The sequence below is a fragment of the Mesorhizobium sp. M8A.F.Ca.ET.208.01.1.1 genome (genome assembly GCF_004791315.1).
Classification (GTDB): domain Bacteria; phylum Pseudomonadota; class Alphaproteobacteria; order Rhizobiales; family Rhizobiaceae; genus Mesorhizobium.
This window is the reverse complement of record NZ_SRUT01000001.1, coordinates 1194154-1639090: the sequence shown is the minus strand read 5'-3', so window position 1 is coordinate 1639090 and position 444937 is coordinate 1194154. Positions and strand designations below refer to the sequence as shown.

The 444937-nt window shown below is 62.9% G+C and carries 481 protein-coding genes, 10 tRNA genes and 5 pseudogenes (1 of these 496 cut by a window edge); 246 read left to right on the top strand and 250 right to left on the bottom strand.

Going from position 1 to position 444937, the window contains the following annotated elements; genetic code table 11:
- Both aztB and aztA read right to left on the bottom strand, forming a co-directional pair.
- Positions 1-167 carry the 5' end (the start) of a zinc ABC transporter permease AztB gene (aztB, locus tag EN851_RS08425; protein WP_127279830.1) on the bottom strand. 709 nt of this gene lie to the left of the window's left edge, so 167 of the gene's 876 nt are visible here — the first part of the coding sequence; it begins with the start codon at positions 165-167; the stop codon falls past the left edge of the window.
- Positions 167-979, bottom strand: a complete 813-nt coding sequence (gene aztA, locus EN851_RS08420; RefSeq protein WP_127869669.1) for a zinc ABC transporter ATP-binding protein AztA — start codon at positions 977-979, stop codon at positions 167-169. Before aztA ends, aztB begins: the two co-directional genes overlap by 1 nt.
- 227 nt (positions 980-1206) lie before the next feature.
- Here aztA and EN851_RS08415 point away from each other — a divergent pair, with 227 nt between their 5' ends.
- On the top strand, positions 1207-1551 hold the full coding sequence (locus tag EN851_RS08415; RefSeq protein ID WP_127281273.1) for a RidA family protein: 345 nt from the start codon (positions 1207-1209) through the stop codon (positions 1549-1551).
- A 260-nt stretch (positions 1552-1811) separates the two neighbouring features.
- Here the strand turns inward: EN851_RS08415 and hutC are convergent, their stop codons facing one another.
- Both hutC and EN851_RS08405 read right to left on the bottom strand, forming a co-directional pair.
- Positions 1812-2558: a histidine utilization repressor gene (hutC, locus tag EN851_RS08410; RefSeq protein WP_127869668.1), complete on the bottom strand. Its 747-nt coding sequence runs from the start codon at positions 2556-2558 to the stop codon at positions 1812-1814.
- A 10-nt stretch (positions 2559-2568) separates the two neighbouring features.
- Positions 2569-3924, bottom strand: coding sequence for a formimidoylglutamate deiminase (locus EN851_RS08405; RefSeq protein ID WP_135928974.1), 1356 nt, complete (start codon positions 3922-3924; stop codon positions 2569-2571).
- Positions 3925-4021: 97 nt separating this feature from the next.
- On the opposite strand from EN851_RS08405, the gene hutI reads away from it, so the two are divergent.
- From hutI to EN851_RS08365, 8 genes are all read left to right on the top strand, one after another.
- Positions 4022-5254, top strand: a complete 1233-nt coding sequence (hutI, locus tag EN851_RS08400) for an imidazolonepropionase (RefSeq protein WP_135928973.1) — start codon at positions 4022-4024, stop codon at positions 5252-5254.
- Positions 5251-6786, top strand: a complete 1536-nt coding sequence (gene hutH, locus EN851_RS08395) for a histidine ammonia-lyase (protein WP_135928972.1) — start codon at positions 5251-5253, stop codon at positions 6784-6786. Before hutI ends, hutH begins: the two co-directional genes overlap by 4 nt.
- Positions 6783-7598, top strand: coding sequence for an N-formylglutamate deformylase (gene hutG / locus EN851_RS08390; protein WP_135928971.1), 816 nt, complete (start codon positions 6783-6785; stop codon positions 7596-7598). Before hutH ends, hutG begins: the two co-directional genes overlap by 4 nt.
- Before the next feature lie 28 nt (positions 7599-7626).
- A complete protein-coding gene (gene hutU / locus EN851_RS08385; protein ID WP_135883659.1) occupies positions 7627-9297 on the top strand; it encodes a urocanate hydratase in 1671 nt (556 codons plus the stop codon).
- Positions 9298-9308: 11 nt separating this feature from the next.
- Positions 9309-9887, top strand: a complete 579-nt coding sequence (locus EN851_RS08380) for a HutD family protein (RefSeq protein ID WP_135928970.1) — start codon at positions 9309-9311, stop codon at positions 9885-9887.
- A gap of 289 nt (positions 9888-10176) precedes the next feature.
- Positions 10177-18762 (top strand): glucoamylase family protein, encoded by an 8586-nt coding sequence (locus EN851_RS08375; RefSeq protein ID WP_135928969.1) that lies wholly within the window; start codon positions 10177-10179, stop codon positions 18760-18762.
- A 372-nt stretch (positions 18763-19134) separates the two neighbouring features.
- A complete protein-coding gene (locus EN851_RS08370; RefSeq protein ID WP_127278652.1) occupies positions 19135-20907 on the top strand; it encodes a glucan ABC transporter ATP-binding protein/ permease in 1773 nt (590 codons plus the stop codon).
- A 100-nt stretch (positions 20908-21007) separates the two neighbouring features.
- Entirely contained in the window at positions 21008-21769 is a 762-nt protein-coding gene (locus EN851_RS08365) for a heme ABC transporter permease (protein WP_135928968.1), read from the top strand.
- 4 nt (positions 21770-21773) lie between these two features.
- Here EN851_RS08365 and EN851_RS08360 read toward each other — a convergent pair whose 3' ends face one another.
- Positions 21774-22832, bottom strand: coding sequence for a D-TA family PLP-dependent enzyme (locus EN851_RS08360; protein ID WP_135928967.1), 1059 nt, complete (start codon positions 22830-22832; stop codon positions 21774-21776).
- Positions 22833-23018: 186 nt separating this feature from the next.
- Here EN851_RS08360 and EN851_RS08355 point away from each other — a divergent pair, with 186 nt between their 5' ends.
- Both EN851_RS08355 and EN851_RS08350 read left to right on the top strand, forming a co-directional pair.
- Complete coding sequence (locus EN851_RS08355; protein WP_135928966.1) at positions 23019-23705, top strand: D-lyxose/D-mannose family sugar isomerase; 687 nt, start codon at positions 23019-23021, stop codon at positions 23703-23705.
- 71 nt (positions 23706-23776) lie between these two features.
- Positions 23777-24178 carry a hypothetical protein gene (locus tag EN851_RS08350; RefSeq protein ID WP_135928965.1) on the top strand — a complete coding sequence of 134 codons (402 nt, stop codon included), beginning with the start codon at positions 23777-23779 and terminating at the stop codon, positions 24176-24178.
- Between the two features lie 31 nt (positions 24179-24209).
- On the opposite strand, the gene EN851_RS08345 is transcribed toward EN851_RS08350, so the two are convergent.
- The 5 genes from EN851_RS08345 to EN851_RS36760 all read right to left on the bottom strand — a co-directional run bounded on the left by EN851_RS08345 (position 24210) and on the right by EN851_RS36760 (position 28321).
- Positions 24210-25895 (bottom strand): hypothetical protein, encoded by a 1686-nt coding sequence (locus EN851_RS08345; RefSeq protein WP_135928964.1) that lies wholly within the window; start codon positions 25893-25895, stop codon positions 24210-24212.
- A 148-nt stretch (positions 25896-26043) separates the two neighbouring features.
- A complete protein-coding gene (locus EN851_RS08340; RefSeq protein ID WP_135928963.1) occupies positions 26044-26673 on the bottom strand; it encodes a hypothetical protein in 630 nt (209 codons plus the stop codon).
- A gap of 120 nt (positions 26674-26793) precedes the next feature.
- Positions 26794-26867, bottom strand: a tRNA-Gln gene (locus EN851_RS08335).
- Between the two features lie 160 nt (positions 26868-27027).
- The gene (locus tag EN851_RS08330) at positions 27028-27960 is read right to left on the bottom strand and encodes a lysylphosphatidylglycerol synthase domain-containing protein (RefSeq protein WP_135928962.1); all 933 of its coding nucleotides are present in this window, start codon (positions 27958-27960) and stop codon (positions 27028-27030) included.
- Between the two features lie 88 nt (positions 27961-28048).
- A complete protein-coding gene (locus tag EN851_RS36760) occupies positions 28049-28321 on the bottom strand; it encodes a hypothetical protein (protein WP_135863973.1) in 273 nt (90 codons plus the stop codon).
- A 55-nt stretch (positions 28322-28376) separates the two neighbouring features.
- Between EN851_RS36760 and EN851_RS08320 the strand changes: the two genes are divergently transcribed.
- Positions 28377-29735 carry a Ppx/GppA phosphatase family protein gene (locus EN851_RS08320; RefSeq protein ID WP_135863974.1) on the top strand — a complete coding sequence of 453 codons (1359 nt, stop codon included), beginning with the start codon at positions 28377-28379 and terminating at the stop codon, positions 29733-29735.
- A 25-nt stretch (positions 29736-29760) separates the two neighbouring features.
- On the top strand, positions 29761-30558 hold the full coding sequence (locus tag EN851_RS08315; RefSeq protein ID WP_127280524.1) for an RlmE family RNA methyltransferase: 798 nt from the start codon (positions 29761-29763) through the stop codon (positions 30556-30558).
- A 10-nt stretch (positions 30559-30568) separates the two neighbouring features.
- Here the strand turns inward: EN851_RS08315 and EN851_RS08310 are convergent, their stop codons facing one another.
- On the bottom strand, positions 30569-31990 hold the full coding sequence (locus tag EN851_RS08310) for an MFS transporter (protein WP_135915418.1): 1422 nt from the start codon (positions 31988-31990) through the stop codon (positions 30569-30571).
- Between the two features lie 281 nt (positions 31991-32271).
- Between EN851_RS08310 and guaB the strand changes: the two genes are divergently transcribed.
- Genes guaB through EN851_RS08295 form a run of 3 tightly spaced genes read left to right on the top strand, consistent with a single transcriptional unit; the run spans position 32272 to position 34793 of the window.
- Entirely contained in the window at positions 32272-33774 is a 1503-nt protein-coding gene (gene guaB / locus EN851_RS08305; RefSeq protein ID WP_127279866.1) for an IMP dehydrogenase, read from the top strand.
- A 31-nt stretch (positions 33775-33805) separates the two neighbouring features.
- Complete coding sequence (locus tag EN851_RS08300) at positions 33806-34348, top strand: hypothetical protein (RefSeq protein WP_189521823.1); 543 nt, start codon at positions 33806-33808, stop codon at positions 34346-34348.
- A gap of 25 nt (positions 34349-34373) precedes the next feature.
- The gene (locus tag EN851_RS08295; RefSeq protein ID WP_135928960.1) at positions 34374-34793 is read left to right on the top strand and encodes an MAPEG family protein; all 420 of its coding nucleotides are present in this window, start codon (positions 34374-34376) and stop codon (positions 34791-34793) included.
- Between the two features lie 50 nt (positions 34794-34843).
- Here EN851_RS08295 and rnd read toward each other — a convergent pair whose 3' ends face one another.
- From rnd to EN851_RS08280, 3 genes are all read right to left on the bottom strand, one after another.
- On the bottom strand, positions 34844-35995 hold the full coding sequence (rnd, locus tag EN851_RS08290; protein WP_127279863.1) for a ribonuclease D: 1152 nt from the start codon (positions 35993-35995) through the stop codon (positions 34844-34846).
- A gap of 75 nt (positions 35996-36070) precedes the next feature.
- Entirely contained in the window at positions 36071-37315 is a 1245-nt protein-coding gene (locus EN851_RS08285; RefSeq protein WP_135928959.1) for an MFS transporter, read from the bottom strand.
- Positions 37316-37454: 139 nt separating this feature from the next.
- Positions 37455-38681 (bottom strand): MFS transporter, encoded by a 1227-nt coding sequence (locus EN851_RS08280; RefSeq protein WP_135928958.1) that lies wholly within the window; start codon positions 38679-38681, stop codon positions 37455-37457.
- A 118-nt stretch (positions 38682-38799) separates the two neighbouring features.
- Here EN851_RS08280 and EN851_RS08275 point away from each other — a divergent pair, with 118 nt between their 5' ends.
- Together EN851_RS08275 and aspS are read left to right on the top strand one after the other, a co-directional pair.
- Positions 38800-39558, top strand: coding sequence for a DeoR/GlpR family DNA-binding transcription regulator (locus EN851_RS08275; RefSeq protein ID WP_135928957.1), 759 nt, complete (start codon positions 38800-38802; stop codon positions 39556-39558).
- 134 nt (positions 39559-39692) lie between these two features.
- A complete protein-coding gene (gene aspS, locus EN851_RS08270) occupies positions 39693-41480 on the top strand; it encodes an aspartate--tRNA ligase (protein ID WP_189521822.1) in 1788 nt (595 codons plus the stop codon).
- Positions 41481-41715: 235 nt separating this feature from the next.
- Here aspS and EN851_RS08265 read toward each other — a convergent pair whose 3' ends face one another.
- Positions 41716-42906 (bottom strand): hypothetical protein, encoded by a 1191-nt coding sequence (locus EN851_RS08265; protein WP_135928956.1) that lies wholly within the window; start codon positions 42904-42906, stop codon positions 41716-41718.
- Between the two features lie 331 nt (positions 42907-43237).
- Between EN851_RS08265 and parC the strand changes: the two genes are divergently transcribed.
- Both parC and EN851_RS08255 read left to right on the top strand, forming a co-directional pair.
- Positions 43238-45490, top strand: a complete 2253-nt coding sequence (gene parC, locus EN851_RS08260) for a DNA topoisomerase IV subunit A (protein ID WP_135915420.1) — start codon at positions 43238-43240, stop codon at positions 45488-45490.
- Positions 45491-45608: 118 nt separating this feature from the next.
- On the top strand, positions 45609-46823 hold the full coding sequence (locus EN851_RS08255) for an AI-2E family transporter (RefSeq protein WP_127280409.1): 1215 nt from the start codon (positions 45609-45611) through the stop codon (positions 46821-46823).
- A 9-nt stretch (positions 46824-46832) separates the two neighbouring features.
- On the opposite strand, the gene EN851_RS08250 is transcribed toward EN851_RS08255, so the two are convergent.
- The 3 genes from EN851_RS08250 to EN851_RS08240 all read right to left on the bottom strand — a co-directional run bounded on the left by EN851_RS08250 (position 46833) and on the right by EN851_RS08240 (position 49233).
- Positions 46833-47729, bottom strand: coding sequence for a DMT family transporter (locus EN851_RS08250; RefSeq protein WP_127280408.1), 897 nt, complete (start codon positions 47727-47729; stop codon positions 46833-46835).
- Positions 47730-47863: 134 nt separating this feature from the next.
- On the bottom strand, positions 47864-48622 hold the full coding sequence (locus EN851_RS08245) for an arginyltransferase (protein ID WP_015318275.1): 759 nt from the start codon (positions 48620-48622) through the stop codon (positions 47864-47866).
- 140 nt (positions 48623-48762) lie between these two features.
- The gene (locus EN851_RS08240; protein WP_127280407.1) at positions 48763-49233 is read right to left on the bottom strand and encodes an RDD family protein; all 471 of its coding nucleotides are present in this window, start codon (positions 49231-49233) and stop codon (positions 48763-48765) included.
- Positions 49234-49445: 212 nt separating this feature from the next.
- Here EN851_RS08240 and sthA point away from each other — a divergent pair, with 212 nt between their 5' ends.
- A complete protein-coding gene (gene sthA / locus EN851_RS08235; RefSeq protein WP_135928955.1) occupies positions 49446-50834 on the top strand; it encodes a Si-specific NAD(P)(+) transhydrogenase in 1389 nt (462 codons plus the stop codon).
- A 75-nt stretch (positions 50835-50909) separates the two neighbouring features.
- Here sthA and EN851_RS08230 read toward each other — a convergent pair whose 3' ends face one another.
- On the bottom strand, positions 50910-51581 hold the full coding sequence (locus EN851_RS08230) for an alpha/beta hydrolase (protein WP_127869648.1): 672 nt from the start codon (positions 51579-51581) through the stop codon (positions 50910-50912).
- A gap of 200 nt (positions 51582-51781) precedes the next feature.
- On the opposite strand from EN851_RS08230, the gene EN851_RS08225 reads away from it, so the two are divergent.
- Positions 51782-52981, top strand: a complete 1200-nt coding sequence (locus tag EN851_RS08225) for an OpgC family protein (protein WP_135863994.1) — start codon at positions 51782-51784, stop codon at positions 52979-52981.
- 16 nt (positions 52982-52997) lie between these two features.
- On the opposite strand, the gene EN851_RS08220 is transcribed toward EN851_RS08225, so the two are convergent.
- Complete coding sequence (locus tag EN851_RS08220) at positions 52998-54074, bottom strand: substrate-binding domain-containing protein (protein WP_135928954.1); 1077 nt, start codon at positions 54072-54074, stop codon at positions 52998-53000.
- Positions 54075-54235: 161 nt separating this feature from the next.
- Between EN851_RS08220 and EN851_RS36245 the strand changes: the two genes are divergently transcribed.
- Positions 54236-54379 carry a hypothetical protein gene (locus EN851_RS36245; protein WP_189343628.1) on the top strand — a complete coding sequence of 48 codons (144 nt, stop codon included), beginning with the start codon at positions 54236-54238 and terminating at the stop codon, positions 54377-54379.
- Positions 54380-54436: 57 nt separating this feature from the next.
- Complete coding sequence (locus EN851_RS36240) at positions 54437-54583, top strand: hypothetical protein (protein ID WP_189343629.1); 147 nt, start codon at positions 54437-54439, stop codon at positions 54581-54583.
- A gap of 17 nt (positions 54584-54600) precedes the next feature.
- Here the strand turns inward: EN851_RS36240 and EN851_RS08215 are convergent, their stop codons facing one another.
- Complete coding sequence (locus EN851_RS08215; RefSeq protein ID WP_127869645.1) at positions 54601-54966, bottom strand: DUF423 domain-containing protein; 366 nt, start codon at positions 54964-54966, stop codon at positions 54601-54603.
- Between the two features lie 38 nt (positions 54967-55004).
- Positions 55005-56258, bottom strand: a complete 1254-nt coding sequence (locus EN851_RS08210) for an MFS transporter (protein WP_135864001.1) — start codon at positions 56256-56258, stop codon at positions 55005-55007.
- Positions 56259-56373: 115 nt separating this feature from the next.
- Here EN851_RS08210 and EN851_RS08205 point away from each other — a divergent pair, with 115 nt between their 5' ends.
- Positions 56374-57039: a GntR family transcriptional regulator gene (locus EN851_RS08205; RefSeq protein WP_135880040.1), complete on the top strand. Its 666-nt coding sequence runs from the start codon at positions 56374-56376 to the stop codon at positions 57037-57039.
- 101 nt (positions 57040-57140) lie between these two features.
- On the top strand, positions 57141-57401 hold the full coding sequence (locus EN851_RS08200) for a DUF982 domain-containing protein (RefSeq protein ID WP_027146689.1): 261 nt from the start codon (positions 57141-57143) through the stop codon (positions 57399-57401).
- A gap of 60 nt (positions 57402-57461) precedes the next feature.
- Here the strand turns inward: EN851_RS08200 and EN851_RS08195 are convergent, their stop codons facing one another.
- On the bottom strand, positions 57462-57620 hold the full coding sequence (locus EN851_RS08195; RefSeq protein ID WP_135928953.1) for a hypothetical protein: 159 nt from the start codon (positions 57618-57620) through the stop codon (positions 57462-57464).
- Positions 57621-57818: 198 nt separating this feature from the next.
- On the opposite strand from EN851_RS08195, the gene EN851_RS08190 reads away from it, so the two are divergent.
- The gene (locus EN851_RS08190) at positions 57819-58790 is read left to right on the top strand and encodes a glycosyl transferase family 90 (RefSeq protein ID WP_135928952.1); all 972 of its coding nucleotides are present in this window, start codon (positions 57819-57821) and stop codon (positions 58788-58790) included.
- Positions 58791-58927: 137 nt separating this feature from the next.
- Positions 58928-59899: a glycosyl transferase family 90 gene (locus EN851_RS08185; protein ID WP_135928951.1), complete on the top strand. Its 972-nt coding sequence runs from the start codon at positions 58928-58930 to the stop codon at positions 59897-59899.
- Between the two features lie 24 nt (positions 59900-59923).
- On the opposite strand, the gene EN851_RS08180 is transcribed toward EN851_RS08185, so the two are convergent.
- Complete coding sequence (locus EN851_RS08180) at positions 59924-60967, bottom strand: aldo/keto reductase (protein ID WP_135864011.1); 1044 nt, start codon at positions 60965-60967, stop codon at positions 59924-59926.
- Between the two features lie 281 nt (positions 60968-61248).
- Here EN851_RS08180 and ppk2 point away from each other — a divergent pair, with 281 nt between their 5' ends.
- Complete coding sequence (gene ppk2, locus EN851_RS08175; RefSeq protein WP_127280737.1) at positions 61249-62169, top strand: polyphosphate kinase 2; 921 nt, start codon at positions 61249-61251, stop codon at positions 62167-62169.
- A gap of 67 nt (positions 62170-62236) precedes the next feature.
- Here ppk2 and EN851_RS08170 read toward each other — a convergent pair whose 3' ends face one another.
- The 4 genes from EN851_RS08170 to EN851_RS08155 form a co-directional block, all read right to left on the bottom strand.
- Entirely contained in the window at positions 62237-62884 is a 648-nt protein-coding gene (locus tag EN851_RS08170) for a dihydrofolate reductase family protein (RefSeq protein ID WP_135928950.1), read from the bottom strand.
- A 189-nt stretch (positions 62885-63073) separates the two neighbouring features.
- Positions 63074-63616, bottom strand: coding sequence for a glyoxalase superfamily protein (locus EN851_RS08165; protein WP_135928949.1), 543 nt, complete (start codon positions 63614-63616; stop codon positions 63074-63076).
- Between the two features lie 262 nt (positions 63617-63878).
- Positions 63879-64910, bottom strand: coding sequence for a porphobilinogen synthase (gene hemB, locus EN851_RS08160; protein ID WP_127280910.1), 1032 nt, complete (start codon positions 64908-64910; stop codon positions 63879-63881).
- A 113-nt stretch (positions 64911-65023) separates the two neighbouring features.
- Positions 65024-65845, bottom strand: a complete 822-nt coding sequence (locus EN851_RS08155; RefSeq protein WP_135928948.1) for a DUF2066 domain-containing protein — start codon at positions 65843-65845, stop codon at positions 65024-65026.
- 165 nt (positions 65846-66010) lie between these two features.
- On the opposite strand from EN851_RS08155, the gene EN851_RS08150 reads away from it, so the two are divergent.
- The 16 genes from EN851_RS08150 (at position 66011) to EN851_RS08075 (ending at position 80234) form a co-directional block, all read left to right on the top strand.
- Positions 66011-67051, top strand: a complete 1041-nt coding sequence (locus EN851_RS08150) for an enoyl-CoA hydratase/isomerase family protein (RefSeq protein WP_135915424.1) — start codon at positions 66011-66013, stop codon at positions 67049-67051.
- Complete coding sequence (locus EN851_RS08145; RefSeq protein ID WP_127279281.1) at positions 67048-67470, top strand: DUF6163 family protein; 423 nt, start codon at positions 67048-67050, stop codon at positions 67468-67470. The genes EN851_RS08150 and EN851_RS08145 overlap by 4 nt, the downstream gene beginning before the upstream one ends.
- A 238-nt stretch (positions 67471-67708) precedes the next feature.
- Positions 67709-68224: a winged helix DNA-binding protein gene (locus EN851_RS08140; RefSeq protein ID WP_013896002.1), complete on the top strand. Its 516-nt coding sequence runs from the start codon at positions 67709-67711 to the stop codon at positions 68222-68224.
- Between the two features lie 348 nt (positions 68225-68572).
- Positions 68573-69826: a L,D-transpeptidase family protein gene (locus EN851_RS08135; protein WP_127279282.1), complete on the top strand. Its 1254-nt coding sequence runs from the start codon at positions 68573-68575 to the stop codon at positions 69824-69826.
- A 133-nt stretch (positions 69827-69959) separates the two neighbouring features.
- Positions 69960-71600: a Na+/H+ antiporter gene (locus tag EN851_RS08130; RefSeq protein ID WP_135928947.1), complete on the top strand. Its 1641-nt coding sequence runs from the start codon at positions 69960-69962 to the stop codon at positions 71598-71600.
- 179 nt (positions 71601-71779) lie between these two features.
- On the top strand, positions 71780-73093 hold the full coding sequence (glyA, locus tag EN851_RS08125; protein WP_135928946.1) for a serine hydroxymethyltransferase: 1314 nt from the start codon (positions 71780-71782) through the stop codon (positions 73091-73093).
- A gap of 98 nt (positions 73094-73191) precedes the next feature.
- Positions 73192-73770 (top strand): hypothetical protein, encoded by a 579-nt coding sequence (locus EN851_RS08120; protein ID WP_127869634.1) that lies wholly within the window; start codon positions 73192-73194, stop codon positions 73768-73770.
- 32 nt (positions 73771-73802) lie between these two features.
- Positions 73803-74132 carry a GlpM family protein gene (locus EN851_RS08115; protein WP_127281281.1) on the top strand — a complete coding sequence of 110 codons (330 nt, stop codon included), beginning with the start codon at positions 73803-73805 and terminating at the stop codon, positions 74130-74132.
- Positions 74133-74229: 97 nt separating this feature from the next.
- Positions 74230-74709: a transcriptional regulator NrdR gene (nrdR, locus tag EN851_RS08110; protein WP_127281280.1), complete on the top strand. Its 480-nt coding sequence runs from the start codon at positions 74230-74232 to the stop codon at positions 74707-74709.
- 2 nt (positions 74710-74711) lie between these two features.
- Positions 74712-75848, top strand: coding sequence for a bifunctional diaminohydroxyphosphoribosylaminopyrimidine deaminase/5-amino-6-(5-phosphoribosylamino)uracil reductase RibD (gene ribD, locus EN851_RS08105; protein ID WP_127869633.1), 1137 nt, complete (start codon positions 74712-74714; stop codon positions 75846-75848).
- Between the two features lie 6 nt (positions 75849-75854).
- Positions 75855-76472, top strand: coding sequence for a riboflavin synthase (locus tag EN851_RS08100; protein WP_127869632.1), 618 nt, complete (start codon positions 75855-75857; stop codon positions 76470-76472).
- A 491-nt stretch (positions 76473-76963) separates the two neighbouring features.
- On the top strand, positions 76964-77266 hold the full coding sequence (locus EN851_RS08095; protein ID WP_127281067.1) for a DUF1778 domain-containing protein: 303 nt from the start codon (positions 76964-76966) through the stop codon (positions 77264-77266).
- 2 nt (positions 77267-77268) lie between these two features.
- Complete coding sequence (locus EN851_RS08090; protein WP_127869631.1) at positions 77269-77781, top strand: GNAT family N-acetyltransferase; 513 nt, start codon at positions 77269-77271, stop codon at positions 77779-77781.
- Positions 77782-78034: 253 nt separating this feature from the next.
- Positions 78035-78529, top strand: a complete 495-nt coding sequence (ribH, locus tag EN851_RS08085) for a 6,7-dimethyl-8-ribityllumazine synthase (RefSeq protein WP_135928945.1) — start codon at positions 78035-78037, stop codon at positions 78527-78529.
- Positions 78526-79026: a transcription antitermination factor NusB gene (gene nusB / locus EN851_RS08080; RefSeq protein ID WP_127281214.1), complete on the top strand. Its 501-nt coding sequence runs from the start codon at positions 78526-78528 to the stop codon at positions 79024-79026. Before ribH ends, nusB begins: the two co-directional genes overlap by 4 nt.
- Positions 79023-80234 (top strand): MFS transporter, encoded by a 1212-nt coding sequence (locus tag EN851_RS08075; protein WP_135928944.1) that lies wholly within the window; start codon positions 79023-79025, stop codon positions 80232-80234. The genes nusB and EN851_RS08075 overlap by 4 nt, the downstream gene beginning before the upstream one ends.
- Positions 80235-80248: 14 nt before the next feature.
- Here the strand turns inward: EN851_RS08075 and EN851_RS08070 are convergent, their stop codons facing one another.
- Positions 80249-80821 (bottom strand): NADPH-dependent FMN reductase, encoded by a 573-nt coding sequence (locus EN851_RS08070; RefSeq protein ID WP_135864035.1) that lies wholly within the window; start codon positions 80819-80821, stop codon positions 80249-80251.
- 218 nt (positions 80822-81039) lie between these two features.
- On the opposite strand from EN851_RS08070, the gene EN851_RS08065 reads away from it, so the two are divergent.
- The 5 genes from EN851_RS08065 to EN851_RS08045 all read left to right on the top strand — a co-directional run bounded on the left by EN851_RS08065 (position 81040) and on the right by EN851_RS08045 (position 87221).
- Complete coding sequence (locus EN851_RS08065; RefSeq protein WP_135864037.1) at positions 81040-81951, top strand: ABC transporter substrate-binding protein; 912 nt, start codon at positions 81040-81042, stop codon at positions 81949-81951.
- 43 nt (positions 81952-81994) lie between these two features.
- Positions 81995-83158 carry an ABC transporter permease gene (locus EN851_RS08060; protein WP_135928943.1) on the top strand — a complete coding sequence of 388 codons (1164 nt, stop codon included), beginning with the start codon at positions 81995-81997 and terminating at the stop codon, positions 83156-83158.
- Complete coding sequence (locus tag EN851_RS08055; RefSeq protein WP_135928942.1) at positions 83155-84093, top strand: ABC transporter ATP-binding protein; 939 nt, start codon at positions 83155-83157, stop codon at positions 84091-84093. Before EN851_RS08060 ends, EN851_RS08055 begins: the two co-directional genes overlap by 4 nt.
- Positions 84090-84839 (top strand): ABC transporter permease, encoded by a 750-nt coding sequence (locus tag EN851_RS08050; protein WP_127279858.1) that lies wholly within the window; start codon positions 84090-84092, stop codon positions 84837-84839. Before EN851_RS08055 ends, EN851_RS08050 begins: the two co-directional genes overlap by 4 nt.
- A gap of 240 nt (positions 84840-85079) precedes the next feature.
- The gene (locus EN851_RS08045; RefSeq protein WP_135928941.1) at positions 85080-87221 is read left to right on the top strand and encodes a sodium-translocating pyrophosphatase; all 2142 of its coding nucleotides are present in this window, start codon (positions 85080-85082) and stop codon (positions 87219-87221) included.
- Positions 87222-87260: 39 nt separating this feature from the next.
- On the opposite strand, the gene EN851_RS37025 is transcribed toward EN851_RS08045, so the two are convergent.
- The gene (locus EN851_RS37025) at positions 87261-87440 is read right to left on the bottom strand and encodes a hypothetical protein (protein ID WP_245464284.1); all 180 of its coding nucleotides are present in this window, start codon (positions 87438-87440) and stop codon (positions 87261-87263) included.
- A gap of 174 nt (positions 87441-87614) precedes the next feature.
- Positions 87615-88127, bottom strand: coding sequence for an outer membrane protein assembly factor BamE (locus tag EN851_RS08035; protein WP_127276589.1), 513 nt, complete (start codon positions 88125-88127; stop codon positions 87615-87617).
- 114 nt (positions 88128-88241) lie between these two features.
- On the opposite strand from EN851_RS08035, the gene EN851_RS08030 reads away from it, so the two are divergent.
- The 7 genes from EN851_RS08030 to EN851_RS08000 all read left to right on the top strand — a co-directional run bounded on the left by EN851_RS08030 (position 88242) and on the right by EN851_RS08000 (position 93075).
- The gene (locus EN851_RS08030; RefSeq protein WP_127276587.1) at positions 88242-88784 is read left to right on the top strand and encodes a ubiquinol-cytochrome C chaperone family protein; all 543 of its coding nucleotides are present in this window, start codon (positions 88242-88244) and stop codon (positions 88782-88784) included.
- Positions 88785-88787: 3 nt separating this feature from the next.
- Positions 88788-89336 (top strand): DUF177 domain-containing protein, encoded by a 549-nt coding sequence (locus tag EN851_RS08025; RefSeq protein ID WP_135928940.1) that lies wholly within the window; start codon positions 88788-88790, stop codon positions 89334-89336.
- A gap of 113 nt (positions 89337-89449) precedes the next feature.
- Positions 89450-90520, top strand: a complete 1071-nt coding sequence (gene plsX, locus EN851_RS08020; protein ID WP_127276583.1) for a phosphate acyltransferase PlsX — start codon at positions 89450-89452, stop codon at positions 90518-90520.
- Between the two features lie 9 nt (positions 90521-90529).
- Complete coding sequence (locus tag EN851_RS08015; protein ID WP_127869622.1) at positions 90530-91501, top strand: beta-ketoacyl-ACP synthase III; 972 nt, start codon at positions 90530-90532, stop codon at positions 91499-91501.
- A 101-nt stretch (positions 91502-91602) separates the two neighbouring features.
- Entirely contained in the window at positions 91603-91926 is a 324-nt protein-coding gene (locus EN851_RS08010; protein WP_010915609.1) for an integration host factor subunit alpha, read from the top strand.
- Between the two features lie 215 nt (positions 91927-92141).
- A complete protein-coding gene (locus tag EN851_RS08005; RefSeq protein WP_127280880.1) occupies positions 92142-92681 on the top strand; it encodes a MerR family transcriptional regulator in 540 nt (179 codons plus the stop codon).
- A 91-nt stretch (positions 92682-92772) separates the two neighbouring features.
- Positions 92773-93075, top strand: a complete 303-nt coding sequence (locus EN851_RS08000) for a hypothetical protein (RefSeq protein WP_127280879.1) — start codon at positions 92773-92775, stop codon at positions 93073-93075.
- Positions 93076-93148: 73 nt separating this feature from the next.
- On the opposite strand, the gene EN851_RS07995 is transcribed toward EN851_RS08000, so the two are convergent.
- The 3 genes from EN851_RS07995 to EN851_RS07985 form a co-directional block, all read right to left on the bottom strand.
- Positions 93149-94126, bottom strand: coding sequence for an ATP-grasp fold amidoligase family protein (locus EN851_RS07995; protein WP_135864055.1), 978 nt, complete (start codon positions 94124-94126; stop codon positions 93149-93151).
- 270 nt (positions 94127-94396) lie between these two features.
- Complete coding sequence (locus EN851_RS36235) at positions 94397-94579, bottom strand: hypothetical protein (protein WP_189521786.1); 183 nt, start codon at positions 94577-94579, stop codon at positions 94397-94399.
- A gap of 226 nt (positions 94580-94805) precedes the next feature.
- The gene (locus EN851_RS07985; RefSeq protein WP_127281020.1) at positions 94806-95420 is read right to left on the bottom strand and encodes a hypothetical protein; all 615 of its coding nucleotides are present in this window, start codon (positions 95418-95420) and stop codon (positions 94806-94808) included.
- Between the two features lie 278 nt (positions 95421-95698).
- Between EN851_RS07985 and EN851_RS07980 the strand changes: the two genes are divergently transcribed.
- The gene (locus tag EN851_RS07980) at positions 95699-95980 is read left to right on the top strand and encodes a helix-turn-helix transcriptional regulator (protein ID WP_127281021.1); all 282 of its coding nucleotides are present in this window, start codon (positions 95699-95701) and stop codon (positions 95978-95980) included.
- Between the two features lie 178 nt (positions 95981-96158).
- A complete protein-coding gene (locus tag EN851_RS07975; protein ID WP_127869618.1) occupies positions 96159-96620 on the top strand; it encodes a YbaK/EbsC family protein in 462 nt (153 codons plus the stop codon).
- A gap of 98 nt (positions 96621-96718) precedes the next feature.
- On the opposite strand, the gene EN851_RS07970 is transcribed toward EN851_RS07975, so the two are convergent.
- Positions 96719-96795, bottom strand: a tRNA-Pro gene (locus EN851_RS07970).
- A 170-nt stretch (positions 96796-96965) separates the two neighbouring features.
- Here EN851_RS07970 and EN851_RS07965 point away from each other — a divergent pair.
- Positions 96966-97307, top strand: coding sequence for a thermonuclease family protein (locus EN851_RS07965; RefSeq protein ID WP_135928939.1), 342 nt, complete (start codon positions 96966-96968; stop codon positions 97305-97307).
- 12 nt (positions 97308-97319) lie between these two features.
- Positions 97320-97724: a hypothetical protein gene (locus EN851_RS07960; protein ID WP_135928938.1), complete on the top strand. Its 405-nt coding sequence runs from the start codon at positions 97320-97322 to the stop codon at positions 97722-97724.
- On the opposite strand, the gene EN851_RS07955 is transcribed toward EN851_RS07960, so the two are convergent.
- From EN851_RS07955 to EN851_RS07910, 10 genes are all read right to left on the bottom strand, one after another.
- Positions 97721-98068 carry a hypothetical protein gene (locus EN851_RS07955; RefSeq protein WP_135928937.1) on the bottom strand — a complete coding sequence of 116 codons (348 nt, stop codon included), beginning with the start codon at positions 98066-98068 and terminating at the stop codon, positions 97721-97723. The genes EN851_RS07960 and EN851_RS07955 overlap by 4 nt on opposite strands.
- A gap of 14 nt (positions 98069-98082) precedes the next feature.
- Positions 98083-98304, bottom strand: a complete 222-nt coding sequence (locus EN851_RS07950; RefSeq protein WP_135928936.1) for a DUF768 domain-containing protein — start codon at positions 98302-98304, stop codon at positions 98083-98085.
- A 24-nt stretch (positions 98305-98328) separates the two neighbouring features.
- Positions 98329-99198, bottom strand: a complete 870-nt coding sequence (locus EN851_RS07945) for an RNA ligase family protein (RefSeq protein WP_135928935.1) — start codon at positions 99196-99198, stop codon at positions 98329-98331.
- A gap of 58 nt (positions 99199-99256) precedes the next feature.
- Positions 99257-99442 (bottom strand): hypothetical protein, encoded by a 186-nt coding sequence (locus EN851_RS36230; protein WP_189521785.1) that lies wholly within the window; start codon positions 99440-99442, stop codon positions 99257-99259.
- Positions 99443-99572: 130 nt separating this feature from the next.
- A complete protein-coding gene (locus EN851_RS07935) occupies positions 99573-99929 on the bottom strand; it encodes a hypothetical protein (protein WP_135928933.1) in 357 nt (118 codons plus the stop codon).
- A gap of 29 nt (positions 99930-99958) precedes the next feature.
- Positions 99959-100255 carry a hypothetical protein gene (locus EN851_RS07930; RefSeq protein WP_135928932.1) on the bottom strand — a complete coding sequence of 99 codons (297 nt, stop codon included), beginning with the start codon at positions 100253-100255 and terminating at the stop codon, positions 99959-99961.
- A 10-nt stretch (positions 100256-100265) separates the two neighbouring features.
- Positions 100266-100457 (bottom strand): hypothetical protein, encoded by a 192-nt coding sequence (locus EN851_RS07925; protein ID WP_135928931.1) that lies wholly within the window; start codon positions 100455-100457, stop codon positions 100266-100268.
- Positions 100447-100827: a hypothetical protein gene (locus EN851_RS07920; protein ID WP_135928930.1), complete on the bottom strand. Its 381-nt coding sequence runs from the start codon at positions 100825-100827 to the stop codon at positions 100447-100449. Before EN851_RS07920 ends, EN851_RS07925 begins: the two co-directional genes overlap by 11 nt.
- Entirely contained in the window at positions 100827-101234 is a 408-nt protein-coding gene (locus EN851_RS07915; protein WP_135928929.1) for a hypothetical protein, read from the bottom strand. Before EN851_RS07915 ends, EN851_RS07920 begins: the two co-directional genes overlap by 1 nt.
- A gap of 85 nt (positions 101235-101319) precedes the next feature.
- Positions 101320-102165: a glycoside hydrolase family 108 protein gene (locus tag EN851_RS07910; RefSeq protein ID WP_135928928.1), complete on the bottom strand. Its 846-nt coding sequence runs from the start codon at positions 102163-102165 to the stop codon at positions 101320-101322.
- A gap of 244 nt (positions 102166-102409) precedes the next feature.
- Here EN851_RS07910 and EN851_RS07905 point away from each other — a divergent pair, with 244 nt between their 5' ends.
- Positions 102410-102676, top strand: a complete 267-nt coding sequence (locus EN851_RS07905) for a Flp family type IVb pilin (RefSeq protein ID WP_348630718.1) — start codon at positions 102410-102412, stop codon at positions 102674-102676.
- 14 nt (positions 102677-102690) lie between these two features.
- A complete protein-coding gene (locus EN851_RS07900) occupies positions 102691-102897 on the top strand; it encodes a Flp family type IVb pilin (protein WP_135928927.1) in 207 nt (68 codons plus the stop codon).
- A gap of 126 nt (positions 102898-103023) precedes the next feature.
- Here the strand turns inward: EN851_RS07900 and EN851_RS07895 are convergent, their stop codons facing one another.
- The 13 genes from EN851_RS07895 to EN851_RS07840 all read right to left on the bottom strand — a co-directional run bounded on the left by EN851_RS07895 (position 103024) and on the right by EN851_RS07840 (position 114421).
- Positions 103024-104364: a LamG domain-containing protein gene (locus EN851_RS07895; protein ID WP_135928926.1), complete on the bottom strand. Its 1341-nt coding sequence runs from the start codon at positions 104362-104364 to the stop codon at positions 103024-103026.
- Positions 104364-105284, bottom strand: coding sequence for a hypothetical protein (locus tag EN851_RS07890; RefSeq protein WP_135928925.1), 921 nt, complete (start codon positions 105282-105284; stop codon positions 104364-104366). Before EN851_RS07890 ends, EN851_RS07895 begins: the two co-directional genes overlap by 1 nt.
- Before the next feature lies 1 nt (position 105285).
- Positions 105286-105429: a hypothetical protein gene (locus EN851_RS36225; protein ID WP_189521784.1), complete on the bottom strand. Its 144-nt coding sequence runs from the start codon at positions 105427-105429 to the stop codon at positions 105286-105288.
- 1 nt (position 105430) lies between these two features.
- The gene (locus tag EN851_RS07885) at positions 105431-105718 is read right to left on the bottom strand and encodes a hypothetical protein (RefSeq protein WP_135928924.1); all 288 of its coding nucleotides are present in this window, start codon (positions 105716-105718) and stop codon (positions 105431-105433) included.
- A gap of 32 nt (positions 105719-105750) precedes the next feature.
- Complete coding sequence (locus tag EN851_RS07880; RefSeq protein WP_135928923.1) at positions 105751-106416, bottom strand: hypothetical protein; 666 nt, start codon at positions 106414-106416, stop codon at positions 105751-105753.
- Positions 106413-107294, bottom strand: coding sequence for a hypothetical protein (locus tag EN851_RS07875; RefSeq protein ID WP_135928922.1), 882 nt, complete (start codon positions 107292-107294; stop codon positions 106413-106415). Before EN851_RS07875 ends, EN851_RS07880 begins: the two co-directional genes overlap by 4 nt.
- The gene (locus tag EN851_RS07870) at positions 107294-107836 is read right to left on the bottom strand and encodes a hypothetical protein (protein WP_135928921.1); all 543 of its coding nucleotides are present in this window, start codon (positions 107834-107836) and stop codon (positions 107294-107296) included. Before EN851_RS07870 ends, EN851_RS07875 begins: the two co-directional genes overlap by 1 nt.
- A 9-nt stretch (positions 107837-107845) precedes the next feature.
- On the bottom strand, positions 107846-108322 hold the full coding sequence (locus EN851_RS07865) for a hypothetical protein (RefSeq protein ID WP_135928920.1): 477 nt from the start codon (positions 108320-108322) through the stop codon (positions 107846-107848).
- Positions 108323-108494: 172 nt separating this feature from the next.
- Positions 108495-110255 carry a hypothetical protein gene (locus EN851_RS07860; protein ID WP_135928919.1) on the bottom strand — a complete coding sequence of 587 codons (1761 nt, stop codon included), beginning with the start codon at positions 110253-110255 and terminating at the stop codon, positions 108495-108497.
- Positions 110255-110719 (bottom strand): hypothetical protein, encoded by a 465-nt coding sequence (locus EN851_RS07855; RefSeq protein WP_135928918.1) that lies wholly within the window; start codon positions 110717-110719, stop codon positions 110255-110257. The genes EN851_RS07860 and EN851_RS07855 overlap by 1 nt, the downstream gene beginning before the upstream one ends.
- A 2-nt stretch (positions 110720-110721) precedes the next feature.
- Positions 110722-111174 (bottom strand): hypothetical protein, encoded by a 453-nt coding sequence (locus EN851_RS07850; RefSeq protein ID WP_135928917.1) that lies wholly within the window; start codon positions 111172-111174, stop codon positions 110722-110724.
- Positions 111174-113771 carry a phage tail tape measure protein gene (locus tag EN851_RS07845; RefSeq protein ID WP_135928916.1) on the bottom strand — a complete coding sequence of 866 codons (2598 nt, stop codon included), beginning with the start codon at positions 113769-113771 and terminating at the stop codon, positions 111174-111176. The genes EN851_RS07850 and EN851_RS07845 overlap by 1 nt, the downstream gene beginning before the upstream one ends.
- The gene (locus EN851_RS07840) at positions 113771-114421 is read right to left on the bottom strand and encodes a DUF6441 family protein (protein WP_135928915.1); all 651 of its coding nucleotides are present in this window, start codon (positions 114419-114421) and stop codon (positions 113771-113773) included. Before EN851_RS07840 ends, EN851_RS07845 begins: the two co-directional genes overlap by 1 nt.
- Positions 114422-114469: 48 nt before the next feature.
- On the opposite strand from EN851_RS07840, the gene EN851_RS07835 reads away from it, so the two are divergent.
- Complete coding sequence (locus EN851_RS07835) at positions 114470-114835, top strand: hypothetical protein (RefSeq protein WP_135928914.1); 366 nt, start codon at positions 114470-114472, stop codon at positions 114833-114835.
- Here EN851_RS07835 and EN851_RS36220 read toward each other — a convergent pair.
- The 20 genes from EN851_RS36220 to EN851_RS07740 form a co-directional block, all read right to left on the bottom strand.
- Entirely contained in the window at positions 114816-114974 is a 159-nt protein-coding gene (locus EN851_RS36220) for a hypothetical protein (RefSeq protein ID WP_189521783.1), read from the bottom strand. The genes EN851_RS07835 and EN851_RS36220 overlap by 20 nt on opposite strands.
- 50 nt (positions 114975-115024) lie before the next feature.
- Entirely contained in the window at positions 115025-115438 is a 414-nt protein-coding gene (locus EN851_RS07830) for a hypothetical protein (RefSeq protein ID WP_135928913.1), read from the bottom strand.
- A gap of 5 nt (positions 115439-115443) precedes the next feature.
- On the bottom strand, positions 115444-115974 hold the full coding sequence (locus EN851_RS07825; protein ID WP_135928912.1) for a hypothetical protein: 531 nt from the start codon (positions 115972-115974) through the stop codon (positions 115444-115446).
- 46 nt (positions 115975-116020) lie between these two features.
- Positions 116021-116488: a hypothetical protein gene (locus EN851_RS07820; protein ID WP_135928911.1), complete on the bottom strand. Its 468-nt coding sequence runs from the start codon at positions 116486-116488 to the stop codon at positions 116021-116023.
- Positions 116488-116835: a hypothetical protein gene (locus EN851_RS07815; RefSeq protein ID WP_135928910.1), complete on the bottom strand. Its 348-nt coding sequence runs from the start codon at positions 116833-116835 to the stop codon at positions 116488-116490. Before EN851_RS07815 ends, EN851_RS07820 begins: the two co-directional genes overlap by 1 nt.
- 108 nt (positions 116836-116943) lie before the next feature.
- Positions 116944-117747, bottom strand: a complete 804-nt coding sequence (locus EN851_RS07810; protein ID WP_135928909.1) for a hypothetical protein — start codon at positions 117745-117747, stop codon at positions 116944-116946.
- 79 nt (positions 117748-117826) lie between these two features.
- Complete coding sequence (locus EN851_RS07805; protein WP_135928908.1) at positions 117827-118204, bottom strand: hypothetical protein; 378 nt, start codon at positions 118202-118204, stop codon at positions 117827-117829.
- The gene (locus EN851_RS07800; RefSeq protein WP_135928907.1) at positions 118201-118848 is read right to left on the bottom strand and encodes a hypothetical protein; all 648 of its coding nucleotides are present in this window, start codon (positions 118846-118848) and stop codon (positions 118201-118203) included. Before EN851_RS07800 ends, EN851_RS07805 begins: the two co-directional genes overlap by 4 nt.
- Positions 118836-119396 carry a class I SAM-dependent methyltransferase gene (locus EN851_RS07795; RefSeq protein WP_135928906.1) on the bottom strand — a complete coding sequence of 187 codons (561 nt, stop codon included), beginning with the start codon at positions 119394-119396 and terminating at the stop codon, positions 118836-118838. The genes EN851_RS07800 and EN851_RS07795 overlap by 13 nt, the downstream gene beginning before the upstream one ends.
- A 2-nt stretch (positions 119397-119398) precedes the next feature.
- Complete coding sequence (locus EN851_RS07790; protein ID WP_135928905.1) at positions 119399-119983, bottom strand: class I SAM-dependent methyltransferase; 585 nt, start codon at positions 119981-119983, stop codon at positions 119399-119401.
- Complete coding sequence (locus tag EN851_RS07785) at positions 119984-120901, bottom strand: glycosyltransferase family 9 protein (RefSeq protein ID WP_189521781.1); 918 nt, start codon at positions 120899-120901, stop codon at positions 119984-119986.
- A gap of 223 nt (positions 120902-121124) precedes the next feature.
- Positions 121125-121835 (bottom strand): hypothetical protein, encoded by a 711-nt coding sequence (locus EN851_RS07780; protein WP_210234922.1) that lies wholly within the window; start codon positions 121833-121835, stop codon positions 121125-121127.
- Positions 121832-122434: a hypothetical protein gene (locus EN851_RS07775; RefSeq protein WP_135928902.1), complete on the bottom strand. Its 603-nt coding sequence runs from the start codon at positions 122432-122434 to the stop codon at positions 121832-121834. Before EN851_RS07775 ends, EN851_RS07780 begins: the two co-directional genes overlap by 4 nt.
- A gap of 9 nt (positions 122435-122443) precedes the next feature.
- The gene (locus EN851_RS07770) at positions 122444-123466 is read right to left on the bottom strand and encodes a major capsid protein (protein ID WP_135928901.1); all 1023 of its coding nucleotides are present in this window, start codon (positions 123464-123466) and stop codon (positions 122444-122446) included.
- Between the two features lie 73 nt (positions 123467-123539).
- On the bottom strand, positions 123540-123917 hold the full coding sequence (locus EN851_RS07765) for a head decoration protein (protein WP_135928900.1): 378 nt from the start codon (positions 123915-123917) through the stop codon (positions 123540-123542).
- 52 nt (positions 123918-123969) lie between these two features.
- On the bottom strand, positions 123970-124455 hold the full coding sequence (locus tag EN851_RS07760) for a hypothetical protein (RefSeq protein WP_135928899.1): 486 nt from the start codon (positions 124453-124455) through the stop codon (positions 123970-123972).
- Between the two features lie 77 nt (positions 124456-124532).
- Positions 124533-125438: a S49 family peptidase gene (locus EN851_RS07755; RefSeq protein WP_135928898.1), complete on the bottom strand. Its 906-nt coding sequence runs from the start codon at positions 125436-125438 to the stop codon at positions 124533-124535.
- A complete protein-coding gene (locus EN851_RS07750; RefSeq protein ID WP_135928897.1) occupies positions 125428-126966 on the bottom strand; it encodes a phage portal protein in 1539 nt (512 codons plus the stop codon). The genes EN851_RS07755 and EN851_RS07750 overlap by 11 nt, the downstream gene beginning before the upstream one ends.
- On the bottom strand, positions 126966-127184 hold the full coding sequence (locus tag EN851_RS07745; protein WP_135928896.1) for a hypothetical protein: 219 nt from the start codon (positions 127182-127184) through the stop codon (positions 126966-126968). Before EN851_RS07745 ends, EN851_RS07750 begins: the two co-directional genes overlap by 1 nt.
- Positions 127184-129181, bottom strand: coding sequence for a terminase gpA endonuclease subunit (locus EN851_RS07740; protein ID WP_135928895.1), 1998 nt, complete (start codon positions 129179-129181; stop codon positions 127184-127186). Before EN851_RS07740 ends, EN851_RS07745 begins: the two co-directional genes overlap by 1 nt.
- Positions 129182-129218: 37 nt before the next feature.
- Here EN851_RS07740 and EN851_RS36110 point away from each other — a divergent pair.
- Positions 129219-129340: transfer RNA gene (locus EN851_RS36110), tRNA-OTHER, on the top strand.
- Positions 129341-129348: 8 nt separating this feature from the next.
- On the opposite strand, the gene EN851_RS07735 is transcribed toward EN851_RS36110, so the two are convergent.
- From EN851_RS07735 to EN851_RS07625, 23 genes and pseudogenes are all read right to left on the bottom strand, one after another.
- On the bottom strand, positions 129349-129987 hold the full coding sequence (locus tag EN851_RS07735) for a hypothetical protein (RefSeq protein ID WP_135928894.1): 639 nt from the start codon (positions 129985-129987) through the stop codon (positions 129349-129351).
- Between the two features lie 331 nt (positions 129988-130318).
- Positions 130319-130960, bottom strand: coding sequence for a transcription termination/antitermination protein NusG (locus tag EN851_RS07730; RefSeq protein ID WP_135928893.1), 642 nt, complete (start codon positions 130958-130960; stop codon positions 130319-130321).
- Positions 130935-132095, bottom strand: a complete 1161-nt coding sequence (locus EN851_RS36755) for a helix-turn-helix domain-containing protein (RefSeq protein WP_210234921.1) — start codon at positions 132093-132095, stop codon at positions 130935-130937. The genes EN851_RS07730 and EN851_RS36755 overlap by 26 nt, the downstream gene beginning before the upstream one ends.
- On the bottom strand, positions 132092-132949 hold the full coding sequence (locus tag EN851_RS07720) for a DNA adenine methylase (RefSeq protein ID WP_135928892.1): 858 nt from the start codon (positions 132947-132949) through the stop codon (positions 132092-132094). Before EN851_RS07720 ends, EN851_RS36755 begins: the two co-directional genes overlap by 4 nt.
- A 113-nt stretch (positions 132950-133062) precedes the next feature.
- Entirely contained in the window at positions 133063-133674 is a 612-nt protein-coding gene (locus tag EN851_RS07715) for a hypothetical protein (protein ID WP_245520707.1), read from the bottom strand.
- Between the two features lie 29 nt (positions 133675-133703).
- Positions 133704-134201, bottom strand: a pseudogene (locus tag EN851_RS36215) (helix-turn-helix domain-containing protein); the annotation flags it as partial.
- Positions 134202-134244: 43 nt separating this feature from the next.
- Complete coding sequence (locus EN851_RS07705) at positions 134245-134541, bottom strand: hypothetical protein (protein WP_135928891.1); 297 nt, start codon at positions 134539-134541, stop codon at positions 134245-134247.
- Positions 134538-134963, bottom strand: a complete 426-nt coding sequence (locus tag EN851_RS07700) for a hypothetical protein (RefSeq protein WP_348630717.1) — start codon at positions 134961-134963, stop codon at positions 134538-134540. Before EN851_RS07700 ends, EN851_RS07705 begins: the two co-directional genes overlap by 4 nt.
- On the bottom strand, positions 134963-135259 hold the full coding sequence (locus EN851_RS07695) for a hypothetical protein (RefSeq protein ID WP_135928889.1): 297 nt from the start codon (positions 135257-135259) through the stop codon (positions 134963-134965). Before EN851_RS07695 ends, EN851_RS07700 begins: the two co-directional genes overlap by 1 nt.
- Positions 135252-135452, bottom strand: a complete 201-nt coding sequence (locus tag EN851_RS07690; RefSeq protein WP_135928888.1) for a hypothetical protein — start codon at positions 135450-135452, stop codon at positions 135252-135254. Before EN851_RS07690 ends, EN851_RS07695 begins: the two co-directional genes overlap by 8 nt.
- Positions 135449-136108 carry a site-specific DNA-methyltransferase gene (locus tag EN851_RS36750; protein ID WP_210234920.1) on the bottom strand — a complete coding sequence of 220 codons (660 nt, stop codon included), beginning with the start codon at positions 136106-136108 and terminating at the stop codon, positions 135449-135451. Before EN851_RS36750 ends, EN851_RS07690 begins: the two co-directional genes overlap by 4 nt.
- 62 nt (positions 136109-136170) lie before the next feature.
- On the bottom strand, positions 136171-137490 hold the full coding sequence (locus tag EN851_RS07680; protein WP_245520706.1) for an MT-A70 family methyltransferase: 1320 nt from the start codon (positions 137488-137490) through the stop codon (positions 136171-136173).
- Entirely contained in the window at positions 137490-138413 is a 924-nt protein-coding gene (locus tag EN851_RS07675; protein WP_135928887.1) for a DUF2303 family protein, read from the bottom strand. Before EN851_RS07675 ends, EN851_RS07680 begins: the two co-directional genes overlap by 1 nt.
- A 33-nt stretch (positions 138414-138446) precedes the next feature.
- On the bottom strand, positions 138447-138815 hold the full coding sequence (locus EN851_RS07670) for a hypothetical protein (RefSeq protein ID WP_135928886.1): 369 nt from the start codon (positions 138813-138815) through the stop codon (positions 138447-138449).
- Positions 138799-139257 (bottom strand): hypothetical protein, encoded by a 459-nt coding sequence (locus EN851_RS07665; protein ID WP_135928885.1) that lies wholly within the window; start codon positions 139255-139257, stop codon positions 138799-138801. Before EN851_RS07665 ends, EN851_RS07670 begins: the two co-directional genes overlap by 17 nt.
- Before the next feature lie 3 nt (positions 139258-139260).
- A complete protein-coding gene (locus tag EN851_RS07660) occupies positions 139261-139629 on the bottom strand; it encodes a hypothetical protein (protein WP_135928884.1) in 369 nt (122 codons plus the stop codon).
- On the bottom strand, positions 139626-140492 hold the full coding sequence (locus EN851_RS07655; protein ID WP_135928883.1) for a ParB N-terminal domain-containing protein: 867 nt from the start codon (positions 140490-140492) through the stop codon (positions 139626-139628). Before EN851_RS07655 ends, EN851_RS07660 begins: the two co-directional genes overlap by 4 nt.
- Positions 140493-140545: 53 nt before the next feature.
- Positions 140546-141223 (bottom strand): GcrA family cell cycle regulator, encoded by a 678-nt coding sequence (locus tag EN851_RS07650; RefSeq protein ID WP_135928882.1) that lies wholly within the window; start codon positions 141221-141223, stop codon positions 140546-140548.
- Positions 141223-141708 (bottom strand): phage regulatory CII family protein, encoded by a 486-nt coding sequence (locus EN851_RS07645; RefSeq protein ID WP_135928881.1) that lies wholly within the window; start codon positions 141706-141708, stop codon positions 141223-141225. The genes EN851_RS07650 and EN851_RS07645 overlap by 1 nt, the downstream gene beginning before the upstream one ends.
- Positions 141709-141852: 144 nt before the next feature.
- Positions 141853-142290, bottom strand: coding sequence for a hypothetical protein (locus tag EN851_RS07640; protein ID WP_135928880.1), 438 nt, complete (start codon positions 142288-142290; stop codon positions 141853-141855).
- Complete coding sequence (locus EN851_RS07635; protein ID WP_245520705.1) at positions 142287-142538, bottom strand: hypothetical protein; 252 nt, start codon at positions 142536-142538, stop codon at positions 142287-142289. Before EN851_RS07635 ends, EN851_RS07640 begins: the two co-directional genes overlap by 4 nt.
- 24 nt (positions 142539-142562) lie before the next feature.
- The gene (locus EN851_RS07630) at positions 142563-142832 is read right to left on the bottom strand and encodes a hypothetical protein (RefSeq protein ID WP_135928879.1); all 270 of its coding nucleotides are present in this window, start codon (positions 142830-142832) and stop codon (positions 142563-142565) included.
- Between the two features lie 118 nt (positions 142833-142950).
- Positions 142951-143154, bottom strand: a complete 204-nt coding sequence (locus EN851_RS07625; RefSeq protein ID WP_135928878.1) for a hypothetical protein — start codon at positions 143152-143154, stop codon at positions 142951-142953.
- 228 nt (positions 143155-143382) lie between these two features.
- Here EN851_RS07625 and EN851_RS07620 point away from each other — a divergent pair, with 228 nt between their 5' ends.
- The 15 genes from EN851_RS07620 to EN851_RS07555 all read left to right on the top strand — a co-directional run bounded on the left by EN851_RS07620 (position 143383) and on the right by EN851_RS07555 (position 151694).
- Complete coding sequence (locus EN851_RS07620; RefSeq protein ID WP_135928877.1) at positions 143383-143658, top strand: Arc family DNA-binding protein; 276 nt, start codon at positions 143383-143385, stop codon at positions 143656-143658.
- Positions 143659-143785: 127 nt separating this feature from the next.
- Positions 143786-144358 (top strand): hypothetical protein, encoded by a 573-nt coding sequence (locus EN851_RS07615; protein ID WP_135928876.1) that lies wholly within the window; start codon positions 143786-143788, stop codon positions 144356-144358.
- 196 nt (positions 144359-144554) lie between these two features.
- Entirely contained in the window at positions 144555-145037 is a 483-nt protein-coding gene (locus tag EN851_RS07610) for a hypothetical protein (RefSeq protein ID WP_135928875.1), read from the top strand.
- Between the two features lie 12 nt (positions 145038-145049).
- Positions 145050-145211 (top strand): hypothetical protein, encoded by a 162-nt coding sequence (locus tag EN851_RS36210; RefSeq protein ID WP_189521778.1) that lies wholly within the window; start codon positions 145050-145052, stop codon positions 145209-145211.
- 246 nt (positions 145212-145457) lie between these two features.
- Entirely contained in the window at positions 145458-145649 is a 192-nt protein-coding gene (locus EN851_RS07605) for a hypothetical protein (protein ID WP_135928874.1), read from the top strand.
- On the top strand, positions 145646-145903 hold the full coding sequence (locus EN851_RS07600; RefSeq protein WP_135928873.1) for a hypothetical protein: 258 nt from the start codon (positions 145646-145648) through the stop codon (positions 145901-145903). The genes EN851_RS07605 and EN851_RS07600 overlap by 4 nt, the downstream gene beginning before the upstream one ends.
- Positions 145900-146187, top strand: coding sequence for a hypothetical protein (locus EN851_RS07595; protein WP_135928872.1), 288 nt, complete (start codon positions 145900-145902; stop codon positions 146185-146187). The genes EN851_RS07600 and EN851_RS07595 overlap by 4 nt, the downstream gene beginning before the upstream one ends.
- The gene (locus EN851_RS07590) at positions 146184-146582 is read left to right on the top strand and encodes a hypothetical protein (RefSeq protein WP_135928871.1); all 399 of its coding nucleotides are present in this window, start codon (positions 146184-146186) and stop codon (positions 146580-146582) included. Before EN851_RS07595 ends, EN851_RS07590 begins: the two co-directional genes overlap by 4 nt.
- Positions 146579-146947: a hypothetical protein gene (locus EN851_RS07585; protein ID WP_135928870.1), complete on the top strand. Its 369-nt coding sequence runs from the start codon at positions 146579-146581 to the stop codon at positions 146945-146947. The genes EN851_RS07590 and EN851_RS07585 overlap by 4 nt, the downstream gene beginning before the upstream one ends.
- Positions 146948-147053: 106 nt before the next feature.
- Positions 147054-148226 (top strand): phage Gp37/Gp68 family protein, encoded by a 1173-nt coding sequence (locus EN851_RS07580; protein WP_135928869.1) that lies wholly within the window; start codon positions 147054-147056, stop codon positions 148224-148226.
- Positions 148223-149260, top strand: coding sequence for a hypothetical protein (locus EN851_RS36205; RefSeq protein WP_245520704.1), 1038 nt, complete (start codon positions 148223-148225; stop codon positions 149258-149260). The genes EN851_RS07580 and EN851_RS36205 overlap by 4 nt, the downstream gene beginning before the upstream one ends.
- Entirely contained in the window at positions 149257-149460 is a 204-nt protein-coding gene (locus EN851_RS07570) for a hypothetical protein (protein WP_135928868.1), read from the top strand. Before EN851_RS36205 ends, EN851_RS07570 begins: the two co-directional genes overlap by 4 nt.
- Positions 149457-149714: a hypothetical protein gene (locus tag EN851_RS07565; RefSeq protein ID WP_135928867.1), complete on the top strand. Its 258-nt coding sequence runs from the start codon at positions 149457-149459 to the stop codon at positions 149712-149714. Before EN851_RS07570 ends, EN851_RS07565 begins: the two co-directional genes overlap by 4 nt.
- The gene (locus EN851_RS07560) at positions 149711-150337 is read left to right on the top strand and encodes a hypothetical protein (protein WP_135928866.1); all 627 of its coding nucleotides are present in this window, start codon (positions 149711-149713) and stop codon (positions 150335-150337) included. The genes EN851_RS07565 and EN851_RS07560 overlap by 4 nt, the downstream gene beginning before the upstream one ends.
- Positions 150338-150506: 169 nt before the next feature.
- Positions 150507-151694 carry a site-specific integrase gene (locus EN851_RS07555; protein WP_135928865.1) on the top strand — a complete coding sequence of 396 codons (1188 nt, stop codon included), beginning with the start codon at positions 150507-150509 and terminating at the stop codon, positions 151692-151694.
- Between the two features lie 105 nt (positions 151695-151799).
- Here the strand turns inward: EN851_RS07555 and EN851_RS07550 are convergent, their stop codons facing one another.
- The 4 genes from EN851_RS07550 to EN851_RS07535 form a co-directional block, all read right to left on the bottom strand.
- Positions 151800-153068, bottom strand: a complete 1269-nt coding sequence (locus EN851_RS07550; RefSeq protein WP_127279590.1) for an O-antigen ligase family protein — start codon at positions 153066-153068, stop codon at positions 151800-151802.
- The gene (locus EN851_RS07545; RefSeq protein ID WP_127279589.1) at positions 153065-154600 is read right to left on the bottom strand and encodes an undecaprenyl-phosphate glucose phosphotransferase; all 1536 of its coding nucleotides are present in this window, start codon (positions 154598-154600) and stop codon (positions 153065-153067) included. The genes EN851_RS07550 and EN851_RS07545 overlap by 4 nt, the downstream gene beginning before the upstream one ends.
- Before the next feature lie 88 nt (positions 154601-154688).
- Entirely contained in the window at positions 154689-155819 is a 1131-nt protein-coding gene (locus EN851_RS07540) for a glycosyltransferase (RefSeq protein ID WP_127279588.1), read from the bottom strand.
- A gap of 11 nt (positions 155820-155830) precedes the next feature.
- Positions 155831-156394, bottom strand: coding sequence for a polysaccharide biosynthesis/export family protein (locus EN851_RS07535; protein WP_127279587.1), 564 nt, complete (start codon positions 156392-156394; stop codon positions 155831-155833).
- A 255-nt stretch (positions 156395-156649) separates the two neighbouring features.
- Here EN851_RS07535 and EN851_RS07530 point away from each other — a divergent pair, with 255 nt between their 5' ends.
- Positions 156650-158953, top strand: a complete 2304-nt coding sequence (locus tag EN851_RS07530; RefSeq protein WP_135928864.1) for a Wzz/FepE/Etk N-terminal domain-containing protein — start codon at positions 156650-156652, stop codon at positions 158951-158953.
- A 29-nt stretch (positions 158954-158982) separates the two neighbouring features.
- On the opposite strand, the gene EN851_RS07525 is transcribed toward EN851_RS07530, so the two are convergent.
- The 6 genes from EN851_RS07525 to EN851_RS07500 all read right to left on the bottom strand — a co-directional run bounded on the left by EN851_RS07525 (position 158983) and on the right by EN851_RS07500 (position 164822).
- Entirely contained in the window at positions 158983-159819 is an 837-nt protein-coding gene (locus EN851_RS07525) for a GNAT family N-acetyltransferase (RefSeq protein ID WP_135864065.1), read from the bottom strand.
- Between the two features lie 5 nt (positions 159820-159824).
- Complete coding sequence (locus tag EN851_RS07520; protein ID WP_189521820.1) at positions 159825-160571, bottom strand: aspartate/glutamate racemase family protein; 747 nt, start codon at positions 160569-160571, stop codon at positions 159825-159827.
- A 2-nt stretch (positions 160572-160573) separates the two neighbouring features.
- Entirely contained in the window at positions 160574-161392 is an 819-nt protein-coding gene (locus EN851_RS07515) for an ABC transporter permease (protein WP_135928863.1), read from the bottom strand.
- A gap of 1 nt (position 161393) precedes the next feature.
- Complete coding sequence (locus EN851_RS07510; RefSeq protein WP_127279657.1) at positions 161394-162305, bottom strand: ABC transporter permease; 912 nt, start codon at positions 162303-162305, stop codon at positions 161394-161396.
- An 86-nt stretch (positions 162306-162391) separates the two neighbouring features.
- Complete coding sequence (locus EN851_RS07505; RefSeq protein ID WP_127279658.1) at positions 162392-163681, bottom strand: PotD/PotF family extracellular solute-binding protein; 1290 nt, start codon at positions 163679-163681, stop codon at positions 162392-162394.
- A 55-nt stretch (positions 163682-163736) separates the two neighbouring features.
- Positions 163737-164822 carry an ABC transporter ATP-binding protein gene (locus EN851_RS07500; protein ID WP_135928862.1) on the bottom strand — a complete coding sequence of 362 codons (1086 nt, stop codon included), beginning with the start codon at positions 164820-164822 and terminating at the stop codon, positions 163737-163739.
- A gap of 264 nt (positions 164823-165086) precedes the next feature.
- Between EN851_RS07500 and EN851_RS07495 the strand changes: the two genes are divergently transcribed.
- Positions 165087-165800, top strand: coding sequence for a GntR family transcriptional regulator (locus EN851_RS07495; protein ID WP_127869609.1), 714 nt, complete (start codon positions 165087-165089; stop codon positions 165798-165800).
- A 3-nt stretch (positions 165801-165803) separates the two neighbouring features.
- Here EN851_RS07495 and EN851_RS07490 read toward each other — a convergent pair whose 3' ends face one another.
- Complete coding sequence (locus EN851_RS07490) at positions 165804-167033, bottom strand: GNAT family N-acetyltransferase (protein ID WP_135915440.1); 1230 nt, start codon at positions 167031-167033, stop codon at positions 165804-165806.
- Positions 167034-167122: 89 nt separating this feature from the next.
- Between EN851_RS07490 and EN851_RS07485 the strand changes: the two genes are divergently transcribed.
- Positions 167123-168181, top strand: a complete 1059-nt coding sequence (locus tag EN851_RS07485) for a polysaccharide deacetylase family protein (protein WP_135928861.1) — start codon at positions 167123-167125, stop codon at positions 168179-168181.
- Between the two features lie 24 nt (positions 168182-168205).
- Here EN851_RS07485 and EN851_RS07480 read toward each other — a convergent pair whose 3' ends face one another.
- Positions 168206-168421: a DUF2842 domain-containing protein gene (locus EN851_RS07480; protein ID WP_027143610.1), complete on the bottom strand. Its 216-nt coding sequence runs from the start codon at positions 168419-168421 to the stop codon at positions 168206-168208.
- A 154-nt stretch (positions 168422-168575) separates the two neighbouring features.
- Between EN851_RS07480 and EN851_RS07475 the strand changes: the two genes are divergently transcribed.
- On the top strand, positions 168576-169667 hold the full coding sequence (locus EN851_RS07475; RefSeq protein WP_135928860.1) for a COX15/CtaA family protein: 1092 nt from the start codon (positions 168576-168578) through the stop codon (positions 169665-169667).
- A 49-nt stretch (positions 169668-169716) separates the two neighbouring features.
- Here EN851_RS07475 and EN851_RS07470 read toward each other — a convergent pair.
- The 3 genes and pseudogenes from EN851_RS07470 to speB all read right to left on the bottom strand — a co-directional run.
- Positions 169717-169914 (bottom strand): annotated as a pseudogene (locus EN851_RS07470) (aminoglycoside phosphotransferase family protein); the annotation flags it as partial.
- Positions 169911-170837: an N-acetyl-gamma-glutamyl-phosphate reductase gene (gene argC / locus EN851_RS07465; RefSeq protein ID WP_135928859.1), complete on the bottom strand. Its 927-nt coding sequence runs from the start codon at positions 170835-170837 to the stop codon at positions 169911-169913. The gene argC and the pseudogene EN851_RS07470, both read right to left, overlap by 4 nt.
- 30 nt (positions 170838-170867) lie before the next feature.
- Positions 170868-171875: an agmatinase gene (speB, locus tag EN851_RS07460; RefSeq protein WP_135928858.1), complete on the bottom strand. Its 1008-nt coding sequence runs from the start codon at positions 171873-171875 to the stop codon at positions 170868-170870.
- A 123-nt stretch (positions 171876-171998) separates the two neighbouring features.
- On the opposite strand from speB, the gene EN851_RS07455 reads away from it, so the two are divergent.
- Complete coding sequence (locus tag EN851_RS07455; RefSeq protein ID WP_135928857.1) at positions 171999-173207, top strand: acyltransferase; 1209 nt, start codon at positions 171999-172001, stop codon at positions 173205-173207.
- A gap of 94 nt (positions 173208-173301) precedes the next feature.
- The gene (locus EN851_RS07450; protein ID WP_135915445.1) at positions 173302-174360 is read left to right on the top strand and encodes a glycerophosphodiester phosphodiesterase family protein; all 1059 of its coding nucleotides are present in this window, start codon (positions 173302-173304) and stop codon (positions 174358-174360) included.
- 145 nt (positions 174361-174505) lie between these two features.
- On the opposite strand, the gene rpsI is transcribed toward EN851_RS07450, so the two are convergent.
- From rpsI to EN851_RS07435, 3 genes are all read right to left on the bottom strand, one after another.
- Positions 174506-174988, bottom strand: coding sequence for a 30S ribosomal protein S9 (gene rpsI, locus EN851_RS07445; protein ID WP_010915637.1), 483 nt, complete (start codon positions 174986-174988; stop codon positions 174506-174508).
- Between the two features lies 1 nt (position 174989).
- On the bottom strand, positions 174990-175454 hold the full coding sequence (gene rplM, locus EN851_RS07440; RefSeq protein WP_010915638.1) for a 50S ribosomal protein L13: 465 nt from the start codon (positions 175452-175454) through the stop codon (positions 174990-174992).
- Positions 175455-175669: 215 nt separating this feature from the next.
- Positions 175670-176134, bottom strand: coding sequence for a PaaI family thioesterase (locus EN851_RS07435; RefSeq protein ID WP_127280156.1), 465 nt, complete (start codon positions 176132-176134; stop codon positions 175670-175672).
- Positions 176135-176287: 153 nt separating this feature from the next.
- On the opposite strand from EN851_RS07435, the gene EN851_RS07430 reads away from it, so the two are divergent.
- The 6 genes from EN851_RS07430 (at position 176288) to EN851_RS07405 (ending at position 180704) form a co-directional block, all read left to right on the top strand.
- Positions 176288-177112, top strand: coding sequence for an enoyl-CoA hydratase (locus EN851_RS07430; RefSeq protein ID WP_127869601.1), 825 nt, complete (start codon positions 176288-176290; stop codon positions 177110-177112).
- Positions 177113-177121: 9 nt separating this feature from the next.
- Entirely contained in the window at positions 177122-177544 is a 423-nt protein-coding gene (locus EN851_RS07425; RefSeq protein ID WP_127280154.1) for a VOC family protein, read from the top strand.
- Positions 177545-177571: 27 nt separating this feature from the next.
- The gene (locus EN851_RS07420) at positions 177572-178354 is read left to right on the top strand and encodes an AAA family ATPase (RefSeq protein WP_127280153.1); all 783 of its coding nucleotides are present in this window, start codon (positions 177572-177574) and stop codon (positions 178352-178354) included.
- A complete protein-coding gene (locus EN851_RS07415) occupies positions 178351-178872 on the top strand; it encodes a CoA-binding protein (RefSeq protein WP_135915446.1) in 522 nt (173 codons plus the stop codon). The genes EN851_RS07420 and EN851_RS07415 overlap by 4 nt, the downstream gene beginning before the upstream one ends.
- Positions 178873-179067: 195 nt before the next feature.
- Complete coding sequence (locus tag EN851_RS07410; RefSeq protein WP_135918722.1) at positions 179068-180348, top strand: O-acetylhomoserine aminocarboxypropyltransferase; 1281 nt, start codon at positions 179068-179070, stop codon at positions 180346-180348.
- A 5-nt stretch (positions 180349-180353) separates the two neighbouring features.
- Positions 180354-180704, top strand: a complete 351-nt coding sequence (locus EN851_RS07405) for a cupin domain-containing protein (RefSeq protein WP_135915448.1) — start codon at positions 180354-180356, stop codon at positions 180702-180704.
- Here the strand turns inward: EN851_RS07405 and EN851_RS07400 are convergent, their stop codons facing one another.
- Entirely contained in the window at positions 180705-181769 is a 1065-nt protein-coding gene (locus EN851_RS07400) for a hypothetical protein (protein ID WP_135915449.1), read from the bottom strand. It lies immediately after the preceding gene.
- 22 nt (positions 181770-181791) lie between these two features.
- Positions 181792-183042 (bottom strand): cytochrome P450, encoded by a 1251-nt coding sequence (locus EN851_RS07395; RefSeq protein WP_135928856.1) that lies wholly within the window; start codon positions 183040-183042, stop codon positions 181792-181794.
- A gap of 104 nt (positions 183043-183146) precedes the next feature.
- On the opposite strand from EN851_RS07395, the gene EN851_RS07390 reads away from it, so the two are divergent.
- A complete protein-coding gene (locus EN851_RS07390) occupies positions 183147-184250 on the top strand; it encodes an FAD-dependent oxidoreductase (RefSeq protein WP_135928855.1) in 1104 nt (367 codons plus the stop codon).
- A 26-nt stretch (positions 184251-184276) separates the two neighbouring features.
- Here EN851_RS07390 and EN851_RS07385 read toward each other — a convergent pair whose 3' ends face one another.
- Both EN851_RS07385 and EN851_RS07380 read right to left on the bottom strand, forming a co-directional pair.
- Positions 184277-184471 (bottom strand): hypothetical protein, encoded by a 195-nt coding sequence (locus EN851_RS07385; RefSeq protein ID WP_135928854.1) that lies wholly within the window; start codon positions 184469-184471, stop codon positions 184277-184279.
- The gene (locus EN851_RS07380; RefSeq protein WP_135928853.1) at positions 184464-185057 is read right to left on the bottom strand and encodes a hypothetical protein; all 594 of its coding nucleotides are present in this window, start codon (positions 185055-185057) and stop codon (positions 184464-184466) included. The genes EN851_RS07385 and EN851_RS07380 overlap by 8 nt, the downstream gene beginning before the upstream one ends.
- A 334-nt stretch (positions 185058-185391) precedes the next feature.
- On the opposite strand from EN851_RS07380, the gene clpP reads away from it, so the two are divergent.
- From clpP to EN851_RS07360, 4 genes are all read left to right on the top strand, one after another.
- On the top strand, positions 185392-186021 hold the full coding sequence (clpP, locus tag EN851_RS07375; protein WP_027028064.1) for an ATP-dependent Clp endopeptidase proteolytic subunit ClpP: 630 nt from the start codon (positions 185392-185394) through the stop codon (positions 186019-186021).
- A 296-nt stretch (positions 186022-186317) separates the two neighbouring features.
- Positions 186318-187592, top strand: a complete 1275-nt coding sequence (gene clpX, locus EN851_RS07370) for an ATP-dependent Clp protease ATP-binding subunit ClpX (protein ID WP_023759839.1) — start codon at positions 186318-186320, stop codon at positions 187590-187592.
- 274 nt (positions 187593-187866) lie between these two features.
- Positions 187867-190278 (top strand): endopeptidase La, encoded by a 2412-nt coding sequence (gene lon / locus EN851_RS07365; protein WP_127869591.1) that lies wholly within the window; start codon positions 187867-187869, stop codon positions 190276-190278.
- Positions 190279-190474: 196 nt separating this feature from the next.
- On the top strand, positions 190475-190747 hold the full coding sequence (locus tag EN851_RS07360; protein ID WP_015318196.1) for an HU family DNA-binding protein: 273 nt from the start codon (positions 190475-190477) through the stop codon (positions 190745-190747).
- Between the two features lie 83 nt (positions 190748-190830).
- Here EN851_RS07360 and EN851_RS07355 read toward each other — a convergent pair whose 3' ends face one another.
- Entirely contained in the window at positions 190831-191853 is a 1023-nt protein-coding gene (locus tag EN851_RS07355) for an aldo/keto reductase (RefSeq protein ID WP_135928852.1), read from the bottom strand.
- 190 nt (positions 191854-192043) lie between these two features.
- On the opposite strand from EN851_RS07355, the gene EN851_RS07350 reads away from it, so the two are divergent.
- On the top strand, positions 192044-192610 hold the full coding sequence (locus tag EN851_RS07350) for an SIS domain-containing protein (RefSeq protein WP_245520703.1): 567 nt from the start codon (positions 192044-192046) through the stop codon (positions 192608-192610).
- Positions 192611-192613: 3 nt separating this feature from the next.
- Positions 192614-193357, top strand: a complete 744-nt coding sequence (locus tag EN851_RS07345) for a creatininase family protein (RefSeq protein ID WP_135928851.1) — start codon at positions 192614-192616, stop codon at positions 193355-193357.
- Positions 193358-193399: 42 nt separating this feature from the next.
- On the opposite strand, the gene EN851_RS07340 is transcribed toward EN851_RS07345, so the two are convergent.
- The 3 genes from EN851_RS07340 to EN851_RS07330 all read right to left on the bottom strand — a co-directional run bounded on the left by EN851_RS07340 (position 193400) and on the right by EN851_RS07330 (position 197178).
- A complete protein-coding gene (locus tag EN851_RS07340; RefSeq protein ID WP_027143632.1) occupies positions 193400-194317 on the bottom strand; it encodes a carbohydrate ABC transporter permease in 918 nt (305 codons plus the stop codon).
- Positions 194318-194323: 6 nt separating this feature from the next.
- Positions 194324-195445 (bottom strand): sugar ABC transporter permease, encoded by a 1122-nt coding sequence (locus tag EN851_RS07335; RefSeq protein WP_127869588.1) that lies wholly within the window; start codon positions 195443-195445, stop codon positions 194324-194326.
- 68 nt (positions 195446-195513) lie between these two features.
- Complete coding sequence (locus EN851_RS07330; protein WP_135864108.1) at positions 195514-197178, bottom strand: sugar ABC transporter substrate-binding protein; 1665 nt, start codon at positions 197176-197178, stop codon at positions 195514-195516.
- Between the two features lie 277 nt (positions 197179-197455).
- On the opposite strand from EN851_RS07330, the gene ugpC reads away from it, so the two are divergent.
- The 3 genes from ugpC to rbsK are packed head-to-tail and all read left to right on the top strand — an operon-like array spanning position 197456 to position 199919.
- The gene (gene ugpC, locus EN851_RS07325) at positions 197456-198505 is read left to right on the top strand and encodes a sn-glycerol-3-phosphate ABC transporter ATP-binding protein UgpC (RefSeq protein ID WP_127869586.1); all 1050 of its coding nucleotides are present in this window, start codon (positions 197456-197458) and stop codon (positions 198503-198505) included.
- Between the two features lie 27 nt (positions 198506-198532).
- On the top strand, positions 198533-198985 hold the full coding sequence (locus EN851_RS07320) for an RbsD/FucU family protein (RefSeq protein WP_127278878.1): 453 nt from the start codon (positions 198533-198535) through the stop codon (positions 198983-198985).
- Positions 198986-198989: 4 nt separating this feature from the next.
- Positions 198990-199919, top strand: a complete 930-nt coding sequence (gene rbsK / locus EN851_RS07315) for a ribokinase (protein ID WP_127278877.1) — start codon at positions 198990-198992, stop codon at positions 199917-199919.
- Between the two features lie 83 nt (positions 199920-200002).
- On the opposite strand, the gene EN851_RS37810 is transcribed toward rbsK, so the two are convergent.
- Together EN851_RS37810 and EN851_RS07305 are read right to left on the bottom strand one after the other, a co-directional pair.
- Complete coding sequence (locus EN851_RS37810) at positions 200003-200236, bottom strand: hypothetical protein (protein ID WP_348630716.1); 234 nt, start codon at positions 200234-200236, stop codon at positions 200003-200005.
- 646 nt (positions 200237-200882) lie between these two features.
- Positions 200883-200959 (bottom strand) — tRNA-Asp (locus EN851_RS07305).
- Between the two features lie 217 nt (positions 200960-201176).
- Here EN851_RS07305 and EN851_RS07300 point away from each other — a divergent pair.
- From EN851_RS07300 to EN851_RS07285, 4 genes are all read left to right on the top strand, one after another.
- A tRNA-Val gene (locus EN851_RS07300) sits at positions 201177-201252 on the top strand.
- Between the two features lie 262 nt (positions 201253-201514).
- The gene (locus EN851_RS07295; RefSeq protein WP_135928850.1) at positions 201515-202594 is read left to right on the top strand and encodes a type III polyketide synthase; all 1080 of its coding nucleotides are present in this window, start codon (positions 201515-201517) and stop codon (positions 202592-202594) included.
- 1 nt (position 202595) lies between these two features.
- Entirely contained in the window at positions 202596-203333 is a 738-nt protein-coding gene (locus EN851_RS07290; RefSeq protein ID WP_127278875.1) for a methyltransferase domain-containing protein, read from the top strand.
- The gene (locus EN851_RS07285) at positions 203312-204496 is read left to right on the top strand and encodes an FAD-dependent monooxygenase (RefSeq protein ID WP_135928849.1); all 1185 of its coding nucleotides are present in this window, start codon (positions 203312-203314) and stop codon (positions 204494-204496) included. The genes EN851_RS07290 and EN851_RS07285 overlap by 22 nt, the downstream gene beginning before the upstream one ends.
- A 96-nt stretch (positions 204497-204592) precedes the next feature.
- Here EN851_RS07285 and EN851_RS07280 read toward each other — a convergent pair whose 3' ends face one another.
- The 6 genes from EN851_RS07280 to EN851_RS07255 all read right to left on the bottom strand — a co-directional run bounded on the left by EN851_RS07280 (position 204593) and on the right by EN851_RS07255 (position 211020).
- On the bottom strand, positions 204593-205363 hold the full coding sequence (locus EN851_RS07280) for an SDR family NAD(P)-dependent oxidoreductase (RefSeq protein ID WP_135928848.1): 771 nt from the start codon (positions 205361-205363) through the stop codon (positions 204593-204595).
- 23 nt (positions 205364-205386) lie between these two features.
- Complete coding sequence (locus EN851_RS07275) at positions 205387-206382, bottom strand: ABC transporter permease (protein ID WP_127869580.1); 996 nt, start codon at positions 206380-206382, stop codon at positions 205387-205389.
- Positions 206383-206498: 116 nt separating this feature from the next.
- The gene (locus tag EN851_RS07270; protein ID WP_135864116.1) at positions 206499-207539 is read right to left on the bottom strand and encodes a sugar ABC transporter substrate-binding protein; all 1041 of its coding nucleotides are present in this window, start codon (positions 207537-207539) and stop codon (positions 206499-206501) included.
- A gap of 39 nt (positions 207540-207578) precedes the next feature.
- Positions 207579-208343 carry an ATP-binding cassette domain-containing protein gene (locus EN851_RS07265; protein ID WP_135864119.1) on the bottom strand — a complete coding sequence of 255 codons (765 nt, stop codon included), beginning with the start codon at positions 208341-208343 and terminating at the stop codon, positions 207579-207581.
- On the bottom strand, positions 208340-209506 hold the full coding sequence (locus EN851_RS07260) for an ROK family transcriptional regulator (RefSeq protein ID WP_135864121.1): 1167 nt from the start codon (positions 209504-209506) through the stop codon (positions 208340-208342). Before EN851_RS07260 ends, EN851_RS07265 begins: the two co-directional genes overlap by 4 nt.
- Positions 209507-209715: 209 nt before the next feature.
- Positions 209716-211020, bottom strand: a complete 1305-nt coding sequence (locus tag EN851_RS07255) for a M23 family metallopeptidase (RefSeq protein WP_127869576.1) — start codon at positions 211018-211020, stop codon at positions 209716-209718.
- Positions 211021-211323: 303 nt separating this feature from the next.
- On the opposite strand from EN851_RS07255, the gene EN851_RS07250 reads away from it, so the two are divergent.
- On the top strand, positions 211324-212325 hold the full coding sequence (locus EN851_RS07250; RefSeq protein ID WP_135928847.1) for a sterol desaturase family protein: 1002 nt from the start codon (positions 211324-211326) through the stop codon (positions 212323-212325).
- Positions 212322-213458 carry a GNAT family N-acetyltransferase gene (locus EN851_RS07245; RefSeq protein ID WP_135880170.1) on the top strand — a complete coding sequence of 379 codons (1137 nt, stop codon included), beginning with the start codon at positions 212322-212324 and terminating at the stop codon, positions 213456-213458. The genes EN851_RS07250 and EN851_RS07245 overlap by 4 nt, the downstream gene beginning before the upstream one ends.
- A gap of 40 nt (positions 213459-213498) precedes the next feature.
- On the opposite strand, the gene EN851_RS07240 is transcribed toward EN851_RS07245, so the two are convergent.
- The gene (locus EN851_RS07240; protein WP_135928846.1) at positions 213499-213966 is read right to left on the bottom strand and encodes a peroxiredoxin; all 468 of its coding nucleotides are present in this window, start codon (positions 213964-213966) and stop codon (positions 213499-213501) included.
- Between the two features lie 95 nt (positions 213967-214061).
- Here EN851_RS07240 and EN851_RS07235 point away from each other — a divergent pair, with 95 nt between their 5' ends.
- Positions 214062-217442, top strand: coding sequence for a DUF3971 domain-containing protein (locus EN851_RS07235; RefSeq protein WP_135928845.1), 3381 nt, complete (start codon positions 214062-214064; stop codon positions 217440-217442).
- 6 nt (positions 217443-217448) lie between these two features.
- Here the strand turns inward: EN851_RS07235 and tyrS are convergent, their stop codons facing one another.
- The gene (tyrS, locus tag EN851_RS07230; RefSeq protein WP_135864129.1) at positions 217449-218702 is read right to left on the bottom strand and encodes a tyrosine--tRNA ligase; all 1254 of its coding nucleotides are present in this window, start codon (positions 218700-218702) and stop codon (positions 217449-217451) included.
- A 286-nt stretch (positions 218703-218988) separates the two neighbouring features.
- Between tyrS and EN851_RS07225 the strand changes: the two genes are divergently transcribed.
- Both EN851_RS07225 and EN851_RS07220 read left to right on the top strand, forming a co-directional pair.
- The gene (locus EN851_RS07225) at positions 218989-220632 is read left to right on the top strand and encodes a glycosyltransferase family 39 protein (protein ID WP_127869571.1); all 1644 of its coding nucleotides are present in this window, start codon (positions 218989-218991) and stop codon (positions 220630-220632) included.
- 25 nt (positions 220633-220657) lie between these two features.
- Entirely contained in the window at positions 220658-221479 is an 822-nt protein-coding gene (locus EN851_RS07220) for a phosphatase PAP2 family protein (protein WP_135928844.1), read from the top strand.
- A gap of 97 nt (positions 221480-221576) precedes the next feature.
- Here EN851_RS07220 and EN851_RS07215 read toward each other — a convergent pair whose 3' ends face one another.
- Positions 221577-222251 (bottom strand): alpha/beta hydrolase, encoded by a 675-nt coding sequence (locus EN851_RS07215; protein WP_127869569.1) that lies wholly within the window; start codon positions 222249-222251, stop codon positions 221577-221579.
- A gap of 255 nt (positions 222252-222506) precedes the next feature.
- Here EN851_RS07215 and EN851_RS07210 point away from each other — a divergent pair, with 255 nt between their 5' ends.
- From EN851_RS07210 to sufA, 7 genes are all read left to right on the top strand, one after another.
- Positions 222507-223667 carry a cysteine desulfurase family protein gene (locus tag EN851_RS07210; protein ID WP_127869568.1) on the top strand — a complete coding sequence of 387 codons (1161 nt, stop codon included), beginning with the start codon at positions 222507-222509 and terminating at the stop codon, positions 223665-223667.
- 210 nt (positions 223668-223877) lie between these two features.
- Positions 223878-225395, top strand: a complete 1518-nt coding sequence (gene sufB, locus EN851_RS07205; RefSeq protein WP_127279010.1) for a Fe-S cluster assembly protein SufB — start codon at positions 223878-223880, stop codon at positions 225393-225395.
- Positions 225396-225425: 30 nt separating this feature from the next.
- Positions 225426-226181 (top strand): Fe-S cluster assembly ATPase SufC, encoded by a 756-nt coding sequence (sufC, locus tag EN851_RS07200; RefSeq protein ID WP_127279011.1) that lies wholly within the window; start codon positions 225426-225428, stop codon positions 226179-226181.
- A gap of 39 nt (positions 226182-226220) precedes the next feature.
- Positions 226221-227489, top strand: coding sequence for a Fe-S cluster assembly protein SufD (gene sufD, locus EN851_RS07195; RefSeq protein ID WP_127869567.1), 1269 nt, complete (start codon positions 226221-226223; stop codon positions 227487-227489).
- A gap of 5 nt (positions 227490-227494) precedes the next feature.
- Positions 227495-228739, top strand: a complete 1245-nt coding sequence (locus EN851_RS07190; RefSeq protein WP_135928843.1) for a cysteine desulfurase — start codon at positions 227495-227497, stop codon at positions 228737-228739.
- A gap of 5 nt (positions 228740-228744) precedes the next feature.
- The gene (locus EN851_RS07185; RefSeq protein WP_127278937.1) at positions 228745-229131 is read left to right on the top strand and encodes an SUF system Fe-S cluster assembly protein; all 387 of its coding nucleotides are present in this window, start codon (positions 228745-228747) and stop codon (positions 229129-229131) included.
- Between the two features lie 101 nt (positions 229132-229232).
- The gene (gene sufA / locus EN851_RS07180) at positions 229233-229613 is read left to right on the top strand and encodes a Fe-S cluster assembly scaffold SufA (RefSeq protein WP_013895897.1); all 381 of its coding nucleotides are present in this window, start codon (positions 229233-229235) and stop codon (positions 229611-229613) included.
- Positions 229614-229733: 120 nt separating this feature from the next.
- Here the strand turns inward: sufA and EN851_RS07175 are convergent, their stop codons facing one another.
- Positions 229734-230231, bottom strand: a complete 498-nt coding sequence (locus EN851_RS07175; RefSeq protein WP_135928842.1) for a GFA family protein — start codon at positions 230229-230231, stop codon at positions 229734-229736.
- 91 nt (positions 230232-230322) lie between these two features.
- On the opposite strand from EN851_RS07175, the gene EN851_RS07170 reads away from it, so the two are divergent.
- The gene (locus EN851_RS07170; RefSeq protein ID WP_135928841.1) at positions 230323-230646 is read left to right on the top strand and encodes a TfoX/Sxy family protein; all 324 of its coding nucleotides are present in this window, start codon (positions 230323-230325) and stop codon (positions 230644-230646) included.
- 188 nt (positions 230647-230834) lie between these two features.
- On the opposite strand, the gene EN851_RS07165 is transcribed toward EN851_RS07170, so the two are convergent.
- Together EN851_RS07165 and EN851_RS07160 are read right to left on the bottom strand one after the other, a co-directional pair.
- On the bottom strand, positions 230835-231752 hold the full coding sequence (locus EN851_RS07165) for a pseudouridine-5'-phosphate glycosidase (RefSeq protein ID WP_135915468.1): 918 nt from the start codon (positions 231750-231752) through the stop codon (positions 230835-230837).
- A gap of 78 nt (positions 231753-231830) precedes the next feature.
- Positions 231831-232775 carry a carbohydrate kinase family protein gene (locus tag EN851_RS07160; RefSeq protein WP_135928840.1) on the bottom strand — a complete coding sequence of 315 codons (945 nt, stop codon included), beginning with the start codon at positions 232773-232775 and terminating at the stop codon, positions 231831-231833.
- Between the two features lie 281 nt (positions 232776-233056).
- Here EN851_RS07160 and recA point away from each other — a divergent pair, with 281 nt between their 5' ends.
- Together recA and alaS are read left to right on the top strand one after the other, a co-directional pair.
- The gene (recA, locus tag EN851_RS07155) at positions 233057-234157 is read left to right on the top strand and encodes a recombinase RecA (protein WP_013895892.1); all 1101 of its coding nucleotides are present in this window, start codon (positions 233057-233059) and stop codon (positions 234155-234157) included.
- Between the two features lie 271 nt (positions 234158-234428).
- Positions 234429-237095 (top strand): alanine--tRNA ligase, encoded by a 2667-nt coding sequence (gene alaS, locus EN851_RS07150; protein WP_135928839.1) that lies wholly within the window; start codon positions 234429-234431, stop codon positions 237093-237095.
- Positions 237096-237209: 114 nt separating this feature from the next.
- Here the strand turns inward: alaS and EN851_RS07145 are convergent, their stop codons facing one another.
- From EN851_RS07145 to EN851_RS36200, 3 genes are all read right to left on the bottom strand, one after another.
- On the bottom strand, positions 237210-237836 hold the full coding sequence (locus EN851_RS07145; RefSeq protein ID WP_127279227.1) for a glutathione S-transferase family protein: 627 nt from the start codon (positions 237834-237836) through the stop codon (positions 237210-237212).
- A gap of 78 nt (positions 237837-237914) precedes the next feature.
- Entirely contained in the window at positions 237915-239126 is a 1212-nt protein-coding gene (locus EN851_RS07140; RefSeq protein ID WP_127279226.1) for an NADP-dependent isocitrate dehydrogenase, read from the bottom strand.
- Between the two features lie 74 nt (positions 239127-239200).
- Positions 239201-239341: a hypothetical protein gene (locus EN851_RS36200; RefSeq protein ID WP_189343632.1), complete on the bottom strand. Its 141-nt coding sequence runs from the start codon at positions 239339-239341 to the stop codon at positions 239201-239203.
- Between EN851_RS36200 and EN851_RS07135 the strand changes: the two genes are divergently transcribed.
- Both EN851_RS07135 and murI read left to right on the top strand, forming a co-directional pair.
- Positions 239340-240260: an RNA methyltransferase gene (locus EN851_RS07135; RefSeq protein WP_135864144.1), complete on the top strand. Its 921-nt coding sequence runs from the start codon at positions 239340-239342 to the stop codon at positions 240258-240260. The genes EN851_RS36200 and EN851_RS07135 overlap by 2 nt on opposite strands.
- Positions 240253-241041: a glutamate racemase gene (murI, locus tag EN851_RS07130; protein ID WP_127279224.1), complete on the top strand. Its 789-nt coding sequence runs from the start codon at positions 240253-240255 to the stop codon at positions 241039-241041. The genes EN851_RS07135 and murI overlap by 8 nt, the downstream gene beginning before the upstream one ends.
- A gap of 21 nt (positions 241042-241062) precedes the next feature.
- Here murI and EN851_RS07125 read toward each other — a convergent pair whose 3' ends face one another.
- A complete protein-coding gene (locus EN851_RS07125; RefSeq protein WP_135928838.1) occupies positions 241063-242445 on the bottom strand; it encodes an RNB domain-containing ribonuclease in 1383 nt (460 codons plus the stop codon).
- A gap of 160 nt (positions 242446-242605) precedes the next feature.
- Between EN851_RS07125 and EN851_RS07120 the strand changes: the two genes are divergently transcribed.
- The 5 genes from EN851_RS07120 (at position 242606) to EN851_RS07100 (ending at position 246368) form a co-directional block, all read left to right on the top strand.
- A complete protein-coding gene (locus EN851_RS07120) occupies positions 242606-242788 on the top strand; it encodes a DUF3008 family protein (protein ID WP_015318153.1) in 183 nt (60 codons plus the stop codon).
- A gap of 655 nt (positions 242789-243443) precedes the next feature.
- On the top strand, positions 243444-244061 hold the full coding sequence (gene rpsD / locus EN851_RS07115) for a 30S ribosomal protein S4 (RefSeq protein ID WP_013895883.1): 618 nt from the start codon (positions 243444-243446) through the stop codon (positions 244059-244061).
- 134 nt (positions 244062-244195) lie between these two features.
- The gene (gene ttcA, locus EN851_RS07110) at positions 244196-245083 is read left to right on the top strand and encodes a tRNA 2-thiocytidine(32) synthetase TtcA (RefSeq protein ID WP_135928837.1); all 888 of its coding nucleotides are present in this window, start codon (positions 244196-244198) and stop codon (positions 245081-245083) included.
- Positions 245073-245900, top strand: coding sequence for an inositol monophosphatase family protein (locus tag EN851_RS07105; RefSeq protein ID WP_127281100.1), 828 nt, complete (start codon positions 245073-245075; stop codon positions 245898-245900). Before ttcA ends, EN851_RS07105 begins: the two co-directional genes overlap by 11 nt.
- Before the next feature lie 69 nt (positions 245901-245969).
- A complete protein-coding gene (locus EN851_RS07100) occupies positions 245970-246368 on the top strand; it encodes a cell envelope integrity protein TolA (RefSeq protein ID WP_135928836.1) in 399 nt (132 codons plus the stop codon).
- An 18-nt stretch (positions 246369-246386) separates the two neighbouring features.
- Here the strand turns inward: EN851_RS07100 and EN851_RS07095 are convergent, their stop codons facing one another.
- From EN851_RS07095 to purL, 5 genes are all read right to left on the bottom strand, one after another.
- Positions 246387-247610: a multidrug effflux MFS transporter gene (locus EN851_RS07095; RefSeq protein WP_189521819.1), complete on the bottom strand. Its 1224-nt coding sequence runs from the start codon at positions 247608-247610 to the stop codon at positions 246387-246389.
- Positions 247611-247820: 210 nt separating this feature from the next.
- Complete coding sequence (grxD, locus tag EN851_RS07090; RefSeq protein ID WP_013895877.1) at positions 247821-248156, bottom strand: Grx4 family monothiol glutaredoxin; 336 nt, start codon at positions 248154-248156, stop codon at positions 247821-247823.
- Between the two features lie 151 nt (positions 248157-248307).
- Entirely contained in the window at positions 248308-248541 is a 234-nt protein-coding gene (locus EN851_RS07085) for a BolA family transcriptional regulator (protein ID WP_015318146.1), read from the bottom strand.
- 122 nt (positions 248542-248663) lie between these two features.
- On the bottom strand, positions 248664-249215 hold the full coding sequence (locus EN851_RS07080; protein WP_245520702.1) for a hypothetical protein: 552 nt from the start codon (positions 249213-249215) through the stop codon (positions 248664-248666).
- 20 nt (positions 249216-249235) lie between these two features.
- Complete coding sequence (purL, locus tag EN851_RS07075) at positions 249236-251467, bottom strand: phosphoribosylformylglycinamidine synthase subunit PurL (RefSeq protein ID WP_135928835.1); 2232 nt, start codon at positions 251465-251467, stop codon at positions 249236-249238.
- A gap of 232 nt (positions 251468-251699) precedes the next feature.
- Here purL and EN851_RS36195 point away from each other — a divergent pair, with 232 nt between their 5' ends.
- Positions 251700-251864 (top strand): hypothetical protein, encoded by a 165-nt coding sequence (locus EN851_RS36195; RefSeq protein ID WP_167531216.1) that lies wholly within the window; start codon positions 251700-251702, stop codon positions 251862-251864.
- 68 nt (positions 251865-251932) lie between these two features.
- Here the strand turns inward: EN851_RS36195 and EN851_RS07070 are convergent, their stop codons facing one another.
- Positions 251933-253342 (bottom strand): PLP-dependent aminotransferase family protein, encoded by a 1410-nt coding sequence (locus EN851_RS07070; RefSeq protein WP_135928834.1) that lies wholly within the window; start codon positions 253340-253342, stop codon positions 251933-251935.
- Positions 253343-253445: 103 nt separating this feature from the next.
- On the opposite strand from EN851_RS07070, the gene EN851_RS07065 reads away from it, so the two are divergent.
- Entirely contained in the window at positions 253446-253688 is a 243-nt protein-coding gene (locus tag EN851_RS07065) for a DUF1127 domain-containing protein (protein ID WP_189521817.1), read from the top strand.
- Between the two features lie 8 nt (positions 253689-253696).
- On the opposite strand, the gene EN851_RS07060 is transcribed toward EN851_RS07065, so the two are convergent.
- The 7 genes from EN851_RS07060 to purC form a co-directional block, all read right to left on the bottom strand.
- Positions 253697-254338 (bottom strand): Pr6Pr family membrane protein, encoded by a 642-nt coding sequence (locus tag EN851_RS07060; protein ID WP_135918701.1) that lies wholly within the window; start codon positions 254336-254338, stop codon positions 253697-253699.
- Between the two features lie 7 nt (positions 254339-254345).
- Positions 254346-254753: a hypothetical protein gene (locus EN851_RS07055; protein WP_135880197.1), complete on the bottom strand. Its 408-nt coding sequence runs from the start codon at positions 254751-254753 to the stop codon at positions 254346-254348.
- Positions 254750-255415: a glutathione S-transferase family protein gene (locus EN851_RS07050; RefSeq protein ID WP_135928832.1), complete on the bottom strand. Its 666-nt coding sequence runs from the start codon at positions 255413-255415 to the stop codon at positions 254750-254752. Before EN851_RS07050 ends, EN851_RS07055 begins: the two co-directional genes overlap by 4 nt.
- Positions 255416-255479: 64 nt before the next feature.
- Positions 255480-256148 carry a phosphoribosylformylglycinamidine synthase subunit PurQ gene (gene purQ / locus EN851_RS07045; RefSeq protein WP_127280766.1) on the bottom strand — a complete coding sequence of 223 codons (669 nt, stop codon included), beginning with the start codon at positions 256146-256148 and terminating at the stop codon, positions 255480-255482.
- Positions 256145-256399, bottom strand: coding sequence for a hypothetical protein (locus tag EN851_RS07040; protein ID WP_135915481.1), 255 nt, complete (start codon positions 256397-256399; stop codon positions 256145-256147). The genes purQ and EN851_RS07040 overlap by 4 nt, the downstream gene beginning before the upstream one ends.
- Positions 256400-256417: 18 nt before the next feature.
- On the bottom strand, positions 256418-256660 hold the full coding sequence (purS, locus tag EN851_RS07035) for a phosphoribosylformylglycinamidine synthase subunit PurS (RefSeq protein ID WP_127280770.1): 243 nt from the start codon (positions 256658-256660) through the stop codon (positions 256418-256420).
- Positions 256661-256703: 43 nt separating this feature from the next.
- Positions 256704-257498 (bottom strand): phosphoribosylaminoimidazolesuccinocarboxamide synthase, encoded by a 795-nt coding sequence (gene purC / locus EN851_RS07030; protein ID WP_013532127.1) that lies wholly within the window; start codon positions 257496-257498, stop codon positions 256704-256706.
- A 276-nt stretch (positions 257499-257774) separates the two neighbouring features.
- On the opposite strand from purC, the gene EN851_RS07025 reads away from it, so the two are divergent.
- Both EN851_RS07025 and EN851_RS07020 read left to right on the top strand, forming a co-directional pair.
- Positions 257775-258095: a DUF1476 domain-containing protein gene (locus EN851_RS07025; protein WP_127280658.1), complete on the top strand. Its 321-nt coding sequence runs from the start codon at positions 257775-257777 to the stop codon at positions 258093-258095.
- 109 nt (positions 258096-258204) lie between these two features.
- Positions 258205-258978 carry an HpcH/HpaI aldolase/citrate lyase family protein gene (locus EN851_RS07020; protein WP_127280659.1) on the top strand — a complete coding sequence of 258 codons (774 nt, stop codon included), beginning with the start codon at positions 258205-258207 and terminating at the stop codon, positions 258976-258978.
- A 19-nt stretch (positions 258979-258997) separates the two neighbouring features.
- Here EN851_RS07020 and EN851_RS07015 read toward each other — a convergent pair whose 3' ends face one another.
- The gene (locus EN851_RS07015; RefSeq protein WP_127280660.1) at positions 258998-259552 is read right to left on the bottom strand and encodes an alpha/beta hydrolase; all 555 of its coding nucleotides are present in this window, start codon (positions 259550-259552) and stop codon (positions 258998-259000) included.
- A gap of 244 nt (positions 259553-259796) precedes the next feature.
- Between EN851_RS07015 and EN851_RS07010 the strand changes: the two genes are divergently transcribed.
- The gene (locus EN851_RS07010) at positions 259797-260609 is read left to right on the top strand and encodes a VOC family protein (RefSeq protein ID WP_135928831.1); all 813 of its coding nucleotides are present in this window, start codon (positions 259797-259799) and stop codon (positions 260607-260609) included.
- A gap of 49 nt (positions 260610-260658) precedes the next feature.
- On the opposite strand, the gene purB is transcribed toward EN851_RS07010, so the two are convergent.
- The 3 genes from purB to EN851_RS06995 all read right to left on the bottom strand — a co-directional run bounded on the left by purB (position 260659) and on the right by EN851_RS06995 (position 263371).
- The gene (gene purB / locus EN851_RS07005) at positions 260659-261966 is read right to left on the bottom strand and encodes an adenylosuccinate lyase (RefSeq protein WP_135928830.1); all 1308 of its coding nucleotides are present in this window, start codon (positions 261964-261966) and stop codon (positions 260659-260661) included.
- Between the two features lie 158 nt (positions 261967-262124).
- The gene (locus tag EN851_RS07000; RefSeq protein ID WP_189521777.1) at positions 262125-262589 is read right to left on the bottom strand and encodes a hypothetical protein; all 465 of its coding nucleotides are present in this window, start codon (positions 262587-262589) and stop codon (positions 262125-262127) included.
- A 56-nt stretch (positions 262590-262645) separates the two neighbouring features.
- On the bottom strand, positions 262646-263371 hold the full coding sequence (locus EN851_RS06995) for a DUF2259 domain-containing protein (protein WP_135928829.1): 726 nt from the start codon (positions 263369-263371) through the stop codon (positions 262646-262648).
- Between the two features lie 133 nt (positions 263372-263504).
- Here EN851_RS06995 and EN851_RS06990 point away from each other — a divergent pair, with 133 nt between their 5' ends.
- Complete coding sequence (locus tag EN851_RS06990; RefSeq protein WP_023773164.1) at positions 263505-263759, top strand: DUF2171 domain-containing protein; 255 nt, start codon at positions 263505-263507, stop codon at positions 263757-263759.
- Between the two features lie 9 nt (positions 263760-263768).
- On the opposite strand, the gene EN851_RS06985 is transcribed toward EN851_RS06990, so the two are convergent.
- Together EN851_RS06985 and EN851_RS06980 are read right to left on the bottom strand one after the other, a co-directional pair.
- Complete coding sequence (locus EN851_RS06985) at positions 263769-264794, bottom strand: P1 family peptidase (protein WP_135915483.1); 1026 nt, start codon at positions 264792-264794, stop codon at positions 263769-263771.
- Entirely contained in the window at positions 264794-265867 is a 1074-nt protein-coding gene (locus tag EN851_RS06980; RefSeq protein WP_135928828.1) for an ABC transporter substrate-binding protein, read from the bottom strand. The genes EN851_RS06985 and EN851_RS06980 overlap by 1 nt, the downstream gene beginning before the upstream one ends.
- Before the next feature lie 178 nt (positions 265868-266045).
- Between EN851_RS06980 and EN851_RS06975 the strand changes: the two genes are divergently transcribed.
- The 7 genes from EN851_RS06975 to EN851_RS06945 are packed head-to-tail and all read left to right on the top strand — an operon-like array spanning position 266046 to position 272387.
- A complete protein-coding gene (locus EN851_RS06975; protein ID WP_135864150.1) occupies positions 266046-266573 on the top strand; it encodes a flavin reductase in 528 nt (175 codons plus the stop codon).
- Entirely contained in the window at positions 266570-267499 is a 930-nt protein-coding gene (locus EN851_RS06970; protein WP_135928827.1) for a MoxR family ATPase, read from the top strand. Before EN851_RS06975 ends, EN851_RS06970 begins: the two co-directional genes overlap by 4 nt.
- A gap of 5 nt (positions 267500-267504) precedes the next feature.
- Positions 267505-268755: a VWA domain-containing protein gene (locus tag EN851_RS06965; RefSeq protein WP_135928826.1), complete on the top strand. Its 1251-nt coding sequence runs from the start codon at positions 267505-267507 to the stop codon at positions 268753-268755.
- A gap of 49 nt (positions 268756-268804) precedes the next feature.
- Positions 268805-269143 (top strand): XdhC family protein, encoded by a 339-nt coding sequence (locus EN851_RS06960; protein WP_127280086.1) that lies wholly within the window; start codon positions 268805-268807, stop codon positions 269141-269143.
- A 6-nt stretch (positions 269144-269149) separates the two neighbouring features.
- On the top strand, positions 269150-269854 hold the full coding sequence (locus EN851_RS06955; protein WP_135880204.1) for an XdhC family protein: 705 nt from the start codon (positions 269150-269152) through the stop codon (positions 269852-269854).
- Entirely contained in the window at positions 269851-271461 is a 1611-nt protein-coding gene (locus tag EN851_RS06950; protein ID WP_135928825.1) for a molybdopterin-binding/glycosyltransferase family 2 protein, read from the top strand. The genes EN851_RS06955 and EN851_RS06950 overlap by 4 nt, the downstream gene beginning before the upstream one ends.
- A 32-nt stretch (positions 271462-271493) precedes the next feature.
- Positions 271494-272387 (top strand): alpha/beta hydrolase, encoded by an 894-nt coding sequence (locus EN851_RS06945; RefSeq protein ID WP_189521776.1) that lies wholly within the window; start codon positions 271494-271496, stop codon positions 272385-272387.
- Positions 272388-272407: 20 nt separating this feature from the next.
- On the opposite strand, the gene EN851_RS06940 is transcribed toward EN851_RS06945, so the two are convergent.
- On the bottom strand, positions 272408-273457 hold the full coding sequence (locus EN851_RS06940) for a DUF1176 domain-containing protein (protein ID WP_135928824.1): 1050 nt from the start codon (positions 273455-273457) through the stop codon (positions 272408-272410).
- A 140-nt stretch (positions 273458-273597) separates the two neighbouring features.
- On the opposite strand from EN851_RS06940, the gene EN851_RS06935 reads away from it, so the two are divergent.
- Entirely contained in the window at positions 273598-274104 is a 507-nt protein-coding gene (locus EN851_RS06935; RefSeq protein ID WP_135915492.1) for a DUF1993 family protein, read from the top strand.
- A 54-nt stretch (positions 274105-274158) separates the two neighbouring features.
- Here the strand turns inward: EN851_RS06935 and EN851_RS06930 are convergent, their stop codons facing one another.
- Entirely contained in the window at positions 274159-274323 is a 165-nt protein-coding gene (locus EN851_RS06930) for a hypothetical protein (protein ID WP_127280965.1), read from the bottom strand.
- 396 nt (positions 274324-274719) lie between these two features.
- Between EN851_RS06930 and EN851_RS06925 the strand changes: the two genes are divergently transcribed.
- The 3 genes from EN851_RS06925 (at position 274720) to EN851_RS06915 (ending at position 277677) form a co-directional block, all read left to right on the top strand.
- On the top strand, positions 274720-275181 hold the full coding sequence (locus EN851_RS06925) for a hypothetical protein (protein ID WP_135928823.1): 462 nt from the start codon (positions 274720-274722) through the stop codon (positions 275179-275181).
- A gap of 118 nt (positions 275182-275299) precedes the next feature.
- Positions 275300-276367 (top strand): aldo/keto reductase, encoded by a 1068-nt coding sequence (locus tag EN851_RS06920; protein WP_135928822.1) that lies wholly within the window; start codon positions 275300-275302, stop codon positions 276365-276367.
- A 47-nt stretch (positions 276368-276414) separates the two neighbouring features.
- Complete coding sequence (locus EN851_RS06915) at positions 276415-277677, top strand: cysteine desulfurase-like protein (protein ID WP_189521775.1); 1263 nt, start codon at positions 276415-276417, stop codon at positions 277675-277677.
- 15 nt (positions 277678-277692) lie between these two features.
- Here EN851_RS06915 and EN851_RS06910 read toward each other — a convergent pair whose 3' ends face one another.
- From EN851_RS06910 to EN851_RS06870, 9 genes are all read right to left on the bottom strand, one after another.
- Positions 277693-278721, bottom strand: a complete 1029-nt coding sequence (locus EN851_RS06910; RefSeq protein WP_135928820.1) for a histone deacetylase family protein — start codon at positions 278719-278721, stop codon at positions 277693-277695.
- Complete coding sequence (locus EN851_RS06905; protein WP_127280114.1) at positions 278718-279236, bottom strand: GNAT family N-acetyltransferase; 519 nt, start codon at positions 279234-279236, stop codon at positions 278718-278720. The genes EN851_RS06910 and EN851_RS06905 overlap by 4 nt, the downstream gene beginning before the upstream one ends.
- Positions 279237-279245: 9 nt before the next feature.
- Positions 279246-280175 (bottom strand): 3-keto-5-aminohexanoate cleavage protein, encoded by a 930-nt coding sequence (locus EN851_RS06900; protein WP_127280115.1) that lies wholly within the window; start codon positions 280173-280175, stop codon positions 279246-279248.
- Between the two features lie 5 nt (positions 280176-280180).
- A complete protein-coding gene (locus EN851_RS06895; protein ID WP_135918689.1) occupies positions 280181-281557 on the bottom strand; it encodes an aspartate aminotransferase family protein in 1377 nt (458 codons plus the stop codon).
- 1 nt (position 281558) lies between these two features.
- Positions 281559-283199 (bottom strand): N,N-dimethylformamidase beta subunit family domain-containing protein, encoded by a 1641-nt coding sequence (locus tag EN851_RS06890; RefSeq protein ID WP_135928819.1) that lies wholly within the window; start codon positions 283197-283199, stop codon positions 281559-281561.
- 8 nt (positions 283200-283207) lie between these two features.
- Positions 283208-283972 (bottom strand): amino acid ABC transporter ATP-binding protein, encoded by a 765-nt coding sequence (locus tag EN851_RS06885; RefSeq protein WP_135928818.1) that lies wholly within the window; start codon positions 283970-283972, stop codon positions 283208-283210.
- A complete protein-coding gene (locus EN851_RS06880) occupies positions 283969-284628 on the bottom strand; it encodes an amino acid ABC transporter permease (RefSeq protein WP_135928817.1) in 660 nt (219 codons plus the stop codon). Before EN851_RS06880 ends, EN851_RS06885 begins: the two co-directional genes overlap by 4 nt.
- Positions 284629-284641: 13 nt before the next feature.
- Positions 284642-285289 (bottom strand): amino acid ABC transporter permease, encoded by a 648-nt coding sequence (locus EN851_RS06875; RefSeq protein WP_135928816.1) that lies wholly within the window; start codon positions 285287-285289, stop codon positions 284642-284644.
- A 66-nt stretch (positions 285290-285355) separates the two neighbouring features.
- The gene (locus tag EN851_RS06870) at positions 285356-286138 is read right to left on the bottom strand and encodes an ABC transporter substrate-binding protein (RefSeq protein WP_135928815.1); all 783 of its coding nucleotides are present in this window, start codon (positions 286136-286138) and stop codon (positions 285356-285358) included.
- Positions 286139-286274: 136 nt separating this feature from the next.
- Between EN851_RS06870 and EN851_RS06865 the strand changes: the two genes are divergently transcribed.
- Positions 286275-287234: a LysR family transcriptional regulator gene (locus EN851_RS06865; protein ID WP_127869530.1), complete on the top strand. Its 960-nt coding sequence runs from the start codon at positions 286275-286277 to the stop codon at positions 287232-287234.
- A gap of 15 nt (positions 287235-287249) precedes the next feature.
- Here the strand turns inward: EN851_RS06865 and EN851_RS06860 are convergent, their stop codons facing one another.
- Complete coding sequence (locus EN851_RS06860; protein ID WP_135928814.1) at positions 287250-287666, bottom strand: acyl-CoA thioesterase; 417 nt, start codon at positions 287664-287666, stop codon at positions 287250-287252.
- Between the two features lie 202 nt (positions 287667-287868).
- Between EN851_RS06860 and EN851_RS06855 the strand changes: the two genes are divergently transcribed.
- The 3 genes from EN851_RS06855 (at position 287869) to EN851_RS06845 (ending at position 289708) form a co-directional block, all read left to right on the top strand.
- Positions 287869-288117: a ParB N-terminal domain-containing protein gene (locus EN851_RS06855; RefSeq protein WP_127276129.1), complete on the top strand. Its 249-nt coding sequence runs from the start codon at positions 287869-287871 to the stop codon at positions 288115-288117.
- Between the two features lie 122 nt (positions 288118-288239).
- Positions 288240-288725 (top strand): SRPBCC family protein, encoded by a 486-nt coding sequence (locus EN851_RS06850; RefSeq protein ID WP_127869528.1) that lies wholly within the window; start codon positions 288240-288242, stop codon positions 288723-288725.
- Positions 288726-288751: 26 nt separating this feature from the next.
- Positions 288752-289708, top strand: a complete 957-nt coding sequence (locus EN851_RS06845; protein WP_135928813.1) for an alpha/beta hydrolase — start codon at positions 288752-288754, stop codon at positions 289706-289708.
- 48 nt (positions 289709-289756) lie between these two features.
- Here EN851_RS06845 and EN851_RS06840 read toward each other — a convergent pair whose 3' ends face one another.
- Positions 289757-290785 (bottom strand): 2OG-Fe(II) oxygenase family protein, encoded by a 1029-nt coding sequence (locus tag EN851_RS06840; protein ID WP_135928812.1) that lies wholly within the window; start codon positions 290783-290785, stop codon positions 289757-289759.
- 112 nt (positions 290786-290897) lie between these two features.
- On the opposite strand from EN851_RS06840, the gene EN851_RS06835 reads away from it, so the two are divergent.
- The 5 genes from EN851_RS06835 (at position 290898) to EN851_RS06815 (ending at position 294430) form a co-directional block, all read left to right on the top strand.
- Positions 290898-291293 carry a GFA family protein gene (locus EN851_RS06835; RefSeq protein ID WP_135928811.1) on the top strand — a complete coding sequence of 132 codons (396 nt, stop codon included), beginning with the start codon at positions 290898-290900 and terminating at the stop codon, positions 291291-291293.
- Positions 291294-291443: 150 nt separating this feature from the next.
- Positions 291444-291641: a hypothetical protein gene (locus EN851_RS06830; protein ID WP_127276118.1), complete on the top strand. Its 198-nt coding sequence runs from the start codon at positions 291444-291446 to the stop codon at positions 291639-291641.
- Positions 291642-291875: 234 nt separating this feature from the next.
- Complete coding sequence (locus EN851_RS06825; RefSeq protein ID WP_135915510.1) at positions 291876-292748, top strand: undecaprenyl-diphosphate phosphatase; 873 nt, start codon at positions 291876-291878, stop codon at positions 292746-292748.
- 148 nt (positions 292749-292896) lie between these two features.
- Complete coding sequence (locus EN851_RS06820; RefSeq protein ID WP_135915511.1) at positions 292897-293523, top strand: transglutaminase-like cysteine peptidase; 627 nt, start codon at positions 292897-292899, stop codon at positions 293521-293523.
- 115 nt (positions 293524-293638) lie between these two features.
- On the top strand, positions 293639-294430 hold the full coding sequence (locus EN851_RS06815) for a phosphodiester glycosidase family protein (RefSeq protein WP_127276112.1): 792 nt from the start codon (positions 293639-293641) through the stop codon (positions 294428-294430).
- A gap of 16 nt (positions 294431-294446) precedes the next feature.
- Here the strand turns inward: EN851_RS06815 and EN851_RS06810 are convergent, their stop codons facing one another.
- Complete coding sequence (locus EN851_RS06810) at positions 294447-295079, bottom strand: DedA family protein (protein WP_127869522.1); 633 nt, start codon at positions 295077-295079, stop codon at positions 294447-294449.
- Positions 295080-295406: 327 nt separating this feature from the next.
- On the opposite strand from EN851_RS06810, the gene EN851_RS06805 reads away from it, so the two are divergent.
- Entirely contained in the window at positions 295407-296480 is a 1074-nt protein-coding gene (locus tag EN851_RS06805; protein WP_135928810.1) for a GH25 family lysozyme, read from the top strand.
- A 9-nt stretch (positions 296481-296489) separates the two neighbouring features.
- Here EN851_RS06805 and EN851_RS06800 read toward each other — a convergent pair whose 3' ends face one another.
- A complete protein-coding gene (locus EN851_RS06800; protein WP_127869520.1) occupies positions 296490-296792 on the bottom strand; it encodes a hypothetical protein in 303 nt (100 codons plus the stop codon).
- Between the two features lie 115 nt (positions 296793-296907).
- Complete coding sequence (locus tag EN851_RS06795) at positions 296908-297096, bottom strand: hypothetical protein (protein WP_127276106.1); 189 nt, start codon at positions 297094-297096, stop codon at positions 296908-296910.
- Positions 297097-297282: 186 nt separating this feature from the next.
- Between EN851_RS06795 and EN851_RS06790 the strand changes: the two genes are divergently transcribed.
- Both EN851_RS06790 and EN851_RS06785 read left to right on the top strand, forming a co-directional pair.
- Positions 297283-298239, top strand: coding sequence for a DUF3592 domain-containing protein (locus tag EN851_RS06790; protein ID WP_245520700.1), 957 nt, complete (start codon positions 297283-297285; stop codon positions 298237-298239).
- A gap of 28 nt (positions 298240-298267) precedes the next feature.
- Positions 298268-298789, top strand: coding sequence for a hypothetical protein (locus EN851_RS06785; protein WP_135915513.1), 522 nt, complete (start codon positions 298268-298270; stop codon positions 298787-298789).
- A gap of 237 nt (positions 298790-299026) precedes the next feature.
- Here EN851_RS06785 and EN851_RS06780 read toward each other — a convergent pair whose 3' ends face one another.
- From EN851_RS06780 to EN851_RS06755, 6 genes are all read right to left on the bottom strand, one after another.
- Positions 299027-302806 carry a vitamin B12-dependent ribonucleotide reductase gene (locus EN851_RS06780; RefSeq protein ID WP_135928809.1) on the bottom strand — a complete coding sequence of 1260 codons (3780 nt, stop codon included), beginning with the start codon at positions 302804-302806 and terminating at the stop codon, positions 299027-299029.
- 672 nt (positions 302807-303478) lie between these two features.
- Positions 303479-303790, bottom strand: coding sequence for a PilZ domain-containing protein (locus EN851_RS06775; RefSeq protein WP_135928808.1), 312 nt, complete (start codon positions 303788-303790; stop codon positions 303479-303481).
- Positions 303791-303909: 119 nt separating this feature from the next.
- The gene (locus tag EN851_RS06770) at positions 303910-304398 is read right to left on the bottom strand and encodes an NUDIX hydrolase (RefSeq protein ID WP_127869515.1); all 489 of its coding nucleotides are present in this window, start codon (positions 304396-304398) and stop codon (positions 303910-303912) included.
- A 212-nt stretch (positions 304399-304610) separates the two neighbouring features.
- Positions 304611-305111 carry a xanthine phosphoribosyltransferase gene (gene gpt / locus EN851_RS06765; protein ID WP_127280162.1) on the bottom strand — a complete coding sequence of 167 codons (501 nt, stop codon included), beginning with the start codon at positions 305109-305111 and terminating at the stop codon, positions 304611-304613.
- A gap of 116 nt (positions 305112-305227) precedes the next feature.
- Complete coding sequence (locus EN851_RS06760) at positions 305228-306061, bottom strand: universal stress protein (RefSeq protein ID WP_127280163.1); 834 nt, start codon at positions 306059-306061, stop codon at positions 305228-305230.
- Between the two features lie 81 nt (positions 306062-306142).
- Positions 306143-306886 carry a competence/damage-inducible protein A gene (locus EN851_RS06755; protein WP_135928807.1) on the bottom strand — a complete coding sequence of 248 codons (744 nt, stop codon included), beginning with the start codon at positions 306884-306886 and terminating at the stop codon, positions 306143-306145.
- Between the two features lie 257 nt (positions 306887-307143).
- On the opposite strand from EN851_RS06755, the gene EN851_RS06750 reads away from it, so the two are divergent.
- Together EN851_RS06750 and EN851_RS06745 are read left to right on the top strand one after the other, a co-directional pair.
- Positions 307144-308151, top strand: coding sequence for an alpha/beta hydrolase (locus EN851_RS06750; RefSeq protein ID WP_245520699.1), 1008 nt, complete (start codon positions 307144-307146; stop codon positions 308149-308151).
- 55 nt (positions 308152-308206) lie between these two features.
- Positions 308207-308491 carry a hypothetical protein gene (locus tag EN851_RS06745; RefSeq protein ID WP_135928805.1) on the top strand — a complete coding sequence of 95 codons (285 nt, stop codon included), beginning with the start codon at positions 308207-308209 and terminating at the stop codon, positions 308489-308491.
- A gap of 69 nt (positions 308492-308560) precedes the next feature.
- Here EN851_RS06745 and EN851_RS06740 read toward each other — a convergent pair whose 3' ends face one another.
- The 3 genes from EN851_RS06740 to EN851_RS06730 form a co-directional block, all read right to left on the bottom strand.
- Positions 308561-308800, bottom strand: coding sequence for a DUF2188 domain-containing protein (locus EN851_RS06740; RefSeq protein WP_015318080.1), 240 nt, complete (start codon positions 308798-308800; stop codon positions 308561-308563).
- A gap of 28 nt (positions 308801-308828) precedes the next feature.
- Entirely contained in the window at positions 308829-309107 is a 279-nt protein-coding gene (locus EN851_RS06735; protein WP_127280167.1) for a DUF982 domain-containing protein, read from the bottom strand.
- Positions 309108-309451: 344 nt separating this feature from the next.
- Positions 309452-310555, bottom strand: coding sequence for an NADH:flavin oxidoreductase/NADH oxidase (locus EN851_RS06730; RefSeq protein WP_135928804.1), 1104 nt, complete (start codon positions 310553-310555; stop codon positions 309452-309454).
- Positions 310556-310712: 157 nt separating this feature from the next.
- Between EN851_RS06730 and EN851_RS06725 the strand changes: the two genes are divergently transcribed.
- The gene (locus EN851_RS06725) at positions 310713-311291 is read left to right on the top strand and encodes an NUDIX domain-containing protein (RefSeq protein WP_127280344.1); all 579 of its coding nucleotides are present in this window, start codon (positions 310713-310715) and stop codon (positions 311289-311291) included.
- A 22-nt stretch (positions 311292-311313) separates the two neighbouring features.
- Here the strand turns inward: EN851_RS06725 and EN851_RS06720 are convergent, their stop codons facing one another.
- The gene (locus tag EN851_RS06720) at positions 311314-311853 is read right to left on the bottom strand and encodes a J domain-containing protein (protein WP_127280345.1); all 540 of its coding nucleotides are present in this window, start codon (positions 311851-311853) and stop codon (positions 311314-311316) included.
- 210 nt (positions 311854-312063) lie between these two features.
- Between EN851_RS06720 and EN851_RS06715 the strand changes: the two genes are divergently transcribed.
- A complete protein-coding gene (locus EN851_RS06715) occupies positions 312064-312351 on the top strand; it encodes a PilZ domain-containing protein (RefSeq protein ID WP_135928803.1) in 288 nt (95 codons plus the stop codon).
- 63 nt (positions 312352-312414) lie between these two features.
- Here the strand turns inward: EN851_RS06715 and EN851_RS06710 are convergent.
- The 4 genes and pseudogenes from EN851_RS06710 to EN851_RS06695 form a co-directional block, all read right to left on the bottom strand.
- Positions 312415-312500 (bottom strand) — tRNA-Leu (locus EN851_RS06710).
- Between the two features lie 82 nt (positions 312501-312582).
- Entirely contained in the window at positions 312583-312879 is a 297-nt protein-coding gene (locus tag EN851_RS06705; RefSeq protein ID WP_245464497.1) for a tyrosine-type recombinase/integrase, read from the bottom strand.
- 2 nt (positions 312880-312881) lie between these two features.
- Positions 312882-313424, bottom strand: a pseudogene (locus tag EN851_RS06700) (alpha/beta fold hydrolase); the annotation flags it as partial.
- Between the two features lie 438 nt (positions 313425-313862).
- Entirely contained in the window at positions 313863-315206 is a 1344-nt protein-coding gene (locus EN851_RS06695; protein WP_245512033.1) for a phospholipase D-like domain-containing protein, read from the bottom strand.
- 178 nt (positions 315207-315384) lie between these two features.
- Here EN851_RS06695 and EN851_RS06690 point away from each other — a divergent pair, with 178 nt between their 5' ends.
- Positions 315385-315894 (top strand): pyridoxamine 5'-phosphate oxidase family protein, encoded by a 510-nt coding sequence (locus EN851_RS06690; protein ID WP_127280084.1) that lies wholly within the window; start codon positions 315385-315387, stop codon positions 315892-315894.
- A gap of 85 nt (positions 315895-315979) precedes the next feature.
- Entirely contained in the window at positions 315980-316315 is a 336-nt protein-coding gene (locus EN851_RS06685) for a low affinity iron permease family protein (protein WP_348630714.1), read from the top strand.
- 20 nt (positions 316316-316335) lie between these two features.
- On the opposite strand, the gene EN851_RS06680 is transcribed toward EN851_RS06685, so the two are convergent.
- Positions 316336-316647, bottom strand: a complete 312-nt coding sequence (locus EN851_RS06680) for a hypothetical protein (RefSeq protein WP_127280082.1) — start codon at positions 316645-316647, stop codon at positions 316336-316338.
- A gap of 186 nt (positions 316648-316833) precedes the next feature.
- Between EN851_RS06680 and EN851_RS06675 the strand changes: the two genes are divergently transcribed.
- From EN851_RS06675 to EN851_RS06650, 5 genes and pseudogenes are all read left to right on the top strand, one after another.
- The gene (locus tag EN851_RS06675) at positions 316834-317337 is read left to right on the top strand and encodes a ferritin-like domain-containing protein (RefSeq protein ID WP_167531225.1); all 504 of its coding nucleotides are present in this window, start codon (positions 316834-316836) and stop codon (positions 317335-317337) included.
- A gap of 23 nt (positions 317338-317360) precedes the next feature.
- Positions 317361-317990 (top strand): ATP-dependent Clp protease proteolytic subunit, encoded by a 630-nt coding sequence (locus EN851_RS06670; protein WP_127869451.1) that lies wholly within the window; start codon positions 317361-317363, stop codon positions 317988-317990.
- Between the two features lie 291 nt (positions 317991-318281).
- Positions 318282-318546, top strand: a pseudogene (locus tag EN851_RS06660) (hypothetical protein).
- Positions 318547-318558: 12 nt separating this feature from the next.
- Positions 318559-319062, top strand: a complete 504-nt coding sequence (locus tag EN851_RS06655; RefSeq protein ID WP_135928802.1) for a hypothetical protein — start codon at positions 318559-318561, stop codon at positions 319060-319062.
- Between the two features lie 47 nt (positions 319063-319109).
- Positions 319110-320033 (top strand): cytochrome c, encoded by a 924-nt coding sequence (locus EN851_RS06650; RefSeq protein ID WP_135928801.1) that lies wholly within the window; start codon positions 319110-319112, stop codon positions 320031-320033.
- A gap of 76 nt (positions 320034-320109) precedes the next feature.
- Here EN851_RS06650 and EN851_RS06645 read toward each other — a convergent pair whose 3' ends face one another.
- From EN851_RS06645 to EN851_RS06610, 8 genes are all read right to left on the bottom strand, one after another.
- Positions 320110-320526 carry a c-type cytochrome gene (locus EN851_RS06645; RefSeq protein WP_127279974.1) on the bottom strand — a complete coding sequence of 139 codons (417 nt, stop codon included), beginning with the start codon at positions 320524-320526 and terminating at the stop codon, positions 320110-320112.
- The gene (locus EN851_RS06640) at positions 320519-321397 is read right to left on the bottom strand and encodes a cytochrome c oxidase assembly protein (RefSeq protein WP_135915519.1); all 879 of its coding nucleotides are present in this window, start codon (positions 321395-321397) and stop codon (positions 320519-320521) included. Before EN851_RS06640 ends, EN851_RS06645 begins: the two co-directional genes overlap by 8 nt.
- The gene (locus tag EN851_RS06635; protein WP_127279972.1) at positions 321385-321693 is read right to left on the bottom strand and encodes a hypothetical protein; all 309 of its coding nucleotides are present in this window, start codon (positions 321691-321693) and stop codon (positions 321385-321387) included. The genes EN851_RS06640 and EN851_RS06635 overlap by 13 nt, the downstream gene beginning before the upstream one ends.
- On the bottom strand, positions 321690-322292 hold the full coding sequence (locus EN851_RS06630) for a cytochrome c oxidase subunit 3 (protein WP_127869445.1): 603 nt from the start codon (positions 322290-322292) through the stop codon (positions 321690-321692). Before EN851_RS06630 ends, EN851_RS06635 begins: the two co-directional genes overlap by 4 nt.
- Positions 322289-324160 carry a cytochrome c oxidase subunit I gene (gene ctaD / locus EN851_RS06625; RefSeq protein WP_189521814.1) on the bottom strand — a complete coding sequence of 624 codons (1872 nt, stop codon included), beginning with the start codon at positions 324158-324160 and terminating at the stop codon, positions 322289-322291. Before ctaD ends, EN851_RS06630 begins: the two co-directional genes overlap by 4 nt.
- A gap of 32 nt (positions 324161-324192) precedes the next feature.
- Positions 324193-325188: a cytochrome c oxidase subunit II gene (coxB, locus tag EN851_RS06620; RefSeq protein WP_135928800.1), complete on the bottom strand. Its 996-nt coding sequence runs from the start codon at positions 325186-325188 to the stop codon at positions 324193-324195.
- Complete coding sequence (locus EN851_RS06615) at positions 325185-325745, bottom strand: cytochrome c (protein ID WP_127869720.1); 561 nt, start codon at positions 325743-325745, stop codon at positions 325185-325187. Before EN851_RS06615 ends, coxB begins: the two co-directional genes overlap by 4 nt.
- 150 nt (positions 325746-325895) lie before the next feature.
- Positions 325896-328292 (bottom strand): FdhF/YdeP family oxidoreductase, encoded by a 2397-nt coding sequence (locus EN851_RS06610; protein ID WP_135918667.1) that lies wholly within the window; start codon positions 328290-328292, stop codon positions 325896-325898.
- 231 nt (positions 328293-328523) lie between these two features.
- Here EN851_RS06610 and EN851_RS06605 point away from each other — a divergent pair, with 231 nt between their 5' ends.
- From EN851_RS06605 to EN851_RS06575, 7 genes are all read left to right on the top strand, one after another.
- Positions 328524-328985, top strand: coding sequence for a hypothetical protein (locus EN851_RS06605; RefSeq protein ID WP_245511607.1), 462 nt, complete (start codon positions 328524-328526; stop codon positions 328983-328985).
- A complete protein-coding gene (locus EN851_RS06600) occupies positions 328982-330202 on the top strand; it encodes a divalent metal cation transporter (protein WP_127869440.1) in 1221 nt (406 codons plus the stop codon). Before EN851_RS06605 ends, EN851_RS06600 begins: the two co-directional genes overlap by 4 nt.
- Positions 330202-330561: a hypothetical protein gene (locus tag EN851_RS06595; RefSeq protein ID WP_127869439.1), complete on the top strand. Its 360-nt coding sequence runs from the start codon at positions 330202-330204 to the stop codon at positions 330559-330561. Before EN851_RS06600 ends, EN851_RS06595 begins: the two co-directional genes overlap by 1 nt.
- A 2-nt stretch (positions 330562-330563) precedes the next feature.
- A complete protein-coding gene (locus EN851_RS06590) occupies positions 330564-330920 on the top strand; it encodes a hypothetical protein (protein WP_127869438.1) in 357 nt (118 codons plus the stop codon).
- 154 nt (positions 330921-331074) lie between these two features.
- Positions 331075-332088 (top strand): YihY/virulence factor BrkB family protein, encoded by a 1014-nt coding sequence (locus tag EN851_RS06585; protein ID WP_127280191.1) that lies wholly within the window; start codon positions 331075-331077, stop codon positions 332086-332088.
- Positions 332089-332381: 293 nt separating this feature from the next.
- A complete protein-coding gene (locus EN851_RS06580; protein WP_127280192.1) occupies positions 332382-332816 on the top strand; it encodes a hypothetical protein in 435 nt (144 codons plus the stop codon).
- Between the two features lie 232 nt (positions 332817-333048).
- On the top strand, positions 333049-333384 hold the full coding sequence (locus EN851_RS06575) for a hypothetical protein (RefSeq protein ID WP_127280193.1): 336 nt from the start codon (positions 333049-333051) through the stop codon (positions 333382-333384).
- A 71-nt stretch (positions 333385-333455) separates the two neighbouring features.
- On the opposite strand, the gene EN851_RS06570 is transcribed toward EN851_RS06575, so the two are convergent.
- Both EN851_RS06570 and EN851_RS06565 read right to left on the bottom strand, forming a co-directional pair.
- Complete coding sequence (locus EN851_RS06570) at positions 333456-333851, bottom strand: hypothetical protein (protein ID WP_127280194.1); 396 nt, start codon at positions 333849-333851, stop codon at positions 333456-333458.
- A 31-nt stretch (positions 333852-333882) separates the two neighbouring features.
- A complete protein-coding gene (locus tag EN851_RS06565; RefSeq protein ID WP_127869436.1) occupies positions 333883-335637 on the bottom strand; it encodes a thiamine pyrophosphate-dependent enzyme in 1755 nt (584 codons plus the stop codon).
- A gap of 407 nt (positions 335638-336044) precedes the next feature.
- Between EN851_RS06565 and EN851_RS06560 the strand changes: the two genes are divergently transcribed.
- Entirely contained in the window at positions 336045-336629 is a 585-nt protein-coding gene (locus EN851_RS06560) for a sigma-70 family RNA polymerase sigma factor (protein ID WP_335930831.1), read from the top strand.
- Between the two features lie 333 nt (positions 336630-336962).
- Here EN851_RS06560 and EN851_RS06555 read toward each other — a convergent pair whose 3' ends face one another.
- Positions 336963-337793 (bottom strand): Ku protein, encoded by an 831-nt coding sequence (locus EN851_RS06555; protein ID WP_135928799.1) that lies wholly within the window; start codon positions 337791-337793, stop codon positions 336963-336965.
- A 179-nt stretch (positions 337794-337972) separates the two neighbouring features.
- On the opposite strand from EN851_RS06555, the pseudogene EN851_RS37020 reads away from it, so the two are divergent.
- Positions 337973-338243 (top strand): annotated as a pseudogene (locus EN851_RS37020) (hypothetical protein).
- A 20-nt stretch (positions 338244-338263) separates the two neighbouring features.
- On the opposite strand, the gene EN851_RS06545 reads toward EN851_RS37020, so the two are convergent.
- From EN851_RS06545 to EN851_RS06535, 3 genes are all read right to left on the bottom strand, one after another.
- Positions 338264-338908 (bottom strand): response regulator, encoded by a 645-nt coding sequence (locus EN851_RS06545; RefSeq protein WP_135928798.1) that lies wholly within the window; start codon positions 338906-338908, stop codon positions 338264-338266.
- A 489-nt stretch (positions 338909-339397) separates the two neighbouring features.
- Positions 339398-340576 (bottom strand): zinc-dependent alcohol dehydrogenase, encoded by a 1179-nt coding sequence (locus EN851_RS06540; protein ID WP_135928797.1) that lies wholly within the window; start codon positions 340574-340576, stop codon positions 339398-339400.
- Positions 340577-340687: 111 nt separating this feature from the next.
- Positions 340688-341473: an SDR family NAD(P)-dependent oxidoreductase gene (locus tag EN851_RS06535; protein WP_135880643.1), complete on the bottom strand. Its 786-nt coding sequence runs from the start codon at positions 341471-341473 to the stop codon at positions 340688-340690.
- Positions 341474-341633: 160 nt separating this feature from the next.
- Between EN851_RS06535 and EN851_RS06530 the strand changes: the two genes are divergently transcribed.
- Together EN851_RS06530 and EN851_RS06525 are read left to right on the top strand one after the other, a co-directional pair.
- Positions 341634-341900: a hypothetical protein gene (locus EN851_RS06530; RefSeq protein WP_135880241.1), complete on the top strand. Its 267-nt coding sequence runs from the start codon at positions 341634-341636 to the stop codon at positions 341898-341900.
- Complete coding sequence (locus EN851_RS06525; protein ID WP_135928796.1) at positions 341897-342100, top strand: hypothetical protein; 204 nt, start codon at positions 341897-341899, stop codon at positions 342098-342100. The genes EN851_RS06530 and EN851_RS06525 overlap by 4 nt, the downstream gene beginning before the upstream one ends.
- 58 nt (positions 342101-342158) lie before the next feature.
- Here EN851_RS06525 and EN851_RS06520 read toward each other — a convergent pair whose 3' ends face one another.
- Positions 342159-342401: a hypothetical protein gene (locus EN851_RS06520; protein ID WP_135928795.1), complete on the bottom strand. Its 243-nt coding sequence runs from the start codon at positions 342399-342401 to the stop codon at positions 342159-342161.
- Positions 342385-343794, bottom strand: coding sequence for a M20/M25/M40 family metallo-hydrolase (locus EN851_RS06515; RefSeq protein ID WP_189521773.1), 1410 nt, complete (start codon positions 343792-343794; stop codon positions 342385-342387). The genes EN851_RS06520 and EN851_RS06515 overlap by 17 nt, the downstream gene beginning before the upstream one ends.
- Positions 343795-344060: 266 nt before the next feature.
- Here EN851_RS06515 and EN851_RS06510 point away from each other — a divergent pair, with 266 nt between their 5' ends.
- The gene (locus tag EN851_RS06510) at positions 344061-344258 is read left to right on the top strand and encodes a hypothetical protein (protein ID WP_127280503.1); all 198 of its coding nucleotides are present in this window, start codon (positions 344061-344063) and stop codon (positions 344256-344258) included.
- A gap of 733 nt (positions 344259-344991) precedes the next feature.
- Here the strand turns inward: EN851_RS06510 and EN851_RS37015 are convergent.
- On the bottom strand, positions 344992-345135 hold the full coding sequence (locus tag EN851_RS37015; RefSeq protein WP_245520698.1) for a hypothetical protein: 144 nt from the start codon (positions 345133-345135) through the stop codon (positions 344992-344994).
- A 171-nt stretch (positions 345136-345306) separates the two neighbouring features.
- Here EN851_RS37015 and ade point away from each other — a divergent pair, with 171 nt between their 5' ends.
- The gene (gene ade / locus EN851_RS06500) at positions 345307-347124 is read left to right on the top strand and encodes an adenine deaminase (RefSeq protein WP_135928793.1); all 1818 of its coding nucleotides are present in this window, start codon (positions 345307-345309) and stop codon (positions 347122-347124) included.
- 24 nt (positions 347125-347148) lie between these two features.
- On the opposite strand, the gene EN851_RS06495 is transcribed toward ade, so the two are convergent.
- Both EN851_RS06495 and EN851_RS06490 read right to left on the bottom strand, forming a co-directional pair.
- Complete coding sequence (locus tag EN851_RS06495) at positions 347149-348306, bottom strand: alpha/beta hydrolase (protein ID WP_135928792.1); 1158 nt, start codon at positions 348304-348306, stop codon at positions 347149-347151.
- A gap of 143 nt (positions 348307-348449) precedes the next feature.
- A complete protein-coding gene (locus tag EN851_RS06490; protein WP_135928791.1) occupies positions 348450-349523 on the bottom strand; it encodes an alpha/beta hydrolase in 1074 nt (357 codons plus the stop codon).
- Positions 349524-349936: 413 nt separating this feature from the next.
- Between EN851_RS06490 and ilvA the strand changes: the two genes are divergently transcribed.
- Together ilvA and EN851_RS06480 are read left to right on the top strand one after the other, a co-directional pair.
- Positions 349937-351193 carry a threonine ammonia-lyase IlvA gene (gene ilvA, locus EN851_RS06485; protein ID WP_135918661.1) on the top strand — a complete coding sequence of 419 codons (1257 nt, stop codon included), beginning with the start codon at positions 349937-349939 and terminating at the stop codon, positions 351191-351193.
- Entirely contained in the window at positions 351190-351744 is a 555-nt protein-coding gene (locus tag EN851_RS06480) for a DUF1697 domain-containing protein (RefSeq protein WP_135864203.1), read from the top strand. Before ilvA ends, EN851_RS06480 begins: the two co-directional genes overlap by 4 nt.
- A gap of 46 nt (positions 351745-351790) precedes the next feature.
- Here EN851_RS06480 and EN851_RS06475 read toward each other — a convergent pair whose 3' ends face one another.
- Positions 351791-352084 carry a DUF2218 domain-containing protein gene (locus tag EN851_RS06475; RefSeq protein ID WP_135864204.1) on the bottom strand — a complete coding sequence of 98 codons (294 nt, stop codon included), beginning with the start codon at positions 352082-352084 and terminating at the stop codon, positions 351791-351793.
- 132 nt (positions 352085-352216) lie between these two features.
- Positions 352217-352657: a lactoylglutathione lyase gene (gloA, locus tag EN851_RS06470; protein WP_127280045.1), complete on the bottom strand. Its 441-nt coding sequence runs from the start codon at positions 352655-352657 to the stop codon at positions 352217-352219.
- Between the two features lie 217 nt (positions 352658-352874).
- Here gloA and EN851_RS06465 point away from each other — a divergent pair, with 217 nt between their 5' ends.
- From EN851_RS06465 to EN851_RS06455, 3 genes are read left to right on the top strand one after another with little or no spacing between them, the layout of a single operon-like run.
- Positions 352875-353471, top strand: a complete 597-nt coding sequence (locus tag EN851_RS06465; protein WP_127869719.1) for a cold-shock protein — start codon at positions 352875-352877, stop codon at positions 353469-353471.
- A gap of 23 nt (positions 353472-353494) precedes the next feature.
- The gene (locus EN851_RS06460) at positions 353495-354058 is read left to right on the top strand and encodes a DUF192 domain-containing protein (RefSeq protein ID WP_135864208.1); all 564 of its coding nucleotides are present in this window, start codon (positions 353495-353497) and stop codon (positions 354056-354058) included.
- Positions 354059-354075: 17 nt separating this feature from the next.
- Complete coding sequence (locus EN851_RS06455) at positions 354076-354843, top strand: alpha/beta hydrolase (RefSeq protein WP_135864210.1); 768 nt, start codon at positions 354076-354078, stop codon at positions 354841-354843.
- Between the two features lie 43 nt (positions 354844-354886).
- Here the strand turns inward: EN851_RS06455 and EN851_RS06450 are convergent, their stop codons facing one another.
- Positions 354887-355483 carry a hypothetical protein gene (locus tag EN851_RS06450; protein WP_135864211.1) on the bottom strand — a complete coding sequence of 199 codons (597 nt, stop codon included), beginning with the start codon at positions 355481-355483 and terminating at the stop codon, positions 354887-354889.
- A 134-nt stretch (positions 355484-355617) separates the two neighbouring features.
- Here EN851_RS06450 and cysE point away from each other — a divergent pair, with 134 nt between their 5' ends.
- A complete protein-coding gene (gene cysE / locus EN851_RS06445; protein WP_127280041.1) occupies positions 355618-356466 on the top strand; it encodes a serine O-acetyltransferase in 849 nt (282 codons plus the stop codon).
- Positions 356467-356611: 145 nt separating this feature from the next.
- Positions 356612-356815 carry a DUF3126 family protein gene (locus EN851_RS06440; protein WP_006200852.1) on the top strand — a complete coding sequence of 68 codons (204 nt, stop codon included), beginning with the start codon at positions 356612-356614 and terminating at the stop codon, positions 356813-356815.
- A 54-nt stretch (positions 356816-356869) separates the two neighbouring features.
- Here the strand turns inward: EN851_RS06440 and EN851_RS06435 are convergent, their stop codons facing one another.
- Positions 356870-357601, bottom strand: a complete 732-nt coding sequence (locus EN851_RS06435; RefSeq protein ID WP_127869423.1) for a hypothetical protein — start codon at positions 357599-357601, stop codon at positions 356870-356872.
- A gap of 114 nt (positions 357602-357715) precedes the next feature.
- Between EN851_RS06435 and EN851_RS06430 the strand changes: the two genes are divergently transcribed.
- Together EN851_RS06430 and EN851_RS06425 are read left to right on the top strand one after the other, a co-directional pair.
- Complete coding sequence (locus EN851_RS06430) at positions 357716-358051, top strand: hypothetical protein (protein ID WP_135928790.1); 336 nt, start codon at positions 357716-357718, stop codon at positions 358049-358051.
- Positions 358052-358070: 19 nt separating this feature from the next.
- Positions 358071-358598, top strand: a complete 528-nt coding sequence (locus tag EN851_RS06425; protein ID WP_135928789.1) for a gamma carbonic anhydrase family protein — start codon at positions 358071-358073, stop codon at positions 358596-358598.
- A gap of 43 nt (positions 358599-358641) precedes the next feature.
- On the opposite strand, the gene EN851_RS06420 is transcribed toward EN851_RS06425, so the two are convergent.
- The gene (locus EN851_RS06420) at positions 358642-359202 is read right to left on the bottom strand and encodes an ankyrin repeat domain-containing protein (protein ID WP_135928788.1); all 561 of its coding nucleotides are present in this window, start codon (positions 359200-359202) and stop codon (positions 358642-358644) included.
- Between the two features lie 215 nt (positions 359203-359417).
- Between EN851_RS06420 and EN851_RS06415 the strand changes: the two genes are divergently transcribed.
- The gene (locus tag EN851_RS06415; protein WP_245520697.1) at positions 359418-360044 is read left to right on the top strand and encodes a DUF2726 domain-containing protein; all 627 of its coding nucleotides are present in this window, start codon (positions 359418-359420) and stop codon (positions 360042-360044) included.
- A 160-nt stretch (positions 360045-360204) separates the two neighbouring features.
- Here the strand turns inward: EN851_RS06415 and EN851_RS06410 are convergent, their stop codons facing one another.
- The 3 genes from EN851_RS06410 to EN851_RS06400 form a co-directional block, all read right to left on the bottom strand.
- A complete protein-coding gene (locus EN851_RS06410) occupies positions 360205-360813 on the bottom strand; it encodes a transglutaminase-like cysteine peptidase (RefSeq protein WP_135928786.1) in 609 nt (202 codons plus the stop codon).
- A 283-nt stretch (positions 360814-361096) separates the two neighbouring features.
- The gene (locus EN851_RS06405; RefSeq protein ID WP_127281204.1) at positions 361097-361714 is read right to left on the bottom strand and encodes a PilZ domain-containing protein; all 618 of its coding nucleotides are present in this window, start codon (positions 361712-361714) and stop codon (positions 361097-361099) included.
- 114 nt (positions 361715-361828) lie between these two features.
- Positions 361829-362464, bottom strand: a complete 636-nt coding sequence (locus EN851_RS06400; RefSeq protein WP_127869418.1) for a PAS domain-containing protein — start codon at positions 362462-362464, stop codon at positions 361829-361831.
- 435 nt (positions 362465-362899) lie between these two features.
- On the opposite strand from EN851_RS06400, the gene EN851_RS06395 reads away from it, so the two are divergent.
- Together EN851_RS06395 and EN851_RS06390 are read left to right on the top strand one after the other, a co-directional pair.
- A complete protein-coding gene (locus EN851_RS06395) occupies positions 362900-363655 on the top strand; it encodes a rhomboid family intramembrane serine protease (RefSeq protein ID WP_135928785.1) in 756 nt (251 codons plus the stop codon).
- An 87-nt stretch (positions 363656-363742) separates the two neighbouring features.
- On the top strand, positions 363743-364174 hold the full coding sequence (locus EN851_RS06390) for a CBS domain-containing protein (protein WP_127280953.1): 432 nt from the start codon (positions 363743-363745) through the stop codon (positions 364172-364174).
- Positions 364175-364222: 48 nt separating this feature from the next.
- On the opposite strand, the gene EN851_RS06385 is transcribed toward EN851_RS06390, so the two are convergent.
- Positions 364223-364480 carry a YjhX family toxin gene (locus tag EN851_RS06385; protein ID WP_127280952.1) on the bottom strand — a complete coding sequence of 86 codons (258 nt, stop codon included), beginning with the start codon at positions 364478-364480 and terminating at the stop codon, positions 364223-364225.
- A 291-nt stretch (positions 364481-364771) separates the two neighbouring features.
- Here EN851_RS06385 and gatB point away from each other — a divergent pair, with 291 nt between their 5' ends.
- The 3 genes from gatB to EN851_RS06365 all read left to right on the top strand — a co-directional run bounded on the left by gatB (position 364772) and on the right by EN851_RS06365 (position 367619).
- A complete protein-coding gene (gene gatB, locus EN851_RS06375; protein ID WP_135864222.1) occupies positions 364772-366271 on the top strand; it encodes an Asp-tRNA(Asn)/Glu-tRNA(Gln) amidotransferase subunit GatB in 1500 nt (499 codons plus the stop codon).
- Between the two features lie 4 nt (positions 366272-366275).
- A complete protein-coding gene (locus EN851_RS06370) occupies positions 366276-366770 on the top strand; it encodes a GNAT family N-acetyltransferase (protein ID WP_135864224.1) in 495 nt (164 codons plus the stop codon).
- Positions 366771-366920: 150 nt separating this feature from the next.
- A complete protein-coding gene (locus EN851_RS06365; protein ID WP_135915529.1) occupies positions 366921-367619 on the top strand; it encodes an AIM24 family protein in 699 nt (232 codons plus the stop codon).
- A gap of 150 nt (positions 367620-367769) precedes the next feature.
- On the opposite strand, the gene panC is transcribed toward EN851_RS06365, so the two are convergent.
- Together panC and panB are read right to left on the bottom strand one after the other, a co-directional pair.
- Positions 367770-368621: a pantoate--beta-alanine ligase gene (panC, locus tag EN851_RS06360; RefSeq protein ID WP_135915530.1), complete on the bottom strand. Its 852-nt coding sequence runs from the start codon at positions 368619-368621 to the stop codon at positions 367770-367772.
- Positions 368618-369460, bottom strand: coding sequence for a 3-methyl-2-oxobutanoate hydroxymethyltransferase (panB, locus tag EN851_RS06355; protein ID WP_135915531.1), 843 nt, complete (start codon positions 369458-369460; stop codon positions 368618-368620). Before panB ends, panC begins: the two co-directional genes overlap by 4 nt.
- A gap of 243 nt (positions 369461-369703) precedes the next feature.
- Here panB and EN851_RS06350 point away from each other — a divergent pair, with 243 nt between their 5' ends.
- From EN851_RS06350 to EN851_RS06340, 3 genes are all read left to right on the top strand, one after another.
- Complete coding sequence (locus EN851_RS06350; RefSeq protein WP_127280305.1) at positions 369704-370102, top strand: NADH:ubiquinone oxidoreductase subunit NDUFA12; 399 nt, start codon at positions 369704-369706, stop codon at positions 370100-370102.
- A gap of 139 nt (positions 370103-370241) precedes the next feature.
- The gene (locus tag EN851_RS06345; protein ID WP_127280304.1) at positions 370242-370838 is read left to right on the top strand and encodes a DUF2155 domain-containing protein; all 597 of its coding nucleotides are present in this window, start codon (positions 370242-370244) and stop codon (positions 370836-370838) included.
- A gap of 62 nt (positions 370839-370900) precedes the next feature.
- Positions 370901-371284, top strand: coding sequence for a hypothetical protein (locus EN851_RS06340; RefSeq protein ID WP_127869412.1), 384 nt, complete (start codon positions 370901-370903; stop codon positions 371282-371284).
- Between the two features lie 10 nt (positions 371285-371294).
- On the opposite strand, the gene aat is transcribed toward EN851_RS06340, so the two are convergent.
- The 6 genes from aat to EN851_RS06310 all read right to left on the bottom strand — a co-directional run bounded on the left by aat (position 371295) and on the right by EN851_RS06310 (position 376668).
- Complete coding sequence (aat, locus tag EN851_RS06335) at positions 371295-371912, bottom strand: leucyl/phenylalanyl-tRNA--protein transferase (RefSeq protein ID WP_127869411.1); 618 nt, start codon at positions 371910-371912, stop codon at positions 371295-371297.
- A 12-nt stretch (positions 371913-371924) separates the two neighbouring features.
- Complete coding sequence (gene accC, locus EN851_RS06330) at positions 371925-373268, bottom strand: acetyl-CoA carboxylase biotin carboxylase subunit (protein ID WP_127280307.1); 1344 nt, start codon at positions 373266-373268, stop codon at positions 371925-371927.
- Between the two features lie 10 nt (positions 373269-373278).
- Positions 373279-373740, bottom strand: a complete 462-nt coding sequence (gene accB / locus EN851_RS06325; RefSeq protein ID WP_127279917.1) for an acetyl-CoA carboxylase biotin carboxyl carrier protein — start codon at positions 373738-373740, stop codon at positions 373279-373281.
- Between the two features lie 26 nt (positions 373741-373766).
- On the bottom strand, positions 373767-374201 hold the full coding sequence (gene aroQ, locus EN851_RS06320) for a type II 3-dehydroquinate dehydratase (protein WP_127279916.1): 435 nt from the start codon (positions 374199-374201) through the stop codon (positions 373767-373769).
- Positions 374202-374346: 145 nt separating this feature from the next.
- The gene (locus EN851_RS06315) at positions 374347-375204 is read right to left on the bottom strand and encodes a DsbA family protein (protein WP_135928784.1); all 858 of its coding nucleotides are present in this window, start codon (positions 375202-375204) and stop codon (positions 374347-374349) included.
- 69 nt (positions 375205-375273) lie between these two features.
- A complete protein-coding gene (locus EN851_RS06310; RefSeq protein ID WP_127279914.1) occupies positions 375274-376668 on the bottom strand; it encodes a M48 family metalloprotease in 1395 nt (464 codons plus the stop codon).
- Between the two features lie 147 nt (positions 376669-376815).
- Between EN851_RS06310 and EN851_RS06305 the strand changes: the two genes are divergently transcribed.
- Both EN851_RS06305 and EN851_RS06300 read left to right on the top strand, forming a co-directional pair.
- Entirely contained in the window at positions 376816-377964 is a 1149-nt protein-coding gene (locus EN851_RS06305; protein WP_135928783.1) for an aminotransferase class I/II-fold pyridoxal phosphate-dependent enzyme, read from the top strand.
- A gap of 4 nt (positions 377965-377968) precedes the next feature.
- On the top strand, positions 377969-378898 hold the full coding sequence (locus EN851_RS06300) for a glutaminase (RefSeq protein ID WP_127279912.1): 930 nt from the start codon (positions 377969-377971) through the stop codon (positions 378896-378898).
- Positions 378899-378995: 97 nt separating this feature from the next.
- Here the strand turns inward: EN851_RS06300 and EN851_RS06295 are convergent, their stop codons facing one another.
- A complete protein-coding gene (locus EN851_RS06295; protein WP_135928782.1) occupies positions 378996-381971 on the bottom strand; it encodes a ribonuclease E/G in 2976 nt (991 codons plus the stop codon).
- Positions 381972-382622: 651 nt separating this feature from the next.
- Here EN851_RS06295 and EN851_RS06290 point away from each other — a divergent pair.
- From EN851_RS06290 to EN851_RS06260, 7 genes are all read left to right on the top strand, one after another.
- Positions 382623-383885 (top strand): N-acetylmuramoyl-L-alanine amidase, encoded by a 1263-nt coding sequence (locus tag EN851_RS06290; RefSeq protein ID WP_127279148.1) that lies wholly within the window; start codon positions 382623-382625, stop codon positions 383883-383885.
- A gap of 212 nt (positions 383886-384097) precedes the next feature.
- Entirely contained in the window at positions 384098-386542 is a 2445-nt protein-coding gene (locus tag EN851_RS06285; protein ID WP_135864238.1) for a penicillin-binding protein 1A, read from the top strand.
- A 123-nt stretch (positions 386543-386665) separates the two neighbouring features.
- Positions 386666-387797 (top strand): peptide chain release factor 2 gene (gene prfB, locus EN851_RS06280; RefSeq protein ID WP_127279146.1). Its coding sequence is split into 2 segments (ribosomal slippage): positions 386666-386731 and positions 386733-387797, totalling 1131 coding nucleotides; the frame shifts between segments, so codons are not numbered across the junction.
- A gap of 586 nt (positions 387798-388383) precedes the next feature.
- Positions 388384-388752 (top strand): hypothetical protein, encoded by a 369-nt coding sequence (locus tag EN851_RS06275; RefSeq protein WP_127279145.1) that lies wholly within the window; start codon positions 388384-388386, stop codon positions 388750-388752.
- 130 nt (positions 388753-388882) lie between these two features.
- Positions 388883-389251 (top strand): GFA family protein, encoded by a 369-nt coding sequence (locus EN851_RS06270; RefSeq protein WP_127869403.1) that lies wholly within the window; start codon positions 388883-388885, stop codon positions 389249-389251.
- A 152-nt stretch (positions 389252-389403) separates the two neighbouring features.
- Positions 389404-390054: an OmpA family protein gene (locus EN851_RS06265; protein WP_015318025.1), complete on the top strand. Its 651-nt coding sequence runs from the start codon at positions 389404-389406 to the stop codon at positions 390052-390054.
- 238 nt (positions 390055-390292) lie between these two features.
- Positions 390293-390898 carry a hypothetical protein gene (locus tag EN851_RS06260; protein ID WP_135864240.1) on the top strand — a complete coding sequence of 202 codons (606 nt, stop codon included), beginning with the start codon at positions 390293-390295 and terminating at the stop codon, positions 390896-390898.
- A gap of 155 nt (positions 390899-391053) precedes the next feature.
- Here the strand turns inward: EN851_RS06260 and EN851_RS06255 are convergent, their stop codons facing one another.
- Together EN851_RS06255 and EN851_RS06250 are read right to left on the bottom strand one after the other, a co-directional pair.
- On the bottom strand, positions 391054-392631 hold the full coding sequence (locus tag EN851_RS06255) for a DEAD/DEAH box helicase (RefSeq protein ID WP_189521772.1): 1578 nt from the start codon (positions 392629-392631) through the stop codon (positions 391054-391056).
- A gap of 192 nt (positions 392632-392823) precedes the next feature.
- Positions 392824-393597: an NAD kinase gene (locus tag EN851_RS06250; RefSeq protein WP_127869400.1), complete on the bottom strand. Its 774-nt coding sequence runs from the start codon at positions 393595-393597 to the stop codon at positions 392824-392826.
- Positions 393598-394622: 1025 nt separating this feature from the next.
- On the opposite strand from EN851_RS06250, the gene EN851_RS06240 reads away from it, so the two are divergent.
- The 3 genes from EN851_RS06240 to EN851_RS06230 all read left to right on the top strand — a co-directional run bounded on the left by EN851_RS06240 (position 394623) and on the right by EN851_RS06230 (position 397906).
- On the top strand, positions 394623-395657 hold the full coding sequence (locus tag EN851_RS06240; RefSeq protein WP_127281143.1) for an extracellular solute-binding protein: 1035 nt from the start codon (positions 394623-394625) through the stop codon (positions 395655-395657).
- Positions 395658-395754: 97 nt separating this feature from the next.
- Positions 395755-397182 (top strand): amidase, encoded by a 1428-nt coding sequence (locus EN851_RS06235; protein ID WP_127869397.1) that lies wholly within the window; start codon positions 395755-395757, stop codon positions 397180-397182.
- A gap of 28 nt (positions 397183-397210) precedes the next feature.
- On the top strand, positions 397211-397906 hold the full coding sequence (locus EN851_RS06230) for a TetR/AcrR family transcriptional regulator (protein WP_127280421.1): 696 nt from the start codon (positions 397211-397213) through the stop codon (positions 397904-397906).
- A 9-nt stretch (positions 397907-397915) separates the two neighbouring features.
- Here EN851_RS06230 and EN851_RS06225 read toward each other — a convergent pair whose 3' ends face one another.
- Genes EN851_RS06225 through EN851_RS06205 form a run of 5 tightly spaced genes read right to left on the bottom strand, consistent with a single transcriptional unit; the run spans position 397916 to position 402515 of the window.
- The gene (locus tag EN851_RS06225) at positions 397916-398677 is read right to left on the bottom strand and encodes an MBL fold metallo-hydrolase (protein ID WP_135928780.1); all 762 of its coding nucleotides are present in this window, start codon (positions 398675-398677) and stop codon (positions 397916-397918) included.
- A 2-nt stretch (positions 398678-398679) separates the two neighbouring features.
- A complete protein-coding gene (locus EN851_RS06220; RefSeq protein ID WP_135928779.1) occupies positions 398680-399744 on the bottom strand; it encodes an ABC transporter ATP-binding protein in 1065 nt (354 codons plus the stop codon).
- Entirely contained in the window at positions 399741-400526 is a 786-nt protein-coding gene (locus EN851_RS06215; protein ID WP_135928778.1) for an ABC transporter permease, read from the bottom strand. The genes EN851_RS06220 and EN851_RS06215 overlap by 4 nt, the downstream gene beginning before the upstream one ends.
- A gap of 2 nt (positions 400527-400528) precedes the next feature.
- Positions 400529-401416 carry an ABC transporter permease gene (locus EN851_RS06210; RefSeq protein ID WP_135928777.1) on the bottom strand — a complete coding sequence of 296 codons (888 nt, stop codon included), beginning with the start codon at positions 401414-401416 and terminating at the stop codon, positions 400529-400531.
- A gap of 13 nt (positions 401417-401429) precedes the next feature.
- Positions 401430-402515, bottom strand: coding sequence for a spermidine/putrescine ABC transporter substrate-binding protein (locus EN851_RS06205; RefSeq protein WP_135928776.1), 1086 nt, complete (start codon positions 402513-402515; stop codon positions 401430-401432).
- 91 nt (positions 402516-402606) lie between these two features.
- Between EN851_RS06205 and EN851_RS06200 the strand changes: the two genes are divergently transcribed.
- Together EN851_RS06200 and EN851_RS06195 are read left to right on the top strand one after the other, a co-directional pair.
- Entirely contained in the window at positions 402607-403221 is a 615-nt protein-coding gene (locus EN851_RS06200; protein ID WP_135928775.1) for a TetR/AcrR family transcriptional regulator, read from the top strand.
- Positions 403222-403345: 124 nt separating this feature from the next.
- The gene (locus EN851_RS06195; protein WP_135915539.1) at positions 403346-403915 is read left to right on the top strand and encodes a DUF2569 family protein; all 570 of its coding nucleotides are present in this window, start codon (positions 403346-403348) and stop codon (positions 403913-403915) included.
- 58 nt (positions 403916-403973) lie between these two features.
- On the opposite strand, the gene EN851_RS06190 is transcribed toward EN851_RS06195, so the two are convergent.
- Positions 403974-404049: transfer RNA gene (locus EN851_RS06190), tRNA-Thr, on the bottom strand.
- 158 nt (positions 404050-404207) lie between these two features.
- Between EN851_RS06190 and EN851_RS06185 the strand changes: the two genes are divergently transcribed.
- From EN851_RS06185 to EN851_RS06175, 3 genes are all read left to right on the top strand, one after another.
- Positions 404208-404375, top strand: a complete 168-nt coding sequence (locus EN851_RS06185; protein ID WP_135928774.1) for a hypothetical protein — start codon at positions 404208-404210, stop codon at positions 404373-404375.
- A gap of 179 nt (positions 404376-404554) precedes the next feature.
- Positions 404555-404776 carry a hypothetical protein gene (locus tag EN851_RS06180; RefSeq protein WP_135928773.1) on the top strand — a complete coding sequence of 74 codons (222 nt, stop codon included), beginning with the start codon at positions 404555-404557 and terminating at the stop codon, positions 404774-404776.
- 295 nt (positions 404777-405071) lie between these two features.
- Positions 405072-405377, top strand: a complete 306-nt coding sequence (locus tag EN851_RS06175; protein WP_127279642.1) for a BA14K family protein — start codon at positions 405072-405074, stop codon at positions 405375-405377.
- A gap of 86 nt (positions 405378-405463) precedes the next feature.
- Here EN851_RS06175 and EN851_RS06170 read toward each other — a convergent pair whose 3' ends face one another.
- Entirely contained in the window at positions 405464-405895 is a 432-nt protein-coding gene (locus tag EN851_RS06170) for a hypothetical protein (protein ID WP_135880276.1), read from the bottom strand.
- A 121-nt stretch (positions 405896-406016) separates the two neighbouring features.
- On the opposite strand from EN851_RS06170, the gene EN851_RS06165 reads away from it, so the two are divergent.
- Positions 406017-406376, top strand: a complete 360-nt coding sequence (locus tag EN851_RS06165; RefSeq protein ID WP_127279644.1) for a hypothetical protein — start codon at positions 406017-406019, stop codon at positions 406374-406376.
- Here the strand turns inward: EN851_RS06165 and bhcR are convergent, their stop codons facing one another.
- Positions 406377-407198: an HTH-type transcriptional regulator BhcR gene (gene bhcR, locus EN851_RS06160; protein ID WP_135929163.1), complete on the bottom strand. Its 822-nt coding sequence runs from the start codon at positions 407196-407198 to the stop codon at positions 406377-406379.
- A gap of 207 nt (positions 407199-407405) precedes the next feature.
- Between bhcR and gcl the strand changes: the two genes are divergently transcribed.
- From gcl to EN851_RS06140, 3 genes are all read left to right on the top strand, one after another.
- A complete protein-coding gene (gene gcl, locus EN851_RS06155; RefSeq protein ID WP_135928772.1) occupies positions 407406-409187 on the top strand; it encodes a glyoxylate carboligase in 1782 nt (593 codons plus the stop codon).
- A 71-nt stretch (positions 409188-409258) separates the two neighbouring features.
- Positions 409259-410056, top strand: coding sequence for a hydroxypyruvate isomerase (hyi, locus tag EN851_RS06150; protein WP_127280220.1), 798 nt, complete (start codon positions 409259-409261; stop codon positions 410054-410056).
- Between the two features lie 136 nt (positions 410057-410192).
- Complete coding sequence (locus EN851_RS06140) at positions 410193-411167, top strand: 2-hydroxy-3-oxopropionate reductase (RefSeq protein WP_135928770.1); 975 nt, start codon at positions 410193-410195, stop codon at positions 411165-411167.
- A gap of 125 nt (positions 411168-411292) precedes the next feature.
- Here the strand turns inward: EN851_RS06140 and EN851_RS06135 are convergent, their stop codons facing one another.
- Entirely contained in the window at positions 411293-412141 is an 849-nt protein-coding gene (locus tag EN851_RS06135; RefSeq protein WP_135864256.1) for an RNA methyltransferase, read from the bottom strand.
- A 184-nt stretch (positions 412142-412325) separates the two neighbouring features.
- Here EN851_RS06135 and EN851_RS06130 point away from each other — a divergent pair.
- Positions 412326-412410: transfer RNA gene (locus EN851_RS06130), tRNA-Tyr, on the top strand.
- Positions 412411-412500: 90 nt separating this feature from the next.
- Here the strand turns inward: EN851_RS06130 and EN851_RS06125 are convergent.
- Entirely contained in the window at positions 412501-412794 is a 294-nt protein-coding gene (locus EN851_RS06125) for a hypothetical protein (protein WP_245512036.1), read from the bottom strand.
- 70 nt (positions 412795-412864) lie between these two features.
- Here EN851_RS06125 and EN851_RS36190 point away from each other — a divergent pair, with 70 nt between their 5' ends.
- The 5 genes from EN851_RS36190 (at position 412865) to EN851_RS06100 (ending at position 415605) form a co-directional block, all read left to right on the top strand.
- Entirely contained in the window at positions 412865-413299 is a 435-nt protein-coding gene (locus EN851_RS36190) for a hypothetical protein (RefSeq protein ID WP_189521830.1), read from the top strand.
- A gap of 254 nt (positions 413300-413553) precedes the next feature.
- The gene (locus EN851_RS06115) at positions 413554-413985 is read left to right on the top strand and encodes a hypothetical protein (protein ID WP_127869715.1); all 432 of its coding nucleotides are present in this window, start codon (positions 413554-413556) and stop codon (positions 413983-413985) included.
- 384 nt (positions 413986-414369) lie between these two features.
- Positions 414370-414780 carry a DUF427 domain-containing protein gene (locus tag EN851_RS06110; protein ID WP_135928769.1) on the top strand — a complete coding sequence of 137 codons (411 nt, stop codon included), beginning with the start codon at positions 414370-414372 and terminating at the stop codon, positions 414778-414780.
- Between the two features lie 11 nt (positions 414781-414791).
- Positions 414792-415400, top strand: a complete 609-nt coding sequence (locus tag EN851_RS06105; RefSeq protein ID WP_127869378.1) for an isochorismatase family cysteine hydrolase — start codon at positions 414792-414794, stop codon at positions 415398-415400.
- 131 nt (positions 415401-415531) lie between these two features.
- Positions 415532-415605 (top strand) — tRNA-Gly (locus EN851_RS06100).
- A 77-nt stretch (positions 415606-415682) separates the two neighbouring features.
- Here the strand turns inward: EN851_RS06100 and EN851_RS06095 are convergent.
- Entirely contained in the window at positions 415683-416147 is a 465-nt protein-coding gene (locus EN851_RS06095; RefSeq protein ID WP_135928768.1) for a YidB family protein, read from the bottom strand.
- A 130-nt stretch (positions 416148-416277) separates the two neighbouring features.
- On the opposite strand from EN851_RS06095, the gene EN851_RS06090 reads away from it, so the two are divergent.
- Positions 416278-416535 carry a GlsB/YeaQ/YmgE family stress response membrane protein gene (locus tag EN851_RS06090; RefSeq protein ID WP_127279958.1) on the top strand — a complete coding sequence of 86 codons (258 nt, stop codon included), beginning with the start codon at positions 416278-416280 and terminating at the stop codon, positions 416533-416535.
- Positions 416536-416642: 107 nt separating this feature from the next.
- Here EN851_RS06090 and EN851_RS06085 read toward each other — a convergent pair whose 3' ends face one another.
- Positions 416643-417530, bottom strand: a complete 888-nt coding sequence (locus tag EN851_RS06085) for a DMT family transporter (RefSeq protein WP_127869376.1) — start codon at positions 417528-417530, stop codon at positions 416643-416645.
- A 293-nt stretch (positions 417531-417823) separates the two neighbouring features.
- Between EN851_RS06085 and tuf (EN851_RS06080) the strand changes: the two genes are divergently transcribed.
- The 5 genes from tuf (EN851_RS06080) (at position 417824) to EN851_RS06060 (ending at position 422128) form a co-directional block, all read left to right on the top strand.
- Positions 417824-418999 carry an elongation factor Tu gene (gene tuf / locus EN851_RS06080; RefSeq protein WP_135928767.1) on the top strand — a complete coding sequence of 392 codons (1176 nt, stop codon included), beginning with the start codon at positions 417824-417826 and terminating at the stop codon, positions 418997-418999.
- Positions 419000-419163: 164 nt separating this feature from the next.
- Positions 419164-420816: a hypothetical protein gene (locus EN851_RS06075; RefSeq protein WP_135929162.1), complete on the top strand. Its 1653-nt coding sequence runs from the start codon at positions 419164-419166 to the stop codon at positions 420814-420816.
- Between the two features lie 95 nt (positions 420817-420911).
- Positions 420912-421394, top strand: a complete 483-nt coding sequence (locus tag EN851_RS06070) for a group II truncated hemoglobin (RefSeq protein WP_135928766.1) — start codon at positions 420912-420914, stop codon at positions 421392-421394.
- Between the two features lie 29 nt (positions 421395-421423).
- A complete protein-coding gene (locus EN851_RS06065; protein WP_135915619.1) occupies positions 421424-421975 on the top strand; it encodes a putative glycolipid-binding domain-containing protein in 552 nt (183 codons plus the stop codon).
- A 77-nt stretch (positions 421976-422052) separates the two neighbouring features.
- A tRNA-Trp gene (locus EN851_RS06060) sits at positions 422053-422128 on the top strand.
- A 359-nt stretch (positions 422129-422487) separates the two neighbouring features.
- Here EN851_RS06060 and EN851_RS06055 read toward each other — a convergent pair.
- Together EN851_RS06055 and EN851_RS06050 are read right to left on the bottom strand one after the other, a co-directional pair.
- Complete coding sequence (locus EN851_RS06055) at positions 422488-423468, bottom strand: NAD(P)H-quinone oxidoreductase (protein WP_135928765.1); 981 nt, start codon at positions 423466-423468, stop codon at positions 422488-422490.
- Between the two features lie 11 nt (positions 423469-423479).
- On the bottom strand, positions 423480-424025 hold the full coding sequence (locus EN851_RS06050) for a hypothetical protein (RefSeq protein ID WP_127279519.1): 546 nt from the start codon (positions 424023-424025) through the stop codon (positions 423480-423482).
- Between the two features lie 119 nt (positions 424026-424144).
- Between EN851_RS06050 and EN851_RS06045 the strand changes: the two genes are divergently transcribed.
- The 10 genes from EN851_RS06045 to EN851_RS06000 all read left to right on the top strand — a co-directional run bounded on the left by EN851_RS06045 (position 424145) and on the right by EN851_RS06000 (position 438857).
- Positions 424145-425065, top strand: a complete 921-nt coding sequence (locus EN851_RS06045; RefSeq protein WP_135867794.1) for a LysR family transcriptional regulator — start codon at positions 424145-424147, stop codon at positions 425063-425065.
- An 880-nt stretch (positions 425066-425945) separates the two neighbouring features.
- The gene (gene secE / locus EN851_RS06040; RefSeq protein ID WP_013531408.1) at positions 425946-426149 is read left to right on the top strand and encodes a preprotein translocase subunit SecE; all 204 of its coding nucleotides are present in this window, start codon (positions 425946-425948) and stop codon (positions 426147-426149) included.
- Between the two features lie 28 nt (positions 426150-426177).
- Positions 426178-426705, top strand: coding sequence for a transcription termination/antitermination protein NusG (gene nusG / locus EN851_RS06035; protein WP_015317996.1), 528 nt, complete (start codon positions 426178-426180; stop codon positions 426703-426705).
- Positions 426706-426877: 172 nt separating this feature from the next.
- Positions 426878-427306, top strand: coding sequence for a 50S ribosomal protein L11 (gene rplK / locus EN851_RS06030; protein ID WP_010909262.1), 429 nt, complete (start codon positions 426878-426880; stop codon positions 427304-427306).
- 4 nt (positions 427307-427310) lie between these two features.
- A complete protein-coding gene (gene rplA / locus EN851_RS06025; RefSeq protein ID WP_127279517.1) occupies positions 427311-428009 on the top strand; it encodes a 50S ribosomal protein L1 in 699 nt (232 codons plus the stop codon).
- Between the two features lie 412 nt (positions 428010-428421).
- On the top strand, positions 428422-428940 hold the full coding sequence (gene rplJ, locus EN851_RS06020) for a 50S ribosomal protein L10 (protein ID WP_027146631.1): 519 nt from the start codon (positions 428422-428424) through the stop codon (positions 428938-428940).
- Positions 428941-428994: 54 nt separating this feature from the next.
- The gene (gene rplL / locus EN851_RS06015; RefSeq protein WP_006202136.1) at positions 428995-429372 is read left to right on the top strand and encodes a 50S ribosomal protein L7/L12; all 378 of its coding nucleotides are present in this window, start codon (positions 428995-428997) and stop codon (positions 429370-429372) included.
- Between the two features lie 266 nt (positions 429373-429638).
- On the top strand, positions 429639-433775 hold the full coding sequence (gene rpoB / locus EN851_RS06010; protein WP_135867795.1) for a DNA-directed RNA polymerase subunit beta: 4137 nt from the start codon (positions 429639-429641) through the stop codon (positions 433773-433775).
- A 136-nt stretch (positions 433776-433911) separates the two neighbouring features.
- Positions 433912-438108, top strand: a complete 4197-nt coding sequence (gene rpoC / locus EN851_RS06005) for a DNA-directed RNA polymerase subunit beta' (RefSeq protein ID WP_127277965.1) — start codon at positions 433912-433914, stop codon at positions 438106-438108.
- Positions 438109-438191: 83 nt separating this feature from the next.
- Entirely contained in the window at positions 438192-438857 is a 666-nt protein-coding gene (locus EN851_RS06000; protein ID WP_135928764.1) for an O-methyltransferase, read from the top strand.
- Between the two features lie 23 nt (positions 438858-438880).
- Here the strand turns inward: EN851_RS06000 and EN851_RS05995 are convergent, their stop codons facing one another.
- On the bottom strand, positions 438881-439804 hold the full coding sequence (locus EN851_RS05995; protein WP_189521812.1) for a Gfo/Idh/MocA family oxidoreductase: 924 nt from the start codon (positions 439802-439804) through the stop codon (positions 438881-438883).
- Positions 439805-439947: 143 nt separating this feature from the next.
- Positions 439948-440229 (bottom strand): transcriptional regulator, encoded by a 282-nt coding sequence (locus tag EN851_RS05990; protein WP_127277968.1) that lies wholly within the window; start codon positions 440227-440229, stop codon positions 439948-439950.
- A 483-nt stretch (positions 440230-440712) separates the two neighbouring features.
- Between EN851_RS05990 and rpsL the strand changes: the two genes are divergently transcribed.
- The 4 genes from rpsL to tuf (EN851_RS05970) all read left to right on the top strand — a co-directional run.
- Positions 440713-441084 carry a 30S ribosomal protein S12 gene (gene rpsL / locus EN851_RS05985; RefSeq protein ID WP_006333356.1) on the top strand — a complete coding sequence of 124 codons (372 nt, stop codon included), beginning with the start codon at positions 440713-440715 and terminating at the stop codon, positions 441082-441084.
- Positions 441085-441144: 60 nt separating this feature from the next.
- Entirely contained in the window at positions 441145-441615 is a 471-nt protein-coding gene (gene rpsG, locus EN851_RS05980) for a 30S ribosomal protein S7 (protein WP_008875664.1), read from the top strand.
- Between the two features lie 29 nt (positions 441616-441644).
- A complete protein-coding gene (gene fusA / locus EN851_RS05975) occupies positions 441645-443735 on the top strand; it encodes an elongation factor G (RefSeq protein ID WP_127869367.1) in 2091 nt (696 codons plus the stop codon).
- Between the two features lie 67 nt (positions 443736-443802).
- A partial coding sequence (gene tuf / locus EN851_RS05970) for an elongation factor Tu (protein ID WP_135929161.1) occupies positions 443803-444937 on the top strand: 1135 nt, incomplete at its 3' end.

Below are 444937 nucleotides of genomic sequence, written 5' to 3'. Positions count from 1 at the left end.
AGGATGGCGTGCGCCATCGCGTCGCCCGACAGGCTCATGCGCCGCAGCATCAGGAAGACGCCGATCGGGCAGGCGCCGAGCGACAGCATCAGCGAGCCGAAAAGCGCCCGCTGCATGAAACCGAAATCGGCGAATGGCGAGATAAAAAGGCCGTAGAGCGCGTCCATCAGGCAGCCCTCGGTCCGGCGCCATGGTGATGGTCGTGATCGTGGCCGTCATGATGATGATCATGATCATGAGCGTGCTCGTCAGGCTCGCACCAGGGCGCGTTCTCTTCCCAGGCTTCGTGGAAGCGGCGCGCGCGCAACAGGTTCTCCGGCTTCAATGTCTCCCGGGTCTCGCCCCAGGCTACCGGCTGGCGGGCAAGCAGCAGTGTTTCGGGAAAATTCTGGCGCACAAGATCCAGATCATGGACCACCACCATGATGGTGCGCTCTTCGCCGTGCCAGCGCTTGATCAGGGCAATGAGGTCACCGACCGTCTTGGCGTCGACCGCATTGAAGGGCTCGTCGAGCAGGATCAGGTCGGCATCCTGCAACAGCACGCGGGCAAACAGCGTGCGCTGCAACTGGCCGCCCGACAGCGTGTCGATTGGCCGCTTCTCGAAGCCGCCGAGGCCGACGGCCATCAAAGCCTGGCTGACGGCCTCGCGATCTTCCTGGGTGTAGCGGCCAAGCATGCCGCGCTTCGGCCACAGGCCGAGCGAGACCAGGTCGACGACGCGGGCGGGAAAGGAGCGATCAAGCTCCGATTGCTGCGGCAGGTAGGCCGCCCGCACGCCCGGCGCGCGGATAACCTCGCCGGCCATCGGCTTCAACACCCCAACGATACCTTTCATCAGCGTCGACTTGCCGGAACCATTGGCGCCGACCACGGCCGTCAGCGAACCCTTGCGGATCGCGCCATTGAGATGGTGGATCGCCGGGTGGCTGTTGTAGCCCAGCGTCAGGTCACGGAATGTCAGGCAGGTCTGGGTCATATCGTTCCGTTGGCCAAACGCGGCTGCAGGCAGGCGGCTTGGATATGTGATGTTATTACATTAGTCAACAAGCCAATCCGGCGGAATTGCGACGCGGTGGTCAACTCGCCGTGTACGCGCCTGGCCCTGGATGGAGCGATTGGCTCAAACGGTTTCGGTTCAGGCGGCCTTGCTCGAAGCGGACGGCGACTCTAAAGAGGCGCGACCACAACGGAAGGAACCTCGCAATGAGCATTCGTCGCATCGATGTTGGCCCGCGCATGAGCCAGATCGTCATCCACGGCAACACAGTCTATCTGGCCGGCCAGGTCGGCGAACCCGGCGGCAACGTCGCCTCGCAGACCCGCGACATCCTTGCGACCATCGATGGGTTGTTGGCCAAGGCCGGCACCGACAAGACCAAGATCGTCCAGGCGATCATCTGGCTGGCCGACATGGGGACCTTCGCCGAGATGAATTCCGAATGGGACAAGTGGGTACCGCAGGGCCACACGCCCGCCCGCGCCACCGGCGAGGCAAAGCTTGCCGGCCCCGAATATCTGGTCGAGATCATTATTACGGCTGCGATTTAAGCCGACAGTGCAGCTGCCGATCTCCCCCTCGTGGGGGAGATGCCCGGCAGGGCAGAGGGAGGCGCTGTCCCTCCAGCCCACCGATGTTCGTCATCCTCGGGCTTGACCCGAGGATCCATGCCGTGACCTTTGTCGAGGAACGCGGCGGTGCAGAATTCTGTAAACATTGCAAAGCTTTAGCGTCACGGCATGGATCCTAGGGTCTGCGCGCGTCACTTCGTTCCTTGCTTCGCCCTAGGATGACGAAAGCGAGGGCGCACTCACCCCTGCGACGGCGTGAACCTTGCCACCAGCGTGTGGCTTTCCGCCGGATAGATGAAGCGCACATGCGTCACTGGATGCTCGGCGCTCCATGTTCGCCGCTCGACCACCAGGCACGGCGCGCCGGTATCGATGTCGAGTGAATCGGCGATCGTATCGTCGGCGGCCATGGCGCGGATGCGGTGCTCGGCTTCGCTCCAGGGCACGCGGCCGATCAGCCACGGCCCCGCCGCGATTTCGAGGAACGCCTCGTCCGCTGCCTCGGCCACCGCTGACAGGTTGATCAGCCGCTGCTCGAGAGCGAAAGGCCGTTCGCCGGCAAAATGCAGCCCTTCAAGCCCCAGGACCGAGCCGGCGGCCGAGAGCCCAAGCAGCGCCCTGTCTCCGGCATTGCTGCGCCGCTGCACGCGTTCCAGCCGCTCGTAGCGATAGGGAAGGCCCAGCGCCTCGACCTCGATCCTGATGTCGTGCAGTTCCAGCACCGCCGCTTGCGATTGCGGCTGGCGCACGAAACTGCCCGAGCGGCGGCGCCGCTCGATCAGCCCTGCCTTGGCGAGTTGCGACAGCGCCTTGTTCACCGTCATGCGTGAGCAATCATACTCGGCGGTCAGTTCATGCTCGAACGGAATGCGATGGCCTGGCGGCCATGCGCCCGACAGGATCTTCTCCCTGATGTCCGACAGGATGCGCTGATGCAGCGAGATGTTCTCGCCGCTCTCGATATCCTCTGTCACGACAAGGCTCATCGGCTTGCCTTCAGCTTCGGGAAAGCGCGGTCATCACCTGGCGGAACCGCTCGGCGATCTCCTCGCGCTTCGCATGCCTGCCGCCGCTGACCTGCTTTTGCCCGTGCACCCAGACGCAATCCACTTTGCCGCCATTGGCGAAGATCCACGCATCCAGGATCGCATCGCCCGTCTTGCCCGCCAGCGAGGGATTGCGGGCGTCGAGCGAGACGAGATCGGCGGATGAACCAGGCGCGATTTGCGATGCGCCGGCGCCAAGCGCGACGCTGCCGCCTTCGATCGCTGCGTCGAACAGCGCGCGGCCCGTCGAGCCGCCGGCTACCGCAAGCACATTGCGGGCGCGATGCGCGAGGCGCTGCGAATATTCGAGCTGGCGCAATTCGTCGGGCAGGCCGATCAGCACGTTGGAATCGGAGCCGACACCGAAGCGGCCACCATGTTCCCTGAACAACGGCGCGGCAAAGGTTCCGTCGCCGAGATTGGCCTCGGTGATCGGGCAAAGGCCGGCGATGGCGCCGCTTTTGGCCATGCCGATGGTTTCGGCGTCCGTCATATGGGTGGCGTGGATCAGGCACCAGCGCTGATCGACATCGGCAGCCCCAAGCAGAAATTCGACCGGACGCGCGCCGGACCAGGCCAGGCAGTCCTCGACTTCCCTGACCTGCTCGGCGACATGGATGTGGATCGGCCCGTCTGGCGCCATGGCGGCAACCGCCGTGAGTTCGTCTGGCGTCGCGGCGCGTAGACTGTGCGGGGCGACGCCGACGACAGCTTGATTCAACGCGCGAACCGATTCGCGGCTTTTCTCAACAAGCCGGGCGAACTCGTCCACTTCGTTGACGAATCGCCTCTGGCCCTCGTTTGGCGCGGCACCACCGAAGGAGGAATGCGCGTAAAACACCGGCAGCAGCGTCAGGCCGATACCCGTTTCGCCGGCCGCGGCAGCGATGCGCTCGGCCATCTCGGCAGGGTTGGCGTAAGGTTTTCCGTCGCGGTCATGATGGAGATAGTGAAACTCGCCGACACGGGAAAACCCGGCCTCCAGCATTTCGACATAGAGCTGCGCCGCCACCGCCTCGACCTGGTCTGGAGTCATCGACAACGCGAAGCGGTACATCACCTCGCGCCAGCTCCAGAAACTGTCGGCGGAGGGGCCGCGCAACTCGGCAAGCCCGGCCATGCCGCGCTGGAACGCGTGGCTGTGCAGATTGGGCATGCCCGGCAGGAGAATGGCATGGCGCTCGTCACCTGCCGACGCGGTGCCCCCCGGCTCCACGGCGGTAATGCGCCCGTTGGCGAAAGTGATACGCACATTGTCGTTCCAGCCATTGGGGAGAAGCGCCTGTTCCGCAAAGATATAGGTCACTTTCTCTCCACTTCCCGGTCTCGCATGCGATGATGGCACTTGCAGTGCGTTTCAATATGTATATACATAATCGCCACCGATTGAAACGGAAAAGATGATGGCTGTAGAGAGCAAAAGCCGGGCAGGGGGGCTTCGCCTGTGGCGCAATGCGCGCCTGGCGACCATGGCCGAGAATTCTGCCGATCTTGGTATCGTCGAGCATGGTGCGCTGGCCGCGCGTGATGGCCGCATTGTCTATGCCGGTCCGGAATCCGAGATGCCCTCGGGGCTTGCCCAAGGCGAGATCATCGATTGCGAAGACCGCTGGATCACACCCGGCCTGATCGACTGCCACACCCATCTCGTCCATGCCGGCAACCGTGCCAACGAATTCGAGATGCGGCTGGCCGGCGCCTCCTATGAGGAAGTCGCCAGGGCAGGCGGCGGCATCGTCTCGTCGGTCAAATCCTTGCGTGCCGCCAGCGAGAGCGACCTGGTCGCCCAGACGCTGCCGCGCCTCGATGCGCTGATGGCGGAAGGCGTCACCACCGTAGAAATAAAGTCGGGCTATGGACTCGATCTCGAAAACGAGAAGAAATCGCTGCGCGCTGCGCGACAGCTGGGCAATGAACGCCCGGTGACGGTCCGCACCACATGTCTCGCAGCCCATGCGCTGCCGCCCGAAGCCAAGGGCGACAAGGACGCTTTCATCGATCTCGTCGCCGAAACGATTCTTCCCGGCGTCGCCGCAGAAGGCTTGGCCGATGCCGTCGACGGGTTCTGTGAAGGCATTGCCTTTTCGCCCGAGCAGATAGCGCGGGTCTTCGATGTCGCCAAGGCGGCTGGCTTGCCCGTCAAACTCCACGCCGACCAGTTGTCCAACCTGCACGGCGCTGAACTTGCCGCCCGCTATGGTGCGCTTTCGGCCGACCATCTCGAATACACCGACGAGGCGGGCGCCATGGCGATGGCCAAGGCGGGGACCGTGGCGACGATCCTGCCCGGCGCCTATTACTTCATCCGCGAGACCAAGAAGCCGCCGATTAGCCTCTTCCGCCAGCACGGCGTGAAAATGGCGGTCGCCACCGACAACAATCCCGGCACCTCACCGCTGACCTCGTTGCTTCTGACCATGAACATGGCGGCGACCCTGTTCGGCATGACGGTCGACGAATGCCTTGCCGGCGTCACCCGCGAGGCCGCGCGTGCGCTGGGCCTGCTCGACGAGGCCGGCACGCTGGAAGCCGGAAAATCCGCCGACCTGGCGATCTGGGACATCGAGCGCCCCGCCGAACTCGTCTACCGCATGGGCTTCAACCCGCTGCATGCACGCATCTGGAGAGGACAATGACCGAACTGACCTTGAAGCCCGGCAATGCCACGCTGGCCGACTGGCGCGCCATCTACCGTGGCGCCGTGCCCAAACTGGACGACGCCTGCCGGCCAAAGATCAAGGCAAGCGCCGAGGCCGTTGCCAGGATCGTTGCCAAGGGCGAGCCGGTCTATGGCATCAACACCGGCTTCGGCAAGCTGGCCAGTGTGCGCATCCCGGCCGAAGATCTCGAGACCCTGCAGCGCAACATCGTTCTGTCGCATGCCGCGGGCGTCGGCGAGCCGATGCCAGTCGCCGTTGCCCGGCTGATGATGGCGCTGAAACTTGCAAGCCTCGCGCAGGGTGCGTCCGGCGTGCGCTCGCAAACCATCGAGTTGCTTGAAGCGATGCTCGTCAACGACGTCATCCCGGTGGTGCCGGCGCAAGGCTCGGTCGGCGCCTCCGGCGACCTTGCCCCGCTGTCGCACATGACGGCGGTGATGATCGGTGTCGGCGAATGCTTTACCCCGCATGGCCGTTTTCCGGCCAAGGTCGCCTTCGTCTCGCACGGGCTGGAGCCCGTGACATTGGGCGCCAAGGAAGGTCTGGCGCTGCTCAATGGCACGCAGTTTTCGACGGCCTATGCGCTGGCCGCTCTGTTCGAGGCCGAAGTGCTCTACCAGTCGGCGCTTGTCGCCGGCGCGCTCTCGACCGACGCGGCAAAGGGTTCCGACGCACCCTTCGATCCTCGCATTCATCTGTTGAGAAAGCATCGCGGCCAGATCGAGACCGCGGATGCGCTACGCAATTTGATGGCCGGCAGCGCCATCCGCGAGTCGCACCGGGTCGGCGACGAGCGTGTGCAGGATCCCTATTGCTTGCGTTGCCAGCCGCAAGTCATGGGCGCGGCGATCGATGTCCTGCGCAAGGCCGCCGATACGCTCGAAACCGAGGCCAATGGCGTCACCGACAATCCGCTGATCTTCGCCGAGGACGACACGGCACTCTCCGGTGGCAATTTCCACGCCGAGCCGGTCGCTTTCGCCGCCGACATGATCGCGCTGGCCGTCTGCGAGATCGGCTCGCTGTCGGAACGCCGCATCGCCATGCTGGTCGACCCCGCGCTGTCGGGCATGCCCGCCTTCCTGACGCCCAAGCCCGGCCTCAACTCCGGCTTCATGATCCCGCAGGTGACGGCGGCGGCACTCGTTTCGGAAAACAAGCAGAAAGCCTATCCCGCAAGCGTCGATTCCATCCCGACCTCGGCCAATCAGGAAGACCACGTCTCGATGGCCGCGCATGGCGCGCGCCGGCTGATCGGCATGGTCGAGAATGCGACTGCGGTGATCGGAATCGAATTGCTGGCCGCCGCCCAAGGCTGCGATTTCCATCAGCCGCTGGCCTCGAGCGCAGCGCTCGAAGCCGTGCGCAAGCTGGTTCGCGCCGAGGTGCCGCATCTCGACAATGACCGGCACTTCCACCCCGACATGGAAAAGGCGATCGCCATGGTGCGCAGCGGCGCGGCCGTGGAGGCGGCAGGCGCGGTGGCGCTGCCGGGGATTGCGCGATGACACCTTCCTGGCTGACAATAAAACAAGGCACGGCACCGCTGCTTGTGTCGATCCCACACACCGGCATCGACCTCGCCGGCCTCGAAAACCGGCTGGTGTCGCCATGGCTCGGTCGTCGCGATTGCGACTGGTGGATCGACAATCTCTATGATTTCGCCGCCGGTCTCGGCGCCACGGTCGTGCACACCGCGATCTCGCGCACCGTCATCGACGTCAACCGCGATCCTTCCGGCGCCTCGCTCTACCCCGGTCAGGCAACCACCGGCCTATGCCCGACCGAAACCTTCGACGGCGATCCGCTCTATCGCGACGGCGAAGAGCCGGGCCCGTCTGAGATCGACGAGCGCCGCGAGAAGTTCTTTGCACCCTATCACGCCGCCTTGCGGGCCGAGATCGACAGGTTGCGCGCCTTGCATGGCAAGATTGTCCTCTACGACTGCCATTCGATCCGCTCGGTGCTGCCACGGCTGTTCCAGGGCAGACTGCCGGTGTTCAATCTCGGCACGAATGACGGCAAGAGCGCCGATCCGATGCTGCAGGCGACGGTCAGCCAGATCATGGCCGAAACCGGCGAAACCTTTGTCGTCAACGGCCGCTTCAAGGGCGGGTGGATCACGCGCCATTTCAGTCAGCCTCTTCAGGGCGTGCATGCGCTGCAGATGGAACTCTCCAACCGCGGCTATATGCGCGAGCCCGAAGGGAAGGGCACGCCGGACAATTGGCCGGTACCCTACGATGCGGCGTTCGCCGCGCCGATCCGTGCCACGCTGACGCAGATTCTCCAAACCGCCATTGACTGGGCCGGGCGCTGACGCGCCGCCTCATCCGAAAGGGACAATGATGAACAACCCTCGCCACAATATCCGCGAAGTGCGCGCGCCGCGCGGTGACAAGCTCAACGCCCGGTATTGGACGACCGAGGCGCCGCTGCGCATGCTGATGAACAATCTCGACCCTGATGTCGCCGAGAATCCCAACGAACTGGTCGTCTATGGCGGCATCGGCCGGGCGGCGCGCACCTGGAACGATTTCGATCAAATCGTTGCGTCGCTGAAGACGCTTGGCCAGGACGAGACGCTGCTGGTGCAGTCCGGCAAGCCGGTCGGTGTGTTTCGCACCCACCCGGACGCGCCGCGCGTGCTGATCGCCAACTCCAACCTGGTACCGCACTGGGCGACCTGGGAGAAATTCAACGAGCTCGATAAGAAGGGCCTGATGATGTACGGCCAGATGACGGCCGGCTCCTGGATCTATATCGGCACGCAAGGCATCGTGCAGGGCACCTACGAAACCTTCGTCGAGGCCGGCCGCCAGCATTATGGCGGCAATCTCAAGGGGAAATGGATCCTGACCGGCGGCCTTGGCGGCATGGGCGGCGCCCAGCCATTGGCTGCCGTCATGGCCGGCGCCTGCTGTCTGGCAATCGAATGCAATCCCGATTCGATCGATTTCCGCCTGCGCACCCGCTATGTCGACGAGAAGGCCGAGACGCTCGACGAGGCCATGGAAATGATCGAGCGCTGGACTAAGGCCGGCGAGGCGAAGTCCGTCGGCCTGCTTGGCAACGCCGCCGAGATCGTGCCCGAAATGTTCAAGCGCGGCATCCGCCCTGATATGGTCACCGACCAGACCTCGGCGCACGACCCCATCAATGGCTATCTGCCGAAGGGCTGGACGATGGCCGAGTGGCGCGAAAAGCGTGTCAGCGACCCCAAGGCGGTCGAGAAGGCGGCCCGCGCCTCCATGCGCGAGCATGTCGAGGCGATGGTGGCGTTCTGGAACGCCGGCGTGCCGACGCTCGACTACGGCAACAACATCCGTCAGGTCGCCAAGGACGAAGGTTTCGAGAACGCCTTTGCCTTCCCCGGTTTCGTGCCGGCCTACATCCGTCCGCTCTTTTGCCGCGGTATCGGCCCGTTCCGTTGGGCTGCACTCTCCGGCGATCCGGAGGATATCTACAAGACCGACGCCAAGGTACGCGAACTTACTCCCGGCAACACCCATCTGCACAATTGGCTCGACATGGCGCGCGAGCGCATTTCCTTCCAGGGCCTGCCGGCGCGCATCTGCTGGGTCGGTCTCGGCGACCGGCACAGGCTGGGTCTTGCCTTCAACGAGATGGTGGCCAAGGGCGAGCTCAAGGCGCCCGTCGTCATCGGCCGCGATCACCTCGATTCGGGTTCGGTCGCTTCGCCAAATCGCGAGACGGAATCGATGAAGGACGGTTCCGACGCGGTCTCCGACTGGCCGCTGCTCAACGCGCTGCTCAACACAGCTTCGGGCGCCACCTGGGTGTCGCTGCACCATGGCGGCGGCGTCGGCATGGGCTTCTCCCAGCATGCCGGCATGGTCATCGTCGCCGACGGCACGCCTGACGCGGCAAGACGTCTGGAGCGCGTTCTGTGGAACGACCCGGCGACCGGCGTCATGCGCCACGCCGACGCCGGCTATGACATCGCCATCGAATGCGCCAAGGAGCACCAGCTCAACCTGCCCGGCATTCTCGGGTAGCGGCTGACGTGATGCGCATCCTGCGCGCCGCCGATTACCCCGTCATGCCGTGGAAGAACGGCGGCGGCACGACGACCGAGATCGCCGTCTCGCCCGATGGCGCCGGGCTCGACGATTTCGACTGGCGCGTCTCGATGGCCCGGGTCGAAGGCAGCGGGCCGTTCTCCAGTTTTGCCGGCATCGACCGCACCCTGTCGGTGCTGGAAGGCGAGGGGATCGTGCTTGATGTCGCGGGCCGTCCGCCGGAGCGGATGACAGCGGCTTCCCAGCCATTTTCCTTTCCGGCCGACCAGCCGACGCGTGCCGCGCTGATCGCCGGCCCGATCACCGATCTCAACGTCATGACCCGCCGCGGCCACATGTTGCATCAGGTCGAGCGTCTGGCGATTTCGACGCCCGTGGAAATTGCGACCGAGGCCGGTCCCACCCTCATCCTTTGTCACAGGGGCCATGCCATTTTCCCCGGCGCCGCGCCCATTCGTCTCGGGCCGCTCGACGCCCTGCTGCTCGGACCTGATGCCTCTGTCTTGCGGGTTCAGCCCGCACCGGATGCGATCCTTTTCGTGATCCGGATAATCGCTGCCGCCTGACGCGTTTGGCGCCAACGGTTACCGCCTGTTTCCAAACATGATCGCGACGCCGGCGAAATATAGCGTAAGCTGGCGGTGGCATCACGAAAAAGCCCGAATCCTCCCCGTCGATCGGTCTTGACGGGAGCGAGGGGCGCTCGTCTTTGAGTTTGCTCGAAAGGTGACGCCCTGTCGTGGTGCGGAAACAAACTTTCGGCATAGGGGTTGATGCAACCGATTGCATTTGAACCGGTTTTAGGGCCATTGCCGTGGCGGTGATGCCGCTGAGTGCCCGCTTACGGAATTTTCAATGAATATTCAGACGAACCCAGCCCAGATCGAGAAGACAAGCGCGAGCTTCCCAGCCATCACGGAAGAGCCGATAAGATCGACATTCCTGCCGGAGGAACGGCTCCGGCTGCTCGGCGAAAGCCTGGCCAAGGGCGATCTGACGGACCTGTTCGGACTGATACCATTCGACTTCCAGGCCCGCATCCGTGACAGCGCCAAGAAGATCCTCGAAGTCTACCGGTCGACCAACGCCGCGCAGGCGAGGGGCGAAACCATCACGCCGGCCGCGCAATGGCTGCTCGACAACAACTACCTGATCGAGGAAACCATTTTCCAGGTCAAACGCGACCTGCCGCGCCGCTTCTACCGGCAATTGCCGACGTTGAAACTGCCCGACGGCGGCACCGTGCCGCGCGCATTGGCGCTGGCCTGGACCTATGTCGCGCATTCGGACAGTTCCGTCTCGGCGACCATGTTCAAGTCCATCGTCCAGGGTTTTCAGTCGGTCGAGCCGCTGAAGATCGGCGAACTCTGGGCCCTGCCGTCACTGCTGCGCTTCGTGCTGATCGAGAACCTCCGCCGCCTGGCGGTCAGGGTCAACCGCACCCGTCAGATGCGCCAGATCGCCAACGACGTGGCCGACAAGGTGCTTGCGACCGACGACAATCCGGATCGGCAGGCAATTCTCGCCAACTTCAGCGCGCATGCGCAGGACACCACCTTCGCCACTCAGCTTCTCTATCGCCTGCGTGACGGATCGCAGAACGCCGGCAAGGCGCTGGAGTGGCTGGAAGGCGAACTCGAAAAGACCGGCTCGGATGCAGAGGAAATCATCATTTCCGAGCACCAGACGCTGTCCAGCGGCAATGTGACCACCGGCAACATCGTGCGCGGTCTGCGCCTCATCAACGACGTCGACTGGACGGTGTGGTTCGAAGGCGTCAGCCGCATCGATACCGTGCTGCGCGAGCGCACCGATTTCGCCGCGCTCGACTTCTTCTCGCGCGATCAGTACCGCACCGCGATCGAGGAACTGGCACGCCGCTCGAACCTGTCGGAGTACCGTGTCGCCGAAAAAGCCATCGAACTGGCCGGTCACGCCGCCGGTGAAACCGTCGCGGAGGGCGTTGAAGGGGTGGATGCCCAGGCAGCATCCGCTCATACCGACGTCGGTTTCTATCTCGTTGGCCCGCGCCGGCTGGAGCTGGAAAAGGCGATCGAGTACCGGCCTACGGTCAGCCAGACGGTCAAGCGGACCTTCGCCAAGACGGGCTGGCTTGGCATCGTGCTCCCCGTCTTCGCGCTGACCGCCCTGCTGCTCGTCCTGTCCGGCAACGCCCTTTCCAATCTCGGCCTGTCGGTGCCGTCGATCGTGCTGATGCTGGCTCTGTTTGCCGTGCCGGCCAGCGAAGGCGCGCTCGCTTTCTTCAACACCGTGGTCTCGCTGTTCCTCAAGCCGACTCGCCTGATCGGTTACGACTACAGGCACGGCGTGCCGCCCGAGGCGCGCACCCTGGTGGTCGTGCCGTCGCTGATCGGCTCGCGTGACGATGTCGAGGAAAACATCCGCAACATCGAAGTGCACTATCTTGCCAATCTGGCGGACGAGATCCATTTCGCGCTGCTTTCGGATTGGCCCGACAGCAAGATCGAGATCGATGCGGCGGACACTGAGATTCTCGACTTCGCCCGCGCCGAAATCGCTCGCCTCAACGCACGCTATCCCTCCGAAGGCGCCCCGCGCTTCTATATCCTGCACCGCCGCCGGCTCTACAATGCGGCTCAAGGGTGCTGGATGGGCTGGGAACGCAAGCGCGGCAAGCTGCACGAGCTCGACCTCTTGCTGCGCGGCGACAGCGATACCACCTTCCTGCCGCTCGAAGTGCCGCTGCCGGAAAAAGTCGTCCATGTGATGACGCTCGACGCCGATACCCGCACCACCCGCGATGCCGTATCGAGCCTTGTCGGCAAGCTTTGCCATCCGCTCAACCGCCCGCATTTCGACGCCACCAGGCGTGTCGTAACCGCCGGCTACACCATCCTGCAGCCGCGTATCACCGCTTCACTCACCAGCGGCGACGAAGCCTCGTTCTTCCAGCGCGTGTTCTCGGCCAATCGCGGCCTTGATCCTTACGTCTTCGCTGTTTCGGACCTCTATCAGGACGTCTTCAGCGACGGGTCCTTCACCGGCAAGGGCCTCTATCATGTCGATGCCTTCGAGGCCGCCTTGCAGGGCCGCATCGAGGAAAACACCATCCTCAGCCACGATCTGCTCGAAGGCGCTCTGGCGCGCGCCGCACTCGTCACCGACGTCGAACTGGTCGAGGACTACCCGACCCGCTACTCGGTCGACGCCTCGCGCCACCATCGCTGGGCGCGCGGCGACTGGCAACTTTTGGGATACATCTTCAACCCCCGTTCCGGCGTTCCGGCCTTGTCGCGCTGGAAGATGGTCGACAATCTGCGCCGCTCGCTGACGCCGATCTTCTGGGTGATGGCGGCCATCGCCGGCTGGACCTTGCTGCCCTTCACGCAGGCCGCGCAGTGGCAGGCCTTGCTGATCCTCAGCCTGTTCATGGCGCCGACCTTCGACGTGGTCAACGCCATCCTGCCCAAGAGCGGCGACCAGACGCCGCGCGGCCATTTCTCGGCGCTGGCGCGCGACGTCGCCTTCGGCACCGCCATGGTGGCACTGAAGATCGTGCTGATGGCACACAACGCCTGGATGATGGGCGACGCCATCGTGCGCACGCTCTACCGGCTGTTCGTCAGCCGGCAGAACCTCCTGGAATGGCGCACCGCCTCGCAGGCGCACAAGGCGGGCGACAACGACGTCGGCTCCTATTACGGCATGATGTATGGCGCCGTGATCATCGGCTTTGTCGGCCTCGCCATTCCGGTGCTGGCCGATTCCACCGGTGCCTTCGTCGCCTTCTTCTTTGCCTTGTTCTGGATCGGCTCGCCGGCGATCGCCAGCTGGATCAGCCGCTCCGCCGAAACCGAGGACCGGCTGCGTATATCGCAGGCCGATATTCACACCCTGCGCACCGTGGCGCGGCGCACCTGGCATTATTTCGAGAGCTTCGTGACGGCCGAACATCACAATCTGCCGCCGGACAATTTCCAGGAGAGCCCCGCGCCCGTCGTGGCGCCCCGCACCTCGCCGACCAATGTCGGCGTCTACCTGCTCTCGGTCGTCTCGGCGCGCGATTTCGGCTGGATCAGCCTGTCCGATGCCATCACCCGCATCGATGCCACCATGACGACCATCGAGAGCATGCCGCGCAGCCGCGGCCATCTCTTCAACTGGTACGACACCACGACCCTGAAGCCGCTCTACCCGCTCTATATCTCGGCTGTCGACAGCGGCAATCTCGCCGGTCACCTGGTGGCGGTGGCGGCGGCCTGCGCCGAATGGGCGGAAGCCCCTTCCGTCCACCTGCAGGGTGATTTCGAAGGCATTCTCGACACCGTGACCATCCTGAGCGAAAGCCTAGATGAATTGCCTGACGATCGCCGTCAGTTGCGCCCATTGCGCCAACGCCTCGTCGATCGCCTCGACGGCATGCGGCGCGCCGTCGACACGATCAAGGCACAACCGGAAATGGCCTCGATCCGCACCATCAACCTGGCGGTGCTGGCCGGTGAAATCCGCAAGCTCGCCACCGCCATTCACACCGAGGCCGCATCGCCGCAGAGTGACGTCATTGTCGACTGGGCGGCAAGGCTCGAAGCCACCTGCGAGGCGCACGTCCATGACGCCCACAGCGACGAAAACGCGGTCGAGGCTCTGCGTGCCAAGCTGCTCACCTTGCGCGAGCGCACCCGTCGTTTCGCCTTCGAGATGGAGTTCGCCTTCCTGATGCGGCCGGAGCGCAAGCTTTTGTCGATCGGCTACCGGGTCGAGGAACATCAGCTCGACGAAAGCTGCTACGACCTTCTCGCCTCCGAGGCGCGGCTGACCAGCCTGTTCGCCATCGCCAAGGGCGATCTGCCGACCGAGCACTGGTTCAGGCTCGGCCGCCCCATCGTCGAGATCGGCTTCCAGGGCGCGCTGATGTCGTGGTCCGGCTCGATGTTCGAGTACCTGATGCCGCCGCTGGTGATGAAGGAACCGCAAGGCTCGATCCTCAACCAGACCAGCAAGCTGATCATCAAGCGCCAGATGCAGTACGGCCGCCAGAAGAACGTGCCGTGGGGGATCTCGGAAGCAGCCTACAATGCCCGCGACCGCGAACTGACCTATCAGTACACCAATTTCGGCGTGCCGGGGCTGGGGCTGAAGCGCGGCCTTGGCCAGAACACGGTGATCGCACCTTACGCGACGATCATGGCGGCGCAGTTCAACCCGCGCGAAGCGGTGCAGAATCTGGCCCGGCTGCGCGAGATCGGCGCGCTTGGCCGCCATGGCTATTATGATGCGGTCGACTTCACCCCGCAGCGCGTGCCGGAAGGCACCAACCACGCGGTCGTGCTGAATTACTATGCCCACCATTCGGGCATGTCGATCGCCGCCGTCGCCGACGCCATTTTCGAAGGTCGCCTGCGCGATCGCTTCCACAGCGATCCAGTCATCGAATCAGCCGAACTGCTGCTGCAGGAGAGGGCGCCGCGCGACATTCCGACCGCCACCGTCCGCACCGAGGCCGACGAGCGCTCCAAGGACGAGACCGAAACCGAGAGCCCTGACACCCGCATTGTGCTCGATCCCGTGCGGGCGCTGCGTTCGACCAATGTGATGTCGAACGGCCGCTATTCGGTCATGGTGACCGCGACCGGCTCCGGCTACAGCCGCTGGGGCGATCTGTCAGTGACCCGCTGGCAGCCGGATCCGGTCGAGGACCGTCTAGGCTCATACATCTTCCTGCGTGACGTCAGCACCGGCGACTGGTGGTCGGCAACGGCGGAGCCAAGGCGCGCGCCCGAGGAAAAGACGCAGACCCTGTTTTCCGATGACAAGGCGAGCTTCGTCAAATCGGCCGGCACGCTACGCTCGGAGGTCGAATGCATCGTCGTTTCCGAAGGCAATGGCGAAGGCCGCCGCATAACGCTCTACAATGAGAGCACATCCGACCGTCACATCGAAGTGACGTCCTTTGCCGAGCTGGTTCTGGGATCGGAGGCTTCCGACAACGCGCATCCGGCCTTCTCGAAAATGTTCGTGGAAACGGAAATCGCCGCCAACAATGGCGCGATCTTCGCCACGCGACGCAAGCGCGAAACCAGCGAGCCCGATGTCGCCCTGGTGCATTTCGTCACCGATCCGTCGGGGCCGGCTCGTGATGCCGAGGCCGAGACCGACAGGCGCGCCTTCATCGGCCGTGGCCGCACCATCGTCGATGCCGCCGCCTTCGATCCAGGCGCCAGGCTGGGCGGCCATTCCGGCTTCACGCTCGATCCCATCGCCTCGCTGCGCCGTCAGGTGCGCGTGCCCGCCAACAAGAAGATATCGCTGACCTTCTGGACCGTCGTCGGGGCCAACCGCGCCGAGCTGGAGGAGGCCATAAACCGGCTCGACCATCAGGAGAGCTTTGCCCGCCAGGCCATGCTTGCCTGGACGCGCAGCCAGGTGCAGACCCGCCATATGGGCCTCAGCCTGACCGATGCGGCCAATGTGCAGAAACTGGCGCGCTATCTGATCTATCCCGATCCGTTCCTGCGGCTGCCGGCCGAGTCCATCGCTTCCGGATTGGGCAAGCAGTCGAGCCTGTGGCCGACCAGCATTTCGGGCGATTACCCGATCTTCCTGGTCAGGATCGGCGACGTCGCCGATCTGGAGATCGTTGCCCAGGCGTTGCGCTTCCAGGAATATATGCGCACCCGTGGCATGATGATCGACTTCGTCGTCGTCAACGAGCAGGCCTCGTCCTATGTCCAGGATCTGCAGCGCGCGGTCGAGACGCTGTGCGAAAACAGCCGCTTGCGCGGCAAGGAACTCGGACCCCGCCAGCACATTTTCGCGGTGCGCCGCGACCTGATGGAGGAGACCACCTACAAGACGCTGCTCGCCGTCGCCCGGGTTGTGCTGCATACGCGCAACGGCACCATCTTCGACCAGATCGAACGAGCCGAGGCGGCCGCACTGCAGGCGCGCGATGGCCTGCAGCCGGCAGGATTTCCAGGCCCGCGCGAAATTCCTGCGCCCGTACAGATGCATGCATTCGCCTCGCAGGCGGTGGCCGATGTCAGCGCCGATGGCTCCGGCCTCAGCCAGTGGAACGGTTTCGGCGGCTTCGACGGTGACGGGCGGCACTATGTGGTGCGCCTGGCTGGCCGACGCACCACGCCGCAGCCCTGGATCAATGTCGTCTCCAACGCCTCGTTCGGCTTCCATACCTCGGCCGAGGGCGCGGCCTTCACCTGGAGCCGCAACAGCCGTGACTACCAGTTGACGCCGTGGTCGAACGACCCGGTCTCCAACCGACCGGGCGAGGGCATCTATATCTACGACCAGGCCAGCGGCAGGGCGTTCTCGCCGATCGCCGCGGTGGTGCGCGATCCCTCGATGACCTACGAAGCCTGGCACGGCCAGGGCTTCTCGACCTTCCGCTCGAAGCGCGGACCGTTGTCGATGGACTTGACGCACGTCGTCGATCCCATCGATCCGGTGAAGATCACGCGGCTGCGCATCCAGAATTCCGGCCCGGTACCTGCCCGGCTGCGCGTCTATGCCTATGCCGAATGGGTTCTTGGCGGGCATCGGTCGCGCACCGCGGCAACCATAGTGCCATCCCGTGACGGTGCCACTGGCGCGCTGCTCGCGCAAAATCCCTACGGGCTCGATTTCAGCGAGCGCGTGGCCTTCCTCGCCGCCGACACCGGTGTCCACTCGGTGACGACTGACCGGGCCGAGTTCCTCGGCCGGCACGGGTCCAGCGAGTTGCCGCAGGCAGTGCTGAGCGGTTCGGCCCTGTCGGGTCGCGTCGAAGCCGGAGATGATCCTTGCGCGGCGATCGCCCGCGACATCGAAATCCCCGCTGGTGGCGACGTCACGCTGATCTGGCTGCTCGGCGACGCCGAGTCTCCGGCGCAGGCGAGCGCGCTGGTGCAGAAGCACCGGGGCAAGGATTTCGACCAGCGCCTGGCCGACAATGAGCGCGAATGGCGCGCCTTCCTCGACACCATCCAGGTCGAGACGCCGGACAAGGCACTCGATGCCATGGTCAATCACTGGCTGCCCTATCAGAGCCTTGCCTGCCGCATCCGCGCCCGCTCGGCCTTCTATCAGGCAAGCGGCGCCTTCGGCTTCCGCGACCAGTTGCAGGACACACTCGCCCTGCTGGCGCATGATCCGACGCTGGCGCGCGACCAGATCCTCAATGCCGCGCGGCGGCAGTTCCCGGAAGGCGACGTGCAACATTGGTGGCTGCCGCGCACCGGCGCCGGCGTACGCACCCTGATCTCCGACGACGTGGTGTGGCTCGCCCACGCCACGGCCCGCTATCTCATGGTGACCGGCGACGCCACAATCCTGAAGGAGCAACTGCCCTTCCTCGACGGACAGGCGCTGGGTGAAGGCGAGCACGACGCCTTCTTCACTCCGGAAATCTCGAAGAAGACGGTGTCGCTCTACGATCACTGCGCGCGTGCGCTCGACCTTGCCATCAAGCGCAGCAGTCCAGCCGGCCTGCCGTTGATCCTCGGCGGCGACTGGAACGACGGCATGAACCGTGTCGGCGAGCATGGCAAGGGCGAGAGCGTGTGGCTGGGCTGGTTCCTGCTGAAGACGCTGGGCGACTTCGCCGCGGTCGCCAAGACCGAGGGCGACACCAAGCGCGCGCAGGCCTGGGCAAAGCATGCCGAAGCCCTGAAGCGGGCACTCGAAAGCACGGCATGGGACGGCGAATGGTACCGGCGCGGCAGCTTTGACGACGGCACGCCTTTGGGATCACGCACATCGCAGGAGTGCAAGATCGACTCCATTGCTCAGTCCTGGAGCGTGCTTTCGGGCGAGGGCGACCCGGCGCGGTCGACCACGGCGATGCAGCAGGCGACGAGGCTGCTCGTCGACGATCATCTCAAGATCGTAAAGCTGTTCACGCCACCCTTCTCGAAGACGGACAAGGATCCCGGCTACATCAAGAGCTACCCGCCTGGCGTGCGCGAGAATGGCGGCCAGTACACTCACGCCGCCACCTGGTTCGTCATTGCATTGGCGGAGATGGGACAGACCGATGAAGCCTATCGCTGCTTCTCGATGCTGAACCCGGTCAACCACGCCTTCGACGAGGCCTCGACCGAGCATTACCGCGTCGAACCCTATGTGGTGGCGGCCGACATCTATGCCGGGGACGACAAGGGAGGGCGCGGCGGCTGGACCTGGTACACCGGCTCGGCGGGCTGGCTTTACCGGGCCGCGGTCGAAGGCATCCTGGGCATCGAACGGCGTGGCAAGCAGATCACGTTCCGGCCGAAGCTGCCCAGTCATTGGGAGGGCTATCAGGCTTCACTCAAGATGCTGGGCGCCGAGATCAAGGTGCAGGTCATTCGCGACAAAAAGACCAAGACGATCTCGCTCGAAGTCAATGGTTCGAAGACAAAATCGGCGTCCTTTGAGCCCAAGGCCGGTGGCCAGACCGAGGTCGTGGTCAAGATACCGGCGTAAAATCAACAGGTTGGATCACCGGATCGCGCGTCCTTCGGGACGCGCGAAGCAGCGCCTCGTTACTTGCGCGTGATCCGTGGCGGCGCCGGCTGGGCGCCTTGAAACCGGGCCTCTTCAGCCTGCCGTGATTAAAAATGTGGCAGTGCTCGGCTACTGCCATGATTTTGCCGCAAGGCTGACATTTCACCTTTTATCTCAAACTGTTAGGTGATCACGTCAGATTTCGTATCGTCGTCATCTTTTGTTCGCTAAATGGGAACGGAAGCGATAGACGGGCATTGTTTTGCGACGCATCAACCGTTACGTGTCAGGAAATGGTGCAGTGCACAATATTGGTGTTGGGCACAATAGAGAGTTGGCGGAGTAGCTGAAGTGTCACTTCTGCAGATCTATTGGAGAGCGCTGGGATATCTGGCTGCCGACAAGAAGCGCGTCGCGCTGATCTGTGCGGCCAACGTCGCTCTGGCAGCCATCGCGATCCTCGAGCCGATCCTGTTCGGCCGGGTCATCGACGCGATTTCCACGAAAGGCTCGGTCTTCTCCACGCTTGCCGTGTGGGCCGGCATCGGCGCCTTCAACGTTCTCGCTTTCGTGCTGGTGGCGCGCGGTGCCGACCGGTTCGCGCACGCCCGGCGCAGCGAAGTGCTCTGCCAGTCCTTCGAGCGCGTCATCACCATGCCGCTCGCCTGGCATCATCAGCGCGGCACCTCGAATGCTCTCCACACGCTGCTGCGCGCCGTCGAGACGCTGTTCAGCCTTTGGCTCGAATTCATGCGCCAGCATTTGTCCACCGCTGTTGCGCTCGTCCTGCTGGTTCCGACGGCCCTCAGCATGGACGTGCGCATGTCGATGGTCCTGCTCGTCCTCGGCGTTCTCTATGTCGGCATTGGCCGCCTGGTGATGAAGCGCACGAAGGAAGGCCAGGCCGCCGTCGAGCGCCACTATCACAAGGTTTTCGCGCACGTGACTGACTCGGTGAGCAACGTCGCCGTGCTGCAGAGCTACAACCGTCTTGGCCACGAAGCCGACGCGCTGCGCAGCTACGTCAAGAACCTGCTCGACGCGCAGAACCCGGTGCTCGACTGGTGGGCGATCGCCAATGCGCTCAATCGCCTGTCGTCGACGATCTCGATGATGGTGGTGCTTCTGATCGGCGCCTATCTGGTCACCCACGGCCAGCTGCGCATCGGCGACGTCATCGCTTTCACCGGCTTCGCCACGCTGCTGATCTCGCGGCTCGACCAGATGTCGGCTTTCGCGAACCAGATTTCGGAGGCCCGCGCCAAGCTCGAGGATTTCTACAAGCTCGAGGACTCGGCCGCCGATACCGCCGAGCCGGACGGCCTGCGCGACCTGGCCAACGTCACCGGCCATGTCCGTTTCGAGGATGTCAGCTTCGAGTTCGCCAATTCGGGGCAGGGCGTCAGCGACGTGTCCTTCGAGGTCCAGGCCGGCCAGACCGTCGCCATCGTCGGGCCGACGGGTGCGGGCAAGACCACGCTCATCAACCTGCTGCAGCGCGTCTTCTCGCCGTCCAGCGGCCGTATCCTGATCGACGGCATCGATACCCGCACCGTGACCCGCAAGTCGCTGCGCCATTCGATCGCCACCGTGTTCCAGGATGCCGGGCTTCTCAACCGCTCGATCGAGGACAACATCCGGGTCGGCCGTGCCGATGCGACCAACGACGAGATCCATGCCGCAGCCACCGCAGCCGCGGCGCAGGATTTCATCCTGGCCAAGAGCAATGGCTACGACACGGTGGTCGGTGAACGTGGCGGCCAGCTGTCTGGCGGCGAGCGCCAGCGCATCGCCATTGCCCGTGCCGTGCTGAAGGATGCGCCGATCCTGGTGCTCGACGAGGCGACGAGCGCGCTCGACGTCGAGACCGAGGATCGCGTCAAGGAAGCGATCGACGAATTGCGCCGCGACCGCACTACCTTCATCATCGCCCACCGCCTGACCACCGTCCGCGACGCCGATCTGGTCGTGTTCATGGACAAGGGCAAGGTGGTCGAGATGGGTGGCTTTGCCGAATTGTCGCTGCGCAACGGCCGTTTCGCCAGCCTGCTGCGCGCCGGCGGCCTGCTCAACGACGAGGAAGTCCGCCGCCTCAGCCGCTCCGTTCAGGGCGAGGCCGCCTGAGCAGTTGATGGTTCTCGCCTTCTCCCGAATGGGAGAAGGCGAGGCCCGCGACACCGCCGCTCGATTGCCTCAAACGCGTCGGCGGTCTATGTAAAGCCGCATGAGCGACACCACCTCACGCCTGAGCGGCTGGACCGATCTTGCCAATCCGACGCGGTTTGTCCGGCTGGCCGACAAGCTTGTGCCGTGGCTGGCGGCGCTCGCCGCCCTCGTCCTTGCTGGTGGCCTCTATATTAGCTTCACCGCGCCCGAGGATTTCCAGCAAGGCATCACGGTGCGCATCATGTACATCCACGTGCCTTTCGCCTGGCTCGCCATGATGTGCTACACGCTGATGGCAGTCTCTGCCCTTGGCACGCTGGTCTGGCGGCATCCGCTGGCCGATGTGGCACTGAAGTCAGCGGCCCCCATCGGGGCCGTCTTTACCGCGCTGGCGCTGATTACCGGTTCGATCTGGGGCAAGCCGATGTGGGGCACCTGGTGGGTCTGGGACGCCCGCCTGACTTCCGTCTTCGTGCTGTTCCTGATGTATCTCGGCATCATCGCGTTAACCCGCGCGCTCGATGACGCCAGCCGCGCCGCCTGGGCCGCCGCCATCATCACGCTGGTCGGCTTCATCAACATTCCGATCATCAAATTCTCGGTCGACTGGTGGAACACACTGCACCAGCCGGCTTCGGTGTTCAGGCTCGGTGGTCCGACCATCGATCCCAGCCTGCTCTGGCCGCTGCTGGTGATGGCCGTCGGCTTCACCGTGCTGTTCTTCGCGCTGCATCTGATGGCCATGCGCACCGAAATCCGGCGCCGACGGGTTATTGCCATGCGGCGGGTGGCGGCGCGGCAGGCGGAACGTCCGGCTTAAATATTCACCCCATCCGTCCGCGCGCTGCCACCGGCAGCGTGTCCAGCACCGTCTCCCCGTCGATCAGGTTGACCTCGTTGAACAAATTGGTGACGACGCAGCAATGGTCTGGCACCACGCGCACGCGCTCGCCAATGCGCAGCTTGCCGTCGCCGGAAAGCATGACCGTGCCGTGCTCCTCGCTCAAGCCCGTCACCAGCGCCCCCGGGACGCCCATCAACTCTCCGAAATCCTTTAGCCCCAGCGTATCGCTGGACAGGGCCTTGCTGCCGCTATCGAGGATCGCGCGCGTCGCTGTCGGATGGCTGACCACGGTTGCCAGCACGGTCAGCGCGCAATCGTCGAGGCCGCCGACGCCTTTGGCGACCTGGTAGCGGTCGAGATAGATATAGGTGCCGGGCCGGTATTCGGTGACGACGGAGGCATCGGCGGAACGCCACATATCGGGCGTGCCGCCGCTGGAGACGCGCTCGCAGGCGAGCCCTGAAGCGGCCAGCGCCCGTTTGGCGTCGGCAAGCCAGGCCTCGGCCTCCACTGCCCGGCCGGCGGCCGGATAGGTCATCAGTCCGCCAAAGGCAAGGCCGCCCGCCTTGTCGATCACCCTCGCCAGCGCAACCGCTTCATTGGCCGTCTGCACGCCGCAGCGCCCCATGCCGGTGTCGCATTCGACCAATACCGACAGCGGATGCCCGGCATCGGTGAAGGTCGCGGCGAGCCCTTCCAGCGTCTGCGCGCTGTCGGCCGTCACCGACAGCGTCACGCGGCCGTGCAGCGCCTTCAGCCGGGCGAGCTTGGCGCGGCCAAGGATGTTGTAGGGAAGAAAGATATCCGTCAGCCCGGCGTCGGCCATCACCTCGGCCTCGCCGATCTTCTGGCAAGTGATGCCGACGGCCCCGGCCGCCACCTGCTTCTTCGCCCAATAAGGCAGCTTGTGGGTCTTGATGTGCGGCCTGAGCTTTAATCCGTTCTTGTTGGCATGGGCCTGCGCGCGGGCGATGTTGGCTTCGGCGCGTGCGGCATCGATCAGGATCGACGGCGTATCGAGATCATGGATGGTCGGCATCGGCTATCTCTTTGAAAATTCGCAGGGGTTATGAGCCGGAAAGCACGCGATGTCACGCCGCACGCCAACCCGATCGGTGGGCCATGGGCGGGAACGCGCAGGGCTCGAACAGGCAGAATGGATCGACACCGCACCGGCGTTCGGCTATGCGATTTATCGGCAAAATCGACACGAAGGGTCACGATCATGAAACGCTCCGCCATCAACGACATCATCCGCGAAGCCGACGCCTTCATCCGCTCGTTCGGCTATATCATGCCGCCCTTCGCCTACTGGTCGCCGGAAGAGATGAAGGCGCGCCAGGTCGATTCCTCGGCCATTTTCACCTCACGGCTCGGCTGGGACATCACCGACTACGGCCAGGGCAAGTTCGACGATCTCGGCCTGTTCCTGTTCACCGTCCGCAACGGCCGCTACGAGGACATGAAGAAGGGCATGGGCATGCTCTACGCCGAGAAGATCATGATCTCGCGCAAGGAGCAGATGTCGCCGATGCACCGCCACAACATCAAGGCCGAGGACATCATCAACCGCGGCGGCGGCAAGCTGGTGCTGGAACTGTTCATGCATGACCGCGACGGCGGCATCGACCCCAGGGCCGAGGTGTCGGTGCCTGTCGACGGAACCATCCACAGGCTGCCGGCGGGCGGGCTGTTGAAGCTCTACCCGGGCCAAAGCGTCACGCTTTTGCCTGGCGTGTGGCACGCCTTCTGGGCAGAGGGCAAGGACGTGCTTATCGGCGAGGTATCGACCGTCAATGACGATCGCACGGACAACGTCTTCCGTGAGCCGATCGGCCGTTTCGCCGATATCGAGGAAGACACGCCGCCGCTGCACCTGCTGGTGGCCGACTACGACAAATGGCTGGGTTGAGGCTTCCGCCCTTTATGCCGATTCGCCCCCTGATTTGCCAGCCAGCAACCAAGTCCGACGAGGAATAGATCTTGAAATCAGCTCTAGTTCTAGCCCTTGCCGCCTTGGCGGCGGTCAGCTTCGGTATGCCGGCCCAGGCGGCCGGCTTCGCCAACATCATCCTTTCCGCGACGAAGGACGGCGCAACACCTCAGAGCAGCTTCCCCGTCGACACACCGGTGATTTACGTGTCGGCTGACTTGGTGGATATCGCGCCCACATCGAAAATCACATTTTCCTGGGTCTCGGTTGATTCCCACGGCGTCGCACCGGAAAACTATACTATCGACAAGGTCGATCTCGACGTCGGAGCGAACAATCAGGCTGATTCTCAGCTCACCAAACCCACGGCGGGATGGCCGGCGGGCACCTATCGTGTTGATTTGGCCATCGACGGAACGGTTGAGGATTCGGTGCCCTTCAGCATTCCATGATGGAAATGAACTGCCCTGGAAGGGCGTAGGCTCAATGACAACAGCTGAGTGCCGATTGCAGGCTCGTCCGGCACAGGCAGGACGAGCTGATCGGCACATCCGCCTTTGCCATCGCCGTGGCAAGCCTTGCCTGCAGTGCCGGCAGTTCTTCGGTCTCGCCACGCCGGCTCAAACATTCCACCAGATCGTGCAGCGCCCAGACATTGTCCGGGTGCTGGGCACAGCGCTGCACCGTGGCGCTCAGGCCGAGATCGTCGCGATAAACCTGCTCGGCTTCCGCCGCATGCCCCTGGTCGAGAAGCAGCGCCGCAAGCGCATGGCGCGGCGGGTGCATCCACGCCCACGGCTCGGTGTAGGAAAGATTGTCATCCAGCTCGACCGCGTGCCTGAGATGGCCATAGGCCTCCTCGTGCCGGCCCTGATGGTAGGCAAGCTCGCCGTCGAGCAAGGCGGCACCGACGGCGAGCGAGGCGCGGGTCGGGTTGCTGAGGAAACGCCGCTCGGGTGCAATGCCTTCGAGGTGCTGGTGAAACAGTTCGCGCTCGCGCTCGGCTTCGGCGAATCGCCTCAACGTCGCATGCGCGACGCCCCTGGCGTAGTGCTGCATGGCCGCCGTCAGCACATAGAGGCCGGGCTCGGCGACCCTTGGTTCATCGATGATCTCCTGCCACCGACCGAAGCGCACCAACACGTGCGATTTCATCGCATGATAGCCTTCCACGGTCTGGGTGAGTTTGGGCCGGTCCTGGATGGCGACCACGTCACGCGTCACCAGGCTGCGTACCTTGTCGGCGGCCCACAGTGCCGGCTGGTACTGGCCTGACAACATGCAGGTGAACATCATCAGGTGCAGATCGTGACAGCAGCCGAGCAGATAATAGGTCGGCTCGCCGGCATAGGCGAGATAGAGGTCGTTGGCCCGAACCGCCTTCTCGCTGGCAAGCTTGGCTTTTTCATATTCGCCGCACAGCACATAGATATGCCCCGGCATGTGGTTCATGTGCCCGGCATCGGGGCACATCTCGCCGAGCAGATCGGCTGAGCGCATGCCGCGTTCCGGCATGGTGGACATTTCCAGGAGATGGATGTGCAGATGGACGATCGCCGGGTGCTGCGCGATGCTGGCCTCATCGGCGAGCCGGATCGACAGCTCGCAAACCTCCAGTGCCTCGATCACGTCTGAATTTGACGCCGGTTCACCGGTCTTGAGGTTCCAGAGCCGCCGCACCGTGCGCATCATCAGCGCTTCGACGAACAGCGCCATCACGTCATGGTCGTCGGGAAAGTTTTCATGGACCCGCCGCATCGCAGCGGCATAGGCATCGTCCCACTGCTCGAATTCCTGGGGGCTTACCCGGTGCGGCTTCTGGAAGCGGCAGGCCAACGCCTCGATCAGTTGCCTTTCGATGTCGCTGGCGGCAGCCGCACCGGCACGTGCCAGTTGGACGTGCTCGAAACAACGCTTCGCCGCGCTATCAGCCTCGGCCTCGCCATGCTCCTTCCAGGTCAGATTGTAGAAAGGCCCGGCCGCGTAGGCGATGCCCCAGTGGACCATCGGGCAGGCAGGATCGGTCTCCAGAGCCTTCTCAAAGCACTTGATGCCTTCTTCGTGGTTGAAGCCGTAGCACCAGTTTAGGCCAATATCGAACCAGCGCTGGGTTTCTGCCGAGCGGGTAGAGATGGGGCGGCGGTAGGCGCCAAGATTGAAGCGGTCCATGTGGTCTCATTCAAGCAGGTTGGCCGCGAGCCAAGCCTTGGCCAGATTCTTCGCCATGAATGTGTGTCGAAATCGGTAGGCATGGCAAACGCGATGAGGCCATCGCTGTTCTGGCATCGGTACGATCTGATCGGCGACCGGCGCCGCGTTACTCGCCTTCGAACGGCGCGTCGCTTTGCCAGCCGGCTAGCTCCGGCAGGTCGTCAAGCCAACTTTTCTCGGTCATCACGGCATCGCCGGCCTGCGGTGCAGCCTCCGTGGCGTTTTGAATCAACCAGTCCGCCCACTTCCGATAGGCAGCCGGATCCATCTGAGGCGGCAGCACCTTGGCCTTGAGCAGCATCCTCTTGCGGAAACTGGTTTGCCTGCGCAGCTTGGTCGTCGTGAACTTGATTGCCTTGCCTTGGTATTCGACAGTCCAGCGGTCGTCCCCATGGCCGACAAGCCTGTCGATAGCGAAACCGGCATCGACCGGTCTATCCCGCCAGGGAAGCTCGATGGCGTTCTTCCGCAGATCGATAGCCCATCGCCTGTAGTTGGCCCCGGCACGCTGGGGCGGCAGCACGCCGGCCTGCTCGAGCATCTTCCTTCGGAAGGTAGGCTGCTGCTTCAACTGGCCGGTCGTGAACTCGACGCGATGCCCACGAAACTCGACATGCCACCGGACTCGCCCGTTGCCGACATACTTCACCAGCCTGTCGATCAAAAACTCGCTATCGGCAAGCATCACGCAGCCTTGGCTGATGCTTTCGCGGATGAACTCGGTGTCAGTGACCATCCAGGCGGGCCTTATGCAGGATTTCGTCGACGAAGCTTGGGAGCGATGGTCCGGATTCGCACCGGAAGAGCGTTCCGGTTCCGATTTCTTGTTTAGCTGGGTGCTTTCATTGAGAGGTGCTGGCTGGGGAACCTGGATTCGAACCAGGACTAACGGAGTCAGAGTCCGTGGGTCTACCGTTAACCTATTCCCCAGCAGGCGCGGTCATGGACCACGCAGGCCGAACGGCTGAGCCGCTTGAGCGCTGCCTTGTAGCCGCCAGCGGAAAATAGTCAAGCCTGCTCCGCGGTTCAATCGCCAGCTTTTATCACTGGTTCCAAACGCCGCCCCTCCAATGACGTGCGAACTCCGGGCTCAGCTCTCCTTGCGGCTGAATTGCGAGCGTTCGAAGAACAGCACGATACCCAGGCCCAGAAACAGCGGGACGATCAGATAAAACAGCCGGAACACCAGCAGCGCGGCCAGCACGCCGACCGGGTCCATGTCGGAAAGCCCGGCCAGGAACACCACTTCGAACACGCCGAGGCCGCCCGGCGCATGCGAAATCTGGGCGACCGAGAAGGAAACGAGGAAGACGCCGAGCACGACGAAATAACCGGGATTGTGCATCTCGGGCAGGGCGAAGAAGATGATCGCGGCCGCCGCCAGCAACTCGATCGGGCCGATCAGCAACTGCCTGGCGACGATCGGCAGCGCCGGATAGTGCAACTGGAAGCTGGCGATCTTCAGCGGGCGCAGATGCAGCCAGCTGCCGAATATATAGGCCGCGACGAGGACCAGCATCGCAATGCCCGCCGCCTCCGACAGGCCGTGATGGGCGATGCCGGAGAAGCGGTCGATAATCTGCGGCTCGAACACCAGCACGAGGCCTGCGGCGAGAATCGTCGACAGCACGAAGGTTATCCAGCAGACCGCCACCAACACGCCGACCTCGTGGCCGGTCAGGCCCCTGGTGCCGTAGGCGCGGTAGCGGATGACGGCGCCGGAAAACACCGAGCCGCCGATATTGTGCGACAGCGCATAGGTGGTGAAGGAGCACAGCGTCACGAACAGCCAGGAGACGCGCCTGCCGATATGCAGCAGCGCGATGTGGTCGTAACCGGCGAGCGCGGCATAGGCCACCACCGAACTCAAGCCTGCCAGCATCCAGCCGCGAGCCGGAATGGCCGCCAGCCCGTCCCAGACGTCGTCGAGCGAGATACCGCGCAATTCATGCCAGAGCAGGAGCAGCGAGAAAATCACCGCGCCGATGCCGACGACCGGCCAGAAATAGCGTTTCCAGTTCATTGCCCGACCGTCATGCGTTGCCTGTCCGCTTCCTTTTCTGTCGAGAGGCCGACCGCGCCCCGAATTCCCCATTCATTTCAGAAATGCCTCATTGAAGCCGGCTATTCAACCGCGAACACTTGTCGCGCCTGATGCCGGCAAGGCCCGCCTGCACCGGACGCGGCGCGAGAACGCCTCCAAGCGGCGAGGGAACCGGCTCGACGGGCGCGGTCTCCGCTGGCGTCGCGTTATCAATCCAGCCTTGCGGGTACATTACGGAGCGCAGCAAAAAGGCGGGGTTGCGCGCCCAGCCGGCAAAATTCGGCAAGCGGCTCTTGGTGATCGGGCGCGGCACTGTTAGTCTGGCGGCAACTTGAAACATGCCAAAGCGCCTGCTGCGTCCGTCACCGGTTCGCGCGGCGCCGGAAGGAACGACAGTGGAAGACCGCGACACCGGCGCAGGCGCGCCGGAGGTGGGCGCGTCCAGCGCTTCTCCGGGGTCATCAGGCCCGGGGACGGCCGGTTGGCAGCAACGCCGCCCGACGGAGCCTCGCTCCGTGAATGGGCAGGCGGGCGACGCAACCCAGAAAGGCAAGCCCAAGAAACGGCGCAAGCGAAGGCGCGGGCGCAAGGTTTTTGCGCGCGACGATGTGCGCCCCGAGGACAATCGATCGCCGCTGCAAGGCAAGGCCGCTACCGCGGCAGTCGACCTGAAGCCTGTTGCCGCTGCGGTGATCTCGCCCGTCGTTCCAGCGCCACGCCCCGAACAAGGCAACCGCAGGCCGCCGGTGCACGAGCTTCCGGTTTTCGCGGCGCTGGATCTCGGCACCAACAATTGCCGGCTGCTGGTCGCCGTTCCCACCCGTCACGGCCAGTTCCGCGTCATCGACGCCTTCTCGCGCATCGTCAGGCTGGGCGAGGGGCTCACCGCCAATGGCCGGCTCGGCCAACCGGCGATGGACCGCGCGGTCGAGGCGCTGAAGGTCTGCGGTGACAAATTGCGCGGCCGCAAGATAAGGAAGGCAAGGCTGATCGCCACCGAAGCCTGCCGCACCGCCGAAAACGGCGTCGAGTTCCTCGATCGCGTCGAACGCGAAGCCGGCCTGAAACTCGAGATCATCGATCGCCAGACCGAAGCCCGCCTTGCGGTTTCCGGCTGCGGCTCGCTGGTCGAGCGCGACACGCAAGGCGTCGTCCTGTTCGACATCGGCGGCGGTTCCTCCGAGATCGCGCTGATCGATCTCAGCGGTCGCCGCTCGCCGCGCCTTGCCAACCATATCGTCTCATGGACATCGCTGCCGGTCGGCGTCGTGTCACTGGCGGAACGCTTCGGTGGCCGCACCGTGACGCGCGAGATCTTCACCGCCATGGTCGACGACGTCGCCGGCAGGCTGGCCACTTTCGATGGCCGCGACCGGCTGAGCCATCTCAAGGCCAGCCCGAATTTCCATCTGCTCGGCACTTCGGGCACGGTGACGACGCTGGCCGGCGTCCATCTCGATCTCGAGCGCTACGACCGCCGCCGGGTCGACGGCCTGTGGATGGACCGCGACAGCGTCGACCGCATGGTGGAGAGACTGGTCGGCTGGGATTTCCAGCAGCGCTGCGCCAACCCCTGCATCGGCGCCGACCGCGCCGATCTGGTGCTTGCCGGCTGTGCTATCCTCGAAGCGATCCGCGCCGTCTGGCCGTCGGAGCGGCTGCGCGTCGCCGACCGTGGCTTGCGCGAAGGCATATTGAGCGAACTGATGGCTGATGACGGCGTCTGGCGCAACGATGGGCGTGCTAGGGCATGATCATGCTCAAACAAGAAATCAGGCAATGACCAAGAAACCGGAAAAACCAGGTTCGGCGAGCATTCGCGTGCTGAAGACGCGGATCAAGAAGAAAAGCGGTCTGAAGGAATCGTCACGCCGCTGGCTGCAGCGTCACATCAACGATCCCTATGTCCAACGCTCGAAAGCCGACGGTTATCGCTCGCGCGCGGCCTACAAGCTGATCGAGATCGACGACAAGCACCATCTCTTGAAGCCTGGCATGAAAGTGATCGATCTGGGCGCCGCGCCAGGCGGCTGGTGCCAGGTCGCGGCCGCGCGCACGAAATCGACGGCCGAAAACCCGCATGTCATCGGCATCGATTATCTGGAAATGGACGCCGTGCCCGGTGCGCCGGTGCTGCTGATGGATTTTCTCGATCCGCAGGCTCCGCAAAAGCTGGCCGAGGCGCTGGGCGGCGACCCGGATGTCGTGCTGTCCGACATGGCGGCGCCGACCACCGGCCACAAGCGGACCGACCACATCCGCACCATGCATCTGTGCGAGGTGGCGGCCGATTTCGCGCTGTCGGTCCTGAAGCCCGGCGGCCATTTCCTGGCCAAGACCTTCCAGGGCGGCGCCGAAAACGAACTGCTCTCGATGCTCAAGAAGAATTTCCGCTCCGTCCACCACGTCAAGCCACCGGCGTCGCGCGATGAATCGGTGGAGCTTTATCTCTTGGCCAAGGATTTTAAGGGGCGAGAGGCTGGTCCGCCGTCAGGCGGATCGGAACGTCCAGTGGACGTTCCGAAGGGCTCGAGCGCCCGGAGCCATGGCGAAGGGCCGGGGGACGCAGACGGCTGAGTTGGCCGCTTCACTCTCCAGGCGATCTCACCGGTTCCAGCGTCTTGGGCGTCGTCAGCCGGCCATGGCCTGACACGGCGTTGCCGGCATCGGGTGCCAGCCGCATGAACGACAGCGACGCCGCCGCCGATACCGCCGCCACGATGAAGAAGGCGGTATGGAAATCGCCCAGCGTCAGCGGGCCGCCATGGATCGAGGTCGAGACTTCCAGAACACCGCCGGCGAGCGCCACGCCGAGCGCGATCGAGAGCTGCTGGAACACCGCCGTGATCGGCGTCGCCTTGCTGGTATCCTCGGCCGAAACCTCGGCATAGGAGAGCGCGTTGACGCCGGTGAAGAACATCGAACGGATGAAGCCGCCAACCAGCAAAATGGCCAGCATCAGCGCGTAAGGCGTTTCGGGGGTGAAGAGGCCGTAGATGGCGATCGATGCGGCAGCGACCAGCGAGCCGACGATCAGCACGCGGCGGAAGCCGACCACGCGGAAGATCAGCGCGGTGACGAATTTCATGCCGATGGCGCCGATCGCGGAGACGAAGGTGATCATGCCGGACTGGAATGGGGTCAGCCCGAAACCGATCTGGAACATCAGCGGCAACAGGAACGGCACCGCTCCGATGCCGATGCGAAACAGGCTGCCGCCAAGCACCGACGAGCGGAACACCTGGTTGCGGAACAGCTCAAGCGCCAGCAGCGGATTTCTGGCGCGGCGCGCATGCATCAGGTAGAGCGCGCCCGACAGCAGCCCCACCGCGACCGTGATGAAGCCGGTGGCCGGCGGCAGATAAGGCAGGCTGACCACCGACAGGCCGAACACGACGCCGGATGCGGCAAGCCCGCTCAACACGAAGCCGATGAAATCGAGCGGCGGCGTCTCGGTTGCTTCGGTTTCCGGCAGGAAGCGTGTGGCCAGCCAGATGCCGATCAGGCCGATCGGCACGTTGATCAGGAAGATCCAGTGCCACGTAAAATAGGTGGTGATAAAGCCACCGATCGGCGGACCGACCAGCGGGCCGACGAGTGCTGGAACGGTCAGCCAGGACATGGCGGCGACCAGGTCGCTCTTGGGCGTGGCGCGCACCAGCACCAGGCGCCCGACCGGGGTCATCATGGCGCCGCCAATGCCTTGCAGGAAGCGCGACACCACGAAGGCCGGCAGCGAACCGGACAGCGCGCAGGCAACCGAACCGGCAATGAACACCGCGATCGCCGCACGAAAGATGTTCTTGGCGCCGAAGCGGTCGGCCATCCAGCCGCTGATCGGAATGAAGATCGCCAGCGACACCAAATAGGCGGTCAGCGCCAGTTTGAGCGCGATCGGGCTGGTATGGATGTCGATGGCGATCGCCGGCAGCGATGTCGCGATGACGGTCGAATCCATGTTTTCCATGAAAAGAGCGACCGCCAGTATGAGCGGAATGGTGCGGTTCACAAAAACGCGTCCGGGCTTGATTCCAGATGTTGCCGACCTTGCCGGCACGCAGGGCGGGTATCACGGCTGGACACCGATGTCGCATTAATTTGCTGTCACTTTTGTGCGATCGCAACCAGGGGTGGCGTTGCCGGGCTCGTCGTGATCCTGTTGTGCAACGCAATGATCGGCTTTTCATCCGTCCCGGGACGTGTTACCAGCCACCGCCAATCCTGAAAGGGAATAACGAGTCGGCGCTGCCCATTCCGGTCCAGCGCTTTTTCGCATTCAAAGGGCTGGCCATGGCAAAAATCATCGAAACGTCCACCGGCGCACTGGCGCTGACCTTTGACGACGTGCTTTTACAGCCCGGTCATTCCGAAGTGATGCCCGGCCAGACCGACATCCGCACCCGCATCGCCGGCGACATCGACCTCAACGTGCCGATCCTGTCGGCGGCGATGGACACGGTCACCGAGGCAAGGCTTGCCATCGCCATGGCGCAGGCCGGCGGCATCGGCGTCATCCACCGCAATTTCTCGCCCGCCGAACAGGCGGAGCAGGTGCGGCAGGTCAAGAAATTCGAATCCGGCATGGTGGTGAACCCGGTCACCATCGGTCCCGACGCCACGCTCGCCGACGCGCTGTCACTGATGCGCACCTACTCGATCTCGGGCATTCCGGTGGTCGAGAATGGCGGCGCCGGCGGCCACAAGACCGGCCGGCTGGTGGGCATCCTGACCAACCGCGACGTGCGCTTCGCTTCCGATCCTGCGCAAAAGGTCTACGAATTGATGACCCGGGAGAACCTGATCACGGTCAAGGAGAATGTCGACCAGGACGAGGCCAAGCGGCTCCTGCACCAGCACCGCATCGAGAAGCTGGTCGTGGTCGACAAGGCGGGCAATTGCGTTGGGCTGATCACCGTCAAGGACATCGAGAAGTCGCAGCTCAACCCGCATGCCACCAAGGATGCGCAGGGGCGACTGCGCGCCGCGGCCGCCACCAGCGTCGGCGATGACGGCTTCGAACGCGCCGAGCGTCTTATCGAGGCGGGCGTCGACCTTTTGGTGATCGACACCGCGCATGGCCACTCGCAGCGCGTGCTGGACGCGGTGACGCGGGCCAAGAAGCTTTCCAATTCCGTGCGCATCCTGGCCGGCAACGTCGCCACCGCCGAAGGCACGCAGGCGCTGATCGACGCCGGCGCCGACGCCGTCAAGGTCGGCATCGGTCCGGGCTCCATCTGCACCACCCGCATCGTGGCCGGGGTCGGCGTTCCCCAGCTTTCGGCCATCATGTCGGCGGTCGAGACGGCGCATAAATCCGGCGCCTCGGTGATCGCCGACGGCGGTATCAAATATTCCGGCGATCTCGCCAAGGCACTCGCCGCCGGCGCCAGCGCCGCCATGATCGGCTCGCTGCTTGCCGGGACCGACGAAAGTCCGGGCGAGGTGTATCTGCACCAGGGCCGCTCCTTCAAGGCCTATCGCGGCATGGGCTCGGTCGGCGCAATGGCGCGGGGCTCCGCCGATCGCTACTTCCAGGCCGAGGTGCGCGACACGCTGAAACTGGTGCCGGAAGGCATTGAAGGGCAGGTTCCCTACAAAGGACCTGTGTCTGGCGTGCTGCACCAGCTTGCAGGCGGGCTGAAAGCCGCTATGGGTTATGTTGGTGGCCGCGACCTTGCCGATTTCCGCGACCGCGCCACCTTTGTGCGCATATCCAACGCCGGACTTCGTGAGAGCCACGCCCATGACGTCACGATTACCCGCGAAAGCCCCAACTATCCCGGCGGAGCCTGATTCTTCCGGGCTTTGGCGCAACTTGGCCGCCATGGTGCTGCGCCTGTCGCGCCATGTCGGAGCGCTCTGCTTTCTCTCGGCAGCGGTTTTCATCGCCATGACCGGGATGGAGTTGTTCTATTTCCGCCAGTTGAGCGGGGGCTTGGCCTCGCTCGACATGCGCTATTTCGGATTCACGCCCGACGAAGGCATGGCCTGGCTGACGGCGCTTGGCCGGCGCGGCAGCGAGATCATCCTGGTCTGGCATTACCTGACCTTCGATCTTTTGTTTCCTGCGCTGTTGTCGCTGACGCTGGTCAGCCTGATCGTGGCAACTGGCCGGCGCTTGAAGGCTTTCCGCGTGCTGCCGGGGCAGATGCAGGCGATCTTCGCCTTGGTCCTGGTGCTGCCCTACACGCTCGCCGACTATGTCCAGAATATCGCCGTGGCGCGGCTTCTGTCCGATTTCCTCTATGCCAACCCGGACTCGCTGTCTTTCGCCTCGGCGCTGATCGTCACCAAATTCGCGCTTCTCGCCCTCCCGGTCATCGTCATTGCCGCTTTCTGGCTGGCGGGCCAAAGACGTCAGAATTGAAGCCGAAAAGGGCAGGGGCCACTTCATGAGCCAGACCACCATCTTCTGGCCGGTCCTGGCGCATGTGCTGCTGATATACATCGTCTACTGCGTCCTCGGCCGTCGCCGAGACGGTGCGGTCAAGTCAGGCGAAGCCAAGACCGGCCAATACAAAGTGCGTTCGACCGAGCCGGCGTCCAGCGTCACGGTCGCCGCCAATCTCAACAACCAGTTCGAATTGCCAGTTCTTTTCTACGTGCTGTGCCTGGCGCTGCACGTCACCAACGGCGTCAATTACCTGACCCTGGCGCTGATGTGGATCTTTGTCGCCTCGCGCTGCTTCCACGCCTGGGTTCACCTGACCAGCAACGATCTGCGCCTGCGCAGGCGGTCTTTCTTTCTCGGTGCGGTCATTATCCTGTTGGGCTGGATCTGGTTCGCTCTTCACCTGCTCCAGGTGGTTTGAGCAGAAGCGGCGTTGGCGCTCTTCTCCCGAGGCGGAAGAGAGGCCGATTTCTACAGATCGAACACGGCTATCTTGCGCTTGTCGAACTTGATGCCGATCTCGCCGCGCACCAGTTTCAGCGCCTGTTCGCCGAACACGGCGCGCCGCCATCCCTGCAGCGCCGGCACATCGGCGTCCTCGCCCTCGGCGGCGATACGGTCGATATCGTCGCTGGAGGCCAGCACCTTCGAGGCGACGCCCTGTTTTTCGGCGACGATCCTGAGCAGCACTTTCAAGAGTTCCGCGGCCGCATTCGAGCCTTCGGGCGGCTGGAAGTTTTTCGGCAATTTCGGCATCTGCTCCTTGGGCAAGGCGAGAGCCGTGTTGACCGCGCCGAGCAGTGCGGTCGCCGTCGAGGAGCGTTCCCAGCCCTTTGGCGTGGTACGGAGTTTGGCAAGGGCCGCCGCATCGCGCGGCCCTTGTTGCGCGATCTCGTAGATCGCGTCGTCCTTGAGCACGCGGCCGCGCGGCACGTCGCGCTCGCGCGCTTCGCGTTCGCGCCATGCCGCCACGGTCTGCACGATCGCCAGCTCCTGCGGTTTGCGAAGTCGCATCTTCAGCCGCTTCCAGGCATCCTCGGGGTGCGGATCGTAGGTCTCGCGCGAGGTCAGGACGTCCATCTCCTCATTCAGCCAGTGAGCGCGGTTTTCCCGCGCCAGCTCGGCGTTGAGGTGCTGATAGACCTCGATCAGATGGGTAACGTCGGCCAGCGCATAGTCGAGCTGCTTGTCGGACAGCGGCCGATGGCGCCAGTCGGTGAAGCGCGACGACTTGTCGAGCCGCGCCCCGGTGATGCGCTGCACGAGTTGATCGTAGGAAACGCTGTCTCCGAAGCCGCAGACCATCGCCGCCACCTGGGTGTCGAACACCGGGTGCGGAACGAGATCGCCGAGATGGACGATGATTTCGATGTCTTGCCGGGCGGCGTGGAAGACTTTGACCACCGCCTCGTTGGCCATCAACTTGAAGAACGGAGCCAGGTCGATGTCTGATGACAGCGGATCGATCAGCGCCGTCACGCCGGGCGCGGCCATCTGGATCAGGCACAGGATTGGCCAGAAGGTCGTTTCGCGGATGAATTCGGTGTCGACGGTGACGAAATCCGACTTTTCGAAAGCGGCGAGAACGGTCTCGAGTTCTTTCTGGGTGGTGATGACGTGCATCAAATCGCTTTTGGCAGGAGTAGGGTCTTCCTAGATTTCAGCCGGGAAGGCTTTCGTCAAGCTGTGCTGCCACCGTCACGGCCCTTCCGGACTGTCTGGATCACTATTTCTCCTGGCCAGACGCGCGAAAATGGTCGAGGTGCGCAACAGCGCGGTGAAGCGGCTGCGCTTGCCGGCCGGCACGCCGGACCGGGCCTGCATGCGGTAGAGGATAACGGCGATGAACACCGCGTAGACCACGGCACTGAAGACAAACAGCGCGCTTGGCCCGAAATACTGCATCGCCGCCGAGGCCGCGAAAGGGCCGCCAATAGCGCCGAAGGAATAGAACAGCATCAGGGCTGCATTGATCAGCACGAACTCGCCGGCATCCGCGCGATCATTGGAATGCGCCGCCGACAGCGAATAGAGCGGCATGGCGAAACAGCCGAAGATGAAGACGGCGATGAAGTTGAGCAGCGGATTGCTGCCGGCAATGAACACCAGCGCCAGTGCCGAAAGCATCGCGCAGCAAGTCGTCATCAGCAGCACCCGCCGCCGGTCCCAGCGGTCGGAGAGATAACCGAGCGGATACTGGATGATCGCGCCGCCGAAAATGCCGACGCTGACGAAAGTGACGACGTCGGCGACCGACATGCCGATCTGCTCGGCATAGACCGGCGACAAGGTGCGAAACGCGCTGTTGGTGACGCCGACGGCGATGCAGCCGAAGCAGCCAAGCGGCGAAATCCGCCAGACGCGTGCCAGATCGAGCTTGACCTCTTCCGGCGGCGTCGGGTTGGAACGGTCGCCAAGCGAGACCGGCACCAGCGACAGCGTGATCATGATCGACATGATGGCGAAGATGCTGAAGCCGCCGGCACCGAAGACCGGAATCAGGAACTGGGCTGATGTCACCGATCCGGTATCTACCATCCGGTAGATGGCCAGCACACGGGCGCGGTCGCGGTTGGTGACGCCTGAATTCAGCCAGCTTTCGACGATGGTGAACAATCCGGCGAAACAGAAGCCGCCGGCAAAGCGCACCGCGCACCACATCACCGGATCGAGGACCAGTACCAGGAGCAAGGTGCCGACCGAGGCGATCGCCGCCAGCGCCGAGAACGCCCTGATATGGCCGACCGCCTTCATGATGCGGGTGATGGCCAGGCAGCCGAGCAGGAAGCCGGCGAAATAGAAGGTGCCCATAAGACCGATGTCGGACGCCGAAAACCCTTCCTGCGCGCCGCGCAGCGCGATCAGCGTGCTCTGCAGCCCATTGCCGCCGAGCAGGATGCCTGCGGCGAGAAGGAGCGGAATCAGCGGGCGGATGGAGGACATGAAGCGGCGATCACGTATCGGTGATCCCTTCTTGAACCAAAGCGACCGTCAATGCCAGCGGACAATCCTTCGTTCTCGCGAAGGCGACCTGCCTTGGGCAGGCCGCGCCAGCGTCCGGTTGGACGGGTAGGCGAGCCGCCTATGCCTCGTTGGCCCGCGCCAATGCCTCCTCCCGCGTCCCGCTGGAGCCTGCGCTTGCGGAGGTGGCGGAAGAAGATCGCCTGGCGCCAAGCGAGCCGACGGTCAGCAGGCTGAGTATGATGAATGGGATGCCGATGCCGAAGGCCGAGCGGATGCCCCAATGGTCCGAGACGAAGCCAAGCAGCGGCGGGCCGAGCAGGAAGGCAGTGAAGGAGATCTGTGACAATGCCGCTACGTTGATCGCCGCGGGGCGATCGCTTCGCTGAGCGGCGGCCGAGATCGCCAGCGGGAAGATGGCGCTGCTGCCAACGCCCAGAAGCGCGAAGCCGAGCATCGAGACAAATGGCGCGGGCGAGAAGAAGACCAGGAAAACGCCGGCGGCCATCGTCGCCAGGAGGACGCGCGCCACGCCGCTTGGCGAATGGCGGTCGACGAAGCTGTCGGCGAAGAAACGCGTCGTCGCCTGCGAGAATGCAAACAGCGCCACTGTGAAGCCGGCGACAAAGGGGCCGGATTCGAACACGGCGCGCATGTAGATTGCCGACCAGTCGATGCTGGCGCCTTCCAGCAGCATCGCCGAAAGCGTCACCGCGACGAGAACGAGAATCGGCAATGTCGGACGGGCGAACATGGGCGCCTTGTCACTGGTAACGGCGAAGCGGGCAGGGGCCGGCTCGTAGCCGCCGAGAAAAATCGCCATCGAGATAGCCACTATGGGCACGACCAGCGCCAGATGGAGTTGCGGCGACAGGCCAAGATGCGCCATCGCGCCGCCGAACAGTCCGGCACCGAAGAAGCCCGCGCTCCAGAACGAATGAGCGCGGTTCATGATCCGGCGTTTGAGTTGGAATTCCGTCCTGTCGGCTTCGACATTCAGGATGATTTCGACGCTGCCGATCATCAGGCCGATGGGAAACAGCATCAGGAACAGTGCGACGGGTTCCGGCGCATGTACGGCGATGGCGTAGAGAAGCGCCAGCAGCGGAACCAGCGTGAGCAGCGCGCGGCGAAAGCCGATGCGCTCCAGGAGGGGCGTGGCCAGCGTCAGTGCGGTCAGGGTGCCGATCGGCGTCCCGATCAGGCTGAGCCCCAGCGTGCCGTCCGCGATGCCCATGGCATGCTTGATGTCGGGCAGCCGCGGGAAGATGTTGCCCATGGCGAACGAATAGGTCGCAAACCCGGCATAGACCCGGTGTTGAGGGGCAAGGTTGAGGCCGAAGTTCATCGCGGTGCTTTCAATGAAAAACGGGCGGCTGCCTTGTCCAGCAGCCAGACATGTCGACTTCTTGCATAAACGTGCAAAACATGCAAGAACGTGCAGGGCAAGAAAACAGGGTTCGGCAATGCTCACCGATCAACGGCACCAGCTCATCCGTGACCGCCTTGCGGCGGAGGGGAGTGTCCTGGCCGGCGAACTGGCAAGCCGCTTCGGTGTTTCGGAAGACACCGTACGCCGCGACCTGAGGGAGCTGGCTAAGGCCGGCGAATGCCGTCGCGTTTACGGCGGCGCGGTCGCTTCCGCGCCCCTTGCAGCGGCAACGATCAGCCAGCGAGGCGGCCATGCGATCGAGGAGAAGGCGCGTCTGGCAAATGCGGCGGTGGCGTTGCTCTCCGCTGGACAAAGCCTGTTCATGGATGGCGGCACGACCAATGAGGCGATCGCCAGGGCCATCCCGCGCGACATCGAGCTGACCGTAGCCACCAATTCGCTTGGCGTCGCCTCGGTCCTGTCGGATCACCCCTTGGTCGAACTGATCGTGCTCGGCGGCAGGTATGTCCGCGACCTTGGCACCTGTGTCGGCGCCGATACGCTGGCGGCCGTGGCGCAGCTTGGCGCCGACCTGTTTTTCCTGGGATCCTGCGGCCTTGATGCCACGCGAGGCGTGACCGCCTTCGATTCGGCCGAGGCCGAGGTGAAGCGGGCCATGGCGGGGAACAGCGCCGGCATCCTCATCGCCGTCACCAATGACAAGCTGGCCACCACGGCGCCCTACCGCGTCGCTGCCGCCGGGATGATCAGCCATCTCGTCGTCGAGAAGACCGCGCCCGCTGCCATCCTTGCCGATTTCGAACGTCAGGGCGCCCAAATCCACTTCGCGTGAACGGTCGAAGCCGCGAGCCTGTATGACCGCTTGCCTTGACAAATCCGGCCTCCCATGCGCTTTTCGCGCAAATTTTGAGGCCGGGCCGCAATGCTTCGGTCTGCCACCCAGCACCCCGGACTTTATCCATGACAATGCATCGTTACCGCAGCCATACCTGTGCCCAGTTGAGAAAGAGCGACGTCGGCAATTCCGTCCGGCTGTCGGGCTGGGTGCATCGCGTGCGCGACCATGGCGGCCTGCTCTTCATCGACCTGCGCGACCACTACGGCCTGACCCAGATCGTCGCCGATCCCGATTCGCCTGCCTTCAAGGTCGCCGAGACCGTACGCGGCGAATGGGTGATCCGCGTCGACGGCGAGGTCAAGGCGCGCTTGCCCGAGACCACCAACGCCAATTTGCCGACCGGCGAGATCGAGATTTTCGCCCGCGAGATCGAGGTGCTGTCGGCGGCCAAGGAACTGCCGCTCCCCGTTTTCGGCGAGCCGGACTATCCTGAGGACATCCGCCTGAAATACCGCTTCCTCGATCTGCGCCGCGAGACGTTGCATCGGAACATCGTGGCGCGCACGAAAATCATCGCAGAGATGCGCAAGCGCATGGGCGAGGTCGGCTTCACCGAATTCTCGACGCCGATCCTGACCGCCTCGTCGCCGGAAGGTGCGCGCGACTTCCTGGTGCCGTCGCGCATCCATCCCGGCACTTTCTACGCGCTGCCGCAGGCGCCGCAGCAGTACAAGCAGTTGATCATGGTGTCGGGCTTCGACCGCTATTTCCAGATCGCGCCCTGCTTCCGCGACGAGGATCCGCGCGCCGACCGTCTGCCCGGCGAATTCTACCAGCTCGACCTCGAAATGAGCTTCGTCGAGCAGGACGACGTGCTGTCGACCATGGAACCTGTGATGCGCGGCGTCTTCGAGACCTTCGCCAACGGCAAGCCGGTGACGCAGAAGTTCCAGCGCATCCCTTATGATGTCGCCATGCGCAAATACGGTTCCGACAAGCCCGATTTGCGCAACCCGATCGAGATGCAGGCCGTCTCCGATCATTTCCGCGATTCCGGCTTCAAGGTATTCGCCAACATCCTGGCCAACGACCCGAAGGCAGAGGTTTGGGGCATTCCCGCCAAGACCGGCGGCAGCCGCGCCTTCTGCGACCGCATGAACTCCTGGGCGCAAGGCGAGGGCCAGCCGGGGCTGGGCTACATCTTCTGGCGCAAGGAGGGCGACAAGCTCGAAGGCGCCGGCCCGCTCGCCAAGAACATCGGCGAGGAACGCACGGAAGCGATCCGCCTGCAGCTCGGCCTTGCCGACGGCGACGCCGCCTTCTTCGTCGCCGGCGATCCGAAGAAGTTCGTTTCTTTCGCGGGCGCTGCGCGCACCCGTGCCGGCGAGGAACTCAATCTTGTCGATCGCGAACGCTTCGAATTGTGCTGGATCGTCGACTTCCCGTTCTTCGAATGGAATGAGGAGGAGAAGAAGATCGACTTCGCCCACAATCCGTTCTCCATGCCGCAAGGTGGCATCGATGCGCTCAACGGCGAGGACCTGCTCGGCATCAAGGCGTTCCAGTACGACATGGTCTGCAACGGTTTCGAGATCGCCAGCGGCGGTATCCGCAACCATTTGCCCGAAACCATGGTCAAGGCGTTCGAGACGGTCGGGTTGGACCGCGCCACGGTCGAGGAACGCTTTGGCGGCCTCTATCGCGCCTTCCAGTATGGCGCGCCGCCGCATGGCGGCATGGCGGCCGGTGTCGATCGCGTCGTCATGCTCCTGGTCGGTGCCAAGAACCTGCGCGAAATCACCATGTTCCCGATGAACCAGCAGGCCTATGATTTGTTGATGAACGCGCCGTCGGAAGCCTCTCCGCAGCAGCTTCGCGAACTGGCGCTACGCGTCGCGCCGACCAAGAAGGACTGACGGCAGCGTTGCGACTGCCGTTTCTCCCCGTCTCTATACGGGGAGAAATGTCCGGCAGGACAATGAGGGGCAGCGCGGACGCAGGCGATTGGCGAACGGCCTCAGCAGTTGACGCCTTCTGACAGGCAATCGGATCGGGCGTCGAATTGCAGTTGGCAGGGGGCGGCGCTGCCCCTCATCTGCCTGCCGGCACCTTCTCCCCGTATAATGACGGGGAGAAGGTAGCTAACTCCAATCAGTCCTCGTTCGCCTTGACGCTGACGCCGAGCGTCTTCGGCAGGTCGAGCGGGTTGGACATGGCGCCCGCCATGATCAGCGCGAAGGGCACCGATGCCGGCGGCTCGGCCGAGATTTCGAGGCTCTTCGGATCGTCGAGGTATTTGCTGACCGCCGCGGTCACCTGAGCCGTCAGTTCCGGATTGTTGAGCTGCGCCATGCCGAACGGCACGATCGCCTTGGCCTGGTTGGCGATGTCCTTGGCCGACATGCCCTGCTGCTTGCCGACATAGTCCAGCACCTTGCCGGTCAGCGAATCGTCGTCGAAGCGGATCGAGGCGCTGTTGAACGAAAGCTGCTGCAACAGGCCGAGCATGGCCATGCCTTGCGCTGAATTGTCGGCGCCTTCCGGCTGCGCGGCCATCTTCTTCTGCATTTCCTGCAGCGATTTGATGAAGTCGATCGTGTAGCCGCCAAGGTCGAAGGTCATGCCGAGCGTGCCGGCGTTCTCGACGGAGATGTCGTATTTCGACAGTTCCATCTTGCCGTCCGATGGCTGCCAGGTGCCGGCCATCTCGAGATTGCCCGAGATGTTCTGGTAGCCGAGCGCGTTGATGACCTCCTTGGACTTGGGATCGTCGACCAGCGAGAGATCGGCCGTGAACTTCTCGGTATTGGCGGTGAATTCCATCGCCTTGCCGTCGGCGGGCGGCGTGATCTCGATGGCAAGGCCGTCCATCGAGAAGGCGGTCTTGTCGGCGACCTTGACCGTCATGTTCGACAGTTCGGCGGATTTGTACATCATCAGCGAACCAAGCGGGCTGGTGGAGCCGTCGGCCGGTACCGTCATGTCGTGGATGACGAAGGGACTGAGATCGAGGGTGACGCCGTCCTTGCTGTGTTCGAAGGCCGAGGTCGACACGGTGCCGATATCATAGCCGCCATTGGCTTCGGTGACGTTCTCGAGCTTGACGTCGCCGATCGCCAGCGCTTCCTTTTCCGCGGCCGGTTTCACCGACACGCCCTGCAGCACCATGCTGGTGTTGTCGCCGGTCACGCCGGTCCAGGAGATGTCGACACCCTGTGCGGAGAGTGCTGCCTTCAGCCGGTCCGCGACCGCGGCATCCTGGGCAAGGGCCGCATTCAGCGGCAGTGTGAGCAAGAAGGTCGAAAGAGCGAATTTCCGGATAGTTGAGCGTTTGATTGTCATCGCAAGGTCCCTGAGAGTGTCCTGAAATTGTTTTTCAATTCTTTGCGCCATCACCATTCCGTGACGAACTGGACGGGAAAAAGGCGTGTTCCGGCACAATGGTCGAAAATCGCGGTGAAAGGCAAACCCGATCCGAGCGCTATTGGAGAATGCAGTGAATTTGGCATGAAGGTCGGGCCGCCAGCGTGCTTCGCAATAGATGCGGCATGTAACAGATTGATGTTGGACGGCAAGCTCGACCGTGCGGGTTCCTGTTGCAGAAACGAGCGCAAATCGATTGGTCGGGTGCGCGCCTCTTGCCGCGAATCACCCGCTCGGCTAGTCCCAGCCCATGGGAAAAAGGCTTTTGCCGCCTGACAATGGCGGTGGCGATCATATAGAACCGGTCGATCTGAAGAAGGCGCTGGAAGAGCGTTATCTGGCCTATGCGCTGTCGACCATCATGCACCGGGCGCTGCCGGACGTGCGTGACGGGCTGAAGCCGGTCCATCGCCGCATCATGCACGCCATGCGCCTGCTGCGCCTCAATCCCGACCAGGGTTTTGCCAAATGCGCCCGGATCGTCGGCGAGGTGATGGGCAAGTTCCACCCGCATGGCGACCAGTCGATCTATGACGCGCTGGTGCGGCTGGCGCAGGATTTTTCGATGCGCTACCCCCTGGTCGACGGCCAGGGCAATTTCGGCAACATCGACGGCGATAACGCGGCCGCCATGCGCTACACCGAAGCGCGCATGACCGACGTGGCGACCGAATTGCTTGCCGGCATCACCGAGGACGCGGTCGACTATCGGCCGACCTACAATGAAGAGGACGAGGAGCCGGTCGTGCTCCCCGGTGCCTTCCCCAATCTCTTGGCCAACGGCTCGTCCGGCATCGCGGTCGGCATGGCGACGTCGATCCCGCCGCACAACGCGGCCGAGCTTTGCGACGCCGCGCTGCACCTGATCGAGCATCGCGATGCGCCGGTGGCGAAGCTGATGGATTTCGTCCAGGGCCCGGATTTCCCGACCGGCGGCATCATCGTCGACAGCCGCGCTTCCATCCTCGAAGCCTACGAGACCGGCCGCGGCGGCTTTCGCGTGCGGTCGAAGTGGAGCCAGGAAGACCAGGGCAGGGGCACCTGGAGCATCGTCGTCACCGAAATCCCCTATGGCGTGCAGAAGGCCCGGCTGATCGAGAAGATCGCCGAGCTGTTGATGGCCCGCAAGCTGCCGCTGCTCGAGGATATCAGGGACGAAAGCGCCGAGGACATCCGCGTCGTGCTGGTGCCCAAGAGCCGTTCCGTCGACCCAGGCATCCTGATGGAATCGCTGTTCAAGCTGACCGAGCTCGAAAGCCGTTTCCCGCTCAACATGAATGTGCTGTCGCGCGGCAAGGTGCCCAATGTGCTCTCGCTGAAAGGCGTGCTGCAGGAATGGCTGGATCACCGCCGCGACGTCCTCATCCGTCGCTCGAAACATCGCCTCGGCGAGATCGAGAGGCGGTTGGAAATCCTCGCCGGCTACCTGATCGCCTATCTCAACATCGATGAGGTGATCAAGATCATCCGCGAGGAGGATGAGCCCAAACAGGTCATGATGGCCCGCTGGTCGCTCACCGACACCCAGGCCGAAGCGATCCTCAACATGCGGCTGCGCGCTTTGCGCAAGCTTGAGGAATTCGAGATCCGCAAGGAATTCGATGGGCTGACCGCCGAGAAGAAGCAGATCGAGGCGCTGCTGGCGTCCGACGCCAAGCAGTGGTCGACGATCAAGTGGGAAGTCACCCAGGTTCGCGACAAATTCGGCCCGGAGACCGAGCTCGGCAAGCGCCGCACCCAGTTCGCCGATGCGCCAGAGCACGACCTGACCGACATCGCCCACGCCATGATCGAGCGCGAGCCGGTCACCGTGGTGGTTTCGGAAAAGGGCTGGCTGCGGGCGATGAAGGGGCATCTGGCCGATCTCTCGACGCTGACCTTCAAGGAGGGCGACAGCCTCAAGCTCGCCTTCCATGCCCAGACGACCGACAAGGTGCTGGTCTTCACCACCGGCGGCAAGTTCTACACGATCGGCGCCGACCGGCTGCCGGGCGGCCGTGGCCATGGCGAGCCGATCCGCATCATCGTCGACATGGACAATGACCAGGACATCGTCACCGCCTTCGTCCACGATCCCAAACGCAAGCTGCTGCTCGCCTCGTTCGACGCCAACGGCTTCATCGTTCCGGAGGAAGAGGTGGTCGCCAACACCCGCAAGGGCAAGCAGGTGATGAACGTCAAGGCCCCCGACGAAGCCAAGCGCTGCGTGCCGGTCGTCGGCGATCATCTCGCTATCGTCGGCGAGAACCGCAAGATGCTGGTGTTCGCGCTCTCGGAAATTCCGGAGATGGGCCGCGGCAAGGGTGTGCGGCTGCAGAAATACAAGGACGGCGGCCTTCTCGACCTCAAGCCGTTCTCGATGGAGACCGGTCTTTCCTGGCAGGATTCAGCCGACCGTACTTTCACCCGGTCGCGCGAGGAACTGGCCGAGTGGATCGGCGCGAGGGCATCGGCAGGGCGTATGGTGCCGAAAGGTTTCCCGAGGACTGGGAAGTTCGGTTGAAGCTGCCGATCCCTCGTGGGGGAGATTGGCAGCTTCACCAACACCGTTTGGACTATCGTCACGATTGCTGCACTATATCGGCGCATAACTGACCGGATGGTCGGGGAGAACAGCGCGTTTGAAGGAAGCAAAGATCCAGAAACCGGAACGGCAGCAGCGCCTGTTCGGGCTGTCGACGCCGCTCCGTTCGGCTGTCATCCCGCCGCTGTCGGCGGCGCGCTGGTTGTTGGTGCTGATCGTCGCCGCCGGCGTCTATTTCTTCCACGGTTTCCTGTTCCCGGTGCTGGCGGCGCTCGTCATCGCCTTCGCCAGCTGGCCGCTCTACCGTCGCCTGCTGGTCGGCGTTGGCGGCAACCGCACCATCGCCGCCACATTTGCCATCCTGTTCATCCTCGCCTTCCTGGTCATACCGATCGCGCTCGCCGGCACCTATGCCATCAACGAGGTGCGCGAATGGGTCGGCTGGGCGATCGAGACCAACCGCCACGGTGCGGTGACGCCGCACTGGATCGCCACCATGCCTGTCGTGGGTGAGTGGCTCAACGAGCAGTGGACGACCAATCTCGGCCATCCCGGCGGCATCGGCGAACTGATCCAGCTGGTCAGCGGCGCGAATATCGGCAGCATCTACCGAGGCGCGCTCGCCGCCGGCGGCAGCGCTTTCAGCCTCTTTCTGACGCTGCTGTTCATGATGATCGCCCTGTTTTTCGCCTATCGTGATGGCGAGAATTTCGCCGGCCAGATCGACCGCCTCGGCGAACGCATCCTGCCGACCCGCTGGGAGCGGATCTCGCGCGTCGTGCCGGCGACCATTTCCTCGACCGTGACCGGCATGACCGTGATTGCCATCGGCGAGGGCCTGGTGCTGGGTGTCGCCTACTGGCTGGCCGGGGTGCCGTCACCTGTGACGCTGGGCGCGCTGACCGGCGTGATGGCGCTCATCCCCGGCGGGGCGCCGCTGTCCTTCACGCTGGTGTCGATCTACCTCGCGGCCAGCGGCTCGCCGATGGCCGGCCTGGCGCTGTTCATATGGGGGACGGTCGAGCTGTTCATCGTCGACAAGACCTTGCGTCCGAAGCTCGTCGGCGGACCGATAAAACTGCCCTTCCTGCCGACCTTTTTCGGCCTGATCGGCGGCGTCAAGACCATGGGTTTTCTCGGCCTGTTCATCGGTCCGGTGCTGATGGCGCTGCTGGTCGCGATCTGGCGCGAGTGGCTGCGCGAGGTGGAACTGGCCGATGAGACGGCGGCCGGATCGGTCGCCGAGATCGAGGCCGGTCGGCGGATCGAGGTCCTGCCCGAACCAGGCGCCGCGAAGAAGGCCAGCGCCTGACCTCGAACCCTACGCCGGATGATGCACCGCAAGGTCGCCGCGACGCTTGCGTCCATCATGCAGCTGCCAGAGCGAATGGGCGACCAGCGTGACGATCAGGATGCCACCGCCGATCAGGCTGTTGCGTGTCGGCGTCTCGGCGAAGATCATCCACACCCAGATCGGCGCGAGCACTGTTTCGAGAAGGTAGAACATCGCCACTTCCGGTCCTGAAATATACTTCGGCCCGGCGGCGAGGCAGAAGAACGAGATCGGCATGATGACGGCGCCGTTGAAGATGATCCACCATGGCGCGTTCACGTGGAAGCCTTCGCCCGTCACCATGAAGGCGGCCAGCCCAAGCGGCAGAAGGACGCCGATGAGCGAGGTGAATCCCATATCCTTTCCGCTGGCGCGCGAGATGGTGATGGCGACCGCGATGAAGAAGGCCGAGCAGAGCGCCATGAAATCGCCGAACAGCTTGCCGGTGCCGACCGAACCGCCGACGATGACCAGCACGCCGAGGATCATCACCAGCATGGCCACGATGGTCACCGTCCGCGGTTTTTCCCGCAGGAATATCCACGACAGAAGCGCCGCGAACACGGTGTTGAAGGCGAGGATGAACACCAGATCGGCGGTCGAGGTGTGGAAGACCGCGGTGACGAAGGTGATCGAGGTCAGCCCATAGCATATCGCCACGATCAGCCCGTCCCAACCGGGGATGAGCGGCGGTGCATTGCGGCTCAGCGCGCGCCAGACCGACCAGATGATCATCGCGGCGATGAAAGTGGTTCCGGTGCGCAGCAAAAGGATCGTCCACGCGCCGCCATCCGCAAGGCGGATCAACGGTATGTCGACAGTCAGTATCAGTCCGCCGATGGCGGTTATCAAAAGGCCCTTCTGGTGATCGTGGTGAGAGGACATGCAGGAACTTTCGCAATTGAATTGCAGGCGGTGGCCGATCGGCGCAAGCGCGCACTCTCTCCAACCGAGCGGCTGAAAGACCAGCATCCCCTGCCTTGAAACAGTTTAAGCGTGGATCGTGGGAAAACTCAGCGTCAGACCGCTTCGTTTGTATAGCGCTCCCAGCCTTTCGGGCCGAGATGCTCCTGCGGCATGAAGCGCATCTTATAGTTCATCTTGCGCGAACCATTGACCCAGTAGCCAAGGTAGACATGGGGCAGTCCCATCGCCTTGGCACGGGCGATATGGTCGAGGATCATGAACGTACCGAGTGAGCGGCTTTCGAAATCGGGATTGAAATAGGAATAGACCATCGACAGGCCGTCGGCCATCTTGTCGGTGAGCGCCACCGCGATGAGTTCGCCCTGACCCTTGCCGGTGATGAAGGTATCGGGCCCGCGCCGCCGGTATTCGATCACCTTGGTGTCGACATGCGTATCCTCGACCATCATGGCGTAGTCGAGCACCGTCATGTCGGACATGCCGCCGCGGCGGTGGCGGGCATCGAGATAGCCGCGAAACAGCGAATATTGTTCGGTCGAGGGCTCGGCATTGTGCATGGCGCCGACGAGATCGGAATTGTGCTGCAGCACGCGCTTCATGTTGCGGCTGGCGGTGAACTCCTGGGCCAGGATGCGCACGGATACACAGGCGCGGCAGGTCTCGCAGGCTGGCCTGTAGGCGATGTTCTGCGAGCGCCGGAAGCCGCCTTGCGTAAGCAGGTCGTTCATTTCCGAGGCCTTGTCCCCGACCAGATGTGTGAACACCTTCCGCTCGAACTGGCCGTCGAGGTAGGGGCACGGCGACGGCGCGGTCAGGAAGAACTGCGGCGACTGGGTCGGATGCTGCGTCATCGAGCCTTGGAAACACTCCTTCGAATCGCTCTACCTTTGGCTCGGGCGGCGAAAAATTCAACAGGATTGTGAAGGTGTGGTTGCCTGAACACCTTCACATTTGCGCTCAAGGGGCTGCGACTTCTCTTGAGGGCCGGTTTTTAGCGGCCGGTGCGGCTGACCACGGTGCCGAGCAAAAGATCGTGCAGCGTGCGCTTGCGGTCCGAGAATAGCGTCACCAGCAGGACCAGCGGCGACAGGATGACGTTGCCGGCCCAGAACAATACGGAATGGACGACCGCGGTGAGGCCGTCGATCGGCCTGCCGTCGAGACGATCGAGGCGGATGCCCATCATCTTCATGCCCGTGGTGGCCTGGTCGGCGCTGCCCAGCGTGTTCCAGATGTAGAGGATGGCGACTGCCGGCACCAGGACGCCGAACAGCATCCAGCCAAGACCGAGGGTCAAAAGCCCGAGGAAGAACACCAGGATGGCGAACGGAATGGTGAGCAGGGCAACCATGATATAGTCGAGCACGAAGGCCAGGATGCGCCTTGTGCGCACGCCTTCATAAGCCCTGACATCGTCGAGCCGGGTGTTGATGATTTCGCCGTCGAGAACGCGAGCGTTCATGTCATTTCCTCGTAACAGGGTCCGACATAGGGTGCGGACCGCTCGATGATGAAATGGTGAAGGCTCGCCGCGGAATCAAGATCGGGCCTTTCGCCGGCTCGCACGGCGGAGCCAGACGGCCGACAGTCCGAATCGGTTGAATTCGCGGCTCGGATGGCGTTAGCTTGTTGCGGCGCAACAAAATGGGCGCCGAGGGGCAGGGACGGGGACATATGGATTACGACATGCTGGTCATCGGCAGCGGCCCCTCGGGTCGCCGCGCGGCGGTGCAATCGGCCAAACTCGGCAAATCGGTGCTGGTGGTCGACCGCGGCCGGCGTCTTGGCGGCGTCTCGGTGCACACCGGCACCATTCCCTCGAAAACGCTGCGCGAAACGGTGCTCAATCTCTCGGGCTGGCGCGAGCGCGGCTTCTATGGACGCGGCTACCGGGTCAAGCAGGACATCTCGGTCGGCGACCTGATCGAGCGCCTGCACAAGACGCTCGACCACGAGGTCGAGGTGCTGCAACACCAGTTCATGCGCAACACGGTCAAAAGTGCGCGCGCGGCGGTAAAATTTCTCGGCCCCAACAAGGTCAGCCTGACATCGGACAATGGCGATTACAGCGAAGTCGGCTTCGCCAATGCGCTGATCGCCGTCGGCACCAGGCCGCATCGGCCGCGCGACGTGCCCTTCGACAAGACCCGTGTCTTCGACAGCGACGAGATGCTCGAACTCGACCGGCTGCCGCGCACGCTGACGGTGATCGGCGCCGGCGTCATCGGCGTCGAATACGCCACGATCTTTTCCGCGCTCGACGTACCGGTGACGCTGGTCGAGCCACGCAACTCCATCCTCGATTTCGTCGACCGGGAGATCGTCGACGATTTCATCCACCAGATGCGCGACCGTGGCATGACGATAAGGCTGGGCAGCGCGGTCAAGGAAATACGCTCCAAGCCGGAAGCCGCCGAGGTGGAACTGGCCGACGGCCGTACCATTCGTTCGGAGGTTCTGCTCTACGCCGCTGGCCGCACAGGCAATGTCGGCAGCCTTGGCCTCGACGTGGTCGGTATCGAGGCCGACTCCAGGGGCCGTATCAAGGTCGATCCGCGGACCTTCCAGACCAGCGTGCCCAATATCTACGCCGCCGGCGACGTCATCGGCTTTCCGAGCCTTGCCTCCACCTCGATGGAGCAGGGCAGGGTGGCTGCCTGTCATGCCTTCGGCGTGTCATTGCCGCCGCCGCCCGAGACGTTCCCCTATGGCATCTACGCGGTGCCGGAGATTTCCACCGTCGGCCAGTCCGAGGAGCAGGTGCGCGAGAGCGGCGCCGCCTATGAGGTCGGCGTCGCGCGCTTTCGCGAGACATCGCGCGGCCACATCATGGGCGTCAACACCGGCTTCCTGAAGCTGTTGTTCTCGATCGAGACGCGGCGCCTGCTCGGCGCGCACATCGTCGGCGAGGGCGCCACCGAACTCATTCACATCGGCCAGGCGGTGATCAATCTCGGCGGCACGGTCGACTTCTTCGTCAACAACACCTTCAACTACCCAACGCTGGCCGAGGCCTACAAGATCGCCGGGCTGGATGCCTGGAACCGGATGGGGAGGGGGTAGGCTCCCGCCATCTGGGCGAGCAAAGCCAGCATCACGTCGGCTGATGGCATCGGCAGCACCGCCTGCCCTGATTGCCTATCGTGATGGCGCGCGCGTCCACGCCGATCCCGGCAGCCATCGCCCGACGATCGCGGCGTCCGGCTCGCCGATTTCGTGGCCCGATGGAACAATCCGGGCGTCGATCTCGGTGCCGTGCCGGCTGAGCAGCGTCACCAGCGCCGGCGCGAAAGACCCGTAGGTCTCGTCGGCGGCTCCGGCAATGATCAGCGTTCGTGTTCCCGCAAGGTCCGTCGCCGGGACCTCGTCGAGCACGGGCATCGGCCTCAACAGCGCAGCGCTGCGGACGATGCCGGGATGGAGCAGCATCAGGCTCGAAACCAGATTGGCGCCGTTCGAATAACCAAGGAATGTCGCGTGATCGAGATCAAGCCCATGGCGCGCGACGGCTTCGTTTGCGAAGGCCGCGAAGGCGGTGGTTTCGACATGGATGCTTTCCTGGTCGAAAGTGGTCGGCGTGATTCGCTCGAACCAGCGAAAACCGTCCTCCTGGGGGACACGGCCACGCACCGCGATCAGGACGGCATCGGGCGCCAAGCGTCTCGCCAGCGCCACCATGCTTGTCTCGCCGACGCCCGATCCATGCAGCAGGAACAGGCATTCACGGCTCTTTTCGCCGGGGCGGAGGAGGCGATACGGAAAGGTCAGATCCAGCGTTAGCGGGCCGCTTTCGACATTGTCGCCGGTCATCTCGCATCCCTTTGATTATATGAGGTTCCGCTCAATTTGCCGGCTTCAAAACGCAATATTTTCATGCTCCGCGAAAGTTGATTGAACCAGGCGCATTCCAGCCCGTTTCTGCGCCGATACACTCCGGTGGGAGGAATCGAAGCGGTGCGTCGGGGGTCGCATTGCTGGACATGAACAACCAGCTTTGAGGCCTTTTGTCGATGACTACCCCTGTTTTGCCGGATCGCAATTTGCGTATCCCCGAACGCGACACGCGTATCGATGTACTGCGCGCGCTGGCCCTGCTCACGATCTTCATCGACCATGTGCCGGGCACGGCTTTCGAGGCGCTGACCTACAAGAATTTCGGTTTCTCGGACGCGGCCGAGGCATTCGTGCTGATTTCCGGCATCTCGGTCGCGCTCGCCTACGGCACGAAGTTCCGCCCGGGTGGCCGGCTTCTCGCGACCTTGAAGATGTGGCGGCGGGCGGGCGTGCTCTATGTCGCCCATATCGTCACGACGATGGTGGTGATGGCCCTGTTCTGCGCCGTGGCGGTGTTTGCCAAGCGGCCGGAACTGGTGAAGCTGATCAACATCGAGCCGCTGATGAAGAACCCACCGCAAGTGCTGGTCGGCATTGTCACGCTCGGCCACCAGCTCGGCTACAACAACATCCTGCCGGTCTATGCAGCACTGCTATTGATGGCGCCGGCCTTCGTCCTGTTCGTCAGCTACCGGCCCGTCGCGGCCCTTGTCGCATCCGGCACGCTGTGGCTCGTTGCAGGAATCTGGCAGATCGCGCCGCCCAATTACCCCGAGCCCGGTTTCTGGTTCCTCAACCCGCTGTCCTGGCAGTTCCTGTTCAACATCGGCCTTGTCGCCATGCTGCATGTCAGGCGCGGCGGTGTCATTCCGGTCAACCGCTGGCTGGTCGGCGCGGCCGCCGCCTATGTGCTGGCGGCGCTGGTCTGGGTGCACAGCCCGCTCTGGGGGCAGATAACCTGGTTCAACCTGCCGGTGGTGATCGGCGGCTTCGACAAGACCTTCCTGTCGCTGCCGCGGCTGCTGCACATCCTGGCGGTCAGCTACCTCGTCGTCGCTCTGCCGGCGCTCTCCAGCCTGTTCCGCACCAGCCCTGATCATCCGCTGGCGATACTGGGCAAACGATCGCTGCCGGTCTTCATCGCCGGCACGGTGATCGCCATGGTCGCTCAGGTGATGAAGCTGATCAATCCAGGCGGGTTCGTCTATGACAGCCTGCTGATATCGGCCGGCATCGCCATGCAGTTCGCGCTCGCCTTCTATCTCGAATGGCTGTCGACCATCGGCGGCTCGGCCAAGGCCCGCACGGCCCAAAAGGATCCCGCGCCGGTCCGTGCGCCTTTGGGCCTCTCCGCCATGGCAAGAGCCAACCGATAGGCGGTTCGGCGGCGGTTCAAGCGCGGGGCGGACCCGACGAGCCCCGCACGATCAGTTCGACCGGCAGTTGATGCCTGCTGACCGGCCCATCGCTCTCCAGGATCGCCCTGACGGCAAGGCGGCCTATCTCGGCAATCGGCTGGGCGATCGTGGTCAATGGCGGCTTGGACACCGCTGCTTCCGGAACATCGTCGAACCCGACGACGGAAACATCGTCGGGCACATTGAGCCCGCGTGCGCTCAGCCATTCGAGCGCCACCAGGGCCATTCTGTCCGACATGGCAAGGATGGCGGTGGGCGGCGCGTCGGAGGCGAAGATGGTTTCGAGCCCCGCCTTCGTGCTCGCCACGTCGTTGGCGGTCTCGTAGACGGGCACTTTGGATATATCGACGCCAACCCGCGAAAGCTCCCGGAGATAGCCCGTGAGGCGGTTGCGCGTCCCTGCATAGGTAGCGGCCCGGACCTGTTCGGCCGAAACAATGCCCGTTCGGTCGTCGGCGAAGGGCAGCGCCAGGACGGCGAAGCGGCGATGTCCAAGATCGGTGAGATGGCGGGCCGCCATGCCGGCGCCGGCGATGTTGTCGACACCGATCGCGGCGACCGATCCGTCCTCGGAATCGAGGTCGAGCGCGACGAAGGGCAGCTTGCGCTCGCGTGCCAGTTCCACCAGGCGCGAACCGCCCTCGATGCAGAAGACGATGAAGCCGTCGACCAGCGCGCTCTGGATGTTCCAGGCAAGCTGTTCGTTGTTGGCGGCCGAAACCAGTGAGATGCCGGCTCCGGTCGCATCGCAAGCCTGTGAGATGCCCGTCATCATGACGCGCGCAAACGGATCGTCGAAGAAATAGGAGAGGGGCTCGGCGGTGGCAACGCCAATGGCGTTGACCTTGCCGGCCCGTAGCAGCCGGCCCTTTGGGTCGGGCCCGCCATACCCCATGGCCTCGGCGGCTGCGCGAACCCGTTCGCGAACTTCCTCGCGCACGATCTCGGGCCGGCTGAATACATTGGACGCGGTGCCGTGCGAAACCCCGGCGGCCTTGGCGATATCGGCCAGCCGGACGGGTCGTCGATTGCCTGCGGTAAGTGACGCCATTTGCGCGGGTCTCCTGACATGCATTTAGCACGTTCTTGGGCCGCATCTAGCACTTTCGTTGGATCGATTCAAATTTTGCTTGACCGTCGCCAATGAAAGGCCTATCTTTGAATCGATCCAAATTGGCGGATTTAGCCTGTTGATTGACCTCGGAGGGAATGATGCATCCCATCAACTATCTGTTCGAAGACATCTACCGCAACGACTGGAATATCGGGTCGGCGACAAACAGCCAGAAGCGCCGCGACAGAACCAGTCCGTGGATTCGCGACTTGCGCTTCCTCGTAGGGCGCAAGCGGAGCTGATCGGCATTGCCCTTTTTGTGCTTGCGATTGGATCGATTCAATTGGAAGGAGAAAAACATGCACCCCATCCAGCATCTGTTCGAAGACATTTACCGCAACTACTGGGGTATCTCGCCCGCCGCCGAGCGGCCAGAGTCCAGATGTCTGAAGAGGCCGGCCGCGCGCAATCGTGATCTGCTGATCCGACCCGAACGTCGGCGCTGATCCTGCTGGCTTGAATCTCAGGAACGTGGGCGAGCCAGGGCAGAAATTGCTATTGCCAGCCAGCCGACGATGAGCAAGGTGCCGCCGATTGGCGCCGACATCGGAAACAGTCTCGATCCCAGGAAATCGCGGGCGAGAAGATCGCCCGCGAAAAGCACGAGACCGACGAGCAGGGCCAGGCTGGCCATTCGCAGCCAGCGGTTCGCGCCGACAAGGCCAATGGCGAGAAACACCGGCGCATGCATCAGGAGGAACGACGCGGCCGTGCCGGTGAAGGCGCCGCCACGGTGCGCCGCCGCTGCCGACAACGCCACGCCCGCGGCGCCGACGAGGCCGCCGGCAAGCACGAGGAGGCGGCTGCCGTTTGGATCGGCGAGGTTCATGGTCGGCGTGCTCCTTCTTTTTGCAGGTCGGCCAAGCGTCAGGGCTTGCCCGCTTCCAGCGCCATATGCCGCGTCCGCCGCGACTGGACAATCCAGTTGTAGACGGCACCGAGGGCCATCAGCACCGATGTGCCGAGAAACACCGACGGCATGCCGAAATGGCCGCCGACAAAACCGCCGGCCAGCGGTCCCGCGACCTGCCCGACATACTGCGCCGAGATCGCCAGGCCAAGCACGTTGCCGCCAACGCCGTCGGGGATATTGTGCCTGATGACACTGGTGATGCAGGGCAGGAGACCGCCCAACGCTAGGCCCATCAGGAAACGCAGGCCGATAAGCTGCCAGCTGTTGGTGACAAAAGCCTGCGGGATGAGCAGCAGCGCCGAGACGGCCAGCGCTCCCACGACAACGTTCCAGTGTCCGATCCGGTCCGCGAGCTTGCCGAGCCAGGATGCCGACAGGATGGTGCCGAGCGCGGCCGCCGACATCACAACGCCGGCGACGAGCGTCACCCGGCCCTGGTCCTCGATGAGCTGCTGCACATAGACGGTGATGATCGGCTCGATCGACATTGTGGCGAAGGCGAGCAGCATGCCGGTGGTCAGCATGGCCACGACCGGGCGCTTGTCCGGGATCTGAGACCAGCCGCTTTTCGGCTTTGCCGCCGGCGCGGCCTCGGCGGGCCTTGGGCGCGGGCTCTCCTTGATGAGGAACGTCGTCGCCAGGAAGGCGAGGAAGATCACGCCGCCCGACAACAGGAAGGTGGCGCGAATGCCGATTACCGGCGGCAGCACGCCGCCGAGCAGCGGGCCGACCAGCGAGCCCGCCGTGATACCCGCCGACAGGACGCCAAGCGCCCAGCCGGAGCGCTCCTTCGGCGTCTGCATGGCCACCAATATGGTTGAACCCGAGGAATAGCCGCCGGCGAAGCCGATCAGCAGGCGCAGCAGAACCAATTGCCAGACCGTCTCGACCATGCCCGTCAGCGACATGCAGATCGCCATGCCGAAGGAGGCGCGGACCAGCATCACCTTGCGGCCGTAGCGGTCGCCCAGGCGTCCCCACAGCGGCGCGACCATTGCCGCGGCGAAGAAGGTGGCCCCATAGGCGATGCCGGACCACTGCACGATGGCCGCATGACCCTGTGCGCCGAGCTGTTCGACATAGAGCGGCAGGAAGGGCAAGAGCAGGGTCATGGCGATGAGCGTGCTGAACGAGCCCGCGAAACAGACGGCGAGATTGCGCCGCCAGTGAATGTTGTAACCGCTCTGCCGCGTGTCTTCCTGTGTCATGTCCTGCCTGCCTGGCATCAGCGCTTGTTGCGGATACCATTTTGGGATACCAAACTGGTATCCGTCATGAACTTCAAGCCCGCCTCTGTCAATGCGGCTTTGGAAAGGGTGCGCGATGTCGCAGATGCAGAATGTCGAACGGCAGCTTCGCGAGATGATCCTGGCGCTTGAGGTCGGGCCGGGAGAGCGGCTGACCGAACGCTGGATCGAAGGCCGTTTCGGCGCCTCGCGCACGCCGGTCAGGGCGGCACTTCTGCGGCTGGAGACCGAGGGGCTGGTCGGCAGGGACGGGCGCGGCTGGACGGTCTCGCCCATCAACCTGGCCGAGCTCGAGCAGATCGCGGTCTATCGCGAGGCGGTCGAGGTCGCGGCGCTGCGGCTGACGTGCGGGCAAGCCGACAAGAGCGCCATCGATGTCATCGAGGCAATGCTCGATTCCTGCGACGAAACTACCCCGCGCGAGGAATGGCATCGTGTCGGCATGGATTTTCACATCGAGTTGGCGCGGCTCTCCGGCAACGAATTTCTGTTCCGGGCGGTTCGTGACGCCATGACGCGGCTGTCGCGCGCCCGCTGGCTGGAAGTGCGTGACGAAACGGCCCTTGGCCGTGCCTGGCTCGAACATCGCGCCATCCTTGCCGCGACACGCCTTGGCCAGGCCGATGAAGCCACGCGGCTGCTGTCGGCCCACATCGTCGGCAGCCGTGACCGGTTGGTGACGTCGCTTGCCAACGACCGACGTGGCCTTCGCGCCAGGGGATTTGCCGTCGTCGCCGCCTAGTGCGGTCGATGCAGGGCAGCATTCGCCGGAAAACAGGCCGCATCTGACGTGAAGAGCACTTTCGGCCTCGCTTCAAGCAAGCCGATGGCGTAAGAGCGGCAATGGAAAACAATCGGTTTGAAACACCCGTGACCGTCAAGTCCGTCACGGCGGGAAGCACTCAGCTCTTGCGTTCTGCAAGGGAAGCTTCCGATTACCTGCTCAACAGCTGGCCCGGCAAGCGCAGCGCCAAGCATCGTGCGGCGCTGCAGGCCTGCCACGACGCACTCGCCGGCGACAAACCGGCGATGAATGCCCGACGCGCTTTCATCGCCGCGGCGCGGGAGGTGGATGTTTTCATCAGTGACAAGGCGCCAGCCTGACATAGGCTGATACCGACAATTCGGATTGAGGCACGGCCCGCATTCGCGGGCCGCATGCCGTTACTCCTCGGTTTTGGTCTCCGTCTCGGTCTCGGGCTCGGGCTCGGGCTTCGAACGTTCGCGGGCGGCAACCTTGGCGGCCAGCTTTTCAGCCTTCTTGGCCGCTTTCTGGCGGTCACGCTCCTTGCGTTCCTGATCGTAGTTGGGTGCTCGCGCCATATCGGCTCCTTTTATCACTGCCTTGCGGCCCTGAACCTGCCTAGGAGCATTAGCCGTCAAACACAACAGCTGAAGCGACAATGCCTGGGTGCTTGCTGGAAGAGATGCGGGGGCTTGCCAGATGGGCGCCACAATGATGTAGGAAATGCGGGGCGCCAATGAATTGAGAGCTGCCTGTTTGTTTTGATCAAGTGACCGATGGCCACAATTTCGCGGACCGCCGCAAGAGTTTTCTATTATGCGAGAAACGTCGTGCGCGATGTCGCTCCGCAAACGCTGTTTCGCGCAAGGCTGGCCGACCGGCTCGAAAGGGCGAGGCTTTCCGGTGAGGCGGCGCGCCGCAGGCTGAATTACTACAACAAGCTGCAGGATTGTTTCGCGCCAAGCGCCAATGCCAAGCGCATCAGCAAGCTGCCGTTCACGCCGACCATGTACTATTACGACCTGAAGGAATTCGCCCGCTATTTCGATCCGGATTTGTTCATCGACCTCGAATTCGGCGACGTCAGGAACGTGCCTAGGGTGCCCGCTATCGTCAAGGATCGGCCAATCTGCGATGACGACCGGAACGCCGTCATCATGAAGCTCGACAAGTTTCGTCACTTCCAGATGCCGGCTGACGCTATTGCGTTCGCCGATAAGCTGCCGACCGTGGTCTGGCGCGGCGATCTCAACAACCCGATCAGGACAAGATTCCTCAAGGCAGTGCGCGACCTGCCGTTCTGCGATGCCGGCTCGCACAAGCCGAACGCGCCGGCCGAATACGCCAAGCCTTTTCTCAGCATCAGCCAGCACCAGCGCTACCGCTACATCGTCTCGCTCGAAGGCAATGATGTAGCGACCAACCTCAAATGGATCATGAACTCGAAGTCGCTTTGCCTGATGCCACCGCCGACTTATGAGACATGGTTCGCGGAGCGGCAGCTCGAAGCCAATGTGCACTATGTGCCGCTCGAGGCGGATTTCTCGAACCTTGCGGACCATGTGGCCTATTTCGAGCGGAATCCGGCCAAGGCGGAGCGCATCATCGCCGCCGCGAATGCCTATTGCCGGACATTCGACGACGAGCGGACCGAACAGGCGATCTCTCTGCTGGTGCTCTACAAATACTTCGTGCTCTCGGGCCAGATCAAACCTGATGCCGAGGTGTGGCGCTACATAACGGGCTAGTTGCCGGGCACCTCGTCTCGGCCGGCTGCCACGTGTTCGGGCAGCGCTGGATTGCGTGGCCCAATCATGCGATCATGCCGAGGGAACCGTCCCGGCCGTCATTTGTTTAATCGCGTTTATCTCTGATCAAAAGAACGATGGCCACCATAAAACGAACGACCGCAAAGGTCTTTTACTACGCGCGAAACGTGATCCGCGATATCGCACCCCAGGCGATCTTCCGACGACGGTTGGCGGGCCGCCTGGAACAGGCCAGGCTCTCGGATGAGGCCGTGCGCCGACGGCTGAATCACTACAACAAGCTGCAGGACGCTTTTACGCCAAGCGCGGATGCCGTGCGTATCGACCAGCTGCCTTTTGAACCGAGCATGTACTATTACGACTTGAAGGAATTTGCCCGCTATTTCGATCCGTCACTGCTCATCGACCTGAAGTTCGGCGACGTAAAAGGCGTGCCCGAGCTGCCGACGCTCGTCAAGGACCGGCCGATCCGCGCCGACAACGGCAACGCCGTCGTGATGAAGTTCAATAAGTTCCGCCATTTTCACATGCCCACCGACGCCGTCGTCTTCACCGACAAACGCCCGGCTGTGGTCTGGCGCGGCGACCTCAACAATCCGATCCGGACACGGTTCCTGGATGTCGCGCGCGACTTGCCGTTCTGCGACGTCGGTTCGCACAAGCGCAATGCACCGGCTGCGTACAGCAAGCCCTTCCTCAGCATCAGCCAGCACCTGCGCTATCGCTACATCGTCTCGTTGGAGGGCAATGACGTGGCGACCAACCTCAAATGGATCATGAACTCCAACTCGCTCTGTCTGATGCCGCCGCCGACCTACGAGACATGGTTTGGCGAGAGCCAGCTCGAGGCTGGAGTCCACTATGCGCCGCTCGACTCGGACTTCTCCGATCTCCGTGAAAAGGTAGATTATTTCGAACGGCATCCGGCCGCGGCGGAGCGCATCATCGCCACGGCCAATGCCTACTGCCGCAAATTTTCCAATGAACGGGACGAGCAGGCGATCTCCCTGCTCGTCCTCTACAAATATTTCGTGCTCGGCGGCCAGATCGAACCCGATCCCGAACTCTGGCGGTTCATCGAGAGCTAGCCCTCGCTCTCGACCTGACGCTGATCAGATATCGCTGCGGTCGAGAACCAGATCGGCGGGGCCGAAGCGATCCTTCGCTGTCAGTTGCTGGTGCCAGTAGGGGTAGAGCAGGGGCGGCCGGCTTACGGCGTCGAGACGCTGGCGTTCCTCGGTGCCTAGCACCAGGGCGGCGGCCGCGAGATTGTCCTTCAGCTGGACGTCATTGCGGGCGCCGATCACCAGCGAGGAGACGGCAGGGCGGCCGAGCAGCCAGGCGAGCGCCACCTGTGCCGCCGAAACACCACGATCCCTGCCGATCTCGACCAGCACATCGACGATCCGCCACAGCCGGTCCTCGTCGCGGATCGGCGGCTCGGACCAGCCGGCGAGCTGGCGGGCGGTCGGGCTGTCGCGGCGGTATTTACCCGACAGCAGGCCGCCGGCGAGCGGGCTCCAGACCAGCACGCCCAGCCCCTGGTCGACCGAGATCGGCAGCAGTTCGTACTCGGCCTCGCGCGCTTCCAGCGTATAGTGGATCTGCTGGGTGACGAAGCGTTGCTGGTGGCGGCTGTCGCTGATGGAAAGCGCCTTCATCACCTGCCAGCCCGAATAGTTGGAGCAGCCGATGTAGCGCACCTTGCCCTGGCTGACCAAAGTGTCGAGCGCGGCAACGGTTTCCTCGAGCGGGGTGAGGCCGTCCCACTGGTGGACGAAATAGATGTCGATGACATCGGTCTTCAATCGCTTCAGGCTTCTCTCGCATTCACGGATCAGATGATGGCGCGACAGGCCCTCGTCGTTCGGGCCCTTGCCGATCCGCATCCGGGCCTTGGACGCGATCAGCACGTCGTTCTTGCGCTTGCCGCCGAGCGCTTCGCCTATGATCTCTTCCGACAGGCCGTTCGAATAGACATTCGCGGTGTCGATGAGGTTGATGCCGGCGTCGATGCACATGTCGATCATCCGCTTTGCTTCGGCGAGATCGCTGTTGCCGACCGCGGCGAAAGGCCCGGCGCCGCCGAAGGTCATTGTGCCAAGCGTCAGTGTCGAAACCTTCAGGCCGGAACGGCCAAGGGTGCGGTATTCCATGTCAGATCCTCACGATTTTGTTGAAGAGGCGTGCCGCCAAGGGCAGGCCTGGAACGCGACCGGGGATTTGTAGGACAATTCGGTAGGCTTGTCGCCATGCGATGACGCCGATCGATCATGCGTCGCGAAATTTGCACCGGCGGCAAATCGCGCCCGGGCTGCAATAAAACCGTCACCGCCGGCCTATATTGAAGTCGGCTCAGGTGTTTCCATTCCCGGCCGCTGGCAGCAATTTGGGGACGCCCCAGGGAACCGACAGGCTTGCAAGCGGAGCAGTTGATATGACCGAGCTAAGACAGAATTCCCCTGCCAAGGACTGGCTTGAAGCCGAACTCGCCGACACGCTCGACGAAGATTATGAACTCGAATTGTCGGAACCGGCGCTGTCGATGGAGATCGCCAAGATCTACAAGAACTCGCATCCGCCTTCGATCGATCGCATGCAGTATTTTCGCGACTTGATCACCCTTCAGTCCGAATTGATCAAGCTGCAATCCTGGGTCGCCTATCACAAGAAGAAACTGGTGGTGATTTTCGAGGGCCGCGATTCCGCCGGCAAGGGTGGCGTCATCAAGCGTATCACCCAGCGGCTCAATCCGCGTATCTGTCGCGTCGTGGCGCTTCCGGCGCCGACCGAACGCGAGAAGTCGCAATGGTATTTCCAGCGCTATGTCCCGCATTTGCCCGCAGGCGGCGAGATCGTGCTGTTCGACCGCTCCTGGTATAACCGCTCCGGCGTCGAGCGGGTGATGGGCTTCGCCAGCCCCGATCAGGTCGAGGAGTTTTTCCACGACGTGCCGGAGTTCGAGCGCATGCTGGTGCGCTCCGGCGTCACCGTGGTCAAATACTGGTTCTCGATCACCGATGAGGAACAGCAGATGCGCTTCCTGATGCGCATCCACGATCCGATGAAGCAGTGGAAACTGTCGCCGATGGACCTACAGTCGCGGGTGCGCTGGGAGCAGTACACCAAGGCCAAGGAAGAAACCTTCGCCCGCACCAACATTCCCGAAGCGCCCTGGTACATCGTCGAGGGCAACGACAAGAAGCGGGCACGCCTGAACTGCATCGACCATCTGCTCAAGCAGCTGCCATATGAAGAGGTGCCGCACGAGGAGATCACGCTGCCGGAGCGCGTTTTCAACCCGGAATACGAACGCCAGGTCCTGCCGCGCGAGCTTTACGTGCCGGAGAAATATTGAGTGACCCTTCCTTCTCCCCGTCACTATACGGGAGGTGCCGGCAGGCGGATGAGGGGCGGCGCCGAGCTTAAGCCCGCTTGATAACCACGTGCGTGGCCAGCGCTGTCGCCACCTGTTCGGTGCACGCGTAGCCAAGCTTGGGCATGTCGAGGCCAGCAAAAAGGTTCTCGCCCCGGCCAAGCAGCACCGGCGAAATCGCCAGGTGCATCTCGTCGATCAGCCTCTCCTGGAGATATTGGCGGATCGTATCGACGCCGCCGCCGACCCGCACGTCCTTGCCGCCAGCCGCCGATCTCGCCTGCTCGAGCGCCGAATGGATGCCGTCGGTGACGAAATGGAAAATCGTGCCGCCTTCCATGGTGATAGACGCCCGCTTGTGGTGCGTCAGCACGAAAACCGGCACATGGTAGGGCGGGTTGTCGCCCCACCAGCCCTTCCACTTGTCGTCAGGCCATTCTCCGCGGATCGGCCCGAACATGTTGCGACCCAGGATCCAGGCGCCGACATTCTCGAAGCTGCGCGCCGCGAACGCCTCGTTGGTATCGGTGGTGCCGCCATCTTGTCCGAGCACCATCTTGCGGAAGGTGCGGGTGTCGACAAACCACTTGTGCAAGGATCCTCCGCCGATGCCGAGCGGATTTTGCAGATCCTGATCAGGACCGGCGCCATAGCCGTCGAGCGAGAGGGTAAACGCGTTGACACGAAGTTTTGACATGAAGACCTCCTCGATAACCAGTTGTAATTTGCAAGTGGTTTTCTTTTAGCAAACTGATTGCGAACTGCAAGCGGTATTTTCGGATCGAAAGTATGTATCCGGACCTTTGCCGCCAGGCGATGTCGGGACTGTTTTTAGCGATCGGCCCGGACGGCCAGTGACGGCCGCCCAGGCCGCCGCGATATCAGCTCATTCGCCCGTCAGTTCCATGAAGCGGATGTGGTTGCTGAACGGGTCGATGACCTCCACCGTCAGCCGGCCGTCTTCATGCTCCAGGCCGGGATTCATGTAGCGATACTCCTTGCCGGCAAGCTCTTTGTGGAAGTCGCGGATGCCTGTCATATAAACGACCATGTTGCCGCCAGGCGTCGCGTCGCCCGCATGTTCGGACAGGTGCAGTGCAAGGTCGCCACGCGAGACTTGGGTATAGAGAGGGGAACTTTCCCCATAGCGGTGCTCCCAGTCCACGGTGAAGCCGAGGAAGCCTAGGTAGAATTCGTGCGCCTTGGCGACGTCGAAGATGCGAACGATCGGCGCGGTTCGCTCGAAGACGATCTTGTCTTGGCCGGCAGGCGGGGCTTCGATCTTCGCCGACAGAATATTCCAGCTCGCCAGTCCAAACTGGCGCGCGACGATCTCCAGGGCGTCACTGTGGCTGATCGTCAGGTCGCGGGCGGCAAGCGCCTCCCGCATGGCTTTCGCCATGGTCTTGGCATCGCTATAGGCAAGCATGTCCGTTTCCTCGGGTCACGGCGAAGCCTTCGTCAGTGCCCGCATTGCCGACGCCTTCGCCCGACGGTGAAACGGGTCAGGGAGCATCCTCTGGAGGCGTTCGCCATACCTCTTTGTCCGAGGTGCGGGCTGCCGGCCGCCCCCGGCCGTGCGACTATCATAGCTGCAGCTGCCGGTTTTTGTCAGCGGGAATTCGAAGGAACCGCCGACCGATCGAAAGAGTGGTGACACCTACTGAAAGGCATTGCCCGGGAAGTCGGGGCTAGCCCTTCAGCATCACAGCCACTTCGGGCGCGAAATAGGTCAGGATGCCATCGCAGCCGGCACGCTTGAAGGCGAGCAGCGATTCCAGCATCGCCTTCTCGCCATCGATCCAGCCATTTGCACCCGCCGCCTTGATCATCGAATATTCGCCCGACACCTGGTAGGCGAAGGTCGGCATCTGGAATTCGTCCTTCAGCCGGCGGATGATGTCGAGATACGGCAGGCCGGGTTTGACCATCAGCATGTCGGCGCCCTCGGCGATGTCCTGTTCGGCCTCGCGCACCGCCTCGTCCGAATTCGCGTGGTCGATATAGTAGGTCTTCTTGTCGCCCTTGAGCAGGCCGGCGGTGCCGACCGCCTCGCGATAGGGGCCGTAGAAGGCCGAGGCGAATTTGGTGGCGTAGGACATGATCGCCACGTCCTGAAAACCGTTGGCGTCGAGCGCGTCGCGGATGGCGCCGATACGGCCGTCCATCATGTCCGAAGGCGCGATGATGTCGGCACCGGCCGCCGCCTGGATGACGGCAGCCGCCGCGACCTGTTCCACGGTTTCGTCATTGACGATGATGCCGTCGCGCAGGATGCCGTCATGGCCATGGCTGGTGAACGGGTCGAGCGCGGCATCGGTGATGATGCCGATCTCGGGCACCGCGTCCTTTATCGCGCGGGTGGCGCGGTTGATGATGTTTTCCGGGTCGAGGATGTGCGAGCCTGTCTGGTCGCGCAGGCCGAGATCGACATTGGGGAAAGTGGCTAGTGCCGGAATGCCGAGCTTGGCAGCGCGTTCGGCTTCCTTGACGGCAAGGTCGACCGAAAGGCGGAAAACGCCGGGCATGGCGGCGATCGGTTCGCGGACATTTCTGCCCTCGACGACGAAGATCGGCCAGATCAGGTCGTCGACCGAAAGCCGGTTCTCCTGCACGAGCCTGCGCGACCAGTCGGCCTTGCGCATGCGGCGCAGGCGGCGGCTGCCGGTGACGTCGTCGACGCTGCGCGCGCCGGCAGGTTTTGCTGGGGTGAATTTGTTCATGGCCAAAACTCCGGATCGACGGCTTTTACCACGAGCCCCTGGTGCTGACCAATGCGACACGTTTGTGCCAGGGGTCAAAGCTGCCACAGCGCTGTCCCACCACGCCTATTGGGTCAGGGCTGCCCATTACCCGAAAGGATCTGCGCCGCGCCTCCGATGGCGACACGGAACGCCTCGTCGAAGCTGACCCCACGCACCTGCCAACGATAGGTCTTGCCGTGATCGGCCAGCCGCCAATCGGCGATCCAGCCGAATTCCTTGTCGCTCCATACGATGCTGCCGGCGAGCGCTCTGGCGCCACCGGCCTGTTTGGCCAGCCGATCGAGCCTTGCCATGTCGGCCGCGCGCAACGCTTCTTCGCTCAGGTCCCCAAGCTGCGCGGCCTTCGGAAAGACGACATGCATCAGTGTTGGACCGGTGGCATTGACGAAGGATTCGCGCATCGTCTCGCCACGCTTTTCCTCGGCCGTCAGTGCGAAATGCCGAGCGCCCTGTTCGGTCGTGAGAAAGACGGTGAGCGTCGGCCGCTCGCCAAGCCAGGGTTTGCCGCCGAGCGACGCCAGCACCTTGTCGATCACATCAGGCTTGTAGAGGCAGGTGAGGTCATGCGGCCGGTCATGCGTGCCTTGCTCGTCATGGATCGGAATGCCTTCCAGCCGGTCGCGGTACCGGAACGAGTCGACAAAGCTGCCGGCCTTGTCGCGCAGCGCGTCCATTTCGCGTCTGGCAAGCAGCCGCTGATCGCCCGAAACACGGACGAGGACCTTGTCGAGGCAAGTCCTGAAGCCGAGCTGACGGTTTTCTTCACCCTGGCCGGTGACGATGGTCTGCGATTGGTAAAGATCGCCGAGGTCGGTTGCCTTGGCGGGGACATTGGTTGCCCACGACGCAGACAGGCAACCCAGTACAAGGACGAGGCGCAAAAACTGCGGCATATGGCTCACTATCCGGCTCTTAGCCTGTCGTAATGGCTGCCAACGTCTAGCATCGGCCACCGCGTGCCGCCAAGACCGCGGCCGACAGGCTGCTGCCATTGACGCACCCATGCGCCGCCTTTAGCACTTCAGTCCCGCAGGCGCGGGGACAAGGATTCTCTGGCGATGGATTTTGGTGGAGGCGACGAAATTCGCTTCGAAAGGATGGGCAGGGCCGGCGTCGTCACGCTGACGCGGCCGCAGGCACTCAATGCCGTCACCCATCGCATGGTCAAGGCGCTGGACAAGGCCCTGCGTTCCTGGGAGCGCGACGACGGCGTGGACGTCGTCGCCGTCAAGGCCGAGGGCAGGGCGTTTTCGGCTGGAGGCGACATCCTGCACATCTACGAAGCCGGCCGGGCCGGAAAGCCGCCGGTCGAGTTCTTCGCCGACGAGTATCGGCTCAACGCCTATATCGCGCGTTTCAAGAAACCCTATGTCGCCCTCATCGACGGCATCGTCATGGGCGGCGGAGTCGGCATTTCCTTTCACGGCTCGCATCGGGTGATGACCGAAAATGCGCAGTTCGCGATGCCTGAGGTCGGCATCGGCTTTTTCCCCGATGTCGGCGCCAGTCATCTGCTGCCCGATCTCGGTGGTTCCTTCGGCATGTACCTGGCGCTGACAGGCAACCGCATCCGCTATGGCGATGCCCTGTGGTCGGGGCTGGCCACCCACACCATCAAGACCGAAGACCAGGCAAGCTTCCTCGACCGGCTGGCGCTGACGGGCGATCCGGAATCGGTGCTGCGCGGTTTCTTTGTCCCAGCCAAGCGGGAGACGGACAGGCCGATCCTGGAGGCGATCGCCCGTCATTTCGCCCAGCCGTCGCTGCCGGATCTCATCGACAGCCTGGATCGCGCCGGCAAGGACGAGTTCGCAGCCAAAACTCTGGCGACGATCCGCATGCGCTCGCCGACCAGCCTTCGCGTCGCCTGGCGGCAGATCAGCGCCGGGCAGACATTGTCGATGGACGACTGCATGAGGATGGAGTTCCGCATCCTGAACCGCATGCTGGCCGGCCACGATTTCTACGAAGGCATCCGTGCCGCCATCATCGACAAGGGCTCGAAGCCGCAATGGCGGCCGGCAAAGATCGATGCGGTCGCCGAGGCGGACGTCGAGGCCTATTTCGCTCCGCTCGGCGATCGGGAGCTTGGGCTGTGAGCGAGGCGACATCGAGACGCGTCGTCCTGCAGCCCTCGGCGGTCGAGGTGATCTTCGCCTGGTTCCAGCGCGTCATTGCAGGCTACTGCCTGATGTTCGGCGTCCTGTACTGGATCAAGCTGATCGGATTCTATCCGGGCTCGCTGTGGCGCTTCGACCTTATGCCGGTGCATTGGCAGGTGGCGGCGGTGATGCTCGCCGTGTTCTTTCCCTTCGCCGCGGCCGGCTTGTGGATGCTGGCGTCCTGGGGGCCGGTGATCTGGTTCATATGCGCGGTCACCGAGACGGTCATGTATGCCGGCTTTCCCGAGCTTTTCGGCCATCGTCTCCTGATCCTCGTCTCGCATGCCTGCGTGGCGCTGCTCTACATCGTCTTTCGCGTCGTCATCTACCTGCAGAAACGGCCGGCACGGCACTAAGCCATTGTGCGCGTTGGCGACTTGGCGATCGCCTCTATCCGGCCCCGCGGTCATTGCCTAAATCTTTAGGTTAATCATCCTTGCTCGGGTGACCGTTCGTTAAGCCTCTTCCGAAACCTCTTACCGGTAAGCTCTTGTTAGCCCTAGCGTTTAAGTCGAATTTTATGAGTATTCGATAGTGTCGCGATCAAGGTGAAAAACAAAAAATCACCAGGGCGACAAACGAGAGGCAAAGACAATGATCAATTCGCGTCCGGCGGCGAAGACCGCCAACGTTTCCGACGATCGCCGCGAGGCTATCCGTTCCCTGTACATGGAATCGCTGCAGCTGGTCGAGCGTCTGCACCGCCGTCTGCTTGATGTCATCAAGGACGAATTCGACCGCAACGGCCGTTCCGACATCAACGCCATCCAGGCGCTGCTGCTCTTCAACATCGGCAATTCCGAGCTGACCGCCGGCGAGCTGCGTTCGCGTGGCTACTATCTCGGCTCGAACGTCTCCTACAATCTGAAGAAGCTGGTCGATCTCGGCTTCATCAACCACCAGCGCTCGCGCATCGACCGCCGTTCGGTCCGCGTTTCGCTGACGCCGAAGGGCAATGAAGTGGCTGATGTGGTCGCCGGTCTCTATGAGCGTCATGTCGGCTCGATCGAACAGGTCGGCGGTATCAACACCGACGAGTTCAAGCAGATGAACCGCGCCCTGCAGCGCCTCGACCGCTTTTGGAACGACACGATTGCCTATCGGATGTAAGACCACCCAGGAAACCGAGCCGCGCCGCAGAAGCGCGGCCGAAACAGCGACCTCCAGTCAGGGCCGGTGCCGAAAAGCACCGGTCTTTTCTTTCTTGCGTCCGGCCAAAGCAAATTACGGGCCAAGGCCACGTTGCCGCCATATTCCAATGGAACCGAGAGTGGCAGTGATGCTGTGGTGAAGACCATGCGTCCACCCGCAACCGTGTCGCGCCTATGCCTTTGTCGCCGATGTGATACGGACCATGGTTGGCTAATTGTTAAGATTGCCGATTTTAGAGTGCGGGCGAGATCGCGCGATGATCGACGCAGCAAGTGATCGAACGCTACAAGAATGTCTGGAACGTCCATGAGAACCAGCCGCCGTTTTTTCCTTTCCGGAGCCTCCGCGCTCGCAGCCGCCATGGTGGCCGGCCGTGCGAATGCGCAGGATGTGATCGGGGATATCCTGAAATCCTCGGCCCGCGGCAACTGGGATGATCAGTTCGATGCGCGCGCCAGCGAAGGCGGCAAGGTGGCCTCGACGCTGCCAATCTTCAGCCCGCAGACCGTCGCCTTCACCGAGCAGGCGGTCGCGCAGTATCAGAACATCGTCTCGCAGGGCGGCTGGACGGACGTACCCGCGACCAAGAAGCTTCAGCTCGGCGTCGACGATCCGGACGTGGTGCCGCTTCGCAAGCGCCTGATGGTTGCTGGCGACCTGTCGCAGAGTGCCGGCATTTCGACGGCCTTCGATTCCTATGTCGATTCGGCGGTCAAGCGCTTCCAGTTGCGCCATGGCCTGCCGGCTGACGGCTCGATGGGCAAATACACCTACGCCGCGATGAACGTGTCGGCGCAGATCCGGCTTGGCCAGCTGCAGACCAATCTGCAGCGCCTGAAGGAGAAGGCCGGTACGCTGGGCAGCCGCTACGTGCTGGTCGACATTCCGGCCGCGCAGATCGAAGCGGTCGAGAACGACCGCGTCGTGCTTCGCCACACCGCGATCGTCGGCAAGATCGATCGCCAGACGCCGATCGTCAATTCCAAGATCAACGAGATCATCGTCAATCCGTACTGGAACGCACCGGTCTCGATCGTGCGCAAGGACATCATTCCGCTGATGCGGAAGAATCCCGATTATCTCAAGAACAGCCACATCCGCCTGTTCGCGCCCGATGGCAGTGAAGTCGATCCGATGAATGTCGACTGGTCGACGGACGATGCCGAAAAGTACCGTTTCCGCCAGGATCCCGGTTCGGAAAACGCCATGGCCTCGGTCAAGATCAATTTCCCGAGCCCGGACGGAGTCTACATGCATGACACGCCGCAGCAGAGCCTGTTCGGCAAGATGATGCGCTTCGATTCCTCGGGCTGCGTGCGCGTCCAGAACGTGCGCGATCTCGTCACCTGGATCCTGCGCGACACGCCCGGCTGGGATCGCCAGCATTTCGAGGCGGCTATCAAGACTGGTCAGAACACACCGATCCAGGTCACCAACCCGGTGCCGGTGCATTTCCTCTATCTCTCGGCATGGTCGACGGGACCTGGCGTCGTCCAGTTCCGCGACGACGTCTATGCGCTCGATGGCGCCAGCGAGCTGCAGATCACGTCTTCTCTCTAACTGGCTGATACTTTTGAAAAAAAGCCGCTCTCAGAGCGGCTTTTTTGTTGCGGACGCCGTCAGATCGAGCCTTCGACCGGCTGGACGAAGTTCCAGCCATTGGCCATGGTCGGCAAACAGCCGGAATCGTGCCATGGACGTCGCTCTCTTCATTCTCGTCGTGCTCGTCTTCGTGGCACTGTCCGGCGCGCTCGTCCGGCTGGTTCGGGTGCCGCTGCCGGTGCTGCAGATCGCCATCGGCGCGGCCCTTGCCTGGCCGGCCAGAGGCCTGCATGTCGAGATCGATCCCGAACTTTTCCTGCTGGTGTTCATCCCGCCGCTTCTGTTCGGTGACGCCTTCGCGGCGCCCAAACGTGAGCTCATCGGTTTGCGCGGACCGATCCTCGACCTCGCCATCGGGCTCGTCTTCTTCACCATTGTCGGCTTCGGCTATGCTTTGCACTGGCTGGTGCCGAGCATTCCGCTCGTCGTCGCTTTCGCGCTCGCCGCCGTGCTGTCGCCGACCGACGCCGTGGCGGTGTCCTCGATCGTTGACAGGAATGTGGTTCCGTCCCGACTGATGCATATATTGGAGGGCGAGTCGCTGCTCAACGACGCGTCGGGCCTGGTCATGTTCCGCTTTGCGGTGGCTGCGGCATTGACCGGCAGCTTCTCCCTCGCGGGAGCCTCGCTCAGCTTCCTCTATGCCGTCGCCGCCGGCATCCTGGCCGGTGTCGCGGCCCTGTTCATCGCCGCCAAGGCGCTACAACTGCTCAACCGCATCGGCGGCGTGCCGGCCGAGGCGCAGGTTCTCGTCATGATCCTGCTGCCTTTCGTCGCCTATCTCGGCGCCGAACATGTCGGCGCCTCGGGCATCCTGGCGGCGGTGACCGCCGGCCTGCTGACCGGGGTCTCCGGCATGTATCGCCATCTCGGCGTGTCGGCGCGCATGCAGACCCTGTCGCTGTGGGCGACGCTCACTTTCGTCTTCAATGGCGCTCTGTTCATTCTGCTCGGCCTGCAGCTTCCCGACATCATCCGCAAGGTCCCACCGGAATTGTCCAGCCGGCATTGGCTGATCGAGCCGGTGGCGACGGTGCTGATCCTGACGCTCTGCCTGATCGGGCTGCGCTTCCTGTGGATCTGGGTCGGCGACATCGCCCAGGCGATCGCGGCGCGCCTCGGCAAGCGCGAGGCCTCGCCGTTCGGATTTCGCGTCCGGCTCGCCGGCTCGGTGGCCGGCGTGCGCGGCGCCATCACATTGGCTGGCATCCTGTCATTGCCGCTGGCTTTGCAGGACGGCTCGCCCTTTCCGGCACGCGATGTGGTGATCTTCCTCGCCGCCGGCGTCATCATCTGCTCGCTCGTCATTGCCAGCTTTGCCTTGCCCAGGATCGCGCGGGGGCTGGTCGAGCCCGGCGAGGATCCGGCCGCCGCGGAGGAACGCCGGGCGCGCGTCGGCGCCGCCAATGCGGCGATCGCCCGGATCGAGAGCATCGCCAACGAGCCAGGCGAGGGCAAGGCGGTTGCGGCCCGGCTGGCTGTCGCCGACAGCATCGTGGCAGGTTACCGTAGACGCATCGCGGCTTCCGACGAAGCCGCCGAGGCCCGCGCCGAGGCCCGCGAGGCCGGCAGGCTGGAGCTGGAACTCAGGGCGGCGGGCATCGAAGCCGAACGCTCCGCGCTGCGCGACATGTTCCGGAGCCAAGAGATCAATGATCACACGATGCGCGCGCTATTTTCCGAAATCACCTTGACCGAGGCCTTGCTGAAGCAGCGGCGGGACAGGAAATAGCGGTCCGCCCGATCGTTTGCCGCAAACCGGCCAGCAAATTTCGCGCCGCAAACGTGGCGAGGCTAAAACAACTGTGTTAATGGCCCGTCGAACGCAATGCATGTCGCCCGGAACCGTCCAGTGGTTTGGGACGACGGCATGCACGAATTTACCCTTCCAACCCCAGGGGAACTCAGGCCATGGCAACAGCAGCGGCGGCGTCGAACAAATTCGAATCCTTCTTCGAAACCACTTTGGAAGATGCCGATCCGGAGATCTTCGGCGCCATCCGCAACGAACTCGGTCGCCAGCGCCACGAGATCGAACTGATCGCCTCGGAAAACATCGTCTCGCGCGCCGTGCTCGAGGCGCAGGGCTCGATCATGACCAACAAATATGCCGAGGGCTATCCTGGCAAGCGCTACTATGGCGGCTGCCAGTTCGTCGACGTGGCTGAGGAACTGGCCATTGAGCGCGCCAAAAAGCTGTTTGGCTGCAATTTCGCCAACGTCCAGCCGAATTCCGGCAGCCAGATGAACCAGGCGGTGTTCCTGGCGCTGCTGCAGCCCGGCGACACCTTCATGGGCCTCGACCTCAATTCCGGTGGCCATCTCACTCACGGCTCGCCGGTCAACATGAGCGGCAAGTGGTTCAAGGTCGTCTCCTATGGCGTGCGCAAGGACGACCACCTGCTCGACATGGACGCGATCGAAAAGACCGCGCACGAGACCAAGCCGAAGCTGATCCTGGCCGGCGGCACCGCCTATTCGCGTGTCTGGGATTGGAAGCGTTTTCGCGAGATCGCGGACGCCGTCGGCGCCTATCTCATGGTCGACATGGCGCACATCGCCGGCCTCGTCGCTGGCGGCGTCCATCCCTCGCCCTTGCCGCACGCCCATGTGGTGACGACCACCACGCACAAATCGTTGCGTGGTCCGCGTGGCGGCATGATCCTGTGCAATGACGAGGATATCGCCAAGAAGATGAACTCGGCGGTGTTCCCCGGGCTGCAGGGCGGCCCGCTGATGCATGTCATCGCCGCCAAGGCAGTGGCCTTCGGCGAAGCGTTGAAGCCGAGCTTCAAGGTCTACGCCGAAAGCGTCGCCGCCAATGCCAAGGCGCTGGCTTCCAGCCTCAAGGAAACGGGTCTCGACATCGTCTCCGGCGGCACCGACAACCACCTGATGCTGGTTGACCTCAGGCCCAAGAACGCCACCGGCAAGCGCGCCGAGGCGGCCCTTGGCCGCGCTAACATCACCTGCAACAAGAACGGCATCCCCTTCGACCCGGAAAAGCCCTTCGTCACTTCGGGCGTGCGGCTGGGTACGCCGGCCGGCACCACGCGCGGCTTCGGCCAGGCCGAATTCCGTGAGATCGGCAAGCTGATCGCCGAGGTGCTGGATGGGCTCAAGGTCGCCAATTCCGACGAAGGCAATGCGGCGGTCGAAGCGGCGGTCAAGGCCAAGGTCGTGGCATTGACCGATCGGTTCCCGCTCTATCCCTATCTCGGTTGACCATCCTTATCTCGGTTGACCGGGCGCGAAGCGTCATCTTTTATCCACCGGCGGTGCGTCACCCCTGATCGGGTGGCGCATGGAACTGGAGATTGATGATGCGCGATTTTTGTCTTGCCTCACTCGGCGCCTTCGGCTGGCTGGCTGCTTGCGGGCCTGCCTTGGCGCAGACGCAGCCCGCTCCGGACATGCCCGCCACCAGCACTTTCGGCCGTTGGACGACTATGGTCGATACGCTCGACACCGGCCAGGACGCGCACAAGACCTGCGCGGCCTCCACGGCATTCTTCGATGCGAGCGGCAATTCGGCCACGCTGACACTGTCGATCTCGACCGGCGATGCGCTGCCGCCCGATGCTTATCCGGCGATCTTGATCACCATCGACAACAAGACCCTGCCAACCGGCAAGAAGATCGCGGCGACTTTCGGCGATCCCGGTGTCAAGGTTTCGGCCACGGTCTACTCCAACGATGGCGTCATCGGCCGCCCCAGCTGGACGGTCGACAATCAGGCTAAGACCAGTCTCGCGCTGCTGCGTGCCATGCGCCAGGCCACCTCGCTCGACGTGACCTTCGGCAAGCAGGCTGTCGCCAGCATTCCGATGGACGGCTTCACCAAGGCCTACCGCAATCTCGGAACGTCCTGCGGCTTCCCAACCAAGGATGTGGCGCCGTGAGGCGGACGACCGGATCGGCATAGGCGCTGCTCATGGATATCGTCTGGAAAGGCGTGGTCGGCGGACTGGTGACGGCCCTGATCGTCTGGGCGTCCAAGCGGGGCAATGTCCTGCCCGGCATCCTGCCGCTGGCGCCGACCTTTGCCGTCATCGCGTTGCTCGCCGTCGGCGCCAAGGGTGATCCGGGCGGGTTCCGCGATGCCTGCCTTGCCGGAATGAAGACGATTCCGGCCTATCTCGCCTTCCTCGGCGCCTGCTGGCTGTTCATCGACAAGGTCGACTATCGCCTGGCTGTTGCCGGCGGCATTGCCGTCTGGCTGCTTGCCGCGCTGGCAATCTTCCTCGCGCCTCGCTATCTCTGAGGCGCGGCAGGCGATCGAAGAAACAGAACTGCTTCAATCCGCACCGGAAAGGCTCTAAGCCTTTCACCTCACCAGATTCGCGAACCCAAGGCTCTCCATGCGCTGTCCCTATTGCCAGTCCGAAGATACGCAGGTGAAGGATTCGCGTCCCGCCGAGGACGGCGCGGCGATCCGCCGGCGGCGTGTCTGCCCCGATTGCGGCGGCCGTTTCACCACGTTCGAGCGCGTGCAGTTGCGCGATCTCGTGGTGGTCAAGAAATCGGGGCGAAAAGTGCCGTTCGACCGCGACAAGCTGTTGCGCTCCGTCGAGATCGCGGTGCGCAAGCGCAACGTCGACCCCGAACGCATCGATCGCGCCGTGACCGGCATCGTGCGCCAGCTCGAAAGCTCGGGCGAGACGGAAGTGGCCTCGGGTGAGGTCGGCCGGCTGGTCATGGATGCACTGAAGTCGCTCGACGATGTCGCCTATGTGCGCTTCGCCTCGGTCTACCGCAATTTCCGTGAGGCCAAGGATTTCCACGAACTGCTCGGCGAGTTGAAGGGGGACGAGGACAAGAGCGAAGAGGACGCCGGCTGAGCATGGCAGCACCGCAACGCAGCGAGGCCGAACAAGCGGCCCTTGACCGCCGTTTCATGGCCGCGGCCTTGCGGCTGTCGCGCAAGCACGCCGGCCGCACCTCGACCAATCCATCCGTCGGCACGATCATCGTGCGTGACGACGGCTCAGGCCCGATGATCGTCGGTACCGGCGTGACCGCGATTGGTGGCCGGCCGCACGCCGAGACCGAGGCGCTGGCGGAGGCCGGCGAACTCGCGCGCGGCGCCACCGCCTATGTCACGCTGGAGCCTTGCGCCCATCACGGCCGCACGCCGCCTTGCGCCAATGCGCTGGTCAACGCCGGCGTTGCGCGCGTCGTGGGAGCTGCGAGCGATCCCGATCCGCGGGTCTCCGGCCAGGGCTATGCCATTCTGCGCGCCGCCGGCGTCGAAGTGGTTGAAAAGGTCCTGGCCGGCGAAGCGGCCGAACAAATGGCGGGCTATTTGATTCGCTCTCTGAAAAAACGCCCGGAAGTGATTCTGAAGATTGCGCTTTCCAGCGACGGCAAGATCGGCAGGGAAGGCGCCGGCCAAGTCGCGATAACAGGCGACATGGCGCGCCGCGAAGTCTACCTGATGCGCGCCGAGGCGGACGCCATTCTGGTCGGCATCGGCACGGCGCTGGAAGATGATCCGGCGCTGACAGTGCGTTTGCCCGGGCTGGAGAACCGTTCACCGGCGCGCATCGTCCTCGACCGCCAGATCAGGCTGCCGGAGGGCTCGAAGCTGGTGTCGGGCGTCGATCGCGTACCGCTTTACGTTGCGGCTTGCCTGGAGGCCGATCCGCAGCGCCGGGCGGCGCTCGAGCGCGCCGGCGTGCGCTTCATCGGCACGGAGACGCACGACGGCGGCGTGGCATTGCCGGAACTGCTCGAGGATCTGGCGGCGCTCGGCATGGCAAGCGTGCTGGTCGAGGGCGGCGCCAAGGTGGCGAGCGCTTTCCTGGCCGACGGGCTGGTCGACCGCATCGTGCTGTTCCAGGGACCGGAAGCGATCGGCGGTGACGGCATTGCGTCGCCCATCGACGCCGACCATATCCCGGCAGGTTTTCGCAAGCTGCGCGAGATGCGGTTCGGCGAAGACGGCTACGCCGAATGGATCAGGGATTTTCAGGGATAGAGATCGATGTTTACCGGGATTGTCACCGATATCGGCACCGTGGCCGCCGTCAAGCCGCTGCGGGAAGGGGTGGGACTGCGCATCGACTCCGCCTATGATCCCAAGACCATCGCCATTGGCGCCTCGATTTCCTGCGGTGGCGTCTGCCTGACGGTCACTGCCTTGCCCGACAGCGGGTCGAACGCGCGCTGGTTCGAGGTCGAGGCCTGGGAGGAGGCGCTCAGGCTGACGACGGCGGCGGGTTGGAAATCGGGCACCAGGATCAATCTGGAGCGGGCGCTGAAGATCGGCGACGAGCTCGGCGGCCACATCGTTTCCGGCCATGTCGACGGTACCGCCGAGATCGTCGAGCGCAAGGATGAGGGCGACGCGGTGCGCTTCACGCTGGAAGCGCCACGCGATCTGGCGAAATTCATCGCGCCGAAAGGCTCCGTTGCGCTCGACGGCACCTCGCTCACCGTCAACAGGGTCGAGGGAACCCGTTTCGACGTGCTGTTGATCCACCACTCGCTGACCGTCACCACCTGGGGCGAGCGCAAGGCCGGCGACCGCGTCAATCTCGAGATCGACACCATGGCGCGGTACGCGGCGCGCCTGGCGGAGGCCGCGAAGGAGGGGCTTTGAGCGGTCATTGAAGGGTATGCTGTTAGCCGTCTTTGAGGTGGCAAATTGATCAACCGTCCCAAGAACCTTGTCTACGAAGAGGTTGGGGGTCTAGACAGTTCGAAGACTTACAAGGACCTGCTCTATGGTGATGTGCATGAGCGGCTCCGGGCTATCCTCAGCATATCGCAGCACGATGACTTGTATTTCGCGCAAGATGTCTGCCTGAAATACGCGCGGCATGACGATCCAGATGTGCGAAACATTTCCATCATTGGGTTGGGTCATGTAGCGCGTACCCACGGCGCTATCGACATAGGCCCGTATGGGAACTGGTAAGCGATCTTCGGCACGCCGGGCGCGACCACGGTTCCATCGAAGATATGTTTAGCGACATCATGATCTTGGTCGCGCAGCAGGGACGGCGAGCGGCCCTGATGTTCCACGCCTGCGCGTGAGATAAATCTTGAAATTTACGGCCATTGGCCGTACATTGTCGCCAGGAGACGAAGATGACTTCACCCGCTTTGAATACACCTCGCAGCCGCGTCCGTAGCGAGCGTTTGGAAGCGCGCCTCACGGCCGATCAGAAAAATCTTATCGAGCACGCAGCCGCACTTCAGGGCCGGACAGTGACGGATTTTGTGCTGACCAGCATCCAGGAAGCAGCCCGCCGAGCGATCGAGGAGCATCAGCGCCTCGATCTTTCCGTCCGCGATAGTCGCGCCTTCGTGGATGCTTTGATCAATCCGCAACCCGTGAATGATCGTCTGCGTGAGACGGTGCGCCACTATCGTCAAGCCACCGGTACCTAAAGGTGAGCAGTTCGGCCGAGGGGGCTCTTCGGGTCGAAGTGCTTGATCTGCAGCACGACAGGACATCTTTCGAGAGCGGCATAGAGGCGCTCGATCGGTATTTCAGGGTGCAGGCCGGGCAGGATGCGCGCAAGAACGTCGCGGCACCCTTTGTTCTTGTTTTGCCGGACGGGTCCGTGGCCGGGTATTACACGCTGTCCGCAACCGCCGTAGCCATCGGCGAATGGCCTGCCCAAACCGTTCGCAAGCTTCCCCGCTATCCGCTCATTCCGGCCACGTTGCTAGGACGCCTCGCTGTCGACAGGCGGCATCGGGGGCAGGGCTACGGCCGATATCTCCTGGCTGACGCTCTGTCCCGTTGCGTCAGGAGCGAGATTGCTTCGTTCGCGATTGTGGTCGATGCCAAGGACGAAAATGCACGCGGTTTTTATCAACGCGAGAGTTTTCTGCCATTCCCGGATCAGCCGATGAAGTTCTTCCGGCCAATGACCGACATCGCAGAGCTGTTCAAATGAGGAAGTGACTGTGATGGAAAGCGGGAACTCCAAAGAGCAAGAGCGGCTCACGCGGGAAGCATTGGCCGATGTGAATGCCGGCCGTGTGGTGGATCACGAAGCCGTTCGTGCCTGGGCTGAAAGCCTTGGTACGGACTGCCCGGTCTCGACACCTTGCCCAAAGAGGCGATAGGCCTGACCCACCTCCCAGCAATCTTCCGCTTGCGATCAATCCGGCTTCGGCCTAAGTCACCGGCAACCCCCGGAGACTTCTATGGCTGGCATATCCCAACACGGCAAAGCCTTCATTCGCCCGAAGGCGAAAGCGCATTTGCTCATCATTGAGGCGCGCTTTCACGACGACCTTGCCGACGCGCTGCTCGACGGCGCGACGAATGCGCTCGAGGAAGCGGGCGCGACTTATGACGTCGTCACTGTTCCCGGTTCGCTCGAAATTCCCGCGGTGATCACCTTCGCGCTCGACGGCATGGCCGAAGGCGGGACGGGCTATGACGGTTTTGTCGCGCTCGGCACCATTATCCGTGGCGATACCTATCATTTCGATATCGTCGCCAATGAATCCAGCCGTGCGCTCATGGGCCTGTCCGTGCAGGACTCGGTCTGCATCGGCAACGGCATCCTGACCACCGAGAACGATGCGCAGGCGTGGACGCGGGCCAAGCGCTCGGAAGGCGACAAGGGTGGCTTTGCCGCGCGTGCGGCGCTGACCATGATCGCGCTGAAGGAACAATTGGGAGCGCGATCGTGAGCGAACCCGCTTCGCCAGGACAGCCCGCGGTGCGCCACGCCAACAAGCGCGGTGCTGCCCGTCTGGCCGCCGTGCAGGCGCTCTACCAGATGGATGTCGCCGGCAGTGGCGTGTTCGAGATCACCGCCGAGTACGAGGCGTTCCGCCTCGGCAAGGAAGTCGACGGTGCGCTCTACCGCGAGGCCGACGCGCAGTGGTTTCGCGCCATCCTGACCGGCGTCGTCGAGAACCAGAAGACCATTGATCCGATCATCCGCCAGGCGCTGACCGACGACTGGCCGCTGTCGCGCCTCGATTCCACGCTGCGTGCCATTCTGCGTGCGGGCGTCTACGAGCTAATGAAGCGCGATGACGTGCCGGTCGCGGTCATCGTCACCGAATATGTCGATATCGCCAAGGCCTTCTACGAGGAAGACGAGCCGAAGCTGGTCAATGCCGTGCTCGACCGTGTGTCACGCCGCGTGCGTGGCGAGGGTCGCGGCAAGGACGCTTCGTGACCGCCATCGCCGTCGAGGCGGGCAAAGAGGCGCGGCGCACCGCGCTGATCCTCGCCGCCTCGCAGGCGATCATCGGCTCGGCGGCCCCCATCGCCATCTCCATGGGCGCATTGGCCGGGCAATATCTGCTCGGCGCCGACAAATCCCTGGCGACGGCGCCCATCACCGGCTTCAACCTCGGCGTGGCGCTCGGTGCCTTGCCGGCTGCGGCCATCATCCGTTGGCTGGGGCAGCGCGGCGGCTTCATGACCGGAACCGTCGTCACAGCGCTCGGCGGGCTGGTCGCCACCCTGGCATTGTTCCATGGCAGCTTCTGGCTGTTCGCGTTCGCGCTGCTCGTCATCGGCGTCGGCGGCGCCTTCGTCCAGCAGTTCCGTTTTGCCGCGGCCGACAACGCGCCGCCGGAGTTCAAGGCGCGCGCCATCTCCTTCGTGCTCGCCGGTGGCATCATCACTGCCATTCTCGGGCCGCAGATCGTCATCTTCACGCGCGAATTGTTCGCGCCTGTCATGTTTGCCGGCTCTTTCGCCTCGATCTTGCCGCTGGCGGCGGTCGGCGCCATCATCCTGTCGTTCCTGCGCTTGCCGGCGAAGACCGCGAGCAAGGTCGACGTTGCCGACGGCGATGCCAGGCCCCTTTCCGAAATCGTCACCAAGCCGCGTTTCGTCGCGGCGCTCTTCTGCGCGGTCGGCAGCTACGCGCTGATGAGCTTCGTCATGACTGGCGCGCCGCTCGCCATGGTTGGGTGTGGCCTTTCCGAGGACGATGCGACGCTGGGCATCTCCTGGCATGTCATGGCGATGTTCGGGCCAAGCTTCTTCACCGGCTCGCTGATCCATCGCTTCGGCGCCGAGCGCGTTGTCGCCACCGGCCTGCTGTTGCTGATCGGCTGTGCCGTCGTTGCCTTGTCGGGCCTGGCGCTGTGGCAATTCTGGACAGCGTTGATCCTGCTCGGTCTCGGCTGGAATTTCGCCTTCATCGGCGCCACCGCCATGGTGGCGGCCAGCTACCACCCTTCCGAAAAGGGCAAGGTGCAGGGCTTCCACGACTTTGTCCTGTTCGGCTCAGTCGCCTGCGCGTCACTGATGTCGGGCATGGTCTACAACGCCTGGGGCTGGACGATGCTCAATTGGATGATCTTTCCGGTCGCCGTGCTTTGCTTCGTGGCACTCGGCGCGCTGAAGATTACAAGCTTGCGGCCGGCTTGACGCTTATCCGTCAGCTATGCGTCCGGCGGCAGAACCTGAAGCACCCGGGCTATGAACATGTGGAACTCAGCCATATAGTTGCGCAGGAAGTCCTCGGTGGATTCAACCGTCACCTCGCCCTCGTCCGTGATCAGTCCCGGCGTGAACTGGATATAGGCTTCGGGCGCGTTCATCTGTGGCGAGTTGCAGAAACTCAGCACGCTACGCAGGCTTTGTTGCGCGACGGCTGTCGCGATGGCGCCCGGCGATGCTCCGATGACGGCGGACGGTTTGCGCGCGAATGAATTCTTGCCGTAGGGGCGACTGGCCCAGTCGATTGCGTTCTTCAGTCCGCCGGGGATCGAGCGGTTGTACTCCGGGGTGACGAACAGCACGGCCTGGACCGAGGCGATCGCCTTTTTGAAAGCCTGGGCGGCCGGTGGGAAATTGGCGTCATAGTCGTAACTGTAGAGCGGCAGATCCTTGAAGCCGATTTCCGTCATTTCGAGCTCGGGAGGGGCAAGTTGAACGAGTGCCTTCGCGAGCTTGCGGTTGATGGACTCCCGGGCGAGGCTGCCGATGAGATAACCGACCTTGTGTATGGCCATGACACGCTCTCCGTGTTTGCCCCCGCACCCCCGCGGCATTATCCACCCGATGGCGGCCGACCGCCAGCCCGCTGTTGCCGCCGGGCCGACATCGGCGCGTACGGAACAAAAATATTGCGTCGATCCCCTTTCTTATGAAACCGTGTGCCCCGACTGGCCGTTGAAGCCATGCTCATATGCGGCCACCGCATTCCGGTTCACAGCAAGGGATTCTCATAATGTTTTCAGTCAAGGTTCTGGCCAGCGCGGCAATCGCGCTCGCCATCACGGCGGCTTCCGCGAGCGCTCAGGTCGTCGTCTCCTCGAAGATCGACACCGAGGGTGGCGTGCTCGGCAACATTATCCAGCTCGTTCTCAACGCCAACAACATCAAGACCACGGATCGCATCCAGCTCGGCGGCACGCCGGTGGTTCGCAAGGCGATCACCGCCGGCGAGATCGACATCTATCCCGAATACACCGGCAATGCCGCTTTCTTCTTCGAGAAGGCCGATGATCCCGTGTGGAAGGATGCCGCCAAGGCCTATGAGACGGCCAAGAAGCTCGACTACGACGCCAACAAGATCGTCTGGCTGTCGCCGGCGCCGGCCAACAACACCTGGGCGATCGCCCTGCGCAAGGAAGTGACGGACGAGAACAAACTCGGCACGCTCTCGGACTTCGGCAAGTATGTCGCCGGCGGCGGCAAGGTGGTGCTGGCCGCCTCCGCCGAGTTCGTCAATTCGGCGGCAGCCCTTCCGGCCTTCCAGACCACCTATGGCTTCACGCTGAAGCCTGACCAGCTGATCACCCTCTCGGGTGGCGACACGGCCGCGACCATCGCGGCGGCCGCCAACCAGACCAGCGGCGCCAATGCCGCCATGGTCTACGGCACCGATGGCGGCATCGCACCGTCAGGCCTCGTCGTGTTGACCGACGACAAGGGCGTGCAGCCGGTCTACCAGCCAGCGCCGATCATCCGCGAATCCGTGCTGAAGGAGCATCCGGAGATCGAGACGCTGCTGAAGCCGGTTTTCGCCAAGCTCGATCTCGTCACCCTCCAGGAGCTCAATGGGCGCGTGCAGGTTGGCGGCGAGCCGGTCAAGGGCGTCGCCGAGGACTTTTTGAAGAAGAACGGGTTTTTGAAGTAGCTGCGCGTCGATAAGTGACGTCAGTGCGAGGCAAACGCGCGTCATGACCCCCCGTTTCGACAAGCTCGGCGTCGTCATCGCCGCGCTCGCTGCCTACGCCGCGTTTCTCGCACCATTCGCCACCTTCCGCGTCAACCGCATCGTTCCCGGTCAGGCACGCTCGATTCTTGAAGCTCTGCCGGCAACGACTGGTCCGCTGCTTTTGGCGACCCTCGTTCTGGCCGCCCTTGTCGCCCTGTTCAGGACGCCGCTTATCTTGCGCCTTGCAGCCAGCGTCGTGGCGCTTGTCGCGCTGGCCCTGCTCATCGGCGTCGCCGGCACATTCCTCACTCCGGCCGGCAATACCTTTGCCCGGATCTCGCCGGCCTCCGGCTTTTGGATTCTCATCTTCGCCTTCACGCTTTTGCTCGCCGACGTGCTGACCCGGCTCAACCTGCCGCCCTCGGCGCGCGTTGGCGTGCTTGTCGTTGCGGCGCTAGCCATCGGCTTGCTGCTGATGTCGGGACGCTGGGACAGCCTCTCGATCCTCAAGGAATATTCCAACCGCGCCGACAGCTTTTGGGCCGAAGGCTCCAAACATTTGACCCTGGCGCTCGGCTCGCTGCTTGCCGCGGTGATCGTCGGCCTGCCGCTCGGCATCCTGTGCCACCGCGTCGAAAGCCTGCGGGCTGGCGTCCTCAATGTTCTCAACATCATCCAGACCATCCCCTCGATCGCGCTGTTCGGCCTGCTGATCGCGCCGCTCGGCTGGGTCGCAACCCATGTGCCGGGCGCGGCCGCGCTCGGTATCAGGGGCATCGGCACCGCCCCCGCCTTCGTCGCGCTGTTTCTCTATTCGCTGCTGCCGGTGGTGGCCAACACCGTGGTCGGCCTCGCCGGCGTGCCGCGTGCCGCCAATGACGCGGCGCGGGGCATGGGCATGACCGATCGCCAGCGCCTGTTCGGTGTCGAGTTTCCGCTGGCCTTTCCGGTGATCCTGACCGGCATCCGCATTGTCCTGGTGCAGAACATCGGTCTTGCCACCATCGCCGCGCTGATCGGCGGCGGCGGTTTTGGCGTGTTCGTGTTCCAGGGCGTCGGTCAGACGGCGATGGACCTGGTGCTGCTCGGCGCGGTGCCGACCGTGGCGCTCGCCTTTGCCGCCGCCATCATCCTCGACGCGGTGATCGAAATGACCGCCACCAAGCGCAGGGTAGAAACGGCATGATCGAGATCGAAGGCATCACCAAGCGCTATGACGCGGCGACGGTCGTCGACAACGTTTCAATGGTCATCGAGCCGCGCACCGTCGCCGTCATTGTCGGCACCTCGGGTTCCGGCAAGACGACGCTGCTGCGTATGATCAACCGGCTGGTCGAACCGACGTCAGGCGTCATCAAGCTCGACGGCGCCGACAATCGATCGGTGCCCGGTTACGAACTGCGCCGCAGCATCGGCTACGCCATCCAGGGCCACGGCCTGTTTCCGCATCGCACCGTGGCGCAGAATATCGCCACCGTGCCGGTGCTGCTTGGCTGGGACAAGGCGCGCATCAAGGCCCGCGTGGATGAACTGATGACGCTCTACCAGCTCGACCCCCAGGAGTTCGGGCCGCGCTATCCGCACGAACTGTCCGGCGGTCAGCAGCAGCGCGTTGGCGTTGCCCGCGCGCTCGCCGCCGAGCCCAACGTGCTTTTGATGGACGAGCCGTTCGGCGCGCTCGACCCGATCATCCGCACCAAGGCGCAAGAGGATCTGCTGGCGATCCAGAAGCGCTTCGGCACCACCATCATCCTCGTCACCCATGACATGGAGGAGGCCGTGCATATGGGCGACAGGATCGCGGTGATGGATGCCGGCAAGCTCGTGCAATATGCAAGGCCGGCGGAGATCCTGGCGAGGCCGGCCAACGCCTTTGTCGAGACGCTGGTTGGCGCCAGCGAAAGGCCATTCAGGCTGCTGTCGCTCGGGCGAGTGCGCGACGCCGTGGAGCAGGGCGGGGCCGAAGGCGAGGCGATCCCCGGCGACGCCAGCCAGCGTGACGCGCTCGCGGAACTTCTCTGGTCCGGCAGACCGGCGCTGCCGGTGAAGGGCGCCGACGGCAAGCCGCTCGGTCGCGTCACCGTGGATGGCCTGATCAAGCGGGCGGCGAGGCCGGCATGAAAGCCTGGCTGCCTCTGCTGCTCAGGCTTGCACTGGTGGTGTTGCTCGTTGCCTTCATCACCAGCCCGGGTTGGTTCGAGCCGTTGCTGAAGCCGCTGACCGAAAACAACGCTCCCGCGATCTACAATCAAGGCAGCCTGCTGACGCTTACGCTGCTGCATCTGCGCACCGTGCTGATCGCGACCGTCGCGGCCACCATCGTCGCTGTGGCGCTTGCCATCCTGGTGACCCGGCCTGCCGGCGCTGAATTCCTGCCGCTGTCGCGCAGCCTGGTCAATATCGGCCAGACCTTTCCACCGGTGGCGGTGCTGGCGCTCGCCGTGCCGGCCGTCGGCTTCGGCGAGAAGCCGACGTTGATTGCGCTGTTTCTCTATGGCCTGCTGCCGATCTTCGAGAACGCGCTGACCGGGCTGACGACGCTGCCGGCCAATGTCGTCGAGGCGGCGCGTGGCGCCGGCATGACCGGCTGGCAAAGGCTCACCAAGGTCGAACTGCCGCTCAGCGCGCCGATCATCCTTGGCGGCATCAGGCTGTCGGTGGTGATCAGCCTCGCCACCGCCACCATCGGCTCTACGGTGGCCGCCAGGACGCTCGGCGAAGTGATCATCGCCGGCTTGCTGTCGAACAATCTGGCCTTCATCCTGCAGGGCGGTCTGATCGTCGCGGCGCTTGCCGTGCTGATCTATGATGGACTGTCCGCGGTCGAGCGCTACGCGGCGCGGCGCATGGGCAGGGAAGCGGACTGACCATGCCCGATGGTCGGGATCGATTTCAATCGATCTAACCGCCGGGCGATCGCGACCCACACTCGCCCGCCTGGACCTTTTGGGCGAAAGCCGGGCAAAAATCGAACAATATCTTGACGTTCGCAGCCCTGTTTCGCATACACCGATGCGAAGAGGGGGATTCCATGCACGGGATTCCGTCTTTGTCTCAACGGCCCAGGGAGGGGTTCTTTTGGGCCAACAATCGAGGAAAACCCGGCAATGACCATAATTTCCGCCGTCATCGCCTGCGGCTTGCTGTCTGTCCTTTACGCCATATGGGCGACACGTTCGGTCCTTGCGGCCGATCAGGGCAACGCGCGCATGCAGGAAATCTCCGCCGCCATTCGCGAAGGCGCGCAGGCCTATCTGGCACGCCAGTACACCACCATCGCCATCGTCGGCGTGGTCGTGCTCGTGCTCGCCTGGTGGCTGCTGTCGATCACCGCCGCAATAGGCTTCCTGATCGGTGCCGTTCTGTCGGGCGCCGCCGGCTTCATCGGCATGCATGTTTCGGTGCGTGCCAATGTGCGCACCGCGCAAGCGGCTTCCAACAGCCTTGCCGCCGGCCTCGACATCGCCTTCAAGTCGGGCGCCATCACCGGCATGCTGGTGGCTGGCCTGGCCCTGCTTGGCGTTTCGATTTACTACCTCATCCTCACCCAGTTCCTCGGCCTCCAGCCCAACGACCGCATCGTCATCGACTCGCTGGTCTCGCTCGGCTTCGGCGCCTCGCTGATCTCGATCTTCGCCCGCCTCGGCGGCGGCATTTTCACCAAGGGTGCCGATGTCGGCGGCGATCTGGTCGGCAAGGTCGAAGCCGGTATTCCCGAGGATGATCCGCGCAACCCCGCCACCATCGCCGACAATGTCGGCGACAATGTCGGCGACTGCGCCGGCATGGCCGCCGACCTGTTCGAGACCTATGCGGTGACGGTTGTCGCCACCATGGTGCTGGGCGCCATCTTCTTTGGCGGCACCGCCATCCTTGGTGCGGCGATGCTCTATCCGCTCGCCATCTGCGGCGCCTGCATCCTGACCTCGATCGTCGGCACCTTCTTCGTCAAGCTCGGTTCCAACGGCTCGATCATGGGCGCGCTCTACAAGGGGCTGATCGTGACCGGCCTGCTGTCGGTCGTTGGCCTCGGCGTCGCCACTTCGGCCACGCTCGGCTGGGGCGAGGTCGGCACCGTCGCCGGCATCGTCATCACAGGCAAGAACCTGTTCATCTGCGGCCTCATCGGCCTCGTGGTGACCGGCCTTATCGTGGTGATCACCGAATACTACACCGGCACCAACAAGCGTCCGGTCAACTCGATTGCCCAGGCATCGGTGACCGGCCATGGCACCAACGTCATCCAGGGCCTCGCGGTCTCGCTGGAATCGACGGCGCTGCCGGCGATCGTCATCGTTGGTGGCATCATCGCCACCTACCAGCTCGGCGGCCTCTACGGCACGGCGATCGCCGTCACCACCATGCTCGGCCTCGCCGGCATGATCGTGGCGCTCGACGCCTTCGGCCCGGTCACCGACAATGCCGGCGGCATTGCCGAAATGGCCGGCCTGCCCAAGGAAGTGCGCCACTCCACCGACGCGCTCGACGCGGTCGGCAACACCACCAAGGCGGTGACCAAGGGCTACGCCATCGGTTCGGCCGGCCTCGGCGCATTGGTGCTGTTCGCCGCCTATTCGAACGACCTGAAGTTCTTTGCCGCCAATGGCGACAAGTATCCTTACTTCCAGGGCATGGGCGAAATCTCCTTCGATCTCTCCAACCCTTATGTCGTCGCCGGCCTGATCTTCGGCGGCCTCATTCCCTACCTGTTCGGCGGCATCGCCATGACGGCCGTCGGCCGCGCGGCCGGTGCCATCGTCGAGGAAGTGCGCAAGCAGTTCCGCGAGGATCCGGGCATCATGGCCGGCACCTCGAAGCCCAACTATGCGCGCGCCGTCGATCTCCTGACCAAGGCGGCGATCCGCGAGATGATCATCCCGTCGCTGCTGCCCGTGCTGGCGCCGCTCGTCGTCTATTTCGGCGTGCTGCTGATCTCGGGCTCGAAGGCTTCGGCTTTCGCAGCACTGGGCGCCTCGCTGCTCGGCGTCATCGTCAATGGCCTGTTCGTCGCCATCTCGATGACTTCGGGCGGTGGCGCCTGGGACAACGCCAAGAAGTCGTTCGAGGACGGGTTTGTCGACAAGGACGGCGTCAAGCACCTCAAGGGCTCCGAGGCGCACAAGGCGTCGGTGACCGGCGACACCGTCGGCGATCCCTACAAGGACACCGCCGGCCCGGCGGTCAACCCGGCGATCAAGATCACCAACATCGTGGCCTTGCTGCTGCTGGCGGTGCTCGCGCACGGCTGAGCGGGAGCCCGGAAACTTGAAATAGCTCAACGCTTGAAATCAAGAACCCGCGAGGAGCGATCCTCGCGGGTTGGACGTTGCGACCGGCCTGATTTCCTTGATCCTGACGCCGTCGATCGGCGGCGGATCGATGGCAAGCCAGTCCGATGTCACTGTCTGCCGGTCGGGTGTCCCCGTCGTCATCCAGCCATCCGGCACCGCACGGTCGTCACCGCTCATGTCCAAGCCCCAAGCCTGGCCGGTTGATATGGTTTGCCACATCCCTGACAAGCCGGCTCCTCATTGGCCAAACAAAAACCCGTGAGATCGCTCCCACGGGTTTTCGGTCGCCTGAGACATTTCCGTTCCCCAAGGTCAGGGAAGCAGGATTCTAGGGAAGCAGGAATCTAGAAATCAGGGGGTGCCGCCGGGCATGCTGGGGGCCAGCTTGCTGGCGCCGTTGATGATCTGGCTGAGGAAGTTCTGGTCCTTGCCGCCGGTCGGCGTGGTGCGCGAGATGAAGTCGAAGATCTTGCCGTCCTTCAAGCCGTAATTGGCGATCTGGGTGACGCGGCCGTCCGCACCGAAATAGACCGCGAGCACTTTCTGGTCGACGAGCCTGGGCTTGTCGAAGGCGACATAGCGTTTGCGGGTTTGCGAAATGTAATAAAACGCCTCGTTGTCGAACGTCGCCGTCGTCGATGGCGTGCCAAGCGCCAGAAGCACCTGTTCGCGGCTGGAACCGACGGGCACCGAATCGACGGCCTGCTGGTCATAGACATACCCTTGCGTGAACGTTTCGCTCGGACTGAGGTCACCGATCATCTTGTTGGTGTGGCATGCCGAGAGCGCCGATATGACAACCAGTAGCGAGATCGCGCCGGCGGGCCTGGACGAGAAGGTCGACTTGAAATTCAGCGCGCGCAACAACAATTCTCCATTATATCGCCGCAACTTGCGCTGGGCCGCAAAACCGGTAAACCAGCTTGCTTGCCGATGCAACAAGGCCAATTCAACAAACGGTCCCCGGAGACCATCCCCATGTTCCAGCGCCTTTTTGGCCGCGAACGCCACGCCAACCGCGCCATCACCGACGCGCTTTACGCACAAATCGTGGCGGCGGCGCGGCAGACTGTTTTTTATTCCCATTGGAATGTGCCGGACACGCCGCTCGGCCGTTTCGAGATGCTTTCGCTGCACATGTTCCTGGTCCAGCACCGCTTGCGCGGCGAGGACGGCGTTGCCCAGGAGATCGCGCAGGTGCTGATCGACGAGTTCTTCCTCGATGTCGATCATTCGCTGCGGGAACTGGGCATTGGCGACGTCGGTGTGCCAAAACGCATGAAGAAACTGGCGAAGATGTTCTATGGCCGCACCGCCGCCTATGATGATGCGCTGGAACGAGGCGATCATGATGGTCTGACCGCGGCACTTGCCCGTAATGTCCGTCCCGACGCCGACGCCTGGTCGGAAGCATCGCGTTTGGCAGGGTATGTCGCCGACGCCAGCCGGCAACTGAATGCGCAGCCGACCGAATCGATCGTTGCCGGCACTGTGGCATTTCCAGGAGCCAACGGAGGCTGATCGATGAAACACGCCGATATGCAAAGTCCGGTATCCTTTTTCGCCAATGTCGCCCGGCTGCCACAGAAGGGGCTGCCCGTGGTGATCGAGGCCGACCCCGCGCAACGCGCCGCACTCGCCGAGGCGCACGGGCTGCTGTCGGTCGAAGCCTATCGCGCCGAACTGCTCGTTGCGTCGTGGAAGCGCAATGGCGTCAAGGTCAGCGGCCGTGTCGAGGCAGACATCACCCAGGCCTGCATCGTCACGCTCGACCCCGTCCAGGCACATATCGATGAGCCGGTCGAGGCGCTGCTCTTGCCCGAGGACTCCAAGCTCGGACGGCAGGGATTCGATGGCGGCGGCGAAATTCTGCTCGACGCGGATGGGCCCGATAGCCCCGAGACATTTTCGGGCGACACCATCGATGTCGGGGCGCTTGCCGAACAGTTCTTCGGATTGGCGATCGACCCCTATCCGCGCAAGCCCGGCGCGTCGCTTGATGCCGGTGACGACGCCGGATCGGCGGAGAATGAATTTCAGCAAAAACTGCGATCCTTGCTGGGAAAATCCTGAAAACCTCGCCCGCGACGGAAAAGCCGGTTGTGCGACAGCCTAAAACCGCTATTTTCGCCGAGCCTTTGCGATCACTAAAACGACTTGCCGCCTAACCGTGAGATGAATACCGCGTGATCAGGATTTCCATCGATGCCATGGGCGGCGATCACGGACCAACCGTGGTCATTCCAGCGCTCATGACGGTCGCGACCCGCCGTCCCGACATCCGCTTCGTCATCTACGGACGTGAGGAACTGGTGCGCCCCGAACTCGCCAAGTTCCCCAAATTGGCCGAGATCAGCGAGTTCTTCCACTGCGAGATCGCGGTCAGGATGGACGACAAACCGAGCCAGGCGCTGCGCCACGGCCGCTGGAAATCGTCGATGTGGAAGGCGGTTGAGGCGGTCAAATCGGGCGCCGCGGATGCATGCATTTCCGCCGGCAACACCGGCGCGCTGATGGCGATGTCGAAATTCTGCCTGCGCACCATGGCCACCATCGAACGCCCGGCGATTGCGGCATTGTGGCCGACATTGCGTGGCGAAAGCGTGGTTCTTGATGTGGGCGCCACCATTGGCGCCGATGCGCACCAACTCATCGATTTTGCCATTCTCGGCACCGGCATGGCGCGTTCCGTATTCGGCATCGCCCGGCCCACGGTCGGCCTGCTCAATGTCGGCGTGGAAGAGATCAAGGGCCAGGAAGAGGTCAAGGAAGCGGGACGCATGTTGCGCGAAGCCAACATGGCCTCGATGAACTACCATGGCTTCGTCGAAGGCGACGACATCGGCAAGGGGACGGTCGACGTCGTGGTGACGGAAGGCTTCGCCGGCAACATCGCGCTGAAGACGGCTGAAGGCACCGCCCGCCAGATAGGCGGCTATCTGCGGGCCGCGATGAGCCGCACGCTGATGGCCAAGATCGGCTATGTCTTCGCCAAGGGCGCCTTCGACCGCCTGCGCGAAAAGATGGATGTCGGCCGCTCCAATGGCGGCGTGTTCCTGGGGCTGAACGGCATCGTCGTCAAAAGCCATGGCGGCGCCGATTCGGATGGTTTCGCCGCGGCGATCGAACTCGGCTACGACATGGTGCGCAACAATCTGCTCGACCGCATCGAGGCCGACCTCGATCTGTTCCATGCGCGCAACCCGCATGCCCTGACATCTAGGAAATCCGACGTCGTTACCGACGCAAAGGAATAGGAAAGAATTTTGATCAGATCAGTTGTGCGCGGCACGGGCTCCGCGCTGCCCCGCCGCATCATGAAGAATGCCGATTTTGAAGGCATGGTCGAGACCTCCGACGAGTGGATCGCCCAGCGCACCGGCATCCGCCAGCGCCATATCGCGGCTGACGACGAGACGACGGCTTCCCTGGGCGAGGCCGCGGCGCGCGCCGCCCTTGCCGATGCCGGATTGACCCCGGACGACGTCGATCTGATCGTGCTGGCGACTTCGACGCCAAACAACACCTTCCCCGCCACTGCCGTCGAAATCCAGAACCGGCTCGGTATGCATCACGGCTTTGCCTTCGACATGCAGGCGGTGTGCTCCGGCTTCGTCTATGCGGTGGCGACAGCCGACCTCTATATCCGCGGTGGCCTGGCAAAGCGCGTGCTGGTCATCGGCTCGGAAACCTTTTCGCGCATTCTCGACTGGAGCGATCGCTCGACCTGCGTGCTGTTTGGCGACGGCGCCGGTGCGCTGGTTCTGGAAGCGGGCGAGGGGGCCGGCACGATCGCCGACCGGGGCGTGCTGGCGGCCAGCCTGCGTTCCGACGGCGCGCACAAGGAGAAGCTCTTCGTCGACGGCGGACCGTCGACGACGGGAACGGTCGGTCATTTGCGCATGGAAGGCCGCGAGGTCTTCAAGCACGCGGTCGGCATGATCACCGATGTCATCGAGGCGACCTTCTCGGCCGCTGGCATTACCGCCGAAGACCTTGACTGGTTCGTGCCCCACCAGGCGAATAAACGGATTATTGACGCTTCAGCCAAAAAGCTCGGGATAGCAGAGCAAAAGGTGGTGGTGACCGTCGATTTGCACGGTAACACCTCGGCTGCTTCCGTACCGCTGGCGCTGTCGGTGGCCGTCGCCGACGGCCGCATCAAGAAGGGTGACCTGGTGCTCCTGGAGGCGATGGGCGGCGGCTTCACCTGGGGCGCCGTTCTGGTTCGCTGGTAAGTGGAGAACGGTCCGGTTTCGGTCCTTGACCTTGCCGGATCAATTACTTAGGCTCTGCCGCTGTTGTGCCGATTTTACGTTTGAACTGATGGGACGGTCGCATGGGGGGAAAAACACTTACTCGCGCCGACCTGGCCGAGGCCGTCTACAGAAAGGTCGGCCTGTCGCGCACTGAGTCCGCCGAACTCGTCGAGGCCGTGCTGGACGAAATCTGTGAAGCGATCGTGCGCGGCGAGACAGTGAAGCTGTCGTCCTTCGCGACATTTCATGTCCGCTCCAAGAATGAGCGCATCGGACGCAATCCCAAGACCGGCGAGGAAGTTCCGATCCTGCCGCGCCGGGTGATGACCTTCAAATCGTCCAACGTGTTGAAGAACCGCATCTTGCGTTCTCACCAGAACAGCAAGGCCAAGGGCGGCAAATAGCCTTCATTGCCCGGTTGAAAACCGGCGCGGCGATGACGGCGGGCTTGAATATTGCTTCACAAACCGCTGAAATAAGGCCCGATTCGGCGGTATGGCCGGATTGGTGTTCTGGCGTATGATCTGTTCCGCGCTGGCGGAACAAGCTCTTCTCCTCGTTGGGCGCGATCTCGTCTGAAGACCGTTCCGGGCCACGCTCCAGCGTGAGGATTTCGCCCATGGACAAGAGCCCCGACGCCTTCCGCACTATCAGCGAGGTCGCGGAAGATCTCGACCTGCCGCAGCATGTGCTGCGTTTCTGGGAGACGCGCTTCAACCAGATCAAGCCGATGAAGCGCGGCGGCGGCCGCCGCTACTACCGGCCGCAGGATGTCGAACTGATCAAGGGCATCCGCCACATGCTCTATGACCAGGGCTACACCATCAAGGGCGTGCAGAAGCTGCTACGCGAAAACGGCAATCATTTCCTGGTCGCCATCGGCAATGGCGATATGGCCGCGGTCGAGGCGATCTCGCAACGCAAGCAGGCCGACCAGGTGCCGCTGACGCCGGCCGCACAGCCGCGCGGTGGAGATGACGAACTGGTTGGCCAGCCAAGGGTCAAGCCCAGCCGCCGCTTCTTCGGCCTGGGCAAGAGCGACGAGGAAGGTCCGGTCGCGCCGGACGCGTCGAAACTCTCGCGTGACAATCGCGCGCTGCTGCAGGAGGCGCTGTTCGACCTCCTGGAATGCAAGCGTCTGCTTGACCAGGTGCGCTGACCGCGAGCACCGGGTGCTTTGACGCCTCGAAACCGGAACCGGCGGTCGGGTGAGGCGTTACGTTTCCTTCTGCAAGACAAGGAAACGCATGATGGCTTCATTTTCGACCCTTTCGGACATCGACCTCGAAAAGCAGGTCGCGGCTCTCTCGAGGGAACTCGCGGCGTTGCGCAAGGCAGTGTCAAAGCGGGGTGGCGTTTATTATGAAGACGGCCGTGATGCTGCTCTTGATACATATTCGGATCTTGCGGAGCGCCTGCGAGATGCCATGCCGGCAATCCGCAGACAGGGCAGGGTGATCGAGAAATCGGCACGCGACCATCCGGCGGCCGCCGCTGCGGTCGGCCTTGTCGTGCTCGGTCTCGTCGCCAGCCTGCTGTTTAGCCGGCGCTGACTGCCACCCCAGGACAAGGAATCCTGAGAAATGGCGGCTCGCCTTTCCAGGCCGGCCGCCATTCTCATTCATATCAGCGATTTGTAGTGCCGCTCCGGCATCTGGCACGAAGCGCGTCGGCATAGAGGCGTACGGCCCGTTTGTGCTTCCGACGCAAGAATGCGGATTGATCGAGCCGCCACAGCCGTTCGATTTCCCCGGCGATCGCCGGGTTTGTCCATGTGCCATATCCGGCGGCCGAGTAGACGGTGACCTCGCCGGCATAGAGACGATCGTCGGTGACCAGAAAATCGATACGGATATAATCGAGGTCGCCGGCTATGCCGGGCGCGATCGAGATCGCCTGGCGGACATAGGCGACGAGCCGCGCATTGACAGGCAAGGCCTGGTCCTCCCCGGGATAGTCTGGATCGCGGCCGGGCAACGGATTGGCGTCGCGGTCGAACAGCAGCGAGCGCTTGGCGTGCTTATCCTCCACCCAGACATGGGATATCACCCCGCTGCAGAGATGGACCTTGATGTCGGTGGCGATCGTCCCGCCGCTGAGTGCCAGCGGCTCCTCCACGAAAACGGCCGGTACGACAGGCCAATAGGCCCATTCGCCATTGCGCCGGCCGTAGCGTTTTTTGAGCCAGCGGCTGGCCTTGCGCACGATGGCGGCGCGATCGGGTTCGCCGTTGGAGACAAAAATGTTCATGGCGCAGCCATGGTTTGCCTTGACCACGACGTCTCCGGTCAGCAGGTCAGGTGGAAGGTCGGCAGGGTCGCGCCCGGACCAGAGCGTCTTTGGCACGGCGACATCGCGGCAGGTTTCCCGGATATGAGCCTTGGCCGCGAGCTTGTCGGTCAGCGTCACGAATAGCGGGTTGCGATCGAGGATCTTTCGCCAGAGCAAAAGCTCGTTATAGCGCACGGGCGCGGCCGGATTGGGCAGATAGCCCAGTTTCATGACAAATCGTACGACAAGGACAGGATGGCGCAGCGTCAGCCACAATCGCGCGACCGACAGGACAATGCGGTCTGTCCGGGAAAGATCGGCCTTGGCCGTCATCGGGGATACCCTGGCCTTGTTGGCGAAGCCTTATCCGGCGCAGCGTGCCGGTTGGAAGTACCCCTTGCCGTATCGCGGTTTGGCGTCGCGTCAAAGGCACTTGCTTGTTGTCGCTACAGCTGGACCGTCGCCGCCATCCGGCAGTCGGATTAGCCCGGGTCGTCCGGGCCAGGCATTGCATGACCGGAGAAGACCGGCCTCGAACAGGAAGCCAAGACCGGTCTTCTCTGGCAGTCTGGTATGCTTAGTAGGTCTTCTTTGTCATCTTCTTCATGTGGTGATGATGGTGGTGGTGATGGTGGTGATAGCGATGGTGGTGGCGATGATGGTGATGGTGATGGTGATGATGATGATGATGATGATGATGATGATGATGATGATGCTTTGCCATCGGGGCCGCGTCCGCTCTCGTCGCGCCGACCACCGGCACCGCGAAAGCGATTGCAGCTGCAAGCCCGAGGGCCGAGAGGAGGGACTTCTTCATTGGATCGTTTCCTTCTTTCGCAGGCAGGTATCAATCGGGCCGATATCCCGATCGCCGCGAATGGAATTACGCTCCTGAATTTTTTCGTCAGTATTTCCCGACTGTAGAATTTTGTTTCTGGACTGTTGCCGGGCAAGCCGGAGGGCCTGCACCGTTGCGAGGGCGCAGGCCGAAAGCCGTGTCGTCCGTTTTGGCCTACATAGGCGGGACCACACCTTTGTTTCCCACAACGACGCGGCTGGCACTCAGCGTGCCGTCAGCCTCGCGCTGAGCGGTAACGAAAACCGTCGCGCTTGGCTTGAGATCGGCCGCCGCGGCCGGCGCGAACGTGACGACGGGCGTACCGTCGGGTATCGAGATCTTCTTCGTCTGACCATTGTCATAGGTCAACGTCACCGCCCGCCCGTTTATGTCGGTGACGTCGGCGACGGTGCCGTTGGTCATGCGGCTGTTCGGCTCAAGGTCCCAGGGGCGGTCCCCCTCGCCAGTGCCTTTCAAGGCAGCCGGAAAGACCACCACTTCCAGCGCGCCGCTGCCGCCGTCGGCCTTGGAGACAGAGGCGATGCCGAGGAAATCGCCCTGCTTGATGTCGTTTACAGACGCTTTGGCAACGCCTGACAGCTTCCAGCCGTCTTTCAGCTTGATCGCGGAAGTATCGCCTTGACGGGTTTTCACGGTCAGCAGCGACGGCTCGAAACTGACCACCGTGCCGCGCACGCGCAATGCGTCCGCCGCCTGCGCGCTGGCCACACCGACGCCGGAAAGCATGGAAATCGTGCCGAGCACGAAGAGGGATGTCTTGAGGTTCATTAGGGGTATCCTTTTGGGAAAGGCTGGCTGGAACGGGATGGTTTCACGCCGGCGACATCGAGATAACGACCGGATGGAGCGAAACTGCCGGGCAAAAGCCGCTCACGCGTTCAAAACAACTTGATCGGGACAGGACGAGGCAGCCGCATGGACATCCGCTTCACGATCCCGTGACGGTCGGTTTGGCGCTTGGCAAATCGCCGGCGAGAGGGCATCTTCCTGCTCGTCTCAGGCAACATCCCATTTTGATCAAACGCTTTCAGCCAACGGAGTTGCCAATGCCCAACAATGCAAAAAGCCACGCCCTCTCCGAACCATTAGCCAACGAGATCGGGCCCGATTACAATACCCTCAGGGCAATGCGGGAAACGCGCGGATACAGCCTCGAAGCGCTTTCCCTGACCTGCGGCCTCTCAGTCGACGAGATCGAGGACATCGAGAGCGGCCGAACGGCCGACCCGGCGAAGCTGCGTCGTATTGCGTCCGCGCTTCGTCTGCCCCAGGACGCTCCCATTGCTTCCGCACCGACACTGGCCGCACAAGGCCGGCCCCAGGCATAGGTCGGCGGCAGGCATGCCCAAGAAACCCGCCAAGCCCGCTTGGCGGGTTTCTTGTCGATGCCGGCATTCTCCGGCAGGCCGGGCTTGCCGATCTGCAAATCGCACGTGTTTATAGGTGCGACATCCAAATCCGCGCCGATCGCATCTGCCATGCAGCGGGAACCGTGAGTTTTTCGATATGAGCCTGGATTCCGTTGGTGCCTTCTTTGCTGCTCACGCGCCTGACATCGAGGTCATTGTCACGCAAGCAAGTTCGGCGACGGTGACGCTGGCGGCGGAGGCGCATGGCGTGTTGCCGGCGCAGATCGCCAAGACCATCTGCCTTCGCGTCGGCGAGCGCACCATGCTGGTCGTGACCAGCGGCATCGCCAGGCTGGACAACCGCAAGTTCAAGGACCAGTTCGGCGGCAAACCGCGCATGCTGGACGCGCAAGAGGTTGTCGCTGCCACGAGCCATCCGGTGGGCGGTGTCTGTCCGTTCGGCCTGCCGTCACCGCTGCCGGTCTATTGCGACGTCTCGCTGCGTGAATTCGTCGAGGTGGTACCCGCCGCCGGCGCCACCAACGCTGCGGTGCGCGTTGCACCGCAGCGCATGGTTGAGCTTACTGGCGCGCAATGGGTGGATGTGTGCCAAGGTTAGCGCCGGATTCAATCAGGAGCTGAGCTGGGCAAAACGGGCAATTCGAGAATTAGGTGATGCGGCAGGGCGGACTTTTGGGGGCAAGTCCTGCTTCGTAATGGTCGGAGTGGCCGGATTCGAACCGACGACCCCTTGACCCCCAGTCAAGTGCGCTACCGGGCTGCGCTACACTCCGGACCGAGGAATGCCATATATATTCAAGGGTTGCGGCGCAAGCGTTAAAACCGCGTATGAGAACAGAAGCCGATCATACCCGACAAATGACGGTGCGATCAGACCAAAAGTCCCACGGAAAGTCCCACGGATGTTCGCCAGCCGTTCTCTCCGCAGCCAGGTGACGACGCCATGCTGATGGTTGCTCTCTTGGCCGCCGCCTTCGCCATCGACGGCGACACCGTCATCCTCGACGGGCGCCATATCCGAATCGCCAATATCGACGCGCCGGAGATTCATGACTACAAATGCGCGGCCGAGCTGCGGCTTGGGCTCGAGGCGAAAGCGCGGATGGCGGCGCTGCTCGAAAGCGGGCCGCTCACCGTGCATGAAGGCGACCACGGCCGCATGGTCGACCGCTACGGCAGGCTGCTGGCAACGATCGAGGTCGGCGGGGCGGACGTCGGCGAGATGCTGATCGCCGAAGGACTGGCGCGGCGCTGGAACGGCAAGCGCCGGCCATGGTGCAATTGAAGGAGAGCGACAATGGGACAGTGGGGCGAAGCCGAAATCCGGGTCGGCAAAGCGCGTTTCCTGCGCCACTACACGCCAAAGGATTGTTTCGGGCCGGCGAAGCCGGGCGATCCCGTCACCTATGTCATGGTTGACGATGGCGGCGATCCTGCCGGCGCCGAGGCGGCGCTGGAGAGGCTCAAGGCAGGGCACATGCCGGAGGCGATGACATGGCTTCCGGCCGCGCAAGTCATGCCTGTCGACTTGCGCGTCTACATCGCCAAGGACGACGAAAACAATGTCGTGGTTGTGTTCTGGGATCCGGATGAGAAGCAGTGGTGCGAAACGCTCGGCGGCTGGGGCTACAGGAATTTCGCCGCCGAACGCATCGTATGGTTGGCCGATACCGGAACCGCCTATTGCGCCATCGAGCCCTAGCGCGCCCTTGCCCGGATAACCTCCTGGTGCCATTCCTCGCGCTCGCGCGGCCATTGCGAGTGCGGGGCGGTCAGCGCGCGGCTGATCATGCCGATACGCTTGTCGGGGCGGCCGGCGGCGCGGCATTGCGGGCAGTAGAAATAGCGCGCGATGTCCTGCACCAGGCAGGAATGGTCGAAGCCGACGCGGTGCCCGAGCGCCACCAGGTTGAGCCGCGACGCGTGACCGCAGCTGGTGTTGAGACAATGGATTTCCGCCTCATGGCCAAGCGCCAGCATCTTGCCGATCGTGTCGATCGACAGCGGATAGGTGATTTCCGGAAGCTTGAAGGGCATCGCGGCCATATAGGACGCCTACGTCAGTCCGCCAAGCCGGCGTCGTGATGCACGATCGCGTCGAGGATCGCCTCATAGGCGCTGCCGGTGTCTTCCTCGATCTCTTTCTCGCTGATGCCGAGGACCTTGGCATCGGCAAACAGCTTCCGCGTCAGCTCGGCGACCGAGATGACATCGGCCCCGACCGTTTCGGGAACCTCGTTTCGAATCCATTGGTCGAGGAAGTCGGTGCCGCGCGTGCTCATCACGCTTAAATGCCGGAGTTAGGACTAAGTTCCTTCCTTGATCGCCTTGACCGAGCCATGGCGCAGTTTGGCTTCACCACGCAGCGACCGCACCGTGGCGGTGAGGCCGGGTTTCAGCCATTCGATGTCGCCGGATGCAATGGCGGTCGGGACCGGGGCCGGCGAGGCGCCGCGGACGCGCTTCAGCAGTCGCTCGCGGATCTCCTTGGTGATCGAGATCGCCGGCGAGCCGACATATTTGCCGTCGCGCCCGACCAGCGCCACCGCCGGTTTCCCCGGCCGCCGCTTGATGCCCAACAGATCGAAGTCGCCGACCTCCCAGCACTTCGCCTTGACCCACGCCTCGGTTTTGCCGCTGCGATAGATGCTCTCCCGGCGTTTCGAGACCACCCCCTCGAGTCCCATCTTTTCGACCGCCCTATAAAACTCGGTTCCATTGCCGTCGACGTGCTGGCTGAACTGGATGATGCCATCTGCTGGCTTGATCAGCTCCCAGAGCCGATCTTTCCGCTCGAAGAGCGGCATATAGCGAAGATCCTCGCCATCCAGGTAGAGCAGATCGAAGGCCACGAAGGCGAGCAGCTCGGCGTTCCATGCCATGCGCGAGTGCATCTGATGGAAGTTCGGCCTGCCGTCCGGATCCGGCGCGATCATCTCGCCATCGATGATGAACGCTTTCGCCGGAAGTTTCTCGGCCGCCTGGACGATCGGCCAGTACCGCTTCGACCAGTCGTGGCCGTTGCGGGAGAAGGCCCGGGCGCCGGCCCAATCGAGAATAAGCTGGGTGCGGAAGCCGTCATATTTGATTTCGTGCAGCCAATCGTCGCTTATGGGTGAGCCCATGACTTGCGCCGGCTCCATGGGCTTGATGAACTTCAGACGCTCTGTACGCATGCACGCTACTCCGGACGCGATTAGAAGCCGTTTGCCGGCGATTCAGTTCCGGAACATTTTAGCCGAATTGAATGTTTGAAAGGTTATGACCAAGCTTTCCGATCTCGGACCACCCATCCCCGGCAGGTGCCATGGCGGCGAGCCCGCCGACGAACGCGAGAATTTCTATCCATGCCCCGCCTGTGGTCAACTCGTCGATCAGCGCGATCTGCGCCAGGTCTTCTGGCATGAAGGGCCAGGCCATGAGCCGCTGGAGCCGGAGGATGGCGCGACGATCCTGAAATTTCCTACCCAGCCGCCGAAATAGAAAAAGCCGCCCAGGCGAACCGGAGCGGCTTTTGGATTTCTCGGATAGGGACGATCAGCCGGGCCGGCTACTTGCCGTTGCCGTAATAGCGGCCGACCAGCCATGCGGCGGCAGCCAGGATGACGCCGCCGGCCGACCACAGAAGCTTGCCCAGCTTGCCGGCGCCGATCACCTGCTGCTGTTTCTTCAGATAGTCCTCGACGCTGGGCTCGACCGCCGACATGCGGCGCTTGAGATCCTCGGTGTCGCGCTTGACGTTGCCGACGTCGGCGCTGACCGTTGCGAGATCATCGCTGATCTCCTCGGCCTTTTCATAGAGGCGCCCACGGCCATCGGCGCCCTTCTGAAGCTCGGTCAGCACCGCCTCGAGCTTGGCCTCCACCCTGATCACCCGGTCGCGCGTGTCCTGTGCCAGTGACGCCATGCTTTTTCCCCCATCCCTGACCGGTTGATTCATGTCCCATTATCGAACTGCCCCTTTTCGCCGGCCAGCACCATGCAGGCGCGGCCGTCCCTGACGGCAAGCACGGTGAAGGTGCCCGATGGCGACAGCGTCACCAGCACCTGGCTGCCTGCGGCCTGCCCGGTCAGTACGACGAATTCCTGATAGAGCGCCACCAGCCGGTCGAGCATCGTCTTGACCGGCCCGCACGGCACCGGGTCGGCGCGCGCCGGGCGGATGGTCAGCAGGGTGATCATCGCCAAGGTGAGCGCGATCAGGATCAGCAGGATGGCGGCGGCGCGCTTCATTGTCTTGCCCCTATTGCTTGTCCCATTCGCCGATTTTCTTGACCTGCGCGGTGCAGACGCGCAGGCCCGCCTCGTTGACGTCGCCGCGCTCGACGAAGTCGCCGGTCACCGCCGGGCCGCCGGGCTTCGACCAGGCCGGCGGCGGCGGGCGCAGCAGGGGTGCGGGGATGCGGCGCTCGACGGTGACGTATTTAACGACCACCGGCGGCGGCGTGGTCGTACACGCCGCGCAGAGCGCCAGGCACAGGCTGCTTGAGATAAGCGTCGACATCCGCATCTTTGGACCTCAGTTCGGCCAGGGTTTTGGCAATGCCAAGGGTTGTCTGGTTGGCCGCGTCGACCTCGGCGGCGAGATCGGCGGCGAGCTGCTCGCCCTTGGCCTTGGCGTTCTCAAGCGCGGTCATCGCCTTTTCATTGTCGGCGTTGACCGCGATCGCCGTCGCCAGGCTGCGCTCGGCGGCTTCCTTCGCCGCCACGGCGTCGCGCGCGGCGAGCTTGTAGTGATAGGCGGTGAGGCCAAGCGCCAGGAAGGCGATGACCACCACCAGGAGAGCAACGAGTTTGGCCCGCATTACCTGCGCCTCCTGTTGGCGAAGCGCAGACCGTGCGGGTGACGCTTTCCGGGATGGCGTTCGTTGGCCCATGTCTGCGGCTGGATCTTGAAGTCGATCGGCAGGCCGGTCTGTGCCGACATCCATTCCGAAAGCGCCACGGTGTGCAGCAGCCACTTCGTATCGAACTCAAACAGCCCCGTGCTGAAATCCTGCACGTTGGGGAATTCGCGGCGGAACTGCTTGTCTTCGAGGATCAGGACGACATCGACATCGCGCCAGTCGGGGCGCTCCAAGGCGCTGCCGACAACATAGCAGCCGAATCCGCCATAGGCGTCATTGAGATGCTTGCACGCCAGTTCGAGCTTGAAGACGGCCGGCACGCCGATATAGCTGGTCTTTTTGCGGATTGCGGGTTCTTCGGTCATCACGCCCACATCATGAAGAGCCCGGCCGCGATGGCGCAGGCGACGAACAGGTGAAGCGCCTCGCGCCTGATATAGCGGATGGCCATCAGACTCGCCCCACGGCCTCGGCCAGGCGCTTTGCCTTGCTGCGTGCGTACCAGGCCCAGGCGAGACCGCCGATCGCCAGCGCGGCGCTGACGATGGTCAGGATGACGATAACCTTGCCGATCCATTCACTGGCGTAACTGAACGGCAGCAGCTGGTCCTGCACGCTTTGCAGCGTGCCAGCGACCACGCCACCGCCAATGCCGGCGCCGGCCGCGGCGTCGGCGGGTGCTGTCATCGGCGCGGCCTCGGCATCCTCGGCGAACGCCTTGGCGCCGGCGCCGTCATAGAAGTTGGCGACCTGGGGGACGTCGTTGGTCGCCCAGGCGCGGCCGATGGAGCGGACTTCCGCCACCCGAGCGGCCCAGCCACGACCGAACACCGCCCAAGTGCTCAGGCGGCGCATGAAGGCCAGACGCTGGTCGCAGATGCGGTCGACCAGCGCGTCGCAATCGTTGACGGCCTGGACGGCGGCGATGGTGGTCATCCCCATGGTGCCGTCGATGCGCCCGCCATAGGCCGGCCCCAGCGCTCGCTGCAGCCACAGGATCGACTGTTTCGGGCCGGAATTCACCGCGCCGTCGAACAGCACGTAGTCGATGCCGGCCGGCAGGTCGTCGCCCTTGACCGCATCCCAGTACTGGCGATCGTAGATGTCGGCGACCTCCCGCATCGAGATCACCTGCACCGACTGGGCGCCAAGGCCCTTGCCGCGCCGGTAGGCGTCATAGACGCGCTGGGTGACGCCTTTGTTGGTCGGGCCGCCGGGGTCCTTTGGGTGGTTCACATAACCACCTTCGTGCGCCAGCACACGGGCAAGCGCTTCCTTCTCACGCGAGACGGCCATGGCGGTTCCTTTCGAATATTAGCGATGAATGAATAACGGGGTATATCTGCCGGTTGGCGACGCTACAGAAGAGTAGCCGACGTCACCCTATGGTTAAGCGGCGAAATCTATTGCATTAGCAGATACTTAAGTTCTGGAGCGGAGGAGACGCAAGCATCCGTGGGTTAATGCTTCGTTAAACGGCAGTTGACTTTACAGCACGGCAAGGAACAGGATTGGCCTAGGACGAGGCGGGAAAGCACTGTTGGGCGCTTACACCCCGTCCACTTTGACCAGTGTAAAAGGGGAAGCGTACATGACCAAAATCATCAGCATGGCCTCGCAGTTCCGTGAAGACGAAAACGGCGCCGCGATGGTCGAATATTCCATTCTCATCGGCATCATCGCCGCAGCTTCCATCGTGGCCGTGATCGCCATCGGCAGCTGGGTCGGCAGCCAGTTCACCGGCCTCTGCACGAAGCTGAACGGCACAGGGCTGAAGGCTGACGGCTCTGCTGGCGGCAAGTGCTGATCAGGAAGACAGCCATGAATCGGCTTGTCGACGCAGCCAGGCAGTTCCGGGACGATGAGAACGGCGCCGCCATGGTGGAATATTCGATCCTGATCGGCATTATCGCAGCGGCATCGATCGTCGCGGTCATCGCCATCGGTAGCTGGGTTGCTAGCCAGTTTAGCGGCCTTTGCACGAAACTCGGCACCAACGGTGTCGCCGGCAGCACATGCGTGCCGTGAGTTCGCGCTCCTGTCACTGAACCCGATGAGGCGCGTTAACGGTGGAAGGCTCGTGGCCTAAGCTTCGGTCCCGAACTTCCCACCGATCAAGAGAGGGGTCGGCGTTCGTCGCGCCGGCCCTTTCTTTTAGATCCTCGGGAAGGCCGCCGTCGGCACGGCAAAGCCGGAATCCGACGCATACCGGGCTACGCCATTGGTGATGCGGACCTCATCGATCCAGCCGTTGAAGTCATAGGAGCTTGCGCCACCGTAGCGAGCACCGATGGACAGGGGGTCTCCGGTGTTGAAAAGCGTGAATGCGAACGTCACCTTGCTTTTCATGACGCCATCGACATAGACCCGCATGACGTTCGACGCATCACGGTCGACCGCGATGTGGTACCATGTGCCAGTCGCTGGCGTCCAAGCCGAGAACCCGCCGCTCGTGTTAGCCACTGCGTCCCGGAAGAGAATGGTGTTTCCGCCGCTGAGATAGATCATCCATGTGTCGGCGCCACCCATCTGTCCGATGAGGCAAGGATTGTTGGCGAGAGACCCAAACCTGAACCAGCCTTCAATCGTAAACTGACCGGTGCCGAAGAACCAGTCGTTGGAATCGGGGTACTGGATATAGTCGCCTGACCCATCAAGGGCGAGCGACGACGCGCCGAATTTCGCCTGTCCGGTATCGAGATGTGCGTTGCCGACGAACGTCGGCGAACTGTGCGCGGCCGGGCTATCGTCGGTCGTTGTCGTTGCGCCATTCGTCCCATTGAGGCCGAGAAGCAGTTTGACGCTGGCGAGATATGGGTCGCTGTCCGGCGCTGCAGCGTCAGCAAACTGGTCGATGTCTATCGAGAATGGCCCGGCATCGGCATTGTTGAACCACAGCGCCAGGCCGAAGGTGGCGACGCCGGAGACGTTGGAGAACGGCGAGATCGCCACGCTGGAACGCTCGGTGTTCCAGGTCGCGCCATCGGTGCTGGATTTCAGCGTGACGGTGGTGCCGTCGGCCGAAACGACCAGGCGCAGATAATTCGGCCCCGCCTGCGTGCCGGAGACTGCCGCGCCGCCGTCGACGACGCTGTGCCCGGTCTGGGCATTCCAGCCGTTCGGCGGCGTGCCGTAGACCTCATAGCTGTGCAGCCCGGTCGAGCCGTCGCCGCGCAAGCCGAAGAGATGGAAGTCGTTGCTGGTCTTCAGCCCGATGCCGACCATGGCGAGCTTGCCCTGCTGGGCCAGCTGCGCGAAATGCGGCGTGTATCGGAACGTATATTGCCGGCCGGCGGCGATCGTCGCCAGCGGCATCACGAACTTGCCGAACGAGCCGGGCTTGGTCTTGCCCTTGACCGTGGTGTTGCCCGAGGCCGTGGTGGTGACGACGGGCTGGTCGACGAAGCCGCCATCGGTGACGCCGCTGCCGCCGCCGGGATCGTTGGCAATGACGGCGCGGCCGGGACCGCGCCGGCCCAAAAATTCAACAAGCATCAGTTCGTTCCGCCCTGGAAGCCTTCGAAGGTAGGGATGAAGGTCGATGCCGATATCGGCGTGAAGGCATCGAGCGCTTGTAGCTGCCACCACAAGGTCTGCGCGCCGGAACCGGGCACCGTGGTGATGCGACTGCCTTCATCGGGGATAAGAACCGCGAAGGCGCCATCCTGCATGGCCCGAAACGTGCCACTCAGCGAGCCGACGAGACCGGCCTTCTTCTGGGAATAGGCCGCCCCATCGCCGGCCTGGACGCCAGAATTGGCGGTCGGATCGGAGTTGAACAGCCACATGCGCACCGAATGCGTTCCGATGCCGGTGTCTGTGGTGACGATGCGGACCCGCTCGATCATCACCGGCTCATTGTTGAGATCGGAGATCGTCACCGTGTTTGCGGTCACCGAGCCAGCAGTCACGTTGTTGGAAATTGAATAGCCCGCGACATACGCCGTGGTATTGGCCGCACGGGTCAGCGTCGATCCGACGGCGGCGATAAACTTGGTCTTGACCTTTCCGAGCAGCGCCGTGCCGGCCGGCAAGCCGACATCGGTTGCAAGCGTGGTGCGCAGCGCCGCCGCGGCAGTGCCGGTGCCGAGCGCGTCGACCCAGCGCTTGACCAAACCGCGCAGATATTGCTGCACCGTGCCGTTGGCATCGGTGATGACGGCGGCGCCAGAGGTGGTGCCGAGGATGCCCTCGAGGCCGTCGACCAGCCCGGCGAGCGTGGTGGCCAGATCGGTGTGCAGCGTGTCGAGCTTGGTGTTGGTCGAGGCGATCGCCGTCTCGATACCGTCGATCGCGGCGTAGTCCTCATTGGATAGCGTCACCGGCTTGGACGCGGCTGCAGATGCTCGGCCTGCCGTCGACGGTGTCGGAATGGTGACGATATTGCCGTTGGCGTCTTTGACGTCGATGGTCATGTCAGTCGTCCTCTATAAGGATCAGCAGCGCGCTGTTTTCAGCATGGGAGAAATCGAGGGTGCCGGGAGGCGGCGCGGATTCGGCAGCGGCGGCGGCTTGCGCAGCTTGTACGCCAAGTCCAAGACCAAGGGTGAGACCGGGCATCTCAGGCCGCCTTGACGGCGACTTTCTCGCCGCTCTGAATGCCGAACGTGTAGGGGATGTCGGCCTTGATCTTGCGGACGTCGACGCCGTCGACATCGGGGGCGGCGCCGATCGCCACCCAGCAGTCGGCATCGGCCAGGAGTTCGACGATCTCCTCGCCGGCGGCGGTCAGCGCGCCGGTGCCCGGCATGGCGACGGTTTCGGTGCGGCAGCCCGAGCCCTGCGCCACCGGCGGGTCATAATCGCGCGTGGCATTGATGCGCGAAAGCGTGACGATGAGCGTGGCCATCGGCGGTATCCTTCAAAAGAGTTGCGGAGAAATCAGGCCGACAGTGCCGGCAGCAGAGCGTCGGCCTGCGGTGTCATCAGCTTCACCTTGCGGATGAAGGTGCCATTGTAGGACTGGTCGGTCGGATCGCCGCCGAACGAGGCGGTCGCCATCGGGTTCATGATTGGCGTCGCCACCACGGTATCCACCGCGCTGCCGTCGCACGAGATGCTGAGGAATCCATTGGTGCGCGTCACCGCGATCTTATGAACGCCTGGGCCGTGAGAGGTGTTAATCTCGACATGACGGGTGATGTTGCTGCCCTCATGAGCGTCGACACGCAGGCCGGTAAAGGCGGTGCTGCGTTCTATGACCAGCCAGTGGTTATCGCCACCCGGTGCCTCAAACATGTACAGGAGATAGGTCGCACCGTCTGTCGTCAGTTCCTGCCACTCGATGACGATGGTCCAGTCCATCGTCAAAAAGTCGGTCAGTAGCTCGCCAATCGCCGAGACAACGCCATCGACGTCATTGTCGAGGATTTCGAGGCCACTGGCGCCGACCCTGCCCGGCTTGTCGATGAAATCGGCGGCCACCGCGCTGGCGCCATGGATGGCATAGGTTTCCGCGAGGAAGTCGAGATCGGCGAGAATGTCGGCCGGATCGATACCGCCGCCGAAGCGGCGCACCAGCGGCTGTGCAGCGATACCAGGCATCATGACGTGGTGGTTTCCTTTTCGCACAAGATCCACAGCACGCCCGGCGTCGTCGGCGCCACGGTGTCGCCATCGGGCTGCACCGCAGCCCCAATGCCCCGATAGGTCTTGCCCTTGTGGGTGATGCTGATCGCAGAAACGTCGATCGCCAGCGTTTCGAAAATGAAGTCTATGCCTTCGCCGGAGCTAGGCGTGAACGGCCCGGTGGTGCCGGTCTTCACGTTGAACGGCGTATCCGTGTAAGGGCTGCGCTGCAGGTCGAACTCGCCGCCGGTGTTGGGGCCGGTCAGGAACTGCACGCCGCGCATCTGCAGCGTAGCGGCTGCCGATGCCTGGAAGCCGATGCTGTCATGGTGCGGGATGGCCTGGCCCGGCAGCGCCGCGCCGCCCAGCGACTGGTATTCGGCGCGCGGCCACCAGCTCAACACGGTGTTGGTGAAGCCGCCGATCAGGAACAGCACCGCCCAATGCGCAAGGGAACGGACATCCGGAAGGCTGGGGAGGCCTTCAAACGTGTCGATCTTCAACGGGCCCCATGCGGAACCGGAATCGCGCTTGCCGAATCCGCCATAGCCGGGCGACGGCGTCGTTTCGGAAGATGCCCATTCGTACTGGAAACCGGTGACATAGGTCGTTTGCCCGCTCGGGCCGGCGCCAGGCGTCGGCGCGGATTCCGCGTCGACGGTCCAGTCGACCGGCTGCTGCGTCTGGCTGGTCTCGCCGATCGCCTGCGCCGGGAACGGATAGTCCTTGACCACCGAGCGGCGCTGGATGAGCAAGGGGAAGGAAATGAAGTGCGGCGTGCCGCCCCAATGGACCTCGACGATCTGCTGGAACGGGTCCTGCGCGACCGGATTGCCCTTCGAGCCATAGGCGACCATCAGGCTGTCACGTCTTCAGCGAGGCGGCCGATCAGGTCCCAGACGCCATCCCCAGCGAATTTGCATGTTACGACCGAACCGGGACCGGCGGTCTTGTTGAGAAAGCCTTCGTAGCCGTTGACGACGACATCGGTCGAATCGGGGAACAGCAGCAGGCCGGCACCGACCTGCCGGAAGCTGACCTCCATGTCGGTGATTGCCGTCGCCGGCAGTTCGATGGTTGCGTCGGTGCTGCCGTCATAGCGCCAGTAGCGGTTGGAATCGGCGTTGGTGACGGCGTAGACACCATCGGTCGGCACATCGAGCGCGCCCACGATCGACGGCCGGAAATTGGCCTGCGGCAGCGTGTACGGCCCCAGCACGGTGGCATCTTCCAGATAGATGGTCATCTGGGTGCCGACCACCGTGATGTTCGAAATGCCGACCGCGGCGGGCGGATTGTCCTCGACATCCGTCAGGCGATCGTCGAGGTCGGTGAAGTTGCCGTCGACTTCATCAGGGGTGAGGTTGGACCCCTTCACCGAACGCAGCGTGATGGTCATCAGTGTTTCCTAAGCCTGGCTGTGGTCTTCGGTTTCGGAAGGCTTCTTCGACCAGTCGAAATTGAAGCGCTTGTAGCGGCCGGTCTGGCGGTCGCGGAACAGGTACTTGAGGCCGCGTTCGACGATGACGTAATTGTCCGGCTCGTCTTTCTGCGTCACTCGGATCAGTTCGACGCTGCGGTCGACATAGTCGAAATCATCGATAACGATGCCGTCCTTGGGATCGTCGGACGGATCGTCGGGCGGCCATGTGATCGTGGCGCCGGGGTTGGTCGGCTGCTCCGGCGTCGTCAGCGTGAAGCGCGACGCCTTGCCGAAGCGGAAATGCGCGTCGCCGCCATCGTCCGGCTTGACCTTGGCCAGCGCCCGCTTGAGCACGTCGGCGCCGTTGTTGCCGCTGTCGAAGATCCCCAGCCGGGCGCCGCTGGAATTGCGTCCGGCGCGCCACGGATTGGCGAGCCCCGTGACCTGAAGACTGTCGGCCATCAGGAGCCGCCGATCGTGCGCATGATCTCCCCCCTTGTGGGGGAGATGGCTGGCAAGCCAGAGAGGGGCGCCTCGCGCGGAGATGTCGGTAGGGCAGCGCCCCCCTCTGCCCTACCGGGCATCTCCCCCACAAGGGGGGAGATTGGCTGCGTCGATGCCGCGCGTCCGCTCATCACGCGGCCTCCAGGTCGATCGTCTTGGGCACGGCGAGCGCACTGACCTCGAGCGGATAGTCGGTGATGAACGGTCCGCCTTTCAACACTTTCAGGTCGCCGTCGACCTCGGTGAACACCTGGTTCAAAGCCTCGATCGCCGCCGACAGATCGGGCTGGAAGGCGCCAAGCACCGCGGCCTGCGTCGGCAGCGGGTTGATGATGGTGATCTGCTCGACCAACGTGGCCGGTTCCATGGCGAGGAAGTCGACGCCGTCATCGTTGGGCGGGATCAGCAGATAGTCTTCCGACAGCGTGATCTCGCCGGCAACCGGCATGACAGTCCGGCCGAGATAGGCCTGGTATCCGTCTTCGACATAGCCTTCCTCGACATAGGCCGGATCGCCCGGAACCGTGGTGAAGGTATTGCCCTTGCCGACCGTGCAGCCGATGGTGACGGAAGCGATCGGCGAGCCGTTCGACGCCGTGATCGCGTAGCCGACGATCTTGCCCGTTGCCGCACCCCCCGGAATGCGGGGATCGACAATGTGGGCATTGCAGCGGCAGGACAGCGTCTCGGCCAGGTCAGCAGTCAGCGGTGCCGAGAAGCTGATCTGCACGGCGCGCGACCGTTCGAGGATCTTGCGGCGGCCAAGGCAGACCAGGAAGTCGATGCTGCGCCGGCCGCGCTCGGTCGTAAGATAGGCCCGCTTGCGCACATCGACGATCGGCGGCGCGCCATCGGGAAAATCCGTTGTCGCCTCGTCGACCGGCTCGTCGGCGTCGCCGGACACCTTGACCTCCGTTACCTCCTGGCCTTCGGGATCGGTCAGGATCGCCTGGCAGTCGGCGACCAGCGTGAAGGAAACCGTCTCCTGCCGCTTGCGGGAAACGTCATAGTCGACCACGAAAACCGGCTTCATGGTCCACACCGGAAACTGCCCGGTGCCGTTGGTCATGACGATCTGGTGATAGTCCTGCGGCACGACGAAGCCGTCGGTGCGGGTGATCGTGCAATCGCCGAACGTCCAGCCGCCGCCGAGGCGATCGTCCCGTTGCGGAAAATCCTGCATCAGCCCGTCGCCGGTCAGCGACTGGATGGCGTAGCCGTTGCCCGATCCCGCCGTGGTGAACGCCGTGACGAGCTGCCTGGTGAAGTCGACGGTCCCGGTCGCGGCCTGCGCCCAGTTGATCTCGGCCGACACCTTGATCGAGGTCAGCGGCGGCTCGCCGGGATCGATCGACAGGCTTTCCCGAATGAACGCGTCGCCGAACTCGATCAGCCCGTCCTCGCCATCGAGGATGTCAGAAGCTGTCACCCCGAGATCGGCGCGGCCGATGTGCCAGGCCTTGGTGTAGCCCTCCAGCACCGTATCGGGATCATCCCGCGAATCGGCGTTGAAGAACATCGGGTCCCAGTTGGGCGCCACCTTCATCGTCTCGGCCAGCGCGCGCTTCAGCGCGTCATAGTCGGACGGCCGCGCCAGCAAATTCAGCGTCACCGCATTGCCCTGCACGGCCTGCGGCACGCCGACGAGGCGCCCGAACAGCAGCGGGACCACGCCGGCGGTCGGATTGTTCTCGTCCTGCCACGACAGCCACGCCCACTGCTTGCGGCCCGGCGCCAGCAGGCCCGTGCGAGGGTTTTTCACCGTGATGTCGAGGCTGGCGAACGCGCCTTCCTTGTGGGTCAGCGAAATCGACACGATCTCCTCATCCTCGACCTGGTGCTCCAGGCCGAAGGTGGTCTCGGTCTCGTCTACCCAGGCGAAAAACCACATCAGTTCATGCCTGTCTGCGCATCACGGGATGTCGGTGGAGTGGCGTTTTGCAGAATGAGCGCGTGCGTCTGCCGAGAGACTACCTTGGGGAATTCGGCGCATGCATAGTCGAAAGCTGATTGAGCTTCCGGCCATCCGAAACCTCGGACATAGAAGCCCGAGTTTGAGGCGCCGCGCCGATCGACGGAATTATCCCACCAGTAAAAGGCGTACCAAAACTGCAAGCCGCCGCAGGTCCAGAAAACCTTGCCATCATAGACGTCTGGCCGCTTGCCGTTTTTCAGCAGACCGCCATCCATCAAACCGACCGACCAAGGGATCTCCGGAACCTGCCGCTCCTCACCGTAGATTGTCCTGCCGTTTGGAAGATGCAGAAAATGGCCGGCGCGCTCCCAACACCCGAAGTAGAGTGCTAGCTTGCCCGCTGCCTGACCGGCGTTAATAGCAGCTTGCAGGTTGCCCATTCTCAAACTTCCTCGAGGTCAAGCGACCACGCCTCGTCGCCATCCCATTCCACCATGCTGGCGCGGTAGCCGACGACGCGCATGGACAGGCGCGGCCGGTAGAAGGTGAAATTGCCTTCCGTCCGCGTCGCCGGCTCGGCGGTGTTGCCGGCGACATCGCGTTCCGGCGAGCCGGTGGCGGTCAGGTAGGAAAGCTCGACCACGCAATCGACGGTCAGCACCATGCCCGGCCAGATTCCCGACAGCGCCGGCTGCTGCTGGTCCGTGCAGGAGATGTTCGACTTGAACTTGCGATAGCTGCCGTCGGCCAGGTCGATCAGAGTGCCGTTGACCGTGCGGGCAAGCTGCGCGGCACCGTCGATCGGCTCCAGCGTCTGCGTGATATTGCGCGCGCTGTAGGGCGGCACGCCGATCGGGTCGAGGCGCAGTTCTGTCAGGTTGTCGGCGGAGATCATCAGCCAGGCCTCCGGCCGGCGCTGGCCGTCGCCTGCTTCTGGGCGAATTGCTGCAGGCGGGTTGCGGTGAAATTGTCGGTGATCATGTCGAAGACGGCATCAGGGGTGAGGCCGAAATCGAGCTTGAGCGTGCCGAAGCTGCCCATGCTTGCCATCCCGGACGGCGCAAGGTCTGCCAGGGCATGACCACCGCCAGCAAACCGAGGGATAGCCATAGACCGATTGATGCTGTTGACGAAGCCGCCGATCTTGAACCCGCGAAGGCTCTTGAGCGACGGCACAACGCCCTGGTTGATCGCGCTCAGGAAGCCGACGCCAAGCTTCTTCACGGCTGCGGCCTGGATCACGAACTCGCCATTGGAGAGCCAGGCGAGGATGCTGTCGCTGCGCGGGCCGCCCTTGCCGGTAACGTGGCCGCCCGATGCGAAGCCGGAGCCGCCGCTCGAACTGCTCGACGAATCGCCTCCAAGTCCAGCCAATTGTTTCAAGCGGCTGATCGCGTTCGAGATGCGGGTGATCAGGCTATCGATGAAACTGCCAATGCGGCTGATGGCGCTGCCGGCGTAGCTGGCGATGACGTCCCAGATCGCACCAATGCGGACCTTGAGGTTTTCCCAGGCCGGCAACAGCGAGGCAACCAGAGGGGCGGCCCGCGAAGCCATGCCCGAAAGGATGGCCAGAACGATTTCGGAAACGCTGGAAAAGACCGAATTGACGATGTCGATCTGTGCGCTCCAGAGATCGACAAACAGGCCCGGAGCTTCCTCGACGAGGCTTGTGAAGAGACTGCGCACGAGGTCGATCTGCAACTGCCACAGCGACACGAATTGCTCGCCAGCCAGAGTGGCGGCGGCAATCACATTGTCCCAAGTGAACAGCGCCGCCATGGCCTGGAAGGCTTGGCCGACAAGCTGGAACTGCAGCACCCAGAGATCGACGAAGGCAGCGCCAGCCGCCTGAGCCGCTGCGATGATGTTGTCCCATGTGAAAAGGGTGGAGATGGTTGCCCATGCCTGCTGCGCGCCAGAGACGAGGAAATCCCAGGCCTGTTGCGCCGCTGCCTTGATCTGGTCCCAGAAGACGATCACGGCAGCCGCCGCCACAACCAGCCCGGCAATGATCAACGCCGGCCATCCGACCAGTCCGGCGATCAGGCCGATAAACTCGGTTGCACCGGTGACGAGCGCGCCGAAGAAGGCGCTTGCCGACCCGATCAACCCACGGCTGAACACGAAGGCCAATACCGAGCCGAACAGCCGGAATGTTGCAATGAGCGTGGTCGCCGCCGATCCAATGACCCGGAAGACGCCGAGCAACTGCAGCAGCGCCGCGCCAATAAGCAATTGGCCACCTGTGATCTTGGTGCCGAAAACCTTGTTCAGGGCATCGGCGACCAGACCGGCTGCATCCCGCACCGCCTTGAACAGCGGCAGGACGACATTGTTCAGGACGGCAAAGACGTCGCGGCCAAAGCCAACGATGGCATCGCGCCAGATCAGGATCCACGGATTGCGAACACGGTTGTCGGCGCCGATCAGCGCGAACAGCAGATCACGGATGCCGGAGAGGAGTTTCGCGTTGAGCGCTCGCCCGAAGGCGAGGATAGCATCCTTGTTCTCGACGATGGCGTCACGCAGGCCGGCAGCCAGCGCTGTCACGCCAGGCGCGAAGATCAGGCCCAGTTGGTCGCGAATACCCTTGGTGGCCGCCGAGACCTCGTCCAGCGTGTCGCCCAGCGCGTCGCCAACGTCGGCTTGCGACTTGGTGAAGACTATGCCGAGCCGTTCGGCTTCCTTGCCGAGTTCCTTGATGCCCTCCCGACCTTGATTGAGGAACGGAATAAGCTGAACGCCGGCCTTGCCGAACAGTTCGATGGCCAGCGCGCTTTTGCGCGGCCCGTCAGGCATCTTGGAGAACGCTTCGGCCAGGTCGCCGATGATGTCTTCCGTGGCGCGCAGATTGCCCTGCGAATCCTTGACCTTGATGCCAAGGTCTTTGAACACGCTCCCACTCTGCTTGACCTGGCCGGCCGCCTTCTTAACCGCGCCGCCGAACCGGGTAACTGTCACGCCGAGGTCGCTGAAGGTCTCGGTGGTGAAGCCTGCTCCCTGAGCGATGGTGGATTGTGCGTCGGCCAGCGTGCCGGCGGCCTTTGTGCCCTCGGCCGCCGCTTCGGCGATCGCCTTGTTGAGGCGCGACATGCCGGCGACGAACTGGTCATTGTCGACATCCGCCTGCTTTGCCGCGAAGGACAGGCGGCCATAGGCATCGACCTGCAGACCGGTCTTTTCTGCGGCCTTGCCTGCCTGGTCGGCGGCTTCAGCGCCCGACTTGGCGAGTTCCAGCAGGCCGGCAGAAGCGCCAGCGGCGGCTGCGGTCAACCCGGCACCGAGCAGGGCCAGCCGACGGCCGACAGTTGCGATGTCGCCGCCGAGCGTCTTCAGGCTGGCGCTGAACTGACCAAAATTGGCCTTGAGCGCTGCGGCCTGGATCTGGTTGAACGCCTTTTCGCCGGCATCGCCGAGGGCCTTCAACTGGTCCTTGATCGCATCGCCGCCTTCAAGGGCAATGCGCTGGACAATGGTCTTGCTGGCCATCAGGACACTCGCAAATTCTTGAGATAAAGCTCGCCGAGCCTGGCGGCGGCGCGCTCGGTGATTTGCCGGATCGAGAACCGATCCTTGATGCTGACGCGGTCGATACCGATGAACAGCGGCACCAATGTCGAAGGGGCTCCGGCACCGCCGCGCCTGAGTGCGGCTAGGCTGACTTTGTGCCTTCCGTCTTGGCCCGGCTTGCTGCGGCGGCTGGTGGCAATCCTGCCCGCCAGCAGTGGCGGCTTGCCCGGCCTCTCGATCGACACCAGCGGGCCGATGGTCTTGACATACAGCGCCGGCGTCATCTTCTGCCGCCCGGCACGCTTTGGCGTGTCCTTCAGCGGCAGCCATAGGCGCGGCTTGCCGGAGATGACGGCGCCTTCCTCGAACACGCCTGCGTAGCGGATGTTATGGAAGATCAGCGCCGCCGCGTCGATCGAATATTGCCGCCGTGGATAGACGTTCACGCGAAGCGCATTCTGCCATCGCTTCGAGAAGCCGGCGGCCGCAATGTCCGCCCGCCCATCGCGCTTGGCGATGTCGCCCGCTTCGGTGATCGCGGCCGTGCCTGCGAAGGCGACAGGGTCTTTCATCGCCGCCATGGCCTGGGCGAACTCGCCGTCCTTTTTCTGGTAGCGGAATCGCGCCATTGGACACCGCCTATGTTCCGTGCTTCATTTGCGGCGGGAGGGCTTCAAATGAGATATATTGGGGTATTACTTGCGCTTGCTGCGACGCCGGCAGTTGCCGGCGAGCGCGTACTGATCGACCCGACCGAGTTCATGGTGTTGTGGCCGGATCTCATCGGCCGCGACGTGGTGATTGCCAAGGGTCGCGTCGTGGCGGCCAGCGATCAATTCATGCTTTTGCATCTGCCCGGCGGCAACGTGACGCTGATGCCGCCATGGCGTGACCGTGATGATCTAAGACCGCTGTTCCAGTATTGCACCAGCGTGCTCACCGACGAGCGCTGTGACGTCGCCGCCGAGGGTACAGTCGGCAAGGCGATGTCAGGAGCTCCGCAACTGAGTGGCGTCGACTTCTTCAAGCCGGCCGATCACTAGAGAGCTCCCGCAGCGCGGACATGATCGCCTTGGCCTCGGCCCTGGCAGCGGTTGCCTGCAGGGCAAGGTTTTCGCCCATCTCCCGTTTCGCGTCGGCCTCGGCGAACCGCAGCACCCCGAGCAACTGCCTCGGGGTCATTGCCCAGAGGATATCCCACTCGTATCCGTGGCGACGCTTGAGGCGGGTGATTACTTCCGCGATTTCGTAGCCGGCGCCTTTGCCAATGCTCCGGCCCCGTCCTTGACCGCCAGCAGCGCTGTCAGTTTTTCGAAGAAGGGGCCGATTCCGTTTGGGAGCGTGACCTTGATGATGGCGCCGAGAATGTCAGTCTGCGCCTCCAGCGGGAGCCGGGCCGCGGCTGCCTGGTAGGCTTCCTCCCCGGGATGGCCGACGCCGGCGGCGATGATTGCCGCAATGGCGGACCCGCTCATGGCGAGCAGGCTCGAAACATCGACTTCCTTCCCCGACATCAGCTTCTTGATTTCCGGAAACTCGGTGATCAGTGAAGCGATGCCGACAGCGGAGACGCCGAACACCTCTATCTGCTTGCCGCTGACAGTGACCTTCTCCGTCAGCGGCGCAATGTCCAGAAGACCGACCATGCGCGTCAGGCCTGCGGCGTGACGGTCATCGTGCCGAAATCGGACGAGCCATCGGTGTAGGTGGTGGCGAGCAGGTCGCCGGTGATCTCGATCTGGCCGAAATCGGCATCCTCGATCGGCGAGAAGCTGCCGGTCGGGCCGAACGAGACCGACGGGAACACGCCATGCACCTTCTGGCCCTGGCTGTTGTCGCCGATGAATTCCAGCGCGCCCTTGATCACGCTCTTGTTCATCAGCCGGATGGTCTTCGAGCCGTCGGTGTTGTCGACCGGATCATCGGACATCAACAACAGGCCGAGATTCTCGGCTGTGATCTCGTCGAGCACGATGCGGATCTGCATGGCCTGGTTGTTGTACTGGGTGAAGTCGGTTTTCTTCGATCCGCCGCGCGTCTTCTTGTGCTCGAGCTTGTCCTGCGAGGGCGTCAGTTCGCACTCGACAATGTTGCCGAGATCGCGCTGGGCGCCGGCTTCGGGCGTCCACAAGGCATAGCCAGTGCCCTGGAAATAATTGTCGGTGCTGGGAGAGTCGGTCATGGACCTTCCTTTCGGTGAATTGCCCGTCACCGGGCGGTTGATAAACTCAGGCTTCGCGGCCTGGCCGCAGCAGATAGGTGAAGGTGAAGGCAACGCCGATGCCGCCTTCGGTCGAACGGCCTTGGGCGGTCGCCGGCTGCGCGCCCTCGTAGTGGGCCGCCTGACTCCTGGCCGTCAGGGCCAGCAAGGCAGGGTCGGTGAGCACGATGCCGATCAGCTGGCTGCGCAAAAAGTTCAGGGTTGTGCCGACATTGGTCGCGTCCTTGACCTTGGTCGCCATGCGGAACTGAACTTCCGGCGTCATCTCGATCAGTTGTGGCGGCGGCTCATTGGCGCTGCGTCGGCCGGGAATCGTGCCGACGCCATGCTCGGCCCCGTCGAGCAGCACGACATAGCGCGCCGTGTCGGAGAGCTCGCTGACATTGCGCTTCGGATCGAAGCTGGGATCGACCGTCTGCATGAGGTCGTAAAGGCGGACCAGGATCGCCTCGCGCCTGTCCTCATACACGGTCATCACGCCTCCTCGAGCAGCAGCCGCACTTCGGCCACCGCTTCGCCCTTCGGCGAAGGCAGATATTGATGCGAATAGACAGTCCACGCTTTGCCGTTGAGCGCCAGCCCGGCGCCCGGTAGGTCGGCAACGGCGATGCCCTTTTCGGCGAGTTCCGACGTGCGCACTGTGGCGCAGGGGCGGATGGTCGAGACCTGCGGACCTTCCAGCACCTCGACGCCAGCGGTCTCATCGATCGCCGTCAGGTCTGCCGTGGTACCGGCCGTATCATCGAGCGTCAGCACGGCGGTCTCGCCGAACACCGTATAGTTCGGGTCGAAGAGCAGCGTTCCGAAATCAACCAGCCCCATGGGCTTCCTTTCCGGCCAAAGGCCGCAAGCCCGACCGGGCGCCGCGCCCGATGGCGCGCCCCGCCGGAGCCGCAGGCTGCGTTGCAGCCGGTGCGCGGCGTGAGGCAATCAAGCCAGAAGCCTCCATAGCGTTCCGTCGACCAGCTCGCGCTCGTCGAACTGGGAATAGGCCAGCGCGTTCAGCCAGGGCTGGCGGTCCGGATAGAGCGGTTCCTCGATCCTGGCCAGGTCGCAGCGGCCGACCAGCGACGCGGCGCTGTCCTGGTGAACGAAGACCGGACAGCCCATGATCGCCGCCTCGACCGCGGCGTTCGAGCCATGGGTGACCAGGCAGTGCGCGCCCTTCAGATCCTCGTGCAGCTTGCGCCCACCTTGACCAGCGACTTGGCGCTGCATTTCCTTGTTGCGGATCGAGAGCGGCCGGTCGGTCAGTTCGTTGAGCCGCTTGACGGTTCGCATCGTCCAGCCCTCGATGCCGTGAAAACGCTGATAGGTCTCGCTCGGCTCGGCGACGACGATGTGGCGGCCGCTGCGCTGCCATGGCCAGACGTCGACCTCCAGTGCCCTCCACCGGTCGTCGAGCACGGGCCGGACAGCCCGCATCTGGAACGACCCGACGTGCCAGCGGTAGAAGCCGCCATTGGCGCCGACCGGCAGGTCGGTGGCGAACACCCGGCGCGCATAGCCCCGATCCCAATAGATCCAGCGACGGCCCGATGCCTTCCAGCCCTCGATCAAGGGGGCGAGCTCCGGCGTGCAGCCGACGATCGGCACGATGGAGGCGGGCAGGGCGGCAAGCGCGCCAAAATCGCCCTTGATGACCTGGCCGCCGGCTGCCCGGATAGTCGCGCCGATGCGCTCGAACAGCGCCAGCTTGAACTTCTTCAGGTGCCCCGGAATGAACAAGGCCACCGATGAAGCGCTAATCTCCCCCCTTGAGGGGGAGATGCCCGGCAGGGCAGAGAGGGGGGCCGCGCGCCGACTATTGCAATCAGGCATCGACGCTCGCGAAATGCCATGTCCACTCGACCTCGGCGATGCCGGCATCGCTCGGATGCGGATCGTGGACGAGCTTGCCGCCGCTGAAGATCACGGAGTGGTAAACGCCGCGCGGGCTAAGGCCGTTGGCGATATAGAACTCCGGCATCTCGCCGACCTCGTGACCGTTCATCCTCACGATGGTCTTTCGGAAGACCAGCTTCAGCCACTCGTCTGTTCGCTGGTACCAGGCGCCGCGACCGAACATGTCTTCCCATGGCGGCACCATCCACAGAGGCAGGTCGAGCAGCGAAGCGATGCATGCCGCATAGCAGTTGCCGTTGTGGATCCCGTCAGACAAGTAGAGCTTTGACTGTTTTACAGGAGTCATGTCCGCCAGTGCTCCGCCACCCAGTCCAGCCGCACATATTGGCTCGGGTCGCGCCAGCCCGGGAACGCCACCACGCGGGCGTTCCCCGGCAGCGCCTCGCCCTTGGGCCAGCCGCGCTTCTGGAAGGCGTAGACGCCATCCTCTGGCCCGAAGGCGGCGGCGTCGGGGATCATGTCGGCCAGCCAGGCCTGGTCGTCGGGGAATTCGTGGAACGGCACCTTCGCCGCCAGCTCGATCGAGAATTCATGCCAGACGTCGGGCCGGTAGCCGGCCTCCAGCATCCACAGCGATCCGTTGAACGGGCACGGATTGACCGCGTTGACGCCCTGCAGGATGGTGAAGGGCTCGCCCCCACGGTCGAACAGATCGTCGAGCGGCCCGGTGATGACGGTGTCGAGGTCGATAACGACGATGCGGTCGCCTGGCTCGATGCCGTTCTGCGCCTGCCATGCAGGATCGAAGGTACGCAGCCGGGCAAAGCAGCCATTCACCTCGGTCAGGTGCCGATCCTCCGCCGGCGGGCTGGCGCACAGGAAATTGAAATCCTGGCCGTAGTGGCGAGCGATGCCCGCCTCGAGCTTCCGAACATAGTCGCGGCTGTACTTCTCGCCCCACAGCCAGGTGCAGACGATCAGGCGCGCCATAGCACACCGATGCCGTTGTTCTTGGCCGTAGGGCAGAATTTGAATTCCGCGTGGCAGTGGCTCTGCTTGATGCGCTCCCAGAACACCGGGACGTCGATGCGCTTGCCTTCCTTCCACTCCGGCGCGCGCTGCCAGGCGATGTCGTGGAAGGCGACCATGCGGCATATCGGCCCGTAATTGGCCCAGTCTTTCTCGACGAAGGGCAGCGTGTGGTTGGCGTCGATGAAGACGGCGTCGAAGGGACCGAGCGACCGCACCTGGTCGACGACACCTTGAGCCGTCGAATCGCCCCACACCAGATGCGCGTCGAAACCCTGCAAGCGCAGCCGCGCTATCGTCGCCTTCAGCTCGGCCTCGCTCTGCGGCCAGGCCACCGTGCCGGCGGGCATGTCGACCGCGACGATACGAGCGCCCGCCGGCAGGCGGGTGGCGATGCGGGCAAGCGAGCCGCCGAACTTCGAGCCGATCTCGAGGAAGGAGCGCACGCCCTCGGCGGCGAACAGGTCCGCCAGCGCGTCGATCTCGGCCTCGACCTGGAGCATTGTCATGTTCAGGCCCTCGCCCAGATGGCGGCAACGCCCAATTCGGCGGAGATATAGGAGGTGTGGATGCGCTTCACACCGATCGCGCCGAGGTCGCGGTCTAGCGCCGCCATCTCCTGCTCGTTTTCATCCGGCTTGTCGGATGTGCCGCGCCAGGCGAAATAGCCCTTGGCCATCTTGCCGAAATGTTGCATCAGCGCGGTCAGCTCGTCCGCCGGCATGATGCGCTTCAGCTTGTGATAGGTGGCGAGGCAGAGCACGAAATCATACTTTTTCGCACCGAACGGTTTTAGCGCCGCCGCGCCGCCGGTGAGGTCGACCACCTCGAAGCGGCTGTCGACCGCACGCAGGTCGGCGAAGATTTCGCGCGCGGCCGCGATGCCCGGCTCGTAGATGTCGCAGCCATGCACCAGGCTGGCGCCGTTGGCGGCGAATTCATAGCCGACCATGCCGCGGTTGCAGCCGATGTCGAACACCGAGCGGTTGCGGGCGCGCAGCACCAGGTCGCTGATGCCGTCGAGCCGCATGTCGTGATTGCCGGCGACGCGGCGCTGCACGCTGTATTCGGCGCCGGCAGGAGAATGCTTGTCCATTTATAAAGCTCCAGCGGCGGGGATGATCTCCCCCCTTGTGGGGGAGATGTCGGCGCAGCCGACAGAGGGGGGCGTGAAGGAATGAGACGTTGGCGGGACAGCGCCCCTCTCTGCCCTGCCGGGCATCTCCCCCACTTGGGGGGAGATCAGCAGCTTCTGCGCCGCACCGGACACGTCATCGACAGAAATCGCCGCCATCGCCCGGCGGCAGTGCGGGCAGGCGGTGAGCGAGCCACAGGCCTGCGCGCCGCCGGTCAGGTTGGCGTGGCCGGCGTAGCCGGTCACCGATGGCGGCACGAAGCCGCCGAACAGCACCACGGCGGGAATGCCGACGGCCGCCGCGCCATGGTGCAGGCCGCCTTCGCCGCCGATATAGAGCCGCGCATGGCCAAGCACGGCCAGCGCATCGCGAAACGAGGCGGTGTCGAGTTGCTCGACGCCGGTGAGCGCCACCGCGTTCTGCCGGCTGCGGAACTGCACGACGCGAAAGCCTTTTTCTCCAAGCCGGTCGGCCACCGCCTGGTAGCGGGCGACGCCCCAATCCTTGTTGGGCGCCACCGGCTTCCATTGCGCGCTCTGCGGCTCGATGACGACGAAGCCGGCGCCGAAGCGGGCGCCGGCGGCGCGCTCGGCCGCGTCGAAGAAGACCTCGCCCGGCACGGCGCGGAACGAAAGGTTCCACTTCCAGCGGCCGGCGAGGCGCTTGTTGTATTGCCGGTGGCCCTTGTAGAAGGGCACCCATTCGAGATCGGCGGCGCCCTCGCTGCCGGGCGCGGCGAGGTTCGGGTTGCCGCGATAGATTTCGAAGCTCGCCGGCTCCCACAGGATGCGCCGGCCATCGCCCAGCGCCACGCGCTTACCCCGCGCCGCCGCGCCACGCGCCAGGCCGGAGCCCATCAGCTGGTCGCCATAGCCCATCAGGCAGCACCTTCTTCCTCGCCCCTTGGGGGAGAGGATAGCAAGGCCCGGTGAGCCGAAGGCGAACCGCCGGCCGCGCTTGGTGAGGGGTCTATTCCCATCAGCCGCTGCCCAAGCGATGGCCAGCCCAGCGAAGATGGAGAAACCGGCACGCCGCAGCGACCGCAGACCCAGCCTTTGCCAAAGCGATGCATCGGTTGATGCTGCAAGCACCCCATCAGCGTCACGCCGCCCACCTCTCCAGTTCCGCCCGCCATTCGTCGGCATAGGCGCAGTCCTCGTAGCCGGCCATCGCCGGCGTGCCGTCGGTGAAATGCACGATGGCCGGGTCGATCTCCGGATCGGAATGGCCGACGAGGAAATTCCATTGCGGGTCGAGGGCGCCGATCTCAGCATCGTCGAGCCAGCAGAAGCGGTGCAGGTCGCGACCGGGCAGTGTGTTGACCAGCTCCGGCGTCAACGCGGCGTTGGCCGGATGGTCGCAATTGAACAGCATGACGCTCGACCAGTTTTTTCGCGCATAGAGCGTCTGCGCCTGGCCGTCCATCTTCACCGTCTCGCGCGGCCGGTGGTCGTGCTTGACCACCATGACCGCCTTGTCGGGGTCGGCCAGCGCGAACAGGCGCTGCAGGTCGGTGCGCGCCAGCATGTCGCCGTCCATGAACAGCGCCCAGCCGGAGCCGGCCAGATGCGGCACCAGGAAGCGCGAGCAGGCGAATTCGGTCGCCATCGGCGCGCCCGAGATGTCGTCCCACAGCCGCCCCTCGCGCCGGCTGGTCGGCCGGGTGTAGAGGCCGCGCGCCCGCACCTGCGAAAGCACCACGCCGCGCACCGGAACCGGCGCGATCAGATACCGGTGGATCGAATGCCGGCAGACGGCGAAGGCGTCCGCCTCGCGCGGATCGAAGCCGATCCAGATCGATTGCTTGTTCACAAACACTCCTCGAACGTCTTGCGCGGCCAGCAGGTCACCGCGCTGTCGGGATTGGCGTTGACGATCTCGACGCCATGGGCCGACGGCGCCACCATGGCGAATTCCCTGACCTGGTCGGCCCAGCAGCTCTTCGATGGCGGCCACGGCCATCTCAGCCCGTGATTGTGGCGGCGGCCGTCCTGTGCCGGCTTGGCGTCGACGCCGAGCAGCACGATGCGCGCGGCGCCGAAATGCATGGCAAGGTTGATCGCGCCGGTGGTCGAGGAGCGCTCCAGCGTCACCTGGTCGGGCCGCGTCGCAAAGCCTTGCTTGGCATTGACCGTGCGGCCGATCACCTTCACGCGCGGATCGCCGATCTCCTTGGCCGACGTCACGATCAGCCCGGCGAACTCTTCGGCCGAGGGCCGCAACTGCTTCTCGCGCCACCAGCGCCCGTCGGCGAAGAACAGCACGTCGGCGGCGGGATATTCCTTCCACGCCGACTTGACCGCGATGACCCGGCGCCCCGCAAGCCGCGACAGGTCGAGCGCCCGGGTGGAAGGCCCGGCGGCGAGGACAAACACCGTCTCGCCGGGCCAGATTTTCTCGGCAGTCCACATGGATGCTGACTAGGCGGACTTGCCCTTGATCAGCGCGGTCGGACGCGTGCAGATCTGCAGCGCGTTCATCTGCGTGTCGAGGCTCCAGCCCTTGCCGTTCGGCATCTCGTACTGCTTGGTGTAGAGACGCTGGCCCATCGTATTGACCGTCTCGTTGTAATCGGCCGGCGCATAGTAGGTGCGGAAGAAGCCGGGCACGCCGATCGGGAAGATGTGGCACTTGTCGGTGGCAATGAACGGCGTCGAGCCGATCTGGCCGCGATAGTTGACCCAGATGATGCCGCCGAACTCGAAGGCGCCGTAGATTTTCTGGCCATTGGTGAGCACGTAGCCGTCGCGCAGCACGTTGGCCATCGACGTGTTCTTGTAGGAATCGACGACTTCCGGATGGGCGATGAGATCGTCGAAGAAGGAATCGTCGCAGAGCGCCATGACGCCGAGAAACGGCACGCCGTCGAGGCTGTTGGCGATGCTGCGCACGACGCCGGCGCACTTCTTGCGCAGCGCGCCTGCGACCGGATTGGCATTGGTGAGGTCGAAATTGACCTCCGCCGCCTGGGAGACGCCGAAGGTCGAGAACAGATCGAGGGTCGTGCCGTCGGCATAGGTGACGACGCCCTTGACCGCGCCGACGCGGGCGAACTCTTCGGTCGCCGACATCGAATCGGCGTGGATGGACAGCCGCTCGGCGACCTTGCCCATGACTGTCTCGGTGACGTTCTCCTGGCCGAAGGCGCGGATGCCCTGCACCTCCTCGGCCATGACCGAATCGTTGATCTCGAAATGCGGGACCGCGATCGTGCGCAGCGTGCGCTTCGACTTGTCCAGCGTGGTGCCGGGCGCGCCACGGCCGGTCGGTGCGATCAGCGACAGGATGCCGTTCTTCTCCTCGATCGCCACCGAGGTGGTCGAGATCGCGGTGGAGTTGAACCAGCCCTGCTGGCCGATATAGCCGGGGACGAACTTGATTTTGTTGATGGCGTCGGTCAGCCCGACCAGGCTGAAGGCGTCGCTTGCGAAGATGTCAAGCATTGCGATGGTTTCCTTTGGAAGGGCGCGTCGGGCCGACGGGCCGGGAGGGAGGGATCAGGTGAAGTTGCCCGCGTCAGCGGACGATGATGCCGAGCGCCGCGAGGCTCTCGACGGTCGCCGCCTTCTCTCCGCCGAGCGTGGTCTCGGTCGGATAGGTGATGAGGTTGTCGTTCACCTCGGCGTCGCGGGCGATATAGGCGACGTTGTCGACGTCGGCGGCGGACGCATCGACGGCGGCGAGCACGATGCCCTCGACGGCGGTGACGACGTCGCCGGCGGTGTTGAGCGCGCCGTTGGCGGCGATGAGCTTGCCGGCGGAAAGCTGGACGACTTCGCCGGCCGCGAGCGTCTGTCCCGAGGCGACGGTGCCGGACGCGCGCGAGCGGTGGCCGTTTGCCTCCGAAAGGATGAAGGCAGCGGTGTGGTAGACTTCAGTGAAGCTGCTGGTCATGGGAGTTGATCCTTGTGATCCGTTGGAGAGGTGACGGCGCCGCTATGGCCCGTCAGGAAGGCAGCCGGGCGTTCTGCCGGGCGATGGCCTTGTCCCAGGTCGGGCCGTCGGCGTTCGAGCCGCTGCCCTTATTCGAAAGTTCGCTGCCGGAGCCTTTTGCCTTGGCATCGCCGACCGCCTCCTGGACTTCGGCCAGCGACTTGCCGTCCTTGATGAAGGCGGAAGCCTTGGCCGACTGGTTGCCGATGTGGCAGGTGGCGGCGATGTTGGAATGGAGGTCGCGGGCTTCCCTCCAGGTAGCCGCGACAGCCGCAGCGACCGCATCCGTCCGCACCTTGTCCGCGTCTTCCGGCAGCGTGGCGGCGAAGGCGTCCAGGTCGGCCGACACTTTGGTGCCTTCCTCCTGCATCGCCTTCAGCCGGCTTTCCTGCTCGGAGGTGATCTCGCCATCGGCCTTGTCGATCGCGGCATTGATCGCGTCGGCCTCGGTCTTCAGCGCGCGCCTCTTGTCGAGAAGCGCCATAAGCACTTTCTGCATGATGGTTCTCCATGATTTTCCGGGAATCGATACGTTCGTGATGCCGTACCGCGCCCGGAGCGCCGACGGCCGAAACTTCAGATGATCTGGCGGGAAGCGCGGGCGCTCATGCCGCCGCGCTTGCCGCCCTTGGCGAGGCGCGCGACCGTTTCTTCCAGCGTGGCGACACGGTCGACCATGCCGAGCTTCAGCGCTTCCTGCGCCAGCACGGCGCGGCCGCCGCCGAAGTTCTTGTCGTTTCCTTCCGGATCGGCCTTGACGACCGACACCGCAACGCCACGGCCCTTGGCGACATCGCCTGCGAACATGCCATAGAATGTGGTGACGTTGCCGAGGATCGCGGCACGACCGGCTTCGTCGAGCGGCTGGAAGGGATTGCCCTCGACCTTGCGCGGACCGGCCGAAATCATGGTGACCTTGACACCGCCCGCTTCGAGCGCGGCCGACAGATCCTCATGCACCGTATAGACGCCGATCGAGCCGACCGCCCCGGACGGCGAGACGACGATCTCGTCGGCCGCACTTGCTATCCAATAGGCGGCCGAGAGCGCGATCGTGTTGGCGACCGCGACGATCGGCCGGCCGTCGCGTCGCGCGTTGCGGATCATCGCCGCCGTCTCCGGCACCAGGTCGACGCGGCCGCCGGGCGAATCGATCTCGATGACGATCGCCGACACGGAACCGTCATTGGCGACCTGGCCGAAGGCGCGGCGGAAATCGGTCATCAGCGCAGCCGGTTGGCTGACGTCGGTGATCGCCTCGGAACGCGGCAGGATCGGCCCGACGATGCGCAGCAACGCGACGCTGCCGCGCTGCTCCGACGGGGCCGGACGATCCGCGGGTGCCGCGCGGTAGGGTTCGCTGCGCGGCCCCCTCTCGCTACGGAAGAGCAGCATCGCCGCGATCTGGTCCGCCTTGCGCGGATCGATGAACCAGGCGTCGCTGGCGAAAGCGCGCAACAGGCGGTTGAGCTCATGCGGCATTCTGCTGATCCCCCTGCTGCTGATTGCCTGGCTGCTGATGTCCCGGCGGCGGCTGGTCGGTGTTGCCGGCCGGGGCTGGCGCCGGCGCCGTTGCGAACGAGATGCCGAGTTTCTTCTCGCGCGCCTTGTCGGCGGCGATGCGGCGATCGTTCTCCTCCGGATCCACGCCCATGCCCTCGACGACGTCGGAGCGCGACTTGAAGCCGCTGTCGACAGCGAGCTTTTCCGCCTGCATGTCCTTCAGCGGGTCTATCCAGTCCCATTTCGGCGGGATGAACTTGGCCGCCTGCCATGTGCGCTCCGAGCCGACATAGACGGAGGCCGCGAGCGGCACGGCGCCATTCTGCACCGCTTCGGCCAGCCAGCGCTGCCAGACCGGCCGGCAGAACTGGAAGATCATCGCATGGTTCTGCGTCGCCGCGATCTCGCGGCGGAATTTCACCATGCCGGCGCGCTGCGAGCCGTAGGAGGCCTGCCGCAGGTCGCCGGTCATGTCGGCATAGGGAACGCCGGCGCCGGCCGCGACCTGGAGGTTGCCGCGATACTGGAACGCCTCGTAATTGCCGCCGACATCGGCGGGCTCGGCGAACTTGATGTCCTGGCCGGGCTCGAGGTCGACGGTGACGCCAGGCTCGAGCGCCACGCCGCCCTCGACACCGGCGGCGGTGGCGGAAGCGGCCGGCTCGGAGAGCACATCCTCTTCCGGCGCGGTCGAGGTGATGAAGGCGCCGAACAGCGCCGCCATGCGCTTGCGCTCGAGCTCAGCGTCGTCATAGGCGTCCATGACCGCCGCCCGCACGATCGATGACAGCGTGTGCGGGATGCCCCTGATCTGCCCGGCTTCGAGAGGCCGGAACACATGCATGACTTCCTCGGCCGGCACACTGGTGATCTCGCCGGTGAAGTTCATGTCGCCGGGGCGCTGCTTGTAGAAGCGGTAGGCGACGCGGTTGCCGATCGGGCCGAAGACAATGCCGCTGCGCACCTTGAGGCCATTCGGCAGGTCGACATTGTCGGCGTGGTTCAGCATCTCCGACGGCAGCAGCTGCACCTGCAGCGGCACGGACAGGCCGTCGCTGGCGAAGCGCGGGCGGAAGCGCGCAAAGCATTCGCCGGCATCGAACATCTCGCCGCCGACCGTCGCCTGCTGACCGTAAAGATCCGTCAGGCCATCGGCATCGCTCTCGTCGGTCCAGACCAGATAGGCCTGCATCAAGGCCTCGCGCAGCACCGGATCTGATATCAGCGAGGATGGCTTGATGCCGTCACCGACAAGCGCCGCGACGTAAGCGCGCTTGGCCGCCGCCATCTGCGGGTTGTTGCGCGACAGATAGCGCGAGCGCGCCACGACGGTGCGCCCGTAGGAGCGCATCAGCGTGTTGATGTCCTGCACGCCGGTCGGCAGCATTTTCAGCCGGCGGCCCGACTGGCCGGCGTCGAAGGCCTGCACCTGCTGCGGCTTCATCAGCCGCGGCGAGCCGACCATGCCATTGGCACCGACCGCGACCCGGTAACGCTCTTTCAGCATCAGAGCCCCTTGCTCGACTGGTAGCCATAGCGCAGCCGCTTGCGCGGCGTTCCGTTGGCTGCGGCGAGATCGCCTTCGAGTTGGCCGATGATCTTCTCGATCTCGGCCAGCGTGCGGAACGTGGTCAGCGCTTCGCCATGCTTGACGGTGAGGACGCCGGTGTCGCGCGCCTTCTTCAGCGCTTCCAGCCTGGTGGTGATCGTCGCGGCATCGGCCATCACTGCATCCATTTGCTGCGGCGAACTCTCGCCTTGGGTTTGGCCGGTGCCTTCGCCGGCGCCGCCGTGGGCGCAGGCTGCGCCGCAGGCAGGGTCGCCGGCGCCATCAGATCCTCGAGGTCCATCTGCGCGCCTTCCGGCGCCGGCGTCTCGCGCTCGGCTTCGTAGCGGTCCCAGAGCCGGTCGGGCATGGCGCGCAGGCCAAGCTTGATCGCCGCCGCCTCGGCCTGCAGATGCGTGTCGAGGCCTTCATTGGCCTGCGCCGGATCCTTCACCCATTCATAGGCGATGAAGCCGGTCTTGAGGCGCTTCGCCCGCCGCGTTTCGGCGGTCAGCTGCCTGAAATACTCGTCGTCGAGGCCGCGCGGCAGCGCGACGTAGCCGCGCTCCAGCGGGTCTGATTTCACCAGGTTGCGGTAAAGCCCCATCTTCAGGACCGAGGTCGCGAAATTGTAGAAGCGCCGGGAATAGGCGAGCAGCTTGCCGGCCTTGTTGCGTTCCTTCTTGACCCGCGCGATCAGCGGCGCTGCCTCCGAGGCGACGCCGCGCACCATGATCACCTTCGACGACGGGTGCCGCTTGGCCCAGCCCCAGACATCCTCGGTCCAGGCATTGCCGTCGATCGCCAAGAGGTCGATGCCGATCGGGCGCCGGTAGCCGTTGACGAACTTCTGGCCGAGCAGCGCGTCGAGGAAGGTCCAGCATTCCTTCGACGAGATGTGGCCGGGAAACACCCCGTACTGCACCACGGCGCGGCGGAAATCGCGCCCCCACGCTACCACCTGCCATTCCACCCGGTCGCCCTGGCAGTCGACCCCGCAGGTGACCAGCGGATGGCCGACCGGAATGGTGCCGCGCGGGTAGGGCGATTCGCCGGCCCGGTCGCGAAGCCCTTCCCAGGGCGGCGCCTCGCCAAGCGTCTTGTAGGCGCGGCCGACGACGTCGTTGAAGAACGTCTGTTCCGACGCAGGGTCGCCGCGGGCATTGAGCCAGGCGCGGGCGATGCGCTCGAACGACTGCAGCAGCGAATAGGCCGACCACAGATGGAACGAGCGGTGGAAACGCTTCGCCTTGGCATTGGCGGCGCGCCAGACCTCTTCGCCCTTTTCCGCCAGGAGCCGCGCCGCACGCAGCATCGCCGGCCGGTCGTGCTCCTCGATGATGCCGCCGCATTCCGGATCGGCGCAGGTGAAGTGCGAGCGTTCCGGCTGCTCTTCGTCGAGATGGGCGAGGAAGTTTTCCCACTCCAGCGTCTGCATGTGGCCGCAGTGCGGGCACGGCAGATAGAGTTTCTCCTGGCTGCCGTCCTCGTAGTTCTTGGTGATGCGGCATCCCGGCTCGACCAGCGGCGTCGACACCTTGAGGATTTTCGCGAACTCATGCGCCTGGGAACGGCTGTCGGCCTGCGTCTCCGGGTCGCCGGCGTTGTTCATCTCCCACTTGGCCAGGTCGTCCTGGACCTGGCGTTTCATCGTCACCTGGGAGAGCGAGGCCGGCGAGTTGGCCCCGGAAATCTGGATGGCGCCGCGGCCGTCGATGCGCTCCTTGTAGAGCACCGAATCGGACCCGTCGCGGGCCTTCATCGGGAACAGTTTCGACAGCGCCGTGGTGCCTTTCAGCATCGGCGCCAGCTTCATCTTCGACCAGCGCTGCGCGTTGTTCTCGGTCGGATGGACGTAGAGGAAATCCCCCGGGTCCATGACGAGCGAGCCGCCGCAGAAGATGTTGGCGAGCACCGTGCCGCCGAGCTGCGCCGACTTGTGCACCGACACGATGCGGCAGGGATCGTCGGGCGACAGCGCCCGCAGGATCTCGTCGAAGTAGAAGAACAGGTCCCGGTTGTACGGGCCGGGCAGGGGGCTTTCGCGCTCGGAAAAGACGATGTTGTCTTCGGCCCAGCGCAGATAATCCACCGGCGGCGGCGGCGCCATCACCTGGGCCAGCACCTCGGCCGCGATCCGCTCGGCGTTGGCGACCTGGACGAAGTGCGCGGTCATGGCTTTTCGGCCCGCAACGTGCTAGGTCCTCTGTCGCGCAGCGGTGGCGGAAAACGCACCTAACTGACAGACGCGAAAGTCGGAGCAATCCGGCAAGCCGGGCGGGATGGTGATATCCGAAGGACCGGCGTAGTGCAGGTTTGAGTCCTGCCCGCTGTGCCCATCGTTCACGCGGCGTTGCCCTCGATGATCACGTCGACACGCTCCGGCAGGGCCGCGGCGCGGCGCTGTTCGCGGGCCGCCAGCGCTGCCTTCTTCTCGTTGCGGATCTGCCGGAACATGTGCAGGTAATCGCGCTGCGGCAGGTTCGGCTTGGCCGCGGCGGCGGTGGCGAGATCGGCCAGCATGCCGGTGTAGAAATCCTCGACCATCTGCACGGCCCTGGCGACCTCGGTCCGTACGGTCGCGGCATCGACCAGCCGGCCGAGCTGCTGCGCCTCTTCCTGGGCGGCGACGCGGTTGCGGCGGCGTTCGCTTTCCAGCCGCTCGAGCTTGATCTGGTCGTCGACGTTCTGCGGCTTGAGCGGCGCGCCGTCGTCGAGCGGCCTGGCGATGCCGGCGCGAGGGTCGCCGACATCGCTGGCCCCGTCCGGCTCGTCGAGGTCGAGCCGGGTCGAGAGCCCGTTGCCCAAAGCCTGCCCGATGTCGCGCCGCTGCCGGATCTGCTCCATGGCCCGGGCGACGATCACTTTGGCCGAGCGCCCTTCGCCCTCCAGCGCGTCCCGGCCGATCATGCCGGCGGCAATGTACTGGCTGACGCGACCAGGCGTGACGTTGATATGCCGCGCGAAGTCGCCCTTCGACATCGTGGGCTGCATATCTTTAGCGCTCTTTAGGCTGCTGTTTAGACCCGTCTTTAGGCTGCAAAAAACCCGTCAGACTAGACACCCCCCGCGCCTACGCCGTCCCGCATACGGTTTTGGGGCCGGGAGGACCCGCGACTTTGTGCCGTGCGGTGGTGGGCGCGGTGCCCGCACAACGTTGGAAGGGCGGTGCGACGAGCGGTCGGTCGGAATCTTTTTCAATGCGGTGAAGCTGGATGCTTCGCCTGGGTCCGTTCGGGGCTCGGCCTTTCGGCTGCCACTCGGTCTTAGAAGCTTTCGCTTCAGGTCAACGGATCATCCTGGGACGGACTCGCTAATCTCTTTTGGTGATTTGCGCAAGGGAGAGCTCCACTGGTGTCGACCGTCCGAAGATCTCGACCAGCACTGTCGCCGTGTGCTCCTCGATCACGCTCTCGATCACACCGGTGAACGAACGGAACGGACCTTCCTCGATCAGCACCTCGGCGCCGATCGGGAACGCCGCTTCGACCACGTCCTTGTCGCTCGACTTCTCGCCCAACTTCTTCTTGAATTCCAACAGCTTGGCCTCGCGCACCATGACCGGGCTGCCATTGCCGCCAAGCACGGACAGCACGCCTTCCAGCGACAGGACACCAGACCAGGTCGCGTCCTGGTTGATCACCCTGATGAACAGATAACCGGGGAAGACAGGCACATGAAACACCACCTGGCGCTTGGCATGCGTCGCCTTGCGCAGGCGCTTTTCCATCGGCCGCCAGCATTCGATACCGACACGGCCAAGTGATTCTTCCACAGCTTTCTCGCCGTTGGAGGCAACGCGGATGACATACCAGCCCATCACCGGACCTGATTCGCCCGCCGCGGCGAGCAGCGCCTGCGACCGTCGCGACACACCGCGCTGCCTGTCCGATTCGGCATAGCAGCGATCGAGGTTGATCGTGGTCGCCTCATTCGGCCGCTTTGAGTGCATCATGGTCCCCTCGCAATGCCTGTTCGAATTGTTCCAGTCCGCCCGGTCCGCCAACCGGGAAGTAGACGACCGGCATCTGGCCGGGGTCGGGCAGCCATGGCCAGCCGCGCTTTTCGTGCTCGGCAAGCCATGCGCCCCAGACGTCGCCGCGCACCGTCACCGGCTCCATCAGCGCGGCAAGAGCCTCGCATTCGGGCGCCACGGTGATGCCGCGCCGGTTCTCGGCCTGTTCCTGCATGCGGATCACCGAGGGCCAGCCATGCGCCGCCTGCCGGGTCAGCCTGGCCTGTCGCCCCTTGGCATCGTCCTGCGCCAGCAGCGCCGCCATGAAACCCTTGGCCGGCGGTGCGTCAGCCGGCGGTACGGTCAGCAGCGTGCGCATCCGCACCGCGCTCCACACCGGTCCGAACGGCGGCGCCACCATCGCCACCGGCTTTTCGTCGGCCGGCTCCGGCACCTCGCGCCACAGCTTTTGCGAAAAATAGCTCGACGGCGCCGGCACATGCGTCTTGCGCTGGGCCTTGAGCAGCGCCAGCCAGTGCGGGAACAGCCGCACCGCCTCGGCCCGGTCGGCGGCGTCGAGCCCCAGCCACACCTTCAGCGCCGGTTCCTTTGGCATGCCGGCAAAGCCTGGCCAGTCCTTGAGCAGCGCCCAGCCGTCGCGTTCGACCTTCTTGCGATCCTCCTCGCGCGCCTCTCTCTCATGTTCCTTTACTGGTTCCCTTACAAGGTTAGTGTCCGGATTCCGGACACGGCTTTCGTCATTTTCCGGACACGGCTCCGGCGCTTTTCCGGACACGGCCCCGTGTCCGGATTCCGGACACGGACTTTCCTTGTTTTCTGCGGGTTTCCCCGCTTCGAAGCCGGCTTCGAAGGCGAAGCGGTAGAGCGTCGATTTCTGCCGGTGCGTCGGGCCGTCGCGACGCTGTTCACGGCGGATCAGGCCGGCCGATTCCAGCGCATCGAGATGCTCGTTGAGCGAGGATCGCGACATCTCGCAATCGCTCGACAATGTCTCCTGCGAGGGAAAGCAGCCATTGTCGGGATGGAAGCGGTCGCACAGCTGCCACAGCACGATCTTGGTCGCCGGCTTCAGCCCGCGCTGCTTTATGGCCCAGCCGGTCGCGTCGTGGCTCATACGGGCACCCCGAATTGAAATAGCGGCGAGCAGGCACCGGCGGCGCGCGCGTCTAATGCGGCGGCGCAGGCTGGATTGATCCACAGCACTTCTGTGCGCTCGCGCGCGCCGTCAGCAAAGGTCTTGGTTTCAACCCGCCGCCAACCTTTCAGCGCATTGTCATAGAGCGGATCGGCGTAGCCGGAGAGCACAACCATGCCAGCTAAATCGCACAAGACCTCGAGCAGTCTGGAGTGATCTTGCGACGAGAGTTCATGTCGATAGTCTCTTCCAGGATCTCGCGTCTCGGCCACGTAAGGCGGGTCGACATAATGTAGGCAATCCGGCTCGTCGTATCGAGCCATGACAGCAAGCGCATCGTCGCTCTCTATTACTACGCCCGCGCGCAGCCGTTCGATCACTGCCGGCAGCGCATCGGCATATGTTCCCCAATCGTGTTGAGGCAATTGACCGGCACGGTAGCCCTTGCAGCGAAACCCCGTGCGCCGCGCATGCCCGTTGGTGCCGAAGCCCATGAGCGAGCGAATGATCAATCGCCGTGCACGCTCGATCGGCTCATCGGTTGCCACGTAAGCCCCGTCAAATTCCTCACGCGCAAAAGGCGTGTGTCGCAATGCGGCGATTAGGCGCGCGCCGGAATCGGCATCGCGAAGCACGCGAAAGAGGCAAACGACATCACCGTCCAAATCGTTGTAGACCTCGGACTTAACGGGTGACTTTCGCAGCAGCACGCTCGCGGCGCCGCCGAAAGGCTCGACATAAACCTTGTGCTCCGGAAACTGGCTGATAATCCAGGGCGCAAGCTTCCACTTGCCGCCATGCCAGCGAAGAACGGGACGGGTTGGCGCGTTCATCCTTCACCCATCATGCGAACAAGGCGAGATGGCGCCCCACTGCACGCCGAGATCGAGGCCGGCGCCGCCGGTGCACAGCGAGAGGATGTCGAGGGCGGGACGTAGAGCCACGTTCATCGTCCCGCCTTTTTCCATGCCATGAAATCGGCGCGCAGGGCTTTCCATCTCTCGACCGCCCGGCCGCCTTCGTTGAGTTCGCTGCGCGAGGTGACGCCGAGCAGCGAGCGCGTCTTTTGCGCCGCGCGGTCGTCGGTCAGCGGCGCTTCCAGCCCGTGCCGCTGTTCCAGAAACACCTTGAACGCCGGCTCCCGGCACATCAGCGCGCATTCGGCCGCATAGTTTTTCAGCACCGGCGCCGGTGCTTGCTCCGGCTGGCCCTTCAGCGCCCGGATGGTGGCGAAGGCCTGGTCGAGCAGGCGCAGCAGGAAACGGTCCCTCTCGGGGGCGTCGACGACGAAATCGATCTCGTCCACGGTCGCCTCGTCGAAGCGGGCCAGCCGGAACAGTTCGCCCATCTCGCCCTCGGCCTCGATGAAGGCGCCGGCCTCGTCATGCACGCGCGTCCACTTGCCCGGCGCCACCTGCGCCAGCGCCTGGCGCACGGCGCGCAGCCTGATCGTATCGGAGGAGTGGGCGACAGCCGCGGGCCGCAAGTCCGACCCGACGTCGGGCGAAGCCCGCCCCGCCGGAGCGCCTTCGGCGGGTGAGGCAGAAGAAACGTTCATGCCTTGCGCTCCCCGCGATAGACGCCGGCCTTGCGCACGGCATGCAGCACGGTGGTGTGGTCGCGGCCGCCGAAGTCGCGGCCGATCTGCGGTGTCGAGAGGTCGAGCCGCACGAGATAGGCCTCGACCATCGCCGCGTGCCGCGCCTCGACGATCGGCATGGCGCGCGATGGTCCGGTGATGTCGAGCGGGCTCACCCCATGGCGCTTGGCAACGGTGCAGATGATCGAATGGATCGAAACTTTCGGGGCCTCGATGGGCGTGCCGATTTCGGCGGCGTGCACGATGGCGCTGGCTTCATGCCGTGCGTCGGCGACGATCTTGGCGCCCTCCCGCGCGGCCTGGTCGAGCTGCCTGTCGGCCTTCTGCTTGGCCGCGCGCACGATGCGCTCGGCGTCCCGCCGCGCGGCGGTGATGAGAGCGGCGGCGGCAATCTCCGCCTTGCCGCGGCTTTCCTCGGCGCAGCGCAGGCGCTGGAGAACCGACCGGTCCGGCTGCTGCTTGGCGATCAGCGCGGGCGAGCGCATGTCGAGGCGCGGCAGGCCACGGTCGAGCTTGCGCAGTGCGGCTTCAGCCATGGGCCACCCCCGCCGCGAATTCAGCCAGGCCGCGCCGGAAGGCATCGGCCGCGTCCGCGAGGCCTGGCGGCGGCATGCCGTCCGCGTCGCGCACCGCCAGCATCAGCGAGGCGCGCAGGTCGACGAACTGTTCGCCGGCGGCAAAGCCCGCGCGCCGGCAGGCGTCGAGAATCACGCCGTGGAACTTCAGCAGGATCGAATCCGGCATCCGCAGCAGCACGTCCGCCCGCGCGCGGTCGCCGTCGGCGTCGTGCAGTTGCCGCAGGATCGGCAGCATGGAATCGGTCACTGGCGTAACGCCTCGATCAGCTCATCGGCGTTGATGCATATCTGGTCAGCCAGAAGTGCCATCAGCTCCGGTTCCTCGCCGTCCTGCGTCACGATCAGCGTGCGCTTGCCGGCACCGGCCATCCAACCCAGTTCGAGATGCGCGGACCGCCCGCAAGGCAGCAGCAGGACACCGGTGTCCGCCCAACGCATGGCCGAGAAATCGGCGTTGAACCCTTGCGCGGCACGCGGATGCGTCAACAGCGCCGTGCGGTATTGTTCAGCCGTGAAAGGCGCCTCCAGCGCCACGTCCTTCCAGCCGAAGCCGGTCGAATGGGGCGGGTTGCGGAAATCGTAGACCTGATGCCCTTCCTGCCGCAGCTGATCGACCATTGCTGGCTGGTTGGGGTTGCGCCAGGACGAAGCGAGATAGATGCGTGCCATCAGTTTTGGCTCCTTGTTTCACATGGGACAGACGCTGTAACGGCTTGCCGCAACAGGGTTTTTCGCGTCACGCGGCGGCGTTTCACGCCCGGCGCGAGGAAATCCAGTGGACGCAGGCGCAAGGCCTTGCTCAGCACCAGGAAGCTGCCGATGGTCAGGTTTTCGCCGTGCCTGGCGCGGGAAATCATCGCCGTGTTGAGGGTCGGCCAGGCCTCGACCGCCTGCCGGCCCGAAATCCCTTCGAGCCGCCGCCTCACGGTCGCGGCGAAGCGGTCGCGATCGAACGGATCAGGCATTTTTTCCCGCCTCCCGCAGCTTGCGGTCGAGCGCGCGTTTCAGCCGCTTCAGCTGGCGCTCGGTCTCGGGATCCGGCGCGCGCTCCTGCGGCACGGGATAGTGCCTGTCGCCGCGCAGCCGCTTGGCCTCGATCGCGGCTGCGTAGCAGCCGGCGGAATTCTTGTCGGGGTCGTATTCGGCGCGCTTGGTCACAGTTCCAGCGCCTCCTGCGTCGGTTCGGGCGGGCGCTCAGGCGTCACGAACATGTCGGGCTGCGCATAGGCCTTGCGGATGCGCTCGCAGGCGATATCGAAATAACCTTCGTCGATCTCGATCCCGATGAATTTTCGCCCGAGTTTGACGCAGGCAACGCCCGTGGTGCCACTGCCCATGAAGGGGTCGAGAACTGCTTCGTTTGGTGCCGTGGCCTCACCAAGAACCCATTCCATCACCGCCACAGGCTTCTGGGTTGGGTGAACGCGCGGAATTCCCTTTTCGGAATCCCGCATCATCCCGTTCCAGTAGTGATTGATCAGCCGAGCGACACCTTTGAGATTTGTCCATGCCATCTCGCAGTCGGCAAAATCGTTACGGGTGAAGCCTTTGCGCTTGTCCCAGACCAGCCATTTGGAGGACGAGGGAAGACGCTCCGCGAAATGATTCGCGCCAAACAAGACGATTGTCTTTGCCAGACCAAGCAAGGCCGACGGATCGAACGGCCGGTCATCGCCAGCGATTGCGACACCGTTGAACTTGCTGACATATTTGCCACCGCCAATGCCGTCGCCGCCGGCACCGTGCGCGAATGCAATCCCATAGGGAGGATCAGTGACCACGGCGTCGATGCCCCCCCCCAGCAGCGGCAGCACCTCGAGGCAGTCGCCCAGGATGAGCCGGCAATCGCCGATGATCTCCTCGCGGCGGATCGCGCTCATGCCGGCACCGCCTTGGCGCGAAACGCCCGCGCGGCTTCAAGCAAATTAGGACAGTCCGGCGGGACAGCGCCCCCCTCTGGCCTGCCGGCCATCTCCCCCTCAAGGGTGGAGATCGGCAGTTCCGGCGTTTCGCCAGCCTCATTGCCCCACGCATCCCAGCCGGGCCGCACCTGGCGTGCGTTGAGCTCGATCTTGGGCGTGTTCGGCCAGTGTCTTTCGATCCAGGACGCGAAAACATCCGGCTTGGCCGAATGCCGGCCGACGTCGGCTTCCACCGCCATGGCCTCGCACCAGCTGTCGAGCTGGTCGCCCATGGCAGGCGCGACCGGGTTGCCGCGCGTCGCGATCAACAGGATTTCGTGCTTGCCGCGCGCCCAATAGCCGGTGCCGACGCGGTTCTTCAGCCAGGCCCAATGCGACACGTAGCGCGCATGCGCCTTGTTCGGCGCCAGATAGCCGGTGTTCGGATCACGCTCGATCCAGGCAAAGCCCCAGGCGTCGAGCACGCAGATCGCCTCGACCAGCATCGGCGCCGTCGCCCACAGGAACAGCACGCAGTCCTTGGCGGCGATGGCGCCGACGTCGCGCTGCATCAGCGTCAGGAGATCGCTGGTCGGGTAATGATTGTCGGGCGACCGGTCCATGCCGGTCTCGGTGGAGTAGGGCGCAAAGCTCCACTCCGGATCGGCATAGATGACGCCGTACTTCTTCGCTGGCAGGGCTGCCTGCTTCGCGCCTAGCTCAATCTCGCGAACGCTGCGCCGTTCCTTCTTTTCGGCCTGCGCCTCGGCGCGGATCGTCTTCACCGCAGGCGCGATCGCCCGCTTCAACGCCGTCCGCGTCGGCTCGTCGCCGCTCGCCAGCATGTCGTCGAGCACATCGCGCACGATGGCCGGATTCTTGGCGATGGCATCACGCACCTGGCGCGCTTCGTGGATGTCCTTGCGGTTAAGGCCGACGTCGGCGGCTGTTGCAGCGTTCCGGGACGGAACGGTGCTGTCGCCACCGCCTTTGCGCCCTACGACCTCGCCGCGATCCTGCGCGGCATCGTATTCGTCGGCCAGCCGCCGCTTGGCCTGCGCCTCGATTTCCAGCGCATCGGCCTGGGCACGGTGGGTGGCGGCAATGATGTCGTCATGCGCCCGCTTGGCCTTCTGCAACCGCGCCGAGCGCTTGGCGGCGTCATAGACTGCCGCTGCCATGTCGCGCGCGTCGAGCACCTCCGCGGCGCTTGTCGCCCGCGCGAGTGCCGCCGCCGCCTCCTTGACCAGAGACGGCAACGGCTTGGGGGTGGCGAGGGCGACAGCCTTCGGCATCAGGCCTCCGGCGCGCCTTCGAAGGCCGGCAGGCCGGTTTCGCTGGAAGCCTGTTTGAGGTCATGGCCGACCTGCTCGCGCAGGAAGAACTCCCAGCGATAGAGCTGGTAGAACCATTTGATGTCGCCGGAGACGATCCGGTAGCGAAGCCGGGCAGGGATGCGCACGGCCTCGCCGTCGACGAAGGCCGGCACCGAGACCATGAACACGCCAGGAATGATCACCGCCTCACCTTTGGAATTCTGGTGCTCTTCGGTGAATTCGACGGTGCGTTCGCCGGTCTGCAGGCGCACGCCGTTCTTGACGCGAGCCGCGACGAACACTTCGAGATGCCGCGATAGCGCCACCACTTCCGAAGGCGTCGCCATTTTCTCGTTGAAGAGCCGTTCATACTCGCTGCGCTCGCCGTCCATTGGCGCGGCAAGCTCGGCGGCATGATCCTCGAGGAAGGCCGCGAACACGTCCTGCGGCATCGGCTTGGCATTGCCATTGACCCACGCCTTGAACTCTTCGGTCAGCGGGAAGGCGTACACGATGCGATGCGAACGATTGCGCGCCGGAACACCTTCCTTGTCATAGTCGAGCACGGCGGTGAGCTTTGGATCCGGCCAGACCGTCTTGCCGAACAGAACCGAGTTTTCGTCCTTGTGCAGATCGACCAGCGCAATGAAGCTGGCCAGCGTCTCGACCGTGGCTGTTCCCTTGCGCCGGTCTGGCGTGAGCCGGAATTCGTCGACCAGCGCCTTGACCGACTTGAAGGTTTGCGACTTGCGGTCGAAGGCAACCGGAACGCCGTCCGGCAGGCCAGCCGACAGGCCGGCCGTGTCAATTTGCAGGATGGTCGGTTCGGCCGCCTCGGTGGCGAGCGTCCTGATTATGTCGATGCCATGGGCATCGAGCGATGCTTTTTCAGGATCGGGCATGTGAGGGTCCTTTCAGAGGTTGAATTGCAGAGATCAGGAGGCCGCGGCTTCCTCGTCGGCGTCTTCATCCTCGTTTTGGCGCGAGGAGGCCGCGCGCGGCGCGCGGAACATGTCGATCTGGTTCGGGTGCTCGACCGACAGCTGGCCGTCGATCGTCCAGAATGGCGTCTTCATGAACTTGACGGTGTCGGGCAGTTTCGACTTGGCGTCGGCCTTGATGTCGATGCGGCCAAGCTCGTAATCGAGCGTGATCTTGACGATGATCTCGGCCTTGCACTTGTCGGCAGGGCATTCCTCGACCGCCAGGATGGCTTCGTTCAGCAGCTTGTCGCAGTGGCTCGAAAAATCGCCACGCGACAGCAGGCCGAGCATTTCACGAAAGGTTCTAAGCACGCGGCTCATAGGTTTTCTCCGTTGGGGTTGGAATGCGAGCCATGCGCAGCGCCAGCGCCGAGCGCTCGAACAGCGGGTCACCGAACAGCCTGGCCGTCAGCGAGCGGCGGTCGGGCGGGATTTCGTCGAGCTTTTTGGCGCGGTCGATATAGGCCCCCGCGCGCGGATGCAGCACCCGCTCCAGCGGCGCGGCTATGATCGGCAGATGGCGATCGGCCAGCGCCTCCAGCCGGACGATGACGACGAACAGGCCGAACGAGCCGCCGCTGCCCGATGCCAGCTTCCTGACGCAGCCGGCGCGCATCAGTTCGCCGGCCAGCCGGTAGAGCGGCGGCTTGCTGGTGTATTCGAGATCGTCCATTGCCGCCGCGATCAGCGGCTCGACCGGCTGGCCGACAGGGCCAAGGCCGGTCATCCAGGACAAAAGCACTTCGGCGGGCGCGGACAGCATCGCTCACGACCCCCTTGGCGGCACGAACAGGCAGATCGTCTTGCCGGCATCGAGCCCGGAACGGTGCGCGCACCAGTGGAACTGGCCGTCGGGGCTGTCCTTGATGCGCTTGTCGGTCATCGGGATCAGCTCGCCGGTCTTGCGGATCTCGTAGCCGCGCGCGCCCTCGACGATCGCCGCGTCGGGCACCGATTCGCAGTCATAGTTGGCGCAGCAGGCGAAGGGATAGGACCAGCCCTGCGGCTTGGCGGCGGAGGGCAGGGCATCGTGGGGGAAGGCTTTCGCCACGAAGCCGGCCGCAAGCGCGATCGCCGCTATGGCAAGGCCGACGGCGAGGCCGCCGGAGAGGGAATGCAGCGGCTGGCGCATCATGCCACCTTCGGAATTTGCATGCGTTGCGGGAAAGCCTTGTCCAGCCCCTCGCCGATCTCGGCGCAGGACACGTCGAACTTGCTGATGTTGGCAAAGCCTTGCCGGCGCTTGGCCTTGGCGAAGTCGCCCGCCCTGTCGAGGACGGCATAGATGTCGAAGTCATCGATGAAGCGCGCGAGGTCCGCGCCCTGGGCGACGAGCCACGGCCGGTCGGCGACGGCGGCCAGCAGCGGCTTCAGGATGTCGTTGGAATAGGCATCGGCCGTCTTGCCGAATTCCGAATTGCGCACGCCCTTGAGCGCCAGCGTCGCCGTCTTTGCGGTGCCGGCGCGGACATGACCCCTGATGAGGCCGATGGCAAAGATTTCGCCCGGCTTCTTCTGGTCGGTGGTTGCGTTGTTCGTCATCAGCCGGCAGCCGGCGTCGGCGCATACGTCGGCGCAGGCCACCGCCCATTTTTCCCTGGCCACCAGTGCGGCCTTGAAGATGTTCCAGATGGTGACCTTGGTGACGAGGCCATTGACCGCCGCGAAGCTCGCCGCCTGTTCGGCCTGGCTCATCTGCACGATCTGGCAAGGCACTTCCGCAAAGCCGCAGATCGCAGCCGCATGGGTGCGGTGCTGGCCATCGATGATGGCGTACCGCCCGCCCTCGACCGGCGCCACGAAGACAGGCGAAAAGCGCGACCACTTGAACCGGTCGGCGATCCGCCGGATCGCGGTCCAGTTTCCCGGCTTCAGGTCGCGCTGATAGGTTTCGTCGACGACCAGGTCGGCGATCTTGAGCCATTGCAGCATGGGCGCCGGGCCCGGATCGATCGATCCGGGGCGCGCAAGCTTTTCCACGTCAATGTCGCGAACCATTATGGCCGTTCCTTTGAAGCAGCGCCGAAAGCCCGGCGCGCGGCACAAACGGGTTACGCGGTGAGACGAAGCAACTGGCGCGGTGCCTGGCGCTCGGCGGGCGTACCCGAGCCGACGGCGCGGCGGCCATGGTGCGGGCAATAGCTGCGCTCGTCGGCTGTTGGCGCGGCGCAGAACAGATGCTGGCCGCCCTGGGGCGCGTCGTTCACCGGCCACCGGCACTGCGCATGGCCGAGCGCTTCGAGCGGCAGGTGGCGCGCGGCGCGGTCATAGGCTGATGGCGGAATCTCGTCGACGATGCGCAGCGGCACGACGGCAGATGGCCCCTCACCAAGCGCGGCCAGCGGCTCGCAAGCTCGCCGGGCCTTGTCTGTCCCAGGGGGCGAGGAGGGGCGCCGGCGCACGTCTTCCTCGCCCCTTGGGGGAGAGGATAGATTGCCCCGCTGAGGCGAAGCCGAAGCGCTGGGCGATCTTGGTGAGGGGTGCTGCGCCCGCGCGGCTTGTCTTGCGCCGCCGAAATTGCCGCCGCCGCCATGCCCGTAGCGGGCAAAGCCGATCGCCCTCAGACGCGCGTTGCGGTGCACGATGCCGACGATGGCGTTGCGCGTCACCGTCGATCCGCGCCAAACCGAAAGCCTGCCCGCGATCTGCGACGCCGACAGGCCTCCGCGAAGCCAGCCGGCAATGCTATCGATTTCGGTCTCTGTGTAGCCTGATTGATTGGAGCCCATTACGCAGCCCCTCCCGACACCACGGAAAGCCCGCCGGCGGCGCGGATGCCGGCCAGCGCCTTGCGGTATTGCGCCAGCGCCAGTTCGAGCTGCCCGGCGGCGCGGTCGATGGTGGTGGCCTCGTTCGGCGTCACCTTGCCGTCGGCGAAGGCGGCGGCGCCGGCGGCCATCAATTCGCCGGCATGGATGATGGCGTCGGCATGGCGCGCCATGACATTGCCCTGGCTGACCGTCTCGGCGTTTGGCTCGGCCAACCTGCGGCCGCACACTTCGGCCAAGGCCGCCGTGACCAGCGGCTGGCCGCAATGCGCCTCGAGCTTCATCAGTGCGGAGAGCGGCATCAGCGTCGAATCGCCGAGATCGTTCCAGCGGCCGACGGTCGAGCGCCCCATCGAGGTGATCTCGGCGCATTCGTCGATGCCGCCGCACAGCGCGATGATCTGGTTCTGCGCTGATTTTATGCGTAGCTCGCGGGCCGTGGTCATTTTTCCCCCTCCGCCGTCCTTGCGGCAATAAAAATCCCGCGCCGGGATTTCCCGGCGACAAATCCCGTGGCGGGACCGATGCGATGGATTCAAAGTGCTGAGATCAAAACCCCAAAGGAGGCCCGCATGCCCAATGGAAAAAGCTCATCGCCGCATCCCCCGGTTCGGTTCCTTCGCGCTGACCAGGCGGGCGTGTCGGCCCTGCTCGATGCGCATGAAATCGGCGTGGTCGCCGCCATCGTCGGCCAGGCCACTGCGGGCCAGCGTCGGCAGGCCGACGCGGTCGGCATGGACGCAGATGGCGCGGGCGATGACCTCGCCGGCGTCGACGCCGAGGGCCTCGCCGGTCAGCTTGAGGATCAGCGCGACGGCTGGCGACAGGGTGACGGAGAAAACGACGCCGGCGGGGGCCCCCGCCTCCGCCAGCGCGCCCGGCCCCGGTGCGGCGGCGTCGGGGCAGGTCTCGGTGTAGTGATGAAAGGCCGCGCCATCCTGGGAGGAGAAGGATGGCGCGGCAGGTTCCGCGCAGGGTTGGGAGGCGGCAGGGAGGCGCGGGACGAGGCGGCCGCGAAAGTCGCTCATTCGGCGGCCTCGCTGACCGGAAAGAAATCAGCCGGGGCCAGGTCGATACTATTCTCGACCGCGAACTTGAGGATGGCCGGCTGCGCGGCCTGCGGGATGAGGCCGCCTGTGCCGCCGCGCTCCTTGGGCGACATCCAACGATATACGCGCGAAACGTGCTTGCCCGTCACCTTGGCAACGTTATCGATGCCAATCTTGGCGATGATTGATTTGGCCGGATCGAGGTGCGCTTCGCTCATGATCGCCATATTTGCGATTTTCGCGATTTTATGTCAAGATGATTTCGCGAACTTCGCGATAGGAAAATTCGCGGCAATCGCGAATATCGCTGTATGAGTGATCCGCAGCACGAACTCCGCCTCTATCTTCAAGAGGAGCTTGCCCGGCGACCGCATGGCACAAAGGGTGAGCTTGCCGCCTTCCTCGGCCTGAAGCCGGACGCCATAACCCGCATGGCCAACACCGACCCGGCTAAGGAGACGCGCTCCATCAAGGTTCATGAAATGGAACGCATCCAAGCGTTTTTCGGTCAGGATCACCATACGCCGCCCGAGCCGATTCGCGGCGCTGACGATATCCGCAAGATGCTTACGCGTATTGAAGGGCTAACAGATGGAAACGTCACGGCGTTACTGGGTATTATAGAGCAGCTGCGCGAGCCTAATGCCGGATCACCGTCACGTAGCCAGCCTGATGGTCGATCAGAACCCGCCATTCCCCCCCGTGAATCGACGCCATCGCGGTAGCGATCGAGGCAGCATTGCGCTCGATCTCGCTGGCCCGATCATCCGACCTCTTGTCGGCCAGCAATCTTTTGAGAATTTCCTCGCTCCGCGTCTTGGCACGCGGCATGTACTGGATCATTTCTCACCACCCCAGGCGCGATGCTTGATTAGGAACTATTTCCTTACTGAATGTCAACACGCCCCAGGTGCCTATTTGCATAGCACTATTCTTTGGTATGCGTTAACGGGATATCTCAACCTGTAACAATGGCGTGTGATTAGCGGGGAAAAGTAGTACCACATTTCGCTGCTTCCCGCTGAAAGTGGAACGATTTCGGCACCGCCTCGTTTCATTCATAAGGCTGGCATGCCACAGCCTTTTGAATCGCCAAGTTTCCATCTTCGCCTGCCGCACGAGCTGAAAGCACGGCTGCACGCGGCGAGAGGACGCAACAGCTTGAACCGGGAGATCATCGAGCGATTGGAGCGAAGCCTGGAGCCGGACCCGGCCCAGCGCCTGGCAGAGATGCTGAGGCCACTGCTGAGCGATCTTGATGATGCCGAGCGCGACGAACTCGTTTCATTGGTGGCCAAAGCTGTGGAAATCTTTGGCCGCAACGCCGCGAAACAGCGCCGCCGCTAGGTCACTTTTGCGTTAGCAACAAATGGCGGTTCAACAAATTCGCGTTTATCGCGATTTATAGCTTGACCAATATCGCGAATATCGCGAATATGGCCCCACTCGCAGCCCGCGAGCGGAGACAGCAAAAATGCGCATCTGCCTTGTTTCGATGCAGTCGGTCACCCCTTACAGCCAGTCGAAGATCGTCGACCCTGAAGTTTTTCCGAAGAAGGAAAAGGAGGGTGCGGAGGAATACGACAAGCGCCTCTGGAAAGAGAAGTCGACCTTCAATTCCGATGACGTTGTCTGCATTCCAGCCATGGCTCTCAAGATGGCGGTGGACGAGGCAGTAAAGCGGCTCAATATCGGCATCGCCGGCCGGGGCAAGTCGACCTACACCAAGTTCTTCGTCGCCGGCCAGATCTGCGAAGGCGATGTGCCGATCGGGGTTCATCGCAAGGATCTTGAGCAGATCACCATATGGGCCAATGCCGACGGGGTCCGCGGCTCCGGCAAGCGCGTCAAGCGCCGCTTCCCTTACGTTCAGCAGTGGGTCGGCATCGCCCGCTTCGCCATCCTCGACGAGGTCATTCCCAATGCAGTGTTCGAGAAGGCGGTCATCGAGGCTGGCCGGCTGATCGGTATCGGCCGCTTCCGGCCTGAAAAAGGCGGCTTCCTTGGCCGCTTCACTGTTTCCGGCTTCGAGTGGAGCGAAGTCTAATGTTTTTCATTTCGGTGCTTCGTTGCGCTTCTTGGCGCTCCGCCACTCAAAGCGGCGCGTCGCAGCGTCTCGCGACTCCGCGCATTTCATCTCGCCAGCGCCCCCCTTTCTTTTCCCACCACAGCGCCCCGCGCCGCGGCGTCGCGCATCGCCACGTTACGCGCCGCACCTCAACACGCCAGCCAAGGATACAACAATGAAGCCGATTTTTCAGATGTCTGCCGACGCCCGCCTACTGCTTGGCAGACTGGAAAAAGCATCGGTAGGCGAATTGCTGGCCTATGACGAATTGTCGGCCGTCATTTCACGGCCCGTCGGCGGCGCCTTTGGTCCGTTGCGCACCGCGCTTCGGCGCATGCTGCGCGACCATGACGCGGTTTTCGCCTGCGTCACCGGCAAGGGCGTCAAGCGGCTGTCCGATGCAGAGATCGTCGATGAAGGCGTGCAGGCGATGGACAAGGTTCGCCGGCGCGCGCAGCGCTCGGTCGAGCGCCAGATGAAGGCCGATTTCTCCAAGCTCGACCGCGAGCGCCAGGCGCGTTTTTCGGCGCAGGTCTCGGTCATGGGAACCATTGCATTCATGGCCAGAGGCTCGTCGGTCGAAAAGCTGGCCAAGGCAACGACGCCCGACCGCAAGGAACTGCCGGTCGCAGAGACGCTGAAACTGTTTGCGAAATAGGAGACGACCGAAATGGGAACCGATTTGCCCCCCGAAGAACTGAAGGACGTGCTCGCCGCGATCAGACGAAAAGAGGTCGTCCTGATCGGGTCGACAAACCCAAGCGGATCTCTCGATGACGTGGCGAAGGAAATTGAAGAGGCGATCGTAGCCAAGGAAAGGGAAAAACAATGATCGCCTACAGCCCGGCCAAGCATTCGGCACCGCGCTATGGAGGGCGGGGCTGTGGCGCTGGACGCCGACGCCCGGCGCATTGCGCGCCATATCTACATAAAAGCACGGCCGCCGAACCTCCGCCCCAAAGGGGTGACCTGCAATGAACGCCGCGCTGGACGCCTTCACCGACTGGCTGGTCGGCCACCGCCGCCTGACCGCATTGCTGCTCGCCGCCATCATCCTCGCCACCTTCTGGGTGGCGCGATGAGCCGGTGCGTCGGCCGCTTCAGCGGCGCAATTGTCGATCTCGACCTCGACCTCGGGCAGCGCCCGGCGTCGCAGCCGGCCCGCGCCGAAATCCCGGCGGCGCCGCGCCCGACCTGGTCGGCGCCGCTGCTGCTCGCCTGCCTGGGCGCAGCAACGCTGCTCGGCGTCTGGATGGGTCTGCGGCCATGAAGCGCGACGCCTTCCCGCATTGGCCGAGCGAAGCCTTCGACGCGCCGCCGGCATTGCAGACCATCGCCGTGCCGCCCAACGGCGAGCTGCGGCTGGTCTGCGCGCAATGGCCAGAATGCGGCTGTGAGGCCAGTTGCGACGCGGTCGCGGCGGCCGGCGGCGTCCTGCGCGCCGGCGACTGGATCGCGCTCGGCCTCGCCATCGCCACCGCTCTGGTCGGCATCGGCCTGATCGCCTGGAGTTTTGCCCCATGACCCGCGACGAAGCCCTCCTCGCGCTGGAAGAAGCCAACGCCGCTATGTGCGCGGCGGCCATGCTGTTCGCAAGCATCGAGCCTACGCTCGCGCGGTTCATGCAGGAGAGCCGCAACATGGAGAGCATCGGAGCCCTGATCCACCCGACGCTGTGGAAGGACCCCGAGCGCCAGGCCACCGAGGCGCTGCTGAAGCCGCTCTACCAGGCGGCGCTCGATTTTTCGAAACTCTACAAGGCCCAGCTCGCGCAAGCGGCGGGCGCATTGGAAAAGGTGCGCGGATGAGCAACGGGCCTGTCTTTCCCAAGCCTATCAAGAGTTGCGCCATTTCCGATGGCGGCCTGACACTGCGCGACTGGTTCGCCGGCCAGGCGCTGGTCGGGCTCGCCGTGCAGTGGACCGGATTTTCCCCCGACACCAAGGAGCGCGAAAAGGCGCGCCAGTGTTACGCACTGGCCGACGCCATGCTCCACGTCAGCGCCGAAGACCCGCTGGCGGTCGCGGCTTTTGCCGCGATGCAGGCGGCCGGCGGAAGCCATGCGGCGGCGGCCCGCGCCTTCATCGCCGAACTGCGCGGCGCCATCGAGAAGACGATTGAAACCTCGCCGGCCGGCGAAAGCGCGGAAGACTATGTCGAGCGGCTGATCGCCGTCCTCGAAGCGGAGGCCGACAAGGTATGACGCCGAAGGAATTCCGCGCCGAACTGACGAAGCTCATGCCCGGCTATTCGTGGACAGTCCACAAGTCGCGCAGCGACGCGCTTCTCAAGGCCACCGGCATCAAATCCAGCGGCTTCAACCGGCTCTCGACTTTGTTGGTTGAGCGGCGCGACAATTACGCCGCCACTGGTCGCCCTTGGTACGAGGTCAAAAGCGCTGGTTTCGGTCTTCGCGCGCCATTCCTTGCCGATTGCTCGGATGGAACGCTGGCTCGCGCACTTCGCGGCCTCCAAACCCACTACGAAACGATGGCGTCGACCTATCTGGGCCATGCCATGGCACTGCAATCAGCTCGCCCACAGAAGGAGCCGGCGACGGTCGGCTGAAGCTTCTCTCCCAGTTTTCCACCTCACCACAACCACAGGAGTATCGTCATGGAGTCTAAGTCAACCGACCTCACCGCCAGCATCGTGGCCGCCTATGTCGCCACCCATGGCTGACAAATCCTCCATCGAATGGACCGACGCGACGTGGAATCCGATCGTCGGCTGTTCCGTCCTCTCGCCCGGCTGCACGCACTGCTACGCCATGAAGATGGCGGCGCGGATCGAGGCCATGGGCTCAGCCAAGCAATACGCCGGCACCACGAAGAAGGTAAACGGCAACACCGTCTGGACCGGCAAGCTTGCGTTGGCGCCAGAGCATATCCTGACCCAGCCGCTGCGCTGGGCCAGGCCGCGCCGCATCTTCGTCAACTCCATGGGCGACCTCTTCCACGAGGACGTGCCCGACGAGTGGATCGACAGGGTTTTCGCCGTCATGGCGCTGGCGCCGCAGCACACGTTCCAGGTGCTGACCAAGCGCGCCAGGCGTATGCGGGAATACATGACGCGTTGGCCGGATGGGGCGGCCCGCATCCATCACGTCAAAATCGCTGCAATCGACATGTTTTTCCGCTCGAAGATCGAGAGGAAGCATTGGAGCACCAGCGACGATGACTACCAGGTTGTCAACAAGCGCATCAGCGCCGCGCTTGGCATGGTCGGCAACTGGACGACTTACACGCTGCGCTGGCCTCTCCCCAACGTCTGGCTTGGCGTCTCCGCCGAGCGCCAGCAGGAAGCCGACCTCCGCATTCCCGATCTGCTGGCGACGCCGGCGGCGATCCGCTTCGTCTCCGCCGAACCGCTGCTCGGGCCGATCGATTTCACCAGCATCTGCACCGGCCACTATTTCATCGACGCTTTGCGCGGCTTAAAGTATCACGATGCGCCGGACGGCGTTCATGGCGCGACAGAACAATGCGCCAAGCTTGACCAGATCATTGTCGGAGGAGAGAGCGGCCCAGACGCGCGGCCGATGTATCCGCAATGGCCGCGCTGGATCAGGAACGACTGCTCCGCAGCCGGCACTCCCTTCTTCTTCAAGCAATGGGGTGCCTGGGCGCCTGCGCGCCTCACAGACTGCTACGACACCTCGCGCGGGCGAAATGGTAAGCCGGTGGCCTTCCTGGTTGCACAGGACGGCACGGTTCACTGCTTTCACGAAACCGCAGGGATTGAACCGCAGGCGATGCTGCTGCTCGGCAAGAAAGCCGCCGGACGCCTACTCGACGGCATCGAGCACAACGGCATGCCCGAAACGCGCGAGGTGCCGGCGCTATGAGCACGATGCGCGCGAAGATCACAGTCAACCTGCACGACACCCATATCGGCATCTGGCAGGAGGACGCCCAGGACAGGACTTTCCGGGCCGACCTGTTCGCGCCTTTGATCAGGGCCATGCGGGCGCGCGGCTGGCATGTCGGCGCCGATCCTTCGGTCAGGAAGAACTATCGCATCCTCAACGCCAACCACCGGCTTGCGGCACGCGGCACGTTGCGCGCGTCGATCGAGATTGCCGGGCGTTGCATCAAGGTGGAATTCTGGGCAACGACCTGGCCGATGAACAATCGCAACGGCCGCCGCTATGATTTCGACAAGCTGGCCCGCATGGACTATCTCGACCGGCTGCGGTTCCATCTGGAGGCCCGTCGAATCGTCGACTGGCTGCGTACTCTCGCCCCAGTCACGGTCAAGCAGAACGACGTGGCCGGCCTGACCGCCCTGCAGCGCATCGAAAAGAGCTACGCCGAAAGCTGGCACACCGACAAGACGCTAGGCCGCCCGGTCAGCAAATACGCCTACAACCATACTGCGCGAGATGGCCTGAAAATCGAACACGGCGCGACCGTCTGGTTCGTTGACAATGGCGGGCGGATCGGACGAGGCACCGCCTATTACAACCTCAACAGCATGTGGCTGGTAGCCGCCGACAAGTTCACGCTGCTCAACCTGTCGTGCGGCGAGATATTCTGCACGCCGCCGACGGAACTGCGCACCAAGCGCAACGAGCGCCAGCGACGCGGACGGCTCGAGGCCGAACTGGCGGCCGCAACGCGTCGCATGGATTTCGCCCGCGCCGGACTTCTACGCCGGATCCTGTTCGGCGCCGAGCCGGTGTTCATGATCTGGGCGAAAGACCACGACGCCTATTATCGCCCGAACTACAGCGGCTATACCACCGACACGATCGCCGCCGGACGCTATACCCGCGCCGAGGCCGAGGCCGAAGTGCGCCGCGTGCCGCATGAGCTGATGGCCGTCGACCCGGAAGGCAAGCATCTCAAGGCCGCCGACTTCGACCGGAGAGCGGCATGATCGAACGCCACGCCGGCCTGTCCCAGATCGTCTGCGAATGCGGCGTCAGCCAGCGCCGCAGCTACGCCGCCGATGAGTTCGACATCATGGTGTCCGACGCGCGTGGCGAAGGCTTCGTCATCGCCAAGGTTTCGGGCGAATGGACCCACACCTGCCAGGACTGCGCCCGCCCGGGCGCCAGGCAACGGAGGCTGCTTTGACCGAGCGCATCGTCTCCGTCGCGATTTCGGCTTTCGGCATCATCGCCAGCCTGCCGGCGCCGGCCAGGCATGGCGATGTCCTGCGTAAGCTCTGGGATTTCAACCAGACCGTCGTCGGGCCTGATAGCCAGGGGTTCCTGACCAGTGCCGGCCGCTACGTCAACCGCCGCGACGCCGCCGAACTCGCCCTTGGCGCGGGCCAGTGCGACCGGCTGACCAGCGCGCCCGCTCTCTACTCGGAGGATCTCTGGTGACCGACCGCCCCATTCTCTTTTCCGCCCCCATGGTCCGCGCGCTGCTCGACGGCAGGAAGACGCAGACGCGGCGGGTGGCGAGAGATACGACCCTCCCGCACCTGCGCCATGCCGGCGATCTTCATTTGATCGTGGGCGAGGGCTTGCTGACCAGAAACCACTACTTCCGGGTCCCTTATGCCGTCGGCGACCGGCTATACGTTCGCGAAGCGTGGGCGACCGAGTCTGCCTATGACGATCTCTCGCCGTCCGCCATGGGTGGCGAAGAGCCAGTCAGGTACGACGCAGACGGCTCGCACCAGACCTGGGGCTATCCAGCAATCTCGAAGATCGGCCGGTTCCGGCAGGCCATGCACATGCCACGCTGGGCGTCGCGCCTGACACTGACCGTCACCGACGTCCGCGTCCAGCGGCTGCAGGAGATCAGCGAGGAGGACGCAAAGGCCGAGGGAGTCGACTTTAATGTCAACGGCGGACCCGATAATCGCGCTGCCTATTGCCGCCTGTGGAACACCCTCAACGCCGCGCGCGGCTTCGGCTGGGACGCCAACCCGTGGGTCGTCGCCGTCTCGTTCACCGTGGCGCGCGCCAACATCGATGCGGGGTCGCCATGCCGCTCTTGAAACCGGCCGAAGCCTGTGCAGAACTGGGCGTCTGCGACGATATATTGCGCGCCATGCGCAAGGCGGGGGAAATCCCCTACATCAATATCGGCCTGGGGACGAAGCGCGAGACGCCGCGCTACGAGCTTGAAGACCTCATCGCCTGGAAGGAAAAGCGAAAGAAAACCGCATGTCCGTCTACATCAGGGCCGACGCCAGGGATGGCACCTACACCTACGACTTCCAGCTACAGGGTCGTCGATTTTCAGGCTCGACGGAACGCACGTCTAAGCGCGAAGCCAAGGACGTAGAGCGGGCCAGGAGGGCCGAGGCGAAAGCCGCCATCGCCGTCGAAAAGGCCTTCGCCGACCCCAACATGACGGTCGCCGTCGCCACCAGCCGCTACTGGATCGAGATCGGCCAGAACCATCGCAACTGGAAGAACACCGAATGGTCGATGGCCTGGCTGGTCGCCCATTTCGGCCCCGACCTGCCGCTGCACGCCATCAACGACGAGAAGGTCGCCGCCATGGTGGCCAGGCGCCGCGGCGAATTCGTGCCCTCGCAGCGCAAGCCGGGGCGCAAATACCGCACCCGCGAGGCGCGCCGGCGCGTCAGTCCGGCCACCGTCAACCGCACCGTCACCCAGCCGCTGCGCGAGATCGTGCTGCGCGCCGGCGCCGTCTGGGGCGTCAGGACCGGCGATATCGACTGGGGCAAGCATCTGCTGGCCGAGCCCAGGGAGCGCGTGCGCGAGGCGAGCGTGGCCGAGGAAACCGCCATCATGGCCGAGCTGTCGCGCGGCTACGAGGTCGCGGTCGAATTCGCCTTCCTCAATGGCTGCCGGCGCATGGAGATCCTGGGGCTGGAATGGAGCCGGGTCGATTTCTTCGGCCGCCGCTTCACCGTCATCGGCAAGGGCAGCAAGCCGCGCTCGATCCCGATGACCAAGCGCACCTTCGAGATCCTATGGGCCCAGCAGAACTATCACCCAGAAAAGGTCTTCACATACTTCGCCGCCAGGACGGTGAGGACGGGGGACCGCGTACTCGTCAAGGGCAATCCCTATCCATTGACCGAATCGGGCCTCAAGATCGCCATGCGCCGCGCCGTGCCCAGGGCCGGCGTCAAGAATTTCCACTTCCACGACACCCGCCACACCACCGCCACCCGCGTGCTGCGCCGCAGCAATCTGAAAGTCGTCCAGCAGCTGCTCGGCCACGAGGACATCAAGACGACCACCAAATACGCCCACGCCATGCTGGAGGACGTGCTCAACGCCCTGGAGGCCGCGCAGACAAAAAGTCCCACGGAAAATCCCACGGAAAGTCCCACGGAAACCACCAACACCATGAATTCACTGGGAAAATCCGCCTGAGAGCCACCGCCCCCCAGTCAAGTGCGCTACCGGGCTGCGCTACACTCCGGACCGGTCGCGATGTATCGTGATAACCCGGCTCGGGTCAACCGATTTCCGCGATAATTATCTTGCCGCGATCGCTGGTTTGAATGAGGCCGGCAAGACCGGCCTCAACAGCCGCTGGTGGCGGTATTCCAGGGCGATGGCGCCCCAGATCAAGCCGAGCAGCAGGTACATGTGGCGCCAGTGGTCGATGTCGATGAAGGTGCCGAGCCCGATATTGCCGATAAAGGCGACGTAGGCGCACAGCAGGTAGGGCTGCCACGGCCGGTCGCGCAGCAGGATGCGGAATCCGGCCGATATCGTCCAGAAGAACAGCGTCAGGAACGAGACGAAGCCGAGCCAGCCATAATCCATCAGCATTTTCAGCCAGATGTCGTGTGTGTCCTCGCCGTAGATCGTGCCGAAGACCAGCGGCCCGATGCCCAACGGGTGCTCCATGGCCATCTGGAAACCGATCGAGTAGCGCGCGAAGCGGCCGAGGCGGGCGGTGTCGTAGCTCTGTTCGAGGTGGGCGCGGCTGGAAAACATCTCCGCCACCCCAGGCAATTGCAATATGACGATGATGGCGACGGCAAGCAGCGACAGGGCGGCGATGGTCATGATTACCACGCGCAGCCGGAACATGCCGCTGGCGCTCTGCAGGAACAGGCAGCCGGTGAGCAGGATGGCCGAGACCGCGAACATGCCCCAGGCGCCGCGCGAGAACGAGAAGAAAATACCGGCGCTGATGATCAGCAGCGGCACGGCCAGCAGCGGCATGCGCGTGACCGGTCCGGTCAACAGCAGATAGAGCAGGTAGATGCCGGGCAGCACCAGGAACGGCCCGAACACGTTCGGGTCCTGGAAGGCACCGGCGGCGCGGTCGTATTTGGTGAACATTTCCGTGCCGGGGAAGGCGTGGAAATAGCCTGCTATGCCAAGCAGCGACGTGGCCACGGCCGAGACGACATAGGCATTGAAGATCAGCCGGTAGAGGTTCGGCTGCGTTGCGGTGACCGATGCGAAGAACACCGCGCTGAAGGCGAGAAACAGCGACACGGCGAGATAGAGCGGCGTATAGGCGAGGTCCGCCATCTGCGTCATGGAGATCATGCCGCCGATGTTCATGGTCACCAGCAGCACCAGCAGCGGCATGGCCGCGCGCGAAATCCGCAGGCCGAACAGGGCCCAGATGGCGATAAGCGCGGCCATGTAAATTTCGTAAGGCGCCGGCTCGCTGATGACGAAGCCCGACAGAAGAATGCCGAGCACGACCGCGCTCGAGGAAATCAGCGTGATCAGCTTGGCGTTGATCGCCGCGCGCGGCAGATCATGGCTGATCGCGCTCAATAGGCGTTTTCCGTATTGAGCAGCCGGATCGGCGTCAGGAACAGAATCCGCAGATCGAACAGCAGCGACCAGTTTTCGATGTAATAGAGGTCATACTCCGTCCGCATGCGGATCTTTTCATTGGTGTCCATCTCGCCGCGCCAGCCATTGATCTGCGCCCAGCCGGTGACCCCTGGCTTGACCTTGTGGCGCGCGAAATAGCCATCGACCACTTCGTTGTAGAGCAAATTGTGCGACTGCGCCGCTATGGCGTGCGGACGCGGACCGATGAGCGAGAGCGAGCCGAGCAGCGAGTTGAAGAATTGCGGCAGCTCGTCGATCGAGGTCTTGCGGATGAAGCGGCCGACACGGGTGACGCGCGGATCGTTCTTGGTCACCGTCTGCTTGGCGGTCGGGTCCGACCTGTCGGTGTACATAGAGCGGAATTTGTAGACTTCGATCACCTCGTTGTTGAAGCCGTGCCGCTTCTGCTTGAACAGCACCGGTCCCTTGCTGTCGAGCTTGATGGCGATGGCGGTGGCCAGCATAAAGGGCGAGAACGCGATGATGCCCATGAGGCTGAAGATGATGTCGAAGGCGCGCTTGGCGACCGAATCCCAATCGTTGATCGGCTTGTCGAAGATATCGAGCATCGGCACCGAGCCGATGTAGGAATAGGCGCGCGGACGGAACTGCAGCGCATTGGAATGCGCCGACAGCCGGATGTCGACCGGCAGCACCCACAGTTTCTTCAGCAATTGCAGCACGCGCGATTCGGCGGTCAGCGGCAACGACACGATCAGCATGTCGATGCGGGCGATGCGGGCGAATTCGATCAGTTCCGAAATGGTGCCGAGCTTGGGATAGCCGGCGACGAGGGCTGGCGAACGCTTGTCGTTGCGGTCATCGAAGATGCCGCAGATGCGGATGTCATTGTAAGGCTGCTTTTCCACCGAGCGGATGAGCACTTCCGCCGCCTTGCCGCCACCGACGATGACGGCGCGCCGTTCCATGCTGCCATCGCGCGCCCAGCGCCGGATCAGCTTCGACATCACCAGCCTGAGGCCGAAGAGGCAGACAAAGGCAACGACGAACCAGGTGCCGAACAGCAGGCGCGAATAGTCTTGCGACATCTTCATGACGAATGCCGTCAACGCCATCAGGGCGAAGGTCCCGGCCCAGACGAGCAGGATGCGCCCGAAATTGGCGATCGGCCGCATCAGGGATACGACCTGGTAGCAATCCGTGACATCGAGCAGCACCACGGCGAGGAACGACGCGGCGGCGATCGTCAGCGGATATTGCCAGGCCAGGTAATTGAAGAATCCGACATAGTAGAAATAGACGCAAAGCCCCGAGACCAGCAGCACCGCGAATTCGACCATGCGCAGCACGCCGCTGACCATGATCGGCGACATTGTATCGCGCCGGTATTGCGACGCGACCTGTCGGGCAACGTCGTTCATGCCGCCGGGCTTGTCGCCTTCGGCAGGGCCGTCGAATTTACGGACCGCTTCTGATGAAAAGCGGTGCGCGGGGTCGATCTCGTTCATGGAACAGTCCGCAAGCTTCCCCAGGGTGATTAGCAAAAGAGAGCTAAGAAACCCTTGAAACAACCCATGGCTTTGGAAGAGCTTGGGACTAGTTTGCCAGCGCGGCGAAATACGCCTTCTCGATTTCGGCGGCCATGACGTCGGCGCCGAAGCGCGCCCTGAGCGTGGATTCATCGGGCATCAATTTGCGATAGGCGGCGAGGTCGCCCAGCGCCTGGCTCATCTTATCGGCGAGTTCGGCCGGATCCGGCCGGATCAGGGCGGGGGAGCCTGAACCGAAAATCTCCGGTATGCCGCCGACCGAGGTCGCAATCATTGGTCTTGCCGCGGCAAGTGCCTCCAGCACGGTATAGGGCATGGCCTCGGCACGCGAGGGAACGACGACGAGCGCCGCCAGGACAAAGGCCTCCCGGGCCGGCATAGGCGGCAGGAAGCGGACATTGCCTTCAAGCCCCAGGCGCTTCACCTGCTCGTGGTAGCGGGGCAGGTCGTCGCCATCGCCGACCATCACGGCACTCGGTGATCGGCCAAGCCGGGAAGCGACGGCGGCCAGCGCATCGATGAAGATATCTGGGCCCTTGAGGTCCCGCATCATGCCGATATAGAGCAAATCAGCCGCATCGGACCCGGCGGTCACCGTCTCGAATTCGGTGGCGCGAAGTCCATTGTAGACCAGCGTGTTCGGGATCGGCGGCTCGCCTACCTTCCTGCGATAGGTCCGCCGCTCGTAGTCGGAGACGAACAGCAGACTGTCGGTGAAGCGCGCCATGAGATACTCGAGCGCGAAGAACAGCTTTCCGGTGGCTGTGTTCTCGTCATAGTGGAGAGAACCGCCATGCGGCGAATAGAGGCGGGCTACGCGAGACCTTGATACCCGCAACAATGAGCCGAACAGACGGGCATAGACGCCACCCTTGGCGCCGTGCCCGTGCAGCACGTCCGGCCGCAATTCCTTGATGATCCTGTAGGTGCGCCGCGCCGAGGTCACGTCGCCCGGGCCGACATGGCGCTGCATTGGCGTGCGATGGATGCCGAGCGCCAGCGTGCCCTTCATCTGCTCGAACAGGCGCTCCTCGAGTTCGCCGCCGGTGGTGGAGTCGCAAACGATGCCGACCATGTGGCCGGCGGCGACCTGCGCTTCCGTCAGGTCGCGCACGTGCCGGAAAATTCCTCCGACGGGTGAGCGAAAGCAGTGGACGATCCTGAGCTTGCCCGCCACGAGGTGTCTGTTCAGAACAGGCGTTCGCGGACGTAGACGGTATCTCCCGGCAGCAGCGGATCGGAAGTGACCACGCGGCCGGTTATCACCTTGCCGTTGATGTCGCGGGTGATGTCGACGCTCTCCTGGTTGGCGCGTGGCGTGAAGCCGCCGGCGATGGCGATGGCCTTCTGCACAGTCAGGCCGGGCACATAGGAATACTGGCCGGCGGCGCCCACTTCGCCCATGACGAAGATCGGACGGTAACGATCGATCTCGACCGAGACATCGGGGTCGCGCAGATAGCCCTGCCGCAGTTTGTCGGCGATCTCCTTTTCCATCTGCTGCGCGGTGTGGCCACGTGCCGGAATGGCGCCGACGAGTGGGAAGGAGATGTAGCCGGACTGGTCGACGCTATAGCTATTGGTCAGGCCCTCCTGCTCGAACACGGTGACGCGAACACGGTCGCCGGCGCCGAGACGATACGGCTGGTCGAGGACCTCGTGAAAGGCGGCCGGCGTCGGCCGATAGCTGGAGCAGCCCGCGAGCATCGACACGGCAAGCAGTGCGCGAAAGAGGGAAGCAGTGCTTTTCATGACCGGACAGGTACCTTCGACTGGCCGCTGCGGCGTCGCAGCAAACATCTGGGATCGGGTCCGTTATCATCCTGTTAGGGTTAATGGCCGGTAAAGGAGTGAGCCGATAGCCGTTCTTACGGGCAGGTTTTGCGATTTTATCGATTTTTTCGATCGCCCGCCAGTAAACCCTAATGGAAGCTTACCGTGATCTTAACGGCTGAGTTACCATAGTTGTTTACGGTGCGTCCCGACCCAGTTTCGGAGTAGGGATGCATGTCCGTTCAGTCCGCGGCCGCAGACGTCGACGTTGATCTCAGGCAGCTCTTCGCCAGCCTGGGGCGGAACTGGCTGCGGATTCTGGTCTTCGTTCTCGTGGTGACGGGACTTGCCTTCGCGGCTGCGTCGTTCGCGACCCGACACTACAAGGCCCAGACGCAGGTGGAGATCGCCCCGCGAGAATCCGTCTATACGCGGCCCGCCAGCAGCACCCCGGACAGCGACAAGCCGATCCTCGATGAGCAGGGCGTTGCCACCCAGGTCCAGATAATTTCGTCCAACGAAATCCTCAAGCAGGTCGCCCAGAAACTCGGCCTGTCGCGATTGTCTGAGTTCGACGAGACGATCAACATGTCGTCCCTGAGCCGTGTGCTGATCCTGCTTGGCCTGAAGAACGACCCGATGGATGTTTCGGCCGACGAACGCGTGCTGAAGAAAATGCGCGAGAAGCTCAACGTCTACGGCGTTGAAAAGACTCGCATCATTGCTATCGAGTTCTCTTCGGAGGATCCGAAGCTTGCCGCCGACATCCCGGATGCCATTGCCGCGGCTTATATTGCGGGGCAGGGCGCGGCCAAGAGCGAATCGAACACCGCCGCCGCGGACTTCCTGGCACCCGAGATCGCCGACCTGTCCAAGCAGGTCAGGGATGCCGAAGCCAAGGTCGCGGCTTACCGCGCCCAGTCGGACCTCCTGATGGGCGGTAACAATTCCACCTTGGCCACCCAGCAATTGGCCGAGTTGTCGACCGAGTTGTCGCGGGTGCGAGCCAACCGCGCCGCGGCCGAAGGCACGGCCGAGAGCGTGCGCAAGGCACTGCAAAATGGCGGATCGCTGGATTCACTGCCGGAAGTGCTGTCTTCCGATCTGATCCAGCGTTTGCGGGAACGGCAGGTCGAACTGCGCGCCAACATCGCCGATCTGTCGACGACGCTGCTCGACAATCATCCACGTATTCGCGCGGCCAAATCACAGCTGGCCGATCTCGATGCGCAGATCCGCAGCGAAGCCCAGAAGATCATGAAGGGCCTGGCGATGCAGGCCGATGCCGCCAAGTCGCGCGAAAACCAACTCGTCGCCGACGTCAACACGCTCAAGGCTGCTTCGGCACAGGCCGGCGAACAGCAGGTCGGTCTCGACGCGCTGCAGCGCGATGCCGCCGCCAAGCGCCAGCAACTCGAACTTTACCTGACCAATTATCGCGAGGCGGCGTCGCGTCAGGATCGCAACTATGTTCCGGTCGACGCTCGCATCGCCTCGCCGGCCTCGGTCCCCTCCGAACCGTACTTCCCCAAGGTCGGGCCGATCGTCGGCGCTGCCGCGGCGGCTTCCCTTCTGCTGGCGGCGGTGTTCACGCTGCTGCGGGAACTTTTCTCGGGCCGCGCCATGCGCCCGGCAAGCGGCGCGCGGCTTGAACCGATCGACGAGGTGGCAATGTCGCCAGCCGCTTATCAGGAGCCATCCAACCGCCTGGAGCCGGCGATCGCCGACGAATTCGCCAATCGCGCCTCCGAGGCATCACGGCCCGAAACGGTCGCGCAAACACCGGCGCAGCCGCAACCTGCCGCCGAGGTCAAGCCTGTCGCCAAAGCGGAGCCTGCCGCCGAGCCTGAATCCTTGGCGAAACCTGAACCCGTGGCCAAACCTGAACCTATGGCCGAGCCTGAACCCGTCGTGGAGGTTCGGCGACCGCGCTCCGTGCTCGGCGAGATCGACGTCGAGAAGGCCGCCGAGAAGCTGATCGCCAGCGGGGCGGCGCGCGCCATATTCGTTTCCCCCGAGGGCGATGAAGCGGCGGCGTCGGCGATCCTGGTGGCGCGCGAGGTTTCCGACGCCGGCCTGCGCGTCCTGCTGCTCGACCTCACGGTCTCGGGGGCTGCCTCGCGGCCGATGCTGGACAGCGGACTTTTCCCTGGCATCACCAATCTGCTGGCGTCGCAGGCGCAGTTCAGCGACGTGATCCATGCCGACCTTTATTCGGACTGCCATGTCATCCCGGTAGGCACCGCCGATCCGGTGCGTGCCATGCGTGCCGCCGACCGGCTGCCGATCATCATGCAGTCGCTGACGACAGCCTATGATCTGGTGGTGGTCGAGTGCGGGCCGGCCGATGCACAAGGCATCAGCCGTCTGGGCGGGGAGGCCACCGAGGTGTTCTTGTCGATGCTGGAGGCCGACGACGAGGTGACGCAGGCTGCGGTCAAGCTGATCGAGAGCGGCTATCCCGACCTGACGCTGGTGACGCCGCTCGGCCACGAGCCGCCAGGCAATCCGGTGCCGGGGCGGCGTTCAGCAGCCTGAAAGAGCCGCCCCTCAAAGGCACGCCCGGCCTATCCCAGTTCCAGTGTCGTCACGCCGAATATCCTGTTGGCGTCAAGCCTCGGCGGCGGGCCTTTGTACATGCGCGTGGTGGTGAAGGTCGGTGAGAAGCCTGCCGCCACCAGCGCCGCGATGAAGTCCACCTTGCTGGCCGGAACGTCGATGTGAAGGTCGCCTCCTTCGCAGGCGCCTGCCAGGTCTTCGAGCAATCCCAGTGCGGTCTGCATGTCGTCGGCGAAGAGCGGGCCGATCTTGAAGCCGCTGCGGCAGGATCGCGCTACCGCGTAGCCGGCCGTTCCCCGTGGCCCGATCGCTGCCACCGCGCGGTGCGGCGGCAGCAGCCATCGCTGCAGGAAAGAATGGCGGGAGGCGGGAAAGCAGAGCGCGTCATATCTCATGATGTCGGGCACCAATTGCGCGGTCACCATGCGAGGCCGTTTGGCGCCGATGGTCAGGGCCGCAGGGCGCCCGCTGTAACGGATGGTCTCGTAGAGCGGCCTGAACCCTTTGCTCTCGTAGTTGGCTCGTTGCTCTTCGACGCCATCGAGCCCGATGGTGCGCCCGGCCAGCCTGTTCATGCCCGCGGTCCATGCCGCCTTGCCGTAACCCTTGCCGCGCATATCCGGCCGGCAGATGTAGAGACCGACGAAACCAAAATCGTGCCCATAGGCCACGGCCGAGATCCCGGCGACCATTTCGCCGCCGGCAAAGGCGCCGATGAAACCCATGGGATCCGCTGCCTGAAACATCGCCGCATCGTCAACGCCAGGGTTCCAGCCCTCCGCGGCCGCCCAGTCGATGAGGTCAGCCAATTCTCCCAGCGACAGCGGGCGGGTGATCGGTTTCATGGTGCTTACTCGGCAGCGACTGCTCCTGGAGAGAACGATTTCAGCATACCACGATAGGGTTTGGCGAGCGGGGTCGCATAAGCACCGCGCTTCGATGTCGCGAGGCCAAGAGCCACCAGGGCCTCGGCTTGCTTCAAAGCGGCTCCGACGCCGTCAACGACAGGCAGACCGAACTCGCTCTGCAACCTGTGGGCAAGATCCGCCATGCCGGCGCAGCCAAGCACGATGGCCTCGGCGCGATCCTCCTCCACGGCCCGGGCGATCTCATCGCGCAGCTTGCCGACTGCCCCCGATGCCGGGTCCTCGAGTGCCAGCACCGGAATATCGGCGGCTCGCACGCGCGCCCGACCCGACATGCCATAGCGTTGCACCAACCCCTCGACAGGCACACGCGAGCGTTCGGTGGTGGTTACGACAGTGAAGCGCTGGGCAATGAAGCAGGCCATGCTGAGTGCTGCCTCGCAGATGCCGATGACGGGAATGGCGGCCATGGCCCTGGCGGCATCAAGCCCGGTGTCGTCGAAGCAGGCAATGATCGCGGCCTGCGCCCCGGCACGTTCGCCAGTGGCGATTTCCATCAGCAGGCCGGGCACCGCCAGTGCCTCGTCATAATAACCCTCGATCGAGGCCGGCCCCATGGACGAAGTAACCGCGACGATTTCGGTCCAGGCTCCGGCGACACTGCGCGCGGCCGCCGCGATCGTCTCGGTCATGCTCGCCGTCGTGTTGGGATTTACCACCAGTATCCGCACGATCACGCCCTGGTCCGGCGGCGGCCGACATAGAGGATGGCGCCTAGCGTCGCCATGATCACCAGGAAGGAAAACACGGTGGTCACCGTGCCCAGCGCGTAGAGAACCGGCGTGGTGACATTGGTGGTCATGCCGTAGATCTCGAGCGGCAGTGTGTTGAAGGTTCCCGAGGTCATCAGTGTGCGGGCGAACTCATCGTAGGACAGCGTGAAGCCGAACAGGCCTACGCCGATCAGGCTTGGCGCGATCATCGGCAGCACGACATGGGCGAAGGTCTGCCAGGACGAGGCGCCAAGGTCGCGTGCGGCTTCCTCATAGGCAGGCGAGAAGCGGTTGAAGACGGCGAACATGATGAGCACGCCGAACGGCAAGGTCCAGGTCAAATGCGCGCCGAAGGCTGACGTATACCAGGCTGGTCGGAAGCCGACTTGCTGAAAGACAACGCCGATGCCCAGCGAAATGATGATGGAGGGTACCACAAGGCTGGCGACCGCCAGGTAGAACAAAGCGGTGGCGCCGCGAAATTTCTGGCGGAAGGCCAGCCCGGCCAGCAGCGAGACGACGACAGTGACGACCATCACCATAAGGCCGAGAACCAGCGAGCGCTTGAAGCTGCCGCCGAAATCGCCGACCGCCTGGCGTTCGAACAGATTGGCGAACCAATGCAGCGACACGCCGTTGAGCGGGAAGGTGAGGCCGCCGGTCTCGCCCTGGAAGGAGAGGATCAGGATCGCCGACAGCGGGCCATAGAGGAACAGCACGAACAGCGCGAAGAACACCGCCAGCGCGTAGAATTCAAGAGAGCGTTTTTCGTGGTTCACGTCACAGTTCCCTGCGGATGTCGACGATGCGCAGGATGCCGGCGACCATCAGCAGCACCAGCACTAGCAGCACCACGGCGTTGGCGGCGGCGGCCGGATATTGCAGCAGCGACATCTGGTTCTTCATCATCAGCGCGACGGATGCGCTCTGGCCGCCCGACATCACCTGCACGGTCGAGAAATCGGCCATTACCAGGGTGACGACGAAGATGGTGCCGATCGCCATGCCGGGTTTGGCCAGCGGGATGATGACGTTCCACAGCACCTGCCCGCCCGAAGCCCCGGCATCGCGCGCGGCCTCGACCAGCGAACGGTCGATGCGCATCAGCGTGTTGAAGATCGGCGTCACCATGAACAGCGTGTAGAGGTGGACCATGGCCAGCACGACCGCGAATTCCGAATAGAGCAGCCATTCGATGGGCTTCGGCACCAGCCCGAGATGCACGAGCGTCGAGTTGATCAGCCCGTTGCGGCCGAGCACTGGTATCCACGAGATCATGCGAATGATGTTCGAGGTCAGGAACGGCACCGTGCAGACCAGGAACAGCACCATCTGCATGGCGGTCGTTCGAATGTGGAAGGCGAGGAAATAAGCGACCCAGAAGCCGATGAACAGGGTCAGCCCCCAGACGATGAATGCGAATTTGATGGTGTTGAGATAGGTTTTCCAGGTGACCCAGGAGCCGAGAACGTCGGAATAATTGGTGGTGAGAAAGTCCGGGTACATTGTGGCGAAGTCGTAGTCCCAGAACGACACGACGACGATCATGATGATGGGCAGCAGCAAGAACGCGCCGAGGATCAGCGCCAGAGGTGCCGACTGCAGATAGGGCGCGACGGCGCCGATGGAGAACCGGCGTCGTCGGGCTGGTTTCGCGGCGGCGATTGCGGGGCGTTCGAGCGCGACTGTCATCAATGCTCTCGGGTTTGGCGATACGGCCGGGCCGCGTTCCCCTTCTCCAGCCAGGGAGAAGGGGTAGAGGAGGGCGCTTGTTCCCTTTACGCCGCGATGAACTCGTTCCAGCGCTTCACCATATAGCGATCCTCGTCCATGACCGAGTTCCAGCAGGCGACCTTGCCCATGCGCTCTTCGAAGGAGCCGCCGTCACGCACGGCGCCGGCCTTTTCCATGACGGTGCCGTCGGGCGCCTTGATCTCGCCCTTGGCCGGCTTGCCTTCGATCCAGTAGCCCCACTCGTCCTCCGACATGAACTTCTTGGCCGAGACCATGTTGGCCGAGTAGTAGCCCTGGCGGTTGAGATAGCCGCCGACCCAGCCGGAAGTGTACCAGTTGATGTATTCATAGGCGGCGTCGAGCTCGGCGCCCTTGAGATGGGCGGCGAGGCCAAGGCCGCCGCCCCATGAGCGGTAGCCTTCCTTGAGCGGCTGGAAGCGGCAGGGAATGCCCTTGGAGCGCACGGCGGCCACCGCCGGCGACCACATCGATTGGATCACCACCTCGCCCGACGCCATCAGATTGACGCTCTCGTCGAAGGATTTCCAGAAGGCGCGGAACTGGCCGGCTTGCTTGGCCTTGATCAGGAAGTCGATCGTCTTGTCGATCTCGTCCTTGGTCATGTTACCCTTGTCGGCATATTTGATGTTGCCGGTAGCTTCCATGATCATCGCAGCGTCCATGATGCCGATGGACGGGATGTTGAGGATCGCGGTCTTGCCCTTGAAGGCCGGGTCCATGATGTCGGCCCAGGTGGTGATGTCGCGGCCAACGAGGTCGGGGCGGATGCCCAGCGTGTCGGCGTTGTAGATGGTCGGCACCATGGTGAACCAGTTGGTCGGTGCCTTGGCGAAGGTCTTGCTGTCTTGCGCCTCGACGAAGCCGACCGTGTGCGGCGCCGTGCCTTGGGCAATGACGCTGTCGGGCGTCAGCTTGCCGGTTTTGAACAGCGGCACCAGTTCGTCGTAATATTTCAGCTTGCTGACATCCATCGGCTGCAGCACGCCGCTCGGGAACACCTTCTTGCAGATCCAGTATTCGATGTCGGCGATGTCGTAGCTGTCGGGCTGGGTCACGGCGCGCTGGGCGGCGGCATCGGAATCGGTCGCGGTCATCTCCAGCGTGATGCCGAGATCGGCCTTGCACTTGTCGGCGATGGCATTGAGGTTCGACACGCCGGTACCGAACTGGCGCAGCGTGATGTTGGACTGCGCCCAGATGGTCGGAAAGCCTGTGATGACGCCGGAACCGGCGGCGAAGCCGACGGCAGCAGCCCCCGTCTTCAGCAGCGAGCGGCGCGAAATTCCCGTTTTTGTTTCAGTCGTCTTTGTCATGTTCATTCCCCTGTTTGTTTTGGTTTGGTCATTGAGTGTTGAGTGAAGGCGGTCATCAATTGAGACGGCCAAGAACGACCGCGTCTTGCCGGTCCCAGGCGAGCGGCACGGCGTCGCCGACGGCGGCAGGCTTTGCGAAGAAATCCGAATCGTCGACGATCACCGTGAAGTCGTCGATGCCGGCGCCGTTGACCGACAGCTTTACCGAATGGCCGCGATACTCGATGTTGGAGACGATGCCGGTGAAGCCGAGGCCGGGCGCAGGCGCGTCGCCGATGCGCACATGATCGGTGCGGATGGCGATATCGATCGGCGCGCCCGGCTTTCGGCCGTGACCGCAGGCAGCGAGCGAGCCGCCGCCATTGACGTCGAAGACGACCATGCCGTCATGCTCGCCGGTGACCCGGCCGGAGATGACATTGTGGTCGCCCATGAAGCGCGCGACGAAGGCCGTGGCCGGCCGTTCGAACACGTCGCGCGGAGGTGCAGCCTGTTCGATACGGCCCTCATTCATCACCACGATCAGGTCCGCCAAGGCCATGGCCTCCTCCTGGCTGTGAGTGACGTGGACGAAGGTGATGCCGAGCGAGGTCTGCAGTTTCTTCAGCTCGGCGCGCATGCGGATCTTCAGGAACGGGTCGAGCGCCGACAGCGGCTCGTCGAGCAGCAGTGCTTCCGGATCGGTGATCAAAGCCCGGGCGAGCGCCACGCGCTGCTGCTGGCCGCCGGAAAGCTGCGCGGGCCGACGCGTCGCATAGGCCTCCATCTGCATCAGCTTCAGCATGTCGAGCGCCTTGGCACGGCGCTGTTCCTTGTCGACGCCCTTCATCTTTAGGCTGAAAGCGACATTGTCGACGAGATCCAGATGCGGGAACAGTGCATAGGATTGGAACATCATTGCCGTGCCGCGTTTTGCCGGCGGCAGGTCGGTGACAACAATGTTGCCGAGCCGGACGTCGCCTGACGAGATGCTTTCGTGACCGGCGATCATGCGCAGCGTCGAGGTCTTGCCGCAGCCGGAGGGGCCGAGCAGGCAGCAATAGGTGCCCGCCGGTATCTTCAGGCTGATGTCCTCGACGGCGGTCGTCGTTCCATAGACTTTCGAAACGGACACGATGTCGATCTCGGCGGCTTTGGACATTCAGGCTTCCCCGTTTGGTGCATTAACCAAAGCATCATGCGTGCCAACCTGGGGATGTGGGGCCAAGCGTTTGAATCGTTTAAAGAAATCAGGCTTCTTGCCGGTTGCCTACCTTCGAGGCTACTTTGTGCATTGCACAAATTATGGGCTATCGCGCGCGATCTGCACAAAAATCGTATGCAATCTTTTTCGACTTCGTGTTCACTTTGCCTCTCGTGCACGAGCGAGGACTCGCGTTAGAAGAGGGCGGGAACCATCATCGTCATGAACATCACCGATCAGGTCTATTCCGCCGCAGACAGCGCCAACCAGGATCGCGCCCAGGCGATTCGCGACAGTCTGCGCGACGCCATAGTCGACCGGAGGCTGGCGCCGGGAACCAAGCTGTCGGAAGGCGAGGTCGGCACGCTGTTCGATGTGTCGCGCACCGTCGCTCGCGCGGCGCTGCAGATGCTGTCTTTCGAAGGGCTGGTGCGAACCGAGCGCAATCGAGGCGCCTTCGTTGCCAATCCATCGCCCGAGGAAGCGCGCCAGGTGTTCGCCTCGCGCCGGCTGATCGAGCCGGGCATTGCCACTGCCGCCTGCGAGCGGGTCACATCAGCCGATATTGTCGCCTTCAGGGCGCAACTCGACGAGGAGGGCCGCTTCATCGCCGAGCGCGGTCCGACGGCGCGGCGTTCCGAAATCAAGGCGTCCGGCGATTTCCATCTGTTGCTCGCCTCGGTCGCCGGCAATGCCATCCTGCAGCGCTTCATGGAGGAACTGGTTGCGCGCTCGTCGCTTGTCATTGCGCTTTACGGACGGTCTGGCGTATCGGCCTGCGGCCACACGGAGCACACGGGTATTGTCGGTGCGCTGGAAAGCCGCGACTCCGGGCTGGTGAGCCGCTTGATGCTGCACCACATCGACCACATCGAGGCTGATCTCGATCTGCGCGTCAGGGCAGGCCCAGCGCTCCGCGAGGCTCTCAATTTCTGAGGTCTAGTGTTCGTCTTCCGTGGGAAGGGGGGGCGTCTGTCCGGCTGCCTTGCGGCGCAGCATCTTGGCTAGCTTCCAGATCGTCGGGCTGTTCTTGACAAAGGCCTTCAGCCGCGCGCCCTGGCGAAGTGCCTGTCCCAGCGCACGGCCCTTGAGCGTCAGCGGAACCAGGACCTCGAAATGCTGCGTTTCGATATCGCACCACAGCCGCTTGTAGGGCTCGTCTCCGACGGAGAAATCATAGACCGCGAACCCGCTCTGGCAGGCGTTCTGGATGTTGTCGAAGAACAGGAAGTCGCCCGGGCTGGTGTTGGCGAGTTCATCCTCGGCGATCGCCCCGAACTCGCAGATCAGGCGCCGGCCCGAGCGGCTCGATCCGGTGACGGCGCGCAACTTGCCGGCGACCTCCAGCCCATGCAGCACGAAGCAAGGCTTGTCCTCGGCAAGCGCTTGCGTAAACAGCCCCCGGAAGAAAGCGCGTGTCCGGTCGTCACCGAAGACGTTGGCAATGCCCATCTTGCGGAAGCGCTGTTCCTTCATCTCGAAGAACGCGTCGAGCAGCCTCTCCACCTCGTCGGCGCTGCGCGCCTCGATGCGCCGGTGGCTGCCGACGGCCTCGAACTTGCGCGTCTGCGAACGATGCTTCTTGCGTTTGCGCTTGCCGCTGGCACGCAGCAGCAGCGCATCGAATCCACCGCTGAGGTCGACGGCCAGCGAAAGATTGGGGCTGGCGAAATGATCGAGCGATGCCAGCGGATTGGCAATGCCGTCGAGATCGGGCAGCAATCTTTCCAGCGCGATGAGATCAATATCGGGCCGGGACCCGGCGATCGCCGCGAGCATTGAGCGGATGGCTGTGATGTCGCCGCTCGCCAGCCATTGCGGTTCGGCGGCGGCGAAATTGCCATTGGCGTGGCGGCCGCCCATGAACTGGGCGACCCGCAACGGGCCGCGCTTGACCACCTCCAGCGCCACTGCGAAAGCCGGCCTGCCCTCCAGTTCGAGCGTGGCGATGAGCAGATCGGGCTTGACCTCGGCGGCCCAGGTCAAGACCCATGCCGCACTTTGCGCCGGCGCATAAAGTGCCGAACGACAGAACGCCGCATACGCCGCGAGTCCTTCGGCGGCGGCAACTGAAACCGACAGCCCCGCGGTATGCCCGGGCAGTGCGCGTGATGAAGCCTGGATCGCCGCGAGCCGCTTGCCATCAAATGACGCGGTTGCGTCAACCATACCTCAATCCTTAAGGCGTACTGATCCCGATTTGGGGGGCGCTCGGGCGTATTCCGTGCTTGGATAGCCTAGGCGCAAAAGGTGAATGAATGATCGACGGTGGGGAGGCAATCCGGAAACTGGCGCTCAACGTCGCCCGCTATACCGGCCTCGCACCGCTGGCCAGGCCGTTTGTCGGCGGCATCGGCGCCATCCTGATGCTGCACCGCGTGACGGCGACACCCGAAAAGCCCGACAGCGTCAACCGGCACCTCAACATCGCGCCCAGTTTCCTCGATGCCGTGATCGCCGACATGAGAGCGGACGGCTATGCCTTCGTCTCGATGGACGAAGCCGTGGAGCGCATCAAGGCAGGCGGCAAGGGCGGCCGGTTCGCCACCATCACCGCCGACGATGCCTATCGCGACAACATGACCGAGGCCTTGCCGGTGCTGGAGAAGCATGGCGCGCCGCTCACCATCTATGTCGCTCCAGGGCTGATCGATGGCACCGCCCACCTTTGGTGGGATGTGGTCGAGGATATCGTCAATGCCTGCGATCGCCTGACCCTGACCACACCGAACGGCCCGACCGTGATCGATTGCGCGACCCCCGTCAGGAAACATCAGGCCATCGCCCGCCTGCATGCCTATTTTACCACCGAGGTCGGCGAGGAGGACCTGCGGAGCGTGCTGCGCGATCTGGCCGCTTCGAATGGAGTCGACGCGGACGCCCCACGCCTGCGCACGCTGATGAACTGGGATGAGATCCGTACCGTCGCCGCACATCCGCTGGTGACGATGGGCGCCCATACGGTCAACCACAGCAATCTGAAGCGGCTTTCCGAGGCCGATGCGCGGCGCGAGATCGGCGCCGTCAACGACATGCTGCGAACTGAGCTTGGCGAGGAACCCCGCCATTTCGCCTATCCCTACGGCTACGCCAGCGCCGTCGGTTGCCGCGAAGTGGGCTTCGCGCGCGACGCCGGCTATGCTTCCGCCGTGACCACCCGCCACGGCGTGCTGCGCGCCGAACATTCCGGTTTCCTGCATGCCCTGCCGCGCATTTCGGTCAATGGCCGCTACCAGAGCCTGCACCATATCCGCACGATGCTGTCGGGCGTGACGACGCCGCTCGCCAACGCCGGCAAGATGCTCGTCACGATCTGACGGACTGCCCGGTCCGGGCTGGGCTCAGCGCTTGGCCCTCGGCTCCAGCATCAGCCATTTGATGATGCCCATCGCCGGCAGCACCCAGAGCAGACCGCTAAGCAGGAAGAACAGGAATTGCACCAGCGCGCCCGACTCCGACAGGCGGGCGACCGCGAAGATCGACGCGACCAGCGCGTAGATGATGACCAGCGCCAAAAGCAGGAACATTCCGATAAGCTTTTTCAGTCGAATGGGCATGGCTTGGCCTCGTTGATGGCTACCGCTTAGGCCGAACGCGGGGACGCGCGCAACCTACCACATCAGGCGCGACGGCGTGCCGCGCTGCGCGGTCTTGCCAGCAGGAGTGCGATGGTTCACCAATCCGCGACATTCAACCTGCCGGGATATAGCCATGGCCGCCATCACCGCCGCCGCGTCCTATCAGGCCCGCGACCGCGACCTGCACAACCGGGTACTCGTGCGCGGCTGGCTGTACGTCGTGCTCCTCGTGCTGTTCGCGCTGGTACTGGTTGGCGGCGCCACGCGGTTGACCGAATCCGGCCTGTCGATCACCGAATGGCAGCCGATCCATGGCGTCATCCCGCCGCTCAACGACGCCGAGTGGCAGGAGGAATTCCAGCGCTACCAGCAGATCCCGCAATACACAGAGCTCAACAAGGACATGAGCATCGAGGCGTTCAAGTCGATCTTCTGGTGGGAATGGGCGCATCGCCTGCTCGCGCGCAGTGTCGGCCTGGTCTTTGCCTTGCCGCTTCTGGTCTTCTGGGCGACGCGCCGCATCGAGCGCGGCCTTGGACCGAAGCTGGTCGGCATTCTGCTTCTCGGCGGGCTGCAGGGGGCCATCGGCTGGTGGATGGTGGCCTCCGGCCTGGTCGACCGCGTGTCGGTGAGCCAGTACAGGCTCGCCACGCACTTGACGCTGGCGGCCCTGATCTTCACCGCGACCATGGTTGTCGCGCGGGGTCTCGCTCCTCACTCCGAGCCTGCGGCCGATCGCTCGACGCAGAGATTGGCCGGTTTCATCGTGCTTCTGGCGCTGATCCAGATTTATCTCGGCGGTCTGGTGGCCGGTCTCGACGCCGGCATGAGCTACAACACCTGGCCGCTGATGGACGGCAGGATCGTTCCCGGCGATCTGCTCATCCTCGATCCGGCGTGGCGCAACGTCTTCGAGAACCCGAAGACGGTGCAGTTCATCCACCGGCTCGGCGCCTATACGGTCTTCGCCGTCGCGCTCTGGCACATGATCGCCACGCGTCGGCGGCTGCCAGGCTCGACGCATGCGCGACGCGCGACGCTGTTGTTCGTTCTGGTATTGGTGCAAGCTTCGATCGGTATCGGCACGCTGCTGATGCAGGTGCCCCTGCATATGGCGCTGACCCATCAGGCGTTTGCGCTTGTTGTGCTGGGCTTTGCCGCCGCCCATTGGCGGGGCACCAAGGGCGCTTATCCCTTGCCCAACGAGATTGCCGTCGGACGCTGAGCGCGACCGATCACATCCAGAATTCGTTGGACTGCGTCGTCTTATCGCCGCCTTCGCCGCGCCGCCAGGCAAGGAAATGCTCGCCGCGCAACTCGTCGGCAACGTCGTCGAACGGCTTCAGCGCCTTCACGATCGCCGGTGAGCCGTCCTCGCGCCGCACCTTCCAGATGCGGCTCGAGAAGGTTTCGGCAATGAGTTCGGGTTCGCTGACTTGCCAGCGCGCTGGAAAGGCCGGTGCGTCCATCACAGGCCGAGCATCAGGTCCATGTTCTGGACGGCCGCGCCCGAGGCACCCTTGCCGAGATTGTCGTAGACCGCCAGCAGCAGCGCCTGGGCTCTGCTGTCGTTGGCAAAGACATAGACCTTCATGCGGTTGGTGCCATTGTAGATCTCCGGGTCGATGTCCGGCACGCGCTCCAGATGCGCATAGGGCGCCACCTCGACCACACCGCCCTTGATCGCGGCGAAATGGTCCGCAATGGCGGCGTGAAGTTCGGCGCCCGTCGGCACGCGTTCGAGGCCGCCGAGCTGCAACGGCACCACCGTGATCATGCCTTGGGCGAAATTGCCCACCGCCGGCTGCATGATCGGATCATGCGACAGCTTCGCATAGGCCTTCAATTCCGGCACGTGCTTGTGCTGCAGGGTCAGGCCATAGGGCAGGAACTCCGAGGCGTCCTCGCCCTTGGCGACATAGTCCTCGATCATCGGGCGCCCGCCGCCCGAATAACCCGTGATCCCGTTGACGGCGATCGGGAAATTGGCCGGCAGCAGGCCTGCGGTGACCAGCGGCCTGAGCGTCGCTATCGGTCCCTGCGGCCAGCAGCCGGGATTGGCGACGCGCTTGGCCGTGGCGATCTTCCTCGCCTGCTCCTTGTCCAGTTCGGCGAAGCCATATTCCCAGCCTTCGGCCACGCGATGCGCGGTCGACGCATCGATCACCTTGGTGGTGTCGTTGGCGATCAGCGACACGCTTTCCTTAGCGGCGTCGTCCGGCAAGCAGAGGATCGCGACATCGGCGGCGTTGAGGAATTCGGCGCGCGCGGCCGTTTCCTTGCGACGCTCGACCGGAATGGAAATGATCTCCAGATCGCCGCGCTCGGCAAGCAGCGCCCGGATCTGGAGGCCGGTGGTGCCGTGCTCGCCGTCGATGAAGATTTTCGGTTTCATTGCCTGATCAAATTCCCTGATATACCAAGACTATATGCCGTTACCGTGGTTGACCGCGGCGCCATTGTGGTTGCCGGTGTTCAGCTCCTCGAGCCGTGCCTTTCGCTCGGCCAGCAGGCCGAGATACTGCATGGCCACCATCGAACCGGCGATCGCCGTTATATCGGCGTGATCATAGGCCGGCGCAACCTCCACGACATCGGCGCCGACGATATCGACCTGGTTGAGCTGACGCAGCGTCGACAGGATCTTCGCCGAGGACGGGCCGCCCGAAACTGGCGTGCCGGTTCCAGGCGCATAGGCCGGATCGAGGCAGTCGATATCGAAGGTCAGATAGGTCTTCTTGCCGCCGGTGCGATCGACGATGGCGTAGGCGATGTCGGAGGCGCGCATCTCCTCGATCTCATGGCCATAGAGAATCTTGATGCCGAACGTGTCGGGCGCATGGGTGCGGATGCCGATCTGGATCGAGCGGTCGGGATCGATGATGCCTTCCTTGACCGCTCGGCCGACGAAGGACCCGTGGTCGATGCGCTTGCCGTCATCGGGCCATGTGTCCTGGTGGGCGTCGAACTGCACCAAGGCCAGCGGTCCGTGGATGGCGGCATGCGCCTTGAGCAGAGGCCAGGTGACGAAATGGTCGCCGCCCAGCGTCAGCAGGAAGGCGCCCGATTTCAGGATCTTGGCCGCTTCGCGCTCGATCGTGCCGGGCGTCTTCTGATGGTTGCCCGAGTCGAGGAGGCAGTCGCCATAATCGACCACGGCGAGGTGCTCGAACAGATCGCGCGAAAACGGGTATTGCGGGTCGTTGTCGAGGATCGCCGAGGCGCGGCGGATCGCCTGCGGCCCGAACCGGGCACCCGGCCGGTTGGTGACGGCGGCGTCGAAGGGAATGCCCCACACCACCGCATCCGCGCCCTTCACGTCCTTGGTGTATTTGCGCCGCATGAAAGACAGCGCGCCCGAATAGGTCGGCTCAAGGGCGCCACCCGTTTTGGAGCGGGCGGTGAAGGCATGGTCGATGTTCTTGGTCGCCATTACGGGTCCTCGTTTTCATCGGGGTGCAACAACTACAGAACCGGCATGGAAGATGCCAGTCACAGCTTGGGGAGACGAAACCGCGCCGCCCGGGCGCCACGGCAAGACAGGATTTGTATCATCATGACGCAGACCGCGTTTCTTAATCCGTCGGATGCCGTGGTGTCGACCCACGCCGGCACGATCGCCGGCGATCGCTTCCAGGTTCTCGATTCGTGGCGCGGCATCTGCGCGTTGCTGGTGGCGCTGTTTCATTTCCCGACCGCATCAGTGATCTCGCAGAGCAGCTTTATCGGTTCGTCCTATCTTTTCGTCGACTTCTTCTTCGTCCTTTCCGGCTTCGTCATCGCCTCCAGCTATGCCAATCGGCTGAGCCGGCCGGAAGAGGTCGCCCGCTTTGCCCTGGTCCGTCTCGGCCGCATCTATCCGCTGCATCTGGTCATGCTTGCCGCCTTTGCCGCCTTCGAATTGTTGCGGCTGATGCTGCCGCAATTGCATGGCACGGGGGCCGCTCCCTTCACCGGCGGCTTCGACCTCAGGAGCCTGGCTGCCAATCTCCTTCTGCTGCAAGGTGTCGGCTTCGAGGATCGGTTGACGTGGAATGCGCCAAGCTGGAGCATCTCGGCCGAGTTTTTCGCCTATCTCCTGTTTGCCGGCGTGGTCCTCATCGCCGGCGCACGCGCCTGGATATGGTTTGTCGCCGCCGCCGTCACCGCGCCGCTGTTCCTGCTCGGTTTCTCCACGCATCATATGGATGTGTCCTACGATTTCGGCTTCATCCGCTGCCTCTACGGCTTCTCGCTCGGCGCCCTGCTGGCCTGGTTTCAGCATGATTCCATTGCAGGGGCGCGACAGGTCCTGGTCACAAACGGCCCGCGGGTGAGCTGGACTCTTGCCGAAATCGTCATGGTGGCCGTCATCGTTCTTTTTGTCTCGCTGGCGGGCGACAATGATTTCGGCATCGCCGCGCCCCTGGTGTTCGCCCTGGCGTTGTTTCTGTTCGCCCATGAAGGCGGCTGGATCAGCGCGTTGCTCAGGACGCCCTTCATGCTGACGCTCGGCGCGCTGTCCTATTCGATCTACATGGTCCACATCTTCGTCCAGGCGCGCCTGATCAACGTCGCCGGGCTCGTCGAGCGCAAGCTCGGCCTCGGCTTGATTGGCGACATCGTGCTGCGTGGCGGGCCCGCGACAGGCTTTGGGCCCGGCTGGACAGGGACTGTAGCGATCGTCGTCATGCTCGCCGCCACCATCGCCGTGTCGTGGATCACATGGCGCCTGGTCGAAATGCCTGCAATGGCCCGGTTCCGCCGGCTCTCGAAACGCATCTGACCCGCATCGCCGGCCAACCGCTAGCCGGCTTCGTTCACCTGGATGTCACCGAGGTCGCCTATCCCCGGCTCGATCCGGCAAGGAGCGATTCTCGATGCGGACGATCTGGCTGAACCTTCTGCTTTCCACCGCGCTGGCGGCCTCCGCCGGCCAGGCCTTGGCCGGCGAAACACGCGCCAGGCAGATCCTCGACCGCTTCGAACATGCCAACCAGTGGCGCGACCATGTCATGGTGGCCGCGCACAGAGCCGGCAGCATGCAGGCCGGCAAGACGCTCTATGCGGAAAACTCGCTCGCGGCGGTTGAAGGTTCGATCGCGATCGGCGCCGAAATCGTCGAGGTCGACATCAGGCGCTCGAAGGACGGCGAGCTCATCGTCATGCATGACAGCTGGCTCGACCGTACGACGACCTGCAAGGGCGAAGTCATCAACTACACGCTGGCCGAATTGAAGAGATGCCGGCTGGTGATCGAGGGCACCCATGCCGTCACCAACGAGACCGTCTCGACATTGCGCGAAATGCTGATGACGACTAGGGACAGAATCCTCATCAATCTCGACAACAAGCTCGAAGTCGGCGACCTCCCGGGCATGATCGCGGTGGCTCGCGATCTCGGCATGGCCGAGCAGGTCATCGTCAAGGAAAACCTTTGGAACCAGAACAGGATCATCACGGTGAAAGCCGCCATGGCCGCGGCAGGCGGTGGCTTTCAGTTCATGCCGATCATTGCCGATGACGCCGTGCATGATGCCGGCTTCGCCTCGACGGTCGACCACGCTTTCGCGCCGGGCGCGATCGAGCTGATCAACTGGCGGGCGGGCGCGGAGACGTTGACCGAAACCGGCGGGCCGCTGTTTAGCACGCGTATGCGCGCCGAGGCGGTGAGGGGCGATTGGCATATTTGGGCCGACACCTATGCCATCGTCAACAAGCCGGGCGGCTTCCTCGCCGGCGGCCGCGGCGACGAACTGGCGGTCCAGGCCAGCTCGCCGCGCGAAGCCTGGGGCTTCTGGGCCGATCGCGGCGCCACCATCATCCAGACCGACGAGCCGAAGGCGGCGATCGCCTGGCTGGCGGCGAACGGCTATCGTGTGCCTTATGCCGACGAGAAGCGGCCGGCCGAACCGGCGCATACGGCCAGCATCAATTAGGGCTGAAGCTGCCGATCTCCCTCTCGTGACTGTTGCCCGGCAGGTCGGAGGGGCGCCGTCCCACAACCTGTCGATCACTGAAATCTGCGGCCCGAAAAACAAAGGCCGCCCGGAGGCGGCCTTTGATATCGGAAATTCGAAACGCTTAGCGCTTCGAGAACTGGAAGGAGCGACGGGCCTTGGCCTTGCCGTACTTCTTGCGCTCGACGACGCGGCTGTCGCGGGTCAGGAAGCCACCCTTCTTGAGCACGGCACGCAGCGCCGGCTCGTAGTAGGTCAGCGCCTTGGAGATGCCGTGACGAACGGCACCGGCCTGGCCGGAGAGGCCGCCACCGACGACGGTGGCGACAATGTCGTACTGGCCCGAACGGTTGGACGCGATGATCGGCTGGTTGAGGATCATCTGCAGGACCGGACGCGCGAAATAGGTCGCGAATTCCTTGTCGTTGACGACGATCTTGCCGGAACCCGGCTTCACCCAGACGCGCGCGATGGCGTTCTTGCGCTTGCCGGTGGCATAGGCGCGGCCCGACTTGTCGAGCTTCTGGACATGGACGGGGGCCGCGGCCTGGGTGTTCGTGTTCCCGGTGGCGGCGCCCAGTTCTGCGAGCGAGGAAAGCTCAGCCATCTTATGCGACCTTCTTGTTCTTGGAATTCAGCTTGGCCACGTCGAGGACTTCTGGCTGCTGGGCGACATGCGGATGCTCCGCGCCTGCATAGACGCGCAGGTTCTTCATCTGGCGACGGCCGAGCGGGCCACGCGGAACCATGCGCTCAACGGCCTTCTCGACGACACGCTCGGGGAAACGGCCCTCGAGCAGCTGGCGCGCGGTGCGCTCCTTGATGCCGCCGGGGTGGCCGGTGTGCCAGTAATAGACCTTGTCGGTGAACTTCTTGCCGGTGAACACCACCTTGTCGGCATTGATGACGATGACATTGTCGCCGTCGTCGACATGCGGGGTGAAGGTCGGCTTGTGCTTGCCGCGAAGATGATTGGCGATGACAGTGGCAAGACGGCCGACGACGAGACCCTCGGCGTCGATCAGGATCCACTTCTTCACCACATCCGCAGGCTTCTGCGAAAAGGTTGTCATGTTTTCTGCTCTCGGTTTTGACCTTCACGGGGAAGGCGTTTCTTGTTGCTTGGATTGGCGAAAGACGCTTGTCATCAGCCAATAACAAAACGGCGGCCTTTTGCGGGCCGCTGCTTCGTGAGGGCTTATAGGCGAGGGGGAACTGCACGTCAAGCAGATCAAAAAGCTCTACGGCGAAGAAACAATAGCAAAAACAACGACCTAGGTAAAAGGTATTATTTTACCACATCGCTGGTGCGCTTCGGCGGGATCGAGTAGGTACCCGTGGCATGCGCGATCGTGTGTCCATCCGGGCCGGCGACGATGTCGATGTCGAACACCATCAGGCTCTTTCCGAGCTTCAGGATGCGGCAATGGCCATCGATCGGCCCGGCCTCGGCCTTGCGGACGAAGTTGATGTTGAGGTTGGTGGTGACCGAGAGCGCATCCGGCCCGGCATGGCTGAGCACGCAGACATAGCCGCCAATGTCGGCCAGCGTAAACAGGGCAGGGCCGGACACGGTGCCGCCGGGGCGCAAATGCCGCTCGCCGGCATTGAGCCGCACGATACAGCCGCCGGGAAACACGTCGATGGCCTCATAGGCGGCGGAACTCTCATTGAGTTGCGGAAAGACGCTCTCCATCAACACGTTGATCTGCACTGCGGTCAGCACCGGCTTGAGATTGGTCTGGGCGGGCATGTCGGTCTCTCGTTCTGCGCATGCTTGTATGGGCGCAGCCGGGCGTTTCTGGCAACATATACATCGCCCTGGCGCAAGCGATGGGTGTTGGACGAAACCCGAACCGATATTAGATACTCTGCCAACACGATCGGAGTCGCGGAGACCTTAGCCATGGCCGAAATCCTTGCCATCAAGCCTGCTGCCGCCGAAGAGGGCCCGGTCACGACAAGGCTGGACAAGGGCGTGCTGCGCCTGACGCTTGCCAATCCGCCCGCCAACGCCTTGTCGCTGGCGGTCATGGCGGCGCTGACGGCGGAACTCGACCGCGCCAGGGCCGACAAGGCCGTTCGTGTCATCGTACTCTCGGCGGCCGGCAAGGTGTTCTGCGCCGGCCATGACCTCAAGGAAATGACCGCGCGGCGCGCCGACGCCGATCGCGGCAAGGCCTTCTTCGAAGAGACCTTTGCCGCTTGCGCCACGCTGATGCAGACGATCGTGCGCCACCCCCTGCCTGTCATCGCCGAGGTGGATGGCCTGGCGACAGCCGCCGGCCTGCAACTGGTCGCGAGCTGCGACCTGGCCATCGCCTCGCATGAGGCGACCTTCTGCACGCCGGGCGTCAACATCGGCCTGTTCTGTTCGACGCCGATGGTGGCGCTGTCGCGCAACGTCTCGCGCAAGCAGGCGATGGAGATGCTGTTGACCGGTGAGACGATCGATGCGGCAACGGCCAAGGAATTCGGCCTCGTCAACCGCGTCGTGCCGCGTGAGTACCTGAATCAGATTGTCACCAAATACGCGCAAACCATTGCGTCCAAATCGTCCTTGGTCGTGAAGACCGGCAAGGAAGCCTTTTACGCGCAGGCCGAAATGGGGCTGGCGGATGCCTATGCCTATACCGGCCGCGTCATGGTCGAGAACATGCTGGCGCGGGACGCGGAAGAGGGCATCGGCGCCTTCATCGGCAAGCGCAAGCCGGAATGGACGGACGAATAGGACGGGAGCATGGAACCGCGCATCTCCATCATCACCATCGCCACCGACGATCTCGATCGCGCGGTGCGTTTCTACGAGGCGATGGGCCTGAAACGTCATGCCGGGATCACCGATGGTGTCGCCTTCTTCCAGATGGGCGGCGCCATCCTCGGCCTGTTCCCGCGCGCCAGCGCCGAGGAGGATTCCGGCGTCGCCTTCACCAAGGCGCCGTCAGCGGTCTACCTCGCCTACAACACTCGCTCCGATGCCGAAGTCGACGAGGTGCTCGCCATGGCTGAACAGGCCGGCGGCAAGATCGTCAAGCCGGCAGGCCGCGCGTTCTGGGGCGGCTGGTACGGCTATTTCGCCGATGCCGATGGACATGTCTGGGAAGTGGCGCACAATCCGGCCTTTCCAATCGCGGAAGACGGCACGATTTCGCTGCCCGAATGATGCAGCCCCGGCGATGCTGACCAAGTGATGGCCCACCGCAAGCAGCTGACGCGGCTGAAGGCACCCTATCTCAAACGCATCCTGCTCGACCCCGAGCGCGTGAACGATTGGGAAAAATACCCGTGGAACCTGCCGCTGTTTCGCGGCCACGCCTTCGAACTCGAATTCACCACGCCGATCACCATCATCGTTGGCGAGAACGGCACCGGCAAATCCACCTTGCTCGAGGCGATCGGGGCGCTGGCCGGTTACGACGAGGCCGGCGGCGGCAAGGGTTACCGGCCGGTCGACCATTCCAGCGCCATCGACAAGAGTGGCGCCGCGCTGGCGAACACGTTCCGTGGCCATTGGCTGCCGAAGGTCACCGCCGGCTGGTTCTTCCGCGCCGAATCCTTCTATTCCGTCGCCCGCTATCTCGATCAGGCGGCGCTGGAAGACCCGTTCGGGCCGCCTCCGCCTGACTTTCTCTCCTGGTCGCATGGCGAGGGGTTTATCCGTTTCTTCGAGGAACGCTGCCGCAGGCAAGGCATCTACATACTCGACGAGCCTGAAAGCGCGCTGTCGCCTTCGCGCCAGATCGAACTGCTCAAGATGCTGCGGCGCATGGACCAGTCGGGCACCGCGCAAGTGATCATGGCGACGCACTCGCCGCTGCTGATGGCCTGTCCCGGCGCGCGGCTGTTCCGCATCAGCAGGTTCGGGCTTGAGCCCGCCGACTTTCGCGATACGGACCATTTCCGCATGCTGCGCGATTTCAGCAATGACCCGGATGGTTTTCTCACCGAGGCGTTGTATGAGGACGAGGCATGAATCACGATAGCTACGACAACACCTACATCGGCGGCATCCTCAATTCGGTGAAGACCATCGCCATGGTCGGGGCGTCGGCCAATGACGTCAGGCCAAGCTATTTCGTGCTCAAATACCTGCTGGCCAAGGGGTTTTCGGTGTTTCCGATCAATCCTGGCCAGGCCGGCAAGGAAATCCTTGGCCGGATGACCTATGCCAGGCTGGCCGACATTCCGGAGCCGATCGACATGGTCGACATCTTTCGCGCGCCGGCGGCGGTGCCAGGCATCGTCGACGAGGCGTTGCGGCTCGTTCCCTTGCCGAAAGTCATCTGGATGCAGCTTGGCGTGCGCCATGACGAGGCAGCCGCGCGCGCCGAGGCCGCCGGCATCAAGGTGGTGATGAACCGCTGCCCCAAGATCGAATACGGCAAGCTCTCCGGCGAGATCGGCTGGACCGGGGTCAATTCCGGGGTGCTGTCGTCGAAGAAGCCGCTGATGCGCCAGGGCTTCCAGAGTTTTGGCGTCCGCCAGAAGTGACGTGATCCGGGATTGCTTTTTGGCAAGAGATTCCAGTCCACTGCCGGCGCGCAAAAATTTTTCCGGGAAGCGATTGAGTTTCCCGCGCGTTCATCGCGGATCGCACGCCGAAAGGTATTTTCTTCTTTGCATTCCAGGCCGCGCTTCGCCAAGAATGCCCGGCGAATTTTGAGAAAGTTCTTGAGGGAGGTTTCCGTGACCCGTACGCCCGGTTTCAATACGCTCGCCGTCCATGCCGGCGCCAAGCCCGATCCGGCCACCGGCGCGCGCGCCACGCCGATCTACCAGACCACGTCCTTCGTCTTCGACGATGCCGACCATGCCGCCTCTCTCTTCGGCCTGAAGGCCTTCGGCAACATCTACACCCGCATCATGAACCCGACGCAGGCGGTGCTTGAAGAGCGCGTCGCCGCACTCGAAGGCGGCACGGCTGCCCTTGCTGTGGCATCCGGCCACGCCGCGCAGGTGATCGTGTTCCACAATCTGATGCAGCCGGGCGACAATTTCGTTGCCGCCAACAAGCTTTACGGCGGTTCGATCAACCAGTTCGGTCATGCCTTCAAGAATTATGGCTGGGAGGTGCGCTGGGCCGACACCAATGATCTCTCGACCTTCGAGAACCAGATCGACGACAGGACCAAGGCGATCTTCATCGAGAGCCTGGCCAATCCGGGCGGCACCTTCGTGGATATCGAGAAGATCGGCGACATCGCCCGCAAGCACGGCCTGCCATTGATCGTCGACAATACGCTGGCTTCGCCCTATCTCATCCGCCCGATCGAGCACGGCGCGGATATCGTCGTCCATTCGCTGACCAAGTTTATCGGCGGGCACGGCAATTCGATCGGCGGCGTGATCGTCGATGGTGGCACTTTCGACTGGTCGAAATCGGGCAAGTACCCGATGCTGTCGGAACCGCGCCCCGAATATGGCGGCCTCGTACTGCACGAGACTTTCGGCAATTTCGCTTTCGCCATCGCCGCCCGCGTGCTCGGCCTGCGCGATCTCGGCCCGGCAATCTCGCCTTTCAACGCCTTCCTCATCCTGACCGGCCTCGAAACCTTGCCGCTGCGCATGCAGCGCCACTGCGACAACGCGATCACGGTCGCCGGCTGGCTGTCCAACCACCCCAAGGTCGCCTGGGTGAATTATCCCGGCTTGCCCGGCGACAAGAACAATGCGCTGCAGAAGAAATATTCGCCGCTGGGCTCGGGCGCCGTGTTCACCTTCGGCCTCAAGGGCGGCTACGAGGCGGGCATCAAATTCGTCGAGGCACTCGAACTCTTTTCGCATCTGGCCAATGTCGGCGACACCAAGTCGCTGGTCATTCACCCGGCATCGACCACGCACCGCCAGCTTTCCGACGAGCAGAAGGTCAAGGCCGGCGCTGGCCCGGACACGGTGCGGCTGTCCATCGGCATCGAGGATGTCTCCGACATCGTCGCCGACCTCGAACAGGCACTTGCCAAGGTTTGATTGCCATGGCCGAGCCAAAATTCCTTGCCGTCGGCATTGACACCGTCGATGCCGAATCCGGCGCGCCCGCGCCGGATCGTCTGATCTCCGGCGATCCGAAATTCCGCACCTGGAATGTCGAGGAGCGCGACGGCGGCCTCTATGCCGGCATCTGGGAATCGACTCCCGGCAAATGGCGCATCGTCTATGACGAATGGGAGTTCTGCCACATTCTCTCAGGCGTCTCGGTGATCGCGGAAGAGGGCGGAGAGGCGCGCACGGTCAAAGCCGGTGACAGCTTCGTGCTGCGGCCGGGCTTCAGGGGAAGCTGGGAAGTGCTTGAAACGACTCGCAAGGAGTATGTGATCAAGCTTTGATCATTTCGCCGGGAACTGGGCGAGGCACGCGTCCGAGGCCTTGTCGTGAGCGGCCAGCAATTCGCTGTCCTGCGCATCGATGTCCGCGTCCGATATCTCGTCGCGATAATATTGCGCCAGGAGATCCATCCCTGTTTGCGTGACGCCCTGCGTCGGCAGCTCGCGGGCAAGGCAGCCGCACAGGCCAAGCGCGCGGTCCGGCGAACCGGTCTTCCGGTTGGTCAGGATGAAGTTCTGCGCTGGACAGGCGTCGAGGAAGGCATCGAAGTCAAGTTTCTGCTGCTGCTGGTCGCCATGGTTGAAATAGGCCGGCTGCCACTGGCTTTTGCCGCTGACGACGTCGCAGCCGGTGCCGACATCCTCCGCATCCTTGACCAGCGCCTGCCACGGCTTTTCCCTGTCACCGGTCGGATAGACAAAGTTTTCGCCGAAAGAGGCCGCATAGGTGTCGAGATCGGCCTGTGCAAAGCCGATCGTCTGGAACCGGTTGAACTGGCACTGGCATTCGCTGGTCACCCGTTCAGCCTCACCCTCTTCGGGCTGTTCGCTCGATTTGTTTTTTCGGCAGGCCGCGATAAAGGCAGTGCCGTCGAGCGAAGAAGCCGGAAAAGTCGAGCTGTCGGCATAGCGCTCACCGTTCCAACTGGCCAGCGTCTGGTTGAGCTGCAGGTCAATAAAGCCTTTGCGCTTGAAGGCGCCGAGCCCGACCTTGGCCGGGTCCGTCAGCCTGGCGCCCGGAATGTCGCCCAGCACCTCGCGATAGCCGTCGCCCTCCAGCACGAACAGGAACAACCCGCACTTGACCCCGTCGCAGGCGGGATCCTGCACATAGACATAGATCTCGGAAAATCCGTCGAGGTTGAAATCGACCTCATAGGCGCCGAACCTCTCCGCCGGCACTTTCGCGCCAATCTGGCGTTCGAGCAGCACGCCGGCCAGTTTCCTGGCGATGGCGTCACTGTTTTGCTGCGGGATATTCTCCGGCTGCTGGGCCATGGCACCAGCCAGGCAGCCGAGCAGAATCGTCACGGCGAGCGCGATCGCGCCTCTCGAAAACAATCTCATAGCAAGCCCCAGCCCACTATGGTCAGAAGCGCACGGAGAGCGCCTCCAGCCCATGGAAGTGGTAAGTGTCGCGGAAGCGGGGCTGTTCGGCAAGATGGAGTTGTGGGTGCCGCTCGAACAAAGTCTTCAGCGAAACCTGGAGTTCGAGCCGGGCGAGCGGCGCGCCGATGCAGAAATGAATGCCCGCGCCGAACGACACGTTCTTCTGGTCCGGTCGGCCGGGCTGGAAGGCAAGGGGGTCGGCGAAGGCGTACGGGTCATGATTGGCCATGCCGAGCAAAAGCCCGATCGTCTGGCCCGGCCGCACGACGATGCCGGGCGCGATTTCGATCTCCTCATAGGCATAGCGCATGAACATGTGCAGCGGCGCGTCGAAACGCAGGCATTCCTCGACCGTCGCCGCAGTCGTTTCCGGTGAGGTGAAGAAGCGGCGCGGGTCATCGCCTTGCGCCAGGATGGAATGGACGGCATTGCCGGTCTGGTGCACGGTTGCTTCGTGGCCGGCATTGAGCAGCAGGATGGCCGAGGAGACCAGCTCGTCTTCAGACAGCCTCTCACCGTCTTCCTGGGCCGAGATCAGCAGCGACAGCAGGTCGTCGCCCGGGCTCTTGCGGCGCTCGGTCACGTAGCCGCGCAGGAAGTTGGAGAACTCGCCCGCCGCCCGGTTGGCCGTCTCCTCGGTCTCGCGTGTGCGGCCATGGATGTACATGGCGACCATCTGATGCGACCAGTCGAGCAGTTGCGGCCCCATCTCGACCGGCACGCCGAGCATTTCGGCGATGATGGTGATCGGCAAGGGGGAGGCGAAGGCCGGCAGGAGGTCGACGGCCTTGCCTGGTTCGAAACGGTCGATCAATTCCTTGGCGAGCGCTTCGACACGCGGCCGCAACCGTTCGACCTGACGCGAGACGAAGGCACGGTTGACCAATGTCCTCAGGCGCGTGTGTACCGGCGGCTCCAGTTCCAGCATCGAATTGGCTTCGATACCGTCGAATGCCTTGAGATGGGTCCTATCCTGGCCGGCACCGCGGCTGTCGGGAATGCCGGCCGGGTTCTGGCGGCCGAAACGGCGGTCGCGCAGCAGTCTGTTGACGTCGCCGAAGTCGCCAAAGCACCAGAAGCCGAATTCTTCCCAGAAAAACGCATTCGATGCGTTGTGCAGGAAGCCGTAGGCCTCGTACGGATTGAGGAAGAAGGCTGGTTCGCGCGGGTCGAGCCTAAGCCGGCGAGTGGCTGGATCAAAGGCCAGATAGGAGAGCGTCGATTTGGTCATGCCAGACCCATAGCGCGGCTTGCCAGCCCGGTTCCAGACCGTATGTTGCTTGCGACAGCCCGATTGATTGAGCCAGCCATTAGGGCCGCGGAAGGTCTGAACGGATGAATGTGATCGTTGTCGGCGCGGGTATTGCCGGTCTCTCCACGGCTTGGTCGCTGGTCAAGGCCGGCCACGGCGTGTCGATCGTCGAGCAGGGGCCGATCCCCAATCCGCTGGCGGCATCCGGCGACCACCACCGCATCATCCGCCGCGCCTACCGCGCTGGAACCGGATATGGGCGGCTGATCACCGAAGCCTATGAGGCCTGGGACGAAATGTGGGCTGATCTCGGCGAGAACCACCTCGATGCGCGCGGATTCGTCTGCGTTTCGCGCGAGCCCGGCGATGAAGCCGAGGAATATCGTGAGGGTCTGGAAGAGGGGAATTTCCCTTTCGAACTGCTGGAACCGGACGCGGCCGTCGAGCGCTGGCCGTTCTTCGAGGCTGGCTCGTTCCGCTATGCCTATTTCTCGACGGAAGGCGGCGCACTGCATTGCCGCAAAATAGCAGCCGGGCTGGCCACATGGCTGCGTGCCAACGGAGCCAACGTCTACGAGCACAGCAAGGTGACGGAGATCGATGCCGAGGCCGGCCATATCCTGCTGGAAAGTGGCGAGACGATGCAGGCCGACCGCATCGTCGTAGCCGCTGGCGCCTGGGTGCTGAAGCTATTCCCCGAGCTCGGCGGCGAATTGCGGACTTTTCGCACCGCACTCGCCTATGTCGAACCGCCGGCGGATCTCAAGGCTGCCTGGGAAACGGCACCGGTCATTCTCGATGTCGGCGGCAAGACCGACGGCTATATGATCCCGCTCACCCGCGGTGCCGGCATGAAGTTCGGTTCGGGGCTGCACAAGGTGCCAACCAGCGACGCCGATTGGAACCGCGAGCCGGTGCCGGGCGAGGGCGAGGCGATCCGCAACCTGTTTTCGCCGCCGATCGCCCGCATCGAGGAGTACAAAGTGACCGAAGTGGTCACCTGCGCCTACACTTTCACGGATGACGAGAAATTCCTAGCGCATGAGACAGGCAAGTGCCTGGTCGTCTCAGCCTGTTCCGGTCACGGCTACAAATTCGGCGCGGCGGTCGGCAGGCGCGTTGCCAAGACCCTGGGCAATGGCGATATCGTAGGCTTGAAAAAATGGCTTCGGGCGGAAGTCACTTGACCTGAAGTCTTCCTCACAGCCTTTCGCTAACCGCCAGCGTAGAAGAAAAGCGCTGCTCCGGCGATTGTCACAAAAACCAAGAAGGCCGCGTAGGCATAATACTCTTCAGATCCAGACGCACTTTTCCACTTTAGGGCTACCGCATCATACAGATCGTACCGCAACAAGACATAAGCTGCCGCAACGCCGAAGACGATGACGACCCAGCCGAGGCTATTCATCACAATGCCTCGGAATATGCACGCGCCGCCAGCCGGACGAGCCTTCGCGCACCAGCACGCGGCGCGCGACGGTCCGGTAGGAGGCGGGAACATCGATGACGCGCCTTTGCTCGGGCCGCACCAGCACCTCCTCGGCGATGCTGTCATACTGCGCCGGAATGACGACGCGCCGCGTGCGTTCGGGCTGGATCACCACCGTCTCGGCGACGCGTTCGTAGCGTGCCTTGTGCCAGACCTTGCACAGCACGCGGCGGCCATGGATGACGCGCCATTCCCAGGAATAGCCGCCGCCATCGGCCCTGACGGTGTGGTAGACGGTCCGGGTGATTGCCGGCACCACTTCATACCGAACCTGGGCCGGCACGGTCATCACCACGCGCTCCCGCGTGCCATAGATCGGCGGGTCATAGTCGACGACCTGCTGGCCGGGAGGGCTGATCATGACGTCCTCGTAGACCGTGTCATAGACGTCAGGTGTGCGGACGGGCTCGTAGCATTCGACGGCGCGGCCGCCGGCCGCCGTTTGCGAAATCGAGCCGAGCAGGGTCAGCCCGGCAATGGCGAAGCGTGCGGTTTTCCCAGACATGGCACTCCCCCGTTTGACTGCAGGCAAAAGTTCAACGCAGAATTGTAGGGGAAGCCGTTGCGGAGAAAAGCGGTTTCGGCGCATTTCGTTAAGCGACGAGGTTAAGAAACTGCTACCTGTCGGGGCTGGCTCGGTATTTCGGGCCGGCGCGGCATCAGCTGCTGCTAATCCTTGCCCGGAAGCTTGATTCGACTTACCCAGATGGCTAGGACGGGTCGGCCTTGCAGAAGGATGAGCCGGCATCCTATTTACATCTTGACGATCCAGAACCGATTCTGCCCGAGCTGCCAGCCTGTCCGGCGCCGGAATCCCACCGCGAGACAAGAGATATCGAATGAAGAACCCCGTCGAAACCTACATGAACCTCGTTCCGATGGTGGTCGAACAGACCAATCGCGGCGAGCGGGCCTACGACATTTTCTCGCGCCTCCTCAAGGAGCGCATCATTTTCATCACCGGTCCGGTCGAGGACGGCATGGCGACGCTGGTCTGCGCGCAGCTCCTGTTCCTCGAAGCCGAGAACCCGAAAAAGGAAATCAACCTCTACATCAACTCGCCGGGTGGCGTCGTCACCTCGGGCATGGCGATCTACGACACCATGCAGTTCATCAAGCCGGCCGTGTCGACGCTGTGCATCGGCCAGGCGGCCTCGATGGGCTCGCTGCTCCTGACCGCGGGCCACAAGGACATGCGTTTTGCCACGCCGAACGCACGCATCATGGTTCACCAGCCGTCCGGCGGCTTCCAGGGCCAGGCATCGGATATCGAGCGTCATGCCCAGGACATCATCAAACTGAAGCGTCGCCTCAACGAGGTCTATGTCAAGCACACCGGCAAGAGCTATGACGAGATCGAGAAGACCCTCGACCGCGACCATTTCATGACCGCCGACGAGGCCAAGGATTTCGGCCTGATCGACAAGGTCATTTCGTCGCGCGAGGCGGCTGAGGGAGCGTTGGCATAAAGGCTGGGTGGCAGTTGGATGGCACCATCACGCGCTTTTGGCGTGTCTTGCGTCATTTCGGCCACAATTGGCTGTTCCCTCGGAGGTCGGGATTGCCTACGTTAAGGCTATGTTGATTTTCGACGGCTTAGCTTTGCGTGTGGAAGCTGCGAATCATTGCCACGTTTTCTGATTTGTGTTTCGTACGGAATACGTTGCGGGGAGCCGGAAGACTGGCGGCGGCGGATTCCCGCGATAAATAGAGTATGCGCCCTTTCAGCCAGACCATCGGCGGGCGGCCATGAAAGGACATGAAAATGAGCAAGGTCGGCAACAACAGCGGTGATTCCAAGAACACGCTTTATTGCTCGTTTTGCGGCAAAAGCCAGCACGAGGTGCGCAAGCTGATCGCCGGCCCAACGGTGTTCATCTGCGACGAGTGCGTCGAGCTGTGCATGGACATCATCCGCGAGGAGAACAAGACCTCGATGGTGAAGTCGCGCGAGGGCGTGCCGACCCCGCAGGAGATCCTCAAGGTTCTCGACGACTACGTCATCGGCCAGCCTTACGCCAAGCGCGTGCTGTCTGTGGCCGTGCACAACCACTACAAGCGCCTCGCGCATGCGGGCAAGAACAACGATGTCGAACTGGCCAAGTCCAACATCCTGCTGATTGGCCCGACCGGCTGCGGCAAGACGCTGCTGGCGCAGACGCTGGCCCGCATCATCGACGTGCCCTTCACCATGGCCGACGCCACGACGCTGACCGAGGCCGGATACGTCGGCGAGGACGTCGAGAACATCATCCTCAAGCTGTTGCAGTCGGCCGACTACAATGTCGAGCGCGCCCAGCGCGGCATCGTCTACATCGACGAAATCGACAAGATTTCGCGCAAGTCCGACAATCCCTCGATCACCCGCGACGTGTCGGGCGAGGGCGTTCAGCAGGCGCTGTTGAAGATCATGGAAGGCACCGTCGCTTCCGTGCCGCCGCAGGGCGGCCGCAAGCACCCGCAGCAGGAGTTCCTGCAGGTCGACACCGCCAACATCCTGTTCATCTGCGGCGGCGCCTTTGCTGGCCTGGACAAGATCATCTCGGATCGCGGCAGGAAGACCTCGATCGGTTTTGGCGCCATCGTCGCGTCGCCGGAGGATCGCCGCACGGGTGACGTTTTCCGCCTGGTCGAGCCCGAGGATCTGTTGAAATTCGGCCTCATTCCGGAGTTCGTCGGTCGTCTGCCGGTCCTGGCGACGCTGGAGGATCTCGACGAGCCGGCATTGATCCAGATCCTGACCGAGCCGAAGAACGCGCTGGTCAAGCAGTATCAGCGCCTGTTCGAAATGGAAAATGTCGACCTGACCTTCCACGAGAACGCGCTTTCTGCGATCGCCAAGCGCGCCATCGAGCGCAAGACCGGCGCGCGCGGCCTGCGTTCGATCATGGAAGCGATCCTGCTCGACACGATGTTCGAACTGCCCGCGCTCGAAGGCGTGCGCGAGGTGGTGATCTCGGAAGAAGTGGTGACCGGCAGCGCCAGGCCGCTCTACATCTATTCCGAACAGAAGGAAAAGAAGGGCAATGTCAGCGCCTGATATGGCACTTGGCCCTATATTTTTGTGGAACGGCGCCCTTGCGGCGCCGTTTTGCTGTGACGGGTATACGGCCTGAGCGATGGAGTGGATTTGCGGACGATGTTAACTCTTGATCTTTGCCCCGCTTGCATCCACCTAACACCAGAAGGCCGAGGTGCCCGATTTCTATGCTGTAAAACTCCCGTCACAAACGGTGGTAGGCGGAACGATCCCCGGTCGTTAATATAAGATTCGCGGTTGGCCTGATGGTGGCCGCGACATGAAAGGTTGGACAATGGCCAAAATATCCAAGGCTCCCAGCGACGGCGTCTTCGCAGTCCTCCCACTGCGCGACATCGTGGTGTTCCCGCACATGATCGTTCCGCTCTTCGTCGGGCGTGAAAAGTCGATCAAGGCGCTGGAAGAGGTGATGGGTCAGGAAAAGCAGATCCTGCTCGCCACCCAGATGAATGCCGCCGATGACGATCCCGAGCCCGATGCGATCTTCGACATCGGCACGCTCGCCAACGTGCTGCAATTGCTGAAGCTGCCCGACGGCACCGTCAAGGTTCTGGTCGAGGGCGCCTCGCGTGCGAAAATCGTCTCCTTCACCGACCGTCCCGACTTCCACGAGGCCAAAGCCACGGCGCTGGTCGAGCCGGAAGAGGAAGAGGTCGAGGTCGAGGCCCTGGCCCGCTCGGTCGTCACCGACTTCGAGAACTACGTCAAGCTGAACAAGAAGATCTCGCCCGAAGTGGTGGGCGCCGCCAGCCAGATCGACGACTATTCCAAGCTCGCCGACACGGTTGCCTCGCATCTCGCCATCAAGATTCCTGAAAAGCAGGAAATGCTGGCCACGCTTTCCGTCAAGGAGCGGCTGGAAAAGGCAATGGGCTTCATGGAAGCCGAAATCTCCGTCCTGCAGGTGGAGAAGCGCATCCGCTCGCGCGTCAAGCGCCAGATGGAGAAGACGCAGCGCGAATACTACCTCAACGAGCAGATGAAGGCGATCCAGAAGGAGCTCGGCGAGGGCGAGGACGGCCGCGACGAAGCCGCCGAGATCGAGGCGCGCATCAAGAAGACCAAGCTCTCCAAGGAGGCCCGCGAAAAGGCGGAAGCCGAGTTGAAGAAGCTGAGGACGATGTCGCCGATGTCGGCTGAATCGACCGTCGTGCGCAACTATCTCGATTGGCTGCTGTCGATACCGTGGGGCAAGAACTCCAAGGTCAAGCAGGACCTGGCCTACGCGCAGAACGTCCTCGACACCGATCACTTCGGCCTCGACAAGGTCAAGGACCGCATCGTCGAGTACCTTGCCGTGCAAAGCCGCCAGAAGAAGCTGAAGGGGCCGATCCTGTGCCTCGTCGGCCCTCCCGGCGTCGGCAAGACCTCGCTCGGCAAGTCGATAGCCAAGGCAACCGGCCGCGAATTCATCCGCATGGCGCTCGGCGGCGTGCGTGACGAGGCCGAGATCCGTGGCCACCGGCGCACCTATATCGGCTCGATGCCCGGCAAGGTCATCCAGTCGATGAAGAAGGCAAAGAAGTCCAACCCGCTCTTCCTGCTCGACGAGATCGACAAGATGGGCCAGGACTTCCGTGGCGACCCGTCATCGGCGCTGCTCGAGGTGCTCGACCCCGAACAGAACTCGACGTTCATGGACCATTACCTCGAGGTCGAATACGACTTGTCGAGCGTGATGTTCGTGACGACGGCGAACACGCTGAACATCCCTGCGCCCTTGATGGACCGCATGGAGATCATCCGTATCGCCGGCTACACCGAGGACGAGAAGATCGAGATCGCCAAGCGGCACCTGATGCCGAAGGTGATCCGCGATCATGCGCTGCAGCCGAAGGAGTTCTCCGTCGGTGAGGACGCGATCCGCGCCATCATCCAGACCTACACCCGCGAAGCGGGCGTCAGAAGCCTGGAGCGCGAGCTGATGAAGCTCGGGCGCAAGGCGGTGACCGAGATCCTGAAGACGAAGAAGAAGACGGTGAGCATCACGGCGGCGAATCTCGCCGACTATCTCGGTGTTCAGCGCTACCGCTTCGGCCAGGTCGAGGCTGACGATCAGGTCGGTGTCGTCACCGGGCTTGCCTGGACGGAAGTCGGCGGCGAGCTGCTGACGGTCGAAGGTGTCATGATGCCCGGCAAGGGCCGCATGACGGTGACCGGCAATCTGCGCGACGTGATGAAGGAATCGATTTCGGCGGCGGCCTCCTATGTCCGTTCGCGCGCCATCGATTTCGGTATCGAGCCGCCGCTGTTCGACAAGCGCGACATCCACGTGCACTTGCCGGAAGGCGCCACGCCGAAAGACGGTCCGTCCGCGGGCGCGGCCATGGCCACGGCCATTGTGTCGGTGCTGACGGGTATTCCGGTGCGGGCCGATGTGGCGATGACTGGCGAGATAACGCTTCGCGGCCGCATCTTGCCGATCGGCGGCCTGAAGGAGAAGTTGCTCGCCGCACTGCGCGGCGGCATCAAGAAGGTGCTGATCCCGGAAGACAACGCCAAGGACCTGGCGGAGATTCCGGACAACGTGAAGAACGGCATGGAAATCATTCCGGTTTCACGCGTCGGTGAGGTGTTGCGCCACGCGCTGGTGCGGATGCCGGAGCCGATCGAATGGGTCGAACCGGTCAATCCGCCGGCCGCGACCGATAGTGCCGACGATGCCGGAAAGTCGCTTGCGCATTAGTTTTTTCTAAGGTTGCAGCGCACAAACAGAAAGCCGGGCCTCGCGCCCGGCTTTTTCATGTGAAAAACCCCGGAATTCCGGGCTTTTTCCGCTTTTTTCCTGCCTTTTCGACTTGGTTGCGGGAACGCTTCTTTCTAAAGTCCGTTTCCTGCCGGATGAGTCGTAAGTTCCGGTGTTCTCATGGAAGGGAATTTTTATGAACAAGAACGAACTGGTGTCCGCTGTCGCCGACGCCGCGAGCATTTCGAAGGGTGACGCGCAGTCGGCGGTCGATGCAGTGTTTTCTGTCATCTCCGGCGAACTGAAGAAGGGCGGCGATGTACGGCTTGTCGGCTTTGGCAATTTCACCGTGTCAAAGCGCGCTGCGTCCACCGGCCGCAACCCCCAGACCGGCGCCGAAGTGAAGATCCCGGCGCGCACCGTGCCGAAGTTCTCGGCCGGCAAAGGCCTCAAGGACGCCGTCAACTAAGCGCGTTTTATTTCAAAAAACCAGAAAAGCCGGGCTTGCCCGGCTTTTCATTTTTGGACACGTATCTCCCGATCGGAAGCTCCTCAAACTGTCGGGGCGTCGGCGCGCATCAGGCCCTCTTGCTTGAGATCGGCCCAGAGCGCTGCGGGGACTTTCGCATCCAGCAGCGACCGATTGCTCTCGACTTCGCCCGGGCGCTGACCGCCAGGGATGACTGAAACCACCGAAGGGTGCAACAGCGGGAACTGCAGGGCGGCTTCGATCAGCCTGATACCGTGGCGTTTGCAGACGGCCTCGATGCGCGTCACCTGGTCGATGACATCCTGCGGCGCTTCGGAATAGTTGTAATAGGCGCCGGGCTTCGGTCCGGTCGCCAGGATGCCGGAATTGTAGGGGCCGCCGAGAACGATGCCGATGCCGCGTTTTTGGCAAAACGGCAGGAAAGACGTCAGCGCCTCCTGTTCCAGCAGCGTATAGCGCCCGGCAAGCAGGAACAGGTCGAAATCGCCGCGCTCGGCCAGGGCCTGCGCAACCTGCCACTCGTTGATGCCGCCGCCGAATGCCTTGATGACGCCCTGGTCGCGCAAGGCGAGCAGGCCATAATAGCCCGAGCGCATGAACTCATCGATGCGCTGGTCGGATGCCTCCTTGCTGCCATGGGTGAAGATGTCGACATCGTGCACGAACAGGATGTCGATGCGGTCGACGCCCAGCCGCTCCAGCGAGGCCTCGAACGAGCGCATGACACCGTCATAGCTGTAATCGTAGACCTCCTTGCGCGACGGCGTGTCGAAGAACTTGCCGATGCCGGTGCGCTCCTCGGGCGGGCAGGCGCGCATGATGCGGCCGACCTTGCTCGACAGCACATAGTCGTCGCGCTTCCTGGAGCGCAGGAACGGATTGAGGCGCGTTTCCGACAGGCCGAGCCCATAGAGGGGCGCGGTGTCATAGTAGCGGCAGCCGGTCGCCCAGGCGGCCTCCAGCGTCGCGTTGGCGTCCTCGTCGGAGACCGCGCGGTAAAGATTGCCGAGCGGCGCCGTGCCGAAGCCCAGCTCCGTGAAGGTGATGCCGCCATTGCCGATGCGGTCGAAATGCCGTGTCTTCATGTCCTGCCCGTTTGCCTTGCTGATTTGTCTGACATGACACTATCATGCTCGTGGCTCGGCAAAAGCACCGCTGAGCGTTGGACACGCATTTTCGCGGTTGCTAGCATGAACGAAATCAAGCTGTTCCGGGGAAAAGCGTGATCGGGAATTGCCAATCTACTTCGATTGCCGGCACGGCGGGGGCGCCGCCGTGAACAACTCCGGCTCGCAGATGTTCAAGACCGCGCTCGACGAGCTTGGCGCGGTGTTGGCGCGCGTCGATGGCGACCGGATCGACGCCGCCTGCGGGATGCTGGTTGGTGCCAGGCAGATCGTCGTCTATGGCTGCGGCCGCGAGGCCTTGCAGGTGAAGGGCTTCGCCATGCGGCTCTATCATCTGGGCCTGCCGGTTTCGGCCGTCGGCGACATGACCACGCCGCCGGTAGGGCAGGGCGACGTCTTCCTTGTCAGTTCCGGGCCCGGCGAAACCTCGACTGTACTCACCCTGATGCGCATCGCGCGTGAGGCAGGCGCGACCGTCGTGCTCCTGACCGCCCAGGCGGGCGGCAGCGCCGCAAGCCTGGCCGATCTGACGTTGCTGGTGCCGGCGCAGACCATGGCCAACGACCAGGGGTCGCAAAAGACGTCGGTGCTGCCGATGGGCTCGGTTTTCGAGGGAGCGTTGTTCCTGCTGTTCGAGATCATGGTGCTGAAACTCAGGGAATTGACCGCGGCCTCGCCTGAAGCCATGCGCGCCCGCCACACCAACATGGAATAGATCATGCGCTATGAACTGATGCTGCCGCACCAGATCCGCAAGGCGATCGCGCAGAATTGGCCGGTCGCGCTGCCGCTCGGCGTGCTGGAATATCATGGCGAGCACATGGCTGTCGGCATGGACACACTGGCCGTCATCAAGACGCTGGAACTGTTCGAAAAGGAGAGCGACATCGTCATCCTGCCGCCCTTCTACTATGGCGCGGCGAGCTATGCCGTGGTGCCGCCGGAAGGCAGCGGCTCGGTGCAGGTCGGCGGCAATCAACTGGCGCCGTTCGGCGAGGAACTGTTCTACAGCCTGCTGCGTATCGGCTTTCGCAACATCCACGCCATCATTCATCACCAGACCGAGAATTTCGCTGCCGGCATGCCGACCGATCTCGCTTTCAAGACCGCCGGCAGACAGGCGATCTTCCGCTTTCTCGAAAAGCAGCGCGGCGAGGGCTGGTGGGGCTCCGACACCATGGCCGACTACTATGCCGGACATGCCGCGGGCGAGAATTTCTTCAACTGGGTGCAGGTGCATCCGCTGATGCCGGCCGCGATGAACGGCAAATATCCTTTCGACCATGCCGGCATCGGCGAGACATCGCTGATGCTGGCGCTATGTCCGGAGGCGGTGGATGCCGCGCGTTTCGAGGACAATACGGGCTGGTATACGGCGAGTGCCAAGGAGGCGTCAGTGGAGTTGGGGCAAAAGGGTGTCGCCATGATCATGGATCACCTCAGGGCGATCCTGAGGCGCTAACGCGGGTTTTTCCTTCTCCCACAAGGGGAGAAGGAAAAAACGCTACTTCACTGCACCAGCCGTCATGCCCATGATCAGGTAGCGCTCCAGCGCGATGCCGATGACGGCAAGCGGCGCGATGGCGGCGGTGGCAAGGGCGGCCATCGACCACCAGTTGATGCCTTGCGAGCCCGTCTGGCTGGCAACCATGACCGGGATTGTCTTGGCGTCCGTCGAGGTCAAAAGGGCGGCGAAGAAATACTCGTTCCAGCACAGCACCATCGCCAGGATGAAGGCTGCCACCATGCCTGGCAGCGCGATCGGCATGACGATGCGGAAAAAGGCGCCCCAGATCGACAGGCCGTCGACGAGGGCTGCTTCCTCCAGCTCGACGGGGATGGAATTGAACTGGTCACGCATGATCCAGATGACGATCGGCAGCACCATCAGCGTGTAGAGCAGGATCAGCCCGATACGCGTATCGAGCAGCCCGACTTCGCGGTAGAGCACCAGGAACGGCAAGGCCAGCACCACCGGCGGCAGAATCAACTGCGACAGGAAGAAGAAGGAGATGTCCTCGTTCTTGAACCAGGCGAAATGGTAGCGATAGCGGGTCAGGCCATAGGCGGCGAGGCTGCCGATAATGATCGCCAGGCTCGACGCCCCAACCGAGGTGATGACCGAGTTCATGAAACGCTTGAGGAACTCGTCGCGCACGGTCGATGTCTGGAAGATCGAGTCCGGCGACAGGCCAAGCGATCGCCAGCCTTTCCAATCCGGCTGGAAGTCGACAAACGGGATCAGGTGGCCCTGGGTGACATCCACCGCCGTCTTGAACGATGTGGTGATGGTCCAATAAATCGGAAACAGGCAGATGAAGCCCCAGCAGGCGAGCGCGCCGTAAATGAAGACGCGGCTGGCGACGAAGCTCGCCGGCGAGCGGATTTCGGATGCGACGTAGTCGGTGGTCTGAACGCTCATCTTGCCCTAATTCACATTGCGCACGAAACGGCTGGCGAATTTCAACAGCCAGGTCACGAACACCACGATGATGACGAGATAGGCCATCGCCAGCATGGTGCCATAGCCGACATTCGAGCGGTCGCGGTACTCGCGGTAGATGAAGCTCGACACCGAATCGGTGGCGCCGCCCGGACCGCCCGAGGTGACCGTGATGATGATGTCGGCAAGCTTCAGCTTGAAGATGATGCGCAGGATCACCGCCGTTACCGACACCGGCAGCATCAGCGGGAAAGTGACCTGCCAGAAGGTCTGCCAGGCCGTGGCGCCGTCGACACGCGCCGCCTCCAGCACCTCGCGCGACATCGCCTGCAGCCCCGCCAGCAGCATGATCATCATGAATGGAATGAAGGTCCAGGCGTCCAGCAGCATGATCGAGATGCGGGCGGTGATCGGGTTCGAGAAGAATGCCGGGTCTTCCCAGCCGAGATGGCGCGCCAGCGTCGCTGCTGGTCCAAAGCGATATTCCATCAGCGACTTGCCGATCATCCACGACACCGCGACGGGCGACAGCATCAGCGGCATCAGGAACACCACCCGGAAGAATTTTCGGGCACGGATCTGCGCGTTGAGCAGCAGCGCCAGGCCAAAGGCCACGACATATTCGACCAGCACCGCCAGCACGTAGAGGACCATGTTGAACAAGGCGTTGCGGTAGTAGGGATCGGCGAGCATCTGCCAGAAATTGTCGAGCCCGTTGAATCTGCGACCGCTGAAGGAACTGAGGTTCCAGTCGGTGAGCGCGATGTAGAAGCCGAACAGCGTCGGGAAGATCACCATGGCGATGGTGAACAAAAGAGCGGGCAGCAGGAACAGCGCGCGCTGGCCGTCCTCGCCGCGTGTCAGAACCTGGCCGATGCCGATCGCCACGCCCCACAGCACATAGGCGTAGACCACGGGCCGCCATGTCTCGAAGCCGATCGTATCGACCTCGGTCTTGTAGAGGATCTGCAGCACGATCGTTGCCAGCAGGCCGAGCGTGGCAATCGCCATCAGCGCCCAGCCCAAACGCCGGCGGCCTGGCGGGATCAGATCATGGGGGGCGGCGTCTGCCGGCCACCGGGTCGCGGTAGAAGTCTGGTCAGCCACAAATCTCGCCCGTTTGGAAGGGAAGGCTGTGGTCCGGCGTTACCGCCGGACCACGGTTCAAAGGCAGCTTACATGCCGAGCGAGGCCTTGTAGAGCTTGACCTGCTTGTCACGGCCGATCTGGTCGGTGAGCTTCTCCCAGGCGGCTGCGATGGCGTCGGCGCCTTCCTGCGCCTTCATCTTGCCGGCGAAGGTGTTGGCCAGGATATCCTCGGCGGCGCTGTAGTACTGGAAGATGCCGGGGATGCGCGGCTCGATTGCCGCGTTGGGATGGTTGTAGCTGTCGCCTTCCGACTTCAGGTACGAGGTGATGAAAGCCTCGTCGTAGCCGGCCGCCACCCATTCGGGAATGTCGAAATGGGAGTTGCGATAGGGCTGGAAGCCCGACGGATACATCGCCGTCCAGATCGACAGGTCCTTGCCGCCGAGATGGGCGGCCGCCGACCATGCCGCCTTCTTCTTCTTCTCGTCGCTATCGACGCGGGCCATGACATAGACGCCCCAGCCGAGATAGGCGCAGTTGGGCGAATAGTTCGGGCCGCTGGCGAGCTTCTCCCACTTGCCGGTCTTGGAGTTGTAGACGTCGTCGGAGCCCGGCAGGATCGAGAAGCCGGTGACGTCGCCGATAACCGAGCTATCGTTGGTCTTGACGTTCGAGCCGACGTCGCCCCACCAGGGGATCATCGAGCCGGTGCCGGCCAGGAACTGCTGGAAGGCGGTGGTGTTCGGATCGGCATTGATCTGGTCGGCGGGTTCCGACGGCAGGGCATCGATGACGTCCTGGATGGCGCGTACCCAGGCCGGATTGTTGACGCGCGGCTTCATCGTGTCGGCGTCGAACAGCCAGGCCTTGTCGTCGGGATGCTTGGCGTAGGCGGTGGCGCGGCTGCCGAGGAAGTAGAAGCCGAAACCGCCCCAGGGCTTGGGCGCGTCGAGATAGCCGTAGACGTCCTGGCCCTTGAACTTCTTGCCCTTGAGGAACTTGGTCACGGCCTGAACCTCTTGCCAGGTCTTCGGCACGCCCCATTCGCTCGTCGCCCCGCTATCCTTCCACTGCTTGGCAAGGTCGGCATCGGCAAACACGTCGGTGCGGTAGTTGAAGTTGTGCGTGTCGCCATCGATGGTGACGCGGTACTGCTTGCCATCCCAGGTGCCGACGGGTGGCTTGAGGTAGTTGACGAGATCGTCGAAGTCGATCTGTTTCTTGACCCAGTCGGGCATCTCCGAAGTCAGGCCCTTGCCGCAGACGTCGCCCTCGAACGGCGCGCCCATCTCGATGATGTCGAAATCGACGGTGCCGGTGGCGATCGACTGCTGCAGACGGGCGTTGTAGTCGGCCTGCGCCAGATCGATCCAGCTGATCTTGGCGCCGGTATAGGTCTCCCATGGCTTCAGGAAACCACGGAACAGCACATTGTGCAGGTTCTGGTTGTTGAGGCCCATGAAGGTGAGCTCGACGCCGGCGAACTCGCCTTCCTTGACATTGGCCTTGGTCGCCTCGAGGCAAAGCTCGCCGACCTTCTGGAAGTCGGCGTCGGTCGGCTGGCCTTTGCCAACCCCGGGGATCTGCAGGATTTTCGAGCGCAGTTCGCTTGCGGCGGAAGCCGGGCGCGTCAGGGCGCCAAGCCCGGCGCCGGATGCGGCCGCGATCGCGGCCATCGAGGCCGCGCCCTTCAATATGTCGCGCCTTGTCGCGCCGGCACGGACCAGTTTGTCGTAAAGACCTACTCGCATGGACTATTCCTCCCAGAACGTTAGTCATGAATCGAAGTGCCAATCGTGCCGGGCGCTGGCCGTGTTCAGAAGCGAAACCAGGACCCCAACCTGCGTCGCCTCGCGTTCCGTTTTTTCGGATAGAGTACCGGCGTTCGGATTGGCGCTCGTCACTATTCTCACAACCAAACGCCGTGTCAACGAGGACGGGTTTTTATCTATACGGGACCGACTTGCCCTGACCGGTCGCGTTGGTTAGCTTCTGCGCCTACGGCCAGTTGGAGCCGATGGGGGAACGATGGCTCAAGTCGCGATCAGCAATGTGGCCAAGGCGTTTGGAATCGTCAAGGTTCTGCACGAAGTCAGCGTCGACATTGCCGATGGCCAGTTCGTCGTGCTTGTCGGGCCGTCCGGTTGCGGCAAGTCCACGCTGCTCAGGATGGTGGCGGGGCTCGAGACCGTCTCCGGCGGCACGATCGCCATCGGCGATCGCGTCGTCAATCACCTGCCGCCCGCAAAGCGCGACATCGCCATGGTGTTCCAGAACTATGCGCTCTATCCGCACAAGACGGTCGAGCAGAACATGGCCTTCGCCCTCAAGCTGCGGAAAACCGACCCGGCCGTGGTGGCCGAGCGGGTCAAGCGCGCCGCCGACATCCTCGACCTCAGCCCCTATCTGAAGCGCTATCCGCGCCAGCTTTCCGGCGGCCAGCGTCAGCGCGTCGCCATGGGGCGGGCCATCGTGCGCAACCCGCAGGTATTCCTGTTCGACGAGCCGCTTTCGAACCTCGATGCAAAGCTGCGCGTGCAGATGCGCACCGAGATCAAGGAACTGCACCAGCGGCTGAAGACCACCACCATCTATGTCACGCACGACCAGATCGAAGCCATGACGATGGCCGACAAGATCGTCGTCATGCGCGACGGCCGCATCGAACAGGTCGGCGCGCCGCTGGAGCTTTTTGACCGGCCGGCGAACCTTTTCGTTGCCGGTTTCATCGGCTCGCCGTCGATGAATCTGCTCAAGGGTACCGGGCGCAAGGGCGGCGTCGACATCGCCGGGACGCTGTTCCCGGTCGCTCCGAACAACGCCGTCGAGGAGGGGCGCGCCGTCGTCTATGGCGTGCGCCCCGAGCATCTCGAGATCCATCCCGATGGAGTGCCGGCGAAGATTTCCGTGGTCGAGCCGACCGGCTCGGAAACCCTGGTCTTCCTGCGTTTTGGTGACGGCGAGATGGTGGCGCTGTTTCGCGAACGCCATGACTTCAAGCCCGGCGATACGCTGAAACTTCGGCCAAGGCTCGACCATATCCATCTGTTCGACGCCGAGACCGGCAAGCGTCTCTGATCTCAAACGCACTTCACGAGGACCATCATGCTCAAAGGGATCGATCCGTTGCTCAACGCCGACGTGCTCCAGGCATTGCGGGCGATGGGACATGGCGACGACCTGATCATCGCCGACACCAACTTCCCGTCCGATTCGGTCGCGCGCCGGACGGCGCTCGGTCGGGTGCTGCGCATCGATGCCTCGGCGGCACAGGTGGTGAAGGCGGTGCTGTCGCTTTACCCGTTGGACACGTTTGTCGACGACTCGGCCGCCCGCATGGAGATCGTCGGCAAGCCGGACGAGATCCCAGCGGTGCAAAAGGAAGTGCAGAAGGAGATCGATGCCGCCGAGGGCAAGTCCTGGCCGATGGTGCCGGTCGAGCGTTACGCCTTCTACGAGCGCGCCAAGCAGGCTTATTGCGTCATCCAGACCGGCGAACGCCGATTCTATGGCTGCTTTGCCTTCCGCAAGGGCGTCGTGCCGCCGGATGCGGAGTAGCGGCATGGCCTCGGGCAAACCGATCGTCATCCTCGGTGTCTTCGTCGCCGATACGGCCTACAGGGCGCAGCGCCAGCCGCGCATGGGCGAAACGATCCTCGGCAACTCCTTCAAGCTGGGACCAGGCGGCAAGGGGTCGAACCAGGCGGTGGCGGCCGGCAGGTTGGGGGCCGACGTCACGTTCCTGACCCGGCTCGGGGTCGATGCCTTCGCCGACATGGCCAAGCGGACCTGGAAGGATGCCGGCGTGAAGAGCGCCGCCATCGATACGCCGGACAGCTATACCGGTGCCGCCTACATCTTCGTCGAGGAGGGAAGCGGCAACAACGCCATCATCGTCAGTCCCGGCGCCGCCATGCTGATCACGCCGGACGATATCGAAGCCAATGCCGAGCTGATCCGTGGTGCCGGTGTTTTCGTCACGCAGCTCGAACAGCCGATCGACGCCGCGCTGCGGGCGCTGGAGATCGCGCGCGGGGCAGGGGTGACGACCATTCTCAATCCGGCACCGGCGGCAAAGCTTCCCGACCGCGTCTACACGCTCTGCGACTATCTAACACCGAACGAGACCGAAACCGAGGAATTGACCGGGCTGAAAGTCTCCTCGGTCGATGAAGCGCGCGCCGCCGCCGGCAAGCTGCTGGAAAAGGGCGTTGGCACAGTCATCGTCACGCTCGGCGACAAGGGGGCGCTCCTGCACACGAAGGATCGCTCCGAGCATGTTTCCGCCATCAGCGCGGGGCCTGTGGTTGAGACGACGGGAGCTGGCGATGCGTTCAATGGCGGCCTTGCCGCGGCACTTTCGCGCGGCGTGGAGCCTCTGGAGGCGGTACGCTTCGCCTGCGCCGTTGCCGGCATTTCCGTGACCCGTCCAGGCACCGCACCGTCTATGCCGACAGTGCAGGAGGTCGAGGCGCTGCTGGCCAAGAGCTGAGGCAATTGCACGGGGCTCGCAGGCCACCCCGGAGGCCGGACTGTTCGGCCTCCGATGTCTCGTGTTCGATGGGCGTTGAGAAGCTACTGCTTGATATAGCAACGCTTCCCGGCATCGGGAGCGGGATCGCCGAAGGATTCATTGTCGCATTCGACGCCATCCCGGAACACGTCCTGCGTGAACCGGCCGCGCGCGCCATACCTGACCACCTTGCGGCCATAGAAATCGCAGAATTCGCCTTCGTCGGCGCAGGCCACCCATCTCTCGCGGCGAGGCTCATCGTAACCGCCATCGGCTTCGCCACGACCGCGTAACACGATATAGCACGTCTTTTCGTGGCCGGGCGCAGGGTCGCCAAAAACGCGAGTTGAGCAGGGGACCGCGTCACGGTCGATAAAGCGCGATGTAGTGCGGCCCCCGTCACCAAAAACCACTTCAGCCGGAAATGGCAGTCGGCAAATGCCGCCCTCCCTTGCGCATCGCTGAAGCCGAGCAGCCGAAGCAGTGGCGGGAAAGATGGTGGAAGCAACCATTGTAAGGCCAGCAAGGCTTATGGCCGTGAACACCGTGCTCATCGAGGTGGTTGAGGCGATAGACACTGTAAGTCCTCCCGGGTCGTTCAGGCTGTATGGTTATGGTAGCCGGATTATCTCAGGCCAGGATATTTCAGAGGTGAATCAAGCGTTTTTTTAGGCGGAAGCGCAAGCCCCAAGCGGTTTGCCTGGCGCAAACGTCAGGCCAAGGGAGATATCTGTCAACGCAGGAGCCGAAACAAGCCGGCAGCCGACGTTCCGAGCTGACAGGAGACAAATCTCATCCGGCACCACGATCATGGCCGCAAGCCCATGCATGGCAGATCGAACCCAGATTAGAAAGGTTCTGGATCACATCCCCATACATGCATCTTTGACAGACAACGTCGACATTTCTACTAAGCCAAGGGTTTGTGTCCCTTGAGAGAAATGGCGCGAGTGACGGGGCTCGAACCCGCGACCTCCGGCGTGACAGGCCGGCACTCTAACCAACTGAGCTACACCCGCGCATTGACGAGCACGTGTCAGCCGTGTTCGTCGTTGGGGCGCTGGATAAGGGGTTCGCTACCGGGTGTCAAGCGCACCAAACCATCATAACGCCAAACAGGAGAAGGTTTTTTGACAGCCGGCATTTTGTTCGCAAATCCGGCCTGCGAACAGGGCGCCTCGCGCTCATTTGGCCTTGCGAAGCAAGTCCCGACCGCTTAAAGGTCCGGCCCGGAGCGGGCGATTAGCTCAGTTGGTAGAGCGCTTCGTTTACACCGAAGATGTCGGCGGTTCGAGCCCGTCATCGCCCACCATATCTTTCCCCCAGTTGATGTTTTCCGGTTGCGGGCGCCACGAAATCGCCACGTCGACAACGGGCAATAGCTCACCTGTTGTCCTTCGTGCGGGCGGTGCATTGCTTTTTCACGGGTGAGCGGCATTTTCGCAGGAAGTTTTTTAGGCCTCGGGCGTTTATCTCAATAGAGATAGCCATTGCCGTGGAGCTACAGCTCCCGCCGGGGGCAACTGGGCCTCTCGGCTCGCGACCGCGGGTTTGTGGCTGCAGGTCAAGGGAAAATGCCCGTTCAAGCTTTCATTAACCGAATTGCCACGGCCGTCCCTGATCACGGCGTTCACGAATTCTTCCTTCAATTTGCGGGCTCCCAGTTGGCAGATCCCCGCCGCCGCGCAATTTTCAATCGCATGGCCGACAAGGGCGGCATCGAACATCGCTATTCCTGCTTCGCACCCGCTGGTGATCCTGAGGGGCTGAGCGTCGACCTGGCGGGTGTTTTCAAGCGCGGTGCGTTTCCGGGTACCGCCAAACGCATGGAAATGTATTCCACTGCCGCGCCCGCGCTGGCCGAGCGAGCATTGGAGCGACTCCTGGAGGGCGAAGACAGGAAAGGTGTCACGCATCTGATTGTCACCACCTGTACGGGCTTCTCCGCCCCCGGCATCGATCTGGAAATAATCGCCCGGTGCAATCTGCCCACCACCGTGGAGCGCACGATCATCGGCTTCATGGGATGTTATGCGGCAATCAATGCGCTCAAACTGGCGCGGCACATCGTCCTGTCGGAACCTTCGGCCCACGTTGTGATCGTCTGCATCGAACTCTGTACGCTCCATCTCAAGGAGACGGCCGATCTCGAAAAACTGCTGTCTTTCTCGCTCTGGGGCGATGGCTGCGCGGCCGCGTCGGTGACCTCCCGCCCGTTCGGCATCGGCCTGGACAGTTTTCACGCGATCGTGGACGCCGACGCCCGCGACTTGATGAGCTGGAGCTTGCACGACGACGGTTTCGACATGGTTCTGTCGGGGCAAGTTCCTGCTGCAATCCAGAATGCGCTTGGCAAAGGGATCGGCGCCATCTTGGGAAACAGGATCGCCGCCAACATCGACCTTTGGGCTGTTCACCCGGGTGGGCGTTCCATTCTCGACGCCGTGGAGCGCGCGCTGGATCTTCCTCCCGATGCGCTGTTGCCGTCGCGCGATGTGCTTCGCGAAAACGGAAACATGTCTTCCGCCACAGTCATGTTCGTGCTGGAGCGGATGCTTCGCGGGTTCACGGATGATGACGTGGGCTGTGCAATGGCATTTGGCCCCGGCCTCACGGCCGAGACGATGATGTTCCACACCGCCGGCAGTGCCTGACATGGCCACCGGTCTCGACAGCCGTCTTATCCAGCCGGAACTGCTCGATCATTTGCCTCCCGACGATCCCAGGGCGATTGGCTCCCGACGTGATCTGATTTGGATAAATTCGCTGATGTTTCAACATGCGATCATGTCCAACCTCCTGAAGGCCAGCGTGCGCGAGGGTTCGATCAGAATCTTGGAAGTCGGGTCCGGCGACGGTGCATTCATGCTCTCGGTTGCAAGGCGCCTCGCCACGAAGTGGATCGACGTGGAGCTGGTCATGCTCGACCAGGTTGACCTCGTCACCGACCGGCGGCGCGCCGATTTCGCGGCTCTGGGCTGGCGGGTTGAAACCGTTACCGACAATATCTTCGACTGGATCGCAAAACCCGGGGGTGCCGCCTACGACGTTGTCTCGGCCAATCTGTTCCTGCACCATTTTTCCGACACCGCCTTAAAGATCCTGTTCGAAGCCCTATGCCGTCTGGCGCCAGTATTCCTCGCCGCCGAGCCGAGCCGAAACATTGTCGCTTTAAAAGCATGCCCGCTCCTGCGCCTTGTCGGTGCAAACCAGGTCACCATGCACGATGCGGCGGCAAGCGTCCGCGCAGGTTTCGCTGGCAAGGAACTTTCCGGTTTGTGGCCTCTCGGTTCCGCGCAGCAGTGTGAAGAGCGCAGAATTGGCCCGTTTACCCACGCCTTCCGCGTTTTCCCCAAGGAAGGACTTGCGCGATGTACGATGCCATCGTCATAGGTGCCGGCCCAAGCGGCTCGTCGGCAGCCTTGGCCTTGCGCGGCCAAGGTCGTTCTGTGGCCATCATCGAAGCAAGCGAGTTTCCACGCCGCAAGGTCTGCGGCGAATTCATGTCGGCGGTCAATCTGGAGCTGTTGGACCGTCTGGAGGCGGGCGTGGCGGTTCGTGCCAAGGCAGGGCCGGAAGTCAAGCGGGTTGGCTTGTTCGCGTCGGGCCCTGGCATCATAGCGGGCATGCCGCGCGCCGCGGGAAATGCTTTCGGGCGGGCGCTTGGACGGGACGTTCTGGATGGCATCCTCTTGGACACGGCGCGCAATGCCGGAGCCGACGTTTTTCAGCCGTGGCGCGCGGTGGAGATCGCCAGCAATGGCGATCGTGCCATCGTCCGGATCGCCAACAGGGAGGGTCAGACAAGCCTTAGCGGGCAGGTGGTGATTGCGGCGCATGGCTCCTGGGGGCAGGGCAGGTTGCCAACCAATCTCCAGAAGAGCAGCGCGGCATCCGATCTGTTTGGCTTCAAGGCCCATTTCAGGGGAGCGTCGCTCGCTCGAGACCTCATGCCGCTCCTGGTGTTTCCGGGCGGCTATGGTGGCATGGTGTGGGCGGATCAGGACAGGATATCGCTGTCGTGCTGCATACGCCGCGACGTGTTGACCAGGCTGCGCAAAGAGGGCGGTGCGATGTCCGCGGCCCAAGCCGTTCACGCGCACATACTGGCATCGTGTCCGGCCGCGGTTTCCACGATCGGCGACGCCAGCCTCGAAGGTGAATGGCTTGCCGCCGGTCCCATACGTCCGGGGATGCGCCCACGATTTGCCGACGACATATTTCGGGTCGGCAACATCGCCGGCGAGTCTCATCCCATCATCGCTGAAGGCATCTCCATGGCCCTGCAGTCCAGCTGGCTTCTCGCTGGCGAATTGGCAAGGTTCGAACAATGGGACCGGACGGCGCGCATCGCCGTCGGCAAACGCTATTCAAAAGCGTGGAGCCGGCAATTTGCCACTCGCATTCATGCCGCCGCACTGTTGGCGCGCATTGCCGTCCTCCCCAACTCTAATACGGCGATGAAGGCTTTCGTGGGTTGGTTCCCGAATAGCCTGACCTTAGGAGCCAGATTGTCCGGCAAGACAAAAGCCTTGCCTGCTCTCAGCCATCCGTAAGGGCATGAAGCCGGCCGGACGCTTGGAATTCGCTGAAGCGCTGGAGCCCGAATCGCAACTCAACAGGCACACGCTTCTTGGCGTATGGCTGCCCGCTCACGGCGGCACCATCCGGAAATCCTTGCCCTCGGGCAGCAATTGCCCGCCGTCGACGACAATGGTGGTGCCGGTGATGTAGCTGGCGTCGTCCGAGGCCAGGAACAGGAAGGCGTTGGCCACGTCGCGCGGGCTGCCGAGCCGGCCGAGCGGGATCGAATCCTCCATGTTCTTGATATAGGCGGCGCCGCGATGCTGTTGGATGGCTTCGGTGAGGATATTGCCGGGTTCGACGCCGTTGACGGTGATGCCGTAGCCGGAGAATTCAAGCGCCGCCGCGCGAATGAAGCCGTTAATGCCTGCTTTCGTCGCCGAATAATGGCCGTGGCCAGGGCTGGTGACGTGCGGGCCGGTGATCGATGAGGTGTAGAGCATGCGGCCAGAACGCTGCGCCTTCATCGGCACGAGGGCCGCGCGGCTGGCATTGAAAGTGCCGCGCAGGTTGACCGCCATGACGCGGTCCCAGTCGTCGGCGCTGGTGTTTTCGATCAACTGCCAGGGATAGATACCGGCATTCTGCACGATGATGTCGAGGCGCCCGTGCTGTTTCAGCGAAAGCGCCACCGCGGCCTCGGCGTCGCTTATTTGCGAGATGTCGGTGCGGATGAAGGGGACGCCCAGTTCATCCGCACTTGCTTGCCCCGCCTCCGCCTCGCTGTCAGCCAGCACGAGCCGTCCGCCTTCTTCCGCAAAGCGCAGCGCGATGCCCTTGCCGATGCCGCGCGCGGCGCCGATGATCAGCGCCACCTTGTCTTTCAGTCGTCCTGTCATGCCAATCCTCGCCTCACGCCCTCTCACGCCAGTCTTTGGCGAATGGTTTGCTTGAATGCGTCGAGCAGCACCGCGGCCAGAACCAGCAGGCCGTGGATGACCTGGGTGAAATTGGCGGGCAGGCCCATCAGGTTGATCGCCGTGTTGATGGCAGAGAGCAGGAGCACGCCGGCATAGACGCCCGGCAAGGTGCCGACGCCGCCCTTCAGGCTGACGCCGCCGATAACCACGGCTGCAAAGGCATTGAACAGCAGGCCGACGCCAAGATTGGCGGTGGCGCCGGAGGTGCGGATCGCCAGCAGCCAGCCGGCGAGCCCTGCGATGGCGCCGGCGAGCACGAAGGCGATGATCAGGTTGCGGTTCACCCGGATGCCGGCGCGGAAGGTCGCGGTTTCATTGCCGCCGATCATCACCAGGTGCCTGCCGAACGGCGTCTTGGCCATGATCAGCGAGAAGACCACGAAACAGGCCACCGCGATCCAGGCGGTAAGCGGCAGGCCGATCAGGCGCTGGATGCCGAACCACCGGATGGCGGGTGCCAGATCCTGTGCCGAGCGGCCGCCCGAAATGACCAGCACGAGGCCGCGTACCCAGATGTAGGAGGCGAGCGTGATGATGAAGGCGCTCATCTTGACCTTGACCACAAGATAGCCGTTGAAGGCGCCGATGAGGCCGCCGACGGCCAGCGCCAGCAGCAGCGAGACCGGAACCATCAGCCATTCCGGGTGCAATTGGACACCGAGGCCGATGCCCGAGGCGCAAAACAGGATGCCCACCGCCATGGCGCTGAGTGCGGCGACGGATTCGACCGACAGGTCCATGTGGCCGGCAATGATGACCAGCGCCAGGCCGATCGACATGACGCCGAGCACGCTCGACGCCTCGATGATGTTGGCGAAGATGCCGAGTTGAAAATAGTTCGGGATGAACAGCGAGAAGACGACCAGGACAAGGAGCAGCATGAACCAGACGAGGTTGTCGAGGACGAACTCCAGGGCGTGACGCGTGCGAGGGTTCATGTGTCGATCCGGTTGGCGTGCGCAATCAAGGCCGCAGCGAATTGTCTGCGTCTCGTTTCATGCGGGCAGGGATGGGCTCCGGGCCAGGTATGGCCCGGAGCGTTCAGGCGACATGCCTATTCGACCGACTTGACCGTATCGGTCGGCGGCTTCTGGTTGCCCCAGAAGGCCGGGTTGTCGACGTTCTCCTTGGTGATGGCGGCACCCGGAATCTTGATGTTCGGGCCCCACGCTTCCTTGGTGACGGTCGATTTCAGGCCAAGCACGTCGTATTCGCCGGGCTTGATCTCTTGCTTCTTCGCGACCTTGTCCATGAACATGGCGACGGCCGCGGCCTGTGCGTAAAGCGGCTGCTCTACTTCGACATTGAGCCAGCCCTTGCGGATCAGGTCGAGGCCGACCGGCGCGCCGTTCGAGCTCATCAGCATCACGTCGCCCGGCTTCTTGCCGGCGGCCTCTAGCGAAGCGACGGCGGCGACCGACAGGTGCGCGGCATGGCTGAAGATCAGGTCGATGTCGGGATTGGCCAGCATCTGGTCGGCAACGATGGTGCCGGCATTGCTGGCCTCCCATTGCATGGCCGGCAGCGAGATGATCTTGACGTCGGGGAACGCCTTCATCTTCTCTTCAAAACCCTTCTGGATGTCGAGCGTGTAAGGATCGCCGGGGTCGCCAAGCACCTGAAGGACCTTGCCCTTCACCGAGCCGTTCTTGGCTTTCAGAAGCTTTTCGGCCTGATCGGCGGCGACATAGCCGATCTCGACGGTACCCGCGACCGACGTGAAATCGGACGGTGTCGACGTGATCTGGCGATCGAATTCGACCACCGGAATGCCGGCGGCGCGGGCGGCCTCGATCGATGGTTTCAGCGCATTGAAATCGACGGCGGCCAGGATGATCGCCGCCGGCTTCAGCGCGATCACGTCGTTCATCTGCGATTGCTGCGCGTCGGTCTTGTTGTCGGCGTTCAGCGTCTTCATCTCGTAGCCGGTCTGTTTCAGGAACAGCTCCAGCGCGCTCACCGATCCGGTTTGGAACTCGTCGAGCAATGTCGGCACCAAGTAGTAGACAATACCCTTGGACTGGGCGAATGCCGGCGTGAGCGTGGCAAAGGCCAGTGCCAGGATACCGAAGACAGCAAGAAGTATTCGCTTCATGTCGTTGGCTCCCTGTTAAGCCGGACCCCTCTTTGTCCCTCAGCCCGCCGGTCCGGCACCGGCAAGCGTCTCCCCGGTGATCATGTTGATCACCGCATCGGGACTTGTCTTGTTGCGTGCGACATCGCCCGCCACGACGCCTTGCCGGATCACCACGATCCGGTCGGCGACCTGAAAAGCCTGCTGCATGATGTGGGTTATGATGACGACGCCGATACCCTGGCTCGCCACTTGGCGGATCATGTCGAGACCGCGCCGCGTCTGTTCGACGCCAAGTGCGGCAAACGGTTCGTCGAGCAGCACGAGTTTGCCGCCCCAGTGGACAAAGCGGTTGAGCTCGATGGCCTGGCGCTGGCCGCCCGAGAGGTGCTCGACATTGGTGCGCAGTGAAGGAATGCGGGTACCGGCGCTGGCCAGCGCCTTGCCGACGACAGCCTCCATGGCGCGTTCGTCGAGCACGGGAATGCCGAGCACCTTCCTCGTGATCTCGCGGCCCATGAAGAAATTGGCCACAACGTCGACATTGGTGCAGAGCGACAGGTCCTGGTAGACGGTCTCGATGCCGGCCGCCTTGGCTTCCGCCGGCGAACGGGCCAGGAACTCCTTGCCCTCGAACAGCATGCGGCCGGATGTCGGTTCGAGACCGCCCGCAATGATCTTGACCAACGTCGACTTGCCGGCGCCGTTGTCGCCGAGCAGCGCCACCACCTCGCCCTTGCCGATGGAAAAGCTGATCCCCTTCAGCGCTTCGATCGCGCCATAGTTCTTGGTCACGTTGTCGAGCACCAGCAGGGGTTCGCTCATGCAGCAATCTCCCTGGCCGAAAGGATGTCGCGGCCGCGCTCGCGTTCGGCGGCGAACATCTGGCCGAAGCGTGGCGACAACACCCCTGAGACGGCGAGTGCCGCCGCGCCGCGCAGCACGGCATGCTGGCCGCCGCTGGCGACGATGACACGCGGCGTCTTGCGATCAGCGCGAGCCGAAACCGAATTGTGCAGCGGTTCGGCCGCGTCCGCCAGGCGTTCGAGCAACTCCGACGCCGCCAGGCCGCCGAGCACGACCGTCTCTGGGTCGAAAAGGTTCTCGATGATGGCGATGGCATTGCGGAAGATCGGGCCGACCTGTGCCACCCAATCGGCGTCGCCGCCGGCCCGGCGGCCCCGCGCTTCGAGCGAGAGGTAGCGCTCGAGGCAGCCGCGGTTGCCGCAGGGGCAAAGCTCGCCATCAGGGACCACGGGAATGTGGCCGATCTCGCCCGCATTGCCCCAGGCGCCGCGCAGAACGCTGCCGTCATGCATCATGGCGCCGCCGAGCCCAACGCCGAAATAGAGATAGTAATAATCGGAATGGCGGGCTCCGATGCCATAAAGCCTCTCGCCCATCGCGGCGGCGGCCATGTCGCTCTCGAAGAACGCCGGCAATCCCGTCGCGGCCGTCAGCCGTTCACGCAGCGCCACGTGCTTCCACCCGGTCATCGTGGTCGGGCCGACAAAGCTCATGGAGTCCACGTCGAACGGACCGGGAAGCGCCATGCCGATGCCGATGACGCGGCCGCCGGGCCGCTTGCCCGTCAGGTCGCGAACCATGGCGCCAATCTGGTCGAACGCATGATCAGGCGCCGCGTTGGGGGCTTCGCGGCGTGAACTCTCGATAACGTCGCCGCTGAGATTGATCAGTGCGGCGTCTATTCCAAGCGGCGTCAGGTGGATGCCGACGGCATAGCCGCCTTCCGGGTTGATGCGCAGCGTCGCGGGTGGCAGGCCACGGCCCTTCGGCTCTTCGCGTACGGAAAGGATGTAGCCCTGTTCCTCCAGTTCGCGAACGATGGTCGACACGGTCTGGACGGTGAGCCCGACATGCCTGGCGATGTCGCTACGTGCGATCGGGCCATGACGGCGGATGGACTCCAGCACGATGCGCCGGTTGTACGGCCGCCCGAACTCCTGATTGGTCCCCCGCAATGCCATGCCTTGCGCCCTCACGTGACGTAAGGTTCGCATCAAATATTTATTCAGTCAAATGGAATTCAAAAATAATCGGAGCGCGGACGGAACTGAAGATCCGTGGTGTCTCATCCTCGGTGGATCAGCGATGAGGCGGGAGACTGCCTGGTGAGGGAGAGGCGTCGCTCGGCCGGTGGCTCGGGATTCAGCTGGCGGGCGAGCGGTTGCCCTTGTCAGAGATACTGCGCGACTTTCCTTCCGACGGTCAGAAAGCGTAGCGGATCGATCGCCTCGCCATTGTGCCGCACTTCATAGTGAAGATGCGGGCCAGTCGAGCGTCCGCTGCTGCCGGTCTTGCCGATGATGGCGCCGGCGTCGACTTTTTCGCCTACCGTCACGTCGATCTCGCTGAGATGTCCGTAGCGCGTGGCAAAACCATTGCCATGGTCGATCTCGACCATACGGCCATAGCCGCCATTCCAGCCGGCCTTGGTGACGACGCCGGGCGCTGTCACCCGCGCCGCCATGCCGATGGGCGCCCTGAAATCCATGCCCGAATGCAGCGCGGCCGTGCCGAGAAGGGGATCGGTGCGCACACCGAACGGGCTGGTGACGGAGTGGCCGGGGGCGGGATTGGCAAGTGGCAGCCGGCGCGCTTCCTTTTTCAGCTGGTCGAGCGTGTCCAGCGCCTCGTCCAGCTCCTTGACCTTGCTGTCGAAGATCATCGACGAGTTGAGCGGGATCAACGGTCCGCCGACATCGCTTTCGTTCTTGCCGAAATCACTGTCGACCGGCAGTCCGGCTGCCTGCAGCGCCTGCTGGATGGCATCCGCGCTTTTGTAGGCATTGTCCGCGAGCGTGCTGATGCGGCTGAGCTGCTCATTCTCGATGGATTTCAGCGACTGGTTGATCGAGACGAACAGCTTGTCGGCACGATCTGCCGCTGAATCGGTGGGCAGCGGATCGGTGCGGGTCGACCACAAGGAGAAGGGCCTGGTGTCGGCGGTGCCGAGGTCGGCGCCCAGGCTGGCAACCGCGTAGGTCTGCGCGGGCTGGTTGATGCTGCCGGTCACCTCGGCGCGCTTGTCCGTCTTGGCGGCCGCGGCTGGATCGTCGGCGGGTACCGTTCCGGCGTCGTTTTCGGCGCGTTGGAGCAGCGGGCCGAGACGGCCATGCCGCTGACTGAGCTGCGTCTGGCGCTGAAGCAGTTCGCTGACCTTGGTTTCCATCAATTGCTGGTCGAGCAGCTGCCTGCTGGTGATGCGGTCGACCTGGGCTCGAAGCGCCGAAATGCGGTCCTCGTACGCCTGCTGCATCCGCGCCTGGCGTGCGGTGGTGGCGCCGATCAGGTCATCGCGCAGCACGAGATAGGATGTGGCCAGGAGGTAGCCGATGGCAATGGCGGCGAGTGCTGAACCGATGAATGCCGCCAGCCAGGGGCGGACCGTGAAGTGCCTGATCTCGTTGCCTCGGGCGATGATGACCGTATGTGGTTCCTTGCGCCTGCCGAAGACTGCGGACTGACCGGTTGCGTTCACGGGACCAAGCTTTCGTTTACGACACCACGAGAGCTTGATTACACATTATTAGGGTTAACAAAGGATTGCCCTATCGGCCGCGCGGCGCCGAATGCACGCAGCGCGGGCACGAGGTTGCGCGAAAATCTCCAGGACGCGGACCCTATGCCGCGGAATCGTTGGCGATGAACACTCATGTTCCGTCGGGAGCATCCAGTAGCTCGCAGAGCAAGGCTCGGGTTTCTTAACTGTCTTCGATTGCATTTAGTTGACGCTTTTCGAGTAAAGGCGTGTTGGTATTTGGGATTCACCGTGGCGGTAGGAATGCTGGACGATCTGGTTGGCAAGATCCTCGACAAGATTTCGGGCACCAGTCTGCTGGCGACCGGGCTTTTGCTGCTGACGGCCTTTGTCAGCGCCCTCGTGGCCTATTGGCGCACGGTCGAGGAGAAGAGCTGGAAGGAGTTTTTCGAGTTCGTCATCCCGCATGAGGTCATCACCCATCCGTCCGCGAAGGCCGACCTGCTGTTCTGGGTCACGAAGAAGGCCCTGATGCCCTTCCTGATGCTGCCCGCCGGAATCGTCTTCGTCACGGCGGTGGGCTACGGGACCAACTGGCTGTTTTCCACACTGTTCCAGTTCCAGCCGCCTCTGATCGAGGGGCCGGCAGGGCCGGTGACGGTGCTGATCTTCACCGTCAGCATGCTGCTTGCCTACGACATTTCCTATTATCTCTATCACGTCGCCCAGCATCGCTATCCGCTGCTTTGGGAACTGCACAAGGTGCATCACTCGGCCGAGGTGATGGTCGGGATCACCAAGGACCGGGTCCATCCGCTCGACGAGTTGATGAACCGGGCCTGGGACGGCCTCATCGTGGGGCTCTGCTTCGGCATCTGGTCGCTGATTTCGCTGAACCTTGTCGAACTGACCGTTTTTGGCGTCAACGTCTATGTCATGCGCAACATCCTGATGATGGATTTCGTCAGGCACACGCATTTCAAGATCTCGTTCGGCCCGCTCAACAATTTGATCCTGTGTCCTCATTGGCACCAGTTGCATCACAGCACCGATCCGCGCCACTACGACAAGAACTTCGGGCTGCTCTTCTCGTTCTGGGATCGGCTCTTTGGGACATTGTGTGTGCCGAGGCCCGACGAGGACTTCAAGTTCGGGCTGGTTGACCGCGATGTACGTGACTACCAGTCGCTCGCCGGCCTTTACGTCATGCCGTTGAAGCGGATGTGGGGGCATATCGCCAGGAGCATCCGGCCCGGAAAGTCACGCTCACGCACCTCGCGATCCTCGGAAGGGACACGGCCATGAACGCTCCCGTTGTGCTCGCCATCCCGCGGACACGCACCTTCGAAATCGTGACATCGGCGGTGCGCCTGGCCGAGATCGCACCGGCCTGGAGCGCGCTCTGGCAGCGGGCCGGCGGGCTTGTCTTCCAGCACCCGGACTGGATCGCGGCCTGGTGGCGAACCACCCCGCACCAGGAACGGCGAGCGCTCAGGATTGGCCTTGCCTGGAACGGCGACCGGCTCGACGGCGTGATAGCGCTCGCGACCTTCAGGCGCTCCGGCATCCGCATACTCGAATGGGCAGCGAAGGATCACAGTGACTATGGCGACGCGCTGGTTGCACCTGACAGCGACCCGCGGGCGATCTCCCGCCTCTGGCAGCATGTTTTTGACCAGGGCGGCTTCGACCTGATCTATCTCAACCGTCTGCTGCCGGATGCCGGTGTTCATGCCCTGCTGGAACCGGCCCATGGCAAGGCGCTTCGGCCCAACCACCGCACTGAAATCAGCTATCGTGTCGGCGGCTCCTGGCAGCGTGGGGCGGAATGGTTCGAGACGTTGTCCAAGAAGGGCCGGCAGAACTATCGTCGTGGCCGCAAGTTCATGGAAGAAAGCGGCGCATTGCGTTTCCGGCTGCTGGATCCGGATGAGCCGCGCGAACCGGTGCTCGAGCGGGTCGCGACGTTGAAGCGCCTCTGGCTCGCCCGCCATGGTCGCGCCTCGGATCTGTTCGACAAGGGCTCGCCCGTTCTCGCCGCGCTTATTTCGGTGCTGGCCGACCTCGGGCTGTTGCGCATCTTCGTGCTGGAGCTTGACGACAAGATCGTCGCCGTCTCGATCAATTTCGAGCAGCGCGGCACGATGATGGCTTTCGTCACCACCTATGATCCCGAATACGAGCGCGCCTCGCCGGGTATGGTGCTGATGATGGACTATATCCAGTGGTCGTTCGACCGTGGCCTTGCCACGATTGATTTTCTCTGCGGCGGCGAGGATTTCAAGCGGCGCTTCGCCACGCAATCAGTCACGCTGTCGTCGATGATGGGCGCGCGCGGCTTGCGTGGCCATCTTGCCGCGCTGGCCGATCAAGTGAGCCATGCTTCGAAATCCTGGAGGACGCGGCGGCAGCCGAAGGCTGAGGCCCCTGACGAGTAGCGTCATAATTGTCGATTGCTTTGGTGGGCTTTGGCGACGTTCAGAGCGCGCGAACGGCTTCCAGCACGGCCTCGGCATGGCCCTTGACGCGGACCTTGCGCCAAATCCTGGCGATGCGTCCGTCGCGTCCGATCAGGAACGTCGCGCGCTCGACACCCATGTATTTGCGGCCATACATCGATTTCTCGACCCACAGATGGTAGGCCTCGATCACCTTGCGCTCCTCGTCGGCGGCAAGATCGATGGTGAGATCGTATTTCGACTTGAACTTGTCGTGTTTCTTGGCGCTGTCGGGCGACAGGCCAATGACGACGGCGCCGGCCCTCTCGAATTCCGGCTTCAGCTGTGAGAAGCTGATCGCCTCTTGCGTGCAGCTTGTCGTGTCGTCCTGTGGATAGAAATAGAGCACCACCGGCTTGCCGGCGGATGCCGCCAGGCTGAGCGATCCGCCACCGTCCCGCGGCAGGTCGAATTGCGGCGCGGGATCGCCTACGTCGAGGTCGGCCATATCGATGCCCTTGTTTGAGGTTACGCGCGAAGCCACACCGATATAGTGTCGAGCGGGGATTCGTCCACGAGCGAATTGGTACAACGGAAGATTGCGTGGATCAGGAGCAACCGCAGCACGAGAAGATCAGGTTCAGGCGGGACGAGATCACCGACCTGGGGGCTTTGCCGTCCGCGTGCCGCGTCCCGCCTCTCGGTCAGGCTGCCATCGGCCGCGGCGTTCGCATCCTTTCACGCCTGTTTGCCGGCCTGGTCGCGTTCATGCTGCTGGTCGCGGTGACCGTCTATCTCATCGGCCTTTCCGGCATCGGCTCGGACCGGCTGCGCGTCGAGGCGGAGAGCGCCATAGAGAGGTTGGCGGGCGTCGACATCAATGTCGCGGTCGGGCCCGCGCGCATTACGCTCGACAGTTCGAGCTTCGTCGCCCTCCAGGTGAGCGATGTCAGCCTGAAGACATCAGACGGCAAGCCGATGGCGGATGCCGGTCGCGTGCGCTTTGGCGTGCGTCTGGTGCCGCTGCTATGGGGTGAGGTGCGGCTGACCAGTGCCAGGATCTCCGATGCCCGTGTCGTCATGGCGGCGATGCCGTCCGGCGGCGACTGGACCGCGGCGCTGCGCAACCAGGACGGCCTCGTCGATCCGGAGAAACTGTCGGACGCGGTGTTCGGCAATATCCATCGCGCGCTCGATGCCGTGCGGGAAGATTCGATGCGCCGGATCGATCTCAGCAATGTCGAGTTCGTGCTGCCCGACGCCGGATCGATCAAGCTGGTCAAGATCGCCGACGCCACCGTGGTTCAGTCGGGGCCGGGGGGCATGAAGTTCACCTCCGAGGCGGATGTCGACGGCAGGACAGTCACGGTTGCCGCCGCCGCCATCCGCGATGTCGCGGCGCACCGGGTAACAAGCCTGGATGCCAGCATCAATCTGGCGGATGCCGGCGCCACCGCTGCCGGCTCCGGGAAGCTTGGTGCCGTCGCGTTGAAGCTGACGGGATCGGAAGGCTCAGGCGCCACCGCATCACGCCTGGCCGCCGCCCTTTCATCCACCGGCTCGGTGCTCGATCTTGGCGCGCGCGGGCTGCTGCCGGCGGATGCCGATGTCAATGCGACGCTTGTCTACGGCTCCAACAAGATCCAGGTGGACAGGTTGCTGCTGAAAACCGGCCGGTCTTCATTCGATTTCGGCGGCTCGATCGGGCCAAAACCGGCAACCGGGGTAGCGGGTGAGGAACCCTCGTACCGTTACGATCTGACCAGCGACGGTTCGACCTTGGCACCGTCGGATTCGCCTGAACCCGCATTGATCTTCCTGGCGCGGATTGCTGGCGTCTATCAGCCGCAAAGCCGTAAACTGGTGGCCGAGCAGATCGCGGTTCGGTCCTCTGGTTCCGGCGAGGTGCTTGGTACCTCAACGGTGGAATTCGTTGACGGCAAGGCTCCCGGGATCAATCTGGCGCTCAGCGTCCATGACATGCCGGTCTCGCACGTCAAACAGCTTTGGCCATGGTTTTCGGCGCGCAATGCGCGGCTCTGGGTGCTGAACAATTTGTTCGGCGGCCGCGTGGTCGACGCCAATCTCCAGTTCCAGGTGGTGCCGGACCGCCTCGGCAATGGGGTACCGCTTTCCGCCGACGAGGTCTTCGGCCGCTTCCAGATCGAGGGGGCGCGCTTCGACACGGCCGGCCGCATTCCGCCGATCCGCGACGCGGTGGGCGTCGTCGGATTCCACGGCAACGACGTCGACATTTCATTGTCCTCGGGCACCGTCTTCATGCCCAGTGGCCGCGTGGTTGCGGCCAGCAACGGGACATTGACCGTCAAGGCGGCCAACCGCCCGCCGGTCATCGGCGCTCTCGATATCGACGTTGCCGGCGATGCGTCCGCTGTCGCCGAACTTGCATCCTATGAACCGATCAATGCCATGCGCCATGTCGGCCTTCTGCCGGAGGATCTTTCCGGCAGCGTTACCGGCCACGTCAAGGCGGACATTCCGCTGCAGTCGGGCGTCGATACCGCGAAGCTCGATTGGCTGGTGTCGCTCGACTATACCGGCCTGTCCTTGGCCAAGCCGTTCGAGGGACAGGCCGTAACCAATGCCGATGGCTCGATCACCGTCGACCCGCAAAAGGCTGTCATTTCGGCCAAGGCATCGCTGAATGGCATTCCGGCCGAACTCGACCTCGTCGAGCCGCTGGCGGATGACGGGCCGGCGCGCAGCCGCAAGGTAGCCCTGGTGCTCGACGACAAGATCCGCGCCGCCGCCATGCCCGGCCTGACGCCGCTGCTTGGCGGAACGGTGAAGGTCGCGATCGACAAGAGCGGCAACGGCAACCAGAACGTCTCGGCCGACCTGACCAACGCCAGGCTGGACATTCCCTGGGCCGGCTGGAGCAAGGGGGCGGGGGTTCCCGCCAGCGCCACATTCGTCATGACCAAGTCCGGCGACACCACGACGCTGTCCGACTTCGAGCTCGACGGCAAGACGTTCTCCGTCGACGGCAGTATCGTGTTGGTCAACGGCGCCTTGTCTTCGGCCAAGTTCAGCAAGGTCACCTTGAACAGGGGCGACGACGTGGCTGTTTCGGTCAAGCGATCGGGCAAGGGCTACGCGGTCGACATCAATGGCAGTGCGCTCGACGCTCGTTCGCTCATCAAGCAGTTCACGTCCGATGTGGACACCGCAACGAAGACGACGGGAACAGACAACATTTCCGTCAGCGCCGATGTCAATCAGCTGACCGGTTTCCACGATGAGCAACTGTCCAACCTGAAGCTCGACTACAGTGCGGCCGGTTCAAGGGTGAACGGACTGAAGGTGAGCGCGACGGCGAGTTCCGGCGCCGCCATCGCCATCAGCAACACCACCGGCGACGACAGACGCTCGCTCAACGTGCAGTCGGCGGACGCCGGCGCCATCCTGCGGTTCCTCAACATTTATGAGCACATGGAAGGCGGCGCGATCACATTGGCCCTGTCGGGAGCCAGCGATGGACCGATGAAGGGCAAGGTCGACACCAGCAACTTCTTCGTCGTCAACGAACCCAAACTCGCCTCCATCGTCTCGACCACGCCGGCCGGCGATAGCCGCAGCCTCAACCAGGCGGTGAAGGGCAAGCTCGACACGTCGCGAGTGAAGTTCGAACGGGGTTACGCCGAGATCGACAAGGGTAGCGGCTACCTGAAGCTGACCAATGGCGTGCTGCGTGGCCCGCGCATCGGCACGACGTTCCAGGGCATCCTCTACGACCAGAACAACAATATGGACATGACCGGCACCTTCATGCCGGTCTACGGCCTCAACCGTATTTTCGGCGAACTGCCCATCGTCGGCGCGCTTCTGGGCAATGGCCGCGACCGCGGCCTGATCGGCGTCACCTACCGGCTCAGGGGCAATGCCAACAAGCCGGTGCTCGACGTCAATCCGCTGTCGGTGATCGCGCCGGGCATATTCAGGTCGATCTTCGAGTACCGGTGAGGGTCCTCAGGCCGGCCGCACCAGGATGTGCTTTTTCCTGCCCAATGAAAGCTTTACGACATTTTCCGGACTCAGATCCTGAAGCGTGACCAGTCGACGGTCGTCGCTTACCGGCTGGTCGTTCAGGCGCACGGCGCCACCCTGGACGTGCCGCCTTGCCTCGCCATTGGACGATGCCAGCCCCGCGCTGACCAATAGCGACAGGATGCCGACGCCGGATTCGAGCGCGGCCCTGTCCGTCTCGACGGTCGGCAACGTGTCGGCGAGAGCGCCTTCCTCGAAGGTCTTGCGCGCCGTCTCGCTGGCCTGTTCGGCGGCCGCGCGGCCGTGCAGATGGGCGGTGATCTCCGTTGCGAGGATCTTCTTCGCCTCGTTGATCTCGGAGCCGCCCAGCCGCTCGAGCCGTGCGATCTCGTCCAGCGGCAGCGTGGTGTAGAGCTTCAGGAAACGGCCAACGTCGGCATCCTCGGTGTTGCGCCAGTACTGCCAGAATTCGTAGGGGCTCAACATCTCTGGATCGAGCCAGACCGCGCCCGAGGCGGACTTGCCCATCTTGGCGCCGGACGAGGTGGTGAGCAGCGGCGTGGTCAGTGCGTATAGTTGCGCATCCTCCATGCGGCGGCCGAGATCGATGCCGTTGATGATGTTGCCCCATTGGTCGGAGCCGCCCATCTGCAGACGGCAGCCAAGGCGCTTGTAGAGTTCGACGAAATCATAGGCCTGCAGGATCATGTAGTTGAACTCAAGGAACGACAGCGATTGCTCGCGGTCGAGCCGCAACTTGACGGAATCGAAAGCGAGCATCCGGTTGACCGAAAAATGCCGACCGACATCACGCAGGAAATTGACGTAGTTGATCTCCATCAGCCAGTCGGCATTGTTGACCATGACCGCGTCGTTCGGACCGCTGCCGAATTTGAGGTAGGGCATGAAGTTGCGGCGGATACCGGCCAGGTTGTCGTCGATGTCCTGGGGCGTCAAAAGTTTGCGCGCCTCGTCCTTGAAGGACGGGTCGCCGATCATCGAGGTGCCGCCACCCATCAGCGCGATCGGCCGGTGTCCGGTCTGCTGCAGCCAGTGCAGCATCATGATCTGGATCAGCGAGCCGGCATGCAGGCTCTTGGCCGTGGCGTCGAAGCCGATATAGGCCGTCACGGTTTCCTTGGCGAAGATAGCGTCGAGGCCGGCATCATCCGAGGTCTGGTGGATGAAGCCGCGCTCGCTCATCGTGCGCAGGAAATCGGATTTGAAGGCAGGCATGTTTTCTTTCCCGAAAGCGTACGCCCGGTCCGTCGCGGGCATATGTGAACGCGCGCGTTTAGCACTCAAGTGGCATCAGCAAAAGTGGAATCCGGTTTTGCGCCGGATCGCGCGCCAACCAAGAGTTCGCGATCAGCAAAGGCGGAACCTGGTCTTGCTCCCCGCGGATGGCAATTGCGAATCCTTGCCTCATTCATGCCGCTGGCGTAATGAGGCGCCGCGCAAGGGCAGCGCCCGCACGCCGCGACGGGGTCGTCCCGCAGATCAGATCCGGAAAGCTCCCGCGATGAACAGAAACTACCTCTTCCTCTTTCTGTTCAGCTTGCTAATGAGTTTCAGCGGCTTGGCGAGCCTTCCGCCGATCGACCGCGACGAATCCCGTTTTGTCCAGGCGACCAAGCAGATGGTCGAAACTGGCGATTATATCGACATTCGCTTCCAGGATGTCTCACGCTACAAGAAGCCCATCGGCATCTACTGGCTACAATCGGCAGCTGTCGCATTGAGCGGCGAGGGCGCGGCCGCGCCGATCTGGGTGTACCGCCTTGTCTCGATGCTCGGAATCGCGCTCGCTGTTCTGGGCATCGCCTGGACGGGCACAAAAATGTTCGGCGCCAATGCCGGCCTTGCCGCCGGCCTGATGATGGCGGCGATTTTCGCGACCGCCTTCGAGGGACGCGACGCCAAAACCGACGCCATGCTTCTGGCCTGCTGCGTGGCCGCGCAGGGCGCGCTGGCGCAGGTCTATCTGGCGGCGCGCCGCAACGAGCCGGTGGCGGGCCATCTGCCGTGGATATTCTGGTTCGCGCAAGGCGTGGGGATCCTCATCAAGGGGCCCGTGGCTCCGCTCCTGTCGCTGCTGACGGCGGCGGCCCTGATTGCTTTCGAACGCGACTGGCGCTGGCTTTTGAAGCTGAAATTCGTGCGCGGCGTGGCGCTGGTATTGCTCATCGTGCTGCCCTGGGTCGCTTTTATCGGCTGGAAGAGCGGCGGCGCCTTTTTCCAGGAAGCCGTTGGCAAGGATATGCTGAACAAGGTCGCTTCGGGCGAGGAATCGCACGGCCTGCCACCGGGTTTCTACATGTTGACCTATTCGCTGTTCATGTGGCCGTTCGGCCTGATCGCGGTCGGCGCCGGGCTGCAGGCCCTCAATCGGGTGCGTGACGATTTCAGGCTGCGCTTTTGCCTGGCATGGTACATTCCGTTCTGGCTCGTGTTCGAACTCATCCCGACCAAGCTGCCGCACTACGTCCTGCCGGCCTATCCCGGCATGGCGCTGCTGATTGGCTGGCTGCTGACATTGCAGCCGCAGGACGCCAATGCGCCGCTCAGACCCTGGCAGCAGTGGCTGTGGTGGTCGACCGCATTCGGTCTGGTGGTGGTCAGCCTTGGCCTGGCGGCGGTCTGTATCGGGGCACCGATCTACCTTACGCACAGCTTCTCGTGGTGGAGCATCCCGGCGGCAGCGTCAGCGCTTTGCGCCGGCTACCTCGCCTTCTCACGGCAGTTGCAGGTGCCGCTGCCCCGCATCGGCGCAACCGCCGCCTGTGCGGGCATCACCTATGCCTTGCTGTTCGGTGTCATCGCCCCGTCCCTGAAGCCGATCTGGCTGAGCCCGGCGATCAAGGAAGCCGTGCGCGCCAACAAACCTTGCGACACGACCGTGCTGGCCTCGGCGCGCTATCAGGAGCCTAGCCTGGTATTCCTGGTCGGCACGAAGACGGTGCTGACCGATGTCGGTGGCGTGGCGGAGCATCTGCTCGCCGATCCTGCTTGCTCCTTGGGCCTGGTGCCGATCGGTGACGAACAGAAATTGAATGGCATGCTGTCCGTGCAAGGCAAGTCGGCCAACCGCGTCGCCGAAGTCGACGGCCTCAACTACTCATCGGGAGACAAACTGTCGCTCGGTCTTTATCGTGTGAGCCAATGACTTCGATGATGGCGTCGTGTTCCCAATGCTCGTGAAATCGCGCCCACCCGTTTCCAGCTCGCTCCTCGGGATAGGACGCCGATCCCTCGGCAATTTTCGCGACACCCTGCAACTCGCAAGACGGCGCCTTGCCGTTCGCCCCGCTCGCTATCCCAACATCTCATGGTGGCCGTGGGGCCTGGTCTGGGTCTTTCTGACGGCAGCAGCCTTTGTTCGTCTCGATACGCCGGCGGGGGTGGCGCATGGTCAATGGTCGCCCGATGTGGCCAGGCTTGCCGAGTTCTTCACGCAGTTCGGGCTGGGCGGCTGGTATCTTATTCCGTCCGCGCTTCTGCTTGTCGCGGCCAACCTGACGGATTGGCGAAGCCTTTCGCGGCGCGCGCTGATGCTGGTCTACAGTTGGACTTGTCTGGCTTTCCTGGTGCTGAGCGCGGTTGGCCTGTCCGGCATCACCGTCAATGTCATGAAATATGCCATTGGCAGGGCCCGCCCGCTCTACTTCCAGGATTTTGGCGTCCTTGCGCTGCACCCTTTTGCCTTCGATGCGCGCTTTGCCGGCTTTCCCTCCGGCCATGCCACGACGATGGGCGCCGTGTTCGGTATCCTAATGCTTCTGTTTCCGCGGCGTTGGTACATCGCTTTGGTGGTCACGGCCTGCATCGCCTCGACCAGGGTCTTCGTCGGCGCGCACTATCCGAGCGACACCGTTGCCGGCTTCGGCCTCGGCTGCGCCTTCGCGCTGGCGTGCGGACTGGTCTTTGCCAGGCTCGGCTTCATCTTCCGGCCGGCACCTTCAGGATTGCCGGTCCGCAAGGCATCGTTCCGACTTATTGCCCCGGAAAAATAGGCCGATGCCGGATAATCCGCGCCGCGGCAGCCTTGCGTCGAGGAGGCGGGCATTGCCCGCCCGCCCTTAGCCCGGCGAATACGGATCGCCCAATGTCTTATCTCAGCCGCTTCGGTCGCGGATCGGACAATTCACCGGCCAGCCGGCGATCGAGATAGTCGGCGCATTCCTCGATCAGCATATCGGCGTCGTTGGCGAAGAAATGGTTGGCGCCGGGCAGGGTCTTCTGCGTGATGGTGATGCCCTTTTGCGTGTGCAGCTTGTCGACCAGGCCTTGCACGTCCTTCGGCGGCGCCACCTTGTCGGCATCGCCATGGATGATCAGGCCCGAGGACGGGCAGGGCGCCAGGAACGAGAAATCATAGGTGTTGGGCTGCGGCGCGATCGAGATGAAGCCTTCGATCTCGGGCCGGCGCATCAGGAGCTGCATGCCGATCCAGGATCCGAAGGAGTAGCCGGCCACCCAGCAGCTCTTGGAATCCGGATGCAGCGACTGCACCCAGTCCAACGCCGCCGCTGCGTCCGACAACTCGCCGGTGCCATGGTCGAATTCGCCCTGGCTGCGGCCGATGCCGCGGAAATTGAAGCGCAGCGTGGTGAAGTCACGCTTCTGGAACATGTAGAAGAGGTCATAGACGATCTTGTTGTTCATCGTGCCGCCGAACTGCGGATGCGGATGCAACACGATGGCAATCGGCGCGCTCTTTTCCTTCGAGGGCTGGTAGCGTCCCTCCAGACGGCCGGCAGGACCGGTGAAAATGACCTCAGGCATGAAATACTCCACGTGACATATACAAGTGCGCGGCGCCCGGAACACTCTTCCTCTGGCTCCGCTTCCACAGACCTTGACGCAGGGCGAGCGTCTTCCTAGAAGCTAGTTTAGAATTGTTCAAAACTGGGTGGCCGAAACGCAATCGCCCGATCGCCTCGCCGCAAGCCGCGTAAATAGGACGGCTTGCCTTGGAATTTCAAGGAAATAACGCCATACGTCGGCGGAATGGCTTCTGACGGGAAGAACTGGACGAAAATGGCCGCGATACGCGCCTATCTCGACTATAATGCCAGTGCGCCGCTGCTTTCCGCGGCGCGCGAGGCCATGGTCGCGGCGTTTGATGCGGCCAATCCCTCGTCGGTCCATGCCGAAGGGCGCGCCGCGCGCAGGCTGATCGACAATGCCAGGCGCGACGTGGCGGCGCTGGTCAACGGCAAGGCCGAACATGTCGTCTTCACTTCGGGCGCGACCGAGGCCGCATCGACGCTTCTGACGCCGGACTGGCAGATGGGGCGCGGCGCCATTCGCATGAGCCGGCTCTACGTGTGCGAGGCCGACCATCCGTGCCTGCTGAATGGCGGAGGCTTCCCGGCAGACCTGGTGACGCGGATCGGTGTCGGCGCCGATGGCATCGTCAATCTCGACGCCTTGATGGCGGCGTTGGCCGGTCACGACAAGGCCGATGGCTTGCCCTTGGTCGCGATCCACGCCGCCAACAACGAAACTGGCGTCATCCAGCCGACCGATCGCATCGCGGAGATCGTCAGGGCGGCGGGCGGCATTCTTGTCGTCGACGCGGTCCAGGCCGCGGGCCGCGTTTCCATCGATATGTCGGCTGGATATGCCGACTATGTTATTCTGTCCTCGCACAAGCTCGGCGGCCCCAAGGGCGCTGGCGCCTTCGTTGCCGCTGCCGACCTGATGATGCCGAGGCCGCTGATCAATGGTGGCGGCCAGGAAAAGAGCCACCGTGGCGGCACCGAAAACCTGCCTGGCATCGTCGGTTTTGGCGCCGCTGCGCGGGAAACCCTGGCCGGGCTGAACACCATCGGTGCCGTGCGTCAGCGTCGCGACGAGGTTGAAACCATCATCAAGACCCTGGTGCCGGACGTCGAAATCTTCGGAGCCGGCGCACCAAGGCTTGCCAACACGACATTCTTCACTATTCCCGGGGTCAAAGCCGAAACCGCCCAGATCGCCTTCGATCTGGCGGGCGTGGCGCTTTCCGCCGGCTCCGCCTGCTCGTCGGGCAAGGTCGGACCGAGCCATGTGCTCAAGGCCATGGGGCACGGTGACAGCCTTGGCGCCCTGCGCGTATCGGTCGGTGCAGAGACCGGCGCCGAGGACATCGAACTGTTCCGCGCCGCGCTGGCAGGCATCGCCGCGCGGAGGGCGGGCAGAGAGAAGGCCGCGTAGCGGTTGGAGCATCGGAATCCGATGCTTGAGAAAAACGGATTTGGGCTTCGGCCTGGTAGAGCCGTGCGTTTCATATTGGCCGGGTGAATTTCCGGTCGAGGCGCACTATATGGAACTTACGCTGCCGCGGACGCTGCTCGGGCGTTCATTTGGTGGTGCCATAGTTTGAAAACTGTCGGGCCTTGACCCCGGCGTGGATGGAGAACGCATATGCCTGCTGTGCAGGACACGATCGATCGGGTCCGAAAGATCGACGTCGACCAATACAAATACGGATTCCAGACCGAGATCGCCGTCGACAAGGCTCCCAAGGGCCTGAGCGAAGACATCATCCGTTTCATTTCGGCCAAGAAGGACGAACCGTCCTGGATGCTGGAATGGCGCCTCGAAGCCTATCGCCGCTGGCTGACGCTGGAAGAGCCGACCTGGGCGCGCGTCGACTATCCCAAGATCGATTTCCAGGACATCTACTATTACGCGGCGCCCAAGAGCACGCCAGGACCGACTTCGCTCAGCGACGTCGATCCCGAGATATTGAAGGTTTACGAGAAACTCGGCATTCCGTTGAAGGAGCAGGAAATCCTCGCCGGCGTGCAGAAGACCGACGCCTCGGACCTAGAGGAAGTCAGCGACAACGTCTACAAATCAGGCCGCGTCGCCGTCGACGCCGTGTTCGATTCCGTCTCCGTCGTCACCACCTTCAAGAAGGAACTGGCGCAGGCCGGCGTCATCTTCTGCTCGATCTCGGAAGCGATCCGCGAACATCCGGAGCTGGTGCAGAAATATCTCGGTTCGGTCGTGCCGACCTCCGACAATTTCTACGCCACGCTGAATTCGGCCGTCTTCACCGACGGTTCGTTCGTCTTCGTGCCCAAGGGCGTGCGCTGCCCGATGGAGCTGTCGACCTATTTCCGCATGAACGAGAAGAACACCGGCCAGTTCGAGCGCACGCTGATCATCGCCGAGGAGGGGGCTTACGTTTCCTATCTCGAGGGCTGCACGGCGCCGCAGCGCGACGAGAACCAGCTTCACGCCGCAGTGGTCGAACTGGTCGCGCTCGACGATGCCGAGATCAAATATTCGACGGTGCAGAACTGGTACCCCGGCGATGCCGAAGGCAAGGGCGGCATCTACAACTTCGTCACCAAGCGCGGCGACTGCCGTGGCGACCGTTCGAAGATTTCGTGGACGCAGGTCGAGACCGGCTCGGCGATCACCTGGAAATACCCGAGCTGCATCCTGCGCGGTGACGATTCCTCGGGCGAGTTCTATTCGATCGCCGTCTCGAACGGCTACCAGCAGGTCGATAGCGGTACCAAGATGATCCATCTCGGCAAGAACACGTCGAGCCGCATCATCTCCAAGGGCATCGCCGCCGGCTTCTCGCAGAACACCTATCGCGGCCAGGTCTCGGCGCACCGCAAGGCGACCAACGCCCGCAACTTCACCAACTGCGACTCGCTGCTGATCGGCGACCAGTGCGGCGCGCACACCGTGCCCTACATGGAAGCCAAGAACTCGACCGCGCAATTCGAGCACGAAGCGACGACCTCGAAGATCTCCGAGGACCAGAAGTTCTACGTCATGCAACGCGGCATTCCCGAGGAAGAGGCGATCGCGCTGATCGTCAACGGCTTCGTCAAGGACGTCATCCAGCAACTGCCGATGGAATTCGCGGTCGAAGCGCAGAAGCTGATCGGCATCTCGCTGGAAGGCTCGGTGGGCTGACCGGCCCAGACAAATATTCAGGAAACGAAAATGCTTGAGATCAAGAACCTGCATGCCCGCATCGTCGATGACGGCACCGAAATCATCCGCGGCCTGAACCTGACGGTGAAAGCCGGCGAGGTTGCCGCCATCATGGGGCCGAACGGCTCGGGCAAATCGACCCTGTCCTATATCCTCGCCGGCCGCGAGGACTATGAGGTGACCGAGGGCGACATCCTCTACAACGGCCAGTCGATCCTCGAAATGGATCCGGCCGAGCGCGCCACGTCAGGCATCTTCCTCGCCTTCCAGTATCCGATGGAGATACCGGGCGTGGCGACCATGGAGTTCCTGAAAGTGGCGATGAACGAGCAGCGCAAGGCGCGTGGCGAGGAACCGCTGAAAATCCCGGAATTCCTGAAGCGCGTGAAGGAAGCCGCCGCATCGCTCAGCATGGACATGGCGATGCTGAAGCGGCCGCTCAACGTCGGTTTCTCCGGCGGCGAGAAGAAGCGCGCCGAAATCCTGCAGATGAAGCTCCTGGAGCCGAAACTCTGCGTGCTCGACGAGACCGATTCCGGCCTCGACATCGACGCGCTGAAGATTGTCTCGGATGGCGTCAACGCGCTGCGTTCGCCGGACCGGGCTTTCCTGGTCATCACCCATTACCAGCGCCTGCTCGAACACATCGTGCCGGACAGCGTGCACGTGCTCTACAGGGGCCAGGTCATCAAGTCGGGCGACAAGTCGCTGGCGCTCGACCTCGAGGCCAATGGCTATGCCGGTGTGATCGGCGAAGCCGCTTGAGATGCCAAGTCATTTTGTTCCAAAAGACAGGCGAGACTGATGAATATGCACACACAACCGCAGCGGACACCGGCCGAGACAGCGTTGATCGACGCCTTCGGCGACCGGCTGTCGCTGCTGCCGGGCGACGGCGCGGTGATGCTGAAGCGCGACGACGCCATCGAAGCGATCAAGCACGGTCTGCCGACGCGTCGCATCGAGTCCTGGCACTACACCGATCTGCGCCGGCTTTTGAATGCGGTGCCGGACTTCGATCCGGCCGCCGCAGCGAAAGCCATCGCGCCAATCGTCGACGGTTCGACGGTTCTCGCTCTGTTGAACGGCGTGTCGAGCGCCAAGGCGCCGGACGTCGAGGGTGTCAGCGTCCAGCGTCTGTCCGAAAAGCTGACCGACGGCAGCATCGCGCCGGGGCTCGACCCCTATGGCAGTGACGATGCCATTGGTGCGCTGAACACCGCTTTCGTCGCCGACGGCTTTTTCGTCGACATCGCCGATGGCGCCGAACTGGAAAGGCCGGTCGAGCTGCAGAACCTGCAGGCAGGTGGCCAGACCCATGTGCGCTTGCCGGTGCGTGTCGGCGCCGGCGCCAAGGCGGTCATCGTCGAGCGTCAGGCCGGCGAGGGCGCTGCGCTGACGAGCTCGGTCAGCCAGCTCGTGCTCGGCGAGGGCGCCGAGGTGACCTGGTTGATCGTCCAGGAGCAGCCGGAGACGGCGACACACCTGGCGCAGTTCAAGGCCCATATCGGCAAGAATGCGAAACTGACGCTGTTCGTCATGAACGCCGGCGGCAGGCTGGTACGCCAGGAGATCATGATCAAGACGACGGGCGAAGGCGCCGACTTCAAGCTGCGCGGCATCAATCTTCTGGCCGGCGACACACATACCGATGTCACCATGGTGCTCGACCATGCCGTGCCGCATACGACATCGACGGAGGTCATCCGCAATGTGGTGACGGGCAAGGCGCGTGGCGTGTTCCAGGGCCGCATCAATGTTCACCAATATGCGCAGAAGACCAACGCCAAGATGGCCTGCAACACGCTGCTTTTGTCGGACGATGGCGAGTTCTCGACCAAGCCGGAGCTTGAAATCTTCGCCGACGACGTCATCTGCGGCCATGGCGCGACTGTCACGGAGATCGACCACGACCATTTGTTCTACCTGATGGCGCGCGGCGTCGACGAAAAGAGCGCGCGGGGGTTGCTCGTCAAAGCCTTCGTGGCGGAAGTGATCGAGGAGCTGGACGACGAAGCGATCGTCGAGGCGCTGGAAGCGCGGCTTGATGAGTGGTTTGTGACGCACGGGTGATCCTGATGAACGCTCCAGGCAAGATCGGAGATTTCTACGACGTCGAGGCGATCCGCCATGATTTCCCAATCCTGTCGCGTGAAGTCTATGGCAAGCCGCTGGTCTATCTCGACAACGGCGCCTCGGCACAGAAACCGCAGGTCGTGCTCGATGCGATCCAGCACGCCTATTCCCAGGAATACGCCAACGTTCATCGCGGCCTGCATTTCCTCTCCAATGCCGCCACCGACGCTTATGAGAAGGCGCGGGAAACGGTGCGCCGTTTCCTCAACGCGCCAAGCACCGACAACATCGTCTTCACCTCGAACACGACCTCGGCGATCAACACCGTTGCTTATGGTTATGGCATGCCCAATATCGGCGAGGGCGACGAGATCGTGCTGTCGATCATGGAGCATCATTCCAACATCGTTCCCTGGCATTTCATCCGCGAACGGCAGGGCGCCAAGCTGGTCTGGGTGCCGATCGACGACCTCGGCGTCTTCCACATCGAGGAATTCGAAAAGCGCCTGACCGACAGGACGAAGCTGGTCGCCATCACGCAGATGTCGAATGCGCTTGGCACGGTGACGCCGATCAAGGAGATTGTCCGGATCGCGCATGCGCGCGGCATTCCCGTACTCGTCGACGGCAGCCAGAGCGCCGTGCACATGGCCGTGGACGTTCAGGATCTCGATTGCGATTTCTTCGTCTTCACCGGCCACAAGGTCTACGGCCCCTCGGGCATCGGCGTGCTCTATGGCAAGAAGGATAGTCTCGCCGGCATGCGGCCCTTCATGGGCGGCGGCGAGATGATCGAGGAGGTCACGGAAGACATCGTCACCTACAACGAGCCGCCGCACCGCTTCGAGGCGGGTACGCCGCCGATCGTCCAGGCGATCGGGCTGGGTGCGGCGCTCGACTACATGGACTCTGTCGGCCGCGAGCGCATCGCGGCTCACGAAGAAGACCTCAAGACCTATGCCCATGAACGCCTGCGCGCCATCAATTCGCTGCGCATCTTCGGCGATGCGCCTGGCAAGGGCGCCATCATCTCCTTCGAGCTGCAAGGCATTCATGCCCATGACGTCTCGATGGTGATAGACAGGCAAGGCGTGGCTGTCCGCGCGGGCACCCATTGCGCGCAACCGCTGTTGAAACGCTTTGGCGTAACCTCCACATGCAGGGCATCGTTCGGCATGTATAATACCAGGGCCGAAGTCGACGCTTTGGCCGAGGCGCTTGAAAAAGCGCGCAAGTTTTTCGGGTGACGACGATGGATGATGTGAGCACCACCGCAGAGACCGTATCGGCCGGCAACAGCGTCGTTTCCGCCTCGGCCATCCCCGCGGACGAACTGGCGCGACTGACCGACGACATCGTCTCTGCGCTGAAGACGGTCTACGACCCGGAAATCCCGGCCGACATCTACGAACTCGGCCTCGTCTACAAGATCGACATCGAGGACGACCGCTCGGTCAAGATCGACATGACGCTGACCGCGCCGGGCTGCCCGGTGGCCGGCGAAATGCCCGGCTGGGTGGAGAACGCGGTGGGCGCCATCGAAGGCGTGTCCGGGGTCGAGGTCAACATGACTTTCGATCCGCCCTGGACGCCCGACCGCATGTCGGAAGAGGCGCAGGTCGCGGTGGGCTGGTACTAGCGCTGAGCCTGGTACACTTGCGCCAGTGGTAAAACTTCACCATTTTAGGTGAGGAATCATTCGGCAGGCCTTGAACCTGCATGGAATGGAGAAGGAAAAACATGGGACGCTTTGCCGTCATTACGATGACCGAAAAGGCCGCCGACCGGGTGCGCGAGATCGTCGCCACGCGCGAGAACGCGCATGGCATTCGACTCGGGATCAAGAAGGGCGGCTGCGCCGGCATGGAATACACGGTCGATCTGGTGACCGAGCCCAACACCAAGGACGACCACATCGAGCGCGACGGCGCCCATGTCTATGTCGCGCCCGAAGCAGCCCTGTTCCTGTTCGGCACCGAAATGGATTTCGAGCAGACAACGCTGCGCACCGGCTTCACCTTCCACAATCCGAACCAGAGTTCGGCCTGCGGTTGCGGTGAATCCGTCGAACTGAAGCCGGCCGATCTCAAGGCGCTGGCCGAGGCACGCGCCTCGGCCTGACCTCCCTTCGCCCCGCTACGGGAGAAGGTGGCTCGAAGGGCCGGATGAGGGGCAGCGGTGCCCTCTCGTTAGTTTGTGCGGCCTCATTTGCCTGCCGGCACCTTCACCCCGTGAAGAAAGCTAATCCACCCACATGCCTGTCCGCTTGTGCCAGTCGGCGATCGATTCTTCGGGATAGACGTCGAAGACTTTGTCCTTCGGCCCAACATCAGGCTCGACCCAGTTCGCCTTGTACTTCAGCATCAGATGCACCTTCTCGGGCGGAACGGGCAGGTCGCTGTCGATCGCCGAGGCGAAGGGATGCACCAGTTCCGGCCAGGTCGGATCGTAGAGCCAGAGCGCCGACCCGCATTTGCGGCAAAAATTGCGCTCGCCGGTCGAGACCTCGCAACGGGGATGCTCATCGTCCTCGATCTCGGCCCGGTAGACGCCAAGATTTCTCTTGCCTCGGATTTTCATCGTCTCGTAATCGGCGCCGAGATTGATGGCAAAACCACCCCCGCCCTGCTGCTTGCGGCAGATCGAGCAGTAGCAAAGCATGAACGGTACGGGCGTGTGGCTTTCCACCTCGAAACGCACGGCGTTGCACCGGCAGGACCCTTTGAGCAGAAGCGGCATGACGAAACGACTCCGACGGAATGTTCACAATCCGTCAGCATGATTTCGACTGCGCGATGACTATGTCAAATGCCGGTGACATGATCGCGGCATGGACAATGAACGCATCGCCGAACTTTTCGAAGGCCTGGGCCCGGTCAGCATCCGCAAACTCTTCGGCGGCAAGGGCATCTATTTCGACGATGTCATCATCGCCGTTGTCATTCGCGGTGAATTAATGCTGAAAGCCGACGAGCAGAGCGTGCCCGATTTCGAGGCCGCCGGCTGCCGGCAATGGACCTATACCGGCACGCGCCACGGCAAGCTCGTCGCCATGCCCTATTGGAGCATTCCCGACAGTGCCTTCGACGATCCCGACGAAATGGCGGTGTGGGCGCGGCGGGCTTACGGGGCCGGACGACGGGCGGGAAAGTAGATATAGGCAGGGCACCAGGCCGCCCTTCATCCGGCCGCTTCGCGGCCACCTTCTCCCCAAGGGGAGAAGAGGTCGACGTCGGCGGTCGCCAACTCCTCTCCCCTCGGGGAGAGGTCGGATTGCCCCGAATTGCTCTTGGCATTTCGGTTCTGGCAATCCGGGTGAGGGGGGATCTTCGCGGCGCTGACCTACAGCGCCTTCGCAATCTTCGCCGCCAGCCGTGCATTGTTCTCGACCAGCGCGATGTTGGTCTTCAGGCTGCGGCCGCCCGTAAGTTCCAGGATTTTTCCCAGCAGGAACGGCGTCACCGCCTTGCCGGTGACGTTGAGGGCTTCGGCCGCCTTCTGCGCGGCTTCGATGTAGCCGGCCATTTCTTCAGCGGGGATTTCGTGGTTTTCCGGCACCGGATTGGCGACCAGCAAGCCGCCGCCAAGTCCCAGAGCCATGCGCGTCTGGTAGAAATGCGCGATGTCTTCCGGCCTGTGTAAGGTCAATGGCGCGCGGAACGGCGACTGCCGCGACCAGAAGGCCGGCATCGTCTCGCAGCCATGGCCGATGACGGGCACGCCGCGCGTCTCCAGCACTTCCAGCGTCTTTTCGATGTCCAGAATGGCCTTGGCGCCCGCCGAGACGACGATGACCGGCGTGCGCGCCAGTTCGTCGAGATCGGCGGAAATATCGAAGCTCTTTTCCGCGCCCTTGTGCACGCCGCCAATGCCGCCGGTGGCGAACACCTTTATGCCGACCATGTCAGCAGCAATCATCGTGGCCGCGACCGTGGTGCCCCCGGTGCGGCCTTGCGCGACGGCGAAGCCGAGATCGGCGCGCGACAATTTCATGGCGTCACCCGTCATCGCCAGCGATTCGCGTTCGCCGTCCGAAAGCCCGACCTTGATGCGGCCGTTGACCACGGCGATCGTCGCTGGCACGGCGCCGCCGTCAGCGATGATTTTTTCGACATTGGCCGCCATGGCGCCATTGTCGGGATAGGGCATGCCATGGGTGATGATGGTGCTTTCGAGCGCCACCACAGGACGCCCGGCGGCCAGGGCCTGCGCCACCGGTGCATGGATATCGATGAAAGGGCGGGCGGTCTCTGGCGTCATTTCTGATCTCCAATCCGGAATGCGGCGCATCCATCAGGAAAGCGTAAGCTTCGCTGCGGCGTCATGAATTTGCCGGTCTCATGCCACTTCCCTGGCATCCGGCACAAGGGCCAGCGCTTCCGCGAAGCTCGCCGGGGAGAATTCGGGCACCGCATTGGCGCTCTCGATGGTCAGCGTCGCCGCCGCGACGCCTTCGCGCAGGGCCTGGTGCAGCGGCAGGCCGCGCAGCAGCGCCGCGACCGTCGCACCCGCGAGCGCGTCGCCGGCGCCGGTGACATCGGCGACTTTTCTGGGAGCTGGAGGCATGATCGAAAAAGCGCCTGTGCTGTCGAAACCCAGCACAGGGCCACCGCCTGCCGTGACCACGCCGCTGGCAAGACCGCTGCATCGCAACCCGTCGATCATCTCCCGCTCGGCGGCATCTGCATTGACGCCAGCCAGCGCAACGGCCTCTCGCCGGTTCATGAAGAGTTGGGCCAGCCCGTCGAGCACCGGCATCAGCCGCGTCACCTTGGCCGGCGAAATCGCGATGGCGAAAACCGGTTTGCCGGCGGCGAGCAAAAGCAGCCGCTCCAGCGCTGCCGACGGCAGATTGGCGTCGCACAGGATGGCATCGGCGGCAGCCACCTCCTGGCGGATCTTGGAACGCCTGATCTGCTTGGGAAAGGCCAAGTCATACAGCGCCATATCGGCAAAGCCGACGATCAATTCGCCCTCGCGGTCGATGAGAGCTGTGTAGCTCGGCGTGGTGCGGTCGAGAAACACCGCCGACAGATCGGCGACGCCCGCCTCGGCGATGGCCCGTGAAACCGTATCTCCCGCCGCATCGCCGCCGCGCACCGAAAGCAGCGATGCGGAGAGGCCGCGCCGCGCCATGCCGCGCAGGGCGTTGAAGACGCCACCGCCGACATCTTCGCGCATCGTGCCGGGATTGGAGGCGGCCGGCACGTAAGGACCGGATACCTGGCCACGCCGGTCGATATGGGCGCCGCCCACGGCCAGTATCTTCGCTGATTTCACCATGGCGGCGATATGACCTTTGTTGTTGTAGCCGCACAAGCGCTAGAGTGCGCGACAGAGCTTCGCACGCAAGACCGCGATTCGGCCGGGCGGAATGCCGGGGCCGGCTGGCCCAATGCGGAGCCCGTTCCTGGCCGGCTTGGCAAGACAAAAAAAGAACAAATCCGGATATCGCTTGTTTTTCAATTGGTTGTCACCCCTTGCCAAATGAGAACAAAAAAGGTACAAAATGCCAGGGATTACGGATTGTCCGGCCTTCATTGACGACCAAGGGGTGATGTATCATGGCTCAGAATTCTTTGCGGCTGGTAGAGGATAAGGCAGTGGACAAATCAAAGGCTCTGGATGCGGCGCTGTCGCAAATCGAGCGGGCTTTCGGCAAGGGCTCGATCATGCGGCTCGGCGCCAACGAGCAGGTCGTCGAGATCGAAACGGTGCCTACCGGTTCGCTCGGCCTCGACATCGCGCTCGGCGTCGGTGGCCTGCCGCGCGGCCGCATCATCGAGATCTACGGGCCGGAAAGCTCGGGCAAGACGACGCTGGCCCTGCATACCGTGGCCGAAGCCCAGAAGAAGGGCGGCATCTGCGCCTTCGTCGATGCCGAACACGCGCTCGATCCGGTCTATGCCCGCAAGCTCGGCGTCGATCTTGAAAACCTGCTGATCTCGCAGCCCGACACCGGCGAGCAGGCGCTGGAGATCTGCGACACGCTGGTGCGTTCCGGCGCCATTGATGTGCTGGTGGTCGATTCGGTGGCGGCGCTGACGCCGCGCGCCGAAATCGAGGGCGAGATGGGCGATTCGCTGCCTGGCCTGCAGGCCCGCCTGATGAGCCAGGCGCTGCGCAAGCTCACCGCATCGATCTCGCGCTCCAACACCATGGTCATCTTCATCAACCAGATCCGCATGAAGATCGGCGTCATGTTCGGCTCGCCCGAAACGACGACCGGCGGCAACGCGCTGAAATTCTATGCTTCCGTACGTCTCGACATCCGCCGTATCGGCTCGGTCAAGGATCGCGACGAAGTCGTTGGCAACCAGACCCGCGTCAAGGTGGTCAAGAACAAGCTGGCGCCGCCCTTCAAGGTGGTCGAATTCGACATCATGTATGGCGAGGGCGTCTCCAAGACCGGCGAACTGGTCGATCTCGGCGTCAAGGCCGGCGTGGTCGAGAAGTCGGGCGCCTGGTTCTCCTACAATTCGCAACGTCTCGGCCAGGGCCGCGAGAATGCGAAACTGTTCCTGCGCGACAATCCCGACACTGCGCGCGAGATAGAACTGGCGCTCAGGCAGAATGCCGGACTGATCGCCGAAAAATTCCTCGAGAATGGTGGTTCAGAGGGCAATGGCGATGACGGTTTTGAGGACGAAGCCGGCGCGATGTAGGGCAGCGCCAGAGTTTGGCCATAAATCCAGCCTATTATCCGATGCTTAAGTAACAGAGTTCTTTAGTACCGCGTTCAAAACCGCCGGCCTTCGCGCCGGCGGTTTTCGTTTGCGTGCCCGCGCAAATGCCGGTGCGAAGCGTGAATTGGCCCAATTCCGTGTTTCTGGACAGGGTCAAGAGCTACGGCTAAAAGGCCAACTCCATCTTCTAGAAAACACTGAGCCATCTCCCGCCGGTCTGGCCGGCGGCTCTCTTGAAAAGGCAGTATCCATGAGTGGCGTGAACGAGATCCGGTCGACCTTTCTCGACTATTTCCGCAAGGAAGGCCACGAGGTCGTGGCCTCGAGCCCGCTCGTGCCGCGCAACGATCCGACCTTGATGTTCACCAATGCCGGCATGGTGCAGTTCAAGAACGTCTTCACCGGTTTGGAGAAGCGGCCTTATTCGCGTGCCACCACGGCCCAGAAAAGCGTTCGCGCCGGCGGCAAGCACAACGATCTCGACAATGTCGGCTATACCGCGCGCCACCTGACCTTCTTCGAGATGCTCGGCAATTTTTCCTTCGGCGACTATTTCAAGGAGCGCGCCATCGAGCTTGCCTGGAACCTCATCACCAGGGAGTTCGGGCTGAAGAAGGACAAGCTGCTGGTCACCGTCTATCACACGGACGATGAGGCGGCCGGCTTCTGGAAGAAGATCGCCGGTTTTTCCGACGATCGCATCATCCGCATCGCGACCTCGGACAATTTCTGGGCGATGGGCGACACGGGACCCTGCGGCCCCTGCTCGGAAATCTTCATCGACCGTGGCGAGCACATCTGGGGCGGCCCGCCCGGCAGTCCGGAGGAGGACGGCGACCGGTTCCTCGAATTCTGGAACCTGGTGTTCATGCAGTATGAGCAGGTGACGAAAGAGGAGCGCGTCGACCTGCCGCGTCCGTCGATCGACACCGGCATGGGCCTGGAGCGCATGGCATCCATCCTGCAAGGGGTGGAAAGCGTCTTCGAGACCGACCTGTTCCGTCATTTGATCGATGCGGCGTCCTCCGCGCTTGGGCGCGCGCCCGACGCGGAAACGGTTGCGTCCTATCGCGTCATTGCCGATCACCTGCGCTCATCCTCCTTCCTGGTTGCCGACGGTGTGCTGCCGTCGAATGAAGGCCGCGGCTATGTGCTGCGCCGCATCATGCGCCGCGCCATGCGCCATGCGCAGCTGCTCGGCGCCCGCGATCCGTTGATGTGGAAACTGGTGCCGGCCTTGGTGCGCGAGATGGGCCAGGCCTATCCGGAACTGGTCCGCGGCGAAACGATGATTACCGAGACCCTGAGACTCGAGGAGACCCGCTTCCGCAAGACGCTGGTACGCGGCCTCGGACTGCTGTCCGAGGCGACGGAGAAGCTCGGCGCCGGCGACATGCTGGATGGCGAGACCGCATTCAAGCTCTACGACACCTATGGCTTCCCGCTCGACCTGACGCAGGACGCGCTGCGGCAGCGCAGCATTTCGGTCGATCTTGCCGGGTTCACGAATGCGATGGAGCAGCAAAAAGCGGAGGCGCGCAAGCACTGGGCCGGGTCCGGCGAGGCCGCCACCGAGACGGTTTGGTTCTCCGTGCGTGAAAAGACGGGCGCCACCGAATTCCTCGGCTACGAAACCGAGCAGGCCGAAGGCCTCATTCAGGCGCTGGTCAAGGACGGCAAGACCGTCGACAGCGCCGCCAAGGGCGATGCGGTCGTCGTGGTCGTCAACCAGACCCCGTTCTATGGCGAATCCGGCGGCCAGATGGGCGACACCGGCGTCATCTCGGGTGAGGGGTTCTCGGTCGAGATCTCCGATACGCAGAAAAAGGCCGATGGTCTGTTCGTGCATCTGGGCAAGGTGGCGAGAGGCACGGTCAAGTTGGGGGCCGCGGTCGAACTGAAGGTCGATCATGCCAGGCGCTCCAGGCTGCGCGCCAATCACTCCGCGACACATCTGATCCATGAGGCGCTGCGCGAGGTGCTGGGCACCCATGTCGCGCAAAAAGGCTCGCTGGTCGCGCCCGAGCGCCTGCGCTTCGACATCTCGCACAACAAGCCGATTTCAGCCGAGGAGCTCGAAGAGGTCGAGCGCATGGCCAACGAGATCGTCGTCCAGAACAGCCCGGTGACCACGCGCCTGATGTCGGTCGACGACGCCATCGCCGAAGGCGCCATGGCGCTGTTCGGCGAGAAGTATGGCGATGAGGTGCGGGTCGTGTCGATGGGCACGGGCGTCCATGGCGCCAAGGCCAACCGGCCCTACTCGGTCGAGCTCTGCGGCGGCACGCATGTCAGGGCGACCGGTGATATCGGCCTGGTGCGCATCGTCTCGGACGGTGCGGTCGCCGCTGGCGTGCGCCGCATCGAGGCGTTGACCGGCGAAGCCGCGCGCAAACATCTCGACGAGCAGGACCGGCGGCTGAAAGCGGCCGCCGCCACGCTGAAGATCTCGCCGGCGGATGTGCCAGCGCGTGTCGAAGCGCTGCTCGAAGAGCGCAAGAAGCTCGAGAAGGACCTGACCGAAGCGCGCAAGAAGCTGGCGCTGGGCGGCGGGTCGCCTGCCGATGCCCCGGCCGCCAACGAGATCGTGGCTGGCGTCGGCTTCCTCGGCAAGGCGGTTTCAGGGGTCTCGCCGAAGGACCTGAAGCCGCTGGCCGACGCAGGCAAGACTTCGTTGGGCTCTGGCGTCGTCGTGTTCGTTGGCGCCGGCGAGGACAACAAGGCGAGCGTCGTGGTCGCCGTGACCGATGATCTCGTCAGCCGCTTCAGCGCCGTCGACCTGGTGCGCGTTGCCTCCGCCGCATTGGGCGGGCAGGGCGGCGGCGGCCGCCCCGACATGGCCCAGGCCGGTGGTCCGGATGCCTCGAAGGCCAATGATGCGATAGCGGCGGTGAAGGCGGCGCTGGAAGCAGCCTAGCGAATTTAGGTAGGCGCTAGGCGTGCCAACGAGCTAGTCCGAGGCTGGCAGGACAGCGCCTGCCTCTGTCCTGCCGGACCGAGGGGTGCTGTCCAGCGGTTATCCCGATACTTGTCAACCAACCTTTTCGGTGTGGGCAAAGCTTGGGCGGGCAGCCACGCGCGCATACCACTCCTGGACCAGTGCAAACCGCGCCAGCAAGTCACGCCCCTCGATGACCTTGACGAAATAGCCAATCATCGGCGCCGCATGCAGGTCGGCCAGCGTCAGCTGGTCGCCAAGCAGCCAAGGCCCTTGTGCCTTCAGCGACGTCAGCACCCCGAGCACCGTTTCGGCCTGGCGCAGCCCGTCAGCGATCAGCGCCTCGTCGGGCGCCTCCTTCTCCAGCCGCTCGACGGCAACATCCCAGACCATCGACCTGTAGCCATAGGCATCGAGCATACCTGTCATCTGGCCCATCCTCGCTCGGCCGCGCGCGTCGGCCGGCTGCAGCGCCGGACCCTCGAACGCTTCATCGACATAGCGCGCGATCGCATTCGTCTCGAAGAGCCGGAACCCGTCATGTTCGAAGGCCGGGATGCGGCCGAACGGGTGATGTTCCAGATACCAGGCGGGAATGCCGTCGGTGGCGAAGACATCGAGCGGCACCAGCTCGTAGTCGATGCCTTTCTCCTCCAGCGCCATCCGCGCGATGCGCACATATACACTGTAGTCCGCGCCGTAGAGGATTGGCTTGGTCATGCTGTCAGCCCTTCGCATGCGCCGGCCCAAAAAGCGAAGGCTCCTTTCGGAGCCTTCGGCATTTGGAACCGCGGGTACTTACGCCATCGCCTTCTGCAAATTCTCGTCGATCTTGTCGAGGAAGCCGGTGGTCGAGAGCCAGGGCTGATCGGGGCCGATCAAGAGCGACAGGTCCTTGGTCATGAAGCCGCTTTCGACGGTCTGGATGCAGACCTTTTCCAGGGTCTCGGCAAAGCGCTTCAGTTCGGCATTGTCGTCGAGCTTGGCACGGTGCGCCAGGCCGCGCGTCCAGGCGAAGATCGAGGCGATCGAGTTGGTCGAGGTTTCCTCGCCCTTCTGGTGCTGGCGGTAGTGGCGGGTGACGGTGCCGTGCGCGGCTTCGGCTTCCACTGTCTTGCCGTCCGGCGTCATCAGCACCGAGGTCATCAGGCCGAGCGAGCCAAAACCCTGCGCCACCGTGTCGGACTGGACGTCGCCGTCATAGTTCTTGCAGGCCCAGACGTAGCCGCCCGACCATTTCAGGCTCGACGCCACCATGTCGTCGATCAGGCGGTGCTCGTACCACAGCTTCTTCGACTTGAACTCGGCTTCGAATTCATGCTCGTAGACTTCCTGGAAGATGTCCTTGAAGCGGCCGTCATAGGCCTTGAGGATGGTGTTCTTGGTCGACAGGTAGACCGGATAGTTGCGCAACAGGCCGTAGTTCAGCGACGCCCGGGCGAATTCGCGGATCGACTCGTCGAGATTGTACATGGCCATGGCCACACCGGCGCCGGGCGCGTCGAACACGTCATGCTCGATCACCTGGCCGTCCTCGCCGACGAACTTGATCGTCAGCTTGCCCTTGCCGGGGAACCGGAAATCGGTGGCGCGGTACTGGTCGCCGAAGGCATGGCGGCCGACGATGATCGGCTTGGTCCAGCCGGGCACCAGGCGCGGCACGTTCTTCATGATGATCGGCTCGCGGAAGATGGTGCCGCCGAGAATGTTGCGGATGGTGCCGTTGGGCGACTTCCACATCTTCTTCAGCTTGAACTCCTCGACGCGCTGCTCGTCGGGGGTGATCGTCGCGCATTTCACGCCGACGCCGTATTTCTTAATGGCGTTGGCCGAATCGATGGTCACCTGGTCGTTGGTGGCGTCGCGGTGCTCGACGCCGAGATCGTAATAGTCGAGCTTGAGGTCGAGATAAGGGTGGATCAGCTTGTCCTTGATGAACTGCCAGATGATGCGGGTCATCTCGTCGCCGTCGAGTTCGACGACCGGGTTCGCCACCTTGATCTTCGTCATGGAAAGAATGCCTCGTTGCTTCTGATGGAACGGCCATGCCGGTGTGGCGTGTAGCCGGGGGATGCGCCCGTATATCAAAGCGCTTTTGGCCGCGCAAACGCCGATCGGTCACGAATGTCAGCCATGACCGCGATCGTTTGCGAATGCTTCATTTTCGCGGCCGAATATGGCAGGGGACGCTGAAATGCCGCAAACAGCAGTTCATTGACAATCATGCCCGACGCCAAAGATCCATACAGCACCGCAGCCGCCGGCCCGGCGATCATCCTCGTCGAGCCGCAGCTCGGCGAGAATATCGGCATGGTCGCCCGCGCCATGGCCAATTTCGGACTTTCCGAGCTGCGCCTGGTCAATCCGCGCGACGGCTGGCCGAGCGAGAAGGCGCGTGCCGCCGCCAGCCGCGCCGATCATGTCATCGACGCGGTCAAAGTGTTCGACGATCTGGCGTCGGCGCTTGCCGATCTGAACTTCGTTTTCGCCACCACGGCCAGGCAGCGCGACGGCTTCAAATCCGTGCGCGGCCCGGTCGAGGCGGGCAGGGTGCTCCGTGCCCGTCACGGAATGGGGCAGCGCACCGGCATATTGTTCGGCCGTGAGCGCTTCGGTCTCTACAATGACGAGGTCGGCCTTGCCGACGAGATCGTCACCTTTCCGGTCGATCCCGATTTCTCTTCGCTCAACATCGCCCAGGCCGCGCTGCTGATGTCCTATGAGTGGATGAAGTCGGGTCTGGAGGACGAGACCAAGACCAATTTCTCCGGCCCGGACATGAAGCCGGCCAGCAAAGAGGAATTGCACGGCCTGTTCGCTTATCTGGAGGGCGCATTGGAAGCGCGCGGCTATTTCCGACCGGCGCCGAAGAAACCGAAAATGGTCGACAATCTGCGCGCCGTGCTGACGCGGCCCGGCTTCGCCGAACCGGAGCTCAAGGTGTTGCGCGGCATCATCTCGTCGCTGGACAGGTTCTCGCCGGCCATGCCGCGCGGCGACGGCTCTCCGGGCGACGATCCCCGGCGATTGCCGGCGGCGGCCGCGCGTGCTCGCAAGGTGGATGCGGCTGATCAACTCCCCGACGCCAATGGCGACGATACCGACACGCCGCCGCTGGGCGGCAAGGGAACAGACAATGACTGACCAGCCGATCCTGATGTTCGATTCCGGCGTCGGCGGGCTCACCGTGCTGCGCGAGGCGCGCGTCCTGATGCCCGACCGGCGCTTCATCTATGTCGCCGACGATGCCGCTTTTCCCTTTGGCGCCTGGGAAGAGCCGGCACTGCGGACCCATATACTGGAGCTGTTCGCCAAATTGCTCGACCGCTTCGCGCCGGCGATTTCGGTCATCGCCTGCAACACCGCCTCGACGCTGGTGATCGACGCGCTGCGTGAAAGATTTCCTGGCCATCCCTTCGTCGGCACCGTGCCTGCGGTCAAGCCGGCGGCCGAGCGCACGCGCTCGGGCCTGGTCTCGGTGCTGGCGACGCCAGGCACGGTGAAGCGGCAATACACGCGCGACCTGATCAGCAAATGGGCACAGAAATGCCATGTCCGCCTGGTCGGCAGCGACAGGCTGGCGGGCCTGTCCGAAGCCTATATGCGCGAGGGCTTCGTCGACGAGGAGGCCGTACGCGCCGAGATCGCGCCATGCTTCATCGAGCGCGACGGCATGCGCACCGACATCGTCGTGCTGGCCTGCACGCACTATCCCTTTCTGGTCAATCGCATGCGCAAGACCGCGCCCTGGCCGGTCGACTGGATCGATCCGGCCGAAGCGATCGCACGGCGAGCCCTCTCGCTGCTGCCGCCCATCGATGGAGCGCTGCCGCAAGGCGAACCCGATATAGCGGTGTTCACCTCGGGCAAGGCGGATTTCGCCGTCAGCCGCCTGATGCAGGGCTTTGGACTGACCGTGCGCTAGACAGTGGGCAACGTCTGCCTGTCAAACAGGTTCGAAGACGATGCTGCGTTGATCCGGATCAGCCAGGACCAGCCTTAGCTTCAGATCTTCGCCCTGTCTGAGCCCCGAGGCTTTTACGTTTGCAACGACAGGCATGTCGGCAAGCTGAACGCGCACGCCATGGTCGACGACGTCGGTGACGACGGCTTTGAACGTCTCACCCTCGCGCCCCTCCAGCATGACCGCCTCGGCAAGGTCGATGGCCGCGTGGTTGATCAGCGAAGCGCGGCTATCGGCACGTCCCATCGCCTTCGGCAACCTGGCGAACGCGTCGGTGACAGCCTGGGGCACGGGCTGGCCGTTGGCGATCGCCAGCGCGCAGCGCACGACATAGCGATCGGCAAGTCGCCTGAGTGGCGCTGTCGCATGGGCATAGGTGGCGGCCATGGCCTCATGCCAGGGGACAACGCCGTCCTGATAGGGCTGGTAGGACGCGCCGGGGCTTGCATGGCGGATTTCCAGCATCAACGCTGCTTGTCGCGGATCGGTGGGATCGAGGGTTCGCTGATAGTCTCGCAAACCGGTGGAGGCCGGCCAGGACAGTCCGAGAGCCTGTGCCGCGTTGCGCAGTCTTTGAACCTTGAACGCATCCGGCCCCGACATCACCCGGAACAAACCGGTGTGATGCGCAAGCATGGCATCGGCAATCGCCATGTTGGCGGCCAGCGAAAGCGCGGCATTGTCCTGCTCGGATTGCAGCAGCGGTCTGAACGAAAGCCGGTATGTGCCATCGGCGAGCCTTTCCACCTCCTGCTCGGGTGGATCGACGCGGGAAGCCCCGCGACGCTTTTCGTTCATTGCCATGCGCTGCGCCATTTCGGCAAAGCCGGCCGGAACGTCGGAAGCCTTCACGCTGTCATAGGCGAGCTTGGCGCGGCTTTGAATGATTGCCCGCTCCGCGCCGTCCAGCTTCGTCGCACCATCCTGCGCAACCCGAACCGTGAAGATGACAGCTGGACGCGGTCCATCAGGCAACAGGCTTGCCGCACCCTCGGCAATCACCGGCGGGTAGAGCCCGGCCTTGCCGTCCGGCAAGTAAAGTGTCTCGCCCCGCGTCCAGGCTTCGAGATCCACCGTGTCGCCGTCCTCGACGAACCAGGCCACGTCGGCAATGGCATAATGCAGCAGAAGATCACTGCCGCTCGCCTCGATCGAGAATGCTTGATCAAGATCGGTGGAGGCAGCCGGGTCGAGCGTGACAAAGGGCATCGCCCTTCGATCGGCATGCTGGTCGGGCACACGTTTGGCCGCCGCATCCGCTGCGGCAACGACATCAGCCGGAAATCCATCCGGCACGTGCAATTCGGTGCGGATTTTCGCCAGGCCAGTGGAGAGAGCCTGTGAGGGATCGGTCAGAGATTTCATTCAGCCGTCCTACACTGGGGTTCCGGACACGGGAAGGCTGCCAACGAAAATCGCCAAGGGCGGCCACCGGCTGGCGCCGAGCGGATCGGGAATGAGCCATTGGCGCTGGAACCGCCGCCGAAGCGCGGCGTTTCTCCTGACAGCAAAAGGAGACCTCGCCATGCCAGCCACCTCGAAAGCCCAGCAGAAGGCCGCCGGCGCCGCACTCTCCGCCAAGCGCGGCGAGACCAAGAAAAGCGAGCTCAAAGGCGCTTCCAAGGGCATGTACGAATCGATGAATGAAAAGCAGCTCGAGGAATTCGCCGAGACGAAGCGCAAGGGTCTACCGGAGAAAAAATCCTAGGCTTGAGCGCTTCGAGCCCGACTACCTTGGAATGAAAAAGGGCCAGCGACATGCGCTGCCCGTGGGATTGTTGTGCGGAACAGCCTACCAGCGGTGGCAGTGCCGTATTCTCTCGACGATCAGCCTGCGATGACCATGCCGCCACACCACCTCTCTTTTTGACGATGACCCGGCAGACCTGCCTATGGCCGTGCCAATGGCGCCATGGCCGGTTCCGGGACGAGCACCATCAACCCTGCAAGCACCGCGGCACCTGCCAGGGTAGGAGGAACTTCTTCATGCAATCAGGCTCTCTAGCTCCAGTCCCTTCCTGGTACCGCTGGCGCAAAACCTCCCGCCACATCCGGCATCGCATCAACGCCTTGAACGCTATACTGTTTGCGCCGCGCCGCGCCACTCACGAACTTGACATCGGTTAAATCTCGGTTTAATCAGCCGCCAACGCCGGGCAGCGATGTCCGGTGTTTGTTTTGTATACGCAAGATCTGTCACGATAGCTGTTTCCGATCTTGTTTGAACTGACGTGTCCCGTGGGTTTTCCGCCGCGTTGCGTGGGAAAATCCTGTCAGGTCTCGAAAACGGAGGCCAGAGGAGGGCGCGTTTCCTTCACCCGGACCATGAGGTGCCGGGTGTGTCGTTTTGAAAAGGGAATGCGATGAGCAAGCGCGAATCCGCGAAATACAAGATCGACCGCCGTCTCGGCGAAAATATCTGGGGCCGCCCGAAGTCCCCGGTCAACAAGCGTGAATACGGCCCCGGCCAGCATGGCCAGCGCCGCAAGGGCAAGCTTTCCGACTTCGGCCTGCAGCTGCGCGCCAAGCAAAAGCTGAAGGGTCACTATGGCGACGTTTCGGAAAAGCAGTTCCGCAAGGTCTATGAAGAGGCCGATCGCCGCAAGGGCGACACCTCCGAGAACCTGATCGGCCTGCTCGAGTCGCGTCTGGACGCGGTCGTCTACCGCGCCAAGTTCGTGCCGACCATCTTCGCCGCCCGCCAGTTCGTCAACCACGGCCACGTCAACGTCAACGGCAAGCGCGTCAACATCGGCTCGTACCGCTGCAAGCCGGGCGATGTCGTCGAAGTGCGCGAAAAGTCGAAGCAGCTGGTCATCGTCCTCGAATCGGTGGGCCTCGCCGAGCGCGACGTGCCGGACTACATCGAAGCCGATCACAACAAGATGGTCGCGACCTTCTCGCGCATCCCCGGCCTCGCGGACGTTCCGTTCGCCGTGCAGATGGAACCGAACCTGGTCGTCGAATTCTATTCGCGCTAAGCGAACGTCTTTCTGCGATATCGGAAAGGCCGCCTTCGAGGCGGCCTTTTTGTTTCGGGCATCCGCTTTGCCGTTTCGATTTTGCGGCCGATGCGCTAATCCGGGCGGAAGTCACATTCAGGGGCCGCCGTGCCATGAACTTGCAGCCAGACATCGAAACGCTTGAACCAGCCGCCGAAGGCGGCTCCCATCCGCTGTTCGCCGAGGTGCCGTCGTCGGTCGAGTTCAACAAATTGCGCAAGCGGCTGCTGCGGCAGACCCGCCAGGCGATCGAGGACTTTTCGATGGTGAAGCCCGGCGAGCGCTGGCTGGTCGCGCTGTCGGGCGGCAAGGATTCTTACGGTCTGCTCGCCTTGCTGCTCGACATGAAATGGCGCGGGCTGCTGCCGGTCGAAATGCTGGCCTGCAATCTCGACCAGGGCCAGCCGAATTTTCCAAAGAATATCCTGCCCGATTATCTCGACGCCAACGGCATCGCGCATCGGATAGAATACCGGGACACCTATTCGGTCGTCACCGACAAGCTCCCCGAAGGCAGCACCTATTGCTCGCTCTGCTCGCGGCTGCGGCGCGGCCATCTCTACAGGATCGCCCGCGAGGAGGGCTGTTCGGCGCTGGTGCTCGGCCATCATCGCGAGGACATCCTCGAAACCTTCTTTATGAACCTGTTCCACGGTGGTCGGCTTGCCGCCATGCCGCCAAAACTGCTCAACGACGACGGCGACGTCATGGTGTTGCGGCCGCTGAGCTACTGCGCCGAGGTCGATCTGGAAAAATTCGCCGCCGCGATGCGATTCCCGATCATCCCTTGCGATCTCTGCGGCAGCCAGGAAGGGCTGCAGCGCAACGCCATGAAGGCGATGCTCGAGGACATCGAAAAGCGCATGCCTGGTCGCAAGGACACGATGATCCGCGCCCTGTCCAACACCAGGCCGTCGCATTTGCTCGACCGAAAGCTGTTCGATTTCGCCGCCCTCAATGAAACCCTCGCGATCAGGCAAGACATTTCCGATGACATTTGACGATACCGCCATCGACTGGCTGGCCGGGATTCTGGCCGAGGCAGCCCACGCTGAAATCATGCCGCGCTTTCGCCGATTGGGCGATGGCGATATCAGGCAGAAGACTTCCGCCGCCGATCTGGTGACGGAGGCCGATGTCAACGCCGAGCGGCTGATCACCGCCAGGCTGCGCGAGCGCTATCCGTCGGCCATGGTCGTGGGCGAGGAGGCCTGCTCCGACAATCCGGCGCTGCTCGATGGCTTGGGCGATGCCGAATTGGCATTCACCGTCGATCCGGTGGACGGCACCTTCAATTTCGCATCCGGCGTGCCGCTGTTCGGCGTCATGCTGGCGGTCGTGGTCAGGGGCGAGACGGTCGCGGGCATCATCCATGATCCGGTCGGCAAGGATTGGCTCATCGCCGCCAAAGGCGCCGGCAGCCATATCAGGCATGCCCATGGCAGCCTGGAGAAAGTGCATGTAGCGGCGCCCGTGCCGATCTCGCAAATGACGGGCGCGGTATCCTGGCAATATCTCGACGAGCCGGAGCGCTCACGCCTCGCTCGTAACCAGACCAAGGCACTGTCGCAATTCGGCTATCGCTGCGCCGCCCACGAATATCGCTTGCTGGCCAGCGGACATGCGCATTTTGTCGTCTACAACAAGCTGATGCCCTGGGATCATCTGCCCGGCGTGCTGATCCACCAGGAAGCCGGCGGCCATGCCGCGCGCATCGACGGCAGCGCCTATCTGCCGTCCCATGTCGACGGCGGTCTGCTTGTCGCACCGGACCAGGACAGCTGGCAGGACCTGCGCCACGAATTGTGGGCGGAATAGGATCAATTCCTGTGGCTTGAACTGTTGGGTTGTGCGGGTTGAATCGGTGCGTTTGGCGGAGGCTCCCGAATGAAACGTCGGTTCGCGGTTTTTGCGGCACTTGCCTTGTTTGCGAATTGCAACGGGGCACTCTCGCAAGAGCATCCCTGCCGTAGCACCGATCCCATCGACACCATCAAGGAGATGTCGGACGCCATCTATGCATGCTGGCGGCCGCCGCCAGGAACCGCGGGCATGTCCTTGACGCTGCGGTTCTCGCTCCGCCGCAACGGCACCCTGATCGGCAAGCCTCGTGCCACCTATTCCGACCTGGGAACCGATTCCCAGCTCGGCCGGGCCTTCGTGGCATCCATCCTCAAGGCGCTCGACGACGCTTTGCCGTTGCCCTTTTCAGATGGCATGGGTGGAGCGATCGCGGGGCGGATGCTTTCTCCTCGCTTCACGGCGTCGCTCGAAGGTACATCCTGACCACCCGCAAACGACAAGTCAGTGCAGGTCGGTGACGTGCCCTGAGACGGGTGCGTTCTGCGGCTGGAACATCTTGCCGCGCTCGGCAATCAGGATCATGAGCAGCGCCGCGACGGAGACGCTGCAGAAGCCAGCGGCCAGCGGCGTCACCGTGCCGTTGAAAGCCTGGCCGATCAGCGTGCCGAGAATGCCGCCGAGAAACGTCTGCATGAAACCCAGAATGGACGACGCCGTACCGGCCAGTTGGCCGAGCGGCTCCATGGCCAACGCATTGAAATTCGCGCCTAGGCAGCCAAACGGCAGCATGGCACCGGCAAAGAAAGTGATGAACAGCCAGAGCGGCATCTTCATTTCCAGTGAAACCACGAGCCAGGCCAGGCTGATCACCAGAAACAGCAGCAGCGCGCCTTGCGACAGGCGGCGCATGCCGATACGTCCGACGAGGCGCGAGTTGAGATAGTTGGAGAAGGCGAGCACGCCGGCGACACCGGCGAAGATGACGGGAAACATCTCGCCGACGTTGAAGATGTTGACATAGATCTGCTGCGCCGAGGCGATGAAGCCGAACATGGCGCCGAAGATGAACGTGCTGGCGAAGGCATAGCAGAGCGCGATGCGGTTGGTGAGCACGATGCGAAAGCCGCCGACAATGGAGGAGACCGTCAGTGGCCGGCGATATTCGGGATGCAGCGTCTCGGGCAGGCGCAGCAACGACCATGCCGACACGACCAGCGCGCCGACGGCCATGGTGACGAAGATCCAGTGCCAGGTCGCGAACAGCATGATGAACTGGCCGATGCCTGGCGCCACGACCGGAATGGCCATGAACACCATGAAGATCAGCGACATGACTTCGGCCATACGCCGGCCGTCGAATGTATCGCGCACGATCGAGACCGCGATCACGCGCGTGGCCGCCGCGCCGATGCCTTGCACGGCGCGGCATATCAAAAGTGTCTCGAAGCTCGGCGCGATCGCGGCTGCGGCGGCCGCCGCCACGTAGATGATCAGGCCGGCGACGAGCGGCGAACGGCGCCCGTAACGGTCCGAGATCGGCCCGAAGAACAACTGGCCGCCGCCGAAACCCAGTATGTAGGCGGTGACCACATATTGCCTGTGGTTTTCATTCTCGACGCCGAGCGAGGCGCCGATCTGCTGCAGCGCCGGCAGCATGATGTCGATAGCCAGCGAATTGAGCGCCATCAGCGCCGCGCAGAGCGCGATGAACTCCCAGCGCGGAATGGGCAATTGGCTTGCCCCGGGCAAGGTGCTTGCCCCTTGCGGCGCTGATTTCTGCTGGTCCACGGCAAGTCCGATCTCTCAAACGAAAACGCGCCGGCGGGCCGGCGCATTGGCTCGTGCTGATCCCGGAATCCGGGATGTAAAAACTGCCGGGGTGGGGCAGCCCTGGTGGTCGGGGGCATGTCGATATCGACATGGCCCAAACCGAAGTCAGGCGGCGCCTTTGACGCTCACGCCCTTCTCGACGAGGAAGGTCTGCAATTCGCCAGCCTGGAACATTTCGCGGATGATATCGCAGCCGCCGACGAATTCGCCCTTGACGTAGAGCTGCGGGATCGTCGGCCAGTTGGAATAGTCCTTGATGCCCTGGCGCAATTCGGCGGAATCCAGGACGTTCACGCCTTTGTAGTCAGCGCCGATATAGTCGAGGATCTGGACGACCTGGCCGGAAAACCCGCATTGCGGAAAGCCGGGCGTGCCCTTCATGAAAAGGACGACGTCGTTGCCCTTCACTTCATTGTCGATGTAGTCGTTGATACCGCTCATGGAATATCCTTTCACGCCCGTGGGAGTCAGGCTCGAAGCATGCCTTTCAAATAAACCCATAGGTTGCCCGAAACAAGACTTTAGCCATGCCATCACCCGAATGGCGCAAAGAATGGGCCGTTTTGGGCCAAGCGTGTCGGCGGGAAATGCCTCAGTCGGGAACGCTGGTCTGCAGCGCCAGCGCGTGCAGTACGCCGCCCATATTGCCCTTCAGCGCGTCATAGACCATCTGGTGCTGCTGAACGCGGCTTTTTCCCCGAAAGCTCTCGGCCACCACTTCGGCCGCGTAATGGTCGCCATCGCCGGCGAGGTCGCGGATCGTCACGCGAGCGTCCGGAATGCCGTCCTTGATCAGTTTTTCGATGTCGTGCGCGTCCATTGCCATTGCAGAATTTCCTGTTTCGGGAGGGCGGCGGCGCGGCGGCCCGTGCGATGAGAGTCGGCCAAGCCTAGAGCCTTTCCAATCCGGATTGAAGCGGTTCCGTCCAGTGTCCGCTCTGTTGGTGCTCAGGAGATGGTTTCGCCCGGTCCCTGCGCCGGCTCGTCCTCGCGCATCGAAAAGGCGCGGCCAAGGCTGAAGACCAGCACGTAGAGCGGGATGTTGACCGCCAGGTTGGCAATCGGCAGATAGCTGGTCATTTGCCAGGCTGACGAGAAGAACGGCTGGCCGTAACCATCGCAGACAAGCGAAGACCCATACTCCCACGAGGCTCCCAAAACAGCCGAGACGGCGAAAAGCTTGATGCAGGTGACGACGTGCCTTGCCCGCGTTGGCTCCGGCAGCAGCCGGTTCCAGAGCACCAGGCAGACGATCGGAACCGCATAGATGAGGTTCTGCAGGACAAGCATCGGAAGCGTATCGTTGGCCGCGGCCAGAAACTCCGCGCGTGTTTCCAGCCTGGTACAAACCTCACTCGAGGTCGTCGACAGCAGGAAGAAGACGAACGGCCCGAGGCACCAGAAGAAGAACAGCGACGGCCAGAAGACGACTGCAAGCAGCGCCCGTACGGCCAGTTTCTTATGATTGAGCAGGATCTTCTTCCGAAAACCGGTTTCCACTTTTCGGGATCATGCTCTCGTCAACTGGCCTGGTCCATGAAGCGGGGGAACCAGCCTTCATGGGCGGCGGTCAGATCGCTGACCGGGATTGCCCTGGCATCGCCGAGCTTCAGCGCGTTGCCTCCCGTCGAGCCGATCCACGGCGCGAAGATGCCGAGTTCGCCCTGCTGCTTGCGGATAGCATCCCATTCATCGCCATGCGGATCGATCGACAGCGTCAGGAGATAGCGGCCTTGGTCTTCGCCGAACCAGACCGGGATCGGATCGGTGCCGACAAGCCCGGGAACGGTCGCGCCGATGCCGGACGCCATCGCCATTTCGGCCAAGGCCACCGCAATGCCGCCGTCTGAGACGTCATGTGCCGCCGTGACGATGCCGGACGCGATCAGCGAACGCACATGGTCGCCGACGCGCTTCTCGTGCTCGAGATCGACCGGAGGCGGCGGGCCATCGTTGCGGCCGTGGATATCCCTGAGATAGGCCGACTGGCCAAGATGCGTGCCCCAGGAAGCCGGCGCGCCGACCAGCAGGATCATCTGGCCTTCCGCCGCAAAGCCGATCCGCGCCATCTTCGACCAGTCCGATATAAGGCCGACGCCGCCGATGGTCGGTGTCGGCAGGATGCCCTGGCCGTTGGTTTCGTTGTAGAGCGAGACGTTGCCGGACACGATCGGGAAGCCGAGCGCCCGGCAGGCATCGCCGATGCCTTTCACGGCGCCGACCAGCTGGCCCATGATCTCCGGCCGTTCGGGATTGCCGAAATTGAGATTGTCGGTGGCGGCGAGCGGCAGCGCGCCGGTGGCGGTCAGGTTGCGCCAGCATTCGGCCACCGCCTGCTTGCCGCCCTCATAAGGGTCGGCCTCGCAATAGCGCGGCGTCACGTCGGACGAGAAAGCCAGCGCCTTGGTCGGATGGCCCTCGACCCGCACCACGCCGGCATCCCCGCCCGGAAGCTGCAGCGAATTGCCCTGGATCAGTGTGTCGTACTGTTCCCACACCCAGCGGCGTGACGACAGGTCCGGTCCGCCGAGCAACTTCAACAGTGCATCGGCGAGATCGGTCTGCGGGATATCGTTGGCGCCAAGCGGCGCCCGCTTCTTCGGCTCGACCCACGGACGATCGTATTCCGGTGCTTTGTCGCCAAGGTCCTTGATCGGCAGGTCGGCGACCTCGTCGCCCTGGTGCCGCACGCGGAAGCGCAGATCGTCGGTGGTCTTGCCGACGATGGCGAAGTCGAGGCCCCATTTGTGGAAGATCGCCTCGGCTTCCTTTTCCTTTTCGGGACGCAGCACCATCAGCATGCGTTCCTGACTTTCCGACAGCATCATCTCGTAGGCGCTCATGCGCTCTTCGCGCACCGGCACCTTGTCGAGGTCGAGCTCGATGCCGAGGTCGCCCTTGGCACCCATTTCGACGGCAGAACAGGTGAGGCCGGCCGCACCCATGTCCTGGATGGCGATGACGGCGCCCGAGGCCATCAGTTCGAGGCAGGCCTCCAACAGGCATTTTTCGGTGAAGGGGTCGCCGACCTGCACTGTCGGGCGCTTCTCGTCGATCTTGTCGTCGAACTCGGCCGACGCCATGGTGGCGCCGCCGACACCGTCGCGGCCGGTCTTGGCGCCGAGGTAGACGACAGGCAGGCCGACGCCCTTGGCTTCGGACAGGAAAATGGCATTGGTCTTGGCAAGGCCCGCGGCGAAGGCGTTGACCAGGATGTTGCCGTTGTAGCGGGCGTCGAAATTGACCTCGCCGCCAACCGTCGGCACGCCGAAGGAATTGCCGTAGCCGCCGACGCCTGAAACCACGCCGGCGACGAGATGCCTGGTCTTGGGATGGTCGGGAGCACCGAAGCGCAGCGCGTTCATCGCCGCGATCGGCCGCGCGCCCATGGTGAAGACATCGCGCAAGATGCCGCCGACGCCGGTCGCCGCACCCTGATAGGGCTCGATGAAGGAGGGGTGATTGTGGCTTTCCATCTTGAAGACGACGCAGTCGCCGTCGCCGATGTCGACCACGCCCGCATTCTCGCCCGGGCCCTGGATGACCTGCGGACCTGTGGTCGGCAAGGTGCGCAGCCATTTCTTCGAGGATTTGTAGGAGCAGTGCTCGTTCCACATCGCCGAGAAGATGCCGAGTTCGGTAAAGCTCGGTTCGCGTCCGACGAGGTCGAGGATGCGCTGATATTCGTCGGGCTTCAGCCCATGCGCGGCGATGAGCTCTGATGTGATCGGTACGGAATTGGAAATGGTCATGGGCGGCGATTTATGTCCATGGAGCAGGGATTTTGAGTCTCCTCTTATCGCAAGCTTTGCGGCCGATACACCCGTCGGCGGAGGAAAAAGGCAGAAAGCAACAGGGTGATGACCCCGATGGGTCTTTCGTACGCGACGAAAGACGCCGCCAGCTATTGCAGCCCTGCAAAGTCAAATGGGGAACGCCATGATGTCCCAGCCGTTAGGTCCCTATCACCCAGGAGACAGCACGATGGCTACCAAGCAAGGCAAGAACGACAATCGCCTCTCGGACAAGGAGGCCCTCCATATCGCGGAGACCACCGACGTTTCGCCCCGGCAGGCCAAGGAATTGGCTGAGAAGCACGGCAAGGACAAGGCCGAGAAGGAAGCCAAGAACTTCAAGGCCGAAGGCTGATCCGGGTCCGGTGCTGACAAGTCCCGGTTTCGCAGGGCGGCATATTGAGGCAAGCAGGGCGGGTGGGTTCAGGAAAAACTGTCGTAGCCCGCGCGGCCCTCGTCCAGCAGCCGCCTGATTACCGCGACGCCGCCGGCAATATCCTCGCGCCGCCTCGGCTGCGAAACGCCGAAGCGCACCCCATGGAAAACCCGCTCCGAGCGCCCCGCCTTGAACTCATCCTCGTCGTCGATCAGCACGCCGTGCTCGAGACAGGCATTCTTGAACGTGCCGGAAAGCCAGGGATCGGGCAGGGTGAGCCAGACGAACGGAACTTTGTCGTGCGATTTGAACGAGAAGCCTGCCAAGCTTTCGCGCACAATGGACATGCGGGCGCCGATCTCCGCGATGCTGCGTTTGCGGATTTCGCTGGCCTGGCCGGAAAGCACCAGCCGGGCATTCACCTCCGCCAACAGGAACGGCATGCCGCCGGTCATCATCTTGTGGGCGACGCGGATGCGATGGCGATAGGCGGGCGGGCAGGACAGCCAGCCGCCACGCAGACCGGCGGCGACCGATTTCGACAGGCCGCCGGCAATGATGGTGCGTTCGGGCGCAAATTCGGCAAGCAGCGGTGTCGGGTCGTCGGTCAGATGGCCGTAGAGGTCATCCTCGATCAGGATGACGTTGTATTCACGGGCGACACGCGCGATCGCTTCGCGGCGCGCCGGTGACAAGGTCACCAGGGTCGGATTCTGCGCCGTCGGGATCAGAAAGATCATCGTGGGATGTTTTTGTGCGCAGACGCGCTCGAAATCCGCCGGATCGAGGCCTTCATCGTCCGATGCCACCAGCGCGGTGCGCCGGCCGATCAGGCCTGCGCTGCGGGAAATCTGCGAGTAGGTGAGGTGCTCGAAGGCGACATAGTCGCCGGGCGTGGTCAGGGCCGCGATCGCGGCCATCACCGCGGCATGGGTGCCGAGGGTGGGGACGATTGTATCGGTCGTTGGCCGGAAGGAGTTTCGTGACAGCCACCGGGCGCCGGCTTCGTACCAGCGATCAGGAAAATCGCGCGTGTAGCTCGAAATCTCATGCGGATGGTCCTGCGCGGCACGCGAGAGCACGTCAGCGACAATGGCGCCCTGGCCAATGTCGGGGGCTGCCGTGCTGTCGAACCGCAGCTTGTCCGTGGGGGCGTCGACATAACGCGTGCCTTCCACGCTGGCGTCGGGCGCCTCTGGCTTTGTAATGGCAATGTTTTCGCCGAGCACATAGGTCCCCCGTCCGACCTCGCCACTGACGAGGCCGCGCTCACGCAGCAATTGATAGGCCCGACCGACCGTGCCGACAGTGGCGCCGATGTCGTAGGCGAGATCGCGCTGTGGCGGCAGTTTTGCCCCCGCGCCGATCACTCCCCGGTCGATATCCGCCTCGATGGAATCCGCGAGGCGCTGATACAGCGGACCTGAACCCGTGAGATCTGGAATCCAATTTGTCATGGTGACAATTTTCTATATTGCACCGTTTCGGGAGTCAATACATAATTAATGAGGCACTAAAAGGGGTGCAATCGATAATTTTGGCAGAAAGAAAACGGATACAATCGCAACATTCCGCCACTCGGCAACCGAATTGCTCGGCCAGCCGACCCGCCCGTCCGGGCAGCGCGGCTTCGCCAGCCGGCTTGTGCAAGTGGTCAGGTCGCTGGCGAAATGGATCGGCCATCTGCTGGAGCGCCGGCGCGGCCGGCTGGCATTGCTGGAGATGACCGACGATCAGCTCAAGGACATCGGCATCTCGCGCTGCGACGCCCACCGCGAGGGCATCAAGCCGCTGTGGGAATAGCGACCGGTCTATCGGTGGCCTTTTCTCCTGAGGCGCCCGACACCGTGATCGACGAAAACGGCGACGACGCATATCACCAGGAACAGCGCGGTGATGGCGAGCGCCGCGACAGTGACGCTCCCGACGCCGTTCTTGGCGATATCGAGGAAGGGGTAGGGCACCTCGCCCGCCAGCGGCGCCCGCGCCAGCGAATAGACCAGATAGGCGATGGGATAGACAACCCACCAGGAGACGTCGCTCCATCGCGTTCTGCCGTCGGCGCCTGATATCAGCCACCACAGCACGAACAGCACCGGCGTCACATAGTGCAGCAGGACGTCGCAGAGCAGGAACAGGCCCTGCGGCTGCCAGAGCCGCGCCAGTACCGTGGCATAGACGATGAAGACCAGGGTGATCGAGACCGCGACGCACGCGCGCATCCGGGGGCCGGCAAAGGCAGGCAGCCAGGCATAGCCGCTGGATGACAACAGCGAGATGTGGACCAGCACGGCGCCAATGTTGGTCAGGATGGTGAAGAAGCTGAAATAGAACACGATCGAGCCGAGCAGGCCGCGGCCCGCTTCCATCGATGCCGGAATGGTGATCGAGAACTGCAGGACGAGCGCGATCAGGCCAACAACCAATCCCGCGATCTGCAGGAACCGGCCCATGGCTGGCTCAAGCGGTGGCTGCGCAGGTCGGATTGCCCGCCTGCCAGCGCGCGATATCAGAACTGATGCGGGCGCCGAGCGGGTCGTTCATCAACGGTCCGAAGACGTCGACACGGCTTGAATTCCCCTGCGCCTGCACGACCAGCAACGGTTTGCCGCCATAGTGCTTGGCCGGCACCAGAAGGAAGCGCGGCGTGCCGCTGAACGAGTTCAGCTCATTGGCCATCTGATACTGCTTGAAGGCCGGATCCTTGCTGGCGATCCAGCATTTGTGGGCTGCTATCGCGACCTGTTCCATGGCCAGCAGCGCAGCACTCTTGCCCGAGGGCACAGGCGTGCTCTTCGGGGTCGATTGGCACGATGCCAGGGCAAAGCCTGCCGCGGCGACGAAGGCGACCGTCTTGCTCTTGATCAAGCGGCACCCATCTCGAGTTCGGACAGGAAGATCTTCAGGCCGTCTGTCATCTCGCCCCATACCCTGGACAATGCGGGATGCTGCGAGGCGATCTGCTCATAGGCATCGAATTTGGGATAGGCGTCGAGCAGGTCGTGGCGACCTGTCATGGCGCGGAAATTGTTGAAGATGAACCGCGTCGGCGTCAGCCAGGCATCGGCAAAGCTGATGTCGCTGCCGAGCGCGAAGGGGCCTTGCGCCATCCGCGCCTCGATGGCCGCCAGCCCATGGTGGAGACGGGCGAATTGGGCTTCGATCTCGGCATTGTTGCGCTTCGGCATGAAATGCAGCTCGAAAAGCTTCATTGTCGGCGTCAACACGTCGAGGTCGGTGATGCGGGCGAACATGCGCGCCAGGGCGCGGTCTTTGGAGTCAGGCGGCAGCAGTGCCGGTTCCGGAAACCGCTCCTCGAGATATTCGGCGATGACCACCGATTCGACGATGGTTTCGCCCGAGCCGGTGATCAGCACCGGAATGCGGTTCATCGGCGAGATGGCCCGAAACTCTTCGGGGATCGGAAAACCCGGCGGCGGCGCGATGATCTTGAGCGGCACGTCCTTGATATAGGCCAGTGCGCGCACGATCGAAGAGTAGGGCGACAACGGCCGCGAATAGAGTTTCATGACCGTCTCTCCCTCACCCTATGATTTTGAATTGCCGCAATTCTTAAGGTTGCGGTTGCAAACTTCAAGCGGCAATGCCCAAGGCGCCTTCGAACAACGCCCTGCCGTCACTGCCGCCATGCGCTGCTTCGATCAGGTTCTCGGGGTGCGGCATCAGGCCGAGCACATTGCCTTGTTCGTTGATGATACCGGCAATGTCGTTGATCGAGCCGTTCGGGTTGGTGCCTTCGGCATAGCGGAACACCACCTGGCCTTCGCCTTCGAGGCGGGCAAGCGTCTCGGCGTCGGCGAAGTAATTGCCGTCATGATGGGCCACCGGCGAGCGGATGATCTGGCCCGGCTGGTAACGGCGGGTGAACATGGTATTGGCGTTGGCGATCTCGAGCTTGACCTGCCGGCAGACGAATTTCAGCGAGGTGTTGCGCATCAGCGCACCCGGCAGCAATCCCGCCTCGACCAAGATCTGGAACCCGTTGCAGACACCGATCACCATCACGCCCTTGGCCGCCTTCTCGGCCACTGCCCGCATCACCGGCATGCGCGCCGCGATCGCGCCGCAACGCAGATAGTCGCCGAAGGAAAAGCCGCCGGGAATGGCGATCAGATCGACATCGGGGATTTCGGTATCGGTCTGCCAGACGGTTGCCGGCGCCTGTCCGGAAATCTTGGTCAGCGCCGCGATCATGTCGCGGTCGCGATTGAGGCCAGGCAGGAGGACGACGGCTGTTTTCATTTTGGTTCGTAAGGCCTCTGTGCTTCGGCAAGTTCGCGCAGGTCGAGACGGCGTTCTATGCGTTCAAGTCGATCATCCTGGCGGGCGAGAATGCCATAGATGTTGTGGATGTCACTTTGCGTTGCCACCATGTGACCTCGCATTACATTCAATTCCCGTTTCGTTTCGGAAACATCCTGACGAAGCTCACCAATTTCGTGATGCACGCGCTTCAGCAACTCGTACATCAACTCATTCGTGACTTCCGGCATAGTGCCTCCGACACAACCTCAGGTAAGTGTCACACTATAATTCTCGATCACCGTATTCGCCAGCAGCTTGTCGCACATGGCCTTCAAATCGGCTTCAGCCTTGGCCCTGTCGCTTTCCGCCAGTTCGACGTCGAACACCTTGCCTTGCCGCACCGCGCCGACGCCATCGAAGCCCAGCCCCGACAGCGCGTGTTCGATTGCCTTGCCTTGCGGGTCCAGAACGCCATTCTTGAGGGTGACGGTAATGCGGGCCTTGATCACGCTGGACATGCTCCTGTTCTGAATGTCGGGTTGCAAGCCGCAATCAGTGCGGCTTGCCTTTGAGACCGTCGGTCGAGGCGACCAGCACCGGACCGGTGGGGCGCGGCGGCTCGTTCTCGTTCATGATGCCGAGGCGGCGGGCGACTTCCTGATAGGCCTCGACGAGGCCGCCCATGTCACGGCGGAAACGGTCCTTGTCGAGCTTGTCCTGCGTCGCCACGTCCCACAAGCGGCAGGAGTCCGGCGAAATCTCGTCGGCCACGACGATGCGCATCATGTCGCCCTCGAACAGGCGGCCGCACTCGATCTTGAAGTCGACGAGCTGGATGCCGACGCCCATGAACAGGCCGGAGAGGAAATCGTTGACCCGGATGGCAAGCGCCATGACGTCGTCGATCTCTTGCGGGCTTGCCCAGCCGAACGCCGTGATGTGCTCTTCCGAAACCATCGGATCGTCGAGCGCGTCGGCCTTGTAGTAGAATTCGATGATCGAGCGCGGCAGGACGGTGCCTTCCTCGATGCCGAGGCGCTTGGACAGCGAACCGGCGGCGACATTGCGCACCACCACTTCGAGCGGGATGATCTCGACTTCCTTGATCAGCTGCTCGCGCATGTTGAGCCGGCGGATGAAGTGGGTCGGAATGCCCATGCGGTTCAAATGATTGAAAATGTATTCGGAAATGCGGTTGTTGAGCACGCCTTTGCCGTCGATGACCTCGTGCTTCTTCTTGTTGAACGCGGTGGCGTCGTCCTTGAAGAACTGGATCAGCGTGCCCGGCTCGGGTCCCTCATAGAGGATCTTGGCCTTGCCTTCATAAATGCGGCGGCGATTTTTCATTTGAATTTTTCTCTGGATTTGCGGGCAGGCGGTAAGGGACCACTTCCTGTCCGTCCGCCTGAATTAGCGCGGCGACGGTGACGTTCAATGCCGGGTCTATCCCAATCACATCGTTTGCTCAATCGGCAAATCCTTCGAATCAACCGCTTTCGGGACTGAAATGCCGCAGCGCAGCATATGACGAAGCATATTGACCGGCCCGCGACCTTTTGGTTTGTGCTTCGGCAACACACATATTCACCTGCCAACGAATCGGATTTGACCCGGAGGGACGCCATGAGCAGCATGAAAGACCGCGAAGAGGGCTTCGAGCGCAAATTTGCATTCGACGAGGAGCTTCGGTTCAAGGCTTCGGCGCGGCGCAACAAGGCGCTTGGTCTGTGGGCCGCCGAAAAGCTCGGAAAATCCGGTTCCGACGCCGACGCCTACGCCAAGGAAGTTGTTGTTTCCGACATCGAGGAAGCCGGCGACCATGACGTGTTCCGCAAGATCCGCAAGGATTTCGACGCTGCAGGCGTGGAGCAGTCCGATCATCAGATCCGCCGCACCATGGACGAACTGATGGCGCAGGCGATCGAGCAGATCAGGAATACCTGATCGGCCTCTTACTGGACCAATCGACCGCCCGGCCGATCCGGGCGGTTTTTCTTTGCCTTTGAGGCGGTTTCCGGCTGAAACTGGCGACGTCAATAAGGAAAGAGATTAGATGTCCCTGAAGTCCCGTCTTGCCGCAGATGAAACGCTGGTCACCGCCTGGTCTGGCGTGCCGGACGCCTTGACCGTGGAGATCCTCGCCAGGCAGGACTTCGATGCCGTCACACTCGACATGCAGCATGGCGGCCATCACGAGGACAGCGTCCTGCGCGGCCTGGCGCCGGTACTGGCCCTGGGCAAGCCAGCGCTGGTTCGCATCCCTGTTGGCCGTTTCGACATGGCCAGCCGTGCCCTCGATTTCGGCGCCGAAGCGGTCATTGCCCCGATGGTCAACTCGGTGGCCGATGCCAAGCTGTTCGCCGCCGCCATGAAATATCCGCCGCTCGGAGAGCGCTCGTGGGGCCCGACCTATGCCTTTCCCCGTCATGGCAAGGGCGACTATGCCGAATGGCTGCGCGACACCAATCAGCGCACCATGGCTTTTGCGATGGTCGAGACGCGCGCGGCGCTCGATGCGCTTGACGGCATACTGGATACCCCCGGCATCGACGGCATCTTCCTCGGCCCATCGGATTTCTCGATCGCCTGGTCGAACGGCGCGACAGTCAACTCGACGCTCGAAAGCATGATGGAGACAGTGGCCTCGGTTGCCGAGCGCACCCGAAAGGCCGGCAAGCATGCGGCGATCTACGTCGTCGAACCCGCTATCGCCGGCCGCGTCGTGTCGATGGGCTACCGCCTGCTCGCCACGGGCTCCGAGCATGCGCTGATTTCGCTGGGGGCAAAGACCCTGCTCAAGGGCATCAAGGATTCCATCGGCGCCTGATGCAGCGCGACCACGGACGCTAAGCCTTCAGGTCTGTCAGGAACTTGGCGAAGGTCATCGATCCCTCGGGCCACGGGCCAAAGCCTGAATCCTCGCTGAGATGACCGGTCTCGCCGGCGTCGATGAACAGCGAGCCCCAGGCGCCGGCGATGTCCTCGGCGACATCGAAGGGGCAGAAGGGATCGTTGCGGCTGGCGATCACGATGGAGGGAAATGGCAGCGGCTCGCGCGGATAGGGGCCGAAGGTCATCAGATGCCTCGGCTTGATCTTGGCATTGGCGACGTCGGGCGGTGCCACGAAGAAGGCGCCGGCGACCGGCTTCTGAAATTTCGGAATGGCCTGTACGGCCGCGGCCACTCCCAGTGAGTGAGCGACGAGAACGACAGGTCTCTCGGCCTCGTTGACCGCCTTGGCGACGCTCGCCGTCCAGTCCTCGCGCACCGGCTTCGACCATTCGGCCTGCTCCACACGGCGCGCGGTCGACAGCTTCGATTGCCAGCGGGTCTGCCAATGCTCGGGTCCGGAATTGGTGTATCCGGGAATGATCAGGATATCTGCGTCTTTGACTTTCATGGCGCTGAGATAGCGAGCGCGATTGTCTCATGCAACCGTTGATGGATGCGCTCGTGCTCGCAATGGTGAACACCATGTTCGCTTTTCGCTGTCTTGTGTGAACGATGGCGATCGACGATCTCTGTGGGGAAAGAAACAGCCGTGGAGGGCCGGGATTTTGGTGCTGACACGACGTACAATGATTGGCGGCGGCGGGCTCCTGGCTTTGGGAGCTTCGCGAAACGTCGCCGCAACGGAGACAATGATGAGCGAACTGCCATTTGCCGCCACCACGCCGGTGAGCGTCGCCCGGGTCGGGTTGAAGGCGCGTGATGCCGAAAGCCTCGCGGCCTATTACCGCCGGGTTGTCGGCCTGCAGGAACTGAGCCGTGCCGATGGCGCGATCACGCTCGGCGCTGCCAACCGTCCGTTGCTGGTTCTTGAGCCGGACGCGTCCGCCAAGCCGGACGATCCGCGCAGCGCCGGCCTCTTCCACACGGCTTTCCTGCTGCCAAGCCGCGCCGATCTCGGCCGCTGGATCAACCACGCCATATCAGACAAGATCGCCATCGAGGGGGCTTCGGATCATCTGGTCAGCGAAGCGCTTTATCTGACCGATCCCGAGGGCAATGGCATCGAGATCTATGCCGATCGCCGCCCGCAGGACTGGAAATGGAACGGCGACAAGATCGCCATGGCGACCGAGCGGATGAACATTCCTTCTGTCGTTGCCGAAGTGCCGGCCGGCGATGCGGGCTGGCAGGGCGCGCCGGAAAACAGCATTGTCGGCCACGTCCACCTGCGCGTCGGCAGGCCGGAAGAGGCCGAAGCCTGGTGGAACCAGGAATTCGGCTTCGACACGGTCGCCAAATATGGCGGCCAGGCGGTGTTCCTGTCGTCAGGCCATTACCACCACCACATCGGCGCCAATGCCTGGCAGAGCGCCGGCGCCGGTCGCCGCGACCCGTCTCGTTCGGGCCTCGCCTGGGTCGAGATGCGCTCGGACAATGTGGCGAGTGAAACGACCCGTGAGGACCCCTGGGGCACGGTGATCAGGACTGTTCCTGGCAAGGCGTGATTGGCGTCAACACAGCTTCTTTCTCCCCGTGAACGGGGAGAAGGAAAGCTCACGCCTCTCCAAACACCCGCTTGAAAATCGTGTCGACGTGCTTGGTGTGATAACCCAGGTCGAATTTCTCGCGGATTTGCGCCTCCGGCAGCGCAGCGGTCACTTCCTTGTCGGCCAGAAGTTCCTCAAGAAAATCAGCGCCTTGTTCCCATACTTTCATGGCGTTGCGCTGCACCAGCCGGTAGGAGTCCTCGCGCGACAGGCCGGCCTGCGTCAACGCCAGCATCACGCGCTGGGAATGCACCAGTCCGCGGAACTTGTTCATGTTGTTCAGCATGTTCTCGGGATAGACGACGAGTTTGTCGACGACGCTGGTCAGACGTGACAGCGCGAAATCGAGCGTCACGGTGGCGTCCGGGCCGATCATGCGCTCGACCGACGAATGCGAAATGTCGCGTTCGTGCCAAAGGGCCACGTTCTCCATCGCCGGCAACGCCATGGAGCGCACCATGCGGGCAAGGCCGGTGAGGTTTTCGGTCAGCACCGGATTGCGTTTGTGCGGCATCGCCGACGAGCCCTTCTGGCCCGGCGAAAAAAACTCTTCCGCTTCCAGCACTTCGGTGCGCTGCAGATGCCGGACTTCGATCGCCAGCCGCTCGATCGAGGAGGCAATGACGCTGAGCGTGGCGAAGAACATGGCGTGGCGGTCGCGCGGGATCACTTGCGTTGATACCGGTTCCGGCTTCAGTCCCAGCTTTTGGGCTACATGTTCCTCGACATAGGGCTCGATGTTGGCGAAGGTGCCGACCGCCCCTGAAATCGCACAGGTGGCAATGTCTTCGCGCGCGTGCACCAGCCTCTCGCGGCAGCGCGAGAATTCGGCATAGGCCTGCGCCAGCTTGATACCGAAGGTGGTCGGCTCGGCATGGATGCCGTGGCTGCGGCCGATGGTGACGGTGTCCTTGTGCTCGAAGGCGCGGCGCTTGAGCGCTGCAAGCAACGCATCGATGTCGGCGAGCAGAATGTCGCTGGCACGGGTGAGTTGCACCGCAAAGCAGGTGTCGAGCACATCAGATGACGTCATGCCCTGATGGATGAAGCGCGCATCGGGTCCGACGAATTCGGCAAGATGGGTGAGGAAGGCGATGACGTCATGCTTGGTGACGCGCTCGATCGCGTCGATCTTCTCGACGTCGAATTCCGCAGCACTTCCCTTTTCCCAGATGGTTTTGGCCGCTTCCTTGGGGATGACGCCCAGTTCGGCCAGCGCGTCGCAGGCATGGGCCTCGATTTCGAACCAGATGCGAAACCGGGTTTCGGGCGACCAGATGGCGACCATTTCCGGCCGGGAGTAGCGAGGGATCATCGGTCTGTCCTGATGTGTCTAAAGCAATTCCAGGAAAAGTGCGCAGCGGTTTTCCGTCCGGAATTGCGAAAAAGAAAAAGTTAGAGCGGATCGGCGATTCTATCAAACGCTGAACCGCTCCAGGTTGGCCCGCCTCCTACCAGAGGTGGACCAAATGCTCAACGCTGATGCCGCGCAAACCAGAGGCCGGCAGCGAACAAGGCGACAAAACCAAGCGGAAAATAGAGCCGGATGCCCAGCACCACGAACTGGTAGGACGCCACCGCCACCGTGAAGGCAAGCTGAAAGCCCCAGGTGAGGGTGAATGCGGGCGCATGCCATTCGGCATAATAGGACCGGTACTGCAGCGCATACAGCCCGGCGGTCAGGCCAATCGTCGCCGCGGCGAGGCACACCAATGCCGCGGCGAAGGCGACCTCGGAGCCTCTTCCGAGCGAGACCAGCCGCGCCGCGAACAGGCCAACCGGAAACGCCAAGGCGCCGCCTGCGGCGAACAGCAGCGACACTGTGCGGATCTTGCCCGGCGTCACCCAATTGTCCAGAAACAGGTTGACGAGTGCGCTGGCGCCCATCGCGGCTGCCCACAGCAGGGCGCCGAGAAGCGCCGCGCGCGGTCTCGGCATCGCGTCGCGAAGGCGGCGCAGGGCGCGATTGCTCCTGACGGGTCGGACAAGCCCTGTCACAGGCGGCCGGTCACGGCGATCCAGCGAAAGTCCGGCCCCTCGAAACCATATTGGCGCACCGCGATCAGAACCGCATAGGCGCTGAGGCTGTCCATTGAGAATGTCTGCACCGCGCCGATGCGGTAGCCGTTCGGGCAGCCCCGGCTCTTGGGGATCGCCTTGTCCTCGTGCAGCAATTTGGTGGTGCCGCCATCCCGCGCCTCGATTCGCAGCAGACGGAAGCCATTGATCTCGCCCTGGCTGTCGCAGCCTTCGGTGTTGTTCATGCCGATCTCGTCCAACCGGAACTCGAGCGGCTGATCGACCGGGGAGAAGATCGGCCTCGGATTGACCGCCATGCGATGCGGCTCGGCTGAAAGCTCGGTCACCGGGTTGAAACCGGCGGTGATGCCGCGATTGGCATTCAGCTCGGCCTGGCCGACAATGGCTTCGCCCTTTTGCCGGGCCTGGACGCGGGCAGCGTCGAGCGTTGCATTCTCATCGTCGAGCCGGACCCTGATCGGCGTGCCCTTGAGAAAGCTGTCGCTGCTTGTGTCGATGTAATAGCGGTTGGCATAGGGAAAGCCCGACCCGTCCTGGACGCCGTATTCCTCGAAGGCGAAGACGCTGCCATCCCGGGTGAAGCCGAGAATTTCAAGTTCCGCGACATCGCCGGCCTGGGCGGCGATCGACGCCGCGAGCTGCGCTGCCAGGGAAACGGCAAACAGGAAAAGCATTCGCATCGTTTTCACCCCGGCAGCCGTGATCGTTTCAATCCCTAGCACGACGAAATCAAAACGTCGTGCGGACCAAAGCCGATGCATCCAATCCGCTCGTCATTTGTTATTGTCGGCAATCCCCAATGGAGAAGCTACCATGACCGACACCAGCAAAATTCGTGAGCACATGGAAGTCGTCGGCGCCGATGGCGTGCATATCGGCACGGTCGACAAGGTCGATGGCCAGCGCATCAAGCTGACCAAGGCCGATAGCGGCGAGGGCGCTCACAAGGGCCATCATCATTATATTTCCCTGGCCCTGGTTGCCGAGGTCGATGGCAAGAAGGTTTGGCTGTCGGCGAATTCCGATGTCGCGGTGACGTTCGAGGAAGAGAAATCCGATCCGGTTTGATCGAAGGCCTTAGCCCAGGCGCGACGACCAGACTGGGAACAAATCATTATCGGCTGGCGTCGCGGCAAACACCCCGCGGCTGATGGCGCGTGCCATGGTCGCGCCGGCCACGGCGTAGAGGTCGACCGCGGCGTCGGCGGTAAGTTCGATCCCGCTCTTGCCGGTCGCCAACGCGAACACCAGATCGCCGTCGGCCGGCGTATGGGTCGGCCAGATGGCGCGCACGAAGCCGTCATGCGCCGCAATCGCCAGGCGTTTCGCGGCGGCCTTGGTGAGGACCGCGTCCGTCGCGATGACGGCGATGGTCGTGTTGCCGCCGGTTTCCATCTGCCGCCCGTGTTCCTTGTCGCGGTATTTCAGCAAGATCCGCTTGGCGTCTTCGGGCATGGGCGAGAGATAGCCGAGCCCGCCGAATTCATCGCCGATTTCGAAGGGCGCCGCCCAGAAATGGCGGGTGCGGCCAACGGTTACAGAGCCGGTCGGGTTGACGGCGGCCAGCGCGCCGATGGTGATGCCATTGTCCAGCAGCGTCGAGGCGGAGCCAAGGCCGCCCTTCAGGCCCGAAGTCAGTGCGCCGGTGCCGGCGCCGGCCGTGCCAAGCAGGAAATCGGCAGCGGCAGCCTGCACCGACTCGTAGCCGAGGTCGCGATAGGGCGGATAACGGCCCCAGTCCTTGTCGCCGCCATTGCGCAGGTCGAATAGGATCGCCGCTGGCACGATCGGCACCCGGAAGCCGCCCACCTCGAGGCCGATGCCGCGCTCGCGCAGCGCGGCCTGCACGCCGGACGCGGCATCGAGGCCGAAAGCCGAACCGCCCGACAGCACAACGGCATGGATTGTCTCGACGGAATTGTGCGGTTCCAGCAAATCCGTCTCGCGGGTGCCGGGCGCGCCGCCCAGGATCTGGACACCCGCCACCGCCGGCTCGTCGCAAAGCACGGTCGTCACGCCGGACTTCAGCCTGGCATCGGAAGCGTTGCCGACGCGCAGGCCGGCAACGTCCGATATGAGATTGCGCGGGCCGGTGCGGAACATCAGTTGTTTTCCAAGGGCACGAAGCGGGTGCCGTCGAAGCGGAAGACACGGTAGGGGCTCCGGCTGAGGTCGCCCTTGGCGTCGAAGCGGACCGGCCCGATCGCCGTGGTGAAATCATGCCCGGTGAGTGCGTCGGTCAGCGGCTTGCCGGAGCTTTCGGACAAGCCTGCCGCCGCCTTGGCGATCTCGATCGCCGCATAGCCTGGCAAGGTATAGCCGTCCGGCACGATCTTTCGCGCGGCGAAGCTCTCCAGCACTTTAGGGTTCGCGATATCCGCCCATTCCGGCTGGGCGATCATCAGCGTACCGGATGCATAGGGCACGTCACCGGGCGGCGTGCGCAGGTTTTCGCCGCCGGCAAGGACGATGCCGGCCTGGAGCTGGGCGGCATCGCGCCCCATGATGGCGATGTCGTCACCGTCGCCGCCGGCAAAGACATGCGTGGCGCCAGCCCTCTTCAGCCGTCCGATCAGGCCGATCTGGTTGTCGAGCTGCGGCCGGAACGTGTCGACGAAGACCGGTTTCAACGCTGCCTGCTCCGCCGCGGCGCGAAATGTCTCGGCGATCTCGCGGCCATAGATGGTGCCGTCGTCGATGATGGCGAACAATTCATCACGCCACAGGCGGGTCAGGTTAGAGGCGACGGCGTTGCGCTCGTCATCGCCGCGCGGCCCGAGGCGATAGACCGGCCAGCCGGTCTTGGCGCGGCGGTCGGTCAGGCTTTCGGTTCGCACGCCGACGGTGATGACCGGGATGTTGGCGTCCTTCAGGACAGGCATCGCCGCTTCGATCGCCTCCGTGCAGAGAAAGCCGATCACGACATTGACCTTGGCTGCCGCGAACTCCCTTGCCGCTGCGGCGCCGCCGTCGCCGGTGCAGGCGTCATCCACGGTCTTGAGCTGGACGCCGTCCGCCTCCGCGGCGAGTTCGGCGCCAGCCTCGATCTGCTTGCCCAGGATGGCCGACGGTCCCGACAGGGGCGCGGCGACCCCGATCGTGAGCGTCTGTGCGCCAGCGGCACCGGTCAGCAACAGCCAGGCCAGTGCGATGGATATCGTTGCCCCGGATCCCATCCTGCCGAACCGTCCCTCCAAGCCCGCGACGTCGCGTGGGCACCAATTCCCGCCAAGACCTAAAGGCTGTCCGGCCTTGGTGCAACACGCGAATTCGGGATATGGGCCAAGCACTTCGCTTGTGGCATGTGATGTCTGGCCATATATGTCAGGCGAACAATGGCCATGGAAACTTCCAGTGCTGAAGAAGAACGATATTGGACCGCAAGCCTATCGCGACGCGATGAGCCATTTTGCCGGTCACGTCCATGTGGTGACCACCGATGGGCCCGCCGGCAAGCGCGGGGCGACGGTGATCGCGGCCTGTTCGGTGTCGGACACGCCGCCGACCATCCTGGTCTGCCTCAATCGTGAAAATGCCAAGAATGAGCTGTTCGTGAAGAACGGCAAATTTGCCCTGAACACGCTGGCTTCGCACCAGGAGCCGCTGTCGATTGGATTCTCCGGCATGACTGGGTTGCCGGTCGAAGAGCGATTCGCGCTCGGCGAATGGGATGTCATTTCCACTGGTGCGCCGACATTGAAGGGCGCGCTCGCCGTGTTCGACTGCGAGTTGATCGATACCAAGGACCTGGCCACCCATCGTGTGCTTTTTGGCAAGGTGACAGGCCTGCGTATGGGCGATAATTTGCGGCCGCTGATTTACCACGCACGCGGCTACCACGTTCTGGAAAGTGGGGCGGCCGCACCTACGGAGAAGGAATGAGCGACTTGAAACCGCGCCCCGTGCCGGGGACGATCGAGGAAACGCTCGATCTCCTGACCGGTGCGGACTATGTCGCGGACCGGTCGCTGGCAACGGTGCTTTTCCTGTCGCTGCGCATGAAACGGCCGCTTTTCCTCGAGGGCGAGGCCGGCGTCGGCAAGACCGAGATCGCCAAGGTGTTGGCAGAGGCGCTCGGCCGCCGGCTAATCCGCCTGCAGTGCTATGAGGGGCTCGATGTCTCCTCGGCCGTCTATGAATGGAATTACGCCGCGCAGATGATCGAGATTCGCATGGAGGAGGCGGCCGGCAAGGTCGAGCGCTCCGCCATGGAGCGCAACGTCTTTTCCGAAAAATACCTGATCCGTCGGCCGGTGCTCGATGCGCTGACCGGAAAGACGGGTGCGGCCCCGGTCTTCCTGATCGACGAGCTCGACCGCACCGATGAAGCCTTCGAAGCCTTCCTGCTCGAAATCCTCTCCGACTTCCAAGTGACGGTGCCTGAACTCGGCACCATCAAGGCGGAAGAGCCGCCGATCGTCATCATCACCACCAACCGCACACGCGAGATCCACGACGCGCTGAAGCGGCGCTGCCTCTACCACTGGGTCGATTATCCCGATGCGGAGCGAGAGCTGGAGATCGTGCGCCGCAAGGTGCCACGGGCCAACCAGCGGCTTTCCGCTGAAGTGGTCTCCTTCATCCAGAAGCTGCGCCAGATCGAACTGTTCAAGGTACCGGGCGTCGCCGAGACCATCGACTGGGCCGGGGCGCTGACCGAACTCGACAAGGTGGCGCTCGATCCGGAGACCGTGTCCGACACGATCGGCGTGTTGCTGAAATACCAGGACGACATTGCCCGCATCGGCTCGGGCGAGGGCCGGCGCATCCTCGACGAGGTCAAGGCCGAGCTCGCGGCGGCGGAGTAGCAAGAGTGAACACGCCGCGTCCCGACCCAAGAGAGGCGACGGCCGACGGCCGGATCGCCGACAACATCGTCTATTTCGCCCGCACCTTGCGCAAGGCCGGCATGCGGGTCGGGCCAGCCTCGGTCAAGGACGCCATCGAGGCGGTACTCGTCTCCGGCATCGGCTCGCGCGATGATTTCTACTGGACGCTGCACGCCGTGCTGGTGTCCCGGCACGAGGATCATGCCATCTTCGACGAAGCCTTCAGGCTGTTCTGGAAATCGCGTGAACTGATCGAGAAGCTGCTGGCGATGTTTTCGCCGGTGGCGCCTGACGTCAGGGAGAAGCAGAAGCCGCGCGCGGCCGAAAGCCGTGTCAGTCAAGCGATGTTCGAGGGTCACCAGAAGAACCAGCCGCCTCGGGAAATCCCTGAGATCGAGGTCGATGCCCGCTTCACTTTCTCCGGCAACGAGCTGTTGCGGGGCAAGGATTTCGCGCAGATGAACGCAGCCGAGATGGCCGACGCCAGGAAGGCGATCGCGGCGTTGCGGCTGCCCGTGGACATGGTGCGGACCAGGCGCTTCAAGGCCGATGCGCACGGCCATCGCATTGACCCGCGCGCCATGATGCGCGCGGCCGCGCGCACCGGCGGTGAATTGATCCTGCCGAAATTCCGCTCGGTCCGCGAAGTCCACCCGCCTCTGGTGGTGCTGGCCGACATTTCCGGTTCGATGAGCCAGTACACGCGCATCTTCCTGCATTTCCTGCATGCGCTGACGGAAAAGCGCCGGCGCGTGCATACCTTTGTCTTCGGCACGCGGCTGACCAATCTCACCCGGCAGATGCGCCACCGCGATCCCGATGCCGCCCTTGCCGACTGTTCGGCGGCGGTCAAGGACTGGTCCGGCGGCACGCGCATCGGCGATACGCTGGCCGAGTTCAACCTTGTATGGTCGCGGCGCGTGCTGGGGCAGGGCGCCGTGGTGCTTCTGATCACCGACGGGCTGGAGCGTGACGATGTCGTGGGCTTGTCGGAAGAGATGGAGCGGCTGCACAAATCCTGCCGGCGGCTGATCTGGCTGAACCCTTTGCTGCGCTTCGACGGTTTTCAGGCGCGGCCCCGCGGTGTGAAGGCGATGCTGCCGCATGTCGACGAATTCCGCTCGGTGCACAATCTCGACGCGCTCGCCGATCTCTGCGCCTCGCTGGACAAGAAATCGGCGCTTTCGGTCGATCCGCGGCGGTGGATGGATGCTGGCGCCAGGCACGCCGCATAGCCATATGTTTCCCGGCTCCTTGAAAAAACAGACCCTGAGAGAAGCAACGATGAGCGACAGCATCTATCTCGATGAGGCCCGCGACCCGCTGATCATCGCGGAAGCCTGGATGAAGGACGGCAAGGATGTCGCCATCGCGACCGTGGTCGAGACCTGGGGTTCGGCGCCGCGTCCGGTCGGCAGCCACCTTGTCATCGATGCCGATGGCAATTTCCACGGTTCGGTTTCGGGCGGCTGCGTCGAGGGCGCCGTCGTGACCGAGGCGGTCGACGTCATCGGCTCCGGCAAGGCCAGGATGCTTGAGTTCGGCGTCGCCGATGAGACGGCCTGGCAGGTGGGCCTGTCCTGTGGCGGCCGCATCAAGGTTTATGTTGAGCGATTGGGCTGACCTCGGATGGATCCCTATGCGCTGAAAACGCTCAATGCCGAGCGGCGCGCCCGCCGCGCGGCGATCCTCGTCACCGATCTCGGTGATGGTCGCGACCGTATCGTGCGCGAGGGGGACAACGTCGCCGGCGATCTCGGAGTGGCGATCGCCAAGGCGTTTCGATCCGGCAATTCCGGCTCCGTCGAGGCGGAAGGTCGGACCTTCTTTCTCAATGCGCATCTGCCGCGGCCGCGCCTTGTGGTGATCGGCGCCGTCCACATCAGCCAGGCGCTTGCGCCGATGGCCCGGATCGCCGGCTATCCGCTGGAGATCATCGATCCGCGCACCGCCTTTGCCACATCAGACCGTTTTCCCGATGTCGCCTTGCATGCGGACTGGCCGCAGGATGTGCTGGAGCGCCAGCCGCTCGACGCTTACACCGCGCTCGCCGCCGTCACCCATGACCCGAAGATCGATGATTTCGCGCTGAAGGCGGCACTCGACGCTAACTGTTTCTATGTCGGGGCGCTCGGCAGCCGCAAGACGCACGCCAAGCGCGTCGAGCGCCTGCTGGCGCTGGGCGCGAGTGCCGACCAGATCGCGCGTATCCACGCGCCGATCGGGCTGGACATTGGGGCGGCAAGCCCCGCCGAGATCGCCGTCGCCATTCTCGCCCAGACCATCCTTGCCTTCCGCTCGCGCGGCCTCGAAGCGAAGGGCGCCGCGGCGTGAAATTCGGGCCGGTTCCGATCGATCAGGCCGAGGGGGCTGTGCTGGCCCACGCCACCACCGCCGGCGAAAGGCGGTTTCGCAAGGCGCACAGGTTGAGCGCCGAAGATGTCTCCACGCTCAAAGGGGCGGGTATCCTGCAGGTTGTCGCCGCCGTGCTGGCCTCCGATGATCTCGGCGAGGACGCCGCGGCGCAAACAATTGCGCAGAGCATGACCTTTGGCGGCATCGAGGCAAGGCCCGCCGCCACGGGTCGGGTCAATCTTCACGCCAAGGCGGCCGGTATCTTCACGGTCAATGCCGCTGTCATCGACGCCATCAATGCCGTCGATCCGGCCATTACCATCGCCACGCTGGCTCAGCATGCGGCGGTCGAGAAGGGTCAGATGGTTGCAACGGTGAAGATCATCCCCTTCGCGGTCGCCTCATCGCTGGTCGACGCCGTGATGAAGATCTGCGCCGGCGGCGAAATCTTTGCAGTCAACGCCTATCGGCCGGTGCGTGTCGGCGTCATCCAGACGGTGCTGCCGGGCACCAAGCCCGGTGTGCTCGACAAGACCTTGCGCGTTACCGAAGCCCGGCTGGCGCGCTCGGGCGGCAGGCTGACGGTGGAGCGCCGCACGCCGCACGAGATCGCTCCTGTCGCCGAGGCCGCCATCGCGCTGGCGCGCGACAACGACATGGTGGTCATCTTCGGCGCGTCCGCCATGAGCGATTTCGCCGATGTCATTCCGGCGGCGATCGAGAGGGCCGGGGGGACTGTTATCCGTGCCGGCATGCCGGTCGATCCCGGCAATCTGTTGGTGCTCGGCACACTCGGCGGCAAGCGCGTCATCGGCGCGCCTGGCTGTGCCCGCAGCCCCAAGGAGAACGGCTTCGATTGGGTGCTCGACCGGTTGATTGCCGGCCTCGATGTCACGGCGGGCGACATCGCCGGCATGGGCGTCGGCGGCCTGCTGATGGAGATACCCACGCGGCCGCAGCCGCGCGAGCCGCTGCCGGCCAAAAACCGGCTCAAGGTTGCAATCGTGCTTCTGGCGGCGGGCCGGTCGAGCCGCATGGGCGGACCGAACAAGCTGATGGCGCTGTTCGACGGCCAGCCGCTGGTGCGCCGCACCACCGAACGCGCGCTCGCCTCGAAGGCTTCGGGCACGATCGTCGTCACCGGCCATCAGCGCGAGCGGGTGCGTGCGGCAATGTCGGGCCTCGACGTCACCTTCGCCGACAATCCCGACTTTGCCGATGGCCTGTCGACCTCCCTGAAGGCCGGAATTGCCTATCTGCCGCAAGACGTCGCGGGTGCAATGATCGTTCTTGGAGACATGCCGGGTGTCGCATCCGATGACCTCGACCGGCTGATCGATGCGTTCCGCAAGGCCGGCGGCAACTCAGTGGTCCGCGCCTCGCATGAAGGCAAACGCGGCAATCCGGTGCTTCTGCCGCGTTCGCTGTTCGCGGCCGTCGCCCATCTCGAAGGCGATACCGGCGCACGCCATCTGGTCGAGGCCGAAGGGCTCGATGTCATCGATGTCGAGATCGGCGAGGGCGCTTCCGTCGATGTCGACACCCAGGAGGCACTCGAAGACGCTGGCGGCGTGCTGCAGGATTGACAAACCCGAGCCGAATTACGCATGCCTGAGGCATGGCAATCCGCATCCTTTCTCCTCTCCACGCGCTTCTCGCCGCGACGTTTGTTCTTTACGCTGTCGCCGATGCCAATGCGCTCGAACTAAAATCCTTCAAGGACGATCTCTTCGCCTATCCGGCGACGCTCTCATCCGACACGAATGGTGCCTACACGGTCCTCGACTACCGTGAAATGCGCGACATCAACCAGCGTGACGAGGTGCCGGAAAAGCGCGTGCACGCCCAGTATGCCGACACCGGCGTGCGCAAGACGCAGCAGGATCTGATGCTGAAGACGGACGTCGGCGATGTCAGGCATGTCGCCGTCGGCAAGACGCAAGGGGCCGCCGTCATCGTGCTCTATCTGCACGGGCAGGGCGGCAGCCGCAAGCAAGGCATCGACGACTTCACCTTCGGCGGCAATTTCAACCGCCTCAAGAACCTGATGGCCGGCAATGGTGGGCTTTATATCTCTCCGGATTTTCCTGATTTCGGGGACAAGGGCGCAGCACTGGTCGCGGCCCTGATCGACCATTATGCCGAACAGTCCCCGGGCGCGAAAATCTTCGTCGCCTGCGGCTCGATGGGCGGTGCGCTGTGCTGGAAGCTTGCCGCCCGCAAGGATACGGGCGGGCGCATCAATGGATTGCTGCTGCTCGGATCGCTGTGGGACGAGAGCTTTCTCGCTAGCCCCGCCTTCAAGCGTCGCGTGCCTGTGTTCTTCGGCCAGGGCAGCCATGATGTGGTCTTTCCCGTGGCCAACCAGGAAGCGTTCTTCCGCTCCATCCTAGCCAGGTCGAAGACCTATCCGACCCGCTTCGTCCGCTTCGAGACCGGCACGCATGGCACGCCGATCCGCATGGTCGACTGGCGCGGCACGCTCAACTGGATGCTGTCGAAGGCACCATAGCGCCCGACGCGCCATTTGGACTAAGGCGCTGTGTTGTAGTCGACAATCGTCTGCGGATTTTCCTCGCCGTCATACGACGCGTCGACGTCATACTGGACCAGCGAAAAATCGCCGTTGCGGAACAGATATGTCCCGGAGTCAGAGGCATCGCCGACGCCGCGCCATTTGTTGAACGTGGTGATCGTGTGAGCGTTGGGGTCATAGTCGGAGTTGACCGCCCACCCCGTGGTCTGGAAGCCGATCACCGTCACGCTCAACAGCTTGCCGTCGCTGTCATTGTTCTCGTAGCGTATATCCGCCTCCGGCTCGGCGAATTGCAGTTGCCTGACGCCGTCCACCTCGTCGGTCATGTAGTAGACCGAGCTTTCATTGTAGGCGGCGGCCGAGCAAGAGAAATGGAACAGCCGGGTTTCCTTGTCCGGGTCGCCCGGCTGAGCATTCTTGTCCTTGTATTTGATCGAAAAGACCTCCGGCTCATTGGCCAGGAGTTGCTTGTCACACTGGTCGCCATAGGTCGCCAGGAAGGCCTTCTTGGCTTGCTCCAGTGCGGTATCCTTCTTCGGCGGCGGCGGACCGTCGCCGCAGCCTGGCGGCAGCGCCTCGTCGAAATCCGCGGTGGAGGGCTTCAGCGCTCCCTTGTCGATAAAGATCGGCTGGAAGGGCGGCGCCTGGATCTGGGCATTGACCTGGCGCAGCGTGTAGCAGCCGGCGAAGACCTTCGCTTCGCCCTTCTTGTCGGTTGCCTGGATGGCGACCGGGACATTGTAATAGATGCTGCCCGCCGCGCCCTCGTCCGAAATCGGACCGGTCTTGACCTCCACCGTATCGGTGCCGTCATAGCCTTTGACGAACGTATCGAAATCCTTTGCCGGCTTTGTATCGCCGTAATAGCCCCAGGCGCGAGCGAATTCGTGCCGGTTGATGGCGCTGTAGAGCGAGCGGACGACCGCATCCGCGCTCGACCGATCATCGACGTAAGGCGCTTCGGGCGTATCGCTGGCGGCCAATGCCGTCTGGGCTGTCGTGGCAAGGGAGAGAAGGGCAGTCGCTGCGAGAAGGGCGAGTCTCATCGTGAATCTCCGCTCGATAACAAAGATTCTACCATGGCGATTGCGGCGACGTGGTGACGCCGTGCGGCTACAGCTTGAAGAATCGCGCTTGAGGGCGCTACGTCCTCCCGCCGGCGTTCCTGCCGGACAGGAGATCTGACGTGACGATATCGATGTATGAGGCATCCGTGCCCGTGTTTTCAGCCAGGCTGAAAGCACTTTCCAATGTGCTCGCGGCAGCCGAACAAAACGCGCTTGACCGCAAGATCGACCCGCAGGTGTTTTTGACGGCGCGGCTTGCGCCCGACATGTTCGCTTTGACTCGGCAGGTGCAGATCGCCACCGACCATGCCAAGGGAGCACCCTCACGGCTGGCCAGCCGCGAAGTGCCGAAATACGAAGACAATGAGGCAAGCTTTGCCGATCTCGAAGCGAGGATCGCCAAGACACTGGCCCATCTGGCGACTTTTTCGGCCGCCGATATCGACGGGTCGGATGACAGGATGATCGAGTTGAAGCTGGGGGGCCGGGAAACCACATTGAGCGGCATGCAGTATCTGCTGCATGTGGCCATGCCCAACTTCTATTTCCACCTTACCACCGCTTACGACATTCTTCGCCACAATGGCGTGCCGTTGGGCAAGGCGACGTTCCTGGGATCGCGTTGAGGCGTGAGGTTCGAGATGTCCTGGATCGATCCGGGACATCTCGCGGGATGCAGCCTAGCGGATGGACATTTCGCGGGCGATACGCGGGAAATCGGCGGGCTTGATGCCGATGTCGGCACGCTCGGCGCTGCTCATCGAATGAAGCAGCGCCAGCGCCGCACGATATCTCTGATGTTCCTGCGGGCGCGGCCGGGCAAACATTTCCGTGAAGAAACCCATGATTCAGGCTCCTGGTTGGTCCTCCACACCACACAATATACGTGAATCGTGACAATTGTGCAGTGCAGCATTTGCATGCCTGCCATGTCCGAATGATTTTCATAAAAATTTTTTGCGGCCTGATGAAACTTTTGCGCCGCGTCAATCGTAGGCTTCGACGCTGGCACGTGGCCAGTTTTTCCTCGCCACTCCTGGCGAATTTCCGGACTGCATGAAAGTGCAGTCCGGCTTTTGGTCGAGGAGCCATTGATCCTCGATCGCAATCCTCGCAACGGCTAAATTCGTTAAGACCTGTGGCATGTATTTTTAACGAGCCGGTTCTATGCTCTGCAATCCAGACAGTCAGGCAAGGGGGAGGCTGACATCGCTACCAGCGCCAAGCGTGATTTCGCTTCGTTGCTCGACGACCTCTTCGTTGCCTCCGACAAGGGCGACGGCATCGAGGGCGACGAGACCGGCGCGCGCCCGTCCATCCCGTTCGACTATCTTTCGGTCGCCGATGAACTCCATTCCGGCCGCATCAAGGTATCCGCCGCGGAATATCGCGAGGCTGGTGCTGATCTGGCCAGCGAATTTGCCGCCCTGCTTGAACAGGCAAGGCTGGCCCTGGCTGGCGAAGAACCGAAGCCGGAAGAAGAATTGCCACCAATCGATCCTGAATCGATTGCGGTCGAACTGGGACTGAATCAGCCCAGGGTCGTTGCCGATTTCAGTCGCATGCGCCGCAGCTTTGCTTTTGCCAACCATCCTGACCGGGTTGCCCCGCATTTGCGCCAGCGCGCGATGATCCGCATGCAAGTGGCCAACATGCTGATCGACGAGGCCAAGCGCCGCGCCGTGGCCGCCGCACGCCGCTAGCCGTCTCTGCTCACGCAAAAGTCGGCCTGGCAAGGCTTGGAGAGCGCCTCCGCTTTCCTATAAGATGCGGTTTCCTCCCGCGCAGCCGCGCATGTTTTTCCCTCCGGAGCAGAATTCCATGCACAAACGCCGTCTCGGCCGGACCGATCTTCTTGTCACCCAGATTTGCCTCGGTTCGATGACCTGGGGCCAGCAGAACACCGAGGCCGAGGGCCATGCCCAGATGGACCTGGCCTTCTCGCGTGGCGTCAATTTCATCGACACCGCCGAACTCTATCCGATCCCGCCCAAGGCGGAGACGCAAGGGCGGACCGAGAAGATCATCGGCAGCTGGATGAAGGCCAAGGGCAATCGCGACAAGGTGATCCTCGCCTCAAAGGTGGTCGGCCGTACCGCCAACAGCTGGTTTCGCGGCGACCGACCCTCGCAATTGGTGCGGGCCGATATCTTTGATGCCATCGACAAATCGCTGGCCAAGCTCGGCACGGACTATCTCGACCTCTATCAAATCCACTGGCCGGAACGGGACATCCCATGGGGCGCCAACCCGACGCGCGTCGGCGCGGTGGCGCGGCGCGCCGATTCTGTCGGCGCGCCAGTCGGCGAGACACCGATCGCCGAGACGCTTGCGGTATTCGAGGAACTGGTGAAGGCAGGAAAAATCCGCCATTTCGGCCTGTCGAACGAGAGTTCGTGGGGCGTGATGCGCTTCCTCGCCGAGGCCGACAAAGGGATCGGTCCGCGCGTCGCCTCGATCCAGAACGCCTACAACCTCGTCAACCGGACCTTCGAGGTGAACCTCGCCGAGGTCTGCGAACGCGAAGGAGTGTCGCTGCTTGCCTATTCGCCGCTGGCGCAGGGTTATCTGACCGGCAAGTACGATCACGGCGCCCGCCCGCAGGGCTCGCGCTCGCAGCTCTTCAACCGCGGTCAGCGTTATGAGACGCCCAATGCCGCTCAGGCGCAGCTCGAATACAATGAACTGGCGCGCTCTTTCGGCCTGGAGCCGGCGCTGTTTGCCAATGCCTATGTATCGAGCCGGCCTTTCGTCACATCGAACATCGTCGGCGCGACAACCATTTCGCAGCTGGAGATGGCGCTGTCCTCGGTGGATGTCGTCTGGACCCAAGAAATGCAGAAGGCGGTGGACGCCATTCACCAGCGGGTCGGCAATCCCTGTCCGTGACCGGGCCGGGTGCGGAATTGTCGAGCAACAGCAAAGGGGTGGAGACGATGGTGGATTTTTCGATCGAGGCCGTGCGTGGAAAATTTCCCGCTCTCTCGCTGACCGACAAAGGGCGCCGGCGCATCTATCTCGACAATCCTGCCGGCACGCAGGTGCCTCAGGCCGTCGCCGATGCGGTCTCGCGCTGCCTTTTGACGACCAATGCCAATCTAGGCGGCTATTTCGAAACGACGATCGCGGCGCAGCAGGTCGTCGATGAGGCGCACCAGGCGATGGCCGATTTCCTCGGCGCGGCGAGCCCGCAAGAGATCATCATCGGCGCCAACATGACGACGCTGACCTATCACATGTCGCGGACGCTCGGCCGCACGATGAAGCCAGGCGACGAGATCATCCTCACCCGCATGGACCATGAGGGCAATGTGTCGCCCTGGCTGCAACTGGCCGAGGATCTCGGCCTCGTCGTGCACTGGCTGCCGTTCGACGAAAGGACCTGGCAGGTCGAGGAGGCGAAGCTCGCTGGTCTGCTGTCTGGGAAGACACGGTTGGTGGCGTTGAACTACGCCAGCAATCTCACCGGCTCGATCAACCGGGTCAAGTCATTGACCCAACTTGCAAAAAAGGCCGGAGCGCTGGTCTATGTCGATGCCGTGCAATTCGCGCCGCATGGCTTGATCGACGTGCAGGAGCTCGGCTGCGATTTTCTGATCTGCTCGGCCTACAAATTCTTCGGCCCGCATATGGGCATCCTGTGGGGCCGGCGCGACGTCATCGAAGGCCTGAAGGCCTATAAGTGTCGCTGTTCCTCGAACGGCCTGCCGGAGCGCTTCGAACTCGGCACGCCGCAGATCGAACTGATGGCCGGCCTCACCGCGGCGGTCGACTATTTTGCCGACCTCGGCGCCGGCGAGGGCGGATCGAGAAGGCGCAGGATTGCCAGGGCGTTCGAAGTCTCCATCGCCTATGAAAACCCGCTGGCGCAAAGGTTGATCGATGGTCTGTCCGATATTTCAGGCCTGGCGATCCATGGCATCACCGATTCGAAACGGCTCGCAGATCGTGTGCCGACTGTTTCCTTCACCGTGGACGGCATAGTGCCCGAAAAGATCGTGCGGCAGATGAATACCGAAAACATCTTCCTGTGGTCGGGTCACAACTATGCCTGGGAGATCGTCCACCAACTGGGCATTCCGGCCGAGCAAGGCGTCGTGCGCATCGGCATCGCGCATTACAACACGGCGTCCGAAATCGACGAGACGCTGGAAAGCGTGCACCGGGTGATTGCCATGCTCAGGCAGCAACGGTCCTGACGCGGGCTTGAGCTCTCAGCGCGCCTTGCCGCCAAAACCGGTGAGGAAGGCGGTGAGATTGTCGCCGAGTTCGTCGCAGAGATAGCCGCCTTCCTGGACGATGACCGTCGGCAGGCCGAGGCCGGCGATCGCCTCGCCGATGCGCGAGAAGCCCAGCGTCGTCACCGAAAGCCCGCCGAACGGATCGCCCTCGAACGCGTCGAGGCCGAGCGCCACGACCAGTACATCGGGAGAGAAGGCTCGGATGCGCTGGAACGCCACGCCGAGCGCTTCCAGAAACGCCGCATCAGCGGATTTGCGCCGCAGCGGCAGGTTGAAATTGTAGCCGAGGCCGGGGCCTTCGCCGCGCTCGTCGGCATGGCCCCAGAAGAACGGGTAGAAGCGCACCGGATCGGCATGCAGCGAGACGGTCAGCACGTCGGGCCGCGCATAGAAAATGCCTTGCGTGCCGTTGCCGTGATGCAGGTCGACATCGAGGATCGCCACGCGGGCCGCCTGTCTACGCAGCACTTGTGCCGCGACGGCCGAATTGTTGATGAAGCAGAAGCCGCCGGCGACATCGGCAAAGGCGTGGTGGCCAGGCGGTCGGCACAGCGCATAGGCGCCGGAAGCGCCTGCCATCACCGTTTCCGCCGCCTCGACGGCGCTCCAGGCGCTCCACAGCGCGCTCTGCCATGTCTCGCCCGAGATCGGGCAGGCCGTGTCTGCCATATGATAACCGGCCTGGCCGACAGCGGAGGCCGGATAGGAGCCGTTGCGGGCGATCGGGTGGATATTGGGGATGACCTCCGCCGACGCCCCGTCGATCCGCTGCCAGCGCTCGAAAATATGTTCGAGGAAGTCGAGATATTCGGGCGTATGCACGGCGGAGACCGGGCCGAGCCCATGATTCCCGGGTCTTTCGATGGTGCAACCCGCAGACCTTGCGCCGGCTAATAATCTTTCGACGCGTTCCGGTTTTTCAGGATTTGGTTGCGCGGCACCGCTGGAAAGGAAAGCCTTGGGGTCGTGCCGCTTCTGCTCCTGCGCGTAGAAGGCTTTCATGGCTGGTCCCCATTTTCCGGCGTGTCGGCGAAGGCGAAAAACGCCTCGCCGATGATTTTCTGCGTCTGCTCGTAGCTCGACCAGGCAATGCCCAGCCTCTCGTAAAAAGCCTTGGCGCCCTCATTGTCGGTGTCGACGGACAGCCTCAGATAAACGCCGCCATCCCTGCGGCATTCCGCCGCCACGCGGCGCAGCAGGCGTTCGCCGATCTTGCGGCCACGGAACCGGTCTTCGACATAGAGGTCCTGCACATAGACGCCAGGCCGCCCCATCCAGGTCGAGAAGATCGGGAAATGCAGGCACAATCCGGCGAACTCGCCATCCACTTCGGCGATCAGCGTCGAGAAAGCGGGCTTTGCGCCGAAGCCCCAGGTTCTGAGATCGTCCGCCGTCGAGATGATTTCCTCGGGCGCGCCGATATGAGTGCCGAGTTTCAGGATCGCCGCATGGATGGTTTCGACATCATCGATGGTGCCGGGGCGGAGGAGGACATCATTGGAGGCTGGATTGGTCACAGTCTTGTCTCAAAAAGCCACGCGGTCGCCGCCCTTGAGCGCCAGCATGTCGCGCGCTTCCGCCGGTGTGGCAACCTCCAGCGACAGCCCATCGAGAATGCCACGGATGCGGCGCACCTGGTCGGCGTTGGATTTCGCCAATTGACGGCCGTCGTAGAGGCTGTCCTCCAGCCCGACACGCACATTTCCGCCCATCGCGGCGGCGATCGAGATCAGCGGCATCTGGCTCCGCCCGGCGGCCAGTACCGAAAACTGGTAGCTGTCGCCGAACAATTTGTCGGCGATCCGCTTCATATGGACGAGATTGTCCGGGTCGGCGCCGATACCGCCCAGGATGCCAAGTACGAACTGGATGAACAGCGGCCCGGACACCAGCCCCCGGTCGCGGAAATGCGCCAGTGAATAGAGGTGGCCGACATCGTAACACTCGAACTCGAAGCGGGTGCCGCAGCCTTTGCCAAGCCGCTCGAGCACGCCTTCCATGTCGGCAAAGGTGTTCTTGAAGATGGTGTCGCGGGTTGCTTCGAGTAGCTTCGGCTCCCATTCGTGCTGCCATTCCCTTGGCTTGTCGAGCATTGGGAACAGCGCGAAATTCATCGAACCCATGTTGAGCGAACACATTTCGGGTTCAGCCCGCAGCGGTGCCGCCAACCGTTGGTCCAGCGTCATCAAAGAGGAGCCGCCGGTGGTGATGTTGATCACTGCGTCGGTCGCCTGCTTGATGCGCGGCAGGAACTGCATGAACACTTCGGGATCGGCGGTGGGGCGGCCATCCCTGGGGTCGCGTGCGTGCAGATGCAGGATCGAGGCCCCGGCCTCGGCGGCCGCGATCGCATCCGCCGCGATCTGGTCCGGCGTCACCGGCAGATGGGGCGACATGGACGGCGTATGCACCGAACCGGTGACGGCGCAGGTGATGATGACTTTTCGCGGCGCCATTTCTTCTACCCTCGGCCTTCGACCGGCAGGTCCAGTTCGCCGGCCAGGACTTCGAGCGAGTCGCCGATGATGGAGATGATCTCGCCGACCTGCTCGCTGGTGACGATCATCGGCGGCGCCACCATGAAATTGTCACCGTCGACGCCGCCCTTGACCCTGCGGCCGTAGATAATCAGTCCGCGCTCATAGGCGAGGTCGAGCAGCCGTTGCGTCGCTTTCTTGGGCTGGTCGATCGGCTTCAGAGTTTCCGGATCGGCGACCATTTCGGCGCCCGTAAGCAGCCCCTTGCCGCGCACATCGGCAATGAATGGAAAGCGTTTCGCAAGTGCCTTCAGGCCGTCCATCAGCACATCGCCCATGGCAGCCGCATTGGCGATCAGGTCGAGCCGGTCCATTTCGCCCAGCACCGCAAGCCCGGCGGCGCAGGCCAGCGGATTGCCGGCATAGGTGTGGCCGTGCTGGAAGCCGCCGGTGGCGAGCAGCGGCTCGACCAGCCGCATCGGCGCCGCCAGCGCGCCGAGCGGCGCGTAGCCCGATCCCAGCCCTTTCGACAGCGCGACGATGTCCGGCTTGCAGTTCCAATGGTCGCCGCCGAGGAATTTGCCGGTGCGGCCCGCACCGCTCATCACTTCGTCGTGGATGAGCAGGATGCCGTAGCGGTCGCAGATTTCGCGGATGCGCGCATAGTAGCTGTCGGGCGCCACCAGCGCGGCGGTCGCCGCGCCGCCGATCGGCTCCATGATGAAGGCGACGACGCTTTCGGGGCCTTCGGCGAGGATCTTTTCCTCCAGCATGTCGGCGTAGCGGACGCCGCGCTGCTCCATCGAGAAATTGTCGCGGTCGCGCCAGGCGGTTGGTGCCGGCACGGTCGGCATCACCCGCATCATCGGCGTAAAAGTCTCGGCCAGCGCATCGTCGCCGGTGATCGAAAGCGAACCCAGCGTGCCGCCATGATAGGAAGGAAAGCGGGTGATCACTTTCCAGCGGCCGGCCTGGCCGGTGGCGACGGCCCATTGCCGGGCCAGCTTGATGCAGGATTCCGTCGCCTCCGAGCCGCCGGAGACGAAGAAGATGCGGTCCATGCCTTGCGGAAGCTTGCCGGCAAGTTCTCGCGCCAGTTCTTCCGCTGGCTCGTTTTCGAAATGCAGCCGGTAGGCGAAGGTGGCGCGGTCCATCTGCCGCTTCATGGCATCGAGCACATTGCGGTTGGAATGGCCGATATTGGCGACCATCGGGCCGCTCGATCCGTCGATGAAACGGCGGCCATCCTGCGTCCACATGTAGATGCCTTCGGCGCGATCGATGAGCGGTCGGCGCAGGCTGGACAGATAGAAGAGATGCGATTCTCGCCGAGTTTCGGCGGCATGCTGGACTTTCGACATGTCAGGACTTTCCAAGATAGCGATCGAGGACATTCTGGGTAACCCGTTCGACCATCGGGTCTTGTCTTAGCAGGCCGGCGACCCATTCGCAGCTTCCGGCGTGGAACACCTCGCCCTTGCCGCGTGGAAAATTGACGATCATGCCATTGCTGCGTTTGACCTTTTCGAGATTGGCGTCGCTCCTGTCGCCGAACAGCGTCTCGGCGCTGAAGCGGCCATCCTCGTCGGTGAGGAACTGGTCCTCGACCGGGATGTCGGCGCTTTCCCCGACCTGGCTGGCCATGCCGACGGCCAGCACCTGCAAGCCATCGGGCGCGCCGCTGGTCGCGGTCGGGTAGGGCAGGCCGCCACGGATCTCGAAATCGAGCCCGTCGACCTCATAGCCATAGACATGGCTGTCGGCGCCCAGCAGGTCGCCATAATAGATGCCGGTCCCGGCAAAGGCCCAGTGCTCTGGCCGGTAGACCGGAAACCCGCGCACGCCGCGCGGCGCGCAGCCGCCCCAGCCCGCGTAAAGGCCACGGGTGGCGTTGAGCCCGAAGGTCGCGGCACCCGGCCTGCCGATTTCGGGCGCTTCCCAGGAATTGGTGGCGCGTGTCACGTCGCCGCCGCGATAGGCGGGGTCTTCGGCCCGCGCGCGGTATTTGTAGCAAACCTGCCGGCGGCCTTCATCCTCCAGCCGGGTTTGCCACATGAAATTGCCGGCAAAGCGCGCCGCATGGCCGCCGCGCTCGACATAGAAGTCGACGGCATCGCGCATTTCCCAGGTCCAGTATTCGTCATGGCCGACGAAGACCGCGCAGTCGTAGCCGTCGAGAATCTCGGGCGAGAAATGCAGGTCGTGCTGGCTGGTCAGATCGGCATCATAGCCCGCCCGTTCGGCAAAGCGAAAAAAATGGCTGTCGTAGCTGGCCCAGCCCGACGAGGCGTATTTCTTCGAATGGCCGGTGGCGAGCGCCCATTCCATGTGCGGATAGCGCGGCACCGTCTTCGGCGGCACCGCGACTTCCAGCGGCACGCGCGGCGCGTCCGCAGGCAGCACGGCAAAGCCGCGGCACCAGGGGCGCTGCGTCGACACGATGGGCGAGTACTGGTCGCGGTCGGGCCCGGTAATGCCCTGATAATGGTTGGAACCGCCCCAGGTGTTGTATGCGAGCCAGGTGCCCGTCGCCGCCACCTGCAGCACTCGGCCCGGCTTCTTGCCCGGTTGGGGCGAGACGATAAAGATGTGGTGACTTCGGATCGGCTTGCCGTCGCGCCCGTCGGCGGTCAGAGTCACGCGATAGGCGCCGGACGGCCAGTCGTTTTCCACACGGAATTCAAAGGAGGATTCCCAGCCGCAGCCTTCGGCCGAGCACTGGTCCGGGCTGTCCTGCCAGCGCGACGCGATGCCGGATGTCTCGAACACTTTCGCCTCGGTGCCGCCGTCTCGGGTGATGGTCATGCTGAATGACGGAGCTGTGGAACTGACATGCAGCGTAACCGTCTCGCCGGCGCGATACGAAAACCGGTCGCTGTAGCACCAGATCTCGCCGCGCTCGCCATCCATGCCTGGCCACTCGTAATAGTGGCCGCGAACCGCGTGGCGGCGCTGCTCCGCCGTCAGTCCGAAATCGGGGAATTCCGTGGGATATCTGGTCATCATCATGCTCAGGCGGAAAGATATTTCTTGAGGAAGCCGCGCGTGCGTTCCTTTCGCGGCGCGCGAAAGATCTCGGCTGGCGGGCCTTCCTCGACAACCACGCCGCCATCCATGAACAGCACCCGGTCGGCGACCTCGCCGGCAAAGCGCATCTCATGCGTTACGATGAGCATGGTCATGTGTTCGGCGGCAAGCTGTTTCATCACCGCGTTGACCTCGTCGACCAGTTCCGGGTCGAGCGCCGAAGTGGCTTCATCGAACAGCATCACCTTGGGCTGCATGGCCAGAGCACGGGCAATCGCCACACGCTGCTTTTGGCCGCCCGAAAGCCGGGAGGGGTAGGCGTCGATCTTTTCGGCGAGCCCGACCTTGGAGAGGAGTTCGTGCGCGAGCGCCTTGGCATCGGCTTTCGGCATGCCTTTCAGGATCACCGGTCCCATGGTGATGTTCTCGATCACCGTCAGATGTGGGAACAGATTGAAGTGCTGGAACACCATGCCCATTTGCTGGCGCACCTTGTTGATGTGTCGCTCGAAGGCCTGGCCATGCAACGGCTGGTTGACCTGCACGCCGTCCAGCCAGACTTCGCCACCGTTCAATGTCTCGAGATGATTGATCGAGCGCAGCAGCGTGCTCTTGCCGGAGCCGCTTGGACCGATGATCGCCACGATCTGCCCACGCTCGACCGACAGGTCGATACCCTTGAGAACCTCGACGGCGCCGAAGGATTTGCGCGCCCCGCGAACCTCCACCATTGGCCTCTGCGTGCTCATCGGGAAACCTCCACATGCCGTTCAAACCGATGCAAGGCCGCTTCGAGCACAAGGTTGAGAATGTAGTAGAGCACGGCAGCCGTAATGTAGAATTCGAACGGGCGGAACGTTTCGCTGATCGCCAGTTGCGCCGAGTGGACCAGCTCCGCGATACCGATGACCGAGACGATGGAGGATTCCTTCAACAACGCGATCAGGTTGCCGCTGATCGGCGGCGCCGTGTTGCGGATGGCTTGCGGTATGACGACGTAGCGCAGCGCCTGCCATTTGCCGAAGCCGATGCTGCGCGCGCCTTCCGTTTGGCCGACGTCGACCGCCACGATGCCCGCGCGAATGACATCGGCATTGTAGACGGCAAAATGCAGCCCAAGCCCGATGATGCCGGCGGCAAGGGCAGGGATGTCGATGCCGATCTGCACCAGTCCGAAATAGATCTGGAAAAGTTGCAGCAGCAGCGGCGTACCCATGAACACCCACATGAACGCGCGCACGGGGTAGGCCAGCATCGCCGGTGCGTAGAGGACGATGACGGCGAACAGGATGCCGAAGGCAAAACTGAGGGCTCCGGCCGAGACCGTCAGCACCGATGTCCACCAGGCGCCTGTCAGAAGAAGGTCCCAGTAGGGCACGACGACGCTGAAATCGAGACCTTGCATCACGCTCCCCCGATCAGATGATGGCAAAGCGCTTGTCGAGCATGTCGACGATGCGGGCAATGGCGTAGACCATGATCATGTAAAGCAGGGCCGCGACGCCGAAAATCTCGAACGGCTTGTAGGTGGAGCCGATGAAACGCTGGGCCGTATAGGTCAACTCCACCACCGAAATGGTGGACACCAGCGCGGACCCCTTCAGCAAGGCGACCGTGTTGACGCCGAGCGGGCGGATCATCAGCCTCGCGGCCTGCGGCAGCACGACTTTGCGCAAGGTCTGCAAACGGCTGAATCCGATTGTGCGGGCAGCCTCCGTCTGGCCGCGGTCGACCGCCATCACGGCGCCCCGGATCGATTCCGCCATATAGGCGCCGATGTTGAGGCCAAGGCCGATCACGCCAGCCGTGAACGGCTCCAGATTGATGCCGATCTGCGGTCCGCCGAAATAGAACACGAACAGCTGGATCAGGCAGGGTGTGCCGCGAAACAGGCTGACATAGACAGTGCCGACGGCCCGCAGGATCGCCGATCTCGACATCCGGGCGGCCGCCGCCAGCGCCGCGGCCGCCAGCCCCAGAACCAGGGCCAGCACTGTCAGTTCCAGCGTCACGAGCGCCGCTTCCACGAAAAACGGGAAGACACGGCTCATCAAGGAGAAATCCATGGGGTCTACCCGGCAGGAATGTCGTTTGGTTTTCAGGCGACCTGGCCGCCTGAAAACCGGATGGAATTAGCGGATGTCGGTGCCGACCCACTGCTTGGAGATCTTCTCGTAGGTGCCGTCTGCCATCATCCCGTCCAATGCCTTCTGCATGGCGGCCTTGAGCTCCGGATTGTCCTTGCGGATGGCTATGCCGATGGCGACGCTGCCGCCTTCGATGTCAGGCGTGTCGAGCTTGCGCACCTTCTCGCCGGTTTCCTTGACGGCGACCATGACCGGAATGTTGTCGACGACGATGGCATCGACACGGCCCGCCTTCAATTCCAGCAACAATTCCGGCAAGCCCTTGTAGGTGCGGACATCCCAGCCACCCTGCGCGCGCGCCCATTTCTCGTGCGTCTCGCCCAGCGTCACGCCAAGGGTCTTGCCCTTGAGGTCGTCGAGGCTCTGCACCTTGGAATCCTGGTTCACGAAGACCGCGCGGCCGGCGTGATAGTAGGGGCCGACGAAATCGACGACTTTCTCGCGCTCGGGCGTGATCGTCATCGAGCCGACGACGGTGTCGTATTTGTTTGCGAGCAGGCCGGCGATGATGCCGTCCCAGGCGGTGGTGATGATGGTGCCCTTGACGCCGATGCGTTCGGCGATGGCCTTGCCGATATCGGCGTCGAAGCCGACAACCTCGTTCTGGTCGTTGACGAAGTTGAAGGGCGGATACTGCCCGCTCATCGAAATCTTCAGTTCGCCTGCCGAGTTGATCGTTTCGAGATCGTCGGCGCTGGCCGAAACGGCGGTGAAGGCCGAAGCAAGCAGCAGTGCGGCAACCGCGATGCCGGAAAATACCTTGTTCATCTGAATTTCTGTCCTCTGGATGGAGCGCGAAGGCTTGTTCTTGGGAGGCGTTGGGGCGCTCTCCTGATGTCAATGATTGCCTTTGCTCCAGCATTGCGCAAATAGATAATGGGAATAGGGAGCATAGATACCAAGAATGGCATTGCCTCGCCCCGAACGGCTGGTCTGGGACCTCGACTGGAACCTGCTGCGCACATTCGTCGTCATCGCGGAGGTGAAAAGCATCACCCGGGCAGCCGAGCGCCTGAACCTCAAGCAACCCAGCGTCAGCAACGCGTTGCGGCGCCTGGAGGATCGCGTTGGCCGGCGCCTGGTCGAGCGTGATGCGACACGCTTCGAACTCACCGAGGTCGGGCGCCTGATCTATGAGCAGAGCGTGGAGGTGTTCGGCACCATATCGCAACTGCCGCTGCTGATGCGCGGGATCAGCGACGACGTCACCGGCCACGTCATGATCGCGACCGCCAGCCATGTCGTCTCGCCGCTGTTCGACCGGGCGCTGGCGGAATTCCACCGCAACTACCCGCGCGGCTCCATCACCATCTCGGTCGCGGCAAGCACGGAAGTGGCCAAGCAGGTGCGGGAGCGCCGCGCTTCCTTCGGCATCTGCCTGGTCAGCCAGCGCGATCCGGCACTGGACTACACGATGGTTTATCGCGAGTTCTTCGGCTTCTTCTGTGGCCCGCAGCACAGGCTGTTCGGGAAGACCGGATTGACGCTTGCGGATCTGCGGGGCGAGCCGTCCGTGTCCTTCCAGACCGATCACATTTCGGACGCCTTGCGGCCGGTGGCGTTGCTGCGCAGCGAGGCCAAGCTGAATGCCGATGTCGTCGGCGTGTCGTCCAGCCTGGAGGAGGTGCGGCGCATGATCGTGGCAGGGCTCGGCATCGGCCCGCTGCCGCTGCATGTCGCGCGGCGCGACGTGGCCGATGGTATGCTGTGGCGATTGCCGCCTTACGATGCGCCGCCGGCCATCGACATCTTCCTGCTGACCAATCCCGACAAGGCGATGAATCGGGCCGAGAAGGCGCTTTTGTCCGGAATTCAGGCCCTGATCGCCGAAACGCCCCTGCAGGATCGAATCTACAGCGATTGACGGGTCGACGCGGGTCTATTCGACAAGGAAGGCCGCGGCGCGGTCGCGCATCGGCTCATCCAGCGCCACCGAGGCCCTGGCGGTGAGATCGAAGCGCACGCTGGTCGTCCGGCTCGATGCATGGACGGTGCCATCGATCGATCCGGACATCACCTGTTCGAAGGTGATGGAGGTGCGACCGACCTTGACCACATGCGAGCGGATGGTGAGGAGCGAGCCGGCTTTCGTTTCATGCCGGTAGTCGATTTCGGTGCGCACGTCGGCCCATCCGTTCTGGGAGCCCTGGCCGCCCTCCTGTCCGGCGATATGGCCGAGGAGCTGGAAACTGGCATCGTCGAACATCGCGGCGTAATGGCGCACATTCATGTGCCCCATCACGTCGCACATCCAGGGATGGGCGACGCCCACGAAGGTGACGAGGGATTTGCTCATGTGAATTGTTCCGTGGCCTTTGTTTGGATCGCGAGACGCCTTATCGAAACGCGCGGCTGCAGGCAAACCGGCGGATGACTTGGGTGAGGGCTTTCGAGCCGGCGATGGCCTGTAGGTCGACATTCCTTAGCCGGGCCCTTGGCCCTCCCGAGCAAACCGACTATCTCAGAAAGACGGCGGCAGTTCCGCCATGGGGACAGGCATGCTCAGGGTGCAAAAGGTCAAGGTCGACGACATCTACGTGCCCACCGCGCGCAAGAAGACGCTGCATCCCGAGACCGTCCGGCATCTCGCCGAGGATATCCTGGAAAACGGCATGAAGACGCCGATCCAGGTCCGCCACGATGGCAAGCGGCACATACTTGTCGAAGGACTGCATCGTCTGGAAGCAGCCAAGTGGCTCGGCGAGTCAGAGATCGACGCCTATCTGGTGCAAGCCAAGCGCCACTGACGCGCGCCTTCGCCCGAAGCACGCACAGTCTCCAGAATTTTTCACCTGGCATGTCGGGTTGCGTTGCATTGGCTCGTCCTTGGGACGGAAGCCAGATCAAGCCGAATCCCGAGGAGAAAATAGTGGCCACCAAGCTCGACATCGCCCCCGCCAACGACCGCGAACTGGTTCTCGCCCGCATCATCGATGCACCGCGCGAGAACGTCTATCGCTGCTGGACCGACCCGACCCTGATCACGCAATGGTTCGCGCCAAAGCCGTGGACGACGCCGCGTGCCGAGATGGACGTGCGCACGGGTGGCAACAGCCTCGTCGTCATGGCCGGTCCTGACGGCGATGAATTCCCCAATCCCGGGGTTTTCCTGGAAGTCGTTCCCGGCAGGAAGATCATCTTCACCGATGCCTATACCCAGGCGTGGGAGCCGTCGGAAAAACCGTTCATGACCGGCGTGCTGACCTTCGAGGACGAAGGCGAGGGCAAGACCCGCTACATCGCGCGCGTCCGGCACTGGAGCGTCGCCGACCGGCAGCAGCACGAGGCGATGGGTTTTCACGCGGGTTGGGGGCAATGCACCGACCAGCTCGAAGACCTCGCCAGGACGCTTTGACATCGGTCGACCAGGAGGAGACCGATATGTCCAGAACCCTGTTTTTTGCCATTCTTGCTTCGGCGGCGGCGTTTCTCGCTTGTCCGGGCACCATCAATGCAGAGGAGACGAAGCCCGCCATGACCACCGAAACGAAAACGCTGCCGAAGCCGCAAAAATCCGGCCTGCTGCCGATCAACGGCGTGAACTACTATTACGCTATCTATGGCAAGGGTGAGCCGCTGCTTCTGCTGCATGGCGGCCTCGGCTCCATCGACATGTTCGCGCCGATCCTGGCCAAGCTTGCCGAGAACCGCACCGTCATCGGGGTCGACCTGCAGGGGCACGGCCGCACCGCGCTTGGCGACCGGCCATTCACCCTGGAGGCGATCGGCGATGATATGGCTGGTATCGTCAAGACACTCGGCTACGACAAGGTCGACGTCATGGGCTATTCGCTGGGCGGCGGCGTTGCCTTCCGCATGGCGGTCCAGCATCCCGAGGTTGTGCGTCGGCTGGTCCTTGTCTCGACCGGCTACGCCGCCGACGGCTTTTATGACGAGATGCGTCCGCAGCAGGCGCAGGTAAGTGCCGCCGCCGCGGCGTTCATGAAAGAGACACCGATGTACAAATCCTACGTCGCCGTCGCGCCACATCCCGAGGACTTCCCGAAGCTGCTCGACGCGCTCGGCAATTTCATGCGCCAGAACTACGACTTCTCCGCCGACGTTCCCAAGCTGAAGATGCCCGTCATGCTCGCTTACGGCGACAGCGACATGTATAAGCCCGAGCATGAGATCAAGTTCTACCGGATGCTCGGTGGCGGCCTGAAGGATGCCGGCTGGATGCGCGAGAACCTGTCTCAGAACCGTCTGGCCATTCTGCCCAACCGCACCCACTACGACGTTTTCTTCGCTCCGGAACTGACGGCCGCCGCACTGCCGTTCCTCGACGGCCAGACCAAGGTGAAGAGCTGGGACGAGGTGGTCGGCGAAACCGAATGACCCTGCCATCTCTGGCGGCCGTCTCCAGCGAGACGGCCGTCGTGCTGTTTAGGAAGCCCTGGCGCGGCGTGGCTGTCTCAGATGCTTGATGCCGCCCATCTCGACGAAGTTGGTCGCCGATTCCCAGAGATAATCGCCGTAGAGGAAAGGCTCGAAGGGCTCGGCGCCCTCCAATGGCAGGGGCGAGATTTCCGCGTCGACGCGCGGCTCGTAGAAGAACGGGATCGAGAACCGCACCGTTTTCGGCGCAATGACCCGGTGCCGTGTCGCGCGCACGCGGCCACCGGTCCAGCGCTCCAGCAACTGGCCGAAATTAACCGCCAGCGTGCCATTGGCTGGAGGCACGTCGATCCATTCGCCGGCGAGGTTCTTTGCCTGCAAGCCCTCGACGCCGTCCTGCGCCAGCAAGGTGACGAAGCCTGAATCGGCATGTTCGCGGCCGATGATGGTGCGCGTTTCGCCCTTGTGGGTCACCGAAAACTCCGGCCCGCTTGTCTCGACGCCGGCACTGGCGTCGCGCAGGGGATAGCGGATCAGCCGCAGCGTCGAGATGCCACCAGCGAAATAGGCATCGAAGATCGTTTCAGGCAGGCCAAGCCCGCGTGCGATCGACCGCATCAGCATGGTGCCGACCGTCTCCATCGCGCGGTAGTAGTCGGCCGCGGCGGTGCGCCAGCCGGGTAAGGCATTTTCGGCCGGTAGTGGTGTCGGCTCGCACAGGGGATCGTCGGAGGCCGAGACTCGCGCCGCATCGGCAAGGTCCGGCCCCATGTCGATGCCTTCCTTGTAGGAAACGGCTTGCGGCTGCAGCGGAAACCAGCCGCGGTAGAAATTCTTCTTCGTGTGATCGAAATTCCAGCGCAGCAATTCCTGCTTGCCGGCATCGGGGAGCGCAAAGATGCGCAGCAATCGCGCGCGCTTGTCCGGCGTCAGCCAGTCATCGCCGGGAAAATCCCGGACCGCCAGGAAACCGATACCTGCCGCGGCAGCCATGATCCTGGCGTCGGCGCGGTCGCGGGCGGGCGAGGGCGGCCCGAACAGGTCCGCAATGCCGATCGTTTCGATGTCCGGTGTCATGACGTCCTGCCGCATCACGATAATCGATGACGTTGTATCAAAGCTTTTCAATTGACCCAATCGGCCTCGCCGCTACCTTGCCGCCTGTTCACTCCACCAATGGATTCAGGCGATGGCAAAATACGAAGGCGGATGCCTGTGCAAAGCGGTGCGCTACCGCACCGACGCCGACCCCATCAACGAGCGCATCTGTCACTGCCGGCTCTGCCAGAAGGCGATCGGCGCGGCCTTCAATGCGCGTGTTCTGTTCCGCATCGACGATGTGACGGTCGAGGGCCGGTTGGCCACGGTCAACACCTCGCCGGACCTCAAGCGCGGGTTTTGCCCGAACTGCGGCACAACGATGTTTTCGCGGCGCGACTCCGCCGGCATCATCGGCGTGACCACCGGTTCCCTGGACGACCCGTCGTTCTTCAGGCCACAGATGCATATGTGGACCGCCTCGAAACAGCCCTGGGTGATGTTTGACGACGGCTTGCCGCAATATGAGGGCGCACCGCCGGCCTAGCCCTCCACCTTCTCCTCAACAGGACGACGTGCCCCAGGATGACCAAAAATTAATCCAAAGAGACACGCGATAGCCGGCAAACCGTCATTGGCGGGCCATCTTTGTCACCCTATCTAAGCGTCGCGGGCCCGGCATTCGAGGAGACGACGGATGAACGACAGCATCAGCACCCTGGACGAGCTTTTGAGCGATCCGATGGTCCTGCTTGTGATGGAACGTGACCGTGTGCGCCCGGAACAGGTGCGCATGCTGCTTGAGCGGGCTCGCCGGCCTTCCCTCGATGAACCGGTTGTCCCGCCGGCGCATGTGATCGCCAGGACCTGCCAGAAACTGTGGCTGTGCCCCTGAGTAGCCTTGCGATCTTCCATGAACATCATTGGCCGGCCCCTGGGCCGATGCGGGTTGCGCAGCCCGTAGACGGTTGGAATGCGTCCGCCGCGTCGCGACGCAATGACGCCCGTTCGGGCCGCCAGCTTACAAATCCGTAAATTGATTCTCCGCCGCATAGCGGTATGGCTTGCCCGGCATTGATCGCCGCCGATCCTGCCTTCGCAAGTCCGATCCCTCCCGCATGGAGCCGACATGGCTGATATCTGCACGCAAGGCGTCGACACGGGCTTTGTCGGCCTTGGATTTGCCAAGGTCGCTTTCCTCGGCCTTGTGCAAGGCATCACCGAACTGCTGCCGATCTCCTCGACCGCCCATATGCGCATCGTGCCGGCTGTGCTTGGCTGGCAGGACCCGGGCTCGGCTTTCTCCGCCGCCATGCAGCTGGCGGCCCTTGCAGCGGTGGTCAGCTATTTCTGGGGCGACGTGAGGGATCTCCTGTTTGGATCACTCGATGCCCTCACGCGCCGCGATTTTGCCGACCGGCATTTCCGTCTGGCGCTGTGGATCGTGCTGGCGACGATCCCCATCGTCATCGCCGGCGTGGCGCTCTCGGGCGTCCTCAACACCTGCAATTCGCCGTTGCGCAGTCTGAGCGTGATTGGCTGGGCCTGCATCGCCATGGCGGTCCTGCTGGCGCTGGCCGAGATTTTCGCCCGTCACAAGCGCACCGTTGGCGAAGCGTCGCTCGCCGACGCGCTCCTTGTCGGCGTCGCGCAGGTTGGCGCGCTGATCCCGGGCGTCTCTCGCTCTGGCTCGACGCTGACGGCGGCGCTGGGGCTTGGCTTCAAGCGGGCGGAGGCGGCCCGTTTCTCGTTCCTGCTCGGGCTGCCGGCGATCGCGCTCGCCGGCCTCAAGGAATTGTGGGAACTGCACAAGGTGCATCTCGACGCCCATGGATGGTCGGTTCTCGGCGTGGGACTGCTCGTGGCCTCGATATCGGCCTTCTTCGCCATCTGGGGCCTGATGCGCGTGCTCGAACGCTTCTCCGCCTGGCCTTTCGTCATCTATCGCGGCGCGCTCGGGGTCGTCCTGCTGCTCGGCGTGGCTCTGGGATGGCTAGCCTAGGCCGAACCGGCACGCTTGCGGTGTTGCGCTGCTGCAACCGCCTGGAGCGCATCAACCCATGCCCGAAGATGTGATCGGACGCCTTCATTGACTTCCGGCAATGTCCGCCCTTAACGTTCTGTTAACAAAAAACAGATGGCGGAGCCGCATGGCATCCTCGTTGGGTTTGCGCCGCAAGGCGAAGGGGCTGGGGCTTGCGATTGCCCTGATTGCTTTCTGTTCGGCGGCGAATTCCGCCTACGCGGCTCCCGCTTCCATGGTCATCGGCGGCTCGACCTCGCAGCCGATCGGCCACTATGATTTTTGCAAGATCCATGCCGCCGAGTGCTCCATCCGTTCACCCGACAGCGAGCCGGAACAGATGACTGGCAAGCTGTTGCGGGAGATCAGTGCCGTAAACCTTTCGGTCAACACGCGCGTCAAGCCGATGAGCGACATGGACAATTACGGCAAGGAGGAATGGTGGGCCTATCCGGACAATGGCTTCGGCGATTGCGAGGATTACGCGCTGGAAAAGCGGCGTGAGCTCAACAGCCTGGGCATCGCCATAGCCAATCTCCTGATGACGGTGGTTCGCAAGCCGGATGGCGAAGGCCATGCCGTGCTGACGGTACGCACCGACAAGGGCGACTTCATCCTCGACAATCTTGTCGACAAGGTTCGTCTCTGGAACCAGACGCCTTATCGCTATCTGAAAAGACAGGCGAGCGACGACACCGGGCACTGGGTCTCCATTCTCGCCGGCGAAGAGAAGCTGGTCAGCGCCGTCAAATAGCCGTCGCGGGCCGTCACCGGACCGTAGTCCACGCTTCCCCTGAGCAAATCCTTCATCGTACCGGCAAGCGGTGCTATCCACGACAACTCGTTGGAACCGACAATCCGGAACGCGCATGGATTTTTTGACACTCCTGCATTCGGCGCCCTTGTTGCTGACTTTGGTCAAGGCCGCGTTGCCGCACGCGCTTGCCACGACAATGGCGTTCGGCCAGTGGTTCGCTTCGGTGCCGCCGTGCCGTGACGTCGCCTTCGAGGCCGGCAGCTTTCTCGTCTGCGAGGTCGATCCAAAACTGTATTCGATCGAACTGTTCTGGAAAGATCAGGGCGGCAAGCCTTTTCAGTCGCTGCACAATCTCGACAACGCCCAGCGCGCGGCCGGCCGTACCATGCTGTTTGCCATCAATGCGGGCATGTATCACCCCGACCTCAGGCCGGTCGGCCTCTATGTCGAGCGCGGCCGGGAAATGGCCGGTGTGAAGACGGGATCGGGCAGCGGCAATTTTTCGCTGCAGCCGAACGGCATCTTCTATATCGGCGGCGGCAAGGCCGCGGTGCGGGCGACCAGGGACTTCGTCAGGCAGCGGCCAGCCACCGACTATGCAACGCAATCAGGGCCGATGCTGGTGATCGACGGCCAGCTTCACCCGAAATTCCGATCCGACGGCACGTCGCGCAAGAGCCGCGACGGCGTCGGGGTGCGAAAGGATGGCGTCGCCGTCTTTGCCATCTCGAACGGCACGGTGACATTCCATGCCTTCGCCCGCCTGTTTCGCGACGCGCTCGGCTGCGACAACGCACTCTTCCTCGACGGCACTATATCGAGTCTGCTCGCTCCGGCCATTGGCCGCAACGACGACTATTGGAACCTGGGACCGATGATCGGCGTCTTCAGGAAACGCGGCTGACGCATGGCGCCATCCCCTAGGTCTGGGCATCGCGCCTGCCTCGCAGCCTGATGACAATCACGGCGACGATGATCGCCGCCACTATGGCCGCGATAACCGCCAGCCCGAACAGGCTGGTCGCGTCGAGTTCGGGCAGGCTGTCGGCCCCTTTCGCCACCAGCCATCCGGGCGACAGCACGACCGGCGCCCAGATGATCGCCGACAGGATGTTGGCGATCTGGAAGCGGCGCCTGTTCATGCCCATCATACCCGCGACCAGCGGCACGGTGGCACGCACCGGACCAAAGAAGCGGCCGACGAAAACCGCGGCGAAACCGTAGCGATGGAAGAACAGGCGCGCCCTGGCGATCTCACGGCGATAGCGGTTGAGCGGCCATTTGTGGACGACGCCGCGCCCGAGCCATTTGCCGAGAAAATAGGAGATGGTGTCGCCGAGCGCCGCTCCGATCATCGCGGCGAGGAGAACGGGCAAGGGTTGGACGACACCGGCGCCCACTAGGCCGCCGACGATGATCAGCACCGTGGTGCCGGGCAACAGGATGCCGACCAGCACCAGCGATTCGCCGAAGGCCAGCAGCCCGACCACGAGGCCGGCCCAGGCCTGATGGTTCTCGATGAAACAAACGCTTTGGTCGATGAACGACTGCACGCAAGCTCCCTTTTGAAAGTGTTTCTCAGCTGCCGCTGTCGAGCAGGCTCCTGAGTTCGTCGAGCTTGTCGTTGACGAGCCAGCCGCGTGGCCCGGCGCCTTTTCAAGAATTTTGGGAACGCCGGCGCAAACGCCGCATGCCGTTCTCAACAGCCACATCATGGCGCTGTCAAGGCTTGGCCGGGCCGCCGCCGGCGACTGTCTGAAAGGGGCCACAGCTATGGTAAAAAACTTGATTCAAACTTTATTGGTAATTTCTCGTTCATAACTCGTCTGGTTGTCCGTCGGCCGTCGCCTTCGGTCTGTTGTGTTTGAGTACAGGTCCAGATGCGGTTATCAGGCGTCATCAGTTTCGTGATCGCATCGCTGTGCCTCGCCGGCTGTTCCTCGACGTCGGGCATGGACGCGCTCGACATGCAGAAGCCATCCAATGAAACGACCAGTTCGGTGGTGCGGCCAAGCGCGCCGATCGCGTCCGTTCCGGTGGCCAGGGCAAACGCGCCGCGCAAGCGGGTTGAGGTTGCGTCCGCGGACGACACCGCTCGCCCCTTTGGCCTGGCGGAGGAAGAGACGGTGGCGTTTCCCGCACCCGAACTGCCCGACAGCGCCGAGCCGCCGATCGAGGAGGCTGCCCTGGGGTCGCCACCGAAGCTGCTGTCGCGGGCGGCACCGGCCATGCTCGCAGGACCGGTCACGCGCTACGGCTTCCGCGACGCCAAGCCGATCAATTTCGGCCGCTCGTCGCCCCGCCACCTTGCCGTGCACGGTGTCGACGTGTCGCGCTGGCAGGGTGACGTGAATTGGGAAAAGCTGCGCGCCCAGGGCGCCAACTTCGCCTACATAAAGGCGACCGACGGCGGCGACCACCTCGACCCGATGTTTATGAAGAACTGGCGCGGCGCGCAGGCCGCGGGGCTGAAGCGTGGCGCCTATCATTTCTTCTACTGGTGCCGCACCGCCGGCGAACAGGCCGACTGGTTCATCCGCAACGTGCCGAAGGTCGACGGTGCGCTGCCGCCCGTGATCGACGTCGAGTGGAACGGCGACTCCAGCTGCCAGCGCCGGCCGTCGCGCGAAAAGGTGCTGGAGAAGATGCAGGTGTTCATGGACAAGCTGGAGCGTCACTACGGCCAGCGGCCGATCATCTACACGTCGCCCGACTTCTATCGCGACAACCTTCGGGGCGCCTTCCCAGACTATCCCTTCTGGCTGCGCGCCGTGGCCCGGCATCCGTCTAAGGTCTATCCCGATCGCAAGTGGCTGTTCTGGCAGTATTCCGGTTCCGGCCTGTCGCATGGCGTGACCGGTCGCATCGACCTCAACGTCTTCCATGGCGATGAGCGGCAATGGCGCGCCTGGGCCGGCGGTGGCGGCCGGCAGATGATGGCTGACGCGGACTAGGCAGCGCGACTAATGGGCGCGCGCGCCGGAAGCTTCGCCGCGGGGCGCCTTGTCCGAGTGCCGGCGCGATTCGTCGAACGTGGCGAAGGCCAGAGTCCCGGAAAAAAAGCCGAAGCTGATCAGGACCGCCGCGATAACCATGATGTCGTAGCTGGGCACGTTCGTTCTCCGTTTGATGATTGCCATTGGCGGAGAAGACAGGATGAACGCAGGCAGGGCCTTGATCTGGGTCAACCAAGCCATTGAGGCGGCGCGCGATCCATCATTGCTGCGATGGACAGACCTGGATTCGAATGCCCGGACCGTCGCCATGCGTCCATTCAAGGCAATCCCACCGGGGTAACGAGCGGAGATGGCGCGCCTGGGCGGGCGGCGCGGGCCGGCAGATGATGGCCGACGCGGATCAAAACAGCGCTGGTTCGGATTCTTATTGCAGCTGAGCGCTGCGGCTGTTGCGTTCCTCGCTCAGCCGCAGCGCCGTCCTCAACCCCATGATCTCGGAAATCGCCGCGTCGATCATGGCCAGAAGCGTCAGCGTGTCGTGCTGGCTTGGATCGGCCCTGACATAGGCAAGCTGGTTCACGATGTCCTTGTCGTCGTCGGCTTCGTCGTTCATGTCCGTCTCCCGACTTGCAGCCTCGCGAAAGTTCCCGGCCCTTTTTAAGCCGATCGCCTCAGTCGTCAAATTACGCTTCAGCAATTCAATGCGCGTGAGGCGCCGGCATTGGTGTTTTGCGAATAAGCGAGACATTGCCGCCGCGGTGCTGTCTAGTGCCGGTTCCTGTACTCCGGGGGGATCAGGGTGGAGCTCCAATTTCTGCTTGTCGGATTTGCCTGCGCGGTCGCCGGCATGTTGTCGTTCATCACCTTCGTGAAATGGCGGGAGGTGCAGGCCCTCAGCCACTGGTTGCCGACGCCGGGAAAGATCATTTCGTCGCGCGCCGAGGCGCGTGAGGTGAGAGTCTCGGGCGTTGGCCCGGACAGCAATGACACCACCGAAATCCGCAATTTTCCGGCGATCACCTTCGAATACAAGGTGGGCGGCAAGAAATTTCAAAGCTCGCGCTACAGCGTGAAAGAGAATTTGGGAAATTTCGAAGTCGCTGAAACCCTGGCGCAGTTTCCGCGCGGCGCCGAGGTGACTGTCTTCTACAATCCGGCCGATCCGAGCAAGGCGGTGATCGAGCGCACCTTTCCCGATGGCGCCTTCAAATTCATGGCCAAGCTGTCGGCGGGACTGGTGATCGGCACAGTGGTTCTGGTGTTTTCCGTTGGCGGCGTCCTGGAGGGGATCAGGCCGCATCTGGCCAAGCCGCAGAATCTCGGGGCGGCGGCGCTGCTGTTGTTCATGGGCCTGTTCGTCCTGCGCATGGGTTTCGCCCAGAAGGCGCTTGCCAGGCAAGCGGTGCAATGGCCGGTCGCCGCCGGCCGCATCGATGCGTCGGGCCTGCAGACGATCCGCGCCAACGGCAGCTATCGCTGGCGCACCGTCTTTCGGTCGCGCATCGTCTACAGCTATGGCGTCGCCGGACAGCACTACAGCGCCGATCGTGTCGCTTTCGGCGTCAGCGTGACGGCCTCGCTGCCCGGCCTCGTCGGCGGTCAGGCAAGGCGTTATGTCGAGGGCAGCAAGGTCGACGTGCACTATGACCCGGCCAATCCCGCCTCGGCGGTGCTCGAATGCCGCGTGCGCGGGCTGTGGCTGCTGTGGGTCTGTTCGGTGGGCTTTATCGGCGCCGCGGCCTGGCTGGTCGTTTGAGGCGCCCGCTTTCATGACGAGGCATTCAATGATCACTGGCAAACCGGCCTTGTTCTTCCTGGCTCTGCTCGGCGCCGTGCAGGCAGCGAGCGCAAAAGAGTGTCTGTTGAGCCACGCCACCTATCGCGAGCCGCGTTCGGGTGCGGTCATGCAATTCCGGCCGCTCCACAATGAGCCGGCAGCGCAGACGGCCGAAGTGTTTTCGCTGACCGTGCCGAAGACCGATATAAGCCTGCCGGCCGACATCACCTGGACCAATGGCAGGAATTCATTTCCGCTCGGCACTATCCGCCACACCTGCACCGACGACGACCGCGAGGCGGGGCTGGAGGATGGCAGCGGTCTATGCCGGATATGGATGGGCCAGGTCTATGCCTTGACCGGAGGCGGCGCCGAGCAGCTTAACTCGCGCGAAGCGACGCCGGCGCCGAAAGGGCTGTTGCTGCCTGATTTCGGCGCTGCTTTCACCGAATTTGCCGACTTCGCCAAAGCCAATCGGAACGGCTCGGCATGGGACGCCTTCACTTTGGCGGGATGCAGCGATGAATAGCGCGATGGGGCTGATCAGCCTGACCTGCGCCCTCTTGGCACCGGTGACGGGCAATTGCCGTGGCTCGTGCCGAAGAAGCCCTCATCATCGCGCCGCCCGGCGACAAATGCGTTTGGGAAAGCACCGTATATCATCGGCTCGGTCGTAAGATTGGGCCGAACAAAAAGCCAAGGCCGACCCCTTCGGGCCGGCCTTGGATACCGTGAATAAGCCGATGTTTAGTGCCTCAAATTCTTCTCAGCTGCACCCGCTCGTGGCGCCGCACGTGTCGCACTTCTCGCAAGTCCCATTCCTTACCATGGTAAAATTCTGGCACTCGGAGCAGGAATTGCCGGTGTAGCCTTGCAGCAGCGACTTGGCGCGGCGGTCGGCGGCGAGTTTCTTCGCCTCGGCTGCTTCCTGGGCCGCCGTATCGGTGAACAGCGCCGCGGTGGTATCGGTCGAGGCATCGGAAGCCGCTTCCTCGAAGGCGATGTCCTCGGCCAGTTCCTTGGCCCGCTCCTCATAGTCGCGCTTGTAGGCGATCGCCTCGTCGCTCGCCGGCTTCAACGCCAGCACGTTGGAGCCGGAGAAGGCCGTCGGCGCCGAGCGGGCAGGGGTGCCGGAGCCGGCAAAGCCCTTCGGCTCGCTGCCGCTTGCCCTCGACACCAGCTTCACCGGCGAACCGCGGGTCAGGCCCTTGGAGACGGCGTCGGTCTTGCCCTCGCTGATGCCGCGGCCAAGCGCGGTGTTGGAGAAGTCCGACTGGTCGACATGGGCGAGATCGTTGCGGCCGAGATAGGAGATGGCCAGTTCACGGAACACGTAGTCGAGGATCGACGTCGCGCTCTTGATGGCGTCGTTGCCGATGACCATGCCGGCCGGCTCGAACTTGGTGAAGGTGAAGGCGTGCACATATTCGTCGAGCGGCACGCCATATTGCAGGCCGAGCGAGATCGCGATGGCGAAGTTATTGAGAAGGCCACGCAGCGTGGCACCCTCCTTGTTCATGTCGATGAATATCTCGCCGAGACGGCCATCGTCATATTCGCCGGTGCGCAGGAATATGGTGTTGCCGCCGATCTTGGCCTTCTGCGTATAACCCTTGCGGCGGCCGGGCAGCTTTTCCTGCTCGCGCGACACACGCTCGATGATGCGTTCGACGATGCGTTCGGTGATCTGCGCCGCGCGCGCCGCCGCCGGTGCCTGGATCAGCTGCTCGACCGCATCGTCCTCGTCCTCCTCGCCATCGGCGAGTAGCGAGGCATTGAGCGGCTGCGACAGCTTCGAGCCGTCGCGGTAGAGCGCGTTGGCCTTCAGCGCCAGTTTCCACGACAGCATGTAAGCGCTCTTGGCGTCCTCCACCGTCGCGTCGTTCGGCATGTTGATGGTTTTGGAGATGGCGCCGGAAATGAACGGCTGTGCCGCCGCCATCATCTGGATGTGGCTGTTGATCGAAAGCGAGCGCTTGCCGATCTTGCCGCACGGGCTGGCGCAGTCGAACACGGCGAGGTGCTCGGCCTTGAGGAAGGGCGCGCCTTCCAGCGTCATAGCACCGCAGACATGGATGTTGGCGGCCTCGATGTCCTTCCGGGAGAAGCCCATCGCCGGCAGCATTTCGAACGAGAAGTCGTTGAGCTGCTCGTCGGTGAAGCCAAAAGTCTCCTTCACCCAGTCGGCGCCGAGCGTCCACTGGTTGAAGACGAACTTGATGTCGAAGGCCGACTTAAGCGCGGCATTGAGCGCCGCGACCTTGTCGTCGGTGAAGCCTTTGGCCTTGAGCGAGCCGGGGTTGACGGCCGGCGCCTGGTTGAGATTGCCGTGGCCGACCGCATAGGCCTCGATCTCGGCGATCTGGCTCTCGGAATAACCCAACGTGCGCAGCGCTTCTGGCACCGCGCGGTTGATGATCTTGAAATAGCCGCCGCCGGCGAGCTTCTTGAACTTCACCAGGGCGAAGTCGGGCTCGATGCCGGTGGTGTCGCAATCCATGACCAGGCCGATCGTACCGGTGGGTGCGATCACGGTTGCCTGCGCGTTGCGGTAGCCATGCTCCTCGCCCAGTTCGATGGCGCGGTCCCAGGCAGCCTTGGCGTGGGTGGCCAAATCCTGCTGCCTCAGGTCGGACGCCACGAGAGGGACCGGATTGACGGCGAGTTTTTCGTAACCGTCCTTGTCGCCATAGGCGGCGCGGCGATGGTTGCGCATGACGCGCAGCATGTTCTGGGCGTTGCGGTCATAGTCGGGGAAAGCGCCGAGCTCGGAAGCCATTTCCGCCGAGGTGGAATAGGCAACGCCGGTCATGATCGCGGTCAGTGCTGCACAGATCGCGCGGCCCTCGTCGGAATCGTAGGGAATGCCCGAGGTCATCAGCAGGCCGCCAATATTGGCGTAGCCGAGGCCGAGCGTGCGGTAGTCGTAGGAGAGCTTGGCGATCTCCTTCGATGGGAACTGCGCCATCATGACCGAGATTTCGAGAACCATGGTCCACAGCCGCACGGTGTGCTCGTAGGCAGCGATGTCGATCGTGCCGTCGGCATTGCGGTAGGGGAGCAGATTGATCGAGGCGAGGTTGCAGGCCGTGTCGTCGAGGAACATGTATTCCGAGCACGGGTTGGAGGCCCGGATCGCACCGGCGGAGGCGCAGGTGTGCCAGTCGTTCATCGTCGTGTTGAAATGCAGGCCGGGATCAGCGGAAGCCCAGGCGGCGTAGCCGATCTTTTCCCAGAGGTCGCGAGCCTTCAGCGTCTTCAAGACCTTGCCGTCCTTGCGGGCGGTCAGGTGCCAGTCGGCGTCGGTCTCGACGGCGCGCAGGAAATTGTCCTTCAGCGACACCGAATTGTTGGAGTTCTGGCCCGAAACGGTGAGGTAGGCGTCAGAATCCCAGTCGGTGTCGTAGGTCTTGAACGACATCGAGGTGTAGCCCTGCTTGGCGAACTGGATGACGCGGTAGATGTAGTTTTCCGGCACCGCCGACTTCTTGGCCAACTTGATCTCGCGCTTCAGCGCCGTGTTGATGGCCGGATCGAAGCAGTCGTCGTCATGGCCTTCGCAATTGACGCAGGCCTTCATGATCGCTTCGAGATGCTTCTTGACGATCTTGGAACCGGTCACCAGCGAGGCGACCTTCTGTTCTTCATTGACCTTCCAGTCGATGAATTCCTCGATATCGGGATGGTCGGCGTCGACGATGACCATTTTCGCCGCTCGGCGCGTCGTGCCGCCCGACTTGATGGCGCCAGCGGCGCGGTCGCCGATCTTGAGGAAGCTCATCAGGCCGGACGAGCGGCCGCCGCCGGACAGCTTTTCGCCTTCGCCGCGCAGCAGCGAGAAGTTCGAGCCGGTGCCGGAGCCATATTTGAACAGGCGCGCCTCGCGCACCCACAGATCCATGATGCCGCCCTCGTTGACGAGGTCATCCTGCACGCCCTGGATGAAGCAGGCATGCGGCTGCGGATGCTCGTAGGACGACTTCGACTTGGTCAGCTTGCCGGTGAAGGGGTCGACATAGAAGTGACCCTGGCTCGGACCGTCGATGCCATAGGCCCAGTGCAGGCCGGTGTTGAACCATTGCGGCGAGTTCGGCGCGACGCGCTGCGTCGCCAGCATATAGGCAAGCTCGTCGCGGAAGGCGCGCGCGTCTTCCTCCGACGCCTTGAAGTAGCCGCCCTTCCAGCCCCAATAGGTCCAGGTGCCGGCCAGCCGGTCGAAGACCTGGCGGGCGTCGATCTCGGAACCATAGCGCTCGGCTTCCGGCAGCTTGGCGAGTTCCGCTTCATCGGCGACGGAGCGCCACAGAAAGGAGGGGACGTCGTTCTCCTCGACCTTCTTCAGGCGCGCGGGGACGCCGGCCTTGCGGAAGTATTTTTGGGCCAGGATGTCCGCGGCGACCTGGGAGAACTGCGCCGGCACATCGATGTTGTCCAAGCGGAACACCACCGAGCCATCCGGATTCTTGATCTCGGAAAGCGCCTTGCGGAATTCGATCTCCGCATAAGCAGATTGGCCTGGCTTGGTGAAACGACGCTCGATGCGCATTGGTCCGATCCCTTTTGTCCATATATAGCGCTTTCATCAGGGGATTTCTGCCCCCAAAAGACGAAACGCGCAGTCCGCCGTTTGCCGGCACTGCGAACAATGCCGGCATCTCCACTTCGCGGGCGCGGCCACGAACACGACAAAACCCCCTGCCGGGCGTTTGCCGAGGCTGCCAATCGACCCCGCGGGTCCCTCAAAACTGAATTTTTCGATTCCCTCACCTGAGGGAAATTCACACTATCTAGCGTCGAACCTAGCTGCAAACACTAAATATAGTATTAACAGACAATTTATTCCAGTCCGACAATTCTCCCTTTCGTCGCCCACCACCCACGATCCCAACGCTTCCGCCGGCCTCGTAAACAGGCGGAAATGCGGGCAAAACGCACATAATCCGGGAAAAAGACCGGGCTCAGAACTTTCCGGTCGCGCTCTCAACAGGAGCACATGGCCTATAAAAGGCGACTCGTTTCGAGCCGTCAAGGATTCGTTTGCGTAGCTTTTGTGACCCCAACATCTTGTGTGTCACACATGTGGATAACGGGGATAGAATTGACCGCTGTGGCGGCCATTTTTCCGCCGGCAGGTATGCGCGATCCCCGTGCGTGTACGCGGACTGCGGAAATACTGTGCCGCGAACTCAAAAAGCCCGGCACGCCGGTGCGCCAGGGATCAGCCGTAATGCAGCTTCGGCTTGGGTTCAGTGCCGGTGAACTGGACGCCGAGTTGGTCGCTGCGGCGCCAGCGGACCTCGCAGCGATAGGCGACGCCGTCGAGCGGCACATAGAGAAGGAAATGATCGGGAACCCGGGCCTCGAGCGGTATTTTCAGTTCGGCGCCGCCCGCATGCTGGTTACGCACCATGCAACTCACTTCGGAATTCTGGATACCGGTGATGATCGTTCCACCCTTGAGCACGCGCGGACGATGCTCGCGCTGGGGCTCGGTGGACTCTTGCTGAAGTGGGTTTACAGGGTTCGCCATCGATGAAACGCGCCAGATTGGCCAATTTCTATCGAAGAAAAATTAGCAAACCATTCACGCGATACATCACATGGTTGTGAAATGATTACGATCCACGCACGGGGTGGATGGCCTGCGCCCTAGGAGAACCTGCGTGGGTCGGCGCAGAAATAGGCGATGATCTGACACAGGTCCGGTTCATTGACCATGCGCACCGCTTCGCTGGAATTGACCCATTTGCGGATGCGGGAGTGCTTTTCCTTCCAGCGGTCGGCGACCTTGTCGACGTGCAGCGGATACACCAGCACCTCGCAAGGCACTTCTTCGCCCGAAGCCAGCACCTTGGCGTAGAAATAGCGGCCGGCTTCGAGGTGGGAAATGTTTCCGCGCAGTCCCGCTTCCTCGGCGGCCTCGCGCGCTGCCGCTTCGCAGAGCGGCTCCCGGGCTTCCGGCCAGCCTTTTGGAAGCACCCAGCGGCCGGTATCGCGGCTGGTGATCAGCATGACCTCGACGCCGTTCCCGGCATCGCGCCAGGGCAGGGCGGCAACCTGCAGACGACACGGCGCCGTACCAAAGAGTCGCCGGACCCTCTCAGCCAGGTGGTTGTGTGTGGTTGGCCGTGTCAACATCGGAGAAGCTAGCCCCAAGCCTCCAGAATCGTTTGCCGTCTCACGAATCTTACGGCTAATTGTGACCAATAAAAGTAAAAACTTTGGTCAAGCTGGCTGATTCCCGTCAACAGAGGTCGATTTCACAGGATATCTTGTCGGCGGATCAGTCTGCGCAAGCAAATATTATCGCCGGCGACGGCCTGATTGGGGAAAAAACGGCTTGCCGCGAATCAACCGGCGTGATCGTCGGCGATCGGCTTTTGATAGGTGAAACCCATGTCCCAGGGAAAATAGATCCAGGTGTCCTGGCTGACCTCGGTGACGAAAGTATCGACCAGCGGCCGGCCCTTGGGCTTGGCGTAGACGGTCGCGAAATGGGCCTTGGGCATCATTGCCCGCACGATGCCGGCGGTCTTGCCGGTGTCGGTCAGGTCGTCGATGATCAGCACGCCGGCGCCATCGTCGGCCAGCAAGGCCGGCGTTATCTCCTTCAGCACCTGCAATTGTCCCTGGCTGGTGTAGTCGTGATAGGAGGCGACACAGACTGTCTCGATGATGCGGATGCCGAGTTCGCGCGAGATGATCGCCGCCGGGACCAGGCCACCGCGCGTAATGCAGACGATAGCCTTCCACTGGCCTTTGCTGGTGCCGGCAAGCCGCCAGGCAAGCGCGCGGGCGTCGCGATGGAACTGGTCCCAGGAGACCGGGAAGGCTTTTTCGGGAAGGGACATTTTTCGCGCACTCCACGGCACGCGGCGGCCGCGTGCGAGAAAACAGGTGAATGCGCGCGGAATTAACTGGAAACCCTTGGGTTTGGCAAGGGAGAGCGGTCGCGATCGCTGTGGACTTATCTCGACAGGAAAGTCGCTACCTGCGCCGTGCGCAGCACCGTGCGTGTCACCCCGCCGAACAGAAGCTGGCGCAGCCAGGAGTGGCTGTAGGCGCCAAGCACCAGGAGATCGGCACCGGTCTCCGCGATCCTGTTCTGGATCATGTCGTCGACCGAACTCCCGCCCGATTTCTGCACCGAGACACTGACGGTGGCGCCGTGGCGCGACAGGGCCGACGCGATTTCGGCGCCCGCGGCCTCCGGGCTTTCGTCGAGCGTATCGGGCGGATCTATGACCAGTATGTCGGTTTTCTCGGCCTCGATGATGAAGGGCAAGGCATCGAAGGCGGCGCGGGCGGCCTCCTTACTGCCGTTCCAGGCGAGCAGCACGCGTTTGAAGGTGGTGACGAGAGGACCGGCATGCGGCACGACCAGGACCGGCCGGCCGGCATCGTAGACCAGCGTATCGACGTCCGCGCTCGGATCGCCGCCGGTCTCGCGTTGGGCGGCGATGATGAGATCGGCGGCGCGCACGCTTGAAATGCCGGTCAGCGCGCTGTCGCCGGAGAAGCTCTCCAGGCTGCGCCATTCGAAGGAGAGGCCGGAATCCTCGACCCGCCCGAGGAAGACAGCCTGGAGCTTGTCTGCCCGCTCCCGATTCATGTCGGCGGAAACCTGCAGGAACTCCGTATCGGGAAAGCCCGTCGCCGACGTGTAGGGCACTGGGAGCGCCTCGGCATGGATGCCGATCAGATGGCTCTCGAAGCGGCTGGCAAGCGGAATGGCGCAGTCGAGCACCCGCTCGGCGTCCTGTTCATTCTGCAGAATGGCAACGATGGTCTTGAAACGCATGATGATCCCTCAATCTTGCGAGCGACCGGCCTCGCGGCAGGGAAACGTTACAGCCCCGTTCTTGGTTCCGGCCCGGCCGGATCAGTTCGCCTTGTCGGCGAAGCCAGCCACCATGGCCTCGACGTCGGCGCGCGCGGCCTCAAGCGCATCCGCGCTGCGGGCACGCACCACAAGTTCAGTCCAGAACTTGCCGTCGCCATATTTGGGGTAGGAGCCGATGATCGTATCCGGATGCGCTTTCTGGATCTCGCCCAATGGCCCGCCGACAAGGCCCTCGCCGAACGGGCAGTGCACCGTGGCCGACAGCATTTTGGTGCCGGCTCTCAGGTTCGGGACGACATTGTCGAGCATGGCCTGGAAGATCGACGGCACGCCGGCCATGACATGGACGTTGCCGATGCGGAAGCCGGGCGCCACGGACACCGGGTTGTCGATAAGGTCGGCGCCGCGCGGCATTCGCGCCATGCGCTTGCGGGCCTGCGTGTATTCGATGCCGCGCGCGGCATAGCTCGCCTCCAGCAGGGCGTAGGCCTTGGCATCGTATTCGCAAGGCACGCCGAACGCCTTGGCGATCGAATCGGCCGTGATGTCGTCATGCGTCGGACCGATGCCGCCGGTGGTGAACACATAGGTATAGCGCGCGCGCACGGCGTTCACCGCCGCGACGATCTCGTCTTCCTCGTCGGGCACGATGCGCACCTCTTTCAGGTCGATGCCGATCGCCGTCATGATATCGGCGAGGTGGCCGATGTTCTTGTCCTTGGTGCGACCGGACAGAATCTCATCGCCGATGACCAGCATGGCGGCAGTAACGATTTCAGGCATGGAAGGCTCCGGCAGACGCGCAGTCTGAATAGCGCGGCGGACGAGCGGCGGCAATGCCGCCCAAATGGCGGACGACCCGGCATACGGGGATATCACCTGGATTGCAGTGGTTGGCTGGCCTGGACGGGAACAAGCCTGATTGTTCTCGGACCCGGGCTGTGAACGACCGCCTCGCCAAGTCGGTCTGTTTTGTCCATCCTTGCGGCGCCATCGCGGGCGGGTAAGGTGCGCGGCTCGGATCCGGGTGACGAATGCTGATGTCGATTCTGCTCTGGCTGTTTGGCGCGGCGTTTCTTGCGGCGATCCTCGTGATTGCCTCTCTGCTGCTGGCCACGCTGTGGATAGCGGCGAAAGCGGAAAGATTGGTGCCGCCGGTCGGAAAATTCGTCGAGATCGACGGCAACCGCATCCACTATGTCGATGTCGGGGAGGGACGGCCGGTCGTCTTCGTGCATGGGCTTGGCGCCCAACTGCATCATTTCCGGCACACCGTGTTTGGCCGTTTCGGTCCTGGCTACCGCCTGATCGCGCTCGACCGTCCGGGCTCGGGCTATTCGTCGCGGGCAAGCGGAGCGACGGGCCGCTTGCCCGAGCAGGCCGAGATCATCAGGCGCTTCATCGAAAGCCTGGGACTGGAAAGGCCGTTGGTGGTGGGCCATTCGCTGGGCGGCGCCATCACGTTGACCCTGGCCGTCGAACATCCCAATGCGATTTCAGGCATCGCATTGCTGGCGCCCTTGACGCATCTGGAGACAAGGACGCGCCAAGGATTTAACCTGCTGTACATACCTTCACGCCTGTTGCGGTGGTTCATGGCCTATACCGTGGCGATACCGGCAAGCCTCAGATATGCCCGGCCGACGATGGACTTCATCTTCGCGCCGCAAGCCGTCCCTGGCGACTATATGAGCGGGGGAGGCGGATGGCTCGGCTTGAGGCCCGGCCACTACCATGCGACATCGACCGATGTCGTGGCTGTCGAGGAGGATCTCGGCCACATCGAGCGCCGCTATGGCGAGATCGCCATACCGGCCGGCATTCTCTTCGGCGGCGCCGATCGCGTCATCGGCATGGCTGTCCATGGCGAGCCGATGCGGGAAAAGGTCGAAGGACTAGATTTCGAACCCGTCGACGGTCTCGGCCACATGCCGCAATTCGTCGAGCCGGAACGGGTTGTTGCCTTCATCAAACGCATCGCGCGACGTGCTTTTTCAGATGCGGCATCACCAAGGGTTCACGACAATTTCAATGAACCATCCGGCTGATCGCCGGGTTTACCCCGTGTCGCATCCCAAGGCGGCCAAGATACGGAGTAATTCAATGTACAGAAAACTTTTCGCAGCATCCGTCCTGACGATCGGTCTCGCCACATCGGCGATGGCCCAGTCGTCGGACGCTACCTATTCCAACCACCACAATTGGTGGCTGTTCGGCAATGAGGATTCCTCTGCCGTCGACCAGAGCACCACCGGCAGCATCCACGGCGATGGTTCCGGATTGAATACCCTTGGCAATCCTGGCCCGGCCGGACCTTGTGCCTCAAACACTCCAGGCCCCGATGCCAATGCTCAGCGCAACATCAACGATCAGTACTGCGGCAAATAGCCAGCCGCCTTGTCGCCCGCCGCCGGACGCCATCTTTCCTGGCGTCGGCGGCTGGCGCCTGGCTGGATATCAATCCGAGATTTCGGTCTGAGGCCGGTCGCGGCCGTCGGCAAGTTCCTCATGCCATTTGCCCTCGGCGTCCTCATACTGGATGCCATCGGTGGAACCCGCCACTTGTTGTTCGGCCGAAGCGATCTCGGCGGCGCGCAACGCATCCTGATGGGTGGGAAATGTCTCCGAGAAGGTCGCGCCGACCTTGTAGGCCCAGCCACCGTCATGCTCGACGATCTTGTAAGTCAGCTTCGCCATCAAAACCTCCAGTTAAAGGTCCGCCTGCTCAATGCAACCGGTCGTCTGGCAGCCGGTCGTCGGGCACCAGCACTTCCGATTCCTTGGCGGCCTCGATCAGTGCCCGGCGCGCTTCCGCCGTCGAACGATATCCTTCCAGCACTTTGAGGCAAGTGTCGAGGGCATCTCGATGACGAGGTCCGCGATTGAGCGGCCACACAGTCATCAGGCACTCCGCCGCCTCCTGGGTCGAGCGGATATGGCGATATTTGCCGACATGGCCAAGCTCGACCACGACGGGCGTCTCAAAAGGCTTGTTGTCCATCATGGCCGCAACGCAAAGCAGCCAATTTGGTTGCAAAAATGGCCTTCGGCCTGCGCCCAAAGGTCGCGTCGAGTCCGTGACGCGCTTTGGATCTCGGCGTGACGCAAGCGTTGCCCCGGACCGGATCCGCCCTCGGCCCCGGGGCATGCCTCTGGGTGCCATGTATTGGCGTCTCAGTAGCCGCAGTCGTTGCGCAGCCAGCGCGCATTCGCCCAGCCGGTCCCGCCGCGGCCGCGCCCGCCGCAGCCTGACCCAGCGCAACATTTTGCAGCCAGAATTGAAGCAGGCCGTTGGCGAACCGTCCGCGATCACAAGCGCGAGCACGCCGGTACCGGGAGAATGGCCGATCAGCCCGCCGCCTTCATCCAATGTTCCATCGTCGTCACCGAGCGGGCGAGCTGCGGCGCCGGATGGATCTTTTCGCTGAAGGTGGCGGCCGCACGCCATCCCCACCGCGGATCCGCTAGGAAGGCGCGTGCCAGAGCCACCATATCGGCGCGGCCTTCGGCTATAACAGCCTCGGCCTGTTTCGGGTCATCGATCAGCCCGACCGCACGCGTCGGAATGCCGGCGCCCTTGCGCACGGCTTCCGCCAGATGCACCTGATAGCCCGGCCCGGTGGGCAATTTCTGCAACGGCGAATTGCCGCCGCTCGAGCAGCAGAGATAGGCGATGCCTTCGGCCTTCAGCGCTTTCGCCACTTCGATCGCGTCCTCGACGTCAAAGCCGCCATCGACCCAGTCCTTCACCGACAGCCGTGCGCCGAGCATCAGCTTTGGCACCGCTTTCTTCACCGCCCTGGCGATCTCGACGACAAGACGCATCCGGTTTTCCAGCGAGCCGCCCCAGCGATCAGTGCGCTGGTTGGACAGCGGCGACAGGAACTGGAAGATCAGATAGCCATGCGCCGCATGCAGTTCGATGAAGTCGAAGCCGGCACGTTCGGCCCGCCTGGCGGCTTCCGCGAACCGCTCGATGAGCTGCAGGATTTCCTCGTCCTCCAGCGCGTGCGGCACATTCCAGCCGTTGTCGTAGGCGATGGCCGAGGCCGAGACGGTCTGCCAGGGATCCTCGTTTGGCTGCAATGGGCCGCCACCTTCCCAAGGCTTGCGGTTCGAGGCCTTGCGGCCGGCATGCGCCAGCTGCGTGCCGAACTTCGTGCCGGGTGCGGCCACGCGCCGGGCCGCGTCCAACGCGCGGCGCGCGGCTGCTTCATTGTCTTCGCAATAGAGACCGAGGCAGCCATGGCTGATGCGTCCGCGCCGCTCGACATCGGTCATCTCCACCGTGACCATGCCGGCGCCGGACATGGCCAGGTTCATCCAGTGGTAGAGATGCCAGTCGCTGGCCGAGCCGTCCTCGGCGGAATACTGGCACATCGGCGCTACGGCGATGCGATTGGGGAAGGTGAGCCCATCGAGCGTGATTGGCTGGAAAAGCGAGGTCGTCATGAAAAAACTCCGGGAAGGGGAATGCGCTATCTAGGCAATGGCATCGTTCCATACCACACACGAGACGGTGAAGCGCGCTGGACCAATCGCTAGCCCGATTGCGCCTGTACCGGTTCGCGGCTACGCCTGCGTCCGCCAGCAAGCATTGAGGTGTCAGATGGAAGACCGCATTCGTATCCGCTCGGAAGAGGTTCTCTCCGACGACTGGGCGGTCCTGAAGAAGACCGTGCTCGACTATCGCCGGCGTGACGGGCAATGGGAGACGCAGGTCCGCCAGACCTATGATCGCGGCGACGGCGCGGTGATTCTGCCCTACGACCCCCAGCGCTCGACCGTGCTTCTGGTGCGCCAGTTCCGTTACCCTGCCTATGTCACCGGCCACCGCGAGCCGCTGATCGAGGCCTGTGCCGGGCTGCTGGACGAAAACGATCCGGAGACGGCCATTCGCAAGGAAGCCGAGGAAGAACTGGGTTACCGGTTGAACAAGATCGAGCGGCTGTTTTCGCCCTATATGAGCCCGGGCAGCGTCACCGAGCGGCTCTGGTTCTTCGTCGCCCGCTATTCGCCTGCCGACCGCATTTCGGCCGGCGGCGGCGCTCCGGAGGAGGGCGAGGACATCGAGGTCCTGGAAATGCCGCTCGACGAAGCGCTGGCCGGCATCGCCGACGGCCGCATTGTCGATGCCAAGACCATCATCCTGATCCAGCATCTGAAACTGAACCCGATCTCGGCTTGATCAGAGACCGGGGGATACCAATTCAGCCTGCGTGATCCAACAATCGGGTGGTGGCCGCCTCACGATGATGTTCGGAATTGACGCGATCGATGCCTTCCACGGTGATGGCGAACGTGCCGTTTTCCGTTCTGGCTATCCAGCCCTTCGCTTTTAGATACCAGAGGTGAAACTCGAGGTGCTCACGCGGACAGCCTGACATTCGTTCGAGCTCATCGTCGCCAATGCCAGGATTATTGACGTCCTGTCGGCGTTTTACATAAAGCAGTGAGAGCACTTTGGCTTGAAAGACGGAATCTCGATCGAGGTTCTTCGTGTTGCTCGCCTCGTCGGTCAGTCCGGCCCGCAGGTCCAAATGGGCCTTGTACTGAATATCGTATTGCGCGCGCTTGACCGGATCCTTGAGGGTGTTGTGGGCCTCGAGAATATCGCTGAAGCGCGATTCATCACCGGTGACCTGGTTGTCGGGATGGTAGCGCATGGCAAAATGACGAAAAATGCGTTCTATCGTTTCCGAATTGGCATTCGGACTGATTTCCAGCATTTCGTAGAAGTCGACGAACATACCAGGCCTTCCCTTACCGCGTCTTTTCGGCTCTCCCGCCACAGTTTCGGGGCAAGCCCGTCGATCATTATAGAGCCGAATATTTCACGATTTGCTAATGTAAAGAACGTACAAAGGACAAGAACGGAACTTAAGCAAAAACGTAAGACCTTTGCGGCCGCACCGCAGACTTTAGTCTGATAGCGTTTTGCTCGTTAGAGGCAGCTTACCATGACCGACAAACCTTCTGAACCGCCAATTGAGCGTCGAAGCCACTTGAGAGAAGTGGTTTTGAAGGATGCGTTCATAGTCACGCAGGATGGCGAAATAGGCTGCGCCGTCAGAAATCAGCATGAGCACGGCGCCGAGTTGCGTGTCGCCGCGGGGGTTGAAGTGCCAGATACCTTCCGGCTGCGCGTGCCGTTGGACGATGCGACCTATCGAGCGGAAGTGCGGTGGAGAAAAGGCGAGCGACTTGGCATCCAAATCCACGGCAATTTCTCGCTGAAGGTTAGATGATAGGGGAGCCGGCCTGATATTCAGGGGCGCGCCTGCCAAGGGAGCGCAGTTCGATATTCAATGTGGTGCGGACGACGGGAATCGAACCCGTACGATCAGAGATCGAGGGATTTTAAGTCCCTTGCGTCTACCAATTCCGCCACGTCCGCCTGCTGCGATTACAAGCACTTAAGCGAGGTCCGGTCCAGCCACTTACTTTCACTTGGCACCGGATTGGCACCGACGGCCAGTTTACTGTTCCGCGCCTGTTCTCATCGCAGCTTCTATCGCCGCTGCCGCGCCTTCGTCTGATCTCTTGAACAAGTGCGCGTAGACCGACAGCGTGACGACGGGTGACGCATGCCCCAGACGGCGGCTAATTGCAACCACGTCGAGCCCGCCAGCGATGAGGGCGGAGGCGTGGGTGTGTCTCAAGTCATGGAAACGCACCTTGGGAAGCTCGATGGTAGCTGGCGCGCCTTCCGCGGCTGGCTTCCTCAAGCGGTCGATAGTATCGCGCCAGGCTCCCGAAACGCGAGACGGCGCTATTGCTTCGCCATCCGGGGTGCAGAAGACCAGCGCATCCTTGCCGAGCTTCCCGCCAGGATCGCGCGTTCGGGCTTTTCAGGCTGCGCGAAAAAGAACCAGTGGTACCAGTCGCGGGCGAATGTCCAATCGGCGCGTTCCAGATGCTCCAGCACCGGCAGTCCGTCTACCGTGATCAGCTTCCGCACCCTGTCGGGATGATCCATCGCCATCCTGAATGCGACCAGACTGCCACGGTCATGCCCGGCAACGACGAAGGTCTGGTACCCTAACCGTTCCATCATCTCCACCAAGGCCTTCGCCTTCGCTCGTTTGGACGAGTATCGGCTCGCCGGGTCATCCTTCGGTTGGTAAGAGCGCCCGAAGCCCGGAAGGTCAGGGCACAGGACGTTGAAATCGGCCACCAGCAGATTCGCGACTTGGCCCCACGTCATATGAGAGCGAGGATGGCCGTGGAGGAGCAGCAGCGGCGGACCAGATCCGCCATGCCTCACCCGTATCGGCCCACTCTTCGTTCCGATCGTTTCGAGCACGAAGTTCTCGAACATCCGCATATCCTTGGAAGGCAGCCGGGTTTCCAGTTAGGGAACTCGCCGCGTCCAAAATGGTTCAGACCGCTCGCGCAGTGGAACTCCCTGTAGTGCGGCAGATGCCATCCGAACGCGCCGACCCAGTGCTTGGCTGGCGGCGCAACAATCCTTCATCCTCGAAGGCGCCCCAGCGCACCTATGATCCGAGAGTTGCTGCCGGGGTTAGTGGCCATTCGGCGAACAATGGATGCGTACCCATCCGCTGCCTCCTCTTGCGGCTTCCACCGCCCGCTTGCCGCCAGGCAGAGCCTTTACAACTGCGGCACGGGCATCGCGGCAAAGGCCGGCGATCGCCATTGATGAGGCGCTATCGAGCGTGAAGAGATGCTTCGCCATAGGTTCACTGCCTCACCCGTTCGATCAGAGGCATACTAGTGCGGCTTGTCTGCACAGACGCTACAGCTGCGAGCGCAGTCTGCTCGACAACCAATCCGTCACCTTTTCAGTCCACGGCCGCGCTTGCCACTCTTCAAGACTGATCTGCCTCGACCGCCCAAGGTCCTGGTTGAACAGATCGATCTGAGTCTGTGCGAAATCCTTGCCGTAAATGTTCAGATTGGCCTCGTCGTTGAGACGCAGTGACCGCTCGTCCAGGTTGGCCGAGCCGAAGCTGGCCCACACATCATCCACGATTAACAGCTTGGGGTGATACATTGTCGGTTGAAACTCGTGGATGCGCACCCCGGCTTTGAGCAACTCGCCCCAGAAATAGCGCGAGCCTTTTCGCACGATAGGGACATCCGTCAGCGAGTTGGGCACGATGACGTCGACCGCGACCCCTCTTTTCCTGGCGTCCAAGATTTGCAGGATCGCAATGTCGTCCGGAACGAAATAGGCCATTCCGATCCGCAGGTGATCCTTGGCGGCAGCCATGGCGGCCAACATCATCAACTCCATGTCTTCCGAACCATTCGGCTGGGAAGCCAGGATCAATTGAGCGCTGAGTGATCCTGCGGGTTCAGAAGGCGGGTAGAATTTTTCTCCCTGCAAAGTTTCGCCTGCCGCCTCGAGCCAGTTCTCGGCGAACGCCGCCTGGAAGGCGGATACGGCGGGTCCTTCTACCTGATAGTGGGTGTCTCGCCACTCGTTCGGGTTGCGTGCGTCTCCCAGCCAGTTGTCGGCGATCCCGACGCCTCCGGTAAATGCGATCTTCCCGTCGACTATGAGCAGCTTGCGGTGGGTTCGATTGTTCACCCGATCCATCGTATACCAATGGACGGGTCGATAACGCTGAAACCGCACTCCGGCGCTGGTCATGACGTGGATCAAGTCTTCGTCGAAGGGCAGGCTGCCGACCCAGTCGACAAGCACGCGAACCTCGACGCCATCTCGCGCCTTCGCAGCCAAGGCCATGGCGAAGTCGTAGCCCACTGTTCCCGACCAGTAGATGTAGGTTTCCATATCGATGCTGGAATGAGCAGCATGGATCGCTCGCAGCATCGCGGGAAAGATCTCGTCGCCATTGACCAGGGTCTGTACGGCGTTTGCATCGAACATCTGTCCGTTTGAATAGCTGCTCATGCTCCTTGCGAATGCGGGATCCTCGGCATCGAAAACGTGTGGGACGATGGTGCGCAGCGCCCGTGGATTCGGCATCAGGTTAATCGCCGCCAGCGTGACCAGACCCGCGGTGATGGCAACCGCAAGATATTTGAGTTTATCGAGCCAGCGACCAAGCTTTGTCCGGGCGGCGACCGCCTTTCTGATAGCAGATCGCGTTCCAAAGATGCTCGGCCGCACGTCTCTCGCCATGTTCAAACGGTGAATTCGCCCGACAAGAACTCTCGATTGGGATGAGGGTTCCCGGATGGAATGGGCCGGGTTGGCTCCGGTCCGCGTGGTATCGCTCGGCGATTGAAGTGGAACGCCGAGACCCTCCCGGAGTTGTAGCAAATCACCCTGTTCCGAAGGACAACTGATGACCCACGATCAAGAGCAAGATAGCGACCTGACCCCGGTCCAGGCCACGGACCGGATTTGGGAGCTCGCCAGAGATATCGACATCTGCATGTTTGTGACGTGGGACGGGGAATACAATCGCGCCCGTCCTCTCTCGGCGCGCGTCAGGAGGGAAGAGGGCGCCATCTATTTCCTCGTCAATGACGACAGCGCCAAGAACAAGCAGTTGGCGAAATATCCCAAGGTAACGTTGGCCTGGAGCGACAGCAGCCACTACAAATACGTTACGATCTCGGGGTCGGCCGCAGTGACAAACGACAGAGGCAAAATCGCGGAGCTCTGGGAAAAGACCGACAAGGCTTGGTGGGAAAGCGCCAGCGATCCTGAAATTAGGCTTATCAAGGTCACGCCGGACGAAGGCGAATTGTGGGACAGCCCAGGGCTTGTCATGGCCACCGCGAAAATGGTTTTCGCCGCAGTTTCCGGGGCCAAGCCCGATGTCGGCGACAATGCCAAGGTGCAACTCTGAAAGTTCCGGTGAGGCTTGTTGCGGAAGTCGGAAGCGGCCTTGCCTCTGATGAGTCGTCGACTTTGTAGCGCGACGTTCGAGATCGATGACAATGGCAAACAATCAAGTGAGGAGCGCCATTACCAAGATCGGTACGGTGACGTCGCGACCGTACGCCTTTCTGGTGTTTTTTGCGTACACCGGACTTTGGCTGGTTTTCGAACGCAGCAGTCTCGACTGGCATGGTGTGGCGACGCTGGCGACCTGGGCGATGACGCTGTTCATACAGCGCGCCGAGCATCGGGACACTCAAGCCTTGCATGCTAAGCTCGACGAGCTGCTGCGCGCCTCTGCGAAGGCGGACAGCACGACAGCCAAGATCGACGACAAGGAACCCGAAGAGATCGAAGCCGAGCGAAAGCGGCGACAGAATGACCGCTGACATTGATCGGTGCGGAACGTTCAGCCCATCGATGCGGCGATGCCGAAAATCGCCGCTGCTACAACTACGACCGCGGCGATGACAAGTAACGGCCAATTCCGGCGCGGGCGCGGCGCGCTTTCCACCGGTCGCATTGCATTGGCAAAGGTAGCCTGGTTGTTGAAATCCGGCTCGCGCAAGGGAGCCGCAGCAGCGATACCCGGTGTGTCGGCGGCTTCCGCATCTGTTTCTAAGGGCGCTGCCGCGGGGTCGAAGCCGGGCGTCTTGTCATGCGTTTTGCCTGCCTGGACATCGCCTCGATCTTCGGATGGCGTTCTTCTGGTCGGGAACATGATGATACCTCCTGCCGCCGAACTTCTCCCCGGCATCATGGTTCCAATAGCCCCTTGTGAGCCAGCCACCTCAGCTTAAGGCGGAAGGCTACGTGCCGAGAAAGAGGGCGCCGACGAGGAACAAACCGGCAGCCTGGTGGTTGGATTGCAGCGTGCCTGGCACGCCCAATGGAGCAGGAGAGAGAGATGGCAGAAAGAAAAGGCTTGGAAGACCTGTTTTACGACGGCCTGAAGGACATTTACTACGCTGAGCGCAAGATACTCGCCGCCCTCAAAAAGATGGCAAAGGGCGCGGAGTCCGCCGAACTGACCGCCGCTTTCGAGAAGCATCGGGATGAAACCGAGGCCCAGGTTGAACGCCTGCAGCAGGTCTTCGACATTTTCGGCAAGCGAGCCCAAGGCAAGGTCTGCCCCGCGATCGACGGCATTCTTGAGGAAGGGCAGGAGATCCTGGAGGAGTTCGAGAATGCGCCGGCCCTCGATGCCGGGCTCACAGCCGCAGCGCAGGCCGTCGAACACTACGAGATCGCCCGCTATGGGACCTTGGTGACCTGGGCGGGCCTGCTTGGCCTGAAGGATGCGGTTCCGCTTTTGGAGCAGACGCTCAAGGAAGAGAAGGCGACGGATGAAGCGCTGACGAAGCTCGGTGATGCGGGCGTCAATCAAAGGGCCCTGCAAGAAGCGGCCTGATTGGCTCGATCGAGGAACGCTACATGACTATCCATGAAGACGCGCGACCCGAGCGGGGCGCACGTGAGGAGGCAATGCCGTCGGGCCAGGGCCCGAGCCAACGGCAGCTGCTGTTCGAGCCCAACATTTCCATCAACGGCCTGATCAACGAGGGCACGGTGCCTTTCTTCCTTGGGCGCCTACAAGACGTGCGCGATAGTGGCCAGGACATGCTGATGGAACTGAACACCAATGGCGGCGATGCCGACGCGGCGCGACGCATAGCTCATGAGGTCCGGCTCTTTCGTCGCCACAGCGGCCGCAATGCTTATTGCGTCGGCAAGACGAATGTCTACTCGGCTGGCGTGACTGTGTTTGCCGCTTTCCCGAAGCCGTGCCGCTTCCTTACCGAGGACGCGGTTCTGCTTGTGCATGAACGGCGCATGGAGACGAACATAACCCTTAACGGCCCGATGAAGTCTTGCATCCAGATCATTCGCGAGCAGCTGGCTTTGCTCGAGACAGCGGAGCAATTGGAGAAGGAGGGCTTCACGGAACTCGTCGCCGGAAGCACGCTCAGCCCCGATGAGCTTTATCGGCGGGCGACCAAAAACTGTTACATCCACGCCAGGGAGGCTCTCGAGTTGGGGATCGTGGCCGGCGTGCTACGCTAGCGGGCCTTGGTAACGGCCGACACGCAGAATGCTGCCGCTTCGACGGTGGAACCTCCGTTCGCATAGGAAGTTTCGATAGGCCAATTCAAGGAGTCCCGTGATGCCCTCAGACAAGGTCCCAGCCGCTCCGGTCCCCGGGTCTCGCTCGGCGGTAAGGCAGAGCCGCCATCCCACGCCGTCTCCGGCAACGGAGAAAGTCTCCGGCGCTGGGCCGGCCATTTCAGAGCATTCGAAAGACGCCAAGGCGCCGAAATCGGGTCGTCAGCCCGGCGCCTACGTCAAGGATCGGACATGAACGCGGCGAACCTCCAACTCGAAGGCCTAATGATGGCGGTCGCGGCAATCAACAACGCGCTCGTGCATCGCGGCATGTTGTCGGTCGATGACATCGATGTGGCTTTGCGCAAGGCCGAAGCCCTCCGTGACCAGCGATGAGCGCGTTTACGAAGATATGTCACCCGCCAACCGGGACGCGATCGAAGCCGGAGTCCCGTCATTCGGCGAGTTGGCCCGGCAGGTAGGCAAGACCAAGACGCTTTACAACGACCAGATGTAGCAGGAGGATCGCATGCAAATCGTGGCTACCACTGTCGACCATGCCGGCACTCCGGTGGTGGAGTTCCAGGGCGAGGGAGGCGAACAGATCGCAGTGACCCTGGACGCCCCGACGACCCTGTCCGACGGCGAGTTGATTGCGAGGGCCAAGGTCATGCTGCTCCATGCGGCCCAATTCGAGGACGGCGCCCCAAACGGACCCTCCGAGCCCAACAACCGGGAGGCGTCCCTGTACACCCTCGAATACCAGGAAAAGGGCCGGATCCGCGCGGTAACCGGCTTGTCGTTTCCAAGCGTTCAGGCAGCTGCTGAGGAATGCAAACGCTCCGCCGAGGACCTGTGGCAAGACGCACTGTCACGGGGCGAAGCGCCGCTCGGATGGGCCGTGCGTGCGCGCGACGAACATGGCACGGTGGTGGCGACGGTCGACTTCGCTGACCTGCAGCGGGAGGCTGCCGCCGTCGATCCACGAAAAACCAGCAAGTCCGGCCCTGATGAGCCTTCAGCTGATCGCTGACGGCCTGCACAGATCCGGCCGTGCGCGGATACGGCGGAAAAGTCCCAATGCGACTGCCCTCTTGGCCTACACTTGCTGTGGCGGTTCTGGCGGCCACGGGGCTCGCTTCGGCCACTTTGTGGTATCTGACCGAAGTTCAGGCGCCGTATTCGCCTGATGATCCGTTGTTTTCTGAGGCCGGCGATGCAGCGCGCGGCCAGCTTGTCTTCGCTGCGGGTGGCTGCGCTTCCTGTCATACAACTCCCGGGCAACCCGATGATTTGAAACTCGGAGGCGGCTTGGCGCTCGCCTCGCCCTTTGGCACATTTCGGCCGCCCAATATCTCCCCCGATCCAGTGGACGGCATTGGGGCGTGGACGGTCGCGGATCTTGCGAACGCGTTGATCGGCGGCGTCTCGCCTTCGCGGGAGCGTTATTATCCGGTATTTCCCTATACGAGTTTTACCGGGATGAAGGTGGGGGATGTAAAAGATCTGTACGCCTATTTACGGACCCTCCCCAAAGTGGCCGGGCGCGCGCCGCCGCACCGCCCGAAGCTTCTTTTCCGCATCCGCCGGTCCGTCGGGCTATGGAAGCTGATGTTTTTTCGCCAAGGACAGAACGCCAGCCACCTCACTGGAGATCCCGTGCATGACCGGGGTGCCTACCTGGTTGAAACGGTCTCTCATTGCGCCGAATGTCATTCCGCGCGCAACGTTTTCGGTGCGATCAAACCGGATACGCGGTTTGCGGGCGGTGTCGACCCGCAAGGCACCGGCTTCGTTCCCAACATCACCCAGGCAAGACTGCGCGAATGGACCGAGGATGACATCGCCACCATGCTCGAAACCGGCGAGACGCCCAATCACGGCCGGGTTGGATCGTCCATGGCCGACGTCGTGAAGAACACCGCCATGTTGCCCGACAGCGACCGTCGGGCGATCGCACGCTACATCAAAGCCCTGTCGGCCGTAGCCACGCCGCATCCGTAAGGCCCACCGTCGCGGGTCGATCTGCTTTCCGGTCTACGACTACCAGGATCCGCCAGGCCGGCGCGCCGGGTAGGTGTCATTGAGCGTAAAGATACGCGGCCAGGTCGCGGGCTTCTCGCTCCGAGATTCCTGTTACGGGCATTGCCGTTCGGGGAGAGAAGGTTTTCGGCGAGACGATCCAGGCGACGAGATTGTCGGGACGGTTTTCCAGCACGCCGGCAATGTATACGCGCTTCGATAGTTCTGTCAGCGGCGCGCCGGTCTGGCCGTCGGCACCTTCTATGCCGGGGATGGTGTGGCAACCCGAGCAACCGTAGCGACGGAAAATCTCTGGAGCATGGTCGGCATTGCCGCCGGTCATCATCCTGGCGGTGGCCGCCTTGGTGTTGTTGTCGCGCACGACATTCGTCGCGACAAGCGCGGCCGACGCAGCAAGAACGGTCACGGCGATGAAGCCGACCGGGCCGGAGATAAAGGCAGGATGGTCAGGCATTTTGCATCCCCCTGTCGCCTGAGCCACGGATCCAGAGCGCCAGCATGACCATTGCCACACCCGCATAGATGGTGCCGGCCGGCACCCACATGATCATGCCCGCCAGTTGCTGGTCTTCCAGGGGTGTCAGTCCCCACGCCATGGCCGTCTGCGTCTGCGCGACGTAGAGCACGCGCGGCGCCAACGCCATCAACGCCCCGAGCACGCTGGTGTGGATCATGGTCACGAACAGATGCCATGCGGCGACCCCATGGTCGCTTCTCCAGACCATCGCCCACCAGAACAGTATCGCCGTGGCGAGGAAGCTGAGATGCTGGAGCCGGTGCAGGGTCGCATCTGTCACGGCCGTGTCGAACAGGATCGGCACATGCCACGCCCAGATGGCCACGCCGTGAAGGATCGTCGCATTCGCCGCGCTCGTGCACCAATCCCATGGCCGTCGCAGCAGGGGCGAGCGCATTGCCGCAGCAGCCATGTGGCGCGCGCGCCTGGGCAATCCCCATAGCAGGATTCCGGCCGGCCGCGCGAAGACGATCAGCGGAGCCGAGACGGCCATGACGACCTCATGCTCGATCATGTGGAAGGTGAAAAGATGTTCCCCCAGCCAGTGCAGTGGGGACATCAGCGAGCCGGCGAGCGTCAGCAAGCCGCCGGCATAAAGCAGCGCACTGATCAGCGTGGCGCCGGGCCGTCTGGTTCGCCACGCCAGCCTTGTCACGCCCAGTCCAAACAGTATAGCGAGGACCGCGAGCGGCGTGACGATCCATGGATCGAACGTCCAGGACCCTCCAGCACCATGCGTCTCGTCGCCATGCGCCATGGCCGGAGTGGCGACCATGAACAGGATTGACGTGCGGATCAGCGTTGGCATGGGTCCAGCACCATTGCGGCCGTCCCCTGCAGGGCCAGCGCGAACAAAAAGGCGAGCGCGATAAGGAAGCCGGTATCGACGACGAATCGCCCAGTTTTTCCCAGTCCCTGCAATCCAACTCGCGACACGACGATGCCTGCGATCGCGAAGACGATCAGAAGGCCGCAGAAGATCGCGGTCCAAGAGACATTCTGCCGGCAATCCAAATAGGGCGTGACCTGCCCAAGCTGGGTGCTGAGCCCCCAGGCCGCGAGGGGAAGCAGAAGTCCGATGTGTCTTAGCCAGGTTTTGGTCAAAGCCGTGGGACCCAATAAAGGCAGGCATACATCGGCAACCACGTCGCGACCACGAAGTTCCAGTACATCGCATTGTCGTTGACGTCACCGAAGCGGCGCGGATTGTCGGCGTGTCGTGAAAACATCAGGCAGGTCAGCACCAGGGTCTCGACCACATCGGTCAGTATATGCGTGGTGTGGAGGCCGAGCATGACCCACACGATCGAGCCATAGGCGTTCTGGTCCCACTTGATGTGCATCGCGGGGAATTCGAAGGCGCGTAGGATCAGCGGCACAATGCCGACCAGCGACATGACGATCAGCCCGATGCGGACCTTGCGCAAATCCTGTTGGCGCGCCCAGCGATTGACGAGGATGTTGGGCAGGACGCTCAGCACCAGGAACACCGTAAGAATCGTCCCCGCCAAAAGGTCAGGCGGTGCGGTATCCAGAGGCCACAGCGGCGCCAGGCTCATCAGATAGAGATAGACAGCAATGGCCAGGGCAAAGCCGGTGCCTTCGATCAGCATGAAGGCTAGGGTTCCCCACCAACTCTGGCTGGCGGAGCCGAGGCCATGCGGTGGGAGATCGGCGAGATCGATGACGATTTTTTCCTTCATGCTTCGTCCTCCGGCACGCCTTTCGGCCAGAACCAGCCGATGAGCGTGATCCCCAGCGGTATCGAGCCCCAGACGACGGCCCACGGGCTGAATATCGACCAGATCAGCATCAGCGTGGTGGCAAGTGCCGCCCATAGGGGCCAGATGGAGTCTCCGGGCGACGCCTCACGCGCTTCCGGCGATGCGTGAACGACGCTGCTGGTCAGCAGTTCCCGGCGGTCGACCCGCAGTCCGCTGGCGACCGGCACAGCTTCGATGTCATCGGACAAGGGATCGTGGCGATCCACTACCGGCAGCCGCGCGAAATTGTAGGAGGGCGGTGGCGACGAGGTGGCCCATTCCAGCGTCCTGGCGCCCCAAGGATTGGCTGGCGCCAAGGATCCTGATCTGGCGCTGCGTATGGCGTCGACGAAAAACAGCAGGAAACCCAATGAGAGGATGGCGGCGCTGAGGCTGATGAACAGGTTCAAACCGGACCAGGGCATCTCCGGCTGGTAGGTGTAGATGCGGCGCGGCATGCCTTGCAGGCCAAGAATGTGCATGGGGAAAAAAGTCAGGTTGAACCCCGTGAAGATCAGGCCGAATATCCAGCGGCCAAGCGTCTCGCTCATCATTCGCCCGGTGAACTTCGGAAACCAGTAATAGACCGCGCCCAGCAACGGAAACACCGCGCCGCCGACCAGCACATAGTGGAAATGGGCGACGACGAAATAGGTGTCGTGAACCTGCGTGTCGAAGGGAACGGAGGCCACCATCACCCCGGTCAGGCCGCCGATGACGAATATAACCATGAAGCCGATGACGAACAGGAACGGCGTCTTGAACACGGGCCGGCCGGCCCACATCGTTGCCAGCCAGCAGAAGATCTGCAGCCCCGCCGGAACGGCGATGGCCATGCTTGAAGCGGTGAAGAAACTCTCCCCGAGGCGCGGCAGCCCAGCGACGAACATGTGATGAACCCATAGCCCGAACGCCAGGACGCCGGTGGCGATCAGGGCCATGACCATGCCCAGGTAACCGAACACGGGCCGCCGCGTGAATGTCGCCACGATGGTCGAAACCATCCCCACCGCCGGCAGGAAGATGATGTAGACTTCCGGGTGGCCGAAGAACCAGAATAGGTGCTGCCACAACAGCACGTCGCCACCTTCGGCGGGGTTGAAGAAATGCGTACCTACCAGGCGATCCAGGATAAGGGAGGAGCTGGCGACCATGATCGCTGGCATCGCCATGATGACGAGAAACGACGTGACCAGCATCGACCAGACAAACAGCGGAATCCTGTCGAGTGACATGCCCGGGGCGCGTTGCTTGAAGACGGTGACGACGATTTCGACGGCCACGGCGAGGGCCGATACCTCGGTGAAGGTGATCATCTGCGCCCAGATATCGGCCCGCTTTCCGGCGCCGTACTCCGGGCCGGCGAGGGGTACATAGGCGAACCACCCGACATCGGGACCGGTGTCGACAGCGAAAGCGATCCAGAGCAGTAGCCCGCCAGCGAGATACACCCAGTAGGAGAACGCGTTGAGCCTGGGGAAGGCGATGTTGCGCGTTCCCACCATCAACGGCACGAGATAGATCGCCATTGCCTGCATGACGGGCACGGCAAAGAGGAACATCATGTTCGTGCCGTGCATCGTGAAGATCTGATTGTAGCGATCCGGGCCGATGAAGCGGGCTTCGGGTTGCGCGAGTTGCAGCCGTATCAACAGCGACAGCACCCCACCCAGGGCCAGGAAGACGAAGGCCGTGGTGACGTAGCGCCGGCCGATGATCTTGTGATCGACCGTGGACAGCGCGCCCCACAGCCCGGACGGCGTCGACCAGATCGCCGTGAGGCGACGGTGGAGTTCGGACGCTTCCATTGAACTGTCACGGAGCCCGTCGCCATCCTGCGTCATTTAAGGCTCTCCATATAGGCGGAGATATTTCGCAGCTCGATGCTGGTCAGCGGAACCATCGGCATGTTGTTTCCGGGTTTGAGCGTCTGCGGATCGGCTATCCAGGCCGCCAGCGAGCCGCGGGTGGTTTCCAGCAGCCCGGCGGCGATCGTCCGCCGGCCGCCAACATGCGTGAGGTCAGGTCCGGTCGTGCCGCCGGCAGGCGTGCCGCGGACCGTGTGGCAGGCAGCACAGGGTTTTGCCATGAACGACGCCTGCCCGGCGGCTATGTCGGGATCGGCCGACCCGGCAGCGTCCAGGCGTTGGGTTGCGGCCCAGCCTTCAAAGGCGGCCTGCGTTTCGGCGATCACCAGGATGGCCATGTGGCTGTGCTGGAGGCCGCAGAACTCCGCACATTGCCCGCGATAGACGCCCGGCTTTTCAGCCCTGAGCAGCAAGCTGTTGGACCGCCCGGGGACAAGGTCCTGCTTGCCCGCGAGGCTCGGCACCCAGAAGGAGTGAATCACGTCGGGGCTTTCGAGCCGGAGCCGCACATCCCTGCCGACGGGTATGTGGATTTCATTGGCGGTCTGAAAGCCAGGGCCTGCCGGGGAATCGGCATAAAAGACCTGCCACCACCATTGCTGTCCCCGTACGGTGATGGTCAGGGCGGTGCTGTCGGGAAGACCGATGTTGCGCGTGGTGTAGAAGCTGGCGATGGTCATCCCGGCGATGATGACGACGGTCGCGGCGATCGCCGCCGATACCGCCACGGTCAGCGGCTTTTCGGATCCGGTCTCTTGGCTCACAACGCTGCGGCGTACACGCACGAGCGCCAAGCCAAGCATGATCATGACAAGGATCCAGATGACCGTGCATACCGCGACGATGCCGACGATGAGGTGCTCGACATGGATCGCCGGGCCGCCCTTGGCGCCGAGCGCCGACTGATAGCCGCCGCAGCCCGACGCGAGGACAAGGACGGATAGCGGGAGGGCGCGGTGCGTCTTCAAGGTGTCGGCCCCTGGTCCGGGTGAACGCCCGCCGGCCCTTCGTCGAAGAGTATTTTCGCCGGACCGCGATTCTCGGCCGGGCGGGTCTGCTTGTCGTCGTTGCGGCTCGGCGCGGCCACCTTCGGCTTGTAGGACCCGATCGTCTGCACATACCCGGCAAGCTGCCATATCTGTTCCGAGGTCATCCGGTCGCGAAAGGCTGGCATGCCATGCGGGCGGCCGTCCCGAATGGAGGCGACGATCGAGACCATTTCGGGGCCGTAAAGCCACCAGCCATCGAGGAAGGAGGGACCGACGCCGCCACGGCCGTCGCCATGGCACGAGCCGCAACCGAACCACGCATAAAGCCGCTTGCCCTGGCTGAGGTTCCAGGCGTCAGATTCATAAGGTTTGCCGATTGCGAAGTAACTCTCAGGTGGCGATCCGCTGATGCCGTTGGGCATCAGTTTGAAGCGGTCGAGATCGGCCGCGACGGGCGGGTCGAGGCGAAGCTCTCTCGGCTCCCCGAACCACCCCAGAATGGCGCCAGAGGCGGCAAAGAACAGAAGGCCCGCCAGCGCGAACGCTGCCTTCGAAAAGCTGGAAACCTTCTCTGCCAAGCGGCCCTCCGCCCGAGAGCAATTCCAGGAACGACTAAGCGGTTCGGCCAGGAATTGCGTTAAACAAAGAGATAGAGCGGTCCTGGTGGAAGGATACCGCTCTGAAATTCAACCATCCGGAGCGGTGGGCGATCGGCTGAGACGGACCGGCAAGAGTTTGTAGGAAGGCGTCTTCGACTTGGGGTCGTGATGAGCCAGCGGGAACAGCGGGTTCGTCTCTGGATAATAGGCCGCGCAGCAACCTTTCGGGATGTCATAGGCGACGACCTTCAGTTCGGTCACCGTGCGAGCTGTCGCCGCGTCGATTGCTGTCGTCAGGTCGACGTTCTCGCCCTCGGCGAGCCCCAGACGCGCAATGTCCTTTCGGTTCAGGAACACGACCCGGCGCGTGCCGCTGATGCCGCGGAAACGGTCGCTGTAACCGTAGATCGTGGTGTTGAACTGGTCGTTGGAGCGAAGCGTCGCGAGATGGAGGACATCGGCGCTCCGCTCAGTCCCCAGCTCCGGAAAAAGTCTTTCCGGCGTGATGAAATTCGCCTTGCCGCTTTGTGTCACCCATTTGCGCTCGCGCGCCGGCAACGGCCTGGCGAAGCCGCCAGGTTTGAAAAGCCGCTTGTTGAAGTCCTTGAAGGTTTCGGGGTAGGTGCGCTCGATGGCGTCCCGTATTTCGGCATAGTTGCCGACCCAGGCGTCCCATGGAACCTTGGTGTCACCGAGCGTGGCCTTGGCGATGCCGGCGACGATGGCCGGTTCCGAAAGGAGTTCCGTGCTCGCGGGTTGAGCCTGGCCGCGCGACCCATGGAAATGGGCGATGGAGCTTTCCATGGAGACCGCTTGAGGGCCTGTCGCCTGTTCGTCCACTTCGATACGCCCCAGACAGGGGAGCAGGTAGGCGATCTCGCCATGCACGACATGGCTACGGTTGAGCTTCGTCGCGATCTGAACGCTCAGGCGCAGTTTGCGCCATCCCTCTTCCATTGCGTCGGTATCTGGGACCGCTTTCAGGAAATTGCCGCCGAGGCTGATGAAAGCACGGGATTGGCCATTCATGATGGCTTCGCATGTCTCCACCGTCGAGTGGCCGGTCCAGCGCGGCGGTTGGAAGCCATACAGCTCGGCGAGCTTGTCCAATGGGACGAGACCCGGCTTTTCCGTAATCCCGACGGTGCGCTGGCCCTGCACGTTGGAATGTCCACGCACGGCGCAGATATTAGCCCCGGGCTTGCCGATATTGCCGCGCAGCAAGGCGAGATTGCACACCATATGGACGTTCTGGACGCCCATCAGATGTTGCGTCAGCCCCATGCCATAGACGGACAGCACTGCATCGGCGTTGGCATAGGTCGCAGCGGCCTGCATCATCTGGTCGCGGCTGAGGCCGGAAACGCGCTCCAGCTCCTCCCAGCGATGACCACGGCACGCTTGGGCGAATTCTTCAAACCCGGTCGTGTGCTGGTTGATGAAATCGTGGTCGAGCACGTGTTTCTTGTCGGCTGCGCGCATTGAGGCCGCGAACGCGACCATTGCCGCATTGCCGGGATCTTTCGGCGTGCCATCCTCTCCCGCAACGATGCTTGTGCCGGAGGCCTTCAGAATGTCGTCGGCTTCGATCAGCGCCTTGCAGACTCCGAACAGTGCCGCGATGTCGCCGCCATTGTTGACCTGGTAATATTCCGATGAAATCTTCGTCTCTTTTCCGGTCAGCATCTGGACGGGCGACTGCGGATTGACGAAGCGCTCCAGTCCGCGCTCGTGAAGCAGGTTGAAGGTGACGATCTTGACGCCGCGCCGGACCGCGTCCTGGAGATCGTGGAGCAGGCGAGGCGACGACGTTCCGACATTCTGGGCGATGTAGAAGATGCAGTCGGCGTTTTCGAAGTCCGACAGGATAGCCGTGCCGACAGAGGCGCCGATGCTTTCGGGAAGAGCCACCGACGAGCTTTCGTGGCACATGTTCGAACTGTCGGGCAGATTGTTGCTGCCATACATGCGAGCGAACAGCTGATACATGTAGCTGGTCTCGAGCGAGGCGCGCCCTGAGGTGTAGAGGTCGACCTGCCGCGGATCGAGCGCACGCAGTTCCCGTCCGATCTCGGCGAATGCTTCGCTCCACGCCACCGGTAGGTACCTGTCCGTGGCTGCATCCCAGCGCATGGGATGGGTCAACCGCCCCTGTTCCTCCAGATCATGGTCCGCCCAGCGTTCCAGTTCGCCCAGAGTGTGCTTCTCGAAAAAATCTGGGCCGGCGCGCCGCGACGTGACTTCCCAAGCCGTCGCCTTCGCGCCGTTCTCACAGAACTCGAGCGGGTGCGTCTTGGCCGGCTTCGCCCAGGCACAGCTGACGCACATATAGCCTTCCGGCTTGTTCTGCACCGCCAGCAGCTTCGGCCCTTTGAGAGGCACGTGTTCCTGGACCGTGATTGCTGTGACAGATTTTGCGGAGCCCCAGCCGCCGGCCGGTCCGCCATACGGTTTGCGTGGCGAGCGACGCGATTCCGAAGTCATTTTCGTCTCTTTCCCTGCCCAAGCGACTGACGATGTATTGCAACGATCCAACTTGCCGCAGCGACGATTGTTCCTCCGTCATGTGACTTGGCTACGGGTGTTCAGGCTACAGGCCGACTTGCCAGGCCCGATACGAGGGCCTGCAGGACTTCGGTCCCGTTGACGCACTGTCGCGGCGCGCTAGGTCAAGGCAAAACGCCGGATGCTTGTCTCTGGCGCGGGGAGCTTACCGTGTGGCGCATCCAATGCCTTGCAATCGACGGCAAAGGCCAAGCTGGCCCTCTTGGCCCCATGTGGTTGCTGACGCTTGCGATTTGCACCGCATGTTCGCCTTCCGATCAGATCGACCAGCAATCGCGAACTGCCGCATCGGCGGCCCAGACGGTGGCGATGACGCTTGATGTCTGGGCAGCAGGCGAGGCGCCGTCCCGATATACGCTCCGCACCCTGCAATCCGTCGGCAAGACGCTTGCCGACGTCCAGTCGCAACTCAGGTCCGCCGGATCAGCCGAACCTGCCGAACAGGCCGCGTTGGCCGCCGCCGTGGGCCGGATGTCTGAAGCGGTCGCGCGGGGCGAAGCGGGGCTGCAAACCGGCAGTCGCTCCGAGGTGCGAAACGCACAGGACGACGCTCAGGCGGCTGCCCGCGCCCTGGCTGCCGCTTATGCCAGATATTTTGCGCCGAAACCATGAAGAAGCTTCTGGAAATATCGCTCGGCGTCGTTACCAGCGTTGGCGGCTTTCTCGAAGTGGGGTCGATGGCGACTGCCGCCCAGGCCGGCGCGACCTTTGGTTTCCACCTGATATGGGCAGTGGTTCTCGGCACGTTCTGCATCATTTTTCTCGTCGAGATGGCCGGGCGGTTTGCCGCTGTGAGCCAGCACACGATTGCCGACGGAATTCGGGAGAGGTTTGGCTTCCAAGTTTTCCTGTGGCCTTTGCTCGCGACTTTGCTGGTCAACTTCCTGGTGATGTCGGCAGAGATCGGCGGCGTTTCGATCGCGCTGGAACTGGCCACCGGCATCGGTTTTCAGTGGTGGGCACTGCCGGCTGCCTTGCTGGCATGGCTGATGCTCTGGAAAGGCACGTTCGGCCTCATCGAGAAAGGCGTCTCGATCCTCGGTCTGGTGACGCTGTGTTTCGTCGTCGGCGCGGTCATGCTGAAGCCGGATTGGAAGGCGGTCGCGGCTGGCGCAGTGCCTTCTTTGCCAGCGCACGACGCGGCAAATTACTGGTTCATGGCTGTGAGCATTCTGGGTGCTTCGATATCGCCATACCTGTTCATGTTCTATTCCTCGGGAGCGATCGAGGACAAATGGGACAAGAGCTATCTTGGGGTCAACCGGGCGATTGCCTGGCTCGGCATGACCTTCGGCGGCACGATCTCGGTCAGCGTGCTGATCGTATCCGCGCTCGTGCTTGCAACGCATGGCATCGTGCAGGTGGATGATTATCATCAGTTGCCATTGATGCTGATACCGATATTCGGCTTTTGGGGCTTTGTGCTGTTCGTCGCTTCGCTCGGCATTGCCTGCTTCGGCGCGGCGGTCGAAGTCGGGCTGCAACAGGCCTATCTGGTGGCGCAAGGTTTCGGCTGGGATTGGGGTGAGGATCTCAAACCGCGTGACGATCCCGGGTTCAGCACCGTCTATACTGTTTCATTGTTTCTGGCCGCCATTCCCATCATGCTGGGACTCGACCCGCTCAAGCTCACCATATTCTCGATGGCGCTAACGGCCGCCAGCCTGCCGCTGACCGTGGTTCCATTCCTCTTTCTGCTCAACGACGAGCGCTATGTCGGCGCGCACCGCAACGGCATCGTCTCAAACGCCGCCGTCATCTTCATCATCACGCTCGCCTTCGTGCTCGCGGTGGTGACGATTCCGCTGCAGATATTCGGAGACGTATGATGAACTTGCTGCGCGATGTCCTCGACAAACAAGTACTCGACCGGAAGGGAGTGAAGATCGGCAAGGTCGACGGGCTGGTTGCCGAGCTGCGGCCCGGAAAGCCGCCCCGGATTGTCGCGGCCGAGCTCGGCTCGATCACCCTTGCGCGTCGCCTCGGCGCACGGCCCGGTCGCTGGGCAGCCCGGCTTGCCGCGTGGCTTGGGGGAGACCGCCATAGCGAGCCGCACCGGATTTCCTGGAAGAAGGTGCGCGATATCGGGCTCGATATCGAGTTCGACATCGACGGGCGCGAGACGTCGATCTTCGACTGGCAGGATTGGCTGCGCGATCATTTCATCGGTCGCATACCGGGGGCGTAGGCATGACCACCACCGTCAACCTCGAACATCTTGCCGGCAGGCGCGTGCTGTCGCTACGCGGCAAAAGCGTAGGCCATATAGAGGAGATACACGCCGAACAGGTGGGCGGCGATCTCGTGGTGACCGAATTTCACGTTGGCATCTATGCCGCGCTGGAGCGGCTTTCTGCTTTCTCTATCGGCTCGGCATTGCTCGATCTTTTCAGGCTGCGGCGGCGCGATGGCTTCTATCGCATCCCTTGGGATATGCTCGATATTTCCGATCCGAAGCGGCCGCGTTTGCTGTGTCCGATGACCGAACTCTCCCAGATGACAGGCGAAGCCGAACCGCATCGGATTCAGGGAAAGCGACGAGGATGACGCGGTTGTCGCCTGGCCGTATGCGAAAGCAGCGCAATGTTGGCATCGGCCGCGAGGCGCATTTGAAGTGACCACATCGCCGGCAACGGGAACATAGGCAGTCCGCGCGCATTGCTAGTGAACGCCATTGCAGGCACGGCTTACGGTCTCGACCATGCGACCCCTGATCACGGACACCTGGAACCTGGTGCGCGAAAGTGCCGTGGGCTTTGTCAACGACAATGCGCTAAGCCACGGCGCTGCGATTGCGTTCTACGCCACGACGTCACTGGCGCCGATACTGCTCATCGTCGTCGCGATCGCCGGCCTTGCTTTCGGTCACGAGGCCGCCCAAGTGGCCTTGTCTGCCCAGCTGTCGGGTCTGATGGGGCCGGAAAGCGCAGACCTCCTGCGGAGCGTACTGGCAAGCGCGTCCCGAAAATCGTCCGGGACCTTGGCGGCGCTGATCGGCATCGCCACCTTGCTCGTAACCGCTTCAGGTGTCTTTGGCGAGATGCAGCAGTCGCTGAACACGATATGGAAGGTTGAACCGCAGGGTGTTTCGTTGTCGCGCCTTATGCGTGCAAGGGCGGCAAGTCTGGGCCTGGTCGCTGCACTGGGTTTCATGCTGCTCGTATCGCTCGCGGCCAGCGCGGCGATCGCGGTGTTAGGCGATATCATCAACGCTCACATGCCGTTTGGCGCCCTGATCCTCGCCGCCATCAATCTGGTCTCGTCGTTCGTGCTGATCTCGATGATGTTCGCCGCGATTTACAAAATCCTGCCCGATCGAAACTTGACATGGCGCGATGTCGGCATCGGTGCTGTCGTCACTGCTTTTCTGTTCACTGTCGGAAAATCGTTTATTGGCTGGTATATCGGCTCCAGCGCCATCGCGTCGTCCTACGGAGCCGCCGGCGGTCTCCTCGTCATATTGTTGTGGGTCTACTATTCAGCGGAAATTTTTCTTCTCGGTGCGGAATTCACGCGCGCCTACTCGGTTCGGCACGGCAGCAGATCGGATCTGGGCGCGCTGGCGCACGGGGACGTGCCTGCGACAGGTGAGTTGCCATCGAAAGACGTCGACCCATTTGGTACAGGCAACTCCGCCGGGATCGTGACGCTGGTTGCAGTGGCTTGCGCGACCGCTACGTTGACCAGCCTCGTCCTCGGCTTGCGTCGTCCCTGACATGCGCCGTCCGAGCCGCAGAATTCCAATGACGGGTCAGCCGGCGGGTGATTGGTTCGGAGGCCCGGCCGTCCTTGGCAAGATCATCCAAATAATACACGCGGGCGTGGAACATTGGTCGACGCTGGCAGTTCTGGATCGCTTCAGATGCCGCCGCGTGGTGTCTGCGGAAGATCGGTGGAAACACCAGATCGGCCCGCGCCTCTTTCCCTCAGGACGGCGCGGGCTTCCACGACCGCACCTTACCGCGAGATTCCGGCGAAGGATGCTGGAGCGAGCAACAGGAGCCAGCCATGAAACACCAGACACTCGATCAATTGCAGGCGATCGCTGAGGTAAACGCCTCGGTGCCTGCCCCGCGCATGACCAGGACGCAGAGGTTGCAACGTTGGGCCGACCTTCTCGGGGAGAACCCGTCGCGATGCCTCGCCGCGCTTACCGGCACCGAACACATGCGCGCCTCGGTGCGGCAGGAAGCGCGCGCCGCAGGCTCGCCGATCACGGTCGCGTTCGAAGATTCGCTGTTGCGTGCATGCGGCCTGAGCAATGACAGCTACGGCGAAGCCAAGCGCTTCTTCGAACTCTCCGACTGGCAATTGCACGATATCGTGTGCAGCTGTCATGTCGGCTCCACCATGCAGGCAGGGTGGGTTTCTGCGCGGGTCCGCAGGATCTTGACCGGCAACAGGATCGCTGCGTGGCTGCGGCGGCAGTTGTGGGCACATTGAGATGCGTTCCGCCGAAACCGGAAACCGCTGGAACATTGTGCCATGATCGCTGTTAGGGACGCGGCCGGATGCTTTCCCCCCTCCGGTCAGTCCCCAGTGGCTCGCTGCCTCTCCCCCCGGGCAGCGGGCTCCGGAAGCCACCGGGATAGCTTGGGTCGATCGACGTGCATCAGGCCTCACGCAATAGGGGTCAACGGCAATGAGCAGAAGGTCCAAGGATCAAGGAACGCCGGTGCCCCTGCAAGGAACATCGAGCCAGGGTTCCCGGCGCACGCTGGCTACGGTTCTTGCCCTGGCGTTCCACGTCGTTCCGGCCGCCGCCCACCAGGCCCCGGCCGGATGGCAATATGACAGCTCCTGCTGTTCGGGTGTCGACTGCTACCAGGCGCCTGCTTCGGACGTGAAGGAAACCCGGAACGGATATCAGCTGTCGACCGGAGAATTGATCCCCTACAGCGATCACCGCATCAAACGCTCGCACGATGAATATTTTCACGAATGCAAGCCCGGCGGGGACGCCAAGCCCCAGCGCTCGTACTGCCTATATGTTCCAGATCGCGGCATGTAGCCCGTGATGGGCCCATCCAATCTGCCGGTTGAGCATCGGGAAGTGACCATGGCTCGAACTCCGGATGATCTCTATGTCGTGGTCTGAATGACCAGCGTAAGCGTACCGTCTCCATCGACGTTGGCCGCGATGACCTGGGAGGAGTTCAGCCCATTCTGCGTTAGCGCCGCCGTTGCCTGCTGGGACCCGTCGATCGAGTTCTGCAAGGCTCGCAGGTCATCCGCGGTGGTCTGGGCAACGATACGCTCGGCCTGCATCTTGACGTCCGGGGGAAGGTCGTCAATGGAGATGATGGCGACCCGCGTAAACCCGTTGCTGAAATCGAATTGACCCTGATCTGGCGCATCCTGATCCAACGGATCCAAGGGCAGGGACAAGTCGCCCGCTGCCCGCGGCCCCGCAGTCTGAGCATGGCTGGGCGACAGCTGAAACAGAACTGAAATCACAAGTGCCGCGAAAAAGCGCAATGGCGGATTCTCCTTGTTGGACCCGCACCCGTCAGACATCCATCATAGATCTGGCGGGCTCCCGGGCGATATTCTCTTCGATCTGTTCGTGGCCCGGCGTCTGCGGCAGGGCCTTCCGGAAATTCCTGGCATAGTGGGACGGCATCTTGGGCGGCATCATCGGTTCATAGGCATCGACAAGCGCCTCGACTATCACCGGGCCGTCGACGGCGAACGCTTCGTCCAGAACAGCCTCGATCTGGTCGGCCCGATCGATGCGCAACCCCTTTGCGCCCATTGCCTCGGCCGCCTTGGCAAAGTCGATCGGCGCCAGTTCGCAGCCGAATTGCGGGTTGCCGAGAAACATCATCTGCTCCCACGCGATCTGGTTGAGCATATTGTTCTTGAGGACCAGAAGCTTCAGCGGAACGCCGTAACGCACCGCGGTGGAGAATTCGCCGAGCTGCATGGCGAGGCCACCGTCACCGACGATGGCGGCGACCGGTCGGCCAGGGAATGCGATCCCGGCGGCGATTGCGTAGGCTAGCCCGCAGGACATCGACGCCAAAGCGCCCGAGAGGCCAAATGCCTGGCCCTCGCGCAAGTCGACATGGCGTGCCGCCAGTTCGGTATTCTGGCCTGAATCGGTGGCCAGCACCGTATTGCTGGCCAATCTTTCTCCGAATGCGCGGACGACCAATTGTGGTTTTACGGGATGGGCCTGCGCGTCCTCGGACTGCCGCATCATTTCGCGCCACTTGCCCATGTTGTCCTGCGCCCGCAGCAGAAATTCATTGGAAGGCTTCTGCGTCAGCCGCCGGTTGAGCGCGCGCAATGTCTCGGCCGCATCGCCGACGAGCCCCGCCTCTACCGGGAAGCGCAGGCCGATCCGTTGCGCGTCGCAATCAATCTGGACGCCCCGGGCCTGTCCGGGTTTGGGGTAGTACTCGATATATGGAAAAGTCGAACCGACGATCAGCACGGCGTCACAGTTCTCCATCATATCCTGCGATGCCAGTGTTCCCAGAATGCCGATGCCACCGGTCGTGTAGGGATGATCGTCCGGCAGCACCGCCTTGCCGAGCAGGGCCTTGGCCACCGGCGCCTGCAGCAGCTGGGCAGTTCGCTCCAGTTCGCTTGCCGCCCCCAGCGCACCACGGCCGGCCAGGATCGCCACGCGCGGGGCCTCGTTGAGAACGGCTGCTGCCTTGTCCAACTCGACGTCTTGCGCCACCATATGGCCTGTGAACATATTTTGCGGCGTGTGCTCGGGACGATTGCGCTTGGAGCGTTTCGTCGGCTCGCTCTCCTGTTCCTGGGTGTCGCTGGCAATCGAAAGATGAGCAACGCCCTTGCGTGCCAAAGCGGTGCGGCACGCGAGACTGGCGACGTTTTCCATATGGGCGGCGTCGGAGACCTGAACATTGTAGACCGCAACGTCGTTGAACACGCGTGTGAGGTCGACATCCTGCTGGGTGAACGTCTCGATCAGATCGTGAAACTGCATTCCCGTGATTGCCAGGACTGGCGCCTGGTCAAGCTTCGCGTCGTAGAGCCCGGTCAAGAGATGTGTGCCGCCGGGGCCCGATGTGGCCAGGCAGACGCCCAGCTTTCCGGTCCATTTTGCATAGGCGCATGCCATGAACGCAGCCGATTCCTCATGCCTGACCTGGATGAACTTTATTTTTCCGCGCCTTGTGCGAAGCGCTTCCATGATGCCGTTTATGCCATCTCCCGGAAGGCCGAACACCACCTCCACATTCCATGCGATCAGTGTCTCGATGAGTATCTCTGCTGCGTTGGACATGCCGAATTGTCTCTCCGGTGGATGGCGACCGAACCGGCGAACGGCGAGTTGGTTCCTTGATACCGGAAATCAATGGAGTCAGGTCCGGTCTGTAGGTCAGGATCGGATGGAATCCGCCTAGGCGCGCTCCATTCACATGCCTGCGAGAGTAGAACCGCAATTTGCACTCCGCCGACCCGGAGCCTCGGCCCATTTCGCCGGTTCGATGTTGTGCCCCGGCTGGCCGGTCACGGCACCTAACTCCCCGTACCCAGCCTTGTTCCAAAAGCGCTGCTGGCGACGCCATGTCGTCCGACGCTTCGGCCCGGACATTATTCGCCGGAGCTTAAGGCGTGGCGGAACGAACCAAACAGCCGCGCATTAAGCTTAGGCTGCATTCACACTCGTACTGTTTGGGAGTTGGATCGTTGTCATCCGGACGCTATGCGTTGGTCAACAAGCCGAACGAAGAGAATTCCATCGTCGATCTTATACCCGCCCTCCGGGCTTTCGCTCGAACCTTCTGCCGTGTCCCCGATGACGCCGACGACCTTTTGCAGGAGACACTGACTAAGGGGCTTGCCAATACCGACAAATTCGAACCCGGAACACGCATGAAGTCGTGGCTCTTCACCATCATGCGCAACACGTATTACACTCGAATAAAAGCCGCCGTCCGGGAGGCGCCCGGTCTCCTCGATTGCGCGTCCTTACGCCCGATTTCGGAAGCCACGCAGGAATGGTCCGTCCAGAGCAGGGAGGTTCACCGTGCCATTCAGCAGCTGCCCGAACATCAGCGTGAGATCCTGATGCTGATCGGAGTGCTGGGGTTTAGTTATGAGGAAGCCGCCGATATATGCGGCTGCGCGATCGGGACGGTCAAAAGCCGGCTCAATCGGGCGCGCGCCGGCGTGCTGGAATCACTCGGCGAAAGGTCACTCAAGACACTGGTGGAACGGCGAGCACATTTGTCGGACGGACAGCTTGATCTCGGCACCGACCATCATCCCTGATGGGATTATCCAGCGATTGTCCAAGGGCCGAGTTCCCCGTGGATCAGTTTGTCAATTCCCGCCGCCGCTTTTCGACAAGCGCGTTCTGCAATTCGACGGCAAGTCGGATCAACCGATCGGGTACCTTCTCCTGTTCGATCGCGGTCAGGAGTGAAGCGATTTTCAAATCCACCAAGATACCAGTGGGAGGGGTGGTCTCGCTCGAGCGGGGCATCGTCGCCTCTGAGGAATGTCGATCTCTTCGCGTCCAGTGTGACGGCACGCGTCCCGCTTTGCAAGGAGGTCCGGCATGCGCGAACGACCTACATCCGCGGCTACGATTGATGGTGGCAACTAGGCCGATCTCTTCTTGGAGGCGGTAGCTTTGCCCTTCCGCGACCCGCTGCCCTCCTGCGCTAGGCTCTTGCGCAATATCTCGGCAAGGTTGACGACGTTCTCCTTTGGCCGGGGAGCGGATTTTTGCGGCGCTTCGCCTTTGCGCTTGGCTTCGATCATCGCGATCAGCGCATCTTCGTAAGTGTCTTCAAATTTCGAGGGATCGAACCTGGTCACTTTCTTTTCGATAAGCAGGCTGGCGATTTCGGTAAGGTCGGAATCGTATTCGACTTTCTTGATCTCCTTGAAAACGCTTTGCTCGGAGATTACTTCGCTGTCGCTGCGCAACTCGGTCAGAAGCATGCCTTTGCCGAAGGGCTGGATCAGGACTTCACGACCGCGCTGATAGAGGACCACACAAGAGCGGGCAGCGACCTTTTTCTTTTCCATGGCCTTGCGGATCACTTCAAAGGCCTCGGCCGCCGCGCCGTCCGCGGGGATCAGGTAATAGGGCTTTTCAAGGTAGCGTGTGTCGATATCGCCCAACTCGACAAATTCGCCGACCTCCAATGTATGGGCTGAGGTAAGCTTCAGCTTCTTGATCTCGTCAGGCTCGATGCGGACGTAGTCGTCAGTGTCGATTTCGAAACCCTTCACTTGATCCTCGGCATCAACGGCCTCCCCGGTTGCTTCATCGACATAGGCACTTTTGACCGGCAGCCCGTCCTTGCGATTGAGTATCTTGAAATGGATCCTGGAGGCCTCGCTGGTGGCGCCAATTATCTTCACGCCACAGGTGACGGATCCGACCTTCAAAAAACCTTTCCAAGCGGCTCGTGGCGCAACCATGCGGGACCTCTCAATCGCTGATGGCCACCAACGGATGCCGGTCGCAATTGTTCCTGGAACACCGCCGTCGGGATGGTGTTAGGCACCCTCGACGCCACGGGGAAGGCAGAACGTGGCGGCACCGAAATCGACAGGAGACCTCCTATGTCCGAAGCGCAGACGACAATCGACATGACGACATCCGCAAATAGGCAGAGGAGCGGAAAGGTAGGCCAGCCGGGTGCGCGGCCGGCGAGAAGGTGGCGTTCTTAGCATCGATTTCGGCGAACCGGAAGAATCATTCGTAGCTATCGAATGGGAAGAGTTCTTTCGTATCTTCGAGGACATGATCTGGCGTTTCTTCATCGGGCCAAGACCGGCGCCGGTAAGACCAGCCGCTTCAAAAAATTCGTCAAGCGTGACCGTATTAGAGCGACAGCCTCGGTCCGCGGCGCACGGATAGATCGGTAGCGCGTCGCGGCATTGCAGCCTCAGTTCAGAAGGCCGGCACCGCCGGAACTGACTACATTGTGCATGACGCGGTTCAGCCAATCCTCGGTGGAGAGCCCGGCCTGCCTTTGGTCGATATCGCGGAGCGCCAATTCGAGCGTCCTCTCGACCAGTCGATCGGAAGCGTTGACGTCTGCGAGTAGCAAACGCGCCGCCAGCCTCAGCTTGGGCAGAAGCGCGAACACGTCGTCGGGAGAGGTCGGCTTGTCGTCGTCGCGCGAGAACGGCGGGAACAAGGCATTGGAGACTTCCTTGCTGGTGGAGGATTTCCAAAGATTGCTGGCACAAAGCAGATGCTCAGGAATGGTGATATCGCCTACGCCGCTGAAGAACACGAAGGGCACGCCCCGCCGGAGCAATTGGTCGGCGATAGGGAATACCCGGCGGCCGTTGATGTCGATATCCAGGATCGCCGCCTCGGCCGTCTGCGTATGTATCGCGGCCTGTTCGAGCGTGGCCGCCGGGCCCAGAATCACCGCGCCCATATTGCTGAAATAGCGTGCAAGGTCGTCGGCCAGCAACCATTCATCCTCGACGATAAGAAGCCGCACGCCTCGCAGATTGCGCACCCCACTATCCTTTCTTTGATCAAGAACGGACGTTGCCTGTTTGGCAAGACCGTTCATCCTGCGCGGCCTGCAGGCGCCTGGTCGACACCGAGCCCAAACCTGTCGCCGTAACCGGCTTTCTTTCGGTCAAACGCTTGGTCACTGAACACCGTCCGTCCTCGGCACAACGGATTTGGTCCCAGCTTGTTCCGTCGCCCGGCGCCGCGGCCGAGGCAGAGGGTTTCAGGTCGTCGCCGTTAGGCGGCGTTGCCCGGGATGGCTTCCAAGGTATCGGTATCCTCGGGGCCGGAAGTGTCAGTCAATCGGTTCATCCGTCGGTCGCGGCGTGGCGCCGGCCTGACGCTTTCGGCCGATGTTGCGATTGGCAGCGGGATTGTCGTGTGGTGTTGACTATAGGGTAGGGGCCGACGGTCTTGGGGCCACCGGCGGGCTCCGGCGTCGGTATCGGTTTCGTCCCCTCCGCGATGGAAAGCCGCTGGCACTTGGCGACCGGATGGCGGGTTTTGCGGCATCAGGTCATTCTTGGGTGGAAAGGCTGGTTCAGTCTCAGCCATGAGGCCGCATTACCACCTTGATGCAGCCATCCTGCTTGTCGCGGAAGGTCTTGTAGAGGTCGGGACCGGCGTCGAGATCCGCCCTGTGGGTGATGACGAAGGAGGGATCGATCTCGCCCTCCTGAACCTTGGCCAGGAGCGGTTCCAGGTAGCGCTGCGTATGTGTCTGACCCATCCGGAAGGTGAGCCCCTTGTTCATGGCGGCGCCAAACGGGATATGGTCGAGAAGTCCGACATAGACGCCGGGAACGGAGACCGTACCGCCCTTGCGGCAGCAGTAGATCGCCTCGCGCAGCACATGCGGTCTGTCGGTGCCGAGATAGACGGCTGCCTTCACTTTGTCGACCATGGCGTCGAAGCTGGCGCCCGGATCGGATTCGGTACCGACGCAATCGATGCAGCGGTCCGGGCCACGACCGCCGGTCATCGCCATCAGGGCGTCATAGATGTCGGAATTGCTGAAATCAAGCGTCTCGGCCCTGCCGTGGTCGCGGGCCATGGCGAGCCGCTCGGGAACCTTGTCGATGGCGATGACACGACCGGCGCCGAGCATCCATGCGCTTTGGATGGCGAATTGGCCGACTGGACCGCAGCCCCAGATCGCCACCGTGTCGCCCGGCTCGATGCCGGCATTCTCAGCCGCCATATAGCCGGTCGGAAAGATGTCGGACAAGAACAGCACTTGCTCGTCATCCATCCCGTCGGGCACTTTGATGGGGCCGACATCGGCGAACGGAACGCGCAGATACTCGGCTTGGCCACCCCAGTAGCCGCCGACCAGATGCGAGTATCCGAACAGGCCGGCCGGCGACTGTCCCATCACCTTGGCCGCCTCCTTGGCATTGGGATTGGAGTTGTCGCACAGCGAGAACAGCCCGCTTTTGCAAAACCAGCACTCGCCGCAGGAAATGTTGAAAGGCACCACGATGCGGTCGCCTTTCCTGAACTTCGAATGGCCCTTGCCGACTTCGACCACTTCACCCATGGTTTCATGGCCGAGCACGTCGCCCGACTTCATGGTCGGCATATAGCCGTTCATGAGATGCAGGTCCGATCCGCATATGGCGCAACACGTCACCTTGATGATAACGTCGCGGTCGTCCTCGATTGCCGGGTCGGCTACCTGTTCGCAGCGTATATCGCCTTTGCCGTGCCATGTGAGGGCTTTCATCATGTTGCTCCCTGGGCTGGAAGGGCCGATGCGATCGCGTCGGCCGGTGGATGTGGAAAGATGCGGGGCCGCCCGGGTGTCGGCCGACGGCCTCGGCGTGTCGTCGACAAGTCAGCCTTTCGGAGCCGATCCCGGTTCGGCCATCTTGCGGTGCTGTTCAGCCAGGGTGCCAGCCGGGGTGACATGGGCGGCTGCCACCTGGAGCTTGTTCCTCCAGCCGCTGATGACCTGTTCCTCGCCCGCCAGCAACGCGTCATAGCCGGCGCGCGCGACGTCGGCCGGATTGTCCTTCTCGTCGGTGCCGACCTTGGTGTCCATCATTTCGGCACGTTCGAAGAACCGCGTCTGCGTCGCACCGGGCATCAGCACCGTCACGGTGACGCCGGTGTCCTTCAATTCGTGCCGTAGCGCGATGGCGAAAGAATCGATGAACGCCTTGGTGCCGTTGTAGACTGCCTGGAACGTGCCCGGCATGAAGCCGGCGATCGATCCGGTAAACAGAATACGCCCGCGTCCGCGCCTGGCCATCCTCGCGGCCAGTTGATGGGCCAGATAAATTGTTCCGGTGATATTGGTGTCGACGATGCGACGGATCTTGTTCCAGTCCTGGTCGACGAAGCCGTGACCCAGGCCGCGCCCCGCATTCAGAAAGAGCAGGTCGATATCCCGATTTCCGATCCGCGACACCAATCTGTCGGCGCCCTCCACGGTTGCCAGGTCGACCTCAAGCGCCTCGACCGCCACGTCGTGCGAAGACAGCGCCTCTGCCGCCTGCTTGATCGCCGGCTCATCGGCCGCGATGACAAGGTTATAACCAGCCTTCGCGCAGAGCTTGGCAAGTTCCTTGCCGATGCCGCTTGAGGCCCCGGTTACCACCGCGAGTTTAGTTGCCGTCATCATATCCTCCGCTCCTGACCGCCGCCCCCAACCATCCCAAGCCAGGATTGTTCCGTGGTCGGTTGCCCGCGTCCGACGACGCGCTCCCGGTCGACAAGTTTTCTCGGGCAAGGTGGAACAACCTTCGTGGCCGACAGTTCGGCGGCAAAGGGAGCCGCGGATGCAGTATGCGCAAGACATCGCCCTCAGGCGCGTTGATATACTGATCGAGCAGTATGTCGTCGCCAGAAGCAAAACCTGTGACTTCGTCTCGACGGAACTGGCTTGCAATGTCATCCGGTCGGTCATGCGCAGCCCCGTCAATGATGCGGAACTCGACCTCATGCTGGCCAGGAAGGCAATGAAACAGGGCCTGTCGGTTCGCTTCGACCGCACGGGACGTTGGTCCGACGTGGTGCCGAAAGCAGGTCAGGAGGACTTGAAATGAGAACGATTCTGCTAATTGCGGCGCTCTTCGCGTTGGCTGGGTGCAATGAGAACAGCGCGGATCCGGCCAAGTCCAAGACCGATACGGTGAACAGTCAGCCTGTCGACAAAAATCCGAAAGTCGACAGCAATCCGACGCCTCAGACGAGCTCCGGCGGGGATCAGCAAGGCACCCAGCCCACGCAGCCAGCCAAGCCCTGAACTCGGGCGGGAACCGGCCTGTGCCCTTGCCCACGCAGGGATATGAGGCGGGGCTGCGTCACTCCGCGTTAAGCAGGGCCCTGCAGGTTTGGCTGAGAACACGTGGCAGGACGCTGAACGCATACCCAGTGTGCAGCCGTTCGAGCGGCGTGTGATAATCACGCCCCCACGGGCCGATATTGATCGTCGGGATATTGGCAAGGCCTCGGTGCGCGGGCCAGCGCACCCCGTCGCTCCACATAGGCGTGTTGCGGGCGACCACATCGAGCGAGGATTCTGCCGCTTCACCAAAGAAGCTCATATCGGAGATGCCGGCGAAATAATCGGCGCAAGCAATCGTACAGCCGTAGAGTCCGTCTGCGTTGGCGGCAATGTCGCCGGCAATCGCGCGCAGCCTTCTGGCTGCGGGGGGGCTGCGACAGGTTCGTTGGCAGGTAAGGTATGGAGCCAAAGCCTATGACCACCGCCGGACCTGACAAACGGCTCAGCCGCCATGCCTCTTCGATGACAAGCCGGCATTGTTCAGGTAGCGAAAGTTCACTGGCCGCGAGCGACGCGCCCAGTGCGCCAACCCTGGATATGGCTTTCCCATCGAGGCGGTCAGCGACAGCCTCGTAACGGTATAGGGCAATGTTGTCGACTACGTCGATAGCGGCCGGCTCGTTACCCGGGCCGAGCCGCTGTTTGAGAGCGCCCAGGCAAGTCGAAGCCGCTTGTGCGCAAAGCTGTTCGAACCGGTCGAACACCTCGCCGGGTGTCCTGCGATAGCTCAGTACATTGAAGCTGGCATAGGCGCTTGCCGGTGTCGTCACGTCATAGCCGGCCTTGCCGTCGCGAATGCTGAGCAGGCTCGCCGGCGTGCCGGGCTCCGACCGGGACTGATCGGTCAGCTCCGGCGCCCATTCCACACGCGTGGCTATCGCGGCAGCCAGCGTCGCGGCATTCAAGCCATTCAGCGGAAAACCGCTATGGGCGGGAACGCCGACAACATAAGCCGTCGGCAGCAGCTTGCCCACAGTGCCCAGCGCGATGATTCGCCCCTTACTGCCGTCGCCATCGTCCGCGATCGCATCGAGATTGATCGCGGCCGCAAATTCCAGTTGGCATTCGTCGGCGATGGTAGGAAGAGCCTGCGCCGCCCTGCGCGCGCCGGCCGAGTTGTTCTCTTCATCGGGTACGGCGAGGAAGAAGATGTTCCCCGCCGGATTGATGCTCTCCGCGAATTGCGTGCAGACGGCCAATCCCGCGGCAAGGCCCGCCTTCATGTCGAGCAGACCGCGTCCGGCGAGAAACTCTCCGGAGGCAAAATCGACGCGTGCGCGTCGGGCGGCGGCCGTCTCGGCTGTGGCCAGGGTCTTGCCGAGCGCAGGCGTGAGCAGGCCCGGCCGGGTCGCGAGTTCCTCAAGCTCGCCATAGTCGCGCGTCGTGACGGTGTCGTAATGTCCCGTCAGCACCACAGTGGCCCGGCCACCTCCGCGCAGCAGCATCGCCACGCAGTGTCGGCCGTCTCCGGGCTCGACCTCGATCGTCCAGATTTCCGCATGGCGAAAGGCTGTCTCTTGGCGAAGTTTGCCGGCAAGCCATGGCCCGAACGATGCTTCATCCTCGCTCCCGGTGACGCTCCTGCGCTCGGTCAGGGCGAGCGCCCAGCGTTCGGCGCAGGCGGGCAAGCCCTCTTTTGCTCCACCGTTCATCACCGTCTCCGACATGCTTCGAGAGGTCGAGTTTAGCGTCGGCTAGCTTGTTCCTTCAAGAGCGCGACCGGCTGGGCCTAGCAGCGGCAAGTCTCCCCTGTCGATACCTCGTTGTCGGAATGTGGATGCTGATTATCTGGCCTGCGATTGGAACAACTCGCTCGGTGGCTGGTTGGGCAGCATCCCGTTCCAGGAGATGCGGGCCGTCGACCAGGCAAGTCAAACACGGTTGACCAATCCAGATCTCCACAATCTAGGGAGATTATATGACCTCACGCGACAATGGCCCTCCCGGCAGCACCGATCAGAAGCCACGCTGGGAAGGCCCGCCGGAAAACCGTCCTCGCGGTTATTTGCCGGCGAAGGATGATCCGGCTGAAGATCGTGACGCAGCGGGCGAAAACCTGAAGGATCCCGACAAGCACGACCTGGGCGATGCGCTCACGACCAGGCGCAACAAATAGAATGCGACAAATGCCACGCCGGGAGCAATCGAAATACTGACAACGCCGCGCATATGCCGCAGGCAACAGAAGCGCGGGCTTGCGGAAAAGGCGCGGAGCGGGCGCCTGGGCGACACCCAACAAGTATGGCCGCGCAGGCAACAGTCTGCCAATTCTGAAACCCTGTCGCGATGACTTTGGGGATTATGTCTTTGCTTGTCCAAACCCCTTCCCTCGCCACCGGCATCGGTGCTATCGCAACCCGCTGATGCGCCTCATGCAGATACTCGCAGGAAAAAATTGGCACCGCAATTGGCACCGGACGGGCGATGAGGGGCAGGGACGTAGAGGTACGCAAGCGGCTATCGAGATTAGACAATTACCGAAAAACCGAGCTGGTCGGGACCTTTACGGACACATCGGGATTGCCGGAGCCGTATTTTAAGTCCCTTGCGTCTACCAATTCCGCCACGTCCGCAGCCCAGCCCTTTTCAGATGCCAGACACAGCCCGTCAAGTCGTGTTCTGCGGTGCCTGAACACGCAACCCAGAGGAGATCGCGCAACGATACTGGCGCGATCACGGAATTATCCGCGCCGTGGGCATCGGTAAATATCTGCGCGGCGGACTTGATCCGCCATGGCCGGCGCCTCTCAGGCCCAACCCATTCCCCCGCCCACTGGGGACGCCGGCCGCCCCCCACTTCCGGCAAGATCGGTCTGCGCGCTGCTTGTTGAGCAACGCGGTGGCGACGCTCAGAACTTGTCGGTCGGCGCGTAATCGACGTCGACACCGACGGTCCAGCCGACGGTGGTGCGTGTGTCTGAGAAGGCGGTGCCCGCATCTTGCGACGTCTCGACGCCGGCGAGGGCGACGCCGCCTATGCCGTAGACCAGCACACGATCAATCGCCTACGACATTTCCGGGCCCGCCGAATTCCACCGTGCCGTCGATCGAGGAATAGTTGAGGTCGGCTTCGGCGCCGATCCGGCAATCTCCGGGCAAATCCACGCTTCCTCGCTGGCCAAAACGCCGTCGGCTTGGCACAGTCGGGCAAACAGGAGTCTTTGATGGCCAGGAAGCCGCCCGCCCGTGCGACGAAACCCAAACCGTGGACCGAAATGGCGACCGATCTGGTCGATGTCGCGATGGGCCGCAAACCCGCCGATCTCGTGATCCGCAACGGGCGCTGGGTGAACGTCCATTCGGGCGAGATCATCGCCGGCACCGACATCGCCATATCTGGCGGCCGCTTCGCCTATTGCGGGCCGAATGCCAGCCACACGATCGGGCAGGGCACCAAGGTGGTCGACGCAGGCGGACGCTATCTCGTGCCCGGTCTTTGCGACGCGCACATGCATGTCGAGAGCGGCATGGTGACGGTCACCGAATTCTGCCGCGCCGTCATCCCGCACGGCACCACCTCGATGTTCATCGATCCGCACGAGATCGCCAATGTGCTGGGCCTGCCGGGCGTGCGGCTGATGCATGACGAGGCGGTGGCCATGCCCATCAACGTGCATGTGCAGATGCCGTCCTGTGTGCCCTCGGCACCCGGGCTTGAACATGCCGGCGCCGAGCTGACGGTCGCCGATGTCGCTGAAGCGATGACCTGGGAAAACATCATCGGACTTGGAGAGGTGATGAATTTCCCTGGCGTCGCCGCCAACGACCCGGTGATGTCGGGCGAGATCGCCGCGACGGTCAAGGCTGGCAAGACGATCGGCGGCCACTATGCCTCGCGCGATCTTGGTCTGCCGTTCCACGGCTATGTCGCCGGCGGACCCGAGGACGACCACGAGGGCACGCGCGCCGAGGACGCCACCGCCCGCGTGCGCCAGGGCATGAAGGCGATGCTCAGGCTGGGTTCGGCCTGGTACGATGTTGCCTCGCAGATCAAGGCGGTGACGGAGAGCGGCATCGATCCGCGCAATTTCATCCTGTGCACCGACGATAGCCATTCCGGCACGCTGGTCCATGAAGGCCACATGGACCGGGTGGTGCGCCACGCCATCCAACAGGGGCTGAAACCGGTGACCGCGATCCAGATGGCGACGCTCAACACCGCCCAGCATTTCAAGCTGGAACGCGAGATCGGTTCGATCGCGCCGGGGCGGTTGGCCGACCTGCTGATCGTCTCCGATCTCACCGCAATGAGCATTGACGAGGTCTATGCGCGCGGCGTCAGGCTGGCCAAGGGCGGCAAGCTCGACATCGATATTCCGGCCTATGATTATCCGAAGACGGCGAAGAACACCGTCAAGTTGGGCAAGAAAATCAAGGCCGGCGATTTCGATATCGCGGCACCCAAGGGCGCCAACGAAGTGCGGGTGCGGGTGATCGGCGTCATCGAGAACCAGGCACCCACTCGCGCGCTGGAGGCCGATCTGCGAGTCGAGGATGGGCTGGTCGCCATGGATCGCCGTAACGACATATGCCAGATCGCGCTGGTCGAGCGGCACAAGGGCACGGGCGGCGTCACCAATGCCTTCGTCTCCGGGTTCGGTTACATGGCCGACTGTGCCATGGCCTCCAGCGTCGCCCATGACGCCCATCACATCATCTGCGTTGGCACCAACAAGCAGGACATGGCGCTGGCCGTGAACCGGCTGGGAGAAGTCGGCGGCGGCGTCGTGCTGTTCTCCAGGGGCAAGGAACTGGCACTGGTCGAAATGCCGATCGCCGGGCTGATGTCGGACGAGCGCGCCGAGATCGTCGCCGCCAAGGCTGAGAAACTGACCGAGGCGATGCGCAAGATGGGCTGCTCCCTCAACAACGCCTACATGCAGCACTCGCTGCTGGCGTTGGTGGTCATTCCCGAGCTCAGGATTTCCGACGTCGGGCTGATCGACGTGACGACGTTCCAGAAAGTCGATCTGTTCGTCTGAGGCCAGCCGTCCGCTCTTGGCTTTCTACCCGCCGGTGGCGATGGTCAGCACCTTGAACGGCGTCGTGATGATGACTTCGGCGGCGGAGCCGACGACCTTTCCGAGGCCCTGACCGATATTGCTAAGCTGTGCCGGGTCCTCGTCCGCGGCCAGGCCGGCCGGCGTGCGCAGCCTGTTCCCGAGCAATTGCACCAGGAACGGGTTGTCGGCGAATTTGGCGTGGTTGAGGCCGCCGTCGCCGCCCTTCGTCTTGGTCAGGTCGACCACGGCCACGCCATAGGAGGCGAGGTCCGCCGCATTGCCGTAATCGCCGACTCGCGGCTTGTCGCCAGAAATGAGGGACGACAGCTTCAGGGCCCGATCGTCGCCTGAAAGCAGGATGGCGAAGGGCTTGGTAGGTTTGCCGTAGCGGATCATCTGCTTCTTGAACACGTCGACATCGATGTCCGGCGAGGCCAAGATGACATAGCCGAGCTTGCCGCCGAGATCCCGGTCGCCGGTGATGGCGAGTTGGCGCAGCGCCTCCATCGTCAACCAGGTGCCCATTGAATGGGCGATGATGTCGATGCTCTTGACCCGAGTCTTGGCAAGCATCCTGAGCGTTGCCTCGAGGTCGTCGCGCGCGGCATTGGCACTGTCCCTGTCGTAGAGATACCCTGTTGTCTTGGCGCTCGAGGCCCATGAGAACAGCACCGAGGTACCCGGATATTTCGTGTCGTGGGCGATCTGCGTCAGCCGGTAGATGCCGTCGTCGAAACCATTGTTGAAGCCATGCACGAAGACCAGTGCGCGGTCGCCGCGCATGGTGATGTCGGCGCCGATCGCCTTGGCGAATTGCGGCGCGCCTTCATAGTAGGTGACATCCTTGGCTGTGAAGTCCTTGGCCGGGTTGCTGTTGGCCGAACCCTTGGCGCGCTCGATGTTGCCGACCTGATGGCTCTTCGGAACCGTGACATCGACACGGGCATAGCTGGTGGTCAGGGAACGATCGCTATCGAACACCTGCCGCGGATCCTTCGTTGCCTTCTGGCGCGTCGTCGCAACAAAAATCTCATGCGTGGCCGCAATATCCGAAGCAGGTGCGGCGACAGTGGTCTTGTTGAGGAGGTCGTGCGTCGGGCCGGCGCAGCCGGTGACGGCGAGCGCAAATGCGACGAGTAAACTCTTCAAGCGCAAGGCCACGCGTCGGCTCCCGCATAGGGGGACGTCAAACGCATGACGTCGCTCGATACTCCGATAAGGCCAGAGACGGGCGCGGTCCAGTTCAAAGTGGGCCAATGGTCCGGCGATGGTGAACAGGCACGGCGAAAACCGTGGCGCCGCATCTACTGTCCAAGCAGGCTGATGCGATCGGTCACGTCCCGGTCGCTGGCGAAACCATCGTCCTCGCGCAGCCGTTGGCCGATCATCTTCACCAGTGCCGGATTGTCGGCGAATTTCGTGTGGTTGAAGCTGTCGCTGCCTTTGACCTTCGAGAGATCCACGACCGTCACGCCGTAGGAAGCAAGATCCGCGGCATCCTTGTAATCGCCGACGCGTGGCCGCGAACCGGCGATCAGGCCTGACAACCTCAGCGCCCGGTCGTCGTCCGACAACAGCAGGATGAACGGCTTGTCGGGCTTGCCGTAGCGGCGCATTTGGCTCTTGAACACATCGACATCGATGTCGGGAGAGGCCAGCACCACATCGCCAAGCTTGCCACCGAGATCACGGTCGCCGCTGATGGCCATCTGGCGCAGCGTTTCCATTGTCACCCAGGTCCCCATCGAATGGGCGACAATGTCGATGCGCCGCGCACCGGACTGCTGCAGCATTCGCAGGGTCACTTCGAGCTGGTCGCGGGCGGCGCTGGCGCTTTCCTTGTCATAGACATAGTCGGTGGTCTTGGCACCCGAGGCCCAGGAAAACAACACCGGTGTCCCGGGATAGCCGGAATCATGCACGATCTGGGTCAGGCGATAGACGGCGTCGTCGAAACCGGTGTTGTAGCCATGGACGAAGACCATCACCCGGCCGCCGCGCGCCGCGATGTCGGCGTTGAGCGCGCTGGAGAATTTCGGTTGGGTATCGTAGCCGACGACCTCGGAAGCCATGAAATATTTGGCCGGATCATCCGACTTGCCGCGTGAGCGACGCTCGATCTGGCCGGTCGTGTGGACTCCCGGAACGGTGACGTTGACGCGGGCGTAGTTCAGCGTCGCCGAGCGTTCGCCGTCGAAAACCTTGTTGGGATCGTCGGATTTCTTGCGCGTCGTGGCGATGAAGATCGAGTGGTTGCCCGCGATTTCCGTCACCGGCGCGGACATGACCGCGCTGCCGAGCAGTTCCTCGGTTTTGCGGCCGCCGCAGCCTGCCACCAGCAAGGCGAGCGCTAGAATGCAAATCGTCTTCAAATGCACGTCAAAAATTCCGATCGAGCCCAAAAAGGGCCATCCACCCTCCGCGATATCTCCCCAGCAGGCGAAGTGCGGCGGAAGTAAGTCATGTCCAGCCAAAATGCGGTCGGCGCCTCGTGACGGTCATCGCAGTGTTGCGCGAAAGCCAAAGCGGCAGGAAGGCCGCAACGTGGCGGAAGGCAGGGGCCTGCATCCCGCCGGATGTCGACTTCGGGCGTCCAACGATGCCCGGCTAGGCTCGATCAAAAAGCGTGAACAAACATTCGCAAGTGCTTGCAAGCATTTCGGGAAGGCGCCGTTGCAGGCACGGGCTCGACCGGGCAATGGTCTTGCGGAGCTGGATGTGTAATAGGGTTCCGGATGTGTAATAGGGTTATTGTCTAACTCGCCAGCGGGCGATCCGGGATGATCTTGCCATGACCAGCTTTTCCGCGCGCGTCGCCACCGCCGCCTCCGCGATCCGCCAGATCTTCCCGCAGACACCGCTGCAGGAAAATGACTATCTGTCGAAAAAGACTGGCGCGCGGGTGCTGTTGAAGCGCGAGGATTTGAGCCCCGTGCGGTCCTACAAGATCCGTGGCGCGTTCAATTTCTTCCGCAAGGCGCTTGGCGAAGGCAACCAGGCCGAGCTATTTGTCTGTGCATCCGCCGGCAATCATGCGCAGGGCTTTGCCTTTGTCTGCCGCCATTTCGGCAAGAAGGGCGTCGTGTTCATGCCAGTGACGACCCCACAGCAGAAGATCGACAAGACCAGGCTGTTTGGCGGCGACTTCGTCGAGATCAGGCTGGTCGGTGATTTTTTCGACGACTGCTACCGCGCCGCCTTCGAATTCACCGAAAGCTCCGGTGCCCACATGGTGCCGCCCTTCGACCACAAGGACATCATCGAGGGGCAGGCGACGGTTGCCTATGAGATCGCGGACCAGATGTCGGGCGGGCGCATGCCCGACATCGTCATGCTGCCGGTGGGTGGCGGCGGTCTGGCTGCCGGGGTGACGCACTATTTCGCCGATCAGGGCCGCGATGCGCGTTTCGTCTTTTGCGAGCCGGCCGGCGCGCCGAGCCTGCGCGAGAGCCTTGCGGCCGGAAAACGGCTGAGGCTCGCCAAGGTCGACAACTTCGTCGACGGCGCGGCGGTCGCCGAGATCGGCCGCGAACCTTTGCGCTATCTCAAGGAGTTTGCCGCCGACAGCGTGCGGCTGATCCCGGAAAACCGGCTCTGCGCGACCATGATCGAGATGCTCAACATCGAAGGCGTTGTCCTGGAACCCGCCGGCGCGTTGGCGATCGATGCGCTGAAGGATTTTTCGAGGAAGGAAATCCGGGGCAAGACCATTGTCGCTGTGGTGTCAGGCGGCAATTTCGATTTCGAGCGGTTGCCGGATGTCAAGGAACGGGCGCTGCGCTTCGAAGGCCTGAAGAAGTACTTCATCATCCGCTTCCCGCAGCGGCCGGGCGCTTTGCGCGACTTCCTCGAAATGCTGGGTCCGGATGACGACATCGCGCGCTTTGAATATCTGAAGAAGTCGGCGCGCAACTTCGGCTCGGTTCTGATCGGCATCGAAACCAAGGATCGCCGCAATTTCGATCTGCTCAAGGCGAATTTCGAGGCCGAGGGCGTCCAGTATCAGGACATCACCGACAACGAAACACTGGCGGGTTTCATCATATGAGCGGAAAGGTCTTCATCGCCCTGTTTTCCGGCATCAATGTCGGCGGCAACCGCATCGTCAAGATGGCCGAGCTGCGGTCGTTCTTCGAGGATCTCGGCTTTTCCGCCGTCTCCACCTATGTGCAGAGCGGCAATGCCGTATTCCGGTCCGACAAGGGCGACGCGGCGGCGCTGACCAAGCGAATCGAGGCGGCTTTTGAGGCAAAATGGGGTTTCCATTCGCGCATCATGGTGCGCGATTTCGGATGGTTCGAACGGCTGGTGCGCGAAAATCCCTATCCGGAAGCGGCCGCCGACCACACGAAGCTCCATGCCTACGCGCTGGAGCGTGAGCCGACCGCCGATGAGGTGGCGCGGCTGGCCGAAAAATGCATCGGGCCCGAGCGCTTCGAGGTCAAGAGCGACGTCCTTTATCTCAGCGCGCCGGACGGGCTTGGCAAATCGGTGTTCGCCAACCTCATTCCACGCACGTTGAAAGTGCCGGGCACGGCCCGGAATTGGCGCTCGGTGCTGGCGCTGCTGGAGATGGCGCGCAAGTCCGATAGCGATTGATCCATGCGTCTCGCCGGAAATGCGCGGCGGCGACACGCAGAAAGAACTACGCCGCCTCGGCGCGTTTCCAGTCGAAGGCCAGTTCTTCGCGGAACGCAAAGCGCTTGATGTGGTCGGCAACGACGCTTTCGAGCCGCTCGATCGAAGCGGCTTCGTCGGTCGATACCGTGATGTGCAGCGCTGCCCCGTCGGCGTCCATGATCGTGCGGCCGAGTGAAAGGTCGATGACGCCGTGGTTGGGGTCGAACTCGACGGGAAACTTGTGCGCCCAATGTTTGCACAACTGCTGCAGATAGCGGCTCGCGTGCGCCGTGGTGACATTGGCATGGCTGGTCGGCATGAAGGGGGTTCTCCGAAGCTCAATCTCGTGACGTAGCGCCGCTTTTCACGGCAGGCGCCATAGCCGGATAGATAGGCACCACCAAGCGAAACATCACGGAGTGGCCGCCGGTCACTCCAAAAGGGTGATCGATTACCAGCTTCCGGTGTTCGCCATCGACGCCCACGGTTCTGCCTTGGCCTTGGCGGGGCCTTTCTGCAGAAGCTCGATGGAGATGCCGTCCGGCGACCTGATAAAGGCCATGTTGCCGTCGCGCGGCGGCCGGTTGATGGTGACGCCATTGTCCATCAGTCGCTGGCAGGTGGCGTAGATGTCGTCTACCTCGTAGGCAAGGTGGCCGAAATTGCGCCCGCCCTTGTAGTCTTCAGGATCCCAGTTGTAGGTGAGTTCGACCAGCGGCGCCTTGTCGGCGATGCCGCTCTGCTCGTCCTCGGATGCGGCCAGGAAGATCAGCGTGAAGCGGCCCTGCTCGTTTTCATAGCGGCGAACTTCCTTCAGCCCGAGCTTGTTGCAGTAAAAATCGAGCGAGGCATCGACATCGGCGACGCGGACCATGGTGTGCAGATAGCGCATGTGTTTTCCTCGATCTGTTGGGTTGCGGCGCAACATAGGGTCGGCCCGGTCAAAGGGCAATCGTCCGGCGTCAGGCGGCGCCGGCAAAGAACAAATCCGGTATTCCCGCAATGAACCGTGAAAAAAGGCACGTCAGCTCTTGCACACACCGGAAGCCGCGGTGTTAATCTGGTATCAAGAATCAGTTGCGGTGTTCTTGAATAAAGGGGGCATTCTTATGGGGGAAAAGGCCTCTTTGACCGGGCGGGCCAATACCCTTGGCGACGCCTTGACGCGCGACGAAGGCGGCGACGCCGCCGACTTGGCCGAAATCGCCGGTGCCATCAAGTGGTTCGATGTGGCCAAGGGCTATGGCTTCATCCTTCCCGATGACGGTGTTTCGGGCGATATCCTCCTCCACGTGACATGTCTTCGACGGGACGGCTTCCAGACAGCCTTGGAAGGCGCACGCGTGGTCTGTCTTGTGAAGCAAGGCGAGCGCGGGCTGCAGGCCTTCCGTGTGCTTTCCATGGATGTCACCACCGCCGTCCATCCCGCGGAAATGCAGGAACAGCGCACCCATGTCGCGGTGACGCCGGAGAGCGGGCTCGAACGCGCTTTGGTCAAATGGTTCAACCGCACCAAGGGGTTTGGCTTCCTGACGCGCGGCGAGGGGACCGAGGACATTTTCGTCCATATGGAGACCTTGCGGCGCTACGGCATCACCGAGCTTCGGCCGGGGCAGGTCGTGCTTGTCCGTTTCGGCCGCGGTGACAAAGGCCTTATGGCCGCCGAAATTCACCCCGATATGGGCACCTTGCCGGTCTCGCACTAGGGCGAACCGGCCGAGGATTTCATATGACACACAGGAACGGGCTGACGGCGGGCGTGATGTGCGCCGTGGCTGCCGTCATGGTCGCCGCCGCCGCATTCTTCTATTTCCAGGTACCCAGCGCGGCCGATGGCCGGGCGATGATCCTTCCAGTTGATCCCGCGCCGCTGGTTGCCGTGACCAAGAATGGCAAACGCTCCTTCTCGATCGAAGTCGCCGATACCGAGGCCGAGCGGGAAGCCGGCCTGATGTTTCGCGAGGACATGGCCGCCAATCATGGCATGCTGTTCGTCTTCGACGAGACGCGCGACGTCAGTTTCTGGATGAAGAACACGCCGATGGCGCTCGATCTGATCTTTGTCGGCCAGGACGGCAGGATCCGCGCGATCAAGCAGGGTGAGCCGCAATCCGAGGCGATCGTGTCGCCGGGCGAGCCGGTCCGCTTCGTGCTCGAACTCAAGGCCGGCACTGCCGCCAGGGACGGCATCGCGGACGGCGATCTGCTGCGCCATCCGGCAATCGGCACGGCATCGGGTCCTGGCATGCCGCCCGCCGACAAGGGCGATTCTCCGAACGTCGACTCCGACTGAGCCGGGGATCACCTCCCATGCAGTTTTTTTCCCATGACGGGTTCGATCTTGCCTTCCTCGACCGCCAGCCGGCCTCGGGCGCGGGCGATCCGGTGCTGATGATTCATGGCTTTGCTTCGAGCCACTATGTCAACTGGGTGTCGCCCGGCTGGTTCAAGACGCTCAACGATGCCGGTTATCGCGCCATCGCCTTCGACAATCGCGGCCACGGCGCGTCATCCAAGAGTTACGACGAGGCCGATTATACGCCCGCGAAAATGGCTTCGGACGCGGCAGCCCTGCTCGATCATCTCGGTATCGAGCGGGCCCATGTCATGGGCTATTCGATGGGCGCGCGCATCGCGGCCTTCCTGGCGCTGTCCGATCCGGACAAGGTGGCGACGCTGGTCTTTGGCGGCCTGGGCATCGGCATGATCGATGGGGTCGGCGATTGGGATCCGATCGCCGCCGCCCTTCTTGCCGAGGATCCGTCCGCGACCACCCATCCGCGCGGCCGCGCTTTTCGCGCCTTCGCCGACCAGACCCGCAGCGACCGCCAGGCGCTTGCCGCCTGCATCGCCACGTCGCGGGAATTGCTTGGTGAGGACGACATCGCCCGCATCGCACAGCCGACGCTGATCGCGGTCGGTACCATCGACGACATTGGTGGATCGCCGGACGAGCTCGCGGCGCTGATGCCCAACGCCAGGGCCTTCTACATCGAGAGCCGCGACCATATGCTGGCCGTCGGGGACAAGACCTTCAAGCAGCGGGTGCTGGAGTTCTACGCCGAAAATCCGCTTTGAGGCGCCGGTTCCTGGGACGAGCGCCTCGGATTCCGAAACTAAGCTAGGTCAAGGCCTGCAGCGAACGCGCCATGTTCAGCCTTGCCTGCGGCTCGAAGCGCTGCTGGAACTCCTGCGTGTGGAAGATATGCGGTCGGGCAAGGAAGGTCTTAAGCACCGCGCCGCGGCCAGCACGCCACATCGGCTCTTCAACCCAGCCATATTCACGGCGAACCGCCCGTTCATAGGCATCGAACGCAACTGCGTCAGCGCCCAGGATCGACAGGTCCATATCGAGGAACAGGCTGGCGTCGCGCGTCGCCGCTGCGTCGTCGAACAGCGGCAACTGGTGCGTGGCGGTGGCGAGGATCATCGCGCTGACGCGGCTCAGGCGCCCGGCATCGGTGCGGCCGGCGAGCTTTTGCTCCGCAAGCGCGGCACTTTGCGCCTCATTGTCCTTGGCTCTGCTGTCGTAGATGACGTCGTGGAACCAGATCGCCGCTTCGACGGCTTCGGGGTCGTCCAGAAGCGTTCGATAGTCGCCGGCCAGCGTTAGCATCGCTTCGATATGGGCGAGGTTGTGGTAATGGCGGCCGGCGGCATGGTAGAGGACAGAAAGCTCGGTTTTCAGGGCGTCGTCGATCAAGGGTTCGTTTTCCATGGCTGCTTGAATTCCTGCGAACCAAATCCATTTGACACAGCACTAAGGAAAATTGAGTTCAATCGTGCTATGATCTGGCTTATATGTGCGGCCGGACAAGCAGGCAGACTAGCAGGACGCAGGATAAGACGTCGATGAACAGCATCAGCATTTCCCGCCACGGCGCGTTGCAGCCGGTCGATCCGATCTGGCGTTCGATCCGCGACGAAGCGATGGAAGCGGTCAACCGCGACCCGCTGCTGGCCGCGTTCCTCTATTCGACGATCCTCAACCAGGAAAGCCTGGAAGAGGCGGTCATTCACAGGATCGCGGAGCGGCTTGCCCATCAGGATATCGGCTCCGATCTCATCCGCCAGACCTTCAAGTCGATGCTTGCCGACGACAAGGACTGGCCAACCACGGTGCGCGTCGACATCCAGGCCTATTATGACCGCGACCCGGCTTGCGACCGGTTCATCATGCCGGTGCTCTACTTCAAGGGCTTTCACGCCATCCAGACCCATCGGCTGGCGCATTGGCTGTGGAACCACGGGCGCAAGGATTTCGCGCTCTACCTGCAGAGCCGTTCGTCCGCTGTCTTCCAGACCGATATCAATCCGGCCGCGCGCATCGGCAAGGGCATCTTTATCGATCACGCCACCGGCCTCGTCGTCGGCGAGACTGCGGTCATCGAGGACGACGTGTCGATCCTGCATGGCGTGACGCTGGGCGGTACTGGCAAGGCCGGCGGCGACCGCCATCCCAAGATCCGCTACGGCGTGCTGATTGGCGCCGGCGCCAAGATTCTCGGTAACATCGAAATCGGCCATTGCTCCAAGATTGCCGCCGGATCGGTGGTGCTGTCGCCTGTGCCGCACAACAAGACGGTCGCCGGCGTGCCGGCCCGCGTGGTCGGTGAGACCGGCTGCGACCAGCCTTCGCGCCAGATGGACCAGCTTCTGCCGTCGCAGAAGATGGATCACGTGATCAGTTTCGATATCTGATTTGCTGGCAGTGCCCGCATGATTGCGATTTGCCCGGCGGCATTGCCGCTTCCGGTGCAATAAGACCGGCTTGCCTTTACATCGCCATTGTCGACGTGCCAGAAGCGCCGTTCAAACGAGCAAGCCCGATGATCGGAGAAGACTGTTGAAGCCGGACGAAATCAGAAAGCTGGACGCCTATTTCAAGCGCGTCTTCCAGAACCCCAAGCTTGAGGTCAAGGCAAGGCCACGCAAGGAAGATTCGGCCGAGGTCTATGTCGGCGACGAATTCCTCGGCATCGTCTTCAAGGACGAGGACGACGGCGACTATAATTTCTCGATGGCGATCCTGGACATCGACCTGGCCTGAGCCCGCAATGCCACGGCAGGCCGCGTCGAGCGCGGCCGGCCCGCTTTCAGCCGGTCAATGTCTGGCCTTGAGGAGCAGCCCTGCCTCGGCCGTGATCGCCGCGTCCAGCGTCTGCCAGTCGCCGAGGAATTCCCTTGGGAAGCGGTAGGTAAGGCTGAGATCATCCCCGACATGGATGTCCCGCTCGCAGGGAGCCAGCGATTCGCTGGCGCTAGGACCGCTGAGGCAGCGGGCCACGAAGGGGTCCTTGCCCGCGCGCTTGCCGACGACCAGCACCTCGTTCATGTAGCCTGATTTTTCATTGAACCCATAGACCGTCGTGCCGCCAAGCCCTGGAATGCCGGGCTGGACGATCAACGCGCTGTAGATTGGCGCGAACCGGCCACTCATGTCGCGCGACATCATCTGCTGCTCGAAGGACAGGAAGATGATGTTCCTGTTGGCTCCGGCGTGATTGAAATCATCGCGCGACGCCTCGCTGTAGCCGTCCATCTGGGGATAGCGCAGATAGAGGTCGAGGCGCGAGGCGATGCCGTCGCGCCGGGCTGGCTCGAACCTGATGAAATTGGCCGGCACGGTGATGATGTTGTGGCCGATCACCACCTCGCGCACGGTCGCGTCGTCGGTGTATCCGGCCATGGCAATGGAACGGCCGAACCATTTACCGCCAAGGCTGATGGCTATCGACAGCAAGGCCAGAGCCGCGAACGCGTAGAACACCCGCTTCATCAGCTTGGAATCGACCACGGTGAGTTCTGGGCCGTCGGCGATCGCTGCCTGCTTCATCTCGGTCCTCGTCCATCACCATCCGGGTGCCCCGCGGCGGCACACATCGCACGGCACGGCTCTTGCAGCCTTCCTGAAACGACTGTGCGATTTCATGGTAAATGGAGGGTTAATATGGCCCAGATGGAACTCCTGCTGTTCGCTTTTGTCGTCGGGCTGACGGTTTGCGGCCTGACGGGCTCGACAATGGAACTGGTATCGGGTCGCAAGGTCGCCTTCGCCGAGCCTTATGTGTCGCCCTCGCATGTGCTGCGCTCGCTGGCTGTCACTGCCGGTGCCGGGCCGTTCATGCTGGTCAACGAAGCCCTCGATGCGCGGCGCCAGGACCGCATTTCGACAGTGGCGCTCCTGTCATGTGGCTGCACCGCTATTGCCTGGTCGCTGGCCCTGGGCAACGTCGTGCTCGCCATTGCTTCCTGGGCGGTCCGTCTCCTAGGGTTTCCAGCCTGAGACGATTCGGAGACCGACAATGCCGCTTTATGCGATCGATGGAACCGAGCCCAGCTTCGCCGATGCGGATTCGAACTGGATCGCGCCCGACGCCACGCTGATTGGCGACGTCAGGATCGGCCGCAATGCCGGCTTCTGGTTCGGCGTCGTCATCAGGGGCGACAACGAGCCCATCGTCATCGGCGCCGGCACCAATGTGCAGGAACACACGGTTATGCACACCGATCCCGGCTTTCCGCTGACCATCGGCGAAGGATGCACCATCGGCCATCGCGCCATGCTGCATGGCTGCACGATTGGTGACAACAGCCTGATCGGCATGGGCGCCATCGTGCTGAACGGCGCCAGGATCGGCAAGAATTCACTGGTCGGCGCCGGCGCCCTGATCACCGAAGGCAAGGAATTCCCGGACAATTCGCTGATCGTCGGTTCACCGGCAAAGGCGATCAGGGTGCTGGACGACGCGGCGGTCGAGCGGCTGCGTGGCTCCGCCGCGCACTACGTCGCCAACGCCGGGCGCTTCAAGGCGGGGCTGAAAAAGGTCTGAAGCCGGCTTTGGCGATGGGTGTCGCCCGGTTCGTCGCTGCAACTCATCGTCCCTTGGAGCGTCGCTTGGCCGTCGCATCGCGCAGCAACGAAGCTCCGGCTTCAAAGCCGGCTTTGTCGGCCTCCTCAAGGGCCGTCGTGTAGTCATCGATACGGGTTTCGAGCGTCGGGTCCGCGCCGGCGGCGAGAAGCAGGCGGATCGCCTCGACGCTGCGGATGGCCACCGCATAGTGAAGCGGCGTCCAGTCGTTGACGCCCCGCATGTTGGGATCGGCGCCGCCGTCGAGCAGCACCTGCATGATGTCCGTCCTGTCGGCCCGCTCGGTGGACAACGCCGCGATCAGTGCCGGAAACCCGCCATGATCCCGGTAGTTCGGATCCGTGCCGGCATCGAGCAAAGTCGAGATGAAGCCGACCGGGCTCCAGTAGATCGCATACTCCAGCGGATGCCCGAGCCCCAGTTCGAACGGCATGCGCTCGTCGAACCAGCGGGGCGAGTTGCCCAAGGCCTTGCCAAGAGCATTGAAGTCACCGGCCTTGAAGGCATCGTCGATGGCCTTGAACAGCCGAGGAAGCTCGCATCGATCTTCCGGGATTTCCAACATCGCCGTGATCCAGAGCGCAAACTAACCGGTCTATACTGCGCCGATCGCCATTGCGTCGGAAGCGGGAGCAGTGGACAATCTGATTGAAATTTAGACTACAGCACTGAGCCCATCGGCATTGCTGGCCGCGCACCTCATTACTGTTATAGTGTCTATCTGGTGCCAAAGAGGTGCCTTTCTGCATGCCACGAGAGCTTAGTGAGCAGGTGCAGCAAATGTTTTTGCTATTTGGCATTCTTTTGGCGGGTGTCCTCGCTGGGATGGGATTGGAGCGTTTCCTATCGAGGAAGCGGAGGCAGGCATTGAGAGAAAGGAACCGCTTGCGCTGGGCGAGAGAGCGCAGTGGAGGCGACATCCTTGGCGGCCTGTGGGCCGAACCGAAGCCTGTTTCCCCGCCGCCGAAACCAACCGATCCCGCGGATCAGTTGCGGATTGTTATGGGGGCGACCTTCACGGTCCAGGCGCTCCTCAACAAAAGCGAGGCTCGCGTCTTCAAGGCGCTTGACCGTATGGTCATCGCTTGCAATCCTGGATGGCAGGTGATGGCGCAAGTGTCATTGGGCGAAATTCTGCGCAGCGCGGATGCCGACGCCTACAGTTGCATCAATTCGAAACGGGTGGACCTCCTTCTCGTAGACGAGAACTGTCAGCCTCGACATGCGCTCGAATACCAGGGCCATGCGCACCATCAGGGTTCAGCCGCCGCGCGTGATGCGGTGAAAAAGGAGGCCCTGCGTCGAGCTGGCATTAGCTATCATGAGATCGTCGGCGGCCATACGACGCCTTCCGAACTCAGGCGGCTAGTCGAGAAGCTGGTGGAAAGGCCCGCATCGGCCCAATAGCTGTCTTGCAGCTTCCTTGATCCCAGAAATGGCGGAGCCGGCCCGGGGACGGGGCCGGCTCCTTTGACCCGGTCGTTGGGGACGGGGAGGGTGGGGACTCGACCGGGTTTCTCGTTGAGCGCGTCGCAGCCGTGCAACGCGCCTGACCTTGTTGGCGTCCTCAGCGGACGCTGGCGACCGCATCGGAACGGCCGTCGTTGATCGTCACCCAAACGCCGGAGTTTTCCGTCGATTGACGCTTCAGATAGGTGTAGTCGGTGTCCGTCCAGGACAGCACCTTGGTTTCCAGATTGTCGAGGATGAACTCGCCGAGGCTGGTGCGCACGGTCAGCACCGCATGGCCGTCGCCGTTCGGCTGGCGTGCAACCGTCATCAAAAGGTCGCCGGCGGGCACGCCCACATTCATCAGCTCGCGCCGCTTTTCCAGCGCGTAGTCCTCGCAATCGCCATAGCCACTGTCCGGGTAGGCCCAGTATTCCTCGACACCGTAGTTTTCCATGTCGGTGCGCGGCTTGACGCGGGTGTTGACCGAATTGTTGATGCTGACGATCGACGCCCAGAGCTTGCGGGTCAGGTCGACCGGTTCTCCCTTGGGGGTCTTTTCGTTGCATTCGCCCGGGATGCGTTGGCAGAATTCATAGTGGCCAACAGGCTGCGTGGTGCGTCCGCCGGTATGCATGTAGGCCGGTCCCGCGGCATATGCTGATCCCCAGGCGGAAAGCTGCATCGCCATTGCCACCAGCAACAGCTTGCCCCTCGTTCTTTTCATTATTCAGTCTCCCCGTTCGAAGGAGACATTGCCACATGTGGATTTATTTGACGCAAAAGCGCGAAGTAGATTTTAAGTAAAACGCCCGTAGAATAAACATAAAATTTGAATCATTTGAGTATTGAATTGTTCGGATTGCGGGATTGGTTTTCGGCGAATTCGGCCGCGCGCGGACCATTCCTGACTATGGCGACCTGTCGCCCGAGGACGTATCGATCGTCGCACCCCGGAATCAAAAAGCCGGCCGTGAGGGCCGGCTTGACGGGCGTGCTTTGCGGCCTGATCAGGCGCGCGGCGTGTTGAATTCCGAATCGAGCGTTTCGGGGCGCTGGATGACGGCGAATTCGATGGCGACGCCATCTTCGAAATGCCGAACGATCTGGCCGCGCATCGTGCCGAGCATGACCTGGACACCGATCGCCGGTTTGACCTCGATCTCGATCGCGGCGCCGGACAATGACAGATCGATGATCCGGCACTGATACTGACGGCCGTCGGTGAGCTGCAGCACGCTGGTCGGGTTGCGTGGCGAGACGCGCTCGTGTCGGCGGTCTTCCGGCAGGTCGAGCTCGTGCTTGTTGGCGAGCCATGTCAATTGCGCCGCGAGCTTGTCCTTCTTGCGGTCGGACGCAATCACCGTCATTGCGAAGCCGTCCGGCAAAGTGCGCGTCAAGACACCTTCGATGCGACCGATATGATCGATATAGGCGATGACTTTCTCGCCGGGCATGCCGATGCGGTCGGTGCGAAGCGCGACGTTGCCAGGCGACATGTCCACGACCTGGCAGGGGTGCTCGGTGCGGTCCTCCAGCATGAATCGTCCGTATATCTTGACCCGGACGCGCTGAAAGTTACGCCTTTCAGCTTGGGACGGCGCATAGTCGACCGCCGCTGACCTCATGACTGCCTACACCCCGTTTGGCATCCCGCGCCTTAATGCGAGGGACTTCATCAGAGAAGTACAACAAAGCGGGTTAACAAAGGGGAAAAACAGGCCCGCGGGACTGTGTGATCATCAACTATCTTCGCGCCCGCCGTCGAAGACGACGAGGTGGCGGATGCGGCGCGCCCGGCCGAGCGCCGAGATCGTGTCGGGCGCCCCGATCTCGTCGGGAACGAGCGAGGGAACGTCGATCGCCGGACGGTTGTTCAGCAGCTCTTTCTCCGGGTCGATAACGCGTATTGAATCGATCAAGGCGTCCGTGATCGGATCCGCGCCCAGCCAGAACGGCTTCTCCGCGGCGCTGATCACGCCGAGGCAGCGCGGATTTTCAATGCCGCCATCGAGCGGCAGGGCGAGCAATTCGAACTTGTTGGAGCGGCCGTTGCGGCTGAAGCCCTCGAAAATGATCAGCACGACCGATTTCTGGTCGAAAACCCCGTGGATCAGCCGCGAAACCAGCCGCTGATCCTTTTCGCGCCACAGCGACGGGAAGGAAAACCCCTTGAGTTCGCGGCCGTAGCAGGCGCAGAGCCTGGTGCCGGCCAGACGAAACACGGGCTGACCACGCGTGTCCCTTTCCAGGATGAACGTATCGGCCAGCAGCGACTTGATGTCGGCCGGCTCGACTTCCGATCGCTTCGGAGCGGGGCGTCCGTCACGCAGGCGGTTCCAATAGTGGAACAGCGTGATCGATCCGTTTTGGTTCATACTAAAAAGCTCCGCGCATTCTGTCGTCTGATGTCCCATCGGTGAACAGAAGGGCGCCCTCCGATGACCTACATGCGTTCCGGAGCAGGAAGCGTGCCAGCGTCGTTAACACTTGTTCACGGGTCGGGGCCGTTAAGGTTAACAAGTGGTTTACGTTGCGCCCTGGCGAGCCGCGTGGCACACCAAAACCACTCCAGAAGCGGTCGTTTCGCGACGATCGGCAGCACTTCAGTCAAGAATTTTAGGGGAGCAGGGGGCTCGACCGGCCGTTCAAGGGAAACCTTGGACGGCTTCTTTTTTGATTCGTTCCTGTGATTCCGAGCGGGACGATTCGCCGTTTGCGGTTCCATCGGCGGTGATCTAGATGCTGGCCAGGCCGAACGAGCCCCAGACTGAACCAGCCCCGGACTGAACCAGCATAGAGTGCGATTGCAGATGAGCGAACCGCAATATCCGTCCCAGCCCGAACCGGCCGAAGCCATGCCGCCGCCGGCGCGTGAGCCGGTGTTCAACCTGCCGCCGATCGTGCTGGCGGTGATCGGCATCTGCGCGATCGTCTATCTGCTGCAGCATTATGTGCTGAACGACGCCCAGCAAATGACGCTGCTCTATGACGGGGCGTTCATTCCGGTCCTCTATACCGGCCAATACGGCTTCGACTGGTTCCTTTTCACCCGGCCTTTCACTTACGCCTTCATGCATGGCGGCTTTGCCCATATCGCCATCAACATGGTCTGGCTCGCCGCCTTTGGCTCGCCGCTGGCCAATCGTCTCGGCGCGCTCCGGTTCGCATTGTTCTTTGCCGCCACCGGACTGGCTTCGGTGGCGCTCTTCTGGGCCATGCATCCATACGGAGAAGCGCCGCTGGTCGGCGCATCGGGCGCCATATCGGGCATGATGGGGGCCGCGGCGCGCTTTGGCTTCCACACCGACCGTTCGGCCGGCAAGGCTGGTTTCGCCGGCCCGGTGCTGCCGGTCGCGATCGTGTTGCGCTCGCGCGGCGTCGTCATTTTCCTGGCCATGTGGATGATCATCAATCTCGCCACCGGCCTTCTCGGTTTCGCGCCGGGCGTGGACGGCCAGATCGCCTGGGAGGCCCATATAGGCGGCTTTGTCGCGGGCTTCTTCGGCCTGCGCTGGTTCGACAGGGGATGGCAAGCGCCTGAATGGGAAGCCCCCGACCACACTTGAAATGCAACCCATCACGGCGCACGATGTTCACTCTTATGCGAAACCCGGTCAGGTCAGGAACCGGTTGGCAAAGTAGAGGAGGACGCCATGACAGTTAAGGCAATTCTCGAGAGCAAGGGCCATGACGTGCTGACGCTCGGGCCCAACGAAAAACTCAGCGAAGCCATTCGCATCCTGACAGAACACAAGATCGGCGCACTGGTCATCACCAATGGCGATCGCAAGATCGTCGGTATCCTCTCCGAGCGCGACATCGTGCGGGTGATCGCCAAGGAAGGAGCCGCCGCGCTCGACATCGCGGTGCGCTCGGCCATGACGCCGAAGGTGAAGATCTGCAATGAGAACCACACCGTCAACGAGGTGATGGAGATCATGACCAGGGGCCGCTTCCGCCATCTGCCGGTGGAAAAGGACGGCCTGCTGGATGGCATCGTATCCATCGGCGACGTGGTCAAGCGCCGCATCGAGGACGTCGAGCGGGAGGCCGAGGAAATACGCGCCTACATCGCCACCGCCTGAACTGTGAAAGAAGCCGCCGGCCGGAGGGCCGACCGGCGGAACCCTGGTCTATCTGTTGTCGAGTTCGGAGCGGACGAGTGCGAGCCCGCGCCTTGTGATGCGGTAGGGCCCGCCGCCCGACGACGAAACCGCCTTCTTGCGTTTCAATTTTCGAAACAGGTCGAGATCGACATCAGGATAATGCCAGCCGTCGCGGGTCAGGCATTTGACGGAAGCGATCCTTTTCTTGTCGTTCTTTTCGATTTCAATGCGTCCGCCCTGCGCGAGCAGGTGCAGGATGCGCTGTTCAGTACGCGAAATATCCATGTGAAGAGTTTCCGGGAAAACGAAAAATGCCGCCGCCGCGAAGTTTCGCGGCACGGGGTTTCAGGTTTTCTGCCCTGCCTCATCGAGAGGTCAGGGCCTTACCGGGACTGAGCGTAAGTGGACATCCACTCTCCATTGGGATGAGCGTCCTATAGGCGAAAATGGCTGGGAAGGCCAGACCGAGGCTTTGCGCTTGTCTCTTCTGGCGGTTTGCACTAGCGAAGCGGGTACGATTTGTACCTGCTGAATGTGCAGCGCATTCGGCAGTCACCCGGAATTTGACGGCAGGCCATGAGCATCATCGATACCCGTACACCCGACGCAAAACGCCTGATATCAGGTGCCACCGGCGACTGGGAGATCATTATCGGCCTTGAGGTTCACGCTCAGGTCATCTCGGAGGCAAAGCTCTTCTCCGGCGCCTCGACCGCATTCGGGGCTGCGCCCAATGCCAATGTCAGCCTAGTCGATGCGGCAATGCCCGGCATGCTGCCCGTCATCAACGAGGAATGCGTCAAGCAGGCGATCCGCACCGGCCTGGGCCTGAAGGCGGCGATCAACCACAAGTCGGTCTTCGACCGGAAGAATTATTTCTATCCGGACCTGCCGCAGGGCTACCAGATCTCGCAGTTCAAACAGCCGATCGTCGGCGAGGGCACGGTGATCGTTTCCGTCGGTCCCGACCGCCAGGGCGAGTTCGAGGACATCGAGGTTGGCATCGAGCGCCTGCACCTGGAGCAGGATGCCGGCAAGTCGATCCACGACCAGCACCCGACCATGTCCTATGTCGACCTCAACCGCTCCGGCGTGGCGCTGATGGAGATCGTGTCGAAACCCGACCTGCGCTCCGGCGACGAGGCCAAGGCCTATGTGACCAAGCTGCGCACCATCATGCGCTATCTCGGCACCTGCGACGGCAACATGGACGAAGGCTCGCTGCGTGCCGACGTCAACGTCTCGGTGCGCCGGCCAGGGGGCGAATTCGGCACCCGCTGCGAAATCAAGAACATGAATTCGATCCGCTTCATCGGCCAGGCCATCGACTACGAGGCGCGCCGGCAGATCGCTATCCTCGAGGACGGCGGCAAGATCGATCAGGAAACGCGGCTGTTCGATGCCGTCAAGGGCGAGACGCGCTCGATGCGCTCCAAGGAAGAGGCGCACGACTACCGCTACTTCCCCGATCCGGATCTTCTGCCGCTGGAATTCGACCAGGCCTATGTCGACGCCCTGGCCAAGGCATTGCCGGAACTGCCCGACGACAAGAAGGCGCGGCTGATCTCCTCGCTCGGCCTCTCGACCTACGACGCAGCGATCCTGGTGTCGGAAAAGCCGATCGCCGATTATTTCGAGAAGGTAGCGGCCGGGCGCGACGGCAAGCTCGCCGCGAACTGGGTCATCAACGATCTGCTGGGCGCTCTCAACAAAGCCGGCAAGGACATTGAATCCGCTCCGGTTTCGCCCGACCAACTCGGTGCGGTCATCGACCTGATCAAGGAAGGCACCATCTCCGGCAAGATCGCCAAGGACCTGTTCGAGATCGTCTGGAGCGAGGGTGGTGATCCTCGCCAACTGGTCGAAAGCCGTGGCATGAAGCAGGTCACCGACACCGGCGCCATCGAGAAGGCGGTCGACGAGGTGATCGCGGCCAATCCCGACAAGGTCGAGCAGGCACGCGCCAAGCCGACCATGGCCGGCTGGTTCGTCGGCCAGGTGATGAAGGCGACCGGCGGCAAGGCCAATCCGCAGGCCGTCAACGATCTCGTCAAGGCCAAGCTGGGCATCGAGTAAAGGCATGTTCGTCCGCACCGCCGGGGATCGCGACCTCGCAGCCGTCCGGGCGTTGCTAGTCGAAACATGGCATGCCACCTATGACGCGATCTACGGCGCCGAACGGGTCACCGAGATCACCAATGAATGGCACTCCGTCGCTTCTTTGAAGGCCAGGCTGGTCAAGCCGAGCAGCGAGTTCCTCGTTGCCGATGACGGCAAGCGCATTGGCGGCATGGCCTTTGCCGAAGCCGTCGGTGACGGCGGCGTGGTTATGCTCAGGCAGCTCTATGTGCTTCCTGCGCTGCAGGGCCGAGGCATCGGCGGCATGCTGCTCGACGAAATCATCGAGAGTTTTCCGGAAGCCCATGGGATTCGGCTCGAAGTGGAAGAGAAGAACACCCGCGCCGTAGCCTTCTATCGGGCCAATGGCTTCGTCCAGGCCGGCCGCACCGACAATTGCGGCTCCGCCGGTTCGGCCATCCCGGCGTTGATCTATGAACGGGTACTTGCTGCCTGACCACCGTGGCGGCGTGATCACCTTCGCGCGAGCGCCTGCCCCGGGCTCCGTTTTCGTTTGACGGCCCTGTTGTCCGCCACCAAAGCTGCTTAGGCCGACCCGCTCGAAGCCGGAATAACCTGACACGCGCGGGACGGCTGGGGGAAAACCATGCCAAGCCTGCCGGAACTGATGCCGACCGAGGTGTCGGACGAAACCTTTGGCGGCGTCACCTATCACATAGCGGGCGAACTGGTGCCTGTGCTTTCCGTCGACGTGACGCGGATGCCTGTCTATTTCGAGCACCACATCCTGCTGTGGAAAAATTCCACGATCACCATCGGCCTGAAATCACTGAAGGGGGCGCTGAAGCGCATGATGGCCGGCATGCAGATCTTCGTCACCGAGGCGTCGGGAGCGGGCATCATCGCCTTCAGCCGCGACGGACCCGGTCACATCGTGCCGATTCACCTGCGGCAAGGCGAGGAGATCCAGGTGCGCGAGCACCAGTTCCTGGCCGCCACAGGCAATGTCGACTACACGTTCGAGCGTGTACGCGGCCTGGCGACGATGCTGTTCGGCCAAAGCGGCTTCTTCATCGACCGGTTTCGCGGCGATACCGGGGACGGCATCGTCTGGCTGCACGGTTACGGCAACGTTTTTGAAAAGACGCTCGCTCCGGGCGAAACCATCGACATCGAACCCGGCGGCTGGCTGTTCAAGGATGCCTCGGTCAGGATGGAAACCAAGATCGACCGGCTGTCGAGCGGCTTCTTCGGCGCCAACATGAATTTCATCGTCAACCGCTTCACGGGTCCGGGCAGGGTCGGCATCCAGTCAATGTACCTGCATATGCCGACCGAGGAGTAGGCTGGGAAAGCCGCAAGCGGGACGGGTGAAGGCCAGGATCAGCGCGACCGCAGCGGTGGCGACAGTTCGCGTATCAGCAATTCGAGTTCCCGCTGTGTGCTTCGCGCTGGCAGCGTTGAGACTACAAACAGCAATCGAGAGTGCAGCCGATCAGGCGGTGGAAACGTCCACATTGTCGATCAGCCTGGTTTTTCCCAGCCAGGCGGCGGCGAGGACGCGGCCCATTCGGTCGTGCCGCCATGGCGCAAGGGTCAGGCTTTCGCGGGCTTCGACATAATCGACTTTCTGGAAGCCGGCGACGATCAGGGCTCGGCTTGCTTCGGCGATCGTTTCTTCCTGACCTGCGCCCGCCGCCAGCGCCGTTGCCGCCTTGCGCAGGATAAGGTTGAACTGGCGGGCGGTCTGGAGTTCGGCTTCATCGAGATAGGCGTTGCGTGACGACATGGCGAGGCCATGCGCGTCGCGAATGGTCGGTGCGCCGATGATCTCGACGGGCAGGTCGAGGTCGCGGCAAAGCTGCTTGACGACGCAAAGCTGCTGATAATCCTTTTCGCCAAAGATGGCGAAGTCGGGTACGGCCTGCAGGAGAAGCTTGGCCACCACTGTGGCGACGCCATCGAAAAAGGTGGGTCGAAAGTCCGTTTCGAGCCCGGCTGACGGACCGCCGACCGAGATCTTCGTCGCGAAACCGGCGGGATACATCTCGTTGACATCAGGCGTGAAGGCGAGATCGGCCTTGGCCGTCGTCAGCATATCGAGGTCGCGGGCCAACTGGCGCGGGTATTTGTCGAGATCCTCGCTCGGCGCGAACTGCGTCGGATTGACGAAGATCGACACCACGCATCGATCGGCTCTTTCGAGGGCGATCTTGATCAGCGAAAGATGCCCGTCATGCAATGCGCCCATGGTTGGCACCAAGGCGATGCGCTGCCCATCGCGCCGCCAGTCGCGGATGCGTGCGCGAAGCTCGGCAACGCTGTCGACGACGTCGGGCCGGCTCATGCTTCATCCCCGCCATTTGTTTTTGAAAAGACATGGGCACGGCCAGGGAATTCGCGGTCCCGTACCTCCGATGCGTAGCGCTCGGCGGCATGCGCGATCACGCTGCGCAGATCGGCGTATTGCTTGACGAATCTAGGCACCCGGTCGACGCTCAGCCCGACCATGTCGTCGATGACCAGGATCTGGCCGTCGCACTCGCTGCTGGCGCCGATGCCGATGGTTGGAATGGCGATGCGGCCGGTGATGTCCGCGGCGACCGTCTCGATCGTTCCTTCAATGACCAGGGAAAACGCACCGGCCTTCTCGACCGCGAGCGCGTCGGCGATCAGGGCGGCAACATTCTCGTCCGTCCGGCCCTTGATCTTGTAGCCGCCGTCTTTCTCGACCGATTGCGGCTGCAGGCCGATATGGCCCATGACCGGGATACCGGCGGCCACGATCGCCGCGATCTGAGCGGCCATGTCGACGCCTCCCTCGAGTTTCACCGCCTGGCAACCGGTCTCGCCAACGATGCGCCGCGCCGAGGCCACGGCTTGCGCGGCTGAATCCTCATAGGTGCCGGCCGGCATGTCGACGACGACGCAGGCCCTGGCCGAGCCCCGCATCACGGCCTGGCCGTGCGCGATCATCATCTCCAGCGAGGCGCCCAGCGTCGTCTCATGGCCATGCAGGACCATGGCGACGCTGTCGCCGACCAGGAGCAGGTCGACATGGGGATCGAGCAGGCGGGCGATCGGGTAGGTGTAGGCGGTGAGGCAGACGATCGGCGTGCCGCCCTTGCGGCGGCGAATCAGGTCGGCACCGATGCGAATGTCGGTGGTCGGCAATTGCGTGGCCAATCGTCGCCTCCTTTAGCCCCCGAGGCGGAGAGGATTTCCGCCTGGGCGCGCAGAGCTTTAGAAAGAGCGGCAAGGCTTGGCAAGCGTGCATCCGGCCACCCCAGGGATCACAGGCCCAGGGATCACAGGCTTGTGTCGGGTCCCTGGCGCGCCATTTGCGCGCTCCCGCGGCAAAACCCTTGCCTTCCCGAGGGCCTGACGCCATAAGCAGGAAAGGGGCGCCACCAGCGCGAGGGTTCTGAGATGAAGACTTTCCTGACGCAGTTTTTCACCTGGTGGAACAGCCAGACGCTGGGAACGCGCCTGCACACCTGGCGGTACGGCAAGAGGGTCGGCCAGGACGAGGCCGGCAATGTCTACTATGAAGGCGGTATCGATTCGGAAGGCCGTACGCGCCGTTGGGTCATCTACCGCAACTATTCGGAAGCGTCGGCCATTCCGCCGGGCTGGCACGGCTGGATTCACCATCGTGTCGATGTCGCTCCCCCCAGCGACGACTACCGGCCGCGCGACTGGCAAAAGCCGCACCTGCCCAATCTGACCGGCACGCCCGCGGCCTATCGCCCGAAGGGCTCGGTGCTGACCAACCAACATCGCCCGCAGGTCACCGGCGACTACGACGCCTGGACGCCGGGGTCGTAACGGCGCGGGTTTGTAACCGTAAGGTGCAGGCCGGTCCTTTATCGCCACAATTGGTGTTTAGCTGCTTGCTGATCAGAAAACGGCGACTAGCCTTGGCGATCGATGGAATCACCTGGGCGCGAACCACCGGTACCCCTGCATGAGCTTTTTCAACCTGATATCGACAGGCGGTCTGACGCTAGCCGCCAGCCTCGCCGTCAGCACCGTCGCCTTTGCGGCTTCACCCACACCTGCCGCCCCGGCGCCGCCAGCGGCAGCGGGATCGGATCGCATTGCCAACCCGGTCGCCGAGTTCGCCGGTATCGACAAGATCACCGGCCGCATCATCACCTTCGATGTCTATATCGACGAGACGGTGCAATTCGGCGCCCTGCAGGTGACGCCACGCGTCTGCTATTCCCGGCCGGAGAACGAGGAGCCGAAGACCGATTCCTTCGTCGAGGTCGACGAGATCACGCTCGACCGCAAGATCCGCCGCATCTTCACCGGCTGGATGTTTGCCGAAAGCCCTGGCCTCAATGCCGTCGAGCACGCCGTCTATGACGTCTGGCTGAAGGAATGCAAGCAGAAGTCGGATGTACCGGCGCCTGATGCTGGCAAGGCCGACGGAGCGAAAGCCGACGCCTCGAAGCCGGCCGCGACCAAGCCCGCCTCGGCCAGGCCCAAGCCCCCGGTCACTCCGGACGCGGCACAGCCGGACGACGCCGCGGAACCGGACACGACCACCGCCAACTGATCTCTTGGAACCGCCATGGCGGGCGCGCGTTGGAGCATCAAGACGTGCCCGGAGGATATGCTATGTCGGACAGCAAGCGGATCATGGCCAACAAGGCCGAGTTGTTGGAACTTGAAAAGGGGTTCTGGACGGGTGACAGTGCCTACTACGCCGCCAACGCGGACACCGAATGCCTGGTGGCGTTTCCGCGGATGGCCAAGGCGATGGATAATGCCGATCTGGCCGAGACCGCGACCAAGCCCAACCGCTGGCGCGATCTCGACATCGAGCTCAAGGGCATAATCGAGCCAGGCAGCGACATCGTCATGCTGACCTACGAGGCGCATGCGACGCGCGAGAATGGCGAACCCTACGCCGCACTGGTCAGCACCGGCTATGTCCACCGCGTCAACGGTTGGAAGATGATGTTCCATGCGCAGACGCCGCTCGAGGCCACCGCCAAGTAGGGCTTGATCCCTACGGAAAAAAGATCGCTTCGCCCTTCAGCGCGTCGGCCAGCATCTTCTCATACTTGCCGCGCGGCACGTCGACCGCGCCGAAGCGCTTGAGGTGCTCGGTGGTGAACTGCGTATCGAGGAGTGCGAAGCCGCGTGCCTTCAGGCGCTCGACGAGATGCACGAGACAGATCTTCGACGCGTCCGTCTCTTTGGAAAACATGCTTTCCCCGAAAAACACCCGCCCGAGCGAGACCCCATAGAGCCCGCCGACCAGACGCCCCCCCCGCCATGCCTCGACCGAATGGCAGTGTCCCATCCGGTGCAGTTGCACATAGGCTTCGCGGATCGGCGCGTTGATCCAGGTCGAGCGGCGCTCCTCGCGCTTTTCGGCGCAGCCGTCGATCGTCGCCTCGAAGTCGAAGTCGAAACGGATGTCGAACGGGTGCCTGCGGATCGTCTTCTGCAGGCTTTTGGGCGTGTGAAAGCCCTCGAGCGGAATGATGCCGCGCGTTTCCGGGCGCACCCAGAACACTTCCGGGTCACCAGCACTTTCGGCCATCGGGAACACGCCCGAGGCGTATGCCTTGAGCAGAAGGTCGGTGGGGATGCGATAGCCTGGCGCGTATGGACGGGTCATCGCGTCCCCGCGCTATTCGCCCTTGGCCAGATATTTTTCCAGCCAATGGATGTCGTAGTCGCCGTTGGCGATGTCGGCATTGCCGACGAGATCGCGAAACAGCGGCAACGTCGTCTTGATGCCGTCGACGACGAATTCGTCGAGCGCCCGGCGCAGCCGCATCATGCATTCGACTCGGTTGCGCCCATGCACGATCAGCTTGCCGATCAGGCTGTCATAGTAGGGCGGGATCTTGTAGCCGGAGTAGACACCGGAATCGACGCGGATTCCGAGGCCGCCGGGCGTATGAAAATGGGTGATCGTGCCGGGCGAGGGGGTGAAGGTGCGCGGATCCTCGGCATTGATGCGGCATTCGATGGCGTGGCCGTTGAACTTGATGTCTTCCTGCTTGACCGAAAGGCCGCCGCCGGAAGCGACGCGGATCTGCTCGTGGACCAGATCGATTCCGGTGATCGCTTCCGTCACCGGATGTTCGACCTGGAGACGCGTGTTCATCTCGATGAAATAGAACTCGCCGTTCTCGTACAGGAACTCGATCGTTCCGGCGCCCGAATAGCCGAGATCGGCAATCGCCTTGGCGCAGATGCCGCCGATGCGCGACCGTTCCTCGGCGTTGAGCGCCGGCGAATTGGCCTCTTCCCAGACTTTCTGGTGGCGCCGCTGCAGCGAGCAGTCGCGTTCGCCGAAATGCACGCCGCCGCCGAAGCCGTCGCCGAACACCTGCACCTCGATGTGGCGCGGCTTCTCCAGGTATTTCTCGATGTAGACCGCGTCGTCGCCAAAGGCCGCGCCGGCCTCCGAGCGCGCCGTCTGCAGGGCGATTTCGAGGTCCGCCTCGGTATGCGCCACTTTCATGCCGCGTCCGCCGCCGCCGGCCGACGCCTTGATGATGACGGGATAGCCGATCTCGGCGGCGATCCGCCTGGCTTCCTTTTCCTCGGTCACCGCACCGTCGGAGCCGGGCACCACCGGAATGCCAAGGCGCTTTGCGGTGCGCTTGGCCTCGATCTTGTCGCCCATGACGCGGATATGGTCGCCGGACGGACCGATGAAGGTGATGTTGTGCGCCGCCAGGATGTCGGCGAACTTGGCGTTCTCCGACAGGAAACCGTAGCCCGGATGCACGGCGTCGGCGCCGGTGATCTCGCAGGCCGCGACGATCTGGTGGATGTTGAGATAGCTGTCGCGCGACGGCGGCGGACCGATGCACACGCTTTCGTCGGCCAGCCGCACATGCATGGCGTCGGCATCGGCGGTCGAATGCACCACCACCGTCTGGATGCCGAGTTCCTTGCAGGCGCGCAGCACCCGAAGTGCGATTTCGCCGCGATTGGCGATGAGGATCTTCTGGAACATCCGGCTCGCTCTACTCGATCACGACAAGCGGCATGCCGTATTCGACCGGCGTCGCGTCCTCGAACAGGATCGCCGTCACCGTGCCGGCGCGCGGCGAGGGAATCTGGTTCATCGTCTTCATCGCCTCGATGATCAAGAGCGTCTGTCCTTCCTTGACCTTCTGGCCGACCTCGATGAACGGCTTGGCGTCCGGCGACGGCGCCAGGTAGGCAGTACCGACCATGGGCGAAGGGACGGCGTTCTTGGACACGTCGACCGCGGCCGGGGCAGCCACGGCGGCAGATTGGGATGCCGCTGCCGGCGCATAGGCCGGTTGCGGTGCGGCGATCGCATGGACGGTAGGCGCCTGCCGTGACACCCGTACCTTCAGGTCGCCGAGTTCAACCTCGATCTCGGTCAGGTTGGTGTCGTTCAGTATGCCCGCCAGATCGCGGATCAGTTGCTGGTCAACACCGGTCTTCTTTATCGACATTTTCGAGCCTTCTGTTTGTTGGCCGGTCATAGGCGTGCGGCCAGCGCTTGCAGCGCCAGCGTGTAGCCGAGCGGCCCAAAGCCACAGATCATGCCGACAGCGACCGGCGCGACCATGGAGACGTGGCGGAACGGTTCCCGCGCGTGGATGTTGGAAAGGTGAACTTCGGCGACCGGCAGCGGCGCGATCGAGCGGATGGCGTCGTGGATGGCAATCGAGGTATGGCTGTAGGCGCCTGGATTGATGACGATGCCGGCGGCCTTGTCGCCGGCTTCCTGGATCCAGTCGACAAGATCGCCTTCATGGTTCGACTGGCGGAAATCGATCTCGATCCCGAGCGCTTTGCCTGCCTGCTTGCAGTCGTCGGCGATGGCCGCGAGCGTCTTGCCGCCATAGATGCCCGGCTCGCGCTTGCCGAGCGCGTTGAGATTGGGACCGTTCAGGACGAAAACCGTTTTCAAAAAAGTCGACCTTTTCCGGCGCCGACGTCAAGCCGGCGCGCTGGGCCTCTATACCGGGCATAGTCGCCCGCGGAAAGAGCGCAAGTGCGTTCTTTCACTGTCCACAACAGGCCGAAACGTGCCCGTGAAGAAAACCACTCGCCGGTCAAAGCGCGGCTTTCGCCGCCTCGATCTTTTCGGCAAGCACTTCCTGCCCGAGCGCCCCGAACACGACCTCGTTGCCGACGACGTAGGAAGGGGTTCCGGTGATCTGCAGCTTGTTGGCAAGATCGTAAGTCTTGGAGAAGGCCTCGGGGATCGACGCGTCCTTCATCTTCTCGCGCAGCGTCGCCTCGTCGGCGCCGAGCGAAAGTGCGATCTTGATCGCGGTTGCCTCGGTGGCGCGCCCCTGGCCGCCGAGCAGCGCATTGTGGAACTCGCCGTACTTCTCCGGCATCATCAGGTGGAACGCCATCGAAACGACGCTGGCCTTCTGCGAATCCGGGCCGAGGATCGGGAATTCCTTGAGCACGAAACGCAGATCCGGATCTGACTTGGTCAGGGCCCGCATATCCTCGATGGCGCGTTTGCAGAAGCCGCAATTGTAGTCGTAGAACTCGACGATCGTTACCTTGCCGTTCGGGTTGCCGACGACGCCGTCGAAGGTGGAGTTGAAGATCTGGTCCTTGGCGTTCTTGATGACGCCGAGCGCCGCGAGCCGCTGCTCCTCCTTCTGCTTGGCCTCGAGTGCGTCCTGCACTTCGAGCAGCACTTCCGGATTCTTCAGGAGATAGTCGCGGATGATTCCCTCGACCTCGGCGCGGTCGATTTTGGTATCGGCCACGGCCGACTGGGCAGGCTGCGCCGTCTGGACAGGCTGCGCCGTCTGGACAGGCTGCGCCGTCTGGGCAGGCTGCGCCGTTCCGGCCTTCGCAACCTGCGGATTGCCGGCCACGAAACCGAAAGCCAGCATGGCAAGGGCGGCCGCAACCCCCGTGGTGCACAGCAGCAGTGCCTTCTTCATCGTTCTCGTTCCTTCTGCCTGTTTTCCGGTCTGGCTGTGTCGCAGCACACGGCCGGAGGGTTCATGAGTTTACTGGCTCTTGCCTGATGATTTGTAGTTTATGATGTCCTGGGCGCGTATCCAGCGCGGCTCGCCGCGCTTCATCTGCTGTTGCGCCCGCATGGCGAAGATCTTCGCATCCTTGTAGTTACCGGAATAGAAATGGCCTTCGGCGGTGGCAAGCTCGGCGCCCGGTATGTCTCCCAGCTCGCCGTAAGCCTGCGCCAGATAACGATAGCCGGTGGAGTTTTCCTTGTCGCGCCCCAGGCCATTGTTGATCTGCACGACAGCTTTCTTGAGCGAGTCGGGCGTGCCGACCGCCATCAGCGCCTGGCCAAGCGAGACAGGCAGCAGGCCGGACCGTGCCGGATCGAGGCTGACAGCCTTGGCGTAGGCGTCGGCCGCATCCCTAGGCTTGTTCGCCTTCATCAATATATCGCCGCGCAGTTCCTGGAAGTAGGCATTCTTGGGCTGCGCCTTGATCAGGGCGTTGGTCTTGGCGAGCGCCGCGTCGAGGTTGCCGTAGAGATAGGTCGACTGGGCATCGCCGTATAGCGCCGCCATGCCGCCGCGCATCTTTTGTATCAGCCGCGCCGCGGCGGCCTGGCCTTCCATGTAGACGGCAATCTTCACCCGCATCATGTCATGGCGCTGCTGCAGCGTCGGCGCGTCGAGCTTGTCGACATTGGGGCTCTGCTTGACCAGCACCTCGAGATTGGCGATGCGGTCCTGCGGCATCGGATGGCTGATCCGGTAGGGATCGACCTGCGCGCCTGACAGCGACAGCGCGGTCTGGAAGCGGTGGAAGGTCTTCAGCATGCCCATGCCGGACTGGCCGGTGGCATTGAGATAGGTGATAGCCGAGCGGTCGGCCGTGATTTCCTCGGTGCGCTGATAGGCGAGGATGCTGCGCTGCGCCATCTCGCCGCCGCCAGCCGCCACGCCCATGCCGGCCCCGGCAAGGCCGCGGCTGTTTGTCGTCGCGCCGGCGACCATGGCGCCGGCACCGAGCAAGGTGGCGATGATGGCCATGGTCTTGGCGCGTTCGAGTTGCTCGCGCAGTTTCTGCTGGTGGCCGCCGGCGATATGCCCGGCTTCGTGCGCGATGACACCAATGATTTCATTCGGTGTTTCAGCCGTCATCAGCGCGCCGGTGTTGATGAACAGCCGGCGCCCGGTGACGAAGGCGTTGAAGCTGGAATCATTGACCAGCACGATGTCGATGCCGTCATTCGCCAGCCCGGCCGCCTTGAAGATCGGCCGTGCATAATCGCGTACCAGAGCTTCGATCTCGGCGTCGCGTACCACTGGCACGCCCTGGGCGAAGGCGGTCACCGAACCGGCCACTGCAACCGCGGCGGCAAGCGAGATCGTCGCGAAGACACGCGCTGCCCGGGCAATCGTCGATCTGGGTCGGCTCAACATAATGTGTCCACTGGTAGACGAGCGGGCGAAAGATGAAAAGTCGGCGCCTGAAAAACTTCCTCAACTTGTGATCCTCACATCAATCGGGCATTTGTGCGGCGCATGCGTCAGGACCTGGCGCGCTCAATCCTCGCAACAGGGGTAAAAATGGTCGTTTCGCTCTCCCATCGCGGCAATGTCGAGCCGTTCCACGCCATGGATGTGCTGGCCGAAGCGAACCGGCTGAAGGCACAGGGCGTGCCGGTGATTTCCATGGCGGTCGGCCAGCCATCCGATCCGGCGCCTGTCGGGGTTCGCGCCGCCGCGGCCAAGGCGCTGGAGGTTGGACGCATCGGCTATACCGACACCTTGGGCCTGGCCCCGCTGCGCAAGGCGATCGCGGGGCATTACGCGGATCACTACGGCCTCGATGTCGACCCTGGCCGGATCGCGGTGACCACCGGATCGTCGGCGGCCTTCAATCTCGCTTTCCTGGCGATGTTCGATCCCGGCGATCGGGTCGCCATCGCCGCGCCCGGCTATCCCGCCTATCGCAACATCATGGCAGCCCTTGGCATCGACGTGGTCGAAATCGAGCTCGGCGACGCGGCTTATTTGCATGCCGGCCATCTGCAGGCCGCGCATCGGGAGAAGCCTCTGAAGGGCGTGCTGTTTGCAAGTCCGGCCAATCCGACCGGCGCCGTCATACCGGCCGATGAACTGGCGGCCCTGGTCACCACGGCGGAATCCCTCGGCATCGCCGTCATTTCCGATGAGATCTATCATCGGCTGGCCTATGGCGCCCCAGACACCACGGCACTCGCCTTTAGCAACAGCGTGACGGTGATCAACTCGTTCTCGAAATACTATTGCATGACCGGCTGGCGCATCGGCTGGATGGTGTTGCCGGAAGACCTCGTGCGGCCGGTAGAGCGCATCGCCCAGAGCCTCTACATCTCGCCGCCGGAGCTGTCGCAGATCGCGGCGATCGAGGCCTTTACCGCAACCGAGGAATTGCAAGCGGTGAAGCGGCGCTATGCCTGGAATCGCGAGCTTCTGATGAAGCGCCTGCCGGAGCTGGGTTTTCCCCTGGCGGCGCCCATGGATGGCGCCTTCTATGCCTTTTGCGATGTCACCCGGCACAGCAATGACAGCATGGCCTTTGCCCGCAAGATGCTGGCCGAGGCGCATGTGGCGGCGACGCCCGGCCGTGACTTCGACACCCGGGCGGGCCACCGCACGATGCGGTTTTCCTATGCCGGCAGCCACGACGACATGGTCGAGGCGATGGCGCGCATCGAACGCTGGTTGAGGTAGCGCCATGCCGGAGCTCGAACAGGCGCTGGCGGAAGTCGCGGCGGAAATGGCTGAACGCACCGATCGCGGCGATGTCGCGACCTACATTCCCCAACTGGGCAAGGTCGATCCGAAGAAATTCGGTATCGCGGCCGTCACCAATGACGGCGGCGTGCTGGTGGCTGGCGATGCCGACCAGGCGTTTTCGATCCAGAGCATCTCGAAGGTGTTTACCCTGACGCTGGCGCTCGGCAATGTCGGCGACGCGCTGTGGAAGCGGGTCGGGCGCGAGCCGTCCGGCAACCCGTTCAACTCGATTGTCCAGCTCGAGCATGAGAACGGCATTCCGCGCAATCCGTTCATCAATGCCGGCGCTATCGTCATTTCCGACATCCTGCTTGCCGGCCACCAGCCGCGCGAGGCGATCGGCGAGATCCTGCGCTTCATCCAGTTCCTCTGCGACGACGAGACCATCATCATCGACCGCGAGGTCGCGGCTTCCGAACGGGCCACCGGCTACCGCAACTTCGCACTCGCCAATTACATGAAATCCTTCGGCAATCTCCATCATGCGCCGGAATTGGCGCTGGGCGTCTATTTCCATCATTGCGCCATCGCCATGAGCTGCCGGCAACTGGCAATGGCCGGTCGCTTCCTCGCCAATGGCGGCAAGAACCCGGCGACCGGGTATCAGGTGGTGTCGGCGGAGCGGGCGCGGCGCATCGGCGCCATGATGCTGACCTGCGGCCACTATGACGGCTCCGGCGATTTCGCCTTCCGCGTCGGTATTCCCGGCAAGAGCGGCGTTGGCGGCGGTATATTGGGTATCGTGCCGGGGGTCGCCTCGCTTGCCGTCTGGTCGCCCGGCCTCAACGCCAACGGCAATTCCAAGCTGGGTTCGATCGCGCTGGAAAAGCTCGCCAGGATGATGAACTGGTCGATCTTCGCGCCATAGCGATCACGACCTGCCGGATATGAAAAATCCCGCGCCGTTCGTTTCGATCGGCGCGGGATTCTTTTTGTCAGAAAATCAATTCAAGAATTTGAAAAGCCTAGAAAAAGCCTTTCCGCTGCCACCAGCCGGCACGCTTGGGCTTTTCTTCGGATTCGGCTTTGGCTTCCGGCTCATCGGCGACGGTCGAGGAAACCACCGGTACGACAGGTGTATCGGCGGCTGCCGCCTTGCGGCGTGATGGCCGGGCCTTCGGTGTCTCCCCGGCGACCGCTGCCTCGTCCGATGCCGTGGCTGGCGTCGCGGCGGCTGCCTGAACGGCCGCTTCCGCGGTCGGCTCCTCGGCTACAGCCTCGGCGGCTGCCTTCTTGGGCTTGGCTGCGCGCCGCGGCTTCTTTGGCTTTTCGGTGCTAGGCACCTCGTCGCTCACAGTAGCCGCCGGCTCTTCGGCGGCCGCCGCAGCCACCGGCTCGATCGACACAGGCTCGCTTAGCGAAGCGTCAGCCTCGGCAGGCTCGGTCGTTTCGCCGGCTGCCGCCTCCGTCTCGCCTTCACCGTCTTCGCGACGGTTGCGCTTGCCGCCGCGCTTGCCGCGCCGGCGCTTCTTGCCTTGGCCATCGTCGGATGCTTCCGCCGTTTCGACGGTCTCCGTTGCGGCGACCGCAGCTTCGTTGTCCAGCTCGGCATCGTCATGGTCCGCTGCGCTTTCCGACGCAGAGAGGCCGTCCTCCGAGGTGGAATGGGGCGTGCCGTCGGTCGGGGCTCCATGCTCGCGGTCGCGATCCTTGCCGCCGCGCCGCCTGCGACGCTTGCGGCGCTTGCGGTCGCGGCCTTCGCCTTCCTCGCCGGATCTGGGCTGCTGATGCTGCGCCGGCTGGGCGTGCCGTGGCTGCTCGGCCTGTACCGGCGCTTCGTCCTCCTCCTCGGCGACGACGATCTCGTCCTCGGGCTCTTCCGGCTCGACATAGGCCGGCAGGCTGCGCGCCTCGACGAAACCTTCCGGCTTTTCGGCCAGCGCGCCGCGGAAGATCGCGTAGTGCTGGGCACCAACCGTATCGTCGGCCTCGATGGTGACGGTCAGGCCGAAGCGGCTTTCCAGTTCCACCAGCGTGCCTCGCTTGTGGTTGAGCACGTAGAGCGCGGTCGCGGCCGGCGTGCGCACCGTGATGTGGCTGCGCGAATCCTTGAGCAGGAACTCCTCGATCGCCCTTACCACCATCAGCGCCACCGACGAATCGGAGCGCACATGGCCGGTGCCGCCGCAATGCGGGCATGGCTTCATGGTCGATTCCAGCACGCTGGCGCGGATGCGCTGACGCGACATCTCCATCAGGCCGAAATGCGAGATGCGGCCGACCTGGATGCGGGCGCGGTCGTTCTTGAGGTGATCCTTCAGCCGCTTCTCGACGGAGCGGTTGTTGCGGTTCTCCTCCATGTCGATGAAGTCGATGACGATCAGGCCGGCAAGATCGCGCAGCCGGAGCTGGCGGGCGACTTCCTCGGCCGCTTCCAGATTGGTGTGGAGCGCGGTGTCCTCGATCGAGTGCTCCTTGGTGGAGCGTCCCGAATTGACGTCGATGGCGACCAGCGCTTCGGTCTGGTTGATGATGATGTAGCCGCCGCTCTTCAGCGTCACTTGCGGCTGCAGCATGCGGTCGAGCTGCGCCTCGATGCCGTTGCGCACGAAGATCGGCGTCGTGTCGCGGAACGGCTGAACCACCTTAGCGTGGCTCGGCATCAGCATGCGCATGAAGTCCTTGGCTTCGCGGTAGCCCTCGTCGCCGGAAACCAGGATCTCGTCGATATCCTTGTTGTAGAGATCGCGCACCGAACGCTTGATCAGGCTGCCTTCCTCATAGACGAGGGCAGGGGCGGTGGACTGGAGCGTGAGATTGCGCACGTTCTCCCACAGCCGCATCAGATATTCGTAATCGCGCTTGATCTCCGCCTTGGTGCGGCTCTCGCCGGCGGTCCGCAGGATGACGCCCATGCCTTGCGGCACTTCGAGATCGGCGACGACCTCCTTGAGGCGCTTGCGGTCGACCGCGCTGGTGATCTTGCGCGAAATGCCGCCGCCGCGCGCCGTGTTCGGCATCAACACCGAATAGCGGCCCGCAAGCGACAGATAGGTGGTGAGCGCTGCACCCTTGTTGCCGCGCTCTTCCTTGACGACCTGCACCAGCAGGATCTGCCGGCGCTTGATCACTTCCTGGATCTTGTACTGGCGGCGCACCGGCTTGCGGCGGTTGCGCACTTCCTCGAGCGCATCCTCGGCGCCAACCGATTCGATCTCATGATCGTCCGGATGGGAAGAGGATACTTCCTCGAGCATCCCGCGGTCATTGTCGGCGGAAGTGGCTTCGCTGCCCTGTTCCGCCTGCGGCACGGGTTCGGAAATCACGTCGCCTTCGACGGAGGCGGCGATCGACTTGGGGCCACCGTCGCTGGTTTCGCCTTCATCCTGTTCGGAAGAACCCCCGTTATCTTCGGATGCCCCGTTAGCTTCGGATGCACCGTCACGTTCGGATGCACCGGCGTGTTCCGAGGCATCGGGTTCCATGGTTCCCGAAACGTTGGACATGTCCTCGGCGACGGCATCCGCGCCATTGTCGTTGTTTTCGTCTGTCTCGCCGGCGGCCTCGTTTGCCTCGCCGGAATCGGCCGTGCCGGCATCGCGCCTGTTTTCACCACGGTCGCGGCTCTTGCCGCCGCGCCGGCGACCGCGCCGCCCGCGATCCCGGCTCTGGCGATCGTCGCCTTCGCCGTCCTCGTTCTCTTCGTCCTCGGCCTCCTGCGCTTCCGCGCGCAGCAGTGCCTGACGGTCGGCGACCGGAATCTGGTAGTAGTCGGGGTGTATTTCACTGAAGGCGAGAAAACCGTGACGGTTGCCGCCATATTCGACAAAGGCTGCCTGAAGGGAGGGTTCGACGCGCGTTACGCGGGCGAGGTAGATATTTCCTTTGAGCTGCTTCTTGTCCTGCGATTCAAAGTCGAATTCTTCGATACGGTTACCGCGTACGACGACAACGCGTGTTTCCTCCGGGTGGGAGGCGTCTATCAGCATTTTGTTGGGCATTATTTCGTTTCCCCCCGGCAGCCGTCAGCCGCAGCTGGCGGGGCAAAGCCCGCTGCTGTGTGTCTGGATGAGAGTGGGTGCCGGATAATTGAACGTCCGCCGGACGGTGCCTGCGTGTCATGGCGGTGCCGCCCGCAGCCATATTGGCGCGGTTTGATGCGGACGTTTCCATGATTGCGCTTGAAGCCATCGTCACCAGCAGAACCTTTTGAACCAAAGCCCGGAAACCGGACCAGCTTGTTTGCTCATACAGAGCCGGCGCGGGAACAACCCGGCCGTTTTCCTCACGCAGGCGATTCCCCCGCCACGGGAGCACACCTGCGAAATTCGTCGCAATCACCTGAAGCCTTTTCGCGTGAAGCGAAAGGAGCCGCCTTTCATCTGACCCTGTAGCAGGAAGCTGCGGAGGAGGGCGGTTCCAGGATTGCAGTGATCCACCATCGCTTTTATGATTTGGCGGGTTGGAAGGCAACCCCGATTTCCGATGCCGGCAAAAAGTGGTTCCGTAGCGTAAGCCTGGTCCGAACCTTGCATGAAAAGGCTTGGTTAACCTTCTCTGGATACCAATCGTTAATCGAATTCGCGGCCTGACCGGCGTGTCGATGAAATGAACGGGCGCAGGGCGCCAAACCGGGAGCGACTGGAAGAGAGATGGGACTGGCGGACTTCACAGACAAGGGATGTCGTGTTGGCGGCCAGAGTCTCCGTGTCTTCTGCCTCGTGTTATTGGTGGTGTTTTCGTCTGCCTTTTCCACGCTTGCCAGCGCCGCCGACACGACGCTTGTGGCGAGGGGCTACAAAATGGCCGGCGATGCCACCAGGATGCGCATCGTCATGGATTTCGATCGCGAGCCTGACGTCAAATGGTTCCTGCTGCGCGGGCCCAATCGCCTTGTCATCGATCTTGCGAACACCCGATTTGCCGTAGATGCCAAGGATTTGAAGCCGCGTGGCCTGGTCAAGGGTGTGCGGCTGGGCGAACTCGGCGAGGGCGTCGCGCGGCTGATTCTGACCGGCAAGGGACCATTCGCCGTCGACAAGCTCGATGTGCTCAAGAATGAGGACGGAACCGGCTACCGCATTGCCGTCGACATGTCGGCGGCCTCCGAACGTGAATTTGATGCCGCCCTTGCCAACCAGGCGCTGACCACCGGTTCCACGGTTTCGACCGACAAGGGCGGCCGGGTCGGCACCGGACCTGTCTCCAATCCGGGCCACCGGTTCACCGTCGTCATCGACCCCGGCCATGGCGGCGTGGACGGCGGTGCCGAAGGCCTGAACGGCACCATCGAGAAGAACGTCACGCTGGCCTTTGCCACGGAACTGCGCGACAAGCTCGCGGCGGTCGGCAGATACGATGTTTTCATGACCCGTGATACCGATGAATACCTGCGCCTGGACGACCGCGTGCGCATCGCCCGCCAGCATGAGGCCGATCTGCTGATTTCGATCCATGCCGACACGATCAGCGTCAAGGGTATCCGCGGCGCCACTGTCTATACGGTCTCCGACAAGGCTTCCGATCCGGAAGCACAGGCGCTTGCCGACCGTGAAAATCTGTCCGACCAGTTCGCCGGCATGGTCATCAAGGACGACAACAAGGAAGTGACCGACATCCTGATCGACCTGATCCGGCGCGAGACGCACACTTTCTCGATGAGTTTTGCCCATACTTTGGTCGGTCAGCTCTCGACAAGCGTCGGCCTTATCAACAATCCGCAGCGTTCGGCCGGGTTCAAGGTGCTGAAGGCCCCGGACGTGCCGTCCGTGCTGGTCGAGCTCGGCTATCTCTCCAACGCCAAGGACGAGGCGCAACTGCTCGACACCGAGTGGCGCGGCAAGGCAGCGCAAAGTATCACCAACGCCGTCGCATTGTTCGCTTCCGCGCGCGCCGGGCCTGGAACCGGAGGTTGACGATACCCGCGGCGCCTGCAACCAGGCGGCGTTGCGGGATGACAACACCCGGTGCTTTTTATTTCCGGCTTGCGGCCGCGAAACGCGGCCCTGCCGTATTTTGTCCACATGGTGGCGACATGGGTTTTCGATTGCGGATTGGGACCGGCTCGAAAGCTTGCGTGGAAGGCGGCTTCGTTTAGGAAATTCCCGAACCAAGGACTGGAGCGGGTATGATTCGTCTCATTGGCTATTTCTTCGGCATCGGCACGACGCTGGCCCTCCTGGCCGCGGCGGGCGTTGCCCTCTACATCGGCCATGTGGCAAAGGATCTGCCCGACTACGAAGTGCTGGCCAAGTACGAGCCTCCAGTGACCACCCGTATCCATGCCTCGGATGGCGCGCTGATGGCGGAGTATGCACGAGAAAGGCGCCTGTATTTGCCAATCCAGGCCATCCCGGATCGCGTCAAGGCTGCCTTCCTGTCCGCGGAGGACAAGAACTTCTACAGCCACCCTGGTGTCGACATAACGGGGTTGGGCAGAGCGGTGATGACTTACGTTTCGGGTGGCCCCATGCAGGGCGGCTCGACGATCACCCAACAGGTTGCCAAGAACTTCCTGCTCACCAACGAGCGCTCCCTGGAGCGCAAGGCCAAGGAAGCCATCCTTTCGTTTCGCATCGAGCAGGCCTATTCCAAGGATCGTATCCTTGAGCTCTATCTCAATGAGATTTTCTTCGGCTTCAACGCCTATGGCGTTGCCGGTGCGGCACTGACCTACTTCGATAAATCGGTGAACGAGCTGACCGTGGCCGAGGCCGCCTATCTGGCATCGCTCCCGAAAGGCCCGGCCAACTATAATCCCTTCAAGCACGCCGACCGGGCAATTGAACGGCGAAACTGGGTGATCGGCCAGATGGTCGAAAACGGTTACGTTACGCCCGAAGAGGGCGCGAAGGCGAAGGCCGAGCCGCTTGGCGTTGCTCCGCGCCGCACCGGCTCCTACCTTTTCGCCGGCGAGTATTTCACGGAAGAGGTTCGTCGGCAGATCATCGCCCGCTACGGCGAGAACGCCCTTTATGAGGGCGGGCTGTCGATTCGCACCACCCTTGACCCGAAGGTCCAGCTCATTGCCCGCAAGGCGATGCAGAACGGATTGATGAAATACGATACTCTGCGCGGCTATCGCGGGCCGGTGAAGACGATCGACGTCTCCGGCGACTGGGGTGTGCCATTGGGCGCCGTCAAGGGGCTGGAAGACGTTCCCGAGTGGTCGCTTGCCGTCGTGCTCGACAGTTCGGCATCCGGCCTGTCGATCGGCCTCCAGCCCGCGCGCCAGGCGTCGGGCGACATCGTCAAGGACCGCGTCGAAGGCACCGTCAGCAAGGACGACATGGGTTTCGCCATGCGCCATCTGGTCGATGGCAAGACGGTCAAGGCAAAGTCGCCGGCCGACGTGCTGAGGCCCGGCGACGTCATCTTCGTCCAGAAGAACGACGGTTCCGACAATGCCTACAGCTTGCGCCAGGTTCCCGAGGTGGAAGGCGGCCTGATCGCGATGGATCCGCACACCGGCCGCGTGCTGGCCATGGTCGGAGGTTTCTCTTATTCGCAGTCCGAATTCAACCGCGCCACCCAGGCCATGCGCCAGCCGGGCTCCTCGTTCAAGCCGATCGTCTATTCGGCCGCGCTCGACAATGGCTATACCCCGGCCTCGGTGATCATGGACGGACCGATCACCATCCAGAGCGGCAACACCACCTGGACGCCGAAGAACTATGACGGCACGGTCGCCGGTCCGGCAACGCTGCGCTCAGGTATCGAGAAGTCGCGCAACCTGATGACGGTGCGCCTTGCCAATGACATGGGCATGAAGCTGGTCGTCGAATATGCCGAGCGCTTCGGCGTCTATGATCATCTGGCGCCATATCTGCCGATGGCGCTGGGTTCGGGCGAGACGACCGTCATGCGCATGGTTTCGGCCTATTCGATCATGGCCAATGGCGGCAAGTCGATCAAACCGTCGCTGATCGATCGCATCCAGGACCGCTACGGCAAGACGGTGTTCAAGCAGGATGAGCGTGGCTGCGAAGGCTGCAACGCGCCTGAATGGAAGAACCAGCCGGAGCCGGAACTGGTCGACAATTCCGAGCAGGTGCTCGATCCGATGACCGCCTACCAGATCACCTCGATGATGGAAGGTGTCGTCCAGCGCGGCACCGGCGCCACCATCGGCGAGCTTGGCCGCCACATCGCCGGCAAGACCGGCACCACCAACGACGAGAAGGACGCCTGGTTCATCGGTTTCACGCCGAACCTCGTGGTCGGCCTCTACATGGGCTACGACACGCCGCGCGGCCTTGGCCATGGCGCCACCGGCGGTGGTCTTGCGGCCCCGATCTTCAAGGATTTCATGCGCGTGGCGCTGGACGGCACGCCCAATGTCGACTTCAAGGTGCCTGACGGCATGAACCTGATCGCCATCAACCGCAAGACCGGCATGCGCGCATCCTCGGGCGATCCCGGCACCATCATCGAGGCCTTCAAACCGGGCACCGGCCCCGCCGACAGCTACTGGGTGATCGGCATGGGCGCCGATGGCTCCAACGCTTCCGGCGGCGCCCTGTCGCCGCAGGCCAACCAGGCCATCCAGGACGGCGGCGGCGGCCTTTACTGACGAATTCAAACGTCCAAATGGGTCAGCCTCGGGCTGGCCCATTTCGCTTTACACATGGCGGCACCGTCCCTATGTATCGCGCCGACCGAAGCGTCATTCAGCAACAGGACAAAATATCAGGCCATGCGCGCGGAAACGCAGAATATTGTCGACGAGATCAGGCAGGCGATAACCCTGCTGAGGAGGCATCTTTGACTGGGATCAGGCCATAAAGCGGCTTGAATACCTGAACGTGCGAGCCGAGGACGCCAGCCTCTGGAACGAACCGCTGGAAGCGCAGAAGCTAATGCGCGAACGCCAGGGCCTCGAGGAAGGCATCGCGGCGGTCAAGGGCCTGACGCAGGCGCTGGAAGACAATATCGGCCTGATCGAGCTCGGCGAGGAAGAGGGCGACGAAGGCGTCATCGCCGAGGCTGAGGCCGCGATCCGTTCGATGCAGGGCGAGGCCAAGGCCCGCCAGGTCGAGACGTTGCTCTCGGGCGAGGCCGACGCCAACGACACCTATCTCGAAATCCATGCCGGCGCCGGCGGTACCGAAAGCCAGGACTGGGCCTCGATGCTGTTGCGCATGTATACGCGCTGGGCCGAGCGCCGCCGCTTCAAGGTCGAGGTGCTGGAAGTGCATGACGGCGAAGAGGCGGGCATCAAATCCGCCACCTTGCTGATCAAAGGGCACAATGCCTATGGCTGGTTGAAGACCGAATCCGGTGTCCATCGCCTGGTGCGTATTTCGCCCTATGACAGCAATGCGCGCCGCCATACGTCCTTCTCCAGCGTCTGGGTCTATCCTGTCGTCGACGACAGGATAGAGATCGACGTCTCCGAATCCGACGTGCGCATCGATACCTATCGTTCGTCCGGCTCGGGCGGCCAGCACGTCAACACCACCGATTCGGCCGTGCGCATCACCCATATCGCCACCGGCATTGCCGTCGCATGCCAGGCCGAACGCTCGCAGCACAAGAACAAGGCCAAGGCCTGGGAGATGCTGCGCTCGCGCCTCTACGAGGAAGAGCTGAAGAAGCGCGAAGCGGTCGCCAACGCGACCGAGGCCTCGAAAAGCGATATCGGCTGGGGTCACCAGATCCGTTCCTACGTGCTGCAGCCCTATCAGCTGGTCAAGGATCTGCGCACCGGCGTCGAAAGCACCAGCCCGTCGAGCGTGCTCGACGGCGATCTCGACGACTTCATGGAAGCCTCGCTGTCGCAACGCATCGAGGGCGGCGCGGGCGAAGCGGTGGCGGATCTGGACTAGAATCCGGCATATCTTGAGGCGGGGATCGAACGGGATAAGTGCACCCTTGCCGAAGGGCCCCACAGGCTGATCCATTTCGGCGACGAGAGCAGCCATGATACGCATTGCAGCCGTTCCGGCTTGTTGCTCTATTCGCTCGTCTGCGACGGCGCCGATGTCCACGTCGCCATGGGCACGCTGGCTGACGATCCAACGATTCGGCCGACGGCGCATATCTAGTCGGCTCCAAGGCGCCGTGGTTCACCATCGCCGACGACCCGCCGCAATAGGAAGAGCACGCCGTCCCGGACGCATAGCCGGAACCAATCAGTCCCGGAATTCGTTGACTGCCATCTTGCAGACCCGGCGACGTCAACCTTCTGTTTACCAAGCCGGCGCACCCTTTAGAGCTGACTTATCGGCGCTCGGCTGCACCGTAGCCGAAGCAATTTCTTGCGCCGACCAAGGAATCAGCCCAGCATTCGGGCTGTAACAGAAGCATTTATGGCCGGACGCGGCATATCTGCGAGCTGACGATACGGCCACTGGGAAGACACGTTCCGGGAACGGGCAAGCGCAACGCTTGATGCTCGAAAGGAATGTTTCGATGTCTGCTGCCTCGTCTAGATCGGCCCAAGCCGTTCATCCGGCCGGCCGACTGCTGTTTTCCTTGTTTGCGATGGCGGCGCTGACGGCGCCTGCCTTGGCCCACGATGCCAAGCCCAGCCCGGTCCTGCCGCAGGGCTGGAGTTATCCCTTTGCTTGCTGTGCAAACTACGATTGCCGCACGACCCATTCGGGCGAGGTGCTGGAGAAACCCGAAGGCTATGTGATCGCCGGGACAGGGGAGGTGGTCCCGATGACCGACAGGCGCGTGAAGGACAGCCCCGACGGCGAATTCCACTGGTGCGCGCATCAGGCGGGTCTCGACGCGGGCAAGACCATCTGCCTGTTCGTGCCGCCACGCTCGTACTGACAAAGCAAGTGCATCGTCGCTTCGAACGATGACGATGCTCAGTCGCGATGGAGCATGCTGACAGGCAGTTGCCAGGAGCGCTTCTTTATGTTGCCCTGCCGCATGGGCGGTGGACAATGGAGAAGACTTCATGGCCATCAAGGGAAGCTGCCACTGCAAGGCGACGATATTCGAGGTCTCGGAGGCGCCGCAAACGGTGACGCAATGCACCTGTTCGTTCTGCTCGAAACGCGGCTCGCTTTGGGCCTACTATACGCCATCGCAGTTCAAGCTCATCACGCCGCAGAAGAACGTTTCCTTCTACCAATGGGGTTCAAAGACCATAAAGCATGGGTTTTGCGCCACCTGCGGCTGCGGCACCTTCACCGAAACGCCGGACTGGTCGACCGGCGAGCCGGATTTCGACAATCCGAAGATCAGCGTCAACTCGCGGCTGTTCGACGATTTCGATCTCGACAAGGTCGAAGTGGTGGTCATCGACGGCAAGAATCTCTGGTAGCCCGTGATGGCGCTTCGTCACGCAACTGGCTCCGGGGAAAAGCTGCAACGGCCACTTTTCCCGTTCCGTTTTTCGCCGCATTTCATGGTACAAGTCGCGCCAAGGGCTGATTTGGCGCCATCGTAAGGCGTGACTTGGAGAGGGACCATTCTATGAAAAAGACCGTGCTCGTCGTTATGGCGACGGCTCTGCTCGTGACTGCCTGCACCACCACCGATCCGTATACAGGCGACCAGAAGATTTCCAACACCGCCGCGGGCGCCGGTCTTGGCGCTCTTGCAGGCGCCAGCCTTGGTCTGCTTGCCGGCGGCAATGATCGCCGCAATGCGCTGATCGGCGCCGGCATCGGCGCGCTGGCCGGCGGTGCGATCGGCGCCACTATGGACCAGAATGAGGCGGAACTGCGCCGGCAGCTCGAAGGCACCGGCGTCAGCGTTACCCGCAGCGGCGACCAGATCATCCTCAACATGCCGTCGGATATCACCTTCAACACCGACCAGGACGCGGTGAAGCCCGGCTTCTACCAGGTGCTTAATTCCGTCGCCCTGGTGCTGAAGAAGTTCAAGCAGACCACGGTCGATGTTTTCGGCCACACCGATTCGACCGGTGGCGACCAGCACAATTTCGATCTGTCGCAGCGCCGCGCACTGGCGGTCGCCAACTACCTGTCCGGTCAAGGCGTCGATCAGCGTCGCTTCGCCGTCACCGGTTTCGGCAAGACGCGGCCCGTCGCCTCCAATGCCACGGCCGAAGGCCGGGCCCAGAACCGACGCGTCGAGATCCAGCTTTCGCCGCTCACCTAATTGTTCGGCAAGAAATGCGAAGCGGCCCCACATGGGGCCGTTTTTTGTTGCGCGGACTCGACCCCCTTCAGTGTGGTACTGGAAAATTAGCCAATTCTAAATAATAGCTTTCCCGCGGTCATGGAAAGGAATAGCATCGATGCTGTTCCAGAGGGGATGAGGCGGTACAACTGGCCGCGAAATCAGCACTTTCCGCCTCGGTCTTGCACGGCCAGATCATGAAATCTGGGAGGAATGCATGACAAGAACAATCAGCCTTGGACGCTACGGCGTCCTCGCTTTGACAAGTGTTGTAGGTGCCTGGTTGGGCCTCGCTGCGGCTCATGCCGAGGACGCCAACAAGGCCGACATCGAGGCCTTGAAGAAATCGCTTGTCAAATATCAGGACTACACCGCCGCCGTCCGCGATCTCTATCTGTCGACCGTCGGCTGCGTCTACTACAGCGGCGAAAAGATACCTGGCTCCATGGACTATCCGAAGGGCGCCATGGGCATCCATTTCGTCAACGTCCCGAGCGTCGGCCAGAAACTCGACCCGATGAAGCCCAACGTCCTGATCTATGAGCCGACCAAGAAAGGCCTGAAGCTGGTCGGCGTGGAATGGCTGGTGCCGCTAACCCCGGACATCAAGGCGCCGCCGAAGCTGTTTGGCCAAACCTTCATGGGTCCGATGGAGGGACACTATCCGCTTATTCCAAGGGAGTTCGTCCACTACGATCTTCACGCCTGGCTCGACGACAATCCGAACGGCATGTTCAGCCCGACGAATCCGAAGGTGAAATGCAACAAGGCCGAGTTTCCGATGCTGGAGAAACCGACCAAGATGATGCCCGGACCGATGTGACCTGGAGCGGACCAGCGTCCAAAAGAATCGCTGGCCCCCCAAAGCTTCGTTTCCAAGCAATTCACGACGGGAAAGCACCATGCGGCTTTTCCTCGATTCTCTTGGCTGCAGGGCGAAAAGGAAGGCAAGCCGGCTAGGCGGCTTGCTGGTTGGGATCAAACCTTGGCGACGATGCGCATGAAGGCCGGCATGTCGTCGCCGAAGCCGACGGTGGTGTCATTGTCTTCCTGATGGTGGCGGGCAGGGCGGCTGTTGCTGCGCTGCGGCCTGGTGTCACCGCGCTCAGGTGCGCGCGGCTCATTGCGGTCGGACGATTTGCGCTCGGTGTTTTCCGAGCGGATCGCATCCTTGCGCGCGCGCCGCTCGACAATATCGGCCGTCTCGGCCACATCCGGCTGCGGTTGAGCAACCGCGGTCGCGGCATCTTCCTCGCTGCGTCTGCCGCGACGCTCGCTGCCCTTGTTGCGCGCGCCCCTGTCGTTGCGGTCCTCGTCCTTGCGGCCGGCGCGGCGCGGCGCGCCTTTGCCACGGCGCGGAGCATCGTCCTCGCCTTCGCTGGCAACCACTGTCGACAGGTCGCCGTCATGCCACTCGATCTTGTTGCCGATCAGCCGCTCGATGGCGTCGATATATTTGGTGTCGGACTTGGTCGCGATGGTGAAGGACTTGCCTGAGCGCCCGGCGCGGCCGGTGCGGCCGATGCGGTGGACATAGTCCTCGGCATGGATAGGCACGTCGTAGTTGAAGACATGGCTGACGTCGGGAATGTCGAGGCCGCGCGCGGCGACATCCGAGGCGACGAGATAGCGCAGCTTGCCGTCACGGAAATTGGCCAGCATCTGCATGCGGGCGCGCTGGTCCATGTCGCCATGCAGTGCGCCGGCGTCGAAATCATATTTCAGCAGCGAGCGGAACAGCTCCGATACCTCGATCTTGCGATTGCAGAAGATGATTGCGTTCTTCAGCTCCGCATCCTCGGCCTTGATCAGGTTGCGCAGCGTTTCGCGCTTGTCCCAAGGCTTGGAGCCCGATTTGACCAGCCGCTGGATGATGTTGGTGGCCGCCGACGCCGCCTTGGAGACCTCGACGCGCACCGGCGCATGCAGGAATTTTTCCGTCAGCTTGGTGATCTCGGGCGGCATGGTCGCCGAGAAGAACAGCGTCTGGCGAGTGAACGGGATCATCTCGCAGATGCGTTCGATGTCGGGAATGAAGCCCATGTCGAGCATGCGGTCGGCCTCGTCGATGACGAGGATCTCGACGCCGTTGAGCAGCAATTTGCCGCGCTCGCGGTGGTCGAGCAAACGACCCGGCGTCGCGATCAGCACATCGGCGCCGCGCTCCAGTTTCTTGTCCTGCTCGTCGAACGACACGCCGCCGATCAGCAGCGCGATGTTGAGCTTGTGGTTCTTGCCGTATTTGACGAAGTTTTCTTCGACCTGCGCGGCAAGCTCACGCGTCGGCTCGAGGATCAGCGTGCGCGGCATGCGGGCGCGGGCGCGGCCCTTTTCCAGCCGGGTCAGCATCGGCAGCACGAAGGAGGCGGTCTTGCCGGTGCCGGTCTGGGCAATACCCAGCACGTCCTTGCCGAGCAAGGCGTGCGGGATCGCACCAGCCTGGATCGGGGTCGGCTGGGTATAGCCGGCATCGGTGACTGCGGAAAGCACCTTCGGCGACAGGCCGAGGTCTGAAAAGGTCAACGCTTCTTGAGCGATCGTCGTGTCTGAGGACAAGTGTTGCTGTCTTTGGCTGGTTCGGGGAAGCGCAACGTCATTCGTCGCGGCAAGCGCCACGCGCCTGCAAGATTGGTATTGCGATTAGGCGCAAGCCCGCGATTTGTCAACAGAAACGGGCAGGGTTGGCGCGATTGTGAAGTTGTAACCTTAATCGCGATGCTTAATCCGGCCGCTTGTCTGTGTGCCGGCTCAGTAACGGAACTGTTCGGCCAGGATGCGCTCGTTCCAGGAGTGATTGGGATCGAACAGCAAAGTCGCGGTGGCCGTCGGCGATTCCCGCACCGTAACCGAGGTGACCGCCTTGACCTCCGTGTGGTCGGCGGCAGCGTTCACCGGCCGCTTTTCCGGCTCCAGAATGTCGAAGCGCACGCTCGCCTTGTTGGAAAGCAATGCGCCGCGCCAGCGTCGCGGACGAAACGGGCTGACCGGCGTGAGAGCCAGAAGTGGCGCATCGAGCGGCAGGATCGGGCCGTGCGCGGAAAGATTGTAAGCGGTCGATCCGGCCGGCGTCGCGATCATGACGCCGTCGCAGCTCAATTCCTCCAGCCGTACCTGGTCATCGACGCTGATGCGGATCTTGGCCGTCTGATAGGATTGGCGCCACAGCGCAACTTCGTTGATCGCCACCGCCGTGACGTGTTCGCCGTCCGAGGTGGTTGCCAGCATCTCCAGCGGGCGGATCGTTTCGGCGACCGCGGCCGCGATGCGCTCGGTGAGCCCGCCGGACCGATACTCATTCATCAGGAAGCCGATCGTGCCACGGTTCATGCCGTAGACTTTCTTTCCCGTACCCATCGTTTCGCGCAAGGTCTGCAGCAGGAAGCCGTCACCGCCCAGCGCCACCACGACAGTCGCTTCGGCGACAGAACATTGGCCGTAGCGCGCCGACAGGCTCTCCAGCGCCGCCTTGGCGTCCGTTGTGTCGGACGAGACGAAAGCGATGCTGTTGGCGGCTGTGCTCATGGCTTCCCGATCGCGACCGATTGGCGCCGGCAGGTACTGGCCGCGCCAGCGCCGGGGTAGCATGGGCGGGCGGGTCTGCAAAGAGACACTCCGCCAGTTCGCGCAGCGACGCGCGGCAGCGCCGCCGCACGGGGCGGTCGCGGTTGATGTCGTGGCGCGATCGAATGTGATGGTTAAGGCCGGGCTTAAGGTCTCGTAAAGCCGGATCGATCATGTTAGCCGGCATGGGTGGCGTGGGGCGCCCGCAGCACCGCCTTATCCTTCGGGACGCAAAGGACGCTGCGGCACGTTAGATTTGTGTGCATGATCCCGCGGATCCTAATGCCAGCGGGACATGCGCCAGCCAGACGAGGCCGACATATTGCCGGTAGCACGCCTGATCATCGTCTTTGTCATGTTGGGAAGTTTCGCGCTTGTCTTCGCCGAGCTGGTGCGCCAGTCGGAACAAATGAGCGCCAGACCGGTCCCCACGGCGTCACGCTGCGGTGATGCCGCCGGAATGCCTTGCCCGCAAAGGGCGCTGTAGGTCGCCAGATACGCTGACCGATCGGCACCATCCGGGTATCGCCGAGCTCGACAGGCACGCGCCGTTATCCTGAGGTGGCAGATCACCGGCTGGCGCAAGACCGGTTTATTTCGCTCCCCGGCCGCCCCGCTGGGTGATCGGCGCTGCTGTACCCCATTGTTCGCCTCGTACCTCCGCCGGCGTCGCGTCCACCATCACCTGCACGTTGGCGCTGCCGCAAAATGTACTATCTGGCCAAGTCGTCACAAAGATATTGACTGTACGTTTAGTTATAATTATCGCTTGTAACGAAAACAGAGTTGGCCAGCCGGTATGCGGGCTACGAAACAAAGGGGAATGTCTTGGCAGTCATCCGGCAAGGTCCGGTGCGTCGAGGTGCTGTGCGCCGATGGTTCCGCCAGACCCTTGAGGTTGCGGTCGGCGGATACGGCTTTCTTTCGTCAGCAGGAATGGACCCGAGGCGACGCCGCCGCCGGTCCCAACAATGGGAGCAACTCGCATGAACTGGAAACTGACCGCGGCTGCCGTCGGGCTGTCGCTGTTCGCCGTAACCGGCGTTGCCCGCGCCGATGGCGAACTCAACATCTATAATTGGGGCAATTACACCAGCCCGGACCTCATCAAGAAGTTCGAGGAGACCTACAAGATCAAGGTCACCGTGACCGACTACGACTCCAACGACACCGCGTTGGCCAAGGTCCGCCAGGGTGCTTCCGGCTATGACATCGTCGTGCCCTCGGCCAGCGTCGTGCCGATCTGGATCAGCGAAGGCCTGCTGCTGGAAACCGATCCCAACGCAATGGAGAATTTCAGGAATGTCGATCCCAGGTGGGTCGACGTTCCTTTTGATCCGGGCCGCAAATACACCGTTCCCTGGCAGTGGGGAACGACAGGCATTTCGGTGAACAAGTCGGTCTATGCCGGGGACCCCAACACGTCGGCGCTGTTCCTCGACCCGCCGGCCGAGCTCGTCGGCAAGATCAATGTCGTGCCCGAAATGGGGGACATCATGTTCCTCGCCATCGCCTATGAAGGCGGCCAGTACTGCACCAACGACATGCAGGTGCTGAAGAAGGTGCACGACAAGCTGGTCGAGGCGAAGGCGAAATGGCTTTCGCTCGACTATGCGGCGGTCGATGGCCTGGGCAGGGGCGATATCGCCGCCGGCGTCAACTGGAATGGCATATCGCTGCGCGAACGGCTGCAGAACGACAAGATCGTCTATGGCTACCCCAAGGAAGGCTTTCCGATCTGGATGGACAATGTCGCCGTTCTCAAGGACGCCAAGAACGTCGACAATGCCAAGCTCTTCCAGAATTTCATCATGGACCCGAAGAACGCCGCGATGATTTCGGCTTTCGCCCGCTATTCGAACGGGATCAAGGGCTCGGACGCCTTCATGCCCGACGATATGAAGAACGCGCCTGAGGTGAATATTCCGGCGGAATTCGCCGCCAAGGGCCAGTTCATGCCGGCCTGCCCGCCGGATGTGCAGGCGCTTTACACGAAAATCTGGACCGACCTCCAGAAGTAGCGCCACCAGCCAAACCCAACAAAGAGCCACCGGGCCGCGATGCGCGGTCCGGCCACCTTCATGCCAGGTGCGATCAGGTGATCGCGGGAGATTTTCTATGTCCGATCTCGACCTTTGCTACATGCCCGCCAGCGAGGCGTTGCGGCTGTTCAAGGCGAGGAAACTCTCGCCCGTCGAACTGATGCAGGCCACCATCCGCCGCGCCGAGGCCACCAAATCGGCGATCAACTGCTTCACCTTCACGCATTTCGAGGAGGCGATGAAGCTGGCCGCGAAAGCGGAGGCGAGATACGCCAAGGGCGCCAGGACCGGCGCGCTCGAGGGCCTGCCGATCGGCATCAAGGACGAGAGCTATATCAAGGGCAAGCCGACGTCGCATGGCTCGCTGCTGTCCAGGGATGCCATAAGCGGCCACACCTCGACGATGAACGAGCGCATCATCAAGGCCGGTGGCATCGTCCATGCGCGCACGGCTACGCCCGAATTCAGCTGCGCCGGTTATACCTGGTCGAAGCGGTGGGGCGTCACCCGCAACCCCTGGAACCGCGACTTCACGCCAGGTGGCTCGTCGGGAGGTTCGGCGGCAACGCTGGCTTCGGGCACGTCGTCGATCGCCACCGGCTCCGACATTGCCGGATCGATCCGTATTCCGGCGTCGGCCTGCGGTCTCGTCGGCTACAAGCCGCCTTATGGGCGCAACCCGGACGAGCCGCCCTTCAACCTCGATTTCTATTGCCACACCGGGCCGCTGGCCCGGAACGTCCGGGATGCGATCCTGCTGCAGAATGTCATGGCGGGGCCGAGTCCACTCGACATCGCCACGCTTCGCCCGAAGCTGCGGCTGCCGCTCGATTACCAGCCGATCAAGGGCTGGAAGATTGCCTTCTCGATGGACCTGGGCTCTTTCGAGGTCGACGCCGACGTCCGCGGCAACATGCTTGCCGCCTGCGACGTGTTCCGCTCGCTTGGGGCAACGGTCGAGGAAGTCGATCTCGGCTGGGATGACGGGGTGCTCAAGGCAGGAATGGCCTATCTGGAGCATCTTTTCGGCGCTTCGCTGTCGCAACTGCTTGCCGAGCACGGCAGCGACATGACCAGCTATGCCAGGCGGTTTGCCGAGGATGGGCAAAAATCCAAGGCCACCGACTTCGTCGCGACACTGGATGTGGCAGCACGGATGTATCAGACGCTGGGTCCGCTGCTGGAGACCTACAATGTGCTGATCTGCCCGACGAACGCGCTTCCCGCGGTGCCGGCGGAGTTCGACCAGACCACGGGAACCGTCGAGATCAACGGTAGAGAGGTGAACCCTTCGCTGGGCTGGGTGATGACGACGCCGTTCAACATGATGAGCCGCTGTCCGGTGCTTTCCATGCCGTCGGGGCGGGCGGCAAGCGGCGTGCCGACGGGCTTCCAGATCGTCGGCCGCACCTATAGCGATGCCGATGTCTTCCGGGCCGCGATGGCCTATGAAACGGCACAGGGGCAATGGTACACAAGCGCCGGGACGCGCCCATCGCTTTGATCTGGCGATGCAAGGGAAATTGACGAAGATGGTGCAACGCAAAGCGACGGCAAAGCGCACGGTCGCGACAGCCAAGGGCAGGGCTTCGGCCAATGACGCCGCGCCCAAGGACCGCCGGCGCGAGCGCGGCGAAGCCAGCGTGCAGCGCATTCTCGACGCCACAATCGAGCTCATCGCTGAGGAGGGGCTGGCGAGCGTCACCATGCAGCGCATCGCCGAGCATGTCGGCTCGTCCAACGCCCTGGTGGTCTTTCACTTCCGCAGCAAGGAGAATTTGTTCAGGGCAGTGCTTCAGTATCTCAGCGATCAATATGACGCGCTGTGGCTCGCCCTGGTGCGGGCGCCCGGCCTGACGCCGGTCGAAAGGCTGCTGGGAGCAGTAGACTGCGCGCAACGCTTTGCCCGGCAGCATCCGAAATGGGTGTCGGTCTTTGTCGTGTTCTCCAGCGACCGCAAGAGCATGCAGATTTACAATGAAATCGGCCTGCCCAGCGATCTCGCCTACACCGCCGAAGCGCGGGAACTGCTGGTCGAGATTGCGCGCGACGGGGGTTACGGCGGCGTCGACATCCACACGCTGTCGGAGAGCCTGAATTACCTCGTTCACGGAGCATGGTACTGGGATCACCTCAACCCGTCCGGCCGCGACACCGACGTGCTGCGCAAGACCATGCTGCTGTTGCTGCACCAGGCCTTTCCACGGCATTTTGACTTGCTGCGGTAAACTCGCCCCTCAAGGGCTCTGCCGCAGATGGCAGCCGGCCTGCCGCTTCCGCGCCAGGTATTCGTCGATCAACTGGAGGTAGCGCACCTTGCCGAAGCTCGGGAAATGGCCGCCATGCACGACTGAGACGTCGAGATCGCGCATGGCGAGCAGTGTCGCCATGTAGTCGGAAATATCCGAGTGGTAGACATCATCGATCAGCGGGCCGTCATAGATGATGTCGCCGGACAGCAGGATGCCGGTCTTCTTCTCGTACAGCGCAATGCCGCCGGGCGAATGGCCTGGCGTGTGGACGACCTCGAAGGCGCGGTCGCCGAGATCGATGATGTCGCCATGCGCGAGCAGACGGCCGGCCGGCGCGGGCTGGATGCGGTAGCGTGCTGTTTCCCAGCCTTTTGGCTGGCGCTCGAACATGTCGTCGGTCGCATAGGTACCTGCAGCGGTCCATTCGTTGCGCGGATCGGCCAGGATTGCCGCTTCAGCCCCATGCACGCAGCGATCGGGGAATTCATGGTGGCAGCCGATATGGTCGAAATGCGTGTGGCTGGCGACGCAGGTCAGCTTGCGCTCGCTCACCAGGGGCACATGGGTGCGCAGGCTGAAATGGCCGAGACCACTGTCGAACAGGAGATCGCGGTCGCGGCCACGCACATGCCACATGTTGCAGCGGAAGAACGGCTTGATCCAGGGCTCGTGGATCAGCGTGATGCCGTCGGCCATGCGCATCGTCTCGTACCAGTCCGGTGCGTCGATGACCGCGAGCATGCCCATGTTCAATCCGCCAGCAGGATGATCTGGTCGGTATCGCACGAAATCGCCACCGTGTCGCCCGGCCGGACAGTGGCGGTAGCGGGCAGCTTGGCGATGAACTGCAAGGAGGGTTCTTCGACGGACGTCGCAAGCATGCGCTTGAAACTGCCCTGGAAGACGACGTCGCTCACGTCCGCCTTGCCGAGCTTCGTGCCACCCGAAGTCGTGCCCAGCACGAGGTGCTCAGGCCGTATGGCCAATGCGGCCGCCGACCCCAACGGCAACGCACTGGGCAGCAACACCGGTCCGACCGGCGTCGCGACGGTGCTCGTCCGGTCCCCGGTCTCCACGACCGTGCCGGCGAGGATCGTGCTCTCGCCCATGAAGGTCGCGGAAAAGCGGGTCGCCGGCCTGGCATAGACGCGCTCGGGCGGGCCTTCGTCCTCGATGCGGCCATCATTCATCACCACGCAATGGTCGGCCAGCGCCATCGCTTCTTCCTGGTCGTGGGTGACATGAATGAAGGCGGTGCCGACGCGCTTCTGGATCGCCTTCAATTCGTCCTGCATCTGGCGGCGCAGTTTGAGGTCGAGCGCGCCGAGCGGCTCATCGAGCAGGAGCACTGCCGGCTCGATGACCAGCGCGCGTGCCAGCGCGACGCGCTGGCGCTGGCCGCCGGAAAGCTGGTGCGGCTTCTTGTCGAAGGCGGCGGCCAGCCCCACCAGCGCCAGGGCTTCGTGTGCTTTTGCCGCCCGCGTCGCGCCGTCGACCCCCTGCATGCGCAGGCCGAAGCCGACATTGCCGCCGACGCTCATATGCGGGAACAGCGCATAATCCTGGAAGACCGTCGTCGTCGGGCGCTTGGCCGGCGGCACGTAGGTACAGTCCTGGCCGCGGATGAGAACCTTGCCTTCGCTGGGGTTGACGAACCCGCCGAGAATGGAGAGCAGCGTCGTCTTGCCGGAACCGGATGGTCCGAGCAGGATCGTATAGCTGCCGGAATCGATCGTCAGCGAGACGTTTTTCAGCACGGGATGTTGGCCGAAGCGGTGCGAGACGTCGCGGATATCGACCAGGGGCGCGTTCATGCCAGCTTTCTCCGCCGCAGCAAGGTCAGTTCGAACAACACCACCAGCACGATCGAGACGGCAAAGACCAGCGACCCGACGGCGTTGGTCTTGGGGTTGAGGCCGGAGCGCAGCAGGTTCCAGATTTCCACCGGCAGCGTGGTGTCGAAGCGGGTGAGCAGGAAGGAGATAACGAACTCATCCCAGGAGAAGGTCATCGACAGGAAGAAGCCGGCGAAAATGGCCGGCGCCATCACCGGCACGCTGATCAGCAGCAGCACCTTCCATTCAGGCGCGCCAAGATCGCGTGCGGCGCGCTCGATGTTGATCTGGTGGTCGCCCATCTGGCTGTAGATGATGGCAAAGCACAGCGGCAGGTTGATCACGACATGGCCGATGCCGGCGGCAAGCAGCGACTTCGGCACGCCGGCCCAGTTGAACAGCACCAAAAGCCCCATGCCGATGATGAGGTAGCTCACCGTCAACGGCAGTGTGATCAGCCCGCGCAGCAGACCCGAGCCGGGCAGCACGAAACGCGCGAAACCCCAGGCCGAAAGGAAGCCGAGCGTGACGGCGACGGCCGAGGAAAGCATAGCGACCAACAGCGAATTGACCAGTGCCGACGTCAGCCGCGTATCCGAGAGAACAGCCTCGTACCAGCGCAGCGACGGGCCGGTGAACGGCGGAATCGGGAAGGAGGTCGACTGCAGCGAGAACAGCACCAGCACGATGACCGGCAGGAAGATGAAGCCGTAGACGGCAAGCGCATAAATCCTGGAAGCGATGCGGACAATCCTGTGCATGCTCAGACCCGCTCGATCTTCAGCCAGCGGGCGCAGGCGAGGTAGGCAATGGTGACGACCGCCATCAGGATGATCGACAGCGCCGAGGCCAGCGGAAAGTCGCCGCGACGGCCGATCTGCATCATCACCAACTGCGGCATCAGAAGCTCGTTGTTGCCGCCGAGGATTTGCGGTGTGATGTAGTCGCCGATGCACAGCACGAAGGTGAGGAACGCGCCCACCATGATGCCCGGCAAGGTCAGCGGCAGGATGACATGCAGGAAGGTGCGCACCGGCCCGGCGCCGAGATCGGCGGCGGCCTTGCGGTAGCTCGGGCTGAGCTGCTTCAGATTGGCGAAGATGGTCAGCGTCAAAAGCATGACGAAGAAATGCACGAAGCCGGTGACGGTGGCCAAGCGCGTATCGGCGAGCTGAAGCGGCTCGCTGATCAGGCCAGAACCGGTCAACGCGCGGTTGATGACGCCGTTCTGCGCCAGCACCAGCAGCCACGAATAGGAGCGCACGACATAGGAGGTCCAGAACGGCAGCACGGCCAGCATCAGCGCCAGCCGCTGCCAGCGCTCCGGCACCTGTTCGGCCAGGATCCAGGCGAAGGGATAGGCGAGCAGCACGGAGACCACGGTGACGGTTGCGGTGACCTGCAGCGAGTTCACCATCGCCTGCCAGTAGGAGGGATTGCTGAAGAACTGACTGTAGTTGGCAAGCGTGAAGCCGCCGTTCTCATGCGACGTGAGGCTCGAAAACCCCATGGCCACGAACGGCAGCACGAAGAACAGCAGCGTCCAGCCAAGTGCCGGCGTGACCAGCGCCCAGGGCAGGGCGCGGCCCGCCCGGTGCAGGGCACGGCCCGCCCGGGGCAGGGCACGGCCGCTGTTTCCCGCAGAGTTCATGAGCCGCGGTCGCTCATTTCGCCTGCAGCATTTCGGTCCACATATCCTGCATCTTCTTGTCGAGATCGGCATTCGGCGCCGGGTAGGCCTGCGCACGGGCGAGGAAGCCAGGCTGCTCGTCGAAGCGCAGGACCTTCTTCTGGTCGTCGGTCAGTGTGGCCTTGGTGTTGGACGGCATGCCCCAATAGCAGGAGGAGGTGGCAAGCCGCGCCTGGCCTTCCGGGCACATGATGTACTGGATGAATTTCAGCGCCATGTCCTTGTTCTTGGAATCCTTGAACATGGCGAGCGACTGCGACCACAGCACCGCACCCTCTTTCGGAATGGAGAAGTCCAGCGCCGGGTTTTCCTTCGCAAGGCCTGCCGTCACCCATTCGCCGCCGCCGACCAATATGTCGACCTCGCCGGTCGCCAGCGCCGTCTGGCTGGCGGTGACTTCACCGACCAGCTTCGCATTGGCCTTCATCTTGAGAAGCTCTGCCTTGAGGGCGGGCAGATCGGCTTCGCCGAGGTCGGCCGTCTTCTTGCCGATGGCGAGAGCGGCCATGCCGATCACGGGAAGATAGTAGTCGTAGATGGCGACCTTGCCCTTGTATTTGTCGCTGCTCAGCGACGCCAAGGACTGCATGTCGGCCGGGTCGACCTTGGTCTTGTTGAAGCCGATCGTATTGTAGCCGAATTTTTCGGTGATGCCGTAGCGCTTGCCGCCGACGACGGTCGATCCGTCCATCTTCACCTGCGGGAAGAGGTCGGCGAAGGGCAGCTTGTCTTCCGGCAGCGGCTCGAACAGGCCCTTTTCGACGCCGCGCGGCACGTCGATGCTGTCGATCACCATCACGTCCCAATCGCCCGGCTGCGACTGCTCGACGATGGCGAGGCCGGCGCCGGTGCCTTCGAATTCCTTGACGTTGACCTTGACGTTGTTGGCGTCTTCGAACGGCTGCAGCAGCGCCGGATCGGAATGATCGCACCAGATCAGCGCGTTGAGATCGGCGGCCTCGGCAAGGCTGCCGGCCGCAAGCAGCAATGCCGTGGCGGCGCACGCGGCCTGCAGCCGGCGCTTCAGGATGGAAAGCGGATTTCCGGATTTGATGGACATCGAGTGTTCTCCCTTGCCTTTATGGCTTCTTGCAAAAAATTGAACCAATTCTAAAATTGAGTCAATTCGATTTTTGTGGCAAGAGGCTGATATGAGCGGATTGCGGGCACGGCAAAAGGCGGACCGTCACAGGCGCATCATCGAGGCTGCTGCGGCACTTTTCCGCGAGGCCGGCTATGAGGGCGCCAAGATCGAGGCGATCGCCGCGCAGGCCGAAGTGTCGATCGGGACCATCTACAATTACTACCAAAACAAGGGCGACATCCTCGGCGCCATCGTCTCGCTGGAGGTCAACGAGGTGCTCAATGCCGGGCGCGGCGTGGTCGCCCGGCCGCCGGCCAATGTCGGCGACGCGCTGGACACACTGATTGGCATCTATATCGAACACTCGCTGCACTATCTCAGCAAGGAGATGTGGCGGCAGGCAATGGCGATCTCGACGCAATTGCCCGACAGCCCGTTCGGCCAGGCTTACACCGGCCTCGACCGCTCGCTCACCGAACAGATCCGCGCGCTGATCGCCCGGCTGCAGGAGATTGGCCTGGTGCGGCGGGACATCGACGGCACGGCGCTTGGCGAACTGATCTTCAACAACATGAACATGATGTTCATCGAATTCGTGAAACGCGAAGAGGCGAGGATACCGGAACTGAGGGCGACGATACGCAGGCAGAACAGGATATTGGTGGCGGCGATCGGGGTGTGAGGGAGTCAGGAGCAGGCAGGAGAAGTCGTCGCTTCGACGTCACACGTCGTCTTATGCAAAGCTCGGTGCTTGAGTTGAGTTTGAAATCTGATACAACTTATAGGGGCATAAAAGGGAGGGGTAAATGGGGGCGTTTTCCATCTGGCATTGGGTGATCGTGCTGCTGTTGATCGGCGTGCCTGTTTTCTTTGCTGTTCGATCAGCCGCGAAGCCGTCACAGAATCCTGAGGCTCTTGTGGGCTTCGGCGGCTGGCTGATGCTGCTGGCTATCGGTCAGACATTGTCACCGCTGCGCACACTCGCCGACTTCGCCAGCTCGGCCGACGGCTACCAGCAACTCATGATCCTCCCGAATGGCTCCCTGGCCGTGTATGGCGAGGTTGCTCTTAATCTGGCATTCCTGGCGCTTCAGCTGGTTGTGCTGGTGGCAATGCTGCGGCGAAGCCGACGGTTCCCGCAATTGTTTCTGCTTCAGTGGCTTGCGATCCCCGTCGTTTTTATCCTGGACACGATCTGGATCGCATCAATTCTGGGGGTCCCGGTGAACCAGGTGCTCGCAGGCGATGCACTGGCGGCACCCGTGGCCTCGTTTGCGGGAACCGGACTCTGGGTTGCGTATCTCTATAAGTCTATGAGGGTGAGGAATACGTTCACCAGGACGAACGTGTCGGCCCAAATCGCGAGCGCCTCGTAAGGGTGCCCGCAATCGCGCTCGCAAGTCTTTGGCTCTCGGGGTAATCGTTGGTCAGAACTGGTGCCCCCGGACGGAATCGAACCGCCGACCTTCGGTTTACAAAACCGCTGCTCTACCAGCTGAGCTACAAGGGCACGGCGCTCCGGTTAGCATATTTGTTGCGCCAGTAAAGACAAAACTCCGTTTTTGGACCTCAGCCGTGGTGGATGATGCTCCGAGCCTGCGTGCTGAAATCCGCGAAGGCGCTTCCTACATAACGGGGCAGATGCAAATGCGCTGAACGGAGTGTCGCATGATACGGCTTGTCATCATTCTCCCTATCGTTGTCGTGGCATGGATGCTGCTGGTGAAGCTCATCAGTGACGTGAAGAATGCCAATGTCGACTGGACCGGCGTCACCACGATCATCGGCTTCATCGCGCTCGCTTTCTGGCTGCGCCATATCACCGGCATGGGGTGAGAAAATAGGGAATAGGGAATGGGGGTTGCATCGTTCGGATGCGCATGGTGCCGTTTCGCTACTGCGTACTGCCTACTGCCACAAAAAAATCTCCTGATCCTGTCGAACCTTTCGCTGCCCAACGCCGACTGATCCTCAGAGGCGAATGGTCGCCTCGATCAGAGATCCAGGAGATCATCATGTTCAAGCGCAGTTTCGTTTCCGGCCTCCTCGCCATCGTCGTTGCAATCGGCGCGCTCGCCAGCACCGTTCAGTCTTCGTCGGCTCATGGCATGCATCGCCATCATCATTACGACGACTACCTCTACTACCAGGATTACCCGGACTACCCGGATTACTGGTGGGTCTATGGCCACCATCACCATCACCATCATCATCGCCACCACATCATCATCTACTGAGCGCAGTCTCGCGGCGTGATTGAAGACACCAGTGCAGGAAAGGGCGGCTTCGGCCGCCCTTTTGCATGGAGACGGCGCTTCCTGTCGCCGCCACGGGCGATGACGCGATTGGCGCAATGTGCCGAAGCGCACGGGTCTCGATGATCAACGCCGGCGAGGGCCGCCGCCTTTTCAGGCAGCGGATTCCTGCTTGTTCGAAAAAAATCAAAACCCCGTCGAACCTTTTTCAATGCCGCGGCGACAGATGATCAAGAGGCGGATGGATCGCCTCGGTCAACGAAGCAAGGAGATCGTCATGTTCAAGCGCACACTCGTTTCCGGCCTCATCGCCACCACCGTCGCCGCCGCCGCTTTGGTCGGCACCGTCCAGCCCTCGGCGGCTCACTCGCATCACCACGACCTCGGCATCGGCATCGCCGCCGGCGTCGGCGGTTTCGTCCTGGGCAGCCTGCTTGCCCAGCAGCAGCCGCGCACTGTCTATGTCGACGAAGATGGCGGTTCCTGGCACGTCCGCCGCTGCTTCGAGCGCTACGCGAGCTACGATCCGGATTCCGACACCTATATCGGCCATGATGGCTACAGCCACTATTGCCGGCTCTGAGGGGAGGCAGTCGACAGGAAAGTGGACCAACGACAGGAAAGAGGGGTTGCTAGGCAGCCCCTCTTTGTCGTTTGAACACCGTCTTTCTAGAGGTGCGTCTTCGTGTCGGTGTCGAGGGTCGGCAAACCGGCCGCGCGGCAGGAGCCGCCAATTTGAAGCCGGGCTGCCTCCGTCTCATCGCCCATCGCCACCAGTTCAAAGCTGCTTGCGGCTTCCGGATAGACCTTGGCGATGAATGGCTTGTCGCCATGGACGCCCGACGAGGCCTTGGCGCTGACGGTGCCGCAGATCACAATCTCCCGGTGGCCGTTCAGCGTTCGCTCGCCGGCGAGCATCGTCCCGAACTTGGCGGAGGCCGGATCCGGCAGGTGTTGGCGGACACCGGACGTGATGATCTCCTCCAGCGCCAGCGAGATCGGAATGGGATTGACGCGTTGGTCGCCGGCATCGGGTCGAGGTGCCGCCGCCACGCACCCGTAAAGTGAAGTCACAAGCAAAAGCTGAACCGGTTTCCTCATTCGCGCCCTTTCGCATGCATCCAGGCGCCACGGCAAGACGGTCAAATCCCATGCGGCCGGCGGTATACAGCGATTTTCGGAGCGTCTAGTCTATCCCGGTGCCAACTGAGGGGAGGGTGGCTTGGACGAGCAGGACCCGAAAGAAGACCTGATCGAAACGGTTTTCCGCAACGGCACGGTCACCACTGTCGGCATCCTGCTGGCATTTTCGTTGGGCTTCATAACCCATTGGGCCGCCAACCCGATCCCGTGGCAGACCTACCACCTTGTCGCCGTTCTGCCGATCCTGGTCGGCATCGCCTTGCAGATGCGGGCACTGTCGCTGCTGCTCGACACAAGATCCCTGCAGCGGCGGGTCTATGAGCGTGCCAACCGCATCTTCATGGCCGGCCTCGTCTTCACCGCCTGCGGTGTCGGCATGGCGATCCTGCTCGATTTCTTCGACATAGCGGCCAAAAGCGCGCTGCCCGGCGCGGGTTGATCAGCCGGCTTGCACGCCGCCGATCATCCGCGTCACTTCGGTTGCCGCATTGCGCACCAACGGTCCGATCTCGGCCAGCCGCTCCGGCGTCACCCGGACCGTCGGCCCCGACACGGAAACCCCGCCTATCGGTTCGCCATATTCGTTGAAGATGGCGGCGGCGACGCAACGCATGCCGGGGTGGCGCTCCTCGTCGTCGACCGACCAACCGCGATGCTTGATAACAGCCAGATCGTGGGCGAGGGCGGAGATGTCCGACAGGGTCTTGTCCGTATAGCGCTGCAGGCCCGCCTTGCGCAGGATGGTTCCGACGCGCTCCGGTTCGAGATGCGCCAGCACCGCCTTGCCGATGCCGGAGGCATGGAAGGGGCTGCGCGTGCCGGGCCGGAAGAAGGCGCGGATCGCCTGATGCGTCTCGACCTGGCTGACGAAGACCACGCAGTCATCTTCGGCGACGCCGAGATTGGCGGTCTCGCCGGTATTCTCCATCAATTCCTGCATGACGACGCGGGCGCGGTCGACCAGCTTGCGGCGGCGCAGGAACGCCGCGCCCATGCGGTAGGTCTCGACACCGATCGACCAGAGCTGGTCTGACGTATCGAACTCGACCATGCTGTGGTTTTCGAGTGTCGTCAGCATGCGGTAGGCCGTGGAAGCGGCAAGCCCGCTTTGCGCCGATATCTCGCTCAGCGACAGGCCGCTGCCTTCCGCGACAATGGCCAGGATACGCAAGGCCCGGTCGAGCGATTGCACCGAGGAAGCTTCGGCTGGACCGTTGAAGGAGCGCGGGCGCCCGCGCTGACGTTTTTCGCTGGTTTCCATGGCCGGCATTTTCGGCCGTTTCTCCAAAGATGCAATGAAAAAGTTTTTCACGAAATTTTCGGTGCAAATCCTGGAAAAGGGAAAAGGAAACAAAATCAGTTGGTAGAAGCTGTTTTCTAGAAATGAAAAAATATTCTGGAAAAATTGAAAAATTACCCGCCCGGTGACATCCTTAGCCATCCAACAATCATCTCGTGGAGGCTGGAAATGGCCAGGATGCGCGCTGTCGATGCCGCTGTTCTCGTTCTCGAAAAGGAAGGCATTTCCTGCGCCTTCGGCGTGCCGGGCGCGGCGATCAATCCGCTGTATTCCGCGATGAAGGCGAGGGGCACCATCCGCCATGTCCTTGCCCGTCACGTCGAGGGCGCCTCGCATATGGCCGAAGGCTATACCCGCGCCAAGGCGGGCAATATCGGTCTTTGTATCGGCACTTCGGGGCCGGCCGGCACCGACATGATCACCGGGCTCTATTCGGCCGCGGCCGATTCCATTCCGATCCTGTGCATCACCGGACAGGCGCCGCGCGCCCGCCTCAACAAGGAGGATTTCCAGGCCGTCGACATCGCCGCCATCGCTGCGCCCGTCGCCAAATGGGCGGTGACGGTGATGGAGCCCTATCTGGTGCCGATGGCGCTGCAGAAGGCGTTCCACTTGATGCGCTCGTCGCGTCCAGGTCCGGTGCTGATCGACCTGCCGGTCGACGTCCAGCTGGCCGAGATCGAGTTCGACATCGATGCCTATGAGCCGCTGGCGCCGTTCAAGCCGGCGATGACCCGCGCCCAGGCTGAAAAGGCGCTGGCGATGCTCAATGGGGCTGAGGAGCCGCTGATCGTCGCCGGCGGCGGCATCATCAATGCCGACGCGTCCGACCTGTTGATCGAATTTGCCGAGATTGCGGGCGTTCCGGTCATCCCGACGCTGATGGGCTGGGGCGCCATCCCCGACGACCACCGGCTGATGGCCGGGATGTGTGGACTGCAGACCTCGCACCGTTACGGTAATGCGACGATGCTGGAAGCCGACTTCGTCTTCGGCATCGGCAACCGCTGGGCCAACCGCCACACCGGCTCGGTGGACGTCTATACCAGGGGAAAAAAATTCATCCATGTCGACATCGAGCCAACGCAGATCGGCCGTGTCTTCGCGCCGGATCTCGGCGTTGTCTCGGATGCGGGTGCGGCGCTGAAGATCCTGCTCGACGTCGCCACCGAGTGGAAGACGGCGGGCAAGCTGCGCGACTGGTCGGGCTGGGCCAAGGAATGCCAGGACCGCAAGAAGACCATGAAACGCAAGACCCATTTCGACCAGGTGCCGCTGAAGCCGCAGCGTGTCTACGAGGAGATGAACAAGGCGTTTGGCCGCGACGTCACCTATGTCACCACGATCGGCCTGTCACAGATTGCCGGCGCGCAGTTCCTGCATGTCTACAAGCCGCGTAACTGGATCAATTGCGGCCAGGCCGGCCCGCTCGGCTGGACCCTGCCGGCAGCACTCGGCGTGCGCGCCGCCGATCCCGACCGCACCATCGTGGCGCTGTCGGGCGACTATGATTTCCAGTTCATGATCGAGGAACTGGCCGTCGGCGCGCAGCACAAGCTGCCCTACATCCATGTCGTCGTGAACAACGCCTATCTTGGCCTGATCCGCCAGGCGCAGCGCGGCTTCTCGATGGACTATGAGGTGAGCCTGGCCTTCGAGAACATCAACCGGACTGACGATCCGGAGGCCGGCTACGGCGTCGACCATGTCGCCGTCGCCGAGGCGATGGGCTGCAAGGCGGTCAGGGTGCGCAAGCCGGAGGAATTCGCCGGCGCCTTCAAGCAAGCGGAGCGGTTGATGAAGGAACACCAGGTTCCAGTCGTGCTCGAATTCATTCTCGAACGCGTCACCAACATCTCGATGGGCACCGAGATCGACAAGATCACCGAATTCGAGGACCTTGCCGAACGTCAGGAAGACGCGCCGACCGCGATCGTGATGCTCGACTGATTTTGTTTGAGCATCGGATTGCCCCAAAACTGGTTTCCACTTTTGGGTCCGATACTCCAGGGAGAAAAAGAATGCCGCGTTTTTCAGCCAATCTGTCGATGCTCTTTGGCGAGGACGATTTCCTCGACCGCTTCGATGCCGCCGCCCGCGCCGGCTTCAAGGGTGTCGAATATATCGGCCCTTATGATCATGCGCCCGAGGTGGTCGCCGCCCGCCTGAAAAAGAACGGCCTGACCCAAGTGCTGTTCAACCTGCCTGCGGGCGACTGGGCCAAGGGCGAGCGCGGCATCGCCGTGCTGCCGGACCGCGTGCCGGAGTTCCGCCAGGGCATCGCCAAGGCGATCGCCTATGCGCAGGCGCTGGATTGCAAGCAGGTCAACTGCCTGGCCGGCATTGCGCCGCAGGGCATTGCACGGGACACGCTTGAAAATGTCTTCGCCGAAAACCTTGCCTTCGCGGCGGAGAAACTGGAGCAGGCCGGCATCAAGTTGCTGATCGAACCGATCAACACGCGCGATATCGAGGGTTTCTTCCTCAATTATTCCGACCAGGCGCTAGCGCTGATCGACCGCATCGGCTCCAAGAACCTGTTCCTGCAATACGACATCTACCACATGCAGATCATGGAGGGGGATCTCGCCCGTACCATCGAAGCGAACCTTCCCCGCATCGCGCATATCCAGCTTGCGGACAATCCCGGCCGTCACGAGCCGGGGACGGGCGAGATCAATTTTCCGTTCCTCTACGAACACATCGACCGGATTGGTTATTCCGGCTGGGTGGGTGCGGAATACAAGCCAAAGGCGGGTACGGACGCCGGGCTGGGCTGGTTTCGGGAATTAGCCGGGCAGGGCAGCGCGGCGGCTTAGCCGTCGGGAACTACCAACGTCGGCGCTGCCCCTCACCCTTGCCCTCTCCCCGTGAAGAACGGGGAGAGGGGATCGCCAGCGTCGGAGCGCTTCCCTTCTCCCCGTCACTATACGGGGAGAAAGTGCCGGCAGGCGGATGAGGGACAGCGCCAGCCTTTCGACGAAGTCGAACGAGATATTCAGGAGAACCACAATGGAAACCATAGGCTTCATCGGCCTCGGCATCATGGGCGCGCCGATGGCGGGGCACCTGCTCGATGCCGGCTATAGGGTCATCGCCAGTGACCATCGCTCGAAGCCACCAGCCGATCTTGCCGCCAAGGGGCTGAAGACTGTCACCGGCCATGCCGCCGTGGCCAAGGCGGCCGACATCATCATCACCATGGTTCCCGACACACCGCAGGTGGCCGACGTTCTGTTCGGCGACAACGGCGTTGCCGTTGGCCTCTCCGAAGGCAAGCTCGTCATCGACATGAGCTCGATCTCGCCGATCGAGACCAAGGAATTCGCAAAAAAGATCAACGAGCTCGGCTGCGACTATCTCGATGCGCCGGTTTCGGGCGGCGAAGTCGGCGCCAAGGCCGCATCCCTCACCATCATGGTCGGCGGCGACGAAAAGACCTTCGAGCGCGCGAAACCCGTATTCGAGAAAATGGGCAAGAACATCACTTTGGTCGGGCCGAATGGCGTCGGACAGACGACCAAGGTCGCCAATCAGATCGTCGTCGCGCTGACCATTGAAGCCGTCGCCGAAGCGCTTGTTTTTGCATCGAAAGCCGGCGCAGACCCGGCCAAGGTCAGGCAAGCGCTGATGGGCGGGCTGGCAGCGTCGCGCATTCTCGAAGTGCATGGCGAGCGCATGGTCAAGCGCACTTTCGCGCCGGGCTTCCGCATCGAACTGCACCAGAAGGATCTCAACCTGGCGCTGGAGGGTGCGAAGGCGCTCGGCGTGTCGCTGCCCAATACATCGACCACCCAGCAGTTGTTCAACTCCTGCGCCGCCAATGGCGGGGCGAAGGAGGATCACTCGGCGCTGGTCAGGGCGCTGGAGCGGATGGCCAATTTCGAGGTCGGCGGCGAGGCGGCTGAAGTGAAGGGCAAAGCGGCATAGGGCGGGAGAGGGCGGCACAATGTTCCCAGGCCGCCAGCTCTTGTCCTACACAAGAACGGGTTCCAGCGCTGTCGCTGGAACCCGTTTCTCGTTTCGAGATGTTTTGGCAGGCGGCTTGCCGCGGCTCAGCCGCGCTTCAGAAATGCCCGCGCCGCATAAAGGCTCACCGCCGCGGCGTTCGACACGTTGAGCGAGCGGATGGCGCCGGGCATGTCGAGGCGGGCCAGTGTCGTCACCGTCTCGCGCGTCTTCTGGCGTAGGCCCTTGCCCTCGGCGCCGAGTACCAGTGCTATCCTGTCGCCGGCAAAGCTGGTTTCGAGTTCCGCCTGCCCGTCCGAATCGAGCCCGATGGTCTGGAAGCCGGCCTCGTGCAGTTGGCCGAGCGCGTCGGCGAGGTTCTTCACCTCGATCTGGTCGATATGCTCCAGCGCGCCGGAGGCGGATTTCGCCAGCACGCCCGATTCTTGCGGGCTATGGCGCGCCGTGGTGATCAGCGCGCCGGCGCCGAAGGCGACCGCCGAACGCAGGATGGCGCCGACATTGTGCGGATCGGTGACCTGGTCGAGCACCAGCACCAGCCTGGTGTCGCCAAGCGCGTCGAGGCGCTTGGGCTTCAGCGGCTCGGCCTCTATCAGCACGCCCTGATGCACGGCGTCCGACCCGGTGACCTTGTCGATGTCCCTGGGTTCGACCAGTTCCGCCTTGAAGGGCAGGGCGGCAAGATCACCGATCTCGAGCCGTTCGGCGGCATTGCGTGTCACCAGCATTTTTTTGATCCGGCGGCGCGGATTGTCGAGCGCGGCTCGCACAGTGTGCAGGCCATAAAGGCGCACCAGGCCATCCCCGGCGTTTTCGCCCGGTGGTACGGGTTGGCGAGGCCTGAACGCCGGCGCGCCGCCGCTCTTCTCGTCGCGAAAGGCGCGGCGGAGCTTGGCGTAGTGGGTGTCTTTCGGGGTGTTGGAATTGTTGCTCATGGCCGGCTTCTATAGCCGTCTCCTCCCGCCAAGGATATGCCCTGTCGCCGCAGCCGGCGAACAACATCGAAAAACCCTTCCTGCGCGGTTGACACCCACTGGCCTTGCCGCCATAAGGCGCTTCGCTGATTTCGGAGAAGACAACTCGGGTCCGGATCGGCGTGAATGGCTCCGGCGGCAGACTGGAGAGGTGCCCGAGTGGTTAAAGGGGACGGACTGTAAATCCGTTAGCTTAGCTTACGTTGGTTCGAATCCAACCCTCTCCACCACTGCCGGCCCGGAAGCCCTGAAACGTGAAAAACATCGGATCGAAAAGGTGCATCGCGCTTTTCGGGTCAATCCGGCACCCCGGGTGCCGATCACGTTGTCGTCTGGATGATCAATGTCAGCGTGCCATCACCATCGATGTTGGCGGCCACGACCTGTGAAGAGTTGAGCCCGTTCGCCCTCAGCGCCGTTGTTGCCTGAGGCGATGCGTCGATGGAGTTCTGCAGCCGCAGCAGATCTTCCGCACTTGTCTGGGTAATCACGGCTTCCGCCTGCGCTTTGATTTCCGCGGGCAGATCCTCGACGGCGACAATGGCAACGCCGGTGAAATTCTGGTCGGCGGCCCCTTGCTCGGGCAGCGGTATCTGGTCCGGCTCGGGCTCCAAGGGTGTCGTCTGAGGAACGGGTGTCAGCAGAGGAACCTGCGGGCTGATGGCTTGCCCATGGAGGGGCTGCGTGACGCCCACTCCGGAAAGCACGGCAACTATCATCAACATCCGCATCGTCGTTCCCTGCTTTTTTCGAAACGTCGAGGACAACCCTTGTGCCGGGCGATGGTTCCGTACCACGGCGGCCGCTGCGCAATTTCAGTCGCCCGCTTGCCGCTGGAGCGGCTGGTTTGGAATCGTGCCTCCCTACGAAATCGACAATTGGTTCCAAATGCGCGATCATTGGAAAATGGGACGCCAATTGGACGACAAACTCGATTGCAAGGCTTGCGGGACGATCCAGATGGACATTCCCGACGATGCCAAGGAGTCGACGCCAATTTATTGCAGCAATTGCGGTGCCTTCCTCGGCGAATGGGGTGAATTGCAGGACGATTTCTACCGCCAGGCTCGCGGCACCGAAGCATTCGACCTGCGCGACGGGAACATTATCAAGAAGTAGGATGCGATAAACGCAACCTCCGGACTGCCCGCCGGGGTGCTAGGTCGCTATGGGAGACCGGCCCTCTATCAGCAGAGGCCCGCAGAGGTTCATAGAATGCGCGCCTTTCAGCGACCGCTGTCAGCGCATTTAGGATCCGGTCAGTCGCGTTCGGTGGCGCCGAATTCTTCCGGTTTCGCGCCTTGTCGAAGCACAGCCGCGCGATAATTTCCTTGAAGGCGTGGGCGCTTCTCCCTTCACGACAGGAGTTGACCATGAAACACCAGACACTCGACCAACTGCAGGCCGTCGCCAGGATTGAATCCTCGGCGCCACATTCGGAAATGACCCGAGAAGAGCGGATCGCGCGATGGGCCGAACTTCTCGATCAGAATCCCGAGCGATGCCTTGGCGCGTTTAGAGGGACCGAACATCTGCATCCGGAGGTACGCGCCATGGCACGCGGCGAAGGGTCGGCGATCGCTGTTGCCTTCGAAGACCCGGTGCTGCGCGCGTCGGGTCTAAGGGATGACACTTATGGCGAGGCCAAGCGCTTCTTCGAACTGAATGACTGGCAACTGCACGACATCGTTTGCGATTGTCACGTAGGCGCCACCATGAAAGCGGGGTGGGCCGCCGCTCGGGTCCGCGCGACAATTGGCGGCAACAGGTTTCTTGCCTGGTTGAGGCAAAGGATCATGTTCTGATGCGTGCCGGGCTCAGGTGAGGACCGTCATCTGTTCGCGACCGCACGGTGCGACCCACCTGATCCGTCTTGTCGATCAGTCCCTGTGTTCGTGGCATAGCCGAACGGCTGCACGTTACTCCTTCTGCGTCCCGCCGGCGACGGCGGCGGCAAACGGGCACTGTGCGTCCTACAGACGGTTGGTCCTGGACGCTGTCGGGCACTTCCAACACGTGAGGCCTCACAAGAGGTTTCGCGGCTGTTGATGTGCTTCTCAACAGTTTCGGCAGCTGATAATCGCTGCTCAGCGGTCCATTCGGCTTCAATCGCACAAGCTGGAACCTGATGCATCACCGCGCATTTCGTCTCCATTGGTGGATCGAAACGATAGCCAGGGAGAATTCGGATGCAAACTTCAGCCGCAACTTCAGGACACGACTTTCGCCAACTGACCATAGAACCGTTTGCCGGAACGGTGACGGTGCGATTTTCCGACGCCGTGGTCGCGGCCACGGAGCACGCGAAGGTTCTCAGGGAAGAGGGACAGGAGCCGACATTCTTTGTCCCTTTCGAGGACATCTATTTCGACCTTTTCGAAAAGACCAACACCACAAGCAGCTCACCGCTCAAGGGAACCGCGAGCTATTGGCGGGTCCATGCTGTCGGTAGCTCGGCCGACGACTTCATGTGGACATACGAGACGCCCGATACTGCAGCGCGGGCCATTGCAGGTCATGGCGCTTTCGATCCGCGAAAGGCGCGCATCGATGTCGACCCGATGGAGGACAAACGGCACACCCCCCATATCATGGAATAGGATTATCTTCCATGTCGATGCCGGGCTTGGCATATGGTCCGTTGGGGCGCCGATGCATGCATGTCTGCGTGGATATGCAAAGGCTGTTTGCCGAGCCGTCGCAATGGGCGACCCCCTGGATCACCCGTGTCCTTCCTCAAATCGAGAGCCTGGTCGAAAGACGAGCGCCAGAGACCGTCTTCACGCGCTTCCTGCCCGCGCAAAAGCCCGGGCAGGGCGTTGGCACATGGAAGCGCTATTATGAGCGCTGGGCCTCGATGGCGATCGAAAATATCGGGTCCGAAATGGTCGACTTGTTGCCGGCACTGGCCGCTTACTGCCCGCCGGCGGCCGTCATCGACAAGCACATATACTCGCCCTGGTTCGAAGGTCACCTCAGGGCCTTTCTGAACGAACGCGACATCGACACGCTAGTCATCACCGGCGGCGAAACCGACGTGTGCGTTCTGGCTACGGTGCTCGGAGCGATCGATTTCGGCTATCGCGTGGTTCTCGTTACGGACGCGCTGTGCAGTTCTTCCGATGCCACGCATGACGCGCTGTTGACCGTTTATCACCAACGGTTCGCACAGCAGGTGGAGACGGTCGAGATGGAGACGGTTCTCTCGAACTGGGTCTGACTTGCCGGTCGTCTGCCAGGCATTCAATGCCTGCGACCTGCCTCAGCCATCGAGCCTTGCCAGCAATGTCTATTGGGTCGCGAGAGCTTCTTGACCTTCGCAACCTTGTCGAATAGCTAGGGCGTGCGTGCGCGGGTATGGTGAAATGGTATCACATGAGCCTTCCAAGCTCTTGGTGCGGGTTCGATTCCCGCTACCCGCTCCAGATTTTCAGCTACATGTCGGCAAGCCGAAACACTGCGCGGCAGGCGCGCAGCGCTTCAGGCATTGGCGTGCGCCGCGCTAGCCGTTGAACGCGGACGCGACCTGGTGCTGCTGCGGCACCTGGCCGTTCGGCGTCAGCTTGTCGACGATGCCGGGCAAGGCAGCCGATAGTTGCTTGAGCAGCTCCTGTTCGTCGAGCCCCGTCCGTTGGGCGATCTCGCGAATGACTTGCGGTCCGATTGCGTTGCCCAGCTCAGTGGGGTTGATCGATTGGTTCTGCCCGGTGCCGACCCACGAGTCGGCGACATTGCCATGGCCGGCATTCTTGAGCTTGTCGAGCAGGCCGCCCAGTCCGCCGAGCAGGCCGCCGTCACCAGATGCGGTTCCGGCGGCAGTGGGATCGGCCGGCACGGGTGCTTGAGGCTGGTCCGGCTGTTCGGCGCTTCTGCCGCTCAGCATCTTTCCGACCAGCAGCGCACCGAGCGCGATCATCAGCGGTTTGGTGATGTTGCCGCCGGGAACGGCGTTGTCAAAAAGTCCCATAGTGGATCCTCCATCTGGCCAAGCCCTGCCCATCGTCAACATTGGCGCAATCGGACGGAATTTCAAGCTGGCTTGTGGTTTTGACATTCATATGAAAATGTCGGGTTGGCGGGGGATGGAGAGGAAAAAAATGGGTATCATCAGCTGGATCATTCTCGGCGTCATCGCCGGCTTCATCGGCAGCAAGATCGTCAACAAGACTGGTCAGGGCATGATCATGGATATCGTGCTCGGCATTGTCGGTGCCATTGTCGGCGGCCTGATCTTCAGTGCCTTCGGTGCTTCGGGCGTCACCGGCCTCAACATCTACAGCTTGATCGTCGCGGTCGTGGGTGCCGTCGTGGTGTTGTGGGCCTATCATCAGTTCTCGGGCAAGCGGACCATCTAGGCGTCGGCAGACTACCAGCTCTGCCGAATCCCGAATTGCGATAATCCGCCGTCGGTGCTGCCTGCGCTCACGGCATCGGAAGCCATATGCCGGCGTGCCGCCGCGGATCAGGCGACCACGGCCAGCCGACGCTTGCGCTGGTCCAGCGACACGATGGTCAGCCCGCTGCAGACGACCAGCAGGATGCCGCAGACCGCCAGTGCATTGGGGAATTGCCCAAACACCAGCAGGCCGGAAATGACGGCCCAGACCGTGAAGCAGTAGTAGAACGGCGCTACCGCTCCGGTCGGTCCGACGCGGTAGGCCATGAAGATGAAGAAGTGGCCGAAGATCAGGAAGAAACCGGCTCCCGCCATCAGCAGCAGGTGATGCGCCTCCGGCGCCACCCAGCGCTCGGAAACCAGATGCGCGGTGCCGGCGCCGATCAGGACCACGACGACCGCCGAGATCGCCACGATCATTCCTGGCACTTCGGCGGTGATCTTGCGGCCGGCCAGATCGCGGGCGGCGGCGAATGTCGCGTTGCCGAGCGCCAGCAAGGCGTAGACCGAAATGCCTTGCATCGTCGGCTGCGCCACCATCAGCGCGCCGATGAAGCCGAGTCCGATCAGCGCCATGCGTTGGCCGCCGATACGCTCGCCAAACAGGATCGAGGATCCGACCAGCATCAGGAGCGGCGTGATCTGCCCCAGCGCGGTGGAATCGGCGATCTGCATGTTGGCGAGCGCGACGACGTAACAGAGGATCGCCGCCAACTCGAGCAGGTTCCTTCCCAGCACCCGCTTGTCGAAGATCAGAGGGACTTGCTTGCCGTAGCCGAGCGCAAACAACAGCGGAAAGCCCCACAGCGTTGCCGCGGCACCACGCAGGAAGAGCACTTCGTAGGACGGCAAGCCGGCAGTGGCGAGCTTCATCATCGTGTCGTTGACCAGATACGACCCGGTCGAGACGATCATGAACAGCGGGCCGCGAATGGCAGTCGGGATGAAATGCATCTGCGCAGGAAATCAGACGCGGATCGTCGCCGCAATGGGCCATGGACCGCCAACAAACTCAACAGTGAGGGATGTAGAAGCCGCAGGAAACCCCGCATTGCTCCGTCGGCCTTCGCCCATTCCATTTTCAATGTCGCGTCCCTATATCGGTGCCATATCCCCGCAATCGGATCATGGGTTCTGGCCGAGTGAGATGGCGCCCGGGCAAAAGACGCTTGTGTTTTTTGGCCTTTCTCGCTAATCGCCCCGCATTCGACTGAACTGAAGGTCCAGGCCGTCCAAGGAAAGAGACTATGGCAAAAGGTAAATTCGAGCGCACTAAGCCTCATGTGAACATCGGCACGATTGGTCACGTCGATCACGGCAAGACGTCGCTGACGGCTGCGATCACCAAGTATTTTGGCGAATACAAGCGCTATGACCAGATCGACGCGGCGCCGGAAGAGAAGGCGCGCGGCATCACGATCTCGACGGCTCACGTCGAATACGAGACCGAGAACCGCCACTACGCGCATGTCGACTGCCCCGGCCACGCCGATTATGTGAAGAACATGATCACCGGCGCCGCGCAGATGGACGGCGCGATCCTGGTCGTGTCTGCCGCCGACGGCCCGATGCCGCAGACCCGCGAGCACATCCTGCTTGCCCGTCAGGTCGGCGTGCCGTCGATCGTGGTGTTCCTGAACAAGGTCGATCAGGTCGACGACGCCGAGCTGCTCGAACTGGTCGAGCTCGAGGTTCGTGAACTGCTGTCGAAGAACGAATTCCCCGGCGACGACATTCCGATCGTCAAGGGTTCGGCGCTTGCCGCACTCGAGGATTCGAACAAGACGATCGGCGAGGACGCGATCCGCGAGCTGATGGCTCAGGTCGACGCCTACATCCCGACGCCGGTTCGTCCGCTCGACAAGCCGTTCCTGATGCCGATCGAGGACGTGTTCTCGATCTCGGGCCGTGGCACGGTCGTGACCGGCCGCGTCGAGCGCGGCGTGGTGAAGGTGGGCGAGGAACTGGAAATCATCGGAATCCATCCGACGACCAAGACGACCTGCACGGGCGTGGAAATGTTCCGCAAGCTGCTCGATCAGGGCCAGGCTGGCGACAACATCGGCGCGCTGTTGCGCGGCGTCGACCGTGAAGGCGTCGAGCGCGGCCAGGTTCTGGCCAAGCCGGGCACGGTGAAGCCGCACAAGAAGTTCGTGGCCGAAGCCTACATCCTGACCAAGGACGAAGGTGGCCGTCACACGCCGTTCTTCACCAACTACCGTCCGCAGTTCTACTTCCGCACGACCGACGTGACCGGCATCGTGTCGCTGCCGGAAGGCACCGAGATGGTGATGCCTGGCGACAACATCACGGTCGATGTCGAGCTGATCGTGCCGATCGCCATGGAAGAGAAGCTGCGCTTCGCCATCCGTGAAGGCGGCCGCACCGTCGGTGCCGGCATCGTCGTCACCATCAAGGAATAATCGAGACCGGCTGCTGCCGGTTCGACAAGGAAAGGGCGGCCTCGGGGCCGCCCTTTTTTCGTTTCGTGCGCTTGGCAGCGCAAGTATTGCGAGGGCCTCTCAAAGCTGTTGCAAGCGTCATGGCTGCAACTAGTATAGGTTGCACCAAGGGAGCTTTGCCAACAGTGGTCTCAAGGCGCCGTTTCGATGGGAAGGCATGGCGGTTGTGGGCACTGGTTTGCCTCGTCGTCGCCATGGCTCTGCCTATTGTGACAGCGCAAGCGGAAGATGGGCCTCCCGAAATCCCGCCGATGCGCTTCGTCGTCGTGCGCAGCAACGCTCCGGGATGCGAACCCAACTGTCCTGAATGGATATCGGCGGACGGCACCATCGCGGCGGACACGCCGTCGCTCCTCAAGCGCACGCTCAAGGCGCTCAAGGGAAGGCAATTGCCGGTGGTCGTCAATTCGCCCGGCGGTAATGTCGATGCGGCGCTGGCCCTGGGCCGGATGATCCGCAAGAACAAGCTCGATATCGCCGTCGGCGTGACGGTTTTTTCCGGTTGCCAGCCGGCAATGGGCGACTGCGAGGACAACAAGGGCAAGGGTGCCGACTATTTCGGGGTGGCCTATGACGACGGAGCCATGTGCAATTCGGCCTGTCCATTGATGTTTTCCGGCGGTGTCCGCCGCGTGGTTGGAGATTACGGCTATCTCGGCGTCCACCAGATCACCACCACGTTCCACCGCGAGAGGCTGCTCTACCGGACCACGTACCGGATCGTGAACGGCAAGAAGAAGATCATCAGCACCAAGGTGGTCAGCCGTAAAAACGCAGGCAGCTACAAAACCTACGAGATGAGCGGGACCGTCGAGAAGACGCTTTCGGTGTACCTGAGGGAAATGGGTATAGGCGATGGCGTGCTGGAAATCATGAAGGCCACGCCGGCGAGCGAGATTCGTCAGATTCCGCTCGACGCCATGTTGACGATGAAGCTGGTCACCAGCCGGGACGCGGTAGATTTGTTGACCACGGCAAGCCTGTGCAGGCTGGACCGGCCGGCCGCGAACTGCCGGGAGGTAGCTGGACCTGCAAACAAGACGACGCCATCGGCCGCGGAAAAATCCATGACTGCCGGACCCGTTCAACCGGACACCGCGAAGGCCGGCGGGGACATGCGCTTCATCGTGGTTCGCGGCAGCAACCCGCTGTGCAATCCCGACTGTCCGGAATGGATATCGGCGGAAGGTGCGATAACGAACCAGACGCCGCGGAAACTGCGGCAGTTGCTGGCCACGCTTGGCCATCGGCGGCTGCCTGTCGTCATCAGTTCACGCGGTGGCGACCTGCCCAGCGCTCTCGCAATGGGACGACTTATCCATGAAAGAAAGCTCGACATCGCCGTTGCCCGGACCGATTTCGTCGACTGCGACCCCGGCGCGTGGAATTGCCTGGCCACGGAGGGAGCCTATGCGGGGTTGACCATCGATGCCGGGGTGGAGTGTGATTCTGCCTGTGCGCTCATGGTCGCCGGCGGTGCCAGACGGCTTGTCGGGCCCCGGGCGCGGCTCAGCCTGTATCCGATGGGACAGAAGCTGGTGGTCAAGGCGTATCTCAACGAGATGGCGATCGGTCCAGCTCTGTTCGCGGCGATCGAGCGACGCTCGTCCGAGGGGCAACTTGACCCGGACACGATGCTGAAGGCTGGACTGACAACGGGACCGCAATCGGTCGACGCGCTGACCGGCTCCACGGTTTGCAAGGCCATTGCCAAGCCCGACAATTGCCAAGGCCTGCCAGCCGCCAATGCACAGGCTGATGCGCCTGCCAAGCTGTAGAGCACGGCGACGTCGGCAAACTGCCCATCGAGGCAGGTTGAGCCATGCTCGATTTCCGCTATCGTCGCGGCTGCGGGGCTGGCGAAGGATCGAGAATGAGCCAGGACGTTCCGACACTCTACGAGTGGGCCGGCGGCAGCGAGGCGCTGAACCGGCTGACGCAAACCTTCTACGACAAGGTGGCAAAGGATCCGGTCCTTGGCCCGGTGTTCAAACACATGTCGCCGGATCACCCGGCCCATGTCGCCGCCTTCATCGGCGAGGTCTTCGGCGGACCGAAAACCTACAGCGAGGAATTCGGCGGCCACCGCGAAATGGTCATGCATCATCTGGGCAAGCATTTGACCGAGGAGCAGCGCCGCCGCTGGATCAATCTTCTCGCCGACGCGGCGGATCAGGTCGGCCTGCCGGACGATCCAGAATTCCGTTCCGCCTTCATGGGCTACGTCGAATGGGGGTCTCGACTGGCCAAGATGAATTCCAATCTCGGCGAGACCTGCGATCCCGAGGCCGAACCGATGCCCGCCTGGGGCTGGGGAGTGCCTGGCGGGCCGTACCGGGTGCCGGACGCAAAATAGCTTCCGCTTGCCAGGGAGGTCGATGATTGATGCCGCAAGATGCCAAGATCGTGCGCTGGCGCGAGTGGGATGGACCGGGCTTCGAACATCTTGTGCTGGGGGAGCAAGCGGGCCGGTTCCTGGCCGATTCAGTCGTCATCTGCTCGGGCGAGACGCCATTTGCGGTCCGCTACCGCATTACCTGCGATGCCGGCTGGCACGCGAAGAGTGTCACGGTCGATATGATCGGCGATGGCCGGACGCTTGTCCTGGCCTCCGATGGCGATGGTCATTGGACCAGGGACGGCCTGCCGATGCCCGAGCTGGCGGGCGTGCTCGAACCCGACCTCACCGTCACGCCCTTTACCAACACGCTGCCGATCCGGCGCCTGGCGCTTTCGGCCGGGCAGAGTGCCGAGATCGCCACGGCCTTCATCGATTTCCCGGCACTCACTGTCGTGCGCAACCCGCAGCGTTACACGTGCCTCGAAGAGGGCAGGCGCTACCTCTATGAATCGCGCGCGAGCGACTTCAGGCGGGAGCTGGAGATCGATGCCGAGGGGCTGGTCGTCGACTATCCCGATTTCTGGCGCAGGGGTTAAGGCATGTTTGCTTGCAAACCACTCTTTACAGAGCGTGCGGAAGCTTTTAGGAAGCGCCTGCGCCGAGGCGCACGTGTACGGGCATAGCTCAGTTGGTAGAGCGGCGGTCTCCAAAACCGCAGGTCGTAGGTTCGAGCCCTGCTGCCCGTGCCATTTTCCAAGGAAAATCAGGCGCCTAGAGATAGCTTTGTCGGGCTGACATTAGCCTTGCATATGTCTTTCACAAACCTGCACGCGCGCAGGGAGTGTGTGGCGGTGGCGGAAAAGCACACGATTCTGGAAGGCAAAGTTCGCGTCTATCGGCGCAATGACAGCCCGATTTGGCACTGTTCGACGTTCACACGGTAGGGGTCACAGGTTCGAATCCTGTACCGCCCACCAATCTTTTCAGTTGGTTAGAAGCATTCATGTCACTGAGCGAACACGGTCTCCGAAGGAGGGGGTCATGCGTTCGAATCGCGTCGGGCGCGCCATAATTTCCTCTCCAGATTGCGCCGCGAGATTGTGGGGACTCAAAGCGTCAGCACAATCTTGCCGAAGCCGTCGCCCGCTTCCATCCGGCGGTGGGCGTCTGCGGCTTCGGCGAGCGGGAATACGTGATCAATCAAGGGACGCAGTCTCCCCGCTGCGAATAGCGGCAAGGCGAGGGCCGCGAAGCGTTGGACCATGGCCCGCTTCTCTGCGGCTGTGCGTGACTTCATGACCGTGCCGACGAGACGCAGATGATTGTGCAGAACAAGATTGAGCGGAATGACAGCATCATTCTGGCCGCTCAAGATGCCTACCTGCACCAGTACCCCGCCCGGCCTCAGGCTGCGCAAATTCTTGGCGAGATAGTCGCCGCCAACAAAATCAATCACCGCATCCACTCCTGTGCCGCCTGTGCGCGCGGCAATCTCGGCTTCGAAATCGCCCGTCCGGTAATCGATGACGACATCTGCGCCAATGCTCAGCACATCATCGTGGCGGGACGCGGAAGCGGTGGCATACACCACCGCTCCCAAGCTATGGGCAACCTGTACAGCAGCCGAGCCGATCCCGCCCGCCGCACTATGGACAAGCACCTTTTGGCCGGTGTTGATTTGAGCCAGATTTGAAACCGCCTCGACGGCGGTAACAAAGGATTCCATCACCGCCGCCGCTTCGTGAAAGGGCATACTCTCTGGAATGGGCGCCGCCATGGCGCGATCGACGCGGGCAATCTCGCCGTAACCGCCGCCGCCGACAATCGCCATCACCCGCGCGCCAATCTCGACGTCTGTTACGGCATCGCCGACTGCAATCACCTCGCCCGCCACTTCCAACCCGAGAAGCGGACTCTCGCCGAAGTGTTGCGCGCCGTAAAAGCCGGTGCGCTGCAGGAGATCGGCGCGATTGACACCCGCCGCAGCAACCTTGACCAAAAGATCGGTGGGACGGATGTGGGGTACAGGAACCTCGGCCACATGCAGAACCTCTGCCGCACCGAACTCTTCATAGACGATAGCGCGCATGGCTCTGAACCTTATTTGCGGTTGGCAAGCGCGCGCCGGGCAATGCTGGCGGCAAACATAGGGGTTTCGCGGCTGTTGTGATCGCCACCCGCGTCTTGGCGTGCCTTGGCGGCATCTTCATAGGAGAGGCCATGTTCAGCGAGGAAAGCCATGAACACATCGGTGGGATGCGCAGTGACGCGATTGGTGTAGCGGGTGCGCCCGTCGTCCATGGCTTCAGCGATCAATTCCCACACCACATTGACCTGGGTGCGGCCATTGGCGGTGAAGACATCGGAGATCGAATTCATCCGGCAATAGTTCTTCTCGGCAACCTCGGCGATATAATGCTGGACGACCAGGCCCGAGCCGATTTGCTCGACATTGATGGACATGCGGCGACCATCATCCGTCGTGGTAACACCGGCCGCGATATGGTCAGGAACGCAGCAGCGCTGGTATTCGGCTTCCGGCAGGGTGAACAGCCAATCGGCGATGTCGATAGCCTCTAGCGGCACATCGATCTCGGCGCTATAGGCAGACTGCGACAGAATACGGTCTTCGAGAACGGCAACCATGTGTTTTTCCTTCGGTTTTGGGGGCGGAAGCATCCCGCCCGACGCGAGAAAATATGCGCTGCCGGTGCGCCGATGATAATGTCCGCTGTCTTTCAAACCGTTTTGCGCTGGCCGCACAAATGACCGATCCTCGTTTCGCCGAGCAGATGGCCATTTTTGTCGATGTCGTCCGCGGCGGCAGCTTCTCCAGTGCAGCGCGGCGCCGGGCGGTGACCCCATCCGCCATCATGCGTCAGATCGGAGCCATGGAGGAGAGCCTGGGCGTACCGCTCCTCATCCGCTCCACTCGCGCCTTGGCGCTGACCGATGCCGGTCAAAGGCTGTTTGAGCGCGCGCAGCATCTTCTGGATGCGCTGGCCGATACACGGGCGGAAATCGCTGCCTTTGATGGCGCAATAGCAGGGGTGGTGCGGATAGCCTGCTTTCCTACATTCGGGAGGCGCTATGTAATTCCGGCCCTTGGATCGTTGATGGCAGAGCACTCCGCTATCACGGCAGAAATTGATCTCACTGAAAAACTCGCGGATCCTGTTGCGGACCGTTTCGATGCCGTGATCCGCATCGGCGAATTATCCGACAGCAGCTTGATCGCCACCAAACTCGCCGACCAGAAGCGGCTTCTGGTCGCTAGTCCTTCTTATTTGGACAGCAAAGGGACGCCTGCGGACGTGGCCTCGCTCTCAAAACATGCGCTCATCGACAAACTGCATGGCGCTGACCTTCTCGGCTGGAGCGATGTGCTGGGCCGCCCTGCGGGTAGCGATGCGCTGGACAGAGTTGCTTTTCGCTCGGACGATTTCGAGGCCATGCGCTTGGCCACACTCGTAGGCATGGGTATTGGCCTATTGGCGGACTGGGTTGTTGGTCCAGACGTGCGAAGCGGAGCGCTGATCCGCCTTGGCCTTGGCGGCGAGAGTTGGAACAGGCGCCCCACCGGCATTTATCTACTGCGGGCACTCGCCAAGCCATCCGCAAAACTTGGTGCGTTCATGACAGCATTGCGCAAACAGATCGGGACGCCGCCGACTTGGGAGCAGTAACGCGCCTGTAGACGCAACACTCTGATTTCAGAACATAGCTTTCGTTCACGTTCCAATCCCGGCCTATCCGGCGAGCGCCATTTGGCAGCCGTTCATGCGGAATTCGCATCGGCTTACAGGAGGGCTATAGCGTAGACGTAGCTCTCATCATCATCCGGCGCGGTGCGCCAAGTTCTTCAAATAGTTACCTAGGCAACCCTTGTCATTGACCAAACGATCTTCACCACGCTGGATGATGTGGTGAAGGCGCTCACATCGGGCATGCCGACGACATTGCCGGACTTTGAGGGCAAGCTGTCGGGAAAGCTTGCGCCCGCCGTGTCCCTTCTACTTCCCGCCCCACCGATCGTGCCGCCAGGATTTACTGAACGCGCCGCGTAGCAGGCATTTGGATTGACGATTTCTTACACAAATCTTTGCACATCGAATGCCGATATGTCGTAAATTGCTGGTAAAACAATCGGATGAGTGAAGGCTATTCGGTCTCCAAAACCGCAGGTTCGAGCCCTGCTGCCCGTGCCATTTTCCAAGATGGCATCACAACGATTTTTGCGGGCTGCCTTTGAAAATCGGCGACCCGCTTGCCATATTAGCCCGATTGGGGCATAAGGGCGCCATAGCCGGGACGGAACGACTGGATGGTTCCGAGGCGGCGTTTGGTCATAAAGCGGACACTTGCCACTTGCGTGGATCAAGAATCGGTTTTATGTAGATGGAACAGACACGCGACGCGTGAAGCTGGGAAGCCGGCTTTACGCGTCTGATTTGCATGGGCGAAATGATTGCGCTGATTCGGCGCGAGGTTGGGCTCAGGCGGCACGTCCCGGTCAGCGGGATCATCCAGGGGGCCCGGCCAACGGGTCTTGAAGACAGGCGGCATATGGCTTCGAAAACCACAAATCCTTTCGTCTTTCTCCAGCAGGTGCGCGCGGAGACAGCCAAGGTGACTTGGCCGTCGCGTCGCGAGACGATGATCTCGACGGTCATGGTCCTGGCTTTTGCTGTGATCGCGATGATCTTCTTCTTCACCGCCGATCAGCTCATGGGCCTCGCGGTCGAGCAGATTCTGGGCATTGGACGCTAAGTCCGGCGATTACGGAGAAGTCGTAAAAATGGCTACGCGCTGGTACATCGTCCACGCCTATTCGAACTTCGAGAAGAAGGTCGCCGAGGACATCGAGAACAAGGCCAAGCAGAAGGGCCTGTCTGCCGATATCGAGCAGATCGTGGTGCCGACCGAGAAGGTCGTCGAGGTTCGTCGCGGCCGCAAGGTCGACGCCGAGCGCAAGTTCTTCCCGGGCTATGTGCTCCTGAAGGCCAACCTGACCGACGCCGTGTTCTCGCTGGTCAAGAACACGCCGAAGGTCACCGGGTTCCTCGGGGACTCCAAGCCGGTGCCGATCACAGAGGCGGAAGCGCAGCGCATCCTGAACCAGGTGCAGGAAGGCGTCGAGCGGCCGAAGCCCTCGGTCACCTTCGAGATCGGCGAGGCGATCCGCGTTTCGGATGGTCCCTTCGCGTCGTTCAACGGTTTCGTCCAGGAAGTGGACGAGGAGCGGGCACGGCTCAAGGTGGAAGTTTCGATCTTCGGGCGCGCCGTGCCTGTCGATCTGGAATTCGGACAGGTCGAAAAGGGCTGATCCGAAATCCCTGGCGTCGGTTCGGCGGTCAGGGGAGGCGGCGCGGAAGCGCGTGGCCTGAGAACGGTGGGAGGCGAAGGCGGCTTTAGCCGGCCGCAAGAACCGCACCACCAGACTGCAACCGCCGGTGTTTCCCATAGTGGGGCCGGCATAGACAAAGGCAGGAAAAGAGATGGCTAAGAAAATTGCAGGCCAGCTCAAGCTCCAGGTCTCCGCGGGATCGGCTACGCCGTCGCCCCCGATCGGCCCGGCGCTTGGTCAGCGCGGCATCAACATCATGGAGTTCTGCAAGGCGTTCAACGCGCAGACCCAGGAAATGGAAAAGGGATCGCCGGTTCCGGTCGTCATCACCTATTACCAGGACAAGTCGTTCACCTTCGTCATGAAGACGCCGCCGGTGAGCTATTTCCTGAAGAAGGCCGCGAACCTGAAGTCGGGCTCGAAGGAGCCGGGCAAGGTCAAGGCCGGCACCGTTTCGCGCGACAAGGTTCGCGAAATCGCGACTGCCAAGATGAAGGATCTGAACGCGAACGACGTCGAAGCGGCCATGCGTATGGTCGAGGGCTCCGCCCGCTCGATGGGTCTGGAAGTGGTGGGCTGAGATCATGGCAAAGATTGCAAAGCGTGTATCGAAGACCCGTGAAGGCATCGATCCCAACAAGGCTTACGCGCTCGCTGACGCGCTAAAGCTGCTCAAGGATCGCTCCTCGGTGAAGTTCGACGAGACCGTCGAAGTCGCCATGAACCTCGGCGTCGACCCGCGTCATGCCGACCAGATGGTCCGCGGCGTGGTCAACCTGCCAAACGGTACCGGCCGCTCGGTCCGCGTCGCCGTGTTCGCCCGTGGTGACAAGGCTGAAGAGGCCAAGGCCGCCGGCGCCGACATCGTCGGTGCCGAGGATCTGGTCGACATCGTCCAGAAGGGCACGATCGATTTCGATCGCTGCATCGCCACGCCGGACATGATGCCGCTCGTCGGCCGCCTCGGTAAGGTGCTCGGCCCGCGCGGCATGATGCCGAACCCGAAGGTCGGCACCGTCACCACCGATGTCGCCGCGGCCGTCAAGGCCTCCAAGGGTGGCGCGGTCGAGTTCCGCGTCGAGAAGGCCGGCATCGTTCATGCCGGCGTCGGCAAGGTCTCGTTCGACGTCAAGGCGCTGGAAGAGAACATCCGTGCCTTCGCCGATGCGGTGACCAAGGCAAAGCCGGCTGGCGCCAAGGGCAACTACGTCAAGAAGGTGTCTGTCACCTCGACGATGGGCCCGGGCCTCAAGCTCGACGTCTCGACGCTCGCCGCGTCCTGATTAGACCATTTGGATCGGCCTCGCGAAGGCTGATCCGTGACTGAATTCCGGGCCTTGGATTTATCCTGGGCCCGGTACCGGAAGCCGGAAGGCTTCCGGACATCCTGTCCGAGATTGCGGGCGGCCCGAGTCTTGATTCAAGAGGAGGGCCTTAATTCATGTCGGCCTGCATGAGACGGGTGAAAACCGGACAACGGAGCGACAAGCTCCAATGAAAGGTTCGAACCGTGTTTGCCTTTTGTCTGCGCATCGCCGGCTTGACCGTCGATGTGGCGAAAGGGGGCAGGATCCTCGAGCGTCGTTCGGGAGATCCGTTACTGGATGGCCCGGCCGGCAAAAAGGCAACCCGACGCCTGTCCTCGCAAATGGGAATGTTCCCATTGACGGGGCAGGGGTCAACTGGAGATAGGCAGTGGACAGAGCGGAAAAACGCGAACTCGTCACGGGCCTGAATGATGCGTTTTCGGGCGCAGGTTCAGTCGTCGTGGCCCACTATGCCGGTATCACCGTCGCGCAAATGAACGACCTTCGGTCGAAAATGCGCGCCGCCGGTGGCACCGTTAAAGTCGCGAAGAACCGTCTCGCCAAAATCGCTCTTCAGGGCACGGACTCCGCATCGATCATCGACCTGTTCAAGGGACAGACGCTGATCGCCTATTCGGAGGATCCGATTGCGGCGCCGAAGGTCGCGTCCGATTTCGCCAAGGGGAATGACAAGCTCGTCATTCTCGGCGGCGCAATGGGCACCACCTCGCTCAACGCCGACGGTGTGAAGGCACTCGCCACACTTCCGTCGCTCGATGAGCTGCGCGCCAGGTTGGTTGGCATGATCGCCACGCCGGCAACCCGGATCGCCCAGATCGTCAATGCGCCAGCGGCCTCGGTCGCGCGCGTCATCGGCGCTTACGCCCGGAAGGACGAGGCGGCATGAGGCCGTTCCTCGCTATCAAAAACACACGTTCGAACCTAACGAAGGAATACAACAATGGCTGATCTCGCAAAGATCGTAGACGACCTTTCGAAGCTGACCGTCCTCGAGGCGGCTGAGCTGTCGAAGCTTCTGGAAGAAAAGTGGGGCGTTTCGGCTGCTGCTCCGGTCGCGGTTGCCGCTGCTGGCGGCGCTGCCGCTGCTGCTGCCCCCGTCGAGGAAAAGACGGAATTCGACGTCGTCCTCACCGACGCCGGCGCTCAGAAGATCAACGTCATCAAGGAAGTCCGCGCCATCACCGGTCTTGGCCTCAAGGAAGCCAAGGACCTGGTCGAAGCGGCTCCGAAGCCGGTCAAGGAAGGCGTTTCCAAGGCCGACGCCGACAAGTTCAAGGCCCAGCTGGAAGCAGCCGGCGCCAAGGTCGACCTGAAGTAAGCGTAAAAGCGGCGGGCGGCCTCGCGCCGTCCGCCACTCCCTTGGGTGACCAGGGGAGGTTGCGTGACGCGAGATGTACGAAAACCTCTTTCCTGAGGGCCGTAAACCGGCCTTCAGGAAACGGGTTTTCTCCCGTTTTAGCCGGTAGCCGCCAAGTAATTGGAAAAGGCGGCCGGAGAACAGACAGAGAGCCGCCGGCCAGGTGGCTCAGTATGCAAGACGAGCCGCGGCGAGGTTCGTCCCGAGTTTAGAGCTAAGGAGCGACGATGGCCCAGACCCAGACTTTCAATGGCCGCAGACGCGTACGCAAGTTTTTCGGAAAGATCCCGGAAGTTGCGGAGATGCCGAACCTCATCGAGGTTCAGAAGGCATCCTATGACCAGTTCCTGATGGTGGACGAGCCCAAGGGCGGACGTCCGGACGAAGGGCTGCAGGCTGTTTTCAAGTCGGTCTTCCCGATCTCCGATTTTTCCGGCTCCTCCATGCTGGAGTTCGTGAAGTACGAGTTCGAAGGACCGAAATTCGACGTTGACGAATGCCGTCAGCGCGACCTGACCTATGCCGCGCCGCTGAAGGTGACGCTGCGCCTCATCGTGTTCGATATCGACGAGGATACCGGTGCCAAGTCGATCAAGGACATCAAGGAGCAGGACGTCTACATGGGCGACATGCCGCTCATGACCTTGAACGGCACCTTCATCGTCAACGGCACCGAGCGCGTCATCGTCTCGCAGATGCATCGCTCGCCGGGCGTCTTCTTCGATCACGACAAGGGCAAGTCGCACTCGTCGGGCAAGCTTCTGTTTGCCGCCCGTGTCATCCCCTATCGTGGCTCGTGGCTCGACATCGAGTTCGATTCCAAGGACGTCGTCCACGCCCGCATCGACCGCCGCCGCAAGATCCCCGTGACGTCGCTGCTGATGGCACTCGGCATGGACGGCGAGGAGATCCTGTCGACCTTCTACAACAAGATCACCTACAAGCGCGCCGGCGACCATTGGCGCATTCCGTTCAACGTCGAGCGTTTCCGCGGCCTCAAGGCCGTCGGCGACCTGGTTGATGCCGACACCGGCGAGATCGTCGTCGAGGCGGGCAAGAAGATCACCGCCCGCCAGGCGCGTCAGCTCGGCGAGAAGGGCCTCAAGGCGATCAAGGCGACCGACGAGGATCTGCTCGGCAACTACCTGGCCGAGGACATCGTCAATTATGCCACCGGTGAGATTTTCCTCGAGGCCGGCGACGAGATCGACGACAAAACGCTCAAGGTGCTGCTCGGCACCGGCGAGCAGGAGATCCAGGTCCTCGACATCGACCATGTCAACGTCGGCGCCTATATCCGCAATACGCTCGCAGTCGACAAGAACGAGAGCCGCCAGGACGCGCTGTTCGACATCTACCGTGTCATGCGCCCGGGCGAGCCGCCGACGCTTGAGACCGCCGAAGCCATGTTCAACTCGCTGTTCTTCGACAGCGAGCGCTACGACCTGTCCGCCGTTGGCCGCGTCAAGATGAACATGCGCCTGGAGCTCAAGGCCGAGGACACCGTGCGCGTGCTGCGCAAGGACGACATCCTGGCCGTGGTCAGGACGCTGGTCGAACTGCGTGACGGCAAGGGCGAGATCGACGACATCGACAATCTCGGCAACCGCCGCGTGCGTTCGGTCGGCGAGCTGATGGAAAACCAGTACCGCGTCGGCCTGCTTCGCATGGAGCGCGCGATCAAGGAACGCATGTCCTCGATCGAGATCGACACCGTCATGCCGCAGGACCTGATCAACGCCAAGCCGGCGGCCGCCGCCGTGCGCGAGTTCTTCGGTTCCTCGCAGCTGTCGCAGTTCATGGACCAGACCAATCCGCTGTCGGAGATCACCCACAAGCGTCGTCTCTCGGCGCTTGGACCGGGCGGTCTGACCCGCGAGCGTGCCGGCTTCGAAGTGCGCGACGTGCACCCGACGCATTACGGCCGCATCTGCCCGATCGAGACGCCGGAAGGCCCGAATATCGGTCTGATCAACTCGCTGGCGACTTTCGCGCGCGTCAACAAGTACGGCTTCATCGAAAGCCCCTACCGCAAGATCGTCGACGGCAAGCTGACCAATGAGGTCGTCTATCTCTCGGCGATGGAAGAGGCCAAGCACCATGTCGCGCAGGCCAATGCCGAGCTCGACAAGAACGGCGGCTTCGTCGACGAGTTCGTCATTTGCCGCAGCGCCGGCGAAGTGATGATGGCGCCGCGCGAAAACGTCGACCTGATGGACGTGTCGCCCAAACAGATGGTGTCTGTTGCCGCGGCGCTCATCCCGTTCCTCGAGAACGACGACGCCAACCGCGCTCTGATGGGCTCGAACATGCAGCGTCAGGCCGTGCCGCTGGTGCGCGCCGAAGCGCCGTTCGTCGGCACCGGCATGGAGCCGATCGTCGCCCGTGACTCGGGCGCCGCCATCGGCGCCCGCCGCGGCGGCATCGTCGACCAGGTGGACGCGACGCGTATCGTCATCCGCGCCACCGAGGATCTCGACCCGGGCAAGTCCGGCGTCGACATCTACCGGCTGATGAAGTTCCAGCGTTCGAACCAGAACACCTGCATCAATCAGCGTCCGCTGGTGCGCATGGGTGATCGGGTCAACAAGGGCGACATCATCGCCGACGGTCCGTCGACCGAACTCGGTGATCTGGCGCTCGGCCGCAACGTGCTGGTCGCGTTCATGCCGTGGAACGGCTACAACTACGAGGACTCCATCCTCTTGTCCGAGCGCATCGTCGCCGACGACGTCTTCACCTCGATCCACATCGAGGAGTTCGAGGTCATGGCGCGCGATACCAAGCTCGGTCCGGAGGAAATCACGCGCGATATTCCCAACGTCTCGGAAGAAGCGCTGAAGAACCTCGACGAAGCCGGCATCGTCTATATCGGCGCCGAAGTTCAGCCGGGCGACATCCTGGTCGGCAAGATCACGCCGAAGGGTGAAAGCCCGATGACGCCGGAAGAGAAACTTCTGCGCGCCATCTTCGGCGAAAAGGCTTCCGACGTGCGCGACACTTCCATGCGCATGCCTCCGGGCACCTTCGGCACCGTCGTCGAGGTGCGCGTGTTCAATCGCCACGGTGTGGAGAAGGACGAGCGCGCCATGGCGATCGAGCGCGAGGAGATCGAACGCCTCGCCAAGGACCGTGACGACGAGCAGGCGATCCTGGACCGCAACGTCTACGCGCGTCTTTCCGACGTTCTCGTGGGCAAGGAAGCGATCGCTGGACCGAAGGGCTTCAAGAAGGGCTCGACGCTGTCCAAGGACACGCTCGACGAGTACCCGCGTTCGCAGTGGTGGCAGTTTGCGGTGGAGAACGAAAAGCTCCAGAGCGAACTGGAAGCCCTGCGTGGCCAGTACGACGATTCCAAGAAGGCGCTCGAACAGCGTTTCATGGACAAGGTCGAGAAGGTGCAGCGCGGCGACGAAATGCCTCCGGGCGTCATGAAGATGGTCAAGGTCTTCGTGGCGGTGAAGCGCAAGATGCAGCCCGGCGACAAGATGGCCGGCCGTCACGGCAACAAGGGTGTCGTGTCGCGCATCGTTCCGGTCGAGGACATGCCTTTCCTCGAGGACGGCACGCATGCCGATATCGTGCTCAACCCGTTGGGTGTGCCGAGCCGCATGAATGTCGGCCAGATCCTGGAAACGCATCTGGGCTGGGCTTGTGCCGGCATGGGCAGGAAGATCGGCGAACTGATCGACACCTATAAGGCTGCCGGCGACATCAAGCCGCTGCGCAAGACGTTGGAAAGCTTCATGCCCGCCAACGACCGCAACGAACCGGTCCGCGAGTATGACGACGAGAGCATCGTTCGCCTCAGCGAGCAGATGCGCCGCGGCGTCTCCATCGCGACCCCGGTGTTCGACGGCGCACATGAGGCTGACATCAACATCATGCTGGAGCAGGCGGGCCTGCACACCAGCGGTCAGTCGCAGCTCTATGACGGCCGCACCGGCGAGCCGTTCGATCGCAAGGTGACGATGGGCTATATCTACATGCTCAAGCTTCACCACCTGGTGGACGACAAGATCCACGCGCGTTCGATCGGTCCGTACTCGCTCGTCACCCAGCAGCCGCTGGGCGGCAAGGCGCAGTTCGGCGGCCAGCGCTTCGGCGAGATGGAGGTCTGGGCGCTGGAAGCCTACGGCGCCGCCTACACGCTGCAGGAAATGCTGACGGTGAAGTCGGACGACGTCGCCGGCCGCACCAAGGTCTACGAGGCGATCGTGCGTGGCGACGACACGTTCGAGGCAGGCATTCCCGAGAGCTTCAACGTGCTCGTCAAGGAAATGCGGTCTCTCGGCCTCAATGTCGAATTGGAAAACACCAAGCTCGACGACAATCCTGTCCGGCTGCCCGACGCGGCCGAGTAAACAAGACATCCGGTCGCGGGAGAGGCTCCCGCGACCGGATGCTTCGATTTCTTCGGCCGGTGGGCCGACCACTCAGCGGGCGTTTGGCCCGCGTTAGATGCAAGGGGTTTTCGAGGACCCCGAAAAGGAGAACGGCATGAACCAAGAGGTCATGAATCTCTTCAATCCGCAGGCGCCGGCGCAGGTGTTCGATTCCATCCGGATATCGCTCGCCAGCCCTGAGAAGATTCTGTCCTGGTCGTTCGGCGAGATCAAGAAGCCGGAGACCATCAACTACCGCACCTTCAAGCCGGAGCGTGACGGTCTGTTCTGCGCGCGCATTTTTGGCCCGATCAAGGACTATGAGTGCCTGTGCGGCAAGTACAAGCGTATGAAGTACAAGGGCGTCATCTGCGAGAAGTGCGGCGTCGAAGTCACGCTGTCGCGCGTCCGCCGCGAGCGCATGGGCCATATCGAGCTGGCGGCACCGGTCGCCCATATCTGGTTCCTGAAGTCGCTGCCCTCGCGCATCGGCACGCTGCTCGACATGACCCTTAAGGACATCGAGCGCGTCCTCTACTTCGAGAACTACATCGTCACCGAACCTGGCCTCACCGCGCTGAAGGAGCACCAGCTGCTCAGCGAGGAAGAGTACATGATCGCCGTCGACGAATATGGCGAGGATTCCTTCACCGCCATGATCGGCGCCGAGGCCATTCATGACCTTCTGGCCGGCATGGATCTGGAGAAGATCGCAGGCGACCTGCGTTCGGAACTGGCTTCGACCACGTCCGAGCTGAAGCAGAAGAAGTATCTGAAGCGTCTCAAGGTCGTCGAGAACTTCATGGAGTCCGGCAATCGTCCGGAATGGATGATCATGAAGGTCGTTCCGGTGATCCCGCCGGACCTGCGCCCGCTGGTTCCCCTGGACGGCGGCCGCTTCGCCACGTCCGACCTGAACGATCTCTATCGCCGCGTGATCAACCGCAACAACCGCCTGAAGCGGCTGATCGAACTGCGCGCCCCCGGCATCATCGTGCGCAATGAAAAGCGCATGCTGCAGGAAGCCGTCGATGCGCTGTTCGACAACGGCCGTCGCGGCCGCGTCATCACCGGTGCCAACAAGCGTCCGCTGAAGTCGCTGTCCGACATGCTCAAGGGCAAGCAGGGCCGGTTCCGTCAGAACCTGCTCGGCAAGCGCGTCGACTATTCCGGCCGTTCGGTCATCGTCACCGGTCCGGAGCTCAAGCTGCATCAGTGCGGCCTGCCGAAGAAGATGGCGCTCGAACTGTTCAAGCCCTTCATCTATGCCCGCCTCGACGCCAAGGGTTACTCCTCGACCGTCAAGCAGGCGAAGAAGCTTGTCGAGAAGGAGCGTCCGGAAGTCTGGGATATCCTCGACGAGGTCATCCGCGAGCATCCGGTCCTGTTGAACCGCGCGCCGACGCTGCACCGCCTCGGCATCCAGGCGTTCGAGCCGATCCTGATCGAAGGCAAGGCGATCCAGCTTCACCCGCTGGTCTGCACGGCCTTCAACGCCGACTTCGACGGTGACCAGATGGCCGTTCACGTGCCGCTGTCGCTGGAAGCGCAGTTGGAAGCCCGCGTGCTGATGATGTCGACCAACAACATCCTGCACCCGGCCTCCGGCGCGCCGATCATCGTGCCGTCGCAGGACATGGTCCTGGGTCTCTACTACCTCTCGATCGTCAACCAGAACGAGCCGGGCGAGGGCATGGTGTTTGCCGATATGGGCGAGCTCCAGCACGCGCTCGAGACCAAGGCCGTGACCTTGCACGCCAAGATCAAGGGTCGCTTCCGCACGGTCGACGCCGAAGGCAAGGTCGTGTCGAAGATCCATGACACCACGCCTGGCCGCATGATCATCGGCGAACTTCTGCCGAAGAACGTCAACGTGCCCTACGAGACCGCCAACCAGGAGATGACCAAGAAGAACATCTCCAAGATGATCGACACCGTCTACCGCCATTGCGGTCAGAAGGAGACGGTCATTTTCTGCGATCGCATCATGGCGCTCGGCTTTGCTCATGCGTGCCGTGCCGGCATCTCGTTCGGAAAGGACGACATGCTGATCCCGGACACCAAGATCAAGCTGGTGTCGGACACCGAGGCTTTGGCCAAGGAGTACGAGCAGCAATACAATGACGGTCTGATCACGCAGGGCGAGAAGTACAACAAGGTCGTCGACGCCTGGGCCAAGTGCTCGGAAAAGGTCGCCGACGAAATGATGGCCCGCATCAAGGCGGTCGAGTTCGAGGACAATGGCCGTCAGAAGCCCATGAACTCGATCTACATGATGTCGCACTCCGGTGCGCGCGGCTCGCCCACCCAGATGCGCCAGCTCGCCGGCATGCGCGGCCTGATGGCCAAGCCCTCGGGTGAAATCATCGAGACGCCGATCATCTCGAACTTCAAGGAAGGCCTGACCGTGCTCGAGTACTTCAACTCGACCCACGGTGCCCGCAAGGGTCTGGCCGACACCGCCTTGAAGACGGCGAACTCGGGTTACCTCACCCGTCGTCTGGTCGACGTGGCGCAGGACTGCATCGTCAACTCCGTGGATTGCGGCACCGACAAGGGCCTCACCATGCAGCCGATCGTCGATGCCGGTCAGGTCGTCGCTTCGGTTGGCCAGCGCGTGCTGGGCCGTACATCGCTCGACGACATCACCCATCCGGTGTCGGGCGAAGTCCTGGTCAAGGCCGGAACGCTGATGGACGAGCGGGACGTGGAACAGATCGAAAAGGCCGGCGTGCAGTCGGTCCGCATCCGCTCGGCCCTGACCTGCGAAGTCAGGATCGGCGTCTGCGCGGTCTGCTACGGACGCGATCTGGCCCGTGGCACCCCGGTCAACCAGGGCGAAGCCGTCGGCGTCATCGCGGCGCAGTCGATCGGCGAGCCGGGTACGCAGCTCACCATGCGTACCTTCCACATGGGCGGTACCGCGCAGGTGGTGGACTCTTCGTTCCTTGAAGCCTCGTATGAGGGCAAGGTCGAGATCCGCAACCGCAACGTGGTGCGCAACTCGGACGGCCAGCAGATGGTCATGGGCCGCAACATGGCGGTGCTGATCCTCGACGAGGCCGGCAAGGAGCGTGCAACGCACCGTGTCACCTATGGTTCGCGCATCTTCGTGGACGATGGCGACAAGGTGAAGCGTGGCCAGCGTATCGCCGAGTGGGATCCCTATACCCGTCCTGTCCTCACTGAAATCGAGGGCAAGGTGTCGTATGAGGATCTGGTCGACGGTATTTCCGTCCAGGAAACGGCCGACGAGTCGACCGGCATCACCAAGCGTGAGGTCATCGACTGGCGTTCGACGCCGCGCGGCAACGACCTCAAGCCTGCGATTGCCATCCTGGACACCAAGGGCAAGGTCGGCAAGCTATCGAAGGGCGGCGATGCCCGCTTCCTGCTCTCGGTCGAGGCCATTCTCTCGGTCGAGCCGGGTGCCCAGGTTCGCCCCGGCGACGTGCTGGCGCGTATCCCGATGGAAAGCGCCAAGACCAAGGACATCACCGGCGGTCTGCCGCGTGTTGCCGAACTGTTCGAGGCACGTCGTCCGAAGGATCACGCCATCATCGCCGAGATCGACGGCACGATCCGCTTCGGCCGCGACTACAAGAACAAGCGTCGCATCATTATCGAGCCGCATGACTCGACGCTCGAGCCGGTCGAATACCTGATCCCGAAGGGCAAGCCGTTCCATCTCCAGGACGGCGACGTCATCGAGAAGGGCGACTACATCCTCGACGGCAATCCGGCGCCGCACGACATCCTGGCGATCAAGGGCGTGGAGGCGCTTGCGTCCTACCTCGTCAACGAGATCCAGGAAGTCTACCGTCTGCAGGGCGTGTCGATCAACGACAAGCACATCGAGGTGATCGTTCGCCAGATGCTGCAGAAGGTCGAGATCACCACGCAGGGCGACTCGACCTACATCCCGGGCGACCACGTCGACGTGATCGAACTGGAAGAGGTCAACGAGCGCCTGGTCGAGGACGGCAAGAAGCCGGCTGAAGGCCAGCCGGTGCTCTTGGGCATAACCAAGGCTTCGCTGCAGACGCCGTCCTTCATCTCGGCCGCCTCCTTCCAGGAGACGACCAGGGTGCTGACGGAGGCCGCGGTTGCCGGCAAGACCGACATGCTGCAGGGCTTGAAGGAAAACGTCATCGTCGGCCGGTTGATCCCGGCCGGTACCGGCGGCACGATGAGCCAGATCCGGCGCATTGCCACCTCGCGCGACGAACTCATCATCGACGAGCGCCGCAAGGCCTCCGGTGTTGAAGTGGCCGAGCCGATGCTCGCCGACATGACAACCGCCGCGCAGTAAGCGCGACGGCAAGAAATCTCAGGCAACAGAAGCCGTCGGGGCAACCCGGCGGCTTTTTCGTTTCAACGATCGGAGGAAAGCAGATGAGCACGAAGACCTGGACGGCTGTCGACGACTACATCGTCTCCTCGCTCTTCGAGGCGGATCCCGTTCTCGACGCGGTTCTGGCGGCCAACCGCGACAATGGCCTGCCGGCGATCGATGTCTCGGCGGCGCAAGGAAAACTGCTCTCGCTGCTGGCGCGCATCGGCGGCGCGAAAAAGGCGCTCGAGATCGGCACGCTGGGCGGCTATTCGACCATCTGGATGGCGCGGGGACTGCCCGCCGACGGCAAAGTCGTGACGCTCGAACTCGATCCGCATCATGCCAAGGTCGCACGCTCGAATTTCGAGCGGGCAGGGGTAGCGGACCGGGTGGAACTGCGCGTCGGTCCGGCGCTCCAGTCGCTTGCCGCACTCGGCAATGAGAATGCCGGCCCGTTCGATCTGATCTTCATTGATGCCGACAAGCCGAACAACCCGAACTATCTGTCCTGGGCCTTGCGGCTGTCACGCTCCGGGACGGTCATCGTCTGCGACAACGTCATCCGTGACGGCGCCGTGCTGGATGAGGATGGCCGCGATGCCAATGTCGAAGGCGCCCGCGCGGCGGTTTCCTTCATCGGCGGCGAAAAACGGCTGGACGGCACAGCCATCCAGACCGTGGGCGCCAAGGGCTATGACGGCTTTGCCATCGCGATTGTCGACTGACGTCGGGGCGCACCTGGCGATCTTCAGTCGAAAAACGCCTCGACCACATTGCGCTTGCCGAGCATGAAGGCGTCGGCGACGTGCTGCAGCGGTGCAAGGTCCACATCGGATACGCCGGCATGCACAATCTCGGCAAATCGCCGGTAGAGCATCGGATATTCCGCTTCCGGTTCCTCATGGACGACACGGCCGTCGACGGCGAGCTTCGAGCCGCCACCCGAGAGCACCATCTGCCCGGCATCCGTGTCGGCCAGAATGTCCCAGCTCTGCGGTCCGGTCTGCAACCAGTCGAGATCCATGGTCACATCGGATCCGTTCGCCGCGTGGAACGCGACCCGGGCCGCGATCGGTGCGTCGCGATTCTCCGGAAAATCGAGTACGGCCGAAGTGATGTACATGGCCGGCAGGATATAGGTTGCAATCGACAGCGCGTTGATGCCGGGATCGAAGACGCCGAAGCCGCCAGGCTGCCAGATCCAGTCCTGGTTCGGATGCCAGCGGCGCACATCTTCCTTCCAGACGATCGCCGCCGATTTGATTTTGGTCGAAGCCAGGAATGTCCGTGCCGCTTCGACAGCCGGCGCGTAGCGCGAGTGCCAGCTTGCGAACAAGGAGACGCCTTGTTTCGCCGCGAACGCCTTCAGGTCCTCGACTTCGCTGACCGTGGCACCCGGCGGTTTTTCCAGGAAGACGTGCTTCCCGGCCTCGAGCGCCTTGCGCGCGGCGTCATAGCGGAACTGCGGCGGCATGCACAGCGCCACCGCGTCGAGTTCGGCAACCGCGCCAAGCATCGTCTCTATATCGGGGAAATTCGCGATGCCGTCGACCTTGCCGTGCCGGCTGGCCGCTGCGATCAGCTGGTAGTCTCGATCCTTGGCCAGTGCCGGAAGGTGCTGGTCGCGGACGATCTTGCCGACACCGACAATGCCGATTCTTATGGGCGAGATGGATGAGGACATGAGGCTCCGCCGGGTTGGGACGTTTGCGCGTCTCTTAGCAGATCGGCCATGACGGGCAAGCGTCGGCCATCCCAGCTATTCGAACGAATCGGCATCATGACGCTGGGCTGGCGAGGGGCGCCACGCTGCGATCAGATCGGCACGTCGAAGGTCACGATCGACACTTCGCCTTCAAGCGCGCCCTGGAAGGCCGAAAGATGCGGCTCATCGTCGGGCTCGCCCTCCATGTCGCCGATCTGGTCGAGTTCGGCCTCGGCGTAGCCTTCGGCAGCCAGCGATTCGAGCGCACGGCGCACCGCCGAATCGTCATCGGGCGCCACCAGCATGACATGCACGCCTTCCGGCTTGCCGCCTTTCTTCTTCCACACCCGGCCGGTGATGATGGTGACCGGGCGTTCTTCATTGTCGTTCACGGGCCGATTCCTTCGCGGCGAGGGATTGTCAGTGTTCATGCGGCCTTTTCGCATGAAGCAAGGCCCCGCAACAGCCAAAAGCCATTCACTTTGCTAGAGGCTTGGCACTTTCTTCCTCGCCCTTGCCAAACGGCGAAAGAAAATTACATGCGGTTTTCGCATGGCTGCCAAGCCCCGGCTTCAATGCAATATTTGCCGCTGCGGGGTTGACGGTTCGCGGGCTTACGAGTAGAAGCCGCCCAGTCAGAACCGATGTGAGGCTCTCCCTTCCGAAGCGACACGCTTTGGAGTTTGCCTCAAACAGGGTTCGTTTTACGAGCGAAAAGACATTTCCGGCGTGCACGAAGCGGCTTCCGCTTCCTCTGCGATTTGTTCGGGCAAGACCGCGAGGCGCGGTTTGTGGCCCGAATTTGCGTATGGAAATGACGCTTTGAGCGAGCCTTGACCGGCACGAGACACGGAATTGAGAGACAAGAGGGTTTAATGCCTACCGTCAACCAGCTGATCCGCAAGCCGCGCATTGCGCCGGTGAAGCGCAACAAGGTCCCGGCCATGCAGCAGAACCCGCAGAAGCGGGGCGTCTGCACGCGCGTCTATACGACGACGCCGAAGAAGCCGAACTCGGCGCTGCGCAAGGTGGCCAAGATCCGCCTGACCAATGGTTTTGAAGTGATCGGTTATATCCCCGGCGAAGGTCACAACCTTCAGGAACACTCCGTGGTCATGATCCGCGGCGGCCGCGTCAAGGATCTTCCGGGCGTGCGCTACCACATCATCCGCGGCGTGCTCGACACGCAGGGCGTGAAGAACCGCAAGCAGCGCCGTTCGAAGTACGGCGCCAAGCGTCCGAAGTAAGATTTTCCGGCCTTGGCGCTGCTTGAACGCGCCGGGCTACGAGATTGAGAGACAAAAGCCATGTCGCGTCGTCACAGTGCAGAAAAGCGTGAGATCAACCCGGATCCCAAGTTCGGCGATCTGATCGTCACCAAGTTCATGAACGCCGTCATGTATGACGGCAAGAAGTCGGTTGCCGAGACCATCGTCTACGGCGCGCTGGACCAGGTCCAGTCGAAGACTAAGCAGGAGCCGGTCACCGTCTTCCACCAGGCGCTCGACAATGTCGCGCCGCATGTGGAAGTGCGTTCGCGCCGCGTCGGCGGCGCCACCTACCAGGTTCCGGTCGACGTTCGTCCCGAGCGTCGCCAGGCATTGGCGATCCGCTGGCTGATCGCCGCGGCCCGCAACCGCAACGAGACCACCATGGTCGATCGCCTCTCCGGCGAACTGATGGACGCGGCCAACAACCGCGGCACCGCCGTGAAGAAGCGGGAAGACACCCACAAGATGGCTGAAGCCAACCGCGCTTTCGCGCACTACCGCTGGTAAAGCGCGAACAGGACTGAGAGGCAGCTACGATGGCCCGCGAATACAAAATCGAAGACTACCGCAATTTCGGTATCATGGCGCATATCGACGCCGGCAAGACGACGACCACCGAGCGCGTCCTCTATTACACGGGCAAGTCGCACAAGATCGGCGAAGTGCACGACGGCGCTGCCACCATGGACTGGATGGAGCAGGAGCAGGAACGCGGCATCACCATCACGTCCGCCGCGACCACGACCTTCTGGAAGGGCCGTGACGGCAAGATGCACCGCTTCAACATCATCGACACCCCCGGACACGTCGACTTCACCATCGAGGTCGAGCGTTCGCTGCGCGTGCTCGACGGCGCCATCGCGCTGCTCGATGCCAATGCCGGTGTCGAGCCGCAGACGGAAACCGTCTGGCGCCAGGCCGACAAGTACCGCGTGCCGCGCATGATCTTCTGCAACAAGATGGACAAGATCGGCGCCGACTTCTACCGCTCGGTCGAGATGATCGGCTCGCGCCTCGGCGCGCAGGCTGTCGTCATGCAGCTGCCGATCGGCGCCGAGACCGAATTCAAGGGTGTCGTCGACCTCGTCGAGATGAACGCGCTGGTCTGGCGCGACGAGACGCTGGGCGCTGCCTGGGACGTCGTCGAGATCCCGGCCGACCTCAAGGCGCGTGCCGAGGAATACCGCGAGAAGATGATCGAAGCCGCCGTCGAAATGGACGAGACGGCGCTCGAAAACTACCTCGAAGGCAAGATGCCGTCGAATGACGAGATCCGTTCGTTGATCCGCAAGGGTACGATCGCGGTCAAGTTCTACCCGATGTTCTGCGGCTCGGCCTTCAAGAACAAGGGCGTGCAGCCGTTGCTCGACGCCGTTGTCGAATACCTGCCGTCGCCGGCCGATGTTCCGGCCATCAAGGGTGTCGATGCCAAGACCGACGCCGAGATCGAGCGTCATGCGGACGACAACGAGCCGCTGTCGATGCTCGCCTTCAAGATCATGAACGACCCGTTCGTCGGTTCGCTGACCTTTGCCCGCATCTATTCGGGCAAGCTCACCAAGGGCGTCTCTGTCGACAACACCGTGAAGGGCAAGAAGGAGCGCATCGGCCGCATGCTGCAGATGCATGCGAATTCGCGCGCCGACGTCGAAGAAGCTTTTGCGGGCGACATTGTCGCCCTGGCCGGCCTCAAGGACACCACCACCGGCGACACGCTGTGCGATCCGCTGCACCCGGTCATCCTCGAGCGCATGGAATTCCCCGATCCGGTCATCCAGATCGCCATCGAGCCGAAGACCAAGAACGACCAGGAAAAGATGGGCCTCGCCCTTCACCGCCTGGCTGCCGAGGATCCGTCCTTCCGCGTCAAGACCGACGAGGAAAGCGGCCAGACCATCATCTCCGGCATGGGCGAACTGCACCTCGACATCATCGTCGACCGCATGCGTCGCGAGTTCAAGGTCGAAGCCAATGTCGGCGCGCCGCAGGTGGCCTATCGCGAGACGATCACCCGCAAGCACGAGCAGGACTACACGCACAAGAAGCAGACCGGCGGTACCGGCCAGTTCGCGCGCGTCAAGGTTGTGTTCGAGCCGAATTCCGAGAGCGAGGACTTCGTGTTCGAGTCCAAGATCGTCGGCGGCGCGGTGCCGAAGGAATACATTCCGGGCGTCGAAAAGGGCATCCAGAGCGTCATGGGCGCTGGTCCGTTCGCCGGCTTCCCGATGATCGGCGTCAGGGCGACGCTCATCGACGGCGCCTACCACGACGTCGACTCCTCGGTCCTGGCCTTCGAAATCGCGTCCCGCGCGTGCTTCCGTGAAGCTGCTCCCAAGCTTGGCGTGCAGTTGCTCGAGCCGATCATGAAGGTGGAGGTGGTGACGCCGGAAGACTACGTCGGCAGCGTCATCGGTGACCTGAACGGCCGTCGCGGCCAGATCCAGGGCCAGGAAGCGCGCGGCGTGGCCGTCGTCATCAACGCGATGGTGCCGCTCGCCAACATGTTCAAGTACGTCGACAACCTGCGCTCGATGAGCCAGGGCCGCGCGGCTTACACGATGCAGTTCGATCACTATGAGCCGGTCCCGACCGCGGTCGCTCAGGAAGTCCAGAAGAAATACGCGTAACTCGAAAGAGCTGCCGCGGTAACGCAATTCAAAGCCCGCATGGGCGAGCAGGAAATGGAGACATCACATGGCAAAAGGTAAATTCGAGCGCACTAAGCCTCATGTGAACATCGGCACGATTGGTCACGTCGATCACGGCAAGACGTCGCTGACGGCTGCGATCACCAAGTATTTTGGCGAATACAAGCGGTATGACCAGATCGACGCGGCGCCGGAAGAGAAGGCGCGCGGCATCACGATCTCGACGGCTCACGTCGAATACGAGACCGAGAACCGCCACTACGCGCATGTCGACTGCCCCGGCCACGCCGACTATGTGAAGAACATGATCACCGGCGCCGCGCAGATGGACGGCGCGATCCTGGTCGTGTCTGCCGCCGACGGCCCGATGCCGCAGACCCGCGAGCACATCCTGCTTGCCCGTCAGGTCGGCGTGCCGTCGATCGTGGTGTTCCTGAACAAGGTCGACCAGGTCGACGACGCCGAGCTGCTCGAACTGGTCGAGCTCGAGGTTCGTGAACTGCTGTCGAAGAACGAATTCCCCGGCGACGACATTCCGATCGTCAAGGGTTCGGCGCTTGCCGCACTCGAGGATTCGAACAAGACGATCGGCGAGGACGCGATCCGCGAGCTGATGGCTCAGGTCGACGCCTACATCCCGACGCCGGTTCGTCCGCTCGACAAGCCGTTCCTGATGCCGATCGAAGACGTGTTCTCGATCTCGGGCCGTGGCACGGTCGTGACCGGCCGCGTCGAGCGCGGCGTGGTCAAGGTCGGCGAGGAACTGGAAATCATCGGCATCCGTCCGACGACCAAGACGACCTGCACGGGCGTAGAAATGTTCCGCAAGCTGCTCGATCAGGGCCAGGCTGGCGACAACATCGGCGCGCTGCTGCGCGGCGTCGACCGTGAAGGCGTCGAGCGCGGCCAGGTTCTGGCCAAGCCGGGCACGGTGAAGCCGCACAAGAAGTTCGTGGCCGAAGCCTACATCCTGACCAAGGACGAAGGTGGCCGTCACACGCCGTTCTTCACCAACTACCGTCCGCAGTTCTACTTCCGCACGACCGACGTGACCGGCATCGTGTCGCTGCCGGAAGGCACCGAGATGGTGATGCCTGGCGACAACATCACGGTCGATGTCGAGCTGATCGTGCCGATCGCCATGGAAGAGAAGCTGCGCTTCGCCATCCGTGAAGGCGGTC

Coding starts and splice junctions, on each gene's coding strand:
- EN851_RS06315 (WP_135928784.1), bottom strand. CDS start 375,204: ATGAAGAAGGCACTGCTGCTGTGCACCACGGGGGTTGCGGCCGCCCTT.
- EN851_RS07665 (WP_135928885.1), bottom strand. CDS start 139,257: ATGCTGTCCGCGCCCGCCGAAGTGCTTTTGTCCTGGATGACCGGCCTT.
- EN851_RS06770 (WP_127869515.1), bottom strand. CDS start 304,398: ATGTTGACACGGCCAACCACACACAACCACCTGGCTGAGAGGGTCCGG.
- hyi (WP_127280220.1), top strand. CDS start 409,259: ATGCCGCGTTTTTCAGCCAATCTGTCGATGCTCTTTGGCGAGGACGAT.
- EN851_RS07805 (WP_135928908.1), bottom strand. CDS start 118,204: ATGACTCCTGTAAAACAGTCAAAGCTCTACTTGTCTGACGGGATCCAC.
- murI (WP_127279224.1), top strand. CDS start 240,253: ATGACTGACCAGCCGATCCTGATGTTCGATTCCGGCGTCGGCGGGCTC.
- EN851_RS36240 (WP_189343629.1), top strand. CDS start 54,437: ATGCACCCCATCCAGCATCTGTTCGAAGACATTTACCGCAACTACTGG.
- EN851_RS37025 (WP_245464284.1), bottom strand. CDS start 87,440: ATGAGCGGTGACGACCGTGCGGTGCCGGATGGCTGGATGACGACGGGG.
- EN851_RS06530 (WP_135880241.1), top strand. CDS start 341,634: ATGCAGTATGCGCAAGACATCGCCCTCAGGCGCGTTGATATACTGATC.
- EN851_RS06405 (WP_127281204.1), bottom strand. CDS start 361,714: ATGAGGTCAGCGGCGGTCGACTATGCGCCGTCCCAAGCTGAAAGGCGT.
- EN851_RS06365 (WP_135915529.1), top strand. CDS start 366,921: ATGCCAAGCCTGCCGGAACTGATGCCGACCGAGGTGTCGGACGAAACC.
- fusA (WP_127869367.1), top strand. CDS start 441,645: ATGGCCCGCGAATACAAAATCGAAGACTACCGCAATTTCGGTATCATG.
- EN851_RS07620 (WP_135928877.1), top strand. CDS start 143,383: ATGCCACAGCCTTTTGAATCGCCAAGTTTCCATCTTCGCCTGCCGCAC.
- EN851_RS08170 (WP_135928950.1), bottom strand. CDS start 62,884: ATGTCAAAACTTCGTGTCAACGCGTTTACCCTCTCGCTCGACGGCTAT.
- EN851_RS08200 (WP_027146689.1), top strand. CDS start 57,141: ATGGAAAACAATCGGTTTGAAACACCCGTGACCGTCAAGTCCGTCACG.
- EN851_RS07700 (WP_348630717.1), bottom strand. CDS start 134,963: ATGGCACGCATCTATCTCGCTTCGTCCTGGCGCAACCCCAACCAGCCA.
- nusG (WP_015317996.1), top strand. CDS start 426,178: ATGGCTACGCGCTGGTACATCGTCCACGCCTATTCGAACTTCGAGAAG.
- EN851_RS06090 (WP_127279958.1), top strand. CDS start 416,278: ATGGGTATCATCAGCTGGATCATTCTCGGCGTCATCGCCGGCTTCATC.
- EN851_RS07830 (WP_135928913.1), bottom strand. CDS start 115,438: ATGGTCGGTCTTCTGGACATTGCGCCGCTGACGGAGAAGGTCACTGTC.
- EN851_RS07585 (WP_135928870.1), top strand. CDS start 146,579: ATGACGCCGAAGGAATTCCGCGCCGAACTGACGAAGCTCATGCCCGGC.
- EN851_RS07040 (WP_135915481.1), bottom strand. CDS start 256,399: ATGCCGGAAGTCACGAATGAGTTGATGTACGAGTTGCTGAAGCGCGTG.
- EN851_RS07975 (WP_127869618.1), top strand. CDS start 96,159: ATGAGCCTGGATTCCGTTGGTGCCTTCTTTGCTGCTCACGCGCCTGAC.
- EN851_RS06585 (WP_127280191.1), top strand. CDS start 331,075: ATGCGACCCCTGATCACGGACACCTGGAACCTGGTGCGCGAAAGTGCC.
- EN851_RS06340 (WP_127869412.1), top strand. CDS start 370,901: ATGTCGGACAGCAAGCGGATCATGGCCAACAAGGCCGAGTTGTTGGAA.
- EN851_RS07385 (WP_135928854.1), bottom strand. CDS start 184,471: ATGAATAGCCTCGGCTGGGTCGTCATCGTCTTCGGCGTTGCGGCAGCT.
- EN851_RS07105 (WP_127281100.1), top strand. CDS start 245,073: ATGACATTTGACGATACCGCCATCGACTGGCTGGCCGGGATTCTGGCC.
- EN851_RS06435 (WP_127869423.1), bottom strand. CDS start 357,601: ATGAAGCAGGCAGCGATCGCCGACGGCCCAGAACTCACCGTGGTCGAT.
- EN851_RS06000 (WP_135928764.1), top strand. CDS start 438,192: ATGAGCACGAAGACCTGGACGGCTGTCGACGACTACATCGTCTCCTCG.
- EN851_RS08045 (WP_135928941.1), top strand. CDS start 85,080: ATGACCATAATTTCCGCCGTCATCGCCTGCGGCTTGCTGTCTGTCCTT.
- EN851_RS06915 (WP_189521775.1), top strand. CDS start 276,415: ATGGTGGATTTTTCGATCGAGGCCGTGCGTGGAAAATTTCCCGCTCTC.
- EN851_RS06940 (WP_135928824.1), bottom strand. CDS start 273,457: ATGAGACTCGCCCTTCTCGCAGCGACTGCCCTTCTCTCCCTTGCCACG.
- EN851_RS07615 (WP_135928876.1), top strand. CDS start 143,786: ATGCGCATCTGCCTTGTTTCGATGCAGTCGGTCACCCCTTACAGCCAG.
- EN851_RS06875 (WP_135928816.1), bottom strand. CDS start 285,289: ATGGATTTCTCCTTGATGAGCCGTGTCTTCCCGTTTTTCGTGGAAGCG.
- EN851_RS06610 (WP_135918667.1), bottom strand. CDS start 328,292: ATGACTTCGGAATCGCGTCGCTCGCCACGCAAACCGTATGGCGGACCG.
- clpX (WP_023759839.1), top strand. CDS start 186,318: ATGAGCAAGGTCGGCAACAACAGCGGTGATTCCAAGAACACGCTTTAT.
- EN851_RS06845 (WP_135928813.1), top strand. CDS start 288,752: ATGTCCAGAACCCTGTTTTTTGCCATTCTTGCTTCGGCGGCGGCGTTT.
- EN851_RS06345 (WP_127280304.1), top strand. CDS start 370,242: ATGAGCTTTTTCAACCTGATATCGACAGGCGGTCTGACGCTAGCCGCC.
- ilvA (WP_135918661.1), top strand. CDS start 349,937: ATGACCAGCTTTTCCGCGCGCGTCGCCACCGCCGCCTCCGCGATCCGC.
- EN851_RS08365 (WP_135928968.1), top strand. CDS start 21,008: ATGAGCGACACCACCTCACGCCTGAGCGGCTGGACCGATCTTGCCAAT.
- EN851_RS08120 (WP_127869634.1), top strand. CDS start 73,192: ATGCGCGATTTTTGTCTTGCCTCACTCGGCGCCTTCGGCTGGCTGGCT.
- EN851_RS08150 (WP_135915424.1), top strand. CDS start 66,011: ATGGATTTTGGTGGAGGCGACGAAATTCGCTTCGAAAGGATGGGCAGG.
- EN851_RS36245 (WP_189343628.1), top strand. CDS start 54,236: ATGCATCCCATCAACTATCTGTTCGAAGACATCTACCGCAACGACTGG.
- rpoC (WP_127277965.1), top strand. CDS start 433,912: ATGAACCAAGAGGTCATGAATCTCTTCAATCCGCAGGCGCCGGCGCAG.
- EN851_RS07920 (WP_135928930.1), bottom strand. CDS start 100,827: ATGCGGGCCAAACTCGTTGCTCTCCTGGTGGTGGTCATCGCCTTCCTG.
- EN851_RS06785 (WP_135915513.1), top strand. CDS start 298,268: ATGATCACTGGCAAACCGGCCTTGTTCTTCCTGGCTCTGCTCGGCGCC.
- EN851_RS07125 (WP_135928838.1), bottom strand. CDS start 242,445: ATGAAATCTCTGACCGATCCCTCACAGGCTCTCTCCACTGGCCTGGCG.
- EN851_RS07790 (WP_135928905.1), bottom strand. CDS start 119,983: ATGGACAAGCATTCTCCTGCCGGCGCCGAATACAGCGTGCAGCGCCGC.
- EN851_RS08275 (WP_135928957.1), top strand. CDS start 38,800: ATGCTCACCGATCAACGGCACCAGCTCATCCGTGACCGCCTTGCGGCG.
- EN851_RS06655 (WP_135928802.1), top strand. CDS start 318,559: ATGCAAATCGTGGCTACCACTGTCGACCATGCCGGCACTCCGGTGGTG.
- sufA (WP_013895897.1), top strand. CDS start 229,233: ATGGGACGCTTTGCCGTCATTACGATGACCGAAAAGGCCGCCGACCGG.
- EN851_RS06540 (WP_135928797.1), bottom strand. CDS start 340,576: ATGAAAGCCCTCACATGGCACGGCAAAGGCGATATACGCTGCGAACAG.
- EN851_RS06640 (WP_135915519.1), bottom strand. CDS start 321,397: ATGCCAACGCTGATCCGCACGTCAATCCTGTTCATGGTCGCCACTCCG.
- EN851_RS06250 (WP_127869400.1), bottom strand. CDS start 393,597: ATGAGCACAGCCGCCAACAGCATCGCTTTCGTCTCGTCCGACACAACG.
- sufB (WP_127279010.1), top strand. CDS start 223,878: ATGCCTGCTGTGCAGGACACGATCGATCGGGTCCGAAAGATCGACGTC.
- EN851_RS06890 (WP_135928819.1), bottom strand. CDS start 283,199: ATGACCAGATATCCCACGGAATTCCCCGATTTCGGACTGACGGCGGAG.
- EN851_RS06230 (WP_127280421.1), top strand. CDS start 397,211: ATGGTGCAACGCAAAGCGACGGCAAAGCGCACGGTCGCGACAGCCAAG.
- sufC (WP_127279011.1), top strand. CDS start 225,426: ATGCTTGAGATCAAGAACCTGCATGCCCGCATCGTCGATGACGGCACC.
- EN851_RS06815 (WP_127276112.1), top strand. CDS start 293,639: ATGGATTTTTTGACACTCCTGCATTCGGCGCCCTTGTTGCTGACTTTG.
- EN851_RS07850 (WP_135928917.1), bottom strand. CDS start 111,174: ATGATCTCCGCCGACAACCTGACAGAACTGCGCCTCGACCCGATCGGC.
- EN851_RS07050 (WP_135928832.1), bottom strand. CDS start 255,415: ATGAAACTCTATTCGCGGCCGTTGTCGCCCTACTCTTCGATCGTGCGC.
- EN851_RS08315 (WP_127280524.1), top strand. CDS start 29,761: ATGACCAAGAAACCGGAAAAACCAGGTTCGGCGAGCATTCGCGTGCTG.
- EN851_RS07835 (WP_135928914.1), top strand. CDS start 114,470: ATGAGATATATTGGGGTATTACTTGCGCTTGCTGCGACGCCGGCAGTT.
- EN851_RS07670 (WP_135928886.1), bottom strand. CDS start 138,815: ATGAGCCGCGTGCTTAGAACCTTTCGTGAAATGCTCGGCCTGCTGTCG.
- EN851_RS06680 (WP_127280082.1), bottom strand. CDS start 316,647: ATGTTCCCGACCAGAAGAACGCCATCCGAAGATCGAGGCGATGTCCAG.
- EN851_RS08130 (WP_135928947.1), top strand. CDS start 69,960: ATGGACGTCGCTCTCTTCATTCTCGTCGTGCTCGTCTTCGTGGCACTG.
- EN851_RS06545 (WP_135928798.1), bottom strand. CDS start 338,908: ATGAACGGTCTTGCCAAACAGGCAACGTCCGTTCTTGATCAAAGAAAG.
- EN851_RS06865 (WP_127869530.1), top strand. CDS start 286,275: ATGGCATTGCCTCGCCCCGAACGGCTGGTCTGGGACCTCGACTGGAAC.
- EN851_RS06885 (WP_135928818.1), bottom strand. CDS start 283,972: ATGAGCACGCAGAGGCCAATGGTGGAGGTTCGCGGGGCGCGCAAATCC.
- EN851_RS08220 (WP_135928954.1), bottom strand. CDS start 54,074: ATGGCGTCACTTACCGCAGGCAATCGACGACCCGTCCGGCTGGCCGAT.
- EN851_RS07910 (WP_135928928.1), bottom strand. CDS start 102,165: ATGGCCGTCTCGCGTGAGAAGGAAGCGCTTGCCCGTGTGCTGGCGCAC.
- EN851_RS06830 (WP_127276118.1), top strand. CDS start 291,444: ATGAACGACAGCATCAGCACCCTGGACGAGCTTTTGAGCGATCCGATG.
- rnd (WP_127279863.1), bottom strand. CDS start 35,995: ATGCACGTCATCACCACCCAGAAAGAACTCGAGACCGTTCTCGCCGCT.
- EN851_RS07950 (WP_135928936.1), bottom strand. CDS start 98,304: ATGAGCACGCGCGGCACCGACTTCCTCGACCAATGGATTCGAAACGAG.
- EN851_RS06955 (WP_135880204.1), top strand. CDS start 269,150: ATGGATCCCTATGCGCTGAAAACGCTCAATGCCGAGCGGCGCGCCCGC.
- EN851_RS07760 (WP_135928899.1), bottom strand. CDS start 124,455: ATGCAGAAAGTGCTTATGGCGCTTCTCGACAAGAGGCGCGCGCTGAAG.
- EN851_RS08185 (WP_135928951.1), top strand. CDS start 58,928: ATGGCCACCATAAAACGAACGACCGCAAAGGTCTTTTACTACGCGCGA.
- EN851_RS07290 (WP_127278875.1), top strand. CDS start 202,596: ATGGCCACCGGTCTCGACAGCCGTCTTATCCAGCCGGAACTGCTCGAT.
- rpsD (WP_013895883.1), top strand. CDS start 243,444: ATGAGCAAGCGCGAATCCGCGAAATACAAGATCGACCGCCGTCTCGGC.
- purL (WP_135928835.1), bottom strand. CDS start 251,467: ATGACCATTTCCAATTCCGTACCGATCACATCAGAGCTCATCGCCGCG.
- EN851_RS07010 (WP_135928831.1), top strand. CDS start 259,797: ATGAGCGAACTGCCATTTGCCGCCACCACGCCGGTGAGCGTCGCCCGG.
- EN851_RS06070 (WP_135928766.1), top strand. CDS start 420,912: ATGAGCCAGGACGTTCCGACACTCTACGAGTGGGCCGGCGGCAGCGAG.
- EN851_RS07435 (WP_127280156.1), bottom strand. CDS start 176,134: ATGCCCGCCCAGACCAATCTCAAGCCGGTGCTGACCGCAGTGCAGATC.
- EN851_RS07945 (WP_135928935.1), bottom strand. CDS start 99,198: ATGCGTACAGAGCGTCTGAAGTTCATCAAGCCCATGGAGCCGGCGCAA.
- EN851_RS07390 (WP_135928855.1), top strand. CDS start 183,147: ATGAATGTGATCGTTGTCGGCGCGGGTATTGCCGGTCTCTCCACGGCT.
- EN851_RS07220 (WP_135928844.1), top strand. CDS start 220,658: ATGCTCGTGAAATCGCGCCCACCCGTTTCCAGCTCGCTCCTCGGGATA.
- EN851_RS07785 (WP_189521781.1), bottom strand. CDS start 120,901: ATGGGCTATGGCGACCAGCTGATGGGCTCCGGCCTGGCGCGTGGCGCG.
- EN851_RS08205 (WP_135880040.1), top strand. CDS start 56,374: ATGTCGCAGATGCAGAATGTCGAACGGCAGCTTCGCGAGATGATCCTG.
- hutG (WP_135928971.1), top strand. CDS start 6,783: ATGACACCTTCCTGGCTGACAATAAAACAAGGCACGGCACCGCTGCTT.
- EN851_RS06170 (WP_135880276.1), bottom strand. CDS start 405,895: ATGAGGAAACCGGTTCAGCTTTTGCTTGTGACTTCACTTTACGGGTGC.
- EN851_RS07880 (WP_135928923.1), bottom strand. CDS start 106,416: ATGATGCCTGGTATCGCTGCACAGCCGCTGGTGCGCCGCTTCGGCGGC.
- EN851_RS06285 (WP_135864238.1), top strand. CDS start 384,098: ATGATTCGTCTCATTGGCTATTTCTTCGGCATCGGCACGACGCTGGCC.
- EN851_RS07245 (WP_135880170.1), top strand. CDS start 212,322: ATGAACGCTCCCGTTGTGCTCGCCATCCCGCGGACACGCACCTTCGAA.
- EN851_RS06270 (WP_127869403.1), top strand. CDS start 388,883: ATGGCCATCAAGGGAAGCTGCCACTGCAAGGCGACGATATTCGAGGTC.
- EN851_RS06760 (WP_127280163.1), bottom strand. CDS start 306,061: ATGCGTTTCAAGACCATCGTTGCCATTCTGCAGAATGAACAGGACGCC.
- EN851_RS06515 (WP_189521773.1), bottom strand. CDS start 343,794: ATGAACGGTGGAGCAAAAGAGGGCTTGCCCGCCTGCGCCGAACGCTGG.
- EN851_RS07860 (WP_135928919.1), bottom strand. CDS start 110,255: ATGTGGTTTTTCGCCTGGGTAGACGAGACCGAGACCACCTTCGGCCTG.
- EN851_RS07355 (WP_135928852.1), bottom strand. CDS start 191,853: ATGAAGACACGGCATTTCGACCGCATCGGCAATGGCGGCATCACCTTC.
- EN851_RS07285 (WP_135928849.1), top strand. CDS start 203,312: ATGTACGATGCCATCGTCATAGGTGCCGGCCCAAGCGGCTCGTCGGCA.
- EN851_RS08225 (WP_135863994.1), top strand. CDS start 51,782: ATGACTACCCCTGTTTTGCCGGATCGCAATTTGCGTATCCCCGAACGC.
- EN851_RS06750 (WP_245520699.1), top strand. CDS start 307,144: ATGTCGATTCTGCTCTGGCTGTTTGGCGCGGCGTTTCTTGCGGCGATC.
- EN851_RS07720 (WP_135928892.1), bottom strand. CDS start 132,949: ATGAACGCGCCAACCCGTCCCGTTCTTCGCTGGCATGGCGGCAAGTGG.
- EN851_RS06520 (WP_135928795.1), bottom strand. CDS start 342,401: ATGAGCTTCTTTGGTGAAGCGGCAGAATCCTCGCTCGATGTGGTCGCC.
- EN851_RS06475 (WP_135864204.1), bottom strand. CDS start 352,084: ATGCCGACCAGCCATGCCAATGTCACCACGGCGCACGCGAGCCGCTAT.
- EN851_RS07765 (WP_135928900.1), bottom strand. CDS start 123,917: ATGACCAGCAGCTTCACTGAAGTCTACCACACCGCTGCCTTCATCCTT.
- EN851_RS07845 (WP_135928916.1), bottom strand. CDS start 113,771: ATGGCCAGCAAGACCATTGTCCAGCGCATTGCCCTTGAAGGCGGCGAT.
- EN851_RS07015 (WP_127280660.1), bottom strand. CDS start 259,552: ATGAAAGTCAAAGACGCAGATATCCTGATCATTCCCGGATACACCAAT.
- EN851_RS06195 (WP_135915539.1), top strand. CDS start 403,346: ATGGGGGCGTTTTCCATCTGGCATTGGGTGATCGTGCTGCTGTTGATC.
- EN851_RS07755 (WP_135928898.1), bottom strand. CDS start 125,438: ATGCCGCATGAGCTCAACCGCCTGTTGCGCGCTTTCGCCAGCGACGCC.
- EN851_RS07735 (WP_135928894.1), bottom strand. CDS start 129,987: ATGTCGAAGGGCGACTTCGCGCGGCATATCAACGTCACGCCTGGTCGC.
- EN851_RS07500 (WP_135928862.1), bottom strand. CDS start 164,822: ATGTCCAAAGCCGCCGAGATCGACATCGTGTCCGTTTCGAAAGTCTAT.
- ribH (WP_135928945.1), top strand. CDS start 78,035: ATGGCTGGCATATCCCAACACGGCAAAGCCTTCATTCGCCCGAAGGCG.
- EN851_RS07930 (WP_135928932.1), bottom strand. CDS start 100,255: ATGAAGCGCGCCGCCGCCATCCTGCTGATCCTGATCGCGCTCACCTTG.
- ribD (WP_127869633.1), top strand. CDS start 74,712: ATGGCAGCACCGCAACGCAGCGAGGCCGAACAAGCGGCCCTTGACCGC.
- EN851_RS07745 (WP_135928896.1), bottom strand. CDS start 127,184: ATGGCCGATGCCGCGACGATCACCACCAGGCTGGAAGCGCTGAAGAAG.
- EN851_RS06225 (WP_135928780.1), bottom strand. CDS start 398,677: ATGGGCATGCTCGCGGTCATCGACGCACCGGACTGGTACGAGACGATG.
- EN851_RS06055 (WP_135928765.1), bottom strand. CDS start 423,468: ATGCGCGCTATCGTCTATGAAGAGTTCGGTGCGGCAGAGGTTCTGCAT.
- EN851_RS06425 (WP_135928789.1), top strand. CDS start 358,071: ATGCCGCTTTATGCGATCGATGGAACCGAGCCCAGCTTCGCCGATGCG.
- EN851_RS06595 (WP_127869439.1), top strand. CDS start 330,202: ATGAACTTGCTGCGCGATGTCCTCGACAAACAAGTACTCGACCGGAAG.
- rplK (WP_010909262.1), top strand. CDS start 426,878: ATGGCTAAGAAAATTGCAGGCCAGCTCAAGCTCCAGGTCTCCGCGGGA.
- ugpC (WP_127869586.1), top strand. CDS start 197,456: ATGGCTCAAGTCGCGATCAGCAATGTGGCCAAGGCGTTTGGAATCGTC.
- EN851_RS07770 (WP_135928901.1), bottom strand. CDS start 123,466: ATGCTTGACATCTTCGCAAGCGACGCCTTCAGCCTGGTCGGGCTGACC.
- EN851_RS36755 (WP_210234921.1), bottom strand. CDS start 132,095: ATGAGCCACGACGCGACCGGCTGGGCCATAAAGCAGCGCGGGCTGAAG.
- EN851_RS06990 (WP_023773164.1), top strand. CDS start 263,505: ATGACCGACACCAGCAAAATTCGTGAGCACATGGAAGTCGTCGGCGCC.
- EN851_RS06215 (WP_135928778.1), bottom strand. CDS start 400,526: ATGCACAGGATTGTCCGCATCGCTTCCAGGATTTATGCGCTTGCCGTC.
- purC (WP_013532127.1), bottom strand. CDS start 257,498: ATGAAAAATCGCCGCCGCATTTATGAAGGCAAGGCCAAGATCCTCTAT.
- EN851_RS07260 (WP_135864121.1), bottom strand. CDS start 209,506: ATGGCATTGCGGGGGACCAATCAGGAGTTCGGGCGGCCGTACAACCGG.
- EN851_RS07265 (WP_135864119.1), bottom strand. CDS start 208,343: ATGAGCGAACCCCTGCTGGTGCTCGACAACGTGACCAAGAACTATGGC.
- EN851_RS06465 (WP_127869719.1), top strand. CDS start 352,875: ATGGGGGAAAAGGCCTCTTTGACCGGGCGGGCCAATACCCTTGGCGAC.
- EN851_RS06240 (WP_127281143.1), top strand. CDS start 394,623: ATGAACTGGAAACTGACCGCGGCTGCCGTCGGGCTGTCGCTGTTCGCC.
- sthA (WP_135928955.1), top strand. CDS start 49,446: ATGGATTACGACATGCTGGTCATCGGCAGCGGCCCCTCGGGTCGCCGC.
- EN851_RS06675 (WP_167531225.1), top strand. CDS start 316,834: ATGGCAGAAAGAAAAGGCTTGGAAGACCTGTTTTACGACGGCCTGAAG.
- EN851_RS06265 (WP_015318025.1), top strand. CDS start 389,404: ATGAAAAAGACCGTGCTCGTCGTTATGGCGACGGCTCTGCTCGTGACT.
- EN851_RS07675 (WP_135928887.1), bottom strand. CDS start 138,413: ATGCCCGATCCTGAAAAAGCATCGCTCGATGCCCATGGCATCGACATA.
- panC (WP_135915530.1), bottom strand. CDS start 368,621: ATGAGCCGGCCCGACGTCGTCGACAGCGTTGCCGAGCTTCGCGCACGC.
- rpoB (WP_135867795.1), top strand. CDS start 429,639: ATGGCCCAGACCCAGACTTTCAATGGCCGCAGACGCGTACGCAAGTTT.
- EN851_RS07825 (WP_135928912.1), bottom strand. CDS start 115,974: ATGACCGACTCTCCCAGCACCGACAATTATTTCCAGGGCACTGGCTAT.
- EN851_RS06895 (WP_135918689.1), bottom strand. CDS start 281,557: ATGTCGAAAGTCCAGCATGCCGCCGAAACTCGGCGAGAATCGCATCTC.
- EN851_RS06900 (WP_127280115.1), bottom strand. CDS start 280,175: ATGGCGCCGCGAAAAGTCATCATCACCTGCGCCGTCACCGGTTCGGTG.
- EN851_RS06385 (WP_127280952.1), bottom strand. CDS start 364,480: ATGGATATTTCGCGTACTGAACAGCGCATCCTGCACCTGCTCGCGCAG.
- EN851_RS08180 (WP_135864011.1), bottom strand. CDS start 60,967: ATGGAATACCGCACCCTTGGCCGTTCCGGCCTGAAGGTTTCGACACTG.
- bhcR (WP_135929163.1), bottom strand. CDS start 407,198: ATGGAAACCAGCGAAAAACGTCAGCGCGGGCGCCCGCGCTCCTTCAAC.
- EN851_RS08340 (WP_135928963.1), bottom strand. CDS start 26,673: ATGGTCACTGACACCGAGTTCATCCGCGAAAGCATCAGCCAAGGCTGC.
- EN851_RS08345 (WP_135928964.1), bottom strand. CDS start 25,895: ATGGACCGCTTCAATCTTGGCGCCTACCGCCGCCCCATCTCTACCCGC.
- EN851_RS07610 (WP_135928875.1), top strand. CDS start 144,555: ATGAAGCCGATTTTTCAGATGTCTGCCGACGCCCGCCTACTGCTTGGC.
- EN851_RS07160 (WP_135928840.1), bottom strand. CDS start 232,775: ATGGTGAAATCAGCGAAGATACTGGCCGTGGGCGGCGCCCATATCGAC.
- EN851_RS06235 (WP_127869397.1), top strand. CDS start 395,755: ATGTCCGATCTCGACCTTTGCTACATGCCCGCCAGCGAGGCGTTGCGG.
- EN851_RS06800 (WP_127869520.1), bottom strand. CDS start 296,792: ATGGCGACGGTCCGGGCATTCGAATCCAGGTCTGTCCATCGCAGCAAT.
- EN851_RS07875 (WP_135928922.1), bottom strand. CDS start 107,294: ATGGTCGCCTATGGCTCGAAGGGCAATCCGGTCGCGCAGGACCCGTTC.
- EN851_RS08050 (WP_127279858.1), top strand. CDS start 84,090: ATGAAAGCCTGGCTGCCTCTGCTGCTCAGGCTTGCACTGGTGGTGTTG.
- EN851_RS06460 (WP_135864208.1), top strand. CDS start 353,495: ATGACACACAGGAACGGGCTGACGGCGGGCGTGATGTGCGCCGTGGCT.
- EN851_RS07250 (WP_135928847.1), top strand. CDS start 211,324: ATGCTGGACGATCTGGTTGGCAAGATCCTCGACAAGATTTCGGGCACC.
- EN851_RS06305 (WP_135928783.1), top strand. CDS start 376,816: ATGGTCGTTTCGCTCTCCCATCGCGGCAATGTCGAGCCGTTCCACGCC.
- EN851_RS07525 (WP_135864065.1), bottom strand. CDS start 159,819: ATGAAACCGATCACCCGCCCGCTGTCGCTGGGAGAATTGGCTGACCTC.
- EN851_RS06095 (WP_135928768.1), bottom strand. CDS start 416,147: ATGGGACTTTTTGACAACGCCGTTCCCGGCGGCAACATCACCAAACCG.
- glyA (WP_135928946.1), top strand. CDS start 71,780: ATGGCAACAGCAGCGGCGGCGTCGAACAAATTCGAATCCTTCTTCGAA.
- EN851_RS07900 (WP_135928927.1), top strand. CDS start 102,691: ATGAATCGGCTTGTCGACGCAGCCAGGCAGTTCCGGGACGATGAGAAC.
- EN851_RS07555 (WP_135928865.1), top strand. CDS start 150,507: ATGTCCGTCTACATCAGGGCCGACGCCAGGGATGGCACCTACACCTAC.
- accB (WP_127279917.1), bottom strand. CDS start 373,740: ATGTCGATAAAGAAGACCGGTGTTGACCAGCAACTGATCCGCGATCTG.
- EN851_RS07145 (WP_127279227.1), bottom strand. CDS start 237,836: ATGACCAAGCCAATCCTCTACGGCGCGGACTACAGTGTATATGTGCGC.
- EN851_RS06690 (WP_127280084.1), top strand. CDS start 315,385: ATGACCCACGATCAAGAGCAAGATAGCGACCTGACCCCGGTCCAGGCC.
- EN851_RS06525 (WP_135928796.1), top strand. CDS start 341,897: ATGAGAACGATTCTGCTAATTGCGGCGCTCTTCGCGTTGGCTGGGTGC.
- EN851_RS07330 (WP_135864108.1), bottom strand. CDS start 197,178: ATGCGAGTAGGTCTTTACGACAAACTGGTCCGTGCCGGCGCGACAAGG.
- EN851_RS08280 (WP_135928958.1), bottom strand. CDS start 38,681: ATGAACTTCGGCCTCAACCTTGCCCCTCAACACCGGGTCTATGCCGGG.
- EN851_RS08215 (WP_127869645.1), bottom strand. CDS start 54,966: ATGAACCTCGCCGATCCAAACGGCAGCCGCCTCCTCGTGCTTGCCGGC.
- EN851_RS07855 (WP_135928918.1), bottom strand. CDS start 110,719: ATGGGCAACCTGCAAGCTGCTATTAACGCCGGTCAGGCAGCGGGCAAG.
- EN851_RS06920 (WP_135928822.1), top strand. CDS start 275,300: ATGCACAAACGCCGTCTCGGCCGGACCGATCTTCTTGTCACCCAGATT.
- EN851_RS06260 (WP_135864240.1), top strand. CDS start 390,293: ATGACAAGAACAATCAGCCTTGGACGCTACGGCGTCCTCGCTTTGACA.
- tyrS (WP_135864129.1), bottom strand. CDS start 218,702: ATGCCTGCCTTCAAATCCGATTTCCTGCGCACGATGAGCGAGCGCGGC.
- accC (WP_127280307.1), bottom strand. CDS start 373,268: ATGTTCCAGAAGATCCTCATCGCCAATCGCGGCGAAATCGCACTTCGG.
- EN851_RS07295 (WP_135928850.1), top strand. CDS start 201,515: ATGCCCGTTCAAGCTTTCATTAACCGAATTGCCACGGCCGTCCCTGAT.
- aat (WP_127869411.1), bottom strand. CDS start 371,912: ATGACCCGTCCATACGCGCCAGGCTATCGCATCCCCACCGACCTTCTG.
- secE (WP_013531408.1), top strand. CDS start 425,946: ATGGCTTCGAAAACCACAAATCCTTTCGTCTTTCTCCAGCAGGTGCGC.
- EN851_RS07020 (WP_127280659.1), top strand. CDS start 258,205: ATGTCCCTGAAGTCCCGTCTTGCCGCAGATGAAACGCTGGTCACCGCC.
- EN851_RS07215 (WP_127869569.1), bottom strand. CDS start 222,251: ATGCCTGAGGTCATTTTCACCGGTCCTGCCGGCCGTCTGGAGGGACGC.
- EN851_RS06780 (WP_135928809.1), bottom strand. CDS start 302,806: ATGCGCATCGAGCGTCGTTTCACCAAGCCAGGCCAATCTGCTTATGCG.
- EN851_RS06970 (WP_135928827.1), top strand. CDS start 266,570: ATGAGCGACTTGAAACCGCGCCCCGTGCCGGGGACGATCGAGGAAACG.
- EN851_RS08055 (WP_135928942.1), top strand. CDS start 83,155: ATGATCGAGATCGAAGGCATCACCAAGCGCTATGACGCGGCGACGGTC.
- EN851_RS06510 (WP_127280503.1), top strand. CDS start 344,061: ATGACCTCACGCGACAATGGCCCTCCCGGCAGCACCGATCAGAAGCCA.
- rpsL (WP_006333356.1), top strand. CDS start 440,713: ATGCCTACCGTCAACCAGCTGATCCGCAAGCCGCGCATTGCGCCGGTG.
- EN851_RS08025 (WP_135928940.1), top strand. CDS start 88,788: ATGAAACACGCCGATATGCAAAGTCCGGTATCCTTTTTCGCCAATGTC.
- EN851_RS07895 (WP_135928926.1), bottom strand. CDS start 104,364: ATGCTTGTTGAATTTTTGGGCCGGCGCGGTCCCGGCCGCGCCGTCATT.
- EN851_RS07480 (WP_027143610.1), bottom strand. CDS start 168,421: ATGCCCATTCGACTGAAAAAGCTTATCGGAATGTTCCTGCTTTTGGCG.
- argC (WP_135928859.1), bottom strand. CDS start 170,837: ATGAAACCGAAAATCTTCATCGACGGCGAGCACGGCACCACCGGCCTC.
- EN851_RS08065 (WP_135864037.1), top strand. CDS start 81,040: ATGTTTTCAGTCAAGGTTCTGGCCAGCGCGGCAATCGCGCTCGCCATC.
- EN851_RS08070 (WP_135864035.1), bottom strand. CDS start 80,821: ATGGCCATACACAAGGTCGGTTATCTCATCGGCAGCCTCGCCCGGGAG.
- EN851_RS06450 (WP_135864211.1), bottom strand. CDS start 355,483: ATGGAAAACGAACCCTTGATCGACGACGCCCTGAAAACCGAGCTTTCT.
- EN851_RS06930 (WP_127280965.1), bottom strand. CDS start 274,323: ATGGGTTTCTTCACGGAAATGTTTGCCCGGCCGCGCCCGCAGGAACAT.
- EN851_RS36195 (WP_167531216.1), top strand. CDS start 251,700: ATGGCTACCAAGCAAGGCAAGAACGACAATCGCCTCTCGGACAAGGAG.
- EN851_RS06220 (WP_135928779.1), bottom strand. CDS start 399,744: ATGAACGCGCCCCTGGTCGATATCCGCGACGTCTCGCACCGCTTCGGC.
- EN851_RS36200 (WP_189343632.1), bottom strand. CDS start 239,341: ATGATTGTCAATGAACTGCTGTTTGCGGCATTTCAGCGTCCCCTGCCA.
- purB (WP_135928830.1), bottom strand. CDS start 261,966: ATGATCCCTCGCTACTCCCGGCCGGAAATGGTCGCCATCTGGTCGCCC.
- EN851_RS07505 (WP_127279658.1), bottom strand. CDS start 163,681: ATGACAAAGACGACTGAAACAAAAACGGGAATTTCGCGCCGCTCGCTG.
- ade (WP_135928793.1), top strand. CDS start 345,307: ATGGCCAGGAAGCCGCCCGCCCGTGCGACGAAACCCAAACCGTGGACC.
- EN851_RS06180 (WP_135928773.1), top strand. CDS start 404,555: ATGTTCAAGCGCAGTTTCGTTTCCGGCCTCCTCGCCATCGTCGTTGCA.
- EN851_RS07590 (WP_135928871.1), top strand. CDS start 146,184: ATGAGCAACGGGCCTGTCTTTCCCAAGCCTATCAAGAGTTGCGCCATT.
- EN851_RS07630 (WP_135928879.1), bottom strand. CDS start 142,832: ATGGTGATCCTGACCGAAAAACGCTTGGATGCGTTCCATTTCATGAAC.
- EN851_RS07430 (WP_127869601.1), top strand. CDS start 176,288: ATGGCCGAAATCCTTGCCATCAAGCCTGCTGCCGCCGAAGAGGGCCCG.
- EN851_RS06960 (WP_127280086.1), top strand. CDS start 268,805: ATGAGCGACAGCATCTATCTCGATGAGGCCCGCGACCCGCTGATCATC.
- EN851_RS07420 (WP_127280153.1), top strand. CDS start 177,572: ATGGCCCACCGCAAGCAGCTGACGCGGCTGAAGGCACCCTATCTCAAA.
- EN851_RS08230 (WP_127869648.1), bottom strand. CDS start 51,581: ATGACCGGCGACAATGTCGAAAGCGGCCCGCTAACGCTGGATCTGACC.
- EN851_RS07190 (WP_135928843.1), top strand. CDS start 227,495: ATGAACGCTCCAGGCAAGATCGGAGATTTCTACGACGTCGAGGCGATC.
- EN851_RS08245 (WP_015318275.1), bottom strand. CDS start 48,622: ATGACGCAGCATCCGACCCAGTCGCCGCAGTTCTTCCTGACCGCGCCG.
- EN851_RS07275 (WP_127869580.1), bottom strand. CDS start 206,382: ATGAACCCTCGCACGCGTCACGCCCTGGAGTTCGTCCTCGACAACCTC.
- EN851_RS08360 (WP_135928967.1), bottom strand. CDS start 22,832: ATGCCGACCATCCATGATCTCGATACGCCGTCGATCCTGATCGATGCC.
- EN851_RS07960 (WP_135928938.1), top strand. CDS start 97,320: ATGGGACAGTGGGGCGAAGCCGAAATCCGGGTCGGCAAAGCGCGTTTC.
- EN851_RS07270 (WP_135864116.1), bottom strand. CDS start 207,539: ATGAAGCGAATACTTCTTGCTGTCTTCGGTATCCTGGCACTGGCCTTT.
- EN851_RS06995 (WP_135928829.1), bottom strand. CDS start 263,371: ATGCGAATGCTTTTCCTGTTTGCCGTTTCCCTGGCAGCGCAGCTCGCG.
- EN851_RS06480 (WP_135864203.1), top strand. CDS start 351,190: ATGAGCGGAAAGGTCTTCATCGCCCTGTTTTCCGGCATCAATGTCGGC.
- EN851_RS06395 (WP_135928785.1), top strand. CDS start 362,900: ATGAGCGAACCGCAATATCCGTCCCAGCCCGAACCGGCCGAAGCCATG.
- EN851_RS07170 (WP_135928841.1), top strand. CDS start 230,323: ATGGACAATGAACGCATCGCCGAACTTTTCGAAGGCCTGGGCCCGGTC.
- purQ (WP_127280766.1), bottom strand. CDS start 256,148: ATGAAAACAGCCGTCGTCCTCCTGCCTGGCCTCAATCGCGACCGCGAC.
- EN851_RS08300 (WP_189521823.1), top strand. CDS start 33,806: ATGGTGCTGCGCCTGTCGCGCCATGTCGGAGCGCTCTGCTTTCTCTCG.
- EN851_RS06555 (WP_135928799.1), bottom strand. CDS start 337,793: ATGGTTGCGCCACGAGCCGCTTGGAAAGGTTTTTTGAAGGTCGGATCC.
- EN851_RS06565 (WP_127869436.1), bottom strand. CDS start 335,637: ATGTCCAACGCAGCAGAGATACTCATCGAGACACTGATCGCATGGAAT.
- EN851_RS07795 (WP_135928906.1), bottom strand. CDS start 119,396: ATGACAATGCTCCAGGTCGAGGCCGAGATCGACGCGCTGGCGGACCTG.
- EN851_RS07545 (WP_127279589.1), bottom strand. CDS start 154,600: ATGAACGAGATCGACCCCGCGCACCGCTTTTCATCAGAAGCGGTCCGT.
- EN851_RS06720 (WP_127280345.1), bottom strand. CDS start 311,853: ATGTTCGTCGACTTCTACGAAATGCTGGAAATCAGTCCGAATGCCAAT.
- EN851_RS07890 (WP_135928925.1), bottom strand. CDS start 105,284: ATGACCATCGACGTCAAAGACGCCAACGGCAATATCGTCACCATTCCG.
- EN851_RS06310 (WP_127279914.1), bottom strand. CDS start 376,668: ATGTTGAGCCGACCCAGATCGACGATTGCCCGGGCAGCGCGTGTCTTC.
- EN851_RS07225 (WP_127869571.1), top strand. CDS start 218,989: ATGAACAGAAACTACCTCTTCCTCTTTCTGTTCAGCTTGCTAATGAGT.
- EN851_RS07280 (WP_135928848.1), bottom strand. CDS start 205,363: ATGACAGGACGACTGAAAGACAAGGTGGCGCTGATCATCGGCGCCGCG.
- EN851_RS08295 (WP_135928960.1), top strand. CDS start 34,374: ATGAGCCAGACCACCATCTTCTGGCCGGTCCTGGCGCATGTGCTGCTG.
- EN851_RS06110 (WP_135928769.1), top strand. CDS start 414,370: ATGCAAACTTCAGCCGCAACTTCAGGACACGACTTTCGCCAACTGACC.
- EN851_RS06300 (WP_127279912.1), top strand. CDS start 377,969: ATGCCGGAGCTCGAACAGGCGCTGGCGGAAGTCGCGGCGGAAATGGCT.
- hemB (WP_127280910.1), bottom strand. CDS start 64,910: ATGAACAAATTCACCCCAGCAAAACCTGCCGGCGCGCGCAGCGTCGAC.
- gatB (WP_135864222.1), top strand. CDS start 364,772: ATGAGCATCATCGATACCCGTACACCCGACGCAAAACGCCTGATATCA.
- EN851_RS08060 (WP_135928943.1), top strand. CDS start 81,995: ATGACCCCCCGTTTCGACAAGCTCGGCGTCGTCATCGCCGCGCTCGCT.
- EN851_RS06210 (WP_135928777.1), bottom strand. CDS start 401,416: ATGAACTCTGCGGGAAACAGCGGCCGTGCCCTGCCCCGGGCGGGCCGT.
- EN851_RS07985 (WP_127281020.1), bottom strand. CDS start 95,420: ATGAACCTCAAGACATCCCTCTTCGTGCTCGGCACGATTTCCATGCTT.
- EN851_RS36230 (WP_189521785.1), bottom strand. CDS start 99,442: ATGGCCTGGCCCTTCATGCCAGAAGACCTGGCGCAGATCGCGCTGATC.
- EN851_RS06725 (WP_127280344.1), top strand. CDS start 310,713: ATGGAAGACCGCATTCGTATCCGCTCGGAAGAGGTTCTCTCCGACGAC.
- EN851_RS07395 (WP_135928856.1), bottom strand. CDS start 183,042: ATGACCAAATCGACGCTCTCCTATCTGGCCTTTGATCCAGCCACTCGC.
- EN851_RS07060 (WP_135918701.1), bottom strand. CDS start 254,338: ATGGGCCGGTTCCTGCAGATCGCGGGATTGGTTGTTGGCCTGATCGCG.
- parC (WP_135915420.1), top strand. CDS start 43,238: ATGGGAAAAAGGCTTTTGCCGCCTGACAATGGCGGTGGCGATCATATA.
- EN851_RS07070 (WP_135928834.1), bottom strand. CDS start 253,342: ATGACAAATTGGATTCCAGATCTCACGGGTTCAGGTCCGCTGTATCAG.
- EN851_RS07405 (WP_135915448.1), top strand. CDS start 180,354: ATGGCCGAGCCAAAATTCCTTGCCGTCGGCATTGACACCGTCGATGCC.
- EN851_RS07865 (WP_135928920.1), bottom strand. CDS start 108,322: ATGGCCGACAGTCTTCAGGTCACGGGGCTCGCCAATCCGTGGCGCGCC.
- EN851_RS08030 (WP_127276587.1), top strand. CDS start 88,242: ATGTTCCAGCGCCTTTTTGGCCGCGAACGCCACGCCAACCGCGCCATC.
- EN851_RS06735 (WP_127280167.1), bottom strand. CDS start 309,107: ATGATGGACAACAAGCCTTTTGAGACGCCCGTCGTGGTCGAGCTTGGC.
- EN851_RS08265 (WP_135928956.1), bottom strand. CDS start 42,906: ATGACAATCAAACGCTCAACTATCCGGAAATTCGCTCTTTCGACCTTC.
- EN851_RS07530 (WP_135928864.1), top strand. CDS start 156,650: ATGTCCGTTCAGTCCGCGGCCGCAGACGTCGACGTTGATCTCAGGCAG.
- EN851_RS07750 (WP_135928897.1), bottom strand. CDS start 126,966: ATGCTGAAAGAGCGTTACCGGGTCGCGGTCGGTGCCAATGGCATGGTC.
- EN851_RS06745 (WP_135928805.1), top strand. CDS start 308,207: ATGTACAGAAAACTTTTCGCAGCATCCGTCCTGACGATCGGTCTCGCC.
- EN851_RS07775 (WP_135928902.1), bottom strand. CDS start 122,434: ATGTGGACTGCCGAGAAAATCTGGCCCGGCGAGACGGTGTTTGTCCTC.
- EN851_RS06880 (WP_135928817.1), bottom strand. CDS start 284,628: ATGCAAGGTCTCGATTTCAGCGTCGTCGTGCCCTACTGGGACCTTCTT.
- EN851_RS07645 (WP_135928881.1), bottom strand. CDS start 141,708: ATGACCACGGCCCGCGAGCTACGCATAAAATCAGCGCAGAACCAGATC.
- EN851_RS06630 (WP_127869445.1), bottom strand. CDS start 322,292: ATGAAGGAAAAAATCGTCATCGATCTCGCCGATCTCCCACCGCATGGC.
- EN851_RS06175 (WP_127279642.1), top strand. CDS start 405,072: ATGTTCAAGCGCACACTCGTTTCCGGCCTCATCGCCACCACCGTCGCC.
- clpP (WP_027028064.1), top strand. CDS start 185,392: ATGAAGAACCCCGTCGAAACCTACATGAACCTCGTTCCGATGGTGGTC.
- EN851_RS06350 (WP_127280305.1), top strand. CDS start 369,704: ATGAAGACTTTCCTGACGCAGTTTTTCACCTGGTGGAACAGCCAGACG.
- EN851_RS08190 (WP_135928952.1), top strand. CDS start 57,819: ATGGCCACAATTTCGCGGACCGCCGCAAGAGTTTTCTATTATGCGAGA.
- rpsI (WP_010915637.1), bottom strand. CDS start 174,988: ATGGCTGAGCTTTCCTCGCTCGCAGAACTGGGCGCCGCCACCGGGAAC.
- EN851_RS36760 (WP_135863973.1), bottom strand. CDS start 28,321: ATGTTTCAAGTTGCCGCCAGACTAACAGTGCCGCGCCCGATCACCAAG.
- hutH (WP_135928972.1), top strand. CDS start 5,251: ATGACCGAACTGACCTTGAAGCCCGGCAATGCCACGCTGGCCGACTGG.
- EN851_RS07185 (WP_127278937.1), top strand. CDS start 228,745: ATGGATGATGTGAGCACCACCGCAGAGACCGTATCGGCCGGCAACAGC.
- EN851_RS08415 (WP_127281273.1), top strand. CDS start 1,207: ATGAGCATTCGTCGCATCGATGTTGGCCCGCGCATGAGCCAGATCGTC.
- EN851_RS07340 (WP_027143632.1), bottom strand. CDS start 194,317: ATGAGCGTTCAGACCACCGACTACGTCGCATCCGAAATCCGCTCGCCG.
- lon (WP_127869591.1), top strand. CDS start 187,867: ATGGCCAAAATATCCAAGGCTCCCAGCGACGGCGTCTTCGCAGTCCTC.
- EN851_RS06715 (WP_135928803.1), top strand. CDS start 312,064: ATGACCGACAAACCTTCTGAACCGCCAATTGAGCGTCGAAGCCACTTG.
- EN851_RS06430 (WP_135928790.1), top strand. CDS start 357,716: ATGGCCCAGATGGAACTCCTGCTGTTCGCTTTTGTCGTCGGGCTGACG.
- EN851_RS07680 (WP_245520706.1), bottom strand. CDS start 137,490: ATGCCGAAGGCTGTCGCCCTCGCCACCCCCAAGCCGTTGCCGTCTCTG.
- EN851_RS06645 (WP_127279974.1), bottom strand. CDS start 320,526: ATGCCTGACCATCCTGCCTTTATCTCCGGCCCGGTCGGCTTCATCGCC.
- EN851_RS06455 (WP_135864210.1), top strand. CDS start 354,076: ATGCAGTTTTTTTCCCATGACGGGTTCGATCTTGCCTTCCTCGACCGC.
- EN851_RS08330 (WP_135928962.1), bottom strand. CDS start 27,960: ATGAACTGGAAACGCTATTTCTGGCCGGTCGTCGGCATCGGCGCGGTG.
- EN851_RS07360 (WP_015318196.1), top strand. CDS start 190,475: ATGAACAAGAACGAACTGGTGTCCGCTGTCGCCGACGCCGCGAGCATT.
- EN851_RS07100 (WP_135928836.1), top strand. CDS start 245,970: ATGAAACGTCGGTTCGCGGTTTTTGCGGCACTTGCCTTGTTTGCGAAT.
- aztA (WP_127869669.1), bottom strand. CDS start 979: ATGACCCAGACCTGCCTGACATTCCGTGACCTGACGCTGGGCTACAAC.
- EN851_RS07660 (WP_135928884.1), bottom strand. CDS start 139,629: ATGATGCGCCAGCCGCTGCATTCCCTCTCCGGCGGCCTCGCCGTCGGC.
- EN851_RS08010 (WP_010915609.1), top strand. CDS start 91,603: ATGGGGGGAAAAACACTTACTCGCGCCGACCTGGCCGAGGCCGTCTAC.
- EN851_RS07535 (WP_127279587.1), bottom strand. CDS start 156,394: ATGAAAAGCACTGCTTCCCTCTTTCGCGCACTGCTTGCCGTGTCGATG.
- EN851_RS07595 (WP_135928872.1), top strand. CDS start 145,900: ATGACCCGCGACGAAGCCCTCCTCGCGCTGGAAGAAGCCAACGCCGCT.
- EN851_RS07485 (WP_135928861.1), top strand. CDS start 167,123: ATGATCGACGGTGGGGAGGCAATCCGGAAACTGGCGCTCAACGTCGCC.
- hutC (WP_127869668.1), bottom strand. CDS start 2,558: ATGAGCCTTGTCGTGACAGAGGATATCGAGAGCGGCGAGAACATCTCG.
- EN851_RS07400 (WP_135915449.1), bottom strand. CDS start 181,769: ATGAGATTGTTTTCGAGAGGCGCGATCGCGCTCGCCGTGACGATTCTG.
- EN851_RS06825 (WP_135915510.1), top strand. CDS start 291,876: ATGGCTGATATCTGCACGCAAGGCGTCGACACGGGCTTTGTCGGCCTT.
- EN851_RS06685 (WP_348630714.1), top strand. CDS start 315,980: ATGACAATGGCAAACAATCAAGTGAGGAGCGCCATTACCAAGATCGGT.
- EN851_RS07730 (WP_135928893.1), bottom strand. CDS start 130,960: ATGATGCACTCAAAGCGGCCGAATGAGGCGACCACGATCAACCTCGAT.
- EN851_RS06050 (WP_127279519.1), bottom strand. CDS start 424,025: ATGGTTGCCGTTCTCGAAGACCGTATTCTGTCGCAGTCTGCCTATAGC.
- EN851_RS06140 (WP_135928770.1), top strand. CDS start 410,193: ATGAGGGACAGCGCCAGCCTTTCGACGAAGTCGAACGAGATATTCAGG.
- EN851_RS06045 (WP_135867794.1), top strand. CDS start 424,145: ATGACCGATCCTCGTTTCGCCGAGCAGATGGCCATTTTTGTCGATGTC.
- guaB (WP_127279866.1), top strand. CDS start 32,272: ATGGCAAAAATCATCGAAACGTCCACCGGCGCACTGGCGCTGACCTTT.
- EN851_RS07800 (WP_135928907.1), bottom strand. CDS start 118,848: ATGGCGCGCCTGATCGTCTGCACCTGGCTGTGGGGCGAGAAGTACAGC.
- EN851_RS08115 (WP_127281281.1), top strand. CDS start 73,803: ATGGATATCGTCTGGAAAGGCGTGGTCGGCGGACTGGTGACGGCCCTG.
- EN851_RS07650 (WP_135928882.1), bottom strand. CDS start 141,223: ATGGGCTCCAATCAATCAGGCTACACAGAGACCGAAATCGATAGCATT.
- EN851_RS07935 (WP_135928933.1), bottom strand. CDS start 99,929: ATGGCGTCACTGGCACAGGACACGCGCGACCGGGTGATCAGGGTGGAG.
- EN851_RS07455 (WP_135928857.1), top strand. CDS start 171,999: ATGACGCAGACCGCGTTTCTTAATCCGTCGGATGCCGTGGTGTCGACC.
- EN851_RS07715 (WP_245520707.1), bottom strand. CDS start 133,674: ATGAACGTTTCTTCTGCCTCACCCGCCGAAGGCGCTCCGGCGGGGCGG.
- EN851_RS06795 (WP_127276106.1), bottom strand. CDS start 297,096: ATGAACGACGAAGCCGACGACGACAAGGACATCGTGAACCAGCTTGCC.
- EN851_RS06590 (WP_127869438.1), top strand. CDS start 330,564: ATGACCACCACCGTCAACCTCGAACATCTTGCCGGCAGGCGCGTGCTG.
- recA (WP_013895892.1), top strand. CDS start 233,057: ATGGCTCAGAATTCTTTGCGGCTGGTAGAGGATAAGGCAGTGGACAAA.
- EN851_RS36220 (WP_189521783.1), bottom strand. CDS start 114,974: ATGACCCCGAGGCAGTTGCTCGGGGTGCTGCGGTTCGCCGAGGCCGAC.
- EN851_RS06275 (WP_127279145.1), top strand. CDS start 388,384: ATGTCTGCTGCCTCGTCTAGATCGGCCCAAGCCGTTCATCCGGCCGGC.
- rplM (WP_010915638.1), bottom strand. CDS start 175,454: ATGACAACCTTTTCGCAGAAGCCTGCGGATGTGGTGAAGAAGTGGATC.
- EN851_RS08375 (WP_135928969.1), top strand. CDS start 10,177: ATGAATATTCAGACGAACCCAGCCCAGATCGAGAAGACAAGCGCGAGC.
- EN851_RS08140 (WP_013896002.1), top strand. CDS start 67,709: ATGATCAATTCGCGTCCGGCGGCGAAGACCGCCAACGTTTCCGACGAT.
- EN851_RS07695 (WP_135928889.1), bottom strand. CDS start 135,259: ATGCCTGATCCGTTCGATCGCGACCGCTTCGCCGCGACCGTGAGGCGG.
- EN851_RS08195 (WP_135928953.1), bottom strand. CDS start 57,620: ATGGCGCGAGCACCCAACTACGATCAGGAACGCAAGGAGCGTGACCGC.
- EN851_RS08240 (WP_127280407.1), bottom strand. CDS start 49,233: ATGAACGCTCGCGTTCTCGACGGCGAAATCATCAACACCCGGCTCGAC.
- EN851_RS07635 (WP_245520705.1), bottom strand. CDS start 142,538: ATGGCGATCATGAGCGAAGCGCACCTCGATCCGGCCAAATCAATCATC.
- EN851_RS06755 (WP_135928807.1), bottom strand. CDS start 306,886: ATGCCTGAAATCGTTACTGCCGCCATGCTGGTCATCGGCGATGAGATT.
- EN851_RS06205 (WP_135928776.1), bottom strand. CDS start 402,515: ATGTCCATCAAATCCGGAAATCCGCTTTCCATCCTGAAGCGCCGGCTG.
- gpt (WP_127280162.1), bottom strand. CDS start 305,111: ATGTCCCTTCCCGAAAAAGCCTTCCCGGTCTCCTGGGACCAGTTCCAT.
- EN851_RS08210 (WP_135864001.1), bottom strand. CDS start 56,258: ATGACACAGGAAGACACGCGGCAGAGCGGTTACAACATTCACTGGCGG.
- EN851_RS06980 (WP_135928828.1), bottom strand. CDS start 265,867: ATGGGATCCGGGGCAACGATATCCATCGCACTGGCCTGGCTGTTGCTG.
- EN851_RS06390 (WP_127280953.1), top strand. CDS start 363,743: ATGACAGTTAAGGCAATTCTCGAGAGCAAGGGCCATGACGTGCTGACG.
- EN851_RS06535 (WP_135880643.1), bottom strand. CDS start 341,473: ATGACGGCAACTAAACTCGCGGTGGTAACCGGGGCCTCAAGCGGCATC.
- speB (WP_135928858.1), bottom strand. CDS start 171,875: ATGGCGACCAAGAACATCGACCATGCCTTCACCGCCCGCTCCAAAACG.
- grxD (WP_013895877.1), bottom strand. CDS start 248,156: ATGAGCGGTATCAACGACTACATCGACAATGAAGTGAAGGGCAACGAC.
- EN851_RS06775 (WP_135928808.1), bottom strand. CDS start 303,790: ATGGCGAACCCTGTAAACCCACTTCAGCAAGAGTCCACCGAGCCCCAG.
- EN851_RS07175 (WP_135928842.1), bottom strand. CDS start 230,231: ATGCCGCTTCTGCTCAAAGGGTCCTGCCGGTGCAACGCCGTGCGTTTC.
- EN851_RS07495 (WP_127869609.1), top strand. CDS start 165,087: ATGAACATCACCGATCAGGTCTATTCCGCCGCAGACAGCGCCAACCAG.
- EN851_RS06945 (WP_189521776.1), top strand. CDS start 271,494: ATGGCAATCCGCATCCTTTCTCCTCTCCACGCGCTTCTCGCCGCGACG.
- gloA (WP_127280045.1), bottom strand. CDS start 352,657: ATGCGCTATCTGCACACCATGGTCCGCGTCGCCGATGTCGATGCCTCG.
- EN851_RS07965 (WP_135928939.1), top strand. CDS start 96,966: ATGCTGATGGTTGCTCTCTTGGCCGCCGCCTTCGCCATCGACGGCGAC.
- rplA (WP_127279517.1), top strand. CDS start 427,311: ATGGCAAAGATTGCAAAGCGTGTATCGAAGACCCGTGAAGGCATCGAT.
- EN851_RS07625 (WP_135928878.1), bottom strand. CDS start 143,154: ATGATCCAGTACATGCCGCGTGCCAAGACGCGGAGCGAGGAAATTCTC.
- EN851_RS08285 (WP_135928959.1), bottom strand. CDS start 37,315: ATGTCCTCCATCCGCCCGCTGATTCCGCTCCTTCTCGCCGCAGGCATC.
- EN851_RS07025 (WP_127280658.1), top strand. CDS start 257,775: ATGAGCAGCATGAAAGACCGCGAAGAGGGCTTCGAGCGCAAATTTGCA.
- EN851_RS08355 (WP_135928966.1), top strand. CDS start 23,019: ATGAAACGCTCCGCCATCAACGACATCATCCGCGAAGCCGACGCCTTC.
- EN851_RS06200 (WP_135928775.1), top strand. CDS start 402,607: ATGAGCGGATTGCGGGCACGGCAAAAGGCGGACCGTCACAGGCGCATC.
- EN851_RS08005 (WP_127280880.1), top strand. CDS start 92,142: ATGGACAAGAGCCCCGACGCCTTCCGCACTATCAGCGAGGTCGCGGAA.
- EN851_RS08165 (WP_135928949.1), bottom strand. CDS start 63,616: ATGCTTGCCTATAGCGATGCCAAGACCATGGCGAAAGCCATGCGGGAG.
- EN851_RS07140 (WP_127279226.1), bottom strand. CDS start 239,126: ATGACGAAGATCAAGGTGGCGAACCCGGTCGTCGAACTCGACGGCGAC.
- rbsK (WP_127278877.1), top strand. CDS start 198,990: ATGGCCTCGGGCAAACCGATCGTCATCCTCGGTGTCTTCGTCGCCGAT.
- EN851_RS07980 (WP_127281021.1), top strand. CDS start 95,699: ATGCCCAACAATGCAAAAAGCCACGCCCTCTCCGAACCATTAGCCAAC.
- ppk2 (WP_127280737.1), top strand. CDS start 61,249: ATGACCGAGCTAAGACAGAATTCCCCTGCCAAGGACTGGCTTGAAGCC.
- EN851_RS07915 (WP_135928929.1), bottom strand. CDS start 101,234: ATGACCGAAGAACCCGCAATCCGCAAAAAGACCAGCTATATCGGCGTG.
- EN851_RS07740 (WP_135928895.1), bottom strand. CDS start 129,181: ATGACCGCGCACTTCGTCCAGGTCGCCAACGCCGAGCGGATCGCGGCC.
- EN851_RS06870 (WP_135928815.1), bottom strand. CDS start 286,138: ATGAACAAGGTATTTTCCGGCATCGCGGTTGCCGCACTGCTGCTTGCT.
- EN851_RS07870 (WP_135928921.1), bottom strand. CDS start 107,836: ATGACCATCACGCTGCGTTCGGTGAAGGGGTCCAACCTCACCCCTGAT.
- EN851_RS08380 (WP_135928970.1), top strand. CDS start 9,309: ATGCGCATCCTGCGCGCCGCCGATTACCCCGTCATGCCGTGGAAGAAC.
- EN851_RS07955 (WP_135928937.1), bottom strand. CDS start 98,068: ATGGCCGCGATGCCCTTCAAGCTTCCGGAAATCACCTATCCGCTGTCG.
- sufD (WP_127869567.1), top strand. CDS start 226,221: ATGAATATGCACACACAACCGCAGCGGACACCGGCCGAGACAGCGTTG.
- rpsG (WP_008875664.1), top strand. CDS start 441,145: ATGTCGCGTCGTCACAGTGCAGAAAAGCGTGAGATCAACCCGGATCCC.
- hutU (WP_135883659.1), top strand. CDS start 7,627: ATGAACAACCCTCGCCACAATATCCGCGAAGTGCGCGCGCCGCGCGGT.
- EN851_RS06840 (WP_135928812.1), bottom strand. CDS start 290,785: ATGACACCGGACATCGAAACGATCGGCATTGCGGACCTGTTCGGGCCG.
- EN851_RS06105 (WP_127869378.1), top strand. CDS start 414,792: ATGTCGATGCCGGGCTTGGCATATGGTCCGTTGGGGCGCCGATGCATG.
- EN851_RS08095 (WP_127281067.1), top strand. CDS start 76,964: ATGACTTCACCCGCTTTGAATACACCTCGCAGCCGCGTCCGTAGCGAG.
- EN851_RS06820 (WP_135915511.1), top strand. CDS start 292,897: ATGGCATCCTCGTTGGGTTTGCGCCGCAAGGCGAAGGGGCTGGGGCTT.
- EN851_RS07580 (WP_135928869.1), top strand. CDS start 147,054: ATGGCTGACAAATCCTCCATCGAATGGACCGACGCGACGTGGAATCCG.
- EN851_RS06985 (WP_135915483.1), bottom strand. CDS start 264,794: ATGTTCCGCACCGGCCCGCGCAATCTCATATCGGACGTTGCCGGCCTG.
- EN851_RS08155 (WP_135928948.1), bottom strand. CDS start 65,845: ATGCCGCAGTTTTTGCGCCTCGTCCTTGTACTGGGTTGCCTGTCTGCG.
- EN851_RS07490 (WP_135915440.1), bottom strand. CDS start 167,033: ATGGTTGACGCAACCGCGTCATTTGATGGCAAGCGGCTCGCGGCGATC.
- EN851_RS07425 (WP_127280154.1), top strand. CDS start 177,122: ATGGAACCGCGCATCTCCATCATCACCATCGCCACCGACGATCTCGAT.
- ttcA (WP_135928837.1), top strand. CDS start 244,196: ATGAACTTGCAGCCAGACATCGAAACGCTTGAACCAGCCGCCGAAGGC.
- EN851_RS07240 (WP_135928846.1), bottom strand. CDS start 213,966: ATGGCCGACCTCGACGTAGGCGATCCCGCGCCGCAATTCGACCTGCCG.
- EN851_RS08250 (WP_127280408.1), bottom strand. CDS start 47,729: ATGTCCTCTCACCACGATCACCAGAAGGGCCTTTTGATAACCGCCATC.
- EN851_RS06805 (WP_135928810.1), top strand. CDS start 295,407: ATGCGGTTATCAGGCGTCATCAGTTTCGTGATCGCATCGCTGTGCCTC.
- EN851_RS07475 (WP_135928860.1), top strand. CDS start 168,576: ATGGCCGCCATCACCGCCGCCGCGTCCTATCAGGCCCGCGACCGCGAC.
- cysE (WP_127280041.1), top strand. CDS start 355,618: ATGAACAGCATCAGCATTTCCCGCCACGGCGCGTTGCAGCCGGTCGAT.
- EN851_RS07135 (WP_135864144.1), top strand. CDS start 239,340: ATGCCCGACGCCAAAGATCCATACAGCACCGCAGCCGCCGGCCCGGCG.
- EN851_RS07345 (WP_135928851.1), top strand. CDS start 192,614: ATGCGCTATGAACTGATGCTGCCGCACCAGATCCGCAAGGCGATCGCG.
- EN851_RS06135 (WP_135864256.1), bottom strand. CDS start 412,141: ATGAGCAACAATTCCAACACCCCGAAAGACACCCACTACGCCAAGCTC.
- EN851_RS06420 (WP_135928788.1), bottom strand. CDS start 359,202: ATGTTGGAAATCCCGGAAGATCGATGCGAGCTTCCTCGGCTGTTCAAG.
- EN851_RS06730 (WP_135928804.1), bottom strand. CDS start 310,555: ATGACGACCTCGCTTTTCCAGCCAATCACGCTCGATGGGCTCACCTTC.
- EN851_RS08135 (WP_127279282.1), top strand. CDS start 68,573: ATGAGAACCAGCCGCCGTTTTTTCCTTTCCGGAGCCTCCGCGCTCGCA.
- EN851_RS06670 (WP_127869451.1), top strand. CDS start 317,361: ATGACTATCCATGAAGACGCGCGACCCGAGCGGGGCGCACGTGAGGAG.
- EN851_RS07815 (WP_135928910.1), bottom strand. CDS start 116,835: ATGGGGCTGGTTGATTTCGGAACGCTGCTCTTCGACCCGAACTATACG.
- rplL (WP_006202136.1), top strand. CDS start 428,995: ATGGCTGATCTCGCAAAGATCGTAGACGACCTTTCGAAGCTGACCGTC.
- EN851_RS06580 (WP_127280192.1), top strand. CDS start 332,382: ATGAAACACCAGACACTCGATCAATTGCAGGCGATCGCTGAGGTAAAC.
- EN851_RS07570 (WP_135928868.1), top strand. CDS start 149,257: ATGATCGAACGCCACGCCGGCCTGTCCCAGATCGTCTGCGAATGCGGC.
- EN851_RS07655 (WP_135928883.1), bottom strand. CDS start 140,492: ATGGTTCGCGACATTGACGTGGAAAAGCTTGCGCGCCCCGGATCGATC.
- EN851_RS06740 (WP_015318080.1), bottom strand. CDS start 308,800: ATGGCGAAGCTGACTTACAAGATCGTCGAGCATGACGGTGGCTGGGCC.
- EN851_RS06400 (WP_127869418.1), bottom strand. CDS start 362,464: ATGAACCAAAACGGATCGATCACGCTGTTCCACTATTGGAACCGCCTG.
- EN851_RS07885 (WP_135928924.1), bottom strand. CDS start 105,718: ATGGCCACGCTCATCGTCACGCTTTCGCGCATCAATGCCACGCGCGAT.
- EN851_RS06115 (WP_127869715.1), top strand. CDS start 413,554: ATGAAACACCAGACACTCGACCAACTGCAGGCCGTCGCCAGGATTGAA.
- EN851_RS06065 (WP_135915619.1), top strand. CDS start 421,424: ATGCCGCAAGATGCCAAGATCGTGCGCTGGCGCGAGTGGGATGGACCG.
- EN851_RS06185 (WP_135928774.1), top strand. CDS start 404,208: ATGATACGGCTTGTCATCATTCTCCCTATCGTTGTCGTGGCATGGATG.
- nrdR (WP_127281280.1), top strand. CDS start 74,230: ATGCGCTGTCCCTATTGCCAGTCCGAAGATACGCAGGTGAAGGATTCG.
- EN851_RS07640 (WP_135928880.1), bottom strand. CDS start 142,290: ATGAGCGACTTTCGCGGCCGCCTCGTCCCGCGCCTCCCTGCCGCCTCC.
- alaS (WP_135928839.1), top strand. CDS start 234,429: ATGAGTGGCGTGAACGAGATCCGGTCGACCTTTCTCGACTATTTCCGC.
- EN851_RS06415 (WP_245520697.1), top strand. CDS start 359,418: ATGTTTTTGCTATTTGGCATTCTTTTGGCGGGTGTCCTCGCTGGGATG.
- EN851_RS06295 (WP_135928782.1), bottom strand. CDS start 381,971: ATGCCCAACAAAATGCTGATAGACGCCTCCCACCCGGAGGAAACACGC.
- EN851_RS07450 (WP_135915445.1), top strand. CDS start 173,302: ATGCGGACGATCTGGCTGAACCTTCTGCTTTCCACCGCGCTGGCGGCC.
- hutI (WP_135928973.1), top strand. CDS start 4,022: ATGGCTGTAGAGAGCAAAAGCCGGGCAGGGGGGCTTCGCCTGTGGCGC.
- EN851_RS06860 (WP_135928814.1), bottom strand. CDS start 287,666: ATGAGCAAATCCCTCGTCACCTTCGTGGGCGTCGCCCATCCCTGGATG.
- EN851_RS07600 (WP_135928873.1), top strand. CDS start 145,646: ATGAAGCGCGACGCCTTCCCGCATTGGCCGAGCGAAGCCTTCGACGCG.
- ctaD (WP_189521814.1), bottom strand. CDS start 324,160: ATGGAAGCGTCCGAACTCCACCGTCGCCTCACGGCGATCTGGTCGACG.
- EN851_RS36225 (WP_189521784.1), bottom strand. CDS start 105,429: ATGCCCGGTCTCACCCTTGGTCTTGGACTTGGCGTACAAGCTGCGCAA.
- EN851_RS07085 (WP_015318146.1), bottom strand. CDS start 248,541: ATGGCAATGGACGCGCACGACATCGAAAAACTGATCAAGGACGGCATT.
- EN851_RS06085 (WP_127869376.1), bottom strand. CDS start 417,530: ATGCATTTCATCCCGACTGCCATTCGCGGCCCGCTGTTCATGATCGTC.
- EN851_RS06410 (WP_135928786.1), bottom strand. CDS start 360,813: ATGAAAAGAACGAGGGGCAAGCTGTTGCTGGTGGCAATGGCGATGCAG.
- EN851_RS06290 (WP_127279148.1), top strand. CDS start 382,623: ATGGGACTGGCGGACTTCACAGACAAGGGATGTCGTGTTGGCGGCCAG.
- aspS (WP_189521822.1), top strand. CDS start 39,693: ATGCATCGTTACCGCAGCCATACCTGTGCCCAGTTGAGAAAGAGCGAC.
- EN851_RS07210 (WP_127869568.1), top strand. CDS start 222,507: ATGGCCGCGATACGCGCCTATCTCGACTATAATGCCAGTGCGCCGCTG.
- EN851_RS06835 (WP_135928811.1), top strand. CDS start 290,898: ATGGCAAAATACGAAGGCGGATGCCTGTGCAAAGCGGTGCGCTACCGC.
- EN851_RS06370 (WP_135864224.1), top strand. CDS start 366,276: ATGTTCGTCCGCACCGCCGGGGATCGCGACCTCGCAGCCGTCCGGGCG.
- EN851_RS08000 (WP_127280879.1), top strand. CDS start 92,773: ATGGCTTCATTTTCGACCCTTTCGGACATCGACCTCGAAAAGCAGGTC.
- EN851_RS07380 (WP_135928853.1), bottom strand. CDS start 185,057: ATGTCTGGGAAAACCGCACGCTTCGCCATTGCCGGGCTGACCCTGCTC.
- EN851_RS36205 (WP_245520704.1), top strand. CDS start 148,223: ATGAGCACGATGCGCGCGAAGATCACAGTCAACCTGCACGACACCCAT.
- EN851_RS07165 (WP_135915468.1), bottom strand. CDS start 231,752: ATGACGCCAGAGACCGCCCGCCCTTTCATCGATATCCATGCACCGGTG.
- EN851_RS07995 (WP_135864055.1), bottom strand. CDS start 94,126: ATGACGGCCAAGGCCGATCTTTCCCGGACAGACCGCATTGTCCTGTCG.
- EN851_RS07820 (WP_135928911.1), bottom strand. CDS start 116,488: ATGACCGTGTATGAGGACAGGCGCGAGGCGATCCTGGTCCGCCTTTAC.
- EN851_RS07840 (WP_135928915.1), bottom strand. CDS start 114,421: ATGGCGCGATTCCGCTACCAGAAAAAGGACGGCGAGTTCGCCCAGGCC.
- EN851_RS07605 (WP_135928874.1), top strand. CDS start 145,458: ATGAGCCGGTGCGTCGGCCGCTTCAGCGGCGCAATTGTCGATCTCGAC.
- EN851_RS07510 (WP_127279657.1), bottom strand. CDS start 162,305: ATGACAGTCGCGCTCGAACGCCCCGCAATCGCCGCCGCGAAACCAGCC.
- EN851_RS08100 (WP_127869632.1), top strand. CDS start 75,855: ATGTTTACCGGGATTGTCACCGATATCGGCACCGTGGCCGCCGTCAAG.
- EN851_RS06650 (WP_135928801.1), top strand. CDS start 319,110: ATGCGACTGCCCTCTTGGCCTACACTTGCTGTGGCGGTTCTGGCGGCC.
- EN851_RS07320 (WP_127278878.1), top strand. CDS start 198,533: ATGCTCAAAGGGATCGATCCGTTGCTCAACGCCGACGTGCTCCAGGCA.
- EN851_RS06910 (WP_135928820.1), bottom strand. CDS start 278,721: ATGAAAGCCTTCTACGCGCAGGAGCAGAAGCGGCACGACCCCAAGGCT.
- EN851_RS06600 (WP_127869440.1), top strand. CDS start 328,982: ATGAAGAAGCTTCTGGAAATATCGCTCGGCGTCGTTACCAGCGTTGGC.
- gcl (WP_135928772.1), top strand. CDS start 407,406: ATGGCCAGGATGCGCGCTGTCGATGCCGCTGTTCTCGTTCTCGAAAAG.
- EN851_RS06855 (WP_127276129.1), top strand. CDS start 287,869: ATGCTCAGGGTGCAAAAGGTCAAGGTCGACGACATCTACGTGCCCACC.
- EN851_RS36210 (WP_189521778.1), top strand. CDS start 145,050: ATGGGAACCGATTTGCCCCCCGAAGAACTGAAGGACGTGCTCGCCGCG.
- EN851_RS07415 (WP_135915446.1), top strand. CDS start 178,351: ATGAATCACGATAGCTACGACAACACCTACATCGGCGGCATCCTCAAT.
- tuf (WP_135928767.1), top strand. CDS start 417,824: ATGGCAAAAGGTAAATTCGAGCGCACTAAGCCTCATGTGAACATCGGC.
- EN851_RS07000 (WP_189521777.1), bottom strand. CDS start 262,589: ATGCCGAGACCGCGCGCGGCGCTTCTCGGCGCCCTGCTGTGGGCAGCC.
- EN851_RS07120 (WP_015318153.1), top strand. CDS start 242,606: ATGCCAGCCACCTCGAAAGCCCAGCAGAAGGCCGCCGGCGCCGCACTC.